Here is a 461,373-nt window from a genome sequence, read left to right on the forward strand (position 1 = left end):
CGAATCGCGATCGGAGGCTGCGACGCTACGGTCATCCGCTGGAAAGTTGCTCTGCGGCAATTGACGTTGACGTAAACGAGAGTTACGTATTTGGGGATGGCGACACGAGCATCTCCACACTCAAAGGTCTCTCCTGAATCCTACGCGGTGATCGAGCCGCGGCATGATCGTGAGAGCTTCACGATTTCCGACTTGTCGGCCGAGTTCGACGTGACCGCGCGCGCGCTGCGATTCTACGAGGACGAGGGGCTGATCGGGCCCGAGCGGCGCGGTACGCAGCGTATCTATTCGCATCGCGACCGCGCGCGGCTCGCCTGGATTCTGCGCGGCAAGCGCGTTGGGTTCAGCCTCGGCGAGATCCGCGAGATGATCGATCTCTACGATCTCGGCGACGGCCGGCGTGCGCAGCGCCAGGTCGTGATCGAACGCAGCCAGGCCCGGATCGCGCTGCTGACCGCGCAGAAGCGCGACATCGATCTCGCCATCGACGAACTCACCAGTTTCGTGGCCCTTCTCGAAGTGAGCCGCGCCCAGGACAACCAAGGATAAACCATGCCCCAGTATACGCCCCCCGTCCGTGACACGCGTTTCGTCCTCGAGCATGTCGTCGGCCTACCCCGCTATTCCAATCTGCCCGGCTTCGATGCCGCCTCGCCCGACGTCGTCGATGCGGTGCTGGAAGAGGGCGGCAAGTTCGTCGCCGAAGTGCTGTTCCCGCTGAACCTGTCGGGCGACCAGCAGGGCTGCACGCGGCATGAGGACGGTTCGGTCACGACGCCCGACGGCTTCAAGGAAGCGTATAAGCAGTATGTCGAGAGCGGCTGGGCGACGCTCGGCAATCAGCCCGAATATGGCGGGCAGGGGATGCCGCACGTCGTGTCGACCGCGTTCCAGGAGTATATGATCTCGTCGAACATGGCGTTCGCGATGTATCCCGGCCTGACGCACGGCGCGATCGCCGCGCTGATCGCCAAGGGATCGGACGCGCAGAAGGCGATGTACGTGCCCAAGATGGTGTCGGGCGAATGGGGTGGGACGATGAACCTGACCGAGCCGCAGTGCGGCACCGATCTCGGGCTGATCCGCACCAAGGCCGAGCCGCAGGCGGATGGGTCGTACGCGATCACCGGCACGAAGATCTTCATCTCGTCAGGCGAGCACGACCTGACCGAGAACATCATCCATCTCGTGCTGGCGAAGACCCCCGGCGCGCCGGACAGCTCGAAGGGCATTTCGCTGTTCGTGGTGCCGAAGATGCTGGTGAATGAGGATGGCTCGCTCGGCGCGCGCAACGGCGTCACCTGTGGCTCGATCGAGCACAAGATGGGCATCCATGCGAACTCGACCTGCGTCATGAACTATGATTCGGCGACCGGCTGGCTCGTTGGCGAGGAGATGAAGGGTCTCGCCGCGATGTTCATCATGATGAACGCCGCGCGGCTTGGCGTGGGGCTCCAGGGCCTCGGCGTAGCCGAGGTCGCCTACCAGAACGCCGTGCAGTACGCGCAGGACCGTCGCCAGGGCCGTGCGCTGACCGGTCCGAAGGAGCCGCAGGAGAAGGCGGACACGCTGTTCGTCCATCCCGACATCCGCCGCATGCTGATGGAGGGCAAGTCGCTGACCGAGGGCCTGCGCGCGCTGATCCTGTGGACCGCGCTTCAGGCCGATCTCGAGCATAGCGCCGAGACCGAGGAAGAGCGCCAGCTGGCCGGTGACATCATCAGCCTGCTGACCCCGGTCATCAAGGGCTATGGCACCGACATGGGCTATGCGATCGCGACCAACGCGCAGCAGGTCTATGGCGGCCATGGGTACATCGCCGAATGGGGCATGGAGCAGTATGTCCGCGATGCGCGGATCGCGATGATCTACGAGGGCACCAACGGGGTGCAGGCGATGGACTTGGTCGGCCGCAAGCTGGCGCAGAATGGCGGGCGCGGGATCCAGGCGTTCTTCAAGCTGGTCGCGGACGACGTCGCGGCGGCAAAGGCGGATCCGGCAACGGCAGCGTTCGCCGAGGCGTTGGAGAAGGCGAACGGCCAGCTTCAGGCGGCGACGATGTGGTTCATGGCGAACGGCATGAAGAACCCCGAGAATGTCGGCGCGGGCGCGGTCAGCTACATGCACCTGATGGGCATCGTCGCGGTCGGCGTGATGTGGCTGCGGATGGCGGTTGCCGCGAGCACGCTGAAGGCGGCGGGCGAGGGCGAGACCGCGTTCCTCGACGCCAAGCTGGTGACCGCGCGTTTCTATGCCGAGCGGATCCTGCCGGATGCCGGCGCGCTGCGTCGCAAGATCGAGGGTGGCGCCGAGTCGCTGATGGCGCTGCCGCCCGAAATGTTCATGGCAGCCTGAGGAGACGGGGCGGATTGCTGATGCGATCCGCCCCGACTGTTTTCGCCCCTTCCTCTCCGGGGAAGGGTGGAGGGCGCCTATTTGGCGACCACCGCGGCGGGGGCGGGCTGGGTCGTCGGTACAGGCGCTGCTGTAGCCGATTTCCGCCGGACCCCGTTGAGGTCGGCCGTCGCGGTAGGCGCAGCCGGTGCGACAGTGGCCGGTGACGGCACGGCCGTCATCGTCGCGCGCGTCGCCATGCACTGGCTCGTATCTGCGCGTTTGAACTGGCGGCAATTCCAGAGCGGGCGTTCATAGTCGCTCGCCCGATCGCGCATATAGCTGAAGCTCAGCGCCGCCATCTGCGCGAGATCGAGCGGGATCGCGGTCGCCGCCTTGGTCCCGTCGGTCCACGCCATGTAACGGCAGAACGGCTTGTCGCCGCACGCCTGCGCCGCCATCGCGGGCAGGCCGTCGGCGCTCTGGCCGCGCGGGAGCGTCACGAGGATCGTATCGCCCTCGATCGGCCCGGTCGGCGCTGCGGTCGAGTCGGCGGCCGCGGCGAATCCCATCGCAGCCGATGCCTCGGCCAGCGCAGCGTCCACCTCGGCTAGCGCGGCGCCGGTCTTGTGCGCGTCGGAGATGTCGGCGAGTTGCGCGATGACCGGCTCGACGGTTTCGGGGTGGCGGTCAAAGGCTGGGGGCGTGCCCCACCAGCCGGACCAGCGGAAGAACAGGTGCGTATTCACCGCGGTGATCTTGTCGAGGCTCGACTGCCAATAGGGCACCACCCAGTCGGTATGGTAGTGCGTGGCATAGCCGACTTGCTTGAACACCGCGCCGCTAAGCGCGGCCGCGGCGACCTCACGCGCGCGACGCCATGCATCGTCTGTCGGGTGCCAGCGGGTGATCGCGCCGTCGCAGCTGAAGCTGAACTGGCAACCGGTCGAACGATCCTGCCCTTCGAACACCACGCCGCACACCGTCTTCGGGAATGCCGGGTGATGCAGTCGGTTGAGCACGACCTGCGCGACCGCACGCTCGCCAAGCGTGTCGTCGCCGGCCTCGTACAGAATGCCGGCCGCCATGCAGTCGGTCGCGCGCGCCAGATCCTCAGGACCGCCAGCAAAGCGGAACGGTCGTGCGGCCGGGTTTGGATCGGTCGAGAAGGGCACGGTCGCATTGAACGCACGCGCGTCGTCGGGGGTGAGATCGACGAACTTGACGGGTTCGACCTCGGGGACTTCGGCTTGTGGCACGACCCGGCCTGGCGGGAGCTTTACCCGCTTGGGGGCCTGGACGATGACGGGCGCGTTGGCGACGACGAGCGCGGGCCCGACGATCGCCAGACCGGAAATGCCGATGAGGCTGGCGCGCAGCACCCAGGTGCCGCGCGCGGAAAGAGCGGTCGTCACTGTTCGGGCAGGAAGTCCGGCACCGACAGATAACGCTCGCCGGTGTCGTAGTTGAAGCCCAGGACTCGGACGTCGTCGGGCAGGTCGGGGAGCTTCTGCAGGATCGCGGCCAGCGTCGCGCCCGAGCTGATGCCGACCAGCATGCCCTCCTCGGTAGCCGAACGACGCGCCATGTCCTTGGCCACCGCGGCGTCGACTTCGATCACGCCGTCGAGTGCCTGGGTATGCAGGTTCACCGGGATGAAGCCCGCGCCGATGCCCTGGATCGGGTGCGGGCCGGGCTGGCCGCCGGCGATCACGGGCGAGGCGGCTGGCTCGACCGCGTAGACCTTAAGCGACGGCCATTCCGCCTTCAGCGCCTCGGCGACGCCGGTGATGTGGCCACCGGTGCCAACACCGGTGATGATCACGTCGATCGGCGTGTCACGGAAGTCGGCGAGAATTTCCTGTGCGGTCGTAGCGACATGCACGGCGATGTTCGCAGGGTTTTCGAACTGCTGCGGCATCCAGGAGCCGGGCGTCTGCTCGACGAGTTCCTTGGCACGCTCGATCGCGCCCTTCATGCCCTTCTCGCGCGGGGTCAGGTCGAACGTGGCGCCATAGGCCAGCATCAGGCGGCGGCGTTCGATCGACATGCTCTCGGGCATGACGAGGACGATCTTGTAGCCCTTGACCGCGGCGACGAGTGCAAGGCCGATGCCGGTGTTGCCGCTGGTCGGTTCGATGATCGTGCCGCCTGGCTTGAGGTGGCCGTCCTTTTCCGCCGCCTCGATCATCGCGAGCGCGATGCGGTCCTTGATCGAACCGCCCGGGTTCGAGCGCTCGGACTTCACCCAGACTTCTGAATCGGGGAACAGCTTCGACAGGCGGACGTGGGGCGTGTTGCCGATCGTGTCGAGGATCGAGTTGACCTTCATGGCTTGGCTTCTCCGTGCTGAGGTTCGGTCTCTAGTATCTCTGGCGGGTCAAAGGTTTTCGCGCGCCCTAGTTCCGGGAACAGGCGCGCCCAGCCGATCGTGATCGCAATAGCACCGACGCCGCCGAACACCACTGCGCCGACCGGCCCGAGCAGCGATGCCATGACCCCGCTCTCGAATTCGCCGAGTTCGTTCGAGGCGGAGATGGTGAGCTGCGATACCGCGCTGACGCGGCCGCGCATCGCGTCGGGGGTGTGGAGCTGGATCAGCGACTGACGGACATAGACCGAGATCATGTCCGCGCCGCCGGCCACGATCAGCGCGACGAGGCTGAGGACAAAGGCGGGCTGGACCGGAATGCCGACGATCGTGCCTGGCGTCAGGCCGAGCAGATTTACGATCGGGGTCGCGACGCCGAAGGTGAGGATCGCGAGGCCGAAGACGACGACTGCGATCAGCATCTTCACGCCGACATTGGTGCTCATCGGACGGATCGAGAACCACACGGCCGTGACCGCGGCACCGATGCCCATGCCGGCCGCCAGCACGCCCAGGCCTTGTGAGCCGACATGCAGGATGTCGCGCGAATAGACCGGGAGCAGCGAGGTTGCGCCGGCGAGCAGCACCGCGAACAGGTCCAGCGTGATCGTCGCGAGGACGAGGCGGTTGCGGCGGACATAGGTGAAGCCCTCGATGATGCGGGCGAGCGGGCGGTGATCGGTCTGCGCGGCGGGCTGAGGCACCGGGCCGATGAGGAACATGAAGACGAGCGCGACGAGGAAGAGGATCGTCGCGACCCCGTAGGCGACCTCGGGGTGGATCGCGTAGAGGAGCCCGCCGACGCTGGGGCCGGCGATCGTGCCGACCTGCCACGCGATCGAGCTGATCGCGATCGCGGTCGGCAAAACGGCGCGGGGGACCAGGTTGGGAGCGAGCGCGGAATAAGCGGGCCCCGAGAAAGCGCGCGCGACGCCGAACGCGACCGCAGCGACGAAAAGCACGCCGAGCGTGAGGTGTCCGGTCCAGGTCAGCAACCACAGCGTCGCCGCCGTGAGCACGAGCAGCGTGGTCGTGCCCCGCACGATCCAGCGCCGATCGAAGCTGTCCGCGACCAGCCCGGTGATCGGCGTCAGCAGGAACAGCGGCACGAACTGCGCGAACCCGATCATGCCGAGCATGAAGGCCGCCTCGCGGATGTCCATCGTCTCGCGGGCGATGTTGTAGACCTGCCATCCGATCACGATCGACATCGCGCTGACCGCGATCGTGCCGGTGAAGCGGGATAGCCAATAGGCGCGGAAATTGGCGATCCGTAAGGGATGCTGGTGCGGGTCTGTCGTGGGAGCCATCCCCTGCGGCTTTAGGCTGCGGCGAACGGGGAGGGCAACCGGAGCTTTGCTTGGGGTGGGGATAGTGGCTCCCGCCGTCATCCTGACGAAAGTCAGGATCCAGAGCCACGGAGGACCGCATTTTGCTACTCTGGATCCTGACTTTCGTCAGGATGACGGGGCTTAGGTCGAGCATACCCCAGACGGGAATTGATGTTCCGCCCCGTCCGCGCCTATAGGCTCCCTCAACTCCCCTACGGAAAACGAGGTTTCCCACATCGTGGCCAAGACCCCCCCACCAGTACGCGCCATCGCCGAACCGCCGATCACCAACCGTGAACGGCCGGCAGAACCCAAGCCGTACGAGCCGTCGAAGGACGAATTGCTCGAAATGTATCGGCAGATGCTGCTGATCCGTCGTTTCGAGGAAAAAGCCGGCCAGCTCTATGGCTTGGGCCTGATCGGCGGCTTCTGCCATCTGTATATCGGCCAGGAAGCCGTGGCCGTCGGCCTGCAGTCCGCGCTCGACGGCGAGACCGATTCGGTCATCACCGGCTATCGCGATCATGGCCACATGCTCGCCTACGGGATCGACCCGAAGGTGATCATGGCCGAGCTGACCGGGCGTGGCTCGGGCATCTCGAAGGGCAAGGGCGGGTCGATGCACATGTTCTCGACCGAGCATAAATTCTACGGCGGCCACGGCATCGTCGGCGCGCAGGTGTCGCTGGGCACCGGCCTGGCGTTCAAGCACAAATATTCGAACGACGGCGGCATCTGCATGGCCTATTTCGGCGACGGCGCCGCGAACCAGGGCCAGGTGTATGAGAGCTTCAACATGGCCGAGCTGTGGAAGCTCCCGATCATCTTCGTGATCGAGAACAACCAGTACGCCATGGGCACGAGCGTCAATCGCGCTTCGGCCGAGGACCAGCTGTATCGCCGCGGCGAGAGCTTCCGCATTCCCGGTATCCAGGTCGACGGCATGGACGTGCTGGCGTGCCGCGGCGCTGCCGAAGAGGCGATCGCCTGGGTCCGCGCGGGCAAGGGTCCGGTCATCCTCGAGATGAAGACCTATCGCTATCGTGGCCACTCGATGTCGGATCCGGCGAAGTATCGCACGCGTGACGAAGTCCAGGCCGTGCGCGACAAGTCCGACCCGATCGACCACGTCAAGAAGCTGCTCGACGCGCAGGGCGTGACCGAGGCGGACCTCAAGACCCTCGAACAGGACATCAGGAAAATCGTGAACGAAGCCGCCGATTTCGCCGAACAGACGCCCGAGCCGGATGCCGCCGATCTCTATACCGACGTCCTGGTGGAGTCCTACTGATGGCGATCGAGATCAAGATGCCCGCGCTCTCCCCGACGATGGAAGAGGGCACGCTGGCCAAGTGGCTCGTCAAGGAAGGCGATAGCGTCAAGTCGGGCGATATCCTCGCCGAGATCGAGACCGACAAGGCGACGATGGAATTCGAGGCGATCGACGAAGGTACGATCGGCTCAATCAGCGTTGCCGAGGGTACCGACAATGTGAAGGTCGGCACCGTCATCGCGACGATCCTCGAGGACGGCGAAAGCGCGAGCGACGCCAAGCCTACGGAAGCACGCGCGGGCGATGCGGCCAACGCCGCACCGAAGGAGACGCCGTCGGACGACAAGGCGCCACCGGTTCCCGAGGGCGCGTCGCCTGCCAAGGCCGAGAGCGGCACGCAACAGCTCGTCGCGTCGGCCGAGAAGGTCGGCATCTCCGACCCGGCGATCCCCGAGGGCACCGAGATGGTCAAGACGACCGTCCGCGAGGCGCTGCGCGACGCGATGGCCGAGGAAATGCGCGAGGACGATCGCGTCTTCGTGATGGGCGAGGAAGTCGCGCAGTACCAGGGCGCGTACAAGGTAACGCAGGGTCTGCTCGAGGAGTTTGGCGAGCGTCGCGTGATCGACACGCCGATCACCGAATACGGCTTTGCCGGCATCGGTGCGGGCGCGGCGATGGGCGGCCTCCGCCCGATCGTCGAGTTCATGACCTTCAACTTCGCGTTGCAGGCGATCGACCACATCATCAACTCCGCCGCCAAGACCAACTACATGTCGGGCGGCCAGATGCGCTGCCCGATCGTGTTCCGCGGTCCCAATGGCGCCGCGTCGCGCGTGGGTGCACAGCACTCGCACAACTTCGCGGCCTGGTATGCGAGCGTTCCGGGCCTGATCGTGATCGCGCCCTATGACGCGGCGGATGCCAAGGGTCTCCTCAAGGCGGCGATCCGTACCGAGGATCCGGTCGTGTTCCTCGAGAACGAGCTGATGTACGGTCGTAGCTTCGACGTGCCCAAGCTCGACGACCACGTCCTGCCGATCGGCAAGGCGCGGATCATGCGCGAGGGCAAGGACGTCACGATCGTCAGCTACTCGATCGGCGTGGGCATCAGCCTCGAAGCCGCCGAGACGCTGGCGGCCGAGGGGATCGATGCCGAGGTGATCGACTTGCGCACGCTGCGCCCGCTCGACACCGAGACGGTGCTGAAGAGCCTCGCCAAAACCAACCGGATGATCGTCGTCGAAGAGAATTGGGCGACCTGCTCGATCGCGTCGGAGATCGTCTCGGTGGTGATGGAGCACGGCTTCGACGACCTCGACGCGCCGGTACTGCGCGTCGCCAACGAGGACGTGCCGATGCCCTATGCGGCCAACCTTGAAAAGCTGATGCTGGTGAACGCCGCAAAGGTCGTCGAGGCGGCGAAGAAGGTTACGTACAAGAACTAAGGCGCCAAGGGGGCTCGGCGACGGTGCCGGGCCCCCGTCAGGCCGTATATTTGTCGCACGTAGACCGGGTTGCGTTACCCGGATTCCGGATCTGCGTAAAATCCCGGCTGTCGCGGACGATGAACGACGCGATGTAATGCAGACGCTTCGGCCCGGTCAGCCAGTTCGGCGCGATCGGCTGATACTGATAGTTCACCTCGACGAACATCACGCCCGAATTGAGCGGCGACGTCACTTTCGCGCCGGTGTCACCCATCCCGGCATCCGCGCCCTTGCCCGTACTGACATCGGTGCCCTGGTTCGCAGGAAGAGCGTCGGTGCCGTCCGTTGCCTTCGTGGTGCCGTAACTCGAATCATAGCCGGCCCCCTTCATCAGACCAAAGCAGCGCTGCCAGTGGATGCGCTGCGTGCCCGATGCGTTCTCAAGGCTGGAAACGATGACGCGGCCATATTTTGACAGATTGATTCTGTTGCCCTGCAACCGCGAGGCCTGCAGCACGTCGTTCATGTCGACCTCGCGCAATTGCATGGTGCTCAGCGTCGACGCGATCCCGACGCGCGATGCATTGTCGGCAAGGTTGAGTGCGATCTGGCTGACACGCAGGTTCGCCAGCGCAAGGTTGGCGGTTTCCACGCCGAACAGGCCGAGCGACAGCACGAGCGGGAGCCCGAGCGCGAACTCCATCAGGGCCAGTCCGCTACGGTCGGACCGCAATCGACGCGTCGTACGCGACATGGCGCGCGAGACCGAAGCGACGGCCGCGATCGGGAAGGGGGCCTTCGTCATCACTTGCAACTTCCGTTCGCGCTTACCTGCACCTTTTGCGAGTCGTAGGGCTGGTTTTTCAGCAACGTGGTCGACGCGATGCTCATCGTCGAAGGCCATCCCATCAGCCTGGCGACCGGGAATAGGCGCGGATAGGTGACCGTCATCGTATATTGCGTCACATCCTCGGCACCGCCTTGGCCTGTCACGCCGGGATCGAGATCCCATGTGCCATTGCCGTTGATGTCGGTAAAATTCTCGCCGTTGTTGCAGATATTGTCCGCGTTCTTGTCGACGAACTCTTCGGGCTTTATCGATTGAAAGGTGGAGTAGCTTTTGCGGCTGGCCTGGTAGGTGGCGTCCGGTGCGACGATCTTGACCATCGCCCAGACCTGCTGATCGAACGTCGCGGCGTTCGCGGCGCCACCCTCGATGGCGGAATCACGGGCGGCCTTTTGCAACGCGCCATCGAGGATCGATTGGGCGTAGATCTGGTGCAGCAGGTCGAACGCGCCCATCAGCAGGACCATCAGGACGGGCACGACGATCGCGAATTCGATGATCGTCGCCCCGCGCCGATCGCCGCGGATCCGGGCGAACGCACTGCGGCGATGGCGGGGGCGGGTCATTTCGACAGACGCAATCGGGCAACCTGCTGCGCAATCCGGACGAACGCCGCAGACAGATCGTCGCCATCGGTCGTCGCCAGCGCCTGATCCGAGGTCGTCGCGCATTGCTTCATTTCCGCGGTGGCTGCGGGGGCGATCGAGACCGTCCAGACGTCGATCTGCATATCCTGTGCCTTCGCGCATTCCGCGAGGAGGCGGGCATTATGATACGCCTTCTGATTGCTGAGATCGCCGCCGGTGACCCGATTGTCGTAATATTCCATTGCATACATGCCGTAGGAATTGGGCGACGGCGACATGTCACCATCGGTGAGGAAGACGAGCACCTTGTTCGTCGCGCCGCGTCCCGGCCATGGCGCATTATCTGAAGCGAAGATTCCCTTCGTCGAGAGCATCCGCGTTCCCCAGATCATCCCGGCATCGTGATAGGTGCCGCCGAGTGGGACGAAATCCGTTGCGTTGACATAGCCTTGGACTTGAGACTTGGTCATCGTCGTCAGTCGCTGGACGGGTTTGCCGCACGCAACCCACCCCCCTTTCTGCTTGGCCTGCGAGTTCATCTTCTCCCAAAGACCAGTGTCGCCGCCATTGTCGTTTACCGTGATCGAATTGGTGGTGTAATTGTAATAGGTCGTGTTCCAGTATCTATAGCTCGAGAACCGTTCATACTCGACATCGGGCCAGAGCGGACGCCAGCGCGTGTCGTCGTTGCTGGGGACGAGATCCGGATCGAGATCGGCGGGCAGGCTGCTGGTGTTGAACGTCATCGTCTTCGGGGTCGTGACGCGTTCTTCGATGCATCCCAGCCACGCGGTGGTCGAACCGTTGATATCGGTAGGATCCGTGACCGTTCCGCCGGCGACATAGCCGGTGACATCCATCGGATAGGCCTGATAGGTCCAGACCGCACTGACCGACTGCGTCGACGTCGTGCATCTCGACGTGCCGGAATTCCAGTATCGCGTCGCCACCGACGCGCGACGCGTGCCGGGATCATAGGCGTAGGGCTGGCTCGTCGTACCCGCCGGGGTGCGCGTGACCGTCGGGTTCGCGGCCGTTGGACAGTTTTTCGCGTTCGTGTTGTCCGTCGTCACGACGGGATTGCCCTCGTTGTTGTCGGCGGTCACCTTGCGGGACTGATACGTCCAGACGGACGCCGCCCCGGGCCCGCCGAGCAAATAGCCGGTCGATTTGGCCTGTACGGCCGCACCGGCGTTGACGCTGGAACTGTAGGTCACGAAACCGTAGCGGACATGCGTCGTCGACTGGATGTTCGACGCCATGGTGTCGTAGAAGTCGACGACAGCCTTGCGCAACGCGGCTATCCGCGATCCGTTTTTCTCGGGTACCGAATAGCCCGTCGTGCCGGCATAGCCCGCAACCTGATCCAGACCCGCATAGCCCGATGAACTGTCCGCCGCCTGTTTGGACGGTCGCGTATAGCTGTTGTTGCCGGCCGACCCCACATAGCTGCTGCAAGCGCTGTCGCTGTCGGACGGCAGACAGGCCATCGATCCCGTCGTATCGAGCACGAACAGTACATCGGTATCCGCGACGTCGTAGCGCGCCTCGCATGCAACGTTGAGCGTGACGTTCGGCGCGGCAAAGATCTTCATGATCGTCATCGGCACGACGACGACGGCGGTGCCTGCGACCCGGTTCTCGGTCGTCTTCACCGGCGTAAAGTTCGCACTGACCGTCCCCATCCAGCCAGTGCGGAGGTTGTTCGCAAAGAAAACCTTGGCTTGGGTGGTGGCGTTCGCATCAAGTGTGGTGTTCGTGCTGTCGGTCATGAACTTGCGACCGGCAAGCACGCCCGCGTCGCACGCCTGCTGCATGCGGCTCTTGACCACGTACAATCGCGCCATGTCGATCGCGGAACCGGCGATCGCGCAGAGAGGGATCATCGCCGCGGCCATGATCGCGAGCGTGTTCCCCTTCGTGTCGCGACGCAGGCGCCCCAATAGTCCGCCTGCGGTCGCCAAACTACTTCGCATCCTGGGTTCCCGTATCGACCATGTGATGATCCACCGCGTGGCCATGGACGATGACCCCGTAAGCCTGGATCAAGAAAGATGGTTACGTGCCTGGTAACACTTGCGGCCGAGGATACGGGTTATCCTCGACGCCAGGCTCGGCTATCCGCAGGTGATGACCCGCGACCCTGCCGACTTTGCCCTCGCCATCACCTATGCGCCGCCTGCGGTTCGCCCCGCGCTCGAGGCACTGTTCGCGCTCGACGAAACGCTGGGGAAGATCCTGCGCACGACGCGCGAGCCGCTGGTCGGGCAGATGCGGCTGACATGGTGGTACGAGGCGCTGGGGCGGCTCGATGGCGCGCCGGCGCCCGCGGAGCCGGTGTTGACCGCGCTGCAAGCCCTCGTGCTGCCGGCGGGCGTATCGGGGGCGATGCTCTCCGCGTTGACCGATGGGTGGGACGCTTTGCTGGAGCCGGCGCTCGACGCTGCGGCCATGGACCGGTTTGCGCGTGACAGGGGGCGGCGGTTGTTCGAGTTGGCCGGCACGCTTCTGTCGGTGCAGGATCCGCGGATCGGGCTGGCGGGCGAGGGCTGGGCGCTGGCCGATCTGTCGCAGCGGCTGAGCGACGCACCTGGCCGGTCGCTGGCGCGCACGCGGGCGATCGAGGCGCTCGACGCGGCGGTGCGCGGCCGGTGGCCGAGCGGCGCTCGGGTGCTGGGGGCGTTGGCGCTGTCGGCGCGGTTCGACCTTTCGGCGTCGCCAACGCTGCCAGGCAGCCCGAAGCGGGTCGGGCGGTTGGCATGGCACAGATTGACCGGATACTGACCAATCGGATGGGGATCGTCGCGTCGGAGGTCTAGCGTGTGCGCTTGGCAGGTGAGCTTGGCAGGCGGGGGGCGGCTTCAATGTGGCGATATCTGGCGGGCGGCACGGCGGTGATCGCGTTGATCGTTGCGGGGTTCATGATCTTCAGCGGGAAAGCACGGCCGGGGCCGTTGCTGCCGGCGCAACCCGTAGCGCAGATCGGGGGCGCGGCGATCGCCAGCGATCCGCTGCCCGATGCGGCCCCCGAAGCGACCGACAAGACGCGTGAGCAGAAGCGCTTCGATCGCTACGACAAGGACCGCGATGCCAAGATCACGCGCGAGGAATATCTCCTGCAGCGGCGCAAGGCCTATGCCCGGCTCGACGTGAATGGCGACGGGACGCTGTCGTTCGACGAATGGGCGGTGAAGGCGACGACCAAGTTCGCCGATGCGGATCGCGACAAATCCGGCGCGATGACCGCCCCGGAATTTGCCACGACGGCGATCAAGCGGAAGGGGCCATTTCGGGCGAAATGTCCGCAGGCTCAGGCTGTTGCTGAGGAGAGTTGAGCCACTGTACGAGCGCTGCGCGACCGCGATCGGTGTACATCTTCTTTCGGTCGGTCTTCTTGGTCCGGCCGGGGATCGGCGGGAACAGCCCGAAATTGACGTTCATCGGCTGATAGGTCTCGGCCTCCGCACCGCCGGTGATGTGGCCGAGCAACGCGCCGAGCGCGGTCGCATAGGGTGGCGGCGTCAGCGTCTTGCCGGTCAGTTCGGCCGCGGCGAACAACCCTGCGAGCATGCCGATCCCGCAGCTTTCGATATAGCCCTCGCAGCCGGTGATCTGGCCAGCGAAACGGATGTTCGGGCGCGACTTCAACCGCAGCGTCTCGTCGAGCAACTCCGGCGAGCGAATGAACGTGTTGCGGTGCAGCCCACCCAGCCGCGCGAACTCGGCGTTCTCCAGGCCGGGGATGGTGCGGAACAGGCGGACCTGGTCGGCGTGCTTGAGCTTGGTCTGGAAGCCGACGATGTTCCAGAGCGTGCCCTGCGCATTGTCCTGCCGAAGCTGGACGACCGCGTGCGGCCAGCGCCCGGTCTTGGGGTTGTCGAGCCCGACCGGCTTCATCGGGCCGTAGCGCAGCGTGTCGACGCCGCGTTCCGCCATCACCTCGATCGGCATGCAGCCGTCGAAATAGGGCGTGTCCTTCTCCCAGTCCTTGAACGGGGTCTTCTCGCCATCGACCAGACCCTGGTGGAAGGCGAGATACTGGTCCTTGTCCATCGGGCAGTTGATGTAGTCCTTGCCCTCGCCCTTGTCCCAGCGCGAGGCGAACCACGCCGTGTCCATGTCGATCGAGTCGCGGTGCACGATCGGCGCGAGCGCGTCGAAAAAGGCGAGCGCCTCGCGCCCGGTCTCCGCGCCGATGCCGGCGGCGAGCGAGGCGGCGGTGAGCGGGCCCGTGGCGACGATCGTCGGGCCGTCGGGCAGCGCGTCGATGCGTTCGCGGACCAGCGTGATGTTCGGGTGCCGGTCGATCGCCTCGGTCACGCTGTTCGAGAAATTGTCGCGATCGACCGCGAGCGCGGAGCCGGCGGGGACGCGGTGGATGTCCGCCTGGCGCATGATCAACGAGCCGAGCGTCCGCAGTTCCTGGTGGAGCAGGCCGACCGCGTTACTCTCGGCATCGTCCGAGCGGAAGCTGTTCGAGCAGACAAGTTCGGCAAGGCCGTCGGTCTGGTGCGCGGGCGTGGCTTCACCGCTGCCGCGCATTTCGGAGAGGCGCACCTTGAGGCCGGCCTCGGCAAGCTGCCAGGCGGCTTCGGAACCGGCGAGGCCGCCGCCGATAACATGGATATCGTGGGTCATTCCGGTCAGATAGCGCGGGACGCTTGTCCTGTCAGGCCCGCAATCCCACTTCGCATGGCATGAAGATCTTCACGATCGGCTATGAAGCCACCACGATGACGGACTTTCTCGCGGCGCTGACGCGGGCCGGGGTGGAGCGCGTGATCGACGTCCGCGCGCTCCCTTTGTCGCGGCGGCCGGGGTTCTCTAAGACCTCGCTTGCGGCGTCTCTGCGGGAGGCGGGGATCGATTACGCGCATCTCAAGGCGCTGGGTACGCCGAAGCGCGGGCGCGATGCAGCGAAGAAAGGCGACGTCGCGACCTTGACTGCGGTATACGACGAACAGCTAGAACTCCCCGAGGCACAGGCGCAGGCGGCGATCATGCTGGGGCTCGCCGCGGAGAAGCCGAGTGCGTTGCTCTGCTATGAGCGCGATCCGTGCCACTGCCACCGGACGTTGTTGCTGCAGGCGGTGGGCGAGGGGGCCGAGGTCGTGGATTTGTTCACGTGAGCCTACCCACCTCCCGTCATCCTGACGAACGTCAGGACCCAGAGCCAAGAGCGACGCGTCCCGTAACTCTGGATCCTGACTTTCGTCAGGATGACGGACGGTTGGACGAGGCTTCCCCTACGATGAAAAGACGTCGCTGATGCAGGTGGTGGGTGAGGGCGCCGAGGTTGTGGATGGGTTCAGCGAGTCGCGCTCCCCTTCCGTCATCCTGACGAAAGTCAGGATACAGAGGCAGGAGCGGCATGTCCTGTAACCCTGGGTCCAGACTTGCGTCAGGATGACGTAGGGCTGGAAGAGGCTCCAAGCGATGTTGCAATGCAGCACTAGCGGCGCTAAGTAGTGCGTACTCGCTTGGACCCGGTGCAATTCCGGGTGGCTATTCCGGCCGCCGATCCGCCGGACAACGCACCGACGCCTTTACTACAGAACCGCCCGCGCATTCGCCGCGGTTCTCGCGTCCTTTGCGGATACACATATGACATCACTTTCTCGTTATCGGGCCGAATGGTTCAGCGGCCCGACGGCTGCGCGCCGTGACGTTCTCGCCGGCATGGTGGGCACGTTCGCGTTGATTCCCGAAGTCATCGCCTTCTCCTTCGTCGCCGGAATCGATCCCGAGGTCGGCCTGTTCGCCTCCTTCGTGATCGGCATCGTCATCGCCTTTGCCGGCGGACGCCCGGCTATGATCTCCGGCGCGGCCGGCTCGGTCGCGCTCGTCGCCGCCGCGCTCGTTCACGCACACGGGCTGCAATATCTGCTCGTCGCGACGATGCTCGCGGGCGTCCTCCAGATCGCGTTCGGGCTCGGCAAGCTCGACGTGCTAATGCGGTTCGTCTCGAAGTCGGTCCATGCCGGCTTCGTCAACGCGCTCGCGATCCTGATCTTCTCGGCGCAGGTGCCGCAGATGGTCGGCGTCAGCTGGCAGGCCTATGCGATGATCGCCGGCGGTCTCGCGATCATCTATCTCATGCCGCGCATCTCCAGCGCGATCCCGTCGCCGCTGATCTGCATCGTCGTGCTGACCGCGATCGCGATGTGGTTCCCGATGCCGCTCAAGACGGTCGGCGATCTTGGCCGATTGCCGGATTCGCTGCCGTCGTTCGGCCTGCCCGACGTCCCGCTGTCGTGGGACACGCTGCGGATCGTCGCGCCCTATGCCTTCGCGATGGCAGCGGTCGGGCTGCTCGAATCGATGATGACCGCGAGCGTGGTCGACGAACTGACCGAAACAACCAGTTCTAAGGCGCGCGAATGCACCGGGCTGGGCCTTGCCAACATCGCGGCGGGCGCGTTCGGCGGGATCGCCGGGTGCGGGATGATCGGCCAGACGGTCGGCAACGTCCGCTATGGCGGCACCGGGCGAATCTCGACGATGGTCGCGGGCGTGTTCCTGCTCGTCGTCATGGTGCCGCTGCGGCCGTGGGTCGCGCAGGTGCCCGTCGCAGCGCTTGTCGCGATCATGATCATGGTGTCGATCAGCACCTTCTCCTGGGGCTCGCTGCGCGATCTTGCGCGGCACCCGAAGATGTCGAGCGTGGTAATGGTCGCCACCGTCGTCGTCACCGTCGCGACGCACGATCTGTCGCTCGGCGTCGGCGTCGGCGTCTTGCTCAGCGGCGTGTTCTTCGCGTGGAAGGTCACGCGGCTGATGAACGTCGAGATCGACCATGACGTGGCAAGCGACACGCGTATCTACCGGGTAAGCGGCCAGATCTTCTTTGCCAGCGCCGATATCTTCGCCGATCGCTTCGACCTGCGCGAGACCGCGCGCGCCGTCCGGATCGACCTGACCGCCGCGCATCTCTGGGACGTCACCGCAGTGGCGGCATTGCAGGACGTGGTCGCCAAGCTGCGCCGCCATGGCCGCGAGGTCGAGGTGATCGGCCTCAATGCCGCCAGTACGACGCTGGTTGATCGGCATGCCCCGCTGATGATGGATCCGGCGGAGGGGTGATGCCCGATCTTGGGGGCGGGCGAGAAATACGATGCTGTACGCGCCGCCCCGACCCCCTACGTTCAAGGGGATGACGAATTCTTCACAAACGCCGCCCGTGTCGCTCACGCATCTCCAGCGGCTCGAGGCGGAGAGCATCCATATCCTGCGCGAGGTGGTCGCCGAGTGCGAGCGGCCGGTGATGCTGTACAGCGTCGGCAAGGACTCCGCGGTGATGCTGCATCTCGCGCGCAAGGCCTTCTACCCGTCGCCGCCGCCATTCCCGCTGCTCCACGTCGATACGACGTGGAAGTTCAAGGCGATGTACGACTTGCGTGACCGGATGGCGGCGGAGAGCGGCATGGAGCTGCTCGTCTACAAGAACCCGGAGGCCGAGGCGCGCGGGATCAATCCGTTCGATCACGGCGCGCTGCACACTGATATGTGGAAGACCGAGGGGCTGAAGCAGGCGCTCGACCTGCACGGGTTCGATGCGGCGTTCGGCGGTGCGCGCCGCGACGAGGAGAAGAGCCGCGCGAAGGAACGCGTCTTCTCGTTCCGCGCCGCGCATCACCGCTGGGATCCCAAGCAGCAGCGCCCCGAATTGTGGAACCTCTACAATGCGCGCAAGGCGAAGGGCGAGAGCATCCGCGTGTTCCCGATCTCGAACTGGACCGAGCTCGACGTCTGGCAATATATCCAGCTCGAGGACATCCCAATCGTCCCGCTCTATTTCGCGGCGCCGCGACCGACCGTCGAGCGCGACGGGATGCTGCTGATGGTCGACGACGATCGCTTCCGGCTTGAGCCGGGCGAGGTGCCGGTCGAACGCTCGATCCGCTTCCGCACGCTCGGCTGCTACCCGCTGACGGGCGCGGTCGAGAGCGAAGCCGCAAGCCTGTCTTCGGTGATCCAGGAGATGCTGCTGACCACCACCAGCGAACGCCAGGGTCGCGCGATCGACCGCGATGCGGGTTCGGCGAGCATGGAGAAGAAGAAGCAGGAGGGCTATTTCTGATGGCAACGCGCGCGCACGAGTCCGCCTATCAGGTGCAGGACATCATCGCCGAGGATATCGACGCCTATCTGCTCCAGCATCAGCACAAGAGCCTGTTGCGGTTCATCACCTGCGGATCGGTAGACGACGGAAAATCGACGCTTATTGGGCGGTTGCTGTACGATTCTAAGATGATCTTCGAGGATCAGCTCGCCGCGCTAGAGAGCGATTCCAAGAAGGTCGGCACGCAAGGCGGCGAGATCGACTTTGCGCTGCTGGTCGACGGGCTTGCCGCCGAGCGCGAGCAGGGCATCACGATCGACGTCGCCTACCGCTATTTCTCGACCGAGAAGCGCAAGTTCATCGTCGCCGATACGCCGGGGCATGAGCAATATACGCGCAACATGATCACCGGCGCGTCGACCGCGGACCTCGCGGTGATCCTGGTCGATGCGCGTAAGGGCATCCTGACGCAAACGAAGCGGCACAGCTATCTCGCGCATCTGATCGGCATCCGGCACCTCGTGCTCGCGGTGAACAAGATGGACCTTATCGGCTACGATCAGGCAACCTACGACCGGATTGTTGCGGACTATGCGGGGTTTGCGGAGTCGATCGGGATCGCGGCGTTCACGCCGATGCCGATCTCCGGGTTCAAGGGCGACAACATCACGACGTCGAGCGCGCAGACGCCCTGGTATGACGGGCCGACGTTGATCGACCATCTCGACACGGTGACGCTCGACGTCAGCGAGGATCAGGCGGGCGCGTTACGGATGCCCGTCCAGTGGGTGAACCGCCCCAATCTCGACTTCCGCGGATTCTCGGGGCTGGTCGCGAGCGGATCGATCGCGCCGGGCGATGCGGTCCGCGTGCTGCCGGGCGGCCGTACGTCGACGATCGCGCGCGTCGTCGCGTTCGGTGGCGACCTGCCGCGCGCGGTGGCGGGGCAATCGGTGACGGTGACGCTGGCGGACGAGATCGACTGTTCGCGCGGCGACGTGATCGTCGCCGCGGACTCGCCGCCCGAGGCGGCCGATCAGTTCGAGGCGACGATCGTATGGATGGCCGATGACGCCATGCTGCCAGGGCGTCCCTATTGGCTGAAGCTCGCGACGCAGACCGTGACGGCGACCGTTCAGCAGCCGAAATACCAGATCAATGTCAACACGATGGAGCGGCTTGCTGCCAAGACGCTCGAACTGAACGCGATCGGTGTCGGCAACCTCTCGACCGACCGGCCGCTGGTGTTCGAGCCCTATGCCGACAACCGTCAGCTCGGCGGCTTCATCCTCGTCGACAAGATCACCAATGCGACGGTCGCGGCAGGGATGCTGCACTTCTCGCTCCGGCGCGCGCAGAACGTCCATTGGCAGGCGACCGATATCGGCCGCGAGGCGCATGCCAGCCTGAAGAACCAGAAGGCGGCGGTGCTGTGGTTCACCGGGCTGTCGGGCGCGGGCAAGTCGACGATCGCCAACAGGGTCGAGATGAAGCTCGCGCGGATGAACCGGCATACGTTCCTGCTCGACGGCGATAATGTCCGCCACGGGCTGAACCGCGACCTGGGCTTTACCGATGCCGACCGCGTGGAGAATATCCGCCGCGTGGGTGAGGTCGCCAAGCTGATGACCGATGCCGGGCTGATCGTGATCACCGCGTTCATCTCGCCGTTCCGCGCCGAACGCGAGATGGTCCGGCAGATGATGGCCCCCGGCGAGTTCATCGAGGTGCATATCGATACGCCGCTGGCGGAGGCCGAACGGCGCGACGTGAAGGGGCTGTATGCCAAGGCGCGCGCGGGCAAGCTCGCCAACTTCACCGGGATCGACTCCCCCTATGAGGCGCCGGCGAACCCGGAGATCCGGATCGATACGACGGGTATGACCCCCGACGAAGCAGCCGATGCGATCGTCGCGATGCTAATTCCATGAGCGCGATGACGGACGGCGAACTCGCCGCGCATCTGGCGGAGACGGCAGGGCGGTTGCTGCTCGAAGTGCGGCGGTCGGGCGTGTTCTCGCCCGGTGCGCTTGGCAAGGCGGGTGACGAGACGGCCAACGCGTTTCTCGTCCATGCGCTGCAGGAGGCACGGCCGGCGGACGGGCTGCTTTCCGAGGAGCGTCGGTGCGACGGGACGCGAACCGAGATGTCGCGCGTGTGGATCGTCGATCCGGTCGACGGCACGCGCGAATATGGCGAGGCGCGCGACGACTGGGCGGTGCATGTCGCGCTCGCGATCGACGGTGTCGCGACAGTCGGCGCGGTTGCGTTGCCGGGGTTGGGGTTAGTGCTGCGTTCCGACCAGCCCGCACCAGTGCCACCGCCGGCTGATCCGCTGCGGATGGTCGTCAGCCGGACCCGCCCTGCGCCCGAGGCGGTGAAGGTCGCCGGGGCACTAGGCGCAAAGTTGATCCCGATGGGGTCGGCGGGCGCGAAGGCGATGGCGGTGGTGCGCGGCGAGGCGGATATCTACCTGCACTCGGGCGGGCAATATGAGTGGGATTCCGCCGCGCCGGTCGCGGTCGCGGCGGCATTCGGACTGCATTGCAGCCGGATCGACGGGTCGCCGCTCGTGTATAATTGTCGGGATGTCTACATGCCCGATTTGCTGATCTGCCCGGTCGAACTTCGCGACCGGGTGATGGCAGCGATGGCAGCGTAAACTTCGATCCTCCCCCGCCAGGGGGAGGTGACGGAGGGGGGAGGACACGGAACGCAGGTTCCCGTACCGCCCCCTCCGACACTCCGCGCCACCTCCCCCTGGCGGGGGAGGATAGCAACCGTTCGCCTTACTGCTGCGGCTCGGCTTCGGCTTCGTTCTCGGCGGGTGCCTCGTCCCGCGTTACGCGCGCGGTCATGCCCGTTGCATCGGCATCGTCGAGCATCTGCTCGTCCGGCGCGACCGGCTTTTCGCGCGGCGGCTCGACCACCGCTGGTGCAGGCGGTGGCGTCTCGACCGGCGCTGCCTCGACCGGGGCAGGGGCCGCCTCGGTTTCGGTCACGCCGGTATCCTCGACCATGTTGACGTCCGTTGGCGGCTGTTCGGGCTCCGAGCGCGAGCAGCCTGCCAGTGCCATTGCGGCGAGCAGGCCGCCGGCGATGGCAGTACGGGTACGGGTGGAAATCGTCATGTCGGATACTCTCAACGAGCGGCGAGCGTCTGGCGTGCGGTGCGCGCCTCGATCTTGGACGCGAGGATGCCGTCCCAGTCATAGGGATCGGCGCGGAAGTTCATCTGGCCGTTGCCGCTGGCAAAGGCGGTCCAGTAGAGCAGATAGACCGACACCGGTTTGGTCAGGCGGGCACGGACCGTGTCGCCCTTGGCGACCGCGGCGTCGACCAGCTCGGGTGTCCAAGCGGGATCGCCCTTGAGCAGCAGGTCGGCAAGTTCGCCCGGCTTTTCAAGGCGTACGCAGCCATGGCTCGAAAGCCGGCTGAAGCTGGCGAACTTGGCGCGGCTCGGCGTGTCGTGGAGATACACCGAATAGTCGTTGGCGAAATCGAACTTGAAGCGGCCGAGCGCGCTCTGGTCGCCGGCCTGTTGCTGGAGCCGCGTCCCGTCGATCACCTTGAAGCCGTTGCGCTTCAGATAGCCGGGGTTCGCCTTCTCCTTGGGCCACAATTCCTTTGTCGCGATCGAGGTCGGCACGTTCCAGGGCGGATTGATGACGATGCTGTGGATCGTCGACGACAGCATTGGCGTTTCGTCGCCAGGCCGCCCGGTGACTGCGCGCATCGACTGGACGGGCGTGTCGCCGTCGAACACGGTAAGCACAGCCGCGGCGATGTTCACCTGGATACGGTCGCGCGGCAGGTCCTGCGGCAGCCAGCGCCAGCGCTCCATGTTCGCCATGATCTGCCGCACGCGATCGGTCGCCGAGACGTTGAGCGCGGCGAGCGTCTGCGTCGAGACGATGCCGCTCGGGTTGAGCCCGTAGCGGCGCTGCGCACGACGGACCGCATCGAGCAGCGCGGTGTCGAACGTGTCACCGCTGGTCGAGACGTCCTTGTCCTCGGCAGAGAGACGCTTGCGCAGCGCGAGCACGCGCGCGCCGCTCGCGCCGATCGTGAAATCGGGACCCGAGGCGAGTGGCGACCAGCCCCCCGCAGCCGCGATCGAGCGGTAGGTCTGAAGACCCTTTCGCAGGCCATCATAGCCCGCATAGGGGGGCGGCAACGATGCGAACCACGCCGCGATGCGATCGAGGCGGACCGCGTCGGCGAACGCCGGGGTCGGATCGTAGGTCGGCGGGCGCAGGCCCCAATCCTTCTGGAAATCACTCTCGCTGAGACGACCCGCATGGACAGCGCGCGCATGGTCGAGCGCGGCGCGAACGAGTTCCTGCTTGGTCGGCGCGGTGGTCGACGCGGTCGCGGCGGACTTGAGGCCCTGCGCGACGATGTCGCCGTTGAGCAGCTTGTCGAGCAGCGTTGCCTGTGCATCGCTCAGCGGCGGCACGGTGATGACCGGCGGCGCAAGCGTCGGCACAGCCATGGGCACGGTCGGCGTCACCACCGGCGGGGTGACCTGTTGTGCGAACACCGGCGTCGCCATCAGCAGTGGCGTCGCGGCAGCCGCGATCGCCGACCGGATCATGCCGGTCTTCACTCGTCCATCGTCCAAACCGCGCGCCATACTCATCCTGTCTTACCGTAACTCGCCGACGCTATTGCACGTCGCAGCTCTCCCTTAGCTGAACCGGAGTCGCTAAGCATCGCCAATCGGGCCCATTTCGTTGGTTCAGGCCGACGCGGTTGATTTTTCCTGCCGGGCCAGCACTTCATAGGCCATCACCGCCGTCGCGACGGCGGCGTTCAGGCTGTCCGCCTTGCCGAGCATCGGGATCTTGACGAGCACGTCGCACGCCTCAGCCATCTCGGGCGGCATGCCCTGCGCTTCGTTGCCCGTGAGCAGGAAGGTCGGGCCGGTATAGGTGGCGGCGCGGTAATCGGTATCGGTGTCGAGGCTCAGGCCGACCAACTGGCCGGGGCCGGCGCGCAGCCAGCTCTGGAACGGTTCCCACTCGGTCTTCACGACCGGGATCGTGAAGAGCGCGCCCATGCTCGCGCGGACCGCTTCGACCGAGAAGGGATCGACCGACTCGCCGATCAGGATGAGGCCGCCCGCGCCGACCGCATCGCCGGTGCGCAGGATCGTGCCGAGATTGCCGGGATCGCGAAGCCGTTCGGCGACGAGCCAGATGCCAGCGCTGGCACGATCGAGATCCTCGAGCGTCGCGTCGAATTCGTCGAACACGCCGACCACCGCCTGGGGGTTATCCTTGCCCGACAGTTTGGAGAGAATGTCGGGCGTGGTCTGGATCGACTCGCCGCCGGCGTCCTCGACGTCCATCGACAGCGCGTGGACGAGCGGGTGGTTTGCGCTGGCCGCGGCGTAGAACAGCGTGCGGGGGAGGCGGCCGGTCTCGCGCGCCTCTGTCAGGATACGGAGGCCCTCGGCGAGGAACTGCCTGGCGGTGCGCCGATGCCGCTTGTCGCGCAGGTCGCGGACATATTTGATCAGCGGGTTCGAAAAGGCGGTTATCTCGCGCGGCATCTAGGCCTGCGTCCGCGTGGCATTTGGTTTTGTAAGCACGCGGTCGCTCATGCCCTTACGCGCTCCCGCCCGCAAGCGGCAGCGGCGCATGACGTTCAATCCTCGCCGAACTTCGCCTCGACCAGTTCGGCAAGGGCGGTGACCGTATGCTCGGCACCATCGCCGTTCGCGCTGATCGTGATCGCGTCGCCCATCGCCGCGCCCAGCATCATCAGCCCCATGATCGACGTGCCGGTCACGTGATCCGACCCGTCCTTCGTCACGCGGACCTCGACCGGATGCGACGATGCGAGCGTGACGAACTTGGCGCTGGCACGGGCATGGAGCCCGCGGCGATTGGTGATCTGGACGGTGCGCGTCACCTCGCTCATGCCGCCGCCTCGCCGAGAACCTCGGACGCCACCGAAATATATTTGCGACCCGCCTCACGTGCCGCCGCGACGGCTGCGACGACGGTCATCGATTTGCGCGCCGAGCCGAGTCGGATCAGCATGGGGAGGTTCATGCCCGCGATGACCTCGATCCGGCCGCGCTCCATCAGCGAAATCGCGAGATTGGAGGGGGTACCGCCGAACAGGTCGGTCAGCACGATCACGCCGTTCCCGACATCGACATCCTTGATCGCGGCCGCGATGTCCGCGCGGCGCTCCTCCATGTCGTCATCGGGACCGATCGCGATCGGGGCCACGCGTTCCTGCGGGCCGACGACGTGGATCATCGCGCGAACAAATTCTTCGGCCAATCGACCGTGCGTTACCAGAACAAGGCCGATCATGTCAGCGTTTCATACTCATAAGACGACCGGTGACCCTTCGAGAGCATCTTGCGGAGCGGCCCCCAGGTCGCGGTGTGCAATAGTGGGGGAAAATCCCGCGTCGTGCAACCGCCGCGCCACCCGTTCGGCGACGTGGACAGACCGGTGTCTCCCTCCGGTACACCCGAACGCCACCGTCACATACGACTTGCCTTCCGCACGGTAGCGCGGGAGCAGCAGCATCAGCAGCTCCTCGATCCGGCTGACCGCCGCCTCATAGGCCGGGTCGTCCATGATATAGGCAGACACATCGGCATCGAGCCCGGTGCCGGGGCGCAGCGCGGCGTCCCAGTGCGGGTTGCGCAGGAACCGCATGTCGAACACGAGGTCCGCGTTGCGCGGCAGGCCGCGCGCGAAACCGAACGAGCGGATCGACAAGGTCGGTTCGCCCAATTCGCCACCGGCAAAGCTCGCGCGGATCTGTTGCGCCAGCTCGTTCGCCGCCATGTCGGTGGTGTCGATCAGCCGGTTCGCCCAATCCCGAAGCGGGGCAAGCAGTTCGCGCTCACGGCCGATGCCGTCGTTCGCCGGACGATCGAGCGCGAGCGGATGGCGTCGGCGCGTTTCTGAATAGCGCCGTTCGAGTTCGGCGCCCGAGCAATCGAGGAACAACATCCCGATCTCGAGCCCGTGGCGGTCGCGCAAATCGCGGATGCGGCGGACGATGCGCTCCGGGTCGAAGTCGCGGGTCCGGGCGCCGATGCCGATCGCCAGAGGCTGCGAATCACCTGTCGATCCTTCCGGCAGCGGTGCATCGAGCAGCCGGTCGAGCAGCAGCAGCGGCAGGTTGTCGACAACCTCCCAGCCGAGATCCTCGAGCGTCTTCAACACGGTCGACTTGCCGGCACCCGACATGCCGGTGACGAGCAAGATGTCCTTGGGACGGGTCATTCCAGTGGCTCCGGATTACGCAATGCGAGTTCGACCTTGATCGGTGCGGAGGCTTCGAACGGGTCGACCGCGAACTGGCGGACGTCGATCCCGGCGATTTTTCGCGCGCGGCGTTCGGGCATCCGCTCCACCGCACCGTCGACGCAGACTAGCAGGCCAACCGGCACGTCGTCGACATGCGCAAAGCCGAGAATGCCGATCCCGCGCACCTCGAGCCGCCCCGCGATCGTCGCCGGCGCCCGTGCGCGCAGCGTCTTGCCCGCGCGCATGACCAGCGTCTGATCGTCGCTGACGAGCGTGGCACCGCGATCGATGAGGCGCAACGCGAGGTCGGACTTGCCCGATCCCGATCGGCCTTCGATCAACACGGCGAGCCCGTCGATCGCGACCGTGGTCGCGTGGAGCCTATCAGAGGAGGGGATGGCCACGTACGGTCCTTACAACGGGAGATCGGCGAGCGGTAGTCGGACGACGAAGCGCGCGCCATCGATCCGGTCCTCGCGCGATTCGACGAAGATCGCGCCCTGGTGTCCGTCGACGATCGTCCGCGCGATCGCGAGGCCCAGCCCGGAATGCTGACCGAACGTCTCGCTGTCCGGGCGCACCGAGTGGAACCGCTTGAATACGTCTTCGCGCGCATCCTCGGGAACGCCGGGGCCTTCGTCCTCGACGCGGATAACGAGGTCATCGCCCTGACTGTTCGCGGAGATCGCGATCACGCCCGATTCGGGGGAGAAGGACAGCGCGTTGTCGATCAGGTTCTCGAACACGCGTTCGAGGCGTGCGCCTTCGCCGAGCACAATCATGCGGTCGTCGGGGTTGCGGTCGAACCGCAACCGGATGCCGCGCTCGACCCCGCGCGCGTCGCGCTGTGCGACCAGCCCTTGGAGCATCGCCGCGATATCGACGGGCTCGAACTTGGCGCGGCTGAGCTGTGCGTCGAGCCGCGAGGCTTCGGATATGTCGGACAGCAGGCGATCGAGCCGGTGGACATCGTCGCGGACGATCGCGAGCAGCTGCGCCTGGAGCGCGGGGTCCTGCACGCGCGACAACCCCTCGACCGCGGACCGGAGCGAGGCGAGGGGGTTCTTCATTTCGTGCGTGACGTCGGCGGCAAAGGCCTCGGTCGCATCGATCCGCGCCCTGAGCGCCAGGCTCATGTCGGAGAGCGCGCGTGCGAGCATGCCGAGCTCATCGCGGCGCGAGGGCAGCCGCGGCACCACGACCTCGCGCGCGCGTCCCAAGCGGACGCGGACCGCAGCGCGGGCGAGGCGGCGGAGTGGGCGTACGATCGTCCGTGCCAGGAATAGCGAGAGCAGGATCGAGACGATCGACACGCCGAGCAGCACCATGCTGAGCCGGAAGCGCTCGATCCGCACCGTCTTGGTGATGTCGCGCGCGTTGACCGTCGTCATCACCACGCCGCCCGCGCGGAGCGGCGCTGCGGCGGTAATCACCGGCGTCCGATCTGGCGCGCGCCACACCGTGGTCGCGACGACGCCCTGCGCACGCGCGGCAGCGACGTCGGGCCATTGCTGGCCGTCGGCGCGCTCGCGGTAGAGCGGCGGGCGCGGCGCCATCACGACGATGTCGATCGCCGCGTCGAGGAATCGCGCGATCACCTGGTCACGGTCTTCCTTGTCGGGGTCTTGCAGCACGAAATTGCGCAGGCCGAGCGCGCGGCTGTCGACCATCGTGCCGCCGCGCGCGTCGAACAACCGGATCCGCGACCCGGTGTCCGACGCGAGCCGTACCACCAACGGATTACGCAGCGCCGGGTCGACCGCCGCGATCGCCTCGCCGATCAGCCGCGCCTCGCGTGCGGTCTGCGCGACCCGGCTGTCGACGATCCGGCTGCGATAGGAATCGAGGTAGAAGAACCCGCCCGCGAGCAGCAGCAACGCGAAGATGTTGACCGCCAGGATGCGCCGCGTGAGCGAGATCTGTCCCGACCAGCGCAGCGTGAGATCGCGACCATCGTCGCCAAGCTCATTCCTCAGAAAATCGATACCCGGCACCATATAAAGTCTCGATAGCGTCGAACGCGGGATCGACCTGCCTGAATTTGCGGCGCAGTCGTTTTATGTGGCTGTCGATGGTCCGGTCGTCGACATAGATATCGTCCTGATACGCCGCGTCCATCAGCTGGTTGCGCGTCTTGACGATACCCGGACGCTGCGCGAGTGTCTCCAGGATCATGAATTCGGTGACCGTCAGCGTGACCGGCTCGCCGCCCCACAGCGTACGATGCCGCGCGGGGTCCATGCTCAACCGACCGCGATCGAGCGGCCCTGCGGCCTCCGCCTCGGTCTCTGTGCCCGGCGAGTGCGCGAGCTCGGTCCGGCGCAGGATCGCGCGGATGCGGGCAATCAGCAGCCGCTGCGAGAAGGGCTTGGCGATGTAGTCGTCCGCGCCCATCGCGAGGCCCAGCGCCTCGTCGAGCTCGTCGTCCTTGCTGGTCAGGAAGATCACGGGGATCTGGCTCTTCTCTCGCAGGCGGCGGAGCAGTTCGAGGCCGTCCATGCGCGGCATCTTGATATCGAAGATCGCAAGATCGGGCGGGTTGTCGGTCAGCGCCTTGAGCGCGGTCTCGCCATCCGAATAGACTCGCGTGACGAAGCCTTCGGTCTGGAGCGCGATCGACACGGAGGTGAGGATGTTGCGGTCGTCGTCGACCAGCGCGATCGTTGCCGTCATGTTCGGGCCGTCATTCTCTGGGTCGCCTGCCTCGGTCGTTGGTGAGACGGGGTAGGGCAAACCGCGGCGGCACTCAACTGGGGCCGCTTCGGGACAGCGTTCCAGCGGTGCATTTGACCCGTGCTGGGCCGCCGCCTACATCCCCGATCAACGACATACATACGTATGCGAAAAATCATCTGGAGAGATGCCTTGCCCAACACCCCCGTATCCAACGCCCGTATTCCGTCTGGTGGCCTTGCCGCGCAGGGAATCGAAACCGGTGCCGCGCTCCACTGGAACCTGGTCACCGCGCAGCTCGTCGAGGCGGCACTCGAACGCGGCGAGGGCAGCCTGTCCGCGGACGGCCCGCTGGTCGTCGAGACGGGCGCGCATACCGGGCGATCCGCGCAGGACAAGTTCATCGTCCGCGACGCCGAGACCGAGGCGACGGTGTGGTGGGGCAAGAGCAACAAGGCGATGGAGCCGGCGCATTTTGCCGCGCTGAAGGAGGACTTCTTCGCCGCGCTGGCCGCGAAGGACGAGCTGTTCGTGCAGGACCTGTACGGCGGATCGCAGGCCGATCACCGTGTCACTGTCCGCGTCGTCACCGAACTGGCGTGGCACAATCTGTTCATCCGGACGATGCTGGTGCGGCCGGAAGAAGCGGCGCTGAAGGACTTCGTCGCGGACTATACGATCGTCGACCTGCCAAGCTTCCGCGCCGATCCCGCGCGCCATGGCTGCCGCAGCGAGACGGTGATCGCGGTAAACTTCACCGACAAGCTGATCCTGATCGGCGGCACCAAATATGCCGGCGAGATGAAGAAATCGGTGTTCGGCCTGCTCAACTATCTGCTGCCGCCGACCGGGGTGATGCCGATGCACTGCTCGGCGAACATGGGCGCGAACGGCGATACCGCGGTGTTCTTCGGGCTGTCGGGCACGGGCAAGACGACGCTGTCGGCCGATGCGAGCCGGACGCTGATCGGCGATGACGAGCATGGCTGGTCCGACACAGCGGTCTTCAATTTCGAGGGGGGCTGCTATGCGAAGATGATCCGGCTGTCCGAGGATGCCGAACCCGAGATCTTTGCGACGACCAAGCGGTTCGGGACGGTGCTCGAGAACGTCGTGATGGATCCGGAGACACGGCGGCTCGATCTGAACGACCACACGCTCGCCGAGAACAGCCGCGGCGCGTATCCGATCGACTTCATCCCCAATGCCTCGGCCGAGAATATGGGGCCGGTGCCGCGCAACATCGTGATGCTGACCGCGGACGCGTATGGCGTACTGCCGCCGATCGCCAAGCTGACGCCCGACCAGGCGATGTATCACTTCCTCTCGGGCTATACCGCGCGCGTCGCGGGCACCGAGATCGGCGTGACCGAGCCCGACGCGACCTTCTCGACCTGTTTCGGCGCGCCGTTCATGCCGCGCCATCCGTCGGTCTATGGCAATTTGCTGAAGGCGCGGATCGCCAAGGGCGGGGTGGATTGCTGGCTGGTCAATACCGGCTGGACCGGCGGCAAATACGGGGTCGGCAACCGCATGCCGATCAAGGCGACGCGGGCGTTGCTCAACGCGGCGCTCGATGGCAGCCTGAACGATGCCGAGTTCCGGACCGATCCGAATTTCGGGTTCAAGGTCCCGGTGAGTGTGCCGGGCGTCGACAGCGCGATCCTCGACCCGCGGGCGACCTGGGCGGATACGGACGCGTATGATGCGACGGCGGCGAAGCTGGTCGATCTGTTCGTGGAGAATTTCGCGCAGTTCGCCGAGCATGTTGACGAGGGTGTCCGGCAGGCTGCGCCCAAGGTTGGCGAGCCGGCGTAAACTCCTCTCCCCTTGGGGGAGAGGAAGGGGCCCGCACGGCGCAGCCGGGTGGGAAGGTGAGGGCACGGTCCTGCTTGGCTTGGCGTGCCCTCACCCGCGCCGCTGCGCGGCTTTCCCTCTCCCGGAGGGAGAGGGCTTTAAACGGGTTCGACCACCACTGCGCCGTCGACCACGGCAGTAATCCGGACTTGCGTCCCAACCGCCGCATCATCGCCGCGCGCAGGCCAGCTGCCGTCGCCGACCAGCACGCGGCCGTGCCCGCCAACCAGCGCGGTCTCGACCACCACCACCTGGCCAACCAGCCGCGCCGAGCGATCGTTCAGCATCGGATCGCCACCCTCGACCGGATAGTCGCGGTACCAGCGCTTGCCGATCAGCACCGTAACGGCGCTCCACACCGCGAACGCCCCGAGTTGCGCGGCCTCTGGCAGGTCCGGCAAGACGAACACCGCCGCCCCGGTCACGGCGGCCGCGATCGCGAGGAACACCAGGAACACCCCCGGGACTGCCAGTTCGGCAATTCCCAGCACCAGCGCGGCGATCAGCCACGCACCGGCCGCGCTGATCACGTCCATCAGCCTTTCGGGACCTCGGTCGACTTCGACAACTCGAACGGCCCGCGCGGTGTCGGCTTCGGGGCAGGCGGTGACGCGACCGTGTCGCGCAACGCATCCTTCGCGAGCTCGCCGATCCCGCCGAGCGTTCCCATCAGCTGCGTGGCCTCGACCGGGAACAGGATCGTCTTCGCGTTCGGCGAGGTCGCGAACTTGCCGATCGCCTCGACATATTTTTGCGCGATGAAGTAGTTGATCGCCTGAGCGCCACCCTCCTCGATCGCCTGCGACACTGCGCGCGTGGCGGACGCCTCGGCAAGCGCCGCACGCTCGCGCGCTTCGGCATCGCGGAACGCCGATTCCTTGCGTCCCTCCGACTCGAGGATGCGCGCCTGCTTCTGCCCCTCGGCGCGCAGGATCTCCGACGCGCGCGACCCTTCCGCATCGAGGATGTTCGCGCGCTTTTCGCGTTCGGCCTTCATCTGCCGGCCCATCGCGTTGACGATGTCGGCGGGTGGGCGGATGTCCTTGATCTCGACTCGTGTGATCTTCACGCCCCACGGGGTCGTCGCATGATCGACGACGTTGAGCAGCCGAGCGTTGATCTCGTCGCGCTTCGACAGCGTCTCGTCGAGGTCCATCGATCCCATGACGGTGCGCAGGTTGGTGGTCGTGAGCTGCAGCAGCGCCTGATACAGGTCGGACACCTCGTACGCCGCTTTGGCCGAGTCGAGCACCTGAAAGAACACGACCCCGTCGGTCGAGATCATCGCATTGTCCTTGGTGATGATCTCCTGGCCGGGGATGTCGATCACCTGCTCCATCATGTTTACCTTGCGTCCCACGCGGTAGAAGAAGGCGGGGTAGAAGTTGAAGCCGGGGCGGGCGACCGTCGTGAATCGGCCGAAATGCTCGATCGTGTAGTGATAGCCCTGGTGGACGATCTTGATGCTGGTGAAGAGATACAGCAGCACCAGCGCCAGTGCGAGCGCGGCAACGATCAGGCCCATTCGTCCATCCCCCATATGTGTATCGCCGGGCTATAGCACGCCGTGCGCGACAGGGCCTAGCCGGACGCGCCCGCTTTGGTTACATGGCGCGCCACCCCACACCCAGGAACGGCAGCTCTCATGGATATCCGCCTCGGCCTCACCTTCGACGACGTCCTCCTGTATCCGGGGGAATCGGACGTGCTGCCCAGCCAGGCCGATACCCGGACGCAGGTGACGCGCGGCATCGCGCTCAACATCCCGATCCTGTCGTCGGCGATGGATACCGTCACCGAAGCCGACATGGCGATCGTCATGGCGCAGCTCGGCGGCATCGGCGTGCTCCATCGCAACCTGACGATCGAGGAGCAGGTCGTCGCGGTGCGCCAGGTCAAGCGCTTCGAATCGGGGATGGTGGTCAACCCGATCACGATCAAGCCGACCGCCACGCTCGGCGAAGCGCAGGCGCTGATGTCGGGCCACCGGATCAGCGGCATCCCCGTGGTGGAGGCGGACGGCAAGCTCGTCGGTATCCTGACGAACCGCGACGTGCGCTTTGCGGGCAACCCGCAACAGCCGGTCAGCGAGCTGATGACGCACGAGAACCTCGCCACCGTCTCGACCGAGGTCGGCAAGGAAGAGGCGCGTCGCCTGCTCCACGCGCGTCGCATCGAGAAGCTGTTGGTCGTCGACGCGCAGTATCGCTGCGTCGGGCTGATCACGGTCAAGGACATCGAGAAGGCGGTGATGTTCCCCGATGCGACCAAGGACGAGGCGGGTCGCCTGCGCGTGGCGGCGGCGACCACGGTCGGCGACAAGGGCTTCGACCGGACCGAACAGCTCGTCGACGCGGGCTGCGACCTGATCGTGATCGACACCGCGCACGGTCATAACCGCGACGTTGGCCGTGCGGTCGAGCGCGTGAAGAAGCTGTCGAACTCGGTCCAGGTCGTCGCGGGCAACGTTGCCACAGGCGAGGCCACGCGCGCGCTGATCGGTGCGGGCGCGGACGGGATCAAGGTCGGCATCGGGCCGGGCTCGATCTGCACCACCCGCGTCGTCGCCGGCGTCGGTGTGCCGCAGCTCACCGCGGTGATGGATTGCGCCGAAGCGGGCCACAAGGCGGGTGTACCGGTGATCGCCGACGGCGGCATCCGTACCTCGGGCGACATGGCCAAGGCGCTAGCCGCCGGCGCATCGACCGTGATGATCGGCTCGCTGCTCGCCGGGACCGACGAGGCGCCGGGCGAAACGTTCCTGTACCAGGGGCGTGCGTACAAGTCGTATCGCGGTATGGGCTCGGTCGGGGCGATGGGCCGCGGCTCGGCGGATCGGTATTTTCAGGGCGATATCAAGGACCAGCTGAAACTCGTGCCCGAGGGTATCGAGGGGCAGGTCGCGTATAAGGGCCCGGCGAAGGACGTGATCCATCAGCTCGTCGGCGGGATCAAGGCGGCGATGGGCTATACCGGCTCGGCGACGATCCCGGATCTCCAGGCGCGGGCGGAGTTCGTGCAGATCACCGGCGCGGGGCTCATGGAAAGCCATGTCCACGACGTGACGATCACGCGGGAAGCGCCGAACTACCCGACGCGGGGATGAGGCAAGGGGGGCAGGCGGGACGGACCCGCTCCCCCTCCGTCATCCTGGTACGCCCCCTCCGTCATCCCGACGAACGCCGGGACCCATGGACACGGCGGACTCGGCGGTTGCGAGCAGTCATCACCCGGACGGCAACGATGGGTCCCGGCGTTCGCCGGGATGACGGAAGACGGGGGGAATAGCCTTCCCCCGAAATTATTCCCCGCCAGTGCGCGGGAGAGGCTAGGGGAGGGCATGATGACGCATTCCCCGTACCAAGCCTCCCCCGGCCATTCCCCGACCGCGGGAGGCCGCAAGTGACTCCTCCCGCCCGCACCCAGGCCGCGATCGAACTCCTCGACCAGATCATCGCCGCAGCGCGCGAGTCCGGCGCTGCCGCCGACACGCTGATCGCGCGCTATTTCCAGACTCGGCGGTATGCCGGGTCGAAGGATCGCCGCGCGGTGCGCGAGCTTGTTTATGCCGCGATCCGGAAGGCGGGTGACCGGCCGGAGACCGGCCGTGCCGCGATGTTGCTCGTTGCCGATGCCGACGCTGACGTTGCCGCGACTTTCGACGGATCGACGCATGCGCCGGCACCTATCGGCAAGGACGAACCGCGCGCGCGCGCGGGTGTCGCGCCGCAGTGGCTGAGCAAGGCGTTGCGCGCATCGGGGCTCGACGGGGCGGCGCTGACCGATCTTGCCGGCCGGGCGACGCTCGACCTTCGCGTCAACACGCTGACCTCCGACCGCGCGACCGTGCTCGCGGCGTTGCCCGAGGCTGAGGCGACGCCGCATGCCCCCGACGGCATCCGCCTGCCGACCGGCACCAATGTCGAGGCGCTGCCGCTCTTCAACGAGGGCGCACTGGAAGTGCAAGACGAGGGGAGCCAGATCGTCGGTCTCGCGATGCAGGCCAAGCCCGGCGAGCGGATCGTCGATCTCTGCGCGGGCGCGGGCGGGAAGACGCTCGCGCTTGCCGCGACGATGGAGAACCAGGGCGTGATCCTGGCCTGCGACACCGATCGCAACCGACTGTCGCGTCTTGATCCGCGCGCGACCCGCGCCGGCGCGACGATCGTCGAGAGCCGCCTGCTCAACCCGACTCGCGAGATCGAGGCGCTGAGCGAATGGGCAGGGCGCGCCGATGGCGTGCTGGTCGATGCGCCGTGCTCGGGCACCGGCACGTGGCGGCGCAATCCCGAGGCGCGGTGGCGGCTGACGCCCGATCGCGTGTCCCGCCTGCAATCGACGCAGCAACAGGTGCTGTCGGTCGCGGCGACTTTGGTCAAGCCCGGCGGCGCGCTCGTCTATATCGTCTGCTCGCTGCTCGACGCCGAGGGGACCGATCAGGTCAGCTGGTTCCTGAACGCGCATCCCGGCTGGACCATCGAGGCCTTGTCGCTGCCCGCTGGCGCAAAGCACGGCCACGGCGTACGCCTGGAACCGGGTCGCGACGGCACCGACGGCTTTTTTGTCGCGCGCCTTCGGGCTGCGTGCTAGCCAGCCGATCAATGACCCGCCTGGAGACGATCATGCGTTTTTCGTCCGTTGCCGTTGCCGCCGCGCTGACCGTCGTGTGCGTATCGACCTCGCTGAGCGGGCAGCGCCCCGACAGCCAGATCGACGCGCGCTCGATGCAGCTTCTGGCGCAGGGGCGGTCGCTGGTTGCGGCGGGCAATCTCGACGGCGCGACCGACGCGCTGGAGACCTCGGTCGCGGTCGATCCGCGCAATCGGGGTGCGTTCCTGCTGCTCGCGCAGGTGGCGGAATCGCGCGACCTGCCCGGCAAGGCGATCCGGCTGTACCGTGAGGCGCTGCTGCTCGAGCCCAACGACGTCGCGGCGCTGAAGGGGCAGGGCGAGGCGCTTGTGGCCAAGGGGGCGGTGGTCCGCGCGAAGGACAACCTCGTCAAGATCCGCACGCTCTGCAAGGGCGCGTGCCCTGAGGCGACTCAGCTGGCGGCGGTGATCGCGAAGGGGCCGCCGGTCGCGACGGCGCAGGTTGAGAAGACGCCGGTGGCGGCCAAGGACTGAGGTTCGAAACCCCGTCCTCTTTCTACCACCCCGGCGGAGGCCGGGGTCCAATTGGGAAACGGCGCTAACTGCGGTCAGCTCCAGATTACTGAGACCTTGCCAATTGGGCCCCGGCCTTCGCCGGGGTGGACCGCGCTCAAGTTTTAGACTCGGGTCCCGGTTAGGACGTAGCGGACGAACCGACTGCCTTTGCCAGCGCCGTGAAATCCGCCACGGACAGCGTCTCCGCGCGGCGCGTAGCCTCGACGCCGATCCGCTCCAGCGCGTCGAGGGCGCCGGGCACGCCCTTCAGGCTCTGTCGCAACATCTTGCGCCGTTGGCCGAACGCCGCTCCCGTCAATCGCTCCAAGACCGCGAAGTTCACCGCCTCCGGCGCCTCGACCGGCGTCAGGTGGACGACCGCTGACATGACCTTGGGGGGCGGCGTGAACGCGGAGCGGTGCACCGGCATCGCGATGCGCGCGGTGGAGCGCCACTGCGCGAGGACCGCGAGCCGCCCGTAATGATCGTCGTTGGTCTTGGCGACGATCCGCTCGGCGACTTCCTTCTGGAACATCAGCGTGCACGACTGCCACCAGGGCAGCCACGACGTCGACAGCCAGCCGACCAGCAACGCCGTGCCGATATTATACGGCAGGTTCGACACGATGTGCGGCTTGCCCTCGAACAGCGTGCGCGCGTCGATCTCCATCGCGTCGCCCTCGATGACGCGCAACTGTCCCGGATAGGCCTCGCTTAGTTCGGCGAGTGCCGGGATGCAGCGACGGTCGCGTTCGATCGCGGTGACCCGCGCGCCGGCGGCGAGCAGCGCGCGCGTCAGGCCGCCGGGGCCGGGTCCGACTTCGAGCACCTCGGCATCGTTGAGATCGCCCGGAACCGCGGCGATGCGCTTGAGCAACTGCCCGTCGAACAGGAAGTTCTGCCCGAGCGCCTTGCTCGCGTTCAGGCCATAGCGCGCGATCACCTCGCGCAGCGGGGGAAGGTCCGTCATGCTTGTCCTGTCAGGCCTGCGCGGCGGCCAGCGCACGCCGGTCGGCGGCTTCACCCGCCATCGCGATCGCGGCGATCATCGCGCCGGGTTCGGCAAGGTTCTTGCCCGCGATCGCGAACGCGGTGCCGTGATCGGGCGAGGTCCGCACGATCGGCAGCCCGAGCGTCATGTTGACGCCCTCGTCGAAATGGATCGTCTTGAGCGGCACCAGTGCCTGGTCGTGATAGCAGCACATGACGACGTCATAGGTCGCGCGGGCGCGGGGGTGGAACATCGTGTCGGCCGCGAACGGACCGGTCGCGTCGATACCCTCGTCGCGCAGGATCGCGATCGCGGGCGCGATGACGTCGATCTCTTCACGGCCGAGCGCGCCTTGCTCGCCCGCATGCGGGTTTAACCCCGCAAAGGCGAGCCGCGGCTTTTCGATCCCGAAGTTCCGAAGCAGCCCCCGTGCGGTCGCGCGGGCCTTGGCGACGATCAGATCGACCGTCAGCAGCGCGGAGACATCCTTCAACGGCACGTGCGTCGTGATCGGCACCACCTTCAACGACGGCCCGGCCAGCATCATGACCGCATTGGCACCGGCGACGCCGTAGCGTTCGGCGACGAATTCGGTCTGGCCGGGGTGGGTGAAGCCGATCGCATACAGCTGCGACTTCGAGACGGGGCCGGTCACCAGCGCGCGTGCAGCGCCGGTGCGGACCAAGCCGACCGCCAGCTCCAGCGCGTGCAGCGCACAGCGCGCGCCATCCGCGTCGGGCGCGCCGGGGACGATCGCCCCGGCATCGCCCACGGTCAGCACCGGCAGCGCGGTGGCGAACGCACCGGCCGCCGCGCTCATGTCCGCGATACGCGCGATCGGTCCCTGCCAGACCCGTTCGATCGCGCGGGCATCGCCGATCGCGACGAACGGCGGCAGGCGATGCGTGACGCGCGCATCCCAGGCCTTGGCGATGATCTCGGGCCCGATCCCCGCAGGGTCGCCCATCGATACCGCCAGCGGCTGTGCGCGCGTCATGATCGGATCACCGATATTCGACGACGGCGTCGCGCCGCAGATCGCGCAGCTTCTGCTGGGCGCGCAGGTTGACGCGCTGCTGTTCGAGCTGACCCTGGATCTGCTCCGAATTTGGCAGCGAGCCGCCAGCGGCTTCGTCGCGACCGCATAGCACCAGCGCACGGACGCCCTGCTCGGCGGAGCCGAACGGCGGGCTGGATTCGCCGACCTGGAGCTTCAGCATGACTTCCTGGAGCTGCGGCGGCAGATCGCGGATCCGGACCGTGTCGTTGTCGACCACGTCCGCGCCGATCCCGGCCGCGACCTTCTCGACGGTGCCGCAGCCGCGCAGCTCCTGCGTGGCCTTGGCGAACGCCTGAGCGCGCGCCGAGGCCTGCGCCTGGTTGGTGTTCGGCGGGAAGCGGAGCGTGAGCTGCTTGAGGCTGAGCTTGGCGTCGCGCGGATCCGCGGTGAGCACCTGGCGCTTGTCGGTCAGATACAGGATCGAATAGCCACCCGCGACTTCGATCGGGCCGGCGACCTGGCCGACCTGCATTGTCGTCGCAGCCTCGGACAGCGGGCCCGGCAGCGTGGCGGCGCGGATCCAGCCGAGATCGCCGCCGACGGCGCGCGTCGACGCTTCGGAGAACTGGCGCGCATAATATTCGAACGGTTGCGCGCCCTTCTGGATCTCTTGCAGGATCTGCTTGGCGTTGGTATAGACCTGCTGGCTGTTCGCCGGCGTCGCCGCGAGGTAGATTTCCTTGAGGTTGAACTCGTCGGTGCCCTTGGCCGCCTGGAGACGGTCGATGATCGACTTGACCTCCTCGTCGCCGACATTGACGAACGGCTCGACGCGACGACGCAGATAGCGCTGCCAGGCGAGTTCGCCCTCGATCTGGCGCTTGAGCGACCGCTCGGACGAGCCCGACTCGCGCAGATAGGTGCGCATCGCGACGGGCGTGCGGTTGAAGCGCTTCGACACGGCGTCATAGCTCTGCGTGAGCTCGGCGGGCGTGATCGTGATGTCGGCGGTCTTGGCCTCCTGGATCTGGAGAGTCTCGTCGATCAGCTGGCGCAGTACCTGCAGCTTGAGCCGCTCGCGGTCCTCCGCCGACAGCTTGGCCTCGTTCGCCATCGCCACCAGCGCCACGCGCTGGTCGACGTCGGTGCCCGTGATCACCGTATCGTTGACGATCGCGGTCGGCTTGCGGACGTTGGGGTCGAGCTTGCCGAAGATCTGGAGATTGGTCGGGATATCGAGACCGGTATTGTCGGGCAGGCTCTGATCCTGGACCGTCTGCCCGCTTCCGGCCTGACCGCCTTGCGGGGCTGGGCTCTGCGGCGGGGGGGCGGACTGGGCGATTGCACTTGCCGTCAGCGCGGCCAGAACAACCGCCCCGATCACACGGCCGCCACGCGCCGCCAGTCGAACATCATGCTTCAAGTGTCGGTATCCCATCATCACACGCCAGATCCGTGCGATCGTTGCTGCGACCGCACATATCCTGCGTGGGTTGCCCCAGAGTAGCTGAACGCGGGCTTAGCGGCCGAGATTGGTGAAGGCCAGCGTCAACAGGAAGCTGTTGCCCTTCCGCGCGTCGCCGGTGTCGTTGTAGGTGCGCCGCCACGTTCCGCCGAGCCGCAGGCAATCATCCTCATACTGGATGCCCAGCCGGTGGCGGATCGGCGTGAAGCCGTCGCTGCGCGAGAGCGGATCCTCGGCCGTATTGGTCAGATCGACCACGCCCGAGCCGAATGCCGACCAGAACCGCGCAAACTGTACGCGGCCGGCAAGGCGGACCTCCTCGCGATCGCGAAGATCCTCGATCGACGCGTCGATGTTGCGGTTGAGCTTGAGGTAGCCGACCAGCACATAGGTCGCGCGCGAGCCGATCGTCGCGTCGAGTTCGTTGCGGCGGATCGCAAAGCCGTCCTTGTCGAGCCGGTACCGGTGAACGATCGAGACGAAGTCGCGGAAGCGCAGTTCGCTGCGCCCGACGATGTCGGAGAACCGGTCGCTGAGGCCGGTGCCGTCGGGCAGGATCGTCGGCCGCTTGTCGACGCGGTAGCTCTGGCCGACATTGGTCGTGAAGGCGATGCCCGGCAGGTCGAGCGCCCATTCTCCGCCATAGGTGACGCGCGACGAATCCTCGAACCGGTCATAGCCGGCGAACCGGTTCAGTGAGAACAGGTTGGTGTCGTCGAGATCGACCGCGCGCGAATCCTCGTTGGGTAGCGAGAGGTTGGCGACCTTCGGCGCGGCGACGAACTGGACGCGCGGCGTGAAGCGCTGCGTGCCGCCGAGGAACGTGCCGATGAACGGCCATTTCACGTCGACCGCGGCTGCACCGATGACGCGCTGGTGGAAGCCCTCGAGTCCGCGATAGCTGATGTTGGTCGTCGCGAGTGTATCGTTGGTGTTGTACAGGTCGCCACGCGCAAACGCGGTGAATGTGACTTCCTGGCCCCAGTTGGTGAAGCGGCGCAGGTCCCATTGCAGGCTGGCGAACGCGCGCTGCGTATCCTGCCCGTCGGTCCGGGTGAGTGCGAGCGTGTTGAGCTGGAGCTGGAACCGGCCGCCGACAAGGCCGTCGTCGAACCGCTTGCGATAGTCGATTTCGGGCAGCGCGATCGGCTGCTGGCCCTGGCTGTCGTTGACGCGCAACGTCTGCGCATACCAGCCGCTGATCGAAAGATAGCTGGTGTTGTCGATCCGCTCGAGGCTGGCGGTGGTGCGCAGCCGGTCGTCGCGCGAGATGTCGTAGCGGCGGAGGAAGGTGCGGTCGGTCGTCAGGCGGAGCGAACCGCTCGCGCTCCAGTTGGGCGACAACTGGTAGCGCGCCATCCCGTCGATATAACCGCGGAATGCCATGCTGGTATCGGTCGAGACCGCGGTGGTCAGGTCGTCGCTGCGGCGGCTTTCGGTGGCATAGGCACGGACGCTGAACGCGCCCTTCGAGTTCAGCGCGGAATAATCCACCTGCGCCATCGGCAGCACGCTGCTGTAGATGTGCGGGGTGATGACCAGCCCCTGGTTGGGAGCAAGCTTCCAGTAATAGGGGACGCTGACTTCGAGGCCGTTGACCCGGCTATAGCCACCGTTCGGCGAGAGCAGGCCGCTGTCGCTGCCGCCGCCGACGGGATTGGAGAATTTGGGCAGCGGGAGGCTTGGCAGCCCGAACAGATGCAGCCGCGCGCCCGAATAATAGATGCGCTTGCGTTCGGGGCGGTAGGTGACGCGGACCGCGGTGATCTTCCACGTCGGCTCCTTGGGGCAGCCCGCCGAATTCGTGACGCCGCAAGGCGTGTAGGCCGCGCTCTTGAGGTTCACCGTGCCGTCGGCCTCACGCGTGCCCTGCTTGGCCGCCAGCCGGCCGCCCTGCTCGAGCACGACAAGCATGTTGTCGACCACGCCGTCCTTGAGCGAATCGGTCAGGTTGATCTCGTCGCCATAGGCGATGTCGCCCTGCGGGTTCGTGACCGCGATGTTGCCGGTCGCGAGCACCTTGCCGGTCTTGCGGTTCCACACGACCTTGTCGGCGCGCAGGCGATCGCCCTCGCGGAACATCCGGACTTCGCCGGTGGCGGTCACAACCTCGGTATTGGTGTCGTATTCGAGGCCGTTGGCGCTGAACTGCACCTGATCCTCGGCAGGAGCCGCGGTCGGCGCGTTGGCGACGGGCGCGTCGGGCACCGGTGGCGCGACCGGACGGTTCTGGAAATCCTGGGACTGAGCCGGGGTCGCAGCCAGTCCGGTCGCCAGCGCGAGCGAAAAGGCGCAACCCGTCAAAAGGTCGATACGCAACACGATCCGAACCAACCCCTTTGGCATCGAGCGGCCGTTTGCCGCCATATGGGCCGCCTATCGCATCACCGGGGCTTCGCTGCAATCACCGTGCGTTGACCGACCGTGTACCGGCGCCACCTTGCTTTGCGGGCCCTGCGTCATCAACTTAAGGGCTGTATCCGTTCAAACGCTTCCCGAGGGTTCTTCATGCAGATCGTCTTCGCCTCCACCGTCCCCGCCAATGCACCGATCCTCGCCATACCGGTCGCGAAGGACGGCGTGTCGCAGGTGACGTGGAGCGCGATCGGTGGCGACGTCGAGGCGATCGCGACGAGGGCGGCCGGTGCGGCGCGCTTCGCAGGCGAAGCGGGCTCGGTCGTCGAGCTGTTCGTTCCCGTCGAGGGCGCGGTTCGGCAGGTGCTGCTCGTCGGCGTCGGTGGGGGGGAGAATGCCGACTGGGAGAAGGCCGGGGGTGCGGTCACCGCACGCCTGCTGACTTCGGGCGCGACCGCCGTCACGGTGGACCTGTATGTCGGCGCTACGCCGACCGCCGAAGTCGCCGCGCGCCTCGCAGCCGCGGCCGCGCAGCGCGCATGGCGGTATGATACGTACCGCACAAAGCTCGCTGGCAAGTCGAAGCCGACGCTGACCGAGATCACCATCGCGGGCGCACCCGAGGGCACCGATGCCGTCTGGGCCGAGCAGGCCGCGGTTACCGGTGGGCTCGACCTGACGCGTTGGCTCGTCACGTCGCCGCCGAACGTCGTTTATCCCGAGAGCTTCGTGGAGAAGGTGACGAAGGAGGTCGAGGGCCTAGGGCTCGAGATCACCGTGCTCGACGAAGCGCAGATGACCGAACTCGGCATGGGCTCGCTGCTCGGCGTCAGCCAGGGTTCGCGGCGTGAGGCGCGCATTCTCGCGCTCAAGTGGAACGGGGCAGGGGCCGATGCGCCGACGCTGGCGTTCGTCGGCAAGGGGGTGACGTTCGATTCGGGCGGCATCTCGATCAAGCCCGGCGCGGGCATGGAAGACATGAAGTGGGACATGGGCGGCGCCGGTGCGGTCGCTGGCGCGATGAAGGCGATTGCGTCGCGCAAGGCCAAGGCGAACGTCGTCGGCGTGATGGGGCTGGTCGAGAACATGCCCGACGGTGCCGCGCTTCGTCCGAGCGACGTCATCACGTCGATGTCGGGGCAGACGATCGAGGTGCTCAACACCGACGCCGAGGGGCGGCTCGTGCTGTGCGACTGCGTCACCTGGGTGCAGCAGGCGCACAAGCCGACGACGATCGTCGATCTCGCGACGCTGACCGGCGCGATGATCGTTGCGCTTGGCACCGAGAACGGCGGCATCTTTGCCAATGACGATGCGCTCGCCGACCAGTTGATCGCGGCGGGCAGGGCCACGGGCGACACGCTGTGGCGTTTCCCGCTGTCGCCAGCCTATGACAAGCTGATCGACTCGCCGATCGCCGACATGAAGAATGTCGGGCCGCGTGGCGCGGGATCGATTACCGCGGCCCAGTTCATCAAGCGCTTCGTCGACGAGGGCGTGAAGTGGGCGCATCTCGACATCGCCGGGATGGTCTGGTCCGACAAGCCGGGTACGAACCACGACAAGGGTGCGACCGGTTACGGCGTGCGTTTGCTCGACCAGTTCGTCGCGGATAATTTCGAGGGCTGAGGCTAGGACGGGGGACTAGGAGGGGCACTCTCACCCCCTCCCGTCATCCTGACGAAAGTCAGGATCCAGAGCCACGGGGCGCATCGTTTGCTACTCTGGATCCTGACTTTCGTCAGGATGACGGAGAACGGCAGGATCAGTCGAAACTATGCAGGTCGATTTCTACCACCTCACCAGCCCGCTCGACCGAGTCCTCCCGCGGATCGCCGAGCGAGTCGTCACGACCGGTGGTCGGCTGCTGATCGTCGCCGAGCCCGAAGTCCAGCGCACCACGCTCGATCGGCTGCTCTGGTCCTACGCGCCCGAAAGCTTCCTGCCCCATGCGCAGGCCGGCGCGGGCGACGACTCCGTCCAGCCGATCCTCATCGCCGCCGACATCACGCCTGCCAACGCAGCGCGCAACGTCGCGATCGTCGACGGACAATGGCGCGACTATGCGCTAACCTTCGACCGCGCATTCCACTTCTTCGACGACGAGGCGATCCGCGAGGCCCGCCTCGCCTGGAAAGCGCTCGCCGACCGCGACGGCGTCGAGCGCCGCTACTGGAAGCAGACCGAGTCCGGGAAGTGGGAACAGGCCGCATAGGTTGCTTTAGGACCGATCCGCGCCTAAGCGCCGCGCATCCTATTACCGTCAACACAGGAGCCCGTGACCATCATGGCCGCGAACCGTACCTTTTCGATCATCAAGCCCGACGCAACCCGCCGCAACCTGACCGGTGCGGTCACCAAGATGCTCGAGGAAGCCGGCCTGCGCGTCGTCGCTTCGAAGCGCATCCAGATGACCCGCGAGCAGGCCGAGGGCTTCTACGCGGTCCACAAGGAGCGTCCGTTCTTCGGCGAGCTCGTCTCCTTCATGATCTCGGGGCCGGTCGTGGTCCAGGTTCTCGAAGGCGAGAACGCGATGCAGCGTAACCGCGACATCATGGGCGCCACCAACCCCGCCAACGCGGACGCCGGCACGATCCGCAAGGAACTGGCCGAGTCGATCGAAGCCAACTCGGTCCACGGGTCGGATTCGGACGAGAATGCCGAAATCGAGATCGCGTACTTCTTCAAGCCCGAAGAGATCGTCGGCTGATGACCTGGCGGATGCGGCGGGCGGGGCCGGGCGATGCGCCCGCGCTGTCGCTCGTCGCATCCGCCGCGTTTCTCGATACCTATGCGACCGTGCTGACCGGGGCCGACATCGTCGCCCACTGCACGACGAAGAACAGCATCGCCACGTTCGCAGCGTGGCTCGATGATCCCGCTACGATCGTGACGATCGCGGAGTATGAGCCCGGCCATGCGCCGATCGGCTACACAGTGCTCACCGCGCCGGACTTTCCGATTTCCATCGGCCCAGGCGATATCGAACTCCGCCGCATCTACCTGATGTCGCAGTCGCAGGGCACGGGGCTTGGCGCCGCGCTGATGACGCGGGCGCTGGAGGATGCCGCCGCCGCTGGCCGCAACCGCGTCCTGCTCGGCGTGTGGGAGGGCAACCTGCGCGCTCGTGCTTTTTACGAGCGTTATGGCTTCGCGGTAATCGGCGCTCGGCAGTTCATGGTCGGCGCCACGCTACACGAAGACCCGGTCTACGCCCGCTCGGTCTGAATAAGGCCAGGACCTATCCAATGGCACCACCCCGGCGAAGGCCGGGGTCCAGTTGGCATGGCCATCGTAACATCCCGCTGCGTTTCGTTAGCGTCGCTTCCCAATTGGGCCCGGCCTCCGCCGGGGTGGTACCACGGGGGAGAGGCGGCGGCTTAGGCCGCGGGCTTCTCCCGCGCCCAGATTGCGTCGAGTTTAGCCTGGTCGCCCCCACGCTGGCGAACGCGCAAGCCTTCGAGCTTCAGCGCGCGGCCGCGGAGCATCCGGCCCTCTGTCTTCCAGATCACGTCGTAAATCCCGCTCGCCGACCGAGTCGTGTCACCATCGAAATAGTGCACGCTGACGAGCACGGGCAGACGCCCCGCACGATCGTCCGAACCGCCATCCGTCACTTTCAGCAACGGTGTCGAGACCCACGACGCGTCGATGACCGGTTCCGCCGGCGGCCGCTGCGGCGAAACGCCGAGCGCGCGTGGGAAGGTGATCGTCACATCCTGAAGATCGTGCCGCGCATCCTTCAGCAACAACGTGTCGCCGCCATCCTGTACAATCGCCGACAGGTCGATCCGCGAGCGTTCGCGCGCCGCGGTCGACTGCGCGGCGATCTTGTCGGCCTCGTCGGCGCGGTGTTCGGACCAGTTCGTCCACAGCGTCAGCGCAGCGATCAGAACGCCCGCCACTGCGACGACCTCGGCCAGCGTCACCCAGCGGCGGCGCGTCGCGGCGGCCTCGCGGCGTTCGGTCGGAGTCTCACTGCTCATCGTCCGCCGGCTTCCAGCAGGCGGGCAGGGGCGGCGAGCTCCCAGCTGCGGGCGATCCGGTCCTCGACCAGCGCCCAGTCGGGATCGCCGGTGAGCGTCATGCCGACCCAGCCGGACGCGCCGAGATAGGCGGGGCGCGAATAGACGGCGGGGTTCGCCTCGATCAGCATCGCCTGTTCGTCGCTGCCACCGGTCTTCACGCACACCATAGTCAGCCCGTCGCCGTGATGATCGTCGCGAAACTGCGCGAACTGCTTGCCCGCGACGAAGAAGGTCGGCTGGCCGTGCGAGACGGTTTCCTCGGTCTCGGGCAGCGCGAGCGCGGCCGCGCGGACGCGGTCGAGGGGGGACATATCGGTCATCGCGTCACGAACTCCGCCAACGTCTTCGGGTACAACGCATGTTCGGCCGCCAGCACGCGCTCCGCAAGCGTATCCGCATTGTCGCCGGCAAGGATCGGGACCTCCGTCTGGCCCAGCACGACGCCGCCGTCGAGTTCCTCGGTCACGACATGAACCGAGCAACCGCCTACCGCATCGCCCGCCGCGATCGCCCGCGCGTGCGTATCGAGCCCCTTGTACTTGGGCAGCAGCGAGGGATGGATGTTGACGATCTCGTCCCGCCACGCCGCGACGAAACCGTCGGACAGCAACCGCATATAGCCCGCCAGCGCGACTACCTCGACGCCCGCCTCGCGGAGCGCCGCATCGATCGCCGCCTCATAAGCAGGTTTGCCGAGCCCCCTGGGCGACAGCGCAAACGTCGCAAGATCCTGCGACCGTGCCCAGGCAAGCCCCGCCGCGTCGGGCTTGTCCGAGGCGACCAGCGCGATCGCATAGGGGCAATCGGCCGCGCGCGAGGCTTCGACGAGCGCGATCATGTTCGATCCGCGCCCGGAGATGAGCACGCCGACGCGCGTCTTGTCAGCCATGCGTCGCGGTCCAGTCGGTGCGCGCGCTCCACGTGCCAGCCGAGCCGCGCACGGTGCAGCCATGCGCGCCGGTCTCGATCGAGCCGATCGTGAACACCGTCTCGTTCGCGGCTTCGAGCGCGGCGGTCACCGCCTCGGCCTCGTCGGCGCTGACGATCACGACCATGCCGATCCCGCAGTTGAACGTGCGCGCCATCTCCTCCGGCTCGATCGCGCCCTGCGCCTGCAGGAACGCCATCAGCCGCGACTGCTCCCATGCATCAGCATCGACCACCGCATGCACGCCCTCGGGAAGCACGCGCGGGATGTTCTCGAGCAGGCCGCCACCCGTGATATGCGCCAGCCCCTTGATTCGCCGATCGCGCAGCAGCGGCAGCAGGCTCGCTACATAGATGCGAGTCGGCGCCATCAGATGATCGATCAGCAACCGGTCCTGATCGAACAACGCCGGACGATCGAGCTTCCACCCGCGATCCGCAGCCAGTCGGCGAACCAGCGAGAAGCCGTTCGAATGCACCCCCGACGAGGCGAGCCCGAGCATGACGTCGCCCGCCGCGATTTCGCGTCCGGTCAGCACGTTCGTCCGCTCGACCGCGCCGACGCAGAAGCCCGCAAGATCGTAATCGCCGTCCGCATACATGCCCGGCATCTCCGCGGTCTCGCCGCCGATCAGCGCGCAGCCGGCGGTCTTGCAGCCTTCCGCGATCGAGGCGACGACCCGCTCGGCGACCGCCGCATCGAGCTTGCCGCTTGCATAATAATCGAGGAAAAACAGCGGCTCGGCGCCCTGCACGATCAGGTCGTTGACGCACATCGCGACCAGGTCGACGCCGACGCCTTCATGCCGGTCCCATTCGATCGCCAGCTTCAGCTTGGTGCCGACACCGTCGTTCGCCGCCACCAGCAGAGGGTCCACGAACCCGGCCGCCTTGAGGTCGAACATGCCGCCGAACCCGCCGAGATCGGCGTCCGCCCCCGGCCGCCGCGTCGATCGCGCGAGCGGCGCGATCGCGCGTACCAGCGCGTTGCCCGCGGCGATCGAAACGCCTGCCTGGGCGTAGGTGTAAGGGCCCGAAGCGGGGGTGGCGGAGTCTGGCGTATCGGTCATGATCGGTGCTGCTAGCCACATCGCGCTTGGATTTCCACGTCTGCTTCGCCAAAAGGCCCGCGTGATCCGTATTCGTGCCCTTCCCACAGCGCTCGCTGGCGCCGCCCTCCTGTTGAGCGGTGGAGCCGTGCTTGCGCAGATCGAGGGCGGCAGCCGAGGCGCCGCGCCGGTCGACAGCGGCAGCGCCTATGAGGTGAGCGGCGTCACGGTCGACGTCGCGGGCAAGACCGCCGATGCCGCGCGTTATGCCGGATGGCGGCTCGCCCAGCGCAAGGCATGGGTGCAATTGTCGAACCGTTTGGGCGGCGGTGGTGGCCTCGTCTCCGATGGCACGCTCGATTCGCTCGTCTCCGGGATCGTCGTCGAGAACGAACAGATCGGCCCGGACCGCTATATCGCCAAGCTCGGCGTGCTGTTCGACCGCACCCGCGCCGGATCGGTCCTCGGCATCTCGACCTACGCCGATCGTTCGCAGCCGATGCTGGTCATCCCGATCCAGTGGTCGGGCGGCGTCGGGCAGGCGTTCGAGCAGAGCACGCCGTGGCAGCAGGCGTGGGCGCGCTATCGCACCGGCAACAGCAGCATCGATTACGTCCGCCCGTCGGGCTCCGGTCCCGACGCGCTCCTGCTCAACGTCGGCCAGACACAGCGCCCCGGGCGCGGCTGGTGGCGGACGATCCTCGACCAATATGGCGCGAGCGACGTGCTGATGCCCGTCGTGAAGCTCTATCGCCAGTGGCCCGGCGGTCCGGTGATCGGCGTGTTCGAAGCGCGCCACGGCCCCGACAACGACCTGATCGGCAGCTTTACGCTGCGCGTCGGCACGTCGGATGGCATCGCGCAACTGCTCGATACCGGCGTGAAGCGGATCGACGACTTGTACCAGCAGGCGCGACGCAACGGGTCGCTGCGTGTCGACTACAGCCTGTCGCCACCACCGGCCCCCGAGGCCGCGGTGATCGACGATCTGCCCACCGACGAGACCGCAGACGCCAATACCGCGGTGCTGACCGGCGGTGAGGGGATTTCGGTCATCGTCCAGTTCGACACGCCGGCCGCGACCGCGGTGTCCTCGACCGAGGCAGCCCTCCGCGCGATTCCCGGCGTCCGCTCGGCCGCGACGACCAGCCTCGCGCTCGGTGGCGTCTCGTTGATGCGCGTCGCCTATGACGGCGATCCGGCCGCGCTGAAGAGCGCGCTCGAAGCGCGCGGCTATCAGGTCTTCGGCTCCGGCCAGACGATCCGGATTCGCCGGGTTTCCCAACTTCTTCCGCCGGATCTTCCCGCGGATACCGTGACGACAGGGTGAGCGCGACCAAGATGACTCAAATCGCGCTGCCACTCGGTTGGCCGGCGGACCCTCGCGACGACGCCTTCCTGGTTACCCCCTCCAACTCGCGCGCCGTCCACACGCTGGAGCATACCGCGACATGGCCCGTCATGACCGCCATCCTCACCGGCCCGCGCAAATCGGGCCGCAGCCTGCTCGCGCGTATCTTCGCGGCGAAGAGTGGCGGCACGATCATCGACGATGCCGAGCGCGTGCCCGAGACGCAGCTGTTCCACGCTTGGAACCGCGCGCAGGAGGAGCATAAGCCGCTGCTGATCGTCGCCGATGCGGCGCCGCCCGAATGGAAGGTGAAGCTTCCCGATCTCCGCTCGCGTCTTGCCGCCAGCCCGATCGCGGCAATCGGCGCGCCCGACGACGAACTCATGCGGCTGCTGCTCGCGCATCTGTTCGAGCGACGGAGCCTCGATGCGCGGCCCGATCTGGTCGACTGGCTCGCCACCCGAATTGAGCGTAGTCATATTACCGTAACGCGAACCGTCGATGCGCTCGATCAGGAGGCGATGGAACGTCGCAAGCGGTTGTCCATTCCTCTTGCACGAACGACACTTACCGAGGCCGGGCTGATCCTGCGGCCACAGCTTGCCCTGGATCTGCCGCTCTTTACGTCACCATAAGACCCCAAGAGGACCGATGAACCGTCCAGCGCATATCGTCCGCCAAGCGGAAGACGACGACGATCCCATCGGCGCAGAGCCGAACGACCGGTTCTTCAACCGCGAGCTTTCCTGGCTGGCGTTCAACCGCCGCGTGCTGGAAGAGGCGTGCAATCCGGCACACCCGCTGCTCGAGCGGCTCCGCTTCCTGTCGATCTCGGGCTCGAACCTCGACGAGTTCTTCATGGTTCGCGTCGCGGGTTTGAAGGGCCAGCAGACGCAGGACGTCGATCGCCGATCTGCGGACGGCCTCACCGCAGGCCAGCAGCTGACCGCGATCGTCCGCGAGGCCGATGCATTGATGGCGAGCCAGCAGGCGGTGTGGGGCGACCTGCGCGTGCTGCTCGACGAGGCGGGACTGTTCGTCCTGCGCCGCGAGGCGATCGAGGGCGAAGCCGACGAGTGGCTCGAAACGCACTTCCGCGATCAGATCTTCCCGATCCTGACCCCGCAGGCGCTCGATCCCGCGCATCCGTTCCCGTTCATCCCGAACCGCGGGCTTTCGGTCATCTTCGACCTCGTCCGGATCTCGGATAACGAGCCGGTGCGCGAACTGGTGATGCTGCCGCACACGATGACGCGCTTCGTCCGCCTCCCCGGCGAACCCGCGCGCTACATCGCGATCGAGACGTTGCTCAAGCGCTTCGCCCCCGTCCTGTTCCCCGGATACGACGTGCTTGCCGCGGCGAGCTTTCGCGTGCTGCGCGACAGCGACATGGAGATCGAGGAGGAAGCAGAGGACCTCGTCCGCTACTTCGCCAACGCGATCAAGCGCCGCCGCCGCGGCCGCGTGATCCGGCTGGAACTCGAGACGGGTATTCCCGACGTGCTCGCCGCTGTGCTGAAGGACGAACTCGGCGGCGCGGACGCGATCATCACCGAGAGCGGCAACCTGCTCGGCATCGTCGATCTCGATGGTCTGGTCGACGAGGACCGGCCCGATCTCAAATTCCCGCCGTTTACGCCGCGCTTCCCCGAGCGGATCCGCGAATTCGGTGGCGATTGCTTTGCGGCGATCAAGGCCAAGGACATCGTCGTCCACCATCCGTACGAGACGTTCGAGGTAGTGCTCGCCTTCCTCAAACAGGCGGCGAACGACCCCGATGTCGTCGCGATCAAGCAGACGCTCTACCGCGCCGGCAAGCAGCCCGCGGTCATCAACGCACTGATCACCGCGGCCGAAGCCGGCAAGTCGGTGACCGCGGTCGTCGAGCTCAAGGCGCGCTTCGACGAGGAGCAGAACATGGTCTGGGCCTCCGCGCTGGAGCGTGCGGGCGTGCAGGTGGTGTACGGCTTCATCGACTGGAAGACACACGCCAAGGTGTCGCTGGTCGTCCGCCGCGAGGGCTCCGCATTCCGCACCTACTGCCATTTCGGCACGGGCAATTATCATCCGGTCACTGCCAAGATCTACACCGACCTCAGCTTCTTCACCGCCGACGCGGGGGTGGGGCGCGATGCGGCGCAGATGTTCAACTATATCACGGGGTATGTCGAACCGACCGACATGGCGCGCGTCAGCCTCTCGCCGCGCGACCTTCGCCAGAACCTGATGAACATGATCGACGTCGAGATCGCCAATGCGCGCGCGGGGAAACCTGCGGGCGTGTGGGCGAAGATGAACTCGCTGGTCGACCCCGCGGTGATCGAAAAGCTGTACGAGGCGAGCGGGGCGGGAGTCGAGATCGACCTCATCATCCGCGGTATCTGCTGCCTGCGCCCCGGCGTGCCCGGCTTGTCCGAGACGATCCGCGTCAAGTCGGTGATCGGCCGCTTTCTCGAGCACAGCCGGATCTGGGCATTCGGCAACGGCAAGGCGCTGCCCAACGACGGCGCCAAGCTGTTCATCTCGTCCGCCGACTGGATGCCGCGCAACTTCGATCGTCGCGTTGAATATATGCTGCCAATCCTCAACCCGACCGTCCACGACCAGATCCTCGACCAGGTGATGGTCGCGAACCTGATCGACAACGAGCAGAGCTGGGAACTGCAACCCGATGGCGAGTATAATCGCGTCGATCCCGGCAACCGCCCCTTCAACCTGCATCGGTATTTCATGACCAATCCGTCGCTGTCCGGCCGTGGTGCCTCGCTTGCGACCAGCAATGCCGTGCCGACCCTGTCGCTCCGTCGAAAACGATGAGCGTCGCACATCGCCTGTTCGGCAACGCGCCGCCCAAGGCCGAAACCGATGATCACCCGCGTACGGGGATCATCGACATCGGATCGAACTCGATCCGCCTGGTGGTGTATCAGGGGCCACCGCGGCTGCCCGCGATCCGGTTTAATGAGAAGGTACTGGCCGGGCTAGGTCGGGGGCTAGCTGCGACCGGATCGATCGAGAAGTCCGCGCTGAAGACCGCGCGGACTGCGCTGGCGCGGTTTGCGGCGGTGGCGCGCGAGATGGAATGCTCGACGCTCCGCACGGTCGCAACGGCGGCGGTACGCGATGCGAAGAACGGCGGCGAACTCATTGCAACCGCTGAACATCTTGGCCTCAAGGTCGAGACGTTGTCGGGCGAGCAGGAGGCCAGTGCGGCGGGCTATGGCGTGCTCTCCGCGATCCCCGATGCGGATGGTATCGTCGGCGATCTCGGCGGCGGCAGTCTCGAACTTGTCCGCGTCCGGCAGGGGAAGATCGAGGATCGCGTCTCGTTTCCGCTCGGCGTGCTGCGCATAGGTCCGATCCGCGCCAAACGCGGCAAGGTCCTTGAACGGCTCGTCGCCCGCCTCATTCGCGAGGCGGGCTGGACTGCGCGCGGGCAGGGGCTTCCGCTATATCTCGTCGGCGGATCGTGGCGTGCGCTGGCGCGTCTCGACATGGAGCTGTCGGACTATCCGCTGCCGATCATCCATCAATATTCAATGACTGCTGCGACGATCACGCGTCTCAGTCGCACGATCCCGCAGCTCTCCAAGCCGCGGCTGAAGGCCATTCCGGGGTTGTCGTCGGGCCGTTCGGCAACGCTTGCCGACGCCGCGGCCCTGCTGGGCGTGCTGATGCGGCAACTCGGCAGCCGGACAACGGTCGTCTCCGCATACGGGCTGCGTGAAGGCCTGCTCTACGAAGACCTGAAGCGCGCGGACCGCACGCTCGATCCGCTGATCGTTGCAGCGCGCGAAGAGGGTCGGCTGCTTGGGCGTTTTCCCGAGCATGGCGATCTGCTCGATCGCTGGATCGCACCGCTGTTCGTCGGCGAACCGGCGGCGATGGCGCGGATACGGCACACCGCCTGCCTGCTCGCCGATGTCGGCTGGCGTGCCAATCCGGAGTTCCGCGCCGAACGCGGGGTCGAAGTCGCGCTCCACGGCAACTGGGTCGCGATCGATGCGCCCGGCCGGGGCATGCTGGCCCAGGCGCTCTACGCGAGCCTTGGCGGCGATCTTGCGGCAGCCGATCCGGTCGGCCGGCTTGCGTCACCCGCGGCGATAAAAAGCGCGACGGCGTGGGGACTTGCGATGCGCCTCGGCCAGCGGATGAGCGGTGGGCTCGCCGGTCCGCTCCAGCGGTCGCGGTTGACCGATGACGGCTTGACGCTGACGCTGACTCTGCGTCCCGAGGACAAGGGGCTATATGGCGAGGCGGTCGAACGGCGCCATAACGCGCTAGCCACCGCCCTGGGCCGCAAGGCGCTGCTGACGATCGCGTAACCGTATTGCCCTAGTAATCCTCCCCCGCCAGGGGGAGGTGGCAGGCGTCCACCTGACGGAGGGGGCGGGCAGGGAACGCCGGTTCCGTGTCCTCCCCCTCCGTCGCCTCCGGCGCCACCTCCCCCCGGCGGGGGAGGATGCAAAAGTGCCGCCTCAGGCGCAGGTAAAGCGTTCGATCCGTCCCTTGGCATCGACATAGACGTTCAGCCGGTCGACGCGGAAATCCTTCGTCGTCGCGGTGTTCGGCGCGATCCAGCGGAGCGTCCGTGCACCCGACCGCGTCTGCATCACGTCCGCCCGCGCATCGCTCGCGCGCTTGCCGACCAGATCGCCCAGCGAATCCGCATTGCACGCGGATTCGACGGGGGCCGCAGCGGGAGTCTCACCGCGCATCTCGACCGGCGTGCACGCCGCGGACGCCAGCAGGGCCGCAACCAGAACGATCTTCATGCGGCATCCTCCGTACGCGTCATCTTGAGCTTTCCGCCGATCACCGCAAACGCCAGCCGGCCTTCGACGAGATCGAGCGCGTCACGCCCGAACTGGTCGAATCGCCAGCCCTCGAGCATCGGCAACCCGACTCGCACGCCAGCGGCAAGCGCCTCCAGCTCATCGGTCCGCGCGAGCAATTTTGACGCGACATCAATATCTCGCGAGCGGATCTTCAGCAGTAGCTTAAGGAGATCCGCGACCAGCGAGCCCTCCTTGCCGAGCCCGGGCTTGCGATCGTCACGTGGCGGCAATTCGTCCTCGCCGAGCGGCTGCGCGCCCTCGATCGCCGCCATCAGCCGGCCGCCAATGTCGTTCCCCGCCCAGCTCGCCGACAAGCCGCGCACGCGGGCGAGATCGGCCTGCTTCTTGGGCGGATGGCCCGCCATGTCGCCGAGCGTCTCGTCCTTGACGATCCGGCCGCGCGGCAGGTCCTTCGCCTGTGCCTCGAGCTCGCGCCACCGGGCGAGTGCCTTGAGTCGTCCGAGCACCTCGGGCTTGCGTCCCGAGATCCGCACGCGTTTCCACGCCAGATCGGGATCGTTTGCGTAATTGGCGGTATCGCCAAGCCGCTCCATCTCCTGATCGAGCCACACGCCGCGCCCGGTCTTGCGCAGCCGCTCGAGCATCTTCGGGAAGATCTTCGACAGATGCGTCACGTCACCGATCGCATATTCGATCTGACGCGCATCGAGCGGGCGGCGCGCCCAGTCCGTGAAGCGCGCGCCCTTGTCGACCGCGATGCCGAGCCAGCTGTCGACGAGGTTCGAATAGCCGATCTGTTCGCCCTGGCCGAGCGCCATCGCCGCGACCTGCGTGTCGAACAGCGGGAAGGGCGTCTTGCCCGTGAGGTTGTAGACGATCTCGATATCCTGCCCGCCGGCATGGACGACCTTCAGCACGTCGTGATTCTCGACGAGCAGGTCGAGCAGCGGCTTGAGGTCGATGCCCGGAGCCATCGGGTCGATCGCCGCGGCTTCCTTGTCGTCGGCGATCTGGATCAGGCAGAGCTCCGGGTAATAGGTGCTTTCGCGCATGAATTCGGTGTCGACGCACACATAGTCGGCGTCGGCCATGCGCGCGCACAGATTGGCGAGCGTGGCACTGTCGGAGATAAGCGGGTGGATATGCATGGATCGTCCATAGCGAGGCTCCCCCATGTTGACAAAGGGGCGCCTTGACAAAGGCGGGTAGGGAAGGGAAGCGCGGGCTATCCAATTCCCGTCATCCCAGCGAAAGCTGGGATCTCCCGTCGCAGGGCGCACCCTTGCCGCACGAGATCCCGGCTTACGCTGGGACGACGTATGAGAGACGAGACACATGCACGCCTATCGCACCCATAACTGCGCCGCCCTCCGTCCCGAACAGGTCGGCGAGGAGGTCCGCGTGTCGGGCTGGGTCCACAAGAAGCGCGATCATGGCGACCTGGTCTTCATCGATCTGCGCGATCATTACGGCATCACGCAGATCGTCACCGACGTGTCCGGCCCCGTCTTCAAGGTCATCGAGGGCCTGAAGAGCGAGAGCGTCGTCACGATCACCGGTAAGGTGACCGCGCGCGCACCCGAGGCGGTGAACCCGAACCTGCCGACCGGCGGGATCGAGGTCCGCGCGACCGCCGCGACCGTCCAGTCGATGGCCGGCGAACTGCCGATGCCCGTCGCGGGCGAGGCGGAATATCCCGAGGATATCCGCCTGCGCTATCGCTATCTCGATCTGCGTCGCGAGCGTTTGCACGCGAACATCATGCTCCGCTCGAAGGTCATCACCTCGCTGCGCAACCGCATGAACGATCAGGGCTTCACCGAATTCCAGACGCCGATCCTGACCGCGTCGAGCCCCGAGGGCGCGCGCGACTATCTGGTGCCGAGCCGCGTCCATCCGGGCAAGTTCTACGCGCTGCCGCAGGCACCGCAGATGTTCAAGCAGCTGCTGATGGTCGCGGGCTTCGACCGCTATTTCCAGATCGCCCCGTGCTTCCGCGACGAGGACGCGCGCGCCGATCGTTCGCCGGGCGAGTTCTACCAGCTCGATTTCGAGATGAGCTTCGTCACGCAGGACGACGTGTTCAACGCGATCGAGCCCGTCCTCCACGGCGTATTCGAGGAGTTCGCCGACTGGCAGGGCAAGGGGCGCCAGGTGTCTGCGCTCCCGTTTAAGCGCATTCCCTACCGCGAATCGATGCTCAAATACGGCAGCGACAAGCCCGATCTGCGCAACCCGATCCTGATCCACGACGTCGGCCATCATTTCGTCGATTCGGGCTTCGGCCTGTTCGCCGGGATCGTCGCCGGCGGTGACGTGGTCCGCGCGATCCCCGCGCCGAACACCGCCGAGAAGAGCCGCAAGTTCTTCACCGACATGAACGACTGGGCCCGCGCCGAGGGGCATGCAGGCCTCGGCTACATCACCCAGAAGAACGGCGAGCTCGGCGGCCCGATCGCCAAGAACCACGGCGAGGAAGCGACCCGCAAGCTCATCGCCGAGATGGGGCTCGGCCCCAACGACGGCATCTTCTTCGCCGCCGGCAAGGAACTCGCCGCCGCCAAGCTCGCGGGTGCGGCACGTGCGCGGATCGGCGCCGACCTCGGCCTGATCGACGAGAACCGCTTCGAATTCTGCTGGATCGTCGACTTCCCGATGTTCGAATATGACGAGGACGCCAAGAAGGTCGACTTCAGCCACAACCCGTTCTCGATGCCGCAGGGCGAGATGGACGCGCTGGAGACCAAGGACCCGCTCGATATCCTGGCGTACCAGTACGACATCGTCTGCAACGGCGTCGAACTGTCGTCGGGCGCGATCCGGAACCACCGGCCTGAGATCATGTACAAGGCGTTCGAGATCGCCGGCTACACGCAGGCCGATGTCGACACGAACTTCGCCGGCATGATCAATGCGTTCAAGGTCGGCGCCCCCCCGCATGGCGGCTCGGCGCCGGGCATCGACCGGATGGTCATGCTGCTCGCGGGCGAGCCGAACATCCGCGAGGTCGTACTGTTCCCGATGAACCAGAAGGCCGAGGATCTGATGATGGGCGCGCCGAGCCCGGTCAGCGCCAAGCAGCTGAAGGAACTCAACATCCGCCTGACCGTCGATGGTCCCAAGGATGCGACCAAGACGGTCGCACCCAACGCAGGATAACCGAAGCGGGTGACGGAGCGTAGCGCATGACGATACATCTCGACGAGTACGAAGCCGGCGACTCGTATGACGGCAAGTACAAGCATGACCTTGCTGCGCTCCAGAAACGTCTCGAGCATATCCAGGTCGCGCATATCGTCGGCGGTACGCGGGCGATCGTGATGTTCGAGGGTTGGGACGCGGCGGGCAAGGGCGGTATCATCCAGCGCCTGTCCGCCGAATGGGACCCCCGCAACTACAAGGTGTGGCCAATCTCGGCGCCCACCGCGGACGAGAAGGCGCATCACTTTCTATGGCGCTTCTGGAACCGTCTGCCGGCGGACGGCCATATCGCGGTGTTCGATCGCAGCTGGTATGGTCGTGTGCTGGTGGAACGCGTCGAAGGGTTTGCGAGCGAAGCCGAATGGCGCCACGGCTATGACGAGATCAACGCGTTCGAAGCGCAACAGGTCGAGAGCGGTACGACGCTGATCAAGCTGTTCGTCCACACGACGCAGAAGGAACAGGACCGACGCCTGAAGGCGCGGCTCGACGACCCGTGGAAGCACTGGAAGACGGGGCTCGACGATTATCACAACCGGTCACGTCGGAAGGACTATCTGGAGGCGATGGCGGAAATGTTCGCGCGCACCGATACCGCCACCGCGCCTTGGACCGTGATCGACGGCAACGACAAGAAGGCGGCCCGGATCGCAGCGCTGACGCTGATCGCGGACCGCCTCGAAGCCGGCGTATCGATGGTGCCGCCACCGCTCGACCCGAAGGTCAAGCGTGTGGCGGAGAAGGCGTTAGGCCTTCGCTGACCCGTTACGCTTTCGCGGATTTGGCCTCTGCTGCTTCGGCCTGGATGAACTCGTCATCCGCGTTGAGCAGCAGCATCTGGCCCGAGTCGATGCCGAAATAGGCACCGCGGAGTGCCAGCGTACCGGCAGCCTCGGCCCTTCTGACGAACGGGAAGGTGCGCAGATTGGCGATCGAGGTGCGGACGGATTCGAGTTCCATCTCGCGACCGGCTTTGTCGCTGTCGCCATATTTGGCGATGACTTTCTCGCGCGCGCCGTCGAGCAGGCTCACCCAATCGGACACGAAGCCACCGGCACCATGGTCCGCGTCGGCAAAGGCCTGCGTCAGCGCGGCCTTGCAGCCACCGCACTTCTCATGGCCCATCACGACGATCTCTTCGACCTTCAGCTGCGTGACGGCGAACTCGATCGCCGCCGACACGCCGTGATGGCCGCCACCGGTCTCGTAGGGCGGCACCAGATTGGCGACGTTGCGGACGACGAACACTTCGCCGGGCAGCGTGTCGAAGATCTGCGCGGGTTCGACACGGCTGTCCGAGCAGGCGATGATCATCACCTTGGGGCTCTGGCCGTCCTGCAGCTCCTTCCAGCGCTCGCGCTGCTGCTCCCAGGGGCCGTCCTTGAAGCGGTGATAGCCTTCGATCATTTCCGGAAAGTGAGTGGGCACGGTTAGCCTTTCATGGACGGTTGCATTGCAACATGACAAACTTGTCATGTTGCAACTGGTTCCCGGGGAAGTTTTTATCCTCGGCGAACGGTGATTCCAAGCCGACGACGCGATCGGCTGCCATTGTCTCAAGGGCAGGGCGGGGCTATCTGGCGTCCATGAACGACATGACCCCGATGGCTGCGCCGGTTCGTGCGCGCAAGCCCGACTGGATCCGCGTCAAGGCGCCGACCTCCGCTGGCTTCGCAAAAACCCGCGAGCTGATGCGATCGAAAAGCCTCACGACCGTATGCGAAGAGGCGGCATGCCCCAACATCGGTGAATGCTGGTCGAAGAAGCACGCGACCGTCATGATCCTCGGTGACACCTGCACGCGGGCTTGTGCGTTCTGCAACGTGAAGACGGGCATGCCGCGTGCGGTCGACCGGATGGAGCCGCAGAACGTTGCCGATGCGGCCGCGCAGATGGGGCTCAACCATATCGTCATCACCTCGGTCGATCGCGATGACCTGCCCGATGGCGGTGCGTCGCAGTTCGTGAAGGTCATCCAGGCGATCCGCGCGTCGAACCCGACGACGACGATCGAGATCCTGACGCCGGACTTCCGCAACAAGGCGCAGGCCGCGATCGAGTCGATCGTCGAGGCGCGTCCCGACGTCTATAATCACAATCTTGAGACGGTGCCGCGGCTCTACCCGACGATCCGCCCGGGTGCGCGCTATTATGCGTCGTTGCGGCTGCTGGAGAGCGTGAAGCGCCATGATCCGTCGATCTTCACTAAGTCGGGCGTGATGCTCGGGCTCGGCGAGGAGCGTCTGGAGATCCATCAGGTGATGGACGACATGCGCTGCGCCGACATCGATTTCCTGACGATGGGGCAGTATCTCCAGCCGACACCGCGTCATGCGAAGGTCGCCGAGTTCGTGCCGCCCAAGGCGTTCGATGCCTATGCCTCGATCGCGCGCGCCAAGGGCTTCCTGCTGGTTGCCTCGTCGCCGCTGACCCGGTCGAGCTATCACGCGGGCGACGATTTCGAGCAGTTGCGTGCCAATCGCGATGCGAAGCTGGGCGTCGTGCGCATCTGATGCCCAAGCATTCGGAAACGCGTCATTTGCCGTATACGCCTGAGCAGATGTTCGACCTGGTGGCCGATGTCGGTCGCTACGCCGAGTTCCTGCCCTGGGTCAGCGCGATGCGGGTGCGCTCGAACAGCGAGACCGAGACGCTCGCGGACATGATCGTCGGGTTCAAGGGCCTACGCGAGACCTTCACGTCGCGTGTCGAGAAGGTCCGGCCGAGCGAACTCACCGTCGACTACGTCGATGGTCCACTCAAATATCTGCGCAACGAATGGCATTTCCGGCCCGAGCCGCAGGGCTGCGCGGTCGATTTCACCGTCGACTTCGCGTTCAAGAACCGGATGTTCGAGATGATCGCCGGGCAGGTGTTCGGCGCTGCGCTGCGCAAGATGATCGGCGCGTTCGAGACGCGCGCCGCCGAGCTTTACGGCGTCGAAGCGTCGGGCAGCAAGAGTTCGAGCGCGCACAGCGCGGCCTGAAGCCGGATACCGCCACGGCCGAGATCGCCGAAATCCTTGCGATCGGCGTGGACGTCGGACGGATCTCCGCCCTTTTCCGCGCGACCGAACACGACCGTCCCGACCGGTTTCTTGAGCGATCCACCACCGGGGCCGGCGACGCCGGTGATCGCGACGGCGATATCCGCGCCGGACTGTTTGAGCGCGGCCTGCGCCATGCTCCAGGCGACCGCGATCGAGACCGCACCGAACGTTTCCAGCACGTCGGAACTGATCTTGAGCATGCCCAGCTTGGCCGCGTTCGAATAGGTGACGAAGCCGACTTCGAACACGTCCGACGATCCGGGGATCTCGGTGAGCGCCGCGGCGACCAGCCCGCCGGTGCAGCTCTCGGCGACCGCGACTCGGCGCCCGATCGCACGGTTCTGGTCGATAACCTTGCGCGCGGCTTCGACCAGTTCGGCGGGAAGGATGGTATCCATCAGCGAGTCTCCACCGGGCACAGGGGCAGTGAGGCGACCGAAATAGCACCCCCGCGCGCCTTTTGCGATTTGAGGTAGCGTAGCGTCTCGACGACAATGCCGGCCGTGTTGCGCGGGGGCAGCGGTTCGAGCAGCGTCACGAGCCGGTCGATCGTCGCACAATCGCGCAGTGCGATCCGGCCGACGATCTGCGGCACGAGCAACGTCGTCAGCAGCGGGCGTGCGAAGTCCGAATCAAGCAGCGCATCGACCGCGGGGTCGCTGAGCTTGACGATCGCTGCGCGCGCCGCCGGCCATGCGCGCTCGGCTTCGGTCTCGTACCGCCCGATCAGCGCGCTCGACTGGCGCCGGATCAGACTGGCCGAGGGGAGCTGCGCTGCACAGACGCGCCCTGTCTCGCGAATGATGTCGGGCATCGCGACCAGCGTCAGCGATTCGGCCTCGGGCCCGGTTATGCAGCGCGGTTGCGCCATGGCTGGGCTGGCGAGGAGCGCGATCGCGACGAACGCGGCGGTGATCTTCATGCCGGAGCACCGGGAACGCGGACGGTGGCGACCGCCTGCGCGGCGATTCCCTCGCCGCGGCCGGTGAAGCCGAGCCGCTCGGTCGTGGTCGCCTTGACGCTGACGCGGTCGAGCGTGAGCCCGAGCAGGTCGGCGATCCGCGCGGTCATCGCCGCGCGGTGCGGGCCGATCTTGGGCGCCTCACACATGATCGTGAGGTCGACGAAATCGATCCGGCCGCGCTTGTCGGCGATCAGTTTGGCCGCGTGCTGGAGGAACTGGCCCGAGTCGGCGCCCTTCCACTGCGGATCGCTAGGCGGGAAATGGGTGCCGATATCGCCTGCCGCGATCGTGCCGAGCAGCGCGTCGGTCAGCGCGTGAAGCGCGACGTCGGCGTCGCTATGCCCCGACAGGCCCTTGTCATGCGGAATCAGGATGCCGCCGAGCCAGAGCTCTTCGCCGGTTTCGAGCCGGTGGACGTCGAAGCCCATCGCGGTGCGGGTCTCATACGAGGTATTGGCGGCGACACGCGCTTCGGCGGCCGCGAAATCTTCGGGGTGGGTGACTTTCTCGAGCATCGCCGAGCCCTGCACCAACGCGACGCCGACGCCAAGCCGTCGCACCATCTGCGCGTCGTCGGTCGCCTCTTCTTCCGCAGGCCAGACGGCATGGGCGGCGCGCAGGGCTTCGACCGCGAACGCCTGGGGAGTCTGCACGCGATTGAGATCCGCGCGCGGCACGATATCGCCGAGCAGGACGTTGCCGCGCGCGAGCGTGTCGGTCACCGGGAGAACGGGAATGGCCGCATCCCTGGTCTTCAGGGCGGCGACGAGCGAATCGATGACGGCGGCCGACAGGAAGGGGCGCGCCGCGTCGTGGATCAGCACGTGAGTCGCCTCGCCGACCGCTGCGACGCCGTTCGCGACCGACTCGCGGCGCGTCGCACCGCCGACGATGATCGTCGCATCGCAGCCGAGCGCTTCGATCGCCATTCTCTGCTGTCCGGCGGCCACCACGACGATCGTCTCGACGATCGCCGGGTGCGCGACGAACGCGTCATGGGAATAGGCGATCATCGGTCGTCCGCCGATGCGTGCATATTGCTTGGGAACCGCGCCCCCGGCGCGCACGCCGGTTCCGGCGGCGACGATGATCGCGACGATACGCTGTCCGTGTGCCATCCCCGCGACCTAGCGGTTCATCCCGACGCTCGCCAGTCTTGCGGCACACGGCAGGGTAGGGTAGGGGAATGCCTCTTTTTCAGGCACATTCATGCGTAACTTGACCCCCATCCAGATCGGTCCCGTCCGGATCGAAAGCCCCGTCGTGCTCGCGCCGATGACCGGTGTCACCGACATGCCGTTCCGCACGCTGGTGCGACGCTATGGCTCGGGCCTCAACGTCACCGAAATGGTCGCGAGCCAGGCGGCGATCCGCGAGACCCGGCAATCGCTGCAGAAGGCGGCGTGGGACCGGCTCGAGGAGCCGGTGTCGATGCAGCTGATTGGCTGCACGCCGTACGAGATGGGCGAGGCCGCCAAGCTCAGCCAGGATCGTGGCGCGGCGATCATCGACATCAACATGGGCTGTCCGGTGCGCAAGGTCGTCAACGGCGACGCGGGCTCGGCGCTGATGCGCGACACCAAGCTCGCCAGCGCGATCATCGAGGCGACCGTCAAGGCGGTCGACGTCCCCGTGACGCTGAAGATGCGGATGGGCTGGTGCCACGACAGCCTCAACGCGCCCGATCTCGCGCGGATCGCCGAGGACCTCGGCATCAAGCTGATCACCGTCCATGGCCGCACGCGCAACCAGATGTACAAGGGCAGCGCGGACTGGGGCTTCGTCCGCAAGGTCAAGGACGCGGTGAGCGTGCCGGTGATCGTGAACGGCGACATCTGCACGATCGAGGACGCCGAGGCGGCGATGGACCAGTCGGGCGCGGACGGGTTGATGATCGGTCGCGGCGCCTATGGCCGGCCCTGGGTGCTGGGGCAGGTGATGGAATGGTTCGCCACCGGGCGGCGGATCGAGGATCCGTCGATCACCGAGCAATATGACGCGATCGCCGGCCATTACGAGGCAATGCTCGAGCATTACGGGATCGAGACCGGGGTCAACATGGCGCGCAAGCATATCGGGTGGTACACCAAGGGGCTCCCCGGTTCGGCCGAGTTCCGCAACAAGGTGAACCAGATGCCCGATCCCAAGCAGGTCAAGGCGATGCTGGCCGAGTTCTACGCTCCATGGCGCGATCTTGCTGCCGCCTGACGCGCGTTCTCTTCTGCGGCCTGGCTTTGCGGAACTGTTCTCCGCGCTGCCGGTCGCCGTCGTCGTCGTCGATCCCGATCACCGCGTCGCGCACGCCAATGCGCTCGCCGAGCAGCTCTTGAACCTGTCCGAGCGGCTCATGATCGGCCAGCCGCTCGACGCGATCATCCCGTCGCCCGACGATCCGCGCAACCGCGACGGTCACGGCCTGGCGGTGTACGACACCGAGATGTCGACCGCGCGCGGCGTGAAGATTCGCGTCGACTTCGCCGAGACGCAGATCGCCGATTATCCGGGCTGGCGGGCGATCACGCTGCACGCCGCCGCAACCTCGCGTCGTCTCGGCCACTCCGCGGACCGCGCAGCCGGCGCGAGGGCGGCCGTCGGGGCCGCGGCCATGCTCGCGCACGAGATCAAGAACCCGCTGTCGGGCATACGGGGGGCGGCGCAGTTGCTCGGCGCCGGAGAACTCACGACGCTGATCGTGACCGAGGTCGACCGGATCGCCGCGCTGATCGACCGGATGCAGGATTTCAGCGATACCCGGCCGCTGCCGCTCGCCAGCGAGAACATCTACCCGCTGCTCGGCCATGCGCGCCGGCTTGCGCTTGCCGGGTTCGCGCGCGGCATCTCGATCGAGGAGCGCTTCGATCCGTCGCTGCCGCCCGCGCAGATCAACCGCGATGCGCTGCTGCAGATCGTGATAAACCTGCTCAAGAACGCGCGCGAAGCCGTTCGAAACGAACGCGAACCGCGCATCGTCCTGACCACCGCCTATCGCCACGGCATTACCGTCAGCGCAGGGCCCGGCAAGCCACGGCTACCGCTGCCGATCGAGATCTGCATCTTCGACAATGGCCCCGGTGCACCTGCCGACATTGCCGATCACCTGTTCGACCCGTTCGTATCGGGCCGTCGCGAAGGGCAGGGGCTTGGCCTCGCGCTCGTCGACAAGCTCACCCGCGACATGGGCGGAATCGTCCAATACGCCAGAGAAGGTACGCCCGAAATGACCGTCCTGCGCCTGCTGCTCCCGCGAGCCGCATCATGAGCACGGTGCTGGTCGTCGACGACGATGCCGCGATCCGCACCGTCGTCGCGCAAGCGTTGCGCCGTGCCGGGCATGACGTCAATTCGGCGGACAGCATCGCGCAACTCGAACGCGCCTTGGCCGTCTCGCTTCCCGACGTGATCGTGACGGACGTCGTCCTGCCCGATGGCGACGGGATCGATCACGTCCGCAGCGTTGCCGCGCGCTTCCCGCTGCTGCCGATCATCGTCCTGTCCGCGCAGAACACGCTGACCACCGCGGTCCGCGCGGCGGAGGTCGGCGCGTATGAATATCTGCCCAAGCCGTTCGACCTCGACGTGCTGACGCGTGCGGTGGCCGGCGCGCTCGCACGTGGCGGGATGGTGGGCGAGGATGCGCTTGCCGACGAGGATCGGGCGCTGCCGCTGATCGGCCGCTCGGCGGCGATGCAGGACGTGTACCGGATCATCGCGCGCGTCGTGTCGAACGACCTGACCGTGCTGATCTCGGGCGAATCGGGCACCGGCAAGGAACTCGTCGCGCGCGCGATCCACGATCTGGGGCCGCGCAATGCCGCGCCGTTCGTCGCGATCAACATGGCCGCGATCCCGCGCGAACTGATCGAAGCCGAGCTGTTCGGGCACGAGCGCGGCGCGTTTACCGGCGCGGCGACTCGCAACGCGGGCCGCTTCGAACAGGCGGCGGGCGGCACCTTGTTCCTCGACGAGATCGGCGACATGCCGATGGAGGCACAGACCCGCCTGCTCCGCGTGCTCCAGTCGGGTGAGTTCACCAGCGTCGGCGGCGCGCGGACGATCCGCGTCGATGTCCGCATCGTCGCCGCGACCAATCGCGATCTGAACGCGCAGGTCGCGGCCGGGCAGTTTCGTGAGGACCTGTTCTACCGTCTCAACGTTGTCCCGATCGCGCTGCCGGCGTTGCGCGAGCGGCGTCAGGACATTGCGCTGCTCGCACGGCATTTCCTCGACCATGCCGCGATCCAGGGGCTGCCACGCCGGCAACTCGGCAGCGACGCGCTCACCGAACTCGGCGCGCATGACTGGCCAGGCAACGTTCGCGAGCTCGAAAACCTGATGCGACGGCTGGCGGTGCTCGCGCGCGACGAGGTGATCGGCGCGGACGCCATCCGGGCGATGATCGGGACGCAGGCGATTATAGGCGAACCGGTCGATATCGAGATCGGCCACGCAGTTCGCGCGATGATCGAACGGATCGCGCGCGACAATCCCGCCGCGCTCGACGACGGCACGCTCTACGACCGCGTCATCGGCGAGGTCGAGCGCCCGCTGATCGAGGCGATGTTAGCGCGCCACGGCCAAAACCAGCTTCGCGCCGCGCGCGCGATGGGGATCAACCGCAACACGTTGCGCAAACGCCTGGATACGCTGGGCATCGATATCGGCGGCACCGCGCTAGACGGCGATCGCGCGGAAGAACGAGAACGACGCTAATTCTGTCATTATGTGGTTTCCCGGCAACGGTTGACGTTGTATCGGGGCAACGATGATCGCTTCCGCGACGCTACCGATGGATGATGACGGGCCCGCGCACCGGTTCGCGGTGACGCCTGCGGTCGAGGGACTGGTGCTTGCGATCGCCGTGGCGATCGGCGTCGCGAGCTATTTCATCATCACCGGTGCCGACACGCCGCAGCGGCTGCTGCCCCCCCCCGTGGTCGCGTTGCTGCTGGTCGCCAATCTTGTTCCCGGCATCGCTTTGCTGATGCTGCTCGGCCGCCGCGTGGCGATGCGTCGCGCCGCTCGGTCGCCCGTCGGAGGCGGCGGAAGGCTCCACGTCCGGCTCGTCGCGCTGTTTTCGATCGTCGCTGCGGTGCCGATGCTGCTGGTGACGATCTTTGCATCGCTACTGTTCCAGTACGGCGTCCAGTTCTGGTATTCCGATCAGGCCCGCGGGATGCTCGAGAACGCCACCACGCTCGCGCAATCTTCCTACGCCCGCCAACTCAGCCGCTGGGAGGAGGCGACCGTGACGATGGCCGCCGACATGTCGGGCTATCTGCGCGAGAAGTCGCTCGAGAGCCCCGATTTCTCCGGCTATTTCCTCCAGCAGGTCTATTATCGCAGCCTGTCCGAGGCGGCGTTGTTCAAGGTCACGCCGCAGAACGAGATCCAGACCTTCGCGGTGGTCGACCCCTACAAGATCGATTTCGCACGGCAGGTCACGCCCCAGTCGATCGCCCAGTTGCGCGCGGGCAAGTCGGCGGTGGTCGCGGTTACTGGCGACCGGATCCAGACGATCACGCTGCTCCCCGGCTCGAACGAGCTGTTCCTGTATGCGGGCCGGGTCGAGGATACCAAGCTCCTGTCCAGCCAGACGATCCGCGCGAACGAAGTGCTGACGAGCTATCGTTCGTTGCTGGCGCGCGCGCGGAGCCTCCAGTTGCGGTTCAACGCCGCGCTGCTCGTTATCTCGTTGTTGATCGTCGGCGTGGCGGTCTGGATCGCGCTCGCGGTCGCCGACCGGCTCGTCCGGCCCGTCGGCGAACTCGTTGATGCCGCACGCCGTGTCGCTGGCGGGGATTTGACCGCGCGCGTCCCGGATCCGCGAAGCCGCGACGAAGTCGGCACGCTCGCCAACGCGTTCAACCAGATGACCGGGCAGCTCGAAGAGCAGAATACCGAGCTCGTCACCGCCAACGGTCAGCTCGAGAATCGTCGTGCGCTGATCGAGGCAGTGATGGCGGGTGTCTCGGCCGGCGTCGTCGCGACCGGGCGCGAACGGACGATCACGATCGCCAACGATTCGGCGGTTACCTTGCTCGGTACCGATGCCGGCGGACTGGTCGGGCGAAAGCTGGTCGACGTGGCGCCCGAGCTCGACGCGATGCTCGACGGCGGTGACCGGGAGGCGATCGTCGAGGTCGGGCAGGGCGGTGACGTCCGCACGCTGGCGGTGCGTATCGCGCGCCCCGCGACCGGACCGATCCTCACCTTCGACGACATCACACAGCAACTGCTCGATCAGCGGCGTGCGGCATGGTCCGACGTAGCACGACGGATCGCGCACGAGATCAAGAACCCGCTGACGCCGATCCAGCTCGCCGCCGAGCGCTTGCAACGCCGCTATGGCGCTAAGGCCGAGATGCAGGACGGGACGTTTTCGCGGCTGACCGACACGATCATCCGTCAGGTCGGCGATCTGCGCCGCATGGTCGATGAATTCTCCTCGTTCGCGCGGATGCCCAAGCCCGTCTTCCGCGAGGAATCGCTGGTCGACGCCGCCCGTCAGGCGCTTTTCCTGCACGAGGTGGCGCATCCCTTGATTGGCTTCCACCTCGTCAATGACGACCCCGGGCTGGCACTCGTCTGCGACCGGCGCCAGATCGGTCAGGCGTTGACGAACATCGTCAAGAACGCGGTCGAAGCTATTGATACGAAGGGCGAACCTGGCGGTTCGGTGACGATGACGCTCAGCCAGGAGCCGGGCCGCAGCGTGACGATCGCGGTGGCGGATACGGGCGTCGGCCTGCCAGCCGATCGCGATCGGATCATGGAGCCCTATGTCACGACGCGGGCGCGCGGCACCGGCCTCGGGCTTGCCATCGTCAAGAAGATCATTGAGGAACATTGCGGCACGATCGGGTTCTCCGATCGGCCGGGTGGCGGCACGATCGTCACGATGATCTTCGATACCAGGGCCTTGGCCGCACTCGACCAAGGCGGACTGGACCAGGGGGGGCTCGACTCACGAGGGGCGCTCGCCGAGGGGGCAGGGGACGGCCAACTCGCCACCATGACTCGCAACCGGACATGATTTGATGGCGCTCGATATTCTCGTCGTGGACGACGAACGTGACATTCGCGAACTGGTCGCCGGCGTCCTTGAGGACGAAGGCTATGCCACGCGCGACGCTGGCGACAGCGATTCCGCGCTTGAGGCGATCGCCGCCCGGCGTCCATCGCTCGTGCTGCTCGACGTCTGGCTGCAGGGCTCGCGGCTCGACGGGCTCGAACTGCTCGACGAGATCAAGCGACGCGATCCCTCGATCCCGGTGCTGGTCATCTCGGGCCACGGCAATCTCGACACCGCGGTCGCCGCGATCCGGCGCGGTGCGTCCGATTTCATCGAAAAGCCGTTCGAGGCCGAGCGACTGCTGCTGATGGTGGCGCGCGCGACCGAGACCGAACGGCTGCGGCGCGAGGTCGCGACCCTGCGGGCGACGGTCGGTCGCGAAACCGACCTGACCGGCAGCTCGGGCGCGATCAACGGCGTCCGCGCGACGCTCAAGCGCGTCGCGGCGACCGGCAGCCGCGTGCTCGTCATGGGCGGTGCCGGGGTCGGCAAGGAGGTCGCCGCGCGGCTGCTCCATGGCTGGAGCCTGAGGACCGACGCGCCGTTCATCGTGGTCAGCGCCGCGCGGATGACGCCAGAACGTGTCGATGAAGAGCTGTTCGGGGTCGAGGAGGCGGGCGATCTCGTCCGTCCCGGCCTGTTCGAGCAGGCGCATGGCGGCACGCTGTTCCTCGACGAGATCGCCGACATGCCGATCACGACGCAGGCGCGAATCCTGCGTGCGCTGACCGACCAGAGCTTTACGCGCGTCGGGGGCACGCGCGTCGTTAAGGTCGACGTGCGAGTCGTCTCGGCGACCGCGCGCGACCTGGTGTTCGAGATTTCCGAGGGGCGGTTCCGCGAGGATCTCTATTATCGGCTCAACGTCGTCCCTGTGACGATCCCGCCGCTCTCCGACCGCCGCGAGGATATCCCCGCGCTGGTCCAGCATTTCATCGCGCACTACGCGTCCGAACGCCGCGTGCCGACGCCGGAGATCGCGCCCGATGCGATGGTCGCGCTGCAATCCTATGACTGGCCCGGCAACGTCCGCCAGCTTCGCAACGTGGTGGAGCGGACGATCATTCTCGCGCCGGGCGACCGGATCGGCCGAATCGATATCGACCTGTTGCCCGCCGAGGTGCTCGGCGATCAGGGCGATATGGGCGCCGCGGGCGGCACCGCGATCATGGGCTCGCCGTTGCGCGAGGCGCGCGAGACGTTCGAACGCGAATATCTCCGCGTCCAGATCCGCCGTTTCTCGGGCAATATCTCGCGGACGGCGAGCTTCATCGGCATGGAGCGCTCGGCACTGCACCGTAAGCTGAAGCTGCTCGGGATCACCGAAACACGCGACGAATAACACGCCGCAATTTTGCCGCCCTCTGGAACTATGAGGGCGGCGATCATAGATCATACACTGCGCCCGGTAATCGGGTGCATCTCCGACGCTGGGAAACAGCGCCTCGCGGGCAAAGTCCCGCCAAAAACAAAGGGTTATCCCATTGGCCGATAAACCAGGCTCGCTCCAGGATCTCTTCCTGAACGCACTCCGGCGCTCGAAGACGCCGGTCACCATGTTCCTCGTCAAGGGCGTCAAGCTCCAGGGCATCGTCACATGGTTCGATAATTTTTCGGTTCTGCTCCGTCGCGACGGCCAGTCGCAGCTGATCTACAAGCATGCGATCTCGACGATCATGCCGGCGGGGCCGATGGATGTGTCGGCGATCGTCGATGCGGTCGGAGAGAACCAGAAGAAGCACCCGTTGTTGCAGGATATTTTTCTGAATGCGGTGCGGAAGTCCGAAGACAGCGTGACGATGTTCCTGATCAACGGAGTCATGCTCCAGGGTCAGATCGCCGGGTTCGACCTGTTCTGCATGCTCCTCCAGCGCGAAGGCATGGCGCAGCTCGTCTACAAGCACGCCGTCTCGACGATCCAGCCTGCGCGCCCGCTGAACCTCGCCGAGGAACCCACCGATACGGATGACGCGGATGACTTGGACGATGACGATTGAGTAGCGGTTTCGAACGCGATCGGGATGAGTTCACCCGTGGCACGCGCGCGATCGTCGTGCTGCCCGACCAGGGCGACGCGTCGCGGGACGTCGACGCGCGCCTGGAGGAGACCGCTGGGCTCGCCGCGGCGATCGGCGTCGACGTCGTCGAGCGGATCGCCTACCGCGTCCGCCAGCCAAAGCCGGCAACGCTGATCGGCAGCGGGCAGGTCGAACTGCTCGCGACGCAGGTGCGGATGGAAGAGGCGGGGCTCGTCGTGTTCGACGCGAGTCTCAGCCCGGTCCAGCAGCGCAATCTCGAAAAGGCGCTGGAGACCAAGGTGATCGACCGCACCGGGTTGATCCTCGAAATCTTCGGCGAGCGTGCGGCGACGGCCGAGGGCCGGTTGCAGGTCGAGCTCGCGCATCTCGATTACCAGGCCGGCCGGCTCGTCCGAAGCTGGACGCATCTCGAGCGCCAGCGCGGTGGCTTCGGCTTCCTTGGCGGCCCGGGCGAGACGCAGATCGAGGCGGATCGCCGTTTGATCCGCGATCGGATGGCGCGGCTCAAGCGCGAGCTGGAACAGGTCAGCCGGACGCGTGGTCTGCACCGGGAGCGTCGCCAACGTGCGCCGTGGCCGGTCATCGCGCTGGTCGGCTATACCAATGCCGGAAAGTCCACGCTGTTCAACCGGTTGACCGGCGCCGACGTCATGGCGGAAGATCTGCTGTTCGCGACGCTCGATCCGACGTTGCGACAGATTCAGCTCCCCGGCATCGACAAGGCGATCCTGTCCGACACCGTCGGGTTCGTCTCGGACCTGCCGACGCAGCTTGTGGCAGCATTCAAGGCGACGCTGGAGGAGGTCGTCTCGGCCGACTTGCTCGTCCATATCCGCGACATCGCGCATCCCGACAGCGAGGCGCAGCGCGCCGATGTCGAGACCGTGCTGGCCGAGATCGGCGTCGACGAGAATACGCCGCGCTTCGAGGTCTGGAACAAGCTCGATCTGCTCGATGCCGATACGCATGAGGGGATCGCGGCCGAGGCCGAACGGCGCGACGATGTCGTGGCGATTTCCGCGTTGAGCGGGGAAGGGGTCGACACGCTGATCCAGCAGGTCGCGGCCAAGCTGACCGGCGCGCATCGGCGGTACAGCATCACGCTGGATGCGACCGATGGGGCAGGCGCGGCATGGCTGCACGCGCATGGCGAGGTGCTCGGCACCGAAGATGACGCGCTGGCGACGACCTATGACGTGCGGCTATCCGAGAGCGACTATGACCGGTTCATCCGCCGCGACGCTTGACCGCCTGCCATAGGGCTTCCTTCTGATCGAGTGTCATGGCGGCGAAGGCGTCGCCGCCATCGGCCTCGATCGCCCGGAAGCGCGTTTCGAACTTGGCATTACCCGCGCGCAACGCGGCTTCGGGATCGACGCCGAGATGCCGCGCCCAGTTCGTCACCGCAAACAGCAGGTCGCCGATCTCTTCTGCCACGGTGTCTGAGCCCGCCTCGCGAACCTCTTCGATTTCTTCGACGATTTTGGCGAGTGGGCCGGTGGCATCGGGCCAGTCGAAGCCGACGCGCGCGGCGCGCTTCTGCAGCTTTTCCGCACGCGCCAAGGCGGGCAGGCCGATCGCAACCCCGGCCAGCGCGCTGGGATCGCACTTTTCGGCGCGCTCGCCGGCCTTGATCGTTTCCCAGCCGGGCGAGGTCGCGGCCTCGCCGAAGATATGCGGGTGGCGGCGTTCCATCTTATCGCTGATCGCGGCGACGACATCGGCCAGGGTGAAGGCGCCGGACTCTTCGGCGATACGGCTGTGAAAGACGACCTGGAGCAGGAGGTCGCCGAGTTCGTCCTTGAGATCGGCAGCATCGTCGCGCGCGATCGCATCGGCGACCTCATAGGCTTCCTCTATCGTGTACGGTGCGATCGTCGACCAGGTCTGGACGCGATCCCATTCGCAACCCGCAACCGGATCGCGCAACCGCGCCATGATGGAAGTCAGCCGTTCAATCATAGAAAGCCCTCGAAAAAACGACCCGGAGATTCATCCCGATATAAGATCGATAATATGTATTATGTAAAATACGGATCGTATTTTGTGAGCGGACCCTTACGAGGAACCGCTATCCTGTCAAACATACGGCGTGTCGAAAGCGCCGACCCTACGCGAATTGAGCGCGCATGCTCGGTACCGATCAGACTTCCTCGAAAGCAATCTGAGGCAATGCCGCGCGGCTGTCATGCCACGACCATGCGTGGCATGGTCCGGCGATGCACGACGATGCCCTACTCCGCGTTTCCGGCCTTGCTAAGTCGGTCCCCGGCGGTCGCGAACTGTTTCGCGGTCTCGACCTGATCGCAAGGCCCGGCCAGCTCATCGCGATCGTCGGTGAAAGCGGCGTCGGCAAATCGACGCTACTCAACATCCTTGCAGGGCTCGATCGACCCGATGCTGGCCAGGTTGCGGTCGAAGGCGTCAGTCTTGAAACGCTGGACGAAGCGGCGTTGACCCGGCTCCGTGCGACGCGTGTCGGGTTCGTCTTCCAAGCGTTCCATGTCCTTCCGTATCTCACCTTGCGCCAGAACATCGCGCTCCCGCTCGCGCTGGTCTCCGCGGACCGACGCTCGATCAGCGCGCGCGCCGACGCGATGCTGGAACGTGTCGGTTTGGGCACGCGTGGTGGCGGCTACGCACGCGACCTGTCCGGCGGCGAGCTGCAACGCGTCGCCATCGCGCGGGCGCTCGTCCACCGCCCGGCGATCATCCTTGCCGATGAGCCGACCGGCAATCTCGATCCGGAGACTGCGGCCAAGATTCTTGCTTTGTTCTCAACTGCGGTCCGGGAGAACGGGGTCGCTGCAATCATCGTCACGCATTCCGAAGCCGCCGCGGCGATCGCGGACATCGTCCTGACGCTGACGGCTACCGGCCTGGAACGCCGTTCATGAGCCTCGTTTCGGCGCGACTTGCGCTGGGGTGGCTGATCGGCGGAGAGTGGCGCGTGCACCCTGCCCGCCTCGCCTTGACCGCGGTGGCAATCGCGATCGGCGTAGCACTCGGGTTCGCGGTCCATCTGGTCAACGGTTCGGCGCTGTCGTCATTCGAGGGGGCGCTGCGGAGCGTCAACGGGCGTGCGGACGTGCAGGTCAACGCCACCACCCCGTTCGGTTTCGACGAGGCGCTGTATGCCCGGGTTGCGACCGCGACAGGCGTCGCCGACGCGAGCCCGGTAGTCGTCCTGCGCGCGTCCGCGGGCTCGGCGCGCTTCACGCTGCTGGGTCTCGACGTCATCCGCGCGGCGCAGGTGACGCCGTCGCTGATCGGCATCGCCCCCGCCGGCGTCGACCGCCGCACCGATGCCGCATTCGACGGACAAGCGCTGTTCCTGTCGTCGGCGGCCTTGCGCGTCCTTCGCGTTCGACCCGGCGACGCGCTGACCGTGACGGCAAACGGCAAGGCCACGCGGCTCCGCGTTGCGGGCGCGCTGCCCGGTGTTGCGGAGGGCCAGGCGATCGGCGTCGTCGATATCGCCACGGCGCAGTGGCGGTTCGACAGGCTGGGCCGGCTCGACCGGATCGACGTCAAGCAGGCCGACGGCGCCTCGACCGCAGCACTGACCGCGATCCTGCCGCGCGATGCGACGATCGGAACGAGCGCCAGCGATGCCACGCGCAGCGACGCGCTGTCCCGCGCGTATCGCGTCAATCTCGACATGCTTGCACTGGTCGCGCTGTTGACCGGCGGCTTCCTGGTGTTCTCCGCGCAGTCCTTGTCGGTGGCCCGCAGGCTCCGCGCGTTCGCGCTGATCCGCACGCTTGGCCTGCCGCGCAACGGCATCATCGCCACTGTCGCGCTCGAAGGCCTTGCGATCGGCCTGATCGGGTCGAGCCTGGGCCTGCTGCTCGGCTATGCGGTGGCCTATGCCGCGCTCACCAGGTTCGGGGGCGATCTCGGTGCTGGCTATTTCGCCGATGGCAGCGTCCGGCTGGCGTTCGCGCCCGCCGCGGCGGTCGGCTTCTTCCTGCTCGGCGTGTTTGCAGCGGTTGCCGGCAGCGTCCTGCCCGCACGAATCGCCGCGCGCGTCGCCCCCGCCGCGGCGCTCCGCAACGCCGGCGACATGATCGATCCCCGCACGCCCGTTCCGTGGACCCCCGCAGCGGCGCTGATCGCGGTCGGCGGTGCCGCGGCGCTGCTTCCCGCGATCGGCGGACTTCCCCTATTCGGGTTTGCGAGCATGGCGTTGATCCTGGCGGGCGGGATCGCCGGGATGCCGTGGCTCGCGCGGACCGTACTGGCGCCCCTCGCCCGCCGCTCAGGCCGCAGCGTCGCCAGCGATCTTGCGATCCACCACCTCCATGGCGCGCCCGGGCAGGCCGCCACCGCCTTGTGCGGGATCGTCGCGAGCACCGCGCTGATGATCGCGATGGCGGTGATGGTGACGAGCTTCCGCGGCGCCGTGGACGAATGGCTCGGCCAGATCCTGTCGGACGACCTGTATCTGCGCGTCGAGGGCAGCACGGGCTTCGATCCCGCCGCGCAGGCGGTGCTGCGCGCGACTCCCGGCGTGGGGGGCATCGCGTTCAGCCGGCAGGTTCCGCTGACGCTCGCTGCGGATCGCCCACCGGTGACGCTGATCGCGCGCCCGGTCGATGCGCGGTTCGTCCTGCTCGACAAGGCCAATCGCCTGCCCGCCGGGACCATCCCGATCTGGCTCTCCGAACCCGCCGCGCGGCTCTATGACTGGAAGGTCGGCGCGTCCGTCACGCTGCCGCTAGCGGGGCGCTATGCCGTTGCCGGGATCTGGCGCGACTATGCCCGGCAGCAGGGTGCGATCGTGATGCGCGAGACCGATTATGGCAAGGCGACCGGCGACCGCACGCGTACCGAGGCCGCGATCACGCTGCTACCCGGCGCGGACCCGGTGCGAGTCGAGCGCGCGTTGACGGCGCGTACGCCCCGCGCGCTTGCCCGCTTCGTTTCGATCGCGCGACCAGCCACGCTGCGCCGCTACGCGCTCGAGCTGTTCGATCGCAGCTTTGCCGTGACCTATCTGCTGGAAGGCGTCGCGGTCCTGGTCGGGCTCGCAGGCGTCGCCGCGACGATGTCCGCGCAGACGATCGCCCGGACGCGCGAGTTCGGGATGCTGCGGCACATCGGCGTCTCGAAACGCCAGATCGTCGCGATGCTGGCGAGCGAAGGCGCGCTGCTCGGTCTGGTCGGCGGCATTGCCGGGATCGCGCTTGGCGGGATCATGGCGCAGGTGCTGGTCCATGTCATCAACCCGCAATCGTTCAATTGGACGATGGCGACGCGCGTTCCGTGGGGAATCGTGGCCAGCGTCGCGGGGGCGCTGGTGATCGCCGCCGCCGGCACCGCGACGCTGGCCGGGCGCCGTGCGATCGCCGCCGATGCGGTCCGCATGGTCAGGGAGGATTGGTGATGCCCTACCCGTTCACGCGCCGTTTCAAGCGCCTGTCCACGGGCCTGCTCGCGGCCGCCGCGGTGACGCTGACGGCCGCGATGCCCGCAGCAACCGACTATCCGACCGTTCGCCCCGGCGCGCGGTTCGTCTTCCCGCGCGAGCATGGCGCGCACCCGGCGTTCCGCACCGAATGGTGGTACGTCACCGGCCGCCTGGAGACTCGCGAGAAGCGCGACCTAGGCTTCCAGATCACGTTCTTCCGGACCACGCCCAAGACGGATGCCGCCAACCCGAGCAAGTTCGCGCCCAAGCAGATCCTGTTCGCGCATGCCGCGCTGTCCGATCCTAGCGTGGGCCGGCTTCTCCACGGCGAGCGCGCCGCGCGGGCGGGCTTCGGGCTCGCCGAGGCGCGGATCGGCGACACCGACGTCACGCTACGAGACTGGCGGATCCGCCGGCTCGCCGACGGACGCTTCGTCGCCAGAGTTTCTACCTCTGAGTTCGCGCTGGCGTTGACCTTGACCCCGCGCCAGCCGCCGCTGCTCGAGGGCAAGGACGGCTATAGCCAGAAGGGCCCCCTGCCCGAACAGGCGAGCTATTATTACTCGGTGCCGCATCTGGCGGTTTCGGGCAGCCTGACCCGCAAGGGCACGGCGCAGCCGGTCACCGGCCAGGCGTGGCTGGATCGCGAATGGTCGTCGGATTATCTCGGCGGTGGTGCGGTCGGCTGGGACTGGACCGGGCTCAACCTCGACGATGGTGGCGCGCTGATGGCGTTCCGGATCCGCGGTCCGGGCGGCCGGCAGATCTGGGCGGGGGGATCGTACCGGCGCGCCGATGGCCGGGTCGTCCGGTTCGCGCCCGGCGACGTGCGCTTCGCGGCGCTGAAGCGCTGGCGCTCGCCACGCACCGGCGCCGTGTACCCGGTCGCGCAACGCCTCAGCATTCGCCTGCCCAAGGGGGTTCGCCGGCTGGACCTCAACCCGCTGTTCGCGGACCAGGAGCTCGACGCGCGGCGCAGCGGGATGCCGGTCTATTGGGAGGGTGCGGTCCGCACGCCCGGTGGCAGCGGGTATCTCGAGCTGACGGGTTACGCGGATCCGCTGAGGATGTGATCGCCGCGCGGCTCGGTCAGGAACAGCGCGAACGCCGCCACCGCTAGCCCGGCTCCCACCGCCATCGTCGCGGTCCAACCGCCATGGTACAGGCTGAACGAGGCCAGCATCGATCCCGCCGCGCCGCCCAGGAACACGACGGTCATGTAGATCGCGTTGATTCGCCCGCGTGCGTCGGCGGCGATCGAGTAGATCACGCGCTGGCCGAGCACCTGGTTCAGCTGTGTCGCCGCGTCGAGCAGGATCGCTGCGACCGCGAGCACGATCAGCATATGCGCGGCACCCGCCCAGCCCGCGACGACACAGGCCAGGATCGCGCTGCCCAGGGCAATGCCGGTCCCGATTCGAATATAGCCGCGATCGCCGAGCCGTCCGGCAATCGGTGCCGTCAGCGCACCGCCCGCCCCTGCCAGGGCGAACAGCGCGATGCCGGCTTGTCCCAGACCGAACCGGGTCGCCAGCACCAGCGGGACCGCGGTCCAGAACAGGTTGAAGATCGCGAACATCGTCGTCTGGTACGCGGTTCGCCGCCGGATCTCAGGCGTCCGCGCGAGCAGCCGGAAGCTGGACGCGAGGATCTGCGCATAGCCCAGACCGGGGCTCGGCCGCCGTTCGGGCAGCATCTTCGCCAGCAACAGCGCGAGCGCGACCATGGCCACCGCCGACACCGCGAAGATCGCACGCCAGCCGGCGATCGACGCCAGCCCGCTCGCCAGCGGCCGCGCGAGCATGATCCCCGTGATCAGCCCCGCCATGATGTTGCCAATCACCTGGCCGCGCTTCGCATCGGGGGCGAGATGCGCGGCGAGCGGCACCATAATCTGCGCGCCGACCGAACAGAATCCGGTGACGAACGAGAAGACGAGGAAGCTCAGCGCACCTGTCGAGAACACCACGCCGATCAGCCCGATCGTCGTGCCGGCGACCATCGTCAGGATCAGCCGGCGATTCTCGACCAGATCGGCGAGCGACACGATCAGCAACAGGCCGGCCCCGTAACCGAGCTGCGTCAGCGTGACGATCAGCCCCGCGGTGCTGCCGTGAAGCCCCAGCGCCGGGGCGATCTCGCCGATCAGCGCCTGCGCATAATAGAGGTTGGCGACCATCATGCCGCATGCGACCGCAAAGATGGTCGTGAGCGCGGGTGTCATGGCGGGCAGCGGGCGATGGGTGTCGGTCATTGACCTGCCGCTTAGGGTGATGTGACGATGCTTGCCAGCTTAGCGTCTGGAATCCCGAGCACAGCCTCGCTAGGCAGGCGGCATGGACACCGATATCGCCATCGCCCGCAGCGTCGCCCTGCGCCCCATCGCCACTGTCGCGGACGACCTCGGCATCCCCGATGCGGCGATCGAGCCGTACGGCCGCTACAAGGCGAAGATCGCACTCGACTGGCTCCAGACGCGCCAGGGCGGCGCGAAGGGGCGGTTGATCCTCGTCACCGCGATCAACCCGACGCCTGCGGGCGAAGGCAAGACGACCACCTCGATCGGCCTCGCAGATGCGCTGCGCCATACCGGCCGCAAGGCGGTGCTGGCACTGCGCGAGCCCTCGCTCGGGCCCTGCTTTGGGACGAAGGGCGGCGCGACGGGTGGCGGTCGCGCGCAGGTCGCGCCGATGGAGGACATCAACCTTCACTTCACGGGCGATTTTCACGCGATCACGGCGGCGCATAATCTGCTCGCGGCGATGATCGACAACCATATCCACTGGGGCAACGCGCTCCAGATCGACGTGCGGCGCGTGGTGTGGCGGCGCGTGCTCGACATGAACGACCGGGCGTTGCGCGATATCGTCCAGTCGATCGGCGGCGTCGCCAACGGATTCCCTCGCGAATCCGGATTCGACATCACCGTCGCATCCGAAGTGATGGCGATCCTGTGCCTGGCGAACGATCTGGCCGACATGGAGCGCAGGCTGGGCGACATCGTCGTCGCCTATACGCGCGACCGCCAGCCGGTGACCGCGCGCGACCTGAAGGCGGACGGCGCGATGGCGGTGCTGCTGGCGGAAGCGATCAAGCCCAACCTCGTCCAGTCGCTCGAGGGCACGCCCGCCTTCCTGCACGGTGGTCCATTCGCGAACATCGCGCATGGTTGCAACTCGGTGATCGCGACGCGCGCGGCGCTGTCGCTCGGCGAGTACGTCGTGACCGAGGCCGGGTTCGGCGCCGATCTGGGCGCGGAGAAGTTCTTCGACATCAAATGCCGGCAGGCGGGCCTCGCGCCCGACGCAGTCGTGATCGTCGCTACCGCGCGCGCGCTGAAAATGAACGGCGGCGTCGCCAAGGCCGATCTCGCGCATGAAAATGTCGAGGCGGTGCGCAAAGGGGCAGTCAACCTCGTGCGTCATATCGAGAATATCCGCCAGTTCGGCGTTCCCGCGATCGTCGCGATCAACCATTTCTACACCGACAGCGATGCGGAGATCGCCGCGATCGTCGAGGCCGCCGCACAGCACGGCTCGCGCGCGATCCTGTGCCGGCATTGGGCCGAAGGCGGCGCGGGCGCGGTCGAGCTGGCCGACGCGGTCGCCGAGATCTGTGAGACGCATGGCGGCGGGTTCGCGCCGATCTATGGCGACGAGCTGTCGCTGTTCGACAAGATCGATACGGTCGCGCGGCGAATCTATCGCGCGGAGCATGCAGTCGCCGATCCGAGCGTGCTCGCGCAACTCAAGCGGTGGGAGGAGGCGGGCTATGGCCACCTGCCCGTGTGCCTTGCCAAGACGCAGTACAGCTTCTCGACCGACCCGGCGCTGCTCGGCGCGCCGACCGGCCACATCGTGCCGGTCCGCGAAGTGCGGCTTGCTGCAGGGGCGGGATTCGTGGTCGCGATCTGCGGCGAGATCATGACCATGCCGGGCCTGCCGCGTGTACCGGCGGCCGAGGCGATTCATCTGAACGACGCGGGGCTGATCGAAGGGCTGTTTTAAGACCCTGGACGCCTCTTGCTCCGTCATCCTGACGAAAGTCAGGATCCAGAGCCACGAGCGGCGCAGACTGTCACTCTGGATCCTGACTTTCGTCAGGATGACGGACGGTTGGAGGCCGCGTGGCGGATAGGTCAGTCGCGTGTGACGACGAGGCCATCCTCGCCGGTCGCTATCGACAGCCCGACATAATCGACCACGGTCGGATGCGCCGTCACTACCCCGTGCGAGTGCGTGGCGGTAATGACCAGAACGTCCGCCCCCGCGGCTTCCCCCGCGGCAATCCCCGCTGCGGCGTCTTCGAACACCAGGCAATCCCCGGCCGCGACACCGAGCCGCTCGGCGGCAACCAGGAAGCAGTCCGGCGCAGGCTTCCCGTTCGGAATGTCGTCGGCGGCGATCATCGTCGCGGGGACCGGCAGACCTGCGGCCTTCAACCTGACTTCGGCAAGCGCGCGCGGCGCCGAGGTCACGATCGTCCAGCGCTCGGGCGGCAGGCTGGCGAGGAACGCCGCGGCGCCTGCGATCGGCGCGATGTCGCCCACATCCTCCATCTCGGCCGCGGTGATCGCCGCGGCCTCCGCGACCGGATCGACACCGGGAAGGCCAAGCCGCCTTACCGTCTCAACCGATTGCACCCCGTGGATCGTCGGCACGAACGTCGCGGCGTCGAGGCCGTGCGCGATCGCCCATTTGGTCCAGGTGCGCTCGGCCGACGCGATCGAGGTGAGAATCGTCCCGTCCATGTCGAACAGGAACCCGGCGTAGGTACGGGTGGGGAAGGTCATAGGGTGCTCGTGAGGGAGGTTAGCGGGTTGGGCAAGCCATACCATCCGTTCGTCATTCCCGCGGAGGCAGGAACCCATACTGGCTAACAGTTCGGGTCTATCGGGAGGGCATGGATTATGGATCCCCGCCTGCGCGGGGATGACAGTGTTAGTTGATACCCAGCGCCCCGACTGATGCACAAAGAAAAGGCCGCCCCGGTAACCCGAAGCGGCCAATATTCCTAAATCAGCCCAAAGTTTAGATGTCGTCGCCGAGTGCGCCCTTGACGCTGCCCTTGACGTTCTGCGCAGTGCCCTTGGCCTGCTGCGCTTCACCTTCGGCTACCAGGCGGTCATTATCGGTTGCCTTGCCGACGGCTTCCTTGACGTTGCCTGCGACCTTGTTGCCTGCTGCTGCGACCTTGTCGGTGAATTCGCCCATCAGAGCCTCCATCTGTTTCGCGTCACGCCAGTCGTGCCGCTCTGAACTTGTGAAGGTATAACGGCCGTCTTTATCACGGGTTCCGTGACGATTGCGTCATGACCCGGTTTGCCAGGGGCGCGATCAGATCAGCCCGGCCAGCGGGCTCGACGGATCCGCATAGCGCCGCTGCCCCATTCGACCAGCCCGATAGGCAAGCCGCCCCGATTCGACCGCGGCCTTCATTGCCGCCGCCATCATCAGCGGATCCCTCGCCTCGGCGATCGCGGTGTTCATCAGCACGCCGTCGCAGCCGAGCTCCATCGCGACCGCCGCATCCGACGCGGTGCCGACGCCCGCATCGACCAGCACGGGCACCCCTGCCCCCTCGACGATCAGCCGGATCGTAACGCGGTTCTGGATGCCCAGCCCCGAGCCGATCGGCGCGCCGAGCGGCATGATCGCGACTGCTCCCGCATTCTCCAGCCGCTTGGTGGCGATCGGATCGTCGACGCAATAGACCATCGGCTTGAAGCCCTCGTTCGCCAGGATCTCGGTTGCGCGCAGCGTCTCGACCATGTCGGGATAGAGCGTCTTCGCCTCGCCGAGCACTTCGAGCTTCACCAGCTCCCAGCCGCCCGCCTCGCGCGCCAGGCGCAGCGTGCGAATCGCCGATTCGGCGTCGAAGCACCCCGCCGTGTTGGGCAGATACGTGATCTTCTTGGGATCAATGAAGTCGGTCAGCATCGGCGCGTTGCGATCCGACACATTGACGCGGCGCACGGCGACGGTGACGATCTCCGCGCCCGATGCCTCGACGGCGGCGGCGTTCTGCGCGAAATCCTTGTACTTGCCGGTCCCGACGATCAGCCGCGACGTGAACGTCTGCCCCGCGACGGTCCAGCTGTCCACATGGTCCCCACCGCCCACGAAATGCACGATCTCGAGGTCGTCGCCGTCCTCGACCATGACGTCAGCCAGCGTCGAGCGCGGTACCACTTCCATGTTGCGCTCGACTGCGATCTTCTCGGGAACGAGGCCGAGTTCGGTTGCGAGTCCAGCCAGCGAGAGCCCGGCGGTGACGCGCTTGTGCTCGCCGTTGACGGTGATCGAAACAGTGCCATCGGAATGGGGCATAGATATGTGATCCACTATACAGCGAAGGCGCCGCTCGACTTGTCGCGAGACGGGCCTGTAAGGAATGGCGTGACGCGCATATAGAGACCGCTCTACAGCGCCCGCAACCGAAAGGCCGACCTTGCCCGATACGATATTCGTCCTGAACGGCCCCAACCTCAACCTGCTGGGGACGCGCGAGCCGGAAATCTATGGCGACGAGACGCTCGACGATATCGCCGGGATGCTCGAGGACCGCGCCCGCGAACTCGACCTGACGATCGACATGCGGCAGTCGAATCACGAGGGGCACCTCGTCGATTGGATCCACGAGGCGCAGGCACGCGGTGCGAAGGCGGTGATTCTCAACGCCGGCGCGTTCACGCACACCTCGGTCGCGGTCCATGACGCGATCAAAGGCGTGAAGACGCCGGTGATCGAAGTGCATCTTTCCAATCCCCACACCCGCGAATCGTTCAGGCATGTGAGCCTGGTCGGGCAGGCGTCGAAGGGCACGATCGCGGGTTTCGGCGCGCTTTCGTATCTGCTTGCGCTTGAAGCCGTCGCACGGTTCTGACAGGAGGCCCCGCCATGAACGATACAACCGAAAACAGCGGCGCAATGCAGGTCGACGTGACCCTGGTGCGCCAGCTCGCCGAACTGCTCGACACCACGCAGCTGACCGAGATCGAAGTCGAGGACGGCTCGCGCCGGATCCGCGTCGCGCGTAAGGCCGCGCAGGCCGCGCCCGTCGCGCATTACGCACCCGCCCCCGCGGCGGCTCCCGTCTCCGCCCCGCTGGCGATCCCGCAGGCCGAGGTCGGCGCGTCGGCCCCCGCGACCAGCGCGAACGCGGTCAAGTCGCCAATGGTCGGCACCGTCTATCTCGCCGCCAACCCTGAGGCCAAGCCGTTCTCGACGGTCGGCCAGAAGGTCAATGCGGGCGACACGCTGCTGATCATCGAAGCGATGAAGGTGATGAACACGATCGTCGCGCCCTCGGCCGGCACGGTCACCGCGATCCTCGTCGAGAACGGCCAGCCGGTCGAGTTCGATCAGCCGCTGGTCGTGGTGGAATAATGCCGCAAATCAAGAAGCTGCTCATTGCGAACCGCGGCGAGATCGCGCTGCGGATCCACCGTGCCTGCCATGAGATGGGCATCAAGACGGTAGCGGTCCATTCGACCGCGGACGCCGATGCGATGCACGTCCGGCTCGCGGACGAGGCGATCTGCATCGGACCGCCGTCGGCCACCGACAGCTATCTGAACATCCCCAACATCATCTCCGCGGCCGAGATCTCGGGCGCGGACGCGATCCATCCCGGCTACGGCTTCCTCAGCGAGAACGCGCAGTTCGCCGAGATCGTCGAGCTGCATAACATCCTGTTCGTCGGCCCCAAGCCGGAACATATCCGGACCATGGGCGACAAGGTCGAGGCCAAGCGCACAGCGGGCGCGCTCGGTCTGCCGCTTGTCCCTGGCTCCGACGGTGCGATCAGCGACATTGCGGAAGCCAAGGCGATCGCCGAATCGATCGGCTACCCGGTGATCATCAAGGCCGCGTCCGGCGGTGGTGGTCGCGGCATGAAGGTCGTCAATGACGCCGAAGACCTCGAAACGCAGATGCAGCAGGCCGGCAGCGAGGCGAAGGCCGCGTTCGGCGATGCCACCGTCTACATGGAAAAATACCTCGGCAATCCGCGGCATATCGAATTCCAGATCTTCGGCGACGGCAACGGCAACGCGATCCATCTCGGCGAGCGCGACTGCTCGTTGCAGCGCCGTCACCAGAAGGTGCTCGAGGAAGCGCCCTCACCGATCATCACCGCCGAAGAGCGCGAGCGGATGGGCGGGATCGTCGCCAAGGCAATGGCCGACATGGGCTATCGCGGCGCGGGGACGATCGAGTTCCTGTGGGAAGCGGGCGAATTCTACTTCATCGAGATGAACACCCGGCTCCAGGTCGAGCATCCGGTGACCGAGATGATCACCGGCCTCGACCTCGTCCGCGAGCAGATCCGCGTCGCCGAGGGGCATCCGCTGACGCTGCGCCAGGAAGACGTGCAGTTCCGCGGCCACGCGATCGAATGCCGCATCAACGCCGAGGACCCGCGTACCTTCGCGCCGTCGCCGGGGCTGGTGAAGGTGTATCACGCACCCGGCGGGATGCATGTCCGGGTCGATAGCGGGCTGTATGCCGGCTACCGCGTGCCGCCTTATTATGATTCGATGATCGCCAAGCTGATCGTCTACGGCACGACCCGCCAGGGCGCGCTGCGGCGGTTGCGACGTGCGCTCGAGGAGATGGTCATCGAAGGCGTCACGACGACGATTCCCCTGCACCGCGCGCTGCTCGACGATCCCGAGTTCCAGGAAGGCGCGTACACGATCAAGTGGCTGGAAGAGTGGCTCGCCAAGCAGGGGGCGTAACAGCCTAGCGGCTTGCCCCCACCCCACCCGTCATCCCAGCGAACGCTGGGATATCCCGCTTGGTTTGCGATGCGGCGCGAACGGGGAGATCCCAGCTTTCGCTGGGATGACGGGCGAAAACGATGACGACGGAGCATTCGTGAAGGCGACGATCTACCACAACCCACGATGCTCCAAGTCCCGCGAGGCGTTAACGCTGTTGCAGGATGCCGGCGCGGTCGTCACGATCGTCGAATATCTGAAGACTCCCCCGTCGCGCGCGGAACTCATCCGCCTCTACGACCGCGCGGGCATGACGCCGCGTCAGGGACTGCGCATGGCGGAAGACGGCGCCAAGGCGGTCAAGCACGGCGATGCCGAGGTAATCCTCGACGCGATGATGATCGATCCGCTGCTGATCGAGCGCCCGCTGGTCGAGACCGACAAAGGCGTGCGCCTCGGCCGCCCGATCGCGCGGCTGCACGAAATCCTGTGATCGATACCCCTGCCCTCGCATTGCGCACGTACCCAGCGATTGCCGCAATTTCGGGCAGTGAAATCAACGATATTCCGTGGTTGCCCGAGGGCGCCGCGGCTGGCACGTTTGGTGCAAGGCGCCCGGAAGGGCGAACGGCTCCCCCGCAAGGGCGAGGCTTTCAACGACAACCGGGGGCGTACCTGTGAAAAAGATCGAAGCCATCATCAAGCCGTTCAAGCTCGATGAGGTGAAGGAAGCTCTGCACGAGATCGGCGTTAGCGGCATCACCGTGACCGAGGCCAAGGGTTTCGGCCGCCAGAAGGGCCACACCGAGCTGTATCGCGGCGCGGAATATGTCGTCGACTTCCTGCCGAAGGTGAAGCTCGAGGTGGTCGTCGAGGACGGTCTGGCGCAGCGCGTCGTCGAGGCGATCGCCGCGGCCGCGCAGACCGGCCGGATCGGCGACGGCAAGATCTTCGTCATCCCGGTCGAGAGCGCACTCCGCATCCGCACCGGCGAGCGCGACGACGACGCAATCTAGTCCAGATTCACGCATACGGCGTTGACGACGACTGACGACTTCGTCATTTGACGCAGCGCAACATTGTGTGGAAATCGCGTTCCATACCGCAATTAGATTCCTCGCATCACGCGGTGGAAGTCTCAAAACGAAGGGCAAGCATCATGGCGAATTCGGCCTCCGACGTTCTCAATATGATCAAGGACCAGGAGATCGAGTGGGTCGATCTGCGGTTCACCGATCCCAAGGGCAAGTGGCAGCACCTCACGATGGTCGCCAGCCTGATCGGCGAAGACGAGCTGACCGACGGCCTGATGTTCGACGGCTCGTCGATCGAGGGCTGGAAGGCGATCAACGAGAGCGACATGACGCTCAAGCCCGATCTCGACGCGGTCTATGTCGATCCGTTCTCGGCGACGCCGATGATGATCCTGATCTGCGACATCGCCGATCCGTCGACCGGCGAGTTGTACGCGCGCGATCCGCGCTCGACTGCCAAGCGCGCCGAAGCGTATCTGCTGACCACCGGCGTTGGCGACACCGTGTATGTCGGCCCCGAAGCCGAATTCTTCATGTTCGACGACGTCCGTTTCGAGAACAGCTATTCGACCAGCTACTACAAGATCGACGACATCGAGCTGCCGGGCAATTCGGGTCGCGAATATGAAGGCGGCAATCTCGGCCACCGTCCGCGCGCCAAGGGCGGCTATTTCCCGGTCGCCCCGGTCGACAGCGCGGTCGACATCCGCGGCGAGATGGTCTCGACGATGATCGAGATGGGCCTGCCGTGCGACAAGCATCACCACGAAGTCGCGGCCGCACAGCATGAGCTGGGCCTGACCTTCGGCACGCTGACGCAGACCGCGGATCGCATGCAGATCTACAAGTACGTCGTCCACCAGGTCGCGCACGCATACGGCAAGACGGCGACGTTCATGCCCAAGCCGATCAAGGAAGATAACGGCTCGGGGATGCATACGCATTTCTCGATCTGGGAAGGCAAGACCCCGCTGTTCGCCGGCAACGGCTATGCGGGCCTGTCGGACATGTGCCTGTATTTCATCGGCGGCATCATCAAGCACGCCAAGGCGGTCAACGCGTTCACCAACCCGACGACGAACAGCTACAAGCGCCTCGTCCCCGGCTACGAAGCGCCGGTGCTGCTCGCCTATTCGGCGCGCAACCGCTCGGCGTCGTGCCGCATTCCGTACGGCACCGGCCCCAAGGCGAAGCGCGTCGAAGTGCGTTTCCCCGATGCGCTGGCCAACCCGTATCTCGCTTACGCCGCGCTGATGATGGCAGGCATGGACGGCATCCTGAACAAGATCCATCCGGGCGAGGCGATGGACAAGAACCTGTACGACCTGCCGCCGGCAGAGCTCGCGCAGGTCCCGACCGTCGCGGGTTCGCTCCGCGAGGCGCTCGACTGCCTGCTCGCCGATCACGACTTCCTGCTGAAGGGCGACGTGTTCTCGAAGGACCAGATCGAGAGCTATGTCGAGATCAAGCGCGCCGAAGTCGCACGCTGGGAAATGACGCCTAGCCCGGTCGAGTATGACATGTACTACAGCGGCTGAGCTGCCGTGCCGGCAGTGGTGCGCGAAAGCGCACAGCCGCTGTCGGCCAGCGTCGCAAGTAGCGACGACCGACGGCGTGGCTTCGCCACGACGCTGACTGACAAGAGGGCGCCCGGAGCAATCCGGGCGCCCTTATTAATTGGCCCGCCTCAACTACCGCGCTCTGTAATCTTCTTTACACTACGACAGCGGTAAGACCGTTCGGGTGACATCAACACCCTGTGGCTGCGTGGATTCCTCACCGCCGCCCATGTCAACAACCCTACACGACGATCAACGCAGCAGCGAAGGATCGCCCATGACCTACCAGACGCATATCACCCGGATGACGACGCTCATCGCCGACCAGAACGGCACCTGGGACGCGATCTCGCCCGAATCGGTTGCGCGGATGCGGCTCCAGAACCGCTTCGCCACCGGCCTCGACATCGCGCGCTACACCGCCGCGATCATGCGCAAGGACATGGCCGCCTATGATGCGGATCCGGCGAACTACACCCAGTCGCTCGGCTGCTGGCACGGGTTCATCGCGCAGCAGAAGATGATCAGCATCAAGAAGCATTTCGGCACCACCGACCGCCGCTACCTCTACCTGTCGGGCTGGATGGTCGCCGCGATGCGCAGCGAGTTCGGTCCCCTGCCCGACCAGTCGATGCACGAAAAGACCAGCGTCCCGGCACTGATCGAGGAGCTCTATACCTTCCTGCGCCAGGCCGATGCGCGTGAGCTCGGCATGATGTTCCGCGACGTCGACACCGCGCGCGCCGCAGGGAATGCGATCGAGGAGCAGCGCCTGCTCAACGCGATCGAGAACCACCAGACTCACGTCGTGCCGATCATCGCCGACATCGACGCGGGCTTCGGCAACGCAGAGGCCACCTACCTGCTCGCGCGGAAGATGATCGAGGCGGGAGCCTGCGCGCTGCAGATCGAGAACCAGGTGAGCGACGAGAAGCAGTGCGGCCATCAGGACGGCAAGGTCACCGTCCCGCATGAGGACTTCCTCGCGAAGGTCCGCGCATGCCGCTACGCGTTCCTCGAGCTGGGCGTCGAGGACGGGATCATCGTCACGCGCACCGACTCGCTCGGCGCAGGGCTCACCAAGCAGATCGCGGTCAGCAAGACGGCGGGCGACCTGGGCGACCAGTATAATTCGTATCTCGACTGCGAGGAGATTGACCCCGCCACCGCGCAGAATGGCGACGTGATCCTCAACCGCGACGGTAAGCTGCTGCGTCCGAAGCGGCTGCCCTCCAACCTGTTCCAGTTCCGCGCGGGCACGGGCGAGGATCGCTGCGTGATGGATTGCATCGCGAGCCTACAGAACGGCGCCGACCTGCTCTGGATCGAAACCGAGAAGCCGCACATCGAGCAGATCGCCGGCATGGTCGACCGCATCCGCGCGGTGATCCCGAACGCCAAGCTCGTATACAACAACTCGCCGAGCTTCAACTGGACGCTGAACTTCCGCCAGCAAGTCTTTGACGCGTGGCGTGAATCGGGGCGCGACGTCTCGGCCTATGACCGCGCACGCCTGATGAGCGTCGACTATGACGGCACGCCCCTGGGTGACGAGGCGGACGAGCGCATCCGCACCTTCCAGGCGGATTCGGCCAAGCGTGCCGGCATCTTCCATCACCTGATCACGCTGCCGACCTATCACACTGCGGCGCTCTCGACCGACAATCTCGCCAAGGAGTATTTCGGCGACGCCGGGATGCTCGGCTATGTGAAGGGCGTCCAGCGCAAGGAAATCCGCGAGGGCATCGCCTGCGTGAAGCACCAGAACATGTCGGGCTCCGACTTGGGCGACGATCACAAGGAGTATTTCGCGGGCGAGGCCGCACTGAAAGCCGGTGGCGTGCACAATACGATGAACCAGTTCGCCGCCTGATCCACGGGCCGGAGCGCGGGCTCCGGCCCTGACCTCGCAGCGGTCCACTGGTCGTCGACCGAATGTGCCGCTGCCAGGATATACGACAGCGTTTCGTACCGAACATGAACGAAATGTCATTTTCGGGGTTCCGCCACCCAAGTCGGCCGTTTAGGAGACCAGCTTCAAAGGGTGGCAAGGTAATGATGCGGAAGGTGAAATTTCTTCCCGTGGCGATGTGCCTGCCGATATTGGCCGCGTGCAACCGCCACCAATCGACGCTCGCCCCGTTCGGTGAGGAGGCGGACAAGGTGCGCTCGATCGCGATCGTGCTGGTCGTTGGATCGGTCATCCTCGCCGCCGGTCTCGCGCTGCTCATGCGCCACGCGATGCGCGCGCCCGAGGGTAGGCTCACGCACAAGGGCGGGATGAAGCTGGTGCTGTGGCTCGGCGGGATCGGCCCGTCGATCCTGCTGCTCGGCTTGCTGCTCTATGCACTGCCGGCCATGCGGCCGATCCCCGTCGCGAATGCCGATCTGCGGATCGGGGTCGAGGGCGAACAATTCTGGTGGCGAATCCGCTACGCACCGCCCGGCGGATCACTCGTTGAGTCTGCGAACGAACTGCGGCTGCCGGTCGGCCGCACCGTCGAGCTGTCGCTACGCGGCGCCGACGTCATCCACAGCTTCTGGGTGCCGGGCCTTGCCGGCAAGATGGACATGATCCCCGGCCGCACCAACCGCCTCGTCGTCCGCGCGACCAAGGCGGGGACGTATCGCGGCGTATGTGCCGAGTTTTGCGGCCTGGGCCACGCGCTGATGGCGTTCGACGTCGTCGCGATGGAGCCCGCCGCCTTCGAGCGCTGGCTTGCCGCACAGGCGGGTCCCGCTACGCCGACCGCATCCCCCGGCGCGCGACTGTTCGCCAGCTATGGGTGTAGCGGCTGTCACAGCGTCCGCGGCGTCGGCCCGGTCGCGAAAATCGGCCCCGACCTGACGCATTTCGGGTCACGTGCAACGCTCGCGGCCGGCATCCTGCCAATGACCCACGCCAACATCGCCGGCTTTGTCCGCGATCCCGGCAAGACGAAGCCCGGCGTGCGCATGCCCGCCTTCCCGCAAATGTCGGCTGCCGAAGCCGACCAGATCGCCAGCTATCTCCAGGGGCTCAAATGACCACCGAGAGCACCCCTTATGTCGCGCCGGACCAGAACGATCCCGCGGTCCGCAAGGCCCAGGAAGACCGCCTGCGCGAAGTGTGGAAGCCCCCCTCGGGCTGGTTCTTCCGCTGGACCGACGTCAACAACAACCGGATCGGCGTGTGGTACACGCTGACCGCGTTCGGCTTCATGCTGTTCGCGGGCGTGCTCGCGCTGATCATGCGAACGCAGCTGGCGGTGCCTAACAACGATCTCGTGACCGCGAACACGTTCAACCAGCTGTTCACGCTGCACGGCTCGATGATGATGTTCCTGTTCGCGGTGCCAATGTTCGAAGCGGTCTCGATCATCCTGCTGCCGCAGTTGCTCGGCGCGCGCGACCTGCCGTTCCCGCGACTGTCGGGCTTTGGCTATTGGAGCTTCCTGATCGGCGGCGTGTTCGTTTCCGGATCGATCTTCTTCGACGCGGCGCCCGATGGCGGCTGGTTCATGTATCCGCCGCTGACGACGCGGACCGATCTGAGCGGGCTCGGCGCAGATATCTGGATGCTGGGCCTCAGCTTCATCGAGGTGTCGTCGGTCGCGGCCGCGGTCGAGCTGATCGTCGGCGTGCTGAAATGCCGTCCGCCGGGGATGCGGCTCAACCTCATGCCGCTCTACGCCTGGTACATCCTCGTCGTCGCGGTGATGATCCTGTTCGCGTTTCCGCCGCTGATCGCGGGCGACGTGCTGTTCGAGATGGAGCGGCTGCTCAACTGGCCGTTCTTCAACGCGGAAAATGGCGGCGACCCGCTGCTGTGGCAGCACCTGTTCTGGATCTTCGGCCACCCCGAAGTCTATATCGTCTTCCTGCCGTCGATCGCGCTGTTCGCGATGCTGATCCCGACCTTCGCGCAGCGCCATCTGCTCGGCTATCCATGGATCGTGCTGGCCGCGGTCGGCACCGCGTTCCTGAGCTTCGGGCTGTGGGTCCACCACATGTTCACGACCGGTCTGCCCAAGATCAGCCTGGCCTTCTTCGCAGCCGCCTCCGAAGCGGTGGCGATCCCGACCGGTGTGCAGATCTTCGTCTTCATCGCGACTTTGTGGGCGGGCAACGTCAAGAAATCGACGCCGTTGCTCTATGCGAGCGGCAGCCTCGCGGTATTCGTGATCGGTGGCCTCACCGGCGTGATGGTCGCTGTCGCGCCGTTCGACTGGCAGGCGCACGACACCTATTTCATCGTCGCGCATCTCCATTACGTGCTGATCGGCGGCACGTTGCTGCCGCTGTTCGCCGGGCTGTATTATTACTGGCCGCTGGTCACCGGCAAGAAGTTGAGCGACAGGCTCGGGCGGATCGCGTTCTGGATCATGTTCGTCGGCATGAACCTGACCTTCTTCCCAATGCATCTGTCCGGGCTGCTCGGCATGCCGCGCCGGGTGTTCACCTACCCCGAAGAGCTTGGCATCGGCGGGCTCAATCTCGCGTCTACCGCGGGGTCGTACCTGTTCGCGCTCGGCGTGCTTATCGTGTGCATCGACCTCGCACTGTCCCCGCGTCGTGCCAAGGCACCGCGCAATCCGTGGAATGCGGGGACGCTCGAATGGCTGGCGCTGCCTGACGACGAGGATTGGGGCATCCGCTCGGTCCCGCTGATCGAGAGCCGCTATCCGATCTGGGACCAGAAAAACTTCGTCCAGAAGGTCGACGAGGGCCGCTTCTTCCTGCCCGACGCGGAAGAGATGCGGCGCGAGTCGATCATCACCACCGTGCTCGACGCACGACCATTGCAGGTCATCCGCCTCGGCACGCCCAGCGTGAAGCCGATGATGACTGCGGTCGCGCTGGCGGGCGTGTTCATCCTGACGACCTACCATCTCTATCTACTGTCCGCGCTCAGCGGCGTGGCGACACTCGCCTGCGTGCTGTGGTGGCTGTGGACCGGGACCGCCGAGATCCCCGAAAAGCCGACCAAGCATATCGGCCACGGGATCGAGGTGCCGCTCTACACCTCGGGGCCCTCGGCGCCGGGCTGGTGGGCGATGTTCATCACGATGATGGCGGACGCGACTGCGTTTTCGGGGCTCGTCTTCGGCTATTTCTTCTTCTGGACGATCCACACCAATTTCCCGCCGACGGGCGCCGGGCTGGATGGACCGGGCGCGTTCTGGCCGATGGTCGCGCTGGCTCTGACACTGTTCGGCTGGGCAGCCACGGTCGGCGCGCGCGAAGTGCATCGCCGCGGCAACGTCGCTGCGGGTCGCACGCTGCTGGTCGTCGGGATCGTAGCGACGCTGTCGAGCCTGTTCGCCGGGCTAGCCGGGCCGTGGTATTCGGGGATGGATCCGGAGCTGCACGTCTATCCGGCGATCGTCTGGACGCTGGCGATCTGGACCGCGGTGCACGCAGCGATCGGCGTGATCATGCAGGCCTATACGCTTGCGCGCAGCCTCGCGGGCAAGATGACGCCGGTCTATGATGCCGACCTGCGCAACATCACCGTGTACCACCATTTCCTCGCACTGACGGGTATCGTGACGTTCTGCACGATCGGCCTGTTCCCGGGGTTCGCATGACTACGCCCAAGGACAACCGCAAGCACTGGGCGCGCGACCTCAAGGTCACGTTGTGGACGCTGATCCTCCCGCCGACGATCTGGGCGGTGCATTTCATGTTCTGCTATCTGTGGGTCGCGGTCACCTGTGCGAAATCGCCGACGCCGGGGACGGCGCTGAACGGGTTTCCGCTGGCCACGCTGATCGCGACGATCGTCGCGCTGCTGGGGATCGTCGCGGCGGGCTATATCGCGCGCGTCCAGTCGCAGACGCCGGGCGACCCTGCGCCGCATGATGAGGGCACCGCGATCGATCGTCTACGCTTCCTCGCGCTGTCGACCCGGCTGCTCGCAGGCCTGAGCTTCGTCGCGGTGATCTTCACCGCGCTGCCGGTCATCGTCTTCGGCGATTGCCGATGAGACGCGTGAGCTTGGTGCTCGGCGCGGTGCTGGTCCCGCTCGGCTGGGCGTTTGCCGCCGCGCCGCTCGGTATGGTCGGGCACATGGCGGGTCACATGATCGCGGTGGCGGTCGCCGCGCCGTTCCTCGCTTACGGCATCGCGGGCAGCCGCTTCGATCCGGCCGAGCGATGGCCGGCGGTGGTGACACCGCTGGCGATGTCGCTGGTCGAACTCGTCGTGGTGTGGCTGTGGCACCTGCCCGCGTTGCGGCTGCGCGTCGACATGCAGCCGCTGGCGTTGCTGATCGAGCAGGCGAGTTTCCTCGGCGCCGGTCTGCTGCTGTGGAGCGCGGTGCTAGGGACGCGAGCCGGCGGGGCGACCGACCGGCGCGCGTCGGGCGTCGCGGCGATGCTGCTGACCTCGATGCATATGACTCTGCTCGGCGCGCTGATCGGCCTGGCGCCGCGGCCGCTCTATGCCATGATGGCGATGCACCCGGCGTCGCACGGTCTCGATCCGCTCGAGGACCAGCAGCTTGGCGGCGTCGTCATGCTGATGATCGGCGCGGCGAGCTATTTTCTCGGCGGGCTCGCGATGCTCGGCGGTGTTTTGAAGACACGGAGTGCTGCGGCATGACGATCCGGATTACCTGGGCGCGCACGGCCGCCGCCATCGTCGCGCTGATCGTGGCGGGGCTGCTATTCTCCTGGTCGGGGGTTTTCAACGTCGCCGCCTCGTCGGGGCATTGGAAGATCACCGACTGGTTCCTCCACTGGACCATGCGCAACTCGGTGCGCACGCATGCCGCCTTGACCGTGCCTGACGATCCCAAGGCGCGCGACGGGGTCATCAGCGCGGCTGGCCTGTTCAAGGCGAGCTGTGCCGCCTGCCACGGCGCCCCCGGCGTGCGCCCGCTGCCGGTGATGCAGGCGGCGACGCCCCCTGCCCCCGATCTTTCGATCAACGCGCGCGAATGGACCGACAAGCAGCTCTTCTGGATCCTCAAGCATGGCGTGAAATTCAGCGGCATGCCCGGCTGGGCGGCGAAGGACCGCGACGACGAGGTCCGCCACATGGTCGCGTTCGTCCGGCTGCTGCCCGAAATGTCGCCAGCGACCTACCGCGCGCTGACCGACGTACCAGGGCCGACCGACGCAAGGATCGCGACGTGCGCGGGCTGTCACGGCGCCGACGGCCGGGGCCGCGGCCAGCCCGACATCCCCGTCCTCGGCGGCCAGAGCCCCGCCTATCTCCGAGCCGCGCTCGAGGCCTATGCGACTGGCAAGCGTCAGAGCGCGGTAATGTCGAACGCCGCCGCGACGCTGAGCCCAGCCGAGATGACGCGTCTAGCGGATCGTTTCGCGGCAATGCCCGGCATCGGCGTGACCAAGCCCGCGGGCAGCGTCGAGGCCGCACGGATCGATCGCGAAGGCCTGCCCGAGGTCCAGCTGCCCGCCTGCGCAAGCTGCCACGCGGCCGGCAAGCCCTATCCCGTGCTCGCCGGCCAGCGCGCGAGCTACATCGCGCAACGCCTGCGGAACTGGCGCGGCGACGATACGGTAGTCGATGCACGCAAGTCGCAGTCGACGATGCCCGTCATCGCTCGGCGGATCCCCGAGGACATGATCGACCCGCTCGCTCGCTATCTCGCAGGGCGCTGAGCGCTCAGCCGTTAGCGGGCAGCAGATCGATCGAGACAGAACGCTCGCCGAACAGATCGGCGAGCCGTTCGCCGGAGGCCAGCGCGGTATCGCCCCACCAGTCGCGCACGCCAATCCCGCCGAGGTGACGCTCGGCAGACCGCAGCGGCACGACACACCGCAACACAGCCGCGTCGCTAACCCGCCTAAACGCGATGACCTGATCCGCACGAGAGCCGGTAACGGCGATGGGCTCGTATCCGCCCGTCGCGAACAATGCCGGATGATCGCGCCGCAGCGTCAGAAGCCGCTGGATAAGCGCCATCTTCGCCGGCGGGTCGCCGTCCAGACTGGCCTGCAGACGTGAATAGTCCACCGGCCGACGGTTGTCGGGATCGACCAGGCTCAGGTCGGTGGCCTCGGTCCCCTGATACAGATCGGGCACGCCGGGCACCGTGTAGCGCAACGCGACTTGAGCGAGGCTGTTTGCTTCGGCTGCGGGGGCCAACGTCGCGACGACGGCGGTCAGGTCTTCCAGAAACACCCGCGATCGCGTGGGATCAAGAAGCGCCCGCGCCAGATCGTGGCAGCGCGCTTCATAGTCCGGGTCCGGTGCCTCCCAGGACGAGCGCAGCTTCGCCTCGCGCAAAGCCTTTTCCTGCCACGCCACGATCCGCTCCGCATAGTCGGACAGCCCTCCGGTGTCTGACGCAGAGAGTCCCTCTGGCCAAGCGCCGAACAGCGTCTGAAGCAGCGTATAGCTGTCATCCAGCGCCACCCCGTCGGTGAAGGGCAGCGCGAGGTCCAGCCATCGTTCGACATGCGTGCGCCACAGATCGGGCACTTCGCTAAGCACCGCCAGCCGCGCGCGCACGTCTTCGCCACGCTTGTGGTCATGCGTCGCGGTGGCGAGCATCGCCGCAGGCCAGTCGCGTGCGCGATCGATCATCGCGGCATGAAAGTCTGCGATATCCAGCGACATGCGGCCGGCGTCGAAGCCGACGTCGTTGCGCGAGAGCAGCCGACCATAGCGGTAGAAGGCGGTATCCTCGACCGCCTTGGCGGCGATCGGCGCGGACAGCTGCTGGAATTTGCGGACCGCCTCCGCCGCCAGCCCGGCGTCCCCCGGTCCCTCGCCCGCCAACCATGCCAGTATCCGGTCGACGACCGCGTCCTCGCCCGGGGGCACGAACTCAGCGATACGCTCGCGGACCGTTTCGCGGATCGCGGCATCTGCTGCGGGGGCGGCATCGCCGGTCCCATAGGTGCGGTAGACCGGGAAGACCCACAGCATGCGCTCGATTGCCCGGTCGAGCATGCCGCGCGTGAGGCCGTCGCACTCCGGCGTCGAGCGCGCCAAGGCCACGAACGCCTCGACGCACCCGCGGCGCTGGCCATCGAACTGCCAGGCGAGCAATTCCTGCCGCGCGCGCAGCTCCTCGGGTGCGAACGCCGCGGATCGCCCGCTTATGTCCGCCCAGAGGGTGGCGAGCGGCTCGGCGCCGCCGCTCGCGTGGAGCAAAGCTGCAACCTGCTCCATGAAATCATAGCCGCTGGTACCGTCGACACTCCAGTCCGTAGCGAGCGGCTCGCCGTCCGCCAGGATCTTCTCGATGACGATGTACGCCGGGCCGGGCGGTGCGTCGGCCGGCCGCGTGATCGCGTCGAGCCGCGTGCGCAGCTGCCGGCAATAGCCCGCGGGGTCGGTAAGTCCGTCGACGTGATCGACGCGGACGCCGTCGATCAGGCCCTCGCCGTAGAGGCGGAAATACAGCGCATGCGTCGCGTCGAACACGACCGGATCCTCGACACGCAAGCCGGCAAGGTCGTTGATCGTGAAGAACCGCCGCCAGTTGAGCTCGTCATTGGCAACGCGCCAGGATGCCAGTCGGTAATGCTGCCGGTCGGCCAGCGCGGCGATATCCGCGGTGGCCGCGGTCGCCTGGTCCTCGTCGCGGAGCGGCAGACGGTGCTCGCCATAGGCTTCGAGGACGTAGCGGCCGTCGACCTGCTCGACCTTCAGGGCGCCGCTCGCGATCGTTTCGGCCAGCGGATCGCCGAGGATCGGCAGGACGAGCTTCTCCCGCCAGTCGATGTCGAAATAACGGGCGAACGCGCTGTCTTCGCCCCGTGCGAGGACGTCGTTCCACCAGTCATTCTCACCGCCCGCCACGCCCATATGGTTGGGGACGATATCGATGATGATGCCCATATCGCGCGCACGGAGCGCCGCGACCAAGCTCCGGAACGCAGCCTCGCCGCCGAGTTCGGGATTGATGCTGGTCGGATCGGCGACGTCATAGCCATGCGTCGACCCGCGCCGCGCCCGCGTGATCGGCGAGGCATAGACATGGCTGATCCCGAGCGTGTCGAGATACGGCACCAGCGCCTCGGCATCGGCGAAGGTGAAATCCTCGTGGAACTGGAACCGGTAGGTCGCGCGGGGGGTCATGCGGGTCTCGTGGCGTTGAGGGCGTCGATACGGGCGGTGACGTCGGAGCGGTCGAGCAGCGCCTCGGTCGTGTCAGGCAGGCGGCGGCGCCAATTGGGATGCTCGTCGATCGTGCCCGGCAGGTTGGGCTGCTCGACCAGCCCCGCGAGATCCTCGACGGGCACGATGGCGAGCGCGCAGGGCGTGCTCGCGACATGCGCGATCGCCGCGTCGGCGACCGGGTCGGTGTCGTCCTCCGCGGGTTGATCGCGGCCCGTGTCGAACGCGGCCCACAGCGCGTCACGATCCTCGGCTCGGGCGGCACGGTCTGCGACTTCGTCGACCGCCTCGGACGTGCGGCCCAGCGCCCAGGTCCAGCCGATATCGCGCCCGCTCCACCAGCCGGCGACGGTCGCCAGATCATGCGTGCCGGTCATCGCCACCGCGTCGGGCGACCATTCCGCGGGAGGGACGAAGCCATCGGCATCACGCTCGAACCACAAGACGCGCATGCCGAGCATCGCACGCGCATCCATCGCCTCGCGGAACCCGTCGGGGACGGTGCCGAGATCCTCGCCGATGACGATCGCCTTGGCGCGGTGCGACTCCATCGCGACGATCCGCATCAGGTCGTCGAACGGCATGTCGAGATACGCGCCGTCCGCGGCCGATGCGCCCTCGGGTACGACCCACAGGCGGCGCAGGCCAAAGGCATGGTCGATACGGATGCCGCCGGCATGCGCGAGGGCTGCGCGGATCGTCGCGATGAATGCGGCGAATCCGGTATCGCGAAGCGCTTGCGGATCGAACCCGGTAATGCCCCAGCTTTGGCCGTCAGGACCCAGCGGATCCGGCGGCGCCCCGATCGACAGACCGGTGAGCAGATCACCGCGCCGGCTCCAGCCGTGGCTGCCGCCTGGGTCCATCCCGACGGCAAGGTCGGCGATGAGGCCGATCGCCATGCCCGCATCCTTGGCGGCCGTCTGCGCGGCATCCAGATCACGGCGCGCGCGCCACTGGAGGAACGCGTAGAAGGCCACGTCCTCGGCATGATCTTCGACGAAGCGGCGGACGGCAGGGCTGGCAGGGTCATGATAGTCGGCCGGCCATTGCTGCCAGCCGCGTGCACCCATCTGTGCGAAGAAATGCGCGTGGAGGGCGTCGAATTCGGCGTGGCGTTCGAGATCCTCCCCACCGTCTCGTCGGAACGCGTCGAGGCTTTCGCCAATGTCGGCAACCTCTTCCGCGTAAGTCTTGCGAAGCTGTGCAAGCTTCGCAGGTATCGCGTTCTGCCAATCGATCAGATCGGCGGAGACGTCAGCCAAAGCGTCCGCGTCGGCGGACGGCGTCCCGTACAGGCCGTTGAGAAACTGGCGGCTCGATGGCGCATAGGGGCTGTAGCGGCTGGCATCGGCTGGAAACAGCGCATGCGTGGGGCTGATTGCGAGCGCATCGGCGCCGCGGCCGCCAAAGGCACGCGCAGCATCGGCCAGCGTTCCGAAGTCGCCGAAAGCGTTGCGAGTGTCCCCGCAAAGGCTGGGGATCTGAACCGCGGGCGCCCAGCATTTGCGCCCGGGGACCGCATCCGCGATCGTAAAGCAGCGCCGCGGGGCGACGAGCAGATCGATCTCAGTGCCGTCGATCGCGAGACGGTGATACCCGACCTGCTCGATCGGCTTCAACGCGCCGTTCTCCACCGGCAGCGAGATCCTCGTGCCGTCTTCGAGCGTCAGTTCGGCGCTGCTCGAAGCCGTCGCGGGAAGCACAATCGGGTCGCCGCAATCGACGGACAGGAACCGGGGCGCATGGGCCGTCCTGCGCTCGATTGCAGTGAGGCTGTCGGCGATTTGCGTGTCGCTATCCGATGCATGGCCGAGGCGATCGAGGATTGTCCGCAAGGCATCGTCGCATACGGTCTGGCGACGCCCGGCAGCGTCCTGCCAGTCGCGCTGCAGCCCGGCGGCCGTCGCGAGCGTGTGCAGGCCGCTCATCGCGCCAACCAGGCCGCGATGCTGCCAGGCTGGCCGGGGTCGCCATCCGCGAAGATCGGCGCGGGCTCGATGACAGGAAAGGCTACCGCCTCGTCCCCCAAGTTCAGCGTGATGGTGAGAATCGCGCCATCACTCATCCGCCAGCGCGCGACGACAGCCCCCTCCCCGATCGGTTCCGCCCCGATCGCGGTCGTGCCGCGTAACCGCGGGATGATCGCCTCGTGGCGGATCTTGAGCAGCGTGGCGTACAACGCTTGCCACGTCGCAGCATCCGGGCCGGGATGCGCGCGCGACTGGTCGAACGTCTCAAGCGCGTTGGGATCGGGGATCGCCTTGCGCGCTTCAGGATCGGCGAAAGCGGCAAACTTGGCAAATTCCTTCCGCCGCCCTTCGCGCACCGCATCGGCGAGCTCGTCGTGGAAGTCGGTGAAGAACAGGAACGGGCTCTCGCTGCCCTGCTCGTCCCCCATGAACAGCAGCGGGATCTGCGGGCCCAGCAGAAGCAGCGCGGTCGCGGCCCGAAGCTTTTGCCGGTCGGCGAGCAGCGTCAGCCGCTCGCCCATCGCGCGGTTGCCGATCTGATCATGGTTCTGAAGAAATGCGACGAACGCGGTCGGCGACAGATGCGCGCTGGGTTTGCCACGCGGCTTGCCGTCGTGGTTGGGCGAGCCCTCGCCCTGATAGATGAAGCCTTCGCCGAGACAGCGCGCGAGCCGTTCGGCCGGGCGGTCGGCGAAGTCCGCGTAATAGGCACTGGTTTCGCCGGTCAGCAGGACGTGCAGCACATTGTGGAAATCGTCGTTCCACTGCGCATCGAACGCCGCGGGGTGGAGGCGCTCGGCGTCGTTGCCTTCGTTCTCCAGGACGAGATGAACGTGGCGGCCCGCGGTCTTGTCGCGGAGCTCGGCGGCCATCGCGTCGAGGAAGTCGTCATTCTCGATCGCGTGGACCGCGTCGAAGCGGAGTCCGTCGACCTTATAGTCGTTCAACCACATCAGCGCATTATCGACGAAATAGCGGTGGACCGGCGCCTGATCGACCGCGACCGCGCCGCCCCAGGGGGTATCGACTTCGGGGTGAAAGAATCCCTTCGCATAGGCGCCGAGGTAGTTCCCGTCGGGCCCGAAGTGATTGTAGACGACGTCGAGGAACACCGCGAGGTCGAGTTCATGCGCCCGGTCGACCAGCGACTTGAGCGCTTCAGGCGTGCCATAGCTTTCGACCGGAGCATAAGGCAGCACGCCGTCATAGCCCCAGTTGCGCGTGCCGCCAAACGCATTGACCGGCATGAGTTCGATCGCCGTCACGCCAAGCGCGGCGATCGCCGGAAGCCGGTCTGCGACACCCGCGAAACCGCCCAGTGCGCCGACATGGACCTCTTGGATGACCATCTCCTCCCACGCGCGCCCGCGCCAGTCCGTCGCGCGCCACGCATAAGCGGCGTGGTCGACGACGACGCTCCAGCCATGGACGCCGCCCGACTGCGCGCGCGAGGCCGGGTCCGGGACCGTCAGGTCGTCCGTGAGCCGGAACCGGTAGCGCTCATCTGCGCCGACCGGAGCCTTTGCGCTGAACCACCCGTCAGGCTCGCTGGTCATGGCGACCGTCGCGCCGCCGGCTATCTCGAGCGTCACCCGATCGCGGTCGGGAGCCCAGAGGCGGAAGGTCGTCCCATCGGCCTCGAGCGTCGGTCCCCAGCCGGTCATGCCGCCGCGATCGTCCATGTCAGCAACGCCGCACCCTGCGGCGGGATCTCATAGCTGTCCTTGATCGGCGTGGCGGCCTGATCCGGCTTGCTGCTATCGATGAGGACAATGCGTTCGGCATCCTCAGGCGGCGGCATGTGGAAGGTCAGCGGACCCTCCGAGGCGTTGAGCAGGAGCGAGATCACCTGCACCTCGCCCGACTCGCGCTCGCACGCCCGGCGCATCACGAGTGCGCGACCGTTGCTATTCTCCCAATCCTCGGAGGTGAGCTGCTGGCCGCGCTCATCCCACCATTCGATGTCCTTGAGACCCTCGGCCGGCATATCCTCGCCGTACAGGAAGTTCCCGGCGCGGAGCATCGGATAGTCTCGGCGCAGCGCGATCAGCCGCGATGTGAAGTCGATCAGTGCGTCACCCTCGGGCGACTTCGCTTTCTCCCAATCGAGCCAGCTGATCTCGTTATCCTGGCAATAGGCGTTGTTGTTGCCGTTCTGCGTCCGCCCGAACTCGTCCCCCGCGACCAGCATCGGCGTGCCGAGCGAGGCGAACAACGTCGTCAGCATCGAGCGCATCACGCGCTGGCGGGTTTCGAGGATCGCCGGATCCTCGGTCGGCCCCTCGACGCCCCAGTTGCGCGAGCAGTTGTTCGAATGGCCGTCGCGATTGTCCTCGCCATTCGCCTCGTTGTGCCGCTCCTCATAGGCGACTGTGTCGGCCAGCGTGTAGCCATCATGCGCGCCGAGCAGGTTGACGCTCGCCCACGGACGGCGCGCGCGGCGGTCGAACAGATCCGCCGACCCGGTCAGGCGCGCGGCGAGATCGGCCCGCTGCGCGTGATCGCCGCGCCAGAATTTCCGCACCGTATCGCGGTATTTGTCGTTCCATTCCGCGAAACCGGGGGGGAAGTTGCCCAGTTGATAGCCCCCGGGGCCAATGTCCCAAGGTTCGGTGATCAGCTTCAGCTTGCCGAGCACCGGGTCCTGCCGCAGCACGTCGAAGAACCCCGCACCCGGATCGAAGCCGGTATCCGTCCGCCCCAGCGTCAGCCCGAGATCGAAGCGGAAGCCGTCGATGCCGAAGCTGGTCGCCCAGTAGCGCAGCGAATCCGCGACCATCTGGATGACGCGCGCCTTGGTAAGGTTCAGCGTGTTGCCGGTGCCGGTGTCGTTGATCGAGAAGCGCGGATCGTCCTTGACCAGCCGGTAATAGCTCGCATTGTCGAGCCCGCGCCACGACAGCGTCGGCCCCTGTTCCGAGCCCTCGCAGGTATGGTTGTACACGACGTCGAGGATTACCTCGATCCCGGCGGCATGCAGCCGGCGGATCGAACGGCGCAGCTCGTTATGGCTGTCGGCTGCGAAGAACGAACGCTCGGGCGTGAAGAAGTTGAGGGTATTGTATCCCCAGTAATTCCGCAGCCCCTTCTCCTGCAGGAAACGATCCTGGATATAGGTGTGGATGGGCAGCAACTCGATCGCCGTCACCCCGAGGCGCTTGAGGTGATCGATCACCTTGGGGTTGCCGAGCGCCGCGAAGGTGCCGCGTTCGGAGGGCTGGACCTCGTCGAACAGCTTGGTCAGGCCCTTGACGTGCGCTTCGTAGATCACCGTCTCGGACCAGGGGGTGTTGGGTCGCACGTCACGCGACCAGTCGAAATGGCTGTCCGTCACGACGCCCTTGGGCATCGTCAGCGCACTGTCGCGCTTGTCGAAGCTCAGGTCCGCACGCGGCGACTTGACCTGATAGCCGTACATCGCGTCGGTCCAGCGGAGTTCGCCGATCATCTGCTTGGCGTACGGATCGAGCAGCAGCTTGTTCGGGTTGAACCGGTGGCCTTCCTCGGGTGCGTACCGACCATGCGCGCGGTAGCCATAGACAAGGCCGGGCTGCGCGTCGGGGAGGTAACCGTGCCAGACTTCATCGGTCCATTCGGGCAGCGCATAGCGTTTCAACTCGCGCCGACCGGTCTCGTCATAGACGCAGAGCTCGATCTTCTCGGCGTTGGCGGAGTAGACCGCGAAATTGACGCCAAGGCCGTCGAAAGTCGCGCCCAGCGGATAGGCGGAACCGGCGTCGAGCGTGTCGGGCAGTAGATGCAAGGCGAAGACCCTTTTCGTGGCGCCGACCGCAGCTTTATCGCGGTGCAGCATTGCTTGGCGTGAAACCCGTCCGCCGCTTCCTATGTTCCCCGTTCCGCAGCGAGTTTTCGCCGCGCGATTTTTATCAGCAAGGGACGACCATGCGCACTTCTCTCACCGTCGGATCGACCATCGCATGAGCGGGCCGAAACTGTTCGCACCGCTCACGATCGGCAACCTGACGCTCGTCAATCGTATCGTCATCGCGCCGATGTGCCAATATTCGGCAATCAATGGCTGCATGAACGACTGGCACCGGATCCATCTCGGTCAGCTCGCGCTGTCGGGTGCGGCGCTGCTGACGATCGAGGCAAGCGCGGTGCTGCCCGAGGGGCGGATCACGTACGGCGATGTCGGGCTGTACGACGATGCGACCGAGGCCGCGATGGCGGGCGTGATCGAGAGCATCCGGCGCTGGTCCGACATGCCGATCGCGATCCAGTTGTCGCACGCGGGCCGGAAGGCATCGTGTGAGGTGCCGTGGAAGGGCGGGCTCCAGATCGCGCCGGGCGAACCCAATGGCTGGCAGACCGAGGGACCCTCGACCGTACCGTTCCTCCCCGAGGAGAATGCACCGGTCGCGCTCGACCGCGAGGGACTGGCACGGGTGCGCGATGCGTTCGTGGCCGCGACGGTGCGCGCCGCCCGGCTCGGGATCGATGCCGTCCAGCTGCACGCCGCGCATGGCTATCTGCTGCACGAATTCCTGTCGCCGCTGTCGAACCATCGCGAGGACGAGTATGGCGGCAGCCTCGAAAACCGGATGCGGTTCCCGCTCGAGGTGTTCGATGCGGTTCGCGCGGCATTCCCGGCAGAGCGCGCGGTGACGATGCGCGTGTCCGGCACCGACTGGGCCGAGGGCGGCTGGGATTCCGAGCAGACGGTGGCGTTTGCCAAGGCGCTCGAGGCGCGGGGCTGCAGCGCGATCCACGTCTCGAGCGGTGGCACGACGCCGGCGCAGCAGATTCCCGTCGGGCCGAGCTACCAGGTGCCGCTCGCACGCGCCGTGAAGCAGGCGGTGTCGATCCCGGTCGTCGCGGTCGGACTGATCACCGACTATGAGCAGGCCGAGGCGATCGTGGGTACGGGGGATGCTGACATGATCGCGCTCGCACGGACGATCCTCTACGATCCGCGCTGGCCGTGGCATGCCGCTGCGCATCTGGGCGGCAAGGTCAAGGCGCCGAGCCAGTATCTGCGTTCGCAGCCGCGGCAGTTTAAGGATCTGTTCGAGGCGTAAGGCTCGCTTCCTACTGCCTTCTTGTTCCCCCGCGGAGGCGGGGGCCCAGGATCTCAGGCGATACCATCCGTAATACTGGGCCCCCGCCTCCGCGGGGGCCCAGTGTCCTCAGCCCGCCACCGTCATGACCGAGCCGGAATCGACCCGGATATCCGCGCCGTTGATGAAGCTCGCCCGCTCCGAGCACAGGAACACGATCGCCGACGCGACCTCTTCCGCGGTGCCACGGCGCTTCAGCGTCATGCCCGGGCGCTCCTCTTCGAGAAACGTCTCGATCGCCTCGTCGAAACTCGTTCCCTTCTCGTCGGCGCGCTTCTGCATCATCTTGTCGGTCATCGGCGTCGCGATGAACGCGGGCGACACGGTGTTCACCAGTACGTTGTCACAGCCATAGGCCTTTGACAGCCCCTTAGACAGGCTGGAGATCCCCGCCTTCGATGCGCAATAGGCAAGCTCGTCGACATAAGGCTGCACCGCATCCTCCGAGCTCATCAGCACGATGCGACCCCATTTGCTCGCGCGCATCGCCGGGATCGCCTCGCGGCAGACGCGCACCGCACCCATCAGGTTGATGTCGATCGTAGACTGCCAGCCCGCATCGTCGACATCGAGGAAATCACCGGTCGCACCCGTCACGCCTGCGCAATTGACCAGGATGTCGGGCTCGCCGAGCTGCGCGCGGACCTTCTCGAAGAGTGCCGCGACGTCGTCGAGCTTGGTGAGGTCCGCCTCGACCGCGATGATCTCGCCATGCGCCTTCAGGTCCTCGACGCTGGAGTCGAGGTCACCGCCGGGCTGGTCGGAGATCGCGACCCGTACGCCTTCCTGCAGCAGCATCCGGGCGGTTTCCTTGCCCATGCCGCTGTCCGCGCCGGTCACGAGCGCGATTCTGCCTGCGATATCGAGGTTCATGCTGTCGTCCTTGTGGTGGTGATGAAAGTCATGCCCATTCCCGCGGACCGTCGCTGTCGAGCGCTCGGTCGAGGTAGAAGGCGGCACTGATCAGCGCGAGATGGCTGAAGCCTTGCGGGAAATTGCCGAGGAAGCTGCCATCTTGCGCGATCTCTTCGGCAAACAGCCCGACATGGTTGGCGTGCGCGAGCAGCTTTTCGAAGTTTAGCCGCGCTTCGTCGAGCCGCCCTGCCCGCGCGAGACATTCGACATACCAGAACGAGCAGGCGACGAACGCCCCCTCCTGCCCCGGCAGGCCATCGTCGATCCGGTAGCGATAGACCTGCCCATCATCGGACAGGTCCTTGCCGATCGCCTCCAGCGTCGCGAGCCACTTCGGATCGGTCGCACCGATGAAGCGGACCAGCGGCATCATCAGCAATGCGCCGTCGACGGCCTTGTCCTCGGGTGCGTCGCCGATCGCGCGGACGAAGCGGCCGAGATCGTCGTCCCAGAACTGCGCCCAGATATCGTCATGGATCGCTGTCCGCGTTTCCGACCAGCGTACCAGCGGCGCCTGGAGCGAGCGCTTCTGCGCAAGCCGCACCGCGCGATCGATCGCCACCCAGCTCATCAGCCGCGAATGCAGGTAATGCTTCTTCGGCCCGCGGACTTCCCAGATCCCTGAATCCGGCGTGGCCCAGGTATCGCAGACCTGATCGACGATCCGGCCGATCGCCACCCAGGAGTCATGCGCGATCGCCTCGCCATATTTGCTGCCGAGATAGGTCGCGTCGAGCAGCGCGCCGTAAATGTCGTGCTGCGTCTGGTCCTTGGCCTCGTTGCCGACGACGATCGGTGCGGCGCCGCCGAAGCCGCGGAGGTCCAGCTTGCGCTCGTCGGCGATCTCGCCGCCGTCGAGCGCGTACATCACGCCGAGATGCCCCTTCGAACACGCCTGCGCGCGATCCATCGCCCAGTGGAGGAACCCAACCGCCTCCTCCTGATAGCCCAGGCGGATCAGCGCATAGACGGTGAACGAGGAGTCGCGGATCCACGTCGCGCGGTAGTCCCAGTTGCGCACCCCGCCCGGCGCTTCGGGCAGGCCGAAGGTCGCTGCGGCGGCGATCGATCCGTGCTTGCGCGAGGTAAGCAGTTTCAGCGCCATCGCCGACCGCTCGACCGTCTCGCGCCAGCGACCGCGATAGCGCGAGGTGCGGCTCCAGCTCCGCCAATACGCGATGTCGCGTTCGACGATCGCATCGAGCGCATCGGTGTCGAGCGAGACGTCGTCCGGGTTGCTCAGGATCAGCGAGACGGTGTCGCCTTCAGCAAGATGGATCTCGGCGGTCAGGTCGCACCCGTCGGCAACCAGCGACCCTGCGCCATGCAGCGCGAGCGCAAGCCCGCTCTCATGATCGAACCGCCCGCGCGAGACGTCTGTGCCGTCCGTCGTCACCGAGGCCTTGCGCCCCACGACGCCATAGTCGAACCGCGGCGCGCACCGCACCCGCACCGTCGCCGATCCCCGCGTGCAGGTCAGTCGCCGGACCAGCCGCGACGGCGCATCGTCCGCGTCGTTGCCCACCGGCATGAGGTCGATCAGATCGACGCTCGCCGCGTCCGCCATCCAGCGGGTGAGCAGGATGTTGGTTTCGGGCAGGTACATCTGGACGATGTTGGCCCCCGGCAGATTGGGCTCGGCGGCGAAATACCCGCCCGTTTCGGTGTCGAGCAATCGCGCGAATACCGATGCGCTATCGAGGCAAGGCCAGCAGAGATAGTCGATCGTCCCCGCCGTATCGACCAGCGCGACGGTTTCCAGATTGCCGATCGCGCCGTGATCCGCGATCGATATGGCGGCCTTATCCATTGTCGCGGAAGCCCGGATACAGGCTCATCCCGCCGTCGATCGTCAGCGTCGATCCGACGATATAGTCCGCTGCATCCGAGGCGAGGAACAGTGCCGCCCGCGCGACGTCGTCGGGATCGCCGATCCGGGCATAGGGAATGAGTTCGAGCAGCTTGTCCTGGTCGGCGGTGGCATCCGCGTTGATCTCGGTCGCGATCGCGCCGGGGGCGATGCCGTTCACGCGGATCCGGTCGCCCGCAACCTCCTGCGCCAGCGTCCGCATCAGCATCCCGCTGCCACCCTTCGACGCGGCGTAATTGGCATGCCCGGCCCAGGGGATCACCTCGTGTACCGAACTCATGAACAGGATCTTGCCGATCGCCCGGCTGACGCCGCGATCGCCCTGCCCGCGAAACCGCCGCACTGCCTCGCGCGAGACGAGGAACTGCCCGGTCAGATTGACGTCGATGACCCGCTTCCAGTCCTCAAGCGACAGCTCGGCATAGGGCGCATCCTTCTGCATGCCCGCATTGGCGAACACGATGTCGACGCCGCCAAACCGCGCGACCGTCTCGTCGAACAGCTTCAGCACCGCGGCCTCGTCCGACGTATCCGCTTCGCACGCAAACGCCTCGCCGCCGGCCTGCTCGATTTCCTCGACGACCGCGCGCGCCTTGTCCGCGCTGCTGTTGTAGTTCACCGCGACCTTCGCGCCCGCCTTGGCAAACGCGATTGCGGACGCACGGCCAAGCCCGGAACTCGCGCCGGTGACGATCGCCACCTGGCCTGTCAGGTCGATATGCATGGCTGGTCTTTCGCTGGGGATTACCGCCGCTCAACGCGCCCCGGCGAAAGTTTATCCCTGCGCACGCTCGAGCATCGCCCGCGGACGGTGGCACTAAGCCTTTGACGGTGCACACCGTTCGACCGCCAACCTTTGGTTAACGGTTGGCGGGCATGGTGGTGCGATCGAAAGGATCGCACCCAATGGCACGCCAACAGGACATCTTCACGCTAGTCGGCAATCGCATGCGCGCACCGCTGCACCGCGACGTCGGCACCTCCGCCTTTGAGCGACCACCGATCGCCGACCTGATCCGCCGGATCGACCAGGCGCTGCAAATCCGCCGCGCCGCCTGACGCCGGCTGCCTGCTCGGCAGTTTAGTCCTCGGAGGTCTCCGACTGTCTCAGGACGCTCGCATAAAGTTCTGCCGCGCGCTGCTCGCGCGGGTCCTTGAACGCGAGGTGTGGCGCGGGCGTCTCGCCCGTCGCCCGAAGCACCGCCCATAACGCAAAGCGCCGGCCCGGCTCCCGCTCGGTCCCGAACGCGAGCGAGAGCCGGTCCCGCCCCGCCGCCAGCGCGGTGGCGTCGAGCGTATCGATGTCGGTCGTCCCGAAAAAATGGTGCGAGATCGCGTCAAGGTCCATCGCGCTCCCATGCGGTCAGCGGTGCCGCCGCGCAACCCGCAAGCTATGCTCCGGCGAGTGTTGCGAACACCGCGTGCATTGCCTAGATGCGCTCACCGACTGGCTTGGAAGAGTGTCCGAGTGGTTTAAGGAACTGGTCTTGAAAACCAGCGATGGGGTAACCCATCCGTGGGTTCGAATCCCACCTCTTCCGCCAGGTCAGCAGCGTTCGGACATATCCGCAGGGAAGACGACCGGCACGTCCCCGTCCTGCCACGGCGCGAACCGGGTCATCGCACGGCCGAACAACGGCGTTTCGAGGAACGTCGCGAGCCAGTGCTGCAGCGCGGGAAGCGGCAACGCGTCGAAATAGCCGCGATCGGTTTCGGCAAACTGGCGGACGAACGGCAGGATCGCGATGTCGGCCATCGACAGCCGGTCCCCACCCAGCATCGGACGACAATCGAGCCGACCGTCCAGCCTCTGCAGAAACCGCGTTGCCTCGGCCCGGTGATCGACGGCATCCGCCGGATAGCGATCGGCATATTTGTAACGGTCCAGGTGATGCTTGAAGGCGCCGTCAGTGTCGGCGACCAGCATCGCGTCGTCCGGCGACATCCAGTCGGCTGCTCCGCTCTCCGCCGAGGCCCACCGCATGATGTCGAGACTTTCATCGAGCACCCGCTGGTCCGGCAGGACGAGCACCGGCACCGTTGCCTTTGGCGAAACCTCCAGCATCGCCGCGGGTTTGGCACGCAACATGACTTCGCGCAGTTCGACCGCCACGCCGCGCATGAGCAAGGACAGGCGCGCGCGCATCGCATAGGGGCAGCGGCGGAAGCTGTAGAAGATCGGTAGCGTCATCGGACCGGGCTTACCCGATCCCGTCGAGCCGATCACGGGCACAGTTGGCCCCGATCCGTTGGCAGCGATCGCCGTACCCCGCTATGCGCCACGCAGATCATATAGTGATCCGCATGCGGGTTCGTGCGTTGTCCGCGAATGACGAACACAGGCACACCGATAAACGAAACAGGCACGCTGATCCGCGAGGGTGGAGCATTTCTATTGGAACGTGATTCAGGCGGTCGTTACACGCTGCAACTTGGCCGAATGCCGGTTGATCATGTGCAGAAGCGCGTGCGTATAATCGGCGTCGCGATCGCACCGGATCTGATCAGCGTCGATGGGGTATCGAGTGCGTGATTTTGCGTGATCGAAAGAATTTCGCTGATCCACGCAATTTCGAATAGTGTCTAATATTTCATAACTTCGTGGCTTTTCATTCTGTTGCACACGTTGTAGTCCGCCCTCCGCCGGGGGGCAGTAGAAACAAGGACTGAGTGTGACCGATACAATCAACCCCGTGGAGCTTGCTGCGGAACTGACTGCAGCTTGGCTGGCCAATCCGAACACGCGCACGTCGGCGGATGATGTTCCGGCGTTCCTCGTGTCGATGCATGCTGCCGTCATCAAGCTCACCGACGGCAGCGATCCCGAAGCGGCCGCTGCGCCTTCGCAGAGCCACGAGCCTGCGGTCACCGCGCGCAAGTCGCTTGCGTCGCCCGATCACATCATCTCGATGCTCGACGGCAAGAAGTACAAGACGCTGCGTCGCCACCTGACGACCAACGGCCTGACGCCTGAACAGTATCGCGAGCGCTTCAACCTGAAGGCCGACTATCCGATGGTCGCCGCGAACTATTCGGAAGCACGCCGCGCAATGGCAAAGTCGATCGGTCTCGGTCGCAAGGCCGGAAGCACGGTTGAAAAGGCTGTTGACTCGGCGGGCAAGACGGTTCGCAAGAGCGGCAAGGCCGCACTCGACGCCGCCAAGAAGACGCTCGGCAACGAAGAATAATAGTGATGCGGGGAAGGTTTAGCGACCTTCCCCGTCTCGCATGCGGCCCCGCTCAGAGGCCAGGCAGGGCCATCCGCAGATTCGTTTTTGCCAGTTCGATCACTTCGTCGCCGCGACCGTTGAGGATTGCCTTGGCCATATAGAGGCTGAATCCCTTCGCCTGTTCGGCCTTGATCGACGGCGGCATCAGCAATTCATACGAAGCCGTCTTCACCGAAACGAGCGCCGGACCGTCATGCGCAAACGCACGGCGCAACGCCTCCTCCAGGTCGGCAGACTCGGTCACGGTGATGCCGAGCATCCCCGATGCCTGCGCGATCATCGCGAAATCCGGGTTCTCCAGCTTGACGTTCACATCAAGGAACCCGCCGGCCTTTTGCTCCAGCGCGACGAAACCCAATTCGCCATTGTCGACGATCACGATCTTCACCGGCAGGTCGAGCTGTTTGAGCGTCAGCAGATCGCCCATCGACATCGCGAACCCGCCATCCCCCGACAGCGAGATGACTTGACGCCCGGGACAGGCCGCCTGCACGCCGATCGCCTGCGCGAGCGCGTTCGCCATCGATCCGTGGTTCGCGGAAAACAGCAAGCGCCGCCGGCCGTTCACGGTGAAGTAGCGGCACGCCCAGGCAGTCGGCGTGCCGACGTCCGCGGAGATGACCGCGTCGTCCGCCGCCAGATCGCTCAGGACCTTCGCCAGATATTGCGGATGGATCGGGCGGCCGGGCTTGGACGGCGTGGCCAGATCGTCCAGCCCCTTTCGGGCGCTCGCATAATGCTTGCGCGCGGCATCGATGAACGTGCGATCGGCGCGCCGCTCCAGACGCGGCAGCAGCGCGGCGATCGTCTCGCCGACGTCGCCGACGATCCCTAGCTCGAGCGGCGCGCGCTTGCCGAGTTGCGACGGATCGCGATCGACCTGAACGATCTTCGCGTCCTTTGGATAGAAGTTGCGATACGGAAAATCGCTGCCGAGCATCAACAGCAGATCGCAATTCTCCATCGCCTGATAGCCCGACGAGAACCCGATCAGCCCGGTCATTCCGACATCGAACGGATTGTCCCATTCGACATGCTCCTTGCCGCGCAGCGCATGGACCACCGGCGCGCCAAGAGTATCGGCGAGCGCCACGACCGCATCATGCTGTCCCGCGCATCCCGCCCCGCAAAGCAGCGTTACCGCCTTCGCGTCGTCGAGCAGCGTGAAGAGCGTATCGATATCGGCAGCGTTGGGCACGATCCGCGGTGCGTTCAGCGCGGGGAACGTCCCCGTTGCGCCCTTGGGCGCCTCGAGCAACGCGACGTCGCCGGGTACGACGATCACCGCGACGCCGCGCTTGCCGATCGCCGCGCGCATTGCCCGGTGCATCACCTCAGGCATCTGCGCCGGGTTGGTAACAAGCTCGACGAAGTGGCTGCATTCGCGGAACAACTCCTGCGGATGCGTCTCCTGGAAATAACCCAGCCCGATCTCGGATGAGGGGATATGCGCGGCGATCGCGAGCACCGGCACATGGTTGCGGTGACAGTCGAACAGGCCATTGATCAGGTGCAGATTGCCCGGCCCGCAACTCCCTGCGCAAACCGCGAGCTCGCCCGTCATCGCGGCCTCCGCCCCGGCCGCGAACGCCGCGACCTCCTCGTGGCGGGTCATCATCCAGTCGATCCGGCCCAGCTTGCGCAGCGTCTCGTTCAGGCCGTTGAGGCTGTCGCCGGTCACGCCCCAGATCCGCTTGACGCCGGCATCGGCGAGCGTGAGCGCCATGATATCCGCGATTGTATGAGCCATTGCGTGTGCTGTTCCCAAGTGATGACCCGCAACGTCCTCCGCGACCGGTCGTCGTCGGGCGCATGCGGTATTCACCTGAATCAAAGTGTCGCCAGCGCGATCGGTTCCGCACGCACGGATCTAATCTGCCGCAAGTTTCTCCAGGCAGCGGCGAGAGTGACTGGTGTTGCGGATCGGTCACGCTGGCCACGCGAAATTTCGGCCGGGCAAACGAGCGTCGCGGAAATACGTACCGGACATCGAAACGTCATCGAAACGTCGTCGCCCGGTAACGCGCTACGCCGATGGGCGCGGTGGACGCTGCGCCATGGCAGCGAAGGGGACCATCATGAACCGTCTTTCCGGCCTTTTCGCCAGCGTCGCCGTGCTGGCGATCGCTGCACCCGCTGTCGCGCAAAACGCCCCCTCCCCCGCGCTGGCACCAGCGGACCAGCCGCTGCCGGCCGACGGCGCAGTCGCCGACACAGCACAGGGCACTGGCGAAGACATCGTCGTGCTCGGCTTCGGCCAGAGCCGCCAGATCCAGAGCATCACCGCAGCCGATCTCAACCGTCTCACGCCCGGCTCGAGCCCGTTAAAGGCGATCGAGAAGCTGCCGGGGGTCAATTTCCAGGCGGCCGATCCGTTCGGCGCCTATGAATGGGCGGTGCGGATCTCGCTGCGCGGGTTCAGCCAGAACCAGCTCGGCTTCACGCTCGACGGCGTACCGCTCGGCGACATGAGCTATGGCAACGTCAACGGCCTGCACATCAGCCGCGCGATCATTTCCGAGAACGTCGCGCGCACCGACGTGGCGCAGGGCGCGGGCGCACTCGGCACCGCCTCGACAAGCAACCTCGGCGGCACGATCGAGTTCTTCAGCGACGCGCCGCGCGATACGGTCAACGTCACCGGCGGCGGCACCTATGGCTCGGACAACACCTATCGCGCGTTCGCCCGCATCGACAGCGGCGATCTCGGCGGCGGGCTCAAGGGCTATCTGAGCTATGGCTATCTCTCGACCGACAAGTGGAAGGGTGACGGTGTCCAGCGCCAGCACCAGGCGAACGGCAAGATCGTCAAGGATCTGGGCGCGCTCGGCAGTCTGTCGGCGTTCCTGAACTTCTCGGATCGTCGCGAGCAGGACTATCAGGATCTCAGCCTCGACATCATCAACCGGCGCGGTCTGCGCAACGACAACATCGCCGACAATTACCCGCTTGCGCTGCAGATCGCCAAGGTCGCGCAGAATCAGGCCGCGGTCGCCGCCGGCACCGCGCAGCCCTGGACTGGCGCCGGCACGACGTTTCCGACTGGGTTCGGCACGGTCGACGACGCCTATTACGATGCGGGCGGCCTGCGTCGCGATTATCTGGGCGGGGTCACCTTCGACGCGCATCTGACGCCCGAATTGTCGCTGACCACGACCGGCTATTATCATGACAACAAGGGCCAGGGATCGTGGATCACGCCCTACTCGCCCACCCCGGCGGGTGCCGCGAACGCCGATGGCACGCCCATCGCCGCGGCGAGCCCGCTCGGCTTCCGCACAACCGAATATGCGATGAAGCGCGGCGGGGCGCTGAGCAATCTGGTGTATGAGACGTCGGCAAACACGCTGGAAATTGGCGGCTGGCTGGAGAGCAACACGTTCACGCAGGCGCGCCGTTTCTACGGCATGACCGACAGCGCGACGCCAAACCGTGACACGCTGGAATTCCAGAAGAACCCGTACCGGACGCAGTGGGACGGGAAGTACAGCACCGACACGATGCAATATCATGTCGGCGACACGATCCGCCTTGCCGACGACCGGCTGACGCTGAACGCCGGGTGGAAAGGCTTCTACGTCGTCAACCGCGCGGTCATGCTGCCCGCGACGACCTCGCCGCTCGCGATCGGACGGATCACTGCGAAGGACTGGTTCCAGCCCCAGGCGGGCATCCTGTTCAAGCTCGCGCCATCGACCGAACTCTTCGCCGACTATAAGGAAAACGTCCGCGCCTATGTGTCGTCCGCGACGACCGGCCCGTTTTCGACCACGCAGGCCGGGTTCGACGCGATCCGCGGCCGCTTGAAGCCCGAACGCTCCAAGACGGCGGAGGGCGGCCTGCGCTTCCGGACCGGACCGTTCCAGGCGTCGGCGGTCGGCTATTACATCGATTTCGCCAACCGCCTGCTCGGCTTTGCCAACGGCGCCGGGATCATCGGCAACCCTGCGACGCTCAACAACGTCGGCAGCGTCCATACCTATGGCGCAGAGGTTGCGGTGAATTACCGCGTGTTCCGGCCCCTGTCGCTGTTCGCCAGCTACTCCTACAACAAATCGAAATATGCCGACGACGTCCTGTCCGCGACCGGCGCGGTACTCGTGGCGACCGACGGCAAGATGGCCGTCGACAGTCCCGAGCACATGCTCAAGGGCGAGGTCGTCCTTGAACAGTCGGGCTTCACCGCACGCGTCGGCGCCGACTATATGAGCAAGCGCTACTTCACCTATCTCAACGATCAGTCGGTGCCCGGACGTGTTCTGGTCGATGCGAGCATCGGCTATCGCTTCGACGGCGACGGCGCGTTGCACGGCGTCTCGATCCTGGGCAGCGTCACCAACCTGACCGACAAGAAGTACATCGCGACGATCGGCTCGAACGGCTTCACCGCCAGCGGCGACAACCAGACGCTGCTGGCCGGCTCCCCGCGCCAGTTCTTCGTCTCGCTGAAAAAGGGGTTCTGAGCCCCGGGCTCGTGCGGCCGTCAGGCGGTCAGCACGAGCCCGTCATAACCAGGTTCGACGCCGGCCGGTAACTCGTCGCACAACGTCGCATAGTCCATCGTATTGTCCATATGGATCAACGCAGTCTGCCGGGGCGTCAGGCGTTCGACCCATCCGAGTATGGCCGGCAACGCCATGTGCGTCGGATGCGGACGTCGGCGCAGGACATCGACGACCCAGACGTCCAGATTCTGATACAGCGTGGCCATATCATCGGTCATCACGTTGAAATCGGTCGCATATCCGATCGCTACACCCGCCGCCTCGAACCGCAGGCCAGCGGCATGGATGCTGCCGTGCGGCTGGTCGGTCACGTGGATATCGATACCGCCGATCGTGAGCCGATCCGGCAACACCTCGGCCGCGATCGTCGATGGGTAACCGGGCCGACCGTGAAACGCATACGTAAAGCGCGCATCCAGAGCCGCGAGCGTGAAGGACCGCGCGTAACCGCGAACGGGCGTACCACTCGCATGGAATAGCTGCCGCAGGTCGTCGATCCCGTGGCAGTGATCCGCGTGATCGTGCGTCCAGATCACCGCATCGACCCAGTCGATATCGGCCGCGAGAAGCTGTTCGCGCATGTCGGGGCTCGTATCGATCAGGATCCGCGTGCCGTCATGCTCGACCAGCGCGGACGCACGCGTGCGTCGGTTACGCGGCTCGGTCGGGTCGCAGTCGCCCCAGTCGTTGCCGATCCTCGGCACGCCGGAGGACGTGCCCGAACCGAGGATCGTGATCTTCATGCGATCGCCCCGGACACCCGTGTCTTGGCGAACAGCGCGTGGAAATTCTCGGCGGTACGACGCGACAAGTCCTCCACAGTTTCACCGCGCAGGTCGGCGAGGAACTTGGCAGTGTCGGCGACGAAACCAGGCTCGCCGGTCTTGCCCCGATGCGGCACGGGCGCGAGGAACGGCGCGTCGGTCTCGATCAGCAGTCGCTCGATCGGCAACCGCGCGGCGGTCTCCTGCAGGTCGCGCGCGTTCTTGAACGTCACGATTCCCGAGATCGAGATGTACAGCCCCATGTCCAGCGCCTTGTCGGCAAACGTGCCGCTTGCCGTGAAGCAGTGGATGACGCCCGGATAGGCCCCCTTCGCCATCTCCTCCGCCATGATCGCCGCGGTATCATCCTCGGCATCGCGCGTGTGGACGACGATCGGCAGGCCGGTCTCGCGCGATGCCGCGATGTGAACGCGGAAACTCGCCTGCTGACGTGCCCGGTCCGACGTGTCGCGGAAATAGTCCAGACCGCTTTCGCCAAGCCCAACGACGCGCGGATGCTGCGCGCGCGCGATCAGCTTGGCGGCGTCGACGTCGGGATAGGTGTCCGCCTCGTTCGGATGGATCCCGATCGTCGCCCAGACATCGGGCTCGCGCTCGGCGGTGGCGACGATATCGTCCCACTCGCTCTCCCGCGTCGAGATGTTGAGCATCGCCGTCACGCCGCGGGCCCGCGCACGCGCGAGCACCGCCTGCTGGTCCTCGACGAGGCCCTTATAGTTCAGATGGCAATGGCTGTCGGCGAGCATCAGGCCTCCGCAGGCAGTTCGAGACGGGGAAACACGGGCGCAGGCGGCGCGATCCGGAAGTCGGAGGCGGCGACGCGGTCGTACCAGCCATCGTCGTCAATCGCCGCATGATCGCGCTCGGTCGCGCCGATCTGGTCGAGCACCTTGCCCGCCGAGTCCGGGACGACCGGAAGGATCGTGATGGCGAGCATGCGGATCGCGCGGACCAGCGTGCCGAGCACCGCGTTCATCCGCTCAGGGTCGGTCTTGCGCAACGCCCAGGGTGCCTGCGCGTCGATATACTGGTTGCACGCAAACACGCCGCGCATCCACGCCTCAATACCCTGCGACAACGCAAGGTCGGCGAACCCCGACTTGAACCCGGCACAGGCGACGACGACCTCCTCGATCAGCATCGCATCGGCCTCGTGGACCGTACCCGCCGTGGGAAACTCACCGCCCAAATTCTTGGCAATGAACGACAAAGTCCGCTGCGCAAGATTGCCGAAGCTGTTCGCCAGCTCGGCATTGACGCGCGTCACGATCGCCTCGGGCGAGTAGCTGCCGTCCTGGCCGAAGCTGACGTCGCGCAGGAAGAAATAGCGCAGCGCGTCGACGCCGAACGCATCCGCCAGCGCCATCGGATCGACGACGTTGCCGACCGACTTCGACATCTTCTCGCCCCGCGTCAGCAGGAAACCGTGCCCGAACACGCTCTTGGGCAGCGGAATGCCCGCCGACAGCAGGAACGCCGGCCAGTAGACCGCGTGGAAGCGGACGATGTCCTTGCCGATCAGATGAATATCCGCAGGCCAGTATTTCGCCTTGTCGCCGGTCATGTCGGGATAGCCGATCCCGGTCAGATAGTTGGTGAGCGCGTCGACCCAGACATACATCACGTGCCCGGGGCTGCCGGGTACGGGCACGCCCCAGTCGAAGCTGGTGCGCGAGACCGACAGATCCTTCAGACCACCCTCGACGAAGCGCATCACCTCGTTGCGGCGGCTCTCGGGGCGGATGAAATCGGGATTGGCGGCGAAGAGATCGAGCAACGGCTGCTGATATTTCGACAGGCGGAAGAACCAGGTCTCCTCGGCGGTCCATTCGACTGGCGTACCTTGCGGCGAGCGGCGATCGTCGCCCTCCCCGGTCAGTTCGGATTCGTCGTAGAACGCCTCGTCGCGAACCGAATACCAACCTTCGTACCGATCGAGATACAGGTCGCCGGCATCCGCCATCGCCTGCCAGATCGCGGCGCTCGCGGCGTAATGATCCTCGTCGACGGTGCGGATGAACCGGTCGTAAGAGATGCCAAGACGATCGGCCATCTCATGGAAATAGCCCGACATTTCGTTGGCAAGATCACGGACCGGGATATCGCGTTCGCGCGCGGTCTGGACCATCTTGAGGCCATGCTCGTCGGTGCCGGTCTGGAACAGCACGTCGCGCCCGGCCTGACGCTGGAAGCGGGCGATCGCATCGGCGGCGATCATCTCATACGCATGCCCGATATGCGGGCGGCCATTGGGATAGTGGATTGCGGTGGTGATATAAAAGGGGTCGGCCATGCCGCGCTCCTAGAGCATCACCCCGATCAGGTGAAGCCTGTGCAGGCGCTCACTGGCGTAATGTCGCGACGATCCCCGCCATCTCGAACACCGTCGCCTGCGCATCGAGCGAAAGGCCGATCGCGGCCCCCGCCAGATCGCGTGCCGCGGCATGCGCGTCGAGCGCGGACCGCAGAGCCTGCCCCGACCGGATCCGTGCGGCGTCAGCGATGAACGCGGGCGCGCGATCGAGAAACGCCTCATAGCGCGGTTGCGCCGTCTTCAACGCCAGCGCCTTGGCCAGTTTCAGCCTTAGCCCATTGTCACGGTCGCCGCCCTGCGCGATCGCGGCGATGGCGTCGTCGATCGCTGCGATGTCGAGCCCGGCATAGCGCAGCGCGCGTCCGGGCGCACCGTCGCTCGCGCGCACAAGTGCCGCCACCTCGTCCTCGTCCGCTTCGGGACGCAGCGTCCGGATCGCGGTCGCGACCTCGTCGGCATCCAGCGCCTCGAACCGCAACAAGCGACAGCGCGATCGGATCGTCGGCAGCAACCGCCCAGGCGCATGGCTGACGAGCAGGAAGATCGTCCCCGCCGGCGGTTCCTCGAGATTCTTGAGCAGCGCATTCGCCCCGCCCCGCTCCAGATCGTCGATCGCATCGATGACTACCACGCGGCGCGGGCTCATCGAAGGCGTGGTGGCGAACAAGGGCTGTAACGTCCGGACCTGCGCGATCGTGATGCTGCGCGCGAGATCCTGGTCGGGCTTGTCGGGGTCCTTGGGCAACCGGGCAAGCACGCGAAAGTCGGGGTGCGAGCCCGCCTCCATCAGCGACCGCGTCCGGTTCCCCTCGGGTACCGCCAGCCCGGTCGACCCGCCATCGGGATCGGCCGCATCCGCCAGCATCCGCATCGCCGCGGACCGCGCGAAGCTTGCCTTGCCGACCCCCTGCGGTCCGGCGATCAGCCAGGCGTGATGCAACGACCCGCCACGCATGGCGGTCAGAAAAGCAGCCTGCGCGGCGGTGTTGCCGATGATCGGCGTCATGCCTGCACAACCATCGGCGCGGGCGTCATCAGCCGAAGAAGCCGGTCAGCCCTGCCCATGCGCGACCGAAGAAGCCGGCCTCGGCGACATCCTTCTCGGCGACCAGCGGCATCGTCTGCTGAAGACCGTCGGACGTGGTGACGACCAGATCCGCGACATGCTGTCCCGCCTTGATCGGCGCCTTGATCGGACCGTCATACACGACCTTGGCCGTCATCGTCGGCGAGGTGCCCGCGGGCAGCGTCACGGTCAGCGCCTTGGGCGCGACGAGCCCCACCGACGACGCATCGCCGAGCTGGACCGCGGCGGTCTCGACCTTCTTGCCCTTGGCGACGATCGGCTTGGACTGCCACGCGCGGAAGCCCCATTCCATGAAGCGCACCGATTCCTCGGCGCGCTGTCCCGAGCTCGTCAGGCCGGCGACCACCATCACGAGGCGGCGGCCGTTCTGTACCGCCGAGCCGGTGAAGCCATAGCCGGCCTCCTCGGTGTGCCCGGTCTTCAGGCCATCAGCGCCCGCGACGCGGCCGAGGATCGGATCGCGGTTCGCCTGAGTAATGGCGCTGCCACCCATCGTCTTGCCCCAGGTGAAGTCGCGCTTAGAATAGAACTGCTTGTACAGATCGGGATAGTTGGTGATCGTCGCCGCGGCCAGCTTGGCGAGATCATGCGCGGTGACATAGGTCACGCCGTTATCGGGCCAGCCGTTCGCGGTACCGAAATGGCTGTCCTTGAGACCGAGTTCCGCCGCCTTGCGGTTCATCCGCTCGGTGAACGCCTGCTCCGACCCCGAAATCCCCTCGGCGAGTACGATGCAGGCATCGTTGCCCGACAGCGTGACGATACCGTAGAGCAGATTGGCGACGCTGACATTCTCACCCGACGACAGGAACATCGTCGAACCCGCGGACGGACCATGCCATTTCGCCCAGGTCTCGGGCCGCACGGGCATCATCTGGTCGAGCTTCAGCTCGCCCTTCTTGACCATGTCGAACGCGACATACACCGTCATCATCTTGGCGAGCGACGCCGGCGGCATGCGGCGATCGGCGTCGCGCGCGAACAGCACTGCGCCCGACGACAGGTCCTCCATATACGCGATCGGCGCGGCCGTCTGGAATTGCGGCGCGGCGGCGATGGACGGATGCGCCAGCGCGAGGGCGACGAGCGGTGCGACGATCAGCTTCTTCATGGGGTATTCCGTGAGCAAAAGGGAACTCGATCCGTGGGCAGGATGTGATGCAGGTCATAGCCGCGCCCGGCGACCGCGTCACGCCCGCGTTGCGCGTAAATCTCGCCTAGCGCTCGACCGCATCGGCCAGCAGCCCGACCGACAGTGCGTAGAAGTTCGAGCAGTTGTAATCGAGGATCACGCGGTAGTTGCTCGTCAGCAGATAGGCGGTCGCCCCCTGCCCGTCCGGCTCGAGCAACGTCGCCATCACGCTGTCCGCGGGCAGGCTGCGGCCTTGCGGCGCGATCCCCAGCGCACGCCACTCGGCGATCGTCCGCCACCCGCTATGCCGCTCGAACACGCGTGGGCAGCGTGGCGAGACGAGCCGGTTGCGGACCTGCGATCGGTCGAATGTCGCGGGAACGGTGACGGCGACACCCCAGGGCTGGCCCGCGCGCCAGCCGGCATCGAAGAAGTAATTGCCGATCGACGCCAGCGTATCCGCAGGGCTGCTCCAGATATCCGCGCGCCCGTCGCCATCGCCGTCGCGCGCGAGACGTAGATAGATCGACGGCAGGAACTGCGGATTGCCCGTCGCGCCCGCCCAGCTTCCCTTGAGCTGCTCACGCGTCACGCCGCGATCGAGCATCTTCAATCCCGCGATGAACTCACCCGCGAACAGCGATCGCCGCCGCCCCTCATAGGCAAGGCTCGCGAGCGACCGGAGCAGATCGAAATTGCCGGTATAGCTGCCGTAATTCGTCTCATGCCCCCAGATCGCGACCATGATCGATTCGGGCACGCCGGTCGTCTGCTCGATCCGCTGCAACCTTGAGCGTTGCGCCAAATAGGTCTGGCGCCCGCGCGCGATCCGCGCCGCGTCGACATGCTGTGCGCGGTACGGCGCGAACGCCGGGACCGCACTGCTGCTCGTCGCGCCCGGCTGCTGCCGGTCGAGATCAATGACGCGCTGGTTGAGCGTCAGCGTCGGAAACACCGCGTCTGCCGTGCGCGTGCTGACGCCGTCCGCCAGCGCCTGCTGCCGCAGCGCGACGAGATACGCCTGAAAGCCCGCATCGTCCTGCGCCAGCGCCGGGCTGCTCCCGGCCAGCGCGGCAACCAAGCCGATAACGATCCTGCGCAGTCGCGCCGTTGCTGTCGATGTCCCACCCATGAGCGGGCTCTGCCACAGACCCGCCGCGATCGGAACCTCGCATCGTCCCGCCCGACGCACGTGCGGCCGTACGCCTCTCGCGGCATACCGACTAACGCGCGCCGCACGGCCTGACGGGCGTCTTTCGCCGCGCGAAACACGATGCCGCTTGCCATCCGGCAAAAGCAGCGGCTAAGGGCCGTCGCAGTCGGGGAGTGGCGCAGGCTGGTAGCGCACCTGGTTTGGGACCAGGGGGTCGCAGGTTCGAATCCTGTCTCCCCGACCACGAGCATGATCGTGACGAGACACAGCGCCTTTGGGCGTCCTGATCGCTCGCATGACATGCAACGTTGCGGTTGAGATGCCGGCCACAACATTGGCCTGAACCCATCCGCCCCCTCTCAGATCAAACTCCACACTCGACCGTGCATCAGGCTATCAACCGGATTGCGGTCCAGGCTGATGGGGGTCGACGACAAACCTCGCGATGGCGGAGATCTGCCCCCCGGGCCGGTCGACCTGATCCATGACCTTCACCTCGGCGCGCCAGGCGTCCGGCGTGACCGTGAACAGCTGATAACCCCGCTGATTGTTGAGCAGCGCGACGTTCGGGTTGTTGGCCAGCGTGCCGGTTTCCCCGGGATAATGCGCCCCGCCCGTCCCCCCCGACGAGATCGAGGTCGCGAGGAACTCGGTCGCAATCGCCGCGCCGCCAACGTCGTCGGCGTCGCGTGGTACGGACCCGACGACATGCTGGTGCAGGTCGCCACTGCCGATCACGACGTTCGTCAGCCCGCGTCGCGCGATGCTGTCGACGAGCCGCTGGCGCGACAGCGGATAGCCGTTCCAATTATCCTTGCCAACGACGGGTGCGGTCGCGCCGTCCTTGCGCGCGTCATAGGGCATGAGCAGCACCTGTTGCGCGACGAAGTTCCAGCGGGCGTCGTTGGCGAGCCCGCGATCGATCCAGCCCTCCTGCGCCGCGCCCAGCATCGTCCGGTCCGGCCGGTCGACAGGACGGCAGGCATCGAGTTCGACGCGCCCGATGCCGGGACGCTCGCAGAGCTGATCGCTGCGGAACGAGCGGGTGTCGAGCACGTGCATCCGCGCGAGCGTACCGTAATCGAGCCGGCGATAGGCGCGCGCATCCGCTGCGCCCGGTCGCTGCGCGCGGCGGACGGGAACATGCTCATACCAGGCCTGCAGCGCCGCCGCCTTGCGCAGCGCAAAGATCTCGGGCCGGTTGCCATCCTTGTCGAATTCGCCCGCCCAATTGTCGTCGATCTCATGGTCGTCGAACGACATGACGAACGCGACCGCGGCGTGCGCGGCCTGAAGATCGGGATCCGCCTTGTACTGCGCGTAACGGCGGCGATAGGCGTCCAGCGTGTATGTCTCGGCCCCCCAGATGCTTGCGGGGGCTGGGCTCGGTCCGCGCCGCCATCTCGTAGATATAGTCGCCATAGTGGAAGACCGCGTCGAGGTCGGGCTCGCGCGCGACATGCGCATAGGCGGTGAAGAACCCCGTCTCGAAATCCTGGCATCCCAGCATCGCCAGACGCAGCCGCTCGGGCGACGTGCCTCGCGCAGGTGCGGTACGCGCAGTGCCGACCAGGCTCGATCCGGCACCATCGACGAGGAAGCGATACCAATAGGGCCGCCGCGATCGTAGACCGTCGACCTCGACATGCACCGAATGCGCAAGGTCGGCCTTCGCCACCGCCGCGCTGGTCCGCACGATCGTCCGGAAGCCGGGGTCTTCGGCCACCTCCCAGCGCACCGGAACATCGTGCGGCGGCATGCCGCCACCGGGCGTCTGCGGTTCGGGCGCGAGCCGGGTCCAGATGACGAACCCGTCGGGCCACGGCTCACCCGACGCGATGCCGAGCGTGAACGGATCGCGCGTGAAATTGGCGCGCGCGAGCAGCCGCGGCGCGCCGACTCCGCCCAACAGCGCGAGCGAAAGGCCGGCCTTGACCATGTTACGGCGATCGAACTGAGGCACGGCGGTACTCCCTGACGGCATCGCGCGGACCACGCGCCGGACCGGGCCCGGCATCGCGTCGCGAAGGACTATGACGGGAAGACGCAGCCGCCGGGCAAAACCCGACACCGATAAACCGACCGCGTCGCCGCTATCGATCGTCCGCCTCGCCCGCGGGACGGATCGCGATCGTCTTCGGACCGTAGGCGATATTGACGTGATAGGCCGCCTGCACGGCCTGCAGCGCGCGTTCGGTATCGGATACATGAAAGCGTCCGCTGATCGGCAGCGCCTGCAACGCGCGATCGTGCAACAGGATAGGCCGCGCCGAATAGCGCTGGACCTTGTCGATCAGCACGCCCAGCGGAACGTCGGACGCCTCGAACCACCCCGATTTCCAGTCGGGCACGCCGCCTGCGATCCGCCGCTGCGCGCTGACATGGCCGTCGACGACGCGCGCGCCATACCCCGTGTTCAGGACGAGCTCGGTCTCGCCGGCGACACCGACCTCGACGGCACCGCGATACACGACGACAGCGGTCCGCGTCGGGCTCTGGCGATCGACGTTGAACGCGGTGCCCAGCACCCGCACCGAGGTGGTGCCGCTGGCCACGCGGAATATCCGGACGCGCTCATGCCGGACGTCGAAGAACGCCTCGCCGCGCAGCAGTTCGGCGCTGCGTTTCCACGGCAATATCTGGACGCGAAGCTCGGTATCCCCGCTCATGTCGACGCGCGACCCGTCCGCGAGCACGACCGACCGGCCCTTGCCCGCAGTGGTGCGATAGGTGCTCGTTACCAGCACCGGCACGATCAGCATGACCGCGACCAGCATCGCGCACGCCGCGGCGGCGAACTGCGGCGCGGCACGACGCAGGCGACCGGAGCGATCGGTGACCACAGAGGCCGGGATGGCGACGGCTGGCGCGAGGCAGGACTGCCCGAGTGCCTCGACCAGCGCGTCCGACTGCCAGAGCGCCTGCATCTCGGCAAAGACTTCGCGGTGCCGCGGCGCGGCCGCCATCCAGGCGTCGAAGGCCGGCCCCGCCGCCGCGTCGACCACCGGCCGGTTGAGCCGGTCGATCCAAGCCGCGGCCTCCTCGACGATCTGCGCGTCGCGCGTCATCGCACCGCCTCGCGCCCGGCCGTATCGCCGGGCATCGCCTTGTGCAGGTTGGCGAGGCCGCGGGTGATGTGCTTTTCAACGGCCTTCGCGCTCAACCCCAGCTCCTTCGCTATCGCCGCACAGCTCTGCCCGTGAAGTCGGCGGCGAACCAGTACGTCGCGACGCAGCGGCGGCATTGCCGCCAGCGCCTCCTTCAGGATCGCAACCTCCTGCCGCCCCGCCAGCACGCGATGTGGCGAGGGCGCGAGGCTGGCGGTCTCCTCCCCGCTCTCGGCGACGTAGCGGCTGTCGCGACGATGATGGTCGATCAGCAGGTTCGCGGCGATCCGGAACCCCAGTGCATAGACGCTGAGCAGTTTCTGCACGCGACCCTGCTGCACCAGCCGCGACAGCGTCTCCTGCACGACATCCTCGACCACGTCCGTGCGGCTCGTGCGTCCCCGGACGTAGCGGCGCAGCGTCGCGGCGATCGCGCGCCAATCCTCGGCCGGGGCATCACCCGCGCGGTTCTCGATCTGGTGCAGCACCGCTGGCATCGGACATCCGGACTGTTGATCCCGGCGCCCTAGACAGCATTTGTGACAATCTCGGACAGCATACTGCGAGATAAGGATGATCGTATCGAGCCACACCGACAATTCCTGCCTTGTGGGTATCAAATAATATTCGTCAAATCCTCTCGTTCCGAAAAATCTATATCGATGAAAACATTATGTCTTATATGTGAAACCAAATAGTTTGTCGGGTTCCTCGCGGCGCGCCCGTCTTGCTCTCGAACCAAATCGGGGGAAGACATGTTGCGTAAAATTCGTCTGCATCTTTTGCTAAGCTCGGTCTCGCTCGCCGGGATCGCCGGCACGCCCGCCACCGCGCAGGCAGCGCCGCCCGCCTCGCGGACCTTCACGTTCGATCTGCCGGCGCAAGCGCTCGGCGATGCCCTGCTCGCCTTCTCGCGGCTGACGCGGCTGCAGCTTGCGTCGTCGCCGGCGGTGTTGAACGGCGCGCGCAGCCCGCGCCTGCAAGGGCGGATGACCGCCGCGGACGCGCTCGCGCGGCTTACCGCAGATAGCGACGTGGATGGCAGGATCGTCGATGGCACGGTGACGATCGCGCGCCACAAGCGCTTTGCCACGGCGGCAGCCTCCGCCGCTGCCGTGGCAGGCGATGGCGCGGGTCTACAGGCGTCGGAATCGACGGTCGAGCCACAGGTCGTCGGCGGCGGCGACATCGTCGTGACGGGCTATCGCGAGAGCGTCGCCAAGGCGCAGCAGATCAAGAAGAACGCGACCGGCTCGCAGGACGTGATCCTGGCGCAGGACATCGCCGCGTTTCCGGACCAGAACCTTGCCGAAGCGCTCCAGCGCATTCCCGGCGTCGCGATCACGCGCGACAGCGGCGAAGGGCGGCAGATCTCGCTACGCGGCCTCGGCGCGGATTTCACGCGCACGCAGCTCAACGGCATGGAGGTGCTTACCAACACGTCGTCGGGGCTGGACAGCCGGTCGTCGGTCAGCCGCTCGCGCGCGTTCGACTACAGCATCTTCGCCTCCGAACTCTTCAACAAGGTCGTCGTCGAGAAATCCTACGCGGCCGAGCAGGACGAGGGCGGGATCGGCGGGACGGTCGGGCTCCACACCGCCAAGCCGTTCGATTTCAACCGGCTCACGCTGGTCGCATCCGCCAAGGGGCAGACGAACCGATATACCAGGACGGTCACGCCGCGGCTCGTCGGGCTGATCTCCGAACGCTGGGGCGATTTCGGGGTCCTCGCGTCGGTCGCTTACAGCACCGCGGACACGGTCGAATACGGCTATCGCAACTGGAACTGGTCGCAGATCAATTTCGGTGCCGCCAATGTCGGCCCGGCCATCTCGGCGGCGGACCGCGCGCTGCTGGTCAATGCGACCGGGGCCAGCAGGATCTGGAACAGCCGCGCGCAGACCTATGCGACCTTCTTCAACAAGCGCGAGCGGCTCGGGCTCACCACTGTGCTGCAATATCATCCCGACGATCGCACCGACCTGACGCTGGACGTGCTGTACGGCAAGCTCAACAACGATCGCACATCCGGTGTGATTGGCGCGGCGGGGACCAACGGCATCGCCGCCAACAACGTCACCGGTACGCAGCTGCTGACCGGCGTGACCTTCGACGACTTCAACGATATCGTCGGCGCGTCGTTCGACCATGTCGACATGCGCACCGAATCCAAGGTCACCCACGACCAGACGACCTTCTGGCAGGCGGCGCTCAACGGCCACACCGATCTGAGCAGCAATCTGACGGTCAATTTTCTCGGCGGCTGGTCGCGATCAACGTTCGATTCCCGATATGCCGAGGTCTATCTCGAGGCGGTCGGCAAGAGCTATGCCTTTACGGGCCTGAACACAGGGTCCCCGCGGACCAGCTACGGGTTCGACACGACCGACGCGTCGCAATGGGATCTCCAGGGTCTGGAAACGCGCGCGGACCGGATCAAGAGCGAGTTCTACAACACCAAGGCGGAGCTTGCCTGGACCATCGGCTCAGGCTCGACGATCAAGGCCGGGGCCGGGTTCAAGCGCTTCACCAACAGCGGCTGGCAACGCAAGGTCGCGCCCAGCTATGAGGGCAAGCCGGGCATCCCCGACGTGCCGACGACGACGCTGTCTAACAGCACGCTTGCGCCGTACACGATCGGCGACGTCGCCGGGACCTATGCGCTGCTCGGCCAGCCCATGACGTTGACCGCGGGCAACACCGTTGCTGGCACCGCCTACGGCCTGCTCGAGAACACCTATGGCGCCTATCTGCAATATGACCTGGCTACTGAACTCGGCACGATCGGGCTGCGCGCCAATTTCGGCGTGCGCTATTACCATACCGACCTCGGGTCATCGGGCACCGCGCTGGTCGGCAGCGCGCTGGTGCCGGTCAACGTGACCAACAGCTATCACGGCTTTCTTCCGGCCGCGAACCTGGCGTTCGACCTCAGCCGGTCGGTCGTCTTCCGCCTCAGCGGCAACCGCAACCTGAGCCGCCCCGCCCTCAGCGACATGCGCGCCGCCGGCACGCTCAACCTCGCCTCGTTCGGCGGCACCATCGCCGCGGGCAACCCCAATCTCGCGCCGTTCAAGGCAGATTCCGTCGAAGCCTCGCTGGAATATTACGACGGCAAGCGCGGTTCGCTGGCGATCGGTGCGTTCTACAAGCACATGGATTCGTACATCACGTCGGAGACCCGGCTGGTCGGGTACGACACGACGGGCTACCCGGCGTCGCTGCTGCCCGTCGGCGTCGACCCCTCGGTGCTGGTGAACTACACGCGTCCGATCAACGGCCCCGGCGCATCGATCAAGGGCATCGAAATCGCCGCAAAACGCGACTTCGACTTTCTCCCCGCCCCCTTCGACAAGCTGGGCGTCCTCGGCAACGTCACCCTCGCCGAGGGATCGACCGACGTCTTCTATGCGGGGGTTCCGGTGCGCCTGCCCTTGCCGACGCTGTCGAAATTCTCGTCGAACGCGACGCTCTATTACGATACCGATCGCTGGGGCGTGCGAGGCTCGGTGGCGACCCGCTCGCGCTATCGCTGGGGCGATGGCGGCAACGGCAATATCGGCGAGTACATCAAGGGGACGACGAACCTCGATGCGTCCGCCTATGTCAATCTGACACCGCAGTTCAAGCTGTCGCTCGACGTGATCAACATCACCAACGAGCCGATCGTCCAATATGCCGACGGCACCGCCAAGCGGGTGATGACCAACACCGTGAGCGGACGCACGGTCGCGTTTGGCGGGACCATGCGCTTCTAGCCGAAGCGCGCCGCGTATCGAGGGGCAAGCAGCGCTTTAGCCGGCTTGCCCCTCAATACGCTCTCACAGCGGCACAGCGATGCTCATACCGTAGTGCCGACGAGGTGGCCGGTCGTTGCCACCTCGGCGATGCGATGCTCCCCGCGGTGCGCGCTTACGGCAGTTTCCTGATGGTTTCATCGAGCGTCGCGACCGTCACGCCCAGCTTGCGGACGATCAGATGGTTCTGCGCGACCTGCGCATCGGGCGACAACGTCAGCCATTGATCGACCCGCATGCCGCCCTTCGTCGCAAAGCGGAGATGCAGCCGATTACCCTCCGCCTCGCCCACCACCGGTCCGGACGCGTCGGTTAGCGTTCCGGTATAGCGTCCATTGCCGAGCGGCCGTATCCCCCAGTGGCGATCGCGCGCAGGCTTGCCCTGCTGTTCGATATGCTGGTTGAGCAGCAGCGTGCCATCGGCGCGAAGCCGGCCGACGCTACTGACATGCGTCGTGACTGGCGCGTGCAGGACGATCTTCAGCGTACCGACCCCATCGAGCCGTCCCGCGAAGAAGCGTTCCGCGACGAACGGCGGCGACGCGCTGGCCGTGCCGATGCGTGGCGCACTCGCACAGCTTGCGAGAAGCACGGACAGCGCCACCGGAATGGTTGACCGCGTAAGGGGCGACATCATGAACGAGGCTTTCGAGAGGCATGGGGTGGTTCGGCGTCGGATGCGAAGACCGGCAACGATGGCCTTGCAACGACCGTCGCGGAGCGGACGAACCGTATCGACGGCGCTTATCTAAGGTGTCTGCCATCTCCACGCCAGCAACCGGCGAATAAAATCAAGTTTATGATAGCGTGACCACATTCCTTTATTGATACTCAGTATCAGAACCCTTGCCGGTATCAGCACTGGCCCGACTAAAGTCATCGATCACCCCACGTGGCACACTATAAAATAGCACCCGGAAAGATTTTCGTCACCGCGAACTGAGGTGACGAGTTTCGGGCGGCGTCCAAGCTGCATCTGGGAGGATGCATATGCACGACGCCGCGCTGATTTCGCTGATCCACGACCGTTACGCCGCCGTTCATGGCGCGATACCCGCCAGCGACTACCCGACCTATCTGACGATCGGTGCGCCCGACGTGCCGCAGGCGACCCTGGGGTACCGGCTCGCCGGTGCCGGCACGCTGTTTCTCGAGACGTATCTCGATCGCCCGATCGAGGCCGTACTGACCGAGCGGTTCGGCCGCCCGGTCCCCCGCATGCGGATCGTCGAGATCGGCGACCACGCCTCGCAGCGGCCCGGCGCCACGATGACGCTGTGGCGCGAAGCCGCAGCCGCCCTCGCGGGCCAGGCGGATGTCGCCGTCGCGGTGCTGACACGCCCATTGCGATCGATGTTCGCGCGGCTGGGGCTCGACCTGATCGAACTCGCACCGGCACGGATTGAGGCGCTTGGCGAGGCCGGCTCGGCCTGGGGGCGCTATTACCAGACCGACCCCCTCGTCTGTGCAGGCGACATCGACGCCTGCCGAACGCTACTCGATCGGAGTGCGCGCGCATGACGCAGTTGCTCGACGCGGCCATGCGCCATGCCGAGGCCCGGCCCGAGGCGATCGCCATCGACGGCGCGGACCCGGTCACCTGGGCGACGCTGGCGCGGGTGCTGCCGCCGATCGCGCAGGATCTAGCAACGCGCTTTGCAGGCGGCCGTCCGATCGCGCTCCAGCTCGATCAGGGCGTCGGCGAATGCATTCTCGACCTCGCACTGCTCGAGGCCGGCATCGTCAGGATCCCGCTGCCCTCCTTCTTCACGCCCGCGCAGACCGATCACGCGCTCGACGCGGCCGGCGCGGAAATACGGCTCTGCGGCCCGGTGACCCTGTCGCTCGACACGCAGCCGGCCGTCCACGTCAGCGAAGATCACCGCGTCCGGCGGGCGCGCAGCCTGCCTGACGGCACGGCGCGCATCACGTTCACATCGGGATCGACCGGCGATCCCAAGGGTATCTGCCTGTCGCGCGACCATCTGCTGGGGGTTGCGCAGGCGGTGGTCGAGACGCTCGGCGTGCATCATGCCGGGCGGCACCTGCCGATCCTGTCGCCCGGCATCCTGCTCGAAAACGTCGCCGGCTTCTACGCGACCATCCTCGCGGGCGGCACCTATGTCGCGCTGTCCCAGGCCGCGATCGGCATGGCCGATCCGTTCCGCCCCGACATCGCCGCGCTGCTGCAGACGATCGAGCGGCAGGCGATCACCTCGCTGATCCTCGTTCCGGACTATCTCACGGGCCTCGTCGTCGCCCTGCGCGCGACGGGTTTCCGGCTCCCCCGCCTGTCGCTCGTCGCCGTCGGTGGCGCGCGGATCGATCCGCTGCTGCTCGACGCCGCAGCCGCGCTGGGGCTGCCAGTGCGCCAGGGCTATGGCCTCACCGAATGCGCGTCGGTCGTCGCGCTCGATGACGGCGATCCTGCATCGCGCGGCAGTGTTGGGCGGAGCATCGGCGCGAACGACGTTCGGCTGGCCGCGGACGGCGAGATCCTGATCGACGGGCCGCTGTTCCTCGGCACCGTCGGCGTACCCCGCACTCCCGGCCCGCTCGCGACGGGCGACATCGGTCGGATCGACGACACCGGGCGACTCTCGATCGAGGGGCGCAAGTCCGCGCTGATCGTCACCAGCCACGGCCGCAACGTCTCGCCCGAATGGGTCGAGGGCGCCCTAACGCGCCAGCCTGCGATCTTCCAGGCGATGGTGCGCGGCGAAGGACAGGCGACGCTCGATGCGTTGATCGTGCCCTCATCGCCGAGCGCCGATATCGCCGCCGCGGTCGCAGCCGCCAATCTCGCGCTCCCCGCCTATGCCCGGATCGCGCGGTGGCAGGTCGTCGCGCCCTTCACCCCAGCAACCGGACTGCTGATCGGCAACGGCCGCCTGCGCCGTGCCGCGATCGACGCCGCCTATCCCGACCACGAGATTTCGATGGACCAGCCCTTTTTCGACCGTCTCGTCGCCGAGACCCGCGAGGCGCAGGCGCGTTTCGCGATGACGCCGCAACTCGTCGCCGGGATGACCGGCCGCATCAGGCGCGCGGACTACATCGCCTACCTCACCGAGGCGTTCCACCATGTCCGCCACACCGTGCCGCTGATGGAAGAGGCGCGCGCCCGGCTCGCGCACCGGCCCGTCCTCGTTGCGGCGCTCGACGAGTATATCGAGGAGGAGACCGGCCACGAATTCTGGATCCTCGAGGATATCGAGGCGGCCGGAGGCAACAGCCTCGTCGCCAGCCATGCGCCCGCACCGGCGACGCGCGCGATGGTCGAACATGCGTATGAGACGATCCGCCAGGGCAATCCGGCCGCGTTCTTTGGCATGGTCTATGTCCTGGAGGGCACCAGCATCGCGATGGCGAGCCATGGCGCGGGCGCGGTGCAGTCGGCGCTCGGGCTGCCCGACTCCGCGTTCCATTATCTCACCTCGCACGGCGCGCTCGACCAGGATCACATGGTCTTCTTCGAAAAGCTGATGAACCGGATCGACGATCCCGAGGACCAGCGTGCGATCATCGACATGGCGAACGCGATGTTCGGGCTGTTCGGCGCGCTGTTCGCCGGGATCGAGCTGGAGACCACGCGTGTCGCCGCTTGAAGGTCGCCGCATCGTCCTGACCGGCGCGGCCGGCGGGATCGGCGGGCTTCTCGCGGCACGGCTGCGCAGGTGCGGCGCGCACGTCACCGGGGTCGACCGCGTCGAGTCACCCGCCTGTGACGATCACCTCGTCGCGAACCTCGCCGATCCCGCAGCGCTCGCCGATCTCGGCGCGCACCTCGCGGGCCGGCACGTCGACATCCTCGCCAACGTCGCCGGCCTCCAATATTTCGGGCCGTTCGAGCAGCAGGGCGCGACAGGGATCGCGCTCGGCTATGCGGTCAACCTCGTCGCGCCGGCAATCCTTGCCAGCGCCGTCGTCCCCCGGATGATCGCGCGCGGCGATGGCCAGATCGTCAATATCGGTTCGGTGATGGGCGCGGTCCCCTACCCCTATTTTACCGCCTATTCGAGCGCGAAGGCCGGGCTGAAAGGCCTCAGCCAGGCGCTGCGCCGCGAACTCGGCGGACGCGGCATCGCGGTCACGCACGTCGCGCCGCGCGCGGTCAGGACCGGGTTCAACACCGCGACGATCGAGCGCTTCATGGCGCTGACCAAGATGAGCGCGGACGATCCCGCCACCGTCGTCGACCGCATCTTCCGCGCGATCGAGCGGCGCGAGTGCGACGTGTCGATCGGCCTGCCCGAACGCGTCTTCACGCAGCTCAACGCGCTGCTGCCGGCCGTGGTCGACCGCGGCCTCGCCGGACAGGTGCTGACCGCCCGAACCCTTTTCCAGGACAAACCCTCAGGAGCCCTTTCATGATCGTCCGTTACGCTCTCGCTTTCGTCGCCCTTGCGCTGGCGGGCTCGGCCAATGCCAGCAACAATCCCGCGATGGATGCCGCGGTCCGCCGCATCAACGACCAATGGGCGCATATCCGCTATCAGGTCGCCGACCGGAACGAGCAATATCGCCAGCTAGACGTACTCGCGGGCGAGGCCGCGCAGGTCTCGGCGCGTTATCCCGGCCGGGCCGAGCCGCTCTTGTGGCAAGGCATCGTCGTCAGCGAGGAAGCCGCGCGCGCGAGCGTGCTGCGACAGCTGGGCTTTGCGCGGTCGGCGCGGGAGATCCTGGAAAAGGCGCAAGGCATCGACCCGAACGTCGCCGATGGCGGCGTCAAGATGAGCCTTGGCGTGCTCTACTACCGTGTCCCCGGTTTCCCGATCGGCTTCGGCAACACCGCAAAGGCGCGCGCGCTGCTCGAGGCGGCACTGAAGCAGGATCCGAACGGCCTCGACAACAACTTCTTCTATGCCGACTTCCTCAACGACGAGGGCCATCCCGCCCAGGCCAAACAATATGTCCAGCGCGGCCTCCAGGCGCCGGTGAACGCGGCGCGGCCGGTATGGGATGCCGGGCGGCGCGCGGAAATGCGCGCGCTGCTGGTCAAGATCAACGCCAAGCTCAAGTCCGCGTGAACGCGCTCGCCGCCGCGCTCGGGCGACAGCTCGCACGCCCGAGCGGCATTGGCGGCCGGCTCGTCGGGCAGGCAATGCGCATCGCCAACCACCGCCCGACCCGGCTCGCGATCGCCGCGCTCGACGTCCATAGCGGCAACACGGTGCTCGACCTCGGTTGCGGCACCGGCGATGCGATCCCCGCTCTGTCGGCGGCAGCTGGTGGCGGCCGAGTCCACGGCCTCGATCATTCACAGGCCATGATCGATGCGGCGCGACGCCGCCACGCAGACGTTATCTTCCACTGCGCGTCCTTCACGGAGATCCCCCTGCCCGATGCGTCCGTCGATCGGATCCTCGCCACCAACGTCGCCTATTTCTGGCACGACGATCGCGCCGTGCTCACCGAGCTCCGGCGCGTGTTGCGGCCAGGCGGGCGGCTCGCACTCTACGTGACGACCGCGGACTCGCTGCAACGGATCGGGCTCGGCAGCAGCCCGACGCACCGGCTGTTCAATCCCGCAACCCTGCGCGCGATGCTAGGCCCGGCCGCGACCATCGCCACCGTCGATGCCGGGTTCGGCGTCTCCGGCATGATCGCAACCCTGGATAAACCCCGCGTGCCGAAGGACAATGCAGCATGAGATTTCGAATTGCCGCTGCCGCACTGGCCGTCGCCATCCCCGTCACGTGCGCCTCGCCCGCGACGGCATCACCAAAGGGCTGGGCCGATGCCAGCGATATCGGCCGCGACCTTCTCGTCGGCGCAGCGCTCGGCGTGCCCGCGGTCCAGGGCGACTGGCGCGGCGATCTGGAGGCCGGGGGCAGCATGCTCGTCGCGGGCGGGACGACGTTCGCGCTGAAGGAACTGATCCATGAGCGCCGCCCGGATCGTAGCGACGACAAGAGCTTTCCCTCGGGCCACACCTCGGTCTCGTTCGCCGCGGCCGCCTCGCTCGAAAAGCGCTATGGCTGGGAAGCGGGGCTGCCCGCCCTGCTGGTCGCGTCCTTCGTCGGCGTCGCGCGAGTCCGGGCCGACAAGCATTATGTCCACGACGTCCTCGCCGGCGCGGTGATCGGCGGCGCCAGCGGGTTCCTGCTCACCGCGCGCCACGACGACCGCGTTCGCCTCACGCCCTGGGCGGGATCGGGCGGCGGCGGCATCGACGTCGCGATGCGCTTCTAAGCATCTCCAGCTACGCCGCCTCTTCGCCCAAAACCGTTACCCGACGGGAGGTGTTACCATTCGATCCCGATCTTCCCGGAATGCTCGCCACTCATCTCGAACGCGAACGCGTCTGCGAGGCGATCGAGCGGGAAGCGGCGGTCGATCACCGGGCGGGTCCCGGTCGCTTCGAGCGCGCGGACGAACGCCTGCTGGTCGCGGCGGCTGGCGACGATCAGGCCCTGCAGCCGGGCCTGCTTGGCCATCAACGCCGCGGTCGGCACCTCGCCGCCGCGCCCGGTTAGCACGCCGATCAGCGAGATATGCCCGCCGATCCGCACCGCGTCGATCGACTGGCCAAGCGTCGCCGGTCCGCCGACCTCGACCACGTGATCAACCCCACGGCCCCCGGTCCAGTCGGCGATCCTGCGGCCCCAGTCCGGATACGTGCGGTAGTTCAGCGTGAAGTCCGCGCCGAGCGCCTTGGCGCGGTCGAGCTTCGCGTCCGACGACGAGGTGATCGCGACGATCGCTCCCATCGCCTTGGCGATCTGCAACGCCCAGATCGACACGCCTCCCGTTCCCAGCAACAACACCGTGTCGCCCGCCTTCAGCCCGCCATCAACGACCAGCGCGCGCCATGCGGTCAGCCCCGCGGTCGTGATCGTCGCCGCCTCGACGGAATCGTAGAGCTTGGGGGCGTGCGTGAACGCGGTCGCGGGCAGTACGACATGGCCTTGCGCGAACCCGTCGATCCCATGGCCCGGCGTGCGACTGAAGTCGCCGATAACCGGCGGTCCGTCCTGCCAATCGGGGAAGAAGCACGACACGACGTGATCGCCCACCGCAAACTCGGTGACGCCCTCGCCGACCGCCTCGACGATCCCGGCGCCATCAGACAGCGGCACGCGACCATCCGCGCTCGGCATCTTGCCCGTCACGACGCCAAGGTCGTGGAAATTCAGCGAACTGCCGTGCAGCGCGACGCGTATCGTGCCAGGCGTGGGATTCCCCGGGTCGGCGCGCTCTTCGATGCGCAGGGTATCAAGTCCAGCGGGGGACCGCAGCGTCATGACCTTCATCGCAAACTCCTTGTCTGCGGGTGCTAACGCGCGGTCCCCTCGAACTCTCCCCGTGCGCTTACCGCGGCGTCAGATAGCGATCGAACCAGGCGACCGATCGCTTGCGGACATCCGCCGCATTGCCCGGCGCCCGGATGGCATGGCCCTCGTCGGGATAGATGACGAGGCTAGTCGGGACGCCCAGCTCCTTCAACGCGTGCCAATATTCGATCGACTGCGTCGGCGGCACCTCGATGTCGCGTTCGCCGACATAGATGAACGTCGGGGTCTTCGCGCGCTTGATGACGCTGATCGCGGAGACCGCGCGATAGGCCTCGGGGTCGTCATAGGCGGATTTGCCAAAGAACGGGATCATCCACTGGTCGATGCCGTTGGTGCCGTAGTAGCTGATCCAGTTCGACAGCCCGGCACCGGCAACGATCGCCTTGAACCGGTTGGTCTGCGTGTTCGCCCACATCGCCATGAAGCCGCCATAGCTGCCCCCGGTCAGCCCGAGCCGCGCATCGTCGACGGGCGCGATCTTCTCGACCGCATCGATCCCCGCGAGGATATCGCGCAGATCGCCACCGCCGAAATCGCGACGGTTGGCGGCGGTGAACGCCTCGCCCTGCCCGAAGCTGCCGCGCGGATTGGGCATGAACACGTAATAGCCCGCCTCGAGCAGCGCCGCAGGCCCCGACCCGCTGGTGATATAGCTCGGCGTGTTTGCGGACGAGGGGCCGCCATGGACGATCGTCACCATCGCCGCCTTGCGCGCAGGGTCGGCGATCTTGGGCGCGAGCAGCCAACCCTGCACGTCGAGCCCGTCATTCTTCCACGTCACGCTGCGCGCCGTGGCCACAGCCGCAAGCGCGTCATTGTCGTGCGTGATCTGACGCGGCGCAGCAATCGGGCCTGCAAAGATCGCCGGGCCGTGCGTGAAATCCTGCACCGAGGCCGCCATGATGCTGCCGTCCGCGCTATAGGCTACGCGGCCGTCGCCCGCAGCAAAGCTCGCCGGGCGGCTCCAGCTGACTATCGTCTTGCCGGCTGGGTCGAGCGTCGCGATCTCGGCCGCGTCCGCATGAAGCCGGACCGCGTGCAGGCCGCCCTGAGTCCAGTCGAGCGAAGTGACCGTGGCCTTGGCGCCCGCGGTCTGGTTGACGGGCACGCCCCCGGCGATCGGCACCGTCCAGACGTCGCCGCCGATCGCGCCGAAATCGCTCATCAGCCCACCGATATACGCGACCGTCCGGCCATCGGGCGACACGCGCGGCATGTTGAGCTGCGTCTTCGGCTTGGCGATCGTGCGGACCGCCCCGGTCTGCGCGTCGACCGCATCGAGCGTCGCCACCCACCAGTTGTTGTCGCCATTGCCGAGCGCACTCGTCACCACGAAACCGCGACCGTCCGGGGTCCAGTCATATTCGTAGATATAGCGGTCGGCGGGCGACACCGGCCTCACCGTGCCCGCGGCGATGTCGACGATCGCCAAGCGCTGTTCGTCGCTAGTCTCGCCGATCTCGCCGACCTGCCGGACGCCCGCCTGCGTCGCCCCCGCTTCTTTCGCGGCGCCGAACGTGGCGAGCAGCGCCAGCCGCTTGCCATCGGGCGAGAAGCGCGGGGTCGACGCGATGCCGTCGATCGTCGCAACCTGCCGAGCGCCGCGTATATCCGCCAGCATCACCAGCGCACGCGGCTCGCCCGGTTTGCGCGCGACGAACGCGATCCGGCCATCGGCCGCAAAGGTCGGTGCGCCATAGCTGCAGGTCGGGCACGGATCGATCGTCTGCGCGATGCCACCATCCGCCACGCGCCGCACGACGATCGCCGCATGCGTCGGCGACGCGGATTCGATACTGGCAAGCCGGTCGCCCTTGGGAGCGATCGCCACCGCGCCATATTGATGCACCGGCGCCTGCTGCGCGACCGCGGCCGTCGAAGCGGTGACGAGCAGCGCCGCCATCATCACTGGCCGCATCACTTGGCGGTCGCCTTCAGGCCCCGGTCTTCGAGCATCGGGCCGATATCGGGATCCTTGCCATAGAACGCCTTGAACATCGGGGCGTAGTCCTGCGTGTGTCCCTTCGACAGGATCATGTCACGGAAGCGCTGACCGTTCGCGCGCGTGAGGCCCCCATGCGCCATGAACCACGCATAGGCGTCGTTATCGAGCATCTGAGTCCACAGATATGCGTAATAGCCCGCGGCATATCCGCCCGCCCAGATGTGCGCGAAATAGCTGGTGCGATAGCGCGGCGGCACGTCCTTCGTGTCGAGCCCCATCGTGGTGAGCGCCTTGGTCTCGAACGCATCGACATCCTGCGGCCCGGCCGAGGCGGGCAGCGAATGCCAGTCCTGGTCGAGCGTGGCTGCGGCCACCAGTTCGCCGAGCTCATAGCCCTGGTTGAACTTGGCCGCGTTCTTGATCTTCGTGACCAGCGCCTGCGGCATCACCGCGCCGGTGCGGTAATCCTTGGCGTAGTTCGCGAACACCTTGGGATCGAGCGCCCAATGCTCGTTGAACTGCGACGGAAATTCGACCCAGTCGCGCGCGGTGTTGGTGCCAGACACCAAAGGATAGGTCTGGTTCGCGAACAACCCGTGCAGCGCATGCCCGAATTCGTGGAACATCGTCGTCACGTCGTCGAACGTGATCAGTGCGGGCTGGCCCGGCGCAGGCTTGGTGAAGTTGCCGACGTTGTAGACGACCGGCTTGGTTTTCAGCAGCTTCGACTGGCCGACGAAGTTCGACATCCACGCGCCACCCGATTTGTTGTCGCGCTTCCAGTAATCGAAATACATCAGCCCGAGCTCGGAGCCGTCCTTGTCGTAGACGGTGAACACGCGGATGTCCGGTTGGTAGGTCGGAATGTCGCGGCGTTCCTTGAAGGTGACGCCGTAAAGCTGGTTGGCGGCGAAGAACACGCCGTCCTGCAACACGCGGCCGATCTCGAAATACGGCTTCAGCTCGTTCTGGTCGAGGTCGTACTTCGCTTTGCGCACCTTGTCCGAATAGAAATCCCAATCCGACGGCGCGAGCGGGAACGAGGCGCCGGTCGCGTCGATCGTCTTTTGCAGTTCGGCGGCCTCGCGGCGCTGCTCGGCAGCCGTCGCGGGCACGAGCTGCGTCATGAAGCCCTTGGCCGCCGCTGGCGTCTTGGCCATCTGGTCGTACAGCGAGTAAGCGGCGTAGTTCGGATAGCCGAGCAACTGCGCCTTCTGCGCGCGCAGCTGCGCGATCGTCTTGATCAGCGCGCGCGTGTCGTTGGCGTCCCCGCGCTGCGACCGGTTCCAGCTCTTGTCGAACAGTGCCGCGCGCGTCGCACGGTCGTTCAGCGAGGCAAGCGCCGGCTGCTGCGTCGTGTTCTGCAGCGACAGGACATATTTGCCCGGCATCCCGCGCTCGTTCGCGCCTTCAGCCGCCGCGGCGATCTCGGCATCGCTCAAGCCGGCAAGCTTTGCCTTGTCGTCGACCACCAGCGCGCCCGCCTTGGTGCCCGCGAGCAGCTTCTGCTGGAAGTCGGTCGTCGCGGTCGAGATCTGCGTGTTGAGCAGCCGCAGCTTCGCCTTGTCGGCTTCGTTCAATTGCGCGCCGGCATGGAGGAAGTCGCTGTGATAGATTTCCAGCACCTGGCGCTGCTCTGCATCGAGCCCCAGCGAGTCCTTCTTGGCATACAGCGTCTGGACGCGCGCGAAGAGCTTGGGGTTGAGATAGATCGCATCGCTATGCTGCGCGAGCTTGGGCGCCTCGATGCTGCGGACCTTGTCGAGCACGTCGTTGGTGTTCGCCTGCGACACGCCGAAGAACGCCTGGCTCGCGCGGTCGAGCGTCCGGCCGGAGCGCTCCATCGCCTCGATCGTGTTCGCAAAGGTCGGTGCGGCGGGATTGTCGGCGATCGCCTTCATCTCGCCGATCTGCTCGGCCATCCCCTGTTCCAGCGCGGGCTGGTAATCGGCGTCGGTGATCTGGTCGAACCGCGGCGCCTGGAACGGCAGCGTGCTGGGCACGGTCAGCGGGTTGACGCGCGCCGCCTGGACCGTGGTGGCACCGGCAAGGCAGCACAGAAGCGCGGCGGAACGAAGCAGGGTGGAACGCAGCATCGATGGTTCTCTATGGCAGGAGTGATGACGCTCTTCTTGCATGGACCGCCAACCCGCCACAACGTCTGATTACCGCCTCCACTCGGCCATCGCGGACCAGGCTAGGCCCGCTTCGACCGCAGCGTGATCCGCGTCATTTCCGCCCATCGACCGAGCCGCAGCGCGAAGCCTGGCCACAGCCCGGTGCCATTGCTCACATACAGCGTCATCCCGTCGACATCGTAGCGTCCCGAGACGAACCCGCCATTGGCGAGCGCAAAGATCCGGTCGAATCCGAGGATCATGCCCCCATGCGTATGCCCGGACAGCTGCAATGCAACCCCGCCCGCCGCCGACTGCCGCGCCGCCTTGGGCTGGTGGTCGAGCAAAAGGACCGGCACCCCGGTTGGCGCACCGGCGAGCGCCGCGCCAAGATCCGGCCCCGCCTGCCCGACCGCGGGCGCGGAGAGATCGGTCACGCCCGCTAGAACCAGCCGCGCATCGCCGCGCTGGAGCAGCGTATGCGCGTTGGGCAGCATCCGGATGCCCAGCCCCTGCAGATACCGCATCCACGCCGCATAATCGAAGAAATACTCATGGTTGCCGGGGATCGCATAGACGCCTTCCGGCGCACGCAGGTCGCGAAGCGGAGCGACGTCCGCCTGCCGCATCGCCACCGACCCGTCGATAAAGTCCCCGGTCACCACGATCACGTCCGCGCCCGACGCATTGGCGCGCGTCACCACCGCACGCGCCCAGTTGGCGGGAAACAGCCGGCTGATATGCAGGTCGGTCAGCTGCAGCACGCGGTATCCGTCGAACTGCGGCGGCAGGCCGCGGATCGTGACCTCGACGTCCTTGACCGCCGGCACGCGGATCGCGTTGGCGACGCCGATCGCCGCCAGCACCGCCGCAAGCCCCGCGGTCGCATAGCGCACCGCGTCGGGCACGACGGCACCACGTCGCACCAGCATCGTCGCCAGCGTCGCGAGATCAACCAGCATCTGCAGGATGGCGAGCAACAGGATCGCGCCGAACGCCCAGTTGAACGCGATCACGACGGCGCGGGGAAATTCGGGCGCGAACACCGACCCAGACGAGAGCCGGCTCCACGAATGATATTGCGACGCCAGCAGCAGCAGCACCGCGACAACCAGCTTGACCGGCACCGTCAGCGACAGCGGCCACAGCCAGCGCCCGATCACGTACAGGCACGGCAGCGAAAAGATCAGCTGGAAGATCGTCTCTATCCTTTGGCGATGCCCCGGGAACGATGGCGGCCAGCCCCGATACCGCCGCGCTTCCCTACGCGGCACAATTTATTCCCGCCGCACCGAAATCGACGCTCAGCGAGAATAGACGCCGATCAGCGCACGCCGCAGCATCCGGTCCTCGAGCGAATAATAGAGCGCGATCCTGTCGCTCTCGATCACGGTCGATGCGGCGAACGCGATATCGGTCGCCTCGCGGCTCACCGCGGGCGGCGGCACCAGCATCGGCTCGATCCCGCGGCCGGTCACCCGCGTGAAATCGGCATCGAAGCTGATCCAGCCGATCCGCCACCGCGCATCGTGCGTCGCGCCATTGTAGAACATCACCGGGTCTTGCCCCGCGATCCGGATGATCGGCCCGGTCGACAGATGCCAATTGTCCCAGCTGTCCTCGCGGATCCCGAACGGATCGGGCATCACGGTCCATGGTCCCTTGGCGGTCGGTCCGCGCGCCATGCCGATCCGCGACGCCTCGTGCGCGGCATATTCGTAGAACAGCCGCCAATCCCCCGCCGCGGTCTGCGCGAGCGTCGCCTCCTTGATGTTGCCCTCGCCCGGTGGCGCCTTCAGGACCAGGTCCTGCTTGACCAGCGCGCTCAGCTCGCGCCCCGCCGCCAGGATCATAGATCCCTGCGCGCGCGCCGCGTCGACCCCGGTGTAATAGACCAGATACTCGTGATCGGTCACCAGCACGGTCGGATCCTCGCACCCGCCGAGATCGGCAGGTCCCGGCCCCGGCACGACCGCCAGCCCCGCATCCATCCGGAAATGCAGGCCGTCCGTGCTCGCCCCGCCGGCGATGATCCCGGTCGGATCATGCGGCCCGAGCGGGTGCGGCACGCCGCGGATCATCACGCGGTACAGCGCGCCTTCCTTCCAGACGAACGGGCTCATCAGGTCCATCCCGTCGATCGGCGACGTCGCCGAGAGCGTGACGGTATCGAGCTGCTCGACGACATAGCTCAGCATCGGTTCAGGCCCCTTGCGCAACGGTCAGCGACAGCGCGCCGTCGATCGTCACGGTCGTCCCCGTGATATAATCGGCCGCCGGCGACAGCAGGAACAGGACGAGCGCGGCCACCTCGTCGGGCCGCCCCGCGCGCTTCCACGGGATCGCCGCCTCCTTCGCCGCGAGTTCGGTCGGATGATCGAGCGCGGACTGGTTCATCGGCGTAAGGATCATCCCCGGCGCGACGCCGTTGACCGCGATCCCCTTCGGCGCGAGTTCGAGCGCGAGCGTCGCTGTCAGCTGCGACAATCCGCCCTTGGCCGAATCATAATCCACCCCGCCGGGCCGCGGCGCACGTTCGTGGATCGACGAGATATTGACGATCCGCCCGCGCGCGTCCTTGGCCTCGAGCGCGCGCACCAGCCGCCGGCAGGTCAGGAACGGGCCATAGAGATCGGACCGGATCACCCGATCGAACTGCGCAAGCGGCATGTCGACCAGCTTAACCCCGGTCATGTTCAGCCCCGCCGAATTGACGAGCAGGCTGACCGTCCCAAACGCCTTCTCGGCCGCCGAGAACAGCCGCTCGACCGCGTCCTCGTCGCCAACATTGGTCTGCACCGCCAGCGCGCGATCCGGGCCGCCGATCGCCGCACACACCGCGTTCGCCGCCGCGACGTCCTCGAAATAGGTAATGACCACCTGTGCACCCGCCTCGCCCAGCGCCTTGGCGCAGGCGGCACCGATCCCCGATTCTCCCCCCGTGACGATCGCGACCTGATCCTCGAACATGACTACTCCTGACGCCGGTTTCTGCCCCCGTCGCAAGCGCGCATCCCAGGCGCGGTGCAAATGAATTCCGTGTCAGGTCAACGACAAGACCGTCGCGACCAACTCGTGATTCAACGTGGCGCGGTCGTCTGACACTCCTTGCTCGGGAGGGGGGGCGGGGTGTCAAAGATGCCGCGACCGGGCGAGTTTCGGACGCACGAACGGCTGTGTGCGGCGCCCCGATCGTACGCGAACTCAGGACTTGATCAGGATCGCGTCGGACGGCAGCATGCGATCGAGGAACGGCAGGATCGCCGCGCCGACCGCGGGGGCATCGCGCGACAGCGTGGCGCGGCGGATCGGTGCGGACGCGGGGATGGTCGCCGCCGCCGCAGTCATCTTGTGATGTGTCTCGTCAGCAAGCCGGTCGAGAACCTCGTCGGGAAGCCGTCCGCCGAGCAGGATCGCAGCCGGATTCAGCAGGCAGTTGACCGCGGTTACCGCGGGCACCAGCGCGGTCGATGCCTCGTCCAGCCAGTCCGCGAGCGGCGACGCGCACGCCGCAGGAAACGGCTCGGTCGGATCCAGTCCGGCGACCGACATCCCCGCCGCTTCCAGCCGCTGGGTCAGCGCGGACAGCGAGACCACGTCCTGCAGCACCCGCCCGGAATCGCCCGCGAGCGGCAGGAACCCGATCTCGCCACTGCGCCCCGTCGCGCCGCGATAATAGGTGCCGTCGGTCACGATCCCGCCGCCCAGCCCCGCGCTGACGAGGATGTAGAAGAAGCTCGCATGGTCGAGGCCGCCGCCGAACTGCGCCTCGCCGATCGCCGCCGCCGCAGCATCATTGTCGATATGGATAGACCACGGCACCACATCGGCCAGCAACGCCTGCAGGTCGACGTCCCCCCAGCGATCGTAACCCGCAGGCCGGTGCGGCAACACGACACGGCCCAGATCGTCGGGCAACGCCACCCCGACGCCAAGAACCCGGTCGGTGCGGATCACATTGGTCTTGTAGATCTCGGCGATCCCCGCGCGCACGGTCTCGACGACATCCTCGGGCATCGCGAACGCGATCTGGCGCGTGAAGCGTGATCGCATCGTGCCCGCGAGATCGAGCGAGACGAGCGTGACATGATCGCGATCGATGTTCAGCCCGATCGCAAAACAGCCATCGGGGTTGATCCGCAGGCGCACCGCCGGCTGGCCCCGCGCCCCCGTCCGGCGCCCCGCGTCGACGATCAGCTCGGAATCGAACAGTCGCGCGGTGATGTTGGCGATCGTCGGCGAAGTCAGATTGGTCATCGTCGCGATTTCGCTGCGCGTGATGTCCGGATTGCGGCGGATCACCTGCAGCACGACGCGCTGGTTATAGTCGCCGGCGCGTTCCAGATTGGTGCCGGACAAGCTCGGTCCCAGTCGCACCGCGCGTTCGTCCGCGGTCACGCCGCCGTGAATCGCGGGATCGAGATCGGAAAAGTTCAAGCGGCTGTCCAATCCGGGACGCGGTCCGGGGTCGGGATGCAGGCATGGCCAGCACCGCCACCGGTCCGCACATGGTTGGTGACGCGCATACCCGTCTTACGGAACACCGCCACCGCTAAGCCATGCTGTTTCAATCGTCCCCCTTCCCCGCCGTGATCGCGAAAGATCATCTTTTGGTATTGTCGAAGGTCTCGTACCTGCACGGGCAAGTCAACACCGACATTGATCCAAATCGCGATCGCCTTGCGTCATCGATTCGGCGCTCACCCGGCCTTGCCCCCACCCGCGATCCAGCGATCGATCTTCTTTTCCAGCACCGGCATCGGCAGCGCACCGGTATCGAGCACCTGCGCATGGAACCCACGCGGATCGAAATTCGCCCCCAGCGCCGCCTTTGCCTTTGCCTTGGTCCGCGAGATCGTCAGCTGGCCGATCTTGTACGCCAGCGCCTGCCCCGGGATCGCGATATAGCGCTCGACCTCGGCGGTCGCATCGGTCCGCGCCATCGGCGAGTTGGCGAGCATGTACGCGATCGCCTGGTCGCGCGTCCAACCCTTCGCATGGATGCCGCTGTCGACCACCAGCCGCATCGCGCGCAGCATCTCGTCGTTCAGCCCGCCCATCCGCTGATACGGATCGGTTTCGACGCCGAGCTCCTTCCACAGGCTCTCCGAATACAGCGCCCAACCTTCGACATAGGCGGTGTTCCCGCCGAACCGCATGAACGCGGGCAGCGCAGCGTTTTCCTGCGCGAGGCTGATCTGGAAATGATGCCCCGGCACGCCCTCGTGCAGGAACAACGTCTCCATCTCCCAGGTGTAGCGCGACGGCAGGTCGTAGGTGTTGTAGTAGAACACGCCCGGTCGCGTCCCGTCAGGCGTACCGCCCTGGTACGAACCACCCGCCTCGGTCTTCTCCTTGAACGCGGGCACCGCGCGGATTTCGAGCTTGGTCTTGGGCACCAGCGAGAACTGCTCGGGGATGCGCGTGTATATCCGCGCCTCGATCGCCTGATACCCCTCGCGCAGTTTTGCCGCGGAGACGGGGGCGAACTTCGGATCGGTCCGCAGATAGGTGAAGAACGCAGGCAGATCGCCCTTGAAGCCGACCGCGTCCTTTTGCACGCGCATGTCCTTCAACAGCCGCGCGACCTCGGACAGTCCGAGCGTATGCACCGCGTCGGCGGTCAGCGGCAGCGTCGTGTTCTGCTCGATCAGATAGGCATAAAGCTTGGCGCCGCCCGGCATCGCCGACACACCGACGCTCTCGCGGGCCTTGGCGCGGTATTCGTTGGCGAGGAAATCGCGCACCCGCTGTTCGGCGGGCAGGATCACGTCGCGGATCTGCGTGGCATAGGCTGTGCGCAACCGCGCCTGATCCGCCGCGGAAATGCTCGCGGGGAACGTCTTGAGCGGCCCGGCGAAGGTCGAACCCTCGACGCCTTCCTTGATGAGGTTGTCGAACTGGCCGATCATGTTGTCGACGACCAGCCGCGGCTGGACGATCCCGTCCTTCATACCCTCGCGGAACAGCCCGATCGCGCGGTCGAGTACGGCGGCATATTCGGCGTTGCGCTTGAGGTTGTTCTCATAGTCGAGCAGCGTCTTGAACGGCGCGGCGCCCTGCCCCGACGCGAAATCGGGATAGAAGGTCTGGAAGCCCGAGAAATGATCCATCGGCAGGTCGCGCTGGATCTTGAGCAGGTCGGGCGCATAGCCACGCAGCGTGATCCGCGTATTCGTCTCGAACACGTCGTACGCGATCTGGTCGACCGCGGTCAGTTTCGCGCGGTCGATCCGCCCGAGCGCGGCGAGATCGGCCTCCGCCGCGGCGCGTTCGGCCGCGGTGAATGCATCGGTCAGGTAGGCGCCGAGATGATCGGCGTAGCGCAGGTCGCCGCGGAAGATCGCCGATACCGGGTTCCGCTTCAGGCTCGCCTCGTCACTCGCATAGAACAGCGCCTTGAGCCTGGTATCCTCGACGCTGTCGCCGGCCTGCGTGGTGGGTGGCGGCAACGCCTGCCCGACCGCGGCGGTGGCGGCGGTAGTTGCAAGACACGCAGCGAGCAGCAGTTTGATCGACACCGGCATATTCCCCACCGTAAGAATGTTACGACAAGGACTAGGCCGGGCGTTCGACCGCCGCAAGCAACGCCTGAGCAGATCCCTATCGCGGCTTGACGAACTTCAGCGTCATCCGGTCGCTCTCGCCGATCGCGGCATATTTCGCGCGGTCGACGTCCTTCAGCGCGTAGTTTGGCGGCAGCGTCCACACGCCGTTCGCCCAATCCGCGCTGTCCTTCGGATTGGCGTTGATCTCGGACGCACCCGCTGGCTTGAACCCCGCCGCGGTCGCAAAGCCGATGACCGAGCTCGTCTTCATATAGCCGCTCTTCTCCTCCGCCGCGATGTCGCGCGCCTCGGGCAGCCGGTGCTCGACCACGCCTAGCGTGCCGCCCGGCTTGAGCATCTTGAACATCGCCGCGAACATGGCGCGCGCCCGATCCACCCCGCCGAAGCGCCAGTTATGGACGTTGCGGAACGTCAGCACGACATCGGCACTGCCGTCGGGCACGCCCGGCTGCCCGGCTTCTGCCGGAAACGCCGCCAGCCGGACCTTGCCGTAAGTCGCCGGGGTCTTCGCCTGCAACGCGCGCACGCCGTTCAGCCCCTTCTCCCACGGTCCCGCCGCGTAATAGACTCCACCGCGCGCGGTCATCGGCGCGAGGATCTCGGTATACCAGCCGCCCGACGGCCAGATTTCGACCACCGTGTCGGTCGGCTTCACGCCGAAGAACGCCAGCGTCTGGGCAGGATGGCGATACCGGTCGCGCGCGACATTGGCAGGCGTACGAATCGGCGCGGCCACCGCGGCGGCGATCGGCGCAGGCACACGCTGCGCGCTGGCGGCGGTCATCCCCCCCAGGACGAGAACGGGGGCGGCACAGAGCAGGATGCGGGCGTAGCGGTTCATCATCGACCTCTCGGGATTGCAGCCCGCAGGATGGCCCCGCCGGGCGCGTTCGACAAGCCCGCAATGCCCCCGAAATGCCGCGCAATGCGACGCCCGCGCACCGCGACTGGAAACGACAGCAACATTGCCCATATCATCGATATACGCGAAGCAAAGGAAGCGAATGATGGCGGGCGGTTGGACACGCGACGGCGCGGTGCAGGACCAGATCGACGACACGGTGATGGACGCGGTGCTGGCCGCCCGCGCGCGGATGCCGACCGGCGACAGCGAGCCCTATTGCGCGCAGTGCGGCGACGACATTCCCGAGGGACGCCGGCTCGCGATTCCGGGCGTGCGGACCTGCGTCGCTTGCCAGAGCGGCCGCGACCGCCCGGCCTCCGCGCTGTTCAACCGCCGCGGCAGCAAGGACAGCCAGCTTCGGTAAACGATCGGATGCACGTCGCTTTACTTGGCGTTCCCGGCCCGTCAGGGATCGGCGAATGATCGACCCCATGACCAACCGCGATACCGAGGCCACGACACCCGATTTCGTCGTGATCGACGTCGAGACCGCGTGTTCGCGCGTCAGCAGCATTTGCCAGGTCGGCATCGTCGGTTTCAAGGACGGGCGCGAGATCTTCGACTATGAGACGCTGCTCGATCCACGCGACGAGTTCAACGTCTTCAACACGCGGATCCACGGCATCGCCGCGCACCATGTCGTCGGCAAACCGAGCTTCAGCGATGTCCACGCGGTCGTCCACGGCCATTTGTCGGGCCGCACCACCGTCGCGCATTCCTATTTCGACAAGGGCGCGCTGGCGGCCGCATGTCGCATCCACGACCGCGCAATGATCGAGACGACGTGGCTCGACAGCGTCCGCGTCGCCAAGCGCGCCTGGCCCGATCTCGAAAGCCACCGCCTCGGCGTCCTCGCGCGCTATCTCGGGATCGAGCACCGGCACCACGATGCACTCAGCGACGCGCGCGCCGCGGGCTGGGTGATCGTCAAGGCGATCGACCATACCGGGCTGTCGCTCGCCGACTGGCTCGCCCCGCCGCGCGTCGCCGGCCCCGCCCCGCGCGCCGCTGCCGACGGACCACTGCGCGGCGAACGCGTCGCGATCCTCGGCGAGCCGCGCGACGGCAAGCTGGCGCACCTCGCCGCAAGCCTCGGTGCGCGCGTGATGACCGGCGTCGGCAGCTCGACGACGATGCTGGTCGTCGCCGGCCGCGAACCCTTTGGCCGCGCCACCCGCGCCAGCGCCGCGTTCCTCAAGGCGGAGGAGCTACGCCGCGAAGGCACACCGCTGCGAATCCTCCCCAGCGATGCGTTACGGACGATCGCGGCGCGCGCCTAGCGGCGTGCCACGTCGGTCTTCGCGCGCTCGACCGCGAACGGCTCGCTCGCGTTCCAGCCGGGCCAACCCGCGCCCTGCGCCACCTCGCGCCCCAGCGCATAGGCGACACTGCCCTCCTGCGCCGCGCCGGTCATGTCCCAACGCGCATCGAACTCGTCGCAGGTCTGGTGATAGCAGCGCGCATTGAACGCATCGCGCTTCGCCTCGCCCGCCGCCGCGCCGCCTGCGACCAGATCGCGACCCGCGCGGAAATACACGCCCGGCACGCCCTTCTGCGCCAGCGCGTAATGATCCGAGCGGTAATACCACCCCGCCTCGGTATTCTCCTCGGGCACGATCCGCAGCCCCTGCGCGCCGGCGACCCGCTTCAGATCCGCCTCCAGCGGAGTCCGGCCGACACCGATCAACTCCAGATCGCGCGTGCGGCCCAGCACGACATGCGGATCCAGATTGAACTGCGCCGCGGTCGTCGCGAGTGGCAGGACGGGATGATCCGCATACCAGCTCGCCCCCAGCAGCCCTTTCTCCTCCGCGGTCCATAGGGCGAACACCACCGAGCGTCGCGGCCGCGGCCCCTTCGCGAATGCGCGTGCGATCTCTAGCAGCGTCGCGGTCCCCGTCCCATTGTCGATCGCGCCGTTGCGGATACGGTCCGCGGGCGGATCGAACGCGTTCTCGCCGTAAGCGTCCCAGTGCGCGCCATACAGAATGCTGCCTGCAGCCGGATCGGTACCCGGTAGGATACCGACGATATTGTGGCTCTCGACATGGTCGAGGCGGGTATCGACGCGCGCATCGAACGTCGCGCCCTTCAGCTCGACCGCCTTGAAATCCGCGCGTTGCGCCGCGAGTTTCGCCGCCTTGTAGTCGAGCCCGCCCTGCCGGAGCAGGCGTATGCCGATGTCATTGCGTACATTGCCGCGCACGCCGAACGCCGCCGGGATCGTGCCCGTGTCGAGCGCATAGCCCGGCACCGCGTCGCCATTGGCGATCTGCAACCAGGGATAGCTCGCAGGGAACGTCTCGTGGATCGTCAGGAAGCCAGCAGCGCCGCGCTTTTGCGCCTCGGTCAGCTTGGTTCGCGCCGCCGGGCTCGACACCCGGCCGCCAAAGCCGAGATCGCGTCCCGCCTCGACATCGGGATCGCCCGCCAGCGCCACCACGATCTTGCCGCGCACGTCGACGCCGCGATACGGGTCATATCCGAGCGACGGCTCGACGACGCCATAGCCGACGAACACGATCGGGACGCGATCGAGCGCGGTGGCGCCCACGATCCGCGACGACGCCGCGATCTCGACACCCGGCCGCAGCGGCACCGACGTCGCACCGAGCCGGAGCGTGAACTGCGCCGCGTTGCGCGTCCAGCGCAACAGCGGCACGCGCTGGCGATACCCCCCGTCGGTCAGCGGCTGCAGCTTGAGATCGGCGAACCGCCGGCTGAGGAAATCGAGCGTGATCGGTTCGCCGATCTGCGTCGGGCCGCGTCCGTGGAAATCGTCGGCGCTGAGCGTCCGGACATCCGCCTTGATGCGGTCGGGCGACAGCAAGGGCGCGGCGGGTTCGGTCGCCGCGGTCAGCAGCATGAGCAAGGGCAGGATACGGTTCATCCCGGCAGGGTGAACGGAAAACCCTGCCGGAACAACCCGTTGTTTCGACCTAGCGCCGACCGATCACGCCATCGCCATCAGACTGGCATTGCCGCCAGCAGCGGTCGTGTTGATCGAGGTCGATACTTCCTCGACCAGCCAGTCGAGCCGGTACCCGCTGGCCCCCGCCTGCGTCAGCACGATCGGCCCCGGCAGCGCGGCGATCGCCTGGTTCGCCGCAGCGACGCGCGCGGCATCGCCCTCGATCAGCGCGCCGGAATAGGGGCCGGCAGCGGCCCAATCCTCGACCCAGCGCACGCGCTCCGCGACCGCCTCGGGAAGGTCGATCGTCAACGCCGCCGCCGCACCGACGACGATGGAATTGCCGGTCGACAGTGCCGCCGCCAGTTGCGCGATCAGGCCGTCGCGCGTTTGCGGCAGCAGCAGCACCGTGCCGCGCGGATGAATCGCATAGACGTTGGTCTCGCCGACCGGCCCCGCCAGCTCGGTCACACCGCCCAGCGGCGATGCGGTGCCACAACTCCGTACGGTCTGCGCCGCCACGGTCTCGCCGCGCGCGTCGAGCCAGGACGCAAATGCCAGCGCCGCCGGATCGCCCGAACCGGGTGCCGCGATATCGACCCCCGTGACCAGCCGGCCGAGATACAGCGGCCCGCCCGCCTTCGGCCCCGTCCCCGACAGCCCCCGCCCACCAAACGGCTGCACGCCGACGACCGCGCCGATGACGTTCCGATTGATGTACAGGTTACCCGCCTGCACGCGCCCGGTGACGAACGCGATCGTCTCGTCCAGCCGCGTGTGCAGCCCGAACGTCAGGCCATAGCCGGTCGCGTTGATCCGATCGATCAGCGTCCCCAGTTCGGGGCGGCGGAAGCGGACGACGTGCAGCACCGGCCCGAACACCTCACGCTCCAGATCCGCAAAATCGTCGAGCTCGATGATCGTCGGCGAGACGAACGTCCCGTGCGTCGTGTCCCCCGCCGGCGCGATCTGCTCGACCCGCCGGCCAAGGCCGCGCATCCGCTCGATATGCCGCTCGATCGTCGTCTTCGCCTCGGCGGAGATCACCGGGCCGATATCGGTCGCCAGCGTATCGGTACGCCCGATCCGCAATTCCTGCAGCGCGCCCTTCAGCATCGCCAGCGTCCGATCCGCGACGTCCTCCTGCAGGCACAGGATCCGCAACGCCGAACACCGCTGCCCCGCGCTGTCGAACGCGGAGGCGACCACGTCCGCCACGACCTGCTCGGCCAGCGCGGAGGAATCGACGATCATCGCGTTCTGGCCGCCAGTCTCGGCGACCAGCGGGATCGGCGCGCCAGCAGGCGAGACGCGCCTGGCCAGTTCCACCTGGATCAGCCGGGCGACCTCGGTCGATCCGGTGAACATCACGCCCATCGTCGCGGGCGCCGCGACCAGCGCCGCGCCGATCGCGCCGTCACCCGGCACCAGATGCAGCACGTCCTCGGGAACGCCCGCCTCATGCAGTATCGCGATCCCTTGCGCGGCGATCAGCGGCGTTTCCTCAGCGGGCTTCGCCAGCACCGCATTGCCCACCACTAGCGCCGCGGCGACCTGTCCCGCGAAGATCGCCAGCGGGAAATTCCACGGGCTGATGCACGTCACCACGCCCAAAGGGGCCTGCCCCGCCGGCATCGCCCGCGCCTGCTGCGCATAATAGCGCAGGAAGTCGATCGCCTCGCGCACCTCGGCGACCGCGTTGGCAAGCGACTTGCCCGCCTCGCGCATGATCAGCGGCAGCAACACCGGCATCCGCGCCTGCATCAGGTCCGCGGCGTGATCGAGACACGCCGCGCGCTCCGTCACTGACACCGCGGCCCATCGCGGCGCGGCGTCGGTCGCCGTCCGTGCCAGCGAAAGCGCGGCCTCGACCGACAGCTCGTACACCGTGCCCACCTGGTCGCGGTGGTCCGCCGGATTGCACACGGCGCGCGCAGTCCCGACATCGGTCCCCGCCCGCACCGGCTCCAGCGCGCCGCGGAACGTCTCGCTCACCGTCGCCAGCACGCCCTCGTCGCTGGCATCTAGCCCGTCGGAATTGCGCCGTGTTCCGTACAGGTCGCGTGGCAGCGGGATCGCCGGATGCGGCGCCCCCGGCACCGGCATCGCGCGCACCGTCGCGACCGGGTCGGCAACCAGCTCGGTGACCTGCACCGCCGGGTCCGCGATCCGGTTGACGAACGACGAATTCGCGCCGTTCTCCAGCAGCCGGCGGACGAGATAGGCGAGCAGGGTCTCATGCGTGCCGACCGGCGCGTAGATCCGGCACGGACGGTTCAGCCGGTTGCCGCCGACCACCTCCTCGTACAGAGGCTCGCCCATGCCGTAGAGGCACTGGAACTCATAGTCGCCGATCACGAAATCGGACCCCGCGACGGTGTGGATGGTCGCGAGCGTCTGCGCATTGTGCGTCGCGAACTGCGGGAACACCGCATCGCTCGCCGCCAGCAGCTTTCGCGCGCAGGCGATATAGGCGACGTCGGTATGGACCTTGCGCGTATAGACGGGAAAATCGTTCAGCCCATCGACTTGCGCGCGCTTGATCTCCGCATCCCAATAGGCGCCCTTGACCAGCCGGACCATGATCCGCCGATCCGCGCGGCGCGCCAGGTCGATGATCCAGTCGAGCACGAACGGGCAGCGCTTGCCATAGGCCTGCACCACGAACCCCAGCCCGTTCCAACCGCTCAAATCGGGATCGGTCGCCAGCGTCTCGAGCAGATCGAGCGACAGTTCGAGGCGATCCGCCTCCTCCGCATCGATGTTGAGCCCGATGTCATAGCCCTTGGCCAGCAGCGCGAGCGTCTTCACGTCGGGCAAGAGCTCGGCCATCACCCGGTCGGCCTGCGAGCGGGCATAGCGTGGATGCAGCGCCGAGAGCTTGATCGAGATTCCGGGCCCGCCATAGATCCCGCGTCCCGCCGATGCCTTGCCGATCGCATGGATAGCCGTGACATAGTCGGCATGATAGCGACGCGCGTCCTCCGCGGTCGTCGCCGCCTCGCCGAGCATGTCGTAGCTATACTGGAAGCCCTGCTTCTCCGGGGCCACCGCGTGCTTGAGCGCTTCGGTGATCGTCTGGCCAGAGACGAACTGCTCGCCCATCATCCGCATCGCCATCGCCACGCCGCCGCGGATGACGGGCTCGCCCGCACGCGCGATCAGCCTCGTGAGCGCCGCACCGAGACCTTTGTCGTCGACGCTGCCCGTCAGCTTGCCCGTCAACGCGAGCCCCCAGGTGGCGGCATTGACGAACAGCGAGCGTCCCTCGGCCAGATGCGACGTCCAGTCGCCGCCCGCGATCTTGTCACGGATCAACGCATCCCTGGTCGCCGCATCCGGAATCCGCAGCATCGCCTCGGCCAGGCACATCAGCGCGACGCCCTCCTGGCTCGACAGCGCATATTCCTGAACGATCCCCTCGATCCCGCCGCTCTTGCGCTTGGCGCGCAGCGCGGTGATCAACGCGGTCGCGGTCCGCGTGACGTCAGCCGCGGTCGCGTCGTCGAGCGTCGCCTGGTCGAGCAGCGGCGCCAGGCATTCGGTCTCGGGGCGGCGATAGGCTGCGGTGATCGCCCGGCGCAGTGGGCTCTGTTCGCGGACCGGAGGGGCAAAATAGGCAAACAACGGGGTAAGCGAAGATGGATGCGGCATGGCGGGCCTCGTCAGGGATCTGCCCACTTTCGTAGCATGGACGCGCCCGGCGATCCGACTTATCAATACGCCTTCAGAAGCCGAACCGGCCAATTAATAGCGGTAGAAGAGGTCAGATGCCCGATGAACCTAAGCCAGATAGCGCAATCGACCAGTTCGACCGCCGTATCATCGACCTGTTGCGCGACGATGGCAGGATGTCGGTGGCCGAGCTCGCACGGCGCGTCGGCTTGTCGAAAACGCCGTGCCAGGTCCGGATGAAACGTCTGCTCGACGATGGCTATATCCGCGGGTTCCGCGCGGTGCTCGACCCGGTGATGCTCGGGCTCGACCATATCGCGTTCACCGAGGTGAAGCTGTCCGACACGCGCGAGGCCGCGCTCGACGCGTTCCGCCGCGCGGTGCTGGCGATCCGCGAGGTCGAGGAATGCCACATGATCGCCAGCAGCTTCGACTATCTGCTCAAGGTGCGCACGCCCGATATCCGTCGCTACCGCGAGGTGCTCGGCGAGCGGATATCGAGCCTGCCGCACGTCGCGAGCACCTCCACCTTCGTTGCGATGGAGACGATCCGCGACGCGGCGATGTAGCGGCGCGCGACGTCAGCCGCGCGTGTTGGCCTTTCCCGGTACGACGTCGGTCTTCGACGCGGCAAGGTAACCGCCGACGACGAACACCAGCCCGCCGATGATGTTGCCAAGGCTGACGATCGCCAGGTTGCGAACCATGCCAGCAACGTCGATCGACGGGTTGGGCACCAGCAGGCCCAGCGTGAGCGCGGTCATGTTGGCGACTGAATGCTCGAACCCGGCCGCGACGAAGGCGAGCAGGATCCAGGCCATCGCGATGCACTTGGCCGCGTCGCCGGTCATGCGGGCGGCGGTCCAGATCGCCAGGCACACCAGCCAGTTGCACAGGATGGCGCGTGCCATCAGCGCGACCGCGCTCGCCTCCACCTTGTGCTGCACATAGGCGTGGAACATCGTGTCCGCATTCGCAAACACCGCCCCGCCGCCGCCCGCCGCGAACACCGCCGACAGGACGAGCCCGCCGATCAGATTGCCGATCCAGACGACGACGATCATCTTTACCGCGTCCGAGACGCCGATCGTCCGCTTCGCCAGGCCAAAGCCCAGATACATCACATAGCCGGTGAAAAGCTCGGCACCCGCGAACACCGTGAGGATCAGCCCGAGCCCAAAGGTCGCGCCCATCACCAGCGGCCGCACGCCCGGTGCCAGCCCCGACCCGGTACTGATCGCCAAGATCATGGCGATGCCGATATAGGTTCCGGCGAGGATAGCCCCGGCGAAAAATCCCGCCGGTGACCGGCGTAGTGCGGCGGCCTTGACGGCCGCCAGGTTTGCATAGGTGTCGATCGTCGACGTGTAACCGGTGCTCATGCGTCTTGTTTGCTCTTCTGGCCGACGATCCCGGCACGCACCACGCCGCGATCCGAACCCATGTCGGCGGCGGCGGGACGGACGGTCACCGGAATGGACTTGTACGAGGGGGTGAAGCTCTGCGGATCATGATCCTCGAGTGCGATCAGCGGCTGCGTCTCGGGATAATAGGAGGCGCAACACCCATCGGGCAGCGCATACCGGACGATCATCAGCTTCTGCACGACGCGGTCGGGCCGCGCGAACTGGAGCGCGGTCGCGATATCGACGACATCGCCTTCCTCAAAGCCCAGACGCGCCATGTCGCGCGCGTTCATGAACAGGATGTCGCGGCGGCCGAACACGCCGCGATAGCGGTCGTCGAGGCTGTAGACGGTGGTGTTATACTGGTCATGCGCGCGCAGCGTGGTCAGTCGCAGCACGTTCGGATCGCCCGCGCTCTCATCCTTCTCTACCCCCTTCGTGACGAGGAAGTTGGCCCGGCCGCTATCCGTCTTCCACTGCCGCATCGCCGCGGAGTTCGGCAGGTGGAACCCACCCGGCTTGCGGATACGCGCGTTGTAATCGGCGAACGCCGGGAACACCGCTTCGATCTTGTCGCGGATCAGGCTGTAGTCGCCGACATACGCGTCCCAGTCGATCTCGACCGGCGAATGGCCCTTGGCCGCAAACGTCGCCTTGGCGATCTCGCCGACGATCCAGATCTCCGACTTCACATTCTCGCCCGGCGGCATCAGGAAGCCACGCGAGGCGTGGACCATCGACATCGAATCCTCGACCGTCACCGCTTGCTGGCCGGTCGCCTGCATGTCGAGCTCGGTCCGGCCGAGGCACGGCAGGATGTAGGTCGACTTGGCCATCAACAGCATCGTGCGGTTGAGCTTGGTCGTGATGTGGACCGCGAGATCGAGGTTGCGGAAGCCCTCCGCACAGGCCTGCGGATCGGACGAGGCGATGGCGAGGTTGCCACCGAGACAGACGATCGCCTTGGCATGGCCGTCGCGCATCGCGGCGATGCTCTCGACGACGGAATGGCCATGCTCGCGCGGCGGCTCGAAGCCGAACACGTCGCGCATGTTGTCGAGCAGCATCGTCATCGGCCGCTCGGTGATCCCGACGGTGCGATCGCCCTGCACGTTGCTGTGGCCACGCAAGGGGCAGATGCCGGCGCCGGGGCGGCCCATATTACCGCGCAACAGGAGCAGGTTGGCGATCTGCTGGACGTTGGTCGTGCCCGTGCGATGCTGCGTGACGCCCATGCCGTAGCAGCAGATCGTCGACTTCGACTTCGAATAGGCGAGCGCCACCTCTTCCAGGTCGCTCCGCGAAAGCCCGCTCGAGCGCTCGATATCGGCCCATTCGGTCGTCGTAAGATCGGCGATATACGCGTCGAGCCCGGCGGTATGCTCGGCGATGAAGGCATGATCGAGCGCGGGTTCGCCGCCCGAGACCTTGGCGGCCTCATCGAGCGCGACCAGCGCCTTGGCGATGCCCTTCAGCGCCGCCGCGTCGCCGCCGACCTTGACCTGGTAATAGCTGCTGGCGATCGGGGTCGCCGACATCGTCGCCATCTCGACCACCGACTGCGGCGACTCGAAGCGTTCGAGCGAGCGTTCCTTGAGCGGGTTGAAGACGATGATCTTGCCGCCGCGCTTCGAGACTTCGCGCAGAGTCGCCATCATCCGCGGATGGTTGGTGCCCGGGTTGTGCCCGATCGACAGGATCAGGTCGGCGTGATCGAAATCCTCGAGGCTGACGGTCCCCTTGCCGATCCCGATCGACTTCGGCAGCCCCACCGAAGTCGCCTCGTGGCACATGTTCGAACAGTCGGGGAAGTTGTTGGTGCCGTACATCCGCACGAACAGCTGGAACAGGAACGCCGCCTCGTTCGAGCAGCGCCCGGAGGTGTAGAACTCGGACTGGTTCGGATCGGGCACGGCGGCTAGGCCTGCGCCGATCCCGCGCATCGCCTCCGCCCAGCTCACGACCTCATAGTGATCGGTCGCGGCGTTGTAGCGGAGCGGCTCGGTCACCCGGCCCTGGTCTTCGATCCAGTGATCGCTCTGCTGCCAGATGTCCGACACGCTGTGCTTGGCGAAGAACGCGGCGCCGATCGTCTTTGCGGTCGACTCCCACGCGACCGCCTTGGCACCATTCTCGCAGAATTCGAATGACGAGGTATGCTTGGGATCGGGCCAGGCGCAGCTCGGGCAATCGAAGCCGTCGGGCTGGTTCGACTTGAGCAACGTCTGCCCGCCACGCACCACAATCTGCTGCGCCTTTAGCGAAACCGCGACGGCCTTGAGCGCGCCCCAGCCACCCGCGGGTCCGGTGTAATCGGTAATTCCGTCCGGCCGTTTATCGGGCATGTGCGCTCTCCTCGATTGTTCGGGATCGCATACGGTCTCGCAACCTGATGACTAAAACGGAAATTCTTCAGTCGGTGATCAAGTTAATTCGTCAAGGCTGCTGCCCTTTTGCGTGTCGCACGGCGCGCGCCCGCTCAAACCTCGGTCATGACACCCTGATAGATCGGTTCTTCCATCGCCCGCCCCGCACCGATCGCAACGCAGGTCAGCGCGTTGTCCGCCACAGTCACCGGCAGTCCGGTAGCGTCGGAAAGTACCTCGTCCAGCCGCGCGAGCAACGATCCTCCGCCGGTCATCACGATCCCCTGGTCGCAGATGTCCGCGGCCAGTTCGGGCTCGGTCTTCTCTAGCGCGGTCAGCACCGTCTCGACGATCTGGCCGATCAGGTCGCCGAGCGAGCTCGCGATATCCGCCTGTGTGACCTCGATCTCGCGCGGGACGCCGGCGCGAAGGTCGCGGCCCTTGACGCGCATCGTGTCGCCGATCCCGTCGGCGGGGACTCGCGCCATTCCGACCGCCAGCTTGACCCGCTCGGCGGTCGCTTCGCCGATCATCAGATTGTGTTTGCGGCGGATCATCGACGCGATCGCCTCATCCATCTTGTCGCCCCCCACCCGCGCCGAGGTGCTGTAGGCAAGCCCGCGCAGCGACAGCACCGCGACCTCGGTCGTCCCACCACCGATATCGACGACCATCGCGCCGACCGGCTCGGTCACGGGCAACCCCGCGCCGATCGCGGCGGCCATCGGCTCCTCGATCAGATAGACTTTCCGCGCGCCCGCATTGGACGCGGCCTGGCGGATCGCGCGGCGTTCGACCAGCGTCGCGCCCGAGGGGATGCAGATCGCGATCTCGGGATAGCGCGGCATCCGGCTATGCCCGCCATGCGCCTTGTCGATGAAGAACTTGATCATCTGTTCGGCGACGTCGAGATCGGCGATCACGCCGTCGCGCATCGGCCGGATGGTCTCGATCCCGTCGGGCGTCTTGCCCATCATCAGCTTGGCCTCGGCACCGACAGCACGGACCTGCTGCACGCCGTCGCGAGTCTCGATCGCGACCACCGACGGTTCGTTGAGCACGATGCCCTGCCCGCGCAGATACACGACGGTGTTCACCGTACCGAGATCGATCGCCATGTCGCTGGACGCACGGCTGAAAAGACGAGGAAGGCGCATCGGTCTGACAATCTGCAACAGGGGCATGCGCGATCAGCCGCGGTCGCCATCTGCTGTCGTGCTGCGGCGGTCGCACGATCCGCGTCAATCCGTCTGCGTCCGACCGGGCGATCCGAACGACGATTATCCGACCGCACTGCGGCACGCATCGATCGAGCGCCGCCAGGACGGTCGACTCAGCCCGGTGCCGAACCGGTCGATAGCCGTATAGCGGACGGCCGCTCAGTCACGCGATCGAACGCGGGATCGGCATGTCGCGATCTTTGGACGATCGCCCAAAGCGCCAGCCCCGCAAAGCCGGCAATGTAGGGCGTCACAGGAAAGTGATAGCGATCCTGCGAGACGATCACCGCGTGAATACCTGCGAAATACAGCCAAGTGATCGCCCCGGGATGGGTCGCCGCACTCCACAACCCGCGCGACGTGGCGAGGCGCACGAAGCCCGCGAGTCCGAGCGCCAGCACCGCCAGCCAATAGGCTTGCGACACCAGCTTGAGCCACACCAGCCCGCGCGGTCCGAACGCGCGGACGAGCCCGGGCTCGTTCCACGCGATACCGATCGTCTCCCGCCCGAACGTATCCTGCAACCGGCGCAGCGATTTCCAGACGAATTGCCCCGGGTGCGCCCTGATATACGCCTTGGCGACACCGCCCATGCGCTCATCCCGCGTCGCCTCGTCGAGGCCGGCAAACTCGGCTGGCACCTCGGCATAGCCGCCGCCGGAATTGGCATGGTTGCCCATCCACAGCGTGACGCCGCCGTTCGTCGACAACAGGACGGGGCGATGGAACTCCCGGCTGTTGCGCACCGCCCAGGGCGCGATGAGCAAGGCCGCAACCACCGCGCTGATCACCGCGGCCGGAAGACGCTGCGCGCCCTGCCCCCTGGCCGCGGCGGACAGCATCAGGACGCAGGTCAGCAACAGCGCAGTCGGCCGAACATAGCTCGCGACGGCCAGCACGATCCCCAACAGGATTCCGCGGCGCAACGGCGAAAGGCTCTCCGCGTCCCATAGCGACACGATGATCAGCACGAGCGTGGTGAAGATAAGTTCGCTGGCAAGGATCGTGGTGAATTCGACCTGCATCGGCCAAAGCGCCAGCATGACGCCCGCGATCGCCGCCGCGTGCGCACCGAACCAGCGCGCCGTCAGCCGCATCGACAGCAGCTGGATCGGCACGAACAGGAGGATGTTGAACCCGACGATGACGCCGTGCCCGGTGCCGAACAGACGGTATAGCAGTGCATAGATCGCCGAGGTCCCAACCGGCCAGAACGCCGACGCGCTGCCGTCGAGCCAGGTATATCCCAGCCCTCGCGACAACCGGTCGGCAAAAAGATCATAGGACACGCTGTCGGATACCGGCACCACCGGAACGAGCAGCGCCCAGATCAGCCGCACCATGATCCCGACACCAAGCACGGCATAGGGAAACCCAGCGTGGCGCGCGGCGGCGTCCAGCACGCGGGCTATCTGCTGTCGCGCATATGCCACCGACGGTTGCTCCCCACACTCTGCCTTATATCGGGATGCCTCATCCGGGCGCGCTCCGGCATCCTGTGTATGACCTACGACGATCTCGGAGCGCGAACGCGCGTATCGACGCGCCGAAACTCCGCCCGCTACACTCGCCCAAAGTCCGCAGCGGGGGAACAGACTGTGCGGAGTATCGATACCGCGACGCTCGTGGGGATCGCGTTCAGCGTGGGCAGTACCTCGCTCGCGCAGGTTCTGCTCAAACTCGGCATGGAGCGGCCTGCGGTGCAGGCGGCGATGCAGCACGGTGGCGCGATCCCGTTCTCGCGCGCTGTGATCCTCGAGCCTCATCTGCTGACAGGGTTTTTGCTATACGCCGCGGCATCGATCGCCTGGATGCTGGTGCTGGGCCGCATCGACCTGTCGCTCGCCTATCCCTTCGTCGCGCTCGGCTTCGTACTGGTCCTGCTGCTATCGTGGCTCTGGCTGGGCGAGGTGCCGAACCTGCCGCAGATCGTCGGATCGTTGCTGGTCGTATCCGGAGTCCTGCTCGTCGCAGCCGGACGCACCGCGTGACCAGCCTCGTCGCCGCGCCGCGCACCACCCAAGACGCGCGATTGCCGCTCTGTGTCGATCTCGACAACACGCTGATCCGCACCGATCTGCTGTACGAGGCCGTTATCGCCTTTCTATGCCTTCATCCGCTCTCCGGCTGGCAGCTCGTCGCATGGGCCGTGCAGGGCCCGTGTCGGCTCAAGGGAGAACTCGCGGCGTGCCTTCCGCTGGCGCCGCAAGGGCTGCCGTACCGCCGCGATCTTCTGGCCTATATCGCAGAACACCGTGCCGCCGGGGGACAGGCTTTCCTCGTCACCGCCTCGCCGCGACCATGGGCAGACGCGGTGGCGCACCACCTGGGCGTGTTTGACGACACCTGCGCATCCACCGCCGCGATCAACCTCAAGGGAAACACCAAAGCGGAGCATCTCGCCGAGCGGTTCGGCCCGCAGGGATTCGCATATGTCGGTGACAGCCGCGCCGACCGGCCGGTGTGGCAGCTCGCCGGCGAAGCGATGGGAGTCGGCGCCAACGCACGGCGCCATATCGGCCATGATGCCCGGATCTTCGACTCCCGGCGCGAGCCGTTCGCGCTGCTGCTCGCGCTGCGACCCCACCAATGGCTCAAGAACCTGCTGGTCTTCGTCGCGCTGCTCGCCGCGCATATGATCGCCAGGCCCGACGCGCTGTTCGCGGCGGCGCTCGCGTTCGTCGCATTCAGTCTGTGCGCCTCCAGTTCCTATCTGCTCAACGACATCGTGGATCTTCCGGTTGACCGGCTGCACCCCCGCAAATCGAAACGTCCCTTCGCATCGGGGAGAGCGCCGCTGCTCGGCGGAGTCGTGCTGGTGCCGACCCTGGTGATCCTGGCGGCCGGAATCTGCCTCTTGCTGCCACCCGGCTTCGCGGTAACGCTCGCGGCCTATTATCTAACGACGATAGCCTATTCCTTCTCGCTGAAGCGCAGGGCGTTGGTCGATGTGTTCACGCTTGCAGGCCTCTACACGGTGCGAGTCATCGGTGGTGCGGTCGCGCTCGGCGTGACGATCTCGATGTGGCTTCTGGCCTTCTCGATGTTCCTCTTCATCTGCCTGGCGATGTTGAAGCGCTACGCCGAGCTGGTCGATGCCGCGCGGCGGGGCCTCCAGGCTGCAGGGGGACGCGGCTATGCAGTCGGGGACGAGGTCGTGATCGCAGCGCTCGGCATCGCCAGCGGCTTTTGCAGCGTGCTCGTCTTCTCGCTCTATGCCGCGCAGCCCTATGTCGCGCGGCTCTACGCGACCCCGGCGCTGCTCTGGCTGGTCTGCCCGATGTTGCTGTACTGGCTGGCGCGGATGTGGCTGCTGGCGCGGCGGGGCCATATGCACGACGATCCGATCGTGTTCACGATCCGCGATCGCATCAGCTGCGGCGTCATCGCCTGCTGCGGCCTCGTGGTATCTCTCTCGGCCATGGTGGAACTCGCAATCCCGATCGTCGGGATGTAGCGAACATGCGCGGTCAGGCCGCCTTGCGGTCGCCGACCAGCTCGCGCAGCGTTCCAACGATGCCATCGACGATGTCGTCGGTCAGGTCGGGAAAGATCGGCAGGCACAGGATACGGTCGGCGATCCGGCGCGCGTTGGGCACCGAAACGGCCGCCGCCGGCACTCCGCGATACGCCGGCATGTCGACGATCAGCGGATAGAAATAGCGGCGCGCGCCAATGCCCTTCGCGGTCAAGACGCGGTGCAGTCCATCCCGGTCGAGCGGATACGCATCCTCGACGAGGATCGGAAAATACCCATGGTTGGCAAGGACGTCGTCACCCGTCGGCACGATCGTGAGACCCGGGATCCCCGCGAGGCCACGGCGATACCGGTCGTCGATCGCACCGCGCCGGTCGAGCGCGGCCGACAGGTGCCTGAGCTGCAACAGCCCGAAAGCGGCGTGCACCTCGCTCATCTTGCCGTTGATGCCGATCATGCCCGTGCGCTCCCGGTCGATAAAGCCGAAGTTGCGAAGCGATGTGACCCGATCCTTGAGCGCCTTGTCGCGGCACACGATCGCGCCGCCCTCGCACGTGCTGAAGACCTTGGTCGCATGGAAGCTCAGCGTCGACATCGCCCCCTCGCGCAAGACGCTGGCACCCGACTTTCGCACGGCAAACGCATGGGCCGCATCGTAGAGGATCGGGATCCCATGACGCTCGGCGATCGCCGCCAGCCGCACCGTGTCGCACGGGCGGCCGAAGCAATGCACCGGCAGAATCGCGACGGTGTGCGGCGTGATCGCGGCCTCGACCGCATCGGGATCGAGGTTGCAGGTGATCGGATCGACATCGGCGAACACCGGCTTGAGCCCCCCCGCCAGAATCGCGTTGCTCGTGGCGACGAACGAGAACGGCGTCGTGATGACCTCGCCGGCAATCTCGAGCGCCTGCAACGCGATCGTCAGCGCGATCATGCCATTGGCGACGAGCGCGATATGCTCGACGCCGAGATACTGCGCCAGCTCGGCCTCCAGCTGCTCATGGACCGGTCCGGCATTGGACAGCCACTTGTTTCGCCAGATCGTCTCCAGATAGGGGATGAACTCGGCCAGCGGCGGCATGCAGGGCTGCGTCACATAGACCGGCGTCATGCGAGCACCATGGCGGCATCGCGGCGGGTGCAAGACGTCGACCGTGGCAGGCGAACACTGCGCCAAGCGCTACCGGCAAAGCTCTTCCCGCCCATGCTGATCTCCCCCGTGATGACTGTCCAGGTCGAACGCTATGGTCCCGGCCGACAGCTGTAACTCCCGCCCCCGCCCTCCGTATTACTGCCCATGACCCTTCCCGTACCGCGCGATCCGGCGAAGAAACCATTGGTTAGATCGACCCGGGTCGATCACCCCTGACCGACCAGTCCAAACCCCGGTAGATCGTTCCGACATCTAGGGGGACGACACGACGATGCAGGGTGAAGGGAATGCCGGTACGCGCGTACCGATCGTCGATGGGCTGCGTGGGTTTGCCATCTCCGGTATCTTCCTGGTCCATATGGAAGAACTCTTCGGCGCCTATTGGGAGATGCCGCACGTGCACTCCGCGGTCCAGGCGACGGTGTTTGCGTTGCTCTCGGGCAAGACCTTCTCGATCATGGCCCTGTGCTTCGGCTTCAGCTTCGACGCGATCAAGCGAACGATGCGCGTCGGGGTCACGGACTTCGCGTATCGCTACGCCTGGCGACTGCTTATCCTGTTCGGCATCGGCGTGGTGCACGGCCTGCTCTACGCGGGCGACATACTGACCGTCCTGGCGGTCATCGGCCTTTCCCTCCTTGCCGCCGACCGGATCGTCTCGCCCTCGCGACTTTTGCTGGTCGCGCTCTGCTGTCTGATGCAGCCGCTCCTGCTGGTCCGGATCGGCGCGGCGCTCGCGCATGTTCCCCTGCCCGAGGACCATATTGTGTTCGGGCAAGCCCTCGCGCTCCACGGCTCGCTCACGCAACTCGTCGAGGCCAATCTGCTGACCGCGCTCTGGCGAAAATGGCAGTTCATGCTCCTGAGCGGACGTCTCTTCGAGCTCGCCGGCTGGATGATCCTCGGTCTCGTGGCGGCACGAGCGCGGCTGTTCGAAACGGCCGCAACATGGCGCGCTACTTACCACTATGTCCTCGCCGGCGGGCTGCTGACGACAGTGGCACTCTATCTGGCGTGGGGCATGATAGCGCTTCCCGGCGCCACGACGCCGCCGCTCGTACGGGACGCACGATTGCTCATCGCCTGCCTGTTCAATACCAGCGCGACGGTCGTGCTGGTATTGGGCTTCGTCAGCGCGTGGGAAACACGACTGCAGGCGATCCTGCGGCGGCTCGTACCCGTCGGCAAGATGGCGCTGACCTTCTACATCCTGCAGTCGGCGATCTTCGTGCCGCTGATCTACGGCTTCGGCTCAGGTCTTTACGCGCGCATCGACGAGGTCGACGCGGCGATCTGTGCGCTCGTGGTCGTCATCGCACAGACGGCAGGCGCCGCATTGTGGCTACGCCATTTCCGCTATGGCCCGCTCGAATGGGCGTGGCGCGCGGCCGCCGCGCTCGACGGCACGCTGCCGATGCGCCGCAGATCGCAGCTGCCTATGATCGGTGACTGGAACAGGACCTCGATCATGTGAGCTGACGGGTATCCCCCCGGGCTGCAGACTTGACCGAGTGTCGCCGCGCCGGCGTGACACGCCACGGCCGGCGCAGCATGGCGCCCAGCGGCACCTCGACCGCGCTGTGGACGACCGAGCCGAGCATGAGGCAGGCAAGCGTCGCTGCGATCGCGAAGACCGCGCCGCGCAAGACGCTAAAATCGCCCTCGATGCCTGCGGCCAAGCGGTCCATCAGAAGCGCATGGAACAGGTAGATGCTGTATGACGCTTCGCCGAGATGCAGCAGGACACGGTTCAGGGCAGTAGCCGGAAGCGCCGCGTCGCGCGCCGCCAGGATGACGACAAGCGTGCACGACACCGCCGAAAACTCCGACCATGCGGCGACGCCCTCGGTGATGCCGAAGACGAGATAACCTGACAGCGATACCCCAATAAGGGCGATGCCCAGCCAGAATGCGCGCTGCGAGGGTGCGGCCGACACGCGTTGCATGACGATCGCGATCATGATGCCGATCGCGAAGAACACCATGTTCCGAAACGCGTAGAAGGTGATGATCCGCCGCCACGGCTCCTCGTCGACATACTGCAGGGCGATCACCCCCCCGCCCGTCAGCAGCGCGATCACGCCGATAGATACCGCGAGACCCAGTCTGCGCGGCAGCAACAGTGATCCGGCGAAGATCAGGTAGAACAGGCTCTCATAGTTCAGCGTCCACCCGACCCCCACGATCGGCGGCATCCGCCAGTCGCCGCTATCCGCGAAATTGGGCAGGAACAGCAGCGACGTAACCAGTGTCCCCACGCGGTAGACCGTACCCTCCAGCATCCCGATTCCCAGCGTCACGGCTGTCGCCAGCCAGTAGAGCGGCACCAGCCGCGCCACGCGCCGCGCGAGGAAGGTCCGCGTGCGGACCAGGGGCGGCAGCAGCTGCGTTTCGCGGGTGGTATAGGTCATGATGAACCCGCTCAGGATGAAGAAGATGTTCACCCCCATGCGCCCGATCGTGCCCGCGAAATCCTCCAGCGCGACAAAGCTATGTCCCTGAATGATGGCTGCGCGCATCGCGTGGTCGATCACCACCATCGCGGCGGCCACCCCGCGCAATGCCTGCAGCCCGTCCAGCCTTTTCATATCCTGTCCGATCGCAGTCGCTGCGACTGCCGGGAATGGCGGCGCGCGGCGCCAGTCTTACGGAACGCCTGCGCGGCGTGGCATCAGGCGAACGCCCCACGTACTTTCGGGCGCGCCGCCCGTAACCGGTGATCCCCATCCATAAATTTGCCCGGTCGATCTACGGATTGCCCGGGTGACGCCCGTACGGCAGCAAGGCGTCAACGACGTCGCGGCCCCTGCTTATGCCGCGCGCGGAGCAACGCACGATGGCGAAACTAACACAAAAGCTCCTGCGACGCCTAGGCGACCGCCCAGCCAAGCTGGCATTCGGGGTGACGAACATGGCGCCCGTGCGTCGCCGACTGGAACAGCGCTATGCCGCGGCATTGGCCAGCCATCGCCCCGCGCTACCGATCCTCTCGCCCGCGGATCAGGACATCGTCGATACGCTGTCGCGCACCGGCGTCTACGTGACGAGCCTCGAAGCCCTCGGCATTCCGGGCTCGGCCGCGATGTTCGCGGCAGCGCAGCGTGTTGCGGCCGACTGTACCGATATGGCGCGGCGACTGAGCGACGCAGGCCGCGACTTCATCGTCGCACCGCCGACGGCGATCCTCGCCCATGACGAGATCTTCCATTGGGGGCTCAGCAGCCGTCTCCTCGACATCGCCGAGGCGTATATCGGGCTACCGGTCGCCTATGACGGCCTTGCGCTGATCTATACCGTCGCCAACGGACGCGGCGGGGGCGCGCGCGAATGGCATCGCGATCGCGAGGACCGCAAGATGATCAAGGTCGCAGTCTATTGCTGCGACGTCGAGCCCGGCGGCGGTCCCTTGCAGGTCATCAGCCGGCCCGATCCCGGACAAACCGACGCGAACGGCTATCGCTATGCAGGCGGGTCGGAAGAGGAACTGACGTCGCGACTGGGCGTGGACTATCGTGACTCCGTCGTGACGTGCACCGGTGCGGCGGGCACCGTCGTCTTTACCGACACCGCGCGCTTCTTCCACCGTGGCCAACCGGCACACACGCATGATCGCACGGCGCTATATTACAGCTATTTCGCGCGGCAGACGCGGCATCCCTTCTTCTGCCAGCGTTCGGGCCTCAACCCGCGCCAGCTTGAGACGCTCGCGCTCGGGATGCCCCCGCGCCAACGCAACGCGACGCTATGGGCGCGCAGCCTGCACCCGCTGCTCAAAATCATTCCACCTGCACCGGTGTGATCGCAGGACGCCGCGGTCAGGGTGCCGACCGATAGGGATATTGCCCGTAATATTGCGCCCGTACCGGAAGGAGCGTGCGGTTGAGCACCGTCCCCAGCACTGGCGTGGGGGACAGGATGCGAAGGCTCTCGCGAAGATCTGCGTGCAGCGTCCGCCCCTCCTCGACCACGAGCAGGACCGCGTCGACATGCTGGGCGAGGATCATCAGGTCGTCGCCTTCCAGCACCGGCGGGGTGTCGACGACGCACACCGCGCCAGCCGCAAGCGTTCGCAACGTCGCAAACGCCTTGCCCGCGCGCGGCGACGCCAGCAACTTGGCGGACTCGGCCTGCGCCTCGTGGATCGCGACCACTGTCAGAAGGTCCGTATCCAACCGGCATCGCAACGGCACGATCGCATCGTCGCCGTGCAGGAACGTGTCGATCCCATGCAACGGCGTGAACCCCAGCCGCCGGGCGATCGAAGGATTGCGAAGATCCGCGTCGATCAGCCATGTCGGATGAATATGGCTGAGTGCAGCCGCCAGGTTCAGCGCGACGAACGACTTGCCCTCGCGCGGCTTCGCCGAAGTGACCGCTATGAGCTGGGCCTGCGTAGTCCCGGTGTGCCGCAATACGCGCGAGCGCAACATCGCGAACGGTTGGCTCCGCGGATCGTCCATGGCGAACGCGTAGACGTCGTTGCGCACGAGGTTCGCGCGCTGCAACGGCACGATACCCCGCTCCACCAAGGAGATGGGATCGTCCCGCGGGTCCCAGGCGATCGTGTCGCTCTCTGCCAGCAGAAGCGTGTCGAACATGGACATGGAGGTGGACATGGACATGGCAGTTTCCTCAACTGGCGGCATGGCGACTGCGGAGTGACTGGACCCAGCCAAGAAAGCCAAGGCGTGGTTCTCGCTTCATCGTCATGATCGTTGCCATCGGATCCTCCCCGGTCAGCCTGCGGATAGCGGCCGCACCGTGAACAGGCTGCTGCGAGAGCTCCCATAGGACCATCAGCGCGAACGGCACCGCGATACCAAGCGCAGCCCCCGTCAGGATGATCTTCAGCCGATGCGGACTTACCGGTTCGATCGGGTAGGTGGCGCGATCCACGACCGAGAAACGCTCGCCCTTCCCCTCGGCCTGGAGGTTCACCGCGACCTGCGCATCGAGCTGCTTTTCCCGAATGGTCTGATATTGCTGCTTCAGATTGTCATATTCGCGTTCGATGTTGTTCAGTTCATAGCCCGCTTGCGGCGCCATCGCGATCAGGCGATCCGCATGACCGATCGCGGATACGAGTTGCGCGCGCCGGCTCGCCAGGCCGGCGATCCGGCTGTTCCCCGCGGAGACCTCGGCGCGGATCGGCGCGCCGATATCGGGCGGCGCTGGCTCACGATCGGCGGCCTGTTTCGCCAGCAGCAACGCTGCCCGCGCCGCCTGTACGTCCGGATAACTATCGGAATAGGTCGCGCGCAGCCGGTCGTACCGCGCTTCCGCCTGCGCCAGTTCGGTCCGCGCCGAGGACGGGAGCGGCGGCGTCGACTGTTGCTGCCGCACGACGAGCAGGCCGTTCTGTTGCGCGATGCCCTGCGTTTCGGCATCGAGACGGGAAATCTCCGCGCGTAACGCAGACGTCGATTGCTGGCTCAGCGCGAGCTGATCGGGCAGCGCGCCATTATACCGCGCCTCGATCGAACGCCGTTTGACTTCCAGCGCGACCAGCCGATCGCGCAGCTCGTCCGCGCGGCGTACCAGGAACAGTGCAGCACCACGCGCCTGCTGCGAGCGAAGACGGTCGTTTTCGCTGACGAACATGCTCGTCAGCTGGTTCGTGACGCGCAGCGCGGCTGCCGGATCGGGGCTGGAGAAGGACAGCGTGAACGCGATCGTCGAGTTCTTGCCCTGTTGCGATACGTTCCCCTCGTTCGCGCCGACCAGGTCGACCGCGATATCCCGTCGCAGCATGGCAAGCAGCTTGTCGGCTGAGTCGATCCCGCGCCGCGACGCATAGAGGTTATTCTGGCTGATCAGCCTCGCGAGGTTGGCACGGCTCAGCACCTGTTCGCGCACCTTGGCGACGCGGTCCTCCACCCCGTCGTTCAACGGCGATGCTATGATCGTCGTCGGGATGTCCTGCGATTCGATCAGCAGCGATGCCGTCGCACGGTAGACCGGCTGCGTCGCGAACGCGACGATCGCCGCGATCACGGTGCCGATACCGACGCCGCCTATCAGCCACAGACGCCAGCGGAACAGGATCGATACCAGGTCGCGCAGCTCGAAGCCGTCGAGGCGTTCCGGTGCATCATGCTCGGTCATCGCAGTCTTGGCTCCAGACGCAGGCGCAGGCCCACATACGAAGACCGCACGCGGCCAACGATGTCGGATCTGCGCATGATATAGCCGGCTTCGCCCGAGCCGGTCAGCGTTGGCGTCAGCCGCCAGCTCATCCGCGCCAGCGCCGAGCCCGCCTCGAGCCTGCCACCGCCGGCGGCCGACAGCGCCGCCTGCCCCCTGGGCGCGGAGATGCGCTGGTAGTCGAGGAGCACGGCGAGGGTCTTGCGCTCGTCCAGACGGTAGGAGACCGATGTGTGCAGCGATCGCGCGCGCTGGAACCCATCGAGCGCACTGACCTGCGACCCGAGCTCGCCGGCGAGGCAGGCGTCCAGCCGCAGCGTTTCCCGGCACAGCCGGAGCGACCCCACGACATATGTCGCGGCACCACGCGACGCGGTCTGGAGTCGGGCATCCCGCACTGCGGGCAGATATTCGGCGCCGAGATCGAAGTTCAGCCGCATCACGGAGGACAAGCCGTGTTCGACCGTGCCGACCAGGGCGTAGCGCTCCAGCGTCGGCTGTCCCGCGGTGTGCGAGATTGCGAACAGCGGTCGAAACCCGATCGTCGTGTGCGCCGCGACCAACCGTCCATAAGCCAGCTGTGCCTGTCCGCTGCGCGTCGCGCGCAACGCCGTATCCCCGCCATAGGTCGCGCGCAGTGCCGAGATCGCAGGCGTGATGGTCGTCCGGCTATCGGGCCGCCATTCGAGATTGGCCGCACCGTTGATCGTCGTCCGGATGCTCTGCGGCGCGACGAGCGCATCGATGCCGGTCGTCGGCAGGTCGACGGGCAGGTCACGCACAACGCCAAGCGTCGCGGTACCCGACAGGCGCTCGCTTTGCCGGAATCCGCGGACCGCGGTCACGCTCCCCAGGACATAGGTAGGATAAAGCCGGCTATAGCTGCGGACCGTCGCCACCGCGTCCAGATCGAGCGTGTTGCCCCGCTCGTCGGTCACTTTATAGTCGGGCATGATCGACAGTTCGGCCATGACGGCTCCATTATCCTTACCGCTTCGCAGCAGCGGATTGGACGCCGCCTCGGTCGTCGCGTCGACCGCGATAACGGTGCGGGAAGTGCTCTGGGCGGTGCCCTGCGAAGCCGTCTGCAACGCGAGCGCGGTGAGCACCGCCAGGCGTTCGACGCGCAGGTCACGGTATGACAAGCACGTCACCCGCGCCAAGCATGGGAAGCTCGGTCGTCTGGACCCCCGGGGACAGCGCACGCCCCCCTTTCAGCATCTGTCCCAGATCCACCGGCTCCACCACCTGCCCTCTCGTCCCCTGGCGCAGGAGAACGGCGTGTGAGACATCCGCAAAATCGGCGGCACCGCCCGCCATGCTGAGCGCCTGCAGTGCGTTGACCGAGCGACTGATCGGATAGCTGCCCGGCGTACGGACCTTGCCCACCACGAAAAAGCGCATCCCCGCCGGATCGCGCACGATCACGGTGACCTCGGGCACGCTGTCCCGGAAATTGCTCTTGATCCGGCCCGTGATCGTGTCGGCGATCTCGCGCGGCGTGTTGCCGCTCGCCGAGACCCTGCCGGCAAGCGGGAAGGCGAACGTCCCGTCGGGCAAGACCCGCACCGTCTTCTGCATCCGCTCCTCGCCCCAGACCGAGACATCGAGCTCGTCGCCGGCATTGACGCGGTATTCCGCGCTCGGCGCAGTCACCGATCGCGTCGGTTCCGCGGCGTGCGCAGTCCAGGCGCCGAGGCACAGCGTCGTATAAACCGCGGCGCGGCACCATCGGCGCGCACTCTGTCGGTCGTTCTGGCCTTGTCGCATCGGATCCCACCTTCCTGCGCGAGTGATGCCGGCAGCGTACAAACGGGCCGACGCGACGAGTATCGGGGAATGCCACAGCCATGATCCGCCCCCTGATTTTTCGGAGGGGATTGCGGATCACGCAGTCGTGCATGGCTGTACTACGCATGGCCGCGGCGAACGTGGGCGGCGACAACGTCGGCCATCGACCAGAACGCCGCCACAGATCGTCACCGTCCTTCAAGGCAGCGCGTCGAGGCAAGGGAGGAACGCATGGCCAAGGGGACCGAGAGTGACACCGTCGAGCTTCTGGGGCTCAATTTCGATTGCCTGGACGACCAGAGGGCGTTGCAGGCTATCCGCGCCCGGGCCGCATCGGCGCCCTTCGCCTATGTCGTAACGCCGAACGTCGATCACATCGTCCGCCTGTCGTGCACGCGCTCGGACGTTTGGCCGGCATACCGCCACGCCTGGATGACCCTGTGCGACAGCCGGATCCTCGCGAAACTGGCGACGTTCGCCGGCATGCAGTTGCCCATCACGACCGGCAGCGATCTGACCAAGGCGATGTTCGCAACGGTCATGTCCCGATCGGACCGGATCGCCGTGGTCGGGGGCAGTCCGGCGCTGATCGCCAAGCTCCGCGAACGCTACAGCTTTACGGATCTGCTCCACCATAATCCGGCGATGGGGTTCATCCATGATCGCACCGAGCGCGCGCACGCGGTCGATTTCGTGGTCGCCGCACAGGCGCGCTATGTCTTTCTGGCGGTAGGGTCCCCGCAGCAGGAACTGCTCGCCTATGATATCGCGCGAACCGGCGAGGCGACCGGACTGGCGCTGTGCATCGGGGCCAGCCTCGACTTCCTGGTCGGCGAACAGACGCGCGCGCCCGTGTTCGTCCAGCAGATGTCGCTCGAGTGGCTGTACCGTCTCGCCACCAACCCCGCCCGCCTGTGGCGCCGATACCTTGTCGAGGGACCACAGATCGTCTCGGTGTTTCATCACTGGCGGCAGTTTCACGGGCATGGCTTGTGACGGTTGACGGTCCGTCCCCCCGCAAGGGCGACGTATGGGATATCGTCATCATCGGGGCCGGCCTCGGCGGCGCTACACTGGGTCACGCGCTGTCCGATCAGCGTCGCAGCGTGTTGTTCATCGAACGCGGCCCCGAGCACGCGCGGCACGATATCCCCTTTGCCGACGCGATCGACGATCCGCAGCAGCGTATGGCCGCGGGGCGCTGGCCCGAGCGGATGACGGTGACGATCGACGGGCGCGAAAGCCTCGTCTACCCGCCGCTCGGCTGTGGCGCGGGGGGATCGTCGCTGCTCTTCGCCGCAGCGCTCGAGCGGTTTGCGCGCAGCGACATCGAGTCGATGCCCGGCCTGCCGCATCCGACCGGGGGCTGGCCGTTCGCCTGGGAGGACCTGTGTCGGCATTATGACGCGGCCGAGCGCCTGTACCGCGTCATGGGTACGCCCGATCCTCTGGCCGAGCACGCCTCGCCAGCGATGCTCACGCCCCCTGCAGCGAGCGAGATCGACCGGTCCCTCACCGACTCCTTTCGCCGCGCCGGGCTGCATCCCTATCGATTGCATGTCGGCATCGGCTATGGTCCGGGATGCGGCGAGTGCGGCGGCACGGTCTGCCCGGCACGGTGCAAGCGGGACGCCCGCTTGGTTTGCGTCGAACCGTCGCTAGCCCATGGCGACACCCGGCTGGTGTCGGAGGCCGAGGTGGAGCGGATCGAAGCCGATGACCAACGCGCGACCGGCGTCGTGTACCGACAGGGCGAGACGACCTATCGCGTGACGGGCCGCGTGGTGGCGCTGGCTGCAGGCGCGTATCGCAGCCCCGCGATCCTCCTTGCATCGCGCAGTCCACAATGGCCGAGCGGCTTGGGCAACGGATCGGATCAGGTTGGCCGCAACCTGATGTTCCATGCCAATGAATGGTTCGCGGTGTGGGCGCGTCGCGCCGCCAGCACGGCAGGGCCGCGCAAGACGATCGGGTTTCGCGATCTCTACCACCATGCCGGCCAGCGCCTGGGCAGCATCCAGTCGACCGGACTCCGCGCCACGGTCGACAATGTGCAGCATTTTCTTCAGAACTGGTTCGACACCAGCCGCTTGCGACATCTACGCTCCCTCAGGCGCCTGCTGCGTTTGGTCGCGCTGGTCGCCGGCCGCCTGTTCGGCGAGGCCTCGATCTTCGTCATGATCGTCGAGGACTTCGGCTATCCCGACAATCGCATCGTCTTCGATCCCCGCGATCCCGGTCGGATCACCGTCGTCTATACCGTGACGGACGAGCTGCGACGTCGCGCTCGGGAGGCACGCCGACTGACCCGACGGTTCCTGCGCGGCCTCCGCATCGTGCCTCTCCAGACCGACGTCCAGCTCAATTTCGGCCACGCCTGCGGCACGTGTCGTGCCGGGCACGATCCCGCCACGAGCGTGCTCGACGGCAATTGCAAGGTCCACGACCTCGACAACCTCTATGTCGTCGATGCCTCGTTCATGCCGAGCAGCGGCGGTACGAATCCCGGGCTGACCGTGATCGCCAACGCGTTGCGCGTCGCCGAAGTGATCGACGCCCGGCTCGGCGCGCGCGAAGACGCGTTAGCGGCTCAATAAGCGCGGGAGCAGCGCCCCCCGACGCCCCTTGCGCAACGCCGGCGGCGTCCAGTCCTGCATGACGTGGTGCAGGATCATCTTCCAATCCCGCCTGTCGTCGCTGACCGGCCTGACACGAAACTGGGTCTCGCGCTCGATGCCGAAGTCGGCGTTCCTGGGCACCGTGTAATAATAGGTCGCGATCGATCGCCGTGATCGTCCGACCGGACAGGCGAGCGGATCGGGATGACCATGATAGCTGTCGAGGTCGGTGTTGAAGATCACCGCGCGGCCCAGGATTGGCGCGATCCGTTGTTCGCACGCCGTCATCCGGCTGTCCCAAAGCTCGAGGGCACCGCCATAGTCGTCGTCCCAATCGTCGTTGAGATAGATGAGCAGGTTGAGCCGTCGCTCCAGGTTCATCGCCCGGTGCCGGTTGAAATCGGCATGGATGCCGAGATGCCCGCCCGGCATCGTCTCATGCAGGCCCGCCCCCGCGAAATACGGGTCCGCGATCAGCCCGTCGATCCCGGTGAGTTCCTGGAGAAATCCGAGAAACGCTGCCGAATTGAGCTCCGCAAACAGGTTACGGATCACCGCGCTCCCGCATTGCTGCGGCGAGAACTGGTATTTCAGCCGCTCCTGATGCCGGTCGAATGCGGTCTGCTCCCGTCGAGCAGGAAAGTCGGTCACAACCTCCTGCAATATCTCGCGCGGAACGAAGTCGTCGATCGCGATATGCGGAAAGGGCGACGCACTGGCATAACGCTCCGTCAAGGCGGATCCCGCGACGCGACACGCCTGCGCGTCGAGTGCCCTGTATCCGCGCACGTCCGCAAAGTTCAACAGCGCCATCGTCCAGCTCCGCAAAAGAGACGCGCCGTCGAACATCCGGGAACGACGGGGCACGCACAGACTAGGCCATTCCCCGGCATGGTCGTCCAGACGTACTTTCCCTCCTGTGTTTTGCCAATTCACGCGGCACCGCTTTCGGCTGAAGTCTAGGACCACGCGCCGCAGCGCCGCGGCTAGTCTATTGCAATGCTGGAGCGTGCGGATGGTGCACATCACCTATTACTCCCCCGCCTGGCCGCCTGCGGGTGTCGCGAACGGCATCGTGACCTATGTCTCGGTCATCCGGGATTACCTGCTCCGACAGGGTCATCAGGTCTCGGTGCTGACCGACGGCATGCTTCATTTGAGCGACGGCACGACGCGCCCGTTACACGTACCGAGCCGCCATGGTCCGTTCGCGACGCGGCTGATTTCGCGGCTCGATCGCCGGTTGGGCCACCACCCCTTCATCGCGCGCCGGCTGGCCGGCGAAATGCGGCACGCCAGTACGCTGGTCGCCACCGACCTGATCGAGATGGAGGAAAGTTTTGGCTGGTCGGGCAGTATCCAACGGCGCCTGGATGTCCCAATCGTCACCCGGCTGCACGGTCCGCAATGTCTCAAGCCCAAGGGTGCCGACGCGCTCATTCCCGCCCACCACAAGGTCCATCGCGAGCGTGCCGAGGGTCGTGCGATCCAGCGCGCGACCGCGCTGACCGCGCCGACCGCCGCGGTGTTGGGCGCGATACGCACCCGGTATCGCTGCACCTGCCCGCAGATGCGCACCATTCCCAACCCGGTCATCGCCGTCGACCGCGACGCGCTGTGGGACGTAAGGCACTGCGAGCCCGAGACGATCCTGTGCGTAGGCCGGATCGATCTCGTCAAAGGCGCGGACACCCTAGTCGCCGCCTTCGCACAGCTGCTGGCAATCCGGCCAACCGCACAGCTGATCCTGGTCGGCCCCGACGGCGGTGCGCAGCGCGCGGACGGTTCTGTCATCCGCTACCTCGACCTGATCCGTGAGCGGACCAGCCCGCAGGCCATGGCCCGGATAACCGTGCACGGGTTGCTCACCCCGGCAGCGATCCAGGCGTTGCGACGACGCGCGTTCGTCACCGTCGTCGCCTCGCGTTGGGAAAACTTCCCCTATGCCGCCGTCGAGGCGATGGCCGCGGGGTGCCCGCTCATCTCCACGAGGTGGCCCGGCGCGGACGAGATCATCGAAGACGGCTTTACCGGCTGGCTGACACCGATCGACGACCCCGCCGCGATGGCCGCGCGCATCGCCTGGGTATTTGATCACCCCGACGCCGCCGCCCAGACAGGGCTCAACGCGTGGCGGCAATGCAGCACGACATTCTCTGCCGATGCCATCGGTGCGCGGATGCTCGACTTCTACCGCGACGTCCTAGCCGCCCGACGGCAACGATGACCGCGAGTTCGGTCGAGCCGGTTTCGGTAGAGCAAACACCGTCGCGCGATCTCCGTCGGACCATCGCCAAGCTTTTGTTGCGCGACACCAATATCGTCGTCGGCACGGTCATCGCGAGCAACGTCCTGCGGATGACCAGCAGCATCGTCCTCACCCGGCTGCTCATGCCCGAAGCCTTCGGCACCGTCGGCCTGATCAGCTCGATCGCGTTCGTGTTGTCGATGATCTCGGATCTCGGTTTTCAGGCCTTCGTCATCCGGCACCGCGATGGAGCCGAGCGCCGGTTTCTCGACGTGATCTGGACCATACGCCTGGTCCGCGCGGCGGTTCTGACCCTCGTCCTAGTCATGCTCGCGACACCGATCGCAAACCTCGTTCACCGTCCCGTCATCGCGCCGGCATTGGCGGTATCGGCGATCCAGTTCCTGATCGACGGCTGTAGTTCGCTGTCGCTCGTGACCGCGCTGCGCGAGCGGCAGGTTGCACGACTGAGCGCGCTCGACATCATAGGCTCCTGCGTCCAGGTCGCAGCCGCAATCGCCCTGGCGCTGGTCTGGCGGACCTATTGGTCGATCGTCGCCTCGATGCTGATCTCCAGCGCGGTACGAACGACGCTCAGCTACGTCATGTTCACGCAGTCGGGCCGCAGAATGGCGTACGACGCGGACTATGCGCGCGAACTCTGGCGCTTTGCCCGGTTCGTCACGGGGTCGAGCATCATCAGCATGGTATTGATGCAAAGCGACAAGCTCGTCTTGGCGCGGATCCTGCCCCTCGACATGCTGGGCTTGTACATGCTCGCGGCCAACCTGGCGCTGGCGCCGATGTCGTTCACCGTCAGCTATGCCAACCGCGTCCTCTATCCGACCTATGCCAAGACGTGGCGCGAGACGCCCGACCGGTTGCGCACCGTGTTCTACCAGCAGCGCCGTACGGTTTCGATGCTGTACATGGCGGCGGCGGGTGGACTGATCGGCGGCGCCCCCCTGCTCGTCGCTGTGCTCTACGACGGACGATACGCGCAGGCCGCGCTGTATCTCAGGCTGCTCGCCTTCACCCCCTTTCTGGCGCTGGCGACCTACAGCGCGAACGAGGTTCTCACCGCGTCCGGCCGGGTGGAGATGACGTTCCACGCCAATATCGCGCGACTGGTCTGGCTCGCGGTGTTCGGCCCTGTGTCGTTTCTCGCCGCCGGCCCGATTGGACTCGTCGCATGTGTCGGCGGTCTCGAATTGCCGACCCTGCTCTACAGCTGGGTGCAGTTGCACCGCGTCGGGCTGTTGCATCTGGGCGAGGAGATCGGCCTCCTCGCGATAGGCGGGATGGGAATAGCGGCGGGTTATGCGGTCTGCGCGATCGCGCTGTAGGACGCGCGACGCCGACGATATGGCGGCTGCACGAAGGCCATCTGCGCCGCCGCCAGCCCGAACAGCACGAACACCATCACCTCGCAGCGCCCCCCGAACGAGGTGAAGACCAGCATCTCCATCGGCATCACGAGCCCGGCGACCAGGAATGCCGGCACGGCGAGGCTTCGATTCGCCCGACCCAGCGCGCCCCTGAACCGCAGCATGCCGCGAATGTAGAATACGAACGCGGCGATAAAGCAGGCTACCCCGACCGCCCCGGATACCAACGCGAAGAACAGATAAGTGTTCACAAAGTCGATGATCCCTTCCCCCTGCCGCATGTCTGCAAGCCGTGACAAGACCTCGGGTTGCGAATAGCCGATGAGCGGGCTCTTCCAATATTCCTCCATGCCCCGGCTCAGCAATCTTGCGCGATAATCGACGGTCGACGCCGTCTCCGCCGACTTGCCCAGCATGTTCGCCAGATACGGAATGGACGGTGCCAACGCGACCATGACGACGCCAAGCGCCACCACGCCCGCCAGCCTACCCGCAATCGCAGCGATGCGACCGCGATAGAGGTCCGCGACGATCGTGCCGAGCAGAAGCCCGATCCACGCACCCCGCGATTGCGGTGCGGTGAGGCCGACCAGCAGCAAGCCAAGCAGTACCCGGTGGGAAAGCCGAGTTCGAAACGCAAAGCGCGCGAGCCACGCGGCGAGGATGCACCACGCCATCACCATCGCGATCGAGGTCGATTCGAGGAACGGGCCGCCGCTGCGGAGGTAGCCGCCGCGTTGCTTGACGAGGAGGATCAGCTTCAGGCCATACGCATTGTACAGCCCGTTATAAACCGGCCAAGACGTGCGAACCTCGTAAAGCAGAACGACGGCCAGGATCGCCGCGGCGGCGGCCAGGTGCACCATGCACCGTTTCACATCCTCAGGTCCCGATACCGCGCGGCTCAGGATATAATAGGGCATCGCGCAGTCCAGCAGCATGGTGATCGTGACGCGCAGCGCGTTGGTCATGCTCGTGTCGCGCGCGATCGCGAACACGAGGAGCGTGATCAGAGCCGCGGCCGGCACGTCGAAGCGCATCGCGACCGGCGTCCGTCGCGCCGCGAGCGCAAGCCGGGCCAGCGCGCCGATCCCGAGCATGTCGTGGACGCCACAGTCGAACAGCTTCAGTGACCCGATCACGATGACGGTATCGAGCCCGGGCAACAGCAGCAGCGCGAAGAGGTAGAGCGGCGCAATCTGTGCATCCCGCCGCGCTGCAACGGGTATCACCAACGCCATCGCCGCATAGAGCAGCCACACATTGGGCAGCGACCAGGCGAACAGTGGCAGCGCAACCGCTACCAGTGCCGGTGCCCAGCCGAGCTGCTTTCGCCATTCGCGGCGCAGGCAGGCGTAGAATACCGACAGCGCGAGTCCGGACAGGATGACGACGAACAGGGCCGGCTTGATCACGAAATAGGCCCATAGCGCCAGCATCCCCCCGGCGATCAGCATCAAGGCGGGCAAGGCGGACGGTCGAGTCAGCGCGACGCTGCCATGAAGGCATGGACGGCGCGCAGCTTGGGCGCCTCCGTTTCGGGTTGGCCTGCATATTCCTTCAGCCCCCACGCCCCATAAGGCGCGATCGGTGCGGTCGAGGCGTACAGCATCAGTCGATCTCCGATCCGGGCCTGCCATGCCCGGAGATACTGCCGGTAGATCGTCTCCGTCCGGGGATCGCGCTGCACCACCCGCGCGAGCGCGAGGTCCCCGGTCACCAGATGCTGCCCGCCTTCATAGCCGACGAAGCGTTTGCCATGGTCGTGCGCCAGCGCGCGCGTCTGCGCCGCATAGCCGATCGTCGCGTCGACCTGCGCCGGGAGCGCTGTAAACATCCGATCGACATCGTCGACGCCGAGCCCGGTCATATCCAGATGGATGTACGGCGCGGTCGCCAGCGCATCGATCGATCGGGCCGTCTCCTTGTCGGCCAGCATGAGGCGCGCCATCGCCGGCTCGACATTCTGAACCGACAGCACCCGGACCAGCCGGTTCGGCCGGTCGGCATAGACCTGCGCCCATATCCGCATCGCCGCGCGGGTCTTCTGCGCGTAGCGAAGTGACTTGGCTGTATCGCCGTCGCTCGCTGGCGCCAGCCCCGCGGCGATCCCCTCGCGCGCGGCCTGCCGGGTCGCTTCGAACATGTCGTTCCACATCTCGTTGCCGAGTTCGACATAGACCGTCCGGTCGGGCGCCAGGCGCTCCCGCACGAGCTTGGCGAAACCCGCGATATAGGTCGCATCCGCGGTATAGGGCATCAGGAACCATGGATCGACCTGCGCGGTATTGGCCAGTGCGATCATCGTCTCGATCGCGACGCCGTCGCCGCCAATCTGGTTCGCACTTTCCGGACGCGTCCGCGTGTTCCAATGTACCGGACGATTGAGATTGGTGAGCTGCCAGTCGAGGAAGCGCACCGCGGCAAAACCGTGCAGCGACCGAATAAAGGCAGGGTTGAAAAGCTCGGCCCGGGACCGGCCTTTTTCCCGGCAGTCGATGTCGCGCAGTGGATCGGCCGGATCGGATTGATCGAGCCGGATCCACGCGCCTTCGTCGGGCGCGGCGTTTGACCGAAGCTCGAGATCGAGCACGCCCGGTGCCCCCCCGACCGTCTGCGCTATGCCGCCGGTGGTGAGTATGCCCTGCCCCGTATAGGTACAGCGCACCGCGACGCGATCGAACGGTAACGGCGGCAGGACCAAGGGTCGCGGTGCCACCTCGCCCTTGCGCAACGTCTTGATCCAGCCATTGCGATCGAGCCGGTCCGCAGGCATCGGCGTCCAGCCATGGCCGGTGTCGACGAACCAGCCGCTTTGCAAGATGAGGTCGGAGAACACCTGCTCGCGATTGGCGGTCTCCAGTCCGAACAGATTGATGCCCAGGTCCGTTGCAGCACGCGGCCGGGCCTGCGCCGGTACCGCGTCGGCAGCGTTTCCCGGCTTGCTGTCGCCCATGCCGACCGCCAGAGCCATCGCGGCCGCCGCGCCGCCACAGGCCAGCCGTGCGGCGATACCCGTCATCATGGTGCGACCAGCCCCAGCGATTCCAGATAACGGTCGGCCGACCATTTGGTCGAGAATTGTTCGAGCCAGGATGCCGGCACGCGCGCCGGGCGCGACTTCAGGACCGCAAGCATCGCATCCGCCAACTCATCCGCGTCTCCCACCGTGACCAGCGTACCGAAGCGCCCGCCGCCAAGCGCTTCCGCTGGCCCCGACGGGCAGTTGGTCGCCACGACCGGCGTGCCGACGGCCATGGCTTCGATCACGACATTGGCCAGGCTCTCGAAGCGCGACGACAGCACCAACACCGCGGCGCGCGCGACATAGGCATGCGGATTGGGCGCGAACCCCGGCATCTCGACGAGGTCGTCCAGATTGAGCGATGCCACCAGCCGCGACAGCATCGCACGCTCCGAACCATCCCCCAGGATCAGCAGACGGCATGGCGTCGTCTGGACCACCTGCGCAAAGGCGCGGATCAGCGTCGCGAAATCCTTTTGCGGCTCTAGCCTGCCCACCGCGATCACGACCGGTACCGATGATTGCGTGAACCAGCGATGGTCGATCGGCGACTCCGCCTGGCGATGCAGTGCATCGCTGACGATCGGGTTGTAGATACATTGTACGGTGCGCGGGTCGATCCGGATCACGTCGGCCAGATCGTCCGCCGTTCCCTGCGACACGGCCACGATCGCATCGGCATGGGGGTAGAAGAACCGCGCGATTCGGAAGAACCAATAGCGCGACGTCAACGGCCCAGGATCGGCCACGTCGACCGAGGGAAAGCAATGTTCGGTGAGCATCAACCGGAACGGCACGTCCGACAGCCTTCGTACCGCCACGGCGTAGATATTGGGAAAGCCGAAGCTGGTACACATCAGCGCACGCGGCCGGGCACGACGCAGATAGCGCCGCAGCTTGGTGAACCGGGCGATCGGCCCGCGCGCTTCGAGCACGACATACTCTACCCCGGACGGCAGCAGCGTGCGGAACGGCGAATGGACGTTGTCGATATCGACGACGATGTCGACCGCCATCCCCCGATCGCGATACTCTTCCGCAAGATTGAAGACGACCCGGTCGACGCCGCCGTTGTGCAAGCTGCGCGTGTAGAAGGCGAGGTCGGTGCGCCGACACGCATGCGTCGCGTCGCGCATCACAAGCTCGCTGTCGTGGAAGCAGGCGGCCGATACCCCAACACGCCTGGCAGAGCCCGCGTCGCACGGGGTCGCGCGGTCGGCGACGCGGCAACGACGTCGCGCAAAATGGCCGCCACCGTCTCGGCTTTTGCACGCCATGTCATGTGGTCGTCGATGACATGCCGTCGCGCAGCTTCGCCCATCGCACGTCGGCGATCACATGACGCCGCAAGGTCCAGCATCGCCTGCGTCAACCCGGCAACGAGCGCGCTTTTCGAACTGGGACTGACCAGTATCGCGCACTCCGGTGTCGTGTAGTGCGCCGCCCCGCCCCAATCCACGCCGACCACCGGCAACCCCACGGTCATCGCTTCGAGCATCGCCATGCCACCGCATTCGCGCAGCGACGGGGTCACGTAGACATCGCAGCGCCGCAACAAGGCCGCATACTCAGCCAAAGGCAAACGCCCGTGCAGCGTCACGGCGTCACGGATACCAGCTTCGCCAATCTGCCGCCCGATCGCGTCGAACAGCTCGCCATCGCCGACGAGATGCAATTCATGACCGCCAGCACGGGCGAGCGGTATGAAAGCATCGACCAGGAACCCTATGCCCTTCCAGTCGACGAACCGGCTGCAGAACACGAAGCGGACCGGGCCCGGCGGGCGCTCCGATAGGTAGTCCCGCGGGATCCACCGCGCGAGGTCCACCCCGCTCTCGGTCAGTTCGATGATCCGCCCCTTGATCGCCCGCGGGAGCGCCGCGCGGGTCTGACGGTTAGCGACGATCAACGCGGCAGCGTAGCGTTTGCCCGGAATGATCTGGTGGAGGCCAGTCGCGAGCCACCGTGACATTGCGATGCCTGCGCGGACAACGGCGCCTTCCATATCGCGAAACGCGGCCGGCAGGTCCATCGCGCCGCTCATCGGTCCGATCACCACCGGCACGCCGAACCCGAACACGAAGCTGGGCGACTTCGGGGCGATCGGCGTCGGCTGGAACACCACGTCGATCGCCTGCCTTTCAATCAGGTCGCGTACCGCGGCGCGCATCGACCATTGCGTAACGATCGCGATGAGCTGGTTGAACACGAGATCGGCAATCCGCGGCGCAAATAGCGCACCGATCCGAAACAGGGCGCGTTGGACCGCTCGGTCCTTCACGAACGTCATCCTGTCGAACTGCTCGGGCTCGAGATCCTCGCAGAGTTGGTCGCGAACGCGTTCATGGCAGATCGCCCAGGTCTCGATGCCGGCGTTCGCAAACCCCCGCAAGTAATAATAGGGAACCAGCGTCTCGCCACTCAAGCGCAGCGCTATATTCTCCGCGACGACCAGCACCCGCAAAGTCGAACACGCGTCATCTTCAAGACGATCGGGCTTGTGTTCCACGCAGTGTGTCCCGGACATGGTTGGATCGCCCCGGACTGTACGGACGGCCGCGCCGCGTCACCATTGCGACCAACGCCCGCGTAGTTCTCGGGGGGAGTTTATCGAGGATATCCTCGCCCACTGCGGTTGCAGGAGCGCGTACCGGCAGGTCCCGCGATAGGGTTCGACGTGTCGCGGCATGCCCGTCCATCGGGTGCGTCAGCCGGGCGGCGAAGCGGGGAGTATAAAGATGGAGCAGCCGGCCATCGATTCCATACCGACGCTTGCGCGTCTGTCGGCCGCACCGTCGCACGCTGTCGAACCGGCCGTCGCGCAACCCGCAGACGCAGGCGTCGGCGCGACAGGCGACATGACGGTAGGGCCGATCGGCTTCCTCACCAATGTCTATCCGAGCGTCAGCCACAGCTTCATTCGGCGAGAGATCCTCGCGCTGGAAAACCAAGGCCTGCCGATCGCCCGTTTTTCCGTCCGCCGCGCCATCGGTGCCCTGCCAGACCCCAAAGACCAGAACGAACAGTCGCGCACGACCGTCTTGCTCGATGCCGGCAGAACGGCCCTGTGTGTGGCGGCACTGAGGCTGGCGTTGCTGCGACCGAGCCGGTTCTGGCGCGCCGTGCGGACGATGACGCTATTGCGCCGCGCCGCCGGTGGGGGATGGATGCGCCATGCCGCCTACCTCGTCGAGGCGGCGCTACTGGTGCGCATGGCGGAGCTGCGCGACATTCGGCACCTCCATGTGCATTTCGGCACCAATCCGGCGGCGGTCGCCCTCCTGGCAAAGATGTTGGGCGGGATCAGCTATAGCATGACCGTCCATGGCCCCGACGAGTTCGATGCACCGCTAGCCCTGTCGCTGCCGCGCAAGATCGCGGAAGCAAGCTTCGTCGTGGCGATATCGAGCTACGGGCGTGGACAGCTGATGCGCTGGTGCGAGCGCACGGACTGGAAGAAGATCGCGGTCGTTCGCTGCGGGCTCGACGCGCAGTTTCTTGAGCAACCTGCCGACCCGACAGTCGCGCCGTCGCGGCGGACCTTCGTGTGCATCGCAAGGCTCGATCGTCAAAAGGGTTTGTCGCTGCTGCTCGACGCGGTGGCGACGGTCGTCGCGACCCACGACGTCAGTCTGCGGATCATCGGCGACGGAGCGATGCGGCTGGAACTCGCCGCGCAGATCGCGACGCTTGGACTCGGCTCGCGCGTTCACCTGCTCGGCTCGAAAAGCGGTGCTGCAATCCGTGACGAACTCATCGCTGCCCGCGCGTTGATCCTGCCGAGCTTTGCCGAAGGCCTGCCGGTCGTGCTGATGGAGGCGCTGGGGCTCGAACGGCCGGTCATCGCAACGCTCGTTGCCGGTGTGCCCGAACTTGTCGACGCGCAGTGCGGCTGGCTGGTTCCGGCGGGCTCCGCAAACGCGCTTGCCGAAGCGATGATCGCAGTGCTGGACGCGACCGACGAAATGCTTCGGGCGCGGGGCGCAGCCGGGCATGCCCGCGTGCGCGAACGGCATGATGCAGCGACGAACGCCGCCGTGCTAGCGGACCTTCTCTCGACATCGTGTCATCGTCGCCCGATCGAGCTGGCCGCAGCGGCATGAGCGATGCGCTGACCGTCCTTGCGGTCCTTACCGCTCTCCCCCCGCTGATATTCGGCACTGAATGCCTTGCCGGACTAGGCGGCAGCGGTGTCGCAGCGCCGAACGAGGCTCCCCCACCCTTTGCGGTCATTATCCCCGCCCACAACGAAGCCCTGGGCGTCGCGGCTACGATCGCCGCGGTCAAGGCGCAGCTGCGTTCCGTCGATCGTGTAATCGTCGTCGCCGACAATTGCACCGACCACACAGCTGCGATCGCCGGTGCCGCAGGCGCCGAACTGGTGACACGCAACTGCGATCGTGACCTGGGCAAGGGCTTCGCACTCGCCGCCGGCCGCGCAGTCTTGCGCGCGGCGCCACCGACGGTCGCGATCGTCGTGGATGCCGATTGCCTGCCCGACCCGGGCGCGCTGCCTGCGCTCGCGGCGACGGCGGCGCGCGATCAGGCCGTCATTCAAGGCCTGTACCTGCTCGAGGATGCGCCGCACCCCGGCCCGAATGCCGCGATTTCGACGTTCGCATTTCTAGTAAAGAACCACGTACGCCAACGCGGCCTGCGCAGGCTCGGTGCCCCTGCCCTGTTGCAGGGCACGGGGATGGCATTTCCGTGGGATATATTCGATGCAGCACCGCTCGCCAGCGGCAACATCGTCGAAGACCTGGAACTCGGCATCGAACTGGCGATCGCGGGCGTTCCGATACGGTTCTCGGAATCAACCTGTTTTCGTAGCGCGGCAGCGACTGGCGTCGCACTGGCCACGCAACGCACGCGGTGGGAGCATGGCGCGATCGGCATAGCCACGCGCTCTGCTGCCCGGCTCCTGTTGGCGGCAGTCCGCGGCCGCCCGCAGCTGGCCTTGCTACTGCTCGATCTCTGCGTCCCCCCCGTCGCGCTGTTGACCCTCATTCTGTACACGCTGGCGCTGGCGGGACTTTGCATCGGCTTATCCGGCGGCGGCTTCGGATTTCTCGTTACCATCGGGGTCGAAATCGCCTGGATGACGGTCGCGATCCTGCTGGCGTGGTGGCGGTTCGGCCGCCGGGCGCTGCCGGCGACCACGCTGCTCCAGCTGCCCGCCTATATCGTCTGGAAGCTGCCCATCTATCTCCGGCTGATCGGACGCCGTGAGCGCCGGTGGATCCGGACGGCTCGAAAGACCACGCCATGACGCTGCTGGCGCAACAGTTTGCATCCTCCGGCCCGGCGGAGAACGCGTCCAAGGACCGGGTCTCACGCATGGTTGGGATCGTCGTCATCGGCCGGAACGAAGGCGAGCGTTTGCACCGCGCGCTGGCGTCTGCCCGCGATCAAACCGAGCAGATCGTCTATGTCGATTCCGGCTCGAACGACGCGAGCGTCGCCTGGGCTCGCGAAAGGGGGGTCGAGACGGTCGAGCTCGATGCCAATCGTCCCTTCACCGCGGCCCGCGCGCGCAACGCCGGCTTCGCGCGCTTGCTGGCGCGATGGCCCGACATTGGCATCGTGCAGTTCATCGACGGCGACTGCGAACTCGCGCCAGGCTGGATCTCCGCCGCGTCCGTCGCACTCATGTCACGGCCTGATCTCGCGGTCGTCTTCGGCCGTCGCCGCGAACGGTTCCGCGATGCGACCGTCTATAACCGCCTGTGCGACATGGAATGGGATGGGGCGCCCGGCCTCGTGCAGAGTTGCGGTGGCGACTCCGCGATGCGCGTCGAAGCCCTGCGCGCCGTCGGCGGCTTTCGCGAAACGCTGATCGCGGGCGAAGAGCCCGATCTATGCCACCGGCTGCGACGCGACGGATGGCTGATCGAGCGGATCGCCGATGACATGACCGTGCATGATGCAGCGATGACCCGCTGGCAGCAATGGTGGCAGCGCAATCGTCGCAGCGGGTTCGCGGGTGCCGAGGCATGGCGATTGCGCGGGCGTGAGGATCCGAGGCTGCTTCGCTATGTGCTCAGCAACATTGTGTGGGCGATACCCCCCGCCTGGCCGCTGTGGCCGGTGCTCTGGCTCCGCGTCGCCCGAAGGTCCGGGGGCTTATATGCCACCCACATCATGCTCGGCAAAGTCCCGCACGCGGTCGGGCAGCTGGAATATTGGCTCAGACCCCGGTCAGCACGGCACATCCAACTCATAGAGTATAAATGAATACCCTCGGGTTTTTCCGCACCCAATCATCATGATTTCCAAGAGGCGGGCTCGCGGTACAATCCACTTCTATTGCGAGAACCGACTTCAGATCACGTGGGGATGATCCATGAAGACTTTCCGATATGCCTTGCTAGCCTCTGCCTTGCTGTACACCGGCGCGTCACCTTCTTCGGCGGCACCGAGCATCCACGTCAGCGCCGCTGGCGCGTCGGCACAACGACCACTGCCAGCGCCCATGCTGGAACCGATGACACCCCGACACGGCACGCTGTCCGAAGATGTTGCCGCTTTCGCGCTCCTCGCCGTGCTGCTCACCATCGCCGGGCGCAAGGCCCGTCGCCTCCACGACGATCGGGCGATGGCGTCGTGAGCGGGGACCGGCTGGACCGTTCTCCGTTCGCGCATAACGGTGCTTCTCCCCACGCGGCACCATCGTCCCGGCATAGGGGTGATCAACCGCATGAGTGCGTTCTCGTAGGAGACGAGTCGCTGCTGATAGAATGCGGGCGAACGCTGCTGCGCCGCCGCTGGGGCATCGCCGCCGTGGTTTCGAGTAGCCCGGCGGTCAGCGCATGGGCGAGAGCAAACGATCTGCCTCTATGCGCCGATCCTGCAACGCTGCTGCACAGGATGGGGAAAACCCGCGTCGACTATCTGTTCAGCATCGCCAATCTCGTCGTTCTTCCGCAGGCCGTGCTCGACCTGTGCCGGATCGCGGCGATCAACTATCATGACGGTCCGCTGCCGACCTATGCCGGTCTCAACACGCCGGTCTGGGCCTTGCTCAACGGGGAAACGTCGCACGGCGTGAGCTGGCATATCATGACCGCGGGGATCGACCGCGGCGCCATTCTCCGGGAAAGTGCGATCCCGATCGAAGACCATGACAGCGCCTTCACGCTCAACAGCAAATGTTTCGCAGCAGGCGTGGAGAGTTTCGAGGCTCTGCTCGACGATGTGGCGATCGGCGAGATCAAGCCGGTTCCGCAGTCCGCAGGAAAGCGGACCTATTACGGGCGAAGCGCGCGCATCCCAGCAGCAGGACTAATCCGCTGGAACCGCGCTGCGATCCAGATCGCACGCCTCGTCCGCGCACTGGACTTCGGAACGCATGCGAATCCGCTCGTGACGGCCCGCGCGGTCATTGATGGCGAGACGCTCATCATCCTCTCCGCCACGCCGACCGGCGCGACCTCCACCTCGCCGCCCGGCACGATCGTGCGCATCGAGACTGGTCGCATCCTTGTGGCGACAACTACCGTCGACCTGGCCATCGAACGGCTGGCCGACCGGACGCGGTGCAGTCTGGACCTGCCCGTGGCCGTCGAACGCTTCGGCCTGGCGGAAGGGCGACGGTTCGATGTCCTCGACGATGCCGCCGCCGCCGAGTTGGGCAGGCTGGATGCCGCGATGGCACCGCATGAGGGGTTTTGGCGAGCCCGTCTCGCCGCCGTTGTCGGCTTCGATCTATCGCCGGTCGGAGTCGGGTCGCCGCGTCCCCCCAACGCGGCGCCGGTCGCGCTCGATCGTCGTCTTCCGGCGACGGGCGCGGCCGCACCCCGCACCGCCCAGGTCGCAGCCGCGCTATGCTTCTTCGCGCGTCTTTGCGACCGCAGCGATATCGTGCTGGGCTATGCCAATCCGGTCCTGATGGCGCAGATCGATAGCGGCCACGGTCAATGCGCAAGACAGGTGCCGCTCGCCGTACCCATCGCCTTCGACGGGTCCTTCGACGACATGTGCGCGGCCACCGGCGCGGACATCCGCGAGTTGCACCGCCATATCGGGTTCCTGACCGATCTGGTCGCCCGCGCGCCCGAATTGCGCGCGCCGTCGGGCATGCGCGCGCGCGACGTCATGCCGGTCGCCGTCGTCGAGGTTGATACGCTGGACGATGCACGCCCCCTCGATGGAACGCAGCTCATGCTGGCGTTCGAGTCCTCGGGCAACGCCTGTCGCTGGCTCTACGATGCGACGTACTTCAGCGCCGACGCGATCGCGACGATGCATGATCGCTTCGCCGGACTGCTCGCCGCCGCGCTTGCCAAATCGGAGGGTCCTGTTTCGCAGCTGCCCCTGCTGACGGCAGAGGAGCGGCAACGCGTGTTGTTCGACTGGAACGCGACCGCGACGCCAGTGGCGGACGATCGCTGCCTGCACGACCTGATCGTCGAACAGGCGCTGCGCACGCCCGACGCGATCGCGCTCGTCTGTCGCGACGAAATGCTGAGCTATCATGCGCTCGACGCGCAATCGAACCAGCTCGCACGTTATCTTGTCGAGCGCGGTGTCGCGCCGGGCGTTCTCGTCGGCCTCTTCATGGAGCGGTCTCTCGCGCTCGTCGTCGCGCTGCTGGCCATCCACAAGGCGGGTGGCGCCTATGTGCCGCTCGATCCTGCCTATCCGGCGGATCGGATCGCTTACATGATCGAAGACGCGCGCATGCCGGTCGTCCTGTGCACCGGGCATGTGCGCGACCAGCTTCCGGCTATCGTCGCGATCGCGATCGACCTGGACGCGGTCGCACCCGAGGTCGCAGTGCAGAGCGATACCCCCCTCGCCCCCCGCGCTGCGCCAAGCGATCTTGCCTATGTCATCTACACGTCGGGCTCGACCGGCCGACCCAAGGGCGTGATGGTTGAGCACCGGAACGTCGTCAATTTCTGCGCCGGTATCGATGCCGGCATCGGCGCTCCGGGTACGTTGCTCGCGGTCACGAGTCTGAGCTTCGACATCTCCGTCCTCGAACTCTGCTGGACATTGACGCGGGGCTTCACGGTCGTGATCCAGGCCGGCGATTCCGCGGACGCCATGTCCGTGGCGCCACCGCGTCAGCGCCCGATGGATTTCAGCCTGTTTTATTTCTCCAGCGCGGCGAACGACGCCAAGCTGGGAAAATACCGGCTGCTGCTCGAAGGCGCCAAGTTCGCCGACACGCACGGCTTTGCGGCGGTATGGACCCCGGAAAGGCATTTCCACGCGTTCGGCGGACTCTATCCCAACCCTGCCGTGACCAGCGCGGCGATCGCCGCGGTGACCGAGCATGTCCAGATCCGCGCGGGCAGCGTCGTCTTGCCTTTGCATCATCCGGTACGCGTCGCCGAGGACTGGGCGATGGTCGACAATCTGTCGAACGGGCGCGTCGGCATCTCGTTCGCCGCTGGCTGGCAACCCGATGATTTCGTGCTCCGGCCCGAAAGTTTCGCCGACGCCAAACAAGTGATGCTCCGCGAGATCGATATCGTCCGCCGCCTGTGGCGCGGCGAGACGGTCGCGTTCGACGGCGCGCTCGGCAAGCCCGTGGCCGTCGGCACGCAGCCGCGCCCGATCCAGCCCGAATTGCCCTTCTGGCTGACCGCCGCCGGCAACATCGAGACCTTCGTGGCGGCGGGCACGATGGGCGCGAACCTGCTGACGCATCTGCTCGGCCAGACCGTCGAGGAACTCGTCGAGAAGATCGCGGCGTATCGCCATGCCAGGGCAGCCGCCGGGTATCCCGGAACCGGCCATGTCTCGCTGATGCTGCACAGTTTCGTTGGCCCCGATGCCGACGCCGTACGCGAAACGGTGCGCGAGCCTCTCATCGCCTATCTGCGCAGTTCGGCGAGTCTCATCAAGCAATATGCCTGGTCGTTCCCCGCCTTCAAGCGTCGCCCGGGGATGGTGCAGGCGAACGACATCGATCTCGCCGAGCTCGGCGAGGACGAGCTCACCTCGGTCCTCGAGCATGCATTCGAACGTTATTATGCCGACGCCGGGCTGTTCGGAACGCCGGCGACCTGCGCCGCCATGGTCGCGCGCGTGGCACAGGCCGGCGTGGACGAGATCGCCTGCCTGATCGATTTCGGCATTGCCCTGGAGGTCGTGCTCGACCACCTCCCCTGGCTCGATCGCGTCCGTAGCGCCGCAGCGACCGACCAAGCGCGCGACGACACGATCGCAGGCCTGATCCGCCGCCACGGAGTCACCCATCTCCAATGCACGCCGTCGATGGCGCGGATGATGCTCGACAGCGGAGTCGCCGCGGCAGCGTTTGCCGGCTTGCGCCACGTGATGATCGGCGGCGAAGCGTTCGCTCCGACGCTGGCGCGCGATCTTGGCGCGGTGACGACTGCGCGGATCACCAACATGTATGGTCCCACGGAAACCACGATCTGGTCGGCGACCGACGGCGTCATTCCAGGCAACGAAGACGCATTGCGACTTGGCCGGCCACTCGCCAATCAGGAGATATATATTCTCGATTCCCGCGGCGCACCGGTGCCGCCGGGGATGCCGGGTGAGATCGTCATCGCCGGCCGTGGCGTCGCCCGCGGCTATCTTCACCGTCCTGAACTGACTGCCGAACGGTTCGTCCCCCACCCCTTGTGCAAGTGCGAGCGCGCCTATCGTACCGGCGATCTCGGCCGCCACGAGCCGGACGGCCGGATCGCGTTCCTCGGCAGGCTCGACCATCAGGTCAAGGTGCGCGGCCATCGGATCGAACTCGGCGAGATCGAGAGCGCCCTCGCCGATCAGGGTGAGGTCGCCCAGGCGCTCGTCGTGGCGCGCGAGGACGGTCCGGGCGACGTACGGCTCTGTGCGTATATCCTTCCGCGGCCCGGGCAGACGGCAGACGTGGCCGCGCTGCGTGAACGCCTCCGCGCGCGACTCCCGGAGTTCATGGTGCCCTCGCACATCACCCTGCTCGACAGCTTTCCGCAAACGCCCAATGGCAAGGTCGATCGCAAGGCACTGCCGGCGCCGGCTAGCGTGAACGAAGACGTGCCCGCCCCGACGGCGGTACCGTTCGCGGCTCCCGCGGACGGAAGCGAAGCCCGGGTGGCGGCGATCTGGCGCGACATCCTCAGGCTGCCACGAGTAGGGGCAAGCGACAATTTCTTCGATCTCGGCGGCCATTCGCTGCTCGCCGTCCAGTTGCATCGCCGCCTGCGCACGGAGATGGCACCGACGCTATCGATCACCGACGTCTTCCGGTTTCCCACGGTCGCCAGCCTGTGCGCGCATATCGACGGCGTCACCCCAAAGGACTCGGCGCTGGACCGGGTACAGGACCGTGCACTCCGGCGCCTGGCGGCACTGGGCCGACGCCAACCGCCGGTCGCGCGCGTTCTGATGAACGGGGAGGAATAGCCGGTGTCACCCGACCATCACGGTTTTCATGCCCCCGCGACCGCGCTCGCGACCGACATCGCGATCGTCGGCATGGCAGGTCGGTTTCCCGGCGCGCCCGACCTCGCAAGCTTCTGGCGCAACTTGCGCGAGGGCGTTGAGTCGGTCACGCCCTACAGCGACGCGGATCTTCTCGCAGCCGGCGTTCCCAAGCACCTGCTCGACGATCCGGACTATGTGCGGGTGGGGGCACCACTCGCCGACATGGAATTGTTCGATGCCGCGCTGTTCGGACTCACGCCGCGGGAAGCCGCGATCATGGATCCGCAGCATCGCCATTTCCTCGAATGCGCGTGGGAGGCGATCGAGAATGCCGGATACGACACCAGCCGCTTTCTGGGGCCCATCGGCGTCTTCGCCGGTTCGGGGCACAATGCGTACCTGCCCTACAATCTGCTGAGCAACCCCGATCTGGTCCGCTCGACGGGCATGTTCATGTTGCGGCATACCGGCAACGACAAGGATTTCCTTACGACCAGGCTGTCCTATCTCCTCAACCTCAAGGGCCCCAGCGTCGCCGTGCAGACCGCCTGCTCGTCGTCGCTGGTCGCAATCCATCTTGCGGCCCAAAGCCTACTCGCGCTCGAATGTGACATGGCACTGGCCGGGGGCGTCACGATCGAACTGCCCCATCGCCACGGCTATATGCATGAAGACGGCGGCGTGACGTCCCGCGACGGCCATTGCCGGCCGTTCGACCGGGACGCGAGCGGCACGGTGTTCGGCAGTGGTGTCGGCATGGTCGTGCTGCGCCGGTTGAGCGACGCGATCGAGAGCGGCGACCACATCCATGCCGTCATCAAGGGGTCGGCGATCAACAATGACGGCTCGGGCAAGGTCGGATATTTCGCGCCGAGCGTCGACGGCCAGGCGCACGCGATCATGGAGGCGCTGACGATCTCGGGGGTCGCGCCCGACACGATCAGCTATGTCGAAGCGCATGGCACGGGTACACCCGTCGGCGATCCGATCGAGGTCGCGGCGTTGACCATGGCATTCCGGTCCGGGACCGCCGACACCAGTTTTTGCGCGATCGGCTCGCTCAAGGGCAATGTCGGGCATCTGGATACGGCCGCTGGCGTCGCCGGCGTCATCAAGGTGGCACTAGCACTGAGCGAGGCCGAATTGCCGCCATCGATCAACTATTCCGCGCCGAACGACGCCTGCGGCTTGGACGACGGTCCGTTCTACGTGGCAAGCGCGCTGCGCCCCTGGACCGGAACCACGCAGAACCCGCTCCGCGCCGGTGTGAGCTCGCTGGGTGTTGGCGGCACGAACGCGCATCTCATCATGGAACAAGCGCCGCCACGCCGCGTGGCACCGCCGGTGGATCGCCCCCAGCTGCTCGTGCTTTCAGCGGCGAGCGAAACTGCGCTCGACAAAGCTGCGGAGGCGCTTGCCGACCATCTCGCGCTGCATCCCGAGCAGGATCTCGGCAGCGTTGCCTACACGCTGGACGTTGGCCGCAAGCGTCTCCCCTATCGGCGCTCGTTTGTTGCGACGACGCGCGAAGCCGCGATCGCAGCGCTTGGTGGATCGAACGGCGCCAGGCCGCATGCACCGCAGGGGCCGGCGAGCGCACGCAGCATCGCGTTCATGTTTGCCGGCGGCGGGGCGCAGCATCCGAACATGGGCCTGGGCCTCTACCGCAGCGAGGCCGTGTTCCGCGATGCAGTGTGCCAGTGTCTCGATCTCCTGGGCGGCCAGCAGGGATCGGACCTTCGCACCGCGCTCTATCCGCCGCCCGGCCGGGAAGCCGAGGCCGCCGCGGCGCTTGAGCGACCATCGATCGGCCTGCCCGCTCTCTTCGTCATCCAATATGCGCAGGCGAAACTATGGCAGTCCTGGGGCGTCGTTCCGGCCGGGATGATCGGTCACAGCATGGGCGAATATGTGGTCGCCGATCTGGCCGGCGTCTTCACGCTCGGCGATGCGCTCCGGCTCGTGCAGCGCCGCGGCCAGTTGTTCGAACGGCTGCCGCCCGGTGCGATGCTGAGCGTACCGCTCAGTGTCGATGACCTCGCGCCGCATCTGCCACCGGTCGTCTCGATAGCGGCCATCAACGGCGAACGCGCAACCGTCGTCTCGGGCCCGGTCGAAGCGATTACCCAGCTCCGCCTGCGGTTGCTCGAGATCGAGACGCCAAGCTCGCTGTTGCGGATCAACGTCGCGGCCCATTCGGCGATGCTCGAACCGATGCTGCCGGCATTTGCGGAATTCCTCGCCACGATCCGGCTTCACGCCCCCAAACTCGCCTTCGTCTCGAGCCTGACGGGCCGCTGGGTTACCGCCGATCAGGTGCAGGACCCAGCCTATTGGGTTCGCCACCTGCGCGAACCGGTCCGCTTCCATGCCGGACTTGCCTGCCTGCTCGACGGTAACGATCACGTGCTGCTGGAGGTCGGCCCCGGACGGGTTCTGGTCAGCCACGCGTTGCAGCACCCCAGCCGCGCGAAGACGACCGCCGTGATACCGTCGTCGCGCCACGTTGATGACCCGGTCGACGACATGGTGCAGATGCTCGACGCGCTGGGGCGGTTATGGGCTGCCGGCGCACCGGTCGACCTCGACTGCCTCCATGCCAACACCGCGCGCCTGCGCGTCCCGCTGCCGACCTACCGTTTCGATCATGTCAGGCATTGGATCGAGCCTGGCCGCGGCGCCGCCGTCGCCGAGGCTGGCGACCCGCAGCAGCGCAGAAACGATATCGCGGACTGGTTCTACTGCCCGTCATGGATCAAGACACAGCCCGCGCCGGACGCCGATAGCAGCCACACGACCCTGATCTTCGCCGACCGCTGCAAACTCGGGACCCGTTTGGCAGAGGCCGCCCGCCTGCGCGGCAACGCGGTCGTCGTGGTGCACGCCGGTCGCAGCTTCGCGCGTCTCAGCGATGACGAATATCGCATTCGCTGCGACGTGCCCGAGGATTACGCCCGCCTGATTGCCTCGCTGGCAACCGACGGCAAACTGCCCGACCACATCTATCATCTCTGGTCCGTCACGGGTGCGCAAGCCGACCGCGACCCCATAAAGTCCGTCGATACGACGCTGGCGCTGGGGTTCTACAGCCTGCTCTACCTTGCGCAGGCGATCGGCGCGGACGATGCGTCGCACTCAATCGACCTAGTGGTCGTATCGGACGGCATGCAGCGCGTCTGTGACGAACAGGCCCCCTCGCCGACCAAGGCCACACTGCTCGGACCCTGCCGGGTCATCCCACGCGAATTGCCCAATATCCGCGCGCGCTCGGTCGACGTCTGCCTGCCTAGCAGTGGCTCGACCAGCGAGGCATGGCTGATCGACGCGCTGCTGGCCGAACCCAATGCCGAGGATCATGCCGAGACGGTGGCGCTGCGCCACCGCGAGCGCTGGGTACAGCAGTTCGCGCCCGTTCGCCCGTCTCGCCGTGACAAGGCGCCACCGCGGATCAAGCCGGGCGGCACCTATGTCATCACCGGTGGCCTGGGCGAAATCGGGCTGGCGCTTGGACAGCACCTCGCCGCTACCGCCGAGACGCAGATCGCGCTCGTCACGCGGCGGTCGTTGCCACCACGCGAGCTTTGGCCTGCAATGCTCGCGGATCGCACTCGCGATGCCCGAGACGTGCGGTGCGTGCGCCAGATCCTGGCGATGGAACAGTCGGGCAGCCGCGTTCTGCTCGTCACCGCCGACGTTGCCGACCGCCGCGCCATGCAAAGGGCGATCCGCGACGTACGTGCTGCCTTCGGTCCGATCCACGGCGTCTTTCACGCAGCCGGCATCCTCGACGACGGGCTGATCCAGCTGAAGGACGCCACCGGGGCGGCGCGCGTGCTGGCGCCCAAGGTACACGGCACGCTTTCGCTGCACGCCGCGCTCGCCAAGGACACGCCCGACTTCATCATGCTGTTCTCCTCGGTCAGCGCATCGCTCGGTGCCGCGGGACAGGTCGATTATGCCGGCGCAAACGCGTTTCTCGATGCCTTTGCCCAGGCCGAGGCGCTCAAGGATACCGGGATCGTCGTAGCGGTCGACTGGTCGCAATGGCAGGATATCGGCATGGCCGCGGCGCTCGCGCGTGGCGGCCTGTCGATCGATCTCATCGGCGACGGTGCCGGCACGGCGTCTGATTACCCGCTACTCGACACGCGCCTTAGCAGCCCCCGTGAATATCGGTTTGCGACCCGGTTCAACGCCAGGCGTCATTGGCTGCTCGACGAACACCGCGTACTCGGCGACGGCAAGGCGCTTATCCCCGGCACGGGGTTCATCGAGATCGTTCGCGCTGCCGCCGATACCATCCCGCGCACCAACAATGGCGCGCTGGGGATGCAGGACGTCCTCTTCCTGGAACCGTTTTTCGTCGAGGACGACGCCGATCGCGACCTCCACCTCCATTTCAGTCGCAGCGCCGACGATATCTGGCAGTTCGATCTGACCAGCCAGTCGTCGTCTGGCGCCGCGGTCTCGCATGTTCGCGGGCACCTCAGTCATGCGGCTTTTGCAGACCCCGACCGGCTGGCGATCGCCACGATCCGTGCGCGGTGTCGCGGGCGGGCGGCGATCGTGCCGTCCGCGCACATGAAGTTCGGTCCGCGCTGGTCGAACGTGACCGAGATCGCTGTCGGCCAAAGCGAAGCGCTGCTGACGCTCGTCCTGCCCCCTGCTTTTGCGGCGGACCTCGATACGCCCGGCATCCACCCGGCGCTGCTCGATCTCGCGACCGCGGGCGCGCAGATGATATGTCCCGGTCTCGATCCGGCCCGCGATTTCTTCGTGCCGGCCTCCTATGCGCAGATCCGCCTATACAGCCCGATGACCGCGACGATGGTCAGCCATGTTCGGCTGCTGCCAGAAGCATCGGGTGTAGACGTTGCGTGCTACGACGTGACGATCAGCGACGTCCACGGCCTCGTCATCGCGGACATACGCGAGTTCACGATGATCCGCGTGCAGGGACGGACAATGGCCGCCCCGGAACCGGCAGTGCCCCTGCGTGCGCCAACATGTCGCGGGAACTCGCCGACCCGCGCTGCCACGCACTCTACTGGCATCCGCACGGATGAGGGTATGGCCGTGATCGACTGCCTGCTGGCGCAGTCGCTGGGCCCGCAGATCGTGGTCGCACCGCAGGACTTCGTCGCGTCGCTTGCCGCCGCGCGGACGCCGTCGCCGGTTTCGCGCGGCGCGGCCCGCGACAGCGGTGAAGCGGGTGATGACGATCCGGGTCGGACGGCAATGACGAAGACCGAAGGCCTGATCGCGGACATGTGGCGCGACATGCTTGGGGTCGACAGGCTGAGCCCGGCTGATCATTTTTTCGATCTGGGCGGGCATTCGCTGCTGGCCGTTCAGTTCATCAACAAGTTGCGCAAGCGGCTCGGCGTTCCGGTCCCCGTTACCGCGCTGATCGAGACGCCGACGCTGGGTGCGCTCGCGGCGCGGTTCGAACCCGCAGCCTCACCCGGCCTGACGGACAATGAGGGATCGGCCATGCGCCCCGCTGGTTTGGGCCGGGACGCGGTGATGATTGCCGGCGGCGGGCGGGCGACACCCTTGTTCCTGATCCATGACGGGCTCGGCGAGATCCTGCTGTATCGTACGCTCGCGACCAGGATCGGCGATGAGAGACCGATATACGGGCTTCAGCCCGAGGTGCACGCCGACGGGAGCTTCATCCATACCGATATCGCGACGATGGCGGCCGCGCATATCGTCAAGATCCGGCAGGTTCAGCCAGTGGGACCCTATCTGCTCGCGGGCTTGTGCGCCGGCGGCGTCATCGCGTTCGAGATGGCCCGCCAGCTCGAGGATCTCGGCGAAGCGGTGTGGTATGTCGGAATCATCGATGCCGCCGATGTCGAGGCGCGCGAGCGGCCCTTCTTCGTGGCCCGGCTGCGCTTCAAGCGGATCGCCGCGATGCTGCGCGTATCCCGCCTTTCCGATCTGGCAACGGTCAGCCGTGAGATATCGGCCAAGGCCTGGCGTTTGCTGCGCTACGAGCATGAGGATTGGCGCCACCGTCGGCGCATGCAGCGCCAGGTGAACGATCTTCGTGCCCCCCCGGGTCGTCCGACGGCTGCGATTGCGGCGGGAACGCCGCGGATCACGTTCCTTGACCTGTACAAGATCGCGCACCGCCAGCACCGCCCGCACGGGTTGCTCCACAACGCGCACGTCGTCCTGTACCGTGCCCAGGCCGGCACCGGCGCTCCCGACGACATGCCCTTCTCCGAGCAGTTCAGCGACTGCGCGCTCGGCTGGGGCGCGCGGGTCGCGGATGGTGTGGAGATACTGACGGTGCCGGGCGGCCATGTCAGCGCGCTGCAGGAACCGAACGTCGCCACGCTGGCGGAGGCGATCCGCGAAGGACTCTATACCGGCCTGTCTCGGGGGCGGTCGCATGCGGTGGTCGCGTCCTCCCCCACGGTGGCCGAGAGTGACGACCAACCCTCCCGCGCATTGGCGGAAATGGTGCAATCGTGAAGGCGGAGGTCGGCGGACTGGCGTCTCAGGCGACCGATCTCGTGGTCGTGATCGTCAACTATCGCACCGGCAAGCTGGTCATCGACTGCCTCGCCAGCCTCGCACCGGAGATCGCCGCGCACCCGGGCGTACGCGTGCTGATCGTCGACAATGCGTCGAACGACGGCTCCGACCTGCTGCTGCAAGACGCACTACGGGACAGAGGCTGGGGCGACTGGGCACGCCTCCATCGATCGGACGTGAACGGCGGTTTCGCCTACGCGAACAATGTCGCTATCGCGCAGATCTTTGCGTCATGCGGCTCCGCAGTATTGCGAAGTCGGGCGCTGATCTGGATGCTCAATCCCGATACACTCGTACGCCCCGGCGCGGTCGGGCACATCCTGCGCTTCATGCAGGCCCATCCCCATGCCGGCGCGATCGGGACTGCCATCGAGGACGCCTCGGGAGACCTGTGGCCCTATGCCTTCCGCTTCCATTCGCTCGCCGGCGAGCTCGAAAATGCGCTGCGCAGCGGTATCGCGACCCGTCTGCTGCGGGATCGGTCCCTTGCGCAGAAAATGGCCAAGCATGCGACGCAGGTCGATTGGGTATCGGGCGCGAGCATGGTCCTGCGCGGTGCGGTGTTCGAAACCACCGGTATGTTCGACGAGGACTATTTTCTCTATTTCGAGGAAACCGATTTCTTCCACAGGGTCGCCCGCGCGGGTTGGGAGCGCTGGTATGTGCCCCAAGCACGCATCCAGCATATCTCGGGACAGAGTACCGGACTGACCGCGCACGACGCCGCACGACGCCGCGTTCCGGCTTATTGGCATCATTCCCGACGCCGGTACCTGGTCAAGAATCACGGGCGCGCCTATGCGGTGGTCACGGACCTCATCACGCTCCTCGGCATCGCGATATGGCGCCTGCGCTGCGTGATACGACGCCGCCCGCACGGTGCGTCACCCTATTTCGTCCGGGACTTTCTACGTTACTCCGCGATCGCGCATCTCGATATCCACGCAAACGCCGCCTTGGCCTCCACGACGACCACCGGTCCGTCTCCGCTGGCCGCAAATCCCGTCGCCCGCTCGATCTGATCCAACGCGGGATAGCGGTATCCCGAAGCCGCTAGACTCCACGCTGGAACGGCACGGTCACGATCGTAAGGAACAAGATCCGTACGTCGAAGGCAAGCGACCAGCGTTCGCAGTAATAAAGGTCATGCTCCAAACGGCGGATCAGCTTCTCGCACGTGTCCGTCTCCCCACGCAGCCCGCAGACTTGCGCCCAACCGGTGATGCCTGGCTTGACCCGGTGCCGGGCATGATAGTCGTGCGTCACCTCGCCAAAGCGCACCCCGCCCGCCCGCGTCGAGGCGGCATGCGGGCGCGGCCCGACGATCGACATTTCGCCGAGCACGACGTTGACGAGTTGGGGCAGCTCGTCGAGGCTCCATCGCCGCAAAAACGCCCCGACACGGGTAACGCGCGGATCGCCGCGCCGCGCCTGTTCGAGCGTCGTGTGGTTGCACGCCCGGACGTGCATGCTGCGGAATTTCCAGATGCGGAAGCTCCTGCAATTATACCCCTCGCGGTCCTGCCGAAAAAAGACGGGCCCGCCCGTCTCGATCCAGATCGCGGCCGCGATGCCGAGCAGCAACGGCGACAAAATTACCAGCAGGGCCAAGGCAACGACGCGGTCCGCCACGCTTTTGGTCGCCGCGGCCAGTCCGGTCAGCGGCGGGTCCGCCACCGTTTCCAACGGCAGATTTCCTAGAAACACGGTCCGGCTGCGCGGCGCGGGATCAAGCCTGGAGACGAGGCGAACGCGCACGGGGGTCTGCGCCAGCAGGTCGAGGACGGTCGCGATCCGTTCTGGCGCAACCTCGGAGAGGATCACGATCACCTGGTCGAGCTGGCCGCGCCTGATCGCGGCGATCAGTTCGGACATTCCCCCCGCACCGGCGTGATCATCCAAGCCGCTGCGCGTCATATCGAGATCGGCATATTGCCCGCAGATCGAAACGGTCAGCCATGGATGCTTTTCCAGATGCTCGTTTATTCGCCGGGTACTGGCGGTCGTGCCGACGACCGCACTGCGCAGATCGAACGCACCTTGCCCCCGCGTCCACCGCGCGAGCGCAACGCCGGCGAACCGCATCACCGGGACGGCGATTCCCCCCAGCATCGCGAACTGCATCGCCCAGCGCGACGGGACGTCGATCGACGCCCGGAGAAGGAAGCCGATGATCGCAACGAACGTGATGACCGACGACCAGATGATCGCCGACCGGATCGCGGCCGCGTATGAAAAGCGATCCTCCGGCCCGAGGCCGCCCAAGCCATGGACCACAACGACATGGAGCATGGTGATGACAAGCGTGGACCGGATCAGGGCCTCTGCCAGAGGAGGCGCGATTGCCCCGTACAGCGCGATCGCCGCCCACCACGCGGCGGCGAGAAGCCCCAAGACTTCGAGTCCGGTCGCCACGATATCGGCGACCGCGCCGGGCACCCTTCTGGACAGCGCCCATCGCGGTCGCGATTGCCTCGCGGCCGTATTGCGAGCGGTCGGCCAGACGGCCTGCACGTCCCCGAGGCTGGGGTGCCGAAGCGCGGTGTTCGGGAAAGACTGTCGCATCTGCCGAATGATGCCAGCGATCCGGGCGAACGATTATCGCCCTAAATCAGCGCGGGAATACCGTACTGCAAAATACGGATATCCAATATGAACCCACATTGACATATAATCCGAGGCCAATACGAGGGGGATAGATTATGGATCCAGTTGATCCCGAGGGGGTCAGTTCCTTGACCGCTCGAGAACTCCATATCCTTCGCCTTACCGCTGCGGGTTTCTCGGCCAAGGAGATCGCCAAACAGTTGCGAATAGCACCGCGGACCGTCGAGCGACATATCGATCACGTCCGTCTCAAGACCCGGACCCGCAACCGTTCGCACATGGTTGCCTTCGCAGTGCGGAACGGATGCGTCTAGCACTGTCAGGGTCAAGCACTAAACATCGGCCTTGTACGTTACGCACAGCCAGTTCACTAAATTAACGATGCATTAATTAAATAAATCAAGGTATGGTTTTGGCAATAGGGGTATGTGACTGATTATACTAACTAAATCATGACCAATCATTGCTGATTCTTGACCTAAAGGCGTATCCAAACACGCCGCGGCGGGGGATCCCGCAATTTTTCAGTTACACCGTAGCGATAAATTGGGGGGACGATATGCAATATGCATCAGCGATTTCACATCTGACCGCGCGCGAAGCGGAAGTGCTCCGCCTCGTCGCTTTGGGCCGCTCCGCCAAGGAGGTCGCCGTCGAACTCAGCATCGCGCCGTGCACCGTAGAGCGGCATATAGAAAATGTCCGGCTCAAGACACGCACCCGGAACAGGGCTCATATGATCGCAGTCGTGATGCGCGATGGCTGGCTGGACGGCGTGCTGAGCTACAGCGCCCCGATCAAGGCGGCAGCTATGCAAACGGACACCAGCCCTTACCGCTCCCCATCATAAACGACGATCCGTCGCAATGATCCGCCGCCTCGCCGTCCTGACTCATCGCTCATGCCGGTGCGCAAGGCCGGCATGGATAACGCGACCCCAGGCGATGCCCCGGATCGACAAAAAGCTATTTGCCTCTATCGACGCACATCGGACGATCTGAGCGGCCGAAAACGCAATTCAATTGCACGTTGTAGCGCTAACCCGGTAGCAGGGCTGCCAAGGCACGGATGATGCCCACCGCCCCGGGGGAGAGTAAGATGTCGGCAGGGTTTTCCACGTTAACGATCGCGCTACTGCTGCAGTCGGCGGCGACGCCGGTAGCGCCACCCACCGCCCCCGTGTCCTCGGTAGCGCATCCGGAGATCTGGCCGACCGCCAATGCCCGCCCCTTGCGCGATCCGAAGGTCGAGGCGCGGATCGAGGCGATCCTGAAACGCATGTCGGTCGCGGACAAGATCGGCCAGCTGATCCAGGTCGACATCGCCAGCATCGAGCCCTCGGACCTGCGTACCTACAAGCTCGGCTCGATCCTCAACGGCGGCAATGCCGGCCCCGGCGGCAACGATCTCGCGCCGCCGATCGAGTGGCTCAAACTCGCCGACCAGTTTTACGACGCGTCGATGGCACGCAGCGACGGCCGCCCGGCGATACCGGTGATCTGGGGCACCGATGCGGTCCACGGTAACAACAACATCCCCGGTGCGACTCTCTTCCCGCACAATATCGGCCTCGGCGCCGCGCGCGACCGCGACCTGATGCGCGAGATCGGCCACGTCACCGCGATCGAGACCGCCGCCGCCGGCATCGACTGGACCTTCGCGCCGACGCTCGCGGTCGTCCGCGACGATCGCTGGGGCCGCACCTATGAGAGCTATTCGGAGGAGCCGCAGATCCAGGCCGACTATGCCGGCGCGGTGATCGAAGGCGTCCAGGGCAAGGTCGGCACGAAGGACTTCCTCGCCCCCGACCACGTGATCGCGACGACCAAGCACTTCCTCGGCGACGGCGGCACCGGAGGCCGCGACCAGGGCGACGCGCGGATCCCCGAAACGACGCTTCGCGACATCCATCTCGGCGGCTATCCCGCGGCGATCGAGGCCGGCACGCAGTCGGTGATGGCCAGCTTCTCGAGCTGGAACGGCGCGAAGATGCACGGCAACAAGAGCTTGCTCACCGGCGTGCTCAAGGACCGCCTCCATTTCGACGGCTTCGTCGTCGGCGACTGGAACGGGCACGGCCAGGTCGACGGCTGCTCGAACGAGAGCTGTGCGGCGGCGATCAACGCCGGGCTCGACATGTTCATGTATTCGGGCAGCGGCTGGAAGACGCTCTACGCCAACACGCTGAAACAGGCGCAGTCGGGCGAGATTCCCGCCGCGCGCCTCGACGACGCGGTCCGCCGCATCCTGCGCGTGAAGATCCGCGCGGGCAGTTTCGATCGCGGCCGCCCGTCGTCGCGCGCGCTCGCAGGCAAGATGACCCTGATCGGTGCGGCGGACCACCGCGCGATCGCCCGGCGCGCCGCGCGCGAGTCGATGGTCCTGCTCAAGAACGAAGGCGGGCTGCTCCCGCTGAAACCCTCGGCCAACATCCTCGTCGCGGGCGGCGGCGCGGACAATATCCCGCAACAGGCCGGCGGCTGGTCGCTCACCTGGCAGGGCGGCGGCACCACCAACGCGGACTTCCCCAACGCGCAGTCGATCTGGTCGGGGATCAGCACCGCGGTCAAAGACGCCGGCGGCACCGCGACGTTGTCGGCGGACGGCCGCTACGCCAAGAAGCCCGATGCGGCGGTCGTCGTGTTCGGCGAACAGCCCTATGCCGAGTTCAAGGGCGACCGTCCGAACCTCGAATACAGCCCCGACGACAAGGCTGACCTCGAACTCCTGCGCAAGCTGAAGGCAGCGGGCGTGCCGGTCGTCGCCGTGTTCCTGTCGGGCCGCCCGCTCTGGGTGAATGCCGAACTCAACGCCTCCGATGCGTTCGTCGCGGCGTTCCTGCCGGGCAGCGAAGGCGGCGGCGTCGCCGATGTCCTGTTCCGCAAGAAAGACGGCAGCGTCGCCAACGACTTCCGCGGCAAGCTGAGCTTCTCCTGGCCCAAGCGCCCCGACCAGTACACGCTCAACCGCTCCGACCCCGGCTACGACCCGCTGTTCGCGTTCGGCTATGGCCTCAGCTACGCCAAGCCGGGCACGGTCCCCAAGCTCGACGAGGCGCGCCCCGCCGGCATGGCCGCGTCGTTCAACGGAACGGTCTTCGGGAAGGGCCGCGTTCCCGAGGGTTGGTCGCTGACGTTGGTCGAGCAGGGCCAGTCGAAGGTCCGCCTGCTCAGTGTCAACGCAACGACCGCGACCAAGCGCCTCACCGCCTCCGCCGTCGACCGCCGCCGCCAGGAGGACGCACGCGCGTTCGTCTGGGCGGGCGGGCCTGCGGACACGCGGATCGAGGCGTCCGGGCCGCTCGACCTGACTCGCGAGAGCAACGGCGAACTGAGCCTCGTCGTCGACGTCCGCGTCGATCGTCCCGCCACCGCGCCGGTCGCGCTCGGCATGGTCAGCAGCGACGGCAAGGCGATCACGGTCCCGATCACCAGGACGCTCGCTACGACCAAGATCGGCGACTGGCAGCAGGTGATCGTGCCGCTGCAGTGCTTCGCCAAGCGCGGCATCGACATGGCGCAGGTCACCGCGCCGTTCGTGATCGCCACCGACGGCACGCTCGGCCTGTCGATCTCCGACGTGAAGATCGACTCCGCGCCCGTATCGATGACCAAATGCGGCGACTGACCCCGCGCCTGCTCGGCATGGCGGCGGTCGCACTGACGACCGCCGCCACGCAAGCCCCGATCCACATCGACCAGGCCGGGTTCGAGACGCGCGGTCCCAAGATCGCGGTCCTGCCATCTGTGCAAACGAACCCGCTCGCATGGACGCTTACCGATGCGCATGGCACCGTCGTCGCGTCGGGCCGGACGATCCCGGCAGGACCGGACGCCGCCTCAGGCGAAAGCGCCCACCGGATCGACTTCGGCGCATTCCGGATGCCCGGTACCGGCTATCACCTCCATGTCGGAGCGACCGCCAGCCACGCCTTCGCGATCGCCGACCGACCGTTCGCGCCGCTCGCGACCGCGGCGATGGCCTTCTTCTATCAACAGCGCAGCGGCGTACCGATCCTCCCCGCCTTCGTTGAACGCAAGGATCTCGCCCGCCCCGCCGGCCACGCCCCCGACATCGCCACCTGCTTTGCCGGGCGCGACCAGAAGGGCGTCCAGTGGCCCGGGTGCGCGTACCGGATCGACGCAACCGGCGGTTGGTACGACGCGGGCGACCACGGCAAATATGTCGTCAACGGGGGCGTCTCGACCTGGACGTTGCTCGATCTGCACGAGCGTCTGGCCGCGCTCGGAGACGCAAACGCGTTCGCCGACGGCCGCCTCGCGCTGCCCGAACGTGCCAACCATGTCGATGACCTGCTCGACGAAGCGCGCGTCGAAGTCACGTTCCTCCTGTCGATGCAGATCCCCGACGCCACGCGCCTTGCGGTCCCGCCCGATGCCGGCATCGCGGGCAAGGCGATCACCCGGTTCGAGACGATCGACGCGAGCGGCCTCGTCCATACCAAGATCGCGGACGAGCACTGGACGACGATTCCGACTGCGCCCGCCGACGATCGCCAGACCCGATTCCTTTACCCGCCGTCGACTGCGGCGACGCTCAACATGGTCGGCGTTGCCGCGCAGTGCGCGCGGATCTGGCGGACGATCGACCCCGCCTTCGCCGCCCGCTGCCTCACCGCGGCACGGCGCGGGTGGGCCGCTGCGCTCCGGTACCCCGCGCTGCTCACCAGTTCGGATTTCACCGGCAGCGGCGGCTATGGCGACCCGGACGTCCGCGACGAATTCACCTTCGCGGCGGCACAGCTCTACGCCACCACGCGCGAGCCAGCGTTCCTCGATCGCCTGCGCGACGACCGCCTCTTCACCGATCCAGGCACGGAGATAAGCTGGGGCTCGTTAAGGCTGGCCGGCGCGCTGACGCTGGCGACGCTGCCGGGCGGCATGCTGCCTGCCGACGATCGCGCCATGCTGCGCACCCGCATCGCTGCGCTCGCTGACGGCTTCGTCGCTGAGGGCAAGCGCAGCGGCTACGGTATTCCGTTCGCCGGGACGAACTATCCCTGGGGCTCGAGCAGTTCGATCCTCAACCGGGCGATCGTACTCGGCGTCGCGTGGCAGATCGACCGCAAACCTGCCTATCGTGACGCCGTGGTGGCCAGTGTCGACTATATCGTCGGCCGCAACCCGCTCGACCGGTCCTACGTCACCGGCATCGGTACGCGTCCGATGCAGTACCCACACCACCGTTTCTGGGCGGCCGCGGCGGACCCGCGCTATCCCGCACCGCCGACCGGCGTCCTGTCCGGCGGCCCCAACTCCGCCGCCGCGCGGGAACCCGGGCCGATGAAGGGGTGTGCGCCGCAAACCTGCTGGATCGACGACTACCGCGCCTTCACCGTCAACGAGGTCGCGATCAACTGGAACGCACCGCTGGTCTGGACGGCCGCGTTCCTCGACGCGACCCGCGCGCGCTAGAGCCGCTCCAGGGTCCGCGCGAGATACCCACGGATCGCGTCCGTCCGTTCCAGCGACGGTTCGCCGAGAACGCCGCGCATCGCCTCCGGCAGATGCGCGGCAGCAGCCTTGGCCTCGTCACCGAACACATATTGATCGAACCACCCCCGCACCGCTGCGCGCTCGCCCTCAGGCAAATCGCGGATCGCCAGGATCGCGTGGATCAGCGCGGGGAATGGCGACGCCGCACCTCCCTGCCCCCACCAGTAATTGACCAGCACGTTGAACCGCCCGAGCGCCTTGACGTCATGCCACCACATCGACGGGATGAAGATCGCGTCGCCCGGCTCCAGCACGGTCACCTGCATCTGCGCGCGCGCGTCCGCAAACCGGGGGTAGCGATCGAGATCGGGGGCTTCGAGATCAACAAGGCTGACCGGCTGGCCGGCGATCGTCACATCGAGCGGACCGACATAGAGATTAGGCCCCTGCTCAGGTGGAAACAGGCAGAACCGCCGCCGCCCCGCGACTACGACCGCGACGTTGCTCGACACGTCGTAATGCGTCGAGACGCGGCTCTCGTTGCCAAGCCATACGCGCGGCACCGCATCGGGCGTTGGTAGCGGCAGGACGTTGGCTTCGGCCCACCCCGGCAGGAATTCACCCGCGGCGGCCGCCCCAGCATAGATCGCAGGCGCACCCGGCACACCCTGCAACGCGATCAACTGGTCGACCAACGTCGGGATCGGGGCCTTAGCGCGCTCGAAATTGAAGCCGCTCAGATCGTCATTGTAGAAGAAACGGCCGCCAACGTCGCGCTGTGCGACCATCACGTCGGCAGAGCGCCCGCCGTCGAACGACACGATATGCTCGCCGATCGCGCGGTTGGATCTTTGCGCGGCACGCACCGCGGGCCAGTGCGCGGCCAATCCGCGCATGACCACGGGCCGGTAACCATGCGCGATTTCGGCTTCGAACCGCGCCGCATCGATCGCGCCGGTCTCGGCGACGGCAAGGCCGGGGATGTCACTCATAGCGTGCGTGTAATCCCCGGCCTTCGGTCCCGCCAGACCTTAGAAGGTCATGCGTGCCGACAGCGTGTACGACCGATCGTTCTTGAAGAAGCTGCGCGGCGCTTCGAGCCCCGCGCCGTTCAGCAGGAAGTTGGTCTTGGTCGTTTCGTCCAGCAGGTTCGATGCGGTCACGCCTAGCTTGAAATGCTCGTTCACCGTCACGAACGCCGAGGCGTCGAGCTGGCCGGTCGGCAGTGCATAGACCGGCAGGAACGGGAAGCAGCAATCGCGGTTCGTCAGCAGGAATTTCGAGCGCCAACTATACGCAACACGCGCATAGAACGGCCCCTTGTCGTAGAAGCCAGCGACGTTGACCGTATGCTTCGACAGGCCCTGCAACGGCAAGTTGTCATAGAGACCGGCGACATCCTGCGGCGGGCGGCTACCGTCCGCAGCGCCATTGGCAGGCACCGGGTTGGGGATCTTGCCGGCCTTCACATAGGTGTAGTTCGCCTGCAGCCCTAGGCCGCCGAGTGCGCCGGGCAGGAAGTCAAAGGTCTGCTGATACGCGATTTCCGCACCCTTGATCCGCGACTTGCCGTCGACATTGGCGGGGCCGCTGACCTGCACGTCGAACGTCTGGCCATTGTTGGTCAGCGTGCGCGTGTAGCCCAGATTGTCGACGATGATGTTCGACAGCGTCTTGTGGAACAGCGTCGCGGTCAGCGAGCCAACCTTCGAGAAATACCACTCGCTGGTAAGGTCGAACTGGAGTGCCTCGACGGGACGCAGGAATGGGTTCCGGGACTGCGCGGCGAACTGGAAGTTGCCGGCCGTGTTGCCACCCGACGTACCGACGCCGACATAGTTGCGCAAATCGCCGAAGTTCGGTCGCGAGATCGCCTTCGATCCGGCCGCACGGAACAGCAAGGTCGGGGTGACCTGAAGCTTCACGTTCGCGCTCGGCAACCAGAAGTTGAACTTCTGCTTGGCGATATCGGGTGTCGACGATCCATTGGCATAAGCGAGGATCGCGGCCTGCTGGGCAGCCGGCACGGTGCAGATGGCGTTGATCGAACCCGATGTCGGCGGCACGTCGCGCTGCGACTGGCAGAACCCGGCCAGCGTTGCCGGATAGGCGCCGCCATTGGGATTGGCAGGCAGATTGTTCGGATCGAAGATCGTGTTCTGCTGCGGGAAGGTGATCGCACCGTCTGAGCTATCCTTGGTTCGTACGAAGCGCACGCCGATATTGCCGGTCAGGCTCATGCCATTGCCGAAATCCTCGACGCCGAAATCGGCCCGGGCATAGGCCGCCATGGTTTGCTCGCGGTTGCGGTACAGCTCGCTCGGCAGGTATGCGCCGTCGATCAACGCGCTGCCATCCGACGTCTTGCGGTCCTCGGCTGGCGTATAGGTACCGCCACCAAGCGTCGTGATCTTGCGCAACAAATCGGTGAACGCATCATGATCGCGCAGGATGTCGTCGGCAACGAACGTCGCGCTCGGCGGCGTGTTGGTCTTCCCGCGGAAGAAGTTGGTGAAATTATGCAGGCTTTGCTCGTCCTGAGCGAGCGCCGCATAGGTCACTGGACCCTTGGCCGACCACGTCTCGGACAGATAGCCCCAGTTGTTGTAGTCGACCGACTTCACCAGCTGCTTGCGATCGGCATAGCGACCACCAACCCGCACGTTGCGCAGGAACGCGGTGTCGCTGACATCGAACTGCGCGTCGCCGCGGAACGCCCACTCATGACCCTTGTTGTCTTGACGGCCATTGAACGCGTCGCGGAAATAGATCGAGTTCGGGTTGGCGAAATAGCTTGTGGTTTCGAACCCAGGCGTGATCGACGTGATCTGCGGAACGCTGCCGCGCAGGTCGATCGCGGTCTGGCTGAACGTCGCGGTATCGAGGATGTCGTCGCGAACCTTGACCTTCGATGTCGCATATTGCCCGTCAAAGTTCAGGTGGAGGCGATCGATCGGCTCGAACTTGATGTTGAGCGACTGATCCTGCGAGATCGACCTCGAGAAGAAGTGCCGGTTGGATTCGGTCGTGAACACACCGTTTGGCGAGAACTGCGACAGCACGCCATAGCCGTTCGGGCCGTTGCCCTGCACCGCGCCGCTGCGCTTGCCCAGAGTCCCGCTCGTGAAGACGCCGTTGTCGTCGTACGTGAAGTCCGATCCGCCGACCGGGAACACCGTGTTGGCATCGCCGTAATAGACGTTCGGCTCGACGGTGTGCTCAAGCCAGTCGTCGGTCGACTCGGCGCGCACGAACTGCGCGGTGATGAGCAGGTTGCCCGACGCGGTCTCGTACTGCGCGGCGCCCGAATAGCCGATGCGCGTCCGATCGAAATCCTGCGTCCGTGAGCCTGCGCCCAGCGGTGCGTACACCACGTTGCGACCCGCGGGCAGCGGGAAGGTATCGAACAGCGTCGACTGGTACGGCGTACCCGCGTTCAGCACGCGACCTTCGCCGGCATCCTGGACGCCGTTGCCGTTTTTGTCGTCGTTGTAGCGTGGCAGCATCGACGAGATGAACACCGAGTCAGATCGGCTGTACAGCTTCTGATAGGTGCCGCTCGCCAGGATGCCGAACCGGCCTGCGCTGCCGAGATCGAACTGCTTGGAGACAAGCCCGACGAACTGCGGCGCACCGCGCTTCTCCAGATCACCAAGGTTCATGCCGGCCGAGAGGAACAACAAGTCCTTCTTCGAATCGAACGGCTTGCGCGTGTTGATGTTGACGGTGCCGGCGATACCGCCCTCGACCAGATCGGCGGTGAGGTTCTTGAAGACCTCGACCGAGCCGACGATCTCCGCCGGAATATCGTTGAAGCCGATCTCGCGACCGCCGCCAGCGGCAAACGCGTCACGGCCATTGAATTCGCCACGGACATAGCTGAGGCCGCGGATCACCACACCTGAACCCTGCGCCGAATAATGCGCCGAGTCGCTGGGGGCGGCGAAGCGGCTGATCGACACGCCCGGCACGCGCTGCAGTGCTTCGTTGACCGAACGGTCGGGCAGCGCACCGATGTCTTCGGCCGTGATCGCGTCGACGACGGTATCGGAGTTACGCTTGATGTTCTGCGCGTTGGCGAGGCTCTGACGGATGCCCGTAACGACGATCTCGCCGCGCTCGGTGTCCGGGGTGGGGTTGCCGGCATCCTGCGCCGCGCCCGACGTGCCGGTCGTGTTGCTCGCTGAACCGGACGCCGTGCCCGCGGTCGCCGAGTCCAGGCTGGCAGAGCCAGACGTCGTGCTGGCGACGCCAGAGCCTGCCGGAGCCGGAACGGCCTGTGGATCGGACGGGGCAGAAGCGGCGACCTGCGCGAAGGCGGACGGCGCCATCACGGCGATCGCGATTATCGAAACGCTCGCGCCAAACAGACGCGTCGCGCGGGCGATCGCCCGCGATGATGCAACACCAGCCATGATACTTCCCCAAACATCCTCAGCACGATCGCCGCTGCTCATCGAGCAGACGGTCTTGTCGCGCTTCCCCAGATCGACGAACGTCCATCGCCCGTCTTGCCAAGATGTTAGGCAGCAATATTTCGGATCACAAGTTGAATAAGACAATTTGAAATACAGATATGTCGGACACATCCGATGTGTTGCCAAAGTGTAACAGGTTCGGAACGGCCCTAACGATAAGGGGCTGTGCAAAGCGGTGTGGCGCGAGGATGGAGGGCCAATGGATATGCGCAAAACGCGGGTCGTCGTGGTGGGCGGCGGGACGGCTGGGTGGATGACGGCCGCGGCGCTTGTGCGGCTGTTGCCGGTCGCGTGCTCGGTCCATCTGGTCGAGTCGGCGGATATCGGGATCGTCGGGGTCGGTGAGGCAACGCTGCCGCACATCCGTGCCTTCGTCGACCGCCTGGGCCTGGACGAGGCCGATTTCATGCGCGCCACGCATGCGACCTTCAAGCTCGGGATCGACTTCCGCGATTTCGGCGCGATCGGCGACAGCTACATTCACCCGTTCGGCAGTTTCGGCCGACCGCTCGACGATGTCGGCTTCCACCATTACTGGCTCCGCCTTGCCGCGGCAGGCCGCGCCGGGCCGATCGGCGACTATTCGGTCGCGGTCGCCGCCGCCAAGCGCCACCGCTTCGCCATCCCGGATGGCGCGCCCGACGATCTGGCCGCGAGCTTCGGTTATGCCTATCAGTTCGATGCGACGTTGTTCGGCCCCTATCTCCGCCATTTTGCCGAAGCCCACGGCGCGCGCCGGACCGAAGCGCGGATCGTGTCGGTCGACCGGGATCCCCTGAACGGCGACGTCCGCGCGCTCCGCCTGGACTCGGGCGAAGCGGTCGAGGGCGACCTTTTCGTCGATTGTTCGGGGTTCCGCAGCCTGCTGCTCGGCGACGCGATGGCCGAACCCTGGGAAGACTGGTCGCGCTGGCTGCCCTGCGACCGCGCCGTCGCGATGCCCTGCACCTCGCCGGACGGGCCGATCGAGCCTTATACGCGCGCGACCGCGAAACCAGCCGGGTGGCAGTGGCGCATCCCGCTCCAGCACCGCGTTGGCAACGGCTACGTCTATTCGAGCGCGCATATCGCGGACCAAGCCGCAGCCGATGCGCTGGTCGCCTCGGTCGAAGGCACGCCGCTCGCCGATCCGCGAGTCCTCAAATTCCGCGCCGGCCGTCGCCGCAACAGCTGGGTGGGCAACGTCGTCGCGATCGGCCTTGCGTCGGGGTTCCTCGAGCCGCTCGAATCGACGAGCATCTACCTCGCGCAGATGGCGATCACGCAACTGATCGAGCTGTTCCCGCAGAACCTACGCGCTGACGGTATCGCCGCGGCGGACCGGACCGAATTCAACCGCATGGTCGACATGGAATATGACCGCATCCGCGATTTCCTGATCCTGCATTATCACGCGACGACCCGCGACGATTCGGACTTCTGGAACCATGTCCGGACGATGGACGTCCCGGTCACGCTCGCCGACAAGATCGAGCTGTTCCGCCGCGCTGGACGCGTGACGCAGTATAGTGAGGGGCTGTTCCTCGAACCGAGCTGGATCGCGGTCTATCTCGGACAGGGCATCATGCCGCAAGCCTGGGACCAGCGTGCCGACCGTCCGGGCCTAGACGGTCTCGACCGCGCGATCGCCAGCCTGCGCGATCACGTCGCCGCCACGGCAACCGCGATGCCCGACCATGGCACGTTCATCGCACGCCGCAACGCGACGATCGCCGCATGACCGCCCGCCCGCCTATCCGCAGCATCGCGGTGCTCGGCGCCGGGATCGTCGGCCTGTCCGCGGCGATCGCGTTCACGCGCGCGCTGCCCGGGCTCGCGGTGACAGTGATCGAGACCCCGGACGATCCGGCCGCACTGACCGACCGCCTGGCAGGCACGCTGCCTTCGATCGCCGACTTTCATGACCGGATCGGCCTGCGCGAACGCGATCTGCTGGCGGCGGGGGCGACACACCGGCTAGGCACGCGCCTGTCGGACTGGCGTGCCGACGGGGTGCCGTTCGTGCTGGCGCATGGCGAGCGCGGCGGTGCGATCGCGCCGGGTACGTTTCACCAGCATTGGCTGAACGCGCGCCGTTCCGGGAAGACCGCGGCGTTCGATGCGTTTTCGGTACCCGCAACGCTCGCGGCTGCGGACCGGTTCGTCCATCCGTCGGATGATCCGCGCTCGCCGATCTCGGGGTTCGGCTATGCGTGGCGGCTCGACCCGCCGCGCTACCGCGACCTGTTGCGAGCACTTGCCCGGCATATTGGGATCATCCCCGTTCCCGGCGTCTATGCCGGCGTGGAGCGCGGCAGCGACGGGCATATTGCGACGCTCCTGCTTGCCGACGGTCGGCGCGTCGCGGCCGATCTGTACCTCGACTGTTCGGGCCCCGCCGCACCGTTGCGATCGGCGCTGGATACGCAGTGGGACGATTGGCGGCGCTGGCTGCCGGTCGATCGCCTGTTGCTCGGGGCCGCGTCGGCACAGATCGCGACACCGACCGATGACCGGATCGCGGTGCCCGCAGGCTGGCGGTTCGTGCAACCGCTGCGCGACCGGACTCTCGTCGGGCTTGGCTACGCGGCCGATCAGACGTCCGATTCCAGCGCCCGCCGCATATTGCCGGCCGGCGACACGGTCGTTCCGCTTGCACTGGGTGTCCGAGCCGAACCGTGGCGGCATAACGTCCTGGCACTGGGCGATGCCGCGGCCGTGCTTGATCCGCTGGCAGACGCCAATCTCCACCTCGTGCACAGCACCATCCTGCGCGCGATCGACCTATTGCCGGGGCGGGACTGCGCGCCGACCGAACTTGCCGAATTTAACCAACGCAGCCACCGCCAGGCGGCGCGTGTCCGGGATTTTCAGGCGGCGCATTATCTCCCGACCGGACGAACGCGCGGGCCGTTCTGGAAGCGCGTCGCGCGCCTGCCGCGGCCCGACAGCCTGGCGCACACGCTGGAACAGTTCGCGCATCGCGGACGCCTGCCGTTCTACGAGGACGAGAGTTTCGACAAGGACGACTGGCACGGGCTGCTGCTGGGGATCGGCATGATTCCTCGGATCGCCGATCCGATCGCGTCCGCCAGCCCGTCGGAGGCGATCGCAGCGACGCTCCAGCAGCTTGCCGACGCGACTGCGGCGCTGCCGGCGCGCCTTCCCCCCTACCCCGCTTATCTCGCGCGACTGGAGCGTGGCCGATGACCGATCCGAACCCAGGCCCGATCCGCAAGGTCGTCATCGTCGGCGGCGGGACCGCGGGCTGGATGACCGCCGCCGCCGCCGCGCGCTATCTCGACGACGGCCAGCGCCAAATTATCCTGATCGAGTCCGATGCGATAGGCACGGTCGGCGTCGGCGAGGCGACGATCCCGCCAATCCTGGGGTTCAACGCGCTGATCGGCGTCGACGAACGCGAGTTCCTTCGCGCGACCGGCGCCACGTACAAGCTCGGAATAGAATTCGTCGGATGGGACACCGGTGATGACCGGTACATGCACGCGTTCGGCGGGCATGGCCGCGATATCCAGGGCCTCGCCTTCCACCAACTCTGGCTCAAGCTGCGCGATCGTCCGGGTATCGGCGGGATCGACGCCTATGCCCCCTCCGCCGTTGCCGCCTATCTGAACCGGTTCGGCCTGCCCACCGGGCCGCAGACCGCGCCGCTTGCCTATGCCTATCATTTCGACGCGGGGCTCTACGCCGCGTTCCTGCGCCGTCGCGCCGAGGCCGGCGGTGTCACCCGGATCGAAGGACGGATCACCCGCGCCGATCGCGATCCCGACACAGGCCATGTCCGCGCAGTGCGCCTCGATGACGGGAGATCGGTCGACGGCGACCTCTTCATCGACTGTTCGGGATTTCGCAGCCTGCTGCTCGGCGACACGATGGGCGTACCGTTCGAGGACTGGTCGCACTGGCTGCCCTGCGACCGCGCGGTGGCGGTCCCGACCGAGCCAACCGCGCCGCTACTCCCCTATACGCGCGCGACGGCGCGGACCGCCGGCTGGCAGTGGCGGATCCCGCTTCAGCATCGCACCGGCAACGGCCATGTCTATTCCAGCGCGTACATCTCGGACGACGAAGCGACCGCTGTGCTGCTGGCGAACCTCGATTCCAGGCCAACCGCCGAGCCGCGTCAGATCCGCTTCAAGGCGGGGCGCCGGACCAGCATGTGGAAGGGCAACGTCATCGCTCTCGGGCTTGCCGGCGGTTTCCTCGAGCCGCTCGAATCGACCAGCATCCACCTGATCCAGACCGGCATCTCGAAACTCTTCGCGCTGTTCCCCGACCGCGGCTTCTCTGACGTCGAGCGCGACGAATATAACCGGCTGATGGGCGACGCTTATACCTCGGTGCGCGACTTCATCATCCTGCACTATCATGCCACCCGCCGCGACGATTCCGCCTTCTGGCGGCATGTCCGGACGATGCCGATCCCCGACAGCCTGACGCGCAAGATAGCGCTTTTTCGCCAAAAGGGGCGAGTGTTTCGCTACGACGACGAACTGTTCGGGATCTCGAGCTGGGTGCAGGTGCTGCTCGGCCAGAACGTCATCCCGGCCGGCTATGATCCGATCGTCGATGCACTCGATGCGGACCGCGTTGCGGACGCGATTCGCCAGATCCGCGCCGCTACAATACGCAGCGCGCAAACATTGCCCAACCATGCCGACTTTGTCGCCCACCACGGCCCCTTCGATCGGAAAAACGAATTTGCCAAATAATTTGGCTTTTTGGTTTTCTCGTGCTTTTTAAGAGCTCGATCGTGCAGCCCGGCCAGAGATCCGGCTGCCGAAAGGGGATGACTGATGACCGACTGTTCAATCCGCATATTTAGCGCCGCCGCGCTTGCTTCGCTGCTCGCGTCAACGGCAGTCGCCCAGACAGCACCGCCCGCTCCGTTTCCCGCTGGGTATGCCGAGCGCGACCCCATCCGGTCCGAATGGCCGGTGCAGGTCCGCCAGTCGCTCGGCCAGGTCGCTCCGCAGGATCCGGCCACGCTTCCCCGCAGTCGCGCGCCCTTGTCGAAGCCGGTTGCCAAGCCGGCGCTAGCAGGTTCGGCGCTGACGCAGCGGTCACCCGGGCTATGGACCGTCGCCGGCTGGCGGCTCGCCGAAGCCCCCGATGTGAAGGCGGACGGCGCGACGGTATCGCGCGCCGGCTATGACGCGAAGTCATGGTACGTCGCCACCGTGCCGGGCACCGTGCTGACGACACTGGTCGATCGCGGCGTGTATCCCGACCCCGCCTTCGGGCTAAACAACATGGCAATTCCCGAGCGGCTTGCGCGACAGGATTACTGGTATCGCACCGAGATCGACGTTCCGGCCGGCACGCTCGGCAAGCATCTCGAACTGAATTTCAAGGGCGTGAACTACGCCGCCGAGATCTGGCTCAACGGCGCGCTGCTCGGCACGATGAAGGGCGCGTTCATCCGCGGACGGTTCGACGTTACCGGCAAGCTTGCACCGGGGCGCAACGTCATTGCCGTCAAGGTCTCGCCGCCACCGCATCCCGGCATAGCGCACGAGGAGTCGATGACGGCGGGCGTCGGCGAGAATGGTGGCATGCAGATGCTCGACGGTCCCACTTTCGTCGCAACCGAGGGCTGGGACTGGATCCCCTCGATCCGCGACCGCAACACCGGGCTGTGGCAGGGCGTCGATCTGATCGCGACCGGACCGGCGGCGCTGGGGGATGCGCAGGTCGTGACGACCTTGCCGAACGCCGACAACAGCTTGGCCAATGTCGAGATCACCGTTCCGGTCCGTAACCTGACCGACCAGCCGACGACCGCGACTGTCACTGCGACCTTCGATGACGTCACCGTGGCCAAGACGGTCGCGCTAGCCGCCTATGCGAGCGCCAACGTGACGATGGCCCCCACCGAGTTCCCGACGCTGGCGGTGCGCAATCCCAAGCTGTGGTGGCCGAACGGATACGGCGCCCCCGCGTTGCATGACCTGACTCTGACCAGCGTGGTCGGCGGTGCGGTTTCGGACACCAAGACGCTGCGCTTTGGAATGCGGCAGGTGACGTACGAGATCTCGCTGATGGACAAGACCGATACGCTGCGCCGCGTCGGCATCGACCTGTCCAAGGCGCGCGCGCTACATACGCAGATCGTCGACGGCACGCACCAGGGCATCCGCCAGACCGAGAATGGCTGGGCAGCCTCGCTCGTCCCCGGCGCGGAGGCGTCGCCCGCGGTGACGCCGGTCGCGGGTGATGCGGGCCTCGCGCCGTATCTGCTGATCAAGGTCAACGGCGTGCGGATCGCCGCGCGTGGCGGCAATATCGGCATGGACGACTTCATGAAGCGGACCGAGCGCGCGCGCCTGCTCCCGTTCTTCCGGCTGCATCAGGATGCCAACCTCAACATCATCCGCAACTGGGTCGGCCAGAATACCGAAGAGACGTTCTACGATCTCGCCGACGAGCACGGGCTGATGATCCTCAACGACTTCTGGGAATCGACGCAGGACTACAACATCGAGGCACAGGACGTGCCGCTGTTCACCGCCAATGCCGAGGACGTGGTGAAGCGGTTCCGCAACCATCCCTCGATCGTCGTCTGGTTCGGCCGCAACGAGGGCGTGCCGCAGCCGATCCTGAACGAGGCGTTGCAGCAGATCATCAACCGGGAGGACGGTACGCGGCTGTACATGGGCTCGTCGAACCGCGTGAACCTGCAAAACAGCGGGCCGTATAACTGGCGGCCGGAATCGACCTATTTCACCGATCACGCCAAGGGCTTTTCGGTCGAGCTTGGCACGCCCAGTTTCCCGACCCTGGAGGCCTGGACGCGGGCAATCCCAAAGGCTGCCCTGTGGCCGATCGGCGATACATGGGCGTATCACGACTGGCACCAGACCGGGAACGGCGCGGTCAAGACGTACATGGATACGCTGGCGACGCGCTATGGCGCGGGGACCAGCCTGCCCGACTTCGAACGCAAGGCGCAGATGATGGAGTACGACTCCTATCGCGCGATCTTCGAGGGCTTCAACGCCGGGCTGTGGACCACCAACTCCGCAAGGATGCTGTGGATGACGCAGCCGGCTTGGCCATCGTCAGCGTGGCAGATCTTCTCGTCCGACTATGACACGCATGCTGCGTTCTACGGAACGAAGAAGGCCTCGGAGCCGGTCCACGTCCAGATGAACCTGCCCGACCACAAGATCGTCCTGGTCAACAACGGTCCGGCGCTGACGGGCGCTGTCGTCCACGCCAGGGTGACGTCGCTCGACAACCGCGTGCTGACGGACCAGCGCGCGACCGTCAGCGCCGGCGCCGGGCTGGTCGCGGACGCCTTCACACTCGATCTCACGCCGCTGCTGGCGCAGGGCATGGTGCTGGTTTCGCTCGACGTGACCGACGTCGCGGGCAAGACCGTCTCGCAGAACGTTTATTGGCAAGGGGCGGACGATGCCGCCTATGGCGGCATGACGCAGATGGCGAAGGTACGCCTCACATCGACCGCGACCAGCCACCGCGACGGCGACGAGATCGCCACCACGCTCGATCTGACCAATCCGGGCGGCGTCGCCGCGCTGGCGACCAAGCTGACGGTGATGAACGCCGACGGGACGCAGGTCCTGCCGGCGTATTTCACCGACAACTACGTCTCGCTGCTGCCGGGCGCCAAACGCCGAATAGAGATCCGCTACCCGGCCTCCGCGACGAAGGGCAGGACGACGGTGGCGTTGCGCGGCTGGAACGTGATGCCGGCCGCCGTCAAGGTCCGCTGAGCCGATGAAGATCCTCGCCGCCCTGACCTTGCTTGCAGCACCCGCGGTTGCCGCGGCGCAGGATCGCCATCTCCAGTCCCCGAACGGCGCGATCGATGTCACGATCGGCCAGGATTCGGCAACCAGAGGGCCAACCTACGCGATCGCGGTCCACGGCCGTCCGGTGATCGACATGTCCCCGCTCGGCCTCGCGTTCGAGGCGTACAAGAAACTCGGTCCCGAGACTAATGTCACCGGCGCTGTGCGGACCAGCGTCGACACCCGCTATCGGCTGATCGCAGGAAAGACCTCCATCGCGCGCGATCATTATAACGAACTCACGCTGAACCTGACTGAGACCGGCGGCGCGCGGCGGCGGCTCGATATCGTCTTTCGCGTCTATGACGACGGCGTCGCGTTCCGCTACCGGTTGCCCGTCCAGCCCGGCTTCACCGACCTCAGGCTTTCGGGTGAACTGACCGAATTCGCCTTCCCTGCGGACTATCGCTGCTGGGGTCTCAACCTCGGACGATTCGACACCAGCCACGAGGGCGAATACGACCCGGTTCAGGCGTCGCAGGTCCGTCCGCACAACCTATTCGAGATGCCGGTCACCTGTCGCACCGGTGCGGGCGATACGAGCTTCGCAATCACCGACGCCGATCTGCACGACTGTGCAGGCGCGTACTTGACCGGGCGCGAGACCGGGGCGCTCGGCTTCGCCACACGCCTGACGCCGCGGCTCGATGATCCCGGGATCGCTGTTAAGGCCAATGTCCGGACTACCGGCCTCGTTACGCCATGGCGCGTCGTCATGCTCGCCGACACGCCCGGCAAACTGATCGAGTCGACGATCCTGACCAGCCTCAACCCGGCCCCGAAGGGCGACTTCGCATGGGTGAAGCCGGGCAAAACTGCGTGGGACTGGTGGAACGGTCCGACGTTGAGGGCTCTCCCCGGCGGCGCGGGCATGAACGACGCGACGATCAAGGCGTATATCGATTTTGCCGCGGCCAACAGCCTGCCCTACATGCTGATCGACGAGGGCTGGTACATCAACAGCGGCGGCGGGCCTGTGGTCTATCCAGGCGCCGACATCATGACGGTCGTCCCCACGATCGACCTGCCCAGCCTCGTTCGCTATGCCGCAGACCGAAAGGTCGGGCTGTGGCTTTGGGCGAACTGGCGCGTGCTCGATGCGAAGATGGATGCGGCGTTCGCGCACTATGCCGCGATGGGGATCAAGGGTGTCAAGGTCGACTTCATGGACCGCAGCGACCAACAGATCGTCGACTTCTACCAACGCATATTCAGAGCGAGTGCCGCGCATCACCTGATGCTGGACCTACACGGTGCGTATCATCCGACCGGCGCGACGCGGACCTGGCCCCAGTTCCTGACGCAGGAGGGCGTGCTCGGCGCCGAATACAACAAGTGGACGCGGCGGATCACCGCGCGACACAATGTCACGCTGCCATTTACGCGTGGGCTGGCCGGGCCGTACGACTATACACCGGGCGGCTTTCGCAATGCGACGCCCGGGACGTTCCGGATCGAGCCGCAGACGCCGATGGTGCAAACGACGCGCGGCCAGGCGCTGGCGATGTACGTCGTCTTTGACAGCCCGTTCATGGGTGTCTCCGACAGCCCCGACAATTATGCGGGCGCGGTGGGGTTCGACTTCGTGCGTGCGGTGCCTGCAAGTTGGGACGAGACGCGTGTCGTGTCGGGAGCGATCGGCGAGCAAATTGTGACTGCGCGCCGATCGGGCAAGGATTGGTTCGTCGGCGCGATGACCGACGAGACGCCGCGCGTCCTAGACGTGCCGCTCGACTTTCTCGGCCGCGGACGCTTCATCGCCACGATCTGGCAGGACGGCGCGAGCCCGACCGATGTCGTCGCCACCAGTCGTATCGTCACTGCACGCGATACGGTGACGTTGAAGCTTGCAGGATCGGGCGGCGGCGCAATCCGCCTCGTGCCGATCCGATAGAGGAAACATGATGAAACCGAGCCGTCTGTTGCTTGCCGCGCTTACCATTGCCGTGGGATGCCCCGCCTTCGCCGCCGACCCCACGCCCGAGCAGAAGGCGCAATGGGCGAAGGAGGCCGAGGAGCGGCTGCATACCGACTGGGCCTATCTCGGCCGATACCGTGAAGCGAATGCGGCGATGCGTGCGCCCGTCAAAGGCCAACCGCGGATCGTGCTGATCGGCGATTCGATCACGCAAGGTTGGTTCGATCAGGTGCCGGCATTCTTCAAGGGCGGCCGGATCGGTCGCGGGATCGGCGGTCAGACCACGCCCCAGATGCTCGTGCGCTTCCCCGCCGACGTTATCGCGCTCAAGCCCGCAGTCGTGCAGATCATGGCCGGGACCAACGACATCGCGTTCAACACCGGACCGATGACACCGGACGAGAGCAAGGCCAATATCCGCGCGATGACCGAACTGGCACAAGCCAATGGCATCCGCGTCATCCTCGCCTCGATCCCGCCAGCCGATCAGTATCCGTGGCGTCCGGGTCTCGACACGGGCAGCAAGATCGCGGCGATGAATGCGTGGCTCGAGGGCTATGCGGCGGCGACGGGCTCGACCTATGCCGATTACTGGTCCGCGTTGGTCGCGCCCGGTACGCTGGGCATGCGTGAAGGCCTGTCGTCGGATCACGTCCACCCGACGCCGGCGGGCTATGCAGTCATGGCGCCGGTCGCGGAGCGCGCGTTCAAGGCGGCATTGTCGCGTCCAGCGCCGACACGCGTGGCCATTGCCAAGTGATCCTGCTCGCCGCGTTGTTCGCCGCCACCACAGTCGTTCCGACGCAGCAGGGCACCGTGCGCGGCGAAGTCACCGAGGACGGCCGCAACCTGTTCCGCGGCATCCCCTATGCCGCACCGCCCATCGGCCCTCTCCGCTGGAAACCACCACAGCCGATGCGGCGCTGGACGCACGCGCGCGACGCGACCAAATCGGCGGCGTCGTGCCCGCAGGTCGATCGCGGCTGGAACACGCAGGCGGCAAGCTTCGCCAGCGAGGACTGCCTGTACCTCGAAGTCGCGACGCCGGATCTCAAGCCAGGCAAGCCGCTGCCGGTGATGGTCTGGATCCATGGCGGCTCCAACTATGCGGGGGGCGGTTCAGGAACGATCCAGTCCGGAATGGTACGCAAGGGCGTGGTGCTCGTCAGCATCCAGTACCGGCTTGGCGCGCTCGGCTTTCTCTCGCACCCGGCACTGACCCGCGAAGGCGGCGGCGCATCAGGCAATTACGGACTGATGGACCAGCAGGCGGCGTTGCGCTGGGTGCGCGCCAACATCGCGGTCTTTGGCGGCGATCCCGCCAACGTCACGCTCTTCGGCGAGAGCGCCGGGGCGATGGATGTCGGCCTGCACCTGCTCAGCGCCGGATCGCGCGGGCTGTTCGCTAAGGCAATCGAGGAGAGCGGCACACCGGGCTTCGGCACGCCACCCCGCAGCCTCGTAGAGAACGAACGCCTTGGCATGGCGATCGCGGCCAAGGCAGGCATCGCGCAGACGGCTGCGGCGCTGCGCGCACTCCCCGTCGCCACGCTGATCGCCGCGAGCGAGGCGATCGACGTACCTGGTCTCGCCGACAAGAGCTTCATCTGGCTTCAGGCGATCGTCGACGGCCGCTTTCTCACCGAAACCCCCGCGACTATTTTGGCAAAAGGCGGCAACCCCGCCCCGCTGATCATCGGCAGCAACGCGAGAGAGCTGACGCTCCACGGCGGCATATCGCGTGCCGACGAAGCAATCGCGGACGCGTTTGGTAGCAACGCTGCGCTCGCGCGGAAAGCGTACGGGGTGAATGCGACTCCGGTGGCCGATCCGCGATTGGGCGATCTCGGCCTGATTTTGTCGAACGACATAAACTTCCGCTGCCCGGTGACGGTGGTTTCCGCTGCTCGGGCACGCGCTGGCCAGCCAGTGTGGCAATATCAGTTCGACTATACCGCCCCCGACGCCAAGCCCGTGACCCACGGCAGCGAGATCCGCTACGTGATGCAAAGCGCTCAGGATCTTGAAGCCGGCGCGCCGCCGATGCAGGCTTATTGGCTGGCCTTCGCGCGCACCGGCGCACCCAGCGCAGCAGGGCTTCCAAACTGGAAGCGCTACGACCTGGCGACGAAAACCTATCTCGGCTTCGTGAGCAGAGGCCCGCAACCCGGCACCAACCTGCGAGCGGAAGTGTGCGATTTAAGGAGCGCGCCATAAAAGCCCGATCATGCGATGTTCGACTGATCCGCCCCATGTTCTTGCTCTAAGGCGGGGGCTCGGTCGGAAGTCCTGCAGTCGCCGCGAAACAAGACTTCACACGCTTTACCGACCGACACAGAGCATGTGTGGGTCACGCTGCCGGTACGAGATCGGCGGGGGCGACGGGGAAGACCCAGAAGCGGACGCTCAAAGCGTCGGTTCAGCTCCCGACTCCGGCCGCTTGTTCCCGTCCACGGCCAGAGTGACGTTAGGACGCCGAGCCCCTCCCTCTGACCGCCAGGCTTTCTCCAAAGGGATCGATTCCGAGAACGCCGATGCCTTTTAAGCCGCAGTTCCCAAATGGACGCGCGCAGTTGGATCCATCCAGTTGGGATCACTTCCCTTTATACGGGAACATTGAGAAGGTGGTCGCGACAATAATTGACGGAGGGAGCGCAGAATGGAAAGTAGCCGTCAGTTAGAAAACATCGGTATCGCAATCGCGCCGATGCTCGTTGGTTCTGTGTCCGAAATAAGGGTCGTGGCGGAAGTCCATGACGATTGGATACAGAGGCGCTATGATATCGTGCATAACGGCACGCTCGTTGAAGGGGTGGAAGGCGAGAGATCCGTGAACCGATCCGTCAATGATGCTCTATCCGCCCTCAGACGGGACATGCTCGAAGAGGGTCAGGTAGACTGGCATCATTGCTCTTATGTCTTAAGATGTGACGGAACCTTCAAAATTGTGATCGATCGTAGCAGGCCGCCGAGCGCGTGAGTGTTGGCGACTAGTGGTCTATGGAGGATCAGCTAACGGTCTCCTATCGGAAATCTGCTAACTACCATTCTCCGCCATTCCCGTAAGAGCGTACTGGAGCGAGAAACTGGGCGGCTTTTCAAAACTTTCTCGGCAGGCGACGGTTGCGGTTTTCCCTTTGGGAGGATTTCACAGAAAAGAGCACCGCTCGTTCGAGCGGAACGGTCAGATAATACATGGAACCGGAACATTGCCATACGCCTCGGACTCCCTCGGCAACGCCTTTACTCGGAACTTCCAGGAAGAGGACGGTCTGATCTACTTCGCTCCGCCAGGTTCCCGCGAGCGCATCGCGGTGCCGCGGTCTGACTTCGACAGCGCCGTATCAAACCAGCAGTTGATCGCAAAAGCCGCAAAGACGACAAGTTTTGCTGTTTGGGGCGTGGCTTGCCTGACCGTGGCCTGGGAGTTTCTGTTCGGGGGACTTGGGATTTGGGCCTACTATGCCGTCATTCCAGCGTTCATCGTCGCGTTTGTGCTCAACTTTCTCGCGGTGCGCATCCCTATGCGACCGTTCGTCAGTCGATATCGCGATCATCTCCGGCACGACCTAGGCTGGCGTCCCAAACAACGGCGCATCCCTCAGGTGGCCCTGCTGCCGACCATCTTCCTCGTCATCGGCCTCGTCTCGGGAGGGATTGTGCTGGATCGCAACGCGAGGAGGCTCCAAGTGATAGATAAAGGCGAAATCGTGCTGGCGACGGTCAGCCGTTCGGACGGGCGCGCCAAGGGCAAATGTCTAGTCGAATACCAGTTTGAGAGACTTGACATAGTATTCAATGGTTCTGTGGTCGGCTGCGATGCGATGCGGAAGTTTCCTGTCGGGTCACGGATACCAGTCCGCTTCCTGGCGAGCGATCCTCATCAGTTCGTCGCGGCGGGCGAAGGGCCATGGCCGGGCTTCTGGCTGTTCTCCGTTATAGAGGTTGTCGGCGGCGCAGTAATCCTCGCGCTCCTGGTTGCAGATTCAGGTCGACTGATGCGCTCCAAATAATAAAATCATCGGACGGAAGGTATCTAGGCTCATGCGAATGAACCGAGAGTAAAGGCGATCATGTGAAAGTTTTCTAACGCGTTACTACCGACACAGCCAAGTTCTGACTCGAGGCAGACTTGACTTATTGACTCGATTTTCGTCGCCAGCAGCATGTTCGCTGCTCTCAAACAACGCACCTCGGTTGATCTTTCGGTTATGCTTCGAAATGGTTGAAAGAATTGGGCGAGCCCCTGGCCAAAGCGGACGTCTGACCGAACCCGCTTTGACCCAATAGATAACATTCGAGCCCCCTGTCCCACTGCCCCGAAAGCGAACAATGGTTTAGGCTCGAGTCATGCTCCAGATCGGATATGTTTCTGAGACCAGGCGGGAGGACACTGTCCCGGTTTTCGGCGCCGTCCCAAGGGTAAGCAGTACAACGCGCATCAGCGCTGCGTGCCAGTCCAGCGAGACTGACCACGCCAAGCTGCGTGTTGAGCAGCCGTCATCGCCATCAAAACAGTTTGCGGAGCGACAGCACGACGCTGCGTCCGAGCGCGTCAAGCAAATCCGGCTGATAGCGGTAGGGAACGACGCCGTTTGCGTCGCGTACGCGCTGGCGCGAATCGGTTATATTGACGACTTCAAGCTTCAAACCGAGCTGCCGGGTCCAGTTCTGGCGTAAAAGGAAATGATGGATGCTAAGCGAGCCTGTGACGTTGATCTTGCACAAGGGCGCAAATTTTAAGGAGGTTGGGGCGCTCCCCCCACGAACGGTCGCCCCGCCGGTGCAGTAGAAGTCGAAAGTGCCGCCATTGCCGAGGTAGCTGAGGCCCCCATAGCCATAGCCGGCAAGGCGCTGCGTGGTACCGCCCGACAGCGTATCGCCCTCCAGCAGATCGAGCGTCGGCGAGCCCGGCCTGAGCTCGACCCGGTCGACGAAGCGGACCGTGGGGCCGATACCGCCATAAAAGGTCGGGCGGTCGGGCGGGCGCCCGCCCGGTGTCGTCGCTGGCCTAGCGCGACCGAGCTGGCCGTTGGCGGCAAGCGTGACGTTCAGCGTCCGTTTCCGCTCCCGGAAGATATTGATCGGCCGGAATGCCACGGACACCAGTGCGCCGTTGCCGTCTCGCGCGAATAGGTTAGGCAGCGCCGCCTGCGCGGCTGGCGTGATTGCAAAGATGGTCTGGATCCCGTCGCGTATGTCGGTTGTCTCGTAGCTCGCACCGATCCGCAACTCGCTTTTGGCAAAAGGCTTCACGGTCACGCCGATCGAGCGCGTTTGGCGATGCTCGGCGGACAGCGCGGGGTTGCCGCCCACAAACACCGTGACCAGCGTCGAACGGCCGGTTCCGAAGTCGAACAGCGGAACCTGAGGCGCCGAGATCTGCGGGGCGGCGAGCTGATCGAGAGTCGGCGCTGGGGCAGACCGCTTGATCTGCGCCAACAGCTGGAGACCCGCGAACGGCGCCCAGTTGGCGCCCAGCGTCGAGTCCGACAGATCGCCAAACCCGCCGACGTGACGGACCGTGGCAGAGACGCTGGCCGACAGCTCGCCAACCCATGGCAGCACGTTCTCGCGCCGCGACGCGATCGGCAGGTCGAACGCGACCGCCCCCTCGATCCGGCTTCGATCGAACGCCGCCGCAGACGGGGTGGCACCGCGCGTCCTGCTGTCCGTGCCGACCTGCCCGCCCTCAACCGTGGCCGTCAGCGTAATGCGGCCGGCTGGGAGGCGCAGCGGGCGGTTGGTCGCGACGAATTTTGTGCCGGCACCATAGGTTGATTGGACCGTTCGATCGACCAGACGAATGGCAAGCAGTGCGTCATCGAACGGTTGAAACGGGTCGGAACCCGCGGCAATCGCCGCAGTGACCGCCGTGGTGTCGATCGCCTTGCCGACGATGCCGGCCTTGTATTGCGTATCAAGCGTGCCGGTCCAGTCCCATTGCCACCCCCGCCACGCACCGCGCACCACGCTGCCAGCGTGCAGCGTGGTGATATCGGTGCGCTGCCTAAGCGGCGGTACCTCGACGAGGTAGCGCTGGAGCAGAACATCGCGGCTGAACGGCGAAAACGGATTATCGCCAGGAATGACCAAGGCAGCGCTCGCCGGGCCAAACACGGTACGCTCGCGACTGTGATCCGCCGTCAGCGTCAACGAGCCCGACAGCCCGCGCCCGATCCGGTTGGCGAGCACCGCCTCGCCGTGCAAGGTGTCGTTCGACGGCGCCAGCGTATGCAGCGGCGACAGGTCGAACAGCCGCGGCCGATTAGCAGCCGCCACGAAGCTGCCAAGGTTGGCCGAACCAACCTGCAGAGGCGCGTTCGGCACAGTGACGATCGTCACGAACTGCCCCGCAAGGGCGGGTAAGGCGGGATCGATCTCGCCCCCCGGCAGCGTTCCGGTGATATTGCCGTGTGCATCAAACGGCACGTCCGGATCCGGCAGGACGCGACGCCGTGTCTGCAACAGCGCATCACTATGCCGCGCGTCCAGCGACAGCGTCAGGCGACCGTTGCCCTGCAGGCGCGTATAATCGATATGCGCGTTCGCAGTGTCGGCACCGCCGCGCGTCGACGTGCCGACGGCCTGCTTCAACGACAGCTGGCGAAACCGGCGCTTGGTGGTGAAGTTGACGATACGCCGGGTCGGCGGATAGCCATATTGAAGCGCGACCGGCTCGGGAAACACCTCGACCTTTTCGATCGCTTCCGGCGGCAGGTTGCCGATCTCCTGGTATCCCGACACGCGTTGCGCGTTGAGCAGGAAGATCGGATCCTGTCCGTCCCCCGATTGGATCACGCCGCGGATCGTGCGCAGCAACTCGGCGATCGAGGTCACGCCGGTGGCAGTTATTACCCCGGCATCGAGCGTCGCCAGCGGCTGGATCGCAGTGTCGACCTGACCTCGTTTGCCGACGATGACGATATCGGGATGGGCTTCCGACGCTTCAGATCGATCTTGTAATGGCCCGGTTTCGGCTTCGGCTGTGGCCGGTACAGTCGAAGGCCGCCCAGACTGGGAAATGGCCGCCGCCGACCAGCACAACAAAAACGTTGCGGCGGTTATGCGAGTAGCCCTTATAGTATCCCGATGCATACTCGTAGGCGACGGCATGGTTTGCTACCTTTTGCGTGCCGACGGAAGCAACCGTGTCGATCGGACTGCCTTTAGCTAGTCTTGATAGTGTGCTGTCGCCGTCTCCCAGTCCAGTCGCAAATGCCATTGCATCAGCATTAGGACTACGACATGCTGGGCGACGAAACCCGGGATCGGCAAGATCATCCGGGTTTCATCGAAACCGAGCAGCCCGACGACCATCATCAGCGTCAACGTCGCTGCCCCGGCAAAGCGCTCGATCGCTGCAACACGCACCCAATTACGATCCAGTATGGACCACGCGATGCGAACACTCATGCTGGCCAGCAAGAACACGACCATCGACAGCGACGACGCCGCAGCCCGGTTGCCGTCGTCGAGAAGGGTCGACGGCGCGCCGCCAACAGCCAGAATACCGACGACATTGCCCTGCGCGAAATCGAGATACGGAAAGCCGACGATCGCGCCGACGGCCAGCGGGAGGATCAGGCCGACCACCAGCAAATATCTCGCCAGCGCCAAACGCCCGTCCGGGTCCGCCAGTCTTGCGCGCCAAGCTGCCAGCAGACAGCCCAACGCAAACGGCAGCGGCTCGCCGTCGGCGATCGACGCTTCGAATTCGCCCCGCATCGCAAGCCCCCATTCGCGACGACGATCACCCAAACACACGTCAGCCGGTAGGCATGACGCGGAGGTCGTCCCGCCTGCAAGGGTTCGCGCCATGCCGCGTCCAGTAACCCTTGCTCCGTCATACGCATGAGCAGCGGATAGAGCGTACCGGACAGGACACCGGTATCCTTCATCAGATCATACGCGTGTCGCCATTCCGCTGGGTGGTCGGACATCGCGGCCAACAGCACCAGCATCTGTTTCGAAGGACGACGGTCACGGGACATTACAGATATTCAGCATATGTAGATTTAGTAGTGAAGCCGGTAGTTGGTCGCTGCGAGACGCTGGCGTCGCAAGGACCCGTTCGGTCAACCACTCAGTTACGCCGGTCATTCCGGACCTCGCTTTGGCCGACGGAATTCATCCGGTGAGTACATTCCGCGGTGGCGCGGAGCCTGGCGCAATCCTAAGGTCGTTCCGACACGGACCGATGCGATCGGTCGCGGAAAAATAGGCGTAACAGGGGGATGGCATGGCGGTAATCGACAGGCGCGCAGCGTTGCTCGCGGGTGTGGCTCTTGTCGCCGCCTGCACGAATACGGCGCATCTTCCGATCAACAGGCTTGGTAGCCGTTCGGAGCCTTCATCGTTCGTTACGGTCCACGGGCACGGTTTCGAGCGCAACGGCATGCCGTATCGCTACGTCGGCGCGAATATCTGGTACGGTGCGTGGCTTGGCGCGGACACCGCCTATGGTGATCGTGCACGACTTGCGCGCGAGCTGGACCGATTGAAAGCGCTCGGCGTGCGCAACCTGCGCATCCTGGGCTCGGCCGAGATGTCGCCGCTTAAGAACTCGATCACGCCGGGGTTCCGCGACAGGACCGCGACCTACAACGAGGATCTGCTCAAGGGCCTCGACTGGACGCTCGCCGAGATGGCGAAGCGCGACATGACCGGGGTCATCTACCTGACCAACTTTTGGGAATGGTCAGGTGGAATGATGACGTATCTGTCGTGGGTCAATGGCGGCAGGTTCATCAACATGAACGACCCCGCACACCCCTGGCCCGAGTTCGCCGATTGGAACGCGGCGTTCTATACCAACGGCCAGGCGCAGACGATGTACCGCGATTATATTCGCGCGGTCGTCACGCGCACGAACAGCGTCACGGGCGTCTCCAATGCCGCCGATCCGACCATCATGGCGTGGCAACTGGCAAACGAACCGCGCCCCGCGGGCGGTGACAAGGCTGCCATTCCCAATCTTCCGAACTTCTATCGCTGGATCGACGAGACCGCCCGCTATATCAAGACGCTCGATCCCAATCACCTCGTCTCGACTGGCTCGGAAGGGCTGAAGGGCTCGATCGAACGCGAGGACGTCGTACTCGCCGCGCATCGCTCGCCGTCGATAGACTACCTCACAACGCATATCTGGCCGAACAACTGGACCTGGATGGATTCGGGGAACCTCGCCGGTACCTATGACGCCGGCGCGGCGAAGGTGGCGGACTATATCGACACGCATATCCGGCTTGCGACAATGCTGGGCAAGCCGCTGGTGATCGAGGAGTTCGGTTATCCGCGCGACGGCAGGACCGCCTACGACCCCACCATCACAACCGTCTACAAGGACCGCTTCTACCGTCAGATATATGCGGCGATCGAAGCAAACGCGAAGGCCGGTGGACCGCTCGTGGGCTCGAACTTCTGGGCGTGGAACGGCGAAGCGCGCACGCCGCATGCCGATCACCGCTTCCAGCGCGGCGACCTCGGATACATGGGCGACCCGCCGCACGAACCGCAGGGCTGGTACGGCGTGTTCGACAGTGACGCCGCCACGCAATCCGTGATCCGCGCGCACGCCGCCGTGATGGCAGGACTCTGATGCTCAACCGACGCGAGACGCTCGGTATGACGGCGGCGATAGGCTTGATGCAAGGCATACCGTCACTGGCAACGGTGCCGGACCGTACCCTGAGCAACGCGAATGCCTCGCCGACTGCGCGAAAGCTTTATACGTATCTGTGGGGCCAGTATGGTCGCAAGACACTGACCGGCCAGCAGGAACAGGGATCCGCGCCGCCCAACCCGCGCGGTGAACTCGATTACCTCCAGCGGGTCACGGGCAAGCTCCCCGCTATCCTCGGGCTCGACTATATCGACCCGCGAGATAACGATGCGGTGAACGACCGGGCGACTGCTTGGGCGCGCTCGGGCGGCATCGTCACCTTATGCTGGCATTGGGGGGCACCCGATATCGGCACTGGCTACGAGAATTCGAAGAAGGATTTCGACGTCGCGGCCGCGCTCAAACCCGGTACGCCGCAGAACAGTGCGATGATGCGCGACATGACGGAGGTCGCGCGCCTGCTTGCCATTCTTCAGGACCGCGGCGTGGCGGTGTTGTGGCGCCCGTTTCACGAGTTCAGCGGCGACTGGTTCTGGTGGGGCAAGCACGGCCCCGATGCGTTCAAATCGCTCTGGGCGCTGATGTACAACCAGTTCACGCGCGTCCACCGCCTGGACAACCTCATCTGGGTGCTCGGCTGGGCGGGCCAGAACGTCGACCCCGCCTGGTATCCCGGGGACGCAACGGTCGATGTCGCCGGCGCGGATATCTACGCTAACGACCACGGCAATCTCGCAGCCATGTTCGCGCAGGTGAAGGCGATCGTCGGCGACACGGTTCCAGTTTGCCTGCACGAGAACGGCCCAGTCCCCGATCCGGCATTGCTCGGCCCCACCGCAGACTGGCTCTGGTTCATGACGTGGCACACGCGCTGGCTGACCGGTACCGACCTGAACACGGCGGACCAGCTACACCGTGACTACGCATCAAAACGCTATGTCACCAGGGACGAACTCCCCGCATGGTTGAAGGTGAAGGCATGAAAGCGATCCTCGGGCTGTTTGCCACGGCCCTCCTGTCGACGTCGGCGATCGCCGCTTCGCCAACGTTGACACCGACCACCGCGAAAGCCGGTGCGGCCCTCCCGGTCCATATCGGCGGACGCGTCGAGCGGGTCGCGGAAGGGTATAGGCGCCAATGGCCGGGCACGTATTTCGAGTCGGCGTTCCGCGGCCCAAGCGCGCTGCTGAAGATCGGCCAGGGCGACATCATCCTGCATGTGTCGGTCGATGGCGCCCCAGTCGCCAAACTCGTCAAGCCCCAGCCGGGGCTCTATCGCGTCGCCGGTTTCCCCAACGGTCGCCACACGATCCGCGTTGACGTCGCCAGCGAAAGCCAGTCCGCGCCCACCGTCTTCGGCGGCTTCTACGCAGCCCCCGGGACACGCCCCCTCCCCGCGCCGATCCGCGCCCGCCAAATCGAATTTATCGGCGACTCGCACACTGTCGGCTACGGCAATATTTCGACCCGGCGCGACTGCACGCAAGACGAAGTCTGGGCGAGCACTGACACCGCCCAAGCCATGCCCGCTCTGACCGCCCGCCGCTATGGCGCGGACTATCAGGTCAACGCGATCTCCGGCCGCGGCATCGTCCGCAACTATGACGGCATGGCCGCCGATACCGTCCCGACCGCTTACCCGTTCACGCTGTTGGACAAGGCTAAGAGCTATGCCGACCCCGCCTGGCAACCCCGCCTGTTTGTGATCGCGCTCGGGACCAACGACTTCACCACGCCACTCCACCCCGGCGAGCCATGGAAAACGCGCGACGCACTGCACGCCGATTACGAGCAGCATTATGTTGATTTCGTCAAACGCCTGCGCGAGCATGCCCCGAACGCGCACGTCGTCCTGTGGGCCACCGATATGGCCAACGGCGAAATCGCATCCGAAGTCGGCAAGGTCGCTTCGCGCCTCAAAGCCGAAGGCGAACGCAACATAGGCTTCATTCCCGTCGCCGGCATCGCCTTCACCGGCTGTCACGCCCACCCGTCGACCTCGGACGACGCCCGGATTACTATCGCGCTATCAACCTATATCGACGCGCACCCGGAGATATGGACACAGAAATAGCCAAACGATCTGCACGTCGTAGCGCTAAGCCGGTAGCAGGGCTTCCGAGGCACGGATGACGCCTACCGCCCCGGGGGAGAGTACGTTGTAGGCCAAGTTTCCACGTTAACGGTCGCGCTTCTCGCGTAGTCCGCGGTGACGCCGATAGCGCATCCGAAGATCTGGCAAACCGCGAACGCTCGGATCGAGGCGCTGCTGAAACGCATGTCGGTCGCGGACAAGATCGGCCAGCTGATCCGGGTCGATATCGCCAGCATCGAGCCCTTGGAGCTGCGCACCTACAAGCTCGGCTCGATCCTCAACGGCGTCAATGCCGACTGAGCCTGGTTGCTGACGTCCGCGTCGATCGTCCCGCCACCGCGCCGGTCGCGCTCGGCATAGTCAGCACCGACGGCAAGACGATCACCGTCCCGATCACCAGGACGCTCGCTACGGCCAAGGTCGGCGACTGGCAGCAGGTGATCGTCCCGCTGCAATGCTTCGCCAAGCGCGGCATCGACATGGCGCAGGTCACCGCGCCGTTCGTGATCGCCACCGACGGCAAGCTCGGCCTGTCGATCTCCGACGTAAAGATCGATTCCGCGCCCGTATCGATGACCAAATGCGGCGACTGACCCCGCGCCTGCTCGGCATGGTGGTGGTCGCGCTTCGAACCTGACGCCCAAAACACGTCGGGCCCGAGGCGCGCCGTAGCGCCTCGGGCCCGATCAGGTCGTCGGTAGCGTCGTCGCTCAGCTGTGTAGCGACCGGCGGAACGTCTCGGGCAGGAACACCAGCCCGACCAGCGCGGTCACCGCGCAGGCGACGATCGGGTACCACAGCCCGTAATAGATATCCCCGGTCGCCGCGACCATCGCGAACGCCGCGGTCGGCAGGAACCCGCCGAACCAGCCATTGCCGATATGATAGGGCAGCGACATCGACGTGTAGCGGATCTTGGTCGGGAACAGCTCGACCAGCAGCGCGGCGATCGGCCCGTAGACCATCGTCACGTACAGCACGAGGATGACGAGGATCGCGATGACCAGCGGCTTGTTGATCTGCGCCGGATCCGCCTTTTCGGGGTAGCCGACCGCGGTCAGTGCGGTCTTAACCTCGGTACCGAACGCCTTGATCGCTGCGGCCTTTTCAGGGCCCGACACGACCGCCGGGTTGACGACCGGGATGGTCGCGCCGCCGATATGGATCTGCGCGACGGTGCCGGCAGGCGCGATGACGTTGGCATAGGAGATGCCTGCCTTCGCCAGATACGCCTTGGCGATGTCGCACGAGCTGCTATCGAACTTGTTCTTGCCGACCGGATCGAACTGGACCGAGCACTCGTCGGGGTTGGCGACGACGCTCACCGGCGAATTGGCCTGCGCCGCGTAAAGCGCGGGGTTGGCAGCCTTCGACAGCGCGTGGAACAGCGGCATGTAGGTCAGCGCGGCGAGCGCGCAGCCGGTCAGGATGATGTATTTCCGCCCGACCTTGTCCGACAGCCAGCCGAAGAAGATGAACGCGGGAGTCGCGATCAACAGCGCGATCGCGATCAGGATGTTGGTGGTCGGCCCGTCGACGCGCAGGTTCTTCTCGAGGAAGAACAACGCGTAGAACTGGCTGGTGTAGAACACGACGCCCTGGCCCACGACCGCCCCGAACAGCGCGATCAGCACGATCTTAAGGTTGCTCCACTGCCCGAACGCTTCGGTCAGCGGGGCCTTCGACGTCTTGCCCTCGTCCTTCATCTTCTGGAACACCGGGCTCTCTTCGAGCTGCATGCGGATCCACAGCGAGACTGCGAGCAACGCGATCGAAACGATGAACGGGATGCGCCAGCCCCAGGCGGCAAACGCCTCTTCGCCGACCAGCGTGCGCACGCCGATGACGATCAGCAGCGCCGCGAACAACCCGAGCGACGCGGTGGTCTGGATGAAGCTGGTGAACAGCCCGCGCTTCTTGTCGGGCGCATGCTCGGCGACATAGGTCGCGGCACCGCCATATTCGCCGCCGAGCGCCAGGCCCTGCAACAGCCGCAACACGACCAGCGCGATCGGCGCGGCGACGCCGACCGAGGCATAGCTCGGCAGCAGGCCGACGAGGAACGTCGACAGCCCCATGATCGCCATGGTGACGAGGAAGGTGTTCTTGCGGCCGACGACATCGCCGATCCGCCCGAACACGAGCGCACCGAACGGCCGCACCGCAAACCCGGCCGCGAACGCCGCGAGCGCGAAGATGAATCCGGTCGTCTCGTTGACGCCCGAAAAGAACTGCGCGGTGATGATCGTCGCGAGCAGGCCGTAGAGATAGAAATCATACCATTCAAACACCGCGCCCAGCGACGACGCGATGATGATCAAGGGTTGGCTCTGCTTCGCATGACCAAGGGGCGATGCGTCCCCGGTTGTCGTCGCCATGGCGATATCCTCTCAGATAAGGTGGATGGAACAGCCGATCGTCGCCGGCTTAATGAACGCAAAAAATTCGATGCGCCGCCGCTCTCGTCCTCCCCCGGCGGGGGAAGTGGCTGGCGCTTGCCAGACGGAGGGGGCGGTAAACGATGACCATCGTTGCGTGCCCTCCCCCTCCGTTACCTTCGGCGACACCCCCCCTTGCGGGGAAGGATCGCGAAATCATGCCCTAGAACGAGTAGCGCGCTGCAAGCTCGCCGCGGTCCATCTTGCCGACCTGGCCATTGACGAGCTCACGCTGCGCGTGGCGAAATTCGACGCCGAGATCGATGCTCTTGATCGGCGAGTAGAACAGATTGGCCGATGCGCTCCAGGCGGAGTCGGTCGCGCCGATCGGCTCGCCGCCGGTCGGGTAGTCGATCGACTGGACGCTGCCGATAAAGGTCGAGCGGAGCTTGTCGGTCCAGCCCAGCTTGAGCGCCGCGAACCCCGCGGTGAGGCTCGGCGTCTGCACCTCCGCCCCGGACACGGCCGAGAAGACCGCATCGGGTGCGAGGTTCAGGCCGACATACCGGCCGATCCCGTCGCCATGCGTCACCATGAAACGGATGTCCGAATGGCCCGACGCATCGAGCGGCACCTTCCCCGCGAACGACACGCCCCAGCCCGTCGCGCTCTCGTTCAGCGGTCCCGTGTCGATCGTCAGCTTCCGCGCGAGCCCCGCCAGCGAGAACTCGCCGAACGCGGTCTTGTAGTTCAGCCGCGCGGCAACGTCGGGAAGACGATCATCCGCATTCTCGACCACCGCCGCGGACACCAGATTGGTCGATGCCGTTTCGGGATTTTCCGCGGCGACCGACAGTGACAGCGTGTCGCTCAGCTTGCGCGTGTAGCGGATCTGCGCCTGGCGGACGAAGACGCTGCCTTCCGACGGCCCGATAAAGTCGGTCGTCTCGGGCAACGCGCCGATATACTGGAAGGTCGTCCATTCCTGCCCAAACAACCAATTGTCGTAGGTGAAGAACGCGCGACGCAGGCCGGGGTTATAGCCGCTGACGACGCGCTGGTTGCCCTGCGTGCCGGGCACGACCTGGAAATCGAGTTCGAGCAAACCCTTCAGGCTGTGCCCCGCGATCGGCGTATCCGTCGCGAGCACGATCCGGGTCTGTTTGGCATGCGATTCGAAGCTGTTGCCTTCGTTGCGCCCGCCGACCGGGGTCATGCTGGGGAAGTAGAAATCACGACCGACCGATTCCGGCGCGATATTGCCGCCACTGTAGCGGCTCACCGACGCCCAGGTCTTGAAGAAGCCGTTGATCTTGACCGTGGTGCCCGCGACCTTGAACCCGTCGGTCGGCGCAGGCCCGGGTCCGGCGGGCTTGGCCTCCGCCAGCGCGGTCGGCGCGGTCGGGCCGCTTGGCCCGGTCGGATGCGGCGCAGTCGGCGACGATGCCATGGCGGTCGGTGCCGCGGTCGGCGACACGGCGGTTTGCGGTGCTGCGGTTTGCGGTGCTGCGGTTTGCGGTGCTGCGGCAGCAGTGGCGCGCGCGGCGGTCAGTTCCCCCCGCAGGTCCTGCACCGCGGCTTCGAGCGCCTTCAGCCGCGTCTCGAGCTCGACCTCACGCGCCGTCTGCGCATGCGCCGCAGCCGGTACCAGCGCGGTCCCTGCAAGCAGCGCCGTGAAGGCCAGCCGTGTCTTGAACACCATACATGTCATCCCCGTCTCCGCACTTTTCCACTGGTCTTACGCGTGGATATAAGCCTCGCCACCATGGCGGATTGCGAACGCCCGTCCATCCCTTACTTTGGTGCGGGATGATCGCGCGCGGCCGACCGCGTACAGCGCGGCAAAAGGAGAGCCAGATGACCGAGGCAAGCTATCCCGTCCCCGCGCAATGGGCGAAGGACGCCCTGATCGACGCCGCCGCCTATGACCGGATGTATGCCGAGGCCGCGACCGATCCGGACGCCTTCTGGGCCAAGGAAGCCAAGCGTCTCGACTGGATCGTCGCCCCGACCAAGATCAAGGACACGTCGTTCGACGAGAGCGACTTCCGCATCCGCTGGTTCGAGGACGGTCAGCTCAACGTCGCCGCCAACTGCGTCGATCGCCACGCCGACGCCCGCCCCGACGCGACCGCGATCCTGTGGGAAGGCGACAACCCCGACGAATCCCGCAAGATCAGCTACGCCGAGCTGCGCGACGAAGTCTCGAAGCTTGCCAACTGCCTCAAGTCGCGCGGCGTCACGAAGGGCGACCGAGTCACGATCTACCTGCCGATGATCCCCGAGGCGGCGTTCGCGATGCTCGCCTGCGCGCGGATCGGCGCGATCCACTCGGTCGTCTTCGGCGGCTTCTCGCCCGAGAGCCTGTGCAACCGCATCCACGACTGCGACAGCCGCCTCGTCATCACCGCCGATGAAGGCCTGCGCGGTGGCAAGACCGTGCCGCTCAAGGCCAATGTCGATGCGGCGCTCGATCACGGCGACCTCGCGGTCGAGACCGTCATCGTCGTCCGCCGCACTGGTGGAAAAGTCACGATGACCGAAGGCCGCGACTGCTGGTATCATGAGTGCGTCGAAGGCCAGTCGACCGACTGCGCCCCCGAACCGATGAACGCCGAGGATCCGCTGTTCATCCTCTACACCAGCGGCTCCACCGGCCAGCCAAAGGGCGTGCTCCACACCAGTGGCGGCTATCTGGTCTGGGCGTCGATGACGCACGAATACGTCTTCAACTACCGCCCGGGCGAGATCTTCTGGTGCGCCGCCGATGTCGGCTGGGTCACCGGCCACACCTATTCGCTGTACGGCGCGCTCGCGAACGGCGCGACGACGGTGATGTTCGAGGGCGTGCCTAACTATCCCGACCACAGCCGCTTCTGGCAGATCGTCGACAAATACCAGGTCAACATCCTCTACACCGCGCCGACCGCGCTGCGATCGCTGATGCGCGAGGGCGACGACTGGGTGACGCGCACCAGCCGCAAGTCGCTGCGCCTCCTCGGCTCGGTCGGCGAGCCGATCAATCCGGAGGCGTGGAACTGGTACCACAACGTCGTCGGCGACGGCCGCTGCCCGATCGTCGACACCTGGTGGCAGACCGAGACGGGCGGCCACATGATCAGCCCGCTTCCCGGCGCGACCGCGCTGAAACCCGGCAGCGCGACCAAGCCGCTGTTCGGCGTCATCCCCGAACTGGTCGACGCAGACGGCAAGGTTCTCGACGGCGCGGTTGAGGGCAACCTCGTCATTGCCGACAGCTGGCCCGGGCAGATGCGGACCGTGTGGAACGATCACGATCGCTTCTTCCAGACCTATTTCTCGACCTATCCCGGCAAGTATTTCACCGGCGACGGCTGCCGCCGCGACGAGGACGGCTATTACTGGATCACCGGCCGCGTCGACGACGTGATCAACGTCAGCGGCCACCGGATGGGCACAGCCGAGGTCGAGAGCGCGCTCGTCGCGCATGCCAAGGTCGCCGAGGCCGCGGTCGTCGGCATGCCGCACGATCTGAAGGGCCAGGGCATCTATGCCTATGTCACGCTCAATGCGAACGCCGAGCCGAGCGCCGATCTGCGCAAGGAGCTCGTCCAGTGGGTCCGCCGCGAAATCGGCCCGATCGCGACCCCCGACATCCTCCAGTTCGCACCCGCGCTCCCCAAGACGCGATCGGGCAAGATCATGCGCCGCATCCTGCGCAAGATCGCGGAGAACCAGCTCGACCAGCTCGGCGACACCTCGACGCTCGCCGATCCCGCGGTCGTCGACGCCTTGATCGCGGGCCGCGAGGAGGCCACTTCAGTTCCGGCATGACGCGCACGATCCTCATCGCCGACGATCACCCGCTGTTCCGTCAGGCGCTCAAACTGGCGGTCAGCCGCGCCGCGCCCGATGCGGTGGTGATCGAGGCGGGGCAGCTTTGCGAGGCGGCCGATGCGGTCCGCGGCGCGGAGCGTCTCGACCTCATCCTACTCGACCTGCGGATGCCGGGGTCGGAAGGCTTTGCCGGCGTCGCGCTACTCCATGCCGAACGCCCCGGCACGCCGATCCTCGTCATCTCGTCGGCGGACGAGGCCGAAGCCGCGCCACGCGCGCGCGCGTATGGTGCGGTCGGCTTCGTCTCGAAGACCGCCGATCTGGCCGCGCTGGAGAAAGCCGTCGCGCGAGCCCTCGCCGGCGAACGCGACGCACCACCGGAAGACGCGCCCGTCGACGACATGGCGACGCGCGTCGCAAGCCTGACGCCGACCGAACTAAAGGTCCTGCTCGGGGTGCTAGCGGGTCGCTTGAACAAGCAGGTGGCGTTCGACCTCGGCATCTCCGAGGGCACCGTAAAAGGCCACATGACGGCCATCCTGCGCAAACTCGGCGTGCAGAACCGAACACAGGCCGTGCTGGCCGCAAGGGCGATGGACATCCACTTCGCCGATTAAGGCGGGCGACCCGCCCTCCCCCAACCCGTCATCCTGACGAAAGTCAGGACCCAGAGCCAAAATCGGTACGGCTGGTACCCTGGGTCCTGACTTTCGTCAGGATGACGTATCGCATTGGCCCAAGATTGGAGCGTTCAACTCCCCCGCGCCGCCGCCGCCGCCGCGTCCTCGATAAACCGCCACAAATCCGCAGGCACGACGGGCTTGGTCAGCACTACGAGCCCCGCGCACCGATCGTCCTCCGCAACCGTCCGGTCCGCGGTCACCAGCGCGATTGCCGGTGCCGGCGCCATCGCCCGCAGTCGCGCGACGACGTCCAACCCGTCCTCCACCTCGTCGAGATGATAGTCGACCAGCGCAACATCGGGCTCCTCGTCCACGGCCAGTTCGAGCGCCTCCGCGATCGTCCCCGCCAGCAGCGGCACGCACCGTCGCGCGCGCAACGCCGCGTCGAGCGCCGCCAGGATCGTCACGTCGTTGTCGAGGCACAGCACGCGCAGACCCGGCACCAGCGCACGCTTCGCAGATGGCGTCGGCAGCGGGACGTCCAGCCCGGAAGGCGCAATCGGCACCCGTACCGCGAACGTCGTCCCCCGCCCCGGCGCCGAGCGCAATTCCACCGCTACCCCCAGCAACCGCGCGATCCGCCGGACGATCGCCAGCCCCAGACCGACGCCGCCACCCGCACTCCCCTTGCTTTCGAGCCGCTCGAACTCCTCGAAGATCCGCTCGCGGTCTGCCGCGGCGATCCCAGGTCCGTTGTCACGCACCTCGATCAGCACGTCGTCGCCACGCCGCCGCGCGCCGATCCAGATCCGCCCGTCCGCCGAATAGCGCACCGCGTTCGACAGGAAATTCTGCAGGATCGACCGCAGTAGCGAGCGATCGGTCGCGACGCTGAACGCGCCGGCATGCGCCGCCAGCACCAGCCCGCGCTCGCCCGCGAGTGGCCGGAACTGCACCGCCAGTTCCTCGATCAGCGCCCCCAACGCAAACCGCTCGACCTTGGGCACCACGCCCCCGGCATCGAGCCGCGACACGTCGAGCAGCGCACGCAGCAACGTATCCGCCGATCCGATCGCGCCGTCGATCGCGCGCACCAGCTCCGCCTGATGCGGCGCCTTGCCCTCGTCCAGCGCCGCGCAGAACAGCCGCGCGGCGTGCAGCGGCTGCAACAAATCGTGGCTCGCCGCCGCCAGGAACCGCGTCTTGTCGCGCGTCGCGGTCTCCGCCACCGCGCGCGCCTCGCCGAGCATCGCGTTAGACTGCGCCAGATCCTGAGTCCGTGCTGCCACCCGCGCCTCGAGATCGGCCTGCGCCTCCTTCTCCGAGGTGATGTCGGTAAAGCTCTGGACATAGCCCCCACCCGGCATCGGCCGCCCGACCATCTTGATCCACCGCCCCGACGGCCGTTGCCGCTCGAAACTATGCGGAGTCCCGCGCGCGAGATGCCCCATCCGCCGCCCGACATGCGCCGCGATATCGTCGACGCTGCCCTCGCGCTCGGCATTGTAGCGGATCAGGTCGGCGATCGATCGGCCGACGACGACATAGCCCTCGGGATAGTCGAACATCTCGACATAACGCGGATTCCACGCGACCAGCCGCAGGTCCGCGTCGATCACGCTCACACCCGGATCGATCGTTTCCAGCGTCGCCGACAGCAAAGTGCGTGAAAACCGTAGCGACCGCCCGCGCTGGTCGAGCAGCCGGACCACGTCGCTGACGTCCATCGCAGACCCGGCAATGCTCGACGCGACGATCTTGCGCGCCGACGGTGCACCGATGACGCCCGCGATCAACCGCTCGGCGGTGCGCGCGGCGGGTCCATCGATCGGTGCGCGCAGATCGGGGGACGCCACGCCGATCGCCTCCGCCTCGCCTTCGCCGACGAACCTAGCGACCAGCATCCGCAGTTCGCCGAGCGTCCGGACATGGTCGAGCGCGCTGTTCCGGCGATGCCGCTCGATCGCATGCAGCCCGGCCATCAGCGCGACGTTGACGCCAAGGCTCCAAACCGTGCCATTGACCAAGGGCGAGCCGAACCGCCAGCCGAGCAACGCGTCGGGATCGAGCCACCCCCGCGTGAAGTGCGCGAGAGACGGTCCGACACCCTCGCCGATCGACGGCAGCAACAGGCAGTAGATCCAGACGACCACGCCGCCGATCAGCCCGGCGCGCGCCGCTGTGTGGTTGGCGAAGTTCCACCCGACCGTCGCGATCAGCGCAGGTGCGAACTGCGCGACGCCCGCAAACGCGATCAGCCCGATCGACGCCAGCGGCAGGTCCGCGCCGAGGCTCCGCCCGTACACCAGCGCCACCGCGACGATCGCCGCGATGATCACCCGGCGCACGCGCAGCATCCGCCGGCCAAGCTCGCCCTCGCCCGCCTCGCCATGCCGCCTGAGCAGCATCGGCGCGAGCAGATCGTTCGTCGCCATCGTCGACAGCGCGATCGTCTCGACCACCACCATGGCCGTCGCCGCCGAGAACCCGCCAAGAAACGCAAGCAGCGCGACCAGATGCTCGCCGCGCTGCAACGGCACCGTCAGCACGTACAGGTCGGGCTCGGCATCGCCCGGCAACAGCGTCATCCCTGCCAGCGCGAGCGGCAGCACCAGCAGCGAGATGACGACCATGTACGCGATGAACGGCCAGCGCGCGCGCGCCACCGCATCGAGCCCGCGCGCCTCGATCACGCCGACATAGAATTGCCGCGGCAGGCACAGGATCGCGAGCGCCGACAAGATTGTTCGCACCCAGAAGTCGGACGTCAGCGCGCCCCAGGTAAATCCGGTTTCAAGCCTCGCCAGCGGTGCCGACAGCGTCGCGGCGGGCACGTCGGCGAGCACGGCCAGCGTCACCACGCCGAGCACGACGAAGCAGAGCAGCTTGATCAGCGATTCCGCCGCGATCGCCGCCACCACGCCCGGGTTGCGCCCAGCCACCTCGTACCGCCGCGCACCGAACAGGATCGCGAATACCGCCAGCAGCAGCGCGACGAACGTGCCGACCTCCGCCGAACTCCCGACGCCCGCGATCGCGCCGAAGCTGAGCGTGACCGAGCGCAACTGGAGCGCGATATACGGCACCGACGCGAGCAACGCCGTCCCCGCGACGATCGCCGCGGTCCCCCGGCTGCGCCCATAGCGTGCGGAGATGAAGTCCGAGATCGAACTCGATCCCTCCTCGCGCGCCAGCCGGATCAGCCGCGCGAGGAACTTGGGCGCCAGCAGGAAAACCAGCGCCGGCCCGAGATAGATGGCGAGATAATCCCAGCCGCGCGTCGCCGCAGTGCCGACCCCGCCGAAGAACGTCCAGCTGCTGCAATAGACCGCCAGCGACAACGGATACGCGATCTGCCCGAGCCGCCGCGACAGGCCCCGCCGGTCCACCACCCACGCAATCCCGAACAGCGTCGCGCCGTACCCGAGAATGGCGAGGATGATCATCGGACGGGTGATGAAGGCGCTCCGGTCTGGCGCCGCAGCGCAGGGTCACGGGAAGCTATAACCCCGATCCGGACTGACGGCGACCGTGCTAAGGAACCGAAGAACCATCAGCCCCGTCGCCACGAGGACGCAAAAAAAACCGGAGGCGCATGAACTGCGCCCCCGGTCATTTTTTTCCACGTCAGGTCAGATGTAGCGATCAGGCCAGCGTGCGCACGTTGGGTTCGCGATCCCAATAGCGCTTGGTGCCCGCTGTCGCGATCTGGCCGAGATCGACCACACCGGCATCGGGCTCGACACCTGCCTTATCGAGCAACGGCTTGGCTGCCGCATTGGCCGCGACGGCCTTGAGATGCCCGAACGCGTCCATGACCCACTGGACTGCTGCCCCTTCCTTGAGCAACGCCTTGCAGCCCTCCTCCGAAAGCACCACCGCGACCGCGTCGAAGATCTGCGACGGGCTGCCGGCAAGCTGCCCGTGCGCCTTCTTCTTGCTGCCATCGGCGAGCTTCGCGCCACCGACCTTGGGCGCGACCAGAACGGCCTTGCCGCCGGCGGCCTCGACCGACTTGACGACCGCATCGATCTCGCCGCCGTCGGACCCGTCCGCGATCAGGATCCCGACCTGGCGACCCTCGAGCGTCTCCTTCATCGACTTCTGGATCGACAGTGCGTCGCTCGCAGGCATATCGATCGGCTCACGATAGGCTGGGTTCGCCGCTGGCAGCTCGATGCCCAGACCATCAGCGACCCGCGTTGCCAGTTCCTCGTTCACATTGCGCAGGTTGGCGACGGTGCGCTCCTGGACATGGGCGAGGCCGACCTTCGACAGTTCGAACGTGAACGCCGAAGCGATATGCGCCTTTTCGTTATCCGTCGCCGACACCCAGAACAGGCGTGCCTGGCTGTAATGATCGCCGAACAGCTCGGCGCGCATCCGCAGCTTCTCGCCCTGCTCGTCCGCACCGGTCGGGTTGGTCGTCGTCACGAAGCCGTTAGGCGACTCGCGCGGACCACCGTCCTCGCCAACGACCGACAGGCTGTTGGGCTCGTAATTCGCGCGGCCCTTCGGCACCTTGGTCTGCATCATCCCGTCACGCTGGAAGTTCTGCGCGTGGTTGCGCGGCGCATTGACGGGGATCTGGTGGAAGTTGGTCGTCCCCAGACGCGACTTCTGCGTGTCGAGATAGCTGAACAGGCGACCCTGGAGCAGCGGATCGTTCGAGAAATCGATCCCCGGCACGATATTGGTCGGCAGGAACGCGACCTGCTCGGTCTCGGCGAAGAAATTGTCGACGTTCCGGTCAAGCACCATCCGGCCGATGATCCGGACAGGAACGTCCTCCTCGGGGATCAGCTTGGTCGAATCGAGCACGTCATAAGGCTGCGCCTCGGCGAACGCCTTGTCGAACACCTGGATGCCCAGCTCCCACTCGGGGAAGTCGCCGGTATCGATCGCTTCCCACAGGTCGCGACGATGATAGTCGTTGTCGGCGGCCTGAAGCTTCAGCGTCTCGTCCCAGATCGTCGACTGAAGACCGAGCTTCGGCTTCCAGTGGAACTTCACGAAGCTCGACTTGCCCTCGTCGTTGACGAGCTGGAACGTATGGACGCCGAAGCCTTCCATCATGCGCAGCGAGCGCGGCAGCGTGCGGTCGGACATCGCCCACATCTGCATGTGAGTCGATTCCGGCGTCAGCGACGCCCAGTCCCAGAACGTGTCATGCGCCGAACCCGCCTGCGGATAGGCACGATCGGCTTCCATCTTCACCGAATGGATCAGGTCGGGAAACTTGATCGCGTCCTGGATGAAGAACACGGGAATGTTGTTGCCGACGAGATCCCAGTTGCCCTCGGTCGTGTAGAACTTGACCGCGAAGCCGCGCACGTCGCGCGGCGTATCAACGGAGCCTGCACCGCCGGCTACGGTCGAAAAGCGCGTAAACAGCTCGGTCTTGGTGCCCTTCTTGAACACTGCCGCCTTAGTCAGGTCGGAAATGTCGTCGGTCGCCTCGAAATAGCCATGCGCACCCGAGCCGCGGGCGTGGACGATCCGCTCGGGGATCCGCTCATGGTCGAAGTGAAAGATCTTCTCGCGCAGCACGAAATCCTCGAGCAGCGTCGGGCCGCGCACGCCGGATTTCAGGCTGTTCTGGTTGTCGGAGACGGGCACGCCGTGGTTGGTCGTGAGAACGGGCACATCGCCGCCGGCCTGCTGGTGCGTTTCGCCACCGTTGCCGGGATTGCGCTCTGCGGGGTCGCTCATAGCAAATCCTTGTTTGATAGTCATAGTTCTGCACGGTCAACGATCCTCGTCCGCGGCCGGGTCCACGCGAACGAAAGAATTCGGGGGCCGCGGCCGGACCGGTGGACAGGATGCCTCAGTGACAGCCCCCGTGATGCGGTCTACCCGTGCGCCGTGCCCGCGATCCGCCGTCTCTTTTCGTCCTGCCCGCTGCTCGCGGGATGGCTGTGCGTGGCGGCACTGGCGATGAAGCTGCTGGTGCCCACGGGGTACATGATCGCAAATCAGTCCGGCCACATCGCGATCACGCTGTGCCCGGGCGCCGCGCCGATGACCGCTACGATGGACATGGGCATGCCCGATCAGATGATGTCGGACCATGCGATGCCGGACCACGATCCGTCCACCGGCCACGGCAAGACAGAGCTGCCCTGCGCGTTTTCGGGGCTGTCGGCGCAGGCGCTGGCCAGCGTCGATGCGGTCCTGCTCGTCGCGGCGATCGCGTTTGTCATTGCGATCGGCGTGCGCCCGGTCCGTCCCCCCGTCCACGCCAGCGCGCCGCATCTGCGTCCGCCGCTGCGCGGCCCACCGACTCTGCTTTCGACCGTCTGACCCGAACCGCGCGTTGCCCGACGCGCGGTTCGCCACCTCTGTCGACGCGCGTCCGTGTGGCCGCGCGCCTGTCGAAAGCCCTGTTTCATGTTCGATACTCCATCTACTTTCGGGGCGGCGATGGCGATCGCCCTCGCCTCGCCCGCCACCGCGCAGACCCCCCCCCCCGTTCCCGCCCCCACCCCAACCGAGTCCGATACGCGCTTCGTGATCGGCGACGTCGTCGTCACCGCGCGCAGCATGGCGCGCTCGACCGAGACCATCCTGACCTCGGTCGACATGCTCGGCGGCGAGATCGCGCAACGCCAGTCGGTCGACAATGCGTGGGAGCTGTTCGCCCGCCTGCCCGGCGTCGTGCTGACCGACTTCAACCAGGGCACCACGTCCGGCCGCTTCTCGATCCGCGGGTTCAACGGCGAAGGCGAGATCAACGCGGTCAAGCTGATGATCGACGGCATACCGAGCAACGACAATGCCGGCGGCATGACCGGTATCGACATGATCTCGCCGCTCGACGTCGCCGGGATCGAACTGGTTCGCGGGACGTCCGATCCGCGCTGGGGGCTGAACAACATCGCCGGCAACGCCAATATCCTGACTCGGATCGGCGGCAATTACCTCGACGCGCGTCTGATCGGCGGTGCGTTCGGGACGATCGACGCACAGGCCTCGGCCGGACTCGAGCGCGGCGGGTTCAGCCAGAACTACCTGGTCGGCTATCGGCGGACCGATGCGTATCGCGACCATGCCGATCTCGATCGCCTGAATCTCGCGGGCAAATGGTTCTATGATTTTGGATCCACGCGGATCGGCGCGATCGTCCGCCATTCGGTCGCGCACGCGCAAGAGCCGGGCTATCTGACCGATGTCGACGCCGATACCGACCGCACCCGATCCTACGCGCTGTCGGCCACCGATGGCGGCACGCGACGGATCGGCCAGTACAGCCTGCATCTCGACGCCGATCTCGCCGACCCGCTCGCGCTCAGCGTCAAGACCTATGCCAATAGCCTCCACGACGACCGCTACGTCCGCTACTCCGCAAGCGTCCCGCAACAGCGGCGCCTGACCGAGGAATGGCAATATGGCGCGACCGCCGCGCTGCATTACCACCCCCGCGTCGACTTCCTCCACGCGCTGATGATCGAGGCGGGGGGCGACGTGCAGGTGCAGGACAATAAGAGCCTGCGCTGGCTGACCGACCGGCGCACGCTCACCACCCAGACGCGCGACCAGGATTTCGAACTGACCGTCTATGGCGGCTATCTCCAAGCGGTGATCGAGCCGACCGACTGGCTCAAGATCACTCCCGCTTGGCGGATCGACCGAGTCGCGGGCCATTTCACCAATCGCCTGGCGGGGACGACCGCGCCGATCAACGGCTATGACACGATCAGCCAACCCAAGCTGAGCGTCGCGGTGACGCCCGTGACCGGCGTCACCGCCTATGCCAATTACGGGCGCACCTTCCAGATCGGCGCTGGCTCGGCCTCGTATCTGGTGCCGCCACGAACGACCGATGTCGCACCCTCGATCAACGAAGGCTATGAAGCAGGCGTCAAGCTCACGCGCGGGCGCTGGCTCGAAGCGCGCGTCGCATTGTGGCAGCAGACCGCGAGCGGCGAGCTCAAGCGGCGGCTGAACGATCCCTCCGGCGATGTCGACAATCTCGGCCAGACGCGGCGCCGCGGGATCGATCTGCAGCTGGACCTGAAGCCGGTCCGCACCGTTGCGCTATGGGGCAGCTATTCCCACCAGACCGCGCGGATAATCACGCCCGACCCGGCAACCCCGTCTCAGGCGGGCAACGCGATCGACCATGTCCCGCAGAACGTCTTCTCGGGCGGGCTCGACGTGACACCCGACGCCAAAGTGCGGCTGTCCTTATGGGGTAACGGCCAGTCGAGCTACGAACTCGATCCCGCCAACACGCAGGGCCGCTACGGTGAGTATGTCGTCCTCAATGCCGAGGTCGCGTACAAGCTGACGCCGAAGATCGAGATATCTGCGCAACTCAAGAATCTCGCGAACAAGCGCTACGAGTATGTCTGGTACGACGGCACGCAGCGGCTTCACACGCCCGCCGATCCGCGATCGCTGTTCGGCGCGGTCCGGTTGACGCTCTGATGACGCGCCGATTGCCGCTGCGTGCCATCGTCCGGCGCGTGCATCTCTGGCTTGGCCTGTCGATCGGCGCGCTGTTCGCGTTCGCCGGGCTGACCGGCAGCATACTCGTCTTCTATCCGGAGATCGACGCGGCGTTGAACCCCGCGTTGCGCGCGGTGCCGGACGACGCGCGCGCCCGCTCCTGGCAGGCAGTCGTCGACACGCTCCACCGCGAGCATCCCACCCGCACCGGCGCGTGGCGGATCGAGGTGACCGTGGACGGCGGCGCCGTCCCGGTGCGCTATTACCGGCCAAGGGAAACCGCGGGCCACGATTTCGCGCCGTTCCTCGCCTGGATCGATCCGGTCCGCATGACGACGATCCGCACCGGCTTCTGGGGCGATACGGTCGTCACCTGGATCTACGATCTCCATTACCGGCTGCTGCTGGAAAAGCCCGGGGAGGTCGTCATGGGGATCGCAGGCATCGTCATGCTGGCCATGACCGCCAGCGGGATCTGGGCATGGTGGCCCCGCCCCGGCAGCTGGTGGCGCGCGCTCCGCTTCAAGCGCGACGCTGCGCCGCTGCGCCGTCTGTATGACTGGCACAAGCTTATCGGTCTGGGCGGCGCGATCCTCGTGCTCGTCGTCACCGCGACCGGGGTGATGCTCGATTTGCCCGACCAGACCCGGTTCGTGATCGCGCGCGCCTCGCCCCTCTACCGGACCCCGGCACTGGCCGTGGTCGCGCGCGGCGCGCCCCTGCCGGTCGATCGATTGGTCGCCATTGCCGAACACGTTTTCCCCGGAGCCGCGCTCGCCTGGATCGAGACTCCCGCCTCGCCGACCGGCGCGATCCGGATTAATCTCGCGCAGGACGGCGAACCCAGCCGCCGTTTCCCGCGCACCAATGTCTGGCTCGATCCCTATACCGGCGCGGTCCTCGCGACCCGCGACGGGCTTGCCGAGAGCGGCGGCGACGTCGTGATGAACTGGCTCCACCCGCTGCACGGCGGCGAGGCGCTGGGGCTGACGGGGCGCATCCTGGCCTTCGTCGCTGGCCTGGTGCCGATCGCGCTCTTCGTGACCGGCCTGCTCCGGTGGCAGCATCGTCGCGAGCGCCGCACGCCGCAAAGGACGATTGGCACTCGCGGCGAACCCGGCTAGCACGACGCGCGAGCACCCGGTTCGACCGGAAGCTCGCTAGATCGCGTCGGTGCCCTTCGGGGCTTGAAGGGGAATGCGGTGCGGAGGGTTCGCCGTCCTATGCCGCAGCTGTCCCTGCAACTGTAAGCGGCGAGCGAAACGCACACGCCCTTCGCGACGAGGGGCAGCCACTGGGTCGACGATCTGGGAAGGTGTGGCGTGGAGCCGTGACCCGCGAGCCAGGAGACCTGCCGGCGTCTGGTCGCTCTCGTCCCGGCCCAGGGGGTGGCCGAGGCACGGTGAACGCCGTCTGAGCGACGACCTTGCGGCGGGGGCCGCATCGACGACGCGCGTCGGCCGCTCATGGCGTCCGGTCTTCATGCGTCGCGGCCGCATGCGGCAGGTCCCCGTCCTCGTCGGACGCCGGGGAGTTCTGCATGACGACGATGACGATCGATAAGCCGGCCAGGAAAACGCCCGGCGGGCCGGCACGGATGGCCACGCGCAAACGCGTCGGCTGGATGTTCACAAGCCTGGTCGCAGCCAATATCGCCGCCTGGGGCTGGGCGTTCTCGCTGTTCCACGCGCAGCCGCTGATGCTCGGCACCGCGTTGCTCGCCTGGGGTCTGGGGTTGCGCCACGCAGTCGATGCGGATCATATCGCCGCGATCGACAATGTGACGCGCAAGCTGATGCAGGACGGCCAGCGCCCGATCGCGGTCGGCTTCTGGTTCGCGATCGGGCATTCGGGGATCGTGCTGATCGCCGCGGTCGCCATCGCGCTCACCGCCAGCGCGCTGGCGCAGTTCGAGGCGTTCAAACAGGTCGGCGGCGTGATCGCCACCATCATCTCCGCGGTGTTCCTGTTCACGATCGCGGCGATGAACCTCGTCATCCTGCGCTCGGTCTGGCGGACCTTCGGCCATGTCCGCAGTGGCGGCGTCTATGTCGAGGAAGACCTTGATCTGCTGCTCGGCAACCGCGGTCTGCTTGCGCGACTGTTCCGGCCGATGTTCAGGCTCGTCACGCGCAGCTGGCACATGGCGCCGCTCGGATTCCTGTTCGGGCTCGGCTTCGATACCGCGACCGAGGTCGCGATCCTCGGCCTGTCCGCGAGCCAGGCCGCGGACGGTCTGTCGATCGGCACCGTCCTCGTCCTCCCGATCCTGTTCGCCACGGGCATGGCGCTGGTCGACACCGCGGACGGTGTCGTGATGCTCGGCGCGTATGAATGGGCGTTCGTGAAGCCGATCCGCAAGCTTTACTACAACATCACCATCACGCTGATTTCGGCGATCGTCGCGATCGCGATCGGCGGGATCGAGACGCTCGCGCTGCTGGGCGCCAAGCTCGGCCTGTCGGGGGGCGTGTGGGATCTGGCGGCCGCGCTGGGCGAGAATTTCAACGGCCTTGGCTTTGCGATCATCGGCCTGTTCGTGCTGTGCTGGGTGCTGAGCTTCGCAATCTACCGCTGGAAACGCTTCGACGAAATCGAGGTCGTGCACGCGTAACAAGCACGTCCGTCATCCTGGGCTTGACCCAGGATCCAGAGCCACAGGCGACAGCGTGCGTAACTCTGGATCCTGACTTTCGTCAGGATGACGGGCGCGAGCGAGTTGGCAGTCCCGTGATATTCCTCTAACCCCACGCCCGAGGCTCGGTTTTACCGAACTTCAACAGATCGCGCCGGTGCCCTTCGGGGCTTGAATGGGAATGCGGTGCGGGAGGATGTCCTCCCAATGCCGCGGCTGTCCCTGCAACTGTAAGCGGTGAGCGAGACGCACAGGCCCTTCGCGAGGGGGGCAGCCACTGGGTCGAAGACCTGGGAAGGCGTATGTCGAGCTTTGACCCGTGAGCCAGGAGACCTGCCAGCGTAACGGTCGCTCTTGCCTTGATCCAGGGGATGGTCGCGGCACGGTACTCCGTCTGAGCGACGAACGCGTGCGGCCGAAAGGTCGTGCGTGCCTGCGTATGCTCGAAGGAGAATAACAATGTCGGACCGCTCGCCCAATTTGGCAAAAGTCCCCGTCACCATCGTCACCGGCTTTCTCGGCGCGGGCAAGACGACGCTCATCAGCCACCTGATCCGCAACGCGGGCGGCCGTCGGCTGGCGGTCGTGGTAAACGAATTTGGCACGCTCGGCATCGATGGCGACATCCTGAAGGGCTGCGCGATCCCCGATTGCCCCGCGGAGAACGTCGTCGAACTGGCCAATGGCTGCATCTGCTGCACCGTCGCCGACGATTTCATCCCGACCGTCGAGACGCTGCTCGCGCTCGACCCGCGCCCCGATCACATCCTGATCGAGACGTCCGGCCTCGCGCTTCCCAAGCCGCTGCTGAAGGCGTTCGACTGGCCCGCGATCCGCTCGCGCATCACCGTCGACGGCGTCATCGCGCTCGCCGATGCGGAGGCGGTCGCCGCCGGCCGGTTCGCGCCCGACGTCGCCGCGCTCGATGCGCAGCGCGCCGCCGATCCGAGCGTCGATCATGAGACGCCGCTTTCGGAAGTGTTCGAGGACCAGCTCGCCTGCGCCGATCTCGTCCTGCTCACCAAGGTCGATCTTGCCGGTCCCGAGGGCGTCGCCAAGGCGCGCGCGGTTATCGCCGCCGAGTCCGCCCGCCCGCTCCCGGTGATCGACCTGACCGACGGCATCATCGACCCGCGCGTGATCCTCGGCCTGAACGCCGCCGCCGAGGACGACATCGCCAGCCGCCCCTCGCATCACGACGGCGAAGACGATCACGAGCATGACGATTTCGACAGCGTCGTCGTCGCGCTGGGCGAGATCGCCGATCCGGCCGAACTGGCCGCCCGGATCGAGGCGCTCGCTCGCAGCGCCGACATCCTGCGCGTAAAGGGCTATGCCGCGGTCGCCGGCAAGCCGATGCGCCTGCTCGTCCAGGCGGTCGGCGCACGCGTCCGCACACAATATGACCGCCCCTGGCGCGCCGACGAGCCCCGCCGCACGCAACTGGTGGTCATCGCCGAGCATGATCGCATCGACGAGGCCCGCATCAAGGCCGCGCTGGACGCCTGAGGCGCCACGATGCACGTCGTCTTCCGCGAGACCCACGGGCTGGAGGAAAACGCGGTCCCGCAGGACCTCGCGCAATCCCCCGCGGACCTCGTCGTCCTGTCCTTTTCCGACGGTGACCTCGGCGCGTTCGCCGCGGGCTGGCGACGTGCGGAGGCCGCCGGGCGGTGCCTGCCGTCGCTGCGGCTCGCGAACCTGGCGGCGCTCCAGCATCCGCTGTCGGTCGACACCTATGTCGAGCAGACGCTGGCCGGCGCGAAGGGTATCCTGATCCGGCTGATCGGCGGGCGGTCCTATTGGAGCTATGGCTTGCAACAGGTCGAACATCTCGCGCGGGAGAAGGGCATCGCGCTGGCGGTCCTCGCCGCGGACGGTCGGATCGATACGCGGCTCGATGCCGCCTCGACGATCCCGGTCTCGACGCTGCGCCACCTCGCGACGCTGTGCGATACCGGCGGCGCGGTCGCGGCGAATGCGGCGCTGGCGCAGTTCGCGCTCGCCGCGGGCTGCTATGCCGGCCCGGTTGCCGGGGTCCGCGCGATCGCCGACGTCGGGGGATGGCAGCCGCAGGACGGCGTGACCTGCCCCGCCGCCTTCGCGCTCACAGCGAAACGCCCGCGCGTGCTGATCGTCTTCTACCGCTCGTACCTCACCGCCGCCGATCTCCACCCGATCGAGGCGCTCCACGCCGCACTGACCGGCCGGGGCTTCGACGTCATCGGGCTGTTCGCGCCCTCGCTGAAGGCGCCCGACGCAGCCGGCTGGCTGGCGCGCTGGGTCGGCGCGCTGGCGCCGGCTGCGATCGTCAACGCCACCGCGTTCTCCGCGCGCGGGGCGACCGACGGCACGCCGCTCGACGGTGCCGGCGTGCCCGTGTTCCAGATCGCGCTGGCGACCTCCGACCGCGCCGCCTGGGCGGGCGCAACGCGCGGCTTGTCGCCTGCGGACCTCGCCATGCACGTCGTCCTGCCCGAAGTGGACGGCCGCCTGTTTGCCGGCGTCGCCAGCTTCAAGGAAGCCGCAGCCCGGGACGGCGATCTCGAATATACCCGGCGCGAACACCGCGCCGACCCGGATCGCATCACAGCGATCACCGCGCGGATCGCAGCCTGGACCAGCCTCGCCAGCAAGCCCGTTGCCGATCAGCGCGTGGCGATCGTCCTGTCGACCTACCCCGGCAAGGCGTACCAGATGGCGCACGCGGTCGGGCTCGACGCGTTGGCGTCGACGCAGGCGATCCTCGCCGATCTGACCGCCGCCGGCTATGCGATCACGCCCGACGACCGCGACCTGGCAACGGCGCGGATTCACTGGCCGCTTGCCGCGTATCGCACGGCACTCGCAAAGCTCCCCGCAGAGCTCCGCCAAGACCTGCACGACGCGTGGGGCGAGCCTGGCGAAGACTTCGCCTTCACCGCGATCGACCAGGGCGGCGCGCTGATCGCGTTGCAACCCGAACGCGGCCGCAGCGAAGACCGCGCGGACGAGTATCACGATCTCTCCCGCTGTCCGTCGCACGCCTATGTCGCCTTTTACCTCTGGCTGCACGCCCGCGGGGTCGATGCGCTCGTCCATGTCGGCGCGCACGGCACGCTCGAATGGCTGCCCGGCAAGTCGGTCGCGCTGTCCGACAGCTGCTGGCCCGAGGCGCTGACGGCGGCGATGCCCGTGATCTACCCGTTCATCGTCAACGATCCCGGCGAAGCAGCCCAAGCCAAACGCCGCATCGGCGCGGTCACGCTCGGCCATGTCCCGCCGCCGCTCGAACGGACGCGCACCGGCGCCGGGCTGGGCCGCCTCGAAGCGTTGCTCGACGAATTCTCCAACGCCGACGGCCTCGATCCCGCGCGGCGCGACCGGCTGCAGCGCGACATTCGCGACGAAGCGACCGCCACCGGCCTCGCCGCGACGCTGGGGCTCGACGATGCGCAGTCGCCAGCGGACGCGATCACGCGCATCGACACGTTCGTGTGCGACGTGAAGGAGAGCCAATATGGCGACGGCCTCCACATCTACGGCCGCGGCGAGCACGGCGCCGCCGAGAGCGCCGGCTTGCTGTCGGCGCTCCAGGGAAAACGCGTCGCCTCGGGCCCGTCCGGTTCGCCGTGGCGCGGTCGATCCGACGTCCTCCCGACCGGTCGCAACCTGTACACCACCGATCCGCGCGCCGTCCCTTCGCGCGCCGCGCATCGCCAGGGCGTGACGCTCGCCGACGAACTCGTCCGCCGCCATCTGCAGGACCATGGCGACTATCCCCGCACGCTCGTCGTCGACCTCTGGGCCTCGGCGACGATGCGCACCGCGGGCGAGGAGTTCGCGATGGCGCTCCATTTGCTCGGTGCGGAACCCGTCTGGGACATGCAGTCCGACCGTGTGACGGGCGTCGAGATCCTCCCGCTTCCCACGTTCGACCGGCCCCGCATCGACGTCACGCTGCGCATATCCGGCCTGTTCCGCGACGCCTTCCCGACGCTGTGCACGATGTTCGGCCAGGCCGTCCGCGCGCTCGGCGCGCGCGACGAACCCGCGGACTGGAACCCGTTCGTCGGCAAACCGTCGACACCGCGCGTCTACGGTCCCAAACCCGGCCGCTACGGCCTGAGCATGGGCGACCCCGGGGAGACCTACACGCCCGAGGCGCAACTTGATGCCGGCAAGGCGTGGCTGTCGGCCTCCGCCCACGCGTTCGACGATGGCAACGACATGTTCGACCCTATCGGCATCCGCGACCGCGTCGCCGCGGCCGACGCCTTCGTCCACGTGCAGGACCTGCCCGAGACCGACCTGCTCCTCGCGGCAGACTATGCCGCGCACGAGGCGGGCTTCGCCGCCGCGCAATCGGTCGCTGGCGGAAACGCCACGCTCTACCATCTCGACGCGCGCGACCCGACCCAGGCCAGGGCCCGCCCGCTGAAGGAAGAGATCGCCCGTGTCGTCCACGCCCGCGCCCATCCCGGCTGGGTGGATGGCATGATGTGCCACGGCTTTCGCGGCGGTGCGGAGATCGCCGCGACGCTCGACCATCTCGGCGCGTTCGCGCATCTAGCCGGCGCGGTCCGCCCCGAACTGATCGACCTCTATCACGATGCGACGCTCGGCCGGGACGACGTCCTGGCGTTCCTCGCCCGGGCCAACCCCGAAGCGCTCGCGGCGATGCAGGCGCGCTTTGCCGCGCTCCACGCCGCCGGTCTATGGCCGACCCGCCGCAACTCGATCCTCGCGCAGCTCGACCTGCCGGCATGAGCGCGTTCGTCGTCAAGGGCTGGTGCCCCGATGCGTGGCGCCCGATGATGGCCGGCGACGGCCTGCTCGTCCGCATCCGCCCGCCGCTGGGCCGCCTGACGCGGGCGCAAATCATCGGCCTGTGTGCCGCTGCAGCGCGCCACGGCAGCGGCCAGATCGACGTCACCAGCCGCGCCAACCTCCAGATCCGGGGCGTTTCCGACGACGAATGGCGCCCGTTGATCGACGCCATGCTCGATCTCGGCCTGATCGACCCCGATCCGGCGCGTGAGGCCCGCGCCAACATCCTCGTCGCTCCCGATTGGCGCGAAGGCGACGACACGCACCGCATCGCCTCCGAATTGCGCGCCCGACTGCACGAGCTGCCGGACCTTCCCGGCAAAGTCGGCTTCGCGATCGACGCCGGCGCGGCGCCGATGCTCGCGGACGCATCCGCGGACTTCCGGATCGAACGCGCCGCGAGCGGCCACCTGATCCTACGCGCCGACGGCCGGGATCACGGCATGCCGCTGTCGCCCGGCACCGAAGTCGACCGACTGATCGCGCTCGCCCGCTGGTTCGTCGACAGCGGCGGCACCGCCAACGGCCGCATGGCGCGTCATCACGCACCGCTGCCCGAATGGGCCGCCGCAACGCTCGCCCCCGCGGCTTGCGCACCGCCGCTCGAGCCCGGCCCGCTTGCGCTCGGCCTGCCCTTCGGTCGCATCGAAGCGTCGGCGCTCACCCGCCTGATCGAGGCCGAGCCCGTGATCCGCGCGATCCACCTGACGCCGTGGCATATCGTAGTCCTCGAAACGGAGTCGCCACTCGCGGCACTGCCCGATCCCACCGCCTTCATCACCACGCCGTCCACGGCGCTGCTCCGTACCGATGCCTGTGTCGGTGCGCCCGCCTGCCCGCAAGCCACGGTCGAGACCCGCAACCTCGCCCGCCGCCTTGCGCCGCACGTCACCGGCCGCCTCCACGTCTCCGGATGCGCCAAGGGGTGCGCGCGCGCGGCCCCGGCGGACGTCACGCTGACGGGGCGCGACGGCCGCTACGACCTCGCGTTCGACGCGCGCGCCGGTGCCCCCCCTTCCCGCGCGGGACTCGATACCGCGCAGATCCTCGCTCAGTTCGGAGCCGCCTGAATGCCGTACGCCTATGAAACCGACGGCGCGGCGATCTATCGCCAGTCGTTCGCGATGATCCGCGCAGAAGCCGATCTCGCCCGGTTTTCCCCCGAGGAGGAGCCCGTCGCCGTCCGCATGATCCACGCCGCCGGGCTGGTCGGCCTCGCGAAACATATCCGGTTCTCGCCGACCTTCGCGGTCGACGCGCGCCGCGCGCTCCAGGCGGGCGCCCCGATTCTCTGCGATGCGCGCATGGTCACCGAAGGCATCACGCGCACCAGATTGCCAGCGGACAACCGCATCGTCTGCACGCTGCACGCGGCCGAGACGCCCGATCTCGCACGCGCGATGGGCACTACGCGATCGGCCGCCGCGCTCGAATTCTGGCGCCCGCACCTCGCCGGCGCCGTCGTCGCGATCGGCAACGCGCCGACCGCGCTGTTCCACCTGCTCAACATGCTCGAGGACCCGGATTGCCCGCGCCCCGCCGCGATCATCGGCTGCCCGGTCGGCTTTGTCGGTGCGGTCGAATCGAAGGCCGCGCTCTGGACCGACCAGCCCGTCCCCTGCGTCGTCGTCGAGGGCCGGATGGGCGGCAGCGCGATCACCGTGGCGGCGATCAACGCGCTGGCGAGCGGCACCGAATGACTGCGATGCGACCGGGTGGCATGATCCACGGCGTCGGGCTGGGCCCGGGCGCGCAAGACCTGATGAGCGTCCGTTCGGATCGCCTCGTCCGGACTGCGCGCCACGTCGCCTATTTCCGCAAGGCCGGGCGTCCCGGGCAGGCGCGCAAGATCGTCGAAGGCATGCTCCGCGCGGACGTGGTCGAATTCCCGATGGAATATCCGGTGACCACCGAGATTCCCGTTTCGGACCCGCGCTACAACGACTGCCTGTCGGCCTTCTACAGCCGCTGCATCGACCATCTCGCGTCCCTCGCGCGCGCGGGCGAGGATGTCGTCGTGCTCTGCGAAGGCGATCCGTTCTTCTACGGCTCGTTCATGCACCTCTATGCGCGCCTCCAGACGATCGCGCCGGTCGCGGTCGTCCCCGGCATCACCGGGATGTCGGGCGCATGGACCGCGAGCGGCGCGCCGATCACCTGGGGCGACGATGTTCTCACGGTCCTGATGGGCACGCTGCCGGAGGAGGATCTGGTCCGCCGGATCCGCGACACCGACGCGCTGGTGGTGATGAAGATCGGCCGTCACCTCGACAAGCTCCGCCGCGCGGTCGCCGCTGCCGGGCGCGAGGACGAGGCATGGCTGGTCGAATACGCTGCGATGGCCGATCAGCGGGTCACCCGGCTGTGCGATGCCGATGCGATCACGCCTTATTTCTCGATCCTGCTGATCCACGGCCAGGGGCGGCGCCCATGACCGGCTCGCTCGCCATCGCCGGGCTGGGCCCCGGCGATACCGCACTCGTGACGCCGGAGGTCACCGCCGCGCTCGCCGATGCGACCGACGTCATCGGCTACATTCCCTATGTCGCGCGGGTTGCGCCACGTGACGGCCTCACGCTCCACCCGAGCGACAACCGCGTCGAACTCGACCGCGCGACGCACGCGCTCCAACTCGCGGCGGAGGGCCACCGCGTCGTCGTGGTATCGTCCGGCGACCCCGGCGTCTTCGCCATGGCCGCAGCAGTCTTCGAAGCGCTCGAAGCCGGCCCGCCGCCGTGGCGCGACCTCGATATCCGCGTGCTCCCCGGCATCACCGCGATGCTCGCCGCGAGCGCGCGCGCCGGTGCGCCGCTCGGACATGATTTCTGCGCGATCAACCTGTCGGACAATCTCAAGCCCTGGCCGCTGATCGAACGCCGCGTGCGCCTTGCCGCCGAAGCCGACTTCGCGATCGCCTTCTACAATCCCCGATCGAAGGCGCGACCCGATGCGCTGATCCGTGTCTTCGAGATCCTGCGCGAGACCTGCCGGGACGATCGCCCGGTGCTGTTCGCCCGCGCCGTCTCCACCCCGGAAGAAACGCTGCGCATCGTCGTGCTACCCGCAGCGCGCGCGGAGATGGCCGACATGCGGACGATGATCATCATCGGCTCCAGCCTCACACGAATCATCAAGCGCCCCGCCGGGCCGATCCTCTACACGCCCCGGTCAGCGCCATGATCGATCCAGCGCAGAACCGCCGCCGGCGCATGCACCTCCAGCCGCGCGGGCAGGACCGGCCGATCGATCATGATCACCCGCAGCCCGAGCGCGCGCGCGGCATGCAGCTTGGCGTCGGCACCGGTCCCGCCCGCATTCTTGCAGACCACGACCTCGATCTCGTGCGCCGCCATCAGCCGCCGGTCCCCCTCGACATCGAACGGTCCCCGATCGACCACGAGATGATGCCGCGGCAATCCCGGCGGATGATCGGGGGAGTCGACGAACCGCAGCAGATACGCGTGCTGCGGCTGCACCGCGAACGCATCGACATGAAGTCGTCCGAGCGCCAGCATCACGCGCTGCGGCGGCCCGGCGAGCGCCGCGACTGCCGCCTCGATATCGGTAACGCGAGTCCACCGATCGCCCGCCACGGGCACCCAGGCGGGCCGCGTCAGCGCGATGTGCGCAACCCCCGCGTGCGCCGCGGCGAGGACGGCGTTCGCGCTCATCCGGGCGGCGAACGGATGCGTCGCGTCGACCAGATGCGTCACGCCGTGATCGCGGAGATAAGTGGCCAGCCCCTCGACACCGCCAAAGCCGCCGACCCGGATCGGGATCGGCTGAACCTTCGGGCTCGCCACGCGCCCGGCATAGCTGAGCACCGCCGCATCGCCGCGCGCTGCCAGCATTGCGGCCAGCGCGCTGGCCTCCGTCGTGCCGCCCAGCACCAGGATGTTCGACATGGCTGACACTCCCTGGCTGACGATCATCGGATTGAACGAAGACGGCGCGGACGGCCTGTCCGCATCGGCGAAAGCGGCGCTGGACGAAGCCGAGCTCGTCACCGGCGCGCCCCGCCATCTCGCGCTCCTGCCCGATCTTAGGAGCGCGGTCATGCCGTGGCCAGTCCCGTTCGACGCCGGGATTGCACACCTGCTGGACCAGCGCGGCCGCCGTGTCACGATGCTAGTGTCCGGCGATCCGTTCTGGTTCGGCGCAGGCACCGCGGTAACCCGCCATCTCGCCCCGACGGAGTGGATCGCGCATCCCGCCCCCTCCACGTTCGGGCTTGCGGCCGCCCGTCTCGGCTGGCCGATCGACGATACGACCTGCCTCGGCCTCCACGCCGCGCCGCTCGCACGCCTGCGCCCGCATATCGCACCGGGTCGCCGCGCGCTCGTCCTCGTCCGCGACGGCGAGGCGGTCGGGGCACTGGCACGCTATCTCGACGAACTCGGCTTCGGCGCCTCGGCGTACCACGTCCTCGAAGCGCTTGGCGGCCCGCGCGAGCGCATCCGCGAAACGACCGCCGCCGCCTATGCTTTTGACGACGTGGCGCATCCGGTTGCCGTTGGCGTCGCTTTTGCGGGCGACGGCTCGGTCATGCCATGCGTCTCCGGACTGGCGGATAGCTGGTTCGAGCATGACGGCCAGCTCACCAAACGCCCCGTCCGCGCGCTGACCTTGTCCGCCCTCGCGCCAAAGCCCGGCGAGACGCTGTGGGACATCGGCGCGGGATCGGGCTCGATCGGCATCGAATGGCTGCGATCGCATCCGTCCACGCAGGCGATCGCGTTCGAAGCCCACCCCGCCCGCGCCGACCGCATCCGGAGCAACGCCGCCGCGCTCAGCGTCGACCGCATCCGCGTCGTCGAAGGCCGCGCGCCCTCCGCGCTCGAAGGCCAGCCCGTGCCGGATGCCGTCTTCATCGGCGGTGGACTGTCGGACGCACTACTGAACGCGCTCTGGGACCCGCTCCCCACCGACACGCGCCTCGTCGCCAACGCCGTTACGCTCGAATCCGAAGCGCTGCTCGCCGCCTGGCATGCGTCGAAAGGCGGCACGCTCCTGCGGATAGAGCTGGCCGAGGCCACCCCGCTCGGCTCCCGCCGCGGCTGGCGGGCAAGCTATCCGGTCGTGCAGTGGAGCGTCGTTCTGTGATCGTCGCCGGGTTCGGATTTCGGGGAGGCGCGACCCTCGCTGCATTGCGTGCCGCACTCCGCGAGGCGCAGGAGGGGCACCCCAGTGTAACCGCAGTCGCGGCACCGCACGACAAGCTGGCGCTGGTGTCGGCCCTCGCCAAAACGCTTGGCCTCCCCGTGATCGCGGTATCACCCGGCGCCTTGCAGCGTACCGACACGCCAACACAGTCGGTCGCCAGTCTCGCCGCACGACGCGCGGGCAGCGTCGCCGAAGCGTCGGCGCTCGCCGCCGCCGGCCCCGGCGCGCAGCTGCTCGCCACCCGCCACATCTCGCCCGACCGAATGGCGACCTGCGCCATCGCTAAAGGACTCCCAGCATGACCGTCCACTTCATAGGTGCAGGCCCCGGCGCGCCCGACCTGCTCACGCTGCGCGGCCGCGACTTGATCGCCGCGTCGCCCGTCTGCCTCTACGCAGGCTCGTTGATCCCCGCGGCGATGCTCGAGCATTGCCCGCCCGGCGCGCGCCGCATCAACACCGCACCACTCTCGCTCGACGACATCATCGCCGAGATCCAGGCCGCGCATGACGCCGGCCACGACGTCGCGCGCCTCCATTCCGGCGACCTGTCGATCTGGTCGGCCATGGGCGAGCAGCTCCGCCGCCTCCGTGCGCTCGACATCCCGGTCACGATCACGCCCGGCGTGCCCGCCTTCGCCGCCGCCGCGGCCGCGTTGGAGATCGAACTGACGCTGCCCGGCGTCGCGCAGTCGGTGGTGCTGACCCGCACACCCGGCCGTGCCAGCGCCATGCCCCCCGCCGAAACGCTGACCGCCTTCGCCGCCACCGGCGCGACGCTTGCGATCCATCTCTCGGTCCACAACCTCGCGCAGGTGATCGCGGACCTGACGCCGGCCTACGGCGCGCAGTGCCCGGTCGCGATCGTCTGGCGCGCAACCTGGCCCGACCAGCAGATCGAGCGTGCGACGCTCGCGACGATAGCGGCGGCGATCGAGGGCAAGCCCGATCGCACGGCGCTGATCCTCGTCGGCCAGGCGATCTCGCCGCGCGATTTTGCCGACAGCAGTCTCTATGCCACAGGCTATGACCGTCGCTTCCGCCCGCAATCCGCGCAGTCCAAGTTCGCTGGAGACCTGACATGACCCCCGGCCTGCTCATCGCCGCGCCAGCCTCGGGCACCGGCAAGACGACCGTCATGCTCGGCCTGCTTCGTGCGCTGCGCGACGACGGCCTCTCGGTCCAGCCGTTCAAGAGCGGCCCCGACTATATCGATCCCGCGTTCCACCGCGCCGCGAGCGGCCGCGCCTCGTACAACCTCGATAGCTGGTCGATGCCCGCACCGATGCTCGACACGCTCGCCGCCAAGGCCGACGACGCCGATTTCGCGCTCGCAGAGGGCTCGATGGGATTGTTCGACGGGGTCGCGACGCCGGGTGCGACCGGGAACGGCGCCAGTGCCGACATCGCGCGCCGAATGGGCTGGCCTGTCGTGCTGGTGATCGACGTTTCCGGCCAGGCACAGTCCGCCGCCGCGACCGCGCTCGGGTTCAGCCGCTACGATCCCGACGTGCCGATCGCCGGCGTCATCCTGAACCGCGTCGCCAGCCCGCGCCACGACCGGCTTGCGCGCAGCGGCATGGCGGCGGTCGGCATCCCCGTCTTCGGCAGCTTGCCGAGACGCGGCGATCTCAAGCTGCCCGAACGTCACCTCGGGCTCGTGCAGGCCGCCGAACATCCGGACCTCGACGCGCGGATCGACGACTATGCGACCTTCCTCCGCGCGCATGTCGACATCCCAGCGCTCCGCGCCGCCGCGTCGGCCGGCACCCGCCCGGCAACCGCGCAGAGCTGGATCCGCCCGCCCGCACAGCGCATCGCGCTCGCGCAGGACGCCGCCTTCTCGTTCACCTACGCGCACGTGCTCGAAGGCTGGCGCCGCGCCGGTGCCGAGATCCTGCCCTTCTCGCCGCTCGCCGACGAGGCGCCTGCCGTGGACGCCGATCTCGTCTGGCTCCCCGGCGGCTATCCCGAACTCCATGCCGGCACGCTCGCACAGGCGGGCAACTTCCACGCGGCGCTCGCGGTGCACGCGCACACGCGGCCCGTCCACGGCGAGTGCGGTGGCTATATGGCGCTCGGCGAGGCGCTGATCGACGCCGACGGCACGCGTCACCGGATGGCGGGGCTGCTCGGCCTCGTCACCAGCTACGCGCAGCGCAAGATGCACCTGGGCTATCGCAGCGCGACGCTCCACGCGCCGATGGGCGGGTTTCCCGCGGGCGCGGCGCTCACCGGGCACGAGTTCCATTATTCGACGATCCTCGACCAGCCCGACGCCCCGCTCGCGCACGTCACCGATGCGCAGGGCACCGCGGTCGCCGAAACCGGCTCGTATCGCGGTCACGTCTCGGGAAGCTTCTTCCACATGATCGCGGGCGAAGCATGACCGGTTTCGTCTCGTTCGTCGGGTCGGGCCCCGGCGATCCCGAGCTGCTGACGCTGAAGGCGGTTGCCCGCCTGCAATCCGCCGACGCGGTGCTGTTCGACGACCTCTCCTCCGCGGTGCTCGGCCATGCGCGCACCGGTGCGGACCTCGTCGCGGTCGGCAAGCGCGCAGGGCGCCCGTCGCCGACTCAGGCGCACGTCTCGCAGCTGCTGGTCGAGTATGCGCAGGCAGGCATCCGCGTCGTCCGCCTCAAATCGGGCGACGCAGGCGTGTTCGGCCGGCTTGAAGAGGAGATCGTCGCGCTCAGGGCGGCGGGGATCCCGTTCGAGATCATCCCCGGGGTCAGCGCCGCCAGCGCCGCCGCCGCCGCCGCGCAGATCCCGCTCACCCGCCGCCTCAGCGCACGCCGAGTCCAATTCGTCACCGGCCACGACGTCACCGGCGACTTGCCCGAGCAGCGCAACATGGCCGCGCTCGCGGATCCCGATGCGACGACGGTCGTGTTCATGCCCAAGCGCACCTTTCCCGCGCTGGCCGCATCGCTGATCGCAAGCGGGCTCTCGCCCGACACGCCCGCGCTGATCGCCGAAAATGTCGGCCACCCCGATCAGTCGCTGACACGCTCGACGATCGCCGAGCTCGCCGCACGCCTGCAGGCGGGGTTCTCCAGCAAGCCCGCGCTCATCCTCTACGGTCCGCTGATGGACGCCGAATGATCGATCTCCACCTCATCGGCATCGGCACCGGCAACCCCGACCACCTCACGCGCGCTGCGATCGCCGCAATGAACGCCGCCGACCTGATTCTCCTGCCGCGCAAGGGCGACGCGAAGTCCGACCTGATCGACGTCCGCCGCGCCCTGTGCGCCGAAGTCCTGACCGGTCCTACGCAGGTCATCGCGTTCGACCTCCCCGACCGCGACCCGGATACGCCCTATCGCGACGCCGTCCACCAATGGCACGACGCGATCGCCGACGCCTGGGCCGCGCAGATCGCAGCGCATCTCCCGAACGGCGGACGCCTCGCGCTGCTCGTCTGGGGCGACCCGTCACTTTACGACAGCACGCTGCGCATCGCCGATCGGCTGCGCGCCGGCGGGATGGCGATGACGGTCACCGTCGTCCCGGGCATCACCAGTCTCCAGGCGCTTACCGCCGCGCATGCGATCCCGCTCAACGACGTCGCCGCGCCCGTACTGATCACCACCGGCCGCCGCCTCCGCGAGACTGGCTGGCCGAGCGGCGTCGACACGCTCGCGGTGATGCTAGACGGCAAGTGCGCGTTCGACACGCTCGACCCTGCGGGCGTGACGATCTGGTGGGGCGCCTATCTCGGCATGGCCTATGAAGAGCTTGCCAGCGGTCCACTCGCAACGGTCGGCCCGCGCATCGTCGCCGACCGCGCGATGCTACGCGCGCGGCACGGCTGGATCATGGACATCTATCTCCTGCGGCGCACGCCGGCCGGCGCATGACCCCCGAGCCACCGCCGGCCTTCCCCGCCGCGTTTGCCGCGCAGTTCGATACGCTGCTGCGCTGGCGCCGTGACGTCCGCCATTTCCGCACGACGCCGATCGCCGAGCCCGATCTCCACGCTCTGCTCGAGACCGCCGCGCTCGCGCCGTCGGTCGGCAATGCCCAGCCGTGGCGGTTCGTCCGCCTCCTCTCGCCCGGCCTACGTGCGCGACTCGCCGATCACGTCGATACCGCCAACCAGGACGCCGCCGACGCGCAGCCCGACCCAGATCGCCGCGCCCGCTACCGTTCGCTCAAGCTCCACGGCCTGCGCGAAGCCCCCGAGATCGTCGCCGTCTTCTCCGACGAGGCACCGCGCGCCGGTCACGGTCTCGGCCGCACGACGATGGCCGAGACGCTCCGCTATTCGACGGTGATGGCGATCCACACGCTATGGCTCGCCGCACGGCTGCGAGGGATCGGGCTTGGCTGGGTCTCGATCCTCGATCCGGGCACGGTCGCCGCGATGCTGCGGGTACCCGACGACTGGACGCTGATCGCGGTTCTGTGCCTCGGCTACCCCGAGGACCCGTCGACGGTCCCCGAGCTCGAACGCCGCGACTGGCAGCACCGCGAACCTATCGCGGACCGGATCGTCGAACGCTGATCCTAGAAGGCGACCTTGAACTGGCCGCCGATGATCCGCGGCTCGTTGATCATGCCCGTCAGGTTGTTGAAATCGATCGCGCTGATGCTGCGATACTGGTTGGTGATGTTGCGCACGAACGCGCCGACCTCATAGCCCTGCGGCGATTTATAGCCGACCTTCAGACCGCCTTCGAGCGACGACTTGCCCCTGAACTCGACCGCTTCGTACAGAAAGAAGTTGACGCGGCTGCGATAGACCCAGTCGGTATAGGCATAGACTTCGCCGCCATTGGCCAGCGGGATCCCGTAGCGCGCGGTCCAGTTGGCGATCCAGCGCGGTGCCTGCGGCAGGTCGTTGCCGTCGATCATCGCAAACCCGTTCACGATCGGATCGAGCACGGTGCAGGTCGCGCAGACCCCCACACCAATCGAGCGATCGCGGATCTCGGTGAAGTTGTAGCTGCCGCTTGCGGTCAGCGACAATTCGGGCACCGGCCGCGCCTCGAACTCACCCTCCACACCATAGCCGATCGCCTTGTTCGCGCTGATCAACCGTGCCGAATTGCTGTTGCCGCCGACCGCGGTGATCTGCAGGTCCTTGGTGTCGTACCAATAGGCGTCGAGCGAGAAGTTCACCTTGCGGTCGAGCAGCGTGCCCTTGAACCCGCTCTCGCCCGAGAAGGTCGTCTGCTTAGGCGCGGTGCTCTGGACGCTGCCGAACGTCACGCGGTCCTGGATCGCCGGGCCCTGATAGCCGGTCGCGAGCCGCGTATAGACGTTGATCGTCGGGGTCAGCTCATAGGTCGCGCTGGCGTCCCAGGTCACGTTCGATCCGCGGACGACCGCCCGCGCCGGCAACGTGTCGCTGATCCCGGTGCCCGGAATCGGGGCGGTGACCAGGTCGTTGCGATAGTCGTGCGAATAGCGGACGCCCGCGCGCAACGTCAGCAACTCGGTCGGCTTGGCCTCGATGGAGGCGAACGCACCGTAATTCTCGTTGCGATTGTCGTGGAAGATATCCTGCGTCAGGTCGGTCGCGCGCGTTCCGGTGCCGCCGAACGCATAGTCATATTGATGATAGCGCAGCGTCTGGTGGAAATAATACAGCCCGCCCTGAAGGCGGATGCCGTTCATGTCCTCGCTGGCGTAGCGCAGCTCCTGGCTGAACTCCTTGGGCTTGGTGAGGCCGCCGGTGTTCGACGGGAACAGCCCGACGCCGATCGCGCCGATCGTGCCGCCCGTGAACGGATAGCTGTTGCCGCCGTCGACATCGCCGGTGCTCTCGACCTTGGCCTGTTCATAGCCGGTGACCGAATAGAAGGTGCCGATGCCGTCGAGATGATAATCAAGCCGCAGGTTCGTGCCCCATTGCGTCAGGCTCTGGCTGGTATAGCCGTCGAGCGTGGCGTGCTGGGGGTCGAAGCCGGTGTTGAAGTCGTTGGTGCCCGGCTTGAACAGCCCGGCGCGGAAGATACGCGGCGAGCCCGTCAGGTCGCGAACGTGGACGTTCAGCAACGCGTTGAAGTCGCTGCTCGTATAGCCGAGCTGGAAGCGACCGGCGACGTCGCGATACCCTTCGAGCTTGCGGTCGGCATTGCCCGTCGTGGAATCGTTGGTGACCCAGTCGTCGCGCGACTGGATCAGGCCCGATGCGCGGAACGCGAAGCCGTTGCCGATCGGCAGGTTGATCGCCGCCTCACCGTTGATCGTGTTGTAGGTCGCCCAGGATCCGGTCGCGTAGCCCGACACCTTGTCCGGATTCGGCTTGGCAGAATCAATCTTGACGACGCCCGCCGGCGTGTTGCGCCCGAACAACGTCCCCTGCGGGCCGCGAAGGACCTCAACGCTCTGCAGATCGAACACCGGGAATGACTTCAGCATCGGATTTTCGAGCGCGACGTCGTCATACACCACCGACACCGGCTGCGCGGCGTTCGGATCGAAATCGGTGTTGCCGAGGCCACGGATATAGAAGCGCGGGAAGGTACGGCCGAACGACGACTCGACCTGGAGGCTCGGCGTGCGGCCGGCAAGGAACCGGATGTCGAGACCGCTCGAGTTGAGTACGTCGAGCTTCTCGCCGCTGATCGCGGTGACCGCCAGCGGCACGTCCTTCGACGATTCCTGCCGGCGGGTCGCGGTGACGACGATCTCGCCCACACCCTGATCGGCGGCGGGATCGGCGACGGCCTGGCCAGCCGCTACCTGATCCTGGGCGGCGGCAGGCGCGGCGAAGACGAGCAGCGGCGCGCTGGCGGCGAGCAGGCGGGCGATGGCAGACGTACGAACGGGCAAGTGAATCATGGATGGTCCCCCCTTGGGTTTCGAACATCCTCCGGCGTCGATCCGTGTGCCCCGGATCTGTCGTGGATCGGTAACACCGCTGTAACGCGCTGCAATAGGCGGGATCAGGCTGGGTGCGCTTTTACCGGCCACCGCGACATCTTTGCCCCACTCCGCGCCGACCGGCTCAGCGCCTGACGCGCCGCATGTAGAGCGCGCGCATCGCCGTCTCCATCTTCGCGCGGTCGACGCGCAACACGACGGTCTGCGCGCGTTCGCCCAGATGCGGCCGGTACGCCGCCTGCCACGACAGCGTATCGCCATATCCCGCGGTCTGGCTGGTGTCGAAATCGATGTAGAGCGTCTCGGCGCGCGTGACGATTCCGGGCTCAAGCCAGGCCATCGCCGCGATCTCGTCCCACATCGGAAACCCCGGTTCGAGCCCGGTCTGGAGCGCATCGGTGAGCGTGGTGCGCGCAGGCTTCAGGCTGTCGAGGAAGCCCCGAGTCCACTGCGTCCCGGTCGACGGATCGATCGGCACCATCGTGACCTTGGGCCACGCACCATGCGCCATGATCCGCGCCGCCTCGGGATCCCAGCGGATGTTGAACTCGCGCCGTGGCGTATCGAGAAAACCACGCGCGAACGCAGCGGCCGCCGGCGTGTCGAGCGTCTGCTGCGGGCTGAGACTGCCCCCCATATACACCAGCTCCTTCACGTTCGCGGCAAAGCTCGGGTCGAGGCTCTGCGCGATCGCGATGTTGGTCATCGGCCCGGTTGCGAACAGCGTGATCTGGTGCGGATGCGCGCGCACCATCCGGACGAGGAACGCCGCGGCGATCTCGCTGCTGGGTTTGGTGACGGGATTGCCAATCGACAGGCTCGGGACGACCGCGGGCGACGGCGTGCCGGATCCCGACCCGCTCGCAGCCCCCGGTGCTGGCGCAGTCCACGGCCCCTTGAACTCGAGGCGGCCATACAGCCCCTCCCACCGCGCGGTCGCGGCTTCGTTGTTGAGCAGAGGGTAGGTCGCACCCGGCACGACCGGCACGTCGGCACGCCCGACGATCTCGACCGTGCGCAGCGCATAGGCGGTGGCGGTATCGCGCCACACCGAACCGCTGGTCGTCGTGATGCCCAGCACCTCGACATCAGGCGCCTGCAGCAACAGCGCCGGCGCACCGCTCAGCCCGACCACGTCATCGTCGATCAGCACGAGCCGCTTCGTCGGCGCATCGCGTCCCGAAGACGCCGCAACGGGCACGGCGAGAGCAAGAACCAGCACCCAGCCGACGCCAAACCGGAGAACTCTTCGCATGGTCACGTCCGGCCCCTTCGCAGCGCGCGACTTTCTGCCACGCCAGCACCGCTGCCTATGACGCGTCCGTCGGTCCTCTGCCAGCGTACCCGCCGCCGCCTCTTGAATTCGTTACGGTCCCCGTCCAACTCTCGCCCATAGAATTCCAGCGAAAGTCATTCCGCATCATGACCACAGACACCGCATCGATCGAGCCCGAGACCCCGCAGACCACCGATACGCCCGCCGCGACGCACGCGTTCGAGGCCGATGTCGCGCGGCTGCTGCACATGATGGTGCACTCGGTCTATTCGGATAAGACCGTCTTCCTGCGCGAACTGATCTCCAACGCCGCCGACGCTTGCGAAAAGCTCCGGTACGAGGCGCTGAGTGCCCCCGACCTGCTCGGTGACGAAGCGCGTACGCAGATCGCGATCACGCTCGATCCCGACGCGCGCACGCTGACGATCGAGGACAACGGCATCGGCATGACCGCCGACGACATGGCCGAGGCGCTCGGCACGATCGCGCGGTCCGGCACCAAGGCGTTCATGGACCGCATCGCCGCCTCCAGCGGCAGCGAGGGCGCGCAGTTGATCGGTCAGTTCGGCGTCGGCTTCTATTCGGCATTCATGGTCGCCGCCAAGGTCGACGTCGTCTCGCGCCGCGCGGGCGCCGACACCGCATCGGTCTGGTCGTCGGACGGTCTGGGCACCTACACGATCGCACCCGTCGACGTCGCGCAGGCCCCCGCGCGCGGCACCCGCGTCGTGCTCAACCTGCTCGAAGACGCGACGTCGTTCACCGATCGCTACACCGTCGAGCGGCTGATCAAGGACCAGTCGGGCCACGTCCCCGTGCCTATTACGCTGCGCGAAAAGCCCGATGCTGAGCCGGTCGACATCGCCGACGGCGCAGCACTCTGGACCAAGCCCAAGTCGGACATCACCCCCGAAGACTATGCCGATTTCTATCGCAGCGTCTCGGGCCAGTTCGACGAGCCCGCGCTGACGCTGCATTACCGGGCGGAAGGGCTGCACGAATATTCGGTGCTCGCCTTCGTCCCCGGCGCGAAGCCGTTCGACCTGTTCGATCCCGATCGCAACGGCCGGATGAAGCTGTATGTGAAGCGCGTCTTCATCACCGACGATGCCGAGGTCCTGCCGCGCTACCTCCGCTTCATGCGCGGGCTGGTGGATTCGTCCGACCTGCCGCTGAACGTGTCGCGCGAGATGATCCAGGAGAGCCCGATGCTCGCCGCGATCCGCAAGGGCGTCACCGGCCGCGTGCTCGCCGAACTCGACAAGCTCGCGACGCGCGATCCCGAGGCATATGCCAGGATCTGGGAGAATTTCGGCGCGGTCCTGAAGGAGGGGCTGTACGAGGATTTCGAACGCCGCGAAGCGCTGCTCAAGCTCGCGCGGTTCAAGACCACCACGTCCGGCGGCGCATGGCGCTCGGTTGCCGACTATGTCGCGGCGATGAAGGATAACCAGACCGCGATCTATTACGCGGTCGGCACCGATCTCGATCGCCTCGAAGCCTCGCCGCAACTCGAAGGGTTCCGCGCACGCGGGATCGAGGTGCTGCTGCTGCCTGACTCGGTCGACGGGTTCTGGGTGTCGGCGGGCATCGATTCCGACGGCAAGCCGTTCAAATCGGTCACGCAGGGCGCTGCCGATCTCGGCCTCATCCCGCTGCTCGACGGTGCCGAGCAGCCGACCGCAGAGACCACGCCCGACGTCGCGGCGTTCATCGCGTTCGTGAAGACGACGCTTGCCGATACGGTGTCCGAGGTTCGCGCCTCCGAGCGCCTGACCGACAGCGCAGTCTGCCTCGTCGCCGCCGACAGCGGCATGGACCGCCAGCTCGAACGGATCCTCGCGGCAAGCGGCCAGGCGATGCCCGCCGCCAAGCCAGTGCTCGAGATCAACCCGCGCTCGGACCTCATCGCCCGGCTCGCAGCGCTTGGCGAGGACGAGACGGCGCTGCGCGAGGACGCCGCGCATCTGCTGTTCGACGAGGCGCAGATCGCGGATGGCGAACGCCCGCTCGACCCCCGCGCCTTCTCCGCCCGTCTCGCGCGGCTGTTCACGCGCGCGCTGGGCTAAGTCCCGCCGCGTCACCCCGCCCGCACCGGGCGGGGTGACGCGGCATGCTACATCCGCACGACCCGCGTGCCGATCCGCTCGGCTTCTTCCGGATCATGCGTCACCATCAGGATCGGTAGTCCGAGCACGTCGCGGACATGCTCGATCGCCCGCATGATCTCGTCGCGCCGCGCACGATCGAGCGACGACAATGGTTCGTCGAGCAACAGGAAACGCGGCTTGCTCAGCAGCGCGCGCCCGATCGCGACGCGTTGCGCTTCGCCGCCCGACAACGTGCGTGGCCAGCGATCGAGCAAATGGGCGATCCCGAGAAACCCGATACTGTCCTCGAACCGGTCTGCCGCGCCGCGGACGCCGTACAGCAGGTTCGCACGCACGCGCATGTGCGGGAAAAGCCGCGCTTCCTGAAAGACATAGCCGGCACGTCTTCGTTCGGGTGGCAAGTCGATGCCGTCGCCGAACAGCGTCTCGCCGTCGATCGCGATCCGCCCGCGATCGGGGCGGAGCAGGCCGGCGACCATGTTCAGGATGCTCGACTTGCCGACCCCCGAGGGACCGAACAGCACCGTCGCGCCCTGCCCCGCGTCAAGCGTCAGCGCTATCCGCGTATCGCCGAGCCGCTTCTCGATATCGATCTCAAAGGACATGCAACCCCCGCCCCGCGCGCCGCGTCAAGAGTTCGGATGCGATCAGAGCGACCAGCGACAACGCCACGGAAACGCACGACAGTCTCCATACCAGTGCGTCCGCCCCGGGCTGTTGCAGCGCGGAGTAGATCGCCAGCGGAAGCGTCTGCGTCTCGCCGGGGACGTTGGAGACGAAGGTGATCGTCGCGCCGAATTCCCCGATCGACCGCGCAAAGCCGAGCACGGTCCCCGCCAGCACGCCCGGAATGCTGAGCGGCAGCGTCAGCGTCCAGAACACGCGCCACCGCCCTGCCCCAAGTGTTCGTGCCGCATTCTCCAGCCGCAGGTCGACCGCCTCGATCGAAATTCGCATCGCCCGCACCATCAGCGGCAGCGCCATCACCCCCGCCGCGATCGCCGCCCCGGTCCAGCGGAACAGCACCGTCACCCCGAACCAGTCCTGCAACCAGCCGCCGATCGGGCCATTGGGGCCGAAGGCGAGCAACAACATCCACCCGGTCACCACCGGCGGCACCACCAACGGCAGATGGATCGCGGCATCGACGATCACCTTGCCGGGAAAGCGGACACGCGCGAGCAGCCACGCCAGCGCGAATGCGACCGGCAGCGTCACCAGCATCGCCACGCCGCCGACCTTCAGCGACAGTGCGACGATGCCCCATTCGGTCGCATCGAGCATCTAGCGCGCGGAGAAGCCGTAGCGCACGAAGATCGCCTTGCCCGCGCGCGAGACGAGGAAGCGTCGAAACGCCTCCGCCTCGGGGTTGGTCGACGTGCTGAGCCGCGCGATCGGATAGGTGATCGCCGGGTGCGTACGCTCGGGAAAAATGCCTGCGATCCGCACCTTGGCGGACGCCTTTGCGTCGGTTGCGTAAACGATACCCAGGGGCGTGGCACCGCGTTCGACCAGCGCCAGCGTCGCGCGGACATTCTCCGCGCGGACGACCTTGGGTGCCACCTGCGTCCATACCCCCAGCGCCTCGAGCGACGCCTGCCCGTATTTCCCCGCCGGCACCGCGGTATCCGCCATTGCGAGCGGCCCCGCGGTCAGGACGCGGACAAGCGCGGCGGGCGGACGCACCGGGATGCGCACGCTGCTGCCCGCCGCCGCCGCGACGACCAGGCGGTTGCCAAGGAACGTGACCCGCGTCCTGGCGACGATCAGCTTCTTCTTGGCGAGCGCGTTCATCCAGTCCTCGTCGGCCGAGACGAACAGATCGGCAGGCGCTCCCGCCTCGACCTGTCGCGCGAGCGCGGACGAGGCCGCGAACGAGATCGTCGGCTTGACGTGGCCCTGCCTTGCCCAGGCATTGGCCGCCGCGGTCAGCGATTCCTGCAGCGATGCGGCGGCGAGCACCAAGGGCGGACGAGCCTGCGCATATGCGGTCGTCGACGCGAAACAGACCGTGATCCCCAGCGCCGACGTAAGATACCGCATGCCGCTTGTCCCTCGAACCTCGCGCATACCGATATATAGCGCAGGACCATAACGCCAGTCGGTGCGATATGTTGCGCGCTCAGTTCGCGGTGACGCGTCCCGTCCGCGCCAGCTTGCCCCAGCCGACGAGCGGCCCCCGTAACGCCTGCGCGATCGCCTTGAGGACGACGTAATACATCACCTGGCGATAGCCGATCCGTTGCGGGATCAGCAGCCACAGCAACCGCCAGCGTTCCTTGCGCTCCAAGGCAAATGCGATCGTCGCGGCGAGCAGGTCGATCGCGGTGAAGATCAGCCAGTAAGCCAGCATCGTATAGACGTCGTGGCTGGTCTGCTCCCAGCCATGCGCCTGCACCGCGAGATAAGTCGACGCGAAGCTGACCAGCAGCGCGAGATCGATGATCGGCGAAATCGACGCGAGGATGATCTGGAACACGATCGCCTGTGGCAACCCGACCCAGCCAAGCCCGCGCGGCTGCGAACTGCCGATCGCCGAGCGGTGCTTGTACAGGCACTGCAACGTCCCGAACGCCCAGCGGAAGCGCTGCTTCGCCAGCGCGCGCATCGTCTCGGGCGCCTCGGTCCAGGCGATCGCAAACTGGTCGTATTGCACCGTCCAGCCGTGGCGCTGGATCGCGATCGTCAGATCCTGGTCCTCGGCGAGCGTATCGTCGGGATAGCCGCCGACGCTGCGGATCGCCTCCAGCCGCCACGCGCCGACCGCGCCCGGGACGACCGTCATCGCGTTGAGACGGGCCAGCGCGCGGCGTTCGAGATTCTGCGCGGTGATATATTCGAGCGCCTGCCATTTGGTGATCAGGTTGACGCGGTTGCCGACCTTCGCATTGCCCGCGACCGCGCCGAGCTTGGGATCGACGAACCACCGTGCCAGACGCGCGATCGTCATCGGTTCGAACTGCGTATCGGCGTCGAGCGCGATCACGATCTCGCCGCGCGCGAGTTCGAGCCCGCGATTGAGCGCGCGCGCCTTGCCCCCGTTCTCGAGCGTCAACAGGCGGACGCGGTCGTCGCCCGCGAACGCGTCTGATACGACGCGGCTGGTGCCATCGCTCGAACCGTCATCGATCACGATCACCTCGATCGCGACGTCGGTCGATGCGAGCACGCCCTGGACCGCGCGGACGATCACGCGCTCCTCGTTGAATGCGGGGATCATCACCGTGACGAACCGCGACGGATCGATCGCCGGGAACACCGTCTTCAACTCGCGCCGTGCCTGAATCAACGCGAGCGCGGAGAGTGCCAGCGCGCGGATGATGCCGATCGTGATCGCGATCCCGAAGATCCAGCGCAGCGCGACGACGATACCGCCAAGCGTGCTGAACAGCGCGAGATCGGCGACCGCCGCGACGCGGTCGCTCGACGAGATCACCGGCATCGACTGGTTGCGCGACAGCCCCGCCAGCGTCGAGACCGGCACGAAGCTGTAGCCCATCGCGCGCAGCCGCTCGATGATCACCGGCAGCGCCGCAACGGTCTCGGCACGGTTGCCGCCGGCGTCGTGGAGCAGGATGACGTTGCCGCTGCGCTCGGGGTTGCCCTCTTCGACGCCGGCGATCGTCCGGTCGATGATCGCCTGGACGCCTGGCCGCTTCCAGTCGTCGGGATCGACGTGGAGGCCGACCGAGATATAGCCGCGCTGCTGCGCTTCGAGCGCGGGCAGGATTTCGTCCGCGGTGCTCGGCTCGGCATCGCCGAAATAAGGCGCCCGGAACAACCGCAGCGAGCGGCCGGTGAACGCCTGGAACAGCCGCTGCGTCGCGTTGAGCTCGTACTTCACCTGCCGTGTCGATACGTTGGCAAGGTTGGGATGCGTATAGGTGTGGCTGCCGATCTCGTGGCCCTCGGCGACCATCCGTTCGAGTAGCGGCCGCTCGGTCAGCGCATTCTCGCCGATCACGAAGAAGGTGGCCGGCGCATGCTCGCGCTTGAGCACGTCCAGGATCTGCGGCGTCCATTCGGGATCGGGCCCGTCGTCGAACGTCAGCGCGAGTTGTTTGGGGCGATAGCCGGTCCGCACCACGACATAAGGCGACGGCATCCGCGTGAAGTTGACGTCGGCGATCGTGCCGTCCTTGGCGGGGACCGCGTCGCGGATGCCGGTGACGGGTTCAGCGGCGATCTTCAGGATCTCGCCGCTGCCCTCGATATCGACATTAGTGCCCGCGGGCATCGCGTCGATCGAATCGGGAACCGGCAGCTTGCGGTGATCGCGGCCCCAGATCGACCAGAGCCCGGGATCCTCCGAGCCGAGACGCCACAAGGCGACGCTGCCGAGGCCAGCCTTTTGCAGGAACGCGATCTGGTTGTACGCGGATGCCGCATCGAGCAGCCAGACCTGGTGCTGCACGCCGCCTTCGGAATAGGCGAAGCTGCTGTTCCCGCTGGCCTTGTCGAAGGTCGGCATCGTGCCCGAATCGGCGGCGTTCTGCCACGCTTCCTCGACATCGAGCGCGTCGCCATTGCCCGCATCGGCGCCGGCGTGCCAGTCATAGGCGTAGGAGCCGATCGCGACGACGAGCTTCGACGGCGGGATCCCGCGCGCGGCATCGGCGACCATCCGCGCGAACCAGCGCTGCGACGCGATCGGACCGGAGGCGCCGCTCGTCTCGTGCTCGTCATACGCCATCAGGAAGATCTTGTCGGTGACCTTGGCGTAGGCCGGCAGGCTCCAGTCGGGATTGGCGACCGGCGCGGCGATCGCCACCACCCAGCCGCGCGGCGCGAACCGCGCCCGCGTCTCCGCCAGGAACGCCCGGTAGTTGGGCTGCGCACCGGCCGGCAGATCCTCGAAATCGTAGAACACGCCGCCGGCATGGTTCGCGGCGAGGAACGGGACGAGCTTGTCGAGGAACGCCGAACGCGCCTTCGGGTCGGCGAACAGCGCCGCACTGCCCGCGCCGTCCCAGTTTCCATCGACCGCATTCTGCACCATCGGCAGGATCATCGGGCGGTGGACCGCCTTGTTGAGAATGTCGCGCCCCGCCTGGTCGCGGAACACTGTGATCCGGTGATCCTTGCCGGTAATCGAGACCCAGCCGGGAATCAGCCAGTCGAGCTGCTCGACATGCCGCGCGAGACTGGCGGTGCTCGCCTCGTCCCATGGCGCGTGGAAGGCGATCGCGAGCTGCGGGTTGGCACCGTTGCCGACGCCGGGCTTGGCCGCGCTCGTCCCGAACAGCTGCTTGGCGTAATAATTCAGGTCGCGGCGCGTCTCGCGCAGGATGCCGCCGCGCGGTGCGGGCAGCTTGTGGAGCGCGGGATGCTCCGGCTCGATCGGCAGCAGCGGCGCGGTCGGCACCGCGCCGATCGACACCGCGAACACGGCGATCGACAGCAGCAGCAACGCGACGAACGCCGCAACGCCGAAGGTGAAGCGCCGACGTCGGCGCCCGCTGGCATCGTAGAAGACAGGATGGAGCGACATGGGCAGAGTATCAACCGGCGAAAGGGGAACGGCAAAGCAGTATTTGCCGTCGCTACGACACGGTTATCCGCCGCGCTCCTTAAAAATGCGTCACACAGATGTAATCATGCGTCCCCCTCCCGTGGTCGGGAGGGGGACGCATCGGTCGATCAGCGGAACTTGCCGCTCAGCGACACGCCGATGATCCGCGGCTCGTTGAACACCGCGGCCATATAGTTCTCGATCACGCCCTTGAGGTTCTTCTCGTTCGTGATGTTGCGCGCGAACACCGACAGCTCATACGCGTCGTCGGGCGCGGCATAGCCGATCTTCAGGCCGCCCTCGAAGTTGCCGTTCGCGGTGAACTCCTTGGTCTTGTACAGCACGAACTGCGTATAGCCCTGGATGTTGAAGTCGCCCGCGATGAACGCGCGACCACCATTGCCCAGCGGCTGGTCGTAGCGCGCGGTCAGGTCGACATTATATTCCGGTGCGTTCGGCAACGGCTCGCCGTTGATCTTCACCAGATAGGTCGTCCCGAACGCGCCCGGGACTGGGCGAACCGCCGCCGAGGGGGTGCACACCACGGCGTTGTTGAGCGCGCAGATCTGCACTTCGGTCGTCTTGTCGCGGATCTCGCTGTGCAACAGGCTGAGCCCCGCGCCGAGCGTCAGGTTGGGCACCGGCTTCCAGTTCGCCTCGGCTTCCATGCCGTACGCGTCGGCCTTGTTGCCGTTGAACAGGATTCCGTTGCCGTTGACGTCGTTGCCGTTGAGCTGGATGTCGTTGACGCGATAAGCGAACACCGTCGCGTTCAGCGTCAGCGTGTTGTCGAACAGCCGGCTCTTCACGCCCGCCTCGCCCGACAGGATCGTTTCGGACTTCGCGGTCGAGAAGTCGGAGTTGAACACCGCCGAACGCCCCTGGATCGTCGGTCCGCGGAAGCCCTGCGCAATGCGCGTGTAGACGCTGACGTCCGGGTTTGCCTGGTATAGCAGGCTCGCATCCCAGCTCGGCTTGGTCGCCTTGAGCGTCACGTCGCGACGGAAGTTCGCCGGATACTGGCTGACACCGGCGACATTCTGCACCGTCTTCAGCAGCTGCGTGCGCTTCTTGTCTTCGGTGATGCGGCCGCCGAGCGTCAGCGTCAGCTTGTCGACCAGTTCATAGCTGACCTGACCGAAACCCGACCACGAGGTGTTGACGTCGTGCAGGCGCACCCAGTTGTTCGGGTTGCGCGCGGCGGTCGTCAGGAAGAACGTCCGCTGATAGAAGTCGGTGATGTCGCGGTTGTCAAAATACAGGCCGCCGACCTGCCAGTTGAAGCGCCCGCTGGGCGTGCCCGCGACCCGCACTTCCTGCGACCACTGGTCGAGATCGCGGATCTGGCCCTGCGACTGGCCAAAGCCGTTGGCGACCCCGCGCACGGGGAAGTTCGCACCCGCCCCACCATCGGTATCGCCGCGGCTGAAGCCCGACGTCGTCTCATACGCGGTGATCGAGGTCAGCGCGGCCGGACCGAAGTCGTAGGTCGCACGGACCGAGCCGCCATAGGTGGTGTAGCTCTGCGGGTTGTCGTTGCCTTCGTCGAGCGACACGGTGTTGCGCGGCTCGGCCGAGACGTCGTTCGAGCCCTTCTTGAGCGCGCCGCGGTGGAACAGCGTCGAGGTGCCGTCATACCAGCGCGCATGGCCCGACAGGTCGAGCGAGAACGCGTTGCCCGGCGTCAGCGCGAGCTGGAGGCGGACGTTGCGATCGTCGAAGCCGCCCATCGCGTCCTTGCGCGGCGTGGCCGTGCTGTCCTGGCTGGTGCCCGCAAACGCGTTGTCGACATAGTTCTCGCGGTGCTGGATCAGAGTCGACAGGCGGATCGACAGGAGGTCCTTGATCAGCGGGCCGCCGACACCGGCGTCGAGGCTGACGCTGTTATACGACCCGACCGAGGCCGAGGCGCGGCTCTCGAAGTCGTTGGTCGGCTTGTTCGTATCGAACTTGATGATGCCGGCGGTGGTGTTGCGCCCGAACAGCGACCCCTGCGGACCGCGCAGCACTTCGACCTGGCGGACGTCGAACACCGGGTTCGACTTCAGCACGACATGCTCGAGGATCACGTCGTCCTGGATGATCGTGACCGGCTGCGATGCGCCGAGGTAGAAATCGACGTTGCCAAGGCCGCGGATGTAGAAGCGCGGAAAGATGCGGCCGGTCGTCGACTCGACGTACAGCCCGGGGACGCGGCCCGACAGCGCGAGGAGCGTGTCGTCGCCGCCTGCGGTAAAGGTGCGCAACGCATCGCCCGACGCGACGCCGACCGACAGCGGCACCTTCTGCAGGTTTTCCGAACGACGCTCGGCGGTGACGACGATGTCGCCCAGCCCTTCCTCCGGCGCGGCCTGCTCCTGAACGGGGGCCGCCTGCGCGAACGCGGCCGAGCCAGCCACAACCGAACCAAACGCGACGCCGAGCATCAGCGCCGACTTAACGACCGAAATCTTCAAGATGATATTCCCCAATCGTGCGGCGCCGTCCCTGACGAGCGGCCGCACATCCCAAAATACAACGTCGCAGATTGTCGTCGGCTGCCCTCCCCGGACGGCACGAAGACGCCTTGCGACGCTCACTCCCCGGGCCGGCGGTTAGGCGGGGATTGTGTTGGTATGATGACAGTTGGAGGGTGGCCTGGCCGGGCGAGCACAGGTTTGCAAAATGGTGCGATATTTTTACCGATGGCGACGAAGCGGAACCCTTCTCCGTCATGCCAGCGAAAGCTGGTATCTCCCGGTTCGAGCCGGACGCGCGCCCCGGGAATACCCCAGCGTTCGCTGGGGTGACGGCTGTGGATGGGCAGCGGAACTTGCACGAATGCCAGCACGCGCGGGTTCAGATAATCCTCCCCCGCCAGGGGGAGGTATCGCCGAAGGTGACGGAGGGGGAGGACACGGGGAAGAAGTAATCGCTTACCTCCCCCTCCGTCAGGCTAACGCCTGCCCCCCCCCCCTTGGCGGGGGAGGATTGTCCGTTTCAATCGCTCCCATAGGAGCGCTGCGGCAAAGCCGCGTCGTCGGACGACACGGCCGAGGACTAGCTCGGCCGGTGGCCGTCCGGCTTGGCGCTGACCGCGGCTAAGCGGCATGCCGTTTAGCCTTGGGCGCCTACGCGTCGTCGCCCATGCGCAGCGCGGCGATGAACGCCTCCTGCGGGATGCTGACCGAGCCGTATTCGCGCATCTTGAGCTTCCCCTTCTTCTGCTTTTCGAGGAGCTTCTTCTTGCGGCTCGCATCGCCGCCATAGCATTTCGCGGTCACGTCCTTGCGCATCGCGCTGATCGTCTCGCGCGCAATCACCTTGCCGCCGATCGCCGCCTGGATCGGAATCTTGAACAGATGGCGCGGGATCAGGTCCTTCAGCCGCTCGACCATCCCGCGACCGCGCACTTCGGCGGTGCCGCGGTGGACGATCATGCTGAGTGCGTCGACCGGCTCCTCATTGACCAGGATCCCCATCTTGACGAGGTCGCCCTCGCGGTAGCCGATCTGGTGATAATCGAAGCTGGCATAGCCCTTCGACATCGATTTCAGCCGATCGTAGAAATCGAACACGACTTCGTTGAGCGGCAGTTCGTAGGTCGCCTGCGCGCGGCCGCCGACATAGGTCAGGTTCTTCTGGATGCCGCGGCGATCCTGGCACAGCTTCAATACGCTGCCGAGATATTCGTCGGGGACGTAGATCGTCGCCTCGATCCACGGCTCGCTGATCGTCGCGATCTTGTTGGGCTCGGGCATGTCGGCGGGGTTGTGCAACTCGATATGCGTCGTGCCCGCGGGATCGGGGTGGGTCAGCTCGATCTCGTACACCACCGACGGCGCGGTCGTGATCAGGTCGAGGTCATATTCGCGCGTCAGGCGCTCCTGGATGATCTCTAGGTGCAGCAGCCCCAGGAACCCGCAGCGGAAGCCGAAGCCCAACGCCGCCGACGTCTCCATCTCGAACGAGAAGCTCGCATCGTTCAGCCGCAGCTTGGAGATCGACTCGCGCAGCTTCTCGAACTCGGCGGCATCGACCGGGAACATCCCGCAGAACACCACCGGCTGGACTTCCTTGAAGCCCGCCAACGCCTCGAGCGCAGGCCGCTTGGCATCGGTGATCGTGTCGCCGACGCGGGTCTGCGCGACCTCTTTGATCTGCGCGGTGATGAAGCCCATCTCGCCCGTGCCGAGCTCGGTCAGCTGCTCGATCTTGGGGCGGAAACAGCCGACCCGGTCGACCAGATGCATCGTGCCGGTCTGCATGAACTTGATCTGCTGGCCCTTCTTCAGGACGCCGTCGATCACGCGGACGAGGATGACGACGCCGAGATACGGATCATACCAGCTGTCGACCAGCATCGCCTTCAGCGGTGCCTCGGGGTCGCCCTTGGGCGGCGGGATCTTCGTGACGATCGCCTCGAGGATGTCCTCGATGCCGATCCCCGACTTCGCCGACGCGAGCACCGCGCCGGACGCGTCGATGCCGATCACGTCCTCGATTTCCTTGCGGACCTTTTCGGGTTCGGCGGCTGGAAGATCGATCTTGTTGATGACGGGCACGATCTCGTGGTCATGCTCGATCGACTGGTAGACGTTGGCCAAGGTCTGCGCCTCGACGCCCTGCGCCGCGTCAACCACCAGCAGCGCGCCCTCGCACGCGGCGAGGCTGCGACTCACCTCATAGGCGAAGTCGACATGCCCCGGCGTGTCCATCAGGTTGAGGACGTAGTCGAGCCCGTCCTTGGCCTTGTACGCAAGCCGGACGGTCTGCGCCTTGATCGTGATCCCGCGCTCCTTCTCGATGTCCATGTTGTCGAGCACCTGCTCGGACATTTCGCGCGCGGTCAGGCCGCCGGTCTGCTGGATCAGCCGATCGGCAAGCGTCGACTTGCCATGGTCGATATGGGCGATGATGGAAAAATTGCGGATGCGGTCGAGCGGAGTCATGCCGCGCTCCTAGCAGCGACGTCGCGCGGGCGATAGATCATGGTGACAGTCCATAATTGTCTTGATCGCCACCCGCGTCGCGGCTAGGGGGCTCACCGGCAATGTTGTCGGGGCGTGGCGCAGTCTGGTAGCGCACTGGTCTCGGGGTCCAGGGGTCGTAGGTTCGAATCCTATCGCCCCGACCATTGCCGATTTTTCGGGGGGTTCCGAGCCCCCCGATCTTCCCCGAGCTTTAGATCACGCGGCGCCTATCGTGGGCCCGATTGGGCGCATTCCCGGCCAAGGCCGTCGACGCGCCCGCCATGCTTCAGGCAATCTTTTCCAGCGGCTGATCGCGGCGATCGGCGTGTGTGCGGAAGCGGGCTGCAGTGGCCTGCGTGTACGGCTTCGTCATCACCGTCGAGACGGTGATCGAATCAGCCGTCGCGTGCTCCGGTGTCAGCGTCAGCAGCGTGAACCCCTTGCCGTCCTGATCGCAGAAGCGGACTTCGCCCGCATTGGCGTCGGCGATGAGCGTGCCGATACCGGGCAGCAGCGAGCCATAGGACGGGCTCGTGATCGCGGTGCAGCCGAATTCCGCGGCGACCAACTTGCCGGATGCATCGTGCAGATCGTTCGCCCATGCCGCATGGCTGTCGCCCGACAGCACGATCGGGCGCGATTTGGCGCGCTGGAACGCGGCGTACAGCCGCTCGCGAGCGGGCGGATAGCCATCCCAGCTGTCGAACCCGAACGGCAGCCCTGCGCGGTACGACGCGATGCTAGCGGTCAGCCGCTCGCGCCAGATCGTCGGCAGTTTGGCCATCGTCTCGGCAAATTTCGCCGCACCGAGCTGTCGCTCCATGTCGGGTCCCGCGACCTTCGCCATCACCACCTGGTTGCCGAGCACCTGCCACGGCCTGCCCGCCGCAACCGAGCTCGCCACCGTCTTCTCGACCCAGGCCAGCTGCGCGGGCCCGAGCAGTTCGCGCTCGGGTCGCGCGCGTTCGGCCATCATCGAGGCATATTCGGCGGGCGTGATCTCCTCGCCCTTCGACACGACCTGATGGCTGCGCGCCAGCAGCCGCGTCTCGACCATCACCAGCGTCGCGAGGTCGCCGAAATCGAAGCTACGGTTGATCGCCGCCCAGGGCTGGCCGGGCTTGGGATCGCGGATCGGCATCCATTCGAAATAGGCCTGCATCGCCGCGGCCTTGCGCGCCTCCCAATCGCCCTCGGTCTTGGGATCGTGGTTTTCGGCGCCGTGCATCCAGTCGTCATTGGCGACCTCGTGATCGTCCCACACGCAGATGAACGCGGCGCGAGCATGCGCGGCCTGCATATCGACGTCGCGCTTCACCTGCGCATGGCGCATCCGGTAGTCGGCGAGGCTGACGATCTCGTGGCGCGGCTCGACGAAGCGGCCGATCTTCTTGGCGATGTCCGCGCCATAGCCGTCGACGCCATATTCATAGATATAGTCGCCGAGGTGAAGCACCGCGTCGAGCCGGTCGAGCTTGGCGATCGCATCATAGGCGTTGAACAGCCCGCCCGCGTAGAGCTGGCACGAGACCACCGCCATCACGACGTCGGCGACCTTCCCCTTGGGCAGCGTCCTGAACCGGCCGACCGGCGAGCGCGTCCCGTCGGCGGCGTCGAACCAGTAGCGATACTCGCGGCCCGGCTGCAGCCCGCTCGCCTCGACCTTCGCGGTGAAGTCGCGTGCAGCCCGCGCCTTGACGCTGCCGGACCGAACCGGCTTGCCGCCCTCGGTCTCGGCAACGTGCCACGTCAGCGCGATGTCGCCGGACTGCGCGAGGTCGGCGGGGGTTGCACGCGTCCACAGGATCGCCCCGTCGACCGAAGGATCGCCACTCGCGACGCCGTGGTCGAAGCGGCTCCTGACCGCGTCCGCCGCCTGAGTGGCGACGGCGGGCAGCGCGAGCGTGGCACCCGATCCGGCCAGCTTCAGGGCATTCTTCAAGGCGTCGCGGCGGTTGATCGTCATCGGCTGAGGCTTTCTTGAGCGGTGTGAGCGCCTGCTAGCCGCGGTCGAAGACAGCGCGGTGGCAGCGATGTGACACCGCCGTTACGCAACAGTCATCTTGCTTTCATTATTACGCCATCGAAACGTCACGTCGGCCGCCTAGTGGCTCCCCAACGACACGGGGGGACTTCATGACACACATCTTTACGCGGCTGGCGCTGACGGCGCTCGCCACGACCTGCTCGACGGCAGCACTCGCGCAGGCGGAGCAGCAAGCCGGCACGGCAAGCGACGACATCATCGTTACCGCACAGAAGCGCGAACAGCGGATCGCCGATGTACCGGTCACCGTCACCGCGCTGACCGGCGCACGCATGGCCGCGATCGGCGTCTCCGAACTCGACGAGGTCGCCGCGTTCATCCCCGGCCTGCAGGTGCAGGAGCAGAGCGCGAACAATCCCGGCTTCGTGATCCGCGGCATCACCTCGGACAATGGCTCGTCACAGCAGGGCGCGCGCGTCACCCTCTACTATAACGGCATCGACATCAGCCGGTCGCGCGGCGCGTGGCAGGATCTGTACGATCTCGAGCGGATCGAAGTCGTGAAGGGCCCGCAGGCAACGCTGTTCGGTACCGCCGCCGCGGTCGGCGCAGTCAGCCTCATCTCGAACAAGCCGCAGCCGGGCTTCTCGGGCGGGCTCGATGCCTCCTATGGCAATTTCGACCGGACGCAGGTGTCGGGGTTCCTCAATGCGGGCAACGACATCCTCTCCGGGCGGCTCGCCTTCGCGTACAAGTATCGCAAGGGCTATGTCCGCAACATCGCGGGCGACGCGAACGTCCCGAACCAGAATCAGGGCGGCGTCGACCAGGACGATCTGAACGGGCAGGATCAGCGCGGCGTGCGCGGTTCGCTGCGCTTCACGCCCAGTGACAGCATCACCGCCGATCTCGTCCTCACCTATGACGGCCAGCGCAACCCCGGCACCGCGTTCAAGAGCCGTGCGCATGCCCCGACCGGTGGCCAGACCGGCGACTATGGCTATGCCGAGCTTTCGGGCTCGCCGTATAGCGAGGCCGCGCTCGGCGCGCGCAAGCTCGGGCTCGACCGCAACGTCTATGACGCGAACCTGACGATCGCGGCGGACCTGTCGCCGGGCATCACCTTCACCACGGTCAACGGCTATCGCCGGTTCGACGCGCTCGAGATCTTCGACGCGGATGGCGGCCCCGCAGCGTATCTCGAGTTCGCCGAAGACGCCAAGGGCGACCAGTGGAGCCATGAAAGCCGCTTCGCCTTCGAAGGCCCGAAATACCGCGCCTCGGTCGGCTGGAACGCGTTCTTCGAGAACGGCTTCCAGCGCGTACCGTTCGCGACCGAGGAAGGCACGTATCTCGCCTGCTCGGTTGCCGCTGCCTATGCCCCGATCCGCACCGCGCTCAACGGCGCCGGCATTCCGACCGGAACGGGCTGCGTCGCGGCCAACGGCACGATCCCCGCGACCCGCGCAACCTCCGTGCTGACGGGCGGGCGTGCAACGTCAATACCCTACACCTCGGAGTTCACGAACTACGGCAACAACGACGCCTATTCGGTGTTCGCCGACGCGACCTATATTCCGGTCCCGGCACTCGAACTGACCGCAGGCGCGCGCATCCTGATCGAGGATCGCCAGTCGGGCTATTCCTCGGTCCAGCCCAACTCGGTGATCCTCGCGTCGCTTAACATCCGGACGAGCCTGCTCGGGACCGCCAACACCAATGGCAACAAGTTCGTCGCGAAAAGGAGCTTCACCGCGATCCTGCCGCGCTTCAACGCGCTCCTGAAATTGAACGATGACGTCAACCTCTACGCGACCGTCAGCAAGGGCCGCCGGTCGCCGGTCGTCCAGCTGTCCGCGCAGAACACGGCGTTTGGCGTCGGGCCCAATTTGTCGATCATCGATCCGGAGAATGTCTGGAACTACGAGGGCGGCATCAAGGGCCGGGCCGGACCCTTTAGCGGCGCGGCTTCGGTGTTCTACCAGACATATGACAGCTTCCAGGTCACCACGCAGACCGTGCCCGCCGTCACGCTCAGCGCCGGATCTGCCAAGAATGTCGGTGTCGAACTCGAGGGTAATCTGAAGCTCGCACCCGTTTTGTCGTTCTTCGGCACGTTCAGCTATATCGACAGCAAGATCAGCGATACCGATACCAACGGCAATTATGGCGGCAGCCGCTTCCGCCTCCAGCCCAAATTCACGGCATCCGCCGGGGCGTTGCTGCGCGTGCCGGTCGGTGGCGCGACCGTCTACGCCACGCCAACGGTGACCTATAAGTCGAAGGTCTTCTTCGAGATCCCGAACAGCGAGGCGATCAGCCAGCGCGGCTTCACGCTCTTCAACCTGCGCGCCGGCCTCGAATTTGCGGCGGGCAAGTACAACGTCGGTGGCTTCGTCCGCAACGCGACCAACAAGCGCTACCTGATCGACGCGGGCAACACCGGCGGCAGCTTCGGCATCCCAACGTACATCGCCGGCGAGCCGCGCTTCTACGGCGTCGAGCTGGGCGCGAAATTCTGACTTCCACGCAGTCGTTACATACCGCGCAACCATCCCCGGGGGGACCAAGCATGACGTTCGAGACCATCTATACCGACGGCGATATCGACACCAATCCGACCAGCAACCCGCATCTGAACGACCTGATCGACGTCCGCTACTCGCGGCGCCAGACGCTGATGGGCGGCATGTCGGCCACCGCGGCGGCGGTGTTCGGCGGGATGCTGCTCACCGGGTGCGACGACGACAATGACGGCGGCTCGGATCCCGTGACCGCAACCGCGACCGCGGGCGGCAGCTCGTCCGCCGGTCGCGTCGCGACGCTGACCGGTGCGGCGATCGGCCAGGTCGACAGCGTGAACTGGACCCAGACTGCTGGACCGACGGTGACTCTCGCCGGTGCGAACACGTCGACGGCAACCTTCATCGTCCCGGGCGCGGCGGCCGGCACCGTGCTGAGCTTCCTGTTCACGGCGGTATCGGCCGGCGGTTCGGTAACCGCGACCACGAGCGTGACGGTCGGCGCGGCATCGCTCGGCTTCACGGCAGTTGCCAAGAGCCTCGCCGATGTCGTTGCGGTCCCTACCGGATATGCCGTCACCGTCCTGTACCGGCTGGGTGATCCGATCGGCAGCGGAGTCGGCGCCTATACCAATGATGGTACCGACACGACCTTCTCCAAGCGCGCGGGCGATCACCATGACGGCATGAGCTATTTCGGCATGTCCGCTACGGGCACGCCCGACGCCAACGGCAACGCGCGCGGTCTGCTCGTCCTCAACCACGAGAATATCACGCAGGCCTATCTCCATCCGAACGGCGCCACCTCGACCGGCGGCGTGCGCCCCGAGGCCGAGGCGCTCAAGGAAATGGAATGCCACGGCGTGTCGGTCATCGAGGTCAACCGCTCAGCGAGCTGGGCCTATGCGCCGACCTCGTCGTTCAACCGCCGGATCACCCCGCTGACGCCGATGAGCTTCTCGGGCCCCGTCCGCGGTGCCGACAGCCTCAAGACGCGCTATTCGCCCGATGCGACCACGGGGCGCGGCACGATCAACAATTGTGCAAACGGCACAATGCCTTGGAACACGTATCTGACGAACGAAGAGAACTGGGTCGGCTATTTCAAGCGCGAAGTCGGCGACGCGGCGCGGCGCGCGGCAACCGGCGCGGTCGGCGTGAAGGCCAACACGTCGCTGACGCGCTACGGCAAGACCGAGAGCAACACCGGCGGCAATTATGGCTGGTCGACGGTGACGCCGGCGGACACTACCAGCACGCTCTATTCGCGCTGGAACATCACCGCACAGGCCGGCGCACCCGCCGATGGCACGGGCGACTTCCGCAACGAGATCTTCCAATATGGCTGGGTGGTCGAGATCGATCCGTTCGACGCCGCCTCGACGCCTCGCAAGCGGACCGCGCTGGGCCGCATGAACCATGAGGGGTGCCAGATCGGCCGGACGATCGCTGGCGTGAAGCCCGCCTTCTACATGGGCGACGATGCGCAGAACGAGTATATCTACAAATTCGTGTCGGCGACGCCCTGGGCGACGGCGGATGCCGCCGCGGCGAACCGTCTCGCGATCGGCGACAAGTATCTCGATACGGGAACGCTTTACGTCGCGAAGTTCGCAGCGGACGGTAGCGGCCAGTGGCTGCCGCTGGTGTTCGGTCAGGGCCCCCTCACCTCCGCCAATGCGGCCTATCCGTTCGCCAGCCAGGTCGACGTGCTGATCAACACGCGCCTTGCCGCGGATGCGCTGGGTGCGACGCGGATGGATCGGCCGGAGTGGACCGCGGTCAACCCCGCGACCGGCGAGATGTACTGCACGCTCACCAACAACTCGTCGCGTACCGTGGCGACCACGGATGCGCCCAACCCGCGCGCCTATGTCGATCCCAAGACCACCGGCGGGCAGACCACCGGCAACGCCAACGGGCATATCATCCGCCTGCGCGAGACCGGCGACACGTCCGAGGCAACAACCTTCGCCTGGGACATCTATGCGTTCGGCGCAGGGTCCGATCTGGATGCGACCAACATCAACCTGTCGGGTCTCGATGCGACCAACGACTTCTCGTCGCCCGACGGTCTGTGGTTCGGCCTGCCGAGCAACGCCTCGGGCACGATCGCGCCGGTGATGTGGATCGAGACCGACGACGGCGCCTATACCGACGTCACCAACTGCATGCTGCTCGCCTCGGTGCCGGGAAGCGTCAACGATGGCGGAACGCGGACGGTGACCAACACGATCGGTGCGGCGACCGGCTCGGTGACCACGCGGATCGGCAAGACGCCGGGGGCGGCGCTGCGCCGCTTCCTGGTCGGGCCGAAGGAGTGCGAGATCACCGGCATCCACACGACACCGGACGGGCGGTCGCTGTTCGTCAACATCCAGCATCCGGGCGAGAATGGCGGCCCGACCAACATCACCAGCAGCTGGCCGGCGAACCAGGCGGGCACGGTGACGACGCCCTCGCGGCCACGCTCGGCGACGATCGTGATCACGAAGAACGATGGCGGCGTGGTGGGGCTTTAAGCCACGCTGCAATCCTCCCCCGCCAGGGAGTGCGAGGTTGGCGACGGAGGGGGAGGACACGAAACGGCGGTCGTCGCTGACTTCCCCCTCCGTCTGGCAAGAGCCAGCCACCTCCCCCTGGCGGGGGAGGATTGGCGCCCCCCTCACCCCTCACCACCCCGGCGAAGGCCGGGGTCCAGTTGGGGGACGTCGCCAACTGAGCGCAGCGCGGTGTTACTGCAACCTTTCCAACTGGGCCCCGGCCTCCGCCGGGGTGGTGCAACTCTCGGCGGGGTAGCGCTTCTAAGGTCCTAGACCGCCCCGTCCGGAATCCGCGCGAGCGCCTCCTGCTCGATCTTCTCCAGCTCGTCGCGCGTCTGGACGATCGCCTCGCGTTGCGCATCCAGAAGGTCGATCCGCTGGCGGCAACGTTCCGCCAGCGCGCGCATCTGTTCGACATGCTGCGGATCGGCGTCGTACAGGTCGAGGAACTCCTCGATGTCGCGCAGCGTGAACCCCAGCCTTTTGCCGCGCAGGATCAGCTGCATCCGCGCCACTTCGCGCCGCGTGTAGACACGCGTCGTGCCGATCCGGCACGGCTCGATCAGCCCCTTGTCCTCATAGAATCTGAGCGTGCGCGCGCTCACGCCGAGCATGCGCGAAACCTCCTGTATCCCGGTAAGATCGTCCTGTCGGTCGTTCACGCGTCCACTCCCCTCGCCTCCGACGCTGCTGCCTTGGCGGCCTCTTCTGCGACAAGTTCCTTTTTGGAGAGCTTGCCGATCAGCGTCTTGGGCAGAGTGTCGCGGATTTCCACCTCGCGGGGAAGCTCGATCTTGCTGATCTTGTCACGCAAAAAATCACGCAGTTCGAGCGGGGTAGCCGCCGCTCCTTCGGCCAGCACGACGAAGGCTTTGGGTGCTTGCCCACGATATGTGTCGGGCACGCCGATGACCACCGCCTCCAGCACGGCGGGGTGTTCGTACAGCGCCTCCTCGATCACGCGCGGATAGACGTTGTAGCCGCCGCACAGGATCAGGTCCTTGATCCGGTCGACGATGAACAGATAGCCGTCCGCGTCGAGATGGCCGACGTCGCCGGTGCGCAGCGCGCCGTCGACGAACAGGTCGGCGGTCGCGGCGGGCTTGTGCCAATAGCCTTGCGTAATCTGGGGGCCGCGTGCGCAGATTTCGCCATTCTCGCCGATCGGCAGCACCCGGGACGGATCCTCGCGGTCGCGAATCTCGATCGTCGTGCCCGGAAACGGCAGGCCCGCCGAGCCCGGCTTGTTTATTCCCCCGATCGGGTTGCAGGTGATGATCGGCGAAGCCTCGGACAGACCGTAGCCCTCGACGAGTTTGGCGCCGGTCGCCGCCTCGAATGCGGTGCGAACCTCGGCGGGCAGCGGCGCGCCGCCCGATATGCAGGCGTGGATCGAGGACAGGTCGATGGACTGCGTATCCGCCGCGGTGGTGATCGCGGCATAGATCGTCGGCACCGCGGGGAAATAGCTCGGTTTGGTCCGCGCGATCGTCTTGAGCAGCTGCTGCAATTCGAAGCGCGGCAGCAGGATCATCTCCGCGCCGGTCCGGATCGAATAGGTCAGCACCGTCGTCAGCGCAAAGACGTGGAACAGCGGCAACGCGCCGAGCACGCGGTCCTGGTGCGGCTGCTCACCACCGACGAACACCACCATCGCATCGGCGTTGGCGACCAGGTTCGCATGGCTGAGCATCGCCGCTTTAGGCTCGCCGGTCGTGCCGCCGGTATATTGCAGCACAGCGACGTCGTTCGGGGCGACCTCGACCGGCACCGGCGCGCCCTTCGCCTTCAACAGCGAGTCGAACGTGCAATGGCGCGCGTCGCTGGGGGCGTGGGCGATCTCGGCGCGCTTGAAGATCCGGTAGGCGATCGACTTCAGCGTCGGTAGCGCGCCGGCGATCGGGCAGGTGATGACGTGCTTCACGCCCATCTGCCCGGCGACCTTCAGCACGCGCGCATGGATCTCGGTAATGTCGCAGGTGGCGATGATCGTCGCGCCCGAATCCTCGAGCAGATGCGCCAGCTCGCGCTCGACATAGAGCGGGTTGACGTTGACGACGATGCCGCCGGCCTTGAGGATCGCGAAGAACAGGATCGGATAATAGGGCGTGTTGGGCAGGCAGAGCGCGACCCGCGTACCCTTGACGACGCCGAGATCCTGAAGGCCCCGCGCGGCGCGGTCGACCGACTGGCCGAGCTCGGCATAGGTCAGCGTGCGGCCCATGAAGTCAAGAACGTTGCGCGACCCGAACCGGCGGACCGAGCTGTCGAGCATGTCGCCCAGCAACCGCGGCTGGCCCGGCAACGCTATGCCGACTGCGGTACCTGAAGTGTCCTGCATCTCGCTCTCCCTTACTCGATGTGCGTAAGCCATATTGTCGGCCGCTTCACCTTGACGTAAAGGTGAGGTATCGCACCTTAAGGGTAACCCGCAAGCGTTAACCGGGTCGACCGCAATATGAGAGGATCTTCGTGACCAACGTCGTCATCGCCGGGTACGCCCGTTCGCCGTTCCACCTCGCCGGCAAGGGCGAGCTCGCCCGCGTCCGTCCGGACGACCTCGCCGCACAGACGATTCGCGGCCTGCTCGACAAGACCGGCGTCGATCCCGCCGAGATCGAGGACATCATCCTCGGCTGCGCCTTCCCCGAGGGCGAGCAGGGTCTCAACGTCGCCAAGCTGATCGCACAGATCGCCGACCTGCCGATCTCGGTCGGCGGGATGACGGTCAACCGGTTCTGCGGCTCGTCGATGAGCGCGATCCACATCGCCTATGGCCAGATCGCGGTCGGCGCGGGCGAGGCGTTCATCTGCGCGGGACTCGAGTCGATGAGCCGCGTGCCGATGGGCGGCTACAACCCCCTGCCCAACCCCGCACTCGCGAAGAAGAGCGCCGGCGCCTATATGGGCATGGGCGAAACCGCCGAGAACGTCGCGCGCCAATACCAGATCACGCGCGCCGAGCAGGACGCGTTCGCGGTGAAGAGCCAGGACAAGGCCGCCGCGGCGCGCACCGATGGCCGGCTGTCCGACGAGATCGTGACGATCCAGACCAAGGCGGGCCCGGTAAGTCAGGACGGCACGATCCGCGCCGGCACGACGACCGAAGCGCTCGCCGGCCTGAAGCCCGCGTTCAGCGCGGAAGGTTCGGTGACGGCCGGCACGTCGTCGCCGCTGACCGATGGCGCGTCCGCGGTGCTCGTCACCTCGGAGGAGTTCGCCAAGAAGCATGGCCTGACGATTCTCGCGCGGATCAAGTCGATCGGCGTGTCGGGTTGCGCGCCCGAGACGATGGGGCTCGGCCCGATCGGTGCGTCGAAAAAGGCGCTCGAGCGTGCCGGGATCACCGTCGCCGACCTCGACGTGGTCGAGATCAACGAGGCGTTCGCCAGCCAGGCGATCGCCTGCATCCGCGATCTCGGGCTGAAGGACGAGACGATCAACCTCGATGGCGGTGCGATCGCGATCGGTCATCCGCTCGGCGCGACCGGCGCGCGGATCGTCGGCAAGGCCGCCGCGCTGCTCGCACGCGAAGGCGGCCGCTACGCGCTCGCGACGCAGTGCATCGGCGGCGGTCAGGGCATCGCGACGGTGCTGGAGCGCGCATGATGGTCGATCAGGTGAAGAAGGTCTGCGTCATTGGCGCAGGCGTCATGGGTGCAGGTATTGCGGCACAGGTCGCCAATGCCGGCATCCCGGTGCTGCTCCTCGACATCGTCCCCCGTGGCGGCGACGATCGCGATGCGGTCGCCAAGGGCGCGGTCGCCAAGATGCTCAAGACCGACCCCGCGCCCTTCATGTCGAAGCGCGCGGCCAAGCTGGTCGAGACGGGTAACATTGACGATCATCTGGACCGGGTCGCCGAGTGCGACTGGATCGTCGAGGCGATCGTCGAGCGGCTCGACATCAAGCAGGCGCTCTTCGCCAAGCTCGAGGCGTTGAAGCGCCCGGGCACCGCGGTGTCGTCGAACACCTCGACGATCCCGCTCGGCAACCTGGTCGAGGGGCGGACGGACCAGTTCAAGGCCGACTTCCTCATCACCCATTTCTTCAACCCGCCGCGCTACATGCGGCTGGTCGAGATCGTTCGCGGCGCGCACACCGACGTCGCGGTCGCCGAGAAGGTCGAGGATTTCGTCGATCGCTTCATGGGCAAGCGCATCGTCCGCGCGAAGGACACGCCGGGCTTCATCGCCAACCGCATCGGCACCTATTGGCTGGCGATCGCGATCAACGCAGCGATGGACCAGGGGCTGACCGTCGAGGAGGCCGACCAGATCGGTGGCCGTCCGATGGGCGTGCCCAAGACCGGGATCTTCGGCCTCGTCGATCTCGTCGGCGTCGACTTGATGCCGCTGCTGTCGAAGAGCCTCTCCTCCACGCTGCCCGCGGGCGATCCGTATTTCGACACGGTGCGCGAGTTGCCGCTGGTCGACAAGATGATCGCCGAGGGTTTCACCGGCCGCAAGGGCAAGGGCGGCTTCTACCGCTTCGACAAGGCGACTCGCACCAAGCTGTCGCTCGATCTCGCGACCGGCGAGTATCGGCCCGAGGCCAAGCCCGCGGAGCTGCCCGGCAAGACGGGCAAGGATCTCGCCGCGCTGATCGCCGAGCCCGGCAAGATCGGCACCTATGCCTGGACGATCCTCGGCAACACGCTGTCCTATGCGGCGATGCTTGTGGGCGAGGCGGCGGACGATGTCGTCGCGATCGATGACGCGATGAAGCTCGGCTATAACTGGAAATACGGGCCGTTCGAGCTGATCGACCGGATGGGGCCGGGCGTTCTCGCTGCGCGGCTCGCCGACGAAGGCCGCGACGTTCCCGCAATCCTGACGACCGCGGGCGATCGTCCGTTCTACCGCGTCGAGGATGGCCAGCGCCAGTATCTCACGACGGGCGGCGACTATGCCGACGTGCCGCGCGCGGACGGCGTCGAACTGCTCGAGGATATCAAGCTTCGGTCGCAGCCGATCCTCCAGAACCTGTCGGCGTCGCTCTGGGATGTCGGCGACGGTGTCGCCGCGCTCGAGTTCCACACCAAGATGAACGCGCTCGACGATCAGGTCGTCGCGCTCATCAACGAGGCGATCCCGGTCGTCCGCGAGCGTTTCAAGGCGCTCGTGGTGTATAATGAGGCGTCGAACTTCTCGGCGGGCGCAAATCTCGGCGCGGCGATGTTCGCGGTCGGGGCGGGCCTGTGGGACATGGTTGAGGCCAGCGTCAAAGGCGGGCAGCAGGCATACAAGGCGCTCAAATACGCGCCCTTCCCGGTCGTCAGCGCCCCCGCGGGCCTCGCGCTCGGCGGCGGATGCGAGGTGCTGATCCATTCGGACGCGGTGCAGGCGCATGCCGAAACCTATGCAGGGCTCGTCGAATGCGGCGTCGGGCTCGTCCCCGGCTGGGGCGGCAATGGCGAGATGCTCGATCGCTGGACCAAGTCGCGGACGCTGCCGAACGGGCCGATGCCGGTGCTAACCAAGGTGTTCCAGGCGGTCTCCACCGCGCAGGTCGCCAAGTCGGCGGCGGAGGCGAAGGAGATGATGATCCTGCGCAAGGACGACGGTATCACGATGAACCGCGACCGGTTGCTCGCGGACGCCAAGGCCAAGGCGCTGTCGCTCGTCGAGGGCTATGTCGCACCCGAGGCGCCGACCTTCCGCCTCGCCGGCGAAAGCGGCCGCACGGGGCTGAACATGGCGGTCGCGGACTTCCACAAGAAGGGCATGGCGACCGAGTACGACCTCGTCGTCGCGGATCGTCTCGCCGAGGTGCTGACAGGCGGCGACGCCGATCTGGTCGACACCGTCACCGAGGATCAGCTGCTCGACCTCGAGCGCGCAGCGTTCATGGCGAGCGTGAAGGATCCGCGCACCCAGGCCCGCGTCGTCCACATGCTGCAGACAGGCAAGCCGCTGCGGAACTGACCGCCTCTCCGTCACCCCGGACGTGTTCCGGGGTCCACCGTTCCGCAAACCCGCCGCTTTCGAGTACGTGGAACGGTGGATGCCGGAACAAGTCCGGCATGACGGGGCTGTGTGAACACTAATTCACACACCCAGATCAGTAAGAAGACTTGACTTGTCTTCGTACAAAACTAGGGCGGACCGATAACTGCCGTATACGGCAACGGGATCGCGCTAACGTCGCGCCCCTTACGAGAGATTAACGACCGTACATATACGGCGGACCGACAATTTTAGGAGAGGAGAGAAGATGTCCCTGTTGATGATCGCCGCCATGCTTGCCGGCGCGCCCGCTACGGCGGAGACAGTGATCGGTCGCTGGAAGACCGAAACCCACAACGCCATCGTCGAGATTGCCCGCTGCGGCCCGTCGATCTGCGGCAAGATCCTGACCTCCGACGCGCTGCGCGCCAATCCTGCGATGAAGGATGCGAACAACGCGAACACTGCGCTGCGCAACCGTCCGATCCAGGGCATGCAGATGCTGAGCGGCTTCAAGGCCGACAAGGACGGCGTCTGGAGCAGCGGGCAGGTCTACAATGCCGAGGACGGCAAGACCTATAGCGGCAAGATCACGCCGCTCGGTGCGAACCAGCTCAAGCTGCGCGGCTGCGTCTTCTTCCCGCTCTGCAAGACGCAGACCTGGACGCGCGTGCGCTGAGACGCCCCCACCACCCTGCCTGTTCCCCCGATCTCCAGTACAGAGTTTGCTTCATGTCCCTGCGTATCAAAGCACCGCTTCTCCTCGCCTCCGCCCTCGTCGGCACCGTCGGCTTCGCCAGCGCAGCCTATGCTGACGCCTTCTACCTTCAGGCGCAGTCCGCGCGCGGCGCAGGCCGTGCATTCTCGGGCGAAGGTGCCGATACCGGCCCCGACTCGCTGTGGTGGAACCCGGCGGCGATCGCCGGCATCCGCGACGGCAGCGCGACGCTGAGCGCGACCGCGATCCTGCCCAAGGGCGACGTCGTCGACACCGGCACGCGGATCTGCCGCCCGGGCCAGGCCTGCACCGGCATCAGCGGCCAGTCGAACTCGCGCGATCCGATCAACAAGGGCGTCGTCCCGTCGGGTTCGATCGCCTATCCGCTGACCGACCGGATCGCGGTCGGCCTCGCGGTCACCTCGCCCTTCAGCTTCACGACCAACTATGACGGCGACAGCTGGGCACGCTACAGCGCGGACAAGACGCGGCTGCGCACGATCGACATCCAGCCTTCGATCGGTGTGGTCGTCACCGACTGGCTCCGCGTCGGCGGTGCGCTGAACGTCGAATATACCGACGCGATCCTCAACAACGCGCTCCCCAATCTGTCCGCGGCACTGCCGGATGGGCATCAGGAGTTGAAGGGCGATGGCTGGGACTTCGGCTGGACCGCCGGCGTCCAGCTGCACAACAACTTCGCGACCGTCGGCATCAGCTACAAGTCGAGCATCCGGCATAACCTGAAGGGCGATCTCACCGTCAGCGGCCTCGTCGGTCCGCTCGCATCGTCGAACACCACCGTGTCGGGCGCCAAGGCCGCGTTCAACACGCCGGGCCAGGTGATCGTCGCGGGCCGGTTCCGCGGCACCGACAAGCTGACGCTCAACGCGCAGGTCGTCGCGTATAACTGGAGCAAGTTCGACACGATCGATCTCGGCGCGCCGCTCAACACCGCGATCCCCGAAAACTACATGGACAGCTGGAGCCTCGCAGGCGGCTTCGACTATGACGTCACGCCCAAGCTCACCGTGCGCGCGGGCGTGCAGCGTACCAAGTCGCCGACGCAGGACGGCTCGCGCGACGCACGCGTTCCCGACGCCGATCGCTGGACCTATGCAGCGGGTGGCTCGTACCAGCTGTCGTCGCACATCGCGCTCGACGCTGGCGCGCAATATGTCGACTTCGCCAACACGACGATCGACCGCATCACCGCGGCCTATGTCGGCACCGCGGCGCAAACCAACATCCTGACCTCGGGTGCGCTGCGCAACGCCTCGGCAGTCGTGCTGTCGCTCGGTGGCCGCGTCACCTTCTAAGCGACTCCAGGGTAACGAAAAGCGGGGTGTGTCGCCGGTTCCGGCGGCGCACCCCGCTTGCGTAGGGCGCTTGTGCACCGGGCCGATGCGCGCCCGCCGACCTTGCGCGGGGCGATCGACGCCCTACGTCCGTGATCATGATAAGCTTGTATCTGGCAGCCTTGCTGTCGGCGCCGACTGCGTCCGTCCATCCGATCGGCCCCGACGCGGCGAAGTGCGCCGCGGGGAGTTCCCATCCCGCGCTTCTGGTCGACGTGACGGGCTTCAAGAACCGCGCCGGCACCGTCCGCGTGCGCGTCTTCGGCGGCGCGCCCTCGCGTTATTTCGACAAGAAGACCGCGCTGCTCCGGACCGAGATCGCGGTGCCGCGCGACGGCAGCGTCGCGGTCTGCATGCCCGTTGCGCAACCCGGCGTGTACGCCGTCGACGTGCGCCACGACTATAACGCGAACGGCAAGACCGATCGCAACGATGGCGGTGGTGCCTCGGGCAACCCGCACGTGACGCTGTTCGACATGCTGTTCTCGCGCAAGCCCGATCCGAAGACCGTCCAGGTCAGGGTGGGCAACGGTACGACGATCGTCCCGGTCACGCTCACCTATCTCCAGGGCGGGTCGATCAAGCCGATCCGCTAGCACTCACCACGCCACCGCCGCGCCCAGCCTCACGGTGCGCGGCCGCAGCGGCGTGTACTCGTTGCGCGCCGCCAGCGCGAAGGGGTTGCCGCCCGCAAAGCGATCGCCCCTGACGTCGAACAGATTGTCGATCGTCCCGGTCAGCCGCACCCGCCCCTTCGACCACGTCGTCCCGAGCTGCGCGGCGCCGTAATCGCCCTGCGACACGTCGAGCGGCGCCTGCGTGCCGACCGTCGACCGGCCGACATAACGCCACCCGCCATCGACGCTCATCCGCGCCTCGCCGCCCAGCGCCCACGCATAGCCGATGCTGCCCGCCGCCGCGAAGGGCGGCGTGTTGGGTAGTCGCGTTCCGACCTGACGGCGCAACGCCGGATCGGGATCGGACACGCGCGTATCGTTGAGGAACATCGCCGCGTCGAGCCGCAAGCCCGGCAGCACCACCCAGTCGAGGCTGGCCTCGACCCCGCGAATATGGCTGTTGCCGAGATTGGTGGTGAACGGGAACCCGTTTCGGTCGACCAGATCGGCCTGGATATGGCGCCAGTCCGTCACCGACAGACCAACGGATCCGGCCACCCCGGTCGCCCCGCGACGCTCCCTGCGCAGGCCGATCTCGCCGACATGGATGCTGTCGGGGACGAGATCGGCAACTCGCCCGACCCCGGCTGCGACGGTGATCCCGCCGGTCCGGAACCCGGACTGGTAGCGCGCATAGGCGGCAAGCGACGGCGTCAGCAGCCACGACGCGCCAAGCGTCGGATCGACCCGCGTCGAACTGCGGCCGCGGATGAAGTTGCTGGTCTTCAGGCTGGCGATCGGATCGCCGTCGGTGCGCTGGTGCGTCAATCGTCCGCCCGCGGTGATCGTCAGCGCCGACGTGACCGCCACGCTCCCCTCGCCGAACAGCGCGGCATCGAACGTGCGGTTGGTGACGCCGACGATGTCGCGCAACCGGTTCGGTGCGCCGTACATCCGCGCATAGGCGTCGCGCGCATGGATCACCGCTACCCCGATCAGCCACCCGCCACCGTCCTTGCCGGTCCGCGACAGCCGTGTCTCGTGCGAGAACAACCGGCTGCGCTCGTCCGTGTCATACGCGATCGGGAAATTCGGCCGACCGGGCCTGGTCGCGTCGAACCGGCTGTCGGCATCGCGGTGGACCAGACCGGTCGCGGACACCAGATGCAGCCCGTCCTCCCACCGCCGGTCGACGACGATGCGCCCGAGGAGATATTGCTGTTCGAACGGCTGCGCGAGCAACGACGCGCGCGCCAGCGACCCGGCACCGCGTTCGGCGTATTGCAGATTGGGCGCGGACACGTGCTGCGCGACGATCCCGGCATCGATCGTCCAGCCCCGCGCCGGCGCGACGCGAACGTCGAACCGTCCGCCGGTCGTCGAGACCCGGTTCACGTTGCGCAGCGTCCGCAACACGTCGTCGATATAGCCGCCCTCGACCAGGTTATACGCGACCAGACGCACACCGACCGCATCGCGCAGAAGCGGCAGGTTGATCATCCCGGCGATGTCGCCACCCGGCGCGCCCGACCGGGTCGTGCTGATCCCGCCCGAGACGGTGGCGGAGCGGCCGGTCAGGTCGACCGGGTGCGGGACCAGCCGGACGATGCCCCCGATCGCGCCCGCGCCATAGAGCGTCCCCTGCGGTCCCTCGAGTATCTCGACCTGCTCGACGTCGTACAGGTTCAGCCCTGGATCGGGGCCGTTATACGCGACAGGGACCTCGCCGAAATACACGTTGGCGGTCGACTGGGTCGGCCCCGTGAAGCTGCTGTCGGCGACCCCGCGGATGAACAGCTTGTTGCGGCCCGCACCAAGCGCGGTGCCCTGGAGGATCGGCGTCGCGGCGATCGCGCGGTCCATCCCGTTGGCCGCGTCGGCCCCTACCCGCGCGATGCCGTCCGCCCGAAAGATCGTCAGCGCCCCCGGAAAGCGGAGCTGCGAGGTCGCGCGCTTCGTCGCCGTGACGATGACGTCCGGCCCCGGCGCCGTGTCCGGCACGACCGGCGCCACCACCCGGACCACGGGCTTAGGCACAGGCCGGACGGGGCGCGGCGCAATGCGGCGGCGAACGATCCTGAAGCTGTCCGGGCCGAGCCGTTGCGCGGCATAGCCCGTCCCCGCGAGCAGTCGATCGAGCGCATCGGCTGCGGACAACACGCCTTTTACCCCGGCCGACCTGGCCTGTCCGAGCCGGGGCTCCGCGCTGCCGATATCGACGCCCGCCTGTTGCGCAAGCACCGCGATCGCGCGGTCGAGCGGCCCCGGCGCAACCGCGATCGCCCGCCGCACCGCTGCGTGGACGGGGGCGGACGGCAGCACGGCAAACGACGGCACGGCAAGCAGCGAAACGGCAACGCGGAGGTTAGGGACCGGCATGGCCTCCCACCAGACGCCAGCGGCCATCGACCTGCTCCGCACGCGCGCCGATCAACGCGGCCGCGCGCGGGATCAGGCGATCGGCACCGCCGGTGACGCCGATCGACCCGGTGAACGGAGTCTCGCGCAACCCCGGCGCGACCTGCACGACGACGCCCGTGCTGCGCTCCAGCGCGGCGGCGACGAGACGGACCGGCGTCCGCTGGAACACGAGCCGCCCGTTGCGCCAGCCGCCGACATCACCGACCGCCACGCCCGACAGCCGCGGCGCCTCGCCGTCGAGATGCGACAGCGCGGCCCCCGCGGTCAGCATGATCCGCTCCTGCTCGGGCTGGAACATCACCGCGCCCTCCGCCACCTGCACGCCGAGATGCGGACCGACGCGCGCGACGTTGAAGACCGTGCCGACGTCCTCCAACCGCATCGTCCCGGACTGGACGACGAACGGATGCGCGGCGTCATGCGTCACGTGGAAGGTTGCCTCACCGCGCTCGAGCGTGACCAGGCGCGCGGCGCCGTCGTCGATCGCGAGCTTGGTGCCGCCATTCAGCTCGATCCGGCTGCCATCCGCCAGCACCACTGCGCGCCGCACGCCGCTGGGCGTCTCGACGATCCGCATCGCGCGGTCGGTCTCCAGCGGCAGCATCACGACGCCGATCCCCGCGGCGGCAAGCCCCCCGAACGCCGCGAGCGCCCAGCGGCGACGCGGTGCGGCACGATCGTCGTTGGCGGCGGCGAGCGGCACCGTATCGGACCAGTCGGGCGGCGTCAGCGCATCGTCGAGTTCGGCATCGGCACGGGTCAGCGCGTCATAGGCGTCGCCATGCGCGGGATCCGCCTCGAGCCAGTCGATGAACGCGCGCCACTCCTCCGCGCCCGCGCTCGGCAGGCGAAGATGCCACGCCACGGCCTCGTCCGCCGCGGCATCGACGTTGGTCTGGCCGGTCCACTCATCGACCATCGCGCTGGTCCTCCTCATGTGGGAGACGTCCTGCCCGTGCGACATCCGCACCGGAATCAGGCCGTTGCACGTGAATTCTCAGATAGGCGCGGTGCAGCAGCTTCTCGACGCCGCTGACGGTGATCCCCATTCGCTCGGCGATCGCCTTTTGCGGCAGGTCCTCGAACCGGTACAAGCGGAACGCGGTGGCGACGCGGTCGGGCAGCCGGGCCAGCGTCGCCTCGACGCGGGCCAGCCGTTCGCGGGCGATCAGCGCGCGTTCGGCATCGGGCTGTTCGTCGGCCCCCGACTGCGTTTCCATCCAGCCGGTATCGCGATCGACGCGGCGCACTGCGCGACGGCGTCGGTCGACCGCGATATTGTTCGCCATCCGGCAGATATAGCCGACCGGCTCGGCGATCGGGCCGCCGGTCACCGTCTCCAGCTTCAGCCACAGGTCCTGCAACGCGTCCTCGGCCTCCTCCACGCTCCCGAGCCGGGCGACGAGCAGCCGCAACAGCATCGCCCGCTCGGCGAGGAACACCGCGCGAAGCCCGCCCAGCGTCATGCCGGCGCGCGCCGGGCATCGCTGCGGAACATCGCCGCCAGCGCCAGGATCGCGACGCCGTTCTGCAGCAGCGCGTGCCACCCTGCCCCGTCGGTGCCGAACGCCCACAGCAGCAGCGGCAGCAGCGGATAAAGCGCAAGACTGGTGACCAGCCCGACCGTCATCGACCGTCCGGGAAGCCCCAGCGCAGTCAGCCCGGATGCGAGCGGCGCGCCTGCCAACCCGGCCGCGCGCGCGCTTGCGATCAGGATCAACAGCGCCGTCCCGCCGCCGAAGCTCGCCCCGCCGAGCAGCACGAGCAGCCGGTTGCCGCCCAGCGCGAGGATCAGGACGATCGGCAGCGCGACCGCCAGTGCGATCCCCGCGCTGCGCCACACCGTGTGCCGCAACCCGGCGAGGTCACCGCGCGCGACCTGCGCGGCGAGGACGGCATAGCTCGCCTGGCTGAGCAGCACGGTCGGCTGCGCCAGCAGCGCGGTCGCGCGCTGCGTCAGCGCCAACAGCCCCGCCGCCGCCGGACCAAGCAGCCAGCCAACCGTCAGCGGCGCGAGATTGGGCGCCAGTTCGCGCACCGTGATGTCGAAATTGGTGATCAGGATGAACCGGGTCAGCCCCGCGGTATCGCGCGCCGCACCGCGCCACGGCCCGCGCACCGGCGCGCCCTTGGCGAGCCTACGCCACGCGACGAGCCCGAACCCCCACATCGCCAGCCCCTCCGCGACCGCAGCAACCAGCCAGACCGCGAGGAACCCGATCAGCCCGCCCCCCGCGAACCAGACCCCCAGCGCGCCGATCAGCCGGATCAGCGGCGACACCGCCTGGTGCAGCCCGATCAGATCGAACCGCCCGGCGATCTGGAGCAGCCCCTGCGGCGTCGCGCGCACCGTCGCAAGGACCGCAAGGCTGTAGGGGATGGCGATCGCGATCGTGTCCGGTGACCAGCCGAGCCGCGGGCCGATCAGCGGCACCAGCAGCGCCGCGACGAGGATCGCGACGACCCCGCAGCCGAGTTCGATCACCGCCAGGAACCGGACGATCCGCGCGAAGCCGGCGTGATCCCCGCGCTCCAGTGCGATCCCGCCATAGCGGACCACGCCGTGGAACCCCGAAAAGGCCAGCACGCTGCCAACGAGCACCGCATAGGCGTTGACCAGCACGAGTACGCCATAGTCCGCCGCGCCGAGACGGTGCGTGACGAGGACGAGATAGATCAGGCTCATCACCCCGGCCGCGGCCTTGCCGCCGAGCAGGTGACCGAGGTTGGCCAGCACCAGCATCACACCCGAACGCGCCTGCGTCGCGTCACCTTGCGCGGCGGGAAGAGGACGAAGCAATGATCGCATCGACGCCCCTTAGGCGCACCCCGATGCAGCGACGACCGGAAAGTTCCGTCAATCGCATACGATGACAAAATATTTAGTGAGGGGGCTCCGGCGTCGTGACGTCTACCCGCCATGAAGATCGGCTTTCTGTTCAATCACGACCAGGTCCACCAGGTCGCTCACGCCCTCCCGACCGCGCTGGCGATGGCGCAGGGCTATCCGCATGCCGAGATCGTCGTGGCGACCACCAACGATCGCCTCACCGCCGAAGTCCGCAGGCTCTGCGATCGGCTCGGTGTCACGGTGACGCTGAAGCAGCTCGGCCTGCGCCGCACCTCGACACGCGCACTGGCGAGCACGCTCGAATGGGCTGTGCCGGTCACGAAGATCGGCATCTACCGCGACAATCTCGATTTCTTCCGCTCGCTCGACGCGCTGGTCGTCGCCGAGAAGACGTCGCTGCTGCTCAAGACGCGCTACGGGCTCGACGATCTCAAGATCATCCATACGCGTCACGGCGCCGGCGACCGCGCGATCGGCTTCAACGCGCACAGCGCGGCGTTCGATCACGTGCTGGTCTCGGGCACCAAGATCCGCCAGCGCCTCCACCGCGAGGCGGGCGTTCCGTTCAACAAGATGAGCCTGATCGGCTACCCCAAGTTCGATCTGATGCCGGAGCCCGCGCCGCGCCTGCCGTTCCAGGCCAACGGCAAGCCGACCGTGCTCTACAACCCGCACCCGTCGCCGCATCTCTCGTCCTGGTACGCGCAGGGCCGCGCGGTGCTCGAGCATTTCTTGCACGACGATCGCTACAATCTCATCTTCGCGCCGCACGTCATGCTGTTCCACCGCAAGTTCGTGCTGACGATCGACAAGTTCCGGATCGATCGCGCAGGCGTGATCGACCAGCGGTTCCTCGACGCGCCCAACATCCATGTCGATCTCGGCAGCGCGGCGTCGACGGACATGACCTACACCGCCGCCGCCGACATCTATCTTGGCGACGTCAGCAGCCAGGTCTACGAATTCCTCCACACGCCGCGCCCCTGCCTGTTCCTCGACGCGCATGCGACGCCGTGGGAGGGCGATGCGAACTATGCGCACTGGCAGGCGGGCGAGGTGCTGACCGGCAGCGACGGTCTCGGCGATGCGCTCGATCGCGCGGTGGCGCAGCATGATCGCTATCGCCCGGTCCAGCGCGCCTTGTTCCAGCGCAGCTTCGAACTGACCGCCGAACGCTCCGCGGTGCGCGCCGCGCGCGCGGTCATGAGCGTGCTCGGCGACGCGACCCCGAGCGTGCTGCCCGAGCGCGAACCGGAGACGATCACCGGAACGCAGGGGTTGCGCGTGGCCTGAACCGCCGCGACAAGGCTGATCTTTCAGGCGCCACGCTCCGGCGCCGATCGAGGATCGACCGAACGCCGTGGCTCTACGCAAGGATATCTGGCGCCCCGCCATCGTGATGGCGACCGCGGAGGCGATCATCGCCAAGGGGTCGATCGCGGGCTTTCCGCTGATGTGGCTGCCGCCGATGGGCAGCTTCCAGTTCCTCGCCGACCCGTTCGGGTTGTGGCGCGACGGGCGGCTCTACGTGTTCGTCGAGACCTATGACTATCGCGTGCGGATCGGTGCGATCGAGGTGCTCGTCTACGATGCCGACTTCCGCCTGGTCGACCGCCAGCCGGTGTTGGCCGAGCCGTGGCATCTGTCCTACCCGCTGGTCTTCGAAGCCGAGGGCGAGACGTGGATGTTGCCCGAGGCGCATCGCTCGAACCAGCTGACGCTGTACCGCGCGGTCGATTTCCCGACCCGGTGGGAACCCGCGCACATAATCGAGCTCGATCACGTCGCAGTCGACGCAACCCCGGTCTTCCACGACGGCAAATGGTGGCTATTCTACACATCAGCCGACCGCGAACCCGACAAGATGACCGCGCTCCACGTCGCGCATGCCGAGCGGCTGGCGGGGCCATGGACGCCGCATCCCGCCAACCCGGTGCGCGTCGATGTCGCCAGTGCACGGCCCGGGGGCATGCCGCGCGTGATCGACGGGCGGATCGTGTTGCCGGTACAGGATTGCAGCCATACCTATGGCGGCGCGATCTGCCCGCTGACGATGACCGTGCTGACGACCGAAGCGTTCGCGGCCGAGGTGGGCGACGCGCTGGTCGCGCCGGCATCGTGCGCGCCGTTCGTCGAAGGGCTGCACACGCTGGCCGCTGCGGGGCCGGTGACGCTGGTCGATATGAAGCGGACCGAATTGTCGCTCCACGGCCTCTCGATCGAAGCCGTGCGCGAGGTCAGGAAGCTCGGTCGCGCGGTCCGAACGCGCGCATCCGCTCGAGGATAGTGCGCCCGGTCGCTGCGAACCGTTCAGGCCCGAACGTTGCCAACACGCGGGCGCGGCCGGCCTGCCCCATTGCGGCCAGCCGCGCCGGATCGGCCAATAGTCTCGACAGTGCGTTTGCCAACGCGACCGGATCGCCGGGCGGGACGGTAAAGCCGGTCTCGCCCTCGACAATGCTGCCGGGGAGTTCACCGACCGCCGAGGCGACGACCGGCAACCGCGCCTGCATCGCCTCGTGCGCGGCGACGCACAGCCCTTCGGATCGCGACGGCTGCACATAGATGTGGCAGTCCGCCAGGAACGCCGCCGGGTCCGCCGCATAGCCGGCGAACCGCAACGTCGTCACGCCAAGTGTCTGCGCGCGCGCACTTAGCGCGGCGCGCTCCGCGCCGTCTCCGGCGATCACCACCTCGTAGCGCGTGCGCGTTTCGACCAGCGCCAGCGCCTCGATCAGCACGTCATAGCCCTTGACCCGGTGGAGCCGGCCCAAGCTGCCGATCCGGACCGTCTGGCCTTCCCGCCAGGGCATCGCCTGCCGCGCGGCGGGATCGGCGCGGAAGATCGACCAGAGGACGAGGCGGTCGGGCGGCACGTGCAACCGCTCTGCCGTGAGCGCGGTCACCGCGGTGGAATCGCCGACCCACAACCGCGAGAGACGCTGCATTGCGCGGAGCAGGACCCGGTTGGCACGCTTGAGGAACGCCGCATGCTGCCAGCTCACCACCGGCCAGCCGCGTCGCAGGCCGACGACCTGGCCGAGCAACGTGGCACGCGTCAGCGACGTCCAAAGGTGCGTCGGCGCCCAGTCGCGCAAGCTCGCGTCGAGCCATCGCAGCGCGGAGGCGTGATCGGTCTCGCCCCCGTCGCGCACATGCACGTCGAACCCCGCCGCGCGTATCGCCGTCTCGCCGCGTCGATCGCGCGCGGTCAGCGCGAACACTGCGACCTCCGCGCCGCCGTCGCGCAGCACGCCGAGCACCGCAGGCACCGGCGATGCCGCACCACCGCCTTCGACCGAATTGATTACATAGGCGATCCGCATCGGGGCCGAACTCACGCGCGCACCGCCGCGAACAGGTCGAGATACGCCGCGGCGACCGCGCCAATCCGGTGGTGCGCGACCGACGCTGCCAGCTGCGCCGGATCGGGAGGCGATTGATCCAGCATCCGTGTGATCGCCTGCGAGAGCGCGGCGGTGTCGCCCAGCGGGACGACGCCGCCCGCTCCGGCCGAGTCGAGCAACCGCGTCGCCGGGGTGCAATCGGTTGCGACGACCGGCCGCCCCGCCGCCAGCGCCTCGACCAGCACCGCGGGATACCCCTCGAAATCGGATGCCAGCACGAACAATCGTGCGGTATCGAACCACGGCCGAACATCCGCGACATAACCCGCCAGTTCGACGCGATCAACGATCCCCAGCGCCTCGGCCTGTCGTCGGAGCGCATCCGCCTCGGGCCCCTCACCGACGATCACCAGCCGCGCCGATCGATCGGGCAACACGGCAAACGCCGCGATCAGGCGCGCAAATCCCTTTTCGGGAACCAGCCGCCCTGCCGCCAGCACGACCGGCGGCCGGGTATCGGGGATCGGCGTCGGCGGCGCGCTGTCATCCGTGAGCGCCGGCAGCGCGATCGTGGTCGCGACAGCGTTGCGCAGGATCCGGTTGGCCTGATCGCGCGCGACATTGGACAGCGTCACGACCGCCTGCACGCGTCGCAGCAGATAGCGCATCCGATGCTCGAACGCCCATTGCCGCAGCCGTCCGCGCTGCGGCTTGTCGAGTGCGGCGCTGACCTGCGCGACGATCGGGATGCCCGAGCCGGCCAGCGCGGCAGCGACGGGCCAGTGGAAGTTACCGGGGATGAACACGCCGTCGAACGCATGCCGCGCGACGAACGCGCGCGCCGCGCGTGCCAGGCGAGTTCGCGAACCCGGGCCGCGCGGTATCGGCGGAACGGCGAGGACGATCGCTACCCGCTCGCCTGCCAAGGCGCGGAGCGGCCCCGTGTCCGCCCCGGCGAAGATTGTCACCGCCGCACCACGCTCCGTCCACGCGGCGGCGAGACGGACCGCGACGCGCTCGGTGCCGCCCAGCGCGAAATCATGGAGGACGATGAGGATCGAGGGCGCAGCCATGACCGCGCGGTTAGCGCCGACCCCGCCCCAAAGCCAAGCTTAGTTACGTCGAGTCCCCCGGTTGGACCAATACCCCGCCCGTCTGCGAACGCTATGCATGGAGGCCGCCCGAAGCCGACATTTGCTCGTCGATCCTGCTAGGATCACTTGGGCATCAACACAGGTAGCAAACCCCGCGACAGTTCGGCTAAGGCCGGCTCATGCAGCAGGACACTTCGATAAGCCCCTCGGATCATGCAACTTTGCCGCAGCGCGGCATCGCGTCGATCGCCCCCGCGCCGGCGCTGCGCGCGGCCGAACCCTATGCCCGCGAGGAACTGCTGCACGAGATTTTCGACGCTACGCGCGCCGCGCATCCCGACGCCGTCGCGCTCCGGCTGATCGGCGCAGACGAGGAATACGACCGCAAGACGCGCTGGACCTACACTGATCTCGCGACGCGCAGCCTCGCGCTCGCGCATCGCCTGCGCGCGATGGGGATCGGCCGTGGCGACCGCGTCGTGCTGTGCCTGCCGCGCGGGCTCGACCAGTATATGGCGATCCTTGGCGTGCTGCGCGCCGGCGCCGCCTATGTGCCGGTCGACTGGGGCTATCCGCAGGACCGCATCGATTTCATCGTCGAGGACAGCGAGGCCGCGCTGACGATCACCGTCGCCAGCCGCGTCGGCACGCTGAAGGGCAAAACGCTCGCACTCGACGCGGCGCTGGGCGATCTCGCCGCGGAACCGTCCGAACCGATCGGCCGCGACGTGACTCAGGCCACGCCGCAGGACCTTGCCTACATCATCTACACCTCGGGCACGACCGGGCGCCCCAAGGGCGTGATGATCACGCACGGCAATGCGTGCCACCTCGTCCGCTCCGAAAGCGCGATCCTCGATCTCACCCCGGCCGATATCGTGTTCGGCGGGTTCAGCCTCGCCTTCGACATGTCGGTCGAGACGATGTGGAGCGCGTTCTTCGTCGGCGCGGTCGTGCTGGTCGCGACCGAGGCGCTGGCGACCAGCGGGCCTGACGTGGCGATCGCGCTCGCCGAGGCGGGCACGACGATCTGGCACGTCGTCCCCTCGCTGATCGCGCTCGTCGAGCATCCCGTGCCGACGCTGCGGCTGCTCAACATGGGTGGCGAGGCGTGCCCCGCCGATCTGCCGCGCCGGCTCGCGCGCCCCGGCCTCCGCCTGCTCAACACCTATGGCCCGACCGAGACGTCGGTCACTGCGACCTGGACCGAGGTGTTTCCGGGTCAGCGCATCACGATCGGCAAACCGCTGCCCGGCTACACCGCCTGGGTCGTCGACGAGCACATGCAGCCGGTGGCCGATGGCCAGGAGGGCGAACTCGTCATTGGCGGCCCGGGCGTCGGCGTCGGCTACGTCAACCGCCCCGATCTGACCGCCGAGAAATTCATCTTGACTCCGTTCGACGGGCCCTCGGGCGCGCCCGAGCGGATCTACCGGTCGGGCGATCTGGTGAAGCTCGATGCGGCGGGCGACATTGATTTCGTCGGCCGGATCGACACGCAGGTAAAGATCCGTGGCTTCCGCGTCGAACTCGCCGAGATCGAGGCGGTGATCGGCGAATGGCCGGGCGTCGCGCAGACCGTCGTCCAGCTCTTCACCGACGACGACGGCGCGGAGTTCCTCGCCGCGTTCCTGATCGCGCGCCCGGGCGAGGCGATCGATCTTGTCGGCCTGAAGGCGCGCGTCACCGAGCGGCTCCCCAATTACATGCGCCCTGCGGGCTATCAGCTGCTGTCGCACCTGCCGACGCTGCCCGCCTCGGGCAAGGTCGACCGCAAGGCGCTGGTGAAACCCGAGATCACCGTGACCTCGGACCGCGAAATGGTGCCGCCCGCCACCCCGCTCGAGCAAAGCCTGCACCGCGTCTGGACCGAGGCGTTCGCGCCGCAACCCGTCTCGGTACTCGACGACCTGTTCGAGGATCTTGGCGGTCATTCGCTCAAGGCCGCGCGGCTCGTGTCGGCGGCGCGCAAGGTCCGCGGACTAGAAGGGCTGTCGCTCGAAGACGTCTACGCCGCGCCCACCATCCGTGCGCTGGCGCTCCGCATCGGCGGCACCACGCCGGTCGCGATCCTCGACGCGACCAGCTTCTACCATATCGCCCCATGGAAGCGCCGGCTGTGCGTCGCCGCGCAGACGCTCGCGCTGTTGCCGATCTACACGCTGGCAGGGCTCCAATGGTTCTCGCCCTATCTCGCTTACACGCATCTTGCGGGCGACATGTCGCGCGTCGATGCGCTGATCCTCAGCGGGCTGTTCTTCACGGTCGTGCCGATCGCCTCGATGATCCTGTCGATCGCGCTCAAATGGCTGATCGTCGGGCGGTTCAAGGCGGGCGATTACCCGCTCTGGGGCGGCTATTATTTCCGCTGGTGGCTCGTCCGCCGGATCATCGGCGTCACCGCGACGCCGTATCTCGCGGGCACGCCGATGATCCGCGGCTATTACCGGATGCTCGGCGCAAAGATCGGCGAGCGCGTCCATATCGGCACCGGGATCATCGATACCGCCGACCTGCTCCACGCCGACGACGATGCGATCATCAGCGACCAGTCGGTACTGTCGACCAGTTCGGTCGAGCGCGGGCTGCTCCGCCTCGGCACGGTCAAGCTCGGCAAGGGCGCGTTCGTCGGATCGATGGCGGTGGTCGGCCGCAACGCCGCGCTCGGCGACGATGCGATGCTCGACGACCTGTCCGCGCTGCCCGCCGATACCGTCATCCCGGCGGGCCAGCGCTGGGCCGGCTCACCCGCCGCGCCTGACGGCGACGCACCCCGCCGCCCAGCCAGCCCCGCGCCCCGCCGCGCCGGCCCGGCGATCGGTCTGCTGCTCTGCGCGCTGATCCTGCCGCTCGTCGCGATCCTGCCGATCGCCCCCGGGCTGATCGCGCTGATGGAGCTCGACTGGGCGACCGGCGGCTATGCCTATGTCGCGGTCGCGCCGCTGCTCGCGGTCACCTATGTCGTGATGATGTGCGTGCTGACGGTGGCAGCCAAGCGGTTGATCCTCGGCCGAGTCGCACCTGCGACCTATGCGCTGAACAGCGGATTCTACGTCCGCTACTGGTTCGTACAGCAGATCAACGACCTCGCCTTGCGGCTGCTCCACCCGATCTTCGCGACGCTGTACGTGGTGCCGTGGTACCGCGCGCTCGGCGTGAAGGTCGGCCGTCGCGCCGAAATCTCGACCGCCAGCGCGATCGTGCCCGACCTGGTCGAGATCGGCGAGGAGAGCTTCATCGCCGATTCGGTGATCTTCGGCGCGGCGCGGATCGGCCACGGCACGATCGAACTCGCGCATACCAAAATCGGCCGCCGCAGCTTCATCGGCAATTCCGCGCTGTTGCCCAGCGGCACGCAGATCGGCGACGAGGTGCTCGTCGGCGTCCTCTCGAAGCCGCCGAGCGACCCGGCACTCGCGACCGAGGCGGGCAGCACCTGGTTCGGTTCGCCCGCGATCAAGCTGCCCGTGCGACAGGTCAACACAATGTTCGACGAGGGCGCACGGTTCAATCCGTCGCGCGCGCTGATCGCCACGCGCCTGTCGATCGAGGCGATCCGCACTACCTTGTCGCTGACCGCGTTCCTCGTGTTCTTCAGCCTGTTGCTGTCGGTGGTCGGCGATCTCGACGATCTCGACAATGGCGGGCTGGTCATCGCGACGACCTTCCCGTTCCTCTATGTCGGCTTCTGCCTCGCCTGCGGGATCTTCGTGCTCGCGCTGAAGTGGCTTGTCGTCGGCCGCTACAAGGTCACGACCGCGCCGCTGTGGAACACCTTCGTCTGGCGCACCGAGCTGGTCACCGCGACCTACGAGAATCTCGCGGTCGCCAACCTGCTCGAGCCGTTGCGCGGGACGCCGTGGATCGGTCTGTACCTGCGGCTGATGGGCGCGCGGATCGGTAAGCGCTGCTATATCGACACCACCGATCTGACCGAGCACGACCTCGTCGATATCGGCGACGACGTCGCGCTTAACGACTTTGCCGGGCTGCAGACGCATCTGTTCGAAGACCGCGTGATGAAAGTGGGCGCGATCCGCGTCGGCGACCGCGCGACGATCGGCTCGCTCGCGATCGTGCTGTACGATGCGGAGATCGGTGCGGATGCGCAGCTCGGCGACCTGTCGGTGGTGATGAAGGGCGAGACGCTCCCCGACGGCACCAGCTGGGACGGGAGCCCGGCACGGATATCGGTCGCGGCGTGAGCCCGATCTGGCACGACGGTCCGCTCGACACGCTCGCCTGGGACGGCCGGTCGGCGGTCGCATGGAGCGTCGCCGAGACGGGGCCGCTCGCCGCCGGCCAGCAAGGCGACGCGCGCGCGATCCGGCACGGTCTGGCCTGCGCGCTCCTCCGCAAACTGGCCGGCGGGTCTACCGCTGCTCGACTGATGCGCAGCACCGCCGGCGCGCCGGTCGTTGCCGCGCCCGGGGGCTGGCATCTGGGCCTCTCGAGCCGCGGCGCGCACTGTCTGATCGGCGTCGCGCGCGCGCCGATCGCGGTCGACCGCGAAGTCGTCGATGATCACGCGCCGCTCTGGGACATGCTCACCCCGACCGAAGCCGACGCGCTCCGCCGCCTGCCCTCCGCTTCGCAACCGCGCGCGTGGCTCCACCGCTGGACAATCAAGGAGGCGCACGCCAAGCTCATCGGCGAGCCACGCCGCATCCGCCACGAAGCGATCGAGACGATCGTGCGCGATCCGGTCAACGCCGTGGCGCATTTCGAAGGCACCTCGCGCTGCTGGAGCCGTTCGACCGGCGACGCGATCGAAACCGTCGCGCACTGGAACCGTTGAGTGACCATGATCCTGACCCGCCGCTACGAAACGAAGGACCGCGCCGCCGTCCTCGCCGTCTTCGATTCCAACCTCCCCGACTATTTCGGCGCGGGCGACCGCGAATGGCTCGAGGAGACGCTCGACGACCCCGACGGCCCTGCCTTCGTGGTCGACGTCGATGGCATCACCAGCGCGTTCGGCGGCTACGAGATCTGGGAGCATTATGACAAGGCGCTGCTGTTCTGGGGCATGGTCGCACGCGCGCACCATGGCTCGGGGATCGGCAAGCTCCTGCTGTTCGAACGGCTGCTCCATGTCGCCACCAGTGCCGAACCGGCCACGCGTTACGTCACCGTCGATACGTCGCCGCAGGTCTCGCCCTTCTTCCAGCATTGCAGGTTCGAGCTGACCAGCGTCTGGCCCAACGGCTACCGCTCCGGCATGGACATGCACGAACTCCGCTTCGATCTCGCCGCGACACTGCCCGCCGACCTTACGGCAGCGCGCGATGCGGCGCTCGCCCGGTGTTTCGCCGGGTCGACGGCAGGGCAGCCATGACCGCGCCTCTTCCGGGGGCGCTGTCCTCTTGGGCGGAGGCCGCGCGCGTCCGATCGCTGAACGCACACGATGTCCGGCCGACGGCACGCTATGTCCTGTGCTGGCTGCAACAGGCGTTGCGCGCACGCGACAACCCGGTGATCGACGCCGCGATCTGCCTCGGGAACGATCTGGGGCTTCCCGTGCTCGTGTATCACGGGCTGCGCGAGGATTACCCGTACGCATCGGACCGACTGCATCGGTTCATCCTGGGGGCGAGCCGCGATCTCACACGCGAATGTCGCCAGCGTGGGCTGGCGAGCGTCACCCATGTCGACCGCGCGGAAATGCGCGAAAAGGGGCTCGTCTATCGTTTGGCCGCAGACAGCGCCGCGGTGCTGGTCGAGGATCAGCCGACCTTCGTGGCGCGCTGGCAGTCGGAGCGGTTCGCCGCACGAACCGATCGCGCGGTCTTTTCCGTCAACGCCGCCTGCCTAGTGCCGCCTGCGATACTGGGCGACGATATCGGCTCGACCAACGCATTCCGGCGACGTCATGAGGCCGTCCGCGCGGACTGGCTGGTTGCCTCGGACGTGAGGCCGTCGGTCCCCGCTTATGACGGCCCTCTCCCGTTTACGCCCGATCGGCTGGGCACGGATGCCGAGATCGACCGTCTGGTCGCCGCGGCGGCGATCGACCATTCGCTGCCGCCCAGTGCGATGTTCCCGCTCGGTCGCGACGGCGCGGTCGCGAAACTCGAACGCCTGATGGACACGGTGTTGCCGACCTACGCCGCCGTGCGCAACGATGCGACCAACCCGGCCGGCGCGAGCACACTGTCGCCCTATCTGCATTTCGGCATCGTCGGCCCGCGCGAGGTCATGGCGACGGTCGCGGCCGGGGACGCTCCCAAGGGCGCCAAGGAAAAGTTCGCCGACGAACTGCTCACGTGGCGCGAATGGTTTCACTACCAGGCGCGCGCGCTGGCCGCGCCGGAAGCCTATGACCGGATTCCGGCATGGGCACGCGACACGCTGGAGGCGCACGCAACGGACCCGCGGCCGGAGGTCGAGACGCTCGACGCGCTGCTGCACGGCGAGACTCGCGACGAAAGCTGGAACGCCTGCCAGCGCCAATTCCTCGTCGATGGGTGGATGCACAACAATCTGCGGATGTACTGGGGCAAGCGGATCATCGCGATGACGCCCGACCCGCAGACCGCCTGGGCGACGGCCTGCTATCTGAACGACCGGCTCAGCCTGGATGGCCGCGATCCCTCGACCTATGGCAATATTGCGTCGTCGTTCGGCGGCGGATCACCCGGCAAGGACGGTCCCCCCATCTATGGCAAGGTGCCCACCCGGTCGGACGGATCGACCCGCCACCGCACCGGCGGCTCCGAATGGCTGCACGCCGCAGCCACGCGATCGCGTTCCGAACTGACGGTTCCGGACGCTGTGCCGACCGACCTGTATCTAGCCGGAAAGCCCCAGCGCTGACGACGATTGGTGCGGAGCCCATATCGCAGCCCCTGCGTCATGCAACGCGTCGACATCGTTGAATATTTTTGCGGGCTAGAGGTCTCCGTCCGAGAACAATTTCGTCGCGTCATCGCGCATCTCATGGCGCGTCGACACGTTACCACGGCATGAGCCATACAGCCGCAGTCCGATATCCCTATCGCCCGATCACCGATCGCCCCGACTATGACTGGCCCGAGGGAAAAAGGCTGGCGATCTACCTCGGCGTCAATCACGAGGTTTTCGACTTTGGCGGTGGCTTGGGAGCGGAGCTGGCGCCGTCGCAGACTGACCCCGATGTCATGAATTACGCGTGGCGCGATTATGGGAATCGGGTCGGCGCGTGGCGGTTGCTCGATCTGTTCGACAGGCTCGACCTGCGCACGACCGCGCTGCTGAACGCCGACATCCTCGATCGCTGTCCGGGGCTCGCCGAAGCCTGTCGCGATCGCGGCGACGAGATTGCGGCGCATGGCCGCTCCAATGCCGTGGCGCAGGGCAAGATGTCCCGGTCGGACGAACGTAGCATGATCACTAATGTCACGCAGCGCTTGGCGACGCTTGGGGTCCGTTCGACGGGATGGCTCGGTCCCTGGATCTCGGAGAGCAACGACACGCCCGATCTGCTAGCCGAAGCCGGATATCGTTACGTGCTGGACTGGGCGCATGACGACCAGCCGACCCGCCTCGCAACCGCGCAGGGCAGCCTATTGTCGATCCCCTATTCGCAGGAGATCAACGACCTGCCCGCCGTGATCCAGCGCCATCAGGAAGCCGACGGCTTTGCCAGCATGATCCGCGCAGCGGTGACGCAACTGCTGTCAGAAAGCGACCGCCGCCCCTCGGTCCTGGGGATCGCGCTGCATCCGTACATCATGGGTCAGGCGCACCGCGTCCCCGCGCTCGCCGGCATACTGCAAGAGCTGCGCGAGGCGAACGACCCGCGGATATGGTGGACGACGGCAGGCGCGATCGCCGAGCATGTCGAGACGCACGATCTGGCGGTCTGACCGCCGCCGATCCTAGCGGCGACGGTCGGCAATGTACCGATTGACCTGCTCATCGAGCACGTCCAACGGCAGCGCGCCCTGGCTCAGGATCGCCTCGTGGAAGTCGCGAATGTCGAAGCGGTCGCCGAGCTCGCGCTTCGCTCGATCGCGCAGCTCTGTGATCTTAAGCTGGCCGACCATGTAGCTGGTCGCCTGCCCCGGCCAGTTGAAATAGCGATCGACCTCACGACCGATATCCGTCTCCGACACCGAGCTGTTCGCCTTGAAATACGCGATCGCCTGTTCGCGGGTCCACCGCTGCGAATGGATGCCGGTGTCGAGCACGAGACGGATCGCGCGCCAGACCTGGAGCGACAGCATGCCGAACCGGTCATAGGGAGTCTTGTACACGCCCATCTCGTTGGCCAGCCGCTCCGAATACAGCCCCCACCCTTCGACATACGCGCCATAGCCGCCGAACTTGCGGAACTTCGGAATGCCGACGAGCTCCTGCTGGCGCGCGATCTGGAAGTGATGGCCCGGCGCGCCCTCGTGTGCGGCGATGCCGGCAACCTGCACCTTCTGCGTCTGGTTCATGTCGACCAGATTGACATAATAGATGCCGGGGCGCGCGCCATCCGCGGACGGCGGATTGTAGAAGGCGGTCGACGCGGTCCCCTCGCGCCACTTCTCCACCGCGCGAACCTCGAGCGGTGCCTTGGGCAGCGTCCGGAAATAGCGCGGTGCGGCGGCCATGACCGATGCGATCACGCCACGCGCATCGCCCAGATACTGCTCGCGGCCTTCTGCGGTATTGGGATATTTGAACTTCGGATCGGTGCGGATCTGGTCGAAGAACGCCTCGAGCGTTCCGTTAAACCCGACCTCGCGCTTGACCGCTTCCATCTCCTGACGGATCGCGGCGACCTGCTTGAGGCCCAGCGCCTGGATCTGGTCCGCGGTCAGATCGGTCGTCGTCGAGGTCTTGAGCCGATCGGCATAATAGACGGCGCCGTTCGGCAGGCTCCAGGCGCCGAAATTGCCCTTCGACTGCGGCTCGATCTCATCGAGTGCGGCAAGCAGCACACCGTAGCCGGAGCGGAACGGCCCCGTGAGTGCCGAGCGGCCGTCGGCCAGCAGCTTCGCCTTGACCGCGGCAGGTGCGGACAGTGCGCCGACCTTCTTGCTGAAATCCGCCCACACGCTAGAATCCGCGCCGGTATCGAAGGGCGCGCCGGTCACGATCGCCTTGGCATCCGCGCGCGCGGGGGCAAAATTGGCCTTGTTCGGAATGATGCCCGCCGCCGCCTGCGTCCGCATCGTCGCAGCCACCTCACGCATGACGCGTTCGGTATCGCGAAGCCGCGCGACATAGGCCGTGGCATCGGCGACCGTATCGACCTTGTGGTTGTTGATCAGCAGAACGGGGATCTCGCCCGCCGGGCTACCATTGGTCGACACGGGAAACCGCAGCTTGCGGAATTGCAGCGACTGGCGGCCGCGCTCGACTTCATATTCGAACAGGCGGTAGCTTACCCGGGCGCTCTCGCCCAGGTCCGCCGGCTTGAACTGCGCGCGCATCGCCACCAGTTGCCGCTCGGCGAGCGCCTCGGCGCGCAGCGATGCGGCGTCGGTGTAGTCGTCGAGCCGATCATAGTTTGTCTTGAGGCCGAGTTGCGTCTGCGATTCCGGGCTCAGCGCGAGTTGCTCGTCATACGCCCGATCGAGAAACGCGAGCAACGCTGCGTCTTGCGCGACATCGCGCGCTGGCGCTTGCGGCGCGGCGAGATTGGCTTGGAGGAGCGGGACGGCGGGAAGCAGGACGAGGGCTAAAGCTAGACGCATGAAATCTCCGATCGGCCCGCTTATCGCGCCGCGTCGGAGGAAGTGCAATCGGCGCTGGTTCTTGTCCAGTCCGACGGCAGAATGCAGATAGGGCGGCCGGTACCGAACCGGCCGCCCTTGGGATCAGCGCGCGGTGCCGCGACGGACCATGTTGACGATCGCCAGCAGGATTACTGCGCCGACGAGCGAGATCAGGATCGACTGGATGTTGATCGCGCCGTCCATGATCGATGCGCCACCGATCAGCGGGGTGATCAGGAAGCCGGCGAGCAGCGCGCCGACGATGCCGACGACGATGTTGAGGAAGATGCCCTGTTGCGCGTCGGTCCGCATGATCATGCTGGCAACCCAGCCGATGAGGCCGCCGACGACGAGAAGGATGATGAGGTTCATTGAAAGCGCTCCTGGACGATGATGGTACGAATGTCTCAACCCCCACACCGCCCGATACGTTCACTTCGCGCGCGCCAACCCGATTTCCGGATTGGTGCACGGACACCAGTGTCGTTGGTATATTTCTGCTGTGACGTGGGGAACCGGAACGCCCTGCGCGACGCTGAGCGGGGATGACCAAGCCCTCCGCAAAGCCGTTGCACGCACCAACGCTGCACCATCTCGAACAACTCATGACCGGGTTGCTGGAAGGCGTGATCCTGATGGATCCGACCGGGGTGATCCTGAGCGCCAACCCGGCCGCACTCGCCATGCACGGCGTGAAAGCGGTCGAGGACCTCGGCGAGACCGCCGATGCCTATGCGTCGCGGTTCCGCTTGCAATACCGCGATCACAGCACGCTGCCGCGCCGCGACTATCCGTTGATGCGGCTGCTGGCGGGAAAGAGCTTCCCCGATCTCATCGTCGAGGTCACGCCGGTCGACGCCGACGAGCCGCGCTGGGTGCATCAGGTCCGCGACATCGTCATGGACGAAGATGGCGGCGAACCGGATTGTCTGGGGCTGGTCATAAACGACGTGTCAGAGCGTTTCGATGCGGAGGATCGGTTCGAGGCGATGTTCCATGCCAACCCGGCCCCCGCGTTGATCCTGCGCGTCGCCGACCAGCGCTATGTGCTCGTCAACCAGGGCTTTCTCGACCTGTCGGGCTATGCCCGCGAGCAGATCGTCGGCAAGACGCTGTTCGATTTCGACTTCCTTGTAGATGTCGAGCGGAAGCCGTTTGTGAAAACGCAGGTCGCAGCAGGCGAGACGATCCCGCAGCTGGAAGCGGAATTGCCGCTCGCCCGCGGCGACACGACGCTCGTCATTCTCGCGGGTCAGCCGATCGAGGTCGCCAATCAGGACTGCCTATTGTTCACCTTCGCCGATCTCGAACCGCGACGGCGCGCGGAACATGCGTTGAAGGCGAGCGAGCGCCACTTCGCGTCGGTCTTCGCGATGGCACCGGTCGCGATGGTCGTGACGGAAGTGGGGGGCCGGATTTTCGAGATCAACGCCGCGTTCAGGGCGCTGACGGGGTATGACGACGAGGCCGTGGCAGGGCGCGTCGCGGACGATCTGCAGCTGTGGAACGACGCCGCGCAGCGCCAGGAACTGGAGGCCGAAATCGCAGCGCGGAGCGGGTTTGGCAACCGCGACGTGCAACTGCTGCACAAGACCGGCGCGACGATCGACTGCCTGGTGTCCGCCGAGCGGATCAGCGTCGACGGGACGCCCTGCGTGCTGTGGCTGTATCAGGACATATCCGCGCGCCGCCGCGGCGAACTCGCGCTGGTCGAGGCGATCGATGCGGTGATGAAGGATGCTAACTGGCTGAGCCGGTCGATCATGGACAAGCTGGCGACGCTGCGAAACCCGCGATCGCAGACTCAGGCCCCTGCCCCCGCGGTCGAGCTCAGCAAGCGCGAGCGCGAGGTGCTCGACCTGATCTGCCAGGATATGGACGATGCAGCGATCGCAGAGCGGCTGGAGCTGTCGCGCAACACCGTGCGCAATCACGTCGCGCGCTTATACGCCAAGATTGGCGTGAACCGACGCAGCGCCGCGATCGTCTGGGCCCACGAGCGCGGCGTTGGCGCCTGAATGAAGCGCCAGTCCGCGCGTCAGACCAGGGCCCGTACCGCCCTCGCCAACGCATCCATGTCGGCGACCGTGTTGAACAAGGCGGGCGTCGCGCGCACGCACGCCCCGGAGGCGATGCCCTCGCGGTAGACGGTGAAGATGCCGAAGCGGGCGAGCAGCGTCCGCGCGAGTGCCACATTGTCGGCCGTGCTCGTCTTGCCGGCGAGCCGGAACGACGTGATGCCCCCGTGCAGCGCCGGATCGGCGGGCGTCAGCACCTCAATCCCGGGGAGCGATCTCACCTGGTCCACCCAGCGATTTCGCAGCGCGGCCAGGCGATCCGCCCGCCGCTTGCGCCCGATACCCGACTGGAACGCGAGCGCGGCAGGCACGCTCAACGGGGCGGCGAAATCGACCGTGCCCGTGTGGATTCGCGCCTCGATCGTGTCGCGGTCCGTGGCGGGGTTTGCCGCGTCCCGGTCGATTGCCGACAGCGCCGCGCGCCGGATGTGGATCGCGCCGACGCCGAGCGGTGCGCCAAGCCATTTGTGGCAGTTGATGCCGACATAGTCGCAGTCGAGATCGGCGAGCGTCATGTCGAGCTGGCACCAGCTGTGCGCGGCATCGACGATCGTCGCGATGCCACGCGCGCGAGCCAGCGCGGCGATCTCGCGGACCGGCAGGACGAGGCCGGTGCGATGGCTGCAATGCGTCAGCAGGATGAGCTTTAGCCGCGGGTTCGCGGCCATCGCCTGCGCATAGGCCTCGATCAGCGACGCGCGCGTTGCCGGCTCGGGCAGCGCGATCCGCAGCACCGACACGCCGCGGCGCGCCTTCAGGCTCTCCATGCACGCCTGCATGCTGTCGTAATCGAGATCGGCGTACAGCACCGCATCGCCCGGCGTCAGCCGGTTATAGCCGAGAATGAGGGCCTTGAGCGCCTCGGTCGCATTGCGCGTGAACGCCACCTCGTCGGGCGCGACGTGCAGTTCGGCGGCCAGCGCATCGCGCGCCGCGCGCCAGTCGGCGAGCATGCCGCGCCGCGTGTAGTAGCTCGTGTCGCGGTTCACGCGTGCGACATTGTCCCGATAGGCTTCGAGAACGGGGCGCGCCATCATCCCCCAATTGCCGTTCTCGAGCTGGATGACGTCGCGGGTCACGTCATACTGCGACGCGACGTGCTTCCAGAAGAGCCCATCCCCCGCCACCGCGCCCTGCGACGAAGGACCGGCCGGCGACGCACTGGCGCGCGCGATCGGCAACACCGCGGCACCGGAGAGAAACAGGCGACGATCGACGATATGCCGCATCAGAAGTTCATCCCCACGCGCACGTAATATTGCCCGCCATCGGTATCGTAAGGTGCGTTGCGCGAGTAGATCAAGCCACGAACCGCCTGGTTCGTCGCCTCCGCTGGATAGGTGTTGGCGACGTTCTCCGCGCCCGCGCGCACGGTGAAATGCCCGCCGAACCGGTAGCTGGCGGAGATGTCGAACAACGCGATCGAACCGAACTGCTGGAACAGTTCGCCGGTCGCGTTGCCCGTGACGTCCGTCCACGCCCCGTAATAGCGGGCGCGGGCGAGGAAGGAGACCGCGCCGATATCGTAGCCGAGCGTCGCGGTACCGTTATGCCGGGGCAGCCGCTCCTCGAAGATGCGGCGTTGCGTCTCGTTCGGGATCGCCGCGCTGACGCCGCTGCGCACCTTGGTCTGGTTGTAGTTGTAGGCGAGGCTGAGGCTGGCGCGGCCCGGTCCCGCGCGGTGTGCGTAGGACAGCACGGCATCGATCCCGCGCGTTCGCGTATCGAAATCGTTGGTGAAGTACGACACTGCCGTAAAGCGTTGCGGATTGGCGAACGTCGCCGGCACCGCAAAGGTCTGCGACTGGCTGAAGCGATTGTCGACGTCGATCTGATACGCATCGACCGACCCGGTAAGCCCGAAGTGCGTCTGGAACGTCAGCCCCGCGGTACCGGTCTTCGACGTCTCGGGTGTCAGAGGCTTGGCTCCCAAGGCAATCGCCAGCGGATCGCTCGGCGACAGGCGGCCCTGGTTAAAGACCTGCAACGTCGTGGTGTCGAGGCCCTGCGTGGTCTGCGACGTGTTGAGCTGCGCCGGGGTCGGTGCGCGGAAGCCGGTCGAGTAGGTCCCGCGTGCCGCGATGCCCTTGATCGGCTCGACCCTGGCGGACAGCTTGTAGTTGAACGTGTCGCCGAACGCGGAGAAATCCTCGTACCGGCCGGCGGCACCCAGCGTCACCGTCTCGACCGGCTGCCATTCGAGATCGACATAGCCCGCATAGCTGGTCTGATCGAACACGCCGGCAAGGCTCGGGCTGAAGCCGGGGAACCCGTTGGCATTGGGCGCGAGCCCCGTGGCCGCGCCCGCACCGATCGCATAGGATGCAGGGTCGCCCGCCGAGACTTCGTACGTCTCGCGACGCCGCTCCGCGCCGAATGCGACGTTGACCGGATGCGCGGTGCCGACCGGCAGGCGATAGACGAAATCGGCGTTCAGGTTGAACTCTCGCTGTTCGAGCTGGCCCAGATAGAAGCTGGTCGGGCTGGTGGGCCCGAGCGACGCGTTCAGGCTTTCGTTGAGCGTGTAGGCGATGCGGCTGCGACCGACCGCGGCGCTGAGATCATAGCTGAACCGATCGCTCAGCTCGCCCCGCAGCCCGCCATCGCCCTGATAATCGCTGAACGTCGTACCGAAGCGCGGGGTGAAGCCGACCGGATAGACGCTGCGGAACGAGAAGCCGGGAAACGCGCTGCTGGGATTGTACACCGTGTTGGTGCCGGCCGGGTTGCGCCAGGTGAAGTCGGTGACGCCCTCGCCCTGTTGCGCGGTGCCGAACAGATACAGCGTGGCGGCGTCGGCGAACGCATAATGCGCGTCGGTCGCACCGCGAATCCGCTCTTCGTCGGGCTGGCCCCAGCGTTGCACCGGGTTTGGGACGACCAGGCCGGGATTGGCGGCCTGGAACGCGAGCGCATCGGGGCGCTGGCGGGTGCGCGACGTCGCCTCCGAATGATCATATTCGCCGGTGACGACGATCGCGCCGCGATCCCCCAGCGCGATGCCGCCGCGCGCGCCGCTCTGATATTCGTTGCCGTCGCCTTTGTAATATTGCGAGACCTGGCCGAACGCCTCCATCCCCGCCGTGTCGTCAAGGATGATGTTGACGACGCCGGCAATGGCATCCGAGCCATATTGGGCCGAGGCGCCATCGCGGAGGACTTCGATACGCTTGATCGCCAGAGAGGGAATTCCCGCAAGATCGGGGGCCTGTGCACCGCGCGTGCCGAGCAGTGCCGAGCGGTGATAGCGCTTGCCGTTGACCAGGACGAGCGTCTGGTCCGCCGACAAGCCGCGCAACGTGGCCGGGCGGACGAACGCCTGGCCATCGGCCGCTGGCAGCCGCTGGACGTTGAACGACGGCAGCAGCTGCGCCAGCGTATCCGACAGGTCGCCCGAGACGCTCGATCGCACCGCGTCGCGCGACAGGACGTCGACCGGGGCCAGCGTGTCGAACTGCGTCCGCGAGCGATCGCGCGTGCCGGTGACGACGATCAGGCTGTCCGCCGCGTTCGCATCGTCGCCGGGCTGCGGCGCCGTCTGGGCAAAGGCGGACGAGCTGGCGATCAACGCGACCAGCGCGCTGCCGGTGGTGAATCTCATGATGCCCCTGGGGTTGCCGGACTGGATCCGCCGGTTCGAGAGCGAGCTAGCCACGCCGCCTTTCACGATCGTGACGATACTGGTGCAGATTGATGACATGGGACGGGCCGAGCCACCGCGCGCACCGGCGGAACCGGAGCGTCGTTAAAGTCTTTGGAATGACACCAAGGAGTTTTGCCATGTCGTTGATTACCCGCCGCCAAGGTCTCTGGACGCTCGCGGGGGGCGTCGTCGCCGCAACGGTGATCGGGACGCGCGCCGTAGCGCAGGCCATGCCCAAACCTGCGGCGCAGACGCTGGCGCTGGTCGAGAAGAACGAAGGCCGCGTCGCCTTCTACGCGGTGCCGAGCGGGAAGCGCGTCGGCGTCATCCCGCTGGGCACGCAGCCGCACGAGATCGTCGCCGATCCCGCCGGGCGATATGCATTCGTCGGCGATTACGGTGTCGAGAGCTGGAAGGCGCCGGGCGCGGGTGGCCACCGAATCTGGGTGATCGATCTCGAGAAGAAGACGCTGGTGCGGTCGATCGACCTCGCGCCCTATGGCCGGCTCCACGCCGTCAGGATGGACTCGCGGGGACGGCTATACGTGCTGTCCGAGAAGGACAGCGTGCTCGCGCGCTTCGATACCCCGGCGACGGACGAAGCGCCGTCGCGGCTGGTGCCGGTCACCGGCGTGCGGAGCCACTATCTGGTCATCCGCCGCGACGGCACGCGCGCCTATGTCGCCGATACGCTGAGCGGCGCGGTGATCATGGTCGATCCCGACGACATGAGCGTAGCCCCGGTCCGCCGGCACATCGGCGTCGCCCCCGAGGCGATGACTTTGAGCCGCGACGAACGCACGCTGTTCGTGATCGACCGGCCAAGCGGCACGCTCCACGCGCTCAATGCGACGACGCTGGCCCCGCGGATGCAGCGCACGATGCGCGGCGAAGCGGTCCGGATCGTGACGCAGACCGACGGCCGGCTGATCGTCTCAAACACGCAGGACAAGAGCCTGTCGCGGCTGAACCCCGCGACCTTGGCGGAGGAGGACTATCTTTCGCTGCCAGCGGCGGCACCGGGCCTGACGATCGTCGGCGACACGCTCTACGCCGCGTTGCAGACCGACCGGGTGGCGATCGTCGACCTGCGCGCCTGGCAGGTCGTCGGGGGTTTCGCGACAGGATCAGCACCGGACTCCGCGGTGCTGATCCGGTAAGGCGGTCGCGCCCCCCGGATCAGCACCGCGAAATGGTCAGGCCTTCTTCATCTGATTAACCGCGTGATCCGCCGCACGCGCGGTCAGCGCCATGAACGTCAGCGACGGGTTCACGCACGAGATCGACGCCATCTGCGCACCATCGGTGACGTAGAGGTTGGACGCGGCATGCGCCTGGCTCCACTCGTTGACCACGGACTTGCGCGGATCGCGGCCCATGCGTGCGCCACCCATTTCGTGGATCGCGTCGCCGGGGACGTGTTCGCGCTCGGTGCTCTTGACGTTGGTCAGGCCGGCTGCCTTGAGCATCGCCTCGCCCTGAGTCCGGGCGTCCGCCATCATCTTCAGCTCATTGTCACGGAAGGTCACGTCGAAACGGGCCAGCGGGACACCGAATCGGTCGACCTTCGACGCGTGCAGCGAGACCTTGTTGTCGGCATAGGGCAGGCACTCGCCGAACGCGCCCATGCTGAACCGCCACGGCGCGTATTTGCGCATGCCCTGCTTCATCGACGCGCCGAACCCGACCGGCGCGGCAGGATTGCGGAAGGCGCTGCCCTGATAGCCATAGCCGCGCTTGAAGCCGACATCCTCGGTGCCACCGATATTGCGGAAGCGCGGGATATAGACGCCGCCTGGACGGCGGCCGAATTCGATGAATTCCTCCATGCCGGGGATGTCGCCCTCGACGCCGACGCGGAAGATGTGATCCATCACATAGCGCCCGAGCGTTCCGCTCTCGTCGAAATAGCTGCGGTCGCTGCCCGGCGCGCGCGAGTTGAGCAGGATCTGCGTCGAGGCGATCGTCGAGGCGCAGAGGAAGACAAGATCGGCCTGCACGGTTTCGGCCTGGCCGGTCTTCGCATCGACGTAGCGGACGCCGGTGACCTTCTTGCGCTTGGCGTCGTAGACCAGGTTGGTGACGACCGAGTCCGATTTCAGCGTCAGCCGGCCGGTCGCGCGTGCGGCGGGCAAGGTGACGGCCTGCGTCGAGAAATAGGCGCCGAACGAACAGCCATTGCCGCACTGGTTGCGAAACTGGCACTTCGTCCGGTTCTGGTCGGGCTTGTCCTCGGTCATGTTCGACAGCCGCGTGTTGATCAGTTTCCGGCCCGGGAACTTGGTTTCGAGCCCCTGCTTCAGCCACTTCTCGGCGACGTTCATCGGCATCGGCGGCTGGAATTCGCTGTCGGGCAGATACGGCAGATTTTCGCGCGATCCCGACACGCCGATATATTTCTCGACATAGCTGTACCAGGGCGCGACGTCGTCATAGCCGATCGGCCACTCGCCATCGATGCCGTCACGCTTGTTCGCCTCGAAATCCGCCGGGCTCCAGCGAAAGCACCAGCGGCCCCAGATCAGCGACTTGCCGCCGACCGCGCCGGACCGGATCCAGTAGAACTTGCTGCCCTCGTCGAAGGCATAGGGGTTCAGCCGGTCGTCATTGTGGAACTCGCGGTTGCTCGGCTGGACATAGCCGTTCTTGGCGATGAAATAATCGCTGTCGAGCAACGGCTTGGGCATGATGTTGCGCGCGGGCACCTCGTAAGCGGGCTTGCCGTCATAGGTGTAGCCCTCGCCATGCTCGACCATCTTGCCGCGGTCGAGCATCAGGACGCGCAGGCCCTTTTCGGTCAGTTCCTTCGCGGCAAAGCCACCGCTGACGCCAGATCCTATGACGATCGCGTCGAACCTGTTGGTCTCGGCCATGATCTTCCTCTCCTAATAAGCTGTCAAAAACGCCCGGGTCAGAACCGAAGGGCGCGCAGTGTCCGGAAGCTCGTGGTGATGTCGGGCAGATAGGGCGCTGGGGCCTGGTCGTTCTCGACATAGAAATGCCGGACGCCGGCGCTGGCCTTCAGCTTGAACAGCGCACCGAAATCGACCGTGCCCGCCCCGACTGCGGCCATGCTACGGTCCGGGCGCATGTCCTTGACGTGATAGGCGTAGAGCCGCGGCGACAGGCGCTCGATCAGCGTCGTCAGGTTTTCACCCGCATGCAGCGCCCAATAGAGATCGAGTTCGAGCTTCACGAGCGCGGGATCGGTCTCCTTCAGCAGCCGCTCGTACAGGCTGACGCCACCCGGCTTGGTGGTGAACTCGAAATCATGGTTGTGATAGGCGAAGCCCAGCCCGGCCTTTTTCAGGTCGGTGGCGAACCGGTTGAAATTCGGCAGCGCCGCGTTCCAGGCCTGCTCGTTGCGATGCTCGTCGGTCATGTACGGCAGCACGACCGTCGTCGCGCCGAGCGTCTTGGCCATCGTGACCGACTGGTCGAAGCGCTGGAGCAGCGCGTCATAGCCGATATGCACCGATGGCGCGGTGAGGCCGAGCGTGTCCATCGTCCGGCGCAGCTTGGCATGGTCCATGCCCTCGAAGCCGCCACCACCATATTCGACCTCGCGGTAGCCGATCTGCGCGACCTGCTTGAGCGTCTCGAACGGGTCCTTCGAGAAGATATCGCGGATCGTATAGAGTTGCAGGCCGATTGCCTTCAACTGTGCCGCGGAAGCGGTGGGGACGAAGGCGAACGCGGCGGCCGCGCCCGAGCCGGCGAGCAGGGTTCTACGGCTGAGGATCATGCGGAATACACCTTGTTGACCTGAGAATAGGGGAATGCGCCGTTATACTCGCCCGGCACCGGCAGATATTCGCGCTCCTGCGTCATGCCGATTTCCGACGTGTAATAGCCGGTGATCACGAGCTGTCGGAACGCCTCGAAGAAGACGCCGCCCGACGGGATTTTGTCGGTCATCGCAAGCGTCAGCAGCGCATCGTGCTGCGCCGCGGTCGCGCGGGCGCCGGGGACCTTATAGTCGTTCACACAGCGCGCCTCGATCGCGTCGAGACCGGCGAGGATCGGCACGCGGTCCGCGGGTGCGGCCCAGTCGGCAAGCAGTTTCTCGATATAGGCCGGGACGCCCGCCGCGATCGCGCCGGGGGTATCGGTGGTCGGGAGCACGCGTTCGCTGAGCGCGGTCATCAGCGCGCGCTGCGGGGCCGTGAACACCGCGACGCTTGGTGGGCCTTCGCTGATGACGGGGATGCCCGCCGCAGCGCCAGGCGCCTGCCCGACGCCCGCGGCGCGCGCGATCGGCGCGAACAGCGCGCTGCCGAACATGCCGACGACGCCGGCGAGTGCAGTTCTGCGGTCGATCATTTGCCGTCCTTCGTCAGGTCCTGTGCGATCGCCGCCGCGGGCAGCGGGCGCACCCAGATGTTGCGGAACGATACCGGCGAATCGTGATCCTGCAGCTGGATCGGCGCGGCGTCGGCATGCGCGGTGTAGCTGGCGACCTTGCGCCAGATCGTCGTGCCGAGCATCGCCTGGTGGTTCTGCACGAGCACGCCGTTCAGCAGCGCGGTGACATAGGCCGGCCGAACCAGGCTGCCGTCGGCGGCGAAGCGCGGCCGCTCGAACACGATGTCGTACGTCTGCCACTCACCCGGCTTGCGCGCCGCGTTCACCAGCGGCGGCTTCCAGCCATAGACCGCGCCGACGGTGCCATCGGCATAGGTCGGGTTCTGCGAGCCATCTAGGATCTGCAGTTCGTAGCGCTGCATGAACCAGATCCCGCTGTTGCCGCGATCCTGCGAGCTCTTGGTCGGCGGGTTGGGCGAACGGAATTCGAGATGCATCTGCACGTCGCCAAAGCTCTGCTTCGTGACGAGGTTGTTCTCGCCGCCGCTTTTCGCGCGCGACGGGATCGTCAGCGCGCCGTTCGCGATCGGCCAGGCGATGCGATCGGGCTTCCACGCGTCGAGCGAACGCCCGTCGAACAGCACGACCGCGTCGGCTGGCGCGCCGCCGGGGGTGGCGGCGGGCGCGACGACGATCGGCGCGGGCCGGTCGGCATCATGGACGCGCCACTGGCCGCCGGGCAGCATCGGCGTGTCCTTGAAGCCCGGCTTGTCCTGCGCCGCGACTGGACCCGCCGTCGTCAGCGCCATCACCGCGATGACGCCCGCCCTCACATACCTCTTCATGCTCTTCCCCCTCATGCCGCGTCGATCGCGCGATAGGCGGCGATCAGGCGATCTTCGCCCGCGCGGCCGGCGATCGAATTGCCGTGCTCCATGCCGATCACACCGCCATAGCGTTTGGCGCGCAGCCATTTGACGATATTGGCGTAGTTGATCTCGCCCGTGCCCGGTTCGTTGCGGCCGGGATTGTCGCCGAACTGGATATAGCCGATCTCGTTCCAGCAGGTGTCGAGCGTCCGGATCAGGTTCCCCGACTGGATCTGCTCGTGATACAGGTCGGCGAGGACCTTGACCGCGGGGCTGTTCGCGCCGCGCGCGACCGCATAGCCCTGCGACACCGTCTGCATATAGACGCCGGGATGGTTGGTCCGCGTGTTGAGCGGCTCCATCACCATCGCCGCACCCGAGGGTGCGACGATGTCGCCGGCGCGCCGCATCACGTCGATGACGCGGGCGGTCTGGATATCGACCGGCAGCTTCGGATCCATGAAGCCGGTGACGACCGTCATCCGCGTCGCGTTGAGCCGCTTGGCGACGTCGAGCGAAGCGCGGATATCGGCGAGGAACGCCTCGCGCTCGGTGCCGTCATTGGCACCCAGCAGGGGCCGCGTCTGCGACCATTTGGGCATGCTGGCGACGAACACGCCCATCGTCATGCCGCGTTGCGCGAGCGCCTTGGCCATCTGCTCCTGCTCGGCCACGCTCCGCGTCGCGGCCTCATTGTCCTCCCACGCGGTGAAGCCCTGATCAGCGGCATAGGCGATCTGTTCGATCCGCCCCCCGCGACTGGCGAAGCTGCCCTCGTGCGGCGCATAGGCGAGCGAGAAGCGCGCCGCATTGCTGCTGCGGCGCTGCCCCGCGGCGATCCCCGGCACCAGCGGCGCGGCGGCGGCCGCGCCAAGCAACGTCCTGCGCGAGAGCGTCATGCGACCATCACCGTCATTTCGAGCCCTCTGCCTTGAGATACGCGATGATCGCCGCGCGCTTGGCAGGATCGGGGGTGGCGATCGGCATGCGCGTGCCAGGCACCTTCTTCTGCGGCGCGGCGAGATAGTCGTTCAGCGTCTGCTCGTCCCAGCGCAGCTTCGATGCCTTCATCGCGGGCGAATAGTTGAAGCCGGGCGCGGCAGCGGCGGCACGGCCGACCACGCCGTAGAGATTGGGGCCGATCCCGTTGCGGCCGCCCTTCGGAACGGTGTGGCAGGCGCGGCACGCGGCGAACGCGGGCGGCGAGGTCGCGGTCGACTGGGCGGTGGTCGGCGCGGACACCGTGACCGCCGCAACCGCCGCGACACTTCCCGCAACCAGAGCCATGAGCAGCTTCATTCATTCTCTCCCGGAGTCACTAAAGTCCATTTCTGGTCCGATCCTGCGTTGGCGATCACCGCCTCGATGAAGCGCATCGTGCGCAGGCCATCGGTCACGCCCGGATACCAGCGATCGTCATCGCCGCGGATCGCCGCGGCGAACGCACGGTACAGGTTGGCGAACGCCTCGATATAGCCCTCGGGATGCCCCGCGGGGGTGCGTGTCAACGCGGCCACGCCGTCGTGCAGTCCGGGGCCACCGGTCCGCACGATCTCGGCGGGACGATCGAGCCAGCGCAACGTCAGCGTATTGGGCTCCATCTGCGCCCAGTCGAGCCCGCCGCGCTCGCCGTGGATGCGCAGCCGCAGCCCGTTCTCCTCGCCCGCCGCGACCTGGCTCGCCTTGAGCACGCCGCGCGCACCGCCCTCGAACCGGAGTAATGCGCTTACGTCATCGTCGAGCCGGCGGCCTTCGACATGCGTGGTCAGATCGGCGGACACCAAGTGCACCGACAGCCCCGAGACATGCTCGGCAAGCTGGAATGCGTGCGTGCCGATGTCGCCGAGGCACCCGCCAAGCCCGGCGCGCGCGGGATCGGTGCGCCATTCGGCCTGCTTGTTGCCGTCGCTATCGATCGCTTGGCTGAGCCAGCCTTGCAGATATTCGACCTGGACGAGCCGGATCGCGCCGAAATCGCCGCGTTCGACGCGCGCGCGCGCCTCTTCGATCATCGGATAGCCGCTATAGGTGAACGCCAGCGCGAACCGGCAGCCGCTGGCCTTGGCGGCGGCGGCGATCGCCTCGGCCTCGACGACGCTCATCGCCATCGGCTTTTCACAGAAGACGTGGAAGCCCGCGTCGAGCGCGGCGATCGCCATCGGTGCGTGCAGATGGTTGGGCGTGACCACCGCGAGCGCGTCGATCCGCTGCTCCGCGGGCAACGCCCGTTCCTGCGCGATCATCGCGTCGAGCGACGGATAGAGGCGCAGCGGATCTAACCCGAGCAGCTCGCCGGTCCGCACGTTCCTCCCGCCATCGGTGCTGAACGCACCCGCGACCAACTCCCAGTCGCCATCGAGCGCCGCCGCCATGCGGTGGACCGCGCCGATAAACGCGCCCTCCCCGCCGCCGACCATCCCGAGCCGCAGCCGGCTCATGACCGCTCTTCCGACAGCCCGAGAAGCGCGCGGATCGCCTCGCGGTCGACGCCGCTGGCGGCGAAGTCGTCGAACGCGCGGTCACCACGGCGGATCATGTGATCGCGGATGAACGGCGCACCTTCGCGGGCGCCGTCGTCCGACCGTTTCAGCGCGCACTCCCATTCGAGCACCGCCCAGCCGTCATAGCCATATTGCGCCATTTTGCTGAAGATCGCCGAGAAATCGACCTGCCCGTCGCCCAGCGAGCGGAACCGGCCCGCGCGGTCGACCCAATTCTCATATCCGCCATAGACGCCCGTTCGCCCGGTCGGGTTGAATTCGGCATCCTTGACGTGGAAGCAGGAAATCCGGTCATGATAACGATCGATGAAGTCGAGATAATCGAGCTGCTGCAACACGAAGTGCGACGGATCGAACAGCAGCCGCGCGCGCGGATGGTTGTCGACCGCGGCGAGGAACCGCTCCCAGGTCGCGCCGTCATGGACGTCCTCGCCCGGATGCACCTCGAACGCGCAATCGACGCCCGCCTCTTCGAACACGTCGAGGATCGGCGTCCAGCGACGCGCGAGTTCGGCAAACGCCTCCTCGATCAGGCCGGCGGGGCGTTGCGGCCAGGGATAGACATAGGGCCATGCCAGCGCGCCCGAGAAGGTCGCGTGCGCGGACAGGCCAAGATTGGCGCTGGCGCGCGCGGCGAGCTTGACCTGCTTGACCGCCCATGACTGCCGCTCGGCGGGCTTGCCGTGGACTTCGGGCGGCGCGAAGCCGTCGAACAGCGTGTCGTAGGCGGGGTGGACCGCAACCAGCTGGCCTTGCAGATGCGTCGACAACTCGGTGACCTCGATGCCGTATTTCGCCAACCCGCCGCGAAGCTCATCGCAATAGGTCGTGCTCTCGGCGGCGAGCTTCAGGTCGATCAGCTGCGCATTGCACGGGATCTGCACGCCGACATAGCCGAGCCCGGCCGCCCATTTCGCCAGCCCGTCGAGCGTGTCGAACGGAGCCTCATCCCCAAGAAACTGGGCGAGGAATATCCCGGGGCCCTTCATGCCGGTCATGCTGCGATCTTCCTGCTGTCGTCGCGAAAGGTGAACTGGAACAGCAGCGCGATCACCGCGGCGGCGATCGCGGGATACCACCACATATGCTGCCAGTCGGCGATGGTCGGCGACGCGGGCAGCTGCGCGTAGAGCAGCGCGCCGATCTGCGACCCGAGCAGCATCCCGACGCCGTAGGTGAACAGCGTTAGCATGCCCTGGGCTTGCGCGTTGACGCCCTTGGGAGTCGCGATCGTGCCCGTGTAGATCGCGCCGGCGACGAAGAAGAAATCATAGCACACGCCGTGCAGCGCCACGCCGAGATACACCGCCCAGAGCGACGCACCGCCGTCGCCGATCGCGAACAAGGCGTAACGCAACGCCCACGCCGCCATGCCGACCAGCAGCAGCGGCTTCACGCCGAAGCGGCGGTACAGCCAGGGCATCGAGAACATGAACACGAGTTCGGACATCTGCCCGATCGCTAGCGTGCCGCCGACATTGCTGATCCCGGTCGCGCCGACATAGGGCGAGGCATAGGCGTAATACATCGCCAGCGGGATCGAGATGAGCGTCGCGCACGTCATGAAGATCAGGAACGAGCGCTGCTTGAGCAGCCCGAACGCCTCGACGCAGAAGACCTGGCGGAGCACGCTCTCGTCGCGCGGCGCGTCCGCGGCTACGTTCGGCAGCGTGAAGCTATAGAGTCCCAGCGCGATCGAGACGACCGCCGCGACGCGGAAGATCTCGGGGCTTGCGGACAGGCCGGCCCAGCCGATGATGAGGCCGGCGGTGATCCAGCCTAGCGTCCCGAATGCGCGGACGAACGGAAACTTGTCGGTCCGCTCGCCGAAGCTTTTCAGCGCGATCGTGTTGGCGAGGCCGACGGTCGGCATGTAGAGGATCATGTAGCAGAGCAGCAGCCAGACAAACCCGCTGCCCGCCTCGGGTGTGATCAACGAGGGCAGCGCGAACAGGATCACGCCGCCGACGAGGTGAAGGATCACCATCAGCATCCGCGGGCTAACATAGCGCGCCGCCGCCATGCCGAGCAGGAACGAGCCGACGATCGACGCGATCGGCCCGACCGAAAAGGCGTTGCCGATCAGATTGCCGATGCCGACGGTCTGCATGACGAGGCCCAAAGTTACGGTCCAGGCGCCCCAGGTGAAGAACTGCATGAACATCATGGCGCTCAGGCGGCCAGTCAGCAGCGCGCCGGTCATGGCCTTTGATCCATCATCTGCAACGGCCATCCGATTCCTCTCCGATCGCAGTTTTACTGCTTGTCGACCTCGAAGCTACGGAGCTGCGAAACGAATGTAAAGGATTACATCGGATATATATCGACAGGGTCGACTCACCGATCCATGACGAGGCGATGCCGACGATCATCGAAGTGGCCGCACTCGCGGGCGTCTCAACCGCCACCGTGTCGCGCGTGCTCAGCCGCCCCGAACAGGTGTCGGAGGAGACCCGGTTGCGCGTCCTCGCGATCGTGCAGTCGTCGGGCTACACGCCCAACGTCGCCGCGCGCAGCCTGCGCACGTTGCGTGCCGCCAAGATCCTGCTCACCGTCCCCGACATCTCCAACGCGTTCTTCGCCAGCGTCATCCGCGGCGCCGAGGAAGCCGCGCGCGATGCGGGCTATTCGGTCGTCGTCGGCGACACGCGGCACGATCCCGAGGTCGAGGATCAATATGCCGACATGCTCGCGCGCCGCGAGGTCGACGGGCTCATCTTCCTCGGCCACCGCCTGCCCGCCCGGCTCGCGCCGCTGCTGGCGCGCAAAGGGACCGCCGCGCCGATCGTCAACGGCTGCGAATATAGCGCCGATCTCGGCGTCCCGAGCGTCCATATCGACAATGCCGCGGCGAGCGCGGATGCGATCGACCACCTGATCGGGCTGGGCCATCGGACGATCGGCGTCGTCACCGGCCCCGAGATCAGCCCGATCAGCCGCGACCGCCTCGCCGGCGCGATCGCCGCGGCGGAACGCGCGGGGCTGCGCGACCGGCTGCACATCGCCGTCGGCGACTATTCCGCGGGGTCCGCCATCGACCACACGCGCGACCTGATCGCGCAGGGCGTTACCGCGATCTTCTGCTTCAGCGACGAGATGGCGATGGGGGCACTCAGCGCGATCGGCGATGCGGGGCTGTTCTGCCCGGGCGACATCTCGGTGATCGGGTTCGACGACCTGCCGCTCGCGCGCTATTTCCAGCCGCCGCTGACGACGATCGCGCAGCCCAAGGGGATGATCGGCCGCCGCACCGTCGAGCTGCTCGTCGACATCCTGCGCGGCGGTGACAGCACGGCCCGACAGGTCACGCTGGACCACACGCTGATCGTCCGCGCCAGCACCGCCGCACCGCGCCGCTGATCGGGCTCGACTGAAAGCGCTATAGCCCCGTGCCGGCCGGCAAACGGCGTATCGCACGCGTTGCAGCGTCCCGCCGCAACCATCTCGGCCATCGCGTCGTTTTCGATGCCGAACAGATCAACTGCGAAAACCGACGAGCCACCGCCCGTACCGCTGTCGCGCTGGTCACCGACCTACCGTGGCGCAGGCCACCCTATCCTACTCAAGCAGAGCTACCGCCATGACCGAAGTTTCCGTCGTAACCCTGGGCAAGGGACGCCCCGACCATCTCGTCAACGTCGTGCTTGGCCTGACGCGCCAGACGCTGATGCCGGCCGAGCTGATCGTCGCGGTGATGCAGGACGAGCTCTACTTGCTCCCCGACGCGCCGTTCCCGATCCGCCAGATCCAGATCGTCGCCGATGCGCTCCCGCTTGCGGCGGCGCGCAACGCCGCCACCCGCGTCGCGACCGGTGAGGTGGTCGTGTTCCTCGACATGGACTGCATCCCGACGCCGACCTTGGTCGCGGACTATGCCGGGTTCCTTGCCGGGTTCGATGGGTTGCTGATGGGCGAGGTGCTGTATCTGCCGGGCGTTGCGACCGCCGGCGACTGGTCGTATGACCGGTTCGCCGAGGTCGCGGTCAAGCATTCCGACCGCCGCGGCCCCCCGCCCCAGGGTATCGAGATTTGCACCGACTATCGCTGCTTCTGGTCGCTGAGTTTTGCGATGCGGCGCGCGACATTCCTCGGGCTAGGCGGTTTCGACGAACGCTATGTCGGCTATGGCGGCGAGGATACCGATTTCGGCAAGGCGATCGACGAGGCGGGCATCCCGATCGCCTGGGTCAAGGGTGCGCTGGCCTATCACCAATACCACCCCCACCACATGCCGCCGGTCCACCATCTCGACAGCGTCGTGCGCAACGCCGAGCTGTTCGAGAGCAAATGGGGCTATCGGACGATGGGCCACTGGCTGCACGCCTTCCGCCTCATGGACCTGATCGACATGACGCCGGGGCGGCCGATCCGCATCCTGCGCCGGCCGGACGCCGCGGATCTCGCACTGACCGGTCAGCAAAGCCACCAGCCCTATGCCAACACCGCGACCGTCATCCGCTTGCTCGAGGACCGGCTCGCGGCCACCGAGAAAGCCGCGGCCGCCGAATGAGGATCGCGATCCTTTGCCATGTCCGCCAGCCGATCGCGCAGCCCTTTGCCGGGGGTATGGAGTCGCAGTGCTGGCATCTGGCCGCGGGACTCCAGGCGCGTGGGCATGACATCGTGTTGTTCGCCTCGGGCGACAGCGATCCGCGGTTTTCGATTCAGCCGGTCATCGCCGAGCATTACGAGAAGACCTTCCCCGACGCCGAGCATCGCGGTTTCGCGCCACTCATCGCGCATCTCGATGCCGGCTATGCAGCGGCGTGCGACCGCATCGCTACGGGCGGGTTCGACGTGGTGCACAATAACAGCCTGCACCGCTTTCCGCTCGAGCCGGCGCGGACCGCGCGGGTGCCGACCGTGACGTCGCTCCATGTCCCGCCCTACGATGCGCTGCGCTGGTTCGTGCAGGCGAGCGTGACGCCGAACCACCGCCTGACCACCACCTCGGCACGCCAGCGCGACGCCTGGTGGCCGGACGGCGCGCCGCCCGAGGTCTCCGTGCTCCACAACGGCATCGCGCCGGACGCTTGGCCGTTCGTCGCGCAGGGCGACGGCAGCGCGGTGTGGTGCGGGCGAATGACCCCCGACAAGGCGCCGCACCTAGCGATCGAGGCCGCGCGGATCGCGCAGGTCCCGCTGACGCTGTTCGGACCGGTCGAGGATCGCGCCTATTGGGACGGCGTCGTTGTGCCGCTGCTCCACGGACGCATCCGCTATGGCGGGCATCTGGAGGCGGCTGCGCTGGCCGCGGCGATCGGGCGGGCGTCGGTGTTCGTGTTCACGCCCTGCTGGGACGAGCCATTCGGGCTGGTCGCGGTCGAGGCGATGGCGTGCGGGCTGGCGGTGGCGACGTTTGACACCGGAGCCGTGCGCGAGATCGTCGGCGATACGGGATGCTTTGCCCCGACCGGTGACGTCGCGGCACTCGCCGAGGCGATCGCCGCTGCGGGGCACGCACCCCGGGCGCCGCAGCGTGCGCGCGTGGAGGCGATGTTCACGCGCGACCGGTGGCTCGATCGGTGCGAGGCGTTATACAGCGACGCCTGTAGAGAAAGGGAACCGTCATGACCGATCCTCGGCCGCCACTACCGCCGTTTACCGTCGCAACCGCGATGCAGAAGGTGCGCGCGGCGGAAGATGGGTGGAACGGCCGCAATCCGGCTCGGGTGGCGACTGCGTATACCGCCGACAGCGTGTGGCGGAACCGCGACGTCTTCCTCACCGGCCGCGCGGCGATCGAGGCGTTCCTGGCCGACAAATGGACGCGCGAGCAGGAGTATCGGCTGATCAAGGAGCTCTGGGCGTTCACCGACGACCGGATCGCGGTGCGCTTCGCCTATGAATGGCAGGACGGCGCGGGTCGCTGGTTCCGATCCTATGGCAACGAGAATTGGGCGTTCGATGCCAATGGATTGATGCGCGAGCGGCATGCGAGCATCAACGATGTGGCGATCGCGGCGGACGAGCGGCTGTTCCACTGGGATCGCGCCGGGGTTCGCCCCGCGGACCATCCCGGGCTTACCGACCTCGGGCTGTAGCCTGCGCATGGCACCGCGCTCGACCGGTCCGGTGATTGCCACGCACGATCCCGAGCCTGCGCACCGGGGCTTATCGGAGCGCCCCCCGCCAACGACATCCGATCCAACGTCAACCACGGAGACGACCCATGACGACGGCCTATGATACCAAGCTCGGCCTGTATATCGCCGGCGAGTGGCTGAGCGGCGAAGGCCGCGATACCCGCGACGTGCTCAACCCTGCGACCGGCGAAGGTCAGGCGGCACTGCCGCTCGCGAGCGCCGCGGATCTCGATCGCGCGCTCGAGGCGTCGCAGCGCGGGTTCGTCGCGTGGCGCGCGACGCCGCCCGAGAAGCGCGCGGCGATCCTGGTGCGGACCGCGCAACTGCTGCGCGAGCGCGGCGATCACATCGCGCGGATCGCCACGCTCGAACAGGGCAAGATCCAGGCCGAGGCAAAGGGCGAGGTCGCGTTCGCGGCCGCGCTGCTCGATTTCCACGCGGCCGAGGCGCAGCGCATCTATGGCCGCGTACTCTCGCGCCCGTCGGGTTCGCGCAGCCTGGTGCTGCACCAGCCGGTCGGGCCGGTCGCCGCGTTCTGCGCGTGGAACTTCCCGATCATGAACGTCGTGCGCAAGATCGCCCCTGCGGTGGCGGCGGGCTGCTCGATCATCATCAAGCCGTCCGAGGAAACCGCGGGCAGCGCGGTCGAGGTGATGCGCTGCTTCCAGGATGCGGGGCTGCCCGGCGACGTCGCGCAGTGCGTGTTCGGCGTGCCCGACATGGTGTCGCGCCAGCTGCTCGCCTCTCCGATCACGCGCAAGCTGAGCTTCACCGGATCGGTGCCGGTCGGCAAGGCGCTGATGAAGCTGGCCGCGGATACGATGATGCGCACGACGATGGAGCTGGGCGGGCACGGCCCGGTGCTGGTGTTCGACGATTGCGATCTGGAGAAGACGCTCGACACATTGGTCGCGCACAAGTTTCGCAACGCTGGGCAGGTCTGTGTCGCGCCGACCCGCTTCCATGTCCAGGACGGCATCTACGACCGGTTCGCGGCAGGCTTTGCCGGGCGGACGCGCGCGCTGAAGATCGGCGACGGCATGGATTCGGCAAGCCAGATGGGCCCGATGGCCAATGCCCGCCGCCCCGATGCGATCGCCGAGCTGGTCGGCGACGCGACCAGCCACGGCGCCAAGCTGCTCGCGGGCGGTGAGTATGGCGGCCAGGGTGGTTTCTTCTTCCAGCCGACGGTGCTGGCCGACGTGCCGCTGTCGGCGCGCGCGATGAACGAGGAGCCGTTCGGGCCGCTCGCGCTGCTCAGCCGCTTCGGGACCGACGACGAGGCGATCGCCGAGGCCAACCGCCTGCCGTTCGGGCTCGCGGCCTATTGCTTCACCGAGAATGGCCGTCGCCAGAACATACTGGGCGATGCGATCGAGGCCGGCATGATCGCGATCAACAACGTCCGGCTGAGCTATCCGGACAGCCCGTTCGGCGGGGTGAAGGAAAGCGGCCATGGATCCGAGGATGGTCCCGAAGGCATCGCCGCGCATCTGATCACCAAGGCCGTGCATATCAGCTGACCTGGCCGCCGATTGATGGGGGCGTCCAAGTTCGGCGCCTCCCCGACCGAGCTAGATAGGCAAGCGTGACGCAGGGGTTTCCGTCCCAGGACGGAAGCCCCTTTTTGTTGCGCACGTGGTGCTGTCCCAACGCACGGCACGCTGAACGGCGTAGCCTGACAGGCGCCACGGCTTGAGATAAAATTGCAACAAAACATCAGAACCGTTCAGTACGGACGCATTTTAGATTGTAATAATACCCCCACTATGGCGAATTGTTGCAATATTGTTTCCCGCGGAGTGATCCCTCGGTGGGGATCGCAGCGCATCGTCGCTATGCCGGAAAGGGGGTTCGAGTTGCGCTTTGCCGTCTGTCCTCCCATCGCCGTCCCGGCACTACGACGCGTCGCAGCGGGTTGATGCGCGGGTCGGCGACCCTCACGGCAATCCCCGCCGGCAATCCCCGTTTCATCCATCAGCTTTTCATCCATGGGTGTTTGGCCCGCGTGCGATCCGCCGCGCGACCCGCCGGTTCGACGGATCTCTCCGTACAGCGCCCGCTGCCTCACGCCTTACCGCGGACAGCTGGGCTCATCAGCGCGCAGGCCGAGCCGCGCCGCGCGCGCGCCACCGATTACAAAGACACTCGCAACCAAGCCGAACGCAATCGGCGGTCCAAAGCGAGGTCGCATTAGGGGCGGATCCTGACGGCTACTTTTAAAGGGGCTTAGGATAATGAAATACACGACCTCAACCGTCGCAATGGCGGTCGCCTTGCTGTCCGGATCCCCGGCTTATGCCGCCGTCGCAGGTGCGGGGCGGGACGCCGTGCCGGCGCCGGCGCCGGCGCAGGACACGACGCCGCAAGCCGCCGCACCCGTCGAGGATGAACCGGCCGGCGACATCCTCGTCCTCGGTACGCGACGCACCGACCGGACGCTCGCCAACTCGCCCTCGCCGGTCGACATCATCAGCTCAGCCGACCTGACGACGCAGCCTGCTGCGAACATGATCGATGCGCTGAAGAACATCGTCCCCTCCTTCTATGCCGGGCAGAACTCGATCTCGGACGCGTCGACCTTCGTGCGCTCGCCCTCGCTGCGCGGGCTGTCGGGTGACCAGGTCCTCGTGATGCTCAATGGCAAGCGCTACAATCGGTCGGCGCTGGTGCAGGTCTATGGCGGCAGCGACACCGGGCTCGGCCGCGGCGCGCAGGGGCCCGACATTTCGGCGATCCCGTCGCTCGCGATCGGCAATTTGCAGGTGCTGCGCGAAGGCGCAACCGCGCAATATGGCTCCGATGCGATCGCGGGCGTGCTGAACTACGGCCTGCGTGAGGATCAGGGTATCGAACTGGTCGGCCGTGTCGGCCAATATTATGCGGGCGACGGCGAAAGCTACCAGATCGCGGGCAATGCCGGCATCAAGGGCGACTGGGGCTTCATCAACGCGACCGGCGAATATGTCGACGAGGGGCAGACCAGCCGTGGCCGGACTCGCCCGTCGGCGGCGAACTTCGCGCAGAATTTCCCTGCGCTCGCATCGCAGCTGCCCAATTATCCGCTGCCGGTGCAGATCTGGGGCAATTCGCCCTCGCATGGTTTCAAGTCGGTGCTGAATGCCGCAATCAACGTCACGCCCGACAGCAAGCTGTATTTCTTCGGCAACTTTGCGCAGAGCAAGGGCAACCAGAGCTTCAACTATCGCGCCCCGGTGAGCAGCACCGCGGTCGACACGAACGGCGTCGTGCGCAACCAGGGCGCGAACGGCGCGTTCAACAACACGTTTTTTCTCACCCCCTGCCCCGCCGGCAACGCGACCTGCCCGAGCGGCGGCTTCGTGCGAGACGGCAACACGTTCAAGTTCGGGCAGCTGTATCCGGCCGGCTTCACGCCGCGCTTCGTCGGCAAGACGCAGCAACTCTATGGCGTGCTGGGCTACAAGGGCACGAGCGGCGCCTTCACCTACGACCTCTCGGGCACGCTGGCGCGCAACAAGCTGTCTCTGTCGATGTATAATTCGGCCAACTTCTCCTACGGGCCGGCGACGCAGACGAGCTTCGACTTTGGCGACCTGATCCAGAAGGAGGTGAACTTCAACGCCGACTTCACCTATGCGGCGGAGGTCGGACTGGCGGCGCCGCTGACGATCTCGGCAGGCGGCGAATTCCGCAAGGAAACCTACGAACAGACCGCGGGCGACCTGCAATCCTATAGCGCTGGCCCCTATGCCGTCGCGCAGCAACTTTACACGCAGACCGCGCCGGGGGTGTACACCTTCTCCGGCACGACCGCGGCGCAAGGCGTCGGCGCCAGCGGCTATGCCGGCACCAGCCCGGCCACCGCGGGCAGTTTCGACCAGAAGGCCTATGCCGCCTATGTCGGTCTATAAACCGATCTCACCGATGCGCTGACGGTCGGCGCAGCGGGGCGGTACGAGCATTACAACACGTTCGGCAGCGCCTGGGTCGGCAAGGTCAACGCGCTCTACAAGTTCGTCGAAGGCTTCTCGGTTCGCGGCAGCGTCGGTACCGGCTTCCACGCACCGTCGCCGGGCCAGTCGAACGTCTCGATCGTGACGACGTCGTTCAACGGCGGCAACGCGTTCCAGGCCGGCACCTATCCGGTCGGCAGCGCACCCGCGCAATATTACGGGGCGGAGCCGTTGACCCCCGAAAAATCGACCAATTACGGCTTGGGCGTCATCCTGGAGCCGGTCCGCGGTCTCACGGTCACGGTCGACGGCTACCAGATCGACCTGCGCAACCGCATCGGCCTGACCTCGCCGTTCATCGTCGACGCCGACGACCTCGCGGCGCAACCCTCGCTGCAAGCCGTCGGCATCGACGGGCAGGTGCAGTATTTCACCAACGGCTTCAAGACGCGGACCCGCGGCATCGACGTCGTCGGCACCTACCGGACGAAGCTGAGCGAGGCGCAGCTCAATTTCACGCTCGCCTATAACTACAACAAGACCAAGGTCACCGACTATGATGCCCGCGTCATCAACTTCCCAATCCTGATCGATGCGGAAAACCTCGCGCCGAAGCATCGTATCGTCTTCAACGCCAATTGGGCGCTGGGCAATTTCAGCTTCAACGTCCGCGAGAATTACTACAGCTCGTTCACCGCGGCGCAGGATTACGGCGTGACCAACATCGTCACCAACGGCGTCGTGACCGGGGCGACGCCCAACCAGGTCTTCGGCGGCAAGTTCGTCACCGATCTGGAGATGAGCTACACCTTCGCCGAGCAATTCACGCTGTCGATCGGCGCGCAGAACTTCACCGACGAGCATCCCGACCGGCTCGCCGCGAACAGCACGGTACAGCTCTACCCGCTCACCGGCGGCACGTCCGACGGTCAGGTCTATCCCCGTGGAGGTGGCCCGTTCGGGTTCAACGGCGGCTTCTACTACACGCGCCTGCGCGTGAAATACTGATCTGGACAGGGACGCTTTAGGCGTCCCTGTCGACGCGCGTGGTCACCGGAGATCGCAACGGCTGCGTGCCCGAAGTCGGTACCCGTCAGCTACCGCGGCCCCGTCGTAAGATCGCACGTGCCGGTGGCACGTGCGGCAGGGTTTGGTGGCTCAGCGCTTGACGCGCTTTGCCATCGGGGCGTTGCCCTGGTCCGCCGCCACCGAGCTTGCGGACCGCCCTGCGGCGTCCTGGATGGTGCGATCGGCACCCGCGGCCAGCAGCATGTCGACCTGACGCGTGCGGTTGAAGAGCGAGGCCATCATCAGCGCGGTCTGGCCGGCGTTGTTGCGCGCATTGACGTCGCAGCCCGCCTTTAGCAGGCGCGCGGCGATTGCGTCCTCGCCTTTGAAGGCGACGCCCATCTGCGCGGTGTTGCCCTGATCGCGGTCCGGGCGGCACGCGTTCGCGCCCTTGGCGATCAGCGCATCGACGGTCGCCGCCTGCCCGTTATACGCGGCCAGGATCACCGGTGTGAAACCGCGATCGTCATAGGCGTTGATGTCCGCACCCGCCTTGACGAGCGGATCGATCATGTCGGGGCGGCCTAGCCGGGCGGCGTCGAACAGCAATTGCTGGCGGCGCTCAGGCGATGGCAGCGCAACTGGCGTGGTGGCAGGCGCGGCCTGCGGTGCACCGAGGCTAGCGAACGCGGCGAAGAATATCAGCATCTTAGGTTTCGTTTCCTGATCGACGAGGTCGGAGGCGCGGATCTCGCCGCGCCCCCTGCCCCGTTTTAGCGACGCGTGGTCTGCGCCGGGTTGGCGGCGCGATACTCTGCGACGGCGCGCGAAACGTCCGCCATCGGCACGTTGACCGCGGTCGCGAGGCGCGTGCCGAAGTCCTGGTCCGCCTGGTAGAAATAGCTGACCATGATCGTCTTCGTCCGCGCCGAGGTCACGACGTTGAGATCGCCCGCCAGGTTGGTGACCAGATCGGCGCGATCCTGTGCCGTCAGCGCACGATAGAACGCCCCCGCCTGCGCGAAGTTGTTGGTCTTCGCGATCGGCTTGGCGTCGACCATCGCATCGACCGCATAGGTCGAGGCACGGTAGCGGGCATCGGTCGATTTCGCGGCGGTCGCGGCCGGGAAGTAATTCACGTCCGACGTCCGCGTGGCGTGATCGAGCTGCCCGTCCTGGTTGTTGTTGACGACGCTGGCGAGCGGCCGGTTGACCGGCAGCTGCATCACGTTCGCGCCGATCCGGTGACGCTGCGTGTCCGAATAGGAGAACAGGCGCCCCTGGAGCATGCGGTCGGGCGACGCCTCGATCCCCGGCACCATGTTGGCGGGCGCGAACGCCGACTGCTCGGTGAACTCGAAGAAGTTGGTGGGTACCTTGTTGAGCGTCATCTCGCCGATCTTGCGGAACGGCACGCCCAGCCACTCCTTGGTATCGTCGAACGGGTTATAATCGAGCTTGGCGAACTCGGACGGCTTCATCGTCTGGACCATGAGATCCCAGACGGGAAAATCGCCCTTCGCGATCTCGCCATAGAGATCGTCGGTCAGATAGTTCCACGACGCGGTCGCGACCTGCGCGCCGTTGAGGTTCTTCACGCCCTGCCGGCTGATCCAGCGGAACTTGGCGAACACCGTCTCGCCCCTGGCGTTGACCAGCTTGAACGCGTGGACCCCGTTGCCGTCCATCGTGCGGTACGACGCGGGCGTGCCGAGGTTCGAATAGACGTGGGCGAGCATGTTGGTCGCCTCGGGCGTGGCCGAGAAGAAATCGAAGAAGCGATTGGGATCCTGCTTGTTGGTGACCGGCGAGGGTTTCAACGAATGGATCATGTCCGGGAACTGGATCGCGTCGCGGATGAAGAAGATCGGCAAATTGTTGCCGACGAGATCCCAATTGCCCTGATCGGTGTAGAACTTGGTCGCGAAGCCGCGCGGATCGCGCATCCCCTCGGGGCTGCCCGACGGATGGATCACGGTCGAGAAGCGGACGAACACCGGCGTCTGCTTGCCTGCCGCGAACAGCGAGGCGCTGGTGATGCTGGAGATGTCGGCAGTCGCGGTGAAAACGCCGTGCGCGCCGGTGCCGCGGGCGTGGACGACCCGCTCGGGCTCACGCTCGCGGTCGAAGCGGGCGAGCTTCTCGATCAGCGTGGTGTCCTCGAGCAAGACGGGGCCGAAATCCCCGGCGGCCTTCGAGTGGCGGTTCTCGCCGATCGGCGCGCCATTGTCGCGGGTCATCTGCGGGGCGGCGGCGCTGCCTGCGTCGCCCTTGGCATCGACGGTTCCGGCGACACCGGCCTGCGCGAGTGCAGGCTTGCCGGCGCTGACCGGAGCGGCCGCGGTGGTCATGCGGGTCTCGGCCTGCGTGTCGGCGACCGGCATCGTCTGCGCGGTGGCCGGAACCATGAGGGCGCTGGTGGAGGCGGCAGCAAGCAGCATCGCCGCCATCGCCTGACGGCTGTTCAAGTTCTTCATCGGGACCCTCTGTCTGTGCACGCGTACGGCGACGCGTGCCCGCACAGGACGTGCGGCAAGACGGGTCCTTTGGTCGAGCGGTCGCAGCTTCCGAAACGGGGAATCTGGATGACTGCAATCGATCGACTCGATCGATCCTGGCCGGACTCGTCAGCGCGCGCTGTCCCGGCGGCGCGTCAATTGCCGTCGGCGTCGACCGTGAAGACCATCGGCTTGCCGCGCGATTCGGGTTCCCAGCCGGCCCCCAGCGCCGCGCGCACGCCACGCGCGACCAGCGCGTCGCTGACCTGGAGTCGTCCGCGCTGCAGGCCCTTGAGCAGCCGCATCGGTGGGGGAAACTCCAGGATCGCGGCGCGCTGCGTATCCTTTTGCACCAGCGACACCATCATGCCCTTCCACCCGTCGGCGTCCGACCATTGCGGCTCACGCTGGAGCTGCCATTCATATTTGACCCCGTCGACCTCGACGATACTGGTTCCGCTGCGGATGTTGAGCATGTCGCCCCGCCTAGCAGGCTGACGCGTCCAGGCTAGTGCAAGACGACGTGCGGGCGGCAGTCAGTGCGGCGCGACCGGCGACACGCTGGCGAGCAGGTGCGTCGTGAAGTCCGACAACGGGCACGGATCGCCGCAACCGGCGATGCGGATCTCGGCGATCTCGGGCGGTGCGTCGATCGACAGCGGCGTGCGGCGACGCATCTGATCGAGCCCTTGCGCGACATAGCGGATGCGGACGACCTGCTGCCCGGTCGCGCCCGCCCGCCAGACTTCGAACACGAGCCCGCCACCGGGGGCCGCTTCGCCAGCCGCATAATCGTGCAGTGTCCAGTCGAGGCCGAGCAGGCCGGCGAGCATCGTCACCGTCCCGTCATGGCCGCTGAGGACGACGATCTTCTCCGCGTCGCCGATCGGGTCGGCCAGCGCGGTAACGCTGGCGCCGCGCTGCAGTGTCGCGAGCAGCCGCATCGCGAGATAGCTGCTGGTCTGGCGACCGACCTCCGGGGTGCGGGTGCGCAGGTCGATGCCCGCGCCGTGCACGACGAGCGCGCGGCCGATCGTCGCCGCATCGATCCCGCGCCAGCCGTCGAACGCGAGCCCATCGGCATAGGCCATCACGAGGCTTTCGGCGATGCCGGCGACCTGCAGGCTGGGCGAGGTGAGATCGGGTTTGCCGTGGTCGATCCGCATCGCGATGGGCGTATCGCCGAGCCGGCGCTGGACCTTCGCGCGCTCGGCCGACGAGCAGGGGATGCGGCGGCATTGCAGCATCAGCGCCTCGAACCGATCGCGGTCGCGCGTCTGGCGCGCGTCCCACGCCGCCAGATCGCCGTCGACCCGCGCGGAGATCGCCGCGAGCATCCGCGGGGCGTCGAGCGGCGCGAGCGGGGTCTGCGGCGCCTCGAACAGCGGATCGGGCTCTGCCGCGGACTGGTGGATCGGCGCCGCGCATCGCGGCGTCAGGCCGGCGGCGAGCGCGGTCGCGGTCGCCTCGGTGCGCTGCGTGTGGTTCGCCCAGTAATAGACTGCGCAGTCGGTCGCGCCGAGCAGGCCCAGCTGCCTGTAGTGCGCGGCGTACCAGCCGCCGAGCATCGTCACGAGCGTCGCGCCATTGGCGGTCAGATGCCCCGCCGGCACCGCGAAGCGCGGCCAGACGCGGCGGCTGTAACGGCCGAGCTCCTCGGGGCTCGACATCGCGCTGCGGACGCCGTGGCGCATGACGATGACGACGCGTTCGAGCTTGTCCTTTTGCGGGGGTGGCGTTTGTGCCACCCCCGCCGCGGTCATGGTCGAGGCGATCAGCGCGAGGCTGGCCGCGAGCGAGGCGATCCGCATCAGAATTTCGCCCGGACGCCGACGGTGAGCGTGCGGCCGTAATCGGTATAGCCCGCGAACTGGTTGTCGCGGACATATTGCCACTGGACGCCGCCGGCCATGTTGATGCCCTGCACGACGAAGGTCACGTTCGGCGTCACCTTGTACGACATGTCGAAATCGAGGCTGCCGAACGCGCTGTCGTTGTTGGCGGCGAGCCCCGCGCCGCCGACGTCGCGCAGCACGTTGCCCCGCCAGCTATAGCTGACGCGCGCGCCGATGCGGTCCTTCTCGTAGAAGGCGGTCAGGTTGAAACTGTCCTTGGCGACATCGACCAGCGCATCGCGGAACGTGCCGCCGGTCGCCAGCGCATAGGTGCCGCCGGTCTTGGTGTGCGTGTAGTTGGCCTGCGCGCCGAGGCCGTCGAACGGTGCGGGCAGCATCTTGAACAGCTGCTGATACGCGATCTCGATCCCCGCGACATAGGCGTCACCGCCATTCTTGGGCGCGGTCAGGCGATAGGTCTGTCCGTCGAGCACAAAGTCGCGCGTCTGCTGGAACACGAAGGTCGTGATGTCCTTGTAGAACACGCCGCCGACCAGCGCGCTGCCGGGGGCGAAATACCATTCGATGGTGCCGTCATATTGCCACGCCTCGAACGGTTTCAGTTCGGGATTGCCGCCGACAGCGGTGAGGACGGTCGGGCTCGAATTGATCGTGAGGCGCGGCGCCAGATCGGCGAGCGATGGCCGGGTGATGACCTTCGACGCGGCGAACCGCATCTGCAGATCGGGCGAGACCTCGGCGACCAGATTGAGCGAGGGCAGGAAATTGTCATAGGTCTTGTCGTAGCTGGCGGGCAGCGCGACCTTGCCGTCATCGGCATAGCCCGACGAGGTCTGGTGCGTCCGGGCATAGCGGACGCCGATATCGCCGCGCACCGCGATGCCGCCGAGCGGGAACGCGAAATCGGCCATGCCGTAGCCCGCGACGATCTCCTCGCCGATTGCATAGCTGTTGCGCAGATCGCCGCGCGCGAGCGGGGCGGCGAGCAGCGCCTCCTTGCCAGTGGCGGCGGCGAGGAACTTGGCCGGATCGGGTATCGCCCAGCTGGTCGGCAGATCGCCCTTCGCACCGTGCAGGAAATCGTCGACGGGGAACGGCACGAAATAGCCCGCATCGAAATATTTGCCCGTGATGCCGCTCGTGAAGTTGATGTCGCGGCGATCATAAGCGCGCGTGCGCTTCTGGTATTTCACGCCCGCATGCAGCGCGCTGACCACGCCGGTCAGATCGCGGGTCACATCTAGCTTCGCCGCGCGCTCGCGGTCCTTTGAGTCGTTGACGCGGTATTCGATCCGCCGTCCGGGCAGCAGCGACGGGTTCGAGAGATCGGCGTTCAGCAGCGTGACGTTGGGCAGCCGGTCGCCCGCCTTGCCGAAATCGAACGTCGTCGTGCCGACCGTGCCGAGCAGGCGGGTGCGGTAGATCGGCTGTGGCGTGTTCGAATAGGCCTGGCCGATGCTGCCGTCCGCGGCGATCGTCCAGCCGCCCGCCTGCCACTTGGCGTTCGTGCCGACCAGCCAGTTCTTGTACTGGAGCACCGACGTCTCGCGACCGATCTGCGTGGTCGAGGCGGTCGTGGTCGCGCCGGTCAGCACGCCGTTCTCGATCACCGCGGTGCCGGGCACGATCCCGCGCGGCAGGTTGGATCCGTCCGCCGCGGAGTAGGTCAGCTCGTCATAGGCGACGTTCAGCCGGCTCCAGAGCCCGTCGACGTTCAGCTCGAACCGGTCGTCGGGCTTCCACTGGACCGCACCGTTGATGCCGATCCGGTCGCGATTCTCGCGTTCGAGCGTCGGGCGGATCGCGGTGGGGATCAGGATCGTCGCGCTGTCGAGCGAGCCATTGCCGTCGGTGTCGATCTTGCCGTCCGCCCAGCCGACGCCGGTGATCCGGTCCTGCCGCGTGGTGCGTTCGTCATAGACGCCCGCAATCAGCGCGCCGAACTTGCCGTCCGGGCTCGCCCAGCTCGCCATGCCCGACAGCCGCGGATCGACCGCGTCGGCGAGCCGCGGCGAACTGGCGGTCGCCGACAGCGCGAGCACCGGTTTCTTCAGGTCGAGCGGGCGGAAGGTGCGCAGGTTGACGATGCCGCCGATGCCGCCTTCGTCGAGGCTGGCGCGCGGGCTCTTGATCACCTCGACCGCGGACATGAGTTCGGAGGGGAGCGTGTCGAAGCGGAACTGGCGACCGCTCTGGCCGCTGTCGCGGACATTCTCGTTCACCGCGACCGACCGGTCGTTGAGCGTCACCACCTGGAAATTGGCGCCGAGCCCGCGGATCCGGACGAACACGCCTTCGCCGCGATCGCGGACGATCGAGACGCCGGGGACGCGCTGGAGCGCCTCGGCGATGTTCTGCGCGGGGAACTTGCCGATATCCTCGGCCTTGACGACGTCGATGACGTTGGTCGCCTTGCGCTTCTGCGCGAGTGCGGTGGTCAGGCTGCTCGCATAGCCGGTGACGACGACGTCGGCGGTTTCGGCCGGGCCGGTGTCATCGGGACCCGACGCGCTCGCGACCGTCTGCGGCGGAGCGACGGTCGCGGCCACGAGTAGCGCGCCATTGGAGTCGCGACGCACGGTCAGCCGCGTGCCCGCGATCAGCCGCTCGACCGCGGCGTGCGGCAGCATCGTGCCGTTGAGCGCGGGCGCGGTCATCCCGGCGACCGCGGCGGGGGTGAACAGGATGTCGGTCCCGCTCTGGCGGGCGAGCGCCTCGAGCGCCTTGCCGAGTGGCTGCTTGGTGAGATGGACGGTCACGGGACGCGCCTGCGCGGTGGCGGCGGTGGCGAGAAAACTGGTCGACAGCGCAGCGAAGGCGGCGCCCAGCACGAACGAACGGCGCAGGCGCCGGCGATTGGTCGTCACGGTGTTCATCCCCCCAAGGAAGGCGGCGATGGTGCCGCACCTCCTCGACGGGCGAGGATCGATCTACCCCACCCCCCGCAGCGAAATTTATCCGCCGAGCAGGACCGCGCCGTCGATCGTGCGCACCCGCACCGCAAGCAGCGTCGCGAGCGAGCGGCCCAGCGCGACATTGTCGCCCATCCGGTACATGCCGCTGACGCGCAGGCGGGCGACTGTGGGATCGGCGATCACCAGCCGGGTTGCGCTGTAGCGGTTCGCCTCCTCGGCGACCGTCGAGAGGCTATCGTCGTGGAACGCCGCGCGGCCGCTGGTCCAGGCCTGCGTCGCGGCGAGGTCGGGCCGATCGATCCGGCCCTGGGCCAGACGCTCACCCCCCTCGATCCGCCGCGTCGCGCCCAGCGCCGCGCTGCCCTCGATCGCGGTGACCGCGACCCGGTCGTCGCGGTCGCGGCGCAGGTCGAACCGCCCCGCCTGCGCAGTCAGGTCCCCCTGCCCCGCGTCGATCGTGAACGGCACCGCCAGCGCCGCCACGGTCAGGTCGACGCGGCCGTGCGCCAGCCAGAGCCGCCGCCGCGCGGCCGTCGCGATGACGCGCACGCGGGTCGTCGCATCGAGCAGCAGCGACGATCCGTCCTGCAACGCGATCCGCCGCTGTTCGCCGATCCCCGTCTCGTACGGAGTCGCGGCATGCGCGGCCTGGAACGCGATCGTCCCGCCCGCTGTGGTTGCCGTCAGCGCGACGAGACCCGCGATCGCGCGGCGGCGCGTGACGGGCGCGCGCGATGGCGCCGTCCCCGGCACAATGTCCCACAGGTCGGTGGCGCGTTCGAACCGCGCGGCGTGATCGGGGTTCGCAGCGAGCCAAGCGCGGAAGTCGGCGGCGTCTCGCGCGGTGGAGTCATCGGCGTTGAGCCGTGCGATCCACTCGGCCGCGCTGCGGTTTACATCGCCTTGGGACGTATCGCCGGGGTTCGGGGAGCGGCGGCCGGGCATCGCGAAACTCACCAACCCTCCGTCCAATCGGCCAGGAAGCTCATTGCCTTGGCCATGTGCTTCTCGACCGCGCTTTGGCTGATGTCCAGTCGCTCGGCAATCTCGCGGTATTTATGGCCGTCGATCCGCTGCATCAGGAATATCTCGCGGGTCCGCGGACTGAGGCGGTCGATGCCGTCGCGGACGCGCGCGAGCCGCGCCTGCGCGATCATCACCTCGTCCTGGATCGGCGACGGATCGCGCAGCCAGTCGATCGAGTCCGCCGCGTCGCCATGCCCGCGAACCGCCTCGCGCCGGAACGCATCGCGCGCCCGGTTGACCGCGGCATGCACGAGGAACGCCTCGTCGTTGCGCGGCGCAGCGGCGAGGGTCGCCATGCTGACATAGGCATCATGCAGCAGATCCTCGCCATCGGCCCGGCGCGTCAGGCGTTCGACCTGCGCGCGCAACCGCGACCAGCCCTGCCAGAGGCGGCCGGGTGCGGGATCAGTGGTGAGGTTGGCCGCGGTCATCCCCCCAGCCGGTATGCGGCCGGGGGTACAGTTTGATGACGTCGCGGGGACGGATCAATGACACGGACACAGCCGGTCGCGATCCGCGGGTTTTAGTCGACGGTGCCGGTGTGCATCAGGCCGCGGACGTCGTCGGCCAGCTGGTTGTTGGCCCCAAGCCGCTCGATCAGCTGCGCCTGACGGCTGCCGCGCAGTCCGGCGGTGGTCAGCTGCTTGTCGCGGACATAGGTGTAGACGCCGCTGACCGCGAATGCGGAGACATGCGCGATATGCGCCTGCTGCGCAGCGTGCGTCGCGGTGAACGTGTCGGATTCGAAGAACGCGCGGCGGGTCAGTGGGCTTTGGAAGGCGAGCTCGAGCACCGCGATCAAGGCGCGCTCGGCGGGTACCTCGTGATCGACGTTGGGTGCTGGCGGGGCGGGTTCGGCATTGTCGTAGCGATCCGGAAGGTGCAGCCGCAGCTTCAATACCGCAGCGTCGGCGGCGAGCGTCTGGGCAAACTCGGTCATGAACGTCCCGAACGCTTCGGCGTCGCTGCCCGCCGCGCCGATATGGACATGGATGCGGTCGAAGCCGTCGTCGCCATTGGGGATCGGATCGGCGATGCGATCGACCAACGTGCGCGACCCATCGGGCAGCGCATAGGCGACGGTGGCCGCGAACATGTTCTGTTCGTCGGCGAACAGGATGTGGCTGGCCGCGTTGAAGACGTCCTGATCGGCCTTCGACGCAAAGCCGATCTCCACCCCGCCGTCGAGTTCATAGTCCGCGAACGGCGCGATACCGTCGATCACCGGCCACAGATGCGCGTCCTGTTCGCGGTCGAGATGGTTCTGGACGTACCAGGCGAGGCCCGGGATGCGCGAGCAGAGCGGGCCGTGGACGTCGCGCCAATAGGTCGCGAAGACGTCGTGCGGCACGCGCGGGCGGCGCAGCACGGTGGTGTAGCTGTTGATCGCGATGCTCGCGTCGCGCGCGGCATAATCGGTGGTGGTGGAAACCTTGGGCATGGGGGACATCCTGATGATGAGGGGGGCTTAACGCGCGTCGGTCGGAAAATGTGGCAGGACGTACGTCGCGAGTTCGTCGGCGACGTCCGCGAACGGACGCCGCGACGGCTTGGGGTTAAGCGCGACATGGGCGACGCCCTCGTCATGCTGGCGCTGCCACAGCGCGATCAGCGCGTTGCGGCCGCTGCGGATGCCGCCGGCGGCATAGGTCAGCGGCGCATCCGGGTCGGCGAGCAGATCGAACATCGCGCCATAGCCGTAAGGCTTGTACGCGCCCCCCGCGGTCGCGCTGCGCCACCGGGCCAGCACGTCGGGCAGACGCCGCGCGTCGCTGAGGTGCCAGATCCAGCCATCGGTATTGGCACCCAGCCACTCCAGCGTCTGCCCGGCGCGTCCGATCGCGAGGATCGGCAAACGCGGCCCGACCGGCTTGGGGACCATGTCGATCGTGCCGTCGAGCGTGCCGTAATGCGCCGACGCATGCCGGGCGAAGGATTGTTCGGTCGCCGCGCGGATGACGCCGATCGCATCGCGGTAGCGTTCGGGACGATCGCCGAGATCGCTGTCGAACGCGGTGAATTCGGACGGACGATCGCCCGTCGACAGCCCGAGGAGGAACCGGCCGCCGAGCAGCTGATCGACGCTCGCCGCCTGCTTGGCGACGATCAGCGGGTCGCGCAGCGGCAGGACGATCCCCGCCGTACCGATCGCGATCCGCGTCGTCTGCGCAGCCAGCCAGCCGGCATAGACCATCGGATCGAGGACCTGCCCGACATCGCCGAAGCCCGGATCGTAGAACGGCACGTCGCGCAGCCAGATCGCCGCGAAGCCGAGTGCATCGACCTTGCGCGCCAGCGCCGCGTGATCCGCGAGCGTCGGCCAAGGCGCATCCGGATACGCCTCGAGCGGGGCGATGAAGCCGAGAGTCAGCCGGCCAGGCTGGAACACGCGCGCATAAGCGGCGTGTCCGGCCAGATCCGCTGCCACCGCATCCGGATGCGTGTCCATCAGCTCGCACCCTGGCTCTTGAGGCGGTTCACGACCGGCGTGACCAGCACCGCGAGGATCGCGATCGCGGCGGCGACATAGCCGACCGCGCCTAGCCCCAGATGCTGGATTACCGACCCGCCGATGATCGCGCCAAGGCCGATGCCGGCATTGGCCATCGACACGTTGAGCGTACCCGCCAGCGCCTGCGCATGGCTTGCCGACTGCATCACGCGCACCTGGCAGATCGGATAGAGCGCAGTGTTGGCGATGCCCCAGACGGCAAGCGCGATCGCCAGCCAGACGTGCGAGCCTGCGACCAACGTCGTCGCAGCCATGCCGACCGCCAGCACCAGCGACGTGATCGCGGTCACCATCAGCGGGCCGCGGCCGACGAACTGCCCGCCGAGCCAGTTGCCCGCGAGACCGACGATCCCGAAGCCCATCAGCCACCAGCCGACCTGCCCTGCCGGGATATGCGCGATCTGCTCGAGCGTGTCGGCGAGATAGGTATACGCGGTGAACATCGCGGTGAACACGATCACCGACAGCACGACATTGCCGAGGAAATATGGATCCTTGAGGATGCGCGCCTGTTCGGCGAGCTTGACGCGGGCCGGGCGTGCGAGCGTCGGCATGACGACGAGCAGCAGCACCGCCATCAGCAGCGACAGACCCGAAAGCCCCCAGAACGTCCCGCGCCAGCCGAACGCGGTCGAGGCGAGCGTGCCGAGCGGAATCCCCAGCACCATCGCGCCCGAGATACCGAGATAGACGTTGGCGACGGCCTTGCCGGCCTTTCCAGGTCCCGCGAGTTCGCCGGCGGTTTCGCTCGCCGTGCCCCAGAACACCGGCAGCGCAAGCGCCGGCAGGAAGCGGGCGAGCCCCAGGACCCAGATATCGGGTGCCGCGGCGGCCAGGGCGTTCGCACCGGCGAAGATCACGAGGATCACGACGAAGAGCCGCTTGCGCTCGAAATGCGACAGCATCGCGGTGAGGAACGGCCCCGCCAGCATCACGGTGAAGGCGAACAGCGTGACGAGTTGCCCCGCGACGGTGATCGAGATGCCGAGATCGCGCGCGAGGCTGGGCAGCAGCCCTACGATGATGAACTCGGTCGTGACGATCACGAACGCGGACACCGCCAGCAGCAGCACGGCGAGACCATGCCCCGCGGACTTCTTGCCCGGCGGCGCGGCATGGATGGATTGGCTGGGGGACGACATTGACAAGACTCCTGTATGGCGCCCTCTCTACGCGCGACGAAAACCAGCGTCGTGCGGCATTAATTCGCGTATAACGCGACAAAACTTCCATAATGAAAGCGTCGCCGTGATTCCCTCCGAACGCCTGAAGGGCATCGAAGCCTTTGTCTGCAGCGCCGATGCGGGCAGCTTCACCGCCGCCGGCGCGCGGCTGAACCTGACCAATTCGGCTGTCAGCAAGAGCGTCGCCCGCCTCGAGGCCCGGCTGGGCAGCCGGCTGTTCGAACGGACGACGCGCAAGCTGACTCTGACCGATGTCGGCGCGGCGTTCTACGATACATGCGTTCGCGTGCTCGGCGACCTTGCCGATGCCGAAGCCGTGCTCGCCTCGCATCGGTCGGAGATCGTCGGGCGGCTGAAGGTCGACGTGCCGATCGCGTTCGGACGGATGCAGGCGATGCCGCTGCTGCTCGCTTTTGCGGAGCGCCATCCGAACGTGCGGCCGAACATCACCTTCACCGACCGCAAGATCGACATCGTCGAGGAGGGCGTCGACGTCGCGATCCGGATCGGTGCATCGGAGCCTTGGCCGGACAATCTGGGTCATCGCTATCTGGGCAGCGAACGCGTCATCCGGTGCGCCGCGCCCGCCTACCTCGCGCGGCGGGGCACCCCGGCCAGCGTCGACGACCTCGAGGCGTTCGACTGCATCCTCTACGGGCGCGGCGACGGGAGCACGATCAACTGGCGGTTCGCGCGCGACGGCGGGCGCGTCGAGGACCGTCCGATGACCGGGCGGATCGTGCTGGGCAGCGCGGAGGCGCAGGTGGAAACGGTCAAGGCGGGGTTCGGCATCGCGCAGCTCGCGACCTGGTTGATCAAGGACGAACTTGCCCGCGGCGAGCTTGTCGAGATCCTCCCCGACCTGGCGACGGTCGGGCTGCCGCTGCACTTGGTCTGGCCGAGGCGCAAGCAGCTCACCCCCAAGGTCAACGCGCTGCTCGAGACGCTGACGCAGGGATTGCGGATCGAATGACCGGCGGTGTTGTACGATAGGCGATCCGACGATGGGCCCATGATCGGCGGGCCGACGTTTACGGGCAATCGAGCGCGACGGCCCTAGCCAAGCGTCTTAGCCTAAGTTTAACGGTCACAAGGCATGACCCGACCGTAGAGGGAGCCAAGGTTAGTGTTGAATACGCAAGCGAATTTCGATGCGATCTCGGTCGACGACCTCGAATCGATGGGCGGCGACGCGCGCGATGCGCTGCCGTTCGGCGTGGTTGGCTTCGGGGCGGACACCGTCGTGCAGACCTATAACGCGACCGAGGCCCGGATGTCGGGACTGGACGCGGCGACCGTCATCGGGGTGCCGTTCTTCGATGCCGTCGCGCAGTGCATGAACAACTTCATGGTGGCGCAGCGGTTCGACGACGAACCCGTGCTCGACGCGATCGTGCCCTATGTCCTTACCTTGCGGATGCGGCCGACCAAGGTCCGCTTGCGCCTGCTCGTGCAGCCTGACGCGCCACGACGCTACATCCTGATCGAACGGTGAGCCGACCGGCATGAACGGGACGTCGAGCGAGGAGCAGCTTCTCGAATTCCTCTATGCCTGCCCGGTCGGGCTGATCGAGTGCGACCGCGCCGGCGAGATCGTGATGATGAACCCGCACGCGATGCAGCATCTGCTGCCGCTCGCGGGCCCGCGCGATTCGGGTAACCTGTTCACGGCGCTGGAGGAGCATGCGCCCGAATTGCGCAGCATCGTCGCGGACTATGTCCCGGCAACTGGCAAGATCTGCGACGGGCATCGGATCTTCGTCGATCTCGGTCCCGGCCGTCGCGCGCAGGCGCCCAAGGTGCTCGGCTGCACGGTGATGAAACTGGGCGTCGACCGCCTGATGGTGACGCTGGCCGACATCAGCGAGCAGGTGGTGCAGGAGGAACGGCTGCGCCAGGCGGACAGCTGGTTCGCGACGTTGGTCGACGGGATCAACGAATATGCCGCGCTCACGATCACGGCGGATGGCCTGATCACGTCGGCCAATGCCTGCTTCACACGGCAGACCGGCTATGATTGCGCCGCGGTGGCCGGCCGCAATTTGGCGGACGTGCTCGACACCGATCCGGCCGGGGCCGCGCTGCGGCTCAGCGAGCAGGTTAAGATCGCCGGACGCGACGGCTGGCATCTCCAGGAAGGCTGGCAGCGGCGGGCCGATGGCGGACGCTATTGGTGCCAGCGCCTCGTGGTCGCGCGCTCCGATCATGAGGACGATCCCCGCCCGTCGGGCTTCTCGGTGATCCTGCGCGACGTGCCGGGCCGCGAGGGCGCGGCGGAGGATATGCGTCGGCTGCTGACATGCGATCACCTGACGGGCGCGTCGAACCGGCGTCATTTCAGCCAGATCATGGAACGCGAGCAGACCCACTGGCGCGAGGTGCGCCAGCCCCTGTCGCTGATCCTGCTCGATCTCGATCACTTCAAGACGGTCAACGACACGCATGGGCATCCGGTCGGCGACATCCTCCTGCGTCGCGTCGCGGAGGTCTGCACCATGCTGCTTCCCCCGCGCGGCGTCTTCGCGCGGCTTGGCGGCGAGGAGTTCGGTGCGCTGCTGCCGCGCCGCGATAACGACCAGGCGATCGGGCTGGCCGAAGCGATGCGCACCGCGATCGGCGCGATCGAGGTGGACACGCCGCGCGGCCTGCTGACGGTATCGGCGAGCCTGGGCTGCGCGACGCTGGACGAAGCGGGCGGGTCGATCGATACGTTGATCGCGCTGGCGGACGAGCGCCTCTATGCCGCCAAGCGCGCGGGTCGCAACCGGGTCTATCGGTCCGACGCACACGCGGCGTGACCACTGCGTTGACCGCCCTTTCGCGCGCCGCCGTCCACCGGATCGCGTGTGCGGTGGTCGCATCGGAACTGCGGCGATGGCGTACGGCCGGCGCGACGCCAGCCGACCGCGACACCTGGCCCGAAGCGGAGCCGATCGGCGAGGACGGGCTCGGGCTCGACTCGATCGAACAGCTCGTCGCGCTTGGCGCGCTGGCAGAGACGTTCGGGCTCGAGGACAGCGACCTGGGTCGCGAACCGCCGGTGCGGGTCGGCGACTGGATCGACTGGATCCTGCGCGGGCATGCCGCGGCGGACGGCCGGATGACGGTGCGGACATCGGGCTCGACCGGGCGACCCAAGTCGTGCGGCCACGCGATCGCCGACCTGCTCGCCGAGGCCGCCTTTCTGGCGACGCAGATCCCCGGCCGCCGCCGCGTCGTGGCGCTGGTCCCGGCGCATCACCTCTACGGGATCATCTGGACCGCGTTGCTCCCCGCGGAGCTCGGCGTGAAGGTCGTCGCGCGGACGGTCGGCACCCCGCTCGATCTCGCGGCCGGGGACCTCGTCGTCGCGGTGCCCGACCAGTGGCGCGCGCTGCTCCGGCTGACGCGCGGTTTCTCGGCCGACATCGTCGGGGTGAGTTCGGGCAGTGCGCTCGACGACCGGCTGGCCGCGGACCTGCTGGCGAGCGGGCTCGCGCGGCTGCTCGACATCTATGGATCGTCGGAGACCGGCGGCATCGCGCTGCGCGATCTGCCGGCGACCGCCTATACGCTGCTGCCGCGCTGGCACTTGCTGCCCGAGGACAGCGACTGGCAGCTCGGCGACGGCAAGGGCGGGCGCCATGCGCTGCCCGATCATATCGAGCGGATCGGCGATCGCGGCCTGCGCCCGACTGGCCGGCGCGACGGCGCGGTGCAGGTCGGCGGACATAATGTCTGGCCCGGCCGCGTCGCCATTATGCTCCGGACGCTCGACGGCGTGGCCGATGCCGCGGTGCGGCTGGGCGGCGACGGACGGCTTAAGGCGTTCGTCGTCGGCGACGACGCGGCCGATCCCGACCTTCTCTCCGCGCAGATCGACCAGGCGATCGCCGATCGGCTGGCGGGTCCCGAGCGGCCGAAGAGCATCCGGTTCGGGCCCGCGCTCCCCCGCGATGCGCTGGGCAAGCTCGCCGACTGGGGCTGACGCCGCGCCGCCACTATGGACGGCTTGACGCCCGGCTTGTGCGTCGCGACTGTCGGCAGCGATGGCGCCTCCCCCAAATCCCCGCTGGCCGAGCGACCTGATGCAGGCCGCGCTCGCGCTGCACGACAACCAGCTCCATATCGCCGAGCCGCTGCTGAAGGCGTATCTGAAGCAGGACCCGTTCGACGCGCGCGCGATCCGCATGCTGGCGGAGCTGGCCGGGCGGATTGGGCGCTACGCCGATGCGGAGGCGCTGCTGCGCCGCGCGGTCGAACTCGCGCCCGGCTTTACCGCGGCGCGCGCGAACCTCGCGCTCGTGCTGTACCGCCAGAACCGCGCGCCCGAGGCGCTGGTGCTGCTCGACGCGGTGATCGCCGACGAGCCCGACAATCCGGGCCACGCGAACCTGAAGGCCGCCGCGCTCGGCCGGCTCGGCGGGTTCGAGGATGCGATCGCGCTCTACGAAAAGGTCCTGCACGATGCGCCGGGCCAGCCGCGCGTGTGGCTGAGCTATGGCCATATGCTCAAGACCGTCGGGCGCCGCGACGACGGGATCGCCGCGTATCGCCGCGCGCTGGCGCTACTGCCGACGCTCGGTGATGCGTGGTGGAGCCTCGCCAACCTCAAGACGGTGCGGTTCGACGAGGCCGATATCGCGGCGGTGGAGGCCGCCCTCGCGCGCGACGACATCGACGACGAGGACCGCTTCCATCTCGACTTCGCGCTCGGCAAGGCGTTCGAGGACCGGCGCGATCCGGTGCGATCCTTCGCGCATTATGCGGCGGGCAATGCGCTGCGCCGGACGCGGATGGTGTATGACGCGGATGAGACGCAGGCGTTCGTCGATCGCAGCATCGCGCTGCTCACCCCCGATTTTCTCGCAGCCCGCCGAGACTATGGATCGAGCGCGCCCGACCCTATCTTCGTGCTCGGCATGCCGCGCGCCGGATCGACGCTGATCGAACAGATCCTCGCGAGCCACAGCCTGGTCGAGGGGACGACCGAACTGCCCGACGTGCCCGCGCTGGCACGGCGGATCGCGTCCTATCCCGAGGGTCTGGCGACGTTGTCCGCCGACGCAGCGCGCGACATCGGCGAAGAGTATCTGGGCCGCGCCGCGATCCAGCGGCGCACCGATCGCCCGTTCTTCATCGACAAGCTGCCCAACAACTGGGCGCATATCGCGCTGATCCAGCTTGCGCTGCCCAATGCGCGGATCATCGACGCACGCCGCGCGCCCCTCGATTGCTGCTTCTCCAACTTCAAGCAGCATTACGCGCGCGGCCAGGCGTTCAGTTATGCGCTCGACGATATGGGCCGCTACTATACCGACTATGTTCGGCTGATGACGCATGTCGACACGGTGTTGCCCGGCCGGGTCCACCGCGTCGATCACGAAGCGCTGATCGCGGATACCGAGGTCGAGGTCCGCGCGCTGCTGGCCGCCTGCGGGCTGGAATTCGAGCCCGCCTGTCTCGCGTTCCACCAGACCGAGCGCGCGGTGCGCACCGCCAGTTCCGAACAGGTCCGCAGGCCGATCAACCGCGACGGCGTCGATGCCTGGCGCCCCTATGACGCGTGGCTCGGACCGCTGCGCAAGGCACTGGGCCTCGCCGCCACGACCTGACCCGTGGCGAAAACGTCACGGACGCGTCACATTAATTCATCATCGATCAAGCTTTGTTTGACCTTTGTTGCGCCGCAACACACTCTGCCGACATAAATCGTCGTGGGGGCGACGGGCATGCATATTTTCGATCGTCGCGTTTGGGTCGCGTCGCTCCTGGCGTCGGCCGCGTTTGCGGCGCCCGCATTCGCCCAGACGGCGTCGACCGACACCGCCGCGGCCGAAACGGCCGCGCAGACTGAGACGGGGCCGACGGCCGGGGAATATGAGGGCGACATCGTCGTCACCGCGCAGAAGCGCGACCAGAATATCCAGGCGGTCCCGATCAGCATCCAGGCGATCGGCACCAAGCGGCTCGACGACCTGAACATCTCGAACTTCAACCAATATACGCAGCTGCTGCCGTCGGTATCGTTCCAGACTACGCAGCCCGGATCGACCGTCGTCTATATGCGCGGCGTCGCGTCGGGCGGCGACGGCAACCATTCGGGGCCGCTGCCCTCGGTCGGTACGTATCTCGACGAACAGCCGGTGACGACGATCGGCGGCACGCTCGACGTCCATATCTACGACATTGCGCGGATCGAGAGCCTCGCCGGGCCGCAGGGCACGCTGTACGGCGCCTCGTCCGAAGCCGGCACGATCCGCATCATCACCAACAAGCCCGACACGAGCGACTTTTACGGGCGCGTCGACGGCGAGGTGAACAGCGTCAAATCGGGCGGCGTCGGCAGCAAGATCGAAGGCATGCTCAACATGCCGCTGTCGCAGTCCGCCGCACTGCGCGTTGTTGGCTTCTATCAGCGCGACGCCGGCTATATCGACAATGTCGCGGGCTGCCGCAGCTACCTGCCCGAGCCGACCGCGACCTCGTGCACCTCGGCAAATGGCGGCGTGGTCGTCGACAATGCCGCGTTCGTGAAGAAGAACTATAACGACACCGAGACCTATGGCGGCCGCGCCGCGCTGAAGGTCGATCTCGACAGCAACTGGACCGTGACGCCCACCGTGCTGTACCAGGAACAGCGCAACCACGGCACCTATGGCTATGACCCCAAGGTCGGCGACCTCCAGCTCCAGCATTTCTTCCCCGAATTCCGCCGCGATCGGTTCATCCAGGGCGCGCTGACGATCGAGGGCAAGCTGGGCAACTGGGACGTGACCTATGCCGGCGCGTATCTCGACCGGAAGACATACACGTCGAGCGACTATACCGATTACGCCGAAGCCTATGACTCCGCCTATTCCTCGGTCGGCGGACTGGCCGGCTATTTCTATTACCAGGACAATGCCGGGCGGACGATCGATCCGCGCCAGAAGATCATCGGCACCGATCATTTCAAGAAGACCAGCCAGGAACTGCGCGTCGCATCGCCCGTCGAGGACCGGTTCCGGATCGTCGCCGGCGCCTTCTACCAGCGCCAGACGAACGCGATTTTCCAGGATTACCAGATCGCCAATCTCGGCACCGCGGTATCGGTCAACGGCTCGCCCGGCGCCTTGTGGCTGACCAAGCAGAAGCGAGTCGACAAGGATTACGCGATGTTCGGCGAGGCGAGCTTCGACATCCTGCCGAACCTGACCGCGACCGCGGGCGGCCGCGCCTATATCTACGACAATTTGCTGATCGGCTTCTACGGGTTCGGGCGCAATCCCGCGGTCGATCCCGACGACGGCCGGCCCTATAGCGCGACACCGTTCAACGCCGCGGGCAGCAGCCAGACCGGAGTCGCGGGCTGCTATCTGGCGAATGGCCAGACCTTGCGCGAGGCGTATCTGAGCGGCGGCGATACCTCCACGCTGCTGCCTGCGGCGGTATCTGGATCGCCCTGCACCAACCTGGCGACATACACGACCACCGGGCTGCGCCCGAAGAAGACGGAGGGGCAAGGCGCCACCTACCGGTTCAACCTGACGTACAAGCCGACCGACAAGGTCATGGCCTATGCCACCTTTTCGCGCGGGTTCCGGCCGGGCGGGATCAACCGTCGCGGCGACGTCGCACCGTACGACGCGGACTTCCTGACCAATTACGAGCTGGGGTTGAAGACCACATTGTTCGACCGGCTGCGGCTCAACGCGTCGATCTATCAACAGGCGTGGGACAAGTTCCAGTTCTCGTTCCTCGGGCTGAACAGCTTCACGATCATCCAGAACGGGCCGAACGCGCGGATCAGGGGGATCGAGGCGGATGCCAACTACGCGACGGGCGGCCTCTCGCTCACCGCGGCGGGTGCCTATACCGATGCCAAGACCCGCAACGACCTGTGCGCGACGCAGGTCTGTAGCGGCGACGGCACCGACGTGCTCGCGCCCAAGGGAACGCGCCTGCCGATCACCCCGCGGTTCAAGGCAAGCGGCACCGCGCGCTACAGCATGCCGGTCGGGACGGCGAAAGCCTATATCCAGGGGCTGGTCGCGCATCAAAGTTCGGCAGCGGCGGATATTCGGCTGGAACAGGCGGCGAGTTTCGGCCGGCTCAAGGCGTATACGACCGCCAACGCCTCGGTCGGCGCCGAGCTGTCGAACTTCACGTTCGAGCTGTTCGTCCAGAACCTCTGGGACGAACGCGCGCAATTGTCGCGCTTCCAGCAATGCGGCACCTGTTCGCAGCGCACCTATATCGTCACGAGCACGCCGCGCACGATCGGCCTGCGCGCAGGCGCGAAATTCTAGACCGGAATGACCCGCCGATCCTCCCCCGCCAGGGGAGGATCGGAAACTCCAAAGAAAGATGAAGATGACGTCCAAGCTCAAGCTGTTTCTCGCCTGCACTGCCGCGATGACCGCCCTCCCCGCCCAGGCGCAGACCGCCGCCGACGTCGGCCTCGCCATCGCCAAGAAGATGATCGCCTTCCGCAGCGTCCGCGGCCCCGGCAACCAGACTCCGCAGCTCGCCGCCTATCTGAAGTCGGTGCTGGTCGGCGGCGGTTTTGCGGCAAGCGACGTGACGGTCACCCCGGTCGACGACACCGCCTATCTGATCGCGACGTGGCGCGGCAGCGATCCGGCGCTGAAACCGATCGTCTTCTCCGGCCATATCGACGTGGTCGAGGCGAAACCCGCCGACTGGCAGCGCGATCCGTTCACCCCCGTGGTCGAAAACGGCTATCTCTACGGCCGCGGCGCGACCGACATGAAGCTCGACGCCGCGCTCGCGATCGCGACCCTGCTCGACATGAAGAAGGCGGGCTACACGCCGAAGCGCGGGATCGTCCTGGCGCTATCGGGTGACGAGGAAACGGTGATGAAGACCTCGTCGCTGATCGCCGAGACGCTCAAGAACGCCGAGATGGCGCTCAACATCGACGGTGGTGGCGGGCTGTACGCGGAAGACGGCAAGGCCGAATATTTCACGATCGGCGCGGCCGAGAAGACCTATGCCGATTTCCAGATGGCGGTGACGAACCCCGGCGGCCATTCGTCCGCGCCGCGCAAGGTCAACGCGATCAACGAACTGTCCGCGGCGCTCGTCCGGATCGGCAATTACCGGTTCACGCCGCAGCTGTCGCCGATCACCAAGGGCTATTTCGAGGGGGTCGCCCCGCGCCAGACGCCCGCGATCGGCGCGGCGATGCGCGCCTTCGCGGCGAACCCGAAGGATCAGGCGGCGATCGAGACGCTTGCCGCCAATCCCGGCTATGTCGGCCAGATCGGCACCACCTGCGTCACGACGATGATCAGCGGCGGGCATGCGCTGAACGCACTGCCGCAGCGCGCGACCGCCAACATCAACTGCCGGATCTTTCCGGGCGTGAAACCGGCGACCGTGATGGCCGAACTGGCCAAGGTCGCCGCGGACCCCGGCGTGACGTTCAGCGACGTCACCGAAGGCTCGAACCCGACCGACGCCTCGCCGCTGCGCGCCGACCTGACGGGGGCGGTCAAGACGGCGATGGGCGCGATCCGGCCCGGCGTACCGGTGTTCCCGAGCATGTCCGCAGGCGCGAGCGATTCGATGTGGTACCGATCGGTCGGCGTGCCGAGCTACGGCGTCAGCCCGACCTTCATCAAGCAGTCGGACGATTTCAGCCACGGCCTCAATGAGCGCACGCCGATCGACAACATCCCGCTCGCGATCACCTATTATCGCTCGCTGATGACCAGCCTGACGAAGTAGCGCACACGCGCCCCCGGCCGCGCGCGTATCTCGCGATACGGCGCGGCCGGAGGAAATGCCGGGCATAATGGCCCCTGTCCCGGCTTTTAGATTGACGCAGTGCAGCATCGCACCTAGCAGCCCGCGCTCTCCCTACGCTAAGCCCGATCAGGCGCAGCTTTGCTCAGCGCTGGAGGCGCCGCGTGACCATGACCATGACCTTTGCCGATCTCTCCCTCGCGCCGACTTTGCTGCAGGCGCTCGCAGAGGAGGGCTATGCCCGCCCGACCCCGATCCAGGCGCAGTCGATCCCGATGCTGCTGGAGGGTCGCGATGTGCTCGGCATGGCGCAGACGGGCACGGGCAAGACCGCCGCGTTCGCGCTGCCGCTGCTGCACCGGCTCGCCGCCAACCCGCGCCCCGCACCCCGGAACGGCGCCCGCATCCTGGTCCTCGCGCCGACGCGCGAACTGGTGTCGCAGATCGCGGCCGGGTTCGAGAGCTTCGGCCGCCATATCAAGCCGCGCGTGATGACGATCTTCGGCGGCGTCAGTCAGTTCCACCAGGTCAAGGCGCTCGAGACCGGCGTCGACATCATCGTCGCCGCGCCGGGCCGCCTGCTCGACCTGGTCGACCAGGGCCTTTGCGACCTGTCCGCGCTCGAGGCGCTGGTGCTCGACGAGGCCGACCAGATGCTCGACATGGGCTTTGCGAAGCCGATCGAGCGGCTCGTCGCGACGCTGCCGGTCGACCGGCACACGGTGCTGTTCTCGGCGACGATGCCGAAATCGATCGCCGCGCTTGCCGACAGCCTGTTGCGCGATCCGGTCAAGGTCGAGATCGCGCCGCCGTCGACCACGGTCGACCGTATCGACCAGTCGGTGATGTTCCTCGACGCCGCCGACAAGAAAGCAGCGCTGCTCGCGTTGCTCAAGACGCCCGACATGGGCCAGGCCGTCGTCTTCACGCTGCAGAAGAACATAGCGAACGACGTATGCGCCTTCATCGGCGAAGCCGGCATCACCGCCGAGGCGCTGCACGGCAACAAGTCGCAGGGCCAGCGCGAGCGCGCGCTCGACGCGTTCCGTGCGGGGACCGTACAGGTGCTCGTCGCGACCGATATCGCCGCGCGCGGGATCGACGTCGATACCGTCACGCACGTGTTCAATCACGATCTGCCGAGCCTGCCGGAAAGCTATGTCCATCGGATCGGCCGCACCGGCCGGGCGGGGCGCAGCGGCTTTGCGATCACGCTGTGCGATGCCGAGCAGCGCGCCTGGCTGCATGACGTCGAGCGCGAGATCGGCCGGACGCTGACTGTGCAGGACGATCATGAATGGCATTGCGAAGTGGCGCGCCACTCGACTAAGCGCGCGCCGGTGCTGGGTGGCGGACCGGTCAAGCTGGTCAAGCCGGCCAAGCCCCCGCGCGAGCGCAAGGTCTGGACCGAGGAAGAGAAGCTCGCCGCGCGGATGGCTGCGAAGGCCGCCTAAGCCGAACGCGGCGGTGTGGCCTAGCGCGACATCCAGTCGCTGATCCCCGCCACGCTGCGGAAATCGTCGACCGCGCGGACGTCGAGCGCGGGGTCGACCGCGCGCACCATGTCGGCCAGCGCGGTGCCGGGGCCGAGTTCCAGGATACGGTCGACACCGCGTTCAAGCAGCCCCTCGAGCGTGGCCGCCCAGTCGATCGTCGTGTCGATCTGGTTCGCCAGCCCGGACAGGTCGCGCGCACCGCTGACGATCGAGGCGGTCGCTGCGCCGATCAGCGTGCGGCCGCGCGCGGGCCTGCCGGGTGCCGATGCCTCCAACGCGGCGCGAAACGGCGCGACCGCGTTCGACAGGCGCGGCGTGTGCGAGGCGATATGGACCGCGATCGGCCGCGCCGATGCAGCGCCCTCCCCCAGCGCCGAGGTGCAGCAGCGCTCGACATCGTCGCGCCTCCCGCCGATCACGAAGAGCAGCGCCGGATTGACGATCGCGATGTGGCAATCGAACCGGGCGACTAGCGCCTCGACGCGGTCTTGCGGCAGCCCGCGGACGAAGCCCAGACCGTCGTCGGGGCCGCTTGCCGAGTCCATCGCCTCGGCGCGGCGCGCGGTCAGGTCGAGCGTGCGCTCGGGCGACCAGATCCCGGCGACACCCCATGCCGCCATCTCGCCGACGCTGTAGCCGGCGACGGTGAAGGGCGATGTCGGCGCGAGGCAGGCGGCGGCGGCAAGACCGCGCGCGACGCCGAGGATCTGGCTCGTTCGGTTGGCGAGCAGCGTCGCATCGTCGGCGGTTTGCAGGAGCGCTTGGATGTCCTGCCCCAGCAGCGCACTCGCATGTGTCAGGATCGACTGCGCGCGCGGATCGTCGGCGAACAGGTCGAACATCGCGCGATCCTGCCGCCCCTGCCCCGAGCACAGCAGCGCGAGCGTCATGGCGTGGCGCTCTCGACGAACAGCGCCATGGCGAGCAGGTCGGCGCAGCCGCCGGGGCTCAGCCGCCGCTCGGTGAAGGCCCGGTGCATTGCGACGGCGCGCGTGTGCCAGTCGGCGGCGCCCACGCTTCCGGCATAGAGGAACGCGCGCGCCTCGGATTGCGCGAACGCCAGCCCGTGCGCGCCGCCGCGATAGAGAAGGTTGGTATCCTCCACCTCGGCGATCAGCGTCATCAGCGCGTGAACGCGGTGCGGCTCTTCGTCGGCCGTCAGGTCACGCGCCTCGGCGAGCGCGGGCAAGGCGATGGCGTACAGCGCGGGGAACCCCGCTGCGGCCTCGGCACGCGCGCCGCCCGCGGCATGCTGGCGTGCGACCATCGTCCCGTGGCTATGCAGCGGGATCGGCCCGCGAACGATCTCCGCGCCCCAGCGCTGCGCGACGATCGCGCCGAGCGTGCCCGGTGCGCCATAGGATAGGCGAAACCCGGCGGCGGCGCAGAGCAACCCCATCCCGAAGATCGCGCCCCGGTGCGTGTTCACGCCGCCGGTCGTCGCCATCATCGCGCGCTCCGCATCGATCCCGATCGCGCGGAGGACGTCCATTCCCGCCCCCGCCGCGCCAGCCTCAGCCAGCCGCGCGAAGAAGGGGGCGAGCGCGTCGGCGCTGCGATCCAACATCGCCGCGTCCATGTCGTCATGCGCGCCGGTATCGACAGGACTGACGAGGCCGGGCTTGGGATAGGTCGCGATCTCTTGTCTGAGGCAGTCGGTCGCGCGGCAGCCGATTTCGGCACCGTCGATCGCCGCGGCCGCCGAGCGTGCGAGCGCAGTCATGCGAACATCTCGGCGCGGCCGATCATGCAGTTGCCATCTGCCGCCTTCGCGAGCAGTTCGACGGTGTCCGACGCATATTCGCGCCACTGGACCGCGAGCCCCGTCGGCGTGACGATCTCGCCATCAAGCCGCATCGGCGCATCCGCATCGATCCGCGTCAGCGCCGCCACCAGCCGCGCGGTGTCACCGGCGTGCGCGACCTGCCAGACGAGATCCAGATCGGAGGTCGCCGACAGGTACGGCAGGCTAGTCAGGTGCGCCCATGCCAGGCTGCCGAAACACCGCGTGTCGGGATCGAGTGCGACCAGCGCGACGATCGTCTGTTGCCACGCCGCCGGTGCCGCTTGCGCCGCCTCCCCCAGCAAAGGCGGCGGTGCGTCGGACAGGATCGCATCGGGCGGAACCGCCAGCGCGAGCCGCTGCTTGCCGAGCGACGGCGGCAGCGGCAGGCCGAGCGGGACCAGCCCGGCCCCGTCGTCGCACAGCGGACGCCGCGCGATCAGCGGATACCCAGCGGCGACCCAGTCGACCACCGCAGGGATCGCCCGAAGCGCAGGATAGCCGTCCAGTATCTCGGTCCAACGCGCCGGATCGAGATAGACCAGCCGGTGCCGATCGAACCGCATTACCCTTGCGCCGCGGTCGCAACCGCCCCGGCGATCCGTGCCGCTGCGGGCCGGCCGCCGCGTTCCGCTCCCAGCGCCGCACGATCGTCGCCCGCGCGTGGGGAGGCCAAGACGGCCTGCAACTGGTCGGCGAGGCTCGTGTCGGCATCCCAGACCGTCGCGATACCGCCGACGCTGACGAGATTGTCGAGGCCGGGCGCGAAGACGGGCGTGGTCTTCGCCTTCGCCTTGAGCACGTCGATCGGCAGCTTGGTCACACGCGCCATCGAGGCGAGGTCCATCACTTCGGGATGCGCGCCGGGCAGCGCGACCAGCGTCCCGCAGGCGAGCGCGGTCGCGATGAACGCGCCCGCGGCGCTGCCGCCATAGAGCAGCCCGATCGTGCGATGGCCTCGGGCCTCCGCCAGCAGCAGCGACTTGGCGAGGTGCGCGAGATATTCGCTCAGGCCGAGCAGTTCGTCCCGCCGGCTCATCCGCTGGCTGGCGCTGTCGACGAGGAACAGGATCGGTGCACCGTCATCGGTCGCCGCGATCGCCAGCACCGCGGCGGACAGCCGGATCGCCTGGTCGATCCCTAGCGGCGCGCGCCCGGTCGCGCCGACGACATGAACGATGCCGTCGCCGAACCTTGCGCGGCCGAACAGCAGGTCGCCATCGGTCGTGACGTCATGCCCTGCGGGGAAGAGCGAATCGAGGATCTCAGCGGGCGTCATCGGCGCTCTCCCGGTATTGCGCGGCTAGGGTAGCGAAGGCGTTAGCGGGCATGTCGGGGATCGCCTTGGGATCGTCGATGCCGAGTGCGTGCCAGATGTCCGTCGCATCGCTCATGTCGCCGAACCGCGCGATCCGGCGTTCCAGCCGCGCCTGTTCCGCCGCCAGCGTCGCTGCGTCGAGCTTCGCCGGACGCGAGAGCGCCGCCGTCGCCGCAGCGCGGAACGCCGCCGCGTCGTCGTCGACGAACACGTCCGCGCCGCCGATGAGCGTGCGGTGCTTGCCGCCCATCGTCCGCCATACCAGCGCGCGGTCGCGCGAGTCGAATTCCTCGACGCCCTTGTTGGTCTCGATCACCTCAGGGCCAGTCACGCTGATGCGGCCCTGTTCGGACACGATCAATGTCGAGCAGCAGCCCGCGATCAGCCCGCCGCCGCCGTAGCAGCCCGCGCGCCCGCCGATCAGCCCGACGACGCGGACGCCGTCCAGCCGCGCCTCGACGATGGCGCGCATGATCTCGGCGATCGCGATCTCGCCCGCGTTGGCCTCCTGCAAACGCACGCCGCCGGTGTCGAACGCGATGACCACGTCGCGTGCCAGCGCCTTGGCCGCACGGAGAAGCCCCGTGAGCTTGGCGCCGTGCACCTCGCCGAACGCGCCGCCCATGAAGCGGCCCTCCTGCGCGGCTACGAGGACCGGCGTGCCGTCGATCGAACCGCTGCCGACGACGATCCCGTCGTCGAACTGCGCGGGTAGGTCGAAGATGCTCAGATGCGGGCTCGTCTCGCGTTGCTCAGGCCCGACAAATTCGGCAAAACTCCCGGTATCGACCAGCGCCGCGATCCGCTCGCGTGCGCCGGCCTCGTACCAGCTCTGGCGCATGTTGCTCATGCCTCGGGCTCCTCGATCATGCGGACGCCTTGGGCGAGGCGCAGCGACACGGTGTCCGGCCGCGCCCCGCCGTCGTTGATCGCGATCCGCAAGCCCCCTGCCGCGCGCCGGCCGACGAAATCAGCGACCACCGCGTCCCACAGATCGCGAAAGCCGTGTGCGGCGGTGCTGATCTCGATCGCGCATCGATCGGCCGCGTCGCCGCGCTCGACCAGCACCTCAAGATTGCCCGACGCGACCACGCCGACCAGCGCCATCGCGCGCGTCCCGCCCGCCGGTATCGGCGCCGCGATATCGAAATGGAGAATTTCCATGCGTCGTCTCCTACCAGTTCCGGAACCGGCTCGGCGGCCGGTAGAGCCCGCCAGACGCGAGCATGAGGTCCTTGATCGAACGCGCGGCGAGCATGTTCCGGTTCGCGTCGAGCGGATCGATGCCGAGATCCTCGGGCCGCTGGATGATCTTCCGTTCGCGCAATCGCTCAACCATCGCCTTGTCACGCCCGCGGCCGATCTCGGTAAAGCCCGCGACGCCGCGGATCGCCTGTTCGCGCTCGTCCGCATTGCGGCACAGCAGCAGGTTGGCGATGCCCTCCTCGGTCACGATGTGCGTCGTATCGTCGGCGTAGACCATGATCGGCGCGAGATCGAGATCGAGCTTTTCCGCCAGTTCGAGCGCCCCTAGTTTCTCCACGAACAGCGGCGCATTGCCCTCGCCGAACGTCTCGCCGATCTGGACCACGAGTTTCCGCCCGCGGCGCAGCGGCGCCGCGGTTTCGGGATCCGCCTCCGCGCCGGCCTGCAACCAGGGTTCGCTCGGATGACGCCGGCCCCGCGCGTCCGAGCCCATGTTGGGTGCCCCGCCAAAGCCGGCGATCCGGTTCGCGGTGATCGTCGAGCTATGCCCGGCAAGATCGATCTGCAGCGTCGAGCCAATGAACATGTCGCACGCGTACAGCCCCGCGGTCTGGCTGAACGCACGGTTCGAGCGCAGCGAGCCGTCGGTCCCGGTGAAGAAGATGTCGGGCCGCGCGGCCAGATAATCCTCCATGCCGACTTCGGAGCCGAAGCAGTGCACCTGCTCGACCCATCCCGCCTCGATCGCGGGGATCAGCGTCGGGTGCGGGTTGAGCGCCCAGTGCGTGCAGATCTTGCCCTTCAGCCCGAGCTTCTCGCCATAGGTCGGCAGCAACAGTTCGATCGCCGCGGTGTTGAAGCCGATGCCGTGGTTGAGCCGACGCACGCCGTAGGGCTGGTACAGTCCCTTGATCGCCATCATCGCGGTCAGAATCTGCGTCTCGGTCATCGCCGCGGGATCGCGCGTGAACAGCGGCTCGACATAAAAGGGCTTGCCCGCGTCGAGCACGAAATGAACTTGGTCGCCCGGGATATCGACGCGCGGCAGCGTATCCACGATCTCACCGACCTGCGCGATCACCAGCCCGCTGCCGAAGCTCGTCGCCTCGACCACGGTCGGCGTGTCCTCGGTATTGGGGCCAGTGTAGAGGTTACCGTGGCGATCCGCGCTGACCGCGGCGATCAGCGCGACCTGCGGCGTCAGATCGACGAAATAGCGCGCGAAGAGCTCGAGATAGGTGTGGATCGCGCCAAGCTCGATCTTGCCGCCGAACAGCATCTTCGCAATCCGCGCCGATTGCGGGCCGGAATAGGAGAAATCGAGCCGCTTCGCGATCCCGCTGTCGAATATGTCGAGATGCTCAGGCAGCACGACGCCCGATTGCACCATGTGCAGATCGTGGATCCGCGCCGGGTCCATCGCGGCCAGCCCCTTGGCCAGCACGTCCGCCTGTTTCTGGTTGTCGCCCTCAAGACAGACCCGGTCACGGGGTCTGAGCACCGCTTCGAGAAAGTCGACGAGCGTTTCGGGATCGACCAGCTTGCCGGTGGCAAAGCCCCGACCGGCCGCGATCCGCTCCTCGCGCATCTGCTTGCGCGTATTCCATTGCCGCACCGCATCGCCTCCTGACGCTTATTCTGCGTCTCTTGTATTCCCTATTGCTCAAAACGCAACCCTGTGCATACTTGAAGCTGTATAAGACGATAGATCGAATACAGTGAGAGGATATGCCATGAGCGAGTCCCTACGAGTTGCCACCACCGATGCGGGACGCGGCGCATGATCGCCGGAGTCGCATTGCTCGCGATCTGTACGCTGATAGGGCAATTGCTCGGCGAAGGCCTGGGCGTGCTGCTCGGCGTGAAGGCCAATGTCGGCGGGGTCGGCATCGCGATGATCCTGCTGATCGCCGCGCGGATGTGGCTGAAGACCCGCGGCCGCTACAATGAAGGCGTATCGCGCGGGATCGGCTTCTGGGGCGCGCTGTATATCCCGATCGTCGTCGCGATGGCGGCGCAGCAGGACGTCGTTGCCGCGGTCGAGGGCGGCCCGATCGTCCTGATCGCGGGCGTCGGCGCGCTGCTGCTGTGCTTCAGCGCGGTGGCACTCATCAGCCGGCTGTCGGGCACGCCCGAGACGATGGACGAGATCGAGGCCCGCGAAGCCCGCGAGGCGCTCGACGCAGCCCGCGCCCCCTCCCCCGTAACGACCCACTGAGGCGATTGTCATGGAAATGATCACCAAGGTCCTGACCGCTAATGCGCTGCTCACCGCGTTCGCGGTCGTCGGCATCGTCATGTGGCTGTCGAACATCCTCTCCGCCAAGCTGACCATGGGCCGGGTCCATGGCTCGGCGATCGCGATCCTGATCGGCCTCGCGCTCGCCTTCTGGGGCGGGATCGCGACCGGCGGGCACAAGGGGCTCGCCGACCTGCCGATGCTCGCGGGGATCGGGCTGATGGGCGGCGCGATGCTGCGCGACTTCGCGATCGTCGCGACCGCGTGCGAGGTCGATGTCGAACAGGCCAAGAAGGCGGGGCTGATCGGCGTCGTCGCGCTGCTGCTCGGCACCGTCCTGCCGTTCATCGTCGGCGCGCTGGTCGCGGCGTCGTTCGGCTATACCGATGCGGTGTCGATGACGACGATCGGCGCGGGCGCGGTCACCTATATTGTCGGGCCAGTCACGGGCGCGGCGATCGGTGCGAGCTCGCCTGTCATCGCGCTGTCGATCGCGACGGGCGTGTTCAAGGCGGTGATGGTGATGGTCGGGACGCCGTTGGTCGCAGGGCTCATCGGGCTGAACAACCCGCGCAGCGCTATGGTGTTCGGCGGGCTGATGGGCACGGTCAGCGGCGTCTCGGGCGGGCTTGCCGCGACCGATCGTCGCCTCGTCCCCTATGGCGCCTTGACCGCGACCTTCCATACCGGGCTAGGCTGCCTGGTGGCGCCGTCGATCCTGTACCTGATCGTCCGCGCGATCGTGGGGGGCTGAGCGCACGTGGCGGATATCGATACCGAAGATACAGGGCTGCTGTCCGACCGGATCCGCAATGCGCTGACCGATGCGATCTCGTCGGGCGAGCTGGCGCCTGGCACGACGCTCGACGAACAGCAGCTCGCGGACCGCTACGGCGCGTCGCGCACCCCGGTCCGCGAGGCGCTGCGCCAATTGGCGACCAGCGGCATGGTCGAGGTCCGCCCGCGCCGCGGCGTCATCGTCCGCCACGTCACCGCCGAGGAGGTGATGGACATGTTCGAGGCGATGGCGGAGATCGAAGCGGTGTGCGTCCGCCTCGCGACCTACCGCATCACCCCGCTCGAACGCAGCCGTCTGCTCCGCATCCACGAGGCGAGCGAGGCCGCGGTGGTGGCGGGCGACGTCGATGCGTATGATGCGCTCAACCGCGAATTCCACGAGGCGATCTACCGCGCCGCGCACAACGACTTCCTCGCCGAGCAGGCGATTGCGGTGCGGACTCGGCTTAACGCCTTTCGCCGGATGCAGCTTCGCCAGGACCAGCGCCTCGCCAGCTCGCGTGCCGAACATGATGCGGTGATGCGCGCGATCGCCGAGGGGGACGGCGACACCGCCGCGCGCCGGATGCGCGCGCACATGCTCAACGCCGCCAGCGCGCTCGACAGCTATATCGCGCACCAAGACGCGCAGCATATCCAGCCGGCCAAGACGCCGGGCTGAGCGCCCCTCAGGGGTTTGCGCCGAAGATACCGTATCGTTCGCGCCAGGCGCTGACTTCCGCGTGCAGATGCGCGGACGCGCGGTCGCCCGAGATCACGTGGCGCGCAACCTCGTTGTCGGGGTGCATTAGCATCTTCTTCGATCCGTTGCTGAACCACACGGGCACCAGCCCGTCGCACACGCTGTCGAGGATCGTGGCCGCCATGCCATTCTCGATCGCGGTGCTGCCCGCAAGGACGCGGACGTTGATCGAGACCCCCTCGAACACGTTCTGCGGCGCCTTCACGAAGTTGACCGAAACGATCAGACCCGACCGGTCGGGCCGCGCCGCATCGGGCATGCTGGCGACCCTGCGCCAGACGCAGAACCATGTCCGGCAGATGCGCGGGCGGACCGCATGGATACCGCAGCCGCGCCCGGAAAGGTGCACGCATGGCATACCCGCAGGCTTCTTGAACTCGGGGGTGTCTACCGTGAGGACGGTGCAGCAGGCCGTACAGTCGCCACAGTCGCGGTCCGGCAGGACCGGCCCCAGCAGAACGGTTTCGAAGTCGGTCTCGGTTTCCATCCCGGTCGGCGTTGCCTCGACACGCGCCGGAAGACAATAGCCCGGGCGCTCCCGGCACTTAGACCGGGAGTGTCAGACCCGGTCGAACAGCGGCGCGTGCGTCATGCTCGGCAGGACGTGGCGCGCGAACAGGTCGGCTTCCGCGGCGTGCGGGTAGCCCGACAGGATGAACGCCTCGATACCCATCTCCTGGTACATGGCGAGCTTGGCGAGCACCTGGTCGGGATCGCCGACGATCGCCGCGCCGCAGCCCGAGCGCGCGCGCCCGATGCCGGTCCACAGATTGTCCTCGGCATAGCCATCCGCCGACGCGCCTTCGCGCAGAGCCGCTTGTGCCGCAACGCCCACAGAGCGCGAATCCAGCGACTGGGCGCGGATCGCCGCCCCCTGCGCGGCATCGAGCTTCGACAGGAGACGGTCGGCATAAAGCCGCGCCTCGTCCTCGGTCTCGCGGACGATGACGTGCGCGCGGTAGCCGAACCGCAGCGTCCGTCCGTGGCGGGCGGCGCGCGCGGTCATGTCGGCGATGATCTCGGCGACCTTCTCGCGCGTGTCCGGCCACATCAGGTAGACGTCGCATTCCTGCGCTGCCGCCTCGCGCGCGTCCGGCGAGAGTCCGCCGAAATAGAGCAGCGGCGCCTTGCCCGACAGCGTGCCGATCCGCGGCGGATCGAGCTTCAGTTTCCAGAATTCGCCGTCATGATCGAGCGGCTGGCCGTTCAGCAGCGTCTTGAGGATCCGCATCAGCTCGACCGTGCGCGCATAGCGCGGCCCCGAGGCGAGCGTCTCGCCGGGCAGGTCCGACGAGATGATGTTGATGTTGAGCCGCCCGCCGAGCATCCGGTCGATCGTCGCGATCTGGCGCGCCAGCTGCGGCGGCCAGCTCTCGCCGACGCGTACCGCCATCAGCAACGCCAGCCGGCGGAGCATGGGCGCGATCGCCGCGGCGAAGGCGGTCGTGTCGAGTCCCAGCGCATAGCCCGAGGGGAGCAGGATATTGTCATATCCCCCGGTCTCCGCCTGGAGGACGATGTCGCGGCAATGCTCCCAGGTCGAGTGCAGCCGGGGGTCGGGGACGCCGAGAAACTCGTAGTCATCGTCGCACAGCGCCGAAAACCAGCTGACTTCACAGGCTTGCGTCACTTGCCGGTGTCCTCCGTAGCGGTGTTCTTCACGGCAGTCGCTCGCCGCGGCCTGCGACGAGGATGTCGTACCACTCCTGCCGCGTCCACGCGATCGTGAAGGCCTGCGCCAGTTCGGCGATGCGCGCGGGGTTCTGCGTGCCGACGATCGGGATCGCGCGCACCGGATGCGCCATGATCCAGCTATAGGCGACCGCGGCGCGGCTCGCGCCGGTCTGCGCGGCCTTGGCATCGAGCGCTTCGGCGACTGCGCGGCTGCGGTCGTCGGCGGGCACCGCGATCCGACCGCCGCCCAGCGGCGACCAGGCGAGCACCGCCATCTCGCGCTCCATGGCCTGGTCGAACAGTCCGTTTTCGATCGGTTCGAGATGCAGCGGCGAGAATTCGGGCTGGTGACTGACGAGCGGGATGGTGAGGAACGACGCCAGTGCCTGAGCCTGTGCGGGCGTATAATTCGACACCCCGACTGCGCGGACTTTGCCGGCGGTCACCGCGTCCTCGAGCGCGCGCGCTGCCTCCTGCGGATGCGTGAGGATGTCGGGGCGGTGGATCTGGTAGAGATCGACCTGCTCGACCCCGTGCCGGGTCAGCGACGCGTCGAGCGCCTGCGCCAGATAGGCGGGACTCGAATCATACGGCAGCGGTGGCAGGATGCCGCCCTTGGTCGACAGGACCATCCGCGCGCGCAGACCGGGCGACTCCGCGAAGATGCGACCGAGCAGCACTTCCGCATCGCCGAATCCGCCGGTTCCGTCGAACCCGTAGATATCGGCTGTGTCGAACAGCGTGACGCCCGCCTCGAACGCCGCTTCGATGAGGCGTCGGCCATCGGCGACGCCGACTCCGGCGAACCGCCACATGCCCCAGGCTATCGGGCTGACAAGGATTCCGCTCTTGCCGAGGGGAATGGCTTTGGGTGTAGGATCAAGATGCGACATCGCTGTCATTCAATAGGGGCAATACGCTTGGTCGAGCAAGTACGTTATGGGCTGGTCGGTACCGGCATGATGGGGGTCGAGCACCTCCAGAACCTCGCGGTCACCCCCGGCGCGGTGGTCACCGCGATCGCCGATCCGGTGGCCACGTCGCTGGGCTGGGCGCGCGATGCGCTGGGTGCGCGGGGCGCCGGCGTGCAGGAATTCGCCAATGCAGCGGCACTCGCGCGCAGCGGGCTGGTCGATGCGGTGATCGTCGCGAGCCCCAATTATACGCACCGCGACGTGCTGGAGCCGCTGTTCGAGGCGGACATCGCGATCCTGTGCGAGAAGCCGTTGGCGACGACGTTGGAGGATGCCCGCTGGGTCGTCGACCGCGCCGCGCAGATGACCCGCCCGTTCTGGACCGCGATGGAATATCGCTACATGCCGCCCGCCGCGGCATTCATCGAGCAGGTCCATGGCGGCCGGATCGGCGCGCTGCGGATGCTGTCGATCCGCGAGCACCGCTTCCCGTTCCTGCCCAAGGTCGGCGACTGGAACCGCTTCAGCCGCAACACCGGCGGCACGATGGTCGAGAAATGCTGTCATTTCTTCGATCTGATGCGTCTGATCGTCCGGTCTGAGCCGGTCCGCGTCTATTGTTCGGGCGCGATGGACGTGAACCATGTCGACGAACGCTATGACGGCGAGCGCCCCGACATCATCGACAACAGCTATACCACGGTAGAGTTCGCCAACGGCGTCCGCGCGATGCTCGACCTGTCGATGTTCGCGGACGGCGCGGAGAACCAGGAAGAGATCACCGCGGTCGGCGACGCCGCCCGACTCGACGTGCTGATCCCCGAAGGCGCGCTGGTGTTCAGCCCGCGCACCGGGTTCATGAACCCGAAACAAGTTGAGCGATCCGTCATCGAGGTCGACCAGACCGCGCTTGACGCGGGCAGCCATCACGGCTCGACCTTCTACCAGCATCAGCGGTTCATCGCGGCGGTGCGCGGCGAGGGACCGGTCGAGGTCACCGCGCGCGACGGGTTGATGGCGGTGGCGATCGGTACCGCCGCGGAGATCAGCGCGCGCACCAAACGCGTGGTGGAGATGGCCGAATTGGGGTTTTGAATGAAGCCGCGCTTGGCGGTACCCAAGACAAACTCATGCATGACAGCGCGAGACATTAGATAGCCTACCGGACGAGTAGGAATTTTAGGAGGGGGCGACATGAAGAACCGTTGGTTGCTGGCAGGTGCGGCACTCGCCGCTGGGCTGAACACACCGACCTGGGCGCAGGTCGTTCCGTCCGGGACTGACCCGGCCGCAAGCGATCCGGCCCGGAACGATCAAGCCGCCCCCGCCCCCGCCGCCGACGGGTCGGTGCCCGGCGAGATCGTCGTCACCGCGCAGAAACGCTCCGAACGTCTCCAGGACGTGCCGGTCGCGGTGTCGGTGATCTCGGGCGACCAGATCGGGGCGCAGGGCGGCGTGAACCTGGAGAGCGCGCAATATCTCGTGCCGACGCTCAATTTCCGCAAATCGGGCACGGCCATCAACCAGTCGCTGTTCCTGCGCGGCGTCGGCACCTCGACCTTCTCGGTGGCGGGCGAGCCGTCGATCTCGACCGTCGTCGACGGCGTCGTCTATAGCCGCGCCGGCGAAGCGTTCAGCGACCTGATCGACATCGACCGGATCGAAGTGCTGCGCGGTCCGCAGGGCACGCTGTTCGGCAAGAACACGAGCGCGGGCGTGATCAACATCGTCACCAAGCGCCCGGGCGACGTCCTTGGCGGGTTCGTCGAGGGCGCGTTCTACACCGGCAACGGCAACGAATATCGCACCCGCGCCGCGCTCGACATTCCGCTGAGCGATACGATCAAGAGCCGCTTCACCGGCTTCTACGGCAATTATGCGGGCAACATCCGCAACATCGCCTACAATAACCGGCGCGTGAACGGCTACGAACATTACGGCTTTCGCGGCATGGTCGTCGCCGAGGCCACCCCAGACCTCACCTTCACGCTGATCGGCGACTACCGCCGGAGCAACGACGATTGCTGCGCCGAGGTCATCGGCACCACGCCGACCAGCGGGCTTACCGCCAGCGTCCTGCCCGATCGCAACGGCAACAAGTCGCGCACCGTCAACCAGGATCTGATCACGCATACCGACGAGAAGAGCTGGGGCGTCTCGCTGCAGGCCGATGCGACGCTCGGCACACAGACCGTAACGTATATCGGCTCGTACCGCGAGTACGACAACACCGAGATCCGCGACGGTGACTGGCTGCCACGCGCCTATGTCGGCGCCAACCAGCTGCACGATTTCGGGCCGCAGGTCAGCAACACGTTCACGCAGGAAATCCGCGTCGCCTCGCCGTCGAACCAGTTCTTCAGCTATGTCGTCGGCGCCTATTATTCGCGTGCCTTTACCGAGCGGACGTTCCGCCGCGACGACGTGGTCTGCACCGCGACGCCGACGCCGACCGTGCTCACCCCCTGCTCGACCGCGGGCACGACGGTGACCCGGCCGACGGGGACCGCGGTGTTCGGATCGACCTTCAAGAACCTCGCCTTTTTCGGGCAGGGCGTGTTCAACCTGACCGATCGCTTCCGCGCGATCGGCGGCGTGCGCTACACCGCCGACCAGCTCGACGTCTTCCACAGCCGCGTCACCACGCTCGCGGGGCCCGGCATCAACCCGAGCTTCGGCCCGTTCGCGGGCAAGACCACCAACACCAACTGGTCGGGCAAGGCCGGGCTGCAGTTCGACGTGGTCCGGGAATCGACCGCCTACGCGACCTATTCGCGCGGGTATAAGGGGCCTGCGTTCAACGTCTTCTACAATCTGGGCGCGACCGGCACGAACGTGATCGATCCGGAGACCGCGGACAGCTACGAGGTCGGGCTGAAGAACACGCTGTTCGGCGGCAAGCTGGTGGTGAACCTGGCGGCCTATTACGCGAAATACCATAACTTCCAGGCGAACAACCCGGACGTGGTCGCCGGCGTGCTCGTCACGCGCTTCACCAACGCGGGCGACATCTCGACGCGCGGCGGTGAGCTCGACCTGATCGTGCGGCCGGTCCGCGACCTGAACATATCGGGCGGGCTCGCCTATACCGACGCGCATGTTGACCAGTTCCGGGTGCCGACCAACGGCGTCACCACCGGAGTCGTGCCCGCGGGCACGCAGCTGGGGTACGCGCCGCGGTGGAAGGGGTCGCTCGGCGCCGACTACCGGATCCGCACCGGCGGCGCGGTCGATTTCACGCTCGGCGCGCAGAGCTCCTACCAGTCCAGCCAGATCTCGCAGTTCGACGCGAGCGCCGCGATCCGCGCCGCGACGACGATCAAGGCATACGGCCTGCTCGATCTCTCCGCGGGCATCGTCGATGCCAAGGACGCGTTCAGGATCGTGCTCCAGGTGAAGAACGTGCTCGACACCAGCTTTGCCTCGTCGATCGTCAGCGGCGGACCCGGCGGCGCCTATCGCTACATCATCCCGCGCGAAGCCGATCGCTACGCCGGCATCACCGCAAAGCTGAACTTTTGACGGAAAACCTACAGCCCCCCTCCCCGGCGCATTCGCGCGCGCGCTGGGGAGTCGTCGCGCTCGTCTTCTTCGCGATCATGCTGAACTATGTTGACCGGCAGATCCTGGCGCTGCTCAAGCCGACGCTGGAAACCGAGTTCGCCTGGTCCGATCAGGATTATGGCAACATGGCCTCGGCGTTCCAGTTCGCCGCCGCGATCGCGTTCCTCGGGACGGGCTGGTTCATCGACCGGGTAGGCCTGCGGATCGGCTTTGCCGCGGGCGTGCTGGTGTGGAGCCTTGCCGGCATGGCGCACGCCTTTGTCAGCGGCGTGACGGGGTTCATCGGTGCGCGCGTCGTGCTGGGCGCGGCGGAATCGATCGGCACGCCTGCCGCGGTCAAATCCGCGGCTACCTATTTCGGGCCGAAGGACCGCTCGATCGCGCTGGGGATCGGCAACACCGCGCCCAATGTCGGCGCGGTCATCACCCCGCTCGTGATCCCGGCGCTGGCGCTCGCGTTTGGCTGGCGCGCGGCGTTCCTCGTCGCAGGCGGCTTGGGGATCGTCTGGGTCGTCGCGTGGTTCGCGTTCAAGATGCCCGCCGCGATCGCCGAGACGGGCGGGCCCGCGCCGATCCGCTGGATCGACCTGTTCCGCGATCGCCGGACACTGGCGATCGCAGTTGCCAAGGTGCTGTCGGACCAGGTGTGGTTCTTCATGCTGTCGTGGCTGCCCGACCTGTTCCACCGGCTGTTCGGGCTGCAACAGGGCGCGGTGGGGCTGCCCGTTGCACTCGTCTATGCGCTGGCGGCATGCGGCGCGCTGACGGGCGGCTGGCTGCCGACGTGGTTGATAGCACGCGGCTGGAGCCTCAATCGCGCACGCAAGTCGACTCTGCTGCTCTATGCGCTGCTGATCCTGCCGGTGCCGATCGTCCTGTCGCTGCACAGCCCGTGGACCGCGGCTTTGGTCCTGGGTCTCGGGCTGTTCGCGCATCAGGGGTTCTCGACCAACGTGTTCGCGCTGACCACCGACGTGATGCCGGCGCGATCGGTCGGGTCGACGATCGGAATCGCGGCATTCTGCGGCAACATGGGGTCGATCGGGATGATCCAGCTGTCCGCCTGGTCGCTCGGCAACGGGTTCGGCTATGCGCCGATGCTGGCGATCTGCGCAGTCAGCTATCTGCTGGCGCTCGGGGTCGTCCAGTTGCTCATTCCGCGGATCGAGCCGGCCCGGTAGACTCGCGGCGGACCAGTTCGAACGGCACGTCGATCCGCTTCACCACAAACTCGGGCGCGAGCAGGAGATCGGCCGCGGTGTAGCCGAGCAGACGCGTCGGCTGGCGGATCGTGGTGAGCGCGGGCCAGACGTAACGCGCGATCGCGTCGTCGCCAAAACCCGCGATCGACAGCGCGGCGGGCACCGACAGTCCGCGCCGGTGCGCAACGCTGAGCGCGCCCGCCGCCATGTCGTCGTTCGACGCGAAGATCGCGGTGGGCGGCAGCCGCAGCGCCAACAGCGCTTCGGTCGCGACCGCGCCCGACGCGAAATCATAGTCGCCGGGTCGCACGAGGAGGGGATCGAACGCGATGCCCGCCTCGTCCAGCGCGGCGCGGTATCCGGCCAACCGCTGCGCGCTGGTGGCGTAGCTCGCATGCCCGGTGATGAACCCGATGCGCCGATGGCCGAGCGCCAACAGATGCTGCATCATCGCGGTCGCGGCGCCGACATTGTCGATGAACACCGACGCGGTCAGATCGAGATCGGTGCCAGGCGACACACGTACGAACCGCACCTTGCGCCGCGCCATCAGTGCCAGCACCTCGGGATAGTCGGTCGCAGGCGGCGTGAGGATCAACCCGTCGACGCCCGATCCGTCGATCAGGCTCTCGATATCGTCGATCAGCCGGTCGGAGTCATGGTCATAGGGCTGCGCCACCATCCGCACGCCGTCGAGCAAACAGCGATCGCGAATGCCCGACTGCATCTCGTAGACATAGTACGGACTGGGGTTGTCGCACGCGAGCGCGATCTGGAAACTGCGATGCCCAGCCAGCGTCCGCGCAGCCATGTTCGGCCGATATTTCAGCGTCGCGAACGCCGCGGTCACCCGCGCGCGCGTCGCATCCGAAACACGGTCCTCATTGTTGAGAACACGCGACACCGTCTTGATGGACACGCCGGCAAGCCGAGACACGTCGTTTATCGTTGGCCGCACGCAGTCCCTCCCCCGCCATCACGATGGGGACATTGCACGACCGCGTCAAAGAAAAGCGGCCACGGCTATCGGCAACCGCAGATGCGCTAGCGGCTCGCGGTGAAATCGTGCCGGACCGCCTCCCGCGATAGCGGCGATGCAGGAAGGACGAACCGCGACGCGGGCAGGTGCGCCGGGTCGATCCCGCCCAGTTCCATGCCGAGAAACAGCAGCGGCGCTCCCCGCGCGAACAGCGCGACCATGTCGTCCCATCCGCCAGCGTCACCGTACAGGATGCGGATCGGCCCGAGCGACGCGCTGAACTGCATTCGCACCGCTACCGCCAGCGGCATCAGCGCCGGATCGTCGCTCACGACCAGATAGGGCGGATCGTCGGGGCCGCGCGCATGCTTGTCGTTCACCATATAGGCAACGCCTTTCCGCCCCCTGATGCTGACCGCACCGCGCGCCACGAGCCGGACGTCCTTGGCGTGCGGATCCGGCGACGGCCGACTCGGCTCGGCGGCGAGTTGCTCGAGCATGACCGCGGCAATGTCTTCCTGGCGCATCACCAACAGCCCGTCAGGGCCTGCCTTGACGTAATAGCTTTGCCCGGCGCGTGTCAGGAAGTAACTCGCGTCGCTGCCGAACCGGGCGCGCACATCGCCGTTGGCGGCAATCTCCATCGTCATGATGCTTTGGTCGCCGTCGATGACGTAATGCGCCGTCATGTCGGCAAAAGCGGGATGCGCCCAGGCCAAGGCGACGGCGGCCAAGATCATAGTCTTGAACATCATAGGGCTCCGTTCGGCGCGATCAGCAGCGCGGCGCCCTAGAAAGCGTCCGCTTTCGCCCGCGCCGACCCCGCGCTCGGCCAAATCGACACGCACGCATTCCTACAAGGCGCGCCGCCACCGCTACAGACCGGCGCAGTCAGCGTCCATGGACGATGCCCTCCCCTGCGCCTCTACGTAGCGATAGGCGACGACGACCACCGCATCATACCGCATCGTCCAGGCTGAACCGGTCCGCGTCTTCGTCATAGGCGAACACCTCGGCGTAGCGGCCCCAATGCGTGACCGTGCGCAGCGTTTCGTCGGCATAGTCCTCCGACATATGGTCCTCCAGCTCGTCGCGGAACCGACGTGCGGGGGCGACATGCCCGGCGCGCTCGTCGAGGATGCGGCGGATGTGCTGCGCAAGGGGCACGTGCGCCAGCAACGCCTGCGCGAACATCGCCTTGCGCGCATCGACATCGGCTTGCGCATAGCGCCGGGCGGTCGGAGTCAGCAGGATATCGGCCCCGCGCAACTCGGCGAACCGCAGCAACTGGAGCGTCTCCGCCATCGGGAACAGTTCGTCGATCTCCAGCTGGAGCTGATCGGCGAGGTCCGCCATCGCCGCGCGGCCGTCGAACGGACTGGCATCGACCTCCTCGATCAACCCTGCCAGCGCATTGGTCGAGACTCGCGGCAGCACCATCTGGATGCCGGTGCCGGGGAACAGCCCGTCGCGGACGGGTTCGGCGGGCGCGCGCGCGGTCATCCGCGCATAGATGTCGTCGACCAGCGCGCGGAACGCGGGATCGAGCCGGTCGCGCGGTTGCGGCAGGTCGACGACGATCTCCGCGGCGACACGGCCGGGGTTGGACGAGAAGACGAGGATGCGGTCGCACATCAGCACCGCCTCTTCGATATTGTGCGTGACGATCAGGATCGACTTGATCGGCATCCGTCCTTCCGCCCACAGATCGAGCAGGTCGGTCCGCAGCGTCTCGGCAGTCAGCACGTCGAGCGCGGAGAAGGGTTCGTCCATCAACAGCAGCGACGGGTTGACGACGATCGCGCGCGCCAGCCCGACACGCTGGCGCATCCCGCCCGACAATTCCTTGGGATAGGCGTTCTCGAACCCGTCGAGCCCGATGAGGTCGATCGCGGCCAGCGCGCGCGTCCGCCGCTCGTCTGCGGGAACGCGCTGCGCCTCCAGCCCGAGCTCGACATTCTGGAGCACGGTCAGCCAGGGGAACAGCGCGAAGGTCTGGAAGACCATGCTGATCGTGTGCGCGGGCCCGTCCGAGACCTCGGCGAAGCGGACGCTGCCCTCGTCGGGGCGGATCAATCCCGCGATCGACCGCAGCAGCGTCGACTTGCCCGAGCCGGAGCGGCCCAGAAGGCCCACGACCTCGTCTTCGTGCAGCGTCAGGCTGACATCGTCGAGCACGGGTGCACCCCCATCGCCGCGGCCATAGCGGTGGCTGACATGCGCGACCTCGACGAGCGGGCGGCTGGCCGGGGCGCGGAGAAATGCTGTTGCCATGTCTTGTCCTTTCGACATCAGGCGAGCCGGAGACGGCGCTCGGCAAAGGCGTACATCGAACGCCAGACGAGCCGGTTGAACGCGATCACGAACATCGACATCACCGCGATGCCGAGCGCGACGCGCGGATAGTCGCCGGCCTCGGTCGCCTTGGCGATGAACGTGCCGAGACCGTGCGCCTCGACCCGTTGCGTGCCCCAGGAGACCGCTTCGGCGACGATGCTCGCGTTCCACGATCCGCCCGACGCGGTCAGCGCGCCGGTGACGTAATAGGGAAACACGCCCGGCAGCGCGACCTGGCGCCACCATTGCCACCCGCGCACGCCGAACATGCCGGCCGCCTCGCGCAGGTCGGTCGGGATCGCGCTCGCCCCTGCGATCACGTTGAACAGGATGTACCACTGCGTGCCCAGGATCATCAGCGGCGACAGCCAGATGTCGGGCGACAGCCGCCAATGAACGATCGCGATCACCGCGAACGGGAACAGGACGTTGGCGGGAAACGCCGCGAGGAACTGCGCGACGGGTTGCAGCCGCTCGGCCCATTTGGGGTTGAGGCCGATCCAGACGCCGATCGGCACCCAGACAAGGCTGGCGAGCGCGATCAGCACGACGACCCGCAGCATCGTGATGCAGGCAAGCCCGAACACCGCGACCGCATCGCTCACCCGCAGCGTCGAGAAGACATAGCGCCCCGCCAGCCAGAGTGCGGCCACCACTGCGACCAGGATCGTCGCCTGCCACAACCGTTCGAGCACGATGCCGGGCTCGCGAACGCGGCGCTCGCGCGGGCGGGCGCTGCCGCGATCGAGCGTGAGCAGCAGCCGGCCGAGCGCGGTGACGGGCGCGAACAGCACCGGCAACAGGCGGGTCCGGCGGAACAGGTCATAGGCCCAGGATCGCGGCCGTTCGGTGCTGGCGGTCTGCTCGAACCGGAACCGGTCCGCCCACGCGACGACGGGCCGGAAGACCAGTTGGTCGTACAGCAGGATCACGATCCCCATCGCCACCACCGCCAGCCCGATCGCGCCGAAATCCTTGCGCGCGATCGCCAGCGCCAGCCAGGATCCGACGCCGGGTAGCGTCACCGTGGTGTTGCCGACCGTGATCGCTTCCGATGCGACGACGAAGAACCAGCCCCCCGACATCGACATCATCGCGTTCCACACCAGCGACGGCGTCGCAAACGGCAGGTCCAGCCGCAGGAAGCGGCGTACCGGCGACAGCGCGAAGCCGCGGGTCACCTCGTCCAGATCGGACGGCACCGAGCGCAGCGACTGGTAGAAGCTGAACGCCATGTTCCACGCCTGGCTGGTGAAAATCGCGAAGACCGCCGCCAACTCGACGCCCAGGATCTGGCCGGGGAACAACCCCATGAAGAAGGTGACGGTAAAGGTCAGGAAGCCGAGGATCGGCACCGATTGCAGGATGTCGAGCATCGGCACGATGATCTGCCCCGCACGGCGACTGCGCGCCGCGAGCGTGGCGACGACCAGCGTGAAGACCAGGCTCGCCGCGAGCGCGGCGAACATGCGGATCACGGTGCGCAGCGCGTAATAGGGCAGATAGCGCGGATCGAGCGTGACGGGCTCGACGCGCAGCCGCGACAAGGGCTCGGCAACGCCTTCCGCGCCGCGCACGAGCAGCGCCGCGATGCCGATGAGCAGCGCGAGCGCGATGACATCGGCGCGGTTGGGCTGCGTCACGCGCAGGATGCGCGAGAACGACCGCACCTGGCCCCCCGCCTGCGAACCGGACGCCTGCGACCCCATCGCAACCCTGTCAGTCACCGCGCCGTCCTTCTCCGGAGGTGCGGTGCGGTAGCGTCGCCGCGTGACATGCGTGCGTCACGCCGTCGGCTCGGTCACCGAGCGGCAGCCGCTAACCGCCAGTCCTCGCAGGATACGGCCACGGTATAGCGGCGCGGCGGCGATTGCGGCGTGGATGGCGCGATCATGCTGGATCGCGCGGAAACTCGTGGTGGTCATCAGGCGTTTCTTCCGGGCTCGTGTGACGAGTCCGGGACAGACGCTCAGTCGGACCGCGCCTGCGATCCCTGAACGGCGTACCCGGACCCGGGACGTCCAGCGGCGATCGTCAGCAGGGCAAAGCCGCTACTGTCGCCATCGCCGGACAAGGGGGTAGATCGGGGTTTCATGCGCGTCCTGTTCAATGCCGGTGCCGGGAATCGCGACACCTGCCGAGCGCCCTTGGCGGCTCGACGAGGGCCCGCTATACCCTAGGGGACTATAGATCAAGGGGGTGCAGTGCGTCGGCCATGAGCCATGTCGAAAACGAGAAAAAGAAGCTGCTCAACAGGCTCAAGCGGCTGAAAGGCCAGATAGAAGCGCTCGAGCGCGCGATCGAGGAGGATCGCGAATGCGCGCGCGTCCTGCAGCAGGCGACCTCGTGCCGTGGCGCGCTCGACGGCTTCATCGCTGAGGTGATCGAGGATCACATCCGCGAGCACATGATTGATCCCGGCACCTCCCGCGATGATCCGCGCACGGTGGCGGCCGAAGAGCTGGTCGAGATCGTCCACACCTACCTGACCTGATCCCAGCGCCGCATTTCCACTGCTGCCGCATATTTGCAGCCCGCGGGCGCAAATTGTAGGACAGGCCTCCCACCCGCATCGTCGAGGATTTCGAGAGCCATGAAACTCGCCGATCTGGCCGCCCTTGCCGGCGTTTCGACCGCGACGGTGTCGCGCGCGCTCGCGGGGCATTCGTCCGTCAATGCGCAAACGCGCGAACGCATACGATCGCTGGCGCGCGAGCATGACGTCCGGCCCAACCAGCTGGCGCGCAACCTGCGCCTCAAAAGCACGGGCGCGATCGGCCTGGTTTTGCCATTGGGTCACGCCCGGACGCAGCATCTGACCGATCCGTTCTTCCTCACGCTGCTCGGCTTTCTCGCCGATCTGCTGGTCGAGCGCGGTTATGACATCCTGTTGTCGCGGGTCATTCCCGATGCCGACGACTGGCTCGAGCGCGTGGTCGACAGCGGCCGGATCGACGGGCTGCTGCTGGTCGGCCAGTCGGACCAGTTCGCGGTGATCGAGCGCGTGGCGCAACGCTATGCCCCGCTGGTCGTGTGGGGTGCGCATCGCCCCGACCAGCATCACCTGACGATCGGATCGGACAACGTCGCGGGCGGCCGGCTCGCAGCCGAGCATCTGATCGCGCAAGGCCGCCAGCGCCTGTTGTTCGTCGGCGACCCTGCCCCGCCCGAGTTCGCGGATCGGCTGGCAGGCTTTGCCGCGGCGGCGCGCGACGCAGGGCTCGCCCATGACGTGCTGACGACGCCGATGATGCCCGAAGCGGTTCACGCCGCGATGGCCGCGCATCTGGCCGGCGGCACCGTCCCGGACGCGATCTTCGCCGCGTCGGACGTGGCGGCGATGAGCGTCCTGCGTGCGCTGGCCGAGGCGGGGATCGACATTCCCGGCACCACCGCGGTCGTCGGCTATGACGATGTGACCTTGGCGGCGCATACCTCGCCCTCGCTCACGACGGTTCGCCAGGACCTTGCAATCGGTGCCGAACTGATGGTCGACCGGCTGCTGAAACGGATTGCCGGCGAGCCCGCCCAGTCCGCGATCGTTCCCCCTGTCCTCATCGCGCGACAGTCCGGCTGAATCTCGCAATCGATTGTGAAAAATTGTTGCAATCGATTGCGAAAATAGTAGGACGCGATTCTGGGCTTCATAGAAAGCCGCCCCGCAGGGAGGATCGCATGAAAGTACGTCACGTTTTGCTGGCCGGCATCGCCGCCGCTTCGTTCGCCACGGCATTTGCCGGCGTCGCCTCCGCACAGGCGGCTGACCCCCAGGCGGACCCCGCCGCCGCACCTGCTGCCCCGGTCGCTGACGTCCCGCAGGACGACATCGTCGTCACCGCGGTCGCGCGCGGCACGAACCGGCTGAACACGTCGATCACGACCAGCTCGATCACGTCGGATGCGCTGATCCAGCTCGCCCCGCGCACCTCGGGCGAGCTGCTGCGCAACCTGCCGGGCATCCGCGTCGAGGCCTCGGGCGGCGACGGCAACGCGAACATCTCGGTGCGCGGCCTGCCGGTCGCGTCGGGCGGCTCGAAGTTCCTGCAGTTGCAGGAAGACGGCCTGCCGATCCTCGAATTCGGCGACATCACCTTCGGCAACGCCGACATCTTTCTGCGCGCCGATTTCAACGTGCGGACGATCGAGTCGGTGCGCGGCGGGTCGGCCTCGACGTTCGCGTCGAACTCGCCCGGCGGCGTGATCAACTTCCTGTCGAAGACCGGCGAGCAGGAAGGCGGCGCGTTCCAGCTGTCGAGCGGACTCGACTACCGCGAATTCCGCGTCGATTTCGACCAGGGCGGCAAGCTGTCCGACACGCTGACCTATCATTTCGGCGGCTTCTACCGGATCGGCGACGGCCAGCGTCAGGTCGGCTATGACGGCGTGAAGGGTGGCCAGTTCAAGGCGAACATCACCAAGGCGTTCGGCGACGGCGGCTATGTCCGGCTGTACGGCAAGTATCTCGACGACCGCGCGATCGGCTATCTGCCCAACCCGGTGCAGGTCACCGGCTCCGACAGCGATCCGACCTATCGCAACATCACCAATTTCTCGATCAATAACGGCACGCTGCACAGCGGCAACATCCGCACGGTGCAGACGCTCGACGGCGACAACAACCTCGTAACGCGCTCGATCGCCGACGGTCAGCATCCGGTGGTCTATTCGGCCGGGCTGGAGACGCAGATCCCGGTCGCGGACGGCTGGAACATCGTCGAGCGGTTCCGCTATTCGGACATTTCGGGCGGCTTCACCGCGCCCTTCCCCGCCGCCGTCGGGTCGGCGCAGTCGATCGCCAACGGCATCGGCGGCGCGGGCGCACAGCTGTTCTACGCCAGCGGATCGCAGGCGGGCCAGCGGATCGCCAACCCCGCATCGCTCAACGGCAACGGCCTGCTTGCCAACGTCGTGCTGTTCGACGTCGACCTGAAGAGCCTGAACAACATCACCAACGACATCCGCCTCAACGGCTCGGTGCCGGTGGGGACCGGATCGCTGTCGATCACCGGCGGCTTCTACGCCTCGCGTCAGGACATCAAAAGCGACTGGCTGTGGACCTCGTTCGTGCAGACCGTCGCCGACAATGGCCGGTCCGAGCTGGTCAATGTCCGCACCGCTGCCGGCGTGCCGGTCACGCAGAACGGCGTCCCGGGCTATTCGGCGAGCTTCTTTGGCAATTGCTGCCGCCGCTCGTACGATCTCGACTACACGACCTATGCGCCGTTCGCGCAGCTTGGGCTGGAGATCGGCCGGTTCAACATCGACGGCTCGCTGCGCTATGATTTCGGTCGCGCGCGCGGCAGCGTCGCGGGTGCGGATCTTGGCGCTGGCTTCGGCAACGGCATCACGACCTTCGACATCAACGGCGACGGCGTGATCTCGGCCCCCGAGCGCCAGGTTGCGGTGATCCCCAACGTCCGGTCGCCACTGAACTATAATTACGACTATCTGTCCTATTCGGGCGGCGCGAATTTCCGACTGACCGACACCACCGCGGTGTTCGCGCGCTACAGCCGCGGCGGCCGCGCCAACGCCGATCGCCTGTTGTTCGGCCCGTCGATCAACACGCGGACCGGCGGCTTGACCGACCAGGGCGCAGCGGTCGATTTCGTCCGCCAGCTCGAAGGCGGGTTCAAATATCGCCAGAACGGCCTCTCGCTCTACGCCACCGGGTTCTGGGCGCGTACCGAGGAGCAGAATTTCGAGGCGACGACGCAGCGCTTCTTCAACCGGGAATATGAAGCCAAGGGCGTCGAGCTCGAGGGTCGGATCGCGCGCGGGCCGTTCTCGCTGTCGGCGGGCGGCACCTATACCGATGCCGAGATCACCAAGGACGTGCTCAACCCCGCGGTCGAGGGCAACCGCCCACGTCGCCAGGCCAAGTTCATCTTCCAGGCCACCCCGCAGGTCGATGTCGGCCGGCTGACCGTCGGTGCGAACGTGATCGGCACCACCGACAGCTTCGCGCAGGACAATAACGGGCTCAAGATGCCCGGCTACACGCAGGTCAACGCGTTCGTGTCGGTGCGTCCGGCGGACAATGTCACGCTGTCGGTCAACGGCAACAACCTGTTCGACGTGAAGGGCATCACCGAGGCCGAAGAGGGCAACATCCCGAGCAACGGCATCGTCCGTGCGCGCTCGATCACCGGCCGGACGATCTCCGCCGCGGTCCGCGTCGGCTTCTGATCGGACCAGTGACCATGACGCCATCCGCGACCGAGCGCCGCCTGCACGCGCTGCCCCCCCGCCTGAAACGTCAGCTCGAACGGCTGTACGGGGCGGACCGGCTGGCGGCGCTCTGGCCGCGGATGGAACAGATCCTGCGCGACCGGGCGGCCGAACGCCCGGACGCGCTGGTCGCGCTCGACACCGCGCGGCTGGCCGATCCCGACTGGTTCGTCGCGCCCGACATGCTGGGCTACTCGACTTATGTCGACCGGTTTGCGGGGACGGTCGACGGACTGACCGAGCGGGTCGACCATCTGGAATCGCTCGGCGTCCGGTATCTGCACCTGCTCGCGCTGCTCAAGGCGCGTGCGGGCGACAGCGACGGCGGCTTCGCGGTCGCCGATTATCTGGCGATCGAGCCGCGGCTCGGGACGATGGCCGATGTCGAGCGGCTGGCGGCACGGCTGCGCGCCGGGCGGATCAGCCTGTGCGTCGATCTCGCGCTCAATCACACCGCGGACGATCACCCCTGGGCGAAGGCCGCGCAGGCGGGCGATCCGCACTATCGCGCCTTCTACCATGTGCTCGGCGACGACGAGGCGCAGGCCTATGAGGCCGCCCTCCCCGAGGTGTTCCCGACGACCGCGCCGGGCAATTTCACCGCGGTCCCGGCGATGGGCGGACAGGTCTGGACGACCTTCTATCCGTTCCAATGGGATCTGAACTGGTCGAACCCGGAGGTCATGCTCGCGATCGTCGATACGATGCTGCGGCTGGCCAATCACGGGTTCGAGGCGTTCCGGCTCGATTCGATCGCCTTCCTGTGGAAGCAGCTGGGCACCGATTGCCGCAACCGGCCAGAGGCGCATTTCATCGTCCGGGCGCTGCGTGCCGCGCTCGACATCGTCGCGCCGGCGACGCTGCTCAAGGCGGAGGCGATCGTTCCGACCGCGCTGGTCCCGCCCTATTTCGGCGCGGACGAGGGTACGGACTGGGATGGCGGGTTCGAGCCCGAATGCCATCTCGTCTACAATAATTCGCTAATGGTCGCGGGCTGGGTCGCGCTCGCCGAACAGTCCGCCACGCTGCCGCATGCGATCGTCGAGGCGAGCGGTGGGTTGCTGCGCGGCGCCAACTGGCTGAGCTATGCGCGCTGCCACGACGATATCGGCTGGGGCGCGGTGATCGGCGATCTCGCCGGGATCGATCCGGATCCGGTCGCACGGCTGAAGACCGCGGCCCGCTTCTTCGAAGGCGGCGACGGCAGCTGGGCACGCGGCGCGCCGTTCCAGTCCGACGGATCGGTACTGCACGGCTCGAACGGGACGATGGCCTCGCTCGCCGGTCTCGAAGCCGCGACGGACGTGGATGCGCGCGAAATGGCGTTCCGCCGCATCGCGCTGCTCAACGCGCTGTCGATCGCGAGCGGTGGCCTGGCGACGACTTATATGGGCGACGAAGCCGGCCTGCTGAACGACACCAGTTATCTGGACGACCCAGAGCGAGCGCATGAAGGCCGCTGGCTGCACCGCCCCGACATGGACTGGGCAGCACTCGGCGCCCCCGCCGCGCGACGGATCAGCGGCGATCTGGCCACGTTGCGCGCCGCACGGATCGCCAGCGGCGGTGCCGGCTCGCCCGTGGCGATCGCGACGGACTCCCCTGCCCTGCTCGGCATCGGCTGCGGCAGCGACCGCGTGTTCCTGAACTTCTCCGACGGCGCGGTGCCAATCGATGGGATCGCTGGATGGCGGGATCGAGTCTCGGGTCGCACCTGCGGCGGGACGCTGACGATCGAACCCTGGGGCGTCGTCTGGGCCAGCCCTGCGGCATGACCGTCGCGGCACCTACCCCAAGCGGCGTGCGATTATATAATCCTCCCCCGCAAGGGGGAGGTGTCTCCGAAGGTGACGGAGGGGGAGGATACGCAACTGCCATGGTCGCTTCCCTCCCCCTCCGTCAGGCTATGCCTGCCACCTCCCCCTGGCGGGGGAGGATCGATCGATCCGCGCCCGGCGGTTGCGTATAAAAGGCATGACGATGACGAACCTCGGCCTCCTGACCAAGCCACGGCTGTCGCTGATGCGGCTGATCGAGATGAACCTCGGCTTCCTCGGGCTGCAATTCTCGTTCGGGCTGCAACAGGCCAACATGGCGCCGATCTATGGCTATCTCGGCGCGGACGAGGCGAGCCTGCCGTTGCTGTGGCTCGCCGGGCCGATGACCGGCCTGCTGATCCAGCCGCTGATCGGCGCGATGAGCGACCGGACCTCGACTCGGATCGGCCGGCGCACACCCTATTTCCTAATCGGCGCGGTGCTGTGCAGCCTGTGCCTTCTCGCCATGCCGTACAGCCCGACCCTGTGGGTGGCGGCCAGCCTGTTGTGGGTGCTCGATGCCGCCAACAACGTGACGATGGAGCCCTACCGTGCCTATGTCGGTGATCGCCTGCCCGACGACCAGCGCGCTGCCGGCTTCCTGACGCAATCGGCGTTCACGGGGCTCGCGCAGACCTTGTCCTATCTTGCGCCGTCGCTGCTGGTGTGGATCGGGTTCAACAAGGACGCGGTCGACGGCAACGGCATTCCCGACATCACCCGGATCGCGTTCCTGATCGGTGCGGTGCTGTCGCTGGCGACGATCCTCTGGTCGGTGCTGCGCGTTCCCGAGCTGCCCTTGCCCGCGGAGGAAAAGGCGCGGCTGGCGAAGGAACCGCTGACGCTTGGCGGCACGCTGCGCGACCTGCGGACCGCTTTGGTCGAGATGCCCAGGCCGATGCGGCAGCTGGCGCTGGCGATGCTGTGCCAATGGTATGCGATGTTCGCCTATTGGCAGTTCATCACCTTCGCGGTCGCGCGGTCGCTGCACGGCACGTCCGATGCCAAGAGCACCGCGTTCCGCGATACCGTGCTGACCGTCGGCCAGCTCGGCGCCTTCTACAACGCGGTCGCGTTCGTCGCTGCGATCGCACTGGTCCCGCTGGCACGCCGCTGGGGCGCCAAGAGCGCGCATGCCGCCTGCCTGCTCGCGTCAGGCGTGGCGATGCTGGCGATCCCCGGCATCCGCGACGAGGCAGGGTTGTTCGTGGCGATGCTCGGCATCGGCATCGGTTGGGCAAGCATGATGGGCAACCCGTACATCATGCTGATCGACATGATCCCGCCCGAGCGCAACGGCGTGTACATGGGGATCTTCAATATGTTCATCGTCATCCCGATGATCATCGAGAGCCTGACGGTGCCGCTCTTCTACCATTCGGTGCTCGGCGGCGAGCCGCGCAACATCCTATACCTGTCAGGGGCGCTCATGATCCTCGGCGCAGTGGCGACCGTCCGGGTGACGATGCGCCCGGCGGCGGATACGACTCTCGTCGAGGCCGCGCGCTGAGGGTCAGCCCAGCGTGCGGCGGTAGAACCCCAGCGTCATCGCCATCGCCTGGAGGAACAGCGCGGGATCGTAACGCGGCCCCTCGTCGCGCAGGAACGCGTGCTGCGCGTTCAGCTCGTGCCACTCATACGACGCGCCGACCTCCTCGAGCCGCGCGCGGATCACGGCGCGCCCGGCATAGGGCACGTGCGGATCCTGCCGCCCCCAGACGAACAGCGTTTCAGCCTTGAGCTCCGCCATACGCGCCAGGCTGTCGTCCGACCGCCCTTCCCCGAGCGTGCCCGAATGGATGTCGGTCGGGTAGAAGCAGGCGGCCGCGGACACGCGCGGATCGAGGCCTGCGCGATAGGCCAGATGGCCGCCGAGGCACACGCCGAACGTCCCCAGCCTGCCGTTGCACGCGGGGTGATCGAGCAGCGCGGTCAGCCCGACCTGCGCATCGGCATCATAGGCGGCGACGGGCTTGGCGATCTTCAGCGCATTGCCGCGATCGGTGCCGGGCTGGTCGTAGTTGAGGACCGTGCCCGCGGGTTCGTATTCGTGATAGACCTCGGGCACCGCGACGACATAGCCGTTCCCCGCGATCATCGCCGCCAGTCGGCGGATCGGCGCGGTGACCTGATAAATCTCGGAGAACAGCAGGATGCCCGGAAAGCGTCCTTCGACCGCGGGACGGAACAGGTGGATATGCATCGCGCCGCCGTGCGGGACGTCGATGTCCAGCGTCTCGTCGCTGTGCAAGATCATGTGCGCGTCCCCACGAAGATGCCCGACCAGGGGCTTTGGAGCCGCGTCCGTATCAGGCCTGTCCGCGCGTCGCTACGCGGATTGGGGTCACGCCGTCGCGGAAACCTCGGTGATCAGAACGGACGCGACGCCGCTATCGTGCAACGCCGTCGTCAACGCGTGCCTCAACCGCGCGGCGTCCACCGGCATCTGGGTCGAGACGTGCAGCCGCGAGAATTCGACCGCTTCGCCGACCGAGATCGCGCGGAGCTCGGGAAGCCTTTGCGTCAGGCGTGCGAGCGCGGCTTCGTTCGGGGCGGTCAGCGCGAACGTCACGCGCAACGCGCCGTCGAGGCGATCCGACGAGACGATCGGCACGACGAGCGGCTTCATGGCGAGGATCTGCGGCGGCTCGTTACTGGCACCGGCGGGTTCGGCGATCCCTGCGATCAGCGACAGCAGCAGGGCCAGCTTCAGGGGCATTGTGGCGATGGGACGGACTCCGGTAACGGGCCGCATCTCGTCGCCGGCCCTCTCTATTATAGACGATAGAGTCTTCGGGAGGGCACGCGCTGTCACTCGCTGCAGCACGTCCTGACCGCCTTGATCGACGGGGCGCCGCGCGCAAGCTCGTTCAGCCGGGTCAGCGTCGTCTGATGCGCGCTGCAGATCTGCGCACCCACGACGAACTCCTGGAGGTCGTCGGCCAGTTCAAGGCAGATCGCCAGCTGCGCTTCGATCGCCCGCAGCAAGTCTGCGTGGTTGGAGAGAACGGTCATGCGACAGGCCTTTTTCCAAAGAGTTGGCTAATCCTAGGCCTTATAGCGGCTCGCCGACGCGGACCGCCGCCGATGCGCGGAACCACGTGGTACTACGGATGGCGTTCGGCGTTCGGCGCGGTCGGTCGGCCCGGTCGGCGCGCCCCTCCCCTCTATAAAGAAGGAGATCGACCAAATCCCGGGGACGCCATGAGCAGAGACCAGAGACCGGCCCGCACCGTGATGATCGCGCCAGACGCATCGAGCGCGCCCCCCCAGCGCCGCGCGAACGATAGCGCCGCAGCCACTGGCGATCCCGGCGCGCCCGCCGCCGTCGCGCCGGTAAAGTCGCGTACGCTGCTGCTGTCCGTACTGTTCCTGGTCGCGTGTGTCGCCGGGGCCGCGGGGGTCGCGCTGGCGCCGTGGCTGCTGGCGGCTCGCTGACCGTGCGGTTCGCCTCGATCGTCGCGCTGATGCTGGCATCGGCCTCTGCCCCCGTTCCCGCTCCGGGACCGGCGACCGGCACCCCAGCGCCCGCAGGCGTGCCCGGCGAGACGCCCGGCACCACGGACACGGGCGGATCGCCGACCGACGACAGCCCAGGCGTTGCCGCCAGACCAGCGCTGCCGCCATTCGCGCCGCGTCTTTCCGAACTGCCGCTGCTGACCAGGCCGCAGGGCTGGCAAAGCGCAGGGCAAGCCGGTTGGGAGGCCCTGATCGCAGCGGGCCCGGCGAACCGTCAGGCGGCACGATGGGCCTATGCGAACGCGCAGATCGCGCAGGGCCGCGCGCAGGAGGCGATCGGTGCGCTCGACGTCATGCGGCAGGACGAACCCGACCTGATGCTGGTCCCGGCGTTCCGGCTCGCACTCGGCGCGACCTTGGCTAAGCTCGATCGCGCGACGCTCGCCGTCGATGCGCTGACCAACGACGCGCTGACCGACAATCCCGAAGCCTGCGCGTGGCGGATGCTGGCGTTCGCGCGAGGCGGGCTGGCCGGGCCGGCGCTCGGTCAAGTCAATTGCGCGGTGCCGGCGCTCAACGCCCGAGCCGCGGCGACCCGCGCGCCGTTCGTGCTCGCCGCCGCGCGCGCCGCCGCCGATCTCGGCAAACCCGCGCTGACGATACAGCTACTGGAGACGCTTCCCGACCGGGACCCCGCCGCGAACCTGCTGCGCGGCCGCGCAACCGTCGCGCTGGGCGACGAACCCGGCGGGCGGCTGCGGCTGGGACGGGCGCGCGAGAGCGGCGACTATGGCCAACGGATCGATGCCGATCTCAGCCTGGTCGAACTCGCCGCGCGCAAGGGCGACCTGAACGGCGCGGACAAGGCGACGCTGCGCCGCATCCGGTTCGACTGGCGCGGCGACGATATCGAGGTGCGCGCGCTCCGCCTGAGCATCGACGCCGCCCGCCGCGCACACGACCTGGCGGGGACGCTCGAAGCCGGCGCGACTCTGTTCCGCTACTTCAGCGGGGGCGCCGATCGCACCGCGCTGATCACCGAGCTCCAACAGACGCTCGCACAGCTGCTGGCGCCGGACAGTCCATTGCCGCTCGACCGGATTGCCGGGCTCTATTGGGAGTATCGCGATCTGGCCCCCGCCGCCGCCGCGGGCGACCTGCTGGTCTCGCAACTGGCGGATCGGTTGCAGGCAGCGGGGCTGTACGAACGCGCCGGCGAGCTGCTCGATCACCAGTTGCGCGTGCGCACCCGCGATCTTGCGCAGGGGCCGCTGTCGGCGCGCGTCGCGTCGCTCTTCATCCTCGCCGCGCAACCGGCGCGCGCGCTGTCGGCGATCCGCGATACCGACACCTATGCCTATCCCGACGAGATGCTGTGGGACCGGCACCGAGTCGAAGCGGTCGCGCTCGACCAGCTCGGCCGGACGACGGAGGCGATGGCGGTACTCCAGACCGTACCCGACGCGGCGACGATCCGGGCCGAGATCGCGTGGAAGCATCGCGACTGGAAGACGGTGGCCGCCGATGCTCCACCCTCGCTCACAGGCGGCGCGCGGATGAACTCGGTGATGCAGGCGCGACTCCTGCGTTATGCCACCGCGCTGGCGATGCTGGGGCGTGAGGGCGATCTGGCGCAGTTGCGCGCGCGCTATGCCGCCGCCTTTACAGGGCTGCCGACCGCCGCGGCATTCTCGGCGCTGACGGATAAGGTCGGGGCGGTCGATCCGGCAGCACTGAGCGCCGCAATGGCTGCGATCCCCTCGGCCAGCCCGGCCGGAGGAATCGCGGACCTGATCGACGCCGCGCCCGAGATCGTCAGTCAGAGCTGACAGCCAAAGATCGTCAGTCGGGACTGACCGCCCGCCGCAGCGTCACTGGCCGGCGCTGCGCTCCGATCGAACAAGCCGCGGTACCGGTCTCACCGCACCGCTGCGCGCGGCGCGCTCGATCGCACACGCATAAGGCGCGCCGCCGCTGCCGCTCGCGAGCCACGCCAGCAGCGCGGTCATCGGCATCGCGCGCGCGAACAGATAGCCCTGCGCGATCGAGTAGCCCAGGCGGCGGACCTCACCGAGCTGCTGCTCGGTTTCGATGCCCTCGATGATGCAGGCGAGGTGAAGCGTGGTGCACAAGCCGAGAATGGCCCCCATGATCTTGCTGCCGGGGTCATCGTCCAGTCGCGCGATGAAGCTCCGATCGACCTTGACCTTGTCGAGCGGGAGGCGGTGGAGCGAACTCAGGCTCGAATAGCCGGTGCCGAAATCGTCGAGCGCGATCTGGATTCCCAGCGCGCGCAGTCGACCGATGGCGACGATCGCTGAATCAAAATCGCGCATCAGCGCGGTCTCGGTCAGCTCGAAGGTGATGCGGGCGGGATCGGCACCCTGCTGCGCGATCGCCTCGATCAGCTGGTCGACGGTCTTCGCCGAAACGATGTCGTGCGCCGAAAGATTGAACGAGAGCCCGATGGTCTTGGGCAGCACCGCGAGGTTGGTCAGCGTCTTGCGGAACAGCATGATCGTGATCTGGTTGATCAGGCCGATGCGCTCGGCGGTCGCGATGAACCGCTCGGGCGCGATCACCCCGACCAGCGGGCTCGTCCAGCGCCCCAGCGCCTCGACACCCAGGATCGTCATCGTGTCAATGCACATCAGCGGCTGGAAGACGACATTGAGTTCGGCCTGGAGATCGGCCGACTGGAGCGCCGCCTCGACCGCGCGATCGGAGCGGATCCGCATCTCCTGCTCCGCCGAGAACAGGGCGCAACCGCCGCGCCGCGTCGATTTGACGTTGTAGAGCGCGTAGTCGGATCGATCGAACAGCGCGTTCGCGGTCTTGCCCGCATCGGGGAAGATCGCCACCCCGCCCGAACAGCCGATCGTGAGGCGCTGCTCGTTGATGTAGAAGGGTTGCGACAAAAGCTCGCATATACGCTGTCCGGTCGCCTGCACGCCGTCGATGTCGGTCTGGACGATCAGCCCGAACTCGTCGCCGCCGAGCCGCGCGACGATCAGGTCGTCATCCGCGACGTCCGCGAGCCGACTCCCGACCTCGACGAGCAGCCGGTCGCCGACGATATGGCCATAGGTGTCGTTGATCGGCTTGAACCCGTCCAGATCGAACACGCCGATCGCGAACCGCTCGCCGCTTTCCGTGTGCTCGCGCAGGATGTCGTCGAGGCGGGAGAAGAAGAAGCGGCGGTTGGGCAGTCCGGTCAGCGCGTCGGTCAGCGCGAGCCGGGCATTGTCCAGCCCCAGCCGCTCGGTCTCGAACTGTTGCGCGGCGAGGATCGCCTGCGAGCGGATCAGCGTGGCAAATCCGTCGAAGCTGTTGAGCAGGACCTGGATCATGACCGCGGAGACGAGCGCGACGTTCAGCGCGATCCCGATCAGGACCGCGTTGCCGATATACAGGTAATAAACGAGCACAGACGTCATCACGAGGCCGTTGACCATCAACGCGATCTGCGGGACGTACACCAGGCAGAAGATGCAGCCGATCACCGTGACCGCGGTGAAGACGGCGATATGCGCACGCTCGAGCGGCCCGCCATATTGATCGAGCATCGCCGCCCAGCCCAGGAAGATCATCGCCGCCGACGCCGCCAGGATCATCGTCCCGCGCAACGCGCTTCCCGCGCGTTCGACCGTAATGGTGCTCGCCCGCTCCGCAAACATCAGCCAGAAGATCAGGCGCCCAACACAATAAACAATCAACACCCCCGCCGCCCCGACCGTCAGCCAGACGGGCGCATAGGCATAATGGGTATAGGATACCGCGAGCGTATTAATGATGAGCAGGGCGTACAGCATCGGGTTCTGGCGGCGCAGCTCGCCATATTGTGCGATGACGATGCCCGGATCGGGCTCCAGGTTCAGCAATGCCGTGAAACGCTGAAACATTCGTTTTTCCTGTATGCCCAGTATCTGGACGCGACGTGCCGGTACTGCGCTCGCCACCGATCGCAGACGTCTCGTCCGATCGTGGAGCGCCTGCCGACTTCCTCCGCGTCTTTCCGCTGCAAGCTGGGGAGGTCCGCCCGATGCCTTTGAAGGCTGTCGCTCGCCATCCCCCCCGAGGATCCGAACAGCGCGTTCGGGATGCATGTGTAGGACCGCCCCCCTCGGGCAGATAGTGGGCTGCCCCAGTTCGAAGCGTTCGTGAACGCGCGACTGCGCCGGGATCACCACGAGCGAAACGCCGCGATCGGGACGGTCGCGTCTGTCCTAGCGGAGCAGCGCGTGGACCGCGGCGGCCGGCAAGGGCCGCGCGGCGCCGGCAGCGTTTGGCGCGAAATCGCCATTGCCAAACACGCGACGCACCTTGGTCCGCACACCCGAGCCGCCGATGTTGAAGCGCTCCGCCGCCTCAGTGAGCGCGCCGACTTCGCCGCTCAGGTTGCGCGCGGCCGCCGAAGTCTCCTCGACCATCGCGGCGTTCTGCTGCGTCGATTCATCCATAGCGCGGACTGCTGCCGAGATCTGGGTGATCGCAGCGGACTGCGCCTGGTTGTCCGTCGCGATCGTCGCCAGCAATTCATGGACCTGGCCGACATCGCCCGAAATACCTTCAAGCGCGCCGTCGACCTTCTGGACTGCCTTCACCGCGATCACGATCTCGGTCTGCGTTGCGGTCAGCTGGTCGCGCGCACGCTTGGCTTCTTCCTCGGCCCGCATCGCCAGAGCGGAAACCAGATCGGCTACCACCGCAAAGCCGCGCCCGGCGTCACCGGCCCGACCGGCCTCGACCGCCGCATTCATCGCCAGCACGCGCGTCTGAAACGCGATCTTGTCGAGCCCCTCGATCACGCTGTCGATGCCCTTGGCGCTTTCGGACACGCGCCCCATCGACTGCACCGCCTCGGCAGCGACCGCACGGCCGCTGCCGACGGTCTCGATCGCCTGGTCGGCACGGCCGACCGTGCTCTGCGCGGCGACCGCAGTGGCCTTCAGCCGACCATCCATCTGCGTGACCGCAGCGGCCGTCTCTTCCAGGCTGGCGGCATTGCCTTCGGTGCGTCGCGCCAGATCCTCGGATGCCTGGGCGATCTCACTCGAGCCCGTCCGGATCGTCGCCGCGCCGTCGCTGACCGACGTGATGAGCGCGCGCAGACTGTCGAGCGCTGCATTAAAGTTGGTCTTTAGCGCCGCATATTCGGGCGGGAAATCAACCTCAATCTCGGCCATAAGATCGCCTGCCGCAAGTTCTTCGAGATGGGCAGACACGGTGTCGACGACGGCTTTCTGCTCGACCGCATTGTCCTTCTGCGCCACCGCCGTATCGCGGAAGGTGAACATCGCCGTGGTCATGCGGCCGACGCAGTCGGCATAATCCGTAAATTGGATCGGGCTCGACAGGTCGCCGGCGGCAAGTGCCTCCATGCGTACGACCGTCGTCACATACGGGTCGGCGATAGCAGCGCGGAACCAGGCGCCCGCGATTGCGGTCACCGCCGCTGATGCCGCCGCAACCCCAATTCCGACGACCGGTCCGGCGATCCAAGTCGCCAAAGTTGCGCCCAATGCCCCAACCGCAACCAGTGCAGTCATGATGCAGAACGTCACGAACAGTTTTTGCCGGATTGGGGCAGCTTCACGATACCAGGTCATCATTATACGGATCTTTCGGAGACTGGCCCGAAACAGGCCGTTGCTACACTTATTTTAGACGCGAATTACCCTACGGCGCGTGCGGTGAGACAATATTGTACCAATGTCTGCGCCCTACGACGCGGGATGCCGGGCGACTTGCCGGCTGCTTCTACCGCGGGCGCGGCGATCGCGATCCGTTGGCGCGGGGGGGAAACGACGATCAGGCGCGCGCGTGTGAGACTGCGCGCGTGGCCGTCAGCGTGCGGTGGCTGAGGCCTGGCCGGAAACCGAAACCCGTGGAAGGCTCGCGCCATTCGTCACGACGAACTGAGACGCCTGCGCTGCGGTCATCGCCTTGCCGAACAGATAGCCCTGGCCAAAGTCGCATCCCCAATCGGCGAGGTGCGCAAGCTGCTCGGGATCCTGAATGCCTTCGGCAGTCGTCGATAGACCCAAGCTCTTGCCCAGACTGATCATCGCGCGGACGAGGATATTGCACTCGCCCTCCTGCTCGAGCCGCTCGATTCGTTCGACGAACGACCGGTCGATCTTGATCTTGTCGAACTTCAGGTCACGCAGCTGGTACAGGCTTGCATATCCGGTGCCAAAATCGTCCAGCGATATCGTCATGCCCATATCACGCAGCGCCAGCAGCAACGTCTTGGTAGCCTCGAGATCGGTGATGAGAGCATTCTCCGTCACTTCGATCTCGATCCGTTCGGGCGCGATCCCGGTCTGGTCAAGGATCGCCTTCAGCCGGGCGGCCAGCAGGGGGTCGCTCAGCTGGCTCGGTGCGAGATTGAGCGACAGGGACAGGTTGGACGGCCATGGCCGCGCATCTTCGCAGGCACGGCGGAAGATCTGGTAAGTCATGTCGGTAAGCAGGCCACGCTCGTCCGCCGCCGCGATGAACTTGTCGGGCATGATGATGCCACGCGTCGGGTGATGCCAGCGCGCCAATATCTCGAACCCGACCACTTCGCCGTGCTCGATGCCGACAAGCGGCTGATAATAAGGGCGGATCTCGCCATCCGCGATCGCGCGTCGCAGGTCGGCGTCGATAAACGCACGCTGCTCGGCCAGGTCATGCATCGACGAATCAAACAGCTGGCACGATGCGCCGGTCTCGCGCTTGGCGCGATACAAAGCGAGCCCCGCCGCGCGCAGGAGCGCCGACGGAGTCGAGCCGTCCTGCGGATAGAGCGCGATACCGATGGTGGCGCCGACCTCAAGCCTGGAACCCGCTATGTCTATGGGTTGCAGCACAATGTCACGAATCCGCTGCCCGGTCTGGATCGCAGTGTCGGTGCCGTCATGTAGCGGGACGACGACGGCGAATTCGTCCCCACCCAGTCGCGCAATGACGCCGAGATCGTTGCGATGGCGAACGAACCGGTCGGCCAGCTCGCACAGCACCATGTCGCCGATTTCATAGCCGTGCATCTCGTTGATCGGCTTGAAGCGCTTCAGGTCGATCAGCAGCACCGCGCAGGGCGCTGCAGGGTCCTGCGTCGCGCGCATGAGCGAGTCGACGAACTGCCGCCGATTGGGAAGGCTGGTGAGGATATCGTTCCGCGCCAGGCTGTCGGCATGGGCCTGCGCCTCGCGCGTTTCGCGGTGCGCGACTTCAAGCTCGCGTGCGCGGAGACGGAAAATCTCGAGCGCTCGGACCAGGGCACCGACTTCATCCTCGCGCTCGCCACCGCTGACGACGACATCGAGGTTGCCCGCAGCGAGATCCGACAGCGAGGTGGTGATCCCGGTCAGTGGACGAACGACCCTTTCTCGAACGTATCGCAAAAGCAGCAATCTCAGCGCTGCGCCGAGTAGGGCCAGTGTGAACAGCGTGAGGATGATCATGTCGCCGATGAACCTGGCTTTCGCATCCATCACGGCGGAATAGCCGGCCAGCTTGCCGATGAGCGTATCAATAGCGGCGTTCAGACGACGGTGTGCGACGTTCAAGCGGTCTCGATAGTCAATGGCTTGCGGCGACCGCGGCGCACGCAGCGCGATCGCCATCCACTGGCGTGCGTGCAGCGCGTACCGATCCCACGACCGATCGAACGCCGCGATATCGGTGCGGCCGGATGGCCGGTCAGCGAGATCTTTCAGGGTGGCGATCTTTGCGTCCAGCGCAGTGAGGTTGTGGGCGACCACGGCCGCGGTTTTCGCGTTGGTGTGCTGAGCCAGATCGTCTTCGACGAGCCGCTGTTCGGACAGGCGATCGGCAATCTCTTCGGCGGTGACCAGGCTGCGCAACTGGCGATCATGCTGATTGGCCGCAACGCGGGACATATACAGCGCGGAAAGCACGCCGCACGTGACCAGTCCGTACAGGATCAGGCCCAGGATCTGGACTCTGAGGAGTGCTGTTCCGATACTCTTCATGACACCCCGCCGGCTCTCGAACCTCTACTCGTGAAATCGCCCGCGGTCGTTTCCGCAGACTTTTCCGATGAACATCCATCAAGCACTCAACGCATTATAGACGGCGGCAGCGAAAATGGCGGGCGGATCACTAAAATGATGCGGAGGTAGTCGAAATTACCTCCCGACCGTGTTCATCACGACCGCCGTCCAACTCGTTTTGCCATGCAAATCATGCTGAGCGCGGCACGCGCCTCTCGTCACCGCAACCCCACCCTCACATTATTATACTAATCCGTCGCAATGCAATTTATTCACCCTCTGTTATTTGTTTAGCAAACACATTGGGCATCCTTAGCTTCGCATGGTGCTAAATCTAAATTATATCAGCGATACAAATTTTGGATAGACCGGTCACTATACAGTATCTGCCTGTCATGATGATTTAAAACCGTTTTGGGTGAGTTCGCGGATACGATGAGGCGACATTCCAAAAACACTACCGGCGCACCTAAACCGGGTGTCGTGCGGATAGAACCCTACGCGCTTCTTGCGGTTGCTCTGGGCGGCGCGGGGTTGCTCGCCTGGTCGGCGGGATATGCGCTGCCCGGAGGATTTACCGGCGCCGGCCACGCTGCCAATCCGCTGGCGATACTTGCCTATATGGCGCTCGCTGGCGCGGTGATCGGCGGAGTGCGCGGCTGGACGAAGCGCAGACGCCTGTTATTTGCGGTTCCGCTCGTCATTCTGACGCTCGCGATGCTCCGCCAGGCGCTCGACATGGGGTTCGGCGTCCAGTCGGTCCTTGGTGAGTTGTGGGACCGGCCGCGCGCCGCCGCGTTGATCGACGAGGTCGAGCCGGTGAGCATGATCACCGTCGCGACGCTGGCTATGCTGACCGCCGCCGCCGCGATCGTCAACCGCCAGGGTCGCAGCACGACATGGGCGGTCATCGGCTTGACGAGCGTGGCGATGGGCGTGTCGATCATCTCGGGCATCGCCGTCATCACGCGCGTAGAGGCGGCGGATGCGGCAGCGCAGGCCATGCTGCCGGCGCTCCTGCCGGTCGCGCAGGCAATCCCGATCGGGATCGCACTGCTGGTGTGGCGCGGACGGTTCGGCTGGTCCGACATCCTGGCGCTCGGCGCGACGCCCGGCAGGATATTTCGACGCATTTTTCCGGTGGTCATACTGGCCCCCGCGCTGATCGCGCTGTTCGACATCTTCATGAGCTTCGGTGAGGTGCTCCCGCAGCTCATCGCCGACATCGTCATCGCCGGGGGCAATATCGCGATCTTCTCGGCGCTGATGCTGTGGTCGATGGCGATGGTGTCGGCCGAGCATGTCGCGTTGGCCGAAGCGACGACGTTGATCCGCAGCGAGCGCGAAGCCGAACTGCTAGAACAGCACGAGCTGTTGCGGTCGATCCTGCAGACAGTGCCGTCCGCGCTGGTGGTGTTCGACGAACAGGGCACCATCAAGGCGTTCAGCGCGTCCGCCGAGCGGATCTTCGGCCATGACGCCAAGCAAGTGATCGGCTGCAATGTCGAGATCTTGGCGACGGGGCCGGGTCGTAACGCGATGGCGTCGCACGTCGCGCGGTATCTGGAGACCGGGCTGCACGACGTCTCAGACGGCGCCCGCCCACTTTATGCACGCCGATCCGACGGCACGACGATCCCGATCGAACTGCGGCTAGGCGACATGCAGGTCGGGCAGAACCGTATCTTCACGGGCTTCTGGAAAGATATTTCCGGGCGGCTGGCGGACGCGGAACGGCTGGCGGCGATACGTGGCGAATTGCTGCACGTGTCGCGCTTGAGCGCAATGGGCGAGATGGCGGCGGGGCTTGCGCACGAGCTTAACCAGCCACTCGCCGCGATGGTCTATTTCCTCGGCGCGATCGAGCATCTGCCCGACGACGACACGCAACGCGAACGCGGACTGGCGTTGATCCGGATGGCGTCCCAGCAAGCGCTGCGCACCGGCGAGATCATCCGCCGCATGCGCACGTTCACCAGCAACGACGACGCGGAGGCACGTAACGAGCCGATCGCCGAGATTCTCGACGACGCGGTCGCGGTGACGTTCCTCGACGGCGGACGATACGACATTCAGCTCGTGTTCGATATCGACCCGGCGGCGGTCAACGTGCTCGCCGACCGGGTCCAGATCCAGCAGGTGTTCGTCAACCTGCTCCGCAACGCGATGGACGAGCTGAGCAAATGCCCAGCCGACAACCGAATGATCACGATTACCACCAAGCTGATCGACCCCGAGACGGTGGCGTTCAGCGTCGCCGACACCGGTCCCGGTATCGACGCGGCGATGATCGAACAGCTCGGCATGCCGTTCCTCACGACCAAACACGGCACCGGAATGGGCCTTGGGCTATCGATCTCGCGCCGCATCATCGAGGCCCATGGCGGCACACTGACCGCCGCCAACCGACCGGAGGGTGGCGCGATCTTTCGCTTCACCCTGCCCCATATCGACGTCTAGCGCCCGAAGGAGAGTCCGATGGCAACTCGCAGCATCTACATCGTCGACGACGACCAGTCGGTCCGCGCCGGATTGCAAAGCCTGCTGGCGACGCAACCCAGCCTGATGGTCTTCACGTTTCGATCGGGCGAGGACTTCATGGCGCAGATCGATGAACTGGAACCCGGCTGCATCCTGCTCGACTACAACATGCCGGGAATGAACGGGCTCGACGTGCTGGAGGCGATCGCCGACCTGCCAAGCCGGTTCGGCGCGATCATCCTGACCGGACAGGGCGCGATCTCGGTGGCGGTGCGGGCGTGGAAACTGGGCGCGCTCGACTTCCTCGAAAAGCCCTGCGATCCGGGCCTGCTGTTGCAGGCGGTCGAGGGCGCGTTCAAGATCATCGAGCAGGATCAGCAAAAGGCCTCGGTCGCCGAACGCGCGCGCAAGAGCGTCGACAGCCTGACGCAGCGCGAGCAGGACGTGCTGCTCGGCCTGATCGAGGGACGCGCCAACAAGCTGATCGCCTATGATCTCGACATCAGCCCGCGGACGGTGGAGATTCATCGCGCCAAGCTGATGACGAAGCTCGGCGTGCGCAGCCTGTCCGAGGCGTTGCGCATCGCGTTTGCGGCGGGACTCGTCCCGATCGAATGATCAGAGCGCCGGTTGGCTTCGCCATCGCTGGATGATCGGCGGGATCGCAGCGGGGGCACTATGGCGGTCGACCAGCGCGACACCGTCATTTTCAGGGACAGGCTCGTGCAGCGTGTGCGCGATGATGATCACGAACCCCGTCCAGCACTGATCGCGCAACGTCTCCGTCCAGTCGCGCGGTGCCGACGCGATCAGCGGCTCTTCGATGACCAGAATCGCCCGGTCGCGCAGCGTCGCGTCGAGCGTCGGATCAAGATGGTCGGCGGTTGAGATTGGCGTTTCGCCGGCCATGGTGAGATATGCCGCAAGAATGGATCGCAAACCGGGATCCACGATCGCCAGGATCAGCGGCCGCCGCATCGCGTTCAACACCCTTTCACGGATATGGGGTTCGCATCCTGGAACATCGCAGCCTTATACACACCATTGTGAGTATAGTTACACCGCAAAATTAAGTATAACTACCTATTCCGACCCAACCCTGCACAGTCACCCTGCGAATGTCACGCGTCTGCAGCAAACACATTGAGATCCGACGAGCTGTGTTACGCCTTTACCTATTTTTACTATAGCGCAGGTGGATCGCCATGATGCGAACTACGTATTCATCGCAGGGCGACGGCTGACTATCGGTGCGCCCGATCCAAGCGCCAAAGTCCTGTCGCGCAGAGGATCCGCAGGCGATCGTTCGTGGCGGGGCGGATGAGGTACCCGCGTCGATCGGTCAGCCCGGCAGACCGGTGCCCGACAACCCGTCGATGATATCGCGGTTGACCGCGATCAGGTCGTCGATCGATTCCCGGCCGACGACGACGTGGCTGGTGAACTGATCGACCCACAAGGCGAGCGACACGATGCTCGCGCGCATCGCCGGGGGCAGCGCGTTGCCGCTGCTGCCGCAGGCGGACGAGAAGGTGCTCCACAATTCGCGATTGCGATGGAGCGGCTCGATCAGCGCACCGCCGATCCGGCCGGCATCGCGCGCCTGCACCATCTCGCGGGTGATCTCGCACATCAGGCGGCGCTCGGCCTGGCGAGGCGTCTCGACGATGCTGCGGGCGCGTTGATAGGCGTTGAGCGACATGACCATTCCTCCGGGCTGATACCGCATTCTAGACGATTCGGCCGAGGATGTGCGCCCGCACGCGCAACGCGCCGGTCATCCTATAATGAAAGAGCGCATTTCCCATCGACTTTTCCAAGCCGAGGACCAGCCCTCATGACCGACACGATCCTCGCCTGCGATCTTGCAACCGCGCTCGACGCGTGGCCCGACCTGCGCGTCCTGTCGCTGGACTGTTTCGATACGCTGCTGTGGCGCGATACGCATGCGCCGCAGGACGTATTCGGCGCGCTCGGCGCGCCCAATCCTCAACAACGGGTCTGGGCGGAGCAGCGCGCGCGCGGCACCGCAGCGCTTCGACGGCGGCGCAACGAGGTAGGCATCGCCGAGATCTACGCCGAACTCGCGCCGAACGCGACCGCCGAGGCGCGCGCCGCGATGGTGGCGCACGAATTGGCGACCGAGGCGCGCCACTGTTTCGGCTTCGCGCCGGTGATCGCGCTGATGCAGGCGGCGCGCGCGCGGGGACTGATGATCATCATCGTCAGCGACACCTATCTCGATAAGGATCAGCTTGGCGCGTTGATCGCCACCGCGGCGGGCGACAACGTGCGGGCACTGATCGACCGGATCTTCTGCTCGTCCGAATACGGCATGTCGAAGGGCGAGGGGCTGATCGGCAAGGTCGTGGCGGAGTTGCAGCTGCGGCGGGACGCGATCCTGCATATCGGCGACAACCGCGCCGCCGATCTGATCGCGGGGCAGAAGGCGGGCGTGCGCGCGCTGCACCTGAAGCAATTCTCCGCGACCACCGAGCAACGCCTGCGGCTCGAAGCGGCGACGAGCGCGATGATCCACGCGGGCGGGCCCAACGTGCAGCCGCACCGCGCGGCGATCGCGATCGCGGAGCCGGGGATCGACGATCCGGCGGAGCGGCTCGGCTTCACCACGATCGGGCCCGTGCTCCGCGGATTCGCGGACTGGATCGCGCAGGAGGCGGCGACGCTGCGCGCGGCGTCCGGGCACCGGGTGCATGTCCTGTTCCTGATGCGCGACGGCCATCTGCCGAAACTCGTCCAGGACGCGGTGGCGCCGGATGCGGACGCACACGCGATCGAGATCAGCCGCTTCACCGCGACCGCGGCGACGCTTGCAAACGAGGCCGACGTGACGCGCTATCTCGAGGGGGAAGCGGGCAGTCCGCCGGACGCGATCCTGACGCAGCTGCTGTTCGAGCCGGCCGAGATCGCGGTGCTGAAGCGCGAGCTGTCGGCGCAGGGCGCGCATGCGACGCTGGTGCGGGCGATCCGCGCGCCGCAGCGCATGGCACGTATCCTGGAACGCGCGCGCGCCTTTGCCGAGCGGCTGTGCAGCTATCTGCGCGCGACCGTGGCGCCGGCCGCGGGCGATACGCTGATGCTGGTCGACCTGGGGTATAACGGATCGGTCCAGAACCAGATCGAACCGCTGCTGCGCGCGACACTGGGCGTCGAGGTCGCGGGCCGATATCTGCTGTTGCGCGAACAGGACATGCCGGGTCTCGACAAGCGCGGCTTCATCGATGAGCGCGGCTATGATGCCAATACGCTCGAAGCGCTGTGCGGCAATGTCGCGGTGCTCGAACAGCTGTGCACCGCGGCGCAAGGCTCGGTCATCGACTATACCGCCGACGGGCGGACGGTGCGCGCGGCGAATGCGATCAAGGGCGCGCAGAGCGAGACGCGCGACGCGGTGCAGCGCGGGGCGATCCGCTACGCGCGCGAGGCGGTCGCGCCGATCGTCCGCGCGACGCCCGTGACCGACATCGACGGGCTGCGCCGGGGCGCGGCCGCGGTGCTGGCGCGGCTGATGTTCCTGCCGATGCCGGACGAGCTGGCGGTGCTCGAGCAGTTCCAGCACGACGTCAATCTCGGCGGCGGCGACGTCGTGCCGCTGTTCGACCGCGCCATCGCACAGCGCGGCCTGCGCCAGCGCGGGCTGTTCTACATGCGCGGATCCGAGCGCATGTATCTGCCCGCCGAGCTTAACGGCGAGGGGCTCGCGGTCAAGCTGACGCTGCTGGCGCACAAGCGGTTCGGGCTCGCGCTGAAATATGCCGATTTCATCGACCGGACGATCACCCTGCCCGTCCTGATCGCGGACGGCCGCACGGTCGACACCGCGACGATCACCGCGACGCCGACGCATGACGGCTATTTCGTCGCGCCGATCCCTATCAGCGACTGCCGCTATGCGATCGGGCTGCAGTTCGGCCAGCTCTACGAATGGCTGCAGGTGGAGAGCGCGGTGTTCATGCCGGTCGACCGCTTCCTCAGCGAGCGGCAGCGCGCGGGCGCCGAAGAGGTCGCCGCAATGCCGACGCTGGAGGGCATCGAGCAGGCCGGGCCGCACCTGTTCCGGTGCGAGGACCGCGCCGCGTTCATGATGATCCCGCCGCCCAAGCGCATCGACGCGCGCGCGATGATGCTGGCGGTCGTGTTCCGCCCGATCGTCACCCGCGACGCGGTCGATACGCCGCATGCAACTGCCGTGACGCCCGCAATCGCGGAGGTGGCGCGATGACCAACCTGCTGATCCATTCGATGACCGAGTTCACCGACCTGATCCTCGGCGGGCTGGAGCTGGCGGGCGCGCGCCATGTCGTCGAGATCGGTGCCGAGTTCGGCGGGATGTCGCAGGTGCTGGCCGACTATGCCGGCACCGTCGACGGCCGGCTGACCAGCATCGACCCGGCGCCTGCCCCCGCATTCGTCGCTTGGGCCGCGCAAACGCCGCACGTCACGCATCTTGCCGCCCCCAGCCTGGAGGTGATCGCAGAGCTGCGCGACGTCGATGCGTGGCTGATCGATGGCGACCATAATTACTACACCGTACTGCACGAGCTGCTGGCGGCCGACGCCGCATGCGAGCGTGACGGCACGCCGCTGCTCGCATTCGTCCACGACGTCGGCTGGCCGACCGGCCGGCGCGACATGTATTATGCTCCGGCGCGCGTTCCCGACGCCTATCGCCACGCGCATGAATTTGGTGCGGGCGCGATGCTCGATCAGGTGCAGCTGGTGCCGGGCCAGGGGTTTCGCGGCGAGGATGCCTGGGCGATGGCCAATGTGTCGGGGGGCCCGCGCAACGGCGTGCTGACCGCGGTCGAGGACTTCATCGCAGGTGTCGGCGATACCGGGCGGGTGCTGGCGTTCGCGCATGTCCCCGCGGTGTTCGGGCTGGGCGTCTTGTTCGACGCCGAAGCCGCCTGGAGCCCGGCGCTCGCAGAGTTGGTCGCGCCCTTCCACGAGAACCGGCTGCTCGCGACGCTCGAGCGCAACCGGCTGCTGAACTACCTCAAGGTGATCGAGTGGCAGGACGCCGCGGCGCAGGACCAGCGTCGCACGGCGCGGTAATTCGACCGGTCCGGACGCGTCGGGGATCGGCATTCTCCTATAAACAAATACCCCTGCACTCGACGGAGACTTGGTCCTCATCATGGCGAACGGCGTCGGTTTCCTTCTCATTCTCGGATGCGTGTTCGGCAGCTTCCTGATGTCGGGCGGCAAGATGGCCGTCATCTTCGAAGCCTTGCCGCACGAGCTGATGGCGATCGGCGGCGCGGCGATCGGCGCGTTCGTCGTCGGCAACTCGATGGCGACCGTCAAGAACGCCGGCAAGGGCGTGATGCGCGCGTTCAAGGGCGCGCGCTGGAAGGACAGCGACTATCGCGACCTGCTGACGCTGCTGTTCGGGCTGCTGACCACTTTCAAGAAGGGCGGCGCGACGGGCATCGAACCCCATCTCGACGATCCCGCGAGCAGCCGGCTGTTCGCCCCCTATCCCCGGCTTCTCGCCGACCATCACCTGGTCGAGTTCATCTGCGATTATCTGCGGATGATGACGATCAACTTCGAGGATCCGAACCAGCTCGCCGAGGCAATGGAAAACGACATCGACAAGCATCATGGCGAGGAACTGCTGCCGCAGATGGCGTTGCAGACCATGGCCGACGGCTTGCCCGCGATCGGGATCGTCGCCGCGGTGCTGGGCGTCATCAAGACGATGGCGTCGATCGACCAGCCGGTCGAGGTGCTCGGCGCGATGATCGGCGGCGCGCTGGTCGGCACCTTCCTCGGCGTGCTGCTCGCCTATTGCCTGGTCGGGCCGCTCGCCTCGAAACTGCTGTCGATCGTCGAGGACGACTGCAAGCCCTTCGTCATCGCGAAGACCGCGATCATCGGCCACGCGCAGGGCCTGCCGACGCAAGTCGCGGTCGAGATCGCACGCCGGATGATCCCGTCGTCCTTCGCACCTTCCTTCCAGCAACTCGAGACCACACTCGACGAGGCGAAAAATGACCTTAACGCAATCCCAGCCTGAGCCCGTGTCGGACGCCCCCGTGCCGCCCGCGTTGAACGTCCCTCCGTTGGACTCGCCCGTCCCGGATGAGGCCCTGACCAACGCCGCGCCGGCTGCCGTCTCGGGGCTGGACCTCGGCTCGATCTACCTCGGCGGCCACGGCGCCACGGTGACGGCGGAAGACCTGCGCAACCAGCTCATCATGGCCGCCGATCACGCGATGGCGACTGAGATCGACGCGAGCGGTGCGCTGAGCGTCGGCCAGGCGGTGCTGCAACTGCTGATCGCCGCGCGCACCGAGGCCGCCGAGCGCGACCACGACTTCCTCTACACGGGCGCGAGCGCCGCATTCCGCGACCGCGTCGTCGCCTGCCAGCTGGCCGACGCGATCGGACTTGAGATCGGAAAGGACATATCCCTTTGAAAAAGCTCATCCTAACTGTCGATGACTCGGCGAGCATGCGGATGCTGCTCAAGGCGTCGCTGACCGCACAAGGCTTTCGGATCGAAAGCGCCAATGACGGCGAACATGGGCTGGAGCGGATGCACGACGTCCTCCCCGACCTGCTCATCACCGACATCAACATGCCCAAGATGGACGGTTTCGAACTGATCGAGGCGGTCCGTGCCGTCCCACAGTTCCGCGGCACGCCGATCCTGGTGCTGTCGACCGAATTCTCCGACGAGAAGAAGCTGCGCGCGCGTGAGGCCGGCGCCACCGGCTGGATCACCAAGCCGTTCGATTCCGAGAAGCTGGGGGCGGCGATTCGCCGTGTATGCCCGTGAGCGACGAACTCGACGAAATCCAGGCGATCTTCTTCGAAGAATGCGCCGAAGGCCTTGCGGTCGCCGAACAGGGATTGTCGGCCATGGCGGCGGGCGATGTCTCGAAAGAGGTCATCGGCGGCGTGTTCCGCGCGGTCCATTCGATCAAGGGCGGGTCGGGCGCGTTCGGCCATTCCGCGCTGCTCGCCTTCTCGCATTGCTTCGAGAACGTGCTCGACGAGGTGCGCGGCGGCAAGATCCCCGCCACCGCCGAGGTGACCAAGGTGATGCTGGCTGCGTTCGACGTGCTCGCCGATCATGTCGGCGCGGCGCAGGGTGTGGCCCCGCCCCCCGCCGACGCGGCTGCGCTGGCGGCGCTGGAGGAGGTGCTCGCGACCAAGGGCGCCGGGTCCGGCGTGGCGATCACCGCGGTCGCACCCGCTGCGCCTGCCCCGCCGCCTCCAGCCCCGCCGCCGCCCGCCGCGGCTGAGCCCGCGGAGGATCAGTTCGGCTTCACGCCGCTGGTGGCGACGGTTGAGGAACTCGATCCGTTCGGGTTCGAACCCGTCGGCGTCGCGCTAGACGATCTTGGGCCTGACGACTCGCAGCCCTGGACGGTGCGCTTCGCACCCTCGCGCGCGGCGCTGGGCAACGGGGCGGAGCCGTTGCTGACGGTGCGCGAGCTCGAGCGGCTGGGCGGTGTGATCACCGAAGTCGATTGCTCGGCGCTGCCCGCGCTGCGCGACCTCGACCCCGAGGAAAGCTATCTGGTGTGGACGCTATCCGTACCGCGAAACGTCGAGGAAAGCGCGATCGCCGAGTGCTTCGACTTCGTCGCGCCGGATTCGCTGATCGAGATTACGCGGGCGGACGCACCAGCGCCGACGCCCGCGCCGCCGCCGCTGGTGGCCGAACCCTACCCGGCGGACGCGCCGGTGCTGACGCTGGTCGATACGGTCGCGCCGCCCGCGGACAAGCCGGCCGCGCCCGTGCCGCCGCCGGAAGCACGGCCGATGGACTCGGTGCTCCAGACGATCCGCGTCGACCTGACCAAGCTCGACATGCTGCTCAACCTGGTCGGCGAGCTCGTGATCCGCAATTCGATCCTGTCCGACCGGTTGTCGCCGGTCGACCAGGAACGCGTCGAGTTGCCCGAGCTCGCCCGGCTGACGCGCGAGATTCAGGACAACGTCATGTCGCTGCGCGCGCAGCCGATCCGCCAGGCCTTCTCGCGCGTGCCGCGAATGCTGCGCGACCTGACGGCGGAGACCGGCAAGCAGGTGATCCTAGAGATCAGCGGCGAGACGACCGAGGTCGACAAGGGCGTGATCGAGAAGATCGGCGATCCGCTGACCCACATGATCCGCAACGCGGTAGACCACGGCGTCGAGAGCCCCGCCGACCGGATCGCCGCGGGCAAGCCCGCCGAGGGCGTGATCAAGCTGTCCGCCGAGCAGAAGGGCGCACGCATCTTCGTGCGCGTCAGCGACGACGGCAAGGGGATCGACCGGCCGCGGGTGCGCGCGATGGCGATCGACAAGGGCATCATCGCCGCCGATGCGGTGCTGTCCGACGAGGAGATCGACCAGCTGATCTGTGCGCCCGGTTTCTCGACCGCGGCGACGATCTCGAGCATCTCGGGTCGCGGTGTGGGCATGGATGTCGTGCGCTCCAACGTCGAGGCGCTGGGCGGGCGCGTCGACATCACGTCGACGCCCGGGGTCGGCACGACCTTCACGATGATCCTGCCGCTGACGCTGGCGATCCTCGACGGCATGATCGTCCGGCTGGCCGGCCAGCGCTTCGTGTTGCCGCTGACCAACGTGATCGAGACGGTCCGGCCCGAACCCGGCCAGGTGCGGCCGATGACGCCGACCAGCGAGGTGATCGAACTGCGTGGCAGCTACCTGCCCGTCAAGCGCCTGACCAACCTGTTCGGGTTCGCGGACGCACCGCGTCGCCTGCCCGAGGAATCGCTGGTGATCATCGTCGAGAGCGAGACGGTCGGCAATGTCGGGCTGATGGTCGACACGATCGACGACCGCCGCGAGGTGGTGATCAAGAGCCTCGACCAGAACCTGTACCCGATCCGCGGATTGGGCGGCGCGACCATCCTTGGCGACGGATCGATCGCGCTGATCCTCGATATCGACGCGCTGGTCGCCTCGTCCGGCGCGATGGCCTCAAACATACCTTTGAAAGGACTGGCGGCATGAGCACGCTGAACACCCCCGGTGAACGCAAGATCGTGACCTTCTCGCTCGGCAAGCAGATCTTTGGGATCGACATGAAGGCGCTGATCGAAATCCGCGAATGGGAGGACCCGACGCCGCTGCCGAGCGTCCCCGCCTATATCAAGGGCGTGACCAACCTGCGCGGCACGGTCGTGCCGGTCATCGGCCTCGCCGAGCGGCTCGGCTGGACGCCGAGCGTGCTGCATGCCCGCTCGTGCATCCTGGTCGTCACGATCGCGGGCAAGCAGGCCGGGTTCCTGGTCGACGAGGTCGCCGACATCATCGTGATCAACGAGGATCAGATCCAGCCGGCACCCGAAGTCGAGGTGAGCGAGCAGAGCGTCATCGCCGGGCTCGTCCAGGTCGCGCCGCGCGCGCAGGACGGCGTTCCGGCGGACGGCGCGACGATGGTCCTGCTGCTCGATCTCCAGTCGCTGGGGCTGACTCGCGTGCTCGAGCTGGCGGCATGATCCACGAGTGCGCTTCGGCGTATCGGGCCAGGGACACGGGGCCGGGTCCGCTGGGTACGACCGAGCTCGGCCGGACCGAGTTCGCGGTGATCGCGCGGATCATGCAGAGCGAGGCGCGGATCCACCTGACCGAGGCCAAGACGACGTTGGTGCAATCGCGCCTCAGCCGGCGGCTGCGCGATCACGGCGTGCCGACGTTTCGCGACTATGTCCGGATGATCCAGACCGATCCGGTCGAGCGTGCGGCGATGATCGTCGCGCTAACCACCAACCACACGCATTTCTTTCGCGAAAACCATCATTTCGAGCATCTGCGCCGCACCACCCTGCCCTGGCTGAAGGACCGTGCGCGGCGCCAGCCGGTGCGGATCTGGTCGGCGGGCTGTTCGAGCGGCGAAGAGGTCTACACGATCGCGATGTGCCTGCTCGGGCAGGATCGCGCGTCGGCGGGCTGGCTGCGCGAGTCCGACGTTCGCCTGCTGGCGACCGATCTGGCGCCGCACGTCGTCGAGGCCACGCGCCGCGGCGTCTATTCCGCCGAAACCGTCGAGCCCGTGCCCGCCGCCTACCGGACGGCGTGGATGCGGCAGAGCGGCGCGAATTTCGTGATGGCGGACGAAGCGCGCGCGCTGGTCGCAGCGCGCGTGCTCAACCTGTTTGACGCATGGCCGATGCGCCGGAAATACGACGTCATCTTCTGTCGGAACGTGATGATCTATTTCGACGACGCGGCCAAGGCCGAGCTGGAGGCGCGGTTCGTCGAGATGCTCGCGCCCGGCGGGTATCTCTATATCGGGCATTCCGAACGCCTGATCGGCGCGGCGGCGCGGCACATGACCGGCTGCGGCCAGACGATCTACGCCAAGCGCGGGGCGGACGCATGAGAGGCCGCCCGGTACGCGTTCTGATCGTCGACGACAGCGCGTCGATGCGCGCGGTGCTGCGGCGCACGCTTGCCGCCGATCCCGAGATCGAGGTCATCGGCATCGCGCCCGAGCCCGAAACCGCGCGCGCGATGATCAAGGAACTGAACCCCGACGTCCTTACGCTGGATATCGAAATGCCGGGGATGGACGGCCTGTCCTTCCTCGACCGCATCATGCGCCTGCGGCCGATGCCCGTCGTCATGTGCTCCTCGCTGACCGCGCGCGGCGCGGAAGCGACGATCGAGGCACTGCGGCTGGGCGCGGTCGATTGCATCGCCAAGCCGACCGGCAACCCGCACGACATCGCGCGCAGCTCGGCCGAACTCTGCGCGACCGTGAAGTCGGCGGCGCGGTCCAAGGCGCGTCGCGCGCCCGTCTGCACGGTAGCGCTGCAGCCGCCATCGGCGCGCGCGCTGCGCGACGTGGTGATCGCGATCGGCGCCTCCACCGGCGGCGTCGAGGCGCTGTTCGCGATCCTGAAGGCGCTGCCGATCAATTGCCCGCCGGTGCTGATCGTCCAGCACATGCCGGCCGCGTTCACCCCCGGCTTTGCCGCGCGGCTCGACAAGGAATGTGCGCTGACCATCGTCGAAGCGCGCGACGGAACGCCGATCAAGCCTGGAACCGTCTATATTGCACCTGGAGGGACCACGCATATGGAACTGGCGGGCGGCGTCCATGGCCGGATCAAACTGCGGGCGGGCGAACGCTATAGCGGGCATCGTCCGTCGGTCGACGTCCTGTTCCATTCGGTCGCCGAACTGGGGCCCGCGGCGGTCGGGGTCATCCTGACCGGCATGGGTCGCGATGGTGCCGAGGGCCTGCTGGCGATGCATACGGCAGGCGCCCGGACGCTGGGCCAGACCCAGCAAAGCTGCGTCGTCTACGGCATGCCGCGCGCGGCGTTCGCGCTGGGTGCCGTCGACCGTGAAATCGCCTTGTCCGCACTGCCCGAGGCGATCCTCGGCGCGTGCCGCAAATGAGAATTGGGAGCGATTGATGCCAGCCGCAGCTGCAATAAAGGTGATGGTGGTCGACGACCAGACCAGCATGCGCGCGATGATCCGCCGGACCCTTCAGGATCTGGGTTTCAGGGACGTCCGCGACAAGCCCGGTGCCGTCGAGGCGCTGGGCTCGGTGCGGTCGGATCGCGTCCACCTGATCATCTCCGACTACAACATGCCCGACATGGACGGGCTCGAGTTCCTCGAGCAGGTGCGCAAGGATCCGGTGATCGGCAAGACCGTCTTCATCATGCTGACGGGCTCCGCCGATCGCGAGATCGTGCAGAAGGCCGCCGCGCTCGGCGTCAACAACTACGTCGTGAAACCGTTTTCGTCGGCCGTGCTCAAGGAAAAGATCGAGCGCGTCTTTGGCGAGCTGTCGTAACGCGATGCGCAGGGTCTCCATCATCCAGGGCGAAAACCACGTCTCCGGCGACGCCGACGTCGTCATCTCGACTCTGCTCGGCTCGTGCGTCTCGGTGTGTCTTCAGGACCCCGAGGCCCGGATCGGCGGCATGAACCATTTCCTGCTCGGCGAGCCGGGCAAGGATCAGCAGGTGCAGCGCCAGGACATGCAGCGCTACGGCGTCCACGCCATGGAGCTGCTGATCAACGCGCTGATGCGCAAGGGGGCCAACCGGTCGCGGCTGCGCGCGCAGATCTATGGCGGCGCCAACATCATCGCCGGGCTGGGCTCGATCGGCAGCAGCAATGCAGAGTTCGCGCGACGCTTCATGCAGACCGAGGGGATCAGGATCGGACAGTGCGACGTCGGCGGCAAGCAGGCGCGGCGCGTCGAGTTCATCCCCTATGACGGCACGGCGCGGTGCCGCGCGCTGGCCGAGATGCCGGCGATCGCTCGAAAGCCCGTCGCGATGCCGACGGGGGGAGGCGATGTCGATCTGTTCTGACCCCCGCCCTCCCAGCATGCCGCTCTCTTTCGGATAGGTTACCCCTGCAATGCCTCACGTCGATCGCCACGCAGCCTCGCTCATCTGTGCAATAGCAGACGAGATCCGCGACGTGCGCGCCCTGATCGAGAAGCTCGCGCATACGCTCGCCTCCGACGAAACTTTCGTCATGGCGTATATGGACCAGTTCCAGGTCTTCGATCTGGTGATCCAGCGCGCCGACGAAAGCGCGGACCTGCTCGATCGCATGGCCGAGGGATCACGGTCGCACGACGCGATCGACCAGGTCCGCCTGACCCTCTTGCAGGACAGGCTGCGCTCCGCACTGTCCGACGCGGCCTGATCGCCATGGCGGCGCGGTCCAACACTCCGGAACGGCCGATCGTCATCCGCAAGGTGAAGAAGGGCGGCCATGCGGCGCATCACGGTGGTGCCTGGAAGGTCGCCTATGCCGATTTCGTGACCGCGATGATGGCGTTCTTCATGCTGCTCTGGCTGCTGGCGAACCCGGACAAGGAGCGGCTGAAAGGGCTCGCCGAATATTTCTCGCCGACGTCGCCAAACGCGTCGAGCTCGACGACGCTGACCGCCAGCCCCGGCGACCAGCCCGGGCTGGGCGGACGTACCCGCCGCGCGCAGGCGGACAGCAAGACCTCGACCGGGCAGCCCTCGGCCGAGTCCGCGAAAAGCGGCGCGGCGCGCGGCGGCAGCGCCAGCATCCCGGATGCGTCGATGCGAGTGATCGCGCAGGAAATGCGCGTGGCCATCGACTCGGTGCCAGAGGTGGCGGACGCGAAGGACAGCCTGAAGATCGAGCCTGATCGCGACGGCGTGCGGATCAGCCTGATGGATACCGCCAACCGATCGATGTTCGTCGGCAGCACCGCGGCGCTCAATCCGTTTGCGCGGATGATGCTCGGCGAGATCGCGCGCAAGCTGGCGAAGTCGGGCGCGCAGATCGCGATCGAGGGGCATACCGATGCGACCGGCGGGCAGAGCGATGCGAACTGGCGGCTGTCGGGCGATCGCGCGATGGCCGCGCGGACCGCAATGATCGGCGCCGGGCTTCCCCCCGACCGGTTCGCCGAGATCGTCGCGCTCGGCGCGACGCAACCCGTCTATCCGGGGCAGCCGACGCGTCCCGAGAACCGCCGCATCACGATCGTCGCGCTTGGCGAGGCTCCCTCGCTTCCCAGCGACGTCAGTTTCAAATTCTAGCGAGGGCGACGCGTGTGAAACCCGCTTTGCTGGCCCCCATCCTGCTCACCGCCGGGCTTGGTCTCGGCGGTGGCACGGCGTATGGCGTGCACACGTTGCTGCCGCCCGCCGCCGGCGCCCCGGCAAAGCCCAAGGCCGAGACGACGAGCTTCACCCCGACGGGCAAAATCCTGGCCCCGCTGGTGCTCACCGACGGCCGCCTGTCGGGCTATGTCTCGTTCGAGGTGCAGCTGGAAACCGGCGAGACCGACGTCGAATTCGTGACCGCGCGAATGCCGATGCTGCTCAACGCGATCAACATGCGCACCTTCCGTACGCCGATGGCCGCTGGCCCGGACGGCATGCTGCCCGATCTCGAGCAGTTTCGCCGGGTCGTGATGGTCGCCGCGAACGAAGCCTTCGGACCCAGGATGGTCCGCCGTGCAGTCATCACCCAGGCGACACCGGCATGACCGCGCCTGTCCGTCCACCCCGTCACGACGGGCCATCAGCAGAGGAGAACGCCATGGTTAAGCGTGTTGCGATCGACCCCGCCACCGCCGCGGGCGCCGCCCCGGCCGCCAACGCCGTCGCCGGCGCGGCAAGCGGCGAAGGGATCTCCGATGCGCCCGCGGACGTGCCCGCAGACGTGACCGCCGAGGCGCCCGGGTACGTTCCCCGCGATCCGCGCCTGACGACGATCCTGCTGGTCGCACGGATGTCGACCCGCGGCTGGGACGATCTGTGCTGCGTCCGCAACATCTCGGCAGGCGGCATGCGGATCGACACGCTGGTGCCGCTGGTCGTGGGGCAGGATATCGACATCGAGTTCAAGAACGGCATCATCGTCCAAACGCAGGTCGCCTGGGTCGGCCGGGGCGAGGCCGGGCTGCGCTGCTACACGCCGATCACGATCGAACGCGTGCTGGCGCAGCCGACCCTGGGCCCCGTCACCGCGCTGCGCGCACCCCGCGCGCCCCGCCTGTCAACGCTGTGCCCGGTGGCGCTGCGATGCAACGGCCACCTGTTGCGGGGCAATTTGGAGAATATATCGCAGGGCGGCGCGCAGGTGCGGTTGTCGGCGCCGACCCCGGTCGATGGCGCGATCGTGCTCATCGCCCCCGGACTGGGTTCGATCCACGCGACGATGCGCTGGCAGACCCGCGACGTGGTGGGGATGGCGTTCCTCGACACGCTGGGGTTTGCCGATCTGTCACGCTGGCTGGCGAGCAGCCAGCGCTTCAGTGCGGACGGGACGGGAGACCCTAGCCCGCAGTGCCAAAGCTCCTGATCAGCGAGCCGGCGACCAGCGCCCAGCCATCGACGAGCACGAAGAAAATGATCTTCATCGGCAGCGCGATGGTTGGCGGCGGGAGCATCATCATCCCCATCGCCATCAGCACCGCGGACACCGCGAGGTCGATGATGAGGAACGGCAGCAGCAGCAGAAACCCGATCTCGAACGCGCGACGCAGTTCGGAGATCATGAACGCTGGCATCAGCGTGGTCAGCGGCATGTCGGCGCGCGCCACTGGCGGCTTGCCGGACAATTGCGCGAACAGCCCGAGATCGTCGTTGCGGACGTGCTTCAGCATGAACTGGCGGAACGGTTCGGCGGTGCGCGTGAACGCCTGTTGCTCGGTCAGCCGCCCCTCGCTGTAGGGACTGACGCCCGCCTTCCACGCCTGGTCGAAGGTCGGCGCCATCACGAAGAACGACAGGAACAGCGCCAGGCTGATGATGACCGGGTTGGGCGGCACGCCGGGCGCGCCGATTCCGGTGCGGAGCAGCGACAGCGCGACCACGATCCGTGTGAACGAAGTGACGGTCATCAGGATGCCGGGCGCGAGGCTGAGCACGGTCAGCATCAGCACAAGCATGATCGCGCGGCCCGATACCGATCCCGATCCCAGCGTCACCGATGCGGTCTGCGCGATGGCGGCGGAGGGGAGCAGCATGGCAAACGCGACTACGATCGCGATGAGAAGACGCTTACGCAATTGTGGAATCCTTGGCAGCGGCATCGCCGCTCGTGCCGCCGGCGCGGACCCTGTCGACCAGCGCGGCGAAGCTCGGCAGTGGCGTCGAGGGTTTGCTTGATGCGAGGCGCTCACGGTCGCGCGCGGCGCGTCGGGCGTCGTTCGCGGCCTGGTCGACCGCGTCGCGCACCAAGGCGGTTTCGAGCACGAGATGCCCCTCGGGGGAAAGCAGAACGAGGTGTTCGCGGCCGTCGCGGCGGACCAGCGCGATCATCCGGCGCGCGTCGACGGGCAGCGTCTCGATCAGCTCCAGCCGCCGCTCACGCGCACCGATGGCACGCCCGGGCAGCCGCAGGTCGTAGCGGCGGACCAGCCACAACGCGCCTGCGAGAATGCCGAGAACCGCGCCGAGCCCGCCGATCGTCCGGAGCAGCGACAGCAGGTCCATCAACCCCTCACCCGCTGGACGACTTCGCTCACCTCGAGCGACATCTGGTCGCCGTCGACCATGATGCGCCCCTTGGCGACCAGCTCGCCGTTGACATAGACCAAAGTCGGATCGTCGTGACCGCAATCGAGCGGGATCATTGCGCCGCGCCCCATCTTGAGGATCTGTCGGATCGGTACCTGCGCGGATCCCAGTACGATCGACATGTCGACATAGATGCTCTCGAGGACGGACATTGCGACGCTTCTCCCTTGCGATGATTATAGGAAAAACTTTCCGCTCGGCCGTCCGGCTAGGCAATTTTTGCCTATAACGAGGAGGCAGGCCGACACGGCCGGTGGAGACGACCAATGGACCTCAAGACATCGCTGCAGGTGTCCGCCTCGGGTTTGCGCGCGCAGTCGCTGAGGATGCGCATCATCGCGGAAAACCTCGCCAATGCGGATTCGGTAGCGCGCACTGCGGGCGGCGATCCGTATCGCCGCCGCCTGCCCAGCTTCAAATCCGAGGTCGATCGCAGCAGCGGCGCGGCGGGCGTCGCGATCGCCTCGATCCAGTCGGACCGGAGCGCGTTCCAGCGAGTCTACCAGCCGGGCAGCCCCGCCGCGGACTCGACCGGCTACGTCAAGAAACCCAACGTCAACGGACTCGTCGAAGCCGCCGACATGAAGGCCGCGCAGCGTTCGTACGAAGCCAATCTCAGCGCGATCGAGGCCGCCAAGAGCCTGACGATGCGCACCATCGATCTCCTAAAATAAGGATCATCCTGCATGTCGATCGGAGCCTTTGACGCGGTATCGGCCTATGGCCGGGTACTCGGCGCGACCCAAACCCCCAAGATCGCCGAGACCGAGGCAGCTCCTGAGACCGGCGGCAGCTTTGGCGGGATGATCGAGAAACTGGTGAGCGAGACCGCCACCAGCCTGCGCAACGCCGAGACCGCGAGCGCGAAACAGGTCGCCGGCAAGGGCGACCTGATCGACGTGGTCACCGCGGTCGGCGCGGCGGAAACCGCGCTCGACACCGTCGTCGCGGTGCGCGACCGGATGGTGAACGCCTATTCCGAAATCATGCGCATGCAGATCTGAGCCGCGATGACGCCGTTCGCCGCGATGGAGCTGGCCAAGGCCGCGATGATGCTGGTGCTGACGATCGTCGGCCCGATGCTGATCACCTCGTTGATCGTCGGCGTCGTGATCGGGCTGTTCCAGGCGCTGACCCAGGTGCAGGAGATGACGCTGACCTTCGTCCCCAAGCTGCTGGCGATCGGGATCGTCATGCTGCTGTGCCTGCCGATGATCGGCCATGCGCTGGCCAATTTCATGGCGGTGGTCAGCGACCATATCGTGCGCGGCTGAGCCCTCAAGTGGAGGCCCTCCCCGCGCAGGCTGTCGGCTTCCTCGTCGTGTTCGCGCGCGTCGGGGCGGTGCTGATGCTGCTGCCGGTATTCTCCGAAGACGCGGTGCCCGGCAAGATCCGGCTGATGCTGTCGCTCGGCATGAGCGCGGGCCTGTGGGGCCTGCTCGGGCCGCGCATTCCGGTGCTCGCCCCTGACAGTACCGCGCTGCCCGGGATGCTGATCGGCGAGATCCTGACCGGGCTGGCGATCGGCATGATCATCAAGATCATGTTCCTCGCCGCGGCGATGGCGGGATCGATCATCAGCCTGCAGGTCGGTCTGTCGTCGGCGCTGATCAACGATGCGAGCCAGGGCGGCCAGGCCGCAGTGCTGTCGAAGCTGGTCAGCGTCGCCGCCGCGGTCGTGTGCATGGGGATGGGCGTGCACCATCTGTGGGTTGCGGGGATCGTCCATTCCTATACGATGTTCCCGGTCGGCGGCCTGCCCCCCGCCGCGGATTTCGCGCAGCTCGCGATTGCCACCGTCGGCAAGGCGATGAGCCTGGCGATCAGCCTGTCCGCGCCGCTGCTGGTGTACGGCATCGTGTTCAACATGGCGCTCGGCCTGTCGGTGCGATTGGCGCCCGCGATCCAGGCGTTCTTCCTCGCCCAGCCGCTCAACCTGCTGCTCGGGCTCGCGCTGTTCGCCGGGCTGATCGGCGGCATCCTCACCGCGTTCGCGTCGAGCATGACGCTGTGGTTGCAGACAGGATGGGTCTGAGCGATGGCCGACGACCAGAAGACGCATGACCCCACCGACAAGAAGCTGTCCGACGCGCGTGCGAAAGGCGACGTGCCAATGTCGGGCGAGATGCGTCATGCGGTGATGTTCATCGCTGCGATCATCGTCGCGGGCGGGATGGGTAGCTGGACGCTCGCGCGGGTCGGGCCGTTGCTGGTGCGGCTGTGGGGCGGCGCGGACGACTATCCGCTCGATCCCGATGGCGCACAGCATTTCGCGACCGGGATCCTCGCCGCGGTGGCGGGCGCGATGGCGCCGCTGCTCGCGCTGCTGCTGGGGTTCGCGCTGCTGATCCTGCTGGTGCAGGGGCGGCCGACCCTGTCCTGGTCGCGGCTGACGCCCAAATTCTCGAAACTGTCGCCGGTCGCGGGGTTCGGCCGGATCTTCGGCAAGCGCGCGTTGGTCGAATTCGCCAAGACGCTCGCCAAGTTCGCGGTCGTCATCACCATCGCGACGATGGTCACCGCGCCGCGCCTTGTCGGGCTCGACCAGCTGATCGATGCCGAGCCGCGCGCGATCGCCCAGGCGGCGGGCGCGCTGGTGCTGCACATGATCCAGTCGGTCGCGATCCTGGTCGGCTGCATCGCCGCGTTCGACTTCATCTATCAGCGCCACGCCTTTCTCCAGCGCATGAAGATGTCGTTCCAGGAGGTGAAGGACGAACACAAGCAGAGCGAGGGCGATCCGAAGATCAAGGCCAAGATCCGCTCGATCGGCATCCAGCGATCGCGCCGGCGGATGATGGCGGCGGTGCCGGACGCCAGCGTGGTCGTCACCAATCCGACGCATTATGCGATCGCGCTGAAATATGATCACGGCGCGATGGCCGCGCCGGTGGTCGTCGCGATGGGGGTGGACGCGGTCGCGCTGCGGATCCGCGCGGTCGCCGCGGAGGCGGGCGTGCCGATCGTCGAGAGCCCGCCGCTCGCGCGTGCGCTCTATGCCAGCGCGACGATCGACCGGCCGATCCCGACCGAGCATTTCAAGGCGGTCGCCGAGATCATCGGCTATGTCATGCGCCTCGCGAAACGCCGGGTCTGAGTGCGATCAGGCGATGATGTCGTGCTTGGCGAGTTCGACGCGGACGCGCAGTTCGATGTCCTTGAAGAGTTCGCGCAGTTCGGCGTCCTCGGGTTCGCCGAGCGCCTCGCTCCACGCGGCAATCTCGTGCAGGCTTTCGACCGCGGGCAGCCCGGCCATGAGCGCGGTATCGAGCCGTTCGAGCGCGCGCAGACCGCGATCCGCGACGAGTGCCGCGCGGCGGCGGCTTTCGGCCGGGCGTTCGGACGCGGCGAGCGCGACCATCATCTCGACGCTCACCGACACGGCGATCGGCGCGGGCGCCGTTCCTTGCGGAGTCGCCGCCTCCGCCACGGCGAAGCGCGCGACCTTTGGCAGGGCGCCCGCCAGCAGCGTCTGGATCGGAACGATGGGGCCGGTGATGCGCAACGATTTTCCCGTGGGGGACGTGGGGCCGCCCCGGTCTTCCTATAATACACTTAGCGCACAAATCCTGGGATCACGCGAAATCCATGCATTTTCTCCGCCCAGCCCTGGCGACGCTCCTCGCCCTTACGATGATCGCCGTGCCGCTGCCGGCGCTGGCGGGGCCGCGGATCAAGGACATCGTCGATATCGAGAATGTCCGGCCCAACCAGCTCGTGGGCTACGGCCTGGTGGTCGGGCTGGCGGGAACCGGTGACCGGCTGCGCAACGCGCCGTTCACCGAGGAGACGATGCTCGCGATGCTCGAGCGGATGGGCGTGAGCGTGCGCGGCACGCAGATGCAGACGCAGAACGTCGCCGCGGTCTCGATCTCCGCGACGATGCCGCCATTCGCGCGCGCCGGCTCGCAGATCGACGTCCAGATCTCGTCGCTCGGCGATGCGAGCAGCCTGCAGGGCGGCACGTTGCTGGTGTCGTCGCTACGCGCGCTCGACGGCGAGATCTATGCGGTGGCGCAGGGCCCCGTCGCGCTGTCGGGGTTCAAGGCGCAGGGCGCGGGCGCCAGCGTGACGCGCGGGGTGACCACGACCGCGCGGATCGCGGGTGGGGCGATCATCGAGCGCGAAGTGAACTTTGCGTTCAAATCCGCGACCAGCCTGAAACTGGCGCTGAAGAACCCCGATTTCGCGACCGCCCAATATGTCGCCGCGGCGATCAATGCGCGCTTTGCCGGCACCGCCGAAGTGCTCGACCCCGCGACGATCGAGATCGCGGCGCGCGGCAGCTTCACGGGGTCGCTGATCGCGCTGATCTCCGCGGTCGAAAATCTCGAGGTGACGGTCGACCAGCCCGCGCGGATTATCATCAACGAGGCGTCGGGGACCGTCGTGATGGGCACCGACGTCCAGATCAGCCCGGTCGCGATCGCGCAGGGCGGGCTGACGATCAGCGTGACCGAGACGCCGGTCGCCTCGCAGCCCGCCCCGCTGTCGAACGGGACGACCGCGGTGCTGCCGCGCACGCAGATCAGCGTCGACGATGGCGCGGGCAAGTCGCTCGCGCTGTTGAAGGGCGGCACCTCGCTCAAGTCGCTGGTCAGCGGGCTCAACACGCTGGGCGTCAGCCCACGCGACCTCATCACCATCCTCCAGGCGGTCAAGAGTGCCGGCGCGCTCCAGGCCGAGATCGAGGTCCAGTGATGCCCGTTACACCCGTCGCACCCTCGGTTACCGCCCCTGCCCCCAGGCCCGCCGCCAAGACGGCCGAGACCGCCGAAAAGTTCGAGGCGGTGTTTCTCGGCCAGATGACGCAGTTGATGATGGAGAGCGTGGACACGGGCGACGCATTCTCGGGCGGGCACGGCGAAGCGATGTTCCGCGGCGTGCTCGCGGAAAAGCTCGGCACCGCGATGGCGCACAAGGGCGGCCTCGGGCTCGCCCCCGCCGTCCTGGCACAGATGATCAAGATGCAGGGGGATTCCGGCGATGGCCAATGACTTCATCGACATCATCACGTCGCTGACCGCGATCATGGAGGAAGAGACCGCGCGGCTCCTCCAGCCCGGCCGGCACAGCGATTTCGGCGAGATGGCAGCCGCCAAGATCAAGCTGGTCAGCATGCTCGAAGGCTGGATCCTCCAGCATGATCGCACGGACTCGGGCTGGCTCGCGCGGCTCGACGACGAGGCGCGCGAGCGGCTGAGCGCGGCGATCCTCCACCTAGGCACCGCCGCGCAGGCCAATGCACGCGTGCTCGAGCGTCAGATCGACCTGTCGACCGAGATGATGGCGGCGGTAGCGACCGAGGCGCGCCGGCTGTCGGGCACCCGGCGCGCCATCTATGGCGCGACCGGGATCCTGTCGCGGACCGAGGTGGCGACGCCGATCTCGATCAACGCGAGCCTCTGAGCCGCGCGGCTGCGGCGCTACTGCCCGCGGCCGATCGCACTCTTCAACAGACCAAGCTGCTTGCGGTACAGGCTGGTCATCGCCGCGAAATCGGCCTGGATCTGGCCCATCTTGAGCAGCTGATCCTCCAGCGCGACGTTGTTGCCGTCGGGCTTGGTCTCGGACGTATCGGCATCGAGGACGATGTTGCCCGCCATCGGCTGCCGTGCGCCGAGCGCGGTCATGCCGCTGGTCAGCGCGATACGCGGCCGGGCGACCATCGGCTTGCCAGCATCTTGGGGCAGCAGGCTGGAGAAATCGGGGGCGACGACCTCGCGCGCCTTGAAGGCGGGCGTTTCGCTGTTGGCGATATTCTGCGCGATCACGCGTTGGCGCTCGGATAGGTTCTTCATCGCCTGACCGATCCCGGTCATCAGCGACGGCGTGGATAGCGACATTGGCTCAGACTCCTGTCAAAAACGTGCTTACCGTGGTGTCGGCAACGGGCGTCAACCGATCGAGCGCCGCCTTGTACGACGCCAGCTGCGCGGATTGCGCGGGCGTCAACGCGGTCGATTTGAACCCGTTGGTCAGCGCGGCCTTGCCCGCATCCCAGTAGAGCGAGCGATACGCGGTCTGCGTCGTCGAGATCGCGCTCTTGAGCACGGTCAGCGACGCGGCCGCATCCTTGGCAGTCGTGACGTTGAGCGCATCGGTCAGGGCGAGGCCGAAATTGCCGCCGGGATGGACCCTGGGCGCGTTGCGCGCCGTAATCGGGGGGACCGCGAGCCGGCCGGGTTCGATCCCGAGCTTGGCGAGCGCATCCTTGTCGCCAGCGCCCGCGATCAGCGCGACCGACGATCCGGCCTTCGCGTCGATGTGCAGCGTCGTCACGCCCGCGACCGTGGTGGTCGCGACGCTCGCCTTGGAGCCGGTCAGCCGGCGGACCCGATCGCCTAGCGTCGCCAGCGTATCGTCCGCCTCGATCACGACCTTCCTGACCGTCCCGCCCTGCACCTTCAGCGAGAATTCGTCGCCCGCGCGCAGGCTGGTCTGCGCGATCAGCTTGACCGAGGCTTCGGGATTGAGCGTACCGCGGTGCAGTCCGAGCGCGCCGAGCGCGGTGTCGCCACCGCTCGCCGCGGCGATCCGCACCGGCTCGGTGCGGGTCGCGGTCTGGCCGAACTGATTGATGTCTTCGAGCGCACCGGTGGTGCCGTCGAGGCGGGTGACGAAGCCGTCGACCGCGCCGCGCGCCGCGCCGTCGAGCGCGCCGGTGGTGCGCCCGCCGACATAGAGCGCGCCGTTCATGAAGGCGACGCTGTCGATCTGGTCGTCACCCGCACTCGCGATGTATGACGTGCTCGCGCCCGACAGGCCGCCGTCGATGCGGCTGACGAAGCCGTCGCGGCCCGCCCCCATCGCGGTCGTCTGCGTGCCGTCGAGCGCGGTGCTGGTCGCGCCCGCCACCGCGATCGTGCCGTCGGCGGCGACCGCCAGCGCGCGCGCATCGGCCTGGCCGAGCGACAGCGTCGCCAGATCGGTGCCGATCGCGGTGGCGTTGATGCTGCGCAGCTTTGCGTCGCCGTTTTCGTTCGTCAGCGCGAGCAGGTTGCCGTCGCCGCCGATCGCGAGCGCATTGACCGATTCACTGCCGCCCGCGTCGATCGTACGCCGTTCCTGGAGCTTGCCCGTCGCATCCAGCCGGGCGATGAACGCATCGCCGCCGCCCGTCGCGGCCTTGCCGCCGATATAGATCGCGCCGTCATTGCCGACCGCGAGCGCGCTGGCGGTATCCGCGCCCAGCGCGCGGACAACGGTCGCGAACCGTTCGTCGCCTTGCCCGGAATAGCGCGCGACGAGCATGTCGCCGTCCGTGGTGGCGCCGTCGAAGCGGCCCGACACGGTGCCCGCGACGGTAACCTCGCCACTGGCCGACACGCTGACCGCAGCGCCCTGTGCGGCGCCCGATGCGCCAAGGCTGCGCTGCCAGACCACGCCGCCCGCGCTGTCGAGCTTGGTCAGCAGCAGATCGTTGCTGCCGCCCGATCGGTTGGACTGGAGATCGCCGCTGGTCGTGCCGACCGCATAGCTGAAGCCGCGCGCGTCGGTCGCGATCGCCTGCGTCACGGTGGGCGCGGCGATCGTGACCGGGGTCGGCTTCGCGCCTTTCGCCGGGGCAATGGCGGTGAGCTTCGCGCGCGCCATCGCCGCGGAATCGACGCCGGCGATGCTGGTCTGGAGCGTGCGATCGAGCGCGCCCGCCGCGTCGCCGAACTTGAGGATCTGCGTCGTCGCGGGCGCATCGAGCGCGGTCTGGCCGGTGGCGACGACGAGCGCGTCGGGCGCGCCGACCTGATCGATCGAGACGCGCTCGGCACCGTTGGGCGCCTTGACCCCCATCCCCCATTTGCCCGAATTCTTGTCCGGCAGGAAATGCACCAGCCAGCGCGGCGACGGATTGCCCTCCGCGTCGAGCACGACCGAGCCGTCGGGATTGCGCAGCGGGATCGCGTGGATCGCGCCGTTGATCGCCGCGCTGATCGAATCCAGCGTCGGCGGCTGCACCGTCTTCGCCAGATCGACCGTCACGCTGTCGCTCGCGCCAGGTTTCTCGAGTTTGATCGTGAACACTTCCGCGCCGGTCAGACCGGGGATCGGTGCGTCGCGCGCGGCGAGCTGCCCCGTCGGCGCGACCTTGGTCGGGTCGGTCGCGGTGACCGCCAGTGTCTGCGCGCGCCGGGTCGGCAGGCCGAACGACAATTCGACCTTGTCCGCGGGTGCCTGCCCCAGATACGTCTGCAGATCCGCCAGCCCCTTGGCGAAGGTTGCCTGCAGCGCGGTGCGCTCGGCCTCGGTCGTCGTCGTGCGCGCGGCGGCGGTGGCGAGCAGGCTGAGCTTCGAGAGCGCCTTGTAGGTGGTGAACGCGGTCTGGATGTCGAGCGAGCCGGCGTTGGGCATCGACACCGACGGATCGACGATCGACGCCATCTGGCGGATCGCGGCGATCTGCGTCGCTTCGGGTGTTTTCGCCGCCGGCTGTTTCCAGGGCGGCGTGGTCGGCGCGAGCGTGAACTGCGCTTTGGCGGCCCGCACCGCGCGGGTCTCGACGGGGGTGGAATCGGTAAAGCTGGAAAAGCTGTTGCTGCCCGACAGCGCCGAAAGGGCAGTCAGCCCGCTGGACAGATTAATCGTCATGTCGTCGCACCTCCCGATCCGTTTTCCCGCCTTTCTCCTATAATAGAGCCAGAACCGGCCGAACTGCGCCTTTTCCCGCTATTATAGGTCCGAATGCCGATGAACATGATGGCACTGTCGACCCAGCCCCCCGAAATGAAGCGATTTTCCGGCCCCGAACGCGCCGCCGCGCTGATGCTCGCGCTCGGCAAGGAGCATGGTGCGCCGATCTGGGATCAGCTGTCGACCGACGAGGTGCGCGAGCTGTCCGCGGCGATCTCTCACCTCGGCCGCGTGCCGTCGGTGGTGGTGGAGCATCTGCTCGTCCAGTTTTCGGGCGAGGTGTCGAGCATGGCGTCGCTGCACGGCTCGTTCGAAACGACCGAACGGCTGCTCGAAGGGATATTGCCCGACGACCGCGTGCGTGAGATCATGGAGGATATCCGTGGCCCCTCGGGTCGCACGATGTGGGACAAGCTGTCCAACGTCAGCGAAACCGTGCTCGCGACGTATCTCAAGAACGAATATCCGCAGACCGTCGCGGTGATCCTGAGCAAGCTAAAGCCCGACCACGGCGCCCGCGTGATCGCGGCGCTGCCGCGCGAGCTGTCGGTCGACGTGATCCTGCGGATGCTGCGGATGGACACGGTGCAGAAGGAAGTGCTGATCGAGGTCGAGCACACGCTCAAGAACGAGTTCATGAGCAACCTTGCGCGGTCGCAGCGCCGCGATCCGCACGAGACGATGGCCGAGGTGTTCAACGCGCTCGACCGCGCGACCGAGGAGGCGATGCTGGCGGCGCTCGACGACCGCGCGCCCGATAGTGCCGAGCGGATCCGCGCGCTGATGTTCACGTTCGAGGATCTCGGCAACCTGATGCAGCCCGCGATCGCGGCGATCGTCCGCAATGCCGACAAGCGCGAGATGGCGCTGGCGCTCAAGGGCGCGCCGCTGCCGATCAAGACGCTGTTCTTCGGTTGCATGACCGAACGCGCGGCCAAGCTGCTCCGGTAGGACATTGCCGCGCTCGGGCCGGTACGCGCACGCGAATGCGACGAGGCGCAGAACGCGCTGGTGCGGCTGGCCAAGTCGCTCGCCGATCGCGGCGAGATCGTGCTGGTCGATCCCAATAGCGACGATGCGATGATCCTGTGATGCCCGTCCTGCGCAGGGCGGCCTGATCGATGGACGCCGCGTTTCACGTCAAGCCGTTCGCCTTCGATCGCATCTTCACCACCGCGCAGCCGGTCGTGCGTGATACGGCGGGCGAACTGGCGACGCTCAACGCCGAGCTCGATCTGCTCAAGCTCAGGTTCGACAGCGAGATCGCGATCGCGCGCGCCGACGGATTCGAGGCGGGCCTCGCCCAGGCGCGCGAGGAGATCAGCGCCGCACTGCTCGCCGCGACCGATGCGCTGCACGCGTCGATCGAGACGGTGGAAAGCGCGTTCGAGGCGATCGAGGAACGGCTGTCCGGGGTTGCCGCCGAGGTGGCGATGGCGGCGGCCGACGGGCTTGCGGGCCATGCGCTCGCGCTCGACCCGACCGTCGCTATCGACGCGGCGATCGGTCGCGTGCTGACTCAGGTCGCGCGCGGACAGGAGCTGCGCGTCCGCGTCCACCCCGATCTGGCCGAGCGCATGGAAGCGGTGATCGCCGAGCGGCAGAGCCGCGACCGCCGCCGCCTGTCGCTGACCGTGCTGCCCGACCCCGCACAGGCGATCGGCGACGCGCTGATCACCTGGGAACAGGGCGGTCTTGCGCTCGATCAGGCCGCGCGGCGCGCCGCGATCCTGGCCGAGCTCGGGATCGACCATCCCCCCGCCTGACCGCGACCCGGCAAAGTTTTCCTACCCGGCAAAGGCTTCCGCCCTCACCCTCCTATAATGAGCGGGAGGGGCCGAGGCCTCGCTCGCAACGGTGAGGCCGGTCTTGGACGGAGTGCGGAATTTCTTGGCGCAGCTCGGGACGCGACGCCTGATGATCATGGCGGGCGTCGCACTGGCGTTGCTGGGCGTGCTGTCCGCGGTGGCGTTTCGCGGCACGACCAGCGAGATGGGCTTTCTCTACACCGATCTCGATCCGTCGGTCGCGCAGTCGATCACGACCAAGCTGACCGCGCAGAGCGTCCCCTTCCAGCTGTCCGCCGACGGCACCTCGATCATGGCACCGCAGGACAAGCTGGCGCAGCTGCGCATGGCGATGGCCGCGGACAAGCTGAGCGGCAAGGTCGGCTACGACGTGCTCGATGCCGAGGAGCCGTTCGGCGTGTCGTCGTCGCGCGCGCGGATGAACGAGACTCGCGCGATCGAGGGGGAACTCGAAAAGTCGATCCAGAGCCTCGACAGTGTCGCCGCCGCGCGCGTCCATATCGTGATGCCCGACCGCGCGATGTTCCAGGCGGAACCGCGCAAGGCGACCGCGGGCGTCACGATCAAGACGCGCGGCCGCCTGCCGTCGAGCGCGGTGCAGGCGATCCGCTATCTCGTCGCGTCGTCGGTGCCCGAACTGGCGCCCGACCAGGTGTCGATCGTCGACCAGTCGGGTGCGCTGCTCGCGCGGGCGGGGGAAACCGACGATGCGAGCGCGGCGCAAGCCGACGACCGCGAGACCGGTATCGAGGGACGGCTGCGCACGCAGATCGAGGCGATGCTCGAGCCGATCGTCGGCGCGGGCAAGGTGCGCGCCGAGGTGTCCGCGCAGGTCGGCCGCGACCAGACGCGCGAGGAGACCAATGTCTATGATCCCGACAAGCAGGTGATCGCGCACCAGACCACGGTCGAAAGCGGCGACCAGAGCAACGAGGCCAACGCGACCGCGCCGGGCGCCTCGGTCGCTGGGCAATTGCCGGAGAACCAAGGCGCCGCGGCCGCGCTCGGGGCGACGCCCGGCGGCGACACGCGGAAATCGGCCAAGACCGAAAATTCGGAAGATACCACCTATGCCAACAGCCAGACGCACACCGTCACGGTCCGATCGCCGGGCAAGCTGGCGCGGCTGACCGTCGCGGTAATGGTCGACGGCGGCAAGAAGGGGCTGCCCGCGCCCGAGATCGCGCGGCTGACCCGGCTCGTGCAGAACGCGGTCGGTTTCGACGCGGCGCGCGGCGACAGCGTGATCGTCGAAAGCATGACCTTCGCACCGAGCGATACGCTGGCGGACGCCGAGCGCAGCTGGTGGTCGTGGATCTCGGTCGATCAGATTCTCGGCCTGCTCAAACTGCTGGTGATCGCGGGCGTGGGCCTGATCGCGTTGAGGATGTTGCGGCCCAAAGTCGTCACCGATCCGGCCGCCGAGGAGGCGCGGCTGTTGATCGCGCAGACCGCCGAAGCGCAGGATCTGGCGAACCGCGCGATCAGCGGCGATCCCGACGCGCTGCTCCAGATCGAGGCGATGCGCGAGGCGGGCGACGATACCACGAGGCTCGACGAGGAAATCGCGCTCGCGCAGGTCGACGGCCGCATCAAGCTGTCGTCGCTCAAGAAGATCGGTGAGGCGATCGCCGGAAGCCCCGCGGAATCGGCATCGGTGATCCGCCAGTGGATGAACGCATGATGGAGCCCTCTACGCCTATGGATATCGACTCGCTCGGCCTCGTCCCCTCGCCCGACGCAGGCCCCGACGTGCCGACGCTCGAGGATTTCGGCCCGATCGAGGACCGGACCGAACACGCCGACAGCTATACCGGGCTGGAGGCGGTGCACGACGTGCCGGTTACCGTCCAGGCGGTGCTGGGCCGATCGCGGATCGCGATCGGCGACCTGCTGCAGCTCAAGGCCAATGCGGTGATCGAGCTCGACCGGCGCGTCGGCGAACCCGTCGACATCTTCGTCAACAACCGCCTGATCGCGCGCGGCGAGGTGGTGATGATCGAGAATTCGCTTGGCGTGACGCTGACCGAACTCGTCCGGCAGGAGCGCTGAATCGATGGACGACATGGGCCCCGTCCACCTGCTGATCGTCGGCGCCGCGAACGGCGCGCTGGGCGTCGCGGCCGACATGGCGCGCGCCGCGGGGGCGAAGGTCGTCGCCACGCGCACCACGATTGCCGCGTTGCAGCAACTGCGCGACATCGGCGGCGATATCGTGATGATCGACATCGATCAGGACATTGCCGGCTTCATCACGCAGCTGCGTACCGAACGGATCGCGGTGCCGGTGATCGCGTGCGGGATCGATGCATCGGCGGACCAGGCGGTCGCCGCGATCCGCGCCGGTGCACGCGATTACCTGCCCCTGCCCCCGCAACCCGACCTGATCGCGTCCGCCATCCTGTCGGTCGCGCAGCACGGTATCCGCATGGTCGGCGAAAGCCCCGCGCTGGCGCGCGCCACCGCCTTGGGCCTCGCGCTGTCGCATTCGCATGCGCCGGTGCTGGTGGTCGGCGAGCGCGGCAGCGGCAAGCAGAGCCTGGCGCGGATGATCCACGCCGCCTCGGCACGGCGCGGCCGGTTCCTGACGATCGACTGCGCTGCGGGCAATGACGACATCCTGGCGTCCGAACTGTTCGGGCACGCAGCGGGCGCGTTTCCCGGCGCAGTCGCGCGGCGACGCGGGCGGATCGAGGAAGCCGCGGACGGCACGATCGTCCTGCGCGACGCCGATGCGTTGTCGCTGGCGATGCAGGCGCAGTTGCTGGCGACGTTGCAGGGCCATGGCGGTCCGCATGGCGGGCACGACTTCTCGCCCGTGAGCGCGCGCATCATCGCGAGCACCGCGCGCGATCTCGACTCGCTGGTCGCGGCGGGACGGTTCAACGCGCCGTTGCTCGCACGGCTCGGGCTGGTCCGCATCGCCGTCCCGCCGCTGCGCGACCGCCGTGGCGATATCGCGATCCTGGCGCAGTATTTCGCCGAGCGGTTCGCGTTCCTGAGCGACCTGCCGGTGCGCGAGCTCGACGACACCGCGATCGCGGCGCTGCTGCGGCATAGCTGGCCGGGCAACGTCCGCGAGCTGGAGGACACGATCCACCGTGCCGTGCTGCTGAATGCCGAGCCGCGGATCGGCGCGACGGCGATCGTCACCGCCGACGGGCTGCCGCTCGGCACGCACCGCGCCTCGGGTGCGCCCGAAGCCCCGACGCCGGGCGCGTTCGTCGGCCGCACCGTCGAGGATGTCGAGCGCGACCTGATCCTGCGCACGCTGCGCCATTGCCGCGGCAACCGCACATCGGCGTCGACCATCCTCGGCATTTCGGTGCGCACGATGCGCAACAAGCTGAAGTCCTTCATCGAGGCGGGCATCGCCGTCTCGCCGGCACCGTGAGCACATGACGATGCGCCTCGACGAAATGGTCAAACGCTTTGGCCTCAGCAAGGATCTGGCGCTGGCGGGCACGGTCATCGCGATCATCGCGATGCTCATCCTGCCGCTGGCGCCGTGGATGCTCGACATGGGGCTTGCGCTGTCGATCACGCTGTCGGTGATGATCCTGATGACGTCGCTGTTCATCGAGAAGCCGCTCGACCTGTCGGCGTTCCCGACCATCCTGCTGATCGCGACGATGCTGCGGCTCGGCCTCAACCTCGCTTCGACGCGGCTGATCCTGTCGCACGGACATGAGGGCGCGCATGCCGCGGGCGGGGTGATCGGCGCGTTCGGCGAATTCCTGATGGGCGGCGAACCCGTTATCGGGCTGACCATTTTCGCGATCCTGGTCGTGATCAATTTCGTCGTCATTACCAAGGGCGCGGGCCGCATCGCCGAAGTCGCCGCGCGGTTCAGCCTGGATGCGATGCCCGGCAAGCAGATGGCGATCGACGCCGACCTGTCGGCGGGGATGATCACCGAGACCGAAGCGCGCGAGCGGCGCACCGAGATCGAGGCCGAAAGCGGCTTTTACGGTGCGATGGATGGTGCGTCGAAATTCGTGAAGGGCGATGCGGTCGCCGGGCTGCTGATCACCGCGATCAACGTCGTCGTCGGGCTGATCATCGGCATCGCGATCCACGGCGTGCCGTTCGGCGAGGCGTTCCACACCTATACCATCCTGACCGTCGGCGACGGGCTGGTCAGCCAGATCCCCGCGCTGATCGTGTCGACCGCCGCGGGCCTGCTGGTGTCCAAGGGCGGGATATCGGGCAAGACCGGCACTGCGCTCGGCCTTCAGCTTGGTCGTTATCCCAAGGCGTTCGGGATGGTTTCGGTGCTGATGGGGGGGCTGGCGATCATGCCTGGCCTGCCCTTCGTGCCGTTCGCCGCGTTTGCCGGCTTGAGCGGTTGGCTTGCGTGGAAGATGACGCGCACCGCCGAGACCCGCGCCGCCGCCGAACGGCTCGCCGGGGCGACCGCCGAGCGCGCCGCGCAACAGGTCGACGAGCCGGTCTCGCGGACGCTGGCGATCGACTCGGTACGGCTCGAGATCGGCTATGCGCTGCTCCCGCTGATCAACGATTCGCAGGCCGAACCGCGGCTCGACGACCAGGTTCGCGCGCTGCGCCGGCAGATGGCGCTCGATTTCGGGTTCGTGCTGCCCGCGGTGCGGATCATCGACAATATGGCGCTGAAAGCGAACGAATATATCGTCTACATCAAGGAGACCGAGGCGGCGCGCGGCGAGATCAGGCTCGACAAGCTGCTGGTCGTCAATGCGGGCGGCGACGATCTCGGCATCGTCGGCGAGGAAACCCGCGAACCCGTCTTCAACCTGCCCGCCTTGTGGATCGACCGGGGCTTGCGCGACGAGGCGGGGGTGCGCGGGCTGACCGTGGTCGATTGCGGGACGATCATCACCACGCACCTGACCGAGCTGGTCAAGGACAACATCGCCGACCTGTTGTCGTTCACCGAAACGCACAAGCTGCTGACCGAAATCCACAAGGATTCGGAAAAGCTGGTCGCCGAGATCGTGCCGTCCAAGATCTCGATCTCGGGCGTGCAGCGCATCCTCCAGAACCTGTTGTCCGAGGGCATCTCGATCCGCGACATCCCGACGATCATGGAGGGGATCGCGGAGGCGGCACCGCTCAGCACCAACATTGTGCAGATGACCGAGCATGTCCGCGGGCGGCTCGCACGGCAAATCTCGGCGCAGCAGACGCACCAGGGGGCGATCCCGATCCTCACTTTGTCGCCGCACTGGGACGCCGAATTCGCCGAGAGCATCGTCGGCCAGGGCGACGACCGCCATTTGGCGATGGCGCCGTCGAGCCTGCAGGCGTTCATCGCCGCGGTCCGCGAGACCTATGACCGGCTGGCGGCGAGCGGCGAGATTCCGTGCATGCTGACCAACCCCGCGATCCGCCCGTTCGTCCGCTCGATCATCGAACGCGTGCGCCCGGCGACCGTCGTGCTGTCGCAGAACGAAATCCACGCGCGCGCGCGGATCCGGGCGCTCGGGACGATCGGATAACCGCCGGATCGGGTCCGCCCGCTCTATAATGGAATCGTCCGGCCCGCGTGCTGGGAGAAAGGCTCTGCATGACGTTCGCCGCCGCGATGGGACCATCGCTATCCCTACCTCTTACCAGTGTCGCCGTTCGGGCGGGGGCGTGTGCGGATGTCGGCGTGGGCGAGGCGTTCGCCTCGGCGCTGGACGGGATGCTGGCGACGACCGATATGGTGCCTGCGGCTCGCGGAGGCGCGGCGCCCGAGGCGGGTGTGGCGCGCGCGGCAACGGTTGCGGAAGCGTCGGTTTCAGCGCCTTGGTCGGGTCGCGTAACCCGGTCCGAAGTACCGGTATCGGAGCCGGCGGAACCGCGCGTCGATGGACCTTCCGCGACGCTCGGGGCTGCGGATCTGGTTGTCCTGCCAGTCACGTCATTCGTTCCCGCGGCGACCCAGCCGCGCGGGGGCATCGACGACGCTTTTACCACCCCTGACAGCCCTGAGCCGGAGGGCGCGCCGCCGTCGTCGGCAGTGCCTGCCACTGTGGCGTTGACGTTGGCTGAGCCCGTCATGGGTCCACCTGCCCCGTTCGAGGCGACGGCGGTTGCGGCCGCGGTCAGGCAAGGGCGTGTGGCCCAACGAGCGCTGCCGCATGAGACCGAGTCCATGGCCGTGCTGGAAACTCCTGCGTCGACATCGACGCCCGCGCCGAAGCGGGCTTCCACGAAGACGGCTCAACCGGACACCGCGGCGCCCGCATCCGCTCCGCCGCCGACAGCCCCGTCGGGCGCTGCCCCCGCGCCCACCCCCATCTCTATCGCACCGGCCACGCCGGTGGCGGTGGTTTCGGACGATGCCGCAGTCGAGCCGCTGCGGGCCGATTCTGCGGACTCGACGATCGATGCGATTGCCTCAGTGGCGCCCGACATTGTGCCCGACGCCACGCCTGCGCCGAGAATGGCCCGGCGCCCGACCTCGTCCACGATGCGGGTCGACGGACCGGTGATCGGGCCGATGATGCCGGAGCTGCCGCCCGTGGTCGATGCCGGGATCGCCGCGGCACCGGACCAGCCCCCGGTGGCGGATTCCACCGCATCACCCCGCGCCCGGACCCAGGTGTCGCGGCCCTCGCTGCCGTTCGAGAAGCCTGCGATCCGTGAACGCGCTGAGGGTGGGCCCGGCATTGGCGTCGCGCAGACCGTGCCGTCCGCGCCAGCGCACCGGGTAGCTCCAGGGTCGACAGATATGTCGCATCCGCCGAAACTTCGCGCAGACGATCGGGCGATCGTGGACGTGTCCGTCGAAAACGACGCGAGCCCCGCAACGAACGTTGGCCCAGCGAATGGAGCGGTGCTAGCCATGTCGACCGCGACGGTTCTCGATCCGGGGCCACCACCGGTTCTGCCGCAGCCGGTCGTGTCGGTTCCTTCCCCGGTCGGCGTCGAGGCCATGCCGAACCTGCGTCCGTCCGTACCAGAAGCGCCACGCCCCCGCGTCGTCGCAGCACCGGACGCTTCGCCGTTAGCCGCGGCTCCGCCAATGGTGCAGCCTGCCGAGGCGCCATCGACGCCGCCCGAGCCTGCACGGGGTGCGCAGATACTAACGGAGGCGTTGCAGCTCCAGATCGCCGAAGCTCCGTCGCGCGGCCCTGCTTCGGTCGAGAGCGGACGGCCCGTGACGCGGGCTTATCCCGTCGACGCAGTCGGGGGCGCGGCGGTGCGCAGCCGCGCGGGCGGTCCGCGTTCGGTTCCGGACGAAACGCTCGATGTCGGCGCTCGGGCCTCGGTGCTGCCGAGCACGCTCGCAGCGCAGGTCGTTCCGGTGGGACCGATCCTTGAAGCGCGACCGGCTGTCGTCGCTGGGCCGGTTGCCTTGGCGGATCGCGGTGTTGCTGATGACGCTGCGATACCATTGCGGGGAGCGCAGCCCGCCCCGCCCCGCCCGGCGCAGCGCGCGTCGGTAGCGCCACCGCAAGTGGCTGAAGATGCTGCCGAGCCGACGTCGTTCGCACGAGCATCGGTGGGCGGTGTTGCGGCAGACAGCGTGATGCCGCCGGGGATTGGGCCTGCCGAACCGATGAAGTCTGCCGAGTCCGCAGAGCCCGTTGCGCCTACAGATGTCGTCGAGCCGGCTGCGATGCCGACAGCGCTTGAGCGCGTCGACCTTGCGATGGCGTCGGCGGGGACGGTTCGGGTTTCGTGGATTGGGCCGGCTGCGGTGGCGCCGGTTGTGGTTTCCCAGCAGCCGGAGGGGTCGAACGATGCGCGCGCGTCGCGGTCGATCGCGCCGGCGAGGGATTCGTCATCGACGGCGTCGCGCCCCTTTGCGGCGCCGTCGAACCCGGTCGGTGCTCGCCGGCCGGATGGCCCCCGCGAAGTGGGCGATCGGGCTGCGCCGGATGTGCGCGCGCAGGACCTCGACGCGGTGCGGACGGCCAAGCCGAAGGCGAAGGGCGTGGCGCTCGCCGACGCGGGGTCCGATCACATGGCGAAAATCCGACCTGACGCGTTTGTCGCGCCACAGCCTGCCGATCCGGTATCGGCCGCGGGCGCGCCGTCGCGCGCGATGGCACCGCCCCTCGTGGCCAGACAGGCAGTTGCGGACGTGCCCGTTGCGATCGCGCAGCCCGGCCGCATCGGGCAGGACATGGGCGTGGCGATCGTCCACCGGCTTTCGGCTGGCGAGCAGGAGGTCGTGGTCCGGCTGGAGCCTGTCGCGCTCGGCCGGATCGAGGTGCGGATGGCGTTCGACGACCAGGGCGGGCTGCGCGCGGTGATCGCGGCGGATAGTCCGGTGGCGCTCGACATGTTGCGCCGCGACAGTGCCGATCTTTCCCGTGCGCTGAACGACGCGGGTATCCGCAACGACGGGCAGAGCCTGCGTTTCCAGACCGATGGCAACGGCAGCGGCAACGCTGGCGGGCAGCCGCGCAACCCTTGGCTGTCGGGCGATCGCGCCACCGACCGGTCCACCGCCGATCGGGGCGTCGCGGACGATCCCCTTCCCTATCGACAGGTCCGCCTCGGCGGCCGTTACGACCTCATGGCCTAAGGAACCCGAGCATGGCGAGCATTTCCACCGATCCGACGACCTCGTCGCTGCAACAGATCCTGTCGTCGACGTCGTCGCCCGGCGCCAAATCGACGACCACCGATTTCAACATGTTCCTCAAGCTGCTCACCACGCAGATGCAGAACCAGGATCCTTTGAGCCCGATGGACAGCACGCAATATACGCAGCAGCTCGTGCAATATTCGCAGGTCGAGCAGAGCGTGCAGCAGAACAGCACGCTGAAGGACATCCTCGCCAACCTCTCCAACCAGACTATCGGCCAGGCGGCGCAGTTCATTGGCCGCGATGCGGTGTTCGACTCGGCCGTCTCCGGTCTCGGCGCGAAGCCCGCGAGCTGGCAGTATGCAGCGGACCGCACGATGGCATCCGGCACGGTCACGATCCGCGATGTGGGCGGAAAGACCGTCTTCACCGCGCCGCTCGACGTGTCGAAGACGAGCGGCGCGTATGCATGGGACGGCACGCTGGCGAACGGCGGCAAGGCCGCAGCCGGCGCCTATACGCTGGCGCTGAGCGCGGTCGACGCGTCGGGTGCCAGCGTTGCAACGACGATCACGAGCACCGGCGTGGTCGACGCCGTGAACGCTAGCGGCGGCGTGGTGTCGCTCGGCGTCAACGGCGTGCCGATGCCGATGACCGCGCTGGTGCGGCTGGCCGCCACCGGCGCCTGAGCCGCCTCACTGCGCCAACGCGCGCTGACATTCGAGATGGATCATGTTGCGCTGCATCGCAAAGATGACGTTGATCCGCGACCGACGCCGCCGCCGCCCGCTAGCGTCGCTTGAATGCGCCGGCGCGATCCAGCCGTGCATCCGCGTGGCGATCGCGTCCCCCCCCTCGCCGACCACCGCGCGCGACGTGTACATCGCGGCGCGGGAGGCGGACGCGTACCACCGGCCGGTGGCGCGGACGCGGTCATAGGCAGCGCGCAGATATCGCGGCGCGGGCTGGTCGGGATCGAATTCGCCCCAGCGGACGCGCGACCGGCTGGGTACTTCGATCCAGCTGCCCGGCGCATCGCGCACCGAGCGCATCATGTCACGATGACAGCGGCAGCAGCGGCCGAACTCCAGCCTCTGATTTGGCGGGGCCGGGGACACGATGTGGTGGCCGACGATACGACATAAGACGCTCATGATGGTCTCCCGCTCGATGAAGCACGCTGAGGTGAAGATGGACGAGCGCGACGAGATCCGCCGGGCCCCATTCCAGCACGAATTCGACATCCCAGATCTGGAATCGATGCCCGATCGCGACCATCAGGACGCTGTCGTTGATCCCGAGCAGGCCGCGCGCCAGCGGTGGCAGGATCATGCGGCCATGCATCGGCAGTTCGGCCTCCACCGCAAATCCGAAGCGGCGGCGTGCGGCGACGTCGAGCGCGGCGTCATCGAGATCCGCCTGGACGATGTTCGCCGTCTTCGCGTCGTCGTGATACAGCCGGTCGGAGGCGACGAGACAATGATCGGTCTCGTGGCGATCGAGCAGCAGGAACGCAGTGGGTGAATCCGCGCGTGCCCGTGCGGTACGGCGGAACGTCGGTGGCAGCGTGATTTCACCCCGCTTCGACACCTTCGATATCCCACTCCCGATATAGAGTTCGCTCACTGCTGCTCTCCCTCATCCCCCACGCCATTATGGTTAATTGCATCGTAGCGAGAGAGCGACTTAGGAATTTCCCTGACGTAGTTCTACGTATCGGATTTGGATGCAGTTCGTCTTGGCGACGTCTTCGCGCACGACGAAAACCCCGACCCGGTACCTTGCGATGCCGGATCGGGGTGGTCGGTGCAGAGCGTCGAAACGGCGCGGGTCAGCCGGGATTGAGCGTCTCGACGGGCGGTGCGTTTTTGCAGACTGCGCGAACGATATGGCGGCGCTTTGCCGCGCGCCGCACCGGCGGCGTCGCCGTTGCGACCAGCCTGACGCGCGTGACGGTATTGACGTCGCTGCCCGGGCCGCGTTCTCGCAGGCCATCGACCCAGAAATCGTCGAAGACGCAGCCGGCGATCGGCTCCGGCCGCGCCATGGCGGCGATGCAATCCGCGACCGAGGGATCGTCGCGCGGCCCGATCACGTCGACGACGTCCTGCGCGGTCATCGACGACGACGTGATCAGCCGGGCCGCCGCCATCGTCCATAGCGCATAGGGATCGGCGACCGCGAGCGTCAGCGTCACGCGGTATTCGGGCTGCGGGTGCGATGCTGCCATCATGTCCGTGTCTCCTGATCAAAGTCCACGCTGCTTTGCCCGTCCGCGCGGTCGTGGCCGTGCGTACGGAGTCCCCATGCATCATCCCGCGGCCCGACGGGAGTAAGGGAATGTCCCTAGGCCTGCCCCCTGCCGTGCGCATCAATGGACGCGCCCGGCGGCGCGGCGCGTCAGTTCGCGGGCGTGCGCGATGATGACGCACAGTTCGGCATAGAGCCGGTCCCAGAACGGCGCCGGCAGGTCGAACCGATCGCCACCGCGCTTGCCGACCATCGCCACCGCGACCTTGTCCTCGAATGCCAGGCTGAAGCGCGCGGCGAACGGCCCGTCGACGATCTCGTCGGGCAGTGCGTTGGGCAGCGCGAGCCGCGCGGCGATGATGTAGCCGCACAGCACCTCGGCCCCGTAACCATCGAGCACCGCGCGCGGATAGCCGGTGCGATCGGGCCGGTCGAACACGACCAGCGCCCCGGTCGGCTGCGCCTCGATGCTGACGCGCAGCCGGGCGCCAAAGGCGTCGGTAATCTCACGGATCCTGGGAAACACCGTCGGGTCCTCGCTAGCAAGCGGCGGGTGCGGCCGGCGACATCCGCCAGGCCTGTGCCGCCGTCAGACGAAAAAGGCCGGGATGAACCCATCCCGGCCTTCCTTCGATCACCCCGTTGGGGGAGCGTACCGGGAGTTACCGGAACAGCGAGGTGATCGTCTGCGGTGCCTGGTTGGCGATCGACAGTGCCTGCACGCCAAGCTGCTGCTTGACCTGAAGTGCCTGAAGCTTCGCCGATTCCTTGGCCAGGTCCGCATCGACGAGGTTGCCGATGCCGGATTCGATCGCATCGGACAGCTTGCTCGTGAACGCCGACTGTGCGTCGATGTTGCGCGACGCCGAACCCAGCGTCTGCAACGACGTCGCCAGGTTGGTCTGCGTGGTGGTCAGCGTGTCGACCATCGTGGCCGCAGCCGCAGCGGTGCTGATGTTGCCGCTCGCGGCGACGGTGATGACCGAACCGCCAAGGTCGAGACCCTGGTTGGCAACCGACAACGTGTCGGCCTGCCAGCCGGCCGCGGCACCCGTATCGTTCAGCGACTGGAGCGCGGAAACCGTCCCGCCGCTGGCCTTCAACAGGTTGGTCCCGTTGAACGACGATGCATTGACGACCGTAGTGATCTGGTCACGCAACGCGGTGAAATCCGCGTTGATGCCATCACGTGCTGCCTGATCCACACCGGTATCCGAAGCCTGATAGGCCTTGGCCTTCATCTGGTTCACGATGTCGGAGATCTGCTCGGCACCGGCGACGGCCACGTCCGTCACGCTCTTGGCGCGCGACAGCGAGGACGACACCGACTGCAGGCCACCCAGATCGCTGCGGAGGCTCTGCGCCGTCGTATAGGCGGCCGAGTTGTCCTTGGTCGACGCGACGTTCATGCCGGTGGTGATGCGGCTCGAGGTCGTGCTGAGGGACTTGCTGGTCGCGGTCAGGCTCTGGAGAGCCGCCATTGCGCCGTTGTTCGTATTTACCGAAAAGCCCATGATCGTTCCTTCTTGGATTGAAGGCCGCTTCTGCGACCTGGACCAGAAGCGCTGGTCCCCGGCGGGGCCGGGAAGTGTCCGGCCCGCCCTTTATTGTGGAAAGAAATATGGGATGACCAAACCGTTTCGGTCAGTTTATTGATGGTTAAACCGCGCTAACCACGCTGGCCCGGCGTCAGAACGGAAACAGCGCGTCGTAGATCTGCTGGCCCCAGCGTGCCTGTTGCGCGTCGGTCAGCTGGCCGCGGCCGCCATAACTGATCCGCGCCTCGGCGATCTGGCTGTGGCGGATGCTGTTGTCGCGCGCGATGTCCTCGGGCCGGACCAGCCCCGAGACGACGAGCTCGCGCAGCTCGAAATTGACGCGCACCTCCTGCTTGCCGCGGATCATCAAATTGCCGTTGGGCATCACCCCCACCACGGTCGCAGCGATCGTCATGTTGATCGTCTCGCTGCGGCTCGTATTGCCCGCGCCGTTCGACTGCGAGGTGGAGCCCGTGTCGATCAGCTTGGCCGGATCGACCGAGCCGGGCAGCAGTTTGGCAAGCGGCGCCTGCACCCCGAGCAAGGCCGCGACCCCGGCCTTTTCGGTGCCGCCTCGTGAGCGCGACGTGGTGTTGTCGACCGCGGCCTTGTCGGCGATGTTGATCCGGACGGTCAGGATGTCGCCGACGCGCCCGGCGCGCTGATCGCGGAAGAACGCGCCGCTGCCGGTGCGGAACAGCGAGGCGCTCGGCGGTGGCGGCGCGACCGGCGGGTACGCGCTGCCCGTGCGATAGGCCGCACCCTGGAGCCCGATCGACGGCTCGATCGCGGGCGAGGCGATCTCTTCGGCGGGCGACATCTTCGGAGCCTTGCCGATCGCCTTGAGATGACCGACCGTGCCGCAGCCCGAAAGCGCGGTCGCGACCAGCAGTAGCGTTGCATGTTTCGTCATGGCGATACCCCGTTCGAGATCACTGCGCGGCGACGCGGACCAGCCCGGTCGCCTCGACCACGCTGTCGAGCGTGCGGTTGGTCGACAGGCTGACGATGCGGACGAATTCGCCCGCCGCGCCATTGCCCAGCGCGCGGCCGGCGGTCGTGATCGACAGCCCGCCCTGGCGCAGCGCGATCGTGACGGGTTCGCCGCGCCGGACGAGCTGCGGGCGGATCACGTCGGAGGTGCGGACCATCGCCCCCGCCTGGAGCGCGCGCGCCGCCTCCATGCCGACGATATCCTTGAGCCGCGGGAGCGTGCGCGCCTGCCCCGCGGGCACGTCCTGCGTGACGAAATCGCCCGCCGCGAGGAGGTCGCCCTTCGCCACCGGATGATCGAGCACCGGCGCGGCGACCGTCTCGGACGGCGTGACGCTCTGCGCTGTGGCGGGCGCTGCGAACAGCGCGAGGCCTGTTATGGCCAGCAGGGTCAACCGGGCCATGTCAGCGCAACTGGCTGGTGGTGGCCAGCATCTCGTCCGCGGTCTTCACGACCCGGCTGTTCATCTCATAGGCGCGCTGCGCGGTGATGAGCGCGGTGATCTCGCTGACCGGATTGACGTTCGACTGCTCGATGAACCCTTGCGTCAGCGTGCCGAAGCCGGGTTCGCCGGGGCTCGCGATCGTCGCCTGGCCCGAGGCCGCGGTCTCGAGGAAGTTGTTGCCGCCGAGCGCCTCGAGCCCCGCCTCGTTGACGAAGGTCGCGAGTTGGAGCTGGCCGATCGTCTGCGGCGCGGGCGTGCCCGCGAGCGTGATCTGGACCTCGCCCGTCTTGGACACCGTCACCGCGACCGCGCCCTGCGGCACGGTGATCCCGGGCTGTACCGGATAACCATCGGCGGTAACCAGCTCGCCTTGGTCGGACAGCTGGAACGAGCCGTCGCGCGTGTAGCCGGTGGTGCCGTCGGGCATCGTGATCTGGAAATAGCCCTTGCCCTGGATCGCCATGTCATAAGGATTGTCGGTCTGTGACAGCGCGCCCTGTTCGGCGATCCGATAGACCCCGCCGGTCTTCACGCCCGCGCCGATCTGGATCCCCGTCGGCAGCTTGGAATCGCTGCCAGAGGCGGCGCCCGCGCGCGAGACCTGCTGGTAGAGCAGATCCTGGAACTCGGCGCGCTGCCGCTTGAACGCGGTCGTGCTCATGTTGGCGATGTTGTTGGAGATGACGTCGACATTGGTCTGCTGGGCCAGCATGCCGGTCGAGGCGATCGAGAGCGAACGCATGGATAAGCCTTTCTGGAATAGTGTCGGAAAATAGGATCAGGCCACTCGGCCAAGACGCTCGATCGCGGACTTGCGCATGTCGTCCATCGCCTGCGTCATGCGCTGGCTCGACTGATAGGAGCGCAGGATGTCGATCATCGCGCTGGTCTCGACGATCGGCTGGACGTTCGAGCCCTCGACGCCGCCCGTGGTGAGCGTGACCTCGGTCGCGGCGAGGATGCGGCCGCCGCTGCCCGCCATCATGCCGTCGCCGCGCGGCGAGACGCTCGTCTCGTCGGCGAACACCGTCACCGCGAGCCGCCCGAGCGGCCCCGACGCGCCCATGATCGATCCGTCCGACGCGATGCTGAGCGTGGCGAGCTGGTCGGGCGGCACGGTGATCGGCTTGCCCGCCGGATCGAGCAGCCGCTCGCCCCCCGCAGTCGCCAGATCGCCCGAGGGCAGCACCTTGACGAAGCCCGCGCGCGTATAGCCGGTGCCGCCGTCGGGGGTCGCGACGTTGAGATAGCCCGGCCCCTCGATCATCACGTCCATCGGATTGCCGGTCGGCTGGAACGCGCCCATCCCGGTATCGTGGATCGCGCCGTAATCGAGCACGTACGACGTCGCGCGCGCAGTCGGCACCGCCGCATCGCCCGACTGTTCGACATATTCGTGGAAGACCGGCTTTTCGCGCTTGAAGCCGACCGTGCTCGTATTGGCCATGTTGTTGGCGGTCACATCCAGCCTGCGCTGCAGCGCCTGCTCATGGCTCAGCAGAACATAGGAGGAGATATCCATTCGTCTTCGCTCCGGCGCTAATCATGGGGGCACTAGGCAGAAGTTGCCGCCTCACCCTCCTATAATAGACGGGAAACCAGCGAACGGCGCGCCGCGGGCGATTTGCGCCGACCGCATGCCGGATCGAAAGGACCTCCAGTGTCAGCACCCGAGCTCAAGGACGCCGAAACCGCCGACGCGAACATTGACAGCGGGTCGGCGACCAAGCCGCCCCGGTTCGGCAAGCGTGCCAAGATCATCGCCGCCGCCGTCCTGTTGCTCGTGCTGGTCGGCGGCGGCGCGGCCTTCTTCCTGATGCCCTCAGCACCTGCCGACCAGGAAGCGAACGCGGAGGCGGCGGCGGAGCCTGAAGCTGGCGGCGGCGAAGGCCATGAGGAGGCCGGCGAGACCTATGTCGAGGTGCCGGGCATGGTGGTGAACCTGCGCGGCGCGGATGGCGCCGCGCGGTTCCTCAAGATCCGCTTCACCATCGTTCCCGTCTCCGCGGCCAAGAGCGAGGAGATCAAGGGCAAGCTGCCGCTTATCATCGATGCGTTACAGCCGTTCCTGCGCGAGTTGCGGCCCGAGGACCTGGCCGGATCGGCCGCGGTCTTTCGTATCAAGGAGGAGATGCTGGTGCGCGCGACCGGGGCGATGGGCCCGCACGTCATCAAGGACATCCTTATCCAGGACCTGATCCAGCAATGACCGACGACTTCATGGAGTTCGACCTCCCGGCGCCGAGCCTGGAGATGGGCGACGGCGATGCGTTCGATCAGGCGAGCATCGATGCGCTGTTCGGCGGCAGCGCGCCGGTCACCAAGAAAAGCGGCCTGAAGGCGGTCATCGAGTCGCGGGTCATCAGCCACGAACGCCTGCCGATGCTTGAAGTCGTCTGCGAACACATGGTGCGCAGCTTCGCCACCAGCATGCGCAACCTGACCTCGGACTCGATCGACGTCAGCCTCGACGAACTGACCTCGATCCGGTTCGGCGACTTCATGGGGCGGCTCGCGCTGCCGTCGATGATCGGCGTCTTCAACGTGCCCGAATGGGAGAATTACGGCGTCATCACGGTCGAATCGAGCCTGATCTACGCGGTCGTCGATGCGCTGCTCGGCGGCCGACGCGGCGGGGGGCCGATGCGGATCGAGGGGCGTGCCTTCACCACGATCGAGACGACCTTGGTCTCCAAGATGCTCACGCTCGCGCTCGCCGACCTGTCGGCCGCGTTCGCGCCGATCGACCGGGTCGGGCTGGTCCTCGAACGCATCGAGACGAACCCGCGCTTTGCCGCGATCGCGGGGCCGACCAACATTGCCGCCGTCGCGACCTTCCGTGTCGACATGGAGGGCCGGGGCGGCAAGTTCAGCGTCCTGCTGCCCAACGCGACGCTCGAACCGGTGCGCCAGAAGCTGCTCCAGCGGTTCATGGGGCAGAAGATCGGCCGCGGCAGCATCTGGGAAGACCATATGGCGCACGAGATGCGGCAGACCGCGGTGCCGGTCGACGTCGTGCTCGGCGAGAAGGTGATGCGGCTCGACGATGTGCGCACGATGACGGTCGGGCAGACCATCGAGTTCAACGTCGCGCCCGACGACCCGCTGGAGATCAAGTCGGGCGGGATCACGCTGGGCCGCGCGCAGATCGGCCAACGCCACAACAATATCGCGGTCAGGTTGCTGACCGACGTGTCCCAGGGGGGTCCACGATGAGCTTTTCCACCGTCACCAACATCATGACGATGCTGTTCTGCACCGCCGTGCTCATCCAGAGCATCAGGCTGATGCGGTGCCTGAAAGACGTGAAGGGCGAGAATTTCGCCGAGATGGTCGTGGCGCTCGACACCGCGACGAGCGAGGCGCGCAATGTCCTGGCGGACCTGCGCGAGACGTTGCGGGTCGATTGCGCGGCCAATGCGCGCGTCATCGCCAGCGGTACCGCGATGCGCGAGGAGCTGACCGTGATGGCGGGGATCGCCGATGCGGTCGCCGAGCGGATCGTCGAGGCGGTCGGCAAGACCACGCCGCCGCCAAAACCCGCTTCCAAGCCGAAGCCCAAGCCTCGGGCGCGCAGCAAGCCGGCCGATAGCGCGACCAGCGTCGTGGCGAGCGAAGCGGAGGCGTCGGCATGAGCGGCCGTCCCTCGTTGCTGATGGTGATGGCGGCGGTCGCGACCCTGTCGACGGTCGCCAACGCGATCGCCGCCGCGCCCGCGTCCGATCTGCCGCAGACCCGGCTGGGGACCGCGATCAACCAGGATCTCGCCAAGCGCGACCAGTCGGGGGCCGCACGCAACCGTGCGCTGAGCCTGCGCGAACAGGTGGCGCGCGCGGCCGAGGAACGCATCAAGGCCAATGCGCGCGCGCGCCAGCAGGAGACGGCAGCCGCTGCCGCCGCGGCGGCCTCTGCCGCGCCGGGCGACAAGGCCATCGCACCCAATGCGCAATATGACGATCTCGCGCGCATCTATCAGGCGATGAAGCCCGCCAGGGCCGCCTTGGTGCTCGAACAGCTCGACATGGACGTGCAGATGCAAGTCGCGCAGCGGATGCGCCAGCGATCGACCGCGATGATCCTCGCGGCGATGACCCCGGCGGGTGCGGCCGATCTGAGCATGTCGCTGGCGCGCAAGACGCCCAGGCGGCGGGTCGTGCCGCCGGTTCCCAAGCCCGCCGCCGCCGTTCCTGCCGCGGCCCCTATCCCCGGCCCCGCGATGCAGACGGCGGGGCGTTAAACCGGGAAGGTCGCCGCGATGACCGCGTGGATTAGTGCCGGGTCGAGATCGTCGAGTGCGATCGCGATATCGGGCGTGACGCTGTAGCCCATCGTCGCGCCCGAGCGATCGCAGGCGACGGTCAGCAGGCGAAAGCCGTCATCGACGCGGATCGCGGCGAGGCCGCCGACGATGGGCGGGCGATCGGGATCGACGATAACGGTCGCACTCGCAGGCAGCCCCGCGCCGAGCGTCGCGCGGCAGACACGCAAACCGAACGCGCGCGGTCCTGCGAGCTTCGGCGCATCGATCACCGCGTCGACGCTGGTTCCGGCGATCAGCCCGCCCGGCAATGCCGTGCCGTAAACCGGGAGCGTACGCGCGGCGGCTGCCGTCTCGGCCGCAGCGGCAGGGCGCGCGGGCCGCTTCGCCTTCGCCGCGGTCGTGCCGGTGCGCTTGCGGGGGCGTTCCGGCGGGGATTCGAGTTCCTGCATCAGCGCCGCGTTGCGCTCTCGCGTGCGGGCGATACGGATCTGCGGATCGGCGATGCGTCCGACCTGCCCGTCCAGTTCGCCGCGCCGGTAGAGGCCGTCGATATGCTTGCGCAAGGCCGCCTCGTCCGCGACGTCGAACAGGCGACACAGCGCCGCGACGGTCGCCGCATTCCAGCGATCGAGCGTCTTGTGCGCATTTTCCAGCCGCGACAGGATCACCGGCGGCAGGCCGTATTCGGTGTCGAGGACGGAAATGGTCAGCGCGCGATCGTTACCGCGCAGCATCCGCAGCGCGGCAGCGAGCATGACCGCGACACGCTCCTCGTCGATCGCCACGGGGCGTCCGTCCTGAAACGGCTGCGCCCAGACCGCGATGTCGAACCCCGGTGCCTCGACGTCGACCAGCAACGCCGCCGGCGTGGTGTCGAGCGCGGCGGCAATCGTCCGCACTTCGTCCGCGCGCGCGACCACTTCGCCACGCTCGATCTTGGAGAGGCGGATATAGGGGATGTCGGGCAGGCGGTCGCTCAGCGCCATCAGCTTCGGCAAGCCGTTGGCGCGGCGCAGCTCACGGATCCGGTTGGGAAAGATCACGGCGCGAAACGGATCCAGGACGATCGGCGCCGCTGTGCGCGGTGCGGCCTGGTCCAGCACGATCGGTGTCTTGTTGGTGCGGGTACGAGCCATTCGATCCTTCGCGATGCCAGGCGGTGATGCGCATCCCCGCATCCGCGCGCCATATAGGATCAATGGCGGTTAAACAATAATAGTCCATTAAGCGTATTCTGATCGTCGGGCGCGGTCAGGCGGGCCCAGCGGCTCGTCGGCGCGAACGGCAGCAGCGTGGTCACCGCGCAGGCGCCACCGAGCTGCCATCCGAGCCAGCCGGCGCTGCCCGGCGATGGATGGTCGGGCGAAAACGCGACGCCGTGGCCATCGGTGACGATCCCGATCGAGGGCGGCCGGGCATTGGCCGGCCAGCGCGGCAGCAGCCCGGCCAGTAGCACCTTCCCTGACTGTTCGAGCGCAGCGAGTGCTGGATCGCAGTTGCCACCCCCGATCGCCAGCGAACACCAGGGCGCCGATACGGGCGTTCGCCCGTCCCAGCAGGCAAGGTCGATCCGGCCTGGGTCCACGCCGGCAGGCGTCGTCGCGCTCAGCGTTAACAGCGTCGAACCGCTCGGCGACAGTACCGGCCCTGCATGCGCGGCGATGGCACGCGCCATGTCGACCAGAGTTGCGGTCTCGCCCGGCAGCTCCACGGGCCAAGTCGGGGGTCTATGGTCGCGAACCGGCATCACGGGTGAAAGTTAGGGAGGAGGTCCATGCACATATCATAGCGCCGGGCGAAGGCGGTGCGGGCAAATCCCCTGCGTTTTGGGGGACGACCGCGGGATCCCCCTCGCCCTGCACGCGTCGCGCCGATCGTCATCAATGGCGGGTTCGGTTGCCCGGAGCTTGGGTCGCGAGCGTCGCGGTCGCCAGCGAGAGCGTCTCGGGCAGGAGAGCCGGATCGCCGGCGCTCCGGGCCGTGCCGCCCAGGCCCTGCCGGTCGGGCGCGATCGCGACGACGCGCGAGAGCGTGTTGTGAAGCTGGCCCAACGCCGGGAGGATCGCGCTGGGCTGCTCGACTGGCGTCGCGGTCGCAGGCGACAGCGGCTTGGCGGAAGCGGGGCGCTTGGGCTTGCGATACTCGGCCATCATCGCGAACCGGGGATCGCTGCCGGCCAGTTCGGCGAGAGAGCGCGTGGCGCGCTTCGTGATCTGACGGACGCGCTCCTTGGTGACCCCGGTCTCGGCGGCAGCGGCATCGCGGTCACCGGCATCGAACACGCGCAACTCGACGATCTGCTTGTCGCGGACGAGCCGTTCCTCGAGCTTGGCGAGCTCGATCGGGCAGAGACCGTGCGTGCGCGGGCGGCGCAGCATCGCGGTGCGGTGATCGACCGGCTCGGGGCGTGCAGTGCGCTTCGGCCGGGGACGCTTGCGCAGCACCTCGATCGCCGCGGCGCGCTCGCCTTCGACATAGGCGTCGACCAGCGTGCGCGTGGCGGCGTGAGCGAGATAATCCGACGCGGCCGACTCGGTCCGGGCCAGCGCGCCCTCGTCCTCGAGAATCGATTCCAGCGTCGCTTCCTCGCCATCCGCGCTCGAGGTGACCGCGTGGAGCGACACCGTCGTCGCATCGACCTTCTTCGCCGAGGGGCGCTGGTCGGTCATGAGGCGAAAGCGCAGGCTCTGCAGTTCGCCGCGGATCTGCCAGTTCACGAAAGTGGTGAATTGCGCCTTGGCCGGATCATAGCCCTGGAGCGCGCGGTGGACCGCAATCGCGCAGCACTGCTCGGCGTCTTCCCAATGCGAGACCAGACCGTATTGGCGGATGAAATGGCGGATACGCGGCGCGATGAGCTTCAGGATCGCAGTGAACGCCTTGTCGATATTGGCGCGCTGGCGTGCGGCGGACAGCCCCTCCGTGTTCGGCAGCTGGGCGAGAACGGCGGCGACGGCGGCCTCCAATGCGATCGTGGTCTTCGACATACAAATCCCCTAGATGCTGGGGCTGTCCGACATCCGGTCGCTCGCCCCCTTGCGCTCTTTTGGGGTATTTTTCGTAAAAGTTTCTAACCAGTCCTATATGTAGGAATACCTATAGATCCAATATTGTTGGAACTATCCGCCGGAGCGGTCAGACCGCGAACCGGGTCGGCGTGACGTGCCGATCGATATAGTCGAGCAACCAGGACCGGTGTGCGTTCGCGGCGTCGCCGACGCTGGCGATACGCCGACTGGCCGCCGCGCTGCCCACCTGCGCGTGAAGCAAAAGCTTGGCCCTGCCACTGCCCAGGCCGCCCTTGAGGAACCGGACCGCATCGGCCGTGCCCAGATGGTGGCCGAGATATGCCGCGCGCGCGACCGTGGTAATATCTTCGCCGATCGCGATCCCCGCCTTCTTGAGCAGCGTCACACTGCGATGCGCGTAATCCGCGGTGGCGTTGATCGCGGTCGCGGCATCGTAGCGCAGCGCCAGCAGTGCCGAGCGTGCGCCCGGAAGGACATGACCGTCGCTGGACAGCCACCCCTGCCTCATCGCGATACCGTGCAGCCAGGTCCCCGCACGTTCCGCCTCGCCCTGCCAGGTCGCGCCGAGAAACTGGCCGAGCCCTGCGGCACTGGACCGGGGATTGCGCGAATTGGTCTTCCAGCTGCCATCGCAACCCTTGGCAGCTTCGGCATCGACGATCGCGGCTAGCGCGGCCGCGGGGATGCCGGTCCGCCGCGCAGCCGCCTCCAGCGCGCCACCGAACCGGCCATTGGGCCCAAGGCCGCCAAGCTTGCCCGGTTCGGTCGCGCCGACGACGCACGGTGCGGTTGACGCCGGCGCCGTGCTGTCATCGGCGGCAGAAGGCGGGGCAGACGGCGCGCTGCTGCGGGGGGCCAGTAGCGACATTAAGGAGTCAATGTCGAAACCGGCCGGCTCGGCCGTGCGCAGTCCGGTAATGCTCGCCTGCCGGTTGCCGACGTCCCCCGTGTCGCCGCCGAGCGCCGCGCGCCACAGCCGGTTTGCGACGTCGCCATGCGCCTCGGCATAGATCATCGCGGCCTTTTCGCTGGGCGCCAGCCGCGCCAGATCCGCCGAGACGATCATCCGCACCGCTCCTTGCCAATGGCGCGCGCGCGACGCGCGGCCTGGATCGACCGCGCGAAGCCGGCCGCGGCGAAATCGTCCATCTGGCTCTGTTCGGCGATCGCCGCGGCGCGGGTGACGTCCTCGCGATGCCGCAGCGCCGCGCCTTCGATCGCGCGCAGCGCACCATAGGCTTCCGCCGCCTGCGCCCGCAGCGCGGCGAGCCGGCCGTCGCGCGCGCTGCGTTCGCGGCCGAGCGCGTCGCGTTGCGCGCGCATCCGCCCGGCAAAGGCATGCGCGGAGAGCATCGGATCGCTGCCGGCGACCGACATTTCCTGCTGCACCGACCGGTCTATCGTATCGCGGTGCCGGTCGAGCACGATGATCTGGTTGACCTCGACACTGATCGACAGCCGTACATCGTCCATCTCGCGCATCCGCAGCCGCAGCGCCGCATCATAGGGTGTGATCATGCCGCATCCTCCAGGACCGCGTCCTCAGAATCCTCCAATATTCTGCCGAGTGCCGCGAAGCTGTCTGCGATGTCGCCGCGATCGCGCTTGGTCTGCATCAGCAATGCCTCGACCCGCGGCGCGAGGCGGATCGCAGCGTCGACCTCGGGATTGGCGCCGGTCTTGTACGCCCCGAGACGAACGATCTCTTCCATGTCGCCATAGGTCGACAGCAGCGCGCGCGTGGCCAGCCGCAACGCGTTCTGATCCTCGGTGAGCGCGTGCGGCAACGTCCGCGAGACCGATTTGAGGATGTCGATCGCGGGGTAGCGGCCGCGCTCGGCGATGCGCCGCGTGATGACGATATGGCCGTCGAGGATGCCGCGGACCGCGTCGGCGACGGGCTCGTTATGATCGTCGCCATCGACCAGCACGGTGAACAACCCGGTGATCGAGCCCTGCCCCGGCCGCCCCGGCCCCGCACGTTCGAGCAGCCGCGGGAGCTCTGCGAACACGGTCGGGGTATAGCCTTTGGTCGCAGCGGGTTCGCCGCTCGCCAGCCCGATCTCGCGCTGCGCCATCGCGAACCGCGTGACCGAATCCATCAGGCACAGGACGTTCAGCCCCTGGTCGCGGAAATGCTCGGCGATCGCCAGCGTCGTCCAAGCTGCCTGGCGTCGCATCAGCGCGGGCTCGTCCGAGGTCGCGACCACAACGACGCTGCGCGCGAGCCCGTCGGGGCCGAGATCGTCCTCGACGAATTCCTGCACTTCGCGACCGCGCTCGCCGATCAGGCCGATCACCGCGACGTCGCACGCGGTCCACCGCGCGAGCATCGACAGCAGCACCGATTTGCCGACGCCCGAGCCCGCGAACAGACCGAGCCGCTGACCGGTGCACAAGGGCGCAAAGATATCGAGCGCACGGATGCCGGTGCCGATCCGCGCACCGACGCGTGCGCGTTCGGCAGCGGGCGGCGGCGGCGCCTTGATCGGACGCGGATCGATGCCGACCGGAAGCATACCCTTGCCGTCGATCGGTGCGCCGAGGCCATCCACCATCCGCCCGAGCCATGCATCGCAGGGCCGCACGACGAACCGGCCGGACACCAGATCGACGCGCGATCCCGACGCGATCCCCTGCGGATCGCTGAACGGCAGGCAATGCGCGACGCTGCGATCGAGCCCGGTGACCTCGGCGGCGACCACGCCGTCCGCCGCGGTCACGGTGATGTGCGAGCCGATCCGGGCCGCACCGTCGAGCCCCTCGACTTCGATCAGCGTGCCGCGCACGCCGATCACCCGGCCGAACCGGCGATCGGGCATCATGTCGCGCAAGCTGCGGGCGGCGGCGGCGAGCGTCTTCATGGCGTTGCGCTCAGGCTGCCTGCTCGGCGCGGGCGAAGACGTCGGTCTCATAGGCGATCAGCGCGCGGCAATCGGCCAGCGCGCGGTAGAAATCGGACGTCGCGACCTTGCAGGCGAACCGCGTACAGGCGGCGCGCGCCTCGGACGCCTCGAGCGCGCCAACCAGGCCGCGCAGATAGCCGACGATCGCATCGTGATGCGCCGCGGCGCCTTCCGGATCGATATAGGCGAGCATGCAAGCATAATAGAGCCGACGTGCCGGGGTGGTGGCCTCGTCCGCCGACATGACCTCGCGCCCACGCAGCAGCGTGACGTTGTTCTCGACGCACAGATCGGTGCGACCGATCGAGCGCAGCACCGCGCCGTTGACGATCACCTGCTCGCCGTCGCGCAGGGAAATTCGCAGTGTCATGATCAAGCCCCTAATTGCATCCTCCATTATAGGATGAATGGCGCTCCGACGGGTTCGGCAAAAAATCTCGGGCTCCGAGCGGTTTCTCCCGCGGGCATCCTACAAGTTGAAGGAGCGCCTTTGCCGCGGCCTTTCCCGATCATGGAGACCAATCTTGAGCATCTATTCCGCCCTGTTCGCCGGCGTGTCCGGCCTCAACGCGCAATCGACCGCGATGGCGAGCGTCGCCGACAACATCACCAACATCAACACGGTCGGCTACAAGAGCGCGGACGCACAGTTCCGATCGCTGGTTTCGGGCAGCAAGAGCGCGGCGACCTATTCGGCGGGCGGAGTCACCGCGGTCACGCACGCGCTCGTCTCCAAACAGGGCGTTCTGACCGCATCGGGTAGCACGACCGACCTCGGCATCGACGGCGCGGGCTTCTTCGTCACCCGCGACGGCCCGGGCGCGGACTCGAACGTCGCCTATACGCGCGCAGGGTCGTTCACGCCCGACAAGACCGGGTATCTGAAGAACGCCAGCGGCTATTTCCTGCAGGGCTGGCCGCTCGACGCGCAGGGCGGCTATGCGAACACCGGCAACCTCGGCACGCTGGTCCCCGTCCGGCTGAGCCAGCTGACCGGAACGGCGGCGGCAACGAGCAAATTGCAGATGCGCGCCAATCTCGATTCCACCGCTGCGGCGTTTACCGGCGCCTATACCGCCGGCGACATCGCCGCGGGCACCACGCCTGCCCAGTTCTCACGCCCGTTCGATATCTCGGACGCGCAGGGCGGCACGCACACCGTGACGCTGGCGTTTCTCAAGACCGGGCCGAACGCCTGGGTCGGCGAGATCTACGCGACGCCTGCATCCGACGTGACCGCGACCGGCGGGTTGCTCGCGAGCGGCGCGGTCGCGTTCAACGGCGACGGCAGCCTCGATCTGGCAGCGTCGGATCCGGGCATGTTCGCGGCGCTCACGCCGACCTGGACGAACGGCGCGGGCACCGGGCCGATCACGATCGGGCTCGGCAGCAATGGTGGGCTCGACGGGCTCACCCAGTTCGGCGGTACCTCGTCGCTGATCTCGTCGACCGTCGATGGCGGGCTGCTGGGCAGCGTCGCCTCGGTCAAGATCTCGGATGCCGGGATCGTCAGCGCGGTGTTCGAGGATGGCACGACGCGGGCGGTCTATCAGCTGCCGCTCGCGAACTTCCAGAACCCCGATGCGCTCACTCGCCTGCCTGGCAACGCCTATGCCGTCTCGGACGATTCAGGCGGCGTCGCGATCAACGCGCCGGGTTCGCTCGGCGCCGGGATGATCTCGGCCAAGACGCTCGAAGCCTCGACGGTCGATCTCGCGCAGGAGTTCACCAACATGATCCGCTTCCAGCGCGCCTACAGCGCCTCGTCGAAGATCGTCACCACGGTCGACGAGATGCTGCAGGAAATGAACGCGCTCAAGCGGTGATCGGATCGTGTGACGATCGGGTGGGCGCGCCAGCCCACCCGGCTCTGCCTCGCACGCGGGGCGAAACCGGTGGGGAAACGCGCGCGTGTCGTTGAACGAGATCATGTCGGCCGCAATTTCGGGGCTTGCCGCGTCGCAGGCCGGCCTGCGGTCGGTATCCAACAATATCGCCAATGTCGGCACCCCCGGTTACGCGCGGCAAACCGTCAGCCAGGCGACCGGTGTGGCGGCCGGGCTGGTCAACGGCGTGACGGTCGGCGAACCCGCGCGGATCGCCGACAGCTTTCTCGAGGCGACTGTGTATCGGCGCGCAGGCGACATCGGATCGGCCACCGTCACCGCCGCCTATCTCGATCGCCTCCAGTCGCTGATCGGCGCGCCAGGGGCGGAATACGGCCTGCCCGCGCGGCTCGACGCGATCGCCTCGTCCGCGGTGGCGATGACGGGGACGCAGACATCAGCGCAGACCGCCGCGGGCTTCACCGCCGACGTGCAGGACGCCATCACCTCGATGAACCAGCTCGGCACCGACGTCGCCGGGCTGAGATCCGACGTCCAGTCCGAAGTCGGCCAGTCGGTGGATCGAATCAACAGTCTGCTGGTACGGATCAATGACCTGAACGGCAGCGCCGCACGGCTCGACGGCAATGGCCGCAGTTCGGCGGGGGTCGTCGACCAGCGCATGTCCGCGATCGAGGAACTGAGCGGGCTGGTGAAGGTGACCGTCCGCGACCAGCCCGATGGCCGCGTGTCGATCGACACCGCATCGGGCATCCCGCTGCTCGACAACCGGTTGCGCCAATTGGTGATGCCCGCCTCGTCCAGTTTCGGCCCGCAGACGAACTTTCCGGTGATCGCGCTGCGCTTTGCCGATGGCGGCGCGACGGTCGGCGCAGCGACTGGCGACGTGCTCGATTCCGCGGCGGTCGGGGGCAAGCTTGGCGGGCTGCTCGACCTGCGCGACCGCGCATTGCCCGATTTCACCGAGAAGCTCGGCGTGCTCTTTACCGGGCTGTCGCAGACGCTCAACGCCGCGTCGAACGCCGCCACGACGGTGCCCGCGCCGACGCAGCTGCTCGGGCGGCAATCGGGGCTGGTCGGCAGCGATCGGCTGGGGTTCACGGGGTCGGCGGTCTTTGCGGTCACCTCGGGCAAGGGCGCGCTGGTCGCGTCGACGACGATCGACTTTTCCGCGCTGGGGCCGACGACCACGGTCGATGCCGCGGTCGCCGCGATCAACACCGGGCTGGGCGGCGTCGCGACCGCGTCCTTTACCGGCGGCATCCTGTCGATCACCGCGACGGGTGCGGGTAACGGCGTGGTCATCGCGCAGGACCCGACCGCGCCGAGCGACCGGGCGGGCGTCGGCCTGTCGCAATATTTCGGCATGAACGACCTGATCCGCAGCTCCGACAGCCCGCTGGTGCCGTCGGGGTTCGTAGCCGCCGATCCGCACGGCTTCGCCACCGGCGAGGCAACGCAGATCGTGCTGCGCGATGCGTCGGGCCGGGCGATGAGCAGCTATACGATGACCGGGTCGGTCGGGCCGACCTTCGGCGATCTCGTCACCGAGCTGAACGCGAGCCCGATCGCCGGGTTCGGCAGCTTTGCGATGGACCCCAAGGGGCGCATCCAGTTCTCGCCCAAACCCAGTGTCGGCGGCGCGGTGCTGTCGGTGCCGTCGGATACGACCGGCCGGTTTGGCTCGGGGCGGTCGTTCTCCAGCATTGTCCAGCTGACCGGCGCGTCGAGCGGAGTCGCGAGCGCAGGCGTGCGCCCCGACATTCTCGCCGATGCGGGCAAGCTGGGGCTCGCACACCTTCAGACGGGGGTCGCGGTCGGGGCGAAGGCGCTGGGCACGGGCGACGTCCGCGGCGCGACGCTTTACGCCGACCGGCTGGCGGGCCAGGTCGATCTCGGCAAGAACGGGCTCACCTCGACCGCGGCGTTCGCCGCGCATCTGCTCGGCAACGCTGGATCCGCCGCGGCGCAGGCGAAATCCTCGCTCGACGATGCGACCGCGCGGCGTGACGATGCCGTCAACCGGCGCGACAGCTTCTCCGGCGTCAACATCGACGAGGAGCTGGCGCAGATGGTCGTGCTGCAGAACAGCTATTCGGCCGCCGCGCGCGTCATCAGCACCGCCAGCCAGATGTACGACACCCTCGTATCGATGATCCGCTGAAGGAACGCCCATGTCCCGCGTCGCCACCATCCCGCTCCAGCGCAGCATGTCCGTCGCGATCCAGCGCGCGCAACAGCTGCTCGCCACCACGCAGCAACAGCTGGCGACGGGCAAGAAGGCGCCCGACTATGCCTCGCTCGGCACCGAGGCGGTCCGGACGCTGTCGACGCATTCGCTTTTGGCGCAGCAGGACGCCTATGTCGCCGTCGCGACGCGCGTCGCCACCACGCTGTCGCTGAACGATGCGCATATGGCCACCATCGACAGCGCTGCGAGTACGCTGAAGCAAGAGCTGATGACCGCGGTCGGCACCGGCCGCGCGGCGGGCTTGAGCGACAGCATCACCGCGGCGTTCGGCCAGTTCCGTGCGGCGCTGAACGCCAGCGACGGCGGCGGATCGCTGTTCGGCGGATCGCAGACCGACACCGCGCCGTTCGTTCCCGAGACGCTGGCCGGCACGATCGGCGTCCCCGCCAGCGCCGCCTTCGCCAATGACGGGGTGAAGGCGACGGTGCGCGCCGCGGACGGGCTCGACGTCGAATATGGCGTGACCGCGAGCGATATCGGATCGGGGCTGTACGCGGCGTTCCAGACGCTGGCGGGCGCAGGCGCGATCGGCGACCCGCCGACCGCCGCGCAGCTCGGCATCCTGGCCACCGCGGCGGGGCAGATCGATACCGGACTGGAGAGCCTGCGCACCGTCAATGCCGAGAATGGCCGCAAACAGGCGCAGACCGAGACGCTGTCGGTGCGCGCGGGCGATCGCAGCACCTTGTTGCAGGGGATCATCCAGGACAATGAGGATGCCGATCTGGGCCAGGTGGCGATCGACCTCGCGCAGCAGAAGACGATGCTGCAGGCGAGCTATTCGGTGTTCGCGCAACTCTCCGGCCTCAGCCTGTCCAGCTATCTGCGCTAGCCGCCCGACGGTGGCTGCGCTTGCTTTCTGCGCGGTCTTTGCACAGCACGCGCTCAAATGCTCTCAGTCAACCCCCGCTACTTATGCGCACAGCGCAGCGCCTGGCCGCTGGTCGGCCTGCTGAGCCTGTTGGCGGGGTGCGCGACGCTGCCGCCGCCGGTGATGAATCAGGGCCCGGTCAAGGCCGTCAAACCGATCAACGTCTCTGCCGACGGGGCCAGGGCCAGCACGACGTTCGACGTGCTCACCTTCAACATCGAGGGGCTAGGTTGGCCCGCCCGACGTGGGCGCGGGCCCTCGCTCGAGCGGATCGGTGCGGTGCTGCGCGGCATGGCGGCACGCGGCGAAGCGCCCGACGTGATCATGGTGCAGGAGATGTTCAGCCCAGCCGCGGTCCGCGCGGTGACCGGGTGGGACTATCCCAACATGGTATCGGGGCCGTCGCGGACGCAGCGGAAGCACCTCGTCGGCAGCAGCCGGATGCCCGGGCCGTACAAATGGAAGAAGGGCGAACTCGGGCTGCATATCGCAGGGTCGGGGCTGGCGATCGTCAGCGCGTTTCCGATCCTCGAGACGCAGTCCGAGCCGTTTGGGCGGCGGCGATGCGCGGGGCTGGACTGCCTGAGCAACAAGGGCATGCTCTATGCGCGGATCGCGATCCCCGGCGTTCCCGGCACGATCAACCTGTTCAACACGCACCTCAATTCGCAGCGGGCGTCGCGCGTGTCGCCGCAGCGGCACGCGCGCGCGCACCGGCTGCAGGTCGAGGAGCTGGGCAATTTCATCACCGCGGTCGGCAGTCCGGACGTTCCGACGGTACTTGGCGGCGATTTCAACATGCGCCGCTCCGCGATCCGGTTCGAGCGGTTCCGCAACGTCACCGAACCCTTCGAGATCGTCCACGAATGGTGCGTCGACCAGCCGCTGCGGTGCGACACGCGGATCTCGTGGGACGGCGACGAACCCTGGATGGACACGCAGGACCTCCAGCTGTTCGAAAGCGGAGCCGACGTGCAGATCGCTCCGATCCGTGTCGAGGCGCTGTTCGACGGATCCGCCGGCAGCCCGAAACTGTCCGATCACGACGCCTTCCGCGTCACCTATCGCGTGAGTTGGCACAGGCAGGAACAGGGCCGCCCCGCTACAGCGAAACGGCCCCCATCCTAGACAAGCGAGACGTGGCCTTCCCGCCGCGCAAAGCGCGCCGCCAGCGCGGTGATCGCCGGCAGCACGAGCAACGTCAGGATCGTCGAGGTGACCAACCCGCCGATCACGACGGTGGCAAGCGGGCGCTGCACCTCCGCCCCGGTGCCGGTCGCCAGCGCCATCGGCACGAAGCCCAGGCTGGCGACCAGCGCGGTCATCAGCACCGGGCGGACCCGCTCCATCGCGCCGCCGACGATCGCCGCATCGTCGGCCTCGCCCTCGTCGCGGCGCTTGCGGATCGCACTCATCATGACGAGCCCGTTGAGCACCGCGACGCCAGACAGCGCGATGAACCCGACCGCCGCGGTGATCGAGAACGGGATCCCGCGCAGCGCCAGCGCGAACACGCCGCCCGCCAGCGCCATCGGCACCGCGCTGAACACGATCGCCGCGGGCACGAAGCCGCCAAGTGCCATGTAGAGCAACGCATAGATCAGCGCGAAGCAGATCGGCACGACGATTGCCAGCCTCAGCCGCGCCGATTGCAGGCTCTCGAACGTGCCGCCCCACTGCGTATACATGCCGGGCGGCAGCGCGATTTCGGCGATCCGCGCCTGCGCCTCGGTCACGAACCCGCCGAGATCGCGGCCGCGCACGTTCGCCTGGATGACGACCATCCGCTTGCCGTTCTCGCGGCTGATCTGGTTCAGCCCCTCGGTATAGCAGAACCGCGCAACCTCGCGCAGCGGGATCGACCGTGCGGACTGCCCGTCGAGCGCGGGCAGCATCACCGGGATCGAACCCAGCGTCTCGATATCGTCGCGCTGCGCATCGGGCAGGCGGACGACGACGTCGAAGCGCCGGTCGCCCTCGAACAGCACGCCCGCCTCGCGGCCGCCGAGCGCCGCTGCGACGGTGTTCGCGACCTCCTCGACCGACAGGCCGTACCGCCCGACCGCCTGGCGATCGACCTGGATGTCGAACGTCGGCGCGCCGTCGGTCTGCTCGGCCTGGACGTCCGCCGCGCCCGGGATCGTGCGCAGCGCCGCGGCGATTCCAGCGGCCTGCTGCGTCATCGCCTCGAGATCGTCGCCGTAGAGCTTGATCGCGACGTCCGAGCGGACACCCGCGATCAGTTCGTTGAAGCGCATCTGGATCGGCATCTGCATCTCGGTCCGGTTGCCGATCAGCGGCTTGATCTTCGCCTCGATCCGCGCGAGGATGTCGGCCTTGCTCGTCACGCCCGCGGGCCATTCATGCTGGGGCTTGGGGATGACATAGGTGTCGGACGCGTTGGGCGGCATCGGATCGGTGCCGAGATCGGCATTGCCATTCTTCGAGAAGACCAAAGCCACCTCCGGCAGCGATTTCAGCGCATCCTCGATCCGCAACTGCATCTGC

381 protein-coding genes, 3 tRNA genes, 4 pseudogenes, 2 riboswitches and 1 other annotated feature (2 of these 391 only partly in view) are annotated in these 461,373 nt (G+C 66.9%); of the genes and pseudogenes, 207 read left to right on the forward strand and 181 right to left on the reverse strand.

The genetic code is table 11. The annotated features are described in order from the left end of the window. The 3 genes in view from EV283_RS11315 to EV283_RS11325 are tightly spaced (at most 32 nt apart) and all read left to right on the forward strand, a layout consistent with a single transcriptional unit that may run on beyond the window. Positions 1-64: the end of a hypothetical protein gene (locus EV283_RS11315; RefSeq protein ID WP_242615923.1), read on the forward strand. The gene continues 422 nt to the left of window position 1, outside the view; 64 of the gene's 486 nt are visible here — the last part of the coding sequence; its start codon lies off the left edge, out of view; it ends in the stop codon at positions 62-64. A 32-nt stretch (positions 65-96) separates the two neighbouring features. After that, positions 97-549, forward strand: coding sequence for a MerR family DNA-binding transcriptional regulator (locus EV283_RS11320; RefSeq protein WP_130325427.1), 453 nt, complete (start codon positions 97-99; stop codon positions 547-549). 3 nt (positions 550-552) lie between these two features. Beyond that, entirely contained in the window at positions 553-2,355 is a 1,803-nt protein-coding gene (locus EV283_RS11325; RefSeq protein ID WP_130325429.1) for an acyl-CoA dehydrogenase C-terminal domain-containing protein, read from the forward strand. 77 nt (positions 2,356-2,432) lie between these two features. Here the strand turns inward: EV283_RS11325 and EV283_RS11330 are convergent, their stop codons facing one another. The 3 genes from EV283_RS11330 to EV283_RS11340 are packed head-to-tail and all read right to left on the reverse strand — an operon-like array spanning position 2,433 to position 6,015. Beyond that, complete coding sequence (locus EV283_RS11330; protein ID WP_242615924.1) at positions 2,433-3,749, reverse strand: cell wall hydrolase; 1,317 nt, start codon at positions 3,747-3,749, stop codon at positions 2,433-2,435. Then, a complete protein-coding gene (cysK, locus tag EV283_RS11335) occupies positions 3,746-4,666 on the reverse strand; it encodes a cysteine synthase A (RefSeq protein ID WP_056414896.1) in 921 nt (306 codons plus the stop codon). Before cysK ends, EV283_RS11330 begins: the two co-directional genes overlap by 4 nt. After that, complete coding sequence (locus EV283_RS11340) at positions 4,663-6,015, reverse strand: MFS transporter (RefSeq protein WP_130325431.1); 1,353 nt, start codon at positions 6,013-6,015, stop codon at positions 4,663-4,665. The genes cysK and EV283_RS11340 overlap by 4 nt, the downstream gene beginning before the upstream one ends. Positions 6,016-6,274: 259 nt before the next feature. Between EV283_RS11340 and pdhA the strand changes: the two genes are divergently transcribed. Together pdhA and EV283_RS11350 are read left to right on the forward strand one after the other, a co-directional pair. Next, the gene (gene pdhA / locus EV283_RS11345; RefSeq protein WP_056414900.1) at positions 6,275-7,327 is read left to right on the forward strand and encodes a pyruvate dehydrogenase (acetyl-transferring) E1 component subunit alpha; all 1,053 of its coding nucleotides are present in this window, start codon (positions 6,275-6,277) and stop codon (positions 7,325-7,327) included. Then, positions 7,327-8,757, forward strand: a complete 1,431-nt coding sequence (locus EV283_RS11350; RefSeq protein ID WP_130325433.1) for a pyruvate dehydrogenase complex E1 component subunit beta — start codon at positions 7,327-7,329, stop codon at positions 8,755-8,757. Before pdhA ends, EV283_RS11350 begins: the two co-directional genes overlap by 1 nt. 37 nt (positions 8,758-8,794) lie before the next feature. Here the strand turns inward: EV283_RS11350 and EV283_RS11355 are convergent, their stop codons facing one another. The 3 genes from EV283_RS11355 to EV283_RS11365 are packed head-to-tail and all read right to left on the reverse strand — an operon-like array spanning position 8,795 to position 12,149. After that, a complete protein-coding gene (locus EV283_RS11355) occupies positions 8,795-9,643 on the reverse strand; it encodes a histidine kinase (RefSeq protein ID WP_242615925.1) in 849 nt (282 codons plus the stop codon). Then, positions 9,544-10,257: a TadE/TadG family type IV pilus assembly protein gene (locus EV283_RS11360; protein WP_242615926.1), complete on the reverse strand. Its 714-nt coding sequence runs from the start codon at positions 10,255-10,257 to the stop codon at positions 9,544-9,546. The genes EV283_RS11355 and EV283_RS11360 overlap by 100 nt, the downstream gene beginning before the upstream one ends. Beyond that, the gene (locus EV283_RS11365; RefSeq protein ID WP_130325435.1) at positions 10,149-12,149 is read right to left on the reverse strand and encodes a TadE/TadG family type IV pilus assembly protein; all 2,001 of its coding nucleotides are present in this window, start codon (positions 12,147-12,149) and stop codon (positions 10,149-10,151) included. The genes EV283_RS11360 and EV283_RS11365 overlap by 109 nt, the downstream gene beginning before the upstream one ends. Before the next feature lie 154 nt (positions 12,150-12,303). Between EV283_RS11365 and EV283_RS11370 the strand changes: the two genes are divergently transcribed. Then, positions 12,304-12,957, forward strand: a complete 654-nt coding sequence (locus tag EV283_RS11370; protein ID WP_130325437.1) for a squalene/phytoene synthase family protein — start codon at positions 12,304-12,306, stop codon at positions 12,955-12,957. Between the two features lie 80 nt (positions 12,958-13,037). Then, complete coding sequence (locus EV283_RS11375; RefSeq protein ID WP_130325439.1) at positions 13,038-13,508, forward strand: EF-hand domain-containing protein; 471 nt, start codon at positions 13,038-13,040, stop codon at positions 13,506-13,508. On the opposite strand, the gene trmFO is transcribed toward EV283_RS11375, so the two are convergent. Further along, positions 13,444-14,811 carry a methylenetetrahydrofolate--tRNA-(uracil(54)-C(5))-methyltransferase (FADH(2)-oxidizing) TrmFO gene (trmFO, locus tag EV283_RS11380; RefSeq protein WP_130325441.1) on the reverse strand — a complete coding sequence of 456 codons (1,368 nt, stop codon included), beginning with the start codon at positions 14,809-14,811 and terminating at the stop codon, positions 13,444-13,446. The two genes, EV283_RS11375 and trmFO, sit on opposite strands and share 65 nt — an antisense overlap. Positions 14,812-14,870: 59 nt before the next feature. Between trmFO and EV283_RS11385 the strand changes: the two genes are divergently transcribed. From EV283_RS11385 to EV283_RS11405, 5 genes are all read left to right on the forward strand, one after another. Further along, the gene (locus tag EV283_RS11385) at positions 14,871-15,302 is read left to right on the forward strand and encodes a DUF488 domain-containing protein (protein ID WP_130325443.1); all 432 of its coding nucleotides are present in this window, start codon (positions 14,871-14,873) and stop codon (positions 15,300-15,302) included. 350 nt (positions 15,303-15,652) lie between these two features. After that, positions 15,653-15,708: a sequence feature (sul1 is cis-regulatory element that is thought to sense ions involved in sulfur or methionine metabolism; They are found in Alphaproteobacteria), on the forward strand. Between the two features lie 69 nt (positions 15,709-15,777). Next, complete coding sequence (locus EV283_RS11390; protein WP_130325445.1) at positions 15,778-17,256, forward strand: SulP family inorganic anion transporter; 1,479 nt, start codon at positions 15,778-15,780, stop codon at positions 17,254-17,256. A gap of 70 nt (positions 17,257-17,326) precedes the next feature. Further along, a complete protein-coding gene (cysD, locus tag EV283_RS11395) occupies positions 17,327-18,253 on the forward strand; it encodes a sulfate adenylyltransferase subunit CysD (protein WP_056414927.1) in 927 nt (308 codons plus the stop codon). Then, complete coding sequence (gene cysN, locus EV283_RS11400) at positions 18,253-20,166, forward strand: sulfate adenylyltransferase subunit CysN (RefSeq protein ID WP_130325447.1); 1,914 nt, start codon at positions 18,253-18,255, stop codon at positions 20,164-20,166. Before cysD ends, cysN begins: the two co-directional genes overlap by 1 nt. Before the next feature lie 5 nt (positions 20,167-20,171). Then, positions 20,172-20,897, forward strand: coding sequence for a 3'(2'),5'-bisphosphate nucleotidase CysQ (locus tag EV283_RS11405; RefSeq protein WP_130326078.1), 726 nt, complete (start codon positions 20,172-20,174; stop codon positions 20,895-20,897). A 127-nt stretch (positions 20,898-21,024) separates the two neighbouring features. Here the strand turns inward: EV283_RS11405 and EV283_RS11410 are convergent, their stop codons facing one another. From EV283_RS11410 to EV283_RS11450, 9 genes are all read right to left on the reverse strand, one after another. After that, positions 21,025-21,366 (reverse strand): hypothetical protein, encoded by a 342-nt coding sequence (locus tag EV283_RS11410; RefSeq protein ID WP_130325449.1) that lies wholly within the window; start codon positions 21,364-21,366, stop codon positions 21,025-21,027. 11 nt (positions 21,367-21,377) lie between these two features. Continuing rightward, entirely contained in the window at positions 21,378-22,832 is a 1,455-nt protein-coding gene (locus tag EV283_RS11415; RefSeq protein WP_130326080.1) for a L,D-transpeptidase family protein, read from the reverse strand. Between the two features lie 144 nt (positions 22,833-22,976). Continuing rightward, positions 22,977-23,792, reverse strand: coding sequence for an RNA methyltransferase (locus EV283_RS11420; protein ID WP_130325451.1), 816 nt, complete (start codon positions 23,790-23,792; stop codon positions 22,977-22,979). 95 nt (positions 23,793-23,887) lie between these two features. Then, positions 23,888-24,163, reverse strand: coding sequence for an HPr family phosphocarrier protein (locus tag EV283_RS11425; RefSeq protein WP_130325453.1), 276 nt, complete (start codon positions 24,161-24,163; stop codon positions 23,888-23,890). Further along, positions 24,160-24,567: a PTS sugar transporter subunit IIA gene (locus EV283_RS11430; RefSeq protein ID WP_056414941.1), complete on the reverse strand. Its 408-nt coding sequence runs from the start codon at positions 24,565-24,567 to the stop codon at positions 24,160-24,162. The genes EV283_RS11425 and EV283_RS11430 overlap by 4 nt, the downstream gene beginning before the upstream one ends. Positions 24,568-24,582: 15 nt before the next feature. Further along, positions 24,583-25,497, reverse strand: coding sequence for an RNase adapter RapZ (gene rapZ, locus EV283_RS11435; protein ID WP_056414943.1), 915 nt, complete (start codon positions 25,495-25,497; stop codon positions 24,583-24,585). Further along, positions 25,494-25,925, reverse strand: coding sequence for an aldolase (locus EV283_RS11440; protein WP_130325455.1), 432 nt, complete (start codon positions 25,923-25,925; stop codon positions 25,494-25,496). The genes rapZ and EV283_RS11440 overlap by 4 nt, the downstream gene beginning before the upstream one ends. Positions 25,926-25,934: 9 nt before the next feature. Continuing rightward, positions 25,935-27,518, reverse strand: coding sequence for a stimulus-sensing domain-containing protein (locus EV283_RS11445; RefSeq protein ID WP_130325457.1), 1,584 nt, complete (start codon positions 27,516-27,518; stop codon positions 25,935-25,937). Then, entirely contained in the window at positions 27,487-28,194 is a 708-nt protein-coding gene (locus EV283_RS11450; RefSeq protein WP_056414953.1) for a response regulator transcription factor, read from the reverse strand. Before EV283_RS11450 ends, EV283_RS11445 begins: the two co-directional genes overlap by 32 nt. A 192-nt stretch (positions 28,195-28,386) precedes the next feature. On the opposite strand from EV283_RS11450, the gene EV283_RS11455 reads away from it, so the two are divergent. Continuing rightward, the gene (locus EV283_RS11455; RefSeq protein ID WP_242615927.1) at positions 28,387-30,012 is read left to right on the forward strand and encodes a phosphoenolpyruvate carboxykinase; all 1,626 of its coding nucleotides are present in this window, start codon (positions 28,387-28,389) and stop codon (positions 30,010-30,012) included. Between the two features lie 137 nt (positions 30,013-30,149). Here the strand turns inward: EV283_RS11455 and EV283_RS11460 are convergent, their stop codons facing one another. Both EV283_RS11460 and EV283_RS11465 read right to left on the reverse strand, forming a co-directional pair. Beyond that, on the reverse strand, positions 30,150-30,587 hold the full coding sequence (locus EV283_RS11460; protein ID WP_130325461.1) for an NfeD family protein: 438 nt from the start codon (positions 30,585-30,587) through the stop codon (positions 30,150-30,152). Beyond that, a complete protein-coding gene (locus EV283_RS11465; protein ID WP_130325463.1) occupies positions 30,587-31,576 on the reverse strand; it encodes an SPFH domain-containing protein in 990 nt (329 codons plus the stop codon). The genes EV283_RS11460 and EV283_RS11465 overlap by 1 nt, the downstream gene beginning before the upstream one ends. 120 nt (positions 31,577-31,696) lie before the next feature. Here EV283_RS11465 and guaB point away from each other — a divergent pair, with 120 nt between their 5' ends. The 3 genes from guaB to EV283_RS11480 all read left to right on the forward strand — a co-directional run bounded on the left by guaB (position 31,697) and on the right by EV283_RS11480 (position 35,174). Further along, a complete protein-coding gene (guaB, locus tag EV283_RS11470; protein WP_055876046.1) occupies positions 31,697-33,157 on the forward strand; it encodes an IMP dehydrogenase in 1,461 nt (486 codons plus the stop codon). Positions 33,158-33,453: 296 nt separating this feature from the next. Then, on the forward strand, positions 33,454-34,641 hold the full coding sequence (locus EV283_RS11475) for an RsmB/NOP family class I SAM-dependent RNA methyltransferase (protein ID WP_130325465.1): 1,188 nt from the start codon (positions 33,454-33,456) through the stop codon (positions 34,639-34,641). Between the two features lie 32 nt (positions 34,642-34,673). Then, positions 34,674-35,174, forward strand: a complete 501-nt coding sequence (locus EV283_RS11480) for a tetratricopeptide repeat protein (RefSeq protein ID WP_082463321.1) — start codon at positions 34,674-34,676, stop codon at positions 35,172-35,174. Positions 35,175-35,334: 160 nt separating this feature from the next. Here EV283_RS11480 and rsmA read toward each other — a convergent pair whose 3' ends face one another. From rsmA to lptD, 4 genes are all read right to left on the reverse strand, one after another. Further along, positions 35,335-36,165: a 16S rRNA (adenine(1518)-N(6)/adenine(1519)-N(6))-dimethyltransferase RsmA gene (gene rsmA / locus EV283_RS11485; RefSeq protein ID WP_130325467.1), complete on the reverse strand. Its 831-nt coding sequence runs from the start codon at positions 36,163-36,165 to the stop codon at positions 35,335-35,337. A gap of 10 nt (positions 36,166-36,175) precedes the next feature. Next, positions 36,176-37,183, reverse strand: a complete 1,008-nt coding sequence (pdxA, locus tag EV283_RS11490) for a 4-hydroxythreonine-4-phosphate dehydrogenase PdxA (RefSeq protein WP_130325469.1) — start codon at positions 37,181-37,183, stop codon at positions 36,176-36,178. Between the two features lie 7 nt (positions 37,184-37,190). Beyond that, positions 37,191-38,609, reverse strand: coding sequence for a peptidylprolyl isomerase (locus EV283_RS11495; RefSeq protein ID WP_242615928.1), 1,419 nt, complete (start codon positions 38,607-38,609; stop codon positions 37,191-37,193). Between the two features lie 96 nt (positions 38,610-38,705). Further along, positions 38,706-40,997, reverse strand: coding sequence for an LPS assembly protein LptD (gene lptD, locus EV283_RS11500; protein WP_130325471.1), 2,292 nt, complete (start codon positions 40,995-40,997; stop codon positions 38,706-38,708). A 162-nt stretch (positions 40,998-41,159) separates the two neighbouring features. Between lptD and EV283_RS11505 the strand changes: the two genes are divergently transcribed. The 4 genes from EV283_RS11505 (at position 41,160) to EV283_RS11520 (ending at position 44,234) form a co-directional block, all read left to right on the forward strand. After that, entirely contained in the window at positions 41,160-42,635 is a 1,476-nt protein-coding gene (locus EV283_RS11505; RefSeq protein ID WP_130325473.1) for a leucyl aminopeptidase, read from the forward strand. A gap of 148 nt (positions 42,636-42,783) precedes the next feature. Next, complete coding sequence (locus EV283_RS11510) at positions 42,784-43,221, forward strand: DNA polymerase III subunit chi (RefSeq protein ID WP_130325475.1); 438 nt, start codon at positions 42,784-42,786, stop codon at positions 43,219-43,221. Positions 43,222-43,293: 72 nt separating this feature from the next. Next, positions 43,294-43,716, forward strand: a complete 423-nt coding sequence (gene ndk / locus EV283_RS11515; protein WP_056058698.1) for a nucleoside-diphosphate kinase — start codon at positions 43,294-43,296, stop codon at positions 43,714-43,716. Continuing rightward, positions 43,716-44,234, forward strand: a complete 519-nt coding sequence (locus tag EV283_RS11520; RefSeq protein ID WP_130325477.1) for a GNAT family N-acetyltransferase — start codon at positions 43,716-43,718, stop codon at positions 44,232-44,234. The genes ndk and EV283_RS11520 overlap by 1 nt, the downstream gene beginning before the upstream one ends. 152 nt (positions 44,235-44,386) lie before the next feature. Here EV283_RS11520 and EV283_RS11525 read toward each other — a convergent pair whose 3' ends face one another. Genes EV283_RS11525 through purM form a run of 4 tightly spaced genes read right to left on the reverse strand, consistent with a single transcriptional unit; the run spans position 44,387 to position 47,031 of the window. Next, positions 44,387-44,992, reverse strand: coding sequence for a hypothetical protein (locus EV283_RS11525; RefSeq protein ID WP_130325479.1), 606 nt, complete (start codon positions 44,990-44,992; stop codon positions 44,387-44,389). Then, positions 44,989-45,354, reverse strand: coding sequence for an MmcQ/YjbR family DNA-binding protein (locus EV283_RS11530; protein WP_242615929.1), 366 nt, complete (start codon positions 45,352-45,354; stop codon positions 44,989-44,991). Before EV283_RS11530 ends, EV283_RS11525 begins: the two co-directional genes overlap by 4 nt. Further along, a complete protein-coding gene (gene purN, locus EV283_RS11535; RefSeq protein ID WP_130325481.1) occupies positions 45,351-45,923 on the reverse strand; it encodes a phosphoribosylglycinamide formyltransferase in 573 nt (190 codons plus the stop codon). The genes EV283_RS11530 and purN overlap by 4 nt, the downstream gene beginning before the upstream one ends. Beyond that, the gene (purM, locus tag EV283_RS11540) at positions 45,916-47,031 is read right to left on the reverse strand and encodes a phosphoribosylformylglycinamidine cyclo-ligase (protein WP_130325483.1); all 1,116 of its coding nucleotides are present in this window, start codon (positions 47,029-47,031) and stop codon (positions 45,916-45,918) included. The genes purN and purM overlap by 8 nt, the downstream gene beginning before the upstream one ends. A 64-nt stretch (positions 47,032-47,095) precedes the next feature. Between purM and EV283_RS11545 the strand changes: the two genes are divergently transcribed. The 4 genes from EV283_RS11545 to EV283_RS11560 are packed head-to-tail and all read left to right on the forward strand — an operon-like array spanning position 47,096 to position 52,686. Next, entirely contained in the window at positions 47,096-48,340 is a 1,245-nt protein-coding gene (locus EV283_RS11545) for a heavy-metal-associated domain-containing protein (protein ID WP_130326086.1), read from the forward strand. An 11-nt stretch (positions 48,341-48,351) separates the two neighbouring features. Then, positions 48,352-48,996: a DnaA/Hda family protein gene (locus tag EV283_RS11550; RefSeq protein WP_130325485.1), complete on the forward strand. Its 645-nt coding sequence runs from the start codon at positions 48,352-48,354 to the stop codon at positions 48,994-48,996. A 16-nt stretch (positions 48,997-49,012) separates the two neighbouring features. Further along, positions 49,013-51,178 (forward strand): RNA degradosome polyphosphate kinase, encoded by a 2,166-nt coding sequence (locus EV283_RS11555; protein WP_130325487.1) that lies wholly within the window; start codon positions 49,013-49,015, stop codon positions 51,176-51,178. Continuing rightward, positions 51,175-52,686 (forward strand): Ppx/GppA family phosphatase, encoded by a 1,512-nt coding sequence (locus EV283_RS11560; RefSeq protein ID WP_056414999.1) that lies wholly within the window; start codon positions 51,175-51,177, stop codon positions 52,684-52,686. Before EV283_RS11555 ends, EV283_RS11560 begins: the two co-directional genes overlap by 4 nt. Positions 52,687-52,839: 153 nt before the next feature. On the opposite strand, the gene EV283_RS11565 is transcribed toward EV283_RS11560, so the two are convergent. Together EV283_RS11565 and rnd are read right to left on the reverse strand one after the other, a co-directional pair. After that, positions 52,840-53,136 carry an I78 family peptidase inhibitor gene (locus EV283_RS11565; protein WP_130325489.1) on the reverse strand — a complete coding sequence of 99 codons (297 nt, stop codon included), beginning with the start codon at positions 53,134-53,136 and terminating at the stop codon, positions 52,840-52,842. Beyond that, a complete protein-coding gene (gene rnd / locus EV283_RS11570) occupies positions 53,133-54,308 on the reverse strand; it encodes a ribonuclease D (protein ID WP_055876012.1) in 1,176 nt (391 codons plus the stop codon). Before rnd ends, EV283_RS11565 begins: the two co-directional genes overlap by 4 nt. Before the next feature lie 187 nt (positions 54,309-54,495). On the opposite strand from rnd, the gene aspS reads away from it, so the two are divergent. Beyond that, positions 54,496-56,319 (forward strand): aspartate--tRNA ligase, encoded by a 1,824-nt coding sequence (aspS, locus tag EV283_RS11575; protein ID WP_130325491.1) that lies wholly within the window; start codon positions 54,496-54,498, stop codon positions 56,317-56,319. A gap of 26 nt (positions 56,320-56,345) precedes the next feature. Continuing rightward, complete coding sequence (locus EV283_RS11580; protein WP_130325493.1) at positions 56,346-57,122, forward strand: polyphosphate kinase; 777 nt, start codon at positions 56,346-56,348, stop codon at positions 57,120-57,122. Between the two features lie 4 nt (positions 57,123-57,126). Here EV283_RS11580 and EV283_RS11585 read toward each other — a convergent pair whose 3' ends face one another. After that, positions 57,127-57,768, reverse strand: a complete 642-nt coding sequence (locus EV283_RS11585; RefSeq protein ID WP_242615930.1) for a carbonic anhydrase — start codon at positions 57,766-57,768, stop codon at positions 57,127-57,129. A gap of 179 nt (positions 57,769-57,947) precedes the next feature. Here EV283_RS11585 and lipA point away from each other — a divergent pair, with 179 nt between their 5' ends. Beyond that, positions 57,948-58,874, forward strand: coding sequence for a lipoyl synthase (gene lipA / locus EV283_RS11590; protein ID WP_056415016.1), 927 nt, complete (start codon positions 57,948-57,950; stop codon positions 58,872-58,874). Further along, positions 58,874-59,347 (forward strand): type II toxin-antitoxin system RatA family toxin, encoded by a 474-nt coding sequence (locus tag EV283_RS11595; protein ID WP_130325497.1) that lies wholly within the window; start codon positions 58,874-58,876, stop codon positions 59,345-59,347. The genes lipA and EV283_RS11595 overlap by 1 nt, the downstream gene beginning before the upstream one ends. Here the strand turns inward: EV283_RS11595 and EV283_RS11600 are convergent. Genes EV283_RS11600 through EV283_RS11610 form a run of 3 tightly spaced genes read right to left on the reverse strand, consistent with a single transcriptional unit; the run spans position 59,293 to position 61,492 of the window. Continuing rightward, positions 59,293-59,808 carry a CinA family protein gene (locus EV283_RS11600; RefSeq protein ID WP_130325499.1) on the reverse strand — a complete coding sequence of 172 codons (516 nt, stop codon included), beginning with the start codon at positions 59,806-59,808 and terminating at the stop codon, positions 59,293-59,295. The genes EV283_RS11595 and EV283_RS11600 overlap by 55 nt on opposite strands. Next, positions 59,808-60,332, reverse strand: a complete 525-nt coding sequence (locus EV283_RS11605) for a PepSY domain-containing protein (RefSeq protein ID WP_130325501.1) — start codon at positions 60,330-60,332, stop codon at positions 59,808-59,810. The genes EV283_RS11600 and EV283_RS11605 overlap by 1 nt, the downstream gene beginning before the upstream one ends. Then, entirely contained in the window at positions 60,329-61,492 is a 1,164-nt protein-coding gene (locus EV283_RS11610; RefSeq protein WP_130325503.1) for a bifunctional 2-C-methyl-D-erythritol 4-phosphate cytidylyltransferase/2-C-methyl-D-erythritol 2,4-cyclodiphosphate synthase, read from the reverse strand. Before EV283_RS11610 ends, EV283_RS11605 begins: the two co-directional genes overlap by 4 nt. A gap of 91 nt (positions 61,493-61,583) precedes the next feature. Here EV283_RS11610 and dusB point away from each other — a divergent pair, with 91 nt between their 5' ends. From dusB to hflX, 7 genes are all read left to right on the forward strand, one after another. Beyond that, positions 61,584-62,582, forward strand: coding sequence for a tRNA dihydrouridine synthase DusB (gene dusB, locus EV283_RS11615; protein ID WP_130325505.1), 999 nt, complete (start codon positions 61,584-61,586; stop codon positions 62,580-62,582). Continuing rightward, entirely contained in the window at positions 62,569-63,633 is a 1,065-nt protein-coding gene (locus EV283_RS11620) for an ATP-binding protein (protein ID WP_242615931.1), read from the forward strand. The genes dusB and EV283_RS11620 overlap by 14 nt, the downstream gene beginning before the upstream one ends. After that, positions 63,630-65,084, forward strand: a complete 1,455-nt coding sequence (gene ntrC, locus EV283_RS11625) for a nitrogen regulation protein NR(I) (protein WP_130325507.1) — start codon at positions 63,630-63,632, stop codon at positions 65,082-65,084. Before EV283_RS11620 ends, ntrC begins: the two co-directional genes overlap by 4 nt. A 52-nt stretch (positions 65,085-65,136) precedes the next feature. After that, positions 65,137-67,407: an ATP-binding protein gene (locus EV283_RS11630; RefSeq protein ID WP_130325508.1), complete on the forward strand. Its 2,271-nt coding sequence runs from the start codon at positions 65,137-65,139 to the stop codon at positions 67,405-67,407. Between the two features lie 4 nt (positions 67,408-67,411). Then, positions 67,412-68,788, forward strand: coding sequence for a sigma-54 dependent transcriptional regulator (locus EV283_RS11635; protein WP_056415042.1), 1,377 nt, complete (start codon positions 67,412-67,414; stop codon positions 68,786-68,788). An 88-nt stretch (positions 68,789-68,876) separates the two neighbouring features. Beyond that, on the forward strand, positions 68,877-69,443 hold the full coding sequence (gene hfq, locus EV283_RS11640) for an RNA chaperone Hfq (RefSeq protein WP_130325509.1): 567 nt from the start codon (positions 68,877-68,879) through the stop codon (positions 69,441-69,443). Then, positions 69,440-70,732: a GTPase HflX gene (gene hflX / locus EV283_RS11645; protein ID WP_130325510.1), complete on the forward strand. Its 1,293-nt coding sequence runs from the start codon at positions 69,440-69,442 to the stop codon at positions 70,730-70,732. The genes hfq and hflX overlap by 4 nt, the downstream gene beginning before the upstream one ends. Here the strand turns inward: hflX and mazG are convergent. Then, positions 70,713-71,447, reverse strand: a complete 735-nt coding sequence (gene mazG / locus EV283_RS11650) for a nucleoside triphosphate pyrophosphohydrolase (protein ID WP_130325511.1) — start codon at positions 71,445-71,447, stop codon at positions 70,713-70,715. The genes hflX and mazG overlap by 20 nt on opposite strands. A gap of 257 nt (positions 71,448-71,704) precedes the next feature. Between mazG and EV283_RS11655 the strand changes: the two genes are divergently transcribed. From EV283_RS11655 to EV283_RS11665, 3 genes are read left to right on the forward strand one after another with little or no spacing between them, the layout of a single operon-like run. Next, positions 71,705-72,382, forward strand: coding sequence for an ABC transporter ATP-binding protein (locus EV283_RS11655; protein ID WP_130325512.1), 678 nt, complete (start codon positions 71,705-71,707; stop codon positions 72,380-72,382). Continuing rightward, a complete protein-coding gene (locus EV283_RS11660) occupies positions 72,379-74,874 on the forward strand; it encodes an FtsX-like permease family protein (RefSeq protein ID WP_130325513.1) in 2,496 nt (831 codons plus the stop codon). Before EV283_RS11655 ends, EV283_RS11660 begins: the two co-directional genes overlap by 4 nt. Then, on the forward strand, positions 74,874-75,971 hold the full coding sequence (locus tag EV283_RS11665; RefSeq protein ID WP_130325515.1) for a carotenoid 1,2-hydratase: 1,098 nt from the start codon (positions 74,874-74,876) through the stop codon (positions 75,969-75,971). The genes EV283_RS11660 and EV283_RS11665 overlap by 1 nt, the downstream gene beginning before the upstream one ends. On the opposite strand, the gene EV283_RS11670 is transcribed toward EV283_RS11665, so the two are convergent. After that, positions 75,947-77,152: an MFS transporter gene (locus EV283_RS11670; protein ID WP_242615933.1), complete on the reverse strand. Its 1,206-nt coding sequence runs from the start codon at positions 77,150-77,152 to the stop codon at positions 75,947-75,949. The two genes, EV283_RS11665 and EV283_RS11670, sit on opposite strands and share 25 nt — an antisense overlap. Before the next feature lie 82 nt (positions 77,153-77,234). Here EV283_RS11670 and EV283_RS11675 point away from each other — a divergent pair, with 82 nt between their 5' ends. Beyond that, positions 77,235-78,905: a formate--tetrahydrofolate ligase gene (locus tag EV283_RS11675; protein ID WP_130325517.1), complete on the forward strand. Its 1,671-nt coding sequence runs from the start codon at positions 77,235-77,237 to the stop codon at positions 78,903-78,905. A gap of 131 nt (positions 78,906-79,036) precedes the next feature. Here EV283_RS11675 and EV283_RS11680 read toward each other — a convergent pair whose 3' ends face one another. The 3 genes from EV283_RS11680 to thiS form a co-directional block, all read right to left on the reverse strand. Continuing rightward, positions 79,037-79,690 carry an HAD-IA family hydrolase gene (locus EV283_RS11680; protein ID WP_130325519.1) on the reverse strand — a complete coding sequence of 218 codons (654 nt, stop codon included), beginning with the start codon at positions 79,688-79,690 and terminating at the stop codon, positions 79,037-79,039. A gap of 238 nt (positions 79,691-79,928) precedes the next feature. Continuing rightward, positions 79,929-80,111 carry a CsbD family protein gene (locus EV283_RS11685; RefSeq protein ID WP_055875955.1) on the reverse strand — a complete coding sequence of 61 codons (183 nt, stop codon included), beginning with the start codon at positions 80,109-80,111 and terminating at the stop codon, positions 79,929-79,931. 123 nt (positions 80,112-80,234) lie between these two features. Further along, the gene (gene thiS, locus EV283_RS11690; RefSeq protein WP_130325521.1) at positions 80,235-81,227 is read right to left on the reverse strand and encodes a sulfur carrier protein ThiS; all 993 of its coding nucleotides are present in this window, start codon (positions 81,225-81,227) and stop codon (positions 80,235-80,237) included. A gap of 121 nt (positions 81,228-81,348) precedes the next feature. Between thiS and aroQ the strand changes: the two genes are divergently transcribed. The 12 genes from aroQ (at position 81,349) to EV283_RS11750 (ending at position 93,823) form a co-directional block, all read left to right on the forward strand. Next, the gene (gene aroQ / locus EV283_RS11695; protein ID WP_130325523.1) at positions 81,349-81,783 is read left to right on the forward strand and encodes a type II 3-dehydroquinate dehydratase; all 435 of its coding nucleotides are present in this window, start codon (positions 81,349-81,351) and stop codon (positions 81,781-81,783) included. 14 nt (positions 81,784-81,797) lie between these two features. Continuing rightward, complete coding sequence (gene accB, locus EV283_RS11700) at positions 81,798-82,286, forward strand: acetyl-CoA carboxylase biotin carboxyl carrier protein (RefSeq protein ID WP_130325525.1); 489 nt, start codon at positions 81,798-81,800, stop codon at positions 82,284-82,286. Further along, positions 82,286-83,638, forward strand: coding sequence for an acetyl-CoA carboxylase biotin carboxylase subunit (gene accC / locus EV283_RS11705; RefSeq protein ID WP_130325527.1), 1,353 nt, complete (start codon positions 82,286-82,288; stop codon positions 83,636-83,638). The genes accB and accC overlap by 1 nt, the downstream gene beginning before the upstream one ends. A 139-nt stretch (positions 83,639-83,777) precedes the next feature. Then, positions 83,778-84,113 (forward strand): arsenate reductase family protein, encoded by a 336-nt coding sequence (locus tag EV283_RS11710; protein ID WP_130325529.1) that lies wholly within the window; start codon positions 83,778-83,780, stop codon positions 84,111-84,113. 184 nt (positions 84,114-84,297) lie between these two features. Then, positions 84,298-84,636 (forward strand): P-II family nitrogen regulator, encoded by a 339-nt coding sequence (locus EV283_RS11715; protein WP_055875939.1) that lies wholly within the window; start codon positions 84,298-84,300, stop codon positions 84,634-84,636. Positions 84,637-84,779: 143 nt separating this feature from the next. Continuing rightward, positions 84,780-86,192: a type I glutamate--ammonia ligase gene (gene glnA / locus EV283_RS11720; protein WP_056475362.1), complete on the forward strand. Its 1,413-nt coding sequence runs from the start codon at positions 84,780-84,782 to the stop codon at positions 86,190-86,192. Between the two features lie 298 nt (positions 86,193-86,490). Then, positions 86,491-88,086, forward strand: coding sequence for an isocitrate lyase (locus tag EV283_RS11725; protein ID WP_130325530.1), 1,596 nt, complete (start codon positions 86,491-86,493; stop codon positions 88,084-88,086). Between the two features lie 185 nt (positions 88,087-88,271). After that, positions 88,272-89,240 (forward strand): cytochrome c oxidase subunit II, encoded by a 969-nt coding sequence (locus EV283_RS11730; protein WP_130326090.1) that lies wholly within the window; start codon positions 88,272-88,274, stop codon positions 89,238-89,240. Then, the gene (gene ctaD / locus EV283_RS11735) at positions 89,237-91,783 is read left to right on the forward strand and encodes a cytochrome c oxidase subunit I (protein WP_130325532.1); all 2,547 of its coding nucleotides are present in this window, start codon (positions 89,237-89,239) and stop codon (positions 91,781-91,783) included. Before EV283_RS11730 ends, ctaD begins: the two co-directional genes overlap by 4 nt. Beyond that, positions 91,780-92,181 (forward strand): hypothetical protein, encoded by a 402-nt coding sequence (locus tag EV283_RS11740; RefSeq protein ID WP_056415095.1) that lies wholly within the window; start codon positions 91,780-91,782, stop codon positions 92,179-92,181. The genes ctaD and EV283_RS11740 overlap by 4 nt, the downstream gene beginning before the upstream one ends. Further along, a complete protein-coding gene (locus tag EV283_RS11745; RefSeq protein WP_130325534.1) occupies positions 92,178-92,798 on the forward strand; it encodes a cytochrome c oxidase assembly protein in 621 nt (206 codons plus the stop codon). The genes EV283_RS11740 and EV283_RS11745 overlap by 4 nt, the downstream gene beginning before the upstream one ends. After that, complete coding sequence (locus EV283_RS11750) at positions 92,795-93,823, forward strand: c-type cytochrome (RefSeq protein WP_130325536.1); 1,029 nt, start codon at positions 92,795-92,797, stop codon at positions 93,821-93,823. Before EV283_RS11745 ends, EV283_RS11750 begins: the two co-directional genes overlap by 4 nt. A gap of 4 nt (positions 93,824-93,827) precedes the next feature. On the opposite strand, the gene treY is transcribed toward EV283_RS11750, so the two are convergent. From treY to glgX, 4 genes are read right to left on the reverse strand one after another with little or no spacing between them, the layout of a single operon-like run. Continuing rightward, complete coding sequence (gene treY, locus EV283_RS11755; RefSeq protein WP_130325538.1) at positions 93,828-96,254, reverse strand: malto-oligosyltrehalose synthase; 2,427 nt, start codon at positions 96,252-96,254, stop codon at positions 93,828-93,830. Then, the gene (gene malQ, locus EV283_RS11760) at positions 96,251-98,224 is read right to left on the reverse strand and encodes a 4-alpha-glucanotransferase (protein ID WP_130325540.1); all 1,974 of its coding nucleotides are present in this window, start codon (positions 98,222-98,224) and stop codon (positions 96,251-96,253) included. The genes treY and malQ overlap by 4 nt, the downstream gene beginning before the upstream one ends. Further along, positions 98,221-99,930 carry a malto-oligosyltrehalose trehalohydrolase gene (gene treZ, locus EV283_RS11765; RefSeq protein WP_130325542.1) on the reverse strand — a complete coding sequence of 570 codons (1,710 nt, stop codon included), beginning with the start codon at positions 99,928-99,930 and terminating at the stop codon, positions 98,221-98,223. Before treZ ends, malQ begins: the two co-directional genes overlap by 4 nt. Continuing rightward, positions 99,927-102,029 carry a glycogen debranching protein GlgX gene (glgX, locus tag EV283_RS11770; protein ID WP_242615934.1) on the reverse strand — a complete coding sequence of 701 codons (2,103 nt, stop codon included), beginning with the start codon at positions 102,027-102,029 and terminating at the stop codon, positions 99,927-99,929. The genes treZ and glgX overlap by 4 nt, the downstream gene beginning before the upstream one ends. 175 nt (positions 102,030-102,204) lie before the next feature. Here glgX and EV283_RS11775 point away from each other — a divergent pair, with 175 nt between their 5' ends. After that, the gene (locus EV283_RS11775; protein ID WP_130325546.1) at positions 102,205-103,308 is read left to right on the forward strand and encodes an NADH:flavin oxidoreductase/NADH oxidase; all 1,104 of its coding nucleotides are present in this window, start codon (positions 102,205-102,207) and stop codon (positions 103,306-103,308) included. A 108-nt stretch (positions 103,309-103,416) separates the two neighbouring features. On the opposite strand, the gene EV283_RS11780 is transcribed toward EV283_RS11775, so the two are convergent. Genes EV283_RS11780 through EV283_RS11790 form a run of 3 tightly spaced genes read right to left on the reverse strand, consistent with a single transcriptional unit; the run spans position 103,417 to position 106,856 of the window. Beyond that, positions 103,417-104,220, reverse strand: a complete 804-nt coding sequence (locus EV283_RS11780) for an SDR family oxidoreductase (RefSeq protein WP_130325548.1) — start codon at positions 104,218-104,220, stop codon at positions 103,417-103,419. Between the two features lie 28 nt (positions 104,221-104,248). Further along, the gene (locus EV283_RS11785; RefSeq protein ID WP_130325550.1) at positions 104,249-106,072 is read right to left on the reverse strand and encodes a glycoside hydrolase family 15 protein; all 1,824 of its coding nucleotides are present in this window, start codon (positions 106,070-106,072) and stop codon (positions 104,249-104,251) included. Next, on the reverse strand, positions 106,065-106,856 hold the full coding sequence (locus tag EV283_RS11790; RefSeq protein ID WP_130325552.1) for a glucose 1-dehydrogenase: 792 nt from the start codon (positions 106,854-106,856) through the stop codon (positions 106,065-106,067). The genes EV283_RS11785 and EV283_RS11790 overlap by 8 nt, the downstream gene beginning before the upstream one ends. A gap of 182 nt (positions 106,857-107,038) precedes the next feature. Between EV283_RS11790 and EV283_RS19160 the strand changes: the two genes are divergently transcribed. Next, a complete protein-coding gene (locus tag EV283_RS19160) occupies positions 107,039-107,191 on the forward strand; it encodes a hypothetical protein (protein WP_165391763.1) in 153 nt (50 codons plus the stop codon). A gap of 22 nt (positions 107,192-107,213) precedes the next feature. On the opposite strand, the gene EV283_RS11795 is transcribed toward EV283_RS19160, so the two are convergent. Beyond that, positions 107,214-107,480 (reverse strand): hypothetical protein, encoded by a 267-nt coding sequence (locus EV283_RS11795; protein WP_130325554.1) that lies wholly within the window; start codon positions 107,478-107,480, stop codon positions 107,214-107,216. Between the two features lie 106 nt (positions 107,481-107,586). On the opposite strand from EV283_RS11795, the gene EV283_RS11800 reads away from it, so the two are divergent. Beyond that, a tRNA-Ser gene (locus EV283_RS11800) sits at positions 107,587-107,676 on the forward strand. Between the two features lie 2 nt (positions 107,677-107,678). Here the strand turns inward: EV283_RS11800 and EV283_RS11805 are convergent. Next, positions 107,679-108,323 (reverse strand): glutathione S-transferase, encoded by a 645-nt coding sequence (locus EV283_RS11805; RefSeq protein WP_130325556.1) that lies wholly within the window; start codon positions 108,321-108,323, stop codon positions 107,679-107,681. Positions 108,324-108,461: 138 nt separating this feature from the next. Here EV283_RS11805 and EV283_RS11810 point away from each other — a divergent pair, with 138 nt between their 5' ends. Further along, entirely contained in the window at positions 108,462-108,665 is a 204-nt protein-coding gene (locus tag EV283_RS11810; RefSeq protein ID WP_130325558.1) for a DUF5818 domain-containing protein, read from the forward strand. Positions 108,666-108,804: 139 nt separating this feature from the next. After that, entirely contained in the window at positions 108,805-109,320 is a 516-nt protein-coding gene (locus tag EV283_RS11815; protein WP_130325560.1) for a MucR family transcriptional regulator, read from the forward strand. Positions 109,321-109,372: 52 nt separating this feature from the next. Here the strand turns inward: EV283_RS11815 and poxB are convergent, their stop codons facing one another. Then, complete coding sequence (gene poxB, locus EV283_RS11820; protein WP_130325562.1) at positions 109,373-111,112, reverse strand: ubiquinone-dependent pyruvate dehydrogenase; 1,740 nt, start codon at positions 111,110-111,112, stop codon at positions 109,373-109,375. Between the two features lie 328 nt (positions 111,113-111,440). On the opposite strand from poxB, the gene EV283_RS11825 reads away from it, so the two are divergent. After that, positions 111,441-113,825 (forward strand): TonB-dependent receptor, encoded by a 2,385-nt coding sequence (locus EV283_RS11825; protein ID WP_207223115.1) that lies wholly within the window; start codon positions 111,441-111,443, stop codon positions 113,823-113,825. 20 nt (positions 113,826-113,845) lie between these two features. Here EV283_RS11825 and EV283_RS11830 read toward each other — a convergent pair whose 3' ends face one another. The 6 genes from EV283_RS11830 to EV283_RS11855 all read right to left on the reverse strand — a co-directional run bounded on the left by EV283_RS11830 (position 113,846) and on the right by EV283_RS11855 (position 120,317). Continuing rightward, on the reverse strand, positions 113,846-114,610 hold the full coding sequence (locus EV283_RS11830) for an MBL fold metallo-hydrolase (protein ID WP_130325564.1): 765 nt from the start codon (positions 114,608-114,610) through the stop codon (positions 113,846-113,848). Beyond that, the gene (locus EV283_RS11835) at positions 114,607-115,398 is read right to left on the reverse strand and encodes a TatD family hydrolase (RefSeq protein WP_130325566.1); all 792 of its coding nucleotides are present in this window, start codon (positions 115,396-115,398) and stop codon (positions 114,607-114,609) included. The genes EV283_RS11830 and EV283_RS11835 overlap by 4 nt, the downstream gene beginning before the upstream one ends. Beyond that, positions 115,398-116,945, reverse strand: coding sequence for a methionine--tRNA ligase (gene metG / locus EV283_RS11840; RefSeq protein WP_130325568.1), 1,548 nt, complete (start codon positions 116,943-116,945; stop codon positions 115,398-115,400). Before metG ends, EV283_RS11835 begins: the two co-directional genes overlap by 1 nt. 49 nt (positions 116,946-116,994) lie before the next feature. Next, entirely contained in the window at positions 116,995-117,972 is a 978-nt protein-coding gene (locus EV283_RS11845) for an AAA family ATPase (protein ID WP_130325570.1), read from the reverse strand. 28 nt (positions 117,973-118,000) lie between these two features. Continuing rightward, positions 118,001-119,164 (reverse strand): D-alanyl-D-alanine carboxypeptidase family protein, encoded by a 1,164-nt coding sequence (locus tag EV283_RS11850; RefSeq protein WP_107959327.1) that lies wholly within the window; start codon positions 119,162-119,164, stop codon positions 118,001-118,003. A gap of 106 nt (positions 119,165-119,270) precedes the next feature. Continuing rightward, the gene (locus EV283_RS11855; protein ID WP_130325572.1) at positions 119,271-120,317 is read right to left on the reverse strand and encodes a lytic murein transglycosylase; all 1,047 of its coding nucleotides are present in this window, start codon (positions 120,315-120,317) and stop codon (positions 119,271-119,273) included. Between the two features lie 188 nt (positions 120,318-120,505). Between EV283_RS11855 and EV283_RS11860 the strand changes: the two genes are divergently transcribed. After that, positions 120,506-120,582, forward strand: a tRNA-Pro gene (locus EV283_RS11860). Positions 120,583-120,734: 152 nt separating this feature from the next. On the opposite strand, the pseudogene EV283_RS11865 reads toward EV283_RS11860, so the two are convergent. The 3 genes and pseudogenes from EV283_RS11865 to EV283_RS11875 form a co-directional block, all read right to left on the reverse strand. Continuing rightward, positions 120,735-122,547 (reverse strand): annotated as a pseudogene (locus tag EV283_RS11865) (alkaline phosphatase D family protein). After that, positions 122,432-123,406, reverse strand: a complete 975-nt coding sequence (locus tag EV283_RS11870; RefSeq protein WP_130325576.1) for a FecR domain-containing protein — start codon at positions 123,404-123,406, stop codon at positions 122,432-122,434. Before EV283_RS11870 ends, EV283_RS11865 begins: the two are co-directional and overlap by 116 nt. Next, positions 123,403-123,942, reverse strand: coding sequence for an RNA polymerase sigma factor (locus tag EV283_RS11875; protein ID WP_130325578.1), 540 nt, complete (start codon positions 123,940-123,942; stop codon positions 123,403-123,405). The genes EV283_RS11870 and EV283_RS11875 overlap by 4 nt, the downstream gene beginning before the upstream one ends. 258 nt (positions 123,943-124,200) lie before the next feature. Here EV283_RS11875 and EV283_RS11880 point away from each other — a divergent pair, with 258 nt between their 5' ends. Beyond that, positions 124,201-127,203 (forward strand): TonB-dependent receptor, encoded by a 3,003-nt coding sequence (locus EV283_RS11880; RefSeq protein ID WP_130325580.1) that lies wholly within the window; start codon positions 124,201-124,203, stop codon positions 127,201-127,203. Between the two features lie 154 nt (positions 127,204-127,357). Here the strand turns inward: EV283_RS11880 and EV283_RS11885 are convergent, their stop codons facing one another. Beyond that, entirely contained in the window at positions 127,358-127,879 is a 522-nt protein-coding gene (locus EV283_RS11885; protein WP_130325582.1) for a DUF3833 family protein, read from the reverse strand. Between the two features lie 353 nt (positions 127,880-128,232). Between EV283_RS11885 and EV283_RS11890 the strand changes: the two genes are divergently transcribed. From EV283_RS11890 to EV283_RS11915, 6 genes are read left to right on the forward strand one after another with little or no spacing between them, the layout of a single operon-like run. After that, the gene (locus EV283_RS11890) at positions 128,233-128,763 is read left to right on the forward strand and encodes a thermostable hemolysin (protein WP_130325584.1); all 531 of its coding nucleotides are present in this window, start codon (positions 128,233-128,235) and stop codon (positions 128,761-128,763) included. Continuing rightward, a complete protein-coding gene (locus tag EV283_RS11895) occupies positions 128,760-130,850 on the forward strand; it encodes an AMP-binding protein (protein ID WP_130325586.1) in 2,091 nt (696 codons plus the stop codon). Before EV283_RS11890 ends, EV283_RS11895 begins: the two co-directional genes overlap by 4 nt. Next, positions 130,837-131,616, forward strand: a complete 780-nt coding sequence (locus EV283_RS11900) for an SDR family NAD(P)-dependent oxidoreductase (protein ID WP_130325588.1) — start codon at positions 130,837-130,839, stop codon at positions 131,614-131,616. Before EV283_RS11895 ends, EV283_RS11900 begins: the two co-directional genes overlap by 14 nt. Then, positions 131,613-132,272, forward strand: coding sequence for a tetratricopeptide repeat protein (locus tag EV283_RS11905; RefSeq protein ID WP_056410821.1), 660 nt, complete (start codon positions 131,613-131,615; stop codon positions 132,270-132,272). Before EV283_RS11900 ends, EV283_RS11905 begins: the two co-directional genes overlap by 4 nt. After that, on the forward strand, positions 132,269-132,895 hold the full coding sequence (locus EV283_RS11910; protein ID WP_130325590.1) for a class I SAM-dependent methyltransferase: 627 nt from the start codon (positions 132,269-132,271) through the stop codon (positions 132,893-132,895). Before EV283_RS11905 ends, EV283_RS11910 begins: the two co-directional genes overlap by 4 nt. Next, positions 132,892-133,437 carry a phosphatase PAP2 family protein gene (locus EV283_RS11915; protein WP_130325592.1) on the forward strand — a complete coding sequence of 182 codons (546 nt, stop codon included), beginning with the start codon at positions 132,892-132,894 and terminating at the stop codon, positions 133,435-133,437. Before EV283_RS11910 ends, EV283_RS11915 begins: the two co-directional genes overlap by 4 nt. Positions 133,438-133,490: 53 nt before the next feature. On the opposite strand, the gene EV283_RS11920 is transcribed toward EV283_RS11915, so the two are convergent. From EV283_RS11920 to EV283_RS11960, 9 genes are all read right to left on the reverse strand, one after another. Continuing rightward, positions 133,491-134,498, reverse strand: coding sequence for an NAD(P)-dependent alcohol dehydrogenase (locus tag EV283_RS11920; protein WP_130325594.1), 1,008 nt, complete (start codon positions 134,496-134,498; stop codon positions 133,491-133,493). A gap of 58 nt (positions 134,499-134,556) precedes the next feature. Continuing rightward, entirely contained in the window at positions 134,557-136,458 is a 1,902-nt protein-coding gene (locus EV283_RS11925) for a S9 family peptidase (protein WP_130325596.1), read from the reverse strand. Beyond that, entirely contained in the window at positions 136,458-138,581 is a 2,124-nt protein-coding gene (locus EV283_RS11930; protein WP_207223117.1) for a M3 family metallopeptidase, read from the reverse strand. The genes EV283_RS11925 and EV283_RS11930 overlap by 1 nt, the downstream gene beginning before the upstream one ends. A gap of 101 nt (positions 138,582-138,682) precedes the next feature. Further along, positions 138,683-139,876 (reverse strand): metallophosphoesterase, encoded by a 1,194-nt coding sequence (locus EV283_RS11935; protein ID WP_242615935.1) that lies wholly within the window; start codon positions 139,874-139,876, stop codon positions 138,683-138,685. Positions 139,877-139,906: 30 nt separating this feature from the next. Next, entirely contained in the window at positions 139,907-140,800 is an 894-nt protein-coding gene (locus tag EV283_RS11940; protein ID WP_130325600.1) for a glycosidase, read from the reverse strand. Positions 140,801-140,804: 4 nt separating this feature from the next. Further along, complete coding sequence (locus tag EV283_RS11945) at positions 140,805-141,572, reverse strand: SDR family oxidoreductase (protein WP_130325602.1); 768 nt, start codon at positions 141,570-141,572, stop codon at positions 140,805-140,807. A 234-nt stretch (positions 141,573-141,806) separates the two neighbouring features. Beyond that, positions 141,807-143,039 carry an ROK family transcriptional regulator gene (locus EV283_RS11950; RefSeq protein WP_242615936.1) on the reverse strand — a complete coding sequence of 411 codons (1,233 nt, stop codon included), beginning with the start codon at positions 143,037-143,039 and terminating at the stop codon, positions 141,807-141,809. A 263-nt stretch (positions 143,040-143,302) separates the two neighbouring features. Next, positions 143,303-145,117, reverse strand: a complete 1,815-nt coding sequence (locus EV283_RS11955) for a DUF885 domain-containing protein (protein WP_242615964.1) — start codon at positions 145,115-145,117, stop codon at positions 143,303-143,305. A gap of 88 nt (positions 145,118-145,205) precedes the next feature. After that, a complete protein-coding gene (locus tag EV283_RS11960; RefSeq protein WP_242615965.1) occupies positions 145,206-145,955 on the reverse strand; it encodes a methyltransferase domain-containing protein in 750 nt (249 codons plus the stop codon). A 223-nt stretch (positions 145,956-146,178) separates the two neighbouring features. Between EV283_RS11960 and EV283_RS11965 the strand changes: the two genes are divergently transcribed. Together EV283_RS11965 and EV283_RS11970 are read left to right on the forward strand one after the other, a co-directional pair. Then, positions 146,179-146,439, forward strand: a complete 261-nt coding sequence (locus EV283_RS11965) for a DksA/TraR family C4-type zinc finger protein (RefSeq protein ID WP_056415835.1) — start codon at positions 146,179-146,181, stop codon at positions 146,437-146,439. Between the two features lie 55 nt (positions 146,440-146,494). Beyond that, positions 146,495-147,355 carry an exonuclease domain-containing protein gene (locus tag EV283_RS11970; RefSeq protein ID WP_130325610.1) on the forward strand — a complete coding sequence of 287 codons (861 nt, stop codon included), beginning with the start codon at positions 146,495-146,497 and terminating at the stop codon, positions 147,353-147,355. Here EV283_RS11970 and EV283_RS11975 read toward each other — a convergent pair. Both EV283_RS11975 and putA read right to left on the reverse strand, forming a co-directional pair. Continuing rightward, positions 147,352-148,965, reverse strand: coding sequence for a M28 family peptidase (locus EV283_RS11975; protein ID WP_130325612.1), 1,614 nt, complete (start codon positions 148,963-148,965; stop codon positions 147,352-147,354). The genes EV283_RS11970 and EV283_RS11975 overlap by 4 nt on opposite strands. A 63-nt stretch (positions 148,966-149,028) precedes the next feature. Continuing rightward, on the reverse strand, positions 149,029-152,640 hold the full coding sequence (gene putA, locus EV283_RS11980) for a trifunctional transcriptional regulator/proline dehydrogenase/L-glutamate gamma-semialdehyde dehydrogenase (protein ID WP_130325614.1): 3,612 nt from the start codon (positions 152,638-152,640) through the stop codon (positions 149,029-149,031). A gap of 116 nt (positions 152,641-152,756) precedes the next feature. Here putA and EV283_RS11985 point away from each other — a divergent pair, with 116 nt between their 5' ends. Continuing rightward, entirely contained in the window at positions 152,757-153,230 is a 474-nt protein-coding gene (locus tag EV283_RS11985) for an Lrp/AsnC family transcriptional regulator (protein ID WP_130325616.1), read from the forward strand. Between the two features lie 12 nt (positions 153,231-153,242). On the opposite strand, the gene EV283_RS11990 is transcribed toward EV283_RS11985, so the two are convergent. The 4 genes from EV283_RS11990 to EV283_RS12005 all read right to left on the reverse strand — a co-directional run bounded on the left by EV283_RS11990 (position 153,243) and on the right by EV283_RS12005 (position 159,086). Continuing rightward, positions 153,243-154,043 carry a formate/nitrite transporter family protein gene (locus tag EV283_RS11990; RefSeq protein WP_130325618.1) on the reverse strand — a complete coding sequence of 267 codons (801 nt, stop codon included), beginning with the start codon at positions 154,041-154,043 and terminating at the stop codon, positions 153,243-153,245. Then, on the reverse strand, positions 154,040-156,412 hold the full coding sequence (locus tag EV283_RS11995; RefSeq protein WP_130325620.1) for an FdhF/YdeP family oxidoreductase: 2,373 nt from the start codon (positions 156,410-156,412) through the stop codon (positions 154,040-154,042). The genes EV283_RS11990 and EV283_RS11995 overlap by 4 nt, the downstream gene beginning before the upstream one ends. 134 nt (positions 156,413-156,546) lie before the next feature. Beyond that, entirely contained in the window at positions 156,547-157,590 is a 1,044-nt protein-coding gene (locus EV283_RS12000; RefSeq protein ID WP_130325622.1) for a rod shape-determining protein, read from the reverse strand. Between the two features lie 176 nt (positions 157,591-157,766). Further along, on the reverse strand, positions 157,767-159,086 hold the full coding sequence (locus EV283_RS12005; RefSeq protein WP_130325624.1) for a glycosyltransferase family 39 protein: 1,320 nt from the start codon (positions 159,084-159,086) through the stop codon (positions 157,767-157,769). Positions 159,087-159,251: 165 nt separating this feature from the next. On the opposite strand from EV283_RS12005, the gene EV283_RS12010 reads away from it, so the two are divergent. Further along, positions 159,252-159,644 (forward strand): EamA family transporter, encoded by a 393-nt coding sequence (locus tag EV283_RS12010; RefSeq protein WP_165391765.1) that lies wholly within the window; start codon positions 159,252-159,254, stop codon positions 159,642-159,644. Further along, positions 159,641-161,110: a UbiA family prenyltransferase gene (locus tag EV283_RS12015; RefSeq protein WP_130325628.1), complete on the forward strand. Its 1,470-nt coding sequence runs from the start codon at positions 159,641-159,643 to the stop codon at positions 161,108-161,110. Before EV283_RS12010 ends, EV283_RS12015 begins: the two co-directional genes overlap by 4 nt. A gap of 13 nt (positions 161,111-161,123) precedes the next feature. Here the strand turns inward: EV283_RS12015 and EV283_RS12020 are convergent, their stop codons facing one another. Next, complete coding sequence (locus tag EV283_RS12020; RefSeq protein ID WP_130325630.1) at positions 161,124-162,245, reverse strand: DegT/DnrJ/EryC1/StrS family aminotransferase; 1,122 nt, start codon at positions 162,243-162,245, stop codon at positions 161,124-161,126. Positions 162,246-162,558: 313 nt separating this feature from the next. Here EV283_RS12020 and EV283_RS12025 point away from each other — a divergent pair, with 313 nt between their 5' ends. Further along, positions 162,559-163,761 (forward strand): DUF418 domain-containing protein, encoded by a 1,203-nt coding sequence (locus EV283_RS12025; RefSeq protein WP_130325632.1) that lies wholly within the window; start codon positions 162,559-162,561, stop codon positions 163,759-163,761. On the opposite strand, the gene EV283_RS12030 is transcribed toward EV283_RS12025, so the two are convergent. Next, on the reverse strand, positions 163,754-164,875 hold the full coding sequence (locus EV283_RS12030; protein ID WP_130325634.1) for an acyltransferase: 1,122 nt from the start codon (positions 164,873-164,875) through the stop codon (positions 163,754-163,756). The genes EV283_RS12025 and EV283_RS12030 overlap by 8 nt on opposite strands. Positions 164,876-165,207: 332 nt before the next feature. Between EV283_RS12030 and EV283_RS19165 the strand changes: the two genes are divergently transcribed. Continuing rightward, positions 165,208-166,086 (forward strand): phytanoyl-CoA dioxygenase family protein, encoded by an 879-nt coding sequence (locus EV283_RS19165; protein WP_165391766.1) that lies wholly within the window; start codon positions 165,208-165,210, stop codon positions 166,084-166,086. 16 nt (positions 166,087-166,102) lie between these two features. On the opposite strand, the gene EV283_RS12040 is transcribed toward EV283_RS19165, so the two are convergent. From EV283_RS12040 to EV283_RS12055, 4 genes are read right to left on the reverse strand one after another with little or no spacing between them, the layout of a single operon-like run. After that, on the reverse strand, positions 166,103-166,885 hold the full coding sequence (locus EV283_RS12040) for a CpsD/CapB family tyrosine-protein kinase (RefSeq protein WP_165391767.1): 783 nt from the start codon (positions 166,883-166,885) through the stop codon (positions 166,103-166,105). A gap of 34 nt (positions 166,886-166,919) precedes the next feature. Further along, a complete protein-coding gene (locus EV283_RS12045) occupies positions 166,920-168,392 on the reverse strand; it encodes a Wzz/FepE/Etk N-terminal domain-containing protein (protein WP_130325640.1) in 1,473 nt (490 codons plus the stop codon). After that, positions 168,389-169,576, reverse strand: a complete 1,188-nt coding sequence (locus tag EV283_RS12050) for a hypothetical protein (protein ID WP_130325642.1) — start codon at positions 169,574-169,576, stop codon at positions 168,389-168,391. The genes EV283_RS12045 and EV283_RS12050 overlap by 4 nt, the downstream gene beginning before the upstream one ends. Continuing rightward, complete coding sequence (locus tag EV283_RS12055; protein WP_130325644.1) at positions 169,563-170,201, reverse strand: polysaccharide biosynthesis/export family protein; 639 nt, start codon at positions 170,199-170,201, stop codon at positions 169,563-169,565. The genes EV283_RS12050 and EV283_RS12055 overlap by 14 nt, the downstream gene beginning before the upstream one ends. A gap of 252 nt (positions 170,202-170,453) precedes the next feature. Between EV283_RS12055 and EV283_RS12060 the strand changes: the two genes are divergently transcribed. Next, entirely contained in the window at positions 170,454-171,218 is a 765-nt protein-coding gene (locus EV283_RS12060) for a WecB/TagA/CpsF family glycosyltransferase (RefSeq protein ID WP_130325646.1), read from the forward strand. Beyond that, the gene (locus tag EV283_RS12065; RefSeq protein ID WP_165391768.1) at positions 171,215-172,819 is read left to right on the forward strand and encodes a GMC family oxidoreductase; all 1,605 of its coding nucleotides are present in this window, start codon (positions 171,215-171,217) and stop codon (positions 172,817-172,819) included. The genes EV283_RS12060 and EV283_RS12065 overlap by 4 nt, the downstream gene beginning before the upstream one ends. On the opposite strand, the gene EV283_RS12070 is transcribed toward EV283_RS12065, so the two are convergent. Beyond that, a complete protein-coding gene (locus EV283_RS12070; RefSeq protein ID WP_130325650.1) occupies positions 172,805-173,653 on the reverse strand; it encodes a 2OG-Fe(II) oxygenase in 849 nt (282 codons plus the stop codon). The two genes, EV283_RS12065 and EV283_RS12070, sit on opposite strands and share 15 nt — an antisense overlap. A 202-nt stretch (positions 173,654-173,855) precedes the next feature. On the opposite strand from EV283_RS12070, the gene EV283_RS12075 reads away from it, so the two are divergent. Both EV283_RS12075 and EV283_RS12080 read left to right on the forward strand, forming a co-directional pair. Beyond that, complete coding sequence (locus EV283_RS12075) at positions 173,856-175,067, forward strand: glycosyltransferase family 4 protein (RefSeq protein WP_130325652.1); 1,212 nt, start codon at positions 173,856-173,858, stop codon at positions 175,065-175,067. After that, positions 175,064-176,434, forward strand: a complete 1,371-nt coding sequence (locus tag EV283_RS12080) for an oligosaccharide flippase family protein (RefSeq protein ID WP_165391769.1) — start codon at positions 175,064-175,066, stop codon at positions 176,432-176,434. The genes EV283_RS12075 and EV283_RS12080 overlap by 4 nt, the downstream gene beginning before the upstream one ends. Here the strand turns inward: EV283_RS12080 and EV283_RS12085 are convergent. Genes EV283_RS12085 through EV283_RS12095 form a run of 4 tightly spaced genes read right to left on the reverse strand, consistent with a single transcriptional unit; the run spans position 176,407 to position 181,959 of the window. After that, positions 176,407-177,933 (reverse strand): O-antigen ligase family protein, encoded by a 1,527-nt coding sequence (locus EV283_RS12085; RefSeq protein WP_165391770.1) that lies wholly within the window; start codon positions 177,931-177,933, stop codon positions 176,407-176,409. The genes EV283_RS12080 and EV283_RS12085 overlap by 28 nt on opposite strands. Positions 177,934-177,959: 26 nt before the next feature. Next, complete coding sequence (locus EV283_RS19170) at positions 177,960-179,501, reverse strand: hypothetical protein (RefSeq protein WP_165391771.1); 1,542 nt, start codon at positions 179,499-179,501, stop codon at positions 177,960-177,962. Then, the gene (locus tag EV283_RS12090; RefSeq protein ID WP_165391772.1) at positions 179,498-180,637 is read right to left on the reverse strand and encodes a glycosyltransferase; all 1,140 of its coding nucleotides are present in this window, start codon (positions 180,635-180,637) and stop codon (positions 179,498-179,500) included. The genes EV283_RS19170 and EV283_RS12090 overlap by 4 nt, the downstream gene beginning before the upstream one ends. Next, positions 180,637-181,959, reverse strand: a complete 1,323-nt coding sequence (locus tag EV283_RS12095; RefSeq protein WP_207223118.1) for a glycosyltransferase family 4 protein — start codon at positions 181,957-181,959, stop codon at positions 180,637-180,639. Before EV283_RS12095 ends, EV283_RS12090 begins: the two co-directional genes overlap by 1 nt. Before the next feature lie 229 nt (positions 181,960-182,188). On the opposite strand from EV283_RS12095, the gene EV283_RS12100 reads away from it, so the two are divergent. From EV283_RS12100 to EV283_RS12125, 7 genes are all read left to right on the forward strand, one after another. After that, positions 182,189-183,604, forward strand: coding sequence for a glycosyltransferase family 4 protein (locus EV283_RS12100; protein WP_207223119.1), 1,416 nt, complete (start codon positions 182,189-182,191; stop codon positions 183,602-183,604). Next, positions 183,601-184,770: a glycosyltransferase family 2 protein gene (locus EV283_RS12105; RefSeq protein ID WP_130325662.1), complete on the forward strand. Its 1,170-nt coding sequence runs from the start codon at positions 183,601-183,603 to the stop codon at positions 184,768-184,770. Before EV283_RS12100 ends, EV283_RS12105 begins: the two co-directional genes overlap by 4 nt. Next, a complete protein-coding gene (locus EV283_RS12110) occupies positions 184,767-185,735 on the forward strand; it encodes a glycosyltransferase family A protein (protein ID WP_130325664.1) in 969 nt (322 codons plus the stop codon). Before EV283_RS12105 ends, EV283_RS12110 begins: the two co-directional genes overlap by 4 nt. 250 nt (positions 185,736-185,985) lie before the next feature. Beyond that, a complete protein-coding gene (locus EV283_RS19570) occupies positions 185,986-186,108 on the forward strand; it encodes a hypothetical protein (RefSeq protein WP_278044214.1) in 123 nt (40 codons plus the stop codon). A 260-nt stretch (positions 186,109-186,368) separates the two neighbouring features. Then, on the forward strand, positions 186,369-190,871 hold the full coding sequence (locus EV283_RS12115; RefSeq protein ID WP_207223120.1) for a MupA/Atu3671 family FMN-dependent luciferase-like monooxygenase: 4,503 nt from the start codon (positions 186,369-186,371) through the stop codon (positions 190,869-190,871). Between the two features lie 3 nt (positions 190,872-190,874). Then, positions 190,875-197,378, forward strand: coding sequence for a type I polyketide synthase (locus EV283_RS12120; RefSeq protein WP_130325668.1), 6,504 nt, complete (start codon positions 190,875-190,877; stop codon positions 197,376-197,378). Then, positions 197,375-198,463: a glycosyltransferase family 2 protein gene (locus tag EV283_RS12125; RefSeq protein WP_242615937.1), complete on the forward strand. Its 1,089-nt coding sequence runs from the start codon at positions 197,375-197,377 to the stop codon at positions 198,461-198,463. Before EV283_RS12120 ends, EV283_RS12125 begins: the two co-directional genes overlap by 4 nt. 31 nt (positions 198,464-198,494) lie before the next feature. Here EV283_RS12125 and EV283_RS12130 read toward each other — a convergent pair whose 3' ends face one another. Then, complete coding sequence (locus EV283_RS12130) at positions 198,495-199,880, reverse strand: exopolysaccharide biosynthesis polyprenyl glycosylphosphotransferase (RefSeq protein WP_165391774.1); 1,386 nt, start codon at positions 199,878-199,880, stop codon at positions 198,495-198,497. A 263-nt stretch (positions 199,881-200,143) separates the two neighbouring features. On the opposite strand from EV283_RS12130, the gene EV283_RS12135 reads away from it, so the two are divergent. From EV283_RS12135 to EV283_RS12150, 4 genes are all read left to right on the forward strand, one after another. Next, positions 200,144-200,362: a helix-turn-helix domain-containing protein gene (locus EV283_RS12135; RefSeq protein WP_082445211.1), complete on the forward strand. Its 219-nt coding sequence runs from the start codon at positions 200,144-200,146 to the stop codon at positions 200,360-200,362. Positions 200,363-200,511: 149 nt separating this feature from the next. Then, entirely contained in the window at positions 200,512-200,898 is a 387-nt protein-coding gene (locus tag EV283_RS12140; protein WP_242615938.1) for a helix-turn-helix transcriptional regulator, read from the forward strand. Positions 200,899-201,146: 248 nt separating this feature from the next. Then, the gene (locus tag EV283_RS12145) at positions 201,147-203,675 is read left to right on the forward strand and encodes an exo 1,3/1,4-beta-D-glucan glucohydrolase (protein ID WP_130325672.1); all 2,529 of its coding nucleotides are present in this window, start codon (positions 201,147-201,149) and stop codon (positions 203,673-203,675) included. Next, positions 203,663-205,483, forward strand: coding sequence for a glycoside hydrolase family 9 protein (locus tag EV283_RS12150; RefSeq protein WP_130325674.1), 1,821 nt, complete (start codon positions 203,663-203,665; stop codon positions 205,481-205,483). The genes EV283_RS12145 and EV283_RS12150 overlap by 13 nt, the downstream gene beginning before the upstream one ends. On the opposite strand, the gene EV283_RS12155 is transcribed toward EV283_RS12150, so the two are convergent. Both EV283_RS12155 and EV283_RS12160 read right to left on the reverse strand, forming a co-directional pair. After that, a complete protein-coding gene (locus tag EV283_RS12155) occupies positions 205,480-206,496 on the reverse strand; it encodes a cupin-like domain-containing protein (protein ID WP_130325676.1) in 1,017 nt (338 codons plus the stop codon). The two genes, EV283_RS12150 and EV283_RS12155, sit on opposite strands and share 4 nt — an antisense overlap. Before the next feature lie 39 nt (positions 206,497-206,535). After that, positions 206,536-209,919 carry a TonB-dependent receptor gene (locus tag EV283_RS12160; protein WP_165391775.1) on the reverse strand — a complete coding sequence of 1,128 codons (3,384 nt, stop codon included), beginning with the start codon at positions 209,917-209,919 and terminating at the stop codon, positions 206,536-206,538. A 262-nt stretch (positions 209,920-210,181) separates the two neighbouring features. Here EV283_RS12160 and EV283_RS12165 point away from each other — a divergent pair, with 262 nt between their 5' ends. The 9 genes from EV283_RS12165 to EV283_RS12205 all read left to right on the forward strand — a co-directional run bounded on the left by EV283_RS12165 (position 210,182) and on the right by EV283_RS12205 (position 223,730). Next, complete coding sequence (locus EV283_RS12165) at positions 210,182-211,702, forward strand: tryptophan halogenase family protein (RefSeq protein ID WP_130325680.1); 1,521 nt, start codon at positions 210,182-210,184, stop codon at positions 211,700-211,702. After that, positions 211,699-213,171, forward strand: a complete 1,473-nt coding sequence (locus EV283_RS12170; protein ID WP_130325682.1) for a tryptophan 7-halogenase — start codon at positions 211,699-211,701, stop codon at positions 213,169-213,171. Before EV283_RS12165 ends, EV283_RS12170 begins: the two co-directional genes overlap by 4 nt. Then, the gene (locus tag EV283_RS12175) at positions 213,168-214,694 is read left to right on the forward strand and encodes a tryptophan halogenase family protein (protein ID WP_130325684.1); all 1,527 of its coding nucleotides are present in this window, start codon (positions 213,168-213,170) and stop codon (positions 214,692-214,694) included. The genes EV283_RS12170 and EV283_RS12175 overlap by 4 nt, the downstream gene beginning before the upstream one ends. An 84-nt stretch (positions 214,695-214,778) precedes the next feature. Beyond that, on the forward strand, positions 214,779-217,721 hold the full coding sequence (locus EV283_RS12180; RefSeq protein ID WP_130325686.1) for a sugar-binding domain-containing protein: 2,943 nt from the start codon (positions 214,779-214,781) through the stop codon (positions 217,719-217,721). A 4-nt stretch (positions 217,722-217,725) separates the two neighbouring features. Next, the gene (locus EV283_RS12185) at positions 217,726-219,693 is read left to right on the forward strand and encodes a glycoside hydrolase family 97 protein (protein ID WP_130325688.1); all 1,968 of its coding nucleotides are present in this window, start codon (positions 217,726-217,728) and stop codon (positions 219,691-219,693) included. Between the two features lie 7 nt (positions 219,694-219,700). Then, positions 219,701-220,477, forward strand: a complete 777-nt coding sequence (locus EV283_RS12190) for a GDSL-type esterase/lipase family protein (RefSeq protein WP_347400217.1) — start codon at positions 219,701-219,703, stop codon at positions 220,475-220,477. Further along, the gene (locus tag EV283_RS12195; RefSeq protein WP_165391776.1) at positions 220,474-221,934 is read left to right on the forward strand and encodes a carboxylesterase family protein; all 1,461 of its coding nucleotides are present in this window, start codon (positions 220,474-220,476) and stop codon (positions 221,932-221,934) included. The genes EV283_RS12190 and EV283_RS12195 overlap by 4 nt, the downstream gene beginning before the upstream one ends. Before the next feature lie 442 nt (positions 221,935-222,376). Further along, positions 222,377-222,697, forward strand: coding sequence for a hypothetical protein (locus tag EV283_RS12200; protein ID WP_130325692.1), 321 nt, complete (start codon positions 222,377-222,379; stop codon positions 222,695-222,697). A 229-nt stretch (positions 222,698-222,926) separates the two neighbouring features. Continuing rightward, positions 222,927-223,730, forward strand: coding sequence for a hypothetical protein (locus EV283_RS12205; RefSeq protein WP_130325694.1), 804 nt, complete (start codon positions 222,927-222,929; stop codon positions 223,728-223,730). 496 nt (positions 223,731-224,226) lie between these two features. On the opposite strand, the gene EV283_RS12210 is transcribed toward EV283_RS12205, so the two are convergent. The 3 genes and pseudogenes from EV283_RS12210 to EV283_RS19615 all read right to left on the reverse strand — a co-directional run. Continuing rightward, on the reverse strand, positions 224,227-226,557 hold the full coding sequence (locus EV283_RS12210; RefSeq protein WP_130325696.1) for a hypothetical protein: 2,331 nt from the start codon (positions 226,555-226,557) through the stop codon (positions 224,227-224,229). A 333-nt stretch (positions 226,558-226,890) separates the two neighbouring features. Further along, positions 226,891-227,445 (reverse strand): hypothetical protein, encoded by a 555-nt coding sequence (locus EV283_RS12215; RefSeq protein ID WP_242615971.1) that lies wholly within the window; start codon positions 227,443-227,445, stop codon positions 226,891-226,893. 50 nt (positions 227,446-227,495) lie between these two features. After that, positions 227,496-227,711: pseudogene (locus tag EV283_RS19615) on the reverse strand (PadR family transcriptional regulator); the annotation flags it as partial. A 404-nt stretch (positions 227,712-228,115) separates the two neighbouring features. Here EV283_RS19615 and EV283_RS12225 point away from each other — a divergent pair. From EV283_RS12225 to EV283_RS19460, 5 genes are all read left to right on the forward strand, one after another. Continuing rightward, entirely contained in the window at positions 228,116-229,318 is a 1,203-nt protein-coding gene (locus tag EV283_RS12225; protein ID WP_207223121.1) for a mannanase, read from the forward strand. A gap of 74 nt (positions 229,319-229,392) precedes the next feature. Then, entirely contained in the window at positions 229,393-230,325 is a 933-nt protein-coding gene (locus EV283_RS12230) for a glycosyl hydrolase (protein WP_242615939.1), read from the forward strand. Beyond that, the gene (locus tag EV283_RS12235; RefSeq protein ID WP_165391777.1) at positions 230,322-231,416 is read left to right on the forward strand and encodes an SGNH/GDSL hydrolase family protein; all 1,095 of its coding nucleotides are present in this window, start codon (positions 230,322-230,324) and stop codon (positions 231,414-231,416) included. The genes EV283_RS12230 and EV283_RS12235 overlap by 4 nt, the downstream gene beginning before the upstream one ends. Before the next feature lie 135 nt (positions 231,417-231,551). Beyond that, entirely contained in the window at positions 231,552-231,737 is a 186-nt protein-coding gene (locus tag EV283_RS19455) for a hypothetical protein (protein WP_130325704.1), read from the forward strand. Positions 231,738-231,793: 56 nt separating this feature from the next. Further along, positions 231,794-232,030 carry a putative glycoside hydrolase gene (locus EV283_RS19460; RefSeq protein ID WP_347400220.1) on the forward strand — a complete coding sequence of 79 codons (237 nt, stop codon included), beginning with the start codon at positions 231,794-231,796 and terminating at the stop codon, positions 232,028-232,030. Positions 232,031-232,147: 117 nt separating this feature from the next. On the opposite strand, the gene EV283_RS12250 is transcribed toward EV283_RS19460, so the two are convergent. After that, a complete protein-coding gene (locus tag EV283_RS12250; protein WP_107958971.1) occupies positions 232,148-233,815 on the reverse strand; it encodes an MFS transporter in 1,668 nt (555 codons plus the stop codon). Positions 233,816-234,038: 223 nt separating this feature from the next. Beyond that, the gene (locus EV283_RS12255; RefSeq protein ID WP_242615940.1) at positions 234,039-235,517 is read right to left on the reverse strand and encodes a DcaP family trimeric outer membrane transporter; all 1,479 of its coding nucleotides are present in this window, start codon (positions 235,515-235,517) and stop codon (positions 234,039-234,041) included. Positions 235,518-235,672: 155 nt separating this feature from the next. Between EV283_RS12255 and acs the strand changes: the two genes are divergently transcribed. Both acs and EV283_RS12265 read left to right on the forward strand, forming a co-directional pair. Continuing rightward, positions 235,673-237,628 carry an acetate--CoA ligase gene (gene acs, locus EV283_RS12260; RefSeq protein WP_130325706.1) on the forward strand — a complete coding sequence of 652 codons (1,956 nt, stop codon included), beginning with the start codon at positions 235,673-235,675 and terminating at the stop codon, positions 237,626-237,628. Then, complete coding sequence (locus tag EV283_RS12265) at positions 237,625-238,248, forward strand: response regulator transcription factor (RefSeq protein WP_107958972.1); 624 nt, start codon at positions 237,625-237,627, stop codon at positions 238,246-238,248. Before acs ends, EV283_RS12265 begins: the two co-directional genes overlap by 4 nt. A 134-nt stretch (positions 238,249-238,382) precedes the next feature. Here EV283_RS12265 and EV283_RS12270 read toward each other — a convergent pair whose 3' ends face one another. Continuing rightward, positions 238,383-241,700, reverse strand: coding sequence for a PAS domain-containing hybrid sensor histidine kinase/response regulator (locus tag EV283_RS12270; RefSeq protein WP_130325708.1), 3,318 nt, complete (start codon positions 241,698-241,700; stop codon positions 238,383-238,385). 199 nt (positions 241,701-241,899) lie between these two features. Then, positions 241,900-243,966, reverse strand: a complete 2,067-nt coding sequence (locus EV283_RS12275) for a catalase (protein ID WP_130325710.1) — start codon at positions 243,964-243,966, stop codon at positions 241,900-241,902. Between the two features lie 153 nt (positions 243,967-244,119). On the opposite strand from EV283_RS12275, the gene EV283_RS12280 reads away from it, so the two are divergent. From EV283_RS12280 to cobJ, 10 genes are all read left to right on the forward strand, one after another. Continuing rightward, complete coding sequence (locus tag EV283_RS12280; protein WP_130325712.1) at positions 244,120-244,557, forward strand: hypothetical protein; 438 nt, start codon at positions 244,120-244,122, stop codon at positions 244,555-244,557. 87 nt (positions 244,558-244,644) lie between these two features. Then, complete coding sequence (locus EV283_RS12285) at positions 244,645-246,684, forward strand: TonB-dependent receptor (protein ID WP_242615941.1); 2,040 nt, start codon at positions 244,645-244,647, stop codon at positions 246,682-246,684. Further along, the gene (locus EV283_RS12290; protein WP_130325714.1) at positions 246,684-247,829 is read left to right on the forward strand and encodes a PepSY-associated TM helix domain-containing protein; all 1,146 of its coding nucleotides are present in this window, start codon (positions 246,684-246,686) and stop codon (positions 247,827-247,829) included. Before EV283_RS12285 ends, EV283_RS12290 begins: the two co-directional genes overlap by 1 nt. Before the next feature lie 30 nt (positions 247,830-247,859). Next, positions 247,860-248,079, forward strand: a riboswitch (cobalamin riboswitch). A 250-nt stretch (positions 248,080-248,329) separates the two neighbouring features. Further along, on the forward strand, positions 248,330-249,319 hold the full coding sequence (locus EV283_RS12295; protein ID WP_130326121.1) for a HoxN/HupN/NixA family nickel/cobalt transporter: 990 nt from the start codon (positions 248,330-248,332) through the stop codon (positions 249,317-249,319). Positions 249,320-249,478: 159 nt separating this feature from the next. Then, positions 249,479-249,696, forward strand: a riboswitch (cobalamin riboswitch). A gap of 103 nt (positions 249,697-249,799) precedes the next feature. Beyond that, positions 249,800-250,849 carry a cobalamin biosynthesis protein CobW gene (cobW, locus tag EV283_RS12300; protein WP_130325716.1) on the forward strand — a complete coding sequence of 350 codons (1,050 nt, stop codon included), beginning with the start codon at positions 249,800-249,802 and terminating at the stop codon, positions 250,847-250,849. A gap of 9 nt (positions 250,850-250,858) precedes the next feature. Continuing rightward, positions 250,859-254,089 (forward strand): cobaltochelatase subunit CobN, encoded by a 3,231-nt coding sequence (cobN, locus tag EV283_RS12305; RefSeq protein WP_130325718.1) that lies wholly within the window; start codon positions 250,859-250,861, stop codon positions 254,087-254,089. After that, complete coding sequence (locus EV283_RS12310) at positions 254,086-255,219, forward strand: cobalamin biosynthesis protein CobG (RefSeq protein ID WP_130325720.1); 1,134 nt, start codon at positions 254,086-254,088, stop codon at positions 255,217-255,219. Before cobN ends, EV283_RS12310 begins: the two co-directional genes overlap by 4 nt. Further along, on the forward strand, positions 255,220-255,849 hold the full coding sequence (locus EV283_RS12315) for a precorrin-8X methylmutase (RefSeq protein WP_130325722.1): 630 nt from the start codon (positions 255,220-255,222) through the stop codon (positions 255,847-255,849). Continuing rightward, positions 255,846-256,583, forward strand: coding sequence for a precorrin-2 C(20)-methyltransferase (gene cobI / locus EV283_RS12320; RefSeq protein ID WP_130325724.1), 738 nt, complete (start codon positions 255,846-255,848; stop codon positions 256,581-256,583). Before EV283_RS12315 ends, cobI begins: the two co-directional genes overlap by 4 nt. After that, on the forward strand, positions 256,580-257,329 hold the full coding sequence (gene cobJ / locus EV283_RS12325) for a precorrin-3B C(17)-methyltransferase (RefSeq protein ID WP_130325726.1): 750 nt from the start codon (positions 256,580-256,582) through the stop codon (positions 257,327-257,329). The genes cobI and cobJ overlap by 4 nt, the downstream gene beginning before the upstream one ends. On the opposite strand, the gene EV283_RS12330 is transcribed toward cobJ, so the two are convergent. Next, complete coding sequence (locus EV283_RS12330) at positions 257,305-258,054, reverse strand: cobalt-precorrin-6A reductase (RefSeq protein WP_130325728.1); 750 nt, start codon at positions 258,052-258,054, stop codon at positions 257,305-257,307. The genes cobJ and EV283_RS12330 overlap by 25 nt on opposite strands. Between EV283_RS12330 and cbiE the strand changes: the two genes are divergently transcribed. Genes cbiE through bluB form a run of 7 tightly spaced genes read left to right on the forward strand, consistent with a single transcriptional unit; the run spans position 258,044 to position 263,821 of the window. Further along, positions 258,044-259,252 (forward strand): precorrin-6y C5,15-methyltransferase (decarboxylating) subunit CbiE, encoded by a 1,209-nt coding sequence (cbiE, locus tag EV283_RS12335; RefSeq protein ID WP_130325730.1) that lies wholly within the window; start codon positions 258,044-258,046, stop codon positions 259,250-259,252. The two genes, EV283_RS12330 and cbiE, sit on opposite strands and share 11 nt — an antisense overlap. Continuing rightward, positions 259,249-259,614: a cobalamin biosynthesis protein gene (locus EV283_RS12340; RefSeq protein ID WP_130326123.1), complete on the forward strand. Its 366-nt coding sequence runs from the start codon at positions 259,249-259,251 to the stop codon at positions 259,612-259,614. Before cbiE ends, EV283_RS12340 begins: the two co-directional genes overlap by 4 nt. Further along, a complete protein-coding gene (gene cobM / locus EV283_RS12345) occupies positions 259,611-260,396 on the forward strand; it encodes a precorrin-4 C(11)-methyltransferase (RefSeq protein WP_130325732.1) in 786 nt (261 codons plus the stop codon). The genes EV283_RS12340 and cobM overlap by 4 nt, the downstream gene beginning before the upstream one ends. Next, a complete protein-coding gene (locus tag EV283_RS12350; protein WP_130325734.1) occupies positions 260,393-261,700 on the forward strand; it encodes a cobyrinate a,c-diamide synthase in 1,308 nt (435 codons plus the stop codon). Before cobM ends, EV283_RS12350 begins: the two co-directional genes overlap by 4 nt. Beyond that, entirely contained in the window at positions 261,697-262,416 is a 720-nt protein-coding gene (gene cobA, locus EV283_RS12355) for a uroporphyrinogen-III C-methyltransferase (protein WP_130325736.1), read from the forward strand. The genes EV283_RS12350 and cobA overlap by 4 nt, the downstream gene beginning before the upstream one ends. Next, the gene (gene cobF / locus EV283_RS12360) at positions 262,413-263,174 is read left to right on the forward strand and encodes a precorrin-6A synthase (deacetylating) (protein ID WP_130325738.1); all 762 of its coding nucleotides are present in this window, start codon (positions 262,413-262,415) and stop codon (positions 263,172-263,174) included. The genes cobA and cobF overlap by 4 nt, the downstream gene beginning before the upstream one ends. After that, positions 263,171-263,821 carry a 5,6-dimethylbenzimidazole synthase gene (gene bluB / locus EV283_RS12365; RefSeq protein ID WP_130325740.1) on the forward strand — a complete coding sequence of 217 codons (651 nt, stop codon included), beginning with the start codon at positions 263,171-263,173 and terminating at the stop codon, positions 263,819-263,821. Before cobF ends, bluB begins: the two co-directional genes overlap by 4 nt. Before the next feature lie 2 nt (positions 263,822-263,823). Here the strand turns inward: bluB and EV283_RS12370 are convergent, their stop codons facing one another. Both EV283_RS12370 and EV283_RS12375 read right to left on the reverse strand, forming a co-directional pair. After that, positions 263,824-266,106: a TonB-dependent receptor gene (locus EV283_RS12370; RefSeq protein ID WP_242615942.1), complete on the reverse strand. Its 2,283-nt coding sequence runs from the start codon at positions 266,104-266,106 to the stop codon at positions 263,824-263,826. 166 nt (positions 266,107-266,272) lie between these two features. Beyond that, complete coding sequence (locus EV283_RS12375; protein WP_130325742.1) at positions 266,273-267,403, reverse strand: nucleoside hydrolase; 1,131 nt, start codon at positions 267,401-267,403, stop codon at positions 266,273-266,275. A gap of 167 nt (positions 267,404-267,570) precedes the next feature. Between EV283_RS12375 and htpG the strand changes: the two genes are divergently transcribed. Next, the gene (gene htpG, locus EV283_RS12380; RefSeq protein WP_130325744.1) at positions 267,571-269,493 is read left to right on the forward strand and encodes a molecular chaperone HtpG; all 1,923 of its coding nucleotides are present in this window, start codon (positions 267,571-267,573) and stop codon (positions 269,491-269,493) included. Positions 269,494-269,540: 47 nt separating this feature from the next. On the opposite strand, the gene EV283_RS12385 is transcribed toward htpG, so the two are convergent. From EV283_RS12385 to lepA, 6 genes are all read right to left on the reverse strand, one after another. Beyond that, positions 269,541-270,140, reverse strand: coding sequence for an ATP-binding cassette domain-containing protein (locus EV283_RS12385; RefSeq protein WP_130325746.1), 600 nt, complete (start codon positions 270,138-270,140; stop codon positions 269,541-269,543). Then, on the reverse strand, positions 270,130-270,819 hold the full coding sequence (modB, locus tag EV283_RS12390; RefSeq protein WP_130325748.1) for a molybdate ABC transporter permease subunit: 690 nt from the start codon (positions 270,817-270,819) through the stop codon (positions 270,130-270,132). The genes EV283_RS12385 and modB overlap by 11 nt, the downstream gene beginning before the upstream one ends. Next, entirely contained in the window at positions 270,820-271,578 is a 759-nt protein-coding gene (modA, locus tag EV283_RS12395; RefSeq protein ID WP_130325750.1) for a molybdate ABC transporter substrate-binding protein, read from the reverse strand. It abuts the gene before it with no gap. A gap of 79 nt (positions 271,579-271,657) precedes the next feature. Then, entirely contained in the window at positions 271,658-275,026 is a 3,369-nt protein-coding gene (locus EV283_RS12400; protein ID WP_130325752.1) for a polysaccharide deacetylase family protein, read from the reverse strand. Positions 275,027-275,175: 149 nt separating this feature from the next. Beyond that, entirely contained in the window at positions 275,176-277,473 is a 2,298-nt protein-coding gene (locus EV283_RS12405) for a TonB-dependent receptor (RefSeq protein WP_130326127.1), read from the reverse strand. A 684-nt stretch (positions 277,474-278,157) separates the two neighbouring features. Beyond that, complete coding sequence (lepA, locus tag EV283_RS12410) at positions 278,158-279,978, reverse strand: translation elongation factor 4 (protein WP_055877500.1); 1,821 nt, start codon at positions 279,976-279,978, stop codon at positions 278,158-278,160. Between the two features lie 108 nt (positions 279,979-280,086). Between lepA and EV283_RS12415 the strand changes: the two genes are divergently transcribed. Beyond that, positions 280,087-280,163: transfer RNA gene (locus tag EV283_RS12415), tRNA-Pro, on the forward strand. 122 nt (positions 280,164-280,285) lie between these two features. On the opposite strand, the gene EV283_RS12420 is transcribed toward EV283_RS12415, so the two are convergent. Beyond that, positions 280,286-281,965 (reverse strand): alkaline phosphatase D family protein, encoded by a 1,680-nt coding sequence (locus tag EV283_RS12420; protein ID WP_130325754.1) that lies wholly within the window; start codon positions 281,963-281,965, stop codon positions 280,286-280,288. A gap of 170 nt (positions 281,966-282,135) precedes the next feature. On the opposite strand from EV283_RS12420, the gene EV283_RS12425 reads away from it, so the two are divergent. Further along, entirely contained in the window at positions 282,136-284,508 is a 2,373-nt protein-coding gene (locus EV283_RS12425) for a TonB-dependent receptor (protein WP_130325756.1), read from the forward strand. 50 nt (positions 284,509-284,558) lie between these two features. After that, the gene (locus EV283_RS12430) at positions 284,559-287,030 is read left to right on the forward strand and encodes a PhoX family phosphatase (RefSeq protein ID WP_130325758.1); all 2,472 of its coding nucleotides are present in this window, start codon (positions 284,559-284,561) and stop codon (positions 287,028-287,030) included. A gap of 290 nt (positions 287,031-287,320) precedes the next feature. Here EV283_RS12430 and EV283_RS12435 read toward each other — a convergent pair whose 3' ends face one another. Together EV283_RS12435 and EV283_RS12440 are read right to left on the reverse strand one after the other, a co-directional pair. Beyond that, positions 287,321-287,713, reverse strand: coding sequence for a MerR family DNA-binding transcriptional regulator (locus EV283_RS12435; RefSeq protein ID WP_056415358.1), 393 nt, complete (start codon positions 287,711-287,713; stop codon positions 287,321-287,323). Further along, the gene (locus EV283_RS12440) at positions 287,710-289,392 is read right to left on the reverse strand and encodes a long-chain fatty acid--CoA ligase (RefSeq protein ID WP_242615943.1); all 1,683 of its coding nucleotides are present in this window, start codon (positions 289,390-289,392) and stop codon (positions 287,710-287,712) included. Before EV283_RS12440 ends, EV283_RS12435 begins: the two co-directional genes overlap by 4 nt. Before the next feature lie 131 nt (positions 289,393-289,523). On the opposite strand from EV283_RS12440, the gene EV283_RS12445 reads away from it, so the two are divergent. The 5 genes from EV283_RS12445 (at position 289,524) to EV283_RS12465 (ending at position 295,671) form a co-directional block, all read left to right on the forward strand. Continuing rightward, entirely contained in the window at positions 289,524-290,660 is a 1,137-nt protein-coding gene (locus EV283_RS12445) for a thiolase family protein (protein ID WP_130325760.1), read from the forward strand. Beyond that, a complete protein-coding gene (locus tag EV283_RS12450) occupies positions 290,660-292,978 on the forward strand; it encodes a 3-hydroxyacyl-CoA dehydrogenase/enoyl-CoA hydratase family protein (RefSeq protein ID WP_130326131.1) in 2,319 nt (772 codons plus the stop codon). Before EV283_RS12445 ends, EV283_RS12450 begins: the two co-directional genes overlap by 1 nt. A gap of 289 nt (positions 292,979-293,267) precedes the next feature. Then, a complete protein-coding gene (locus EV283_RS12455; RefSeq protein ID WP_130325762.1) occupies positions 293,268-293,678 on the forward strand; it encodes a DUF2147 domain-containing protein in 411 nt (136 codons plus the stop codon). 53 nt (positions 293,679-293,731) lie between these two features. Further along, entirely contained in the window at positions 293,732-295,036 is a 1,305-nt protein-coding gene (locus tag EV283_RS12460; RefSeq protein ID WP_130325764.1) for an outer membrane protein transport protein, read from the forward strand. 137 nt (positions 295,037-295,173) lie between these two features. Then, a complete protein-coding gene (locus EV283_RS12465) occupies positions 295,174-295,671 on the forward strand; it encodes a DUF2141 domain-containing protein (protein ID WP_130325766.1) in 498 nt (165 codons plus the stop codon). Between the two features lie 3 nt (positions 295,672-295,674). On the opposite strand, the gene EV283_RS12470 is transcribed toward EV283_RS12465, so the two are convergent. Genes EV283_RS12470 through EV283_RS12485 form a run of 4 tightly spaced genes read right to left on the reverse strand, consistent with a single transcriptional unit; the run spans position 295,675 to position 300,922 of the window. After that, entirely contained in the window at positions 295,675-298,098 is a 2,424-nt protein-coding gene (locus EV283_RS12470) for a TonB-dependent receptor (RefSeq protein ID WP_130325768.1), read from the reverse strand. Next, positions 298,058-299,050: a FecR domain-containing protein gene (locus EV283_RS12475; RefSeq protein ID WP_165391778.1), complete on the reverse strand. Its 993-nt coding sequence runs from the start codon at positions 299,048-299,050 to the stop codon at positions 298,058-298,060. The genes EV283_RS12470 and EV283_RS12475 overlap by 41 nt, the downstream gene beginning before the upstream one ends. Beyond that, on the reverse strand, positions 299,022-299,579 hold the full coding sequence (locus EV283_RS12480) for a sigma-70 family RNA polymerase sigma factor (protein ID WP_056415380.1): 558 nt from the start codon (positions 299,577-299,579) through the stop codon (positions 299,022-299,024). The genes EV283_RS12475 and EV283_RS12480 overlap by 29 nt, the downstream gene beginning before the upstream one ends. Then, entirely contained in the window at positions 299,576-300,922 is a 1,347-nt protein-coding gene (locus EV283_RS12485; RefSeq protein ID WP_242615944.1) for a lipopolysaccharide biosynthesis protein, read from the reverse strand. Before EV283_RS12485 ends, EV283_RS12480 begins: the two co-directional genes overlap by 4 nt. Before the next feature lie 111 nt (positions 300,923-301,033). Here EV283_RS12485 and EV283_RS12490 point away from each other — a divergent pair, with 111 nt between their 5' ends. Together EV283_RS12490 and EV283_RS12495 are read left to right on the forward strand one after the other, a co-directional pair. Then, on the forward strand, positions 301,034-302,257 hold the full coding sequence (locus tag EV283_RS12490) for a hypothetical protein (RefSeq protein WP_130325772.1): 1,224 nt from the start codon (positions 301,034-301,036) through the stop codon (positions 302,255-302,257). 67 nt (positions 302,258-302,324) lie between these two features. Next, positions 302,325-303,251 (forward strand): formyl transferase, encoded by a 927-nt coding sequence (locus EV283_RS12495; protein WP_130325774.1) that lies wholly within the window; start codon positions 302,325-302,327, stop codon positions 303,249-303,251. On the opposite strand, the gene EV283_RS12500 is transcribed toward EV283_RS12495, so the two are convergent. Further along, the gene (locus tag EV283_RS12500; protein WP_347400218.1) at positions 303,202-304,305 is read right to left on the reverse strand and encodes a glycosyltransferase family 4 protein; all 1,104 of its coding nucleotides are present in this window, start codon (positions 304,303-304,305) and stop codon (positions 303,202-303,204) included. The two genes, EV283_RS12495 and EV283_RS12500, sit on opposite strands and share 50 nt — an antisense overlap. Next, the gene (locus tag EV283_RS12505) at positions 304,302-305,384 is read right to left on the reverse strand and encodes a glycosyltransferase (RefSeq protein WP_130325776.1); all 1,083 of its coding nucleotides are present in this window, start codon (positions 305,382-305,384) and stop codon (positions 304,302-304,304) included. The genes EV283_RS12500 and EV283_RS12505 overlap by 4 nt, the downstream gene beginning before the upstream one ends. A 200-nt stretch (positions 305,385-305,584) precedes the next feature. On the opposite strand from EV283_RS12505, the gene EV283_RS12510 reads away from it, so the two are divergent. The 5 genes from EV283_RS12510 to EV283_RS12530 all read left to right on the forward strand — a co-directional run bounded on the left by EV283_RS12510 (position 305,585) and on the right by EV283_RS12530 (position 313,252). Then, complete coding sequence (locus EV283_RS12510; protein ID WP_130325778.1) at positions 305,585-309,610, forward strand: Pls/PosA family non-ribosomal peptide synthetase; 4,026 nt, start codon at positions 305,585-305,587, stop codon at positions 309,608-309,610. Then, the gene (locus EV283_RS12515) at positions 309,607-310,203 is read left to right on the forward strand and encodes a 4'-phosphopantetheinyl transferase superfamily protein (protein ID WP_130325780.1); all 597 of its coding nucleotides are present in this window, start codon (positions 309,607-309,609) and stop codon (positions 310,201-310,203) included. Before EV283_RS12510 ends, EV283_RS12515 begins: the two co-directional genes overlap by 4 nt. A gap of 6 nt (positions 310,204-310,209) precedes the next feature. After that, positions 310,210-310,743, forward strand: a complete 534-nt coding sequence (locus tag EV283_RS12520) for a GNAT family N-acetyltransferase (RefSeq protein WP_130326137.1) — start codon at positions 310,210-310,212, stop codon at positions 310,741-310,743. Further along, positions 310,740-312,221 (forward strand): deoxyribodipyrimidine photo-lyase, encoded by a 1,482-nt coding sequence (locus EV283_RS12525; RefSeq protein ID WP_130325782.1) that lies wholly within the window; start codon positions 310,740-310,742, stop codon positions 312,219-312,221. Before EV283_RS12520 ends, EV283_RS12525 begins: the two co-directional genes overlap by 4 nt. Before the next feature lie 149 nt (positions 312,222-312,370). After that, positions 312,371-313,252 (forward strand): polysaccharide deacetylase family protein, encoded by an 882-nt coding sequence (locus EV283_RS12530; RefSeq protein WP_130325784.1) that lies wholly within the window; start codon positions 312,371-312,373, stop codon positions 313,250-313,252. Between the two features lie 12 nt (positions 313,253-313,264). Here the strand turns inward: EV283_RS12530 and EV283_RS12535 are convergent, their stop codons facing one another. Both EV283_RS12535 and EV283_RS12540 read right to left on the reverse strand, forming a co-directional pair. Next, positions 313,265-315,076, reverse strand: a complete 1,812-nt coding sequence (locus EV283_RS12535) for a DUF885 domain-containing protein (protein WP_207223122.1) — start codon at positions 315,074-315,076, stop codon at positions 313,265-313,267. 123 nt (positions 315,077-315,199) lie between these two features. Further along, positions 315,200-315,469, reverse strand: a complete 270-nt coding sequence (locus tag EV283_RS12540; RefSeq protein WP_130325788.1) for a GlsB/YeaQ/YmgE family stress response membrane protein — start codon at positions 315,467-315,469, stop codon at positions 315,200-315,202. 173 nt (positions 315,470-315,642) lie between these two features. Between EV283_RS12540 and EV283_RS12545 the strand changes: the two genes are divergently transcribed. Next, positions 315,643-317,115: a helix-turn-helix transcriptional regulator gene (locus tag EV283_RS12545; RefSeq protein WP_130325789.1), complete on the forward strand. Its 1,473-nt coding sequence runs from the start codon at positions 315,643-315,645 to the stop codon at positions 317,113-317,115. A 20-nt stretch (positions 317,116-317,135) separates the two neighbouring features. Here the strand turns inward: EV283_RS12545 and EV283_RS12550 are convergent, their stop codons facing one another. Both EV283_RS12550 and EV283_RS12555 read right to left on the reverse strand, forming a co-directional pair. Continuing rightward, positions 317,136-318,395 carry an aminotransferase class V-fold PLP-dependent enzyme gene (locus EV283_RS12550; RefSeq protein WP_130326141.1) on the reverse strand — a complete coding sequence of 420 codons (1,260 nt, stop codon included), beginning with the start codon at positions 318,393-318,395 and terminating at the stop codon, positions 317,136-317,138. A gap of 8 nt (positions 318,396-318,403) precedes the next feature. Then, entirely contained in the window at positions 318,404-320,776 is a 2,373-nt protein-coding gene (locus tag EV283_RS12555; protein WP_130325791.1) for a TonB-dependent receptor, read from the reverse strand. Between the two features lie 179 nt (positions 320,777-320,955). Here EV283_RS12555 and EV283_RS12560 point away from each other — a divergent pair, with 179 nt between their 5' ends. Next, positions 320,956-321,978 carry a YncE family protein gene (locus EV283_RS12560; RefSeq protein ID WP_130325793.1) on the forward strand — a complete coding sequence of 341 codons (1,023 nt, stop codon included), beginning with the start codon at positions 320,956-320,958 and terminating at the stop codon, positions 321,976-321,978. Positions 321,979-322,014: 36 nt separating this feature from the next. Here the strand turns inward: EV283_RS12560 and EV283_RS12565 are convergent, their stop codons facing one another. Genes EV283_RS12565 through EV283_RS12605 form a run of 9 tightly spaced genes read right to left on the reverse strand, consistent with a single transcriptional unit; the run spans position 322,015 to position 330,696 of the window. Next, positions 322,015-323,691, reverse strand: coding sequence for a GMC family oxidoreductase (locus tag EV283_RS12565; RefSeq protein WP_130325795.1), 1,677 nt, complete (start codon positions 323,689-323,691; stop codon positions 322,015-322,017). Positions 323,692-323,729: 38 nt separating this feature from the next. Beyond that, on the reverse strand, positions 323,730-324,563 hold the full coding sequence (locus EV283_RS12570) for a sugar phosphate isomerase/epimerase (RefSeq protein ID WP_130325797.1): 834 nt from the start codon (positions 324,561-324,563) through the stop codon (positions 323,730-323,732). Further along, positions 324,560-325,141 (reverse strand): gluconate 2-dehydrogenase subunit 3 family protein, encoded by a 582-nt coding sequence (locus EV283_RS12575; RefSeq protein ID WP_130325799.1) that lies wholly within the window; start codon positions 325,139-325,141, stop codon positions 324,560-324,562. The genes EV283_RS12570 and EV283_RS12575 overlap by 4 nt, the downstream gene beginning before the upstream one ends. Further along, positions 325,138-325,932 carry a DUF1080 domain-containing protein gene (locus EV283_RS12580; RefSeq protein ID WP_347400221.1) on the reverse strand — a complete coding sequence of 265 codons (795 nt, stop codon included), beginning with the start codon at positions 325,930-325,932 and terminating at the stop codon, positions 325,138-325,140. Before EV283_RS12580 ends, EV283_RS12575 begins: the two co-directional genes overlap by 4 nt. A 47-nt stretch (positions 325,933-325,979) precedes the next feature. Then, a complete protein-coding gene (locus tag EV283_RS12585) occupies positions 325,980-326,891 on the reverse strand; it encodes a TIM barrel protein (protein ID WP_130325803.1) in 912 nt (303 codons plus the stop codon). Positions 326,892-326,904: 13 nt separating this feature from the next. Continuing rightward, positions 326,905-327,291: a c-type cytochrome gene (locus EV283_RS12590; protein ID WP_130325812.1), complete on the reverse strand. Its 387-nt coding sequence runs from the start codon at positions 327,289-327,291 to the stop codon at positions 326,905-326,907. After that, complete coding sequence (locus EV283_RS12595) at positions 327,288-328,430, reverse strand: Gfo/Idh/MocA family oxidoreductase (RefSeq protein ID WP_207223123.1); 1,143 nt, start codon at positions 328,428-328,430, stop codon at positions 327,288-327,290. Before EV283_RS12595 ends, EV283_RS12590 begins: the two co-directional genes overlap by 4 nt. Next, positions 328,427-329,491 carry a sugar phosphate isomerase/epimerase gene (locus EV283_RS12600; protein WP_130325814.1) on the reverse strand — a complete coding sequence of 355 codons (1,065 nt, stop codon included), beginning with the start codon at positions 329,489-329,491 and terminating at the stop codon, positions 328,427-328,429. The genes EV283_RS12595 and EV283_RS12600 overlap by 4 nt, the downstream gene beginning before the upstream one ends. Beyond that, positions 329,488-330,696, reverse strand: a complete 1,209-nt coding sequence (locus EV283_RS12605; RefSeq protein ID WP_242615945.1) for an MFS transporter — start codon at positions 330,694-330,696, stop codon at positions 329,488-329,490. Before EV283_RS12605 ends, EV283_RS12600 begins: the two co-directional genes overlap by 4 nt. 155 nt (positions 330,697-330,851) lie before the next feature. On the opposite strand from EV283_RS12605, the gene EV283_RS12610 reads away from it, so the two are divergent. The 7 genes and pseudogenes from EV283_RS12610 to EV283_RS19470 form a co-directional block, all read left to right on the forward strand. Continuing rightward, positions 330,852-331,853, forward strand: a complete 1,002-nt coding sequence (locus tag EV283_RS12610) for a LacI family DNA-binding transcriptional regulator (RefSeq protein WP_130325818.1) — start codon at positions 330,852-330,854, stop codon at positions 331,851-331,853. Between the two features lie 220 nt (positions 331,854-332,073). Next, entirely contained in the window at positions 332,074-333,003 is a 930-nt protein-coding gene (locus EV283_RS12615) for a galactosyltransferase-related protein (protein WP_130325820.1), read from the forward strand. Continuing rightward, positions 333,000-334,067 (forward strand): glycosyltransferase, encoded by a 1,068-nt coding sequence (locus tag EV283_RS12620; RefSeq protein ID WP_130325822.1) that lies wholly within the window; start codon positions 333,000-333,002, stop codon positions 334,065-334,067. Before EV283_RS12615 ends, EV283_RS12620 begins: the two co-directional genes overlap by 4 nt. Continuing rightward, complete coding sequence (locus EV283_RS12625) at positions 334,064-334,537, forward strand: nuclear transport factor 2 family protein (protein WP_130325824.1); 474 nt, start codon at positions 334,064-334,066, stop codon at positions 334,535-334,537. The genes EV283_RS12620 and EV283_RS12625 overlap by 4 nt, the downstream gene beginning before the upstream one ends. A 128-nt stretch (positions 334,538-334,665) precedes the next feature. Further along, a complete protein-coding gene (locus tag EV283_RS12630) occupies positions 334,666-336,102 on the forward strand; it encodes an NAD-dependent succinate-semialdehyde dehydrogenase (RefSeq protein WP_130325826.1) in 1,437 nt (478 codons plus the stop codon). Between the two features lie 714 nt (positions 336,103-336,816). Then, a complete protein-coding gene (locus tag EV283_RS19465) occupies positions 336,817-338,472 on the forward strand; it encodes a TonB-dependent receptor (RefSeq protein ID WP_242615946.1) in 1,656 nt (551 codons plus the stop codon). A gap of 15 nt (positions 338,473-338,487) precedes the next feature. Next, positions 338,488-339,522: pseudogene (locus EV283_RS19470) on the forward strand (TonB-dependent receptor); the annotation flags it as partial. A gap of 150 nt (positions 339,523-339,672) precedes the next feature. On the opposite strand, the gene EV283_RS12640 reads toward EV283_RS19470, so the two are convergent. The 10 genes from EV283_RS12640 to EV283_RS12685 all read right to left on the reverse strand — a co-directional run bounded on the left by EV283_RS12640 (position 339,673) and on the right by EV283_RS12685 (position 351,471). After that, the gene (locus tag EV283_RS12640; protein ID WP_130325828.1) at positions 339,673-340,230 is read right to left on the reverse strand and encodes an ankyrin repeat domain-containing protein; all 558 of its coding nucleotides are present in this window, start codon (positions 340,228-340,230) and stop codon (positions 339,673-339,675) included. A gap of 65 nt (positions 340,231-340,295) precedes the next feature. Beyond that, entirely contained in the window at positions 340,296-341,999 is a 1,704-nt protein-coding gene (locus EV283_RS12645) for a catalase (protein ID WP_278044215.1), read from the reverse strand. A gap of 176 nt (positions 342,000-342,175) precedes the next feature. Beyond that, positions 342,176-342,496: a hypothetical protein gene (locus tag EV283_RS12650; protein ID WP_056415468.1), complete on the reverse strand. Its 321-nt coding sequence runs from the start codon at positions 342,494-342,496 to the stop codon at positions 342,176-342,178. Between the two features lie 60 nt (positions 342,497-342,556). After that, positions 342,557-343,831, reverse strand: coding sequence for a histidine-type phosphatase (locus EV283_RS12655; protein ID WP_207223124.1), 1,275 nt, complete (start codon positions 343,829-343,831; stop codon positions 342,557-342,559). Further along, entirely contained in the window at positions 343,831-346,743 is a 2,913-nt protein-coding gene (locus EV283_RS12660; protein ID WP_242615947.1) for a TonB-dependent receptor, read from the reverse strand. Before EV283_RS12660 ends, EV283_RS12655 begins: the two co-directional genes overlap by 1 nt. A gap of 87 nt (positions 346,744-346,830) precedes the next feature. After that, a complete protein-coding gene (locus EV283_RS12665) occupies positions 346,831-347,748 on the reverse strand; it encodes a FecR domain-containing protein (RefSeq protein WP_242615948.1) in 918 nt (305 codons plus the stop codon). Continuing rightward, positions 347,745-348,248, reverse strand: coding sequence for an RNA polymerase sigma factor (locus tag EV283_RS12670; RefSeq protein ID WP_130325832.1), 504 nt, complete (start codon positions 348,246-348,248; stop codon positions 347,745-347,747). The genes EV283_RS12665 and EV283_RS12670 overlap by 4 nt, the downstream gene beginning before the upstream one ends. A 92-nt stretch (positions 348,249-348,340) precedes the next feature. Next, positions 348,341-349,258, reverse strand: a complete 918-nt coding sequence (locus EV283_RS12675) for a hypothetical protein (RefSeq protein ID WP_130325834.1) — start codon at positions 349,256-349,258, stop codon at positions 348,341-348,343. Positions 349,259-349,285: 27 nt separating this feature from the next. Further along, complete coding sequence (locus EV283_RS12680) at positions 349,286-350,266, reverse strand: TIGR03571 family LLM class oxidoreductase (protein ID WP_130325836.1); 981 nt, start codon at positions 350,264-350,266, stop codon at positions 349,286-349,288. After that, positions 350,266-351,471 carry an MFS transporter gene (locus tag EV283_RS12685; protein WP_130325838.1) on the reverse strand — a complete coding sequence of 402 codons (1,206 nt, stop codon included), beginning with the start codon at positions 351,469-351,471 and terminating at the stop codon, positions 350,266-350,268. Before EV283_RS12685 ends, EV283_RS12680 begins: the two co-directional genes overlap by 1 nt. A gap of 106 nt (positions 351,472-351,577) precedes the next feature. Here EV283_RS12685 and EV283_RS12690 point away from each other — a divergent pair, with 106 nt between their 5' ends. The 8 genes from EV283_RS12690 to EV283_RS12725 all read left to right on the forward strand — a co-directional run bounded on the left by EV283_RS12690 (position 351,578) and on the right by EV283_RS12725 (position 362,699). Further along, positions 351,578-352,486 carry a LysR family transcriptional regulator gene (locus EV283_RS12690; protein WP_130325840.1) on the forward strand — a complete coding sequence of 303 codons (909 nt, stop codon included), beginning with the start codon at positions 351,578-351,580 and terminating at the stop codon, positions 352,484-352,486. Between the two features lie 153 nt (positions 352,487-352,639). After that, positions 352,640-353,008: a phosphonate transporter gene (locus tag EV283_RS12695; protein ID WP_242615949.1), complete on the forward strand. Its 369-nt coding sequence runs from the start codon at positions 352,640-352,642 to the stop codon at positions 353,006-353,008. 10 nt (positions 353,009-353,018) lie between these two features. Next, positions 353,019-354,311, forward strand: a complete 1,293-nt coding sequence (locus EV283_RS12700; protein ID WP_130325842.1) for a sensor domain-containing diguanylate cyclase — start codon at positions 353,019-353,021, stop codon at positions 354,309-354,311. Positions 354,312-354,319: 8 nt separating this feature from the next. Further along, entirely contained in the window at positions 354,320-355,480 is a 1,161-nt protein-coding gene (locus EV283_RS12705; protein ID WP_130325844.1) for an AMP-binding protein, read from the forward strand. Positions 355,481-355,541: 61 nt separating this feature from the next. Further along, complete coding sequence (locus EV283_RS12710) at positions 355,542-357,107, forward strand: sulfotransferase (protein ID WP_242615950.1); 1,566 nt, start codon at positions 355,542-355,544, stop codon at positions 357,105-357,107. A gap of 117 nt (positions 357,108-357,224) precedes the next feature. Continuing rightward, positions 357,225-359,783, forward strand: coding sequence for a TonB-dependent receptor (locus EV283_RS12715; protein ID WP_130325846.1), 2,559 nt, complete (start codon positions 357,225-357,227; stop codon positions 359,781-359,783). A 58-nt stretch (positions 359,784-359,841) separates the two neighbouring features. Beyond that, positions 359,842-361,227 carry a M20/M25/M40 family metallo-hydrolase gene (locus EV283_RS12720; RefSeq protein WP_130325848.1) on the forward strand — a complete coding sequence of 462 codons (1,386 nt, stop codon included), beginning with the start codon at positions 359,842-359,844 and terminating at the stop codon, positions 361,225-361,227. A gap of 188 nt (positions 361,228-361,415) precedes the next feature. Continuing rightward, the gene (locus EV283_RS12725) at positions 361,416-362,699 is read left to right on the forward strand and encodes a DEAD/DEAH box helicase (RefSeq protein WP_130326156.1); all 1,284 of its coding nucleotides are present in this window, start codon (positions 361,416-361,418) and stop codon (positions 362,697-362,699) included. A gap of 20 nt (positions 362,700-362,719) precedes the next feature. Here the strand turns inward: EV283_RS12725 and EV283_RS12730 are convergent, their stop codons facing one another. The 7 genes from EV283_RS12730 to mdcA are packed head-to-tail and all read right to left on the reverse strand — an operon-like array spanning position 362,720 to position 368,663. After that, positions 362,720-363,631 carry an acyltransferase domain-containing protein gene (locus EV283_RS12730; RefSeq protein ID WP_130325850.1) on the reverse strand — a complete coding sequence of 304 codons (912 nt, stop codon included), beginning with the start codon at positions 363,629-363,631 and terminating at the stop codon, positions 362,720-362,722. Next, positions 363,628-364,464 (reverse strand): triphosphoribosyl-dephospho-CoA synthase MdcB, encoded by an 837-nt coding sequence (gene mdcB, locus EV283_RS12735; protein WP_130325852.1) that lies wholly within the window; start codon positions 364,462-364,464, stop codon positions 363,628-363,630. Before mdcB ends, EV283_RS12730 begins: the two co-directional genes overlap by 4 nt. Beyond that, complete coding sequence (mdcG, locus tag EV283_RS12740; RefSeq protein ID WP_130325854.1) at positions 364,461-365,090, reverse strand: malonate decarboxylase holo-[acyl-carrier-protein] synthase; 630 nt, start codon at positions 365,088-365,090, stop codon at positions 364,461-364,463. The genes mdcB and mdcG overlap by 4 nt, the downstream gene beginning before the upstream one ends. Continuing rightward, on the reverse strand, positions 365,090-365,803 hold the full coding sequence (mdcE, locus tag EV283_RS12745) for a biotin-independent malonate decarboxylase subunit gamma (protein WP_130325856.1): 714 nt from the start codon (positions 365,801-365,803) through the stop codon (positions 365,090-365,092). Before mdcE ends, mdcG begins: the two co-directional genes overlap by 1 nt. Continuing rightward, on the reverse strand, positions 365,790-366,692 hold the full coding sequence (locus EV283_RS12750; protein WP_130325858.1) for a biotin-independent malonate decarboxylase subunit beta: 903 nt from the start codon (positions 366,690-366,692) through the stop codon (positions 365,790-365,792). Before EV283_RS12750 ends, mdcE begins: the two co-directional genes overlap by 14 nt. After that, positions 366,689-367,006: a malonate decarboxylase acyl carrier protein gene (gene mdcC, locus EV283_RS12755; RefSeq protein WP_130325860.1), complete on the reverse strand. Its 318-nt coding sequence runs from the start codon at positions 367,004-367,006 to the stop codon at positions 366,689-366,691. The genes EV283_RS12750 and mdcC overlap by 4 nt, the downstream gene beginning before the upstream one ends. Positions 367,007-367,016: 10 nt before the next feature. Next, positions 367,017-368,663, reverse strand: a complete 1,647-nt coding sequence (mdcA, locus tag EV283_RS12760) for a malonate decarboxylase subunit alpha (protein ID WP_130325862.1) — start codon at positions 368,661-368,663, stop codon at positions 367,017-367,019. Between the two features lie 165 nt (positions 368,664-368,828). Here mdcA and madL point away from each other — a divergent pair, with 165 nt between their 5' ends. The 3 genes from madL to EV283_RS12775 are packed head-to-tail and all read left to right on the forward strand — an operon-like array spanning position 368,829 to position 370,746. After that, positions 368,829-369,266 carry a malonate transporter subunit MadL gene (gene madL, locus EV283_RS12765; protein ID WP_107959044.1) on the forward strand — a complete coding sequence of 146 codons (438 nt, stop codon included), beginning with the start codon at positions 368,829-368,831 and terminating at the stop codon, positions 369,264-369,266. 10 nt (positions 369,267-369,276) lie between these two features. Then, positions 369,277-370,041, forward strand: a complete 765-nt coding sequence (gene madM / locus EV283_RS12770) for a malonate transporter subunit MadM (protein ID WP_130325864.1) — start codon at positions 369,277-369,279, stop codon at positions 370,039-370,041. A gap of 6 nt (positions 370,042-370,047) precedes the next feature. Further along, positions 370,048-370,746 (forward strand): GntR family transcriptional regulator, encoded by a 699-nt coding sequence (locus EV283_RS12775; RefSeq protein ID WP_130325866.1) that lies wholly within the window; start codon positions 370,048-370,050, stop codon positions 370,744-370,746. Positions 370,747-370,753: 7 nt separating this feature from the next. Here EV283_RS12775 and EV283_RS12780 read toward each other — a convergent pair whose 3' ends face one another. From EV283_RS12780 to EV283_RS12790, 3 genes are all read right to left on the reverse strand, one after another. Continuing rightward, positions 370,754-371,314, reverse strand: a complete 561-nt coding sequence (locus EV283_RS12780; RefSeq protein WP_130325868.1) for a YkgJ family cysteine cluster protein — start codon at positions 371,312-371,314, stop codon at positions 370,754-370,756. Between the two features lie 72 nt (positions 371,315-371,386). Continuing rightward, positions 371,387-372,457, reverse strand: a complete 1,071-nt coding sequence (locus EV283_RS12785) for an LLM class flavin-dependent oxidoreductase (RefSeq protein ID WP_130325870.1) — start codon at positions 372,455-372,457, stop codon at positions 371,387-371,389. Between the two features lie 28 nt (positions 372,458-372,485). Continuing rightward, positions 372,486-373,316 (reverse strand): aldo/keto reductase, encoded by an 831-nt coding sequence (locus EV283_RS12790; RefSeq protein ID WP_130325872.1) that lies wholly within the window; start codon positions 373,314-373,316, stop codon positions 372,486-372,488. A gap of 69 nt (positions 373,317-373,385) precedes the next feature. On the opposite strand from EV283_RS12790, the gene EV283_RS12795 reads away from it, so the two are divergent. The 3 genes from EV283_RS12795 to EV283_RS12805 all read left to right on the forward strand — a co-directional run bounded on the left by EV283_RS12795 (position 373,386) and on the right by EV283_RS12805 (position 378,160). Beyond that, the gene (locus EV283_RS12795; RefSeq protein ID WP_130325874.1) at positions 373,386-374,510 is read left to right on the forward strand and encodes a Gfo/Idh/MocA family oxidoreductase; all 1,125 of its coding nucleotides are present in this window, start codon (positions 373,386-373,388) and stop codon (positions 374,508-374,510) included. 99 nt (positions 374,511-374,609) lie between these two features. Beyond that, complete coding sequence (locus tag EV283_RS12800) at positions 374,610-376,937, forward strand: TonB-dependent receptor (protein ID WP_130325876.1); 2,328 nt, start codon at positions 374,610-374,612, stop codon at positions 376,935-376,937. Further along, the gene (locus EV283_RS12805) at positions 376,934-378,160 is read left to right on the forward strand and encodes an MFS transporter (RefSeq protein WP_278044217.1); all 1,227 of its coding nucleotides are present in this window, start codon (positions 376,934-376,936) and stop codon (positions 378,158-378,160) included. The genes EV283_RS12800 and EV283_RS12805 overlap by 4 nt, the downstream gene beginning before the upstream one ends. Here EV283_RS12805 and EV283_RS12810 read toward each other — a convergent pair. The 5 genes from EV283_RS12810 to EV283_RS19175 form a co-directional block, all read right to left on the reverse strand. Next, a complete protein-coding gene (locus EV283_RS12810) occupies positions 378,132-379,118 on the reverse strand; it encodes a LacI family DNA-binding transcriptional regulator (RefSeq protein ID WP_242615951.1) in 987 nt (328 codons plus the stop codon). The genes EV283_RS12805 and EV283_RS12810 overlap by 29 nt on opposite strands. 107 nt (positions 379,119-379,225) lie before the next feature. Next, complete coding sequence (locus tag EV283_RS12815) at positions 379,226-379,915, reverse strand: hypothetical protein (protein ID WP_130325880.1); 690 nt, start codon at positions 379,913-379,915, stop codon at positions 379,226-379,228. 202 nt (positions 379,916-380,117) lie between these two features. Then, on the reverse strand, positions 380,118-381,434 hold the full coding sequence (locus EV283_RS12820) for a nitrate/sulfonate/bicarbonate ABC transporter ATP-binding protein (protein WP_130325882.1): 1,317 nt from the start codon (positions 381,432-381,434) through the stop codon (positions 380,118-380,120). Between the two features lie 17 nt (positions 381,435-381,451). Then, entirely contained in the window at positions 381,452-383,206 is a 1,755-nt protein-coding gene (locus EV283_RS12825; protein WP_130326160.1) for an ABC transporter permease subunit, read from the reverse strand. 75 nt (positions 383,207-383,281) lie between these two features. Further along, on the reverse strand, positions 383,282-383,422 hold the full coding sequence (locus EV283_RS19175) for a hypothetical protein (protein ID WP_156359644.1): 141 nt from the start codon (positions 383,420-383,422) through the stop codon (positions 383,282-383,284). Between the two features lie 290 nt (positions 383,423-383,712). Here EV283_RS19175 and EV283_RS12830 point away from each other — a divergent pair, with 290 nt between their 5' ends. From EV283_RS12830 to EV283_RS12850, 5 genes are all read left to right on the forward strand, one after another. Beyond that, positions 383,713-383,991 carry a metal/formaldehyde-sensitive transcriptional repressor gene (locus EV283_RS12830; RefSeq protein ID WP_130325884.1) on the forward strand — a complete coding sequence of 93 codons (279 nt, stop codon included), beginning with the start codon at positions 383,713-383,715 and terminating at the stop codon, positions 383,989-383,991. A gap of 99 nt (positions 383,992-384,090) precedes the next feature. Then, a complete protein-coding gene (locus tag EV283_RS12835; RefSeq protein WP_130325885.1) occupies positions 384,091-385,074 on the forward strand; it encodes a LacI family DNA-binding transcriptional regulator in 984 nt (327 codons plus the stop codon). Positions 385,075-385,172: 98 nt separating this feature from the next. After that, complete coding sequence (locus EV283_RS12840) at positions 385,173-387,686, forward strand: TonB-dependent receptor (protein ID WP_130325887.1); 2,514 nt, start codon at positions 385,173-385,175, stop codon at positions 387,684-387,686. Positions 387,687-387,700: 14 nt separating this feature from the next. After that, entirely contained in the window at positions 387,701-389,503 is a 1,803-nt protein-coding gene (locus EV283_RS12845) for an alpha-amylase family glycosyl hydrolase (RefSeq protein ID WP_130325889.1), read from the forward strand. 199 nt (positions 389,504-389,702) lie between these two features. Next, the gene (locus EV283_RS12850; protein ID WP_242615952.1) at positions 389,703-391,055 is read left to right on the forward strand and encodes an MFS transporter; all 1,353 of its coding nucleotides are present in this window, start codon (positions 389,703-389,705) and stop codon (positions 391,053-391,055) included. A gap of 3 nt (positions 391,056-391,058) precedes the next feature. Here the strand turns inward: EV283_RS12850 and EV283_RS12855 are convergent, their stop codons facing one another. From EV283_RS12855 to EV283_RS12865, 3 genes are all read right to left on the reverse strand, one after another. Then, positions 391,059-391,802 carry a dienelactone hydrolase family protein gene (locus tag EV283_RS12855; protein ID WP_130325891.1) on the reverse strand — a complete coding sequence of 248 codons (744 nt, stop codon included), beginning with the start codon at positions 391,800-391,802 and terminating at the stop codon, positions 391,059-391,061. 87 nt (positions 391,803-391,889) lie between these two features. Beyond that, on the reverse strand, positions 391,890-392,264 hold the full coding sequence (locus tag EV283_RS12860; protein ID WP_130325893.1) for a hypothetical protein: 375 nt from the start codon (positions 392,262-392,264) through the stop codon (positions 391,890-391,892). A 92-nt stretch (positions 392,265-392,356) separates the two neighbouring features. Beyond that, entirely contained in the window at positions 392,357-392,560 is a 204-nt protein-coding gene (locus tag EV283_RS12865) for a hypothetical protein (RefSeq protein ID WP_107959060.1), read from the reverse strand. A 189-nt stretch (positions 392,561-392,749) separates the two neighbouring features. On the opposite strand from EV283_RS12865, the gene EV283_RS12870 reads away from it, so the two are divergent. Next, positions 392,750-392,983 (forward strand): hypothetical protein, encoded by a 234-nt coding sequence (locus EV283_RS12870; protein WP_130325895.1) that lies wholly within the window; start codon positions 392,750-392,752, stop codon positions 392,981-392,983. After that, positions 392,962-394,833: a hypothetical protein gene (locus EV283_RS12875; protein ID WP_242615953.1), complete on the forward strand. Its 1,872-nt coding sequence runs from the start codon at positions 392,962-392,964 to the stop codon at positions 394,831-394,833. Before EV283_RS12870 ends, EV283_RS12875 begins: the two co-directional genes overlap by 22 nt. A gap of 42 nt (positions 394,834-394,875) precedes the next feature. Here EV283_RS12875 and EV283_RS12880 read toward each other — a convergent pair whose 3' ends face one another. The 3 genes from EV283_RS12880 to EV283_RS12890 all read right to left on the reverse strand — a co-directional run bounded on the left by EV283_RS12880 (position 394,876) and on the right by EV283_RS12890 (position 400,986). Then, entirely contained in the window at positions 394,876-396,906 is a 2,031-nt protein-coding gene (locus EV283_RS12880; protein WP_165391779.1) for an EAL domain-containing protein, read from the reverse strand. Positions 396,907-397,230: 324 nt separating this feature from the next. Next, positions 397,231-398,613, reverse strand: coding sequence for a methyl-accepting chemotaxis protein (locus tag EV283_RS12885; RefSeq protein ID WP_165391785.1), 1,383 nt, complete (start codon positions 398,611-398,613; stop codon positions 397,231-397,233). A gap of 237 nt (positions 398,614-398,850) precedes the next feature. Beyond that, complete coding sequence (locus tag EV283_RS12890) at positions 398,851-400,986, reverse strand: GGDEF domain-containing phosphodiesterase (RefSeq protein ID WP_130325901.1); 2,136 nt, start codon at positions 400,984-400,986, stop codon at positions 398,851-398,853. A gap of 504 nt (positions 400,987-401,490) precedes the next feature. Between EV283_RS12890 and EV283_RS12895 the strand changes: the two genes are divergently transcribed. Then, positions 401,491-403,467: an ATP-binding protein gene (locus tag EV283_RS12895; protein ID WP_130325903.1), complete on the forward strand. Its 1,977-nt coding sequence runs from the start codon at positions 401,491-401,493 to the stop codon at positions 403,465-403,467. A gap of 18 nt (positions 403,468-403,485) precedes the next feature. Next, a complete protein-coding gene (locus EV283_RS12900; protein ID WP_107959067.1) occupies positions 403,486-404,106 on the forward strand; it encodes a response regulator in 621 nt (206 codons plus the stop codon). Here the strand turns inward: EV283_RS12900 and EV283_RS12905 are convergent, their stop codons facing one another. After that, entirely contained in the window at positions 404,107-404,478 is a 372-nt protein-coding gene (locus EV283_RS12905) for a hypothetical protein (protein ID WP_242615954.1), read from the reverse strand. Positions 404,479-404,830: 352 nt separating this feature from the next. Further along, entirely contained in the window at positions 404,831-405,190 is a 360-nt protein-coding gene (locus tag EV283_RS12910) for a flagellar biosynthesis regulator FlaF (RefSeq protein ID WP_130325905.1), read from the reverse strand. 135 nt (positions 405,191-405,325) lie between these two features. On the opposite strand from EV283_RS12910, the gene EV283_RS12915 reads away from it, so the two are divergent. From EV283_RS12915 to EV283_RS12985, 15 genes are all read left to right on the forward strand, one after another. Next, the gene (locus tag EV283_RS12915; RefSeq protein WP_130325907.1) at positions 405,326-407,731 is read left to right on the forward strand and encodes an HAD family hydrolase; all 2,406 of its coding nucleotides are present in this window, start codon (positions 405,326-405,328) and stop codon (positions 407,729-407,731) included. After that, positions 407,728-408,564 carry a class I SAM-dependent methyltransferase gene (locus EV283_RS12920; RefSeq protein ID WP_130325909.1) on the forward strand — a complete coding sequence of 279 codons (837 nt, stop codon included), beginning with the start codon at positions 407,728-407,730 and terminating at the stop codon, positions 408,562-408,564. Before EV283_RS12915 ends, EV283_RS12920 begins: the two co-directional genes overlap by 4 nt. An 82-nt stretch (positions 408,565-408,646) precedes the next feature. Next, on the forward strand, positions 408,647-409,531 hold the full coding sequence (gene motA, locus EV283_RS12925) for a flagellar motor stator protein MotA (protein ID WP_130325911.1): 885 nt from the start codon (positions 408,647-408,649) through the stop codon (positions 409,529-409,531). Positions 409,532-409,577: 46 nt separating this feature from the next. Further along, complete coding sequence (locus tag EV283_RS12930; RefSeq protein WP_242615955.1) at positions 409,578-409,934, forward strand: STAS domain-containing protein; 357 nt, start codon at positions 409,578-409,580, stop codon at positions 409,932-409,934. Further along, complete coding sequence (locus EV283_RS12935) at positions 409,931-410,296, forward strand: response regulator (protein ID WP_130325913.1); 366 nt, start codon at positions 409,931-409,933, stop codon at positions 410,294-410,296. The genes EV283_RS12930 and EV283_RS12935 overlap by 4 nt, the downstream gene beginning before the upstream one ends. Next, a complete protein-coding gene (locus tag EV283_RS12940) occupies positions 410,287-412,491 on the forward strand; it encodes a chemotaxis protein CheA (RefSeq protein ID WP_242615956.1) in 2,205 nt (734 codons plus the stop codon). Before EV283_RS12935 ends, EV283_RS12940 begins: the two co-directional genes overlap by 10 nt. Next, complete coding sequence (locus EV283_RS12945) at positions 412,488-412,979, forward strand: chemotaxis protein CheW (protein WP_130325915.1); 492 nt, start codon at positions 412,488-412,490, stop codon at positions 412,977-412,979. The genes EV283_RS12940 and EV283_RS12945 overlap by 4 nt, the downstream gene beginning before the upstream one ends. Next, positions 412,976-413,863: a protein-glutamate O-methyltransferase CheR gene (locus EV283_RS12950; RefSeq protein WP_130325917.1), complete on the forward strand. Its 888-nt coding sequence runs from the start codon at positions 412,976-412,978 to the stop codon at positions 413,861-413,863. Before EV283_RS12945 ends, EV283_RS12950 begins: the two co-directional genes overlap by 4 nt. After that, on the forward strand, positions 413,860-414,888 hold the full coding sequence (locus EV283_RS12955) for a chemotaxis response regulator protein-glutamate methylesterase (RefSeq protein ID WP_130325919.1): 1,029 nt from the start codon (positions 413,860-413,862) through the stop codon (positions 414,886-414,888). Before EV283_RS12950 ends, EV283_RS12955 begins: the two co-directional genes overlap by 4 nt. Before the next feature lie 16 nt (positions 414,889-414,904). After that, complete coding sequence (locus EV283_RS12960; protein ID WP_207223125.1) at positions 414,905-415,294, forward strand: response regulator; 390 nt, start codon at positions 414,905-414,907, stop codon at positions 415,292-415,294. Positions 415,295-415,298: 4 nt separating this feature from the next. Then, positions 415,299-415,820, forward strand: coding sequence for a chemotaxis protein CheD (locus EV283_RS12965; RefSeq protein ID WP_130325921.1), 522 nt, complete (start codon positions 415,299-415,301; stop codon positions 415,818-415,820). 112 nt (positions 415,821-415,932) lie between these two features. Continuing rightward, the gene (locus EV283_RS12970; protein WP_242615957.1) at positions 415,933-416,163 is read left to right on the forward strand and encodes a hypothetical protein; all 231 of its coding nucleotides are present in this window, start codon (positions 415,933-415,935) and stop codon (positions 416,161-416,163) included. A 5-nt stretch (positions 416,164-416,168) separates the two neighbouring features. Then, the gene (locus EV283_RS12975; RefSeq protein WP_130325925.1) at positions 416,169-417,038 is read left to right on the forward strand and encodes a flagellar motor protein MotB; all 870 of its coding nucleotides are present in this window, start codon (positions 416,169-416,171) and stop codon (positions 417,036-417,038) included. 14 nt (positions 417,039-417,052) lie between these two features. Beyond that, entirely contained in the window at positions 417,053-417,490 is a 438-nt protein-coding gene (locus tag EV283_RS12980) for a flagellar basal body-associated FliL family protein (protein ID WP_130325927.1), read from the forward strand. A 53-nt stretch (positions 417,491-417,543) separates the two neighbouring features. Continuing rightward, positions 417,544-418,308: a PilZ domain-containing protein gene (locus EV283_RS12985; RefSeq protein ID WP_165391780.1), complete on the forward strand. Its 765-nt coding sequence runs from the start codon at positions 417,544-417,546 to the stop codon at positions 418,306-418,308. On the opposite strand, the gene fliP is transcribed toward EV283_RS12985, so the two are convergent. From fliP to EV283_RS13000, 3 genes are read right to left on the reverse strand one after another with little or no spacing between them, the layout of a single operon-like run. Beyond that, complete coding sequence (fliP, locus tag EV283_RS12990; RefSeq protein ID WP_130325931.1) at positions 418,283-419,017, reverse strand: flagellar type III secretion system pore protein FliP; 735 nt, start codon at positions 419,015-419,017, stop codon at positions 418,283-418,285. The genes EV283_RS12985 and fliP overlap by 26 nt on opposite strands. Further along, a complete protein-coding gene (locus EV283_RS12995) occupies positions 419,010-419,444 on the reverse strand; it encodes a flagellar biosynthetic protein FliO (RefSeq protein WP_130325933.1) in 435 nt (144 codons plus the stop codon). The genes fliP and EV283_RS12995 overlap by 8 nt, the downstream gene beginning before the upstream one ends. Then, complete coding sequence (locus tag EV283_RS13000) at positions 419,444-419,680, reverse strand: FliM/FliN family flagellar motor switch protein (protein ID WP_130325935.1); 237 nt, start codon at positions 419,678-419,680, stop codon at positions 419,444-419,446. The genes EV283_RS12995 and EV283_RS13000 overlap by 1 nt, the downstream gene beginning before the upstream one ends. A gap of 114 nt (positions 419,681-419,794) precedes the next feature. Between EV283_RS13000 and flgC the strand changes: the two genes are divergently transcribed. From flgC to flhB, 5 genes are read left to right on the forward strand one after another with little or no spacing between them, the layout of a single operon-like run. Continuing rightward, the gene (gene flgC / locus EV283_RS13005; protein WP_130325937.1) at positions 419,795-420,202 is read left to right on the forward strand and encodes a flagellar basal body rod protein FlgC; all 408 of its coding nucleotides are present in this window, start codon (positions 419,795-419,797) and stop codon (positions 420,200-420,202) included. A gap of 12 nt (positions 420,203-420,214) precedes the next feature. Further along, complete coding sequence (gene fliE, locus EV283_RS13010) at positions 420,215-420,532, forward strand: flagellar hook-basal body complex protein FliE (RefSeq protein ID WP_130325939.1); 318 nt, start codon at positions 420,215-420,217, stop codon at positions 420,530-420,532. Positions 420,533-420,538: 6 nt separating this feature from the next. Then, a complete protein-coding gene (locus EV283_RS13015) occupies positions 420,539-420,802 on the forward strand; it encodes a flagellar biosynthetic protein FliQ (RefSeq protein ID WP_130325941.1) in 264 nt (87 codons plus the stop codon). An 8-nt stretch (positions 420,803-420,810) separates the two neighbouring features. After that, positions 420,811-421,563 carry a flagellar biosynthetic protein FliR gene (locus tag EV283_RS13020; protein WP_130325943.1) on the forward strand — a complete coding sequence of 251 codons (753 nt, stop codon included), beginning with the start codon at positions 420,811-420,813 and terminating at the stop codon, positions 421,561-421,563. 3 nt (positions 421,564-421,566) lie between these two features. Then, complete coding sequence (gene flhB, locus EV283_RS13025) at positions 421,567-422,625, forward strand: flagellar biosynthesis protein FlhB (RefSeq protein ID WP_130325945.1); 1,059 nt, start codon at positions 421,567-421,569, stop codon at positions 422,623-422,625. A gap of 6 nt (positions 422,626-422,631) precedes the next feature. Here the strand turns inward: flhB and EV283_RS13030 are convergent, their stop codons facing one another. Then, positions 422,632-423,033: a flagellar assembly protein FliX gene (locus EV283_RS13030; RefSeq protein ID WP_130325947.1), complete on the reverse strand. Its 402-nt coding sequence runs from the start codon at positions 423,031-423,033 to the stop codon at positions 422,632-422,634. Between the two features lie 83 nt (positions 423,034-423,116). Here EV283_RS13030 and EV283_RS13035 point away from each other — a divergent pair, with 83 nt between their 5' ends. From EV283_RS13035 to EV283_RS13045, 3 genes are read left to right on the forward strand one after another with little or no spacing between them, the layout of a single operon-like run. Then, positions 423,117-424,229 carry a flagellar basal body P-ring protein FlgI gene (locus tag EV283_RS13035; protein ID WP_130325949.1) on the forward strand — a complete coding sequence of 371 codons (1,113 nt, stop codon included), beginning with the start codon at positions 423,117-423,119 and terminating at the stop codon, positions 424,227-424,229. Next, positions 424,229-424,525, forward strand: coding sequence for a rod-binding protein (locus tag EV283_RS13040; protein WP_130325951.1), 297 nt, complete (start codon positions 424,229-424,231; stop codon positions 424,523-424,525). Before EV283_RS13035 ends, EV283_RS13040 begins: the two co-directional genes overlap by 1 nt. After that, a complete protein-coding gene (locus tag EV283_RS13045; RefSeq protein ID WP_130325953.1) occupies positions 424,515-424,937 on the forward strand; it encodes a flagellar biosynthesis protein FlgN in 423 nt (140 codons plus the stop codon). The genes EV283_RS13040 and EV283_RS13045 overlap by 11 nt, the downstream gene beginning before the upstream one ends. A gap of 17 nt (positions 424,938-424,954) precedes the next feature. Here the strand turns inward: EV283_RS13045 and EV283_RS13050 are convergent, their stop codons facing one another. Together EV283_RS13050 and EV283_RS13055 are read right to left on the reverse strand one after the other, a co-directional pair. Continuing rightward, entirely contained in the window at positions 424,955-425,374 is a 420-nt protein-coding gene (locus EV283_RS13050) for a flagellar basal body protein (protein ID WP_130325955.1), read from the reverse strand. Positions 425,375-425,378: 4 nt separating this feature from the next. After that, on the reverse strand, positions 425,379-428,114 hold the full coding sequence (locus tag EV283_RS13055) for a hypothetical protein (protein WP_130325957.1): 2,736 nt from the start codon (positions 428,112-428,114) through the stop codon (positions 425,379-425,381). Positions 428,115-428,213: 99 nt separating this feature from the next. On the opposite strand from EV283_RS13055, the pseudogene EV283_RS13060 reads away from it, so the two are divergent. From EV283_RS13060 to flhA, 6 genes and pseudogenes are all read left to right on the forward strand, one after another. Next, positions 428,214-429,248: pseudogene (locus EV283_RS13060) on the forward strand (flagellar motor switch protein FliG). A gap of 29 nt (positions 429,249-429,277) precedes the next feature. Further along, a complete protein-coding gene (locus tag EV283_RS13065) occupies positions 429,278-429,922 on the forward strand; it encodes a FliH/SctL family protein (protein WP_130325959.1) in 645 nt (214 codons plus the stop codon). A gap of 151 nt (positions 429,923-430,073) precedes the next feature. Next, positions 430,074-431,648, forward strand: coding sequence for a flagellar basal-body MS-ring/collar protein FliF (gene fliF / locus EV283_RS13070; RefSeq protein ID WP_130326174.1), 1,575 nt, complete (start codon positions 430,074-430,076; stop codon positions 431,646-431,648). Next, the gene (gene fliN / locus EV283_RS13075) at positions 431,645-432,016 is read left to right on the forward strand and encodes a flagellar motor switch protein FliN (RefSeq protein WP_242615958.1); all 372 of its coding nucleotides are present in this window, start codon (positions 431,645-431,647) and stop codon (positions 432,014-432,016) included. Before fliF ends, fliN begins: the two co-directional genes overlap by 4 nt. Positions 432,017-432,020: 4 nt before the next feature. Next, positions 432,021-433,358, forward strand: coding sequence for a sigma-54 dependent transcriptional regulator (locus EV283_RS13080; RefSeq protein WP_130325961.1), 1,338 nt, complete (start codon positions 432,021-432,023; stop codon positions 433,356-433,358). Between the two features lie 4 nt (positions 433,359-433,362). Next, on the forward strand, positions 433,363-435,444 hold the full coding sequence (gene flhA, locus EV283_RS13085; RefSeq protein WP_130325963.1) for a flagellar biosynthesis protein FlhA: 2,082 nt from the start codon (positions 433,363-433,365) through the stop codon (positions 435,442-435,444). Between the two features lie 709 nt (positions 435,445-436,153). Here the strand turns inward: flhA and EV283_RS13090 are convergent. After that, entirely contained in the window at positions 436,154-436,510 is a 357-nt protein-coding gene (locus tag EV283_RS13090) for a hypothetical protein (protein WP_130325965.1), read from the reverse strand. A gap of 268 nt (positions 436,511-436,778) precedes the next feature. On the opposite strand from EV283_RS13090, the gene EV283_RS13095 reads away from it, so the two are divergent. After that, complete coding sequence (locus EV283_RS13095) at positions 436,779-438,470, forward strand: flagellar hook-length control protein FliK (RefSeq protein ID WP_130325967.1); 1,692 nt, start codon at positions 436,779-436,781, stop codon at positions 438,468-438,470. 11 nt (positions 438,471-438,481) lie between these two features. Next, positions 438,482-439,162, forward strand: a complete 681-nt coding sequence (locus tag EV283_RS13100; protein WP_130325969.1) for a flagellar hook capping FlgD N-terminal domain-containing protein — start codon at positions 438,482-438,484, stop codon at positions 439,160-439,162. Positions 439,163-439,168: 6 nt separating this feature from the next. Here the strand turns inward: EV283_RS13100 and EV283_RS13105 are convergent, their stop codons facing one another. The 9 genes from EV283_RS13105 to EV283_RS13145 all read right to left on the reverse strand — a co-directional run bounded on the left by EV283_RS13105 (position 439,169) and on the right by EV283_RS13145 (position 445,222). Then, positions 439,169-439,528: a hypothetical protein gene (locus EV283_RS13105; protein ID WP_130325971.1), complete on the reverse strand. Its 360-nt coding sequence runs from the start codon at positions 439,526-439,528 to the stop codon at positions 439,169-439,171. Position 439,529: 1 nt separating this feature from the next. Beyond that, positions 439,530-440,099, reverse strand: a complete 570-nt coding sequence (locus tag EV283_RS13110) for a division/cell wall cluster transcriptional repressor MraZ (protein WP_130325973.1) — start codon at positions 440,097-440,099, stop codon at positions 439,530-439,532. Between the two features lie 205 nt (positions 440,100-440,304). Next, positions 440,305-440,706: a hypothetical protein gene (locus tag EV283_RS13115; RefSeq protein ID WP_130325975.1), complete on the reverse strand. Its 402-nt coding sequence runs from the start codon at positions 440,704-440,706 to the stop codon at positions 440,305-440,307. A gap of 138 nt (positions 440,707-440,844) precedes the next feature. Then, entirely contained in the window at positions 440,845-441,249 is a 405-nt protein-coding gene (locus EV283_RS13120) for a hypothetical protein (protein WP_130325977.1), read from the reverse strand. Between the two features lie 136 nt (positions 441,250-441,385). Beyond that, complete coding sequence (locus tag EV283_RS13125; protein WP_130325979.1) at positions 441,386-442,237, reverse strand: flagellin; 852 nt, start codon at positions 442,235-442,237, stop codon at positions 441,386-441,388. Positions 442,238-442,412: 175 nt separating this feature from the next. Next, on the reverse strand, positions 442,413-443,174 hold the full coding sequence (flgH, locus tag EV283_RS13130) for a flagellar basal body L-ring protein FlgH (RefSeq protein ID WP_130325981.1): 762 nt from the start codon (positions 443,172-443,174) through the stop codon (positions 442,413-442,415). 19 nt (positions 443,175-443,193) lie between these two features. Then, complete coding sequence (flgA, locus tag EV283_RS13135; RefSeq protein ID WP_130325983.1) at positions 443,194-443,658, reverse strand: flagellar basal body P-ring formation chaperone FlgA; 465 nt, start codon at positions 443,656-443,658, stop codon at positions 443,194-443,196. Position 443,659: 1 nt separating this feature from the next. Continuing rightward, the gene (gene flgG / locus EV283_RS13140) at positions 443,660-444,442 is read right to left on the reverse strand and encodes a flagellar basal-body rod protein FlgG (RefSeq protein ID WP_130325985.1); all 783 of its coding nucleotides are present in this window, start codon (positions 444,440-444,442) and stop codon (positions 443,660-443,662) included. A 36-nt stretch (positions 444,443-444,478) separates the two neighbouring features. After that, positions 444,479-445,222 carry a flagellar hook-basal body complex protein gene (locus tag EV283_RS13145; protein WP_130325987.1) on the reverse strand — a complete coding sequence of 248 codons (744 nt, stop codon included), beginning with the start codon at positions 445,220-445,222 and terminating at the stop codon, positions 444,479-444,481. A gap of 138 nt (positions 445,223-445,360) precedes the next feature. Between EV283_RS13145 and EV283_RS13150 the strand changes: the two genes are divergently transcribed. Genes EV283_RS13150 through EV283_RS13165 form a run of 4 tightly spaced genes read left to right on the forward strand, consistent with a single transcriptional unit; the run spans position 445,361 to position 447,937 of the window. After that, the gene (locus EV283_RS13150; protein WP_207223126.1) at positions 445,361-445,909 is read left to right on the forward strand and encodes a flagellar basal body-associated FliL family protein; all 549 of its coding nucleotides are present in this window, start codon (positions 445,361-445,363) and stop codon (positions 445,907-445,909) included. Next, entirely contained in the window at positions 445,906-446,916 is a 1,011-nt protein-coding gene (gene fliM, locus EV283_RS13155; RefSeq protein WP_130325989.1) for a flagellar motor switch protein FliM, read from the forward strand. Before EV283_RS13150 ends, fliM begins: the two co-directional genes overlap by 4 nt. Then, the gene (locus tag EV283_RS13160) at positions 446,913-447,335 is read left to right on the forward strand and encodes a hypothetical protein (protein ID WP_130325991.1); all 423 of its coding nucleotides are present in this window, start codon (positions 446,913-446,915) and stop codon (positions 447,333-447,335) included. The genes fliM and EV283_RS13160 overlap by 4 nt, the downstream gene beginning before the upstream one ends. After that, the gene (locus EV283_RS13165) at positions 447,332-447,937 is read left to right on the forward strand and encodes a hypothetical protein (RefSeq protein WP_130325993.1); all 606 of its coding nucleotides are present in this window, start codon (positions 447,332-447,334) and stop codon (positions 447,935-447,937) included. Before EV283_RS13160 ends, EV283_RS13165 begins: the two co-directional genes overlap by 4 nt. Here the strand turns inward: EV283_RS13165 and EV283_RS13170 are convergent. The 7 genes from EV283_RS13170 to EV283_RS13200 all read right to left on the reverse strand — a co-directional run bounded on the left by EV283_RS13170 (position 447,934) and on the right by EV283_RS13200 (position 454,266). Then, complete coding sequence (locus tag EV283_RS13170; RefSeq protein ID WP_130325995.1) at positions 447,934-449,097, reverse strand: helix-turn-helix transcriptional regulator; 1,164 nt, start codon at positions 449,095-449,097, stop codon at positions 447,934-447,936. The genes EV283_RS13165 and EV283_RS13170 overlap by 4 nt on opposite strands. Positions 449,098-449,156: 59 nt before the next feature. Continuing rightward, positions 449,157-449,636, reverse strand: coding sequence for a hypothetical protein (locus EV283_RS13175; protein WP_207223127.1), 480 nt, complete (start codon positions 449,634-449,636; stop codon positions 449,157-449,159). 205 nt (positions 449,637-449,841) lie between these two features. Next, positions 449,842-450,948, reverse strand: coding sequence for a sigma-70 family RNA polymerase sigma factor (locus EV283_RS13180; protein WP_130325999.1), 1,107 nt, complete (start codon positions 450,946-450,948; stop codon positions 449,842-449,844). A 148-nt stretch (positions 450,949-451,096) separates the two neighbouring features. Then, the gene (locus EV283_RS13185; protein ID WP_130326001.1) at positions 451,097-452,056 is read right to left on the reverse strand and encodes a peptidoglycan-binding protein; all 960 of its coding nucleotides are present in this window, start codon (positions 452,054-452,056) and stop codon (positions 451,097-451,099) included. Next, complete coding sequence (locus EV283_RS13190; protein ID WP_130326003.1) at positions 452,053-452,508, reverse strand: hypothetical protein; 456 nt, start codon at positions 452,506-452,508, stop codon at positions 452,053-452,055. The genes EV283_RS13185 and EV283_RS13190 overlap by 4 nt, the downstream gene beginning before the upstream one ends. Beyond that, positions 452,505-453,854, reverse strand: coding sequence for a flagellar protein export ATPase FliI (gene fliI / locus EV283_RS13195; RefSeq protein ID WP_130326005.1), 1,350 nt, complete (start codon positions 453,852-453,854; stop codon positions 452,505-452,507). Before fliI ends, EV283_RS13190 begins: the two co-directional genes overlap by 4 nt. 10 nt (positions 453,855-453,864) lie before the next feature. Further along, the gene (locus tag EV283_RS13200) at positions 453,865-454,266 is read right to left on the reverse strand and encodes a flagellar biosynthesis repressor FlbT (protein ID WP_130326007.1); all 402 of its coding nucleotides are present in this window, start codon (positions 454,264-454,266) and stop codon (positions 453,865-453,867) included. 154 nt (positions 454,267-454,420) lie between these two features. Between EV283_RS13200 and EV283_RS13205 the strand changes: the two genes are divergently transcribed. From EV283_RS13205 to EV283_RS13220, 4 genes are all read left to right on the forward strand, one after another. Beyond that, positions 454,421-455,722 (forward strand): flagellar hook protein FlgE, encoded by a 1,302-nt coding sequence (locus tag EV283_RS13205; RefSeq protein ID WP_278044220.1) that lies wholly within the window; start codon positions 454,421-454,423, stop codon positions 455,720-455,722. A 103-nt stretch (positions 455,723-455,825) separates the two neighbouring features. Continuing rightward, complete coding sequence (locus EV283_RS13210) at positions 455,826-457,907, forward strand: flagellar basal body rod C-terminal domain-containing protein (RefSeq protein WP_242615959.1); 2,082 nt, start codon at positions 455,826-455,828, stop codon at positions 457,905-457,907. Between the two features lie 10 nt (positions 457,908-457,917). Beyond that, entirely contained in the window at positions 457,918-458,826 is a 909-nt protein-coding gene (locus tag EV283_RS13215) for a flagellin (protein ID WP_130326013.1), read from the forward strand. Between the two features lie 57 nt (positions 458,827-458,883). After that, positions 458,884-459,993, forward strand: coding sequence for an endonuclease/exonuclease/phosphatase family protein (locus tag EV283_RS13220; RefSeq protein WP_130326015.1), 1,110 nt, complete (start codon positions 458,884-458,886; stop codon positions 459,991-459,993). Here the strand turns inward: EV283_RS13220 and EV283_RS13225 are convergent. Further along, positions 459,990-461,373, reverse strand: partial view of a CusA/CzcA family heavy metal efflux RND transporter gene (locus EV283_RS13225; RefSeq protein ID WP_130326017.1) — the final stretch only. 1,832 nt of this gene lie beyond the right edge of the window; only the last 1,384 of its 3,216 coding nucleotides appear in the window; its start codon lies off the right edge, out of view; it ends in the stop codon at positions 459,990-459,992. The genes EV283_RS13220 and EV283_RS13225 overlap by 4 nt on opposite strands.

This window comes from Sphingomonas sp. BK036, from assembly GCF_004216825.1.
In the GTDB taxonomy this organism is placed as follows: domain Bacteria; phylum Pseudomonadota; class Alphaproteobacteria; order Sphingomonadales; family Sphingomonadaceae; genus Sphingomonas.

Excerpts from the sequence above, each read along its gene's own strand:
- EV283_RS11320 (WP_130325427.1), top strand. The coding sequence starts at position 97 with ATGGCGACACGAGCATCTCCACACTCAAAGGTCTCTCCTGAATCCTAC.
- EV283_RS11325 (WP_130325429.1), top strand. The coding sequence starts at position 553 with ATGCCCCAGTATACGCCCCCCGTCCGTGACACGCGTTTCGTCCTCGAG.
- cysK (WP_056414896.1), bottom strand. The coding sequence starts at position 4,666 with ATGAAGGTCAACTCGATCCTCGACACGATCGGCAACACGCCCCACGTC.
- EV283_RS11340 (WP_130325431.1), bottom strand. The coding sequence starts at position 6,015 with ATGGCTCCCACGACAGACCCGCACCAGCATCCCTTACGGATCGCCAAT.
- EV283_RS11350 (WP_130325433.1), top strand. The coding sequence starts at position 7,327 with ATGGCGATCGAGATCAAGATGCCCGCGCTCTCCCCGACGATGGAAGAG.
- EV283_RS11355 (WP_242615925.1), bottom strand. The coding sequence starts at position 9,643 with ATGGCCTTCGACGATGAGCATCGCGTCGACCACGTTGCTGAAAAACCA.
- EV283_RS11360 (WP_242615926.1), bottom strand. The coding sequence starts at position 10,257 with ATGCGCGACGACCTCGGATCAGGCGCTGGCGACGACCGATGGCGACGA.
- EV283_RS11365 (WP_130325435.1), bottom strand. The coding sequence starts at position 12,149 with ATGCGAAGTAGTTTGGCGACCGCAGGCGGACTATTGGGGCGCCTGCGT.
- EV283_RS11370 (WP_130325437.1), top strand. The coding sequence starts at position 12,304 with ATGACCCGCGACCCTGCCGACTTTGCCCTCGCCATCACCTATGCGCCG.
- EV283_RS11375 (WP_130325439.1), top strand. The coding sequence starts at position 13,038 with ATGTGGCGATATCTGGCGGGCGGCACGGCGGTGATCGCGTTGATCGTT.
- trmFO (WP_130325441.1), bottom strand. The coding sequence starts at position 14,811 with ATGACCCACGATATCCATGTTATCGGCGGCGGCCTCGCCGGTTCCGAA.
- EV283_RS11385 (WP_130325443.1), top strand. The coding sequence starts at position 14,871 with ATGAAGATCTTCACGATCGGCTATGAAGCCACCACGATGACGGACTTT.
- EV283_RS11390 (WP_130325445.1), top strand. The coding sequence starts at position 15,778 with ATGACATCACTTTCTCGTTATCGGGCCGAATGGTTCAGCGGCCCGACG.
- cysD (WP_056414927.1), top strand. The coding sequence starts at position 17,327 with ATGACGAATTCTTCACAAACGCCGCCCGTGTCGCTCACGCATCTCCAG.
- cysN (WP_130325447.1), top strand. The coding sequence starts at position 18,253 with ATGGCAACGCGCGCGCACGAGTCCGCCTATCAGGTGCAGGACATCATC.
- EV283_RS11405 (WP_130326078.1), top strand. The coding sequence starts at position 20,172 with ATGACGGACGGCGAACTCGCCGCGCATCTGGCGGAGACGGCAGGGCGG.
- EV283_RS11410 (WP_130325449.1), bottom strand. The coding sequence starts at position 21,366 with ATGACGATTTCCACCCGTACCCGTACTGCCATCGCCGGCGGCCTGCTC.
- EV283_RS11415 (WP_130326080.1), bottom strand. The coding sequence starts at position 22,832 with ATGATCCGGTCGGCGATCGCGGCTGCCGCGACGCCACTGCTGATGGCG.
- EV283_RS11420 (WP_130325451.1), bottom strand. The coding sequence starts at position 23,792 with ATGCCGCGCGAGATAACCGCCTTTTCGAACCCGCTGATCAAATATGTC.
- EV283_RS11425 (WP_130325453.1), bottom strand. The coding sequence starts at position 24,163 with ATGAGCGAGGTGACGCGCACCGTCCAGATCACCAATCGCCGCGGGCTC.
- EV283_RS11430 (WP_056414941.1), bottom strand. The coding sequence starts at position 24,567 with ATGATCGGCCTTGTTCTGGTAACGCACGGTCGATTGGCCGAAGAATTT.
- rapZ (WP_056414943.1), bottom strand. The coding sequence starts at position 25,497 with ATGACCCGTCCCAAGGACATCTTGCTCGTCACCGGCATGTCGGGTGCC.
- EV283_RS11445 (WP_130325457.1), bottom strand. The coding sequence starts at position 27,518 with ATGGTGCCGGGTATCGATTTTCTGAGGAATGAGCTTGGCGACGATGGT.
- EV283_RS11450 (WP_056414953.1), bottom strand. The coding sequence starts at position 28,194 with ATGACGGCAACGATCGCGCTGGTCGACGACGACCGCAACATCCTCACC.
- EV283_RS11460 (WP_130325461.1), bottom strand. The coding sequence starts at position 30,587 with ATGGACGTGATCAGCGCGGCCGGTGCGTGGCTGATCGCCGCGCTGGTG.
- EV283_RS11465 (WP_130325463.1), bottom strand. The coding sequence starts at position 31,576 with ATGGGCCTGATCGTTGCCGCGCTCGCACTGGCGCTGGTGCTGCTGTAT.
- guaB (WP_055876046.1), top strand. The coding sequence starts at position 31,697 with ATGGATATCCGCCTCGGCCTCACCTTCGACGACGTCCTCCTGTATCCG.
- EV283_RS11480 (WP_082463321.1), top strand. The coding sequence starts at position 34,674 with ATGCGTTTTTCGTCCGTTGCCGTTGCCGCCGCGCTGACCGTCGTGTGC.
- rsmA (WP_130325467.1), bottom strand. The coding sequence starts at position 36,165 with ATGACGGACCTTCCCCCGCTGCGCGAGGTGATCGCGCGCTATGGCCTG.
- pdxA (WP_130325469.1), bottom strand. The coding sequence starts at position 37,183 with ATGACGCGCGCACAGCCGCTGGCGGTATCGATGGGCGACCCTGCGGGG.
- lptD (WP_130325471.1), bottom strand. The coding sequence starts at position 40,997 with ATGCCAAAGGGGTTGGTTCGGATCGTGTTGCGTATCGACCTTTTGACG.
- EV283_RS11505 (WP_130325473.1), top strand. The coding sequence starts at position 41,160 with ATGCAGATCGTCTTCGCCTCCACCGTCCCCGCCAATGCACCGATCCTC.
- EV283_RS11510 (WP_130325475.1), top strand. The coding sequence starts at position 42,784 with ATGCAGGTCGATTTCTACCACCTCACCAGCCCGCTCGACCGAGTCCTC.
- ndk (WP_056058698.1), top strand. The coding sequence starts at position 43,294 with ATGGCCGCGAACCGTACCTTTTCGATCATCAAGCCCGACGCAACCCGC.
- EV283_RS11520 (WP_130325477.1), top strand. The coding sequence starts at position 43,716 with ATGACCTGGCGGATGCGGCGGGCGGGGCCGGGCGATGCGCCCGCGCTG.
- EV283_RS11525 (WP_130325479.1), bottom strand. The coding sequence starts at position 44,992 with ATGAGCAGTGAGACTCCGACCGAACGCCGCGAGGCCGCCGCGACGCGC.
- EV283_RS11530 (WP_242615929.1), bottom strand. The coding sequence starts at position 45,354 with ATGACCGATATGTCCCCCCTCGACCGCGTCCGCGCGGCCGCGCTCGCG.
- purN (WP_130325481.1), bottom strand. The coding sequence starts at position 45,923 with ATGGCTGACAAGACGCGCGTCGGCGTGCTCATCTCCGGGCGCGGATCG.
- purM (WP_130325483.1), bottom strand. The coding sequence starts at position 47,031 with ATGACCGATACGCCAGACTCCGCCACCCCCGCTTCGGGCCCTTACACC.
- EV283_RS11550 (WP_130325485.1), top strand. The coding sequence starts at position 48,352 with ATGACTCAAATCGCGCTGCCACTCGGTTGGCCGGCGGACCCTCGCGAC.
- EV283_RS11555 (WP_130325487.1), top strand. The coding sequence starts at position 49,013 with ATGAACCGTCCAGCGCATATCGTCCGCCAAGCGGAAGACGACGACGAT.
- EV283_RS11560 (WP_056414999.1), top strand. The coding sequence starts at position 51,175 with ATGAGCGTCGCACATCGCCTGTTCGGCAACGCGCCGCCCAAGGCCGAA.
- EV283_RS11565 (WP_130325489.1), bottom strand. The coding sequence starts at position 53,136 with ATGAAGATCGTTCTGGTTGCGGCCCTGCTGGCGTCCGCGGCGTGCACG.
- rnd (WP_055876012.1), bottom strand. The coding sequence starts at position 54,308 with ATGCATATCCACCCGCTTATCTCCGACAGTGCCACGCTCGCCAATCTG.
- aspS (WP_130325491.1), top strand. The coding sequence starts at position 54,496 with ATGCACGCCTATCGCACCCATAACTGCGCCGCCCTCCGTCCCGAACAG.
- EV283_RS11580 (WP_130325493.1), top strand. The coding sequence starts at position 56,346 with ATGACGATACATCTCGACGAGTACGAAGCCGGCGACTCGTATGACGGC.
- EV283_RS11585 (WP_242615930.1), bottom strand. The coding sequence starts at position 57,768 with ATGATCGAAGGCTATCACCGCTTCAAGGACGGCCCCTGGGAGCAGCAG.
- lipA (WP_056415016.1), top strand. The coding sequence starts at position 57,948 with ATGAACGACATGACCCCGATGGCTGCGCCGGTTCGTGCGCGCAAGCCC.
- EV283_RS11595 (WP_130325497.1), top strand. The coding sequence starts at position 58,874 with ATGCCCAAGCATTCGGAAACGCGTCATTTGCCGTATACGCCTGAGCAG.
- EV283_RS11600 (WP_130325499.1), bottom strand. The coding sequence starts at position 59,808 with ATGGATACCATCCTTCCCGCCGAACTGGTCGAAGCCGCGCGCAAGGTT.
- EV283_RS11605 (WP_130325501.1), bottom strand. The coding sequence starts at position 60,332 with ATGAAGATCACCGCCGCGTTCGTCGCGATCGCGCTCCTCGCCAGCCCA.
- EV283_RS11610 (WP_130325503.1), bottom strand. The coding sequence starts at position 61,492 with ATGGCACACGGACAGCGTATCGTCGCGATCATCGTCGCCGCCGGAACC.
- dusB (WP_130325505.1), top strand. The coding sequence starts at position 61,584 with ATGCGTAACTTGACCCCCATCCAGATCGGTCCCGTCCGGATCGAAAGC.
- ntrC (WP_130325507.1), top strand. The coding sequence starts at position 63,630 with ATGAGCACGGTGCTGGTCGTCGACGACGATGCCGCGATCCGCACCGTC.
- EV283_RS11630 (WP_130325508.1), top strand. The coding sequence starts at position 65,137 with ATGATCGCTTCCGCGACGCTACCGATGGATGATGACGGGCCCGCGCAC.
- EV283_RS11635 (WP_056415042.1), top strand. The coding sequence starts at position 67,412 with ATGGCGCTCGATATTCTCGTCGTGGACGACGAACGTGACATTCGCGAA.
- mazG (WP_130325511.1), bottom strand. The coding sequence starts at position 71,447 with ATGATTGAACGGCTGACTTCCATCATGGCGCGGTTGCGCGATCCGGTT.
- EV283_RS11655 (WP_130325512.1), top strand. The coding sequence starts at position 71,705 with ATGCACGACGATGCCCTACTCCGCGTTTCCGGCCTTGCTAAGTCGGTC.
- EV283_RS11660 (WP_130325513.1), top strand. The coding sequence starts at position 72,379 with ATGAGCCTCGTTTCGGCGCGACTTGCGCTGGGGTGGCTGATCGGCGGA.
- EV283_RS11665 (WP_130325515.1), top strand. The coding sequence starts at position 74,874 with ATGCCCTACCCGTTCACGCGCCGTTTCAAGCGCCTGTCCACGGGCCTG.
- EV283_RS11670 (WP_242615933.1), bottom strand. The coding sequence starts at position 77,152 with ATGACCGACACCCATCGCCCGCTGCCCGCCATGACACCCGCGCTCACG.
- EV283_RS11675 (WP_130325517.1), top strand. The coding sequence starts at position 77,235 with ATGGACACCGATATCGCCATCGCCCGCAGCGTCGCCCTGCGCCCCATC.
- EV283_RS11680 (WP_130325519.1), bottom strand. The coding sequence starts at position 79,690 with ATGACCTTCCCCACCCGTACCTACGCCGGGTTCCTGTTCGACATGGAC.
- EV283_RS11685 (WP_055875955.1), bottom strand. The coding sequence starts at position 80,111 with ATGGGCGAATTCACCGACAAGGTCGCAGCAGCAGGCAACAAGGTCGCA.
- thiS (WP_130325521.1), bottom strand. The coding sequence starts at position 81,227 with ATGCCCCATTCCGATGGCACTGTTTCGATCACCGTCAACGGCGAGCAC.
- accB (WP_130325525.1), top strand. The coding sequence starts at position 81,798 with ATGAACGATACAACCGAAAACAGCGGCGCAATGCAGGTCGACGTGACC.
- accC (WP_130325527.1), top strand. The coding sequence starts at position 82,286 with ATGCCGCAAATCAAGAAGCTGCTCATTGCGAACCGCGGCGAGATCGCG.
- glnA (WP_056475362.1), top strand. The coding sequence starts at position 84,780 with ATGGCGAATTCGGCCTCCGACGTTCTCAATATGATCAAGGACCAGGAG.
- EV283_RS11725 (WP_130325530.1), top strand. The coding sequence starts at position 86,491 with ATGACCTACCAGACGCATATCACCCGGATGACGACGCTCATCGCCGAC.
- EV283_RS11730 (WP_130326090.1), top strand. The coding sequence starts at position 88,272 with ATGCGGAAGGTGAAATTTCTTCCCGTGGCGATGTGCCTGCCGATATTG.
- ctaD (WP_130325532.1), top strand. The coding sequence starts at position 89,237 with ATGACCACCGAGAGCACCCCTTATGTCGCGCCGGACCAGAACGATCCC.
- EV283_RS11740 (WP_056415095.1), top strand. The coding sequence starts at position 91,780 with ATGACTACGCCCAAGGACAACCGCAAGCACTGGGCGCGCGACCTCAAG.
- EV283_RS11745 (WP_130325534.1), top strand. The coding sequence starts at position 92,178 with ATGAGACGCGTGAGCTTGGTGCTCGGCGCGGTGCTGGTCCCGCTCGGC.
- EV283_RS11750 (WP_130325536.1), top strand. The coding sequence starts at position 92,795 with ATGACGATCCGGATTACCTGGGCGCGCACGGCCGCCGCCATCGTCGCG.
- treY (WP_130325538.1), bottom strand. The coding sequence starts at position 96,254 with ATGACCCCCCGCGCGACCTACCGGTTCCAGTTCCACGAGGATTTCACC.
- malQ (WP_130325540.1), bottom strand. The coding sequence starts at position 98,224 with ATGAGCGGCCTGCACACGCTCGCGACGGCCGCCGGGCTGCAGCGCGAC.
- treZ (WP_130325542.1), bottom strand. The coding sequence starts at position 99,930 with ATGACCGGCTGGGGACCGACGCTCGAGGCCGATGGGACGACCTTCCGC.
- EV283_RS11775 (WP_130325546.1), top strand. The coding sequence starts at position 102,205 with ATGAGCGGGCCGAAACTGTTCGCACCGCTCACGATCGGCAACCTGACG.
- EV283_RS11780 (WP_130325548.1), bottom strand. The coding sequence starts at position 104,220 with ATGAACCTCGATATCGCAGGCAGAATCGCGCTCGTGACCGGCGCGGAC.
- EV283_RS11785 (WP_130325550.1), bottom strand. The coding sequence starts at position 106,072 with ATGGATAAGGCCGCCATATCGATCGCGGATCACGGCGCGATCGGCAAT.
- EV283_RS11790 (WP_130325552.1), bottom strand. The coding sequence starts at position 106,856 with ATGCATATCGACCTGACAGGCCAGGTGGCGATCGTCACCGGCGCGAGT.
- EV283_RS19160 (WP_165391763.1), top strand. The coding sequence starts at position 107,039 with ATGGCACGCCAACAGGACATCTTCACGCTAGTCGGCAATCGCATGCGC.
- EV283_RS11795 (WP_130325554.1), bottom strand. The coding sequence starts at position 107,480 with ATGGACCTTGACGCGATCTCGCACCATTTTTTCGGGACGACCGACATC.
- EV283_RS11805 (WP_130325556.1), bottom strand. The coding sequence starts at position 108,323 with ATGACGCTACCGATCTTCTACAGCTTCCGCCGCTGCCCCTATGCGATG.
- EV283_RS11810 (WP_130325558.1), top strand. The coding sequence starts at position 108,462 with ATGACGAACACAGGCACACCGATAAACGAAACAGGCACGCTGATCCGC.
- poxB (WP_130325562.1), bottom strand. The coding sequence starts at position 111,112 with ATGGCTCATACAATCGCGGATATCATGGCGCTCACGCTCGCCGATGCC.
- EV283_RS11825 (WP_207223115.1), top strand. The coding sequence starts at position 111,441 with ATGAACCGTCTTTCCGGCCTTTTCGCCAGCGTCGCCGTGCTGGCGATC.
- EV283_RS11830 (WP_130325564.1), bottom strand. The coding sequence starts at position 114,610 with ATGAAGATCACGATCCTCGGTTCGGGCACGTCCTCCGGCGTGCCGAGG.
- EV283_RS11835 (WP_130325566.1), bottom strand. The coding sequence starts at position 115,398 with ATGCTCGCCGACAGCCATTGCCATCTGAACTATAAGGGCCTCGTCGAG.
- metG (WP_130325568.1), bottom strand. The coding sequence starts at position 116,945 with ATGGCCGACCCCTTTTATATCACCACCGCAATCCACTATCCCAATGGC.
- EV283_RS11845 (WP_130325570.1), bottom strand. The coding sequence starts at position 117,972 with ATGACGCCGATCATCGGCAACACCGCCGCGCAGGCTGCTTTTCTGACC.
- EV283_RS11850 (WP_107959327.1), bottom strand. The coding sequence starts at position 119,164 with ATGAAGAAGCTGATCGTCGCACCGCTCGTCGCCCTCGCGCTGGCGCAT.
- EV283_RS11855 (WP_130325572.1), bottom strand. The coding sequence starts at position 120,317 with ATGGGTGGGACATCGACAGCAACGGCGCGACTGCGCAGGATCGTTATC.
- EV283_RS11870 (WP_130325576.1), bottom strand. The coding sequence starts at position 123,406 with ATGACGCGCGACGCGCAGATCGTCGAGGAGGCCGCGGCTTGGATCGAC.
- EV283_RS11875 (WP_130325578.1), bottom strand. The coding sequence starts at position 123,942 with ATGCCAGCGGTGCTGCACCAGATCGAGAACCGCGCGGGTGATGCCCCG.
- EV283_RS11880 (WP_130325580.1), top strand. The coding sequence starts at position 124,201 with ATGTTGCGTAAAATTCGTCTGCATCTTTTGCTAAGCTCGGTCTCGCTC.
- EV283_RS11885 (WP_130325582.1), bottom strand. The coding sequence starts at position 127,879 with ATGATGTCGCCCCTTACGCGGTCAACCATTCCGGTGGCGCTGTCCGTG.
- EV283_RS11890 (WP_130325584.1), top strand. The coding sequence starts at position 128,233 with ATGCACGACGCCGCGCTGATTTCGCTGATCCACGACCGTTACGCCGCC.
- EV283_RS11895 (WP_130325586.1), top strand. The coding sequence starts at position 128,760 with ATGACGCAGTTGCTCGACGCGGCCATGCGCCATGCCGAGGCCCGGCCC.
- EV283_RS11905 (WP_056410821.1), top strand. The coding sequence starts at position 131,613 with ATGATCGTCCGTTACGCTCTCGCTTTCGTCGCCCTTGCGCTGGCGGGC.
- EV283_RS11915 (WP_130325592.1), top strand. The coding sequence starts at position 132,892 with ATGAGATTTCGAATTGCCGCTGCCGCACTGGCCGTCGCCATCCCCGTC.
- EV283_RS11920 (WP_130325594.1), bottom strand. The coding sequence starts at position 134,498 with ATGAAGGTCATGACGCTGCGGTCCCCCGCTGGACTTGATACCCTGCGC.
- EV283_RS11925 (WP_130325596.1), bottom strand. The coding sequence starts at position 136,458 with ATGCGGCCAGTGATGATGGCGGCGCTGCTCGTCACCGCTTCGACGGCC.
- EV283_RS11930 (WP_207223117.1), bottom strand. The coding sequence starts at position 138,581 with ATGCTGCGTTCCACCCTGCTTCGTTCCGCCGCGCTTCTGTGCTGCCTT.
- EV283_RS11940 (WP_130325600.1), bottom strand. The coding sequence starts at position 140,800 with ATGCTGAGCTATGTCGTCGAGCAGCTCGATACCGTCACGCTCTCGGCG.
- EV283_RS11945 (WP_130325602.1), bottom strand. The coding sequence starts at position 141,572 with ATGTTCGAGGATCAGGTCGCGATCGTCACGGGGGGAGAATCGGGGATC.
- EV283_RS11960 (WP_242615965.1), bottom strand. The coding sequence starts at position 145,955 with ATGACCGCCGCCAGCGCGCAGCGTGTGCCTGCGCCGATCGCCGCCGCG.
- EV283_RS11965 (WP_056415835.1), top strand. The coding sequence starts at position 146,179 with ATGGCGGGCGGTTGGACACGCGACGGCGCGGTGCAGGACCAGATCGAC.
- EV283_RS11970 (WP_130325610.1), top strand. The coding sequence starts at position 146,495 with ATGATCGACCCCATGACCAACCGCGATACCGAGGCCACGACACCCGAT.
- EV283_RS11975 (WP_130325612.1), bottom strand. The coding sequence starts at position 148,965 with ATGAACCGTATCCTGCCCTTGCTCATGCTGCTGACCGCGGCGACCGAA.
- putA (WP_130325614.1), bottom strand. The coding sequence starts at position 152,640 with ATGCCGCATCCATCTTCGCTTACCCCGTTGTTTGCCTATTTTGCCCCT.
- EV283_RS11985 (WP_130325616.1), top strand. The coding sequence starts at position 152,757 with ATGCCCGATGAACCTAAGCCAGATAGCGCAATCGACCAGTTCGACCGC.
- EV283_RS11990 (WP_130325618.1), bottom strand. The coding sequence starts at position 154,043 with ATGAGCACCGGTTACACGTCGACGATCGACACCTATGCAAACCTGGCG.
- EV283_RS11995 (WP_130325620.1), bottom strand. The coding sequence starts at position 156,412 with ATGCCCGATAAACGGCCGGACGGAATTACCGATTACACCGGACCCGCG.
- EV283_RS12000 (WP_130325622.1), bottom strand. The coding sequence starts at position 157,590 with ATGCGCCTTCCTCGTCTTTTCAGCCGTGCGTCCAGCGACATGGCGATC.
- EV283_RS12020 (WP_130325630.1), bottom strand. The coding sequence starts at position 162,245 with ATGACGCCGGTCTATGTGACGCAGCCCTGCATGCCGCCGCTGGCCGAG.
- EV283_RS12025 (WP_130325632.1), top strand. The coding sequence starts at position 162,559 with ATGCAGGGTGAAGGGAATGCCGGTACGCGCGTACCGATCGTCGATGGG.
- EV283_RS12030 (WP_130325634.1), bottom strand. The coding sequence starts at position 164,875 with ATGAAAAGGCTGGACGGGCTGCAGGCATTGCGCGGGGTGGCCGCCGCG.
- EV283_RS12040 (WP_165391767.1), bottom strand. The coding sequence starts at position 166,885 with ATGTTCGACACGCTTCTGCTGGCAGAGAGCGACACGATCGCCTGGGAC.
- EV283_RS12045 (WP_130325640.1), bottom strand. The coding sequence starts at position 168,392 with ATGACCGAGCATGATGCACCGGAACGCCTCGACGGCTTCGAGCTGCGC.
- EV283_RS12055 (WP_130325644.1), bottom strand. The coding sequence starts at position 170,201 with ATGCGACAAGGCCAGAACGACCGACAGAGTGCGCGCCGATGGTGCCGC.
- EV283_RS12060 (WP_130325646.1), top strand. The coding sequence starts at position 170,454 with ATGGCCAAGGGGACCGAGAGTGACACCGTCGAGCTTCTGGGGCTCAAT.
- EV283_RS12070 (WP_130325650.1), bottom strand. The coding sequence starts at position 173,653 with ATGGCGCTGTTGAACTTTGCGGACGTGCGCGGATACAGGGCACTCGAC.
- EV283_RS12075 (WP_130325652.1), top strand. The coding sequence starts at position 173,856 with ATGGTGCACATCACCTATTACTCCCCCGCCTGGCCGCCTGCGGGTGTC.
- EV283_RS12080 (WP_165391769.1), top strand. The coding sequence starts at position 175,064 with ATGACCGCGAGTTCGGTCGAGCCGGTTTCGGTAGAGCAAACACCGTCG.
- EV283_RS12085 (WP_165391770.1), bottom strand. The coding sequence starts at position 177,933 with ATGCTGATCGCCGGGGGGATGCTGGCGCTATGGGCCTATTTCGTGATC.
- EV283_RS19170 (WP_165391771.1), bottom strand. The coding sequence starts at position 179,501 with ATGATGACGGGTATCGCCGCACGGCTGGCCTGTGGCGGCGCGGCGGCC.
- EV283_RS12090 (WP_165391772.1), bottom strand. The coding sequence starts at position 180,637 with ATGCGCGACGCGACGCATGCGTGTCGGCGCACCGACCTCGCCTTCTAC.
- EV283_RS12100 (WP_207223119.1), top strand. The coding sequence starts at position 182,189 with ATGCCCGTCCATCGGGTGCGTCAGCCGGGCGGCGAAGCGGGGAGTATA.
- EV283_RS12105 (WP_130325662.1), top strand. The coding sequence starts at position 183,601 with ATGAGCGATGCGCTGACCGTCCTTGCGGTCCTTACCGCTCTCCCCCCG.
- EV283_RS12110 (WP_130325664.1), top strand. The coding sequence starts at position 184,767 with ATGACGCTGCTGGCGCAACAGTTTGCATCCTCCGGCCCGGCGGAGAAC.
- EV283_RS19570 (WP_278044214.1), top strand. The coding sequence starts at position 185,986 with ATGACACCCCGACACGGCACGCTGTCCGAAGATGTTGCCGCTTTCGCG.
- EV283_RS12115 (WP_207223120.1), top strand. The coding sequence starts at position 186,369 with ATGGGGAAAACCCGCGTCGACTATCTGTTCAGCATCGCCAATCTCGTC.
- EV283_RS12135 (WP_082445211.1), top strand. The coding sequence starts at position 200,144 with ATGGATCCAGTTGATCCCGAGGGGGTCAGTTCCTTGACCGCTCGAGAA.
- EV283_RS12145 (WP_130325672.1), top strand. The coding sequence starts at position 201,147 with ATGTCGGCAGGGTTTTCCACGTTAACGATCGCGCTACTGCTGCAGTCG.
- EV283_RS12150 (WP_130325674.1), top strand. The coding sequence starts at position 203,663 with ATGCGGCGACTGACCCCGCGCCTGCTCGGCATGGCGGCGGTCGCACTG.
- EV283_RS12155 (WP_130325676.1), bottom strand. The coding sequence starts at position 206,496 with ATGAGTGACATCCCCGGCCTTGCCGTCGCCGAGACCGGCGCGATCGAT.
- EV283_RS12160 (WP_165391775.1), bottom strand. The coding sequence starts at position 209,919 with ATGGCTGGTGTTGCATCATCGCGGGCGATCGCCCGCGCGACGCGTCTG.
- EV283_RS12165 (WP_130325680.1), top strand. The coding sequence starts at position 210,182 with ATGGATATGCGCAAAACGCGGGTCGTCGTGGTGGGCGGCGGGACGGCT.
- EV283_RS12170 (WP_130325682.1), top strand. The coding sequence starts at position 211,699 with ATGACCGCCCGCCCGCCTATCCGCAGCATCGCGGTGCTCGGCGCCGGG.
- EV283_RS12175 (WP_130325684.1), top strand. The coding sequence starts at position 213,168 with ATGACCGATCCGAACCCAGGCCCGATCCGCAAGGTCGTCATCGTCGGC.
- EV283_RS12180 (WP_130325686.1), top strand. The coding sequence starts at position 214,779 with ATGACCGACTGTTCAATCCGCATATTTAGCGCCGCCGCGCTTGCTTCG.
- EV283_RS12185 (WP_130325688.1), top strand. The coding sequence starts at position 217,726 with ATGAAGATCCTCGCCGCCCTGACCTTGCTTGCAGCACCCGCGGTTGCC.
- EV283_RS12190 (WP_347400217.1), top strand. The coding sequence starts at position 219,701 with ATGATGAAACCGAGCCGTCTGTTGCTTGCCGCGCTTACCATTGCCGTG.
- EV283_RS12200 (WP_130325692.1), top strand. The coding sequence starts at position 222,377 with ATGGAAAGTAGCCGTCAGTTAGAAAACATCGGTATCGCAATCGCGCCG.
- EV283_RS12215 (WP_242615971.1), bottom strand. The coding sequence starts at position 227,445 with ATGCGGGGCGAATTCGAAGCGTCGATCGCCGACGGCGAGCCGCTGCCG.
- EV283_RS12225 (WP_207223121.1), top strand. The coding sequence starts at position 228,116 with ATGCCGTATCGCTACGTCGGCGCGAATATCTGGTACGGTGCGTGGCTT.
- EV283_RS12235 (WP_165391777.1), top strand. The coding sequence starts at position 230,322 with ATGAAAGCGATCCTCGGGCTGTTTGCCACGGCCCTCCTGTCGACGTCG.
- EV283_RS12250 (WP_107958971.1), bottom strand. The coding sequence starts at position 233,815 with ATGGCGACGACAACCGGGGACGCATCGCCCCTTGGTCATGCGAAGCAG.
- EV283_RS12255 (WP_242615940.1), bottom strand. The coding sequence starts at position 235,517 with ATGGTGTTCAAGACACGGCTGGCCTTCACGGCGCTGCTTGCAGGGACC.
- acs (WP_130325706.1), top strand. The coding sequence starts at position 235,673 with ATGACCGAGGCAAGCTATCCCGTCCCCGCGCAATGGGCGAAGGACGCC.
- EV283_RS12265 (WP_107958972.1), top strand. The coding sequence starts at position 237,625 with ATGACGCGCACGATCCTCATCGCCGACGATCACCCGCTGTTCCGTCAG.
- EV283_RS12270 (WP_130325708.1), bottom strand. The coding sequence starts at position 241,700 with ATGATCATCCTCGCCATTCTCGGGTACGGCGCGACGCTGTTCGGGATT.
- EV283_RS12275 (WP_130325710.1), bottom strand. The coding sequence starts at position 243,966 with ATGAGCGACCCCGCAGAGCGCAATCCCGGCAACGGTGGCGAAACGCAC.
- EV283_RS12285 (WP_242615941.1), top strand. The coding sequence starts at position 244,645 with ATGTTCGATACTCCATCTACTTTCGGGGCGGCGATGGCGATCGCCCTC.
- EV283_RS12290 (WP_130325714.1), top strand. The coding sequence starts at position 246,684 with ATGACGCGCCGATTGCCGCTGCGTGCCATCGTCCGGCGCGTGCATCTC.
- EV283_RS12295 (WP_130326121.1), top strand. The coding sequence starts at position 248,330 with ATGTTCACAAGCCTGGTCGCAGCCAATATCGCCGCCTGGGGCTGGGCG.
- cobW (WP_130325716.1), top strand. The coding sequence starts at position 249,800 with ATGTCGGACCGCTCGCCCAATTTGGCAAAAGTCCCCGTCACCATCGTC.
- cobN (WP_130325718.1), top strand. The coding sequence starts at position 250,859 with ATGCACGTCGTCTTCCGCGAGACCCACGGGCTGGAGGAAAACGCGGTC.
- EV283_RS12310 (WP_130325720.1), top strand. The coding sequence starts at position 254,086 with ATGAGCGCGTTCGTCGTCAAGGGCTGGTGCCCCGATGCGTGGCGCCCG.
- EV283_RS12315 (WP_130325722.1), top strand. The coding sequence starts at position 255,220 with ATGCCGTACGCCTATGAAACCGACGGCGCGGCGATCTATCGCCAGTCG.
- cobI (WP_130325724.1), top strand. The coding sequence starts at position 255,846 with ATGACTGCGATGCGACCGGGTGGCATGATCCACGGCGTCGGGCTGGGC.
- cobJ (WP_130325726.1), top strand. The coding sequence starts at position 256,580 with ATGACCGGCTCGCTCGCCATCGCCGGGCTGGGCCCCGGCGATACCGCA.
- cbiE (WP_130325730.1), top strand. The coding sequence starts at position 258,044 with ATGTTCGACATGGCTGACACTCCCTGGCTGACGATCATCGGATTGAAC.
- EV283_RS12330 (WP_130325728.1), bottom strand. The coding sequence starts at position 258,054 with ATGTCGAACATCCTGGTGCTGGGCGGCACGACGGAGGCCAGCGCGCTG.
- cobM (WP_130325732.1), top strand. The coding sequence starts at position 259,611 with ATGACCGTCCACTTCATAGGTGCAGGCCCCGGCGCGCCCGACCTGCTC.
- EV283_RS12350 (WP_130325734.1), top strand. The coding sequence starts at position 260,393 with ATGACCCCCGGCCTGCTCATCGCCGCGCCAGCCTCGGGCACCGGCAAG.
- cobA (WP_130325736.1), top strand. The coding sequence starts at position 261,697 with ATGACCGGTTTCGTCTCGTTCGTCGGGTCGGGCCCCGGCGATCCCGAG.
- cobF (WP_130325738.1), top strand. The coding sequence starts at position 262,413 with ATGATCGATCTCCACCTCATCGGCATCGGCACCGGCAACCCCGACCAC.
- bluB (WP_130325740.1), top strand. The coding sequence starts at position 263,171 with ATGACCCCCGAGCCACCGCCGGCCTTCCCCGCCGCGTTTGCCGCGCAG.
- EV283_RS12370 (WP_242615942.1), bottom strand. The coding sequence starts at position 266,106 with ATGATTCACTTGCCCGTTCGTACGTCTGCCATCGCCCGCCTGCTCGCC.
- EV283_RS12375 (WP_130325742.1), bottom strand. The coding sequence starts at position 267,403 with ATGCGAAGAGTTCTCCGGTTTGGCGTCGGCTGGGTGCTGGTTCTTGCT.
- htpG (WP_130325744.1), top strand. The coding sequence starts at position 267,571 with ATGACCACAGACACCGCATCGATCGAGCCCGAGACCCCGCAGACCACC.
- EV283_RS12385 (WP_130325746.1), bottom strand. The coding sequence starts at position 270,140 with ATGTCCTTTGAGATCGATATCGAGAAGCGGCTCGGCGATACGCGGATA.
- modB (WP_130325748.1), bottom strand. The coding sequence starts at position 270,819 with ATGCTCGATGCGACCGAATGGGGCATCGTCGCACTGTCGCTGAAGGTC.
- modA (WP_130325750.1), bottom strand. The coding sequence starts at position 271,578 with ATGCGGTATCTTACGTCGGCGCTGGGGATCACGGTCTGTTTCGCGTCG.
- EV283_RS12400 (WP_130325752.1), bottom strand. The coding sequence starts at position 275,026 with ATGTCGCTCCATCCTGTCTTCTACGATGCCAGCGGGCGCCGACGTCGG.
- EV283_RS12405 (WP_130326127.1), bottom strand. The coding sequence starts at position 277,473 with ATGCTCGGCGTCGCGTTTGGTTCGGTTGTGGCTGGCTCGGCCGCGTTC.
- lepA (WP_055877500.1), bottom strand. The coding sequence starts at position 279,978 with ATGACTCCGCTCGACCGCATCCGCAATTTTTCCATCATCGCCCATATC.
- EV283_RS12420 (WP_130325754.1), bottom strand. The coding sequence starts at position 281,965 with ATGACGATCAACCGCCGCGACGCCTTGAAGAATGCCCTGAAGCTGGCC.
- EV283_RS12425 (WP_130325756.1), top strand. The coding sequence starts at position 282,136 with ATGACACACATCTTTACGCGGCTGGCGCTGACGGCGCTCGCCACGACC.
- EV283_RS12430 (WP_130325758.1), top strand. The coding sequence starts at position 284,559 with ATGACGTTCGAGACCATCTATACCGACGGCGATATCGACACCAATCCG.
- EV283_RS12440 (WP_242615943.1), bottom strand. The coding sequence starts at position 289,392 with ATGCAGGACACTTCAGGTACCGCAGTCGGCATAGCGTTGCCGGGCCAG.
- EV283_RS12450 (WP_130326131.1), top strand. The coding sequence starts at position 290,660 with ATGGTCGATCAGGTGAAGAAGGTCTGCGTCATTGGCGCAGGCGTCATG.
- EV283_RS12455 (WP_130325762.1), top strand. The coding sequence starts at position 293,268 with ATGTCCCTGTTGATGATCGCCGCCATGCTTGCCGGCGCGCCCGCTACG.
- EV283_RS12460 (WP_130325764.1), top strand. The coding sequence starts at position 293,732 with ATGTCCCTGCGTATCAAAGCACCGCTTCTCCTCGCCTCCGCCCTCGTC.
- EV283_RS12465 (WP_130325766.1), top strand. The coding sequence starts at position 295,174 with ATGATAAGCTTGTATCTGGCAGCCTTGCTGTCGGCGCCGACTGCGTCC.
- EV283_RS12470 (WP_130325768.1), bottom strand. The coding sequence starts at position 298,098 with ATGGCCGCTGGCGTCTGGTGGGAGGCCATGCCGGTCCCTAACCTCCGC.
- EV283_RS12475 (WP_165391778.1), bottom strand. The coding sequence starts at position 299,050 with ATGAGGAGGACCAGCGCGATGGTCGATGAGTGGACCGGCCAGACCAAC.
- EV283_RS12480 (WP_056415380.1), bottom strand. The coding sequence starts at position 299,579 with ATGACGCTGGGCGGGCTTCGCGCGGTGTTCCTCGCCGAGCGGGCGATG.
- EV283_RS12485 (WP_242615944.1), bottom strand. The coding sequence starts at position 300,922 with ATGCGATCATTGCTTCGTCCTCTTCCCGCCGCGCAAGGTGACGCGACG.
- EV283_RS12490 (WP_130325772.1), top strand. The coding sequence starts at position 301,034 with ATGAAGATCGGCTTTCTGTTCAATCACGACCAGGTCCACCAGGTCGCT.
- EV283_RS12505 (WP_130325776.1), bottom strand. The coding sequence starts at position 305,384 with ATGGCTGCGCCCTCGATCCTCATCGTCCTCCATGATTTCGCGCTGGGC.
- EV283_RS12510 (WP_130325778.1), top strand. The coding sequence starts at position 305,585 with ATGCAGCAGGACACTTCGATAAGCCCCTCGGATCATGCAACTTTGCCG.
- EV283_RS12520 (WP_130326137.1), top strand. The coding sequence starts at position 310,210 with ATGATCCTGACCCGCCGCTACGAAACGAAGGACCGCGCCGCCGTCCTC.
- EV283_RS12525 (WP_130325782.1), top strand. The coding sequence starts at position 310,740 with ATGACCGCGCCTCTTCCGGGGGCGCTGTCCTCTTGGGCGGAGGCCGCG.
- EV283_RS12530 (WP_130325784.1), top strand. The coding sequence starts at position 312,371 with ATGAGCCATACAGCCGCAGTCCGATATCCCTATCGCCCGATCACCGAT.
- EV283_RS12535 (WP_207223122.1), bottom strand. The coding sequence starts at position 315,076 with ATGCGTCTAGCTTTAGCCCTCGTCCTGCTTCCCGCCGTCCCGCTCCTC.
- EV283_RS12540 (WP_130325788.1), bottom strand. The coding sequence starts at position 315,469 with ATGAACCTCATCATCCTTCTCGTCGTCGGCGGCCTCATCGGCTGGGTT.
- EV283_RS12545 (WP_130325789.1), top strand. The coding sequence starts at position 315,643 with ATGACCAAGCCCTCCGCAAAGCCGTTGCACGCACCAACGCTGCACCAT.
- EV283_RS12555 (WP_130325791.1), bottom strand. The coding sequence starts at position 320,776 with ATGAGATTCACCACCGGCAGCGCGCTGGTCGCGTTGATCGCCAGCTCG.
- EV283_RS12560 (WP_130325793.1), top strand. The coding sequence starts at position 320,956 with ATGTCGTTGATTACCCGCCGCCAAGGTCTCTGGACGCTCGCGGGGGGC.
- EV283_RS12565 (WP_130325795.1), bottom strand. The coding sequence starts at position 323,691 with ATGGCCGAGACCAACAGGTTCGACGCGATCGTCATAGGATCTGGCGTC.
- EV283_RS12570 (WP_130325797.1), bottom strand. The coding sequence starts at position 324,563 with ATGATCCTCAGCCGTAGAACCCTGCTCGCCGGCTCGGGCGCGGCCGCC.
- EV283_RS12575 (WP_130325799.1), bottom strand. The coding sequence starts at position 325,141 with ATGATCGACCGCAGAACTGCACTCGCCGGCGTCGTCGGCATGTTCGGC.
- EV283_RS12580 (WP_347400221.1), bottom strand. The coding sequence starts at position 325,932 with ATGGCGCTGACGACGGCGGGTCCAGTCGCGGCGCAGGACAAGCCGGGC.
- EV283_RS12585 (WP_130325803.1), bottom strand. The coding sequence starts at position 326,891 with ATGACGCTCTCGCGCAGGACGTTGCTTGGCGCGGCCGCCGCCGCGCCG.
- EV283_RS12590 (WP_130325812.1), bottom strand. The coding sequence starts at position 327,291 with ATGAAGCTGCTCATGGCTCTGGTTGCGGGAAGTGTCGCGGCGGTTGCG.
- EV283_RS12595 (WP_207223123.1), bottom strand. The coding sequence starts at position 328,430 with ATGAGCCGGCTGCGGCTCGGGATGGTCGGCGGCGGGGAGGGCGCGTTT.
- EV283_RS12600 (WP_130325814.1), bottom strand. The coding sequence starts at position 329,491 with ATGACCGGCATGAAGGGCCCCGGGATATTCCTCGCCCAGTTTCTTGGG.
- EV283_RS12605 (WP_242615945.1), bottom strand. The coding sequence starts at position 330,696 with ATGACCGGCGCGCTGCTGACTGGCCGCCTGAGCGCCATGATGTTCATG.
- EV283_RS12610 (WP_130325818.1), top strand. The coding sequence starts at position 330,852 with ATGCCGACGATCATCGAAGTGGCCGCACTCGCGGGCGTCTCAACCGCC.
- EV283_RS12615 (WP_130325820.1), top strand. The coding sequence starts at position 332,074 with ATGACCGAAGTTTCCGTCGTAACCCTGGGCAAGGGACGCCCCGACCAT.
- EV283_RS12620 (WP_130325822.1), top strand. The coding sequence starts at position 333,000 with ATGAGGATCGCGATCCTTTGCCATGTCCGCCAGCCGATCGCGCAGCCC.
- EV283_RS12625 (WP_130325824.1), top strand. The coding sequence starts at position 334,064 with ATGACCGATCCTCGGCCGCCACTACCGCCGTTTACCGTCGCAACCGCG.
- EV283_RS12630 (WP_130325826.1), top strand. The coding sequence starts at position 334,666 with ATGACGACGGCCTATGATACCAAGCTCGGCCTGTATATCGCCGGCGAG.
- EV283_RS19465 (WP_242615946.1), top strand. The coding sequence starts at position 336,817 with ATGAAATACACGACCTCAACCGTCGCAATGGCGGTCGCCTTGCTGTCC.
- EV283_RS12640 (WP_130325828.1), bottom strand. The coding sequence starts at position 340,230 with ATGCTGATATTCTTCGCCGCGTTCGCTAGCCTCGGTGCACCGCAGGCC.
- EV283_RS12645 (WP_278044215.1), bottom strand. The coding sequence starts at position 341,999 with ATGAAGAACTTGAACAGCCGTCAGGCGATGGCGGCGATGCTGCTTGCT.
- EV283_RS12650 (WP_056415468.1), bottom strand. The coding sequence starts at position 342,496 with ATGCTCAACATCCGCAGCGGAACCAGTATCGTCGAGGTCGACGGGGTC.
- EV283_RS12655 (WP_207223124.1), bottom strand. The coding sequence starts at position 343,831 with ATGCGGATCGCCTCGCTCGCGGCCAGCCTCGCGCTGATCGCCTCGACC.
- EV283_RS12670 (WP_130325832.1), bottom strand. The coding sequence starts at position 348,248 with ATGACCGCGGCCAACCTCACCACTGATCCCGCACCCGGCCGCCTCTGG.
- EV283_RS12675 (WP_130325834.1), bottom strand. The coding sequence starts at position 349,258 with ATGCCCAAGGTTTCCACCACCACCGATTATGCCGCGCGCGACGCGAGC.
- EV283_RS12680 (WP_130325836.1), bottom strand. The coding sequence starts at position 350,266 with ATGGACACGCATCCGGATGCGGTGGCAGCGGATCTGGCCGGACACGCC.
- EV283_RS12685 (WP_130325838.1), bottom strand. The coding sequence starts at position 351,471 with ATGTCGTCCCCCAGCCAATCCATCCATGCCGCGCCGCCGGGCAAGAAG.
- EV283_RS12700 (WP_130325842.1), top strand. The coding sequence starts at position 353,019 with ATGAACGGGACGTCGAGCGAGGAGCAGCTTCTCGAATTCCTCTATGCC.
- EV283_RS12710 (WP_242615950.1), top strand. The coding sequence starts at position 355,542 with ATGGCGCCTCCCCCAAATCCCCGCTGGCCGAGCGACCTGATGCAGGCC.
- EV283_RS12715 (WP_130325846.1), top strand. The coding sequence starts at position 357,225 with ATGCATATTTTCGATCGTCGCGTTTGGGTCGCGTCGCTCCTGGCGTCG.
- EV283_RS12720 (WP_130325848.1), top strand. The coding sequence starts at position 359,842 with ATGAAGATGACGTCCAAGCTCAAGCTGTTTCTCGCCTGCACTGCCGCG.
- EV283_RS12725 (WP_130326156.1), top strand. The coding sequence starts at position 361,416 with ATGACCATGACCTTTGCCGATCTCTCCCTCGCGCCGACTTTGCTGCAG.
- EV283_RS12730 (WP_130325850.1), bottom strand. The coding sequence starts at position 363,631 with ATGACGCTCGCGCTGCTGTGCTCGGGGCAGGGGCGGCAGGATCGCGCG.
- mdcB (WP_130325852.1), bottom strand. The coding sequence starts at position 364,464 with ATGACTGCGCTCGCACGCTCGGCGGCCGCGGCGATCGACGGTGCCGAA.
- mdcG (WP_130325854.1), bottom strand. The coding sequence starts at position 365,090 with ATGCGGTTCGATCGGCACCGGCTGGTCTATCTCGATCCGGCGCGTTGG.
- mdcE (WP_130325856.1), bottom strand. The coding sequence starts at position 365,803 with ATGACGCCCGCTGAGATCCTCGATTCGCTCTTCCCCGCAGGGCATGAC.
- EV283_RS12750 (WP_130325858.1), bottom strand. The coding sequence starts at position 366,692 with ATGAGCAACATGCGCCAGAGCTGGTACGAGGCCGGCGCACGCGAGCGG.
- mdcC (WP_130325860.1), bottom strand. The coding sequence starts at position 367,006 with ATGGAAATTCTCCATTTCGATATCGCGGCGCCGATACCGGCGGGCGGG.
- madL (WP_107959044.1), top strand. The coding sequence starts at position 368,829 with ATGATCGCCGGAGTCGCATTGCTCGCGATCTGTACGCTGATAGGGCAA.
- madM (WP_130325864.1), top strand. The coding sequence starts at position 369,277 with ATGGAAATGATCACCAAGGTCCTGACCGCTAATGCGCTGCTCACCGCG.
- EV283_RS12780 (WP_130325868.1), bottom strand. The coding sequence starts at position 371,314 with ATGGAAACCGAGACCGACTTCGAAACCGTTCTGCTGGGGCCGGTCCTG.
- EV283_RS12790 (WP_130325872.1), bottom strand. The coding sequence starts at position 373,316 with ATGTGGCGGTTCGCCGGAGTCGGCGTCGCCGATGGCCGACGCCTCATC.
- EV283_RS12795 (WP_130325874.1), top strand. The coding sequence starts at position 373,386 with ATGCGACATCGCTGTCATTCAATAGGGGCAATACGCTTGGTCGAGCAA.
- EV283_RS12800 (WP_130325876.1), top strand. The coding sequence starts at position 374,610 with ATGAAGAACCGTTGGTTGCTGGCAGGTGCGGCACTCGCCGCTGGGCTG.
- EV283_RS12815 (WP_130325880.1), bottom strand. The coding sequence starts at position 379,915 with ATGATGTTCAAGACTATGATCTTGGCCGCCGTCGCCTTGGCCTGGGCG.
- EV283_RS12820 (WP_130325882.1), bottom strand. The coding sequence starts at position 381,434 with ATGGCAACAGCATTTCTCCGCGCCCCGGCCAGCCGCCCGCTCGTCGAG.
- EV283_RS12825 (WP_130326160.1), bottom strand. The coding sequence starts at position 383,206 with ATGGGGTCGCAGGCGTCCGGTTCGCAGGCGGGGGGCCAGGTGCGGTCG.
- EV283_RS19175 (WP_156359644.1), bottom strand. The coding sequence starts at position 383,422 with ATGACCACCACGAGTTTCCGCGCGATCCAGCATGATCGCGCCATCCAC.
- EV283_RS12830 (WP_130325884.1), top strand. The coding sequence starts at position 383,713 with ATGAGCCATGTCGAAAACGAGAAAAAGAAGCTGCTCAACAGGCTCAAG.
- EV283_RS12835 (WP_130325885.1), top strand. The coding sequence starts at position 384,091 with ATGAAACTCGCCGATCTGGCCGCCCTTGCCGGCGTTTCGACCGCGACG.
- EV283_RS12840 (WP_130325887.1), top strand. The coding sequence starts at position 385,173 with ATGAAAGTACGTCACGTTTTGCTGGCCGGCATCGCCGCCGCTTCGTTC.
- EV283_RS12845 (WP_130325889.1), top strand. The coding sequence starts at position 387,701 with ATGACGCCATCCGCGACCGAGCGCCGCCTGCACGCGCTGCCCCCCCGC.
- EV283_RS12850 (WP_242615952.1), top strand. The coding sequence starts at position 389,703 with ATGACGATGACGAACCTCGGCCTCCTGACCAAGCCACGGCTGTCGCTG.
- EV283_RS12855 (WP_130325891.1), bottom strand. The coding sequence starts at position 391,802 with ATGATCTTGCACAGCGACGAGACGCTGGACATCGACGTCCCGCACGGC.
- EV283_RS12860 (WP_130325893.1), bottom strand. The coding sequence starts at position 392,264 with ATGCCCCTGAAGCTGGCCCTGCTGCTGTCGCTGATCGCAGGGATCGCC.
- EV283_RS12865 (WP_107959060.1), bottom strand. The coding sequence starts at position 392,560 with ATGACCGTTCTCTCCAACCACGCAGACTTGCTGCGGGCGATCGAAGCG.
- EV283_RS12870 (WP_130325895.1), top strand. The coding sequence starts at position 392,750 with ATGAGCAGAGACCAGAGACCGGCCCGCACCGTGATGATCGCGCCAGAC.
- EV283_RS12880 (WP_165391779.1), bottom strand. The coding sequence starts at position 396,906 with ATGTTTCAGCGTTTCACGGCATTGCTGAACCTGGAGCCCGATCCGGGC.
- EV283_RS12885 (WP_165391785.1), bottom strand. The coding sequence starts at position 398,613 with ATGACCTGGTATCGTGAAGCTGCCCCAATCCGGCAAAAACTGTTCGTG.
- EV283_RS12890 (WP_130325901.1), bottom strand. The coding sequence starts at position 400,986 with ATGAAGAGTATCGGAACAGCACTCCTCAGAGTCCAGATCCTGGGCCTG.
- EV283_RS12900 (WP_107959067.1), top strand. The coding sequence starts at position 403,486 with ATGGCAACTCGCAGCATCTACATCGTCGACGACGACCAGTCGGTCCGC.
- EV283_RS12910 (WP_130325905.1), bottom strand. The coding sequence starts at position 405,190 with ATGTCGCTCAACGCCTATCAACGCGCCCGCAGCATCGTCGAGACGCCT.
- EV283_RS12915 (WP_130325907.1), top strand. The coding sequence starts at position 405,326 with ATGACCGACACGATCCTCGCCTGCGATCTTGCAACCGCGCTCGACGCG.
- EV283_RS12920 (WP_130325909.1), top strand. The coding sequence starts at position 407,728 with ATGACCAACCTGCTGATCCATTCGATGACCGAGTTCACCGACCTGATC.
- motA (WP_130325911.1), top strand. The coding sequence starts at position 408,647 with ATGGCGAACGGCGTCGGTTTCCTTCTCATTCTCGGATGCGTGTTCGGC.
- EV283_RS12940 (WP_242615956.1), top strand. The coding sequence starts at position 410,287 with ATGCCCGTGAGCGACGAACTCGACGAAATCCAGGCGATCTTCTTCGAA.
- EV283_RS12945 (WP_130325915.1), top strand. The coding sequence starts at position 412,488 with ATGAGCACGCTGAACACCCCCGGTGAACGCAAGATCGTGACCTTCTCG.
- EV283_RS12950 (WP_130325917.1), top strand. The coding sequence starts at position 412,976 with ATGATCCACGAGTGCGCTTCGGCGTATCGGGCCAGGGACACGGGGCCG.
- EV283_RS12955 (WP_130325919.1), top strand. The coding sequence starts at position 413,860 with ATGAGAGGCCGCCCGGTACGCGTTCTGATCGTCGACGACAGCGCGTCG.
- EV283_RS12960 (WP_207223125.1), top strand. The coding sequence starts at position 414,905 with ATGCCAGCCGCAGCTGCAATAAAGGTGATGGTGGTCGACGACCAGACC.
- EV283_RS12965 (WP_130325921.1), top strand. The coding sequence starts at position 415,299 with ATGCGCAGGGTCTCCATCATCCAGGGCGAAAACCACGTCTCCGGCGAC.
- EV283_RS12975 (WP_130325925.1), top strand. The coding sequence starts at position 416,169 with ATGGCGGCGCGGTCCAACACTCCGGAACGGCCGATCGTCATCCGCAAG.
- EV283_RS12985 (WP_165391780.1), top strand. The coding sequence starts at position 417,544 with ATGGTTAAGCGTGTTGCGATCGACCCCGCCACCGCCGCGGGCGCCGCC.
- EV283_RS12995 (WP_130325933.1), bottom strand. The coding sequence starts at position 419,444 with ATGGACCTGCTGTCGCTGCTCCGGACGATCGGCGGGCTCGGCGCGGTT.
- EV283_RS13000 (WP_130325935.1), bottom strand. The coding sequence starts at position 419,680 with ATGTCCGTCCTCGAGAGCATCTATGTCGACATGTCGATCGTACTGGGA.
- flgC (WP_130325937.1), top strand. The coding sequence starts at position 419,795 with ATGGACCTCAAGACATCGCTGCAGGTGTCCGCCTCGGGTTTGCGCGCG.
- fliE (WP_130325939.1), top strand. The coding sequence starts at position 420,215 with ATGTCGATCGGAGCCTTTGACGCGGTATCGGCCTATGGCCGGGTACTC.
- EV283_RS13015 (WP_130325941.1), top strand. The coding sequence starts at position 420,539 with ATGACGCCGTTCGCCGCGATGGAGCTGGCCAAGGCCGCGATGATGCTG.
- flhB (WP_130325945.1), top strand. The coding sequence starts at position 421,567 with ATGGCCGACGACCAGAAGACGCATGACCCCACCGACAAGAAGCTGTCC.
- EV283_RS13035 (WP_130325949.1), top strand. The coding sequence starts at position 423,117 with ATGCATTTTCTCCGCCCAGCCCTGGCGACGCTCCTCGCCCTTACGATG.
- EV283_RS13040 (WP_130325951.1), top strand. The coding sequence starts at position 424,229 with ATGCCCGTTACACCCGTCGCACCCTCGGTTACCGCCCCTGCCCCCAGG.
- EV283_RS13045 (WP_130325953.1), top strand. The coding sequence starts at position 424,515 with ATGGCCAATGACTTCATCGACATCATCACGTCGCTGACCGCGATCATG.
- EV283_RS13050 (WP_130325955.1), bottom strand. The coding sequence starts at position 425,374 with ATGTCGCTATCCACGCCGTCGCTGATGACCGGGATCGGTCAGGCGATG.
- EV283_RS13055 (WP_130325957.1), bottom strand. The coding sequence starts at position 428,114 with ATGACGATTAATCTGTCCAGCGGGCTGACTGCCCTTTCGGCGCTGTCG.
- EV283_RS13065 (WP_130325959.1), top strand. The coding sequence starts at position 429,278 with ATGGACGCCGCGTTTCACGTCAAGCCGTTCGCCTTCGATCGCATCTTC.
- fliF (WP_130326174.1), top strand. The coding sequence starts at position 430,074 with ATGATCATGGCGGGCGTCGCACTGGCGTTGCTGGGCGTGCTGTCCGCG.
- fliN (WP_242615958.1), top strand. The coding sequence starts at position 431,645 with ATGATGGAGCCCTCTACGCCTATGGATATCGACTCGCTCGGCCTCGTC.
- EV283_RS13080 (WP_130325961.1), top strand. The coding sequence starts at position 432,021 with ATGGACGACATGGGCCCCGTCCACCTGCTGATCGTCGGCGCCGCGAAC.
- flhA (WP_130325963.1), top strand. The coding sequence starts at position 433,363 with ATGACGATGCGCCTCGACGAAATGGTCAAACGCTTTGGCCTCAGCAAG.
- EV283_RS13095 (WP_130325967.1), top strand. The coding sequence starts at position 436,779 with ATGTCGACCGCGACGGTTCTCGATCCGGGGCCACCACCGGTTCTGCCG.
- EV283_RS13100 (WP_130325969.1), top strand. The coding sequence starts at position 438,482 with ATGGCGAGCATTTCCACCGATCCGACGACCTCGTCGCTGCAACAGATC.
- EV283_RS13105 (WP_130325971.1), bottom strand. The coding sequence starts at position 439,528 with ATGATGCGCTCGGTGCGCGATGCGCCGGGCAGCTGGATCGAAGTACCC.
- EV283_RS13115 (WP_130325975.1), bottom strand. The coding sequence starts at position 440,706 with ATGATGGCAGCATCGCACCCGCAGCCCGAATACCGCGTGACGCTGACG.
- EV283_RS13125 (WP_130325979.1), bottom strand. The coding sequence starts at position 442,237 with ATGGGCTTTTCGGTAAATACGAACAACGGCGCAATGGCGGCTCTCCAG.
- flgH (WP_130325981.1), bottom strand. The coding sequence starts at position 443,174 with ATGACGAAACATGCAACGCTACTGCTGGTCGCGACCGCGCTTTCGGGC.
- flgA (WP_130325983.1), bottom strand. The coding sequence starts at position 443,658 with ATGGCCCGGTTGACCCTGCTGGCCATAACAGGCCTCGCGCTGTTCGCA.
- flgG (WP_130325985.1), bottom strand. The coding sequence starts at position 444,442 with ATGCGTTCGCTCTCGATCGCCTCGACCGGCATGCTGGCCCAGCAGACC.
- EV283_RS13145 (WP_130325987.1), bottom strand. The coding sequence starts at position 445,222 with ATGGATATCTCCTCCTATGTTCTGCTGAGCCATGAGCAGGCGCTGCAG.
- fliM (WP_130325989.1), top strand. The coding sequence starts at position 445,906 with ATGACCGACGACTTCATGGAGTTCGACCTCCCGGCGCCGAGCCTGGAG.
- EV283_RS13160 (WP_130325991.1), top strand. The coding sequence starts at position 446,913 with ATGAGCTTTTCCACCGTCACCAACATCATGACGATGCTGTTCTGCACC.
- EV283_RS13165 (WP_130325993.1), top strand. The coding sequence starts at position 447,332 with ATGAGCGGCCGTCCCTCGTTGCTGATGGTGATGGCGGCGGTCGCGACC.
- EV283_RS13170 (WP_130325995.1), bottom strand. The coding sequence starts at position 449,097 with ATGGCTCGTACCCGCACCAACAAGACACCGATCGTGCTGGACCAGGCC.
- EV283_RS13175 (WP_207223127.1), bottom strand. The coding sequence starts at position 449,636 with ATGGCGCGTGCCATCGCCGCGCATGCAGGGCCGGTACTGTCGCCGAGC.
- EV283_RS13180 (WP_130325999.1), bottom strand. The coding sequence starts at position 450,948 with ATGTCGAAGACCACGATCGCATTGGAGGCCGCCGTCGCCGCCGTTCTC.
- EV283_RS13185 (WP_130326001.1), bottom strand. The coding sequence starts at position 452,056 with ATGATCGTCTCGGCGGATCTGGCGCGGCTGGCGCCCAGCGAAAAGGCC.
- EV283_RS13190 (WP_130326003.1), bottom strand. The coding sequence starts at position 452,508 with ATGATCACACCCTATGATGCGGCGCTGCGGCTGCGGATGCGCGAGATG.
- fliI (WP_130326005.1), bottom strand. The coding sequence starts at position 453,854 with ATGAAGACGCTCGCCGCCGCCGCCCGCAGCTTGCGCGACATGATGCCC.
- EV283_RS13200 (WP_130326007.1), bottom strand. The coding sequence starts at position 454,266 with ATGACACTGCGAATTTCCCTGCGCGACGGCGAGCAGGTGATCGTCAAC.
- EV283_RS13210 (WP_242615959.1), top strand. The coding sequence starts at position 455,826 with ATGTCGGCCGCAATTTCGGGGCTTGCCGCGTCGCAGGCCGGCCTGCGG.
- EV283_RS13215 (WP_130326013.1), top strand. The coding sequence starts at position 457,918 with ATGTCCCGCGTCGCCACCATCCCGCTCCAGCGCAGCATGTCCGTCGCG.
- EV283_RS13220 (WP_130326015.1), top strand. The coding sequence starts at position 458,884 with ATGCTCTCAGTCAACCCCCGCTACTTATGCGCACAGCGCAGCGCCTGG.